This is a genomic window from Streptomyces sp. NBC_00076, assembly GCF_045041235.1.
In the GTDB taxonomy this organism is placed as follows: Bacteria; Actinomycetota; Actinomycetes; order Streptomycetales; family Streptomycetaceae; genus Streptomyces.
In genome coordinates, this window is sequence record NZ_CP108242.1 from 3306693 (window position 1) to 3768065 (window position 461373).

Sequence of the window (461373 nt, forward strand, 5' to 3'; positions counted from 1 at the left end):
CGCCCGCCCTCGGGTTCCTGGGCGACCACTACGGGCTGCGCTCGGCAATGGTGGCGGTTCTGGTGTTCGTCGCCTCGGCGATCCTGATCGCTCCCGCCGCCGACACCCGTGACCGCAGCACTGCCGCGGAGGTGGCCCAGCGCACGCCGCCCAGCACACATCCCGCAGGACAACACCGAGGACAACACCAAGGAGACCGCTCATGAGCCCGCAGGAAGCGTCCGGCACGATCGGCGTCCTCCTCCCCCGCGACATCCATCGGTCCGACGTCATCGCCTTCGCGCAGGAAGCAGACGCCTACGGCTTCGGCGAACTGTGGGTCGTCGAGGACCTCGGTTACCGCGGAGGGCTGGTCCAGGCCGCCACCGTGCTGGCCTGCACCAGCCGGATCCGCGTCGGAGTCGGGCTGCTGCCCGCCGCGGCCCGCAACGTCGCCTTCGCCGCGATGGAAGCGGCCACTCTCGCCCAGCTCCACCCCGGCCGCCTCGACATCGCGGTCGGACACGGCATGCCCGACTGGATGCGCAGTGTCGGATCCTGGCCTGCCAGCCCTCTGACGCTGCTGGGCGAGTACATCCACACACTCAAGACACTGCTGGCAGGCCGACCGGCCGATACGGACGGCCGATACATCCGGCTCGACGGGCTACGCCTGGACCCGTCGGTGCTGCCCGAGCACGTGCCCGACATCTTCGCCGGCGTGCGCGGCCCCAAGTCGCTCGCCGTCTCCGGTGAGGTGGCCGACGGCACCCTGCTCGCCGAGCCGGTGTCACCCGAGTACGTCCGCCAGGCCCTCACCAGCATCAACGCGCGGCGCCCGCACCGGCTCGCCGCCTACAACATCACCGTGGTCGACGACGACCCGCACGCCGCCCTCTCCACGGCACGGCCCGCCCTGCAACCCCTGGGCGATCCCGACTGGGCGCCCCACATCGTCCCCCTCGGCTTCCATGACGAGCTCGCCGCGCTGCGCCGCACCAGCAAGAACGCGCAGGAGTTCGCTCAGGCGATACCCGAGGAGTGGGCGGACCGGCTGGCCCTGACGGGCACCCCAGACCAGGTCCGGGCCCGCGTACAGGACCTCTTCGAGTCGGGCGTCACGACCGCCGTCCTCAGTCCGGTCGGCCCCGACTACCGGTCCGCGCTCGCCGGTCTGGCCAAGGTTCTCTGACAGACCTGGTCCACGTCTTCGCGATCGGCCACCTGTCACACCGGCCCCTGGCCCCCGACGTGGACCGGCGGCGCGCGCCTCCGCGCGCCGCTCACTGATCATTCATCGGCGCTCACGCGGTCCGGACGTCGTCCACCCGCTCTCCCTCCACCTGGGACGGCTCGGTCCTGGGGACGTCAGGGTGCTGCTCCACTGCCGAGCACTCGGCCGGTTCATCGCGCTCGCCCTCGGCCTGGGAGGGCGTGTGCGAGTACAGCCAGCGGTCGTAATCCGAGGCTCCGGTCTTCATGGCGGCCTCCCTTGGTCGCTCACCTCCCATGCCCCTCCCGGGCCCGCCGCAGTGCCGGAGCGGCCTGCGCCGAGCCGGGCTGGACGCGGGGAGGTGATCGAGCGTCAAACGCCGTTGTCAGTGCCTCCCCATAAAATGAAGTCATCACTCGGGGATCGTCGGAGGGGGAGCACAAACGTGTCCGCAAACAAGATCCAGCACAAGGTGAATCACGTCGCGCTGGTAGTGGACTGTTCGGGTTCAATGCATCCGCACCAGAGTCAACTCATTCGAGTCGTGGACGAGTTCGTGGCGGGGTTGAAGGCCGAGTCGGACAGCCTCGGCCACGAGACAAGGATCAGCCTCTACTCCTTCGACCACAGGGTGGAGAACCTGGTCTGGGACATGGATGTGAAGCATCTGCCGTCCATGCGGGGGCTGTACCGGGTCAACAATGGCGCTACGGCCCTCATAGAGGCTTCGCTGAAGTCCCTGGACGACCTGGACCATATCTGGGAGGAATACGGCGAGCACAGCTTCCTCCAGATTGTCGTGACGGACGGTGAGGAGAACGCCTCCGGCGGCGACAGGCGGCACGACGGCGACATGACCATCCTCGGCCCCTGGCTCGACAAGATCACGGCGAAGATGAACGGGCTGCCGGGCCACTGGACTTCCGCGATCCTCGTTCCGAACTCCCTGGCCAAGCGCACCGCCCAGAACTACGGTTTCCCGGCCGGGAACATCGCCATCTGGGACGCGGATTCCCAGAAGGGCGTCGAGGAGGCGATCGGCACCGTGCGCGCGGCCGCCACCAGCTTCCTCCGCGGACGAGAGCAGGGAGTGCGCGGCACGAAGAACCTGTTCACCGTCGGCCAGGACATATCGGTTGACGAGGTGCGCGCGAACCTCGAACCGATTCCGGCCGACAAGTACCGGCTCCTGAAAGTCGACAAGGAGGTCGACATTCGCTCCTTCGTCAACTCGCATCCGGGCGTGACGTACGAACGTGGTTCGTGTTACTACCAGCTGGGCGCCCGGGCTCAGGTTCAGCAGAACAAGGAAGTCGTCGTGGTCGAGAAAGACACCGACCGCGCCTATACGGGCGACGCGGCACGCAGCCTTTTGTTCGGTACGGATGTCCAGGGGACCGTCTCCGTGAAAGCGGGGAACAATCCCAAGTTGGAGGTGTACGTACAGAGCCGATCGGTGAATAGGAAACTCAAGCCGAAGACGCGTCTGCTCATCATGATCTGAAATCAATGGGTGAAGAACGGGCTGGTCCGGGAACAGCCCGCTCCCCTTGCTCGACACCACCGTGAGCAACATGCGTCGCCCCGTGCGGTCTCTTGCGGCACGGGGCGGCGTGAAGACCGGGGGTGCGTCGAGGACTTGGTGGAGGGGGAAGCCGGTCCGGAGGCTCCTGGGGCCAGGCGCTGTTCGGTCAAGAAGGCGTGGCCGGCGGTCGCCAAGGCGATGTGATGGTGCCGGCCAGGACAGAAGCGGCCTTCGCGGCCGGGGATCTCGCAGTACGTTCCCGGCAGCTCACCGGCTTCTACCCGACGATCACGTGGATGCCGTTCGTGATCGCCGATATGGCGCTGGCCCGCCTCGACCTGTCCGCGACCGCCGTGCAGCGCCGCCTGGCCGCGCTCGGCGCCGCCCTCACCGTGACCGCGTACGGCATGTCCTTGCTGCTGGCCGGCAAGGACGCGCTGAGGAGCACGGCGGAAGACGGGCCGTCGTCCGGCGGCTCCGGGTCGATGCCGCTCGACAGCGGGTCGTTCGAGCCCCAGGCATCGATGCTCTTGACGGCCGGGCCGCACAGCGGCACCACGTTCGACATCATCGGCAGCGTGGGAGTCGCGATCCTCGTGATCGTGGCGCGACGGTGGCGATGGACCGCCTGCCGCGGCTGCGCCGCCCGGCCACACCTGTCGTCGCCGTGGGCACCATGTCCCTGACCGCCTACGTCGGCCACTTCCTCGTACAGTCCGCTCTGGCCATACCCACCGGGACCAGCTCCCAGCAGTCCTGGGTGCCGCTGCTCATGTTCGTCCTCGGGGCGATCGTGTTCGCCGCGATCTGGTCCCGCTTCTTCCGCCGCGGGCCCCTGGAACACCTGCTCAACGCCGCCACCAAGCCGGCGAAGTACATCCGATGAGACCCGGCCGGGGTGGCTCGACCTGCACGTCCCACCCCGGCCCGGGCCGCTCACGGATCGGATCCGCCAAGCGGCTCAGCCCTTGCGCGCAACCAATACTTGGCTAGCCACATGTTTGCTGTTACGTTGATTATGTGTCCAGCCACCTAAAGGGGTGGCGGCGCGAGAGGAGTCGTCATGAAGGCCATCCTGTTCGACCGTTTCGGAGGCACGGACGTGCTGCACGAGGCGGACATCGAGGTCCCGCAGCCCGGCCCCGGGCAGATCCGCGTCCGCGTCAAGGCGGCCGGGCTGAACGCGCTGGACGGCAAGATCCGCTCCGGGGCGATGGAGGCCGCGTTCCCCACGCCGCTCCCCTCCGTCCCCGGTGGCGAGCTCGCCGGCGTGGTGGACGCCCTGGGTGAGGGCGTGCAGGACGTGCAGGTGGGCGATGAGGTGCTGGGCTGGTCGGACACCGGCTCGTACGCCGAGTACGCGCTGGCCACCACCGTGGCCCTCAAGCCCGCCGGCCTCGACTGGCAGCACGCGGTCGCGCTGCCGGTGGCGGGCGAGACGGCCGAGCGGGTCCTGAACCTGCTCGGCGTCGCCGCCGGGGAGACCGTACTGATGCACGGCGCGGCCGGAGCGGTCGGCACCCTGGCGGTCCAGCTCGCCACGGCCCGCGGAGCGCGTGTCATCGCCACCGCCGGCCCCGCCAACCAGGACTACCTCACCTCGCTCGGCGCCACCGCGACCCTCTACGGCGAGGGCCTGGTCGAACGGGTCCGGGCGCTCGTCCCCGACGGCGTGGACGCGGTGTTCGACCTGGCCGGGAAGGGAGCCCTGGAGGACTCCATCGCCCTGCGCGGCGGCACCGAGCGCATCGTCACCATCGCCGACTTCCGCGCGCACCAGCTCGGCATCACCTTCTCCACCGGTGGCCAGGAACGCTCGGCCGCCCGCCTGGCCACGCTGGCGCAGGACGCCGCGACCGGAAAGCTCGTCACCACCGTCACCGCCTACCCGCTCGACCAGGCCGCCACGGCCCAGCAGGTCAGCGACGCCGGGCATGTCCGGGGCAAGCTCGTCCTCACCCTCGACTGATCACGCCCGCCTTTCCCTCTTGTTCCGATCATCACCCGGCCATCACCGCACCGAAGGACCACTCATGCTGAACGCCCTGTGGACACCGACCACCGTCGGTGACATCTCCCTCCCGCACCGCCTGGTCATGGCCCCCATGACCCGTGACCGCTCCACACCTGAAGGCGTACCGACCGAGCTGAACGCCGAGTACTACGCCCAGCGGGCCTCGCACGCGCTCATCATCACCGAGGGAACCCAGCCCTCCGCCGACGGTCAGGGCTACCTCCTCACCCCCGGCGTCCACAATGCCGAGCAGATCGCCGGGTGGCGCAAGGTCACCGACGCCGTGCACGCGGCCGACGGCCGGATCGTCATCCAGCTGATGCACACCGGACGCATCGCCCACCCCGACAACACCCCTCACGGCCGTCAGCCGGTCGCCCCTTCGGCGGTCCGGCCGCAGGGCGTGATGTTCACCGCGTCCGGGCCCCAGGAGATGCCGACCCCCCGTGCTCTGTCGACGCAGGAGGTCGCGGCGACCGTCGACGACTTCCGCCGCGCCGCGGCGGCCGCCGTCGCGGCAGGCGCCGACGGCGTGGAGATCCACGGCGCCAACGGCTACCTGGTGCACCAGTTCCTGTCCGACAGCACCAACCAGCGCACCGATGGCTACGGCGGCTCGATCGAGGGCCGCATCCGCTTCGCCGTCGAGGTCGCCGCCGCCGTGGCCGCCGAGATCGGCGCCGACCGCACCGGCCTGCGCATCTCCCCCGGCAACCCCTACAACGACATCGCCGAGTCCGACACCGCCGAGCTGTATCCGGCACTCCTGCGCGCCCTCAGCCCGCTCGGCCTCGCCTACCTCCACGTGATGCACGCGGGCGACGAGGAACTGCTGGGCACCCTGCGCTCGCTGTGGCCGACCACACTGATCCTCAACCGGGCCGGCACCGACCTGCCCACCCGCGCCAAGGACGTCGACCACGGCACGGCCGACCTCGTCTCCGTCGGCGCCCTCGCGCTCGCCAACCCGGACCTGGTCGAGCGGCTACGATCTGACGCGCCGCTGAACACCCCCGACCCGGCGACCTTCTACGGCGGCGGAGTGGCCGGCTACACCGACTACCCCACCTACACCGTCTGAGGAACCGCATCATGCCCGCCCCCACACCCCGCACCCCCACCACGGCGAGCGAGGGGCCGATGAGCTACGCGATCTTCCAGCTCGCCCGCGCTCACCGCGCCCGCGCCGGAGCCATGCTCCGCGAGATGGACCTGCACCCCGGACAGGAACTGCTGCTGATGCAACTCCTCGACCGGGACGGGCAGACCCAGTCCGAGCTGCTCGAAAGCGTCGGCCTTGACCACTCCACCGTCTCCAAGTCCCTACGCCGCATGCAGGAGGCCGGCCTGCTCGTCCGTGAGCCGGCCGCACACGACCGGCGCGTCATGGTCGTCCACCTCACCGACAAGGGCCGTGCCATGCGCGAGCCCCTGGCAGCCATGTGGCAGGCCCTGGAGGAGACCTCCGCGCTGAACCTGTCGGCGCAGCAGGCAGAGGCCTTCGTCCGCACCGCCTACGCCATCACCGACGCGATCAACAGCCGCGCTGTCCCGGGGGAAGAGTCCGAGTAACTCCCCCCGTTTGCACCCCGGTTCCAGCCTGGAGTGCGCATCGTTTCGATTCCGGCGTTCCTGGGACGTGGACAGTGCTGCAGCCCACTCGGCTCACGAAGCCCGTGCTGAACGGAGCCAGGATCCCCGGCTGTCGCAAGAGACGTTGGGGCCGGTATCGCTCGTTGGGGACCCATCGGGCGAAGGTCTTGCGGGCGTGCCGGCTGGTGTGGCGCATGACGTCATGGTTGTTGAGCACCCAGGTGGCCGGTGCGCCTACGCCGTTGAGCATGGCAAGGGAGTCGTCGATGACCGTGCGGAGGTCCTTGGCGTCCCAGCTGGCCTTGAGGAAGTCGAAGTTGAACGCGGTGTGCAGGCCGCCGGGGCGGACGTAGGCGGCGAGGCGTTCGGGGGTGTCAGCCCAGGCTTCGGCGACGAAGGCACGGTGGCCGGGGAACTCGTCGGCGACCTTGCGCCAGGCGCGGTGGATGTCGTGGACCTCATGGCGGTCCCAAACGGCTCAGCACATGGACGGGCGCATACGGGAACTGCTGCGCCGGCATGGCGACCCCCTGGTGCGCACCGACGAAGGACACCCGCGGGCCGCCGTCGGCCGCCGGCAAGTCATGCTGAGGTTTCTCACCCCCGCAGATGCCCGGGGAGTGGGCCTAGGCTGTTGTCAGGCCCGAGAAGCAGGGGGAACAAGGGAACATGGCGATTGGGGGCAAGCCCATGTCCGGACGGCCCCGGCCGTCGATGGCGGATGTCGCCCGTCACGCCGGTGTCGCGCCGCAGACGGTTTCGCGCGTGTCCAACGGTCACACCAACGTCGACCCGGCGACCAGGCAGCGGGTCGTCGAGTCGATGCAGGCGTTGGGCTACCGGCCGAACGGAGCCGCACGCGCGCTCAAAAGCGGGCGGTTCAACACGATCGGTGTCATCACCTTCACGCTCAAGACGTTCGGAAACACACGCACGCTCGACGCCATCGCCAAGGAAGCCGCACGCGCCAAGTACGCCGTCACCCTCATCCCCGTGTCGGACCCGACCATGGGCAGGGTTTCCGGTGCCTACGACCGGCTCAGCGAGGCAGCCGTCGACGGAGTGATCCTCGTCTTCGAGGCGCATCTCCTGGACGATGCGGAGTTCAGCCTCCCGCCGGGGGTTCCGATGGTGGTCGTCGACTCCGATACCGGCCCCGGTTACACCGTCGTGGACACCGACCAGGCACAGGGCGCTCGGCAGGCGACGGAACACCTGCTGGAACTCGGCCACCAGCAGGTATGGCACATCGCCGGACCCCCGACCTCGTTCTCCGCGGCCCATCGCGTCGAATCCTGGCAAAGCACCCTGCAGAATGCCGGCATCGACCCGCCCCCGGTGCTGTACGGCGACTGGACCACCCGATCCGGATATCAGCACGGGTTGACTCTGGGGCGAAGGCCGGAGGTCACGGCGATCTTCGCCGCGAACGACCACATGGCGCTCGGGGTCATGCGTGCCCTGCACGAGCTCGGCCGCCGGATTCCCGACGACGTCAGCGTGGTGGGGTTCGACGACATGGAGGAGACCCATGCCTTCTGGCCACCGCTGACCACCGTGCGGCAGGACTTCGCCGCGGTCGGCCGACTCAGTTTTCAGAAGCTGCTGAGCAAGATCGGCCGCACCGGGCCCGACCTGATCGACAAGACCTTGGTCCCGACCCGGCTGGTGGTCCGCGCGAGCACCGCAGCGCCGCCGCCCTCACCGGAAGACGAAGCGCGGCGGTGCTGAGCCGTACGGGCCCGGCGAGGGTACTCGCAGGGCCCGTACGGTTCGGATCTGTGGTCGGATCAGTGGTCGAGGGGAACAGGTCCTGGTCCTGTCAGTGGTCGAGGGGAACAGGTCCTGGTCCTGGCATCAGCTTCTGGTCCACTGCTGGTTGCTGCTTCCGTTGCAGTTCCAGACATCGACCGCCGTGCCGTTGCCGGTGCCTGCTCCGGCCGCGTCCAGGCAGAGCGCCGGGTTCGCGACGCTGGTCACAGAGAGGTCCGCGTTCACGTTCCACTGTTGTGCCGCCGCGCCGGTGCAGTCGGAGATGATCACGGGATCTCCCGCCGTGGCTCCGGTACCTCCCACGGTCATGCACTTGTTGCCGTAGACGGTGAGTTGTTTGTCCGCGTTCCAGTTCCAGGTCTGGTTGCCGCCGTCGTTGCAGTCCCAGAGGTCGAGTTGGGTGCCGCTGGTCGTGCTGAACCCGGGCACGTCGACGCAGCGGCCCGAGCCCACTCCACGCAGGACCTCGCCGGGAGGCGCGGGCGGCAGGTCGTTGACGGGCGGGGTCGTGCCGAAGCCGTAGCCCCAGCGCAACAGGGCGACTCCGGTGGCGCTGTTGTCCACCAGGTTGCCCTCGGAGTCCAGCGACTCGATCGAGTAGGCGTCGCCGAACCTCAGCCCCGGCCAGTACACCAGTCCCATCCCCTTGCTGCGGGCGGTGTTGGCCACGGCCGCGAGGTACGAGGTGTAGATGTTGCCGTTCCACGCGCCGTAGTTCAGACCGATGGTCATCGGGGAGCCGGCCTCGTCGATGATGGTCCGGCCGGCGTACGAGCCGATCCGGGCTTCGAGGTCGGCGGTCCAGTCCGCCTGCTGGGTGTAGCTGGCCCAGAAGCCGTAGAAGTGCAGCGACAGCAGCGTTCCCCGCAGTTCGGGTGCCGCGCCGACACCGGTGACGTTGTCGTTGTAGCCGGTACCGCTGATCACGACACGGCCGCGCGGGACGTCCTTGTGCTGGGCCAGCCACCCACTGGTGACGGACACCCACTGGTCCAGGGTGTAGCCGTGCGGCTCGTTCATGGGCTCGAAGTAGACCCGTGGGTTGTGCTTGTACTCCCGCACCACGGTGTTCCACATCGTTTTCCAGGCGGCCGTGTCGTCGACCAGGCCGTCCTTGCTGGAGTCGGCCTCCCAGTAGCTGACGATGACCTTGTCACCGTAGGCCGTGGCCGAGTCGATCGTCGCCCGGTACGACTTCCACCAGTTGGTGCCCACGCTGGCCGGGTTGATCGGCAGTCGCAACGTGTTGGCGCCCAGGTTCTTCTTGAAGCCGCGCACCATGTGATCCGTGGTGCGGTACACGGTGCGGTAGTCGTCGGTCACCGACAGGCCGCTGGGCACCACTGCGTCACTGGCGTAGTTGTCCCGCGGGTCTGCCCAGTTCACCCCGCGGAAGTCACTGGTTCCACCCTTCGACGCAGGCTGCGCCGGCGTCTGCGAGGCGGCTGGCGTCTCGGCGGCCGACTGGGCGAGCGCGGGAGTGGTCAGGAACAGGAGTGTCGCGCCGAAGCCGGCCATGAGCACACTGGCCAGTCTTCTCGACCTCGTAGGGGTCTTGGTCATGTCGTCTCCAGTGACGGTAATCGCGGAGGGCGGAGTGCGGGTTCGTCACCTGAGCCGAGGCAGTGATGAACCAGGGTCCGGATACAGACACTCGGACCGTGTGAACCAGCCATGGTTACGTAACCATGGCCGGACATTGGCACGACGCCCGCACTGGTGACAAGACCCATGACGGTTCCGAAAGGCGACAGGCCGGCGGCGGGCCGGGCGGCGCCATGCATCGGGCTGCCGCCACAGGTCAGCCCCCAGCGCCACCTCGGCGACGATGTCGACACCGTCCGGGGTCACAGCATCGCCGTTGAACTCGCGGGGGTCCGTCGAGCAGTCGCGGCTCAGCCGCGTGGTCCCGCGCCGTGCAGGAGTGTGTCGATGACGAGTGCGGCCAGCGCGTCCGGGTCTTGCACGGCTGGATCCTGGTCGGCGCCCGGCCTGTCGAGGGCTTCGCTCAGGAGGGCGTAGTACACCTGCCGCGTCCAGTCCAGGTCCGCGTCCCGGGCGAGGAGTCCCTCGTTCTGTGCTCGTGTCAGGAGTTCGACGGTGTAGGTGTCGATCTCTGCCCAGAGGGCGGCTGCGGCGCTGGTATGGGGCGTGGCGTGACTGAGGGTGAAGCGCCAGGTGTTCTTGACTCGCAGGACGTTCGCAGTGACCCGGTACAGGGCCACGAGCGCGGGAGCGGAGTCGGGCCGGGCTTCCCCGATGGCGTCAAGGAGCTGCTGCTTCGCGGAGACGGCGAGCGCCTCCAGCAGTGCCTGCCGGTTCGCGAATCGGCGGTGCACCGTGATCCTGGTCAGCCCCGCTGCTTCGGCGATCTGCTCCATGGAGGCACCGGCGTCGCCGGCGAGGACCCGCTCGGCCGCCTCCAGAATCGCACGCACACTGCGCTCGGCATCTGCCCGCAGCGGTCGGCCCATAGCGGTCTCCCTGTCTCGTTCGTTTTCGTCCCCTGTAGAGGATACGTGAACGCTACGGGTATCCCGATAACTGATTCTTATCTGCCGCTAATGCACCTCCATCTGATACGTCCATGTTACGCATCGGAGGTCGCGCCACACCGCCCGACGGCTGACGACTCGACGAAGTCGCCGGTCAGGCAATGCTTTCGCCGGGGCAAGCCCGGAGGCCGTCGTCTTGACCTGAGAGAGCGGGACCCATTCGCCCTGGCGGATGACACGGTCGGGCGCCCGGGATGACTCCCGACGACATCACTGCTCCCTAGCTTCAGCACATGTCGATCACGCGGGAGTCTCCTCGCCGCCCCCGGCTCACCGGCGTCGTCGCTCCCAGCTCCGCCACCCTCGCGCAGCCCGTGACCTCCGTTCCGTATCCGAGCGGGAGGTCGCCGGACCCATGGGGGCCTTCAGACGCGTACGGCGGCGGGCCCGGCTCGACGAAGCCGCCGGCCCAGGAATAGCCCCACTCCCGCGCGCCCGCGGAGCATCCGCACGCGGAGCGCACGGCAGGTTCAACGCGCCGGGGGAGACCTCCGGCCCGACTCAAGGAATTGGCATGTCCTCAACCAATCGGCGTACCCGAATCTCCCGGCGGACCGCGATGGCGCTGGCCACCGTGTCGGTCGTCGCGGCTGTCGCCGCCACGGCACCGAGCATGGCCAATGCCGTGAGCGGCAGCTCCAGCGGCACGCGACACTCGGCCACCCGGACGCAGAACGCGGAGAGCGCCGGCACCGCCCCCAACCTGCGCGTCGAGGCCGCCAACGGCGTCACCTACCAGTACCGCCGCTTCGGCAACCCCAGCACCGGCAGCGTGCCCCTGGTCTTCCTCCAGCACTTCCGCGGCACCCTCGACAGCTGGGACCCCAAGCTCATCGACACCATCGCCGCCAAGCGCGAGGTCATCCTCGTGGACAACGTCGGCGTCGGCGGCTCGACCGGCACCACCGCCAGTACCGTCCAGCAGATGGCCCTGGACGCCATCGACTTCATCGACGCCCTCAAGCTGCCCCGCTACGACGTGTTCGGCTTCTCCCTCGGCGGCGAGGTCGCCCAGGAGGTCGCGCTGCGCCGCCCCTGGCAGGTCCGCCGCGTCGTCCTGGCCGCCACCGGACCCCAGGGCGGAGTGGACCAGCGCGCAACAGACCCCAACATTTTGCAGCGGACCTTGAAGGACAATCCGGGCCCCGAGGACTACCTCTTCCTCTTCTTCAAGAACACCGCCTCCAGCCAGGCCGCGGGAGGCGAGTTCCTGCAGCGTCTCGGGCAGCGCACCACCGACCACGACGCCCCCTCCAGCCTGGCCACCCGCGACCGCCAGCTCACCGCGTGGTCCGAGTGGGGCATCCCCGACAAGTCCAAGCTGGTGCGCCTGAACGCCCTCTTCCAGCCGGTCCTGGTCGCCGACGGCGAGAGCGACATCCTGATGCCCGCCAAGAACTCCCACCTGCTGGCCAAGCACCTCCCCGACGCCCGGCTGCACATCTACCCGGACGCCGGCCACGGCTTCCTCTACCAGTACGCCGTCACGTTCGGCACCGAGGTGAACGCCTTCCTCGACCGCTGACCGCACCTCGCCGCAAGACGGTCACCCGCGCCGACCGATACCCCGCCGGAGCCGAGCCGGCGGGGTATCGCCGTGCAACAGCCCGCTGACCTGGTCGACGCCGTGACCCACCGTAAGAGATACGTGAACGCTACGAATACTTCTTTAATTGATGCCCTGATGTTGCTTGTGACTTGAAAGCTGATACATTAGTGAAACTGATTGAGGGTTGCAGACACGGCGGCGGACCTCGGTACGACCGTCGTCCGCGTCCGGCACCGCGACCCCCACACCCCGCAAGCAGTCCTTGAGTCAGGAGCCCACAATGGCGACAACACGTCCGGTAGCCCTCGTGACGGGCGCGTCCTCCGGCATCGGAAAAGCAGCCTCCCTCGCTCTGGTCAAGGCGGGTTACGAGGTGGTCGGCACGAGCCGCAACACCGCGCACGTCACTCCTGTGAAGGGCGTGACCTTCCTCGACCTCGACGTGACCAGCGACGAGTCGGTGACGGCCGCGGTCGGCGAGGTGATCGACCGGTTCGGGCGGATCGACGTCCTGGTCAACAACGCCGGCATCGGCTCGGCGGGCGCCGCCGAGGAGTCCTCCGCCGCCCAGGCCCAGCACCTGTTCGACATCAACGTCTTCGGCGTCATCCGCATGACCAACGCCGTGCTGCCGCACATGCGCGCGGCGGGCAGCGGACGCATCATCAACGTCTCTTCCATCGTCGGGTTCATGCCGCAGCCCTACATGGCCGTCTATGCCGCCTCCAAGCACGCCGTCGAGGGCTACTCCGAGTCCGCCGACCACGAGGTCCGCGAATACGGCGTACGCGTCCTGCTCGTCGAACCCGCCTGGACCAGCACCGCCTTCGACGCCGCCAGCGTCCGCCCCGACCAGCCCCTGGACATCTACGCCCAGCGGCGGCAGATCTTCGAGGAGTACATGGCCGGAGCGGTCAAGGACGGCGACGACCCCGCCGTCGTCGCCAAGGAGATCGCCGCCGCGGCGACCGACGCCAAGCCGAAGCTGCGCTACACCGCCGGCGCCATGACCGGACGCGTCCGCACCATGCGCCGCATCGTCCCCTCCCGCATGTTCGACCAGCAGCTGCGCAAGCTCAACCGCCTGCCCGCCGCCTGACGTACCCCGCAGACACAGCGAGAAGAAACAGCGACAAGAAAGCGAAGTCCGGCATGAGCACCTATCTGGCAGACGCGGCCGAGGACCTCACCGTGGAGGGCCCCTCCGCGACCTTCACCTACCGGCGCATCGGCCCGCGAGGCGGCATCCCGCTGGTCCTGCTGAACCGGGTCCGGGGCACCCTCGACTGGTGGGACCCCGAACTCCTGGACCACCTCGCCGCCGCCCACGACGTGATCGTGTTCGACAACGTCGGCACCGGCTACACCACCGGCACACCACGTGACTCCGTCGAGGGACTCGCCGACTGCACCGTCGAGTTCATCGAGGCCCTCGGCCTCACCCAGGTCGACCTGCTCGGCTGGACCCTGGGCGGCACCGTCGCCCAGCACATCGCCCGCACCCGACCCCACCTGGTCCGCAAGCTGGTCGTGGCGGCCGCCAACCCCGGCGGCACGGTGCCCGGCGCTCCCGACCCGGACCCGAAGGTGCGGGCCACCATGACCAAGCCGGAGGTCTCCGGGGACGACCTGGTGTTCCTTTTCTTCCCGGAGACGGAGACGGGGCGCGCCGCCGGGTACGCGCACCTCGCCCGGGTGGCGACCCGGCTGGCCACCGGACGCCCCGACGTGTCCGAGGCGGCGGGCATGGGTCAGATCGCCGCGATCGGCAAGGACGCGGCGATTCCCTTCGACCAGGTGCGGACCGACCTGGAGTCCGTCAAGCAGCCCGTCCTGTACGCCACCGGCATGAAGGACGCGATGATCCCCGCGCTGGCCTCCTACACCGCCGTCCAGCACCTCCGCGACGCGACCCTCGTCGTCTACGGCGACGCCGGCCACGCCTTCCTCTTCCAGCACGCCGAGGACTTCGCCACCCAGGTGACGGCCTTCCTCTCCGACTGACCGCTGACCCGACCGCCGGAGCCACGGCAGTCCGAGCGCCTGCCCGAGCGAGGAGATACATCGTGCAGTCGACCAGCGTGCCGGCCCGCCGGGAGGTGACGCCGCTGGAGTTGGACTCCGACGTGGGTCGAGCTCGTCACCCGCCTGACCAGCGCCCCGTTCATCAGCATCGCCTCCATCCGCGGGCGCACGCGGGGTGGAGGGGACGAGATCACCCTGGCCTTCGACCTGCGCTACGCCAGCCGCGAGGAGGCGTTCTTCTGCCAGCCCGAGGTCGCGATCGGCATCGTCCCCGGCGGTGGCGGCAGCGACCGGCTGGCCCGGCTGCTGGGGCGGGACCGCGCGCTCGAAGCGGTCCTCACCAGCCAGGACTACGACGCCGAGCGCGCCGAGCGGTACGGATGGGTGACCCGGGCCGTCCCCGACACCGAACTCGACGCCTTCGTGAGCGGTGTGGCGGCGCGCATCGCCTCCTTCGACAAGGCGTCCGTCCTGGGCGCCAAGGCACAGATCAACCGGTCGACCCTGCCGCCGGTGGCCGATCTGCGCGCGTCCTGGGCGGAGTTCGCGGACTCGGTCACGTGGCCGGGATTCCAGGCCCGCGTGCCGCAGCTCGGCAAGCTCATCGCCGAGATCGGCGTCGAGGAGATCGAGCGGAATCTGGGCGACTACCTCGGCATCGCGAACCAGCAGGCATAACCACCGCCTGCTCACGAAGACGCCGCGCATGGTGCGCCGCGTCCGCTGCGAAGCCACCGCCGTGCATGTCGGCCGGCGCACCGCCTACGCCACCGCCACCGTCACCGACCCCACCAGTCGGCTCCTCGCCCACGCCACCACCACGTGCCTGATACACGCGCGTACCCGTGAACAGGCCACCCAGGGCACCTCTCCGACCGCCTGACCGGCGCCTGAACAAGGGCCAGGCACGGCACACCACCCACGATCCGATCAGTGACCCCTTCCCCCCACTCAACTCAAAGCAAGCAACAGGGACTTCTCATGGACCTCTCCACCAGCACCGTCCTCGTCACCGGAGCCAACCGCGGTCTCGGCCGCGCTCTCGCCGCAGAGCTGCTCGGCCGCGGCGCCTCCGTCTACGCCGGTGCCCGCAACCCCGACCAGGTCGACCTGCCGGGCGCCACGCCGATCGCGCTCGACATCACCGACCCCGCCTCCGTGGCGGCCGCCGCCGAGGCCACCGGTGACGTCACCGTCCTGATCAACAACGCCGGTGTATCCACCGGCAGCGACCTGCTCACCGGCGACCTGGACGGCATCCGCCGGGACATGGACACCAACTTCTTCGGCACCCTCTCGGTGGTCAGGGCCTTCGCACCCCAGATCGTGGCGGGCGGCGGCGGTGCCGTCCTCAACATCCTGTCCGCTCTGTCCTGGTTCAGCTTCCCGGACGTCGGCGCCTACTGCGCCGCCAAGTCCGCGCAGTGGTCGCTCACCAACTCCCTGCGCCTCCAGCTCGCCGACCAGGGCATCCGGGTGGCAGGGCTGCACGTCGCCTACATGGACACCGACATGACCAGCGCGGTCACCGCACCCAAGACCGCCCCCGCCGACGTCGCCCGCCTCGCCGCCGACGGCATCGCCGAGGGCGCCTACGAGATCGTCGTGGACGACATCAGCCGCCAGGTGCAGGCCGGTCTGGCCGGAGGCGTCACCGCCCTGTACCCGCAGCTGCCCTGACGAGCGGTCGACCGGCACACCGATGAGCGAGATCACCGACCCCTCCACCGGCGCCGCCGACGGCGCCGGCATCACCGCGGACCGATCAACGCGGCAGGTCATGACGCCGTAGCGGCTGCGGCGCTGTGGCGGAGAAGGGCCGCGAAGGACTGGGCGGCGGGGGTGAGGGCGTGGTCGCTCATGCGGACGAGGAGGATGCGGCGCACCGGGCCGGCGGGGTGCAGCGGCAGGATGCTGACGCCGGCTCGGATGCCTTCCAGGGCAAGGGTGGGGGCGAGGGCGACGCCGATGCCGGCGGCGACCATGGCCTGGGCCTCCTGGTAGTCATGGGCCTCGTAGGCGATCTGCGGCTCGAAGCCGGCTGCGTGGCAGCTGCGGGCGAGGGCCTCGGCCACCGGGTGGTGGTCGGCGCGGGTGATCCAGGGATCGTTCGCGAAGTCCGCGAGGGCGGCCGAAGGGCGGTCGGCCAGGGGGTGGTTCTGGCTGACGAGGAGGGCCGGGGGGTCGTCGACCAGTGTGGTGACGGCAATGTCCTCGCGGTCGATGCGGTTCCAGTCGTAGTCCCACATCAGGGACATCTCGATCTCCCGGTTCTCCAGCATCGCCCACAGGCCCGCGATGCGGGCGCTGCGCACCGTCAGCCGTACGTCCGGATGCGCTTCCCGGAAGGCGATCACGGCCCGCGGAAGGAGGGAGGCGCCGACGGTGGGGAAGGTTCCGACCCGGAGGGTGCCCGCGCGCAGTCCCGCGAAGTCGGCCAGCTCGTTCTCCGCGGCCGTCAGTTCGCGCTCGATCCGCTCCCCTCGCTCGGCCAGGGCGCGTCCCGCGTCGGTGAGGGTGACGCCCCGCGCATGGCGCTCCAGAAGGGGCTGCCCGGCTTCTGCTTCCAGGCGACTGACCTGCTGGGACACCGCTGACGGCGTGTAGTTGAGGGCCCGTGCGGTAGCGGTGACCGAGCCCCGGCGGGCGACCTCGGTGAAGAGCAGGATGCGCCGGACGTCGAGCACAGCGCCACCTCCAGCGTTAACTTCAGCTTAATACCCGTGCAGATTTCCGAGATTGTACTTCATGCTCTTCGCGCCCACTGTGGATCGCATCCCGCACGGAAGTGCCGTCGGGGTTTGCATGAGGAGACCGCTGTGTTGCGTCTGCAGGGCGAGATGATCCGCGGAGGAACCAGCAAGTGCTGGATCTTCGACCACCACGACGTGGTGGCGACCGGCGTGGACGCCGACACCCTGCTTCTCGCCGCCTACAACGCCGCCGACCCCCGCCAGATCGACGGTGTGGGCGGTGCCTCCTCGACCACCTCCAAGGCCGCGATCGTCCGGCGGTCGGCCGAGCCGGGCATCGACGTCGAGTACGCGTTCGCGCAGGTCGGTATCGGGGACGAGCACGTGGAATGGGCCAGCAACTGCGGCAACTGCGCCACCGCCGTCGCCCTGTACGCCGTCCACAACGGCCTGGTCCCGATCACGTCGGACTCCACCACGGTGCGGATGCTCAACGTCAACACCGGAGCCCGCCTCACCGGCGCCATCCCGACTCCGGGGCGTACGGCCCCCGAAGAGGGCACGGCGGTGGTGCCGGGCACGGCCGCGCTCGGTGTGCCGGTCCTGCTCGGTTTCCTGGACCCGGCGGGTTCGACCACGGGTCGTGCCCTGCCGACCGGCCGTGCCCTGGACACCCTCTCGGGGCCCGCCGGTCCCATCGAGGCGTCCCTCGTCGACGCCGGTGCCCCGGCCGCGCTGTTCGAAGCGAAGGCCTTCGGTCTTCAAGGCACCGAATCCCTGGCCGAGTTCGCCGCGGTGGTGCCCGCGCTCACCCTGCTGCGCCGTCAGGCCGCTCTGGCCATGGGCCTGGCCAAGGAGAACGATCCCGTCAGCCACGCCGTGCCGAAGGTCGGCGTCCTCGCCCGCCCCGCCGCCTACCGCACCACCGACGGAACCCAGGTCGGACCGGACGAGTACGACCTGGCCGTCCGCATGGTCTCCATGCACGCCCCCCACCCGGCGATCGGTCTCACCTCGGCCGTCGCACTGGCCACCGCGGCCACCACTCCCGGCACCCTCGCCCATCGCGTCGCCCGGCAGACCGCCGACGGCACGCTGCGCCTGGGCACCCCGGCCGGTGTCATCACCGCCCAGGCCGCCCCCGCAGCGGAGGGCGCCTCCCCCACGGTGTTCCTGCACCGCGCCGCCCGCCGCATCGCCCGAGCCGAACTCCTCGTTCCCGTCCTGGAAGGACGCCCCGCATGAGCCGCAACGACGCCGCCCCGGGCACCGTCACCGCTCCACCCGGCCGCATCCGCCGACTGCTGTCCCTGCTGTACGTCCAGTGCCTGATCGGTGTCTTCGCCGGAGCTGCCGTCGGCTGGTTGTGGCCGTCGTTCGGAGCCGACCTGAAACCCCTGGGCGACGGGTTCATCGCGCTGGTACGCATGATGATCGCGCCGGTCATCTTCTGCACCGTCGTCCATGGCATCGCCTCCATGGGCAACGCGCGTGCGGTCGGGCGGGTCAGCCTCAAGGCGCTGATCTACTTCGAAGTCCTGACCACCGTCGCCATGGTGATCGGCCTGGTCGTCGTCAACCTCGTCAAGCCCGGCAGCGGACTGCGCGTCGATCCCTCCACCCTCTCCACCGAGGGCCTGCCGCCGGAGGCCACTCAGAGCCACGAGAGCGTCTCCGCGTTCGTCCTCTCCAACATTCCGGACACCCTGCCCGGCGCTCTGACCGGCCACGAGATCCTGCCGGTGCTACTGGTCTCGGTCCTGTTCGGCTTCGGCCTGAACGCCGCCGGTGAGGCGGCAGCGGGGATCACCCAGGGCGTCGAGAAGCTGTCCAAGGTCCTGTTCACGCTCATCCGCTGGATCATGCGGCTGGCCCCGATCGGCGCCTTCGGCTCCATGGCCTTCACGATCGGCAGCTACGGTCTGGACACCCTGCGCCACCTCTCCCTGCTGGTCGGCTCCTTCTGGCTCACCGCCCTGTTCTTCGTCCTGGTCGTCCTCGGGGCGGTCATGCGGGTCAACGGTCTGCGCCTTCTGCCCTTCCTCCGCTACATCAAGGAAGAGCTGCTGATCGTCCTGGGTACCTCGTCCTCCGAGCCGGTGCTGCCGCGCATGATGGCCAAACTGCAGCACGCGGGAGCCTCCAAGCCGGTCGTCGGCATCACGCTGCCCGCCGGCTACTCCTTCAACCTCGACGGCACAGCGATCTACCTGACCATGGGCTCGGTCTTCCTCGCCCAGGCCCTCGGCATCGACCTCAGCCTCACCCAGCAGCTGTCGATGGTCGCCGTCATGTTGCTCACGTCCAAGGGCGCCGCCGGGGTCACCGGCTCCGGCTTCATCGCCCTGGCGGCCACCCTCAGCGCCGTTCCACACGTCCCCGTGGCCGCCCTGGCGCTCATCTTCGGCATCGACCGCTTCATGTCCGAGGCCCGCGCACTGACCAGCGTGGTCGGCAACGGCGTCGCCACCCTGGCGGTGGCCAAGTGGGAAGGGGAGCTGGACGAGGACCGCGCCAGGGCCGTCCTCCGCGGCGAGATCCCGTACACCTCCGCCCCCGAGGCCGATCACACCCCCGAGCCGCACGCCGATCCCGCGCCGGGTGAGAAGGCCGGGGACGCCGACGTCAAGGAAGCGGCCGGAACGGACCGTGCCCCCGTGGCGGCCGTCGGCTGACGTACCCACACAGCCGGTCCGGAGCTCGGGCTCCGGACCGGCTCTTCTCGCGTTCAGGCCTTCGGGCCGGCCTCCGCATGGGACCGAAGACGCGCGACAAGCCTGCCCGTTGTGTCTTGACGGTCTTCGCCGTGGGTGACCTGGGCGCCCATTGACCTGGTGCCACCGCTGATCGGTGCCACAGGACAACCGCCGACAGGTACGTCCGTACCGCGTTTCACCATCCGTGGGTGAGTACGTCGTCGAGGGCGTCGACGAAGACGTCGGCGCTCGTCGTGGTCAGGCACAGCGGCGGCTTGATCTTCAGGACGCACATCCGGTCCGACGTCGGCTGCATCAGCACGCCCAGCTCGCGTAGCCGTTCGCAGATGGCGGCTGTCTCCTCGGTCGCCGGCTCCCGTGTCTCCTGGTCCCTGACGAACTCGACGCCCAGATACAGGCCACTGCCGTGGACGGCCCCGATCAGCGGGTGCTTGTCGGCGAGTCGCAGCAGCCGCGTTCGCAGGTGTGCGCCGACCGTGCGGGCGTTGTCCTGGAGACCTTCGTCGCGGAGCACGTCGAGCACGGTCAGTCCGACCACCGAACTGACCGGGCTGCCGCCGGCCGATGAGAAGAAGTAGCCCTGCGAACGGTAGGCGTCGGCGATCTCGCGTCGGGTGATCACCGCCCCCAGGGGGTGGCCGTTGCCCATCGCCTTGGCGACAGCGACGATGTCCGGTTCGACGCCCTGCTGCTCGAAGCCCCAGAAGTGGGAGCCCAGCCGACCGTAGCCGACCTGCACCTCGTCGGCGACGCAGAGACCGCCGGATTCCCGGGTGGCGGCGTAGACCTGCTCGAGGTAGCCGTCGGGCAGAGCCATTCCGCCGGCGTTGCCGTAGTAGGGCTCGCACACGAACGCCGCCGGCGGGCGACCGGACCTGACCAGATCGGCGATCACGGCCGCGGCCTCGGGGCCGTAGAGGTGCGCCTCGGGGCCGCGGTGCGTGCCGCGGTAGCTGTTCGGTGTGGGGACTGTGTGCACCCACGCGGGACGGGTGGCCAGGGCGTTCGGGTTGTCGGCCGTCGAGGTGGAGATGGCGTCACCGGCGTGGGTCCAGCCGTGGTACGCCTCCTCCACCGCGACGACATCGCGCCTCTCGGTGGCGGCCCAGGCCAGCCGCAGTGCCAGATCCACGGCCTCGGAGCCGCTGTTGACGAGGAAGACGGTGTCGAGCCCGTCCGGCAGGAGCGCGCTCAGCCGCTCCGACAGCTCCACCACCGAGGCGTAGTGGAAACGGGAGTTGGTGTTGAGCCGCTGCCACTGCCGGTGCACTGCTTCGACCAGTCGCGGGTGACCGTGGCCCAGGACGGTCACGTTGTTGAGCATGTCCAGGTAGCCGCGGCCGCGGGTGTCCACCAGGTGGTGCCGCCAGCCTCGCTCGATCTGCGGAGGGGTTTCGAAGTAGTGCTCCTGCGCGGTGGCGAAAGACTTCACTCGGCGCTCCAGCAGGACGCTCTCCGGCTCCGTCGGCGTGTCCGCCACGGGGCGGTCCGCCCGGGGGAGGATCAGGCCGGTGGGATCAGGGCACATCGTCAGCCAGCCCGCGTCCAGCCCTGGCGGGATGAAGCGTGGTGCAATTCCCGTGCCCAGCCGGGACAGTTGCACATCCAGCCGATACCAGCCGCCCTGTGCGGCGACGGTGCCCAACCGCTGACCGGATACGACCACTCCCCCGTCGATGACCGCGACGGCCGGGTCGATGCCGTCGAGCACCAGGTGCAGCCCCCCGGCGGTCAGGGTCACTCCGTGCTCGGCGTGCCGGGTGACCGTGCCGGCCCATGGCGCGTGAACCGCCAGTGGGCTGGAGAGGTGCACCTCCACGCCGAGCGCGAGCGTGGCGCTCTGCTCCGTGGTGTCGACCCGGGTGCGGGTGAGACGGCACTCTCCGTGCCGGGTCAGCACGGCCGTGCCGCCCGAGGCGAGTGCCCGTGCGACCACAGCGGACTCCGCGTCAGGATCGAGCCAGCCGCCGCCGTGCAGCGCGTCGCTGGTGACGGACAGGTCGATCACCCTTGCTTCGGAGGGAAGTTCGGGGAGAAGAGGGTGGCTCGAGGTCGGCGGATCGCTGTGCGGGGCGGGTTCGCCGATCACCTGCCGGAAGTGGGCCGCCATCACCTCGGCCGGTATCGAGGCACCGGCCTCGAACATGGCCCACTCACGGTCGAGGGCCGCCGTGGCGTAGCCGTTGCCGGGGTCCTGCAGTGCGGCGTGCTGCCCGCAGACCACCAGCACGCAGCCGCGCAGCACGACAAGGGGCCACAGCACGTCCAGCTCGTCGCCGACGAGCGGCCGTACGGCGTGGAACGCGCGGACCGCGGGCAGCACCGAAGCCGGTGTGGCTCCGTGATGGTGCAGGACGGAAGTGCAGGCGACCGCCAGCTCGGCCACGGCCCAGCTGTGTGTGAGATCTCCGAAGTCGATCAGCCCGACCGGTATGGGGCGGCCGTCCAGGTCCGTCCGGCAGACCACGTTGTTGTCGGCCACATCGCCGTGAATGACCTGTACGGGAAGCCGCGCGGCGTGCCGCTCCACCAGTTGTTGTGCCGCGCGGGCGGCTCGCAGCACACGCTCGGCCCTTCGCCGGTCGACCATGTGCGGGGCCAGGGCCTCGACGACTTCGAGGGCGTTGCGCAGGTCCCACAGCATCGGCCTGTCCGGAGTCGGCATGTCGAAGCCTTCCAGGGCCGCGGTGACGCTTCCGGCAACCTCTCCCAGCCGCGCCACCACCCGCGGAGCCAGATAGCGGCTGTCCATGATGGGGTCACCGGGAACATAGTCGAGCAGTTGGCAGTCGTAGTCCTGGCCGTCCAGGGAGACGGTCTGGATGTGCTCCCCGTCGACTCCCACCAGGGCCCGCGGTAGCCGCAGCTCCGGCAGCGCCCGGGCGAGGCGCTCGGTGGCCTCGGACTGCGCCCTCAGTACCGCGCGGTCGATGACCGGGTTGAAGACCTTGAAGAGGTACCCGTGCTCATCCAGACCGGTGCGCACCCGGAAGTTGCGATCGTGGTTGCTGCCCAGTTTCTCGAGTGTTCCCTCGATGCCGAATCGCTCCGTGAGGAGGGCTGCGGCCCGCTCCTCCTCGATCGCGACCATCGGCACCACCAGCCACTCGGCGGAGGAGATGCCCATCGAATTCTCCGTTCATCACGTACTGCGGGCGGGCCTGGGCGGCAGTCCGCCCCGGGTGCCGTTTGCGGGGGGGGCGCGGAAACGGTGATCAGGGCGCTGCTCAGCCGACGTTCCAGAGGAACCGGTGCGTGTGAATCCCGAAGTAGGGGAAGCTCTCCACCTTTGTCACGCCCTCGATGGGACGCACGACGTCGTTGACGAAGTCCAGCAGGTCACGCGGATGCCGACTGACGGCCTCGGCGAACAAGTCGAAGGTGCCGGCGGTCAGGACGGTGTAGACGACCTCGTCGTGGCGTGAGAGTTCGTCGGCCACCGCTCGCGGATCGCCGTCGACGCGGAGCCCGAGCAGGGCCATGGCCTGCCCGCCCATGGCCATCGGGTCGGTGACGCCGACGACCTGCACCGCCTTGGTGTCGATCAGCCGCTGCAGCCGTTGCCGAGCGGCCGACGCCGACAGGCCGACCTTCGGGCCGAGATCGGCGTAGGGGATGCGACCGTCGGTCTGCAGTTCACGCAGGATGGCCCGATCGATGTCGTCCATGGGGACACCTCCTAGGTGCGCGAGCAGCTAAGCATGCAATCGATTCACGCGCAATACGTACAGAGCACCATCGATTCCGCCGTCGAAAAAATCGAATCGATCGTTCGGATCGTGGAAGTCACATGGCGCCGGACATGCAACCTGCCTCGTCGGCAGCCCTGCTCGCCGAGCGAGCCGGGCTGCCGGATGTTGTGGCCCCTGGGAAGTTGCACGCGACTCACGGTCGCGGCCACGTCTCTGGAAGACCGTGCCCGCCATCGGCCACGAGAGCCGATCCGGTGACGAACGACGCCGATTCGTGCGCCAGAAACATGACGCAAGCCGCGATCTCGTCCGGTGTGGCACTGCGTCCGATCGGGCCCGCCGCGGCGGCCGCTGCCTCGAACTCCAGCTGGGAGCCGGTCGCAACATAGCCGGGGGCCACGACGTTCACGGTGACGCCGTCGGCCAGAGACAGCTCGGCGACGTCGTCGCCTGCGTCCCAGCCCGATGCCACGGACGTCATGCCGGCGTTGTTCACCAGCACGTCGACGCGGCCCCAGCGGTCCATCGCGGCCTGCACCAGGGCGTCCGAGGCCCCGTCGATGGTGAGGTCGGCGATCACACCGACGGCGGCGGGCCCCACCTCCGCCGCTCGCTGGTGCACCCGCTCGGACGTCGCGCCCAACACGACGCGCGCACCCTCCGCGACCAGCCCCTTGGCCACCGCGGCACCGATTCCGTCAGGGGCACCGGCCCCGGTCACGATGACCACTCGATCTGCGAAACGTGCCATGAAAGACAGCCTTTACGGCAGTAGACCATCGCCCACACCCACCACGGCACCGGCCGGCCCTGTCCGACGGCACGGACAGGGCGCGGGGTCGACCACTGGGTCGCTGTGGGCCCGGTACCAGGCGGGAATCTGGGCGCCGGGGCGGGTGAACAGGCGGGCTTGACCGGCGGTCACAGCTCCTTCGCGTAGGTGTCCTGGTACGCCGCCCTCCCTCCGAACACGTTCAGGCCGACGTGTCCGCTCGTGTACGTCGTGTCCGTCACGTCGATGATCCGCTCGCCGTTGAGGAACACCTGGATGCGGTCGCCCTCGGTGAGGATGCGGACGGAGTAGGTGGTGCCGCGGCGGACCAGAGCCGGGACGCGGGCGAGGGCGGCGCCGTCCTCGAAGTAGCCGTTGGCCTTGGCGACCAGGCGGATCACGCGTAGGTCGGGGTCGATGTTGAGGCAGTAGGCGTCGGCGCCGTCGGAGGAGGCGCGCCAGAGGAGGGAGAGGGCGCCGCCCGTGTCCGGGGCGGGGCCGCCGAGCCGGACCAGAGTGGTGAGGTCCACGTCCGTCGCCGTGCGGGCCGAGATCTCGTGGGAGTCCTTGTCGAAGCTTCCGGCGCGGCCCGCGCTGTCCGTCGACCAGCGGCCGGCGGGAGTGATCGTCAACTTCCCTAGGTCCGAGCGGAATTCACCGCCGCTCGGGGCGGACACCAGCGGCTTCACACGGTCCACCAGGCGGAAGGTGCTGTCGAGCCTGTGCACCTTGAGCGACTCGATGTGCGCGGTGCCGCCCTTGGCGTAGAAGGCCATGCCGTCGGCGTCCGGGCCGGGGAAGATCAGGCTGGTCACGGCGGCCTGTCCGTCCGCGCCGAATGCCTCGACCGAGGACGAGTCGACGTACACGCGCAGGGTCGCGCGGCCGTCGGTCGTCTTCATCGGCGCGGTCGTGCGGCCCGTGAAGTACCGCGTGAAGTCGCTCAGGCCCGATGCCGAGCGGTCCACGAACAACTCCTGGGCCTCGGCGTCGTATCCGACGGTCGTGTGCTGGTCGTCGTCGGTCCGGAGCCGGAAGCCGATCTCCGTGGCGGTGCCGAGGATGATCTCGGCCTCGATCTCGTAGGCGATGCCCCGGACTCCCGCGAGCGGGTTCGCGGAGGTCGGGCCGACGGCGAGGTCCTTGCGGGTTGTGGTGGACGTGCGCAGCGTGACCAGCTCCGGGACCGGGCGCTGCGCCAGGCGTACGCCGTCGGCGGTGTCCGTGAGGGTCAGTTCGCGGGGGATGCTCAGCTGGCCGTTCCAGCCGCCGGTCGGGGCGCTGAAGGGGTAGTCCCAGTTGCTCATCCAGCCGAGCCAGACGCGGCGGTCGTCGGGCAGGCCGTAGAAGGACATGGCGGCGTAGTAGTCACGGCCTGAGTCGGCGCGCAGGACCGTGCCGGCCTTCTGGTCGGGAGTGAAACCGGTGCCGTTCCACTCGCCCGTGAAGTACTGGGCGGCCGAGCCGTTCGTGGCGCGTACGGCACCGGTGCTCAGGGTGAGGACCCACTTCACCTTGTCCTTGTCGCCGTCGACGGGGAGCGGGAAGAAGTCGGGGCACTCCCAGACGCCGGGTGTGGCCCAGTCGCCGTAGCCGAAGGAGCTGATCTGGGTCCAGGTGAGGAGGTCGGTGGAGGTGAAGAAGCGGATGTGGTCGCCGCCGGAGACGACCATCAGCCACTGGTCGTGGGCCTCGTCGCGGATGACCTTCGGGTCGCGGAAGGTCCAGCCGGCGTCTGGGCCGCCCGGGTTCTGCACGGCCGGACTCGAGCCGCCGTGCAGCTGCCATGAACGGCCCTTGTCCTTGCTGTACGCGATGCGCACGCCGGCGTTCCCGCCCGGCTTGTCCGGGTGGTAGCTCGTGTAATAGGCGATCAGGCCCGAGCCGCCGTCGAAGAGACCGGAGGTGTCGTCGGCGTCCACGACCGCGCAGCCGGTCCAGCAGTGGCCGTGGGCGTTCCAGGGCAGGGCGATCGGCAGGGGCTGCCAGTGGACGAGGTCGGTGCTGACCGCGTGCGCCCAGCGGCCCTCGTCCTGGTGGAAGAGGTGGTACTCGCCGTCGTGGTGCAGCAGGCCGCAGGGGTCGCTGGTGGAGCCGGTGAGCTGGGAGTAGTGGTACGTGGGGCGGTACGGCTCGGTGAAGTGGTCGGCGGTGCCGCGCACTTCGACGTTCTGGAAGTACGACGTCCCGTGCGCGGCCGCGGTGCCGAAGGCGGCGCCCTTGGTGCGGGACACGCGGGTCTTGAGCGCCCGTACGCCGTCCACGTACACCTCGATGGTGCTGCCCGTCGCGCGGGCCTCGACGCGGTACGTGCCTCCGGCCGTGATGCGCCGGACCGGGCCGGAGGCGGAGGCGAGGCGGGCGCCGGAGGAGCGGTCCAGCAGGACGACGGCGTCGCGGCCGGCTTCCAGGCGGGCTTCGTAGCCGCCGGAGCCGTTCGCGGACGCGCGCAGGACGAGGCCGGCCGAGGAGGAGCGGTCGCCGGGTGTGATGTCGGCCCCCGCCACCAGGTCGCCGTCGGTGAAGGGGGCCGTGCGCAGGCCGTTCTCGCCGCGGATGCCGCGCACGTCCGGGGTCCAGGTGCCGGAGCGGGCCGTCCAGCCCTGGAGGCCGGTGGCGAGGTCGGCCGCGGCGATGTTCTCGAAGGACACCTCGCCGGCCGAAGCCGTGACGGCGAGTCGGCCCTTCGTGTGGGTGGGGTCCTGGACGGTGATGACGGGGCTGTAGCCGTCGGGAGAGAGGAAGTTGGTCTGCCAGTGCACGCGCAGTTCGTCGTGTTCGGCTTCGACGCGCAGACGGTGGACCGTGTCGGCCTTGATGGTGGTCGCGTAGGTGCCGAGGGTGACGTCGCCGTCGATGCGGTAGAGCCTCAGCCTGCCCTGGCTTGGGTCGACTTGGACGCCGTAGCCGCGCGTGGCCGTGGCGTCGGTGCGCACCAGCAGCGAGGCGACGGCGGAGGCGTCGTGCAGGAGCAGGTCGGCCTGGAGCGCGGTGTCGTACGTCTTGGTCGTGGTGACGGCGCGGGCGGTGGCTCCTTGGGCCGGGGCCGCCCGCCAGCCCAGCGGACTCGCCGTCCAGGTGCCGCCGCTCGTGGTCCAGCCGGTGAGGTTGGTGGTGACCGAGGAGAGGGAGGGCGGGCCGAAGGTGACCTTGCCGCCCTGGGCGAGCAGACCCACCGAGCCCGTGTCGTGGCGGTGGTCCTCGGTGTGGAGGAGCAGCTTGCCGTCGACACGCACCGTCAGCTCGGGTCCGTCGACCGCCGCTTCGAGGTCGTAGGGCTTTCCGGCCTGCGCGCCCGGGAGTGCGGCGGTGGCGAGTGTGTCGCCGCCGGCCAGGTCGTAGAGCCGTACGCGGGCGCGGCCGGGGTCGAGGGCGACCGCGTATCCGGTCGAGCCGTCGAGGGCGGTCCGGAACACCAACGCGCCTACGGCGGACGAGGATTGGGGCGTGACGCGGGCCGCGTACGTGCCCTTGGCCGCGAGTTGCTGCTCGGACAGGGCGAGGGCGGGCCCGCGACGGCCGGCGGTCGCCTTCTGGCCGCCGTCCAAGGTGCGGGTCCAGGTGCCGGTGACGGGGATGGGGTCGGGAATCGGGGTGGCGGCGGGGGTCGCTCCGGCGGCGCTCGGGGCGGCGGCCCGTGCTGCGGGGAGGATGCCTCCGAGAGGCAGCAGGGTGGCGGCGGTTCCTCCGGCGAGCAGGAGGGTACGGCGGGACACGCTCATGGCGGCTCCTGAGGGAGAACAGGGGAGGGTGGGCCACGGCCCGCGGGGACGTCCACCCCGCGGGCCGTGGTCGTGTGCAAGACCGTCACGGCCACAGCGGCCGGGGTGCGTCGGTGAAGGCCGACGCCATCTGCCAGGCGTCGAACCGCTCCAGGGCCACATCGCCGTCGGCACCGATACCGACGCCGACGGCCTCGTCCGGGCGGGTGGGGTAGATGCGGGCGGTCAGGGCACGCCCGTTGGCGAAGATCTCCAGTGCGGAGTGGTCGACGAGGACCCGCAGGTCGACTCGGCCGTCGGGGTCCAACGGCAGCTCTCCGTACCGGGGTTCGGTGTCGACCGTCGGGTCGAGGCTGCTGGTCTCGCGGTGCAGGCGGAGGGTGCCGCTCGCCGCGTCGGGCGCCCGGCTCACCTCCACGACCGTGCGTTCCGCGCCGTCCGGTGTCTCGCGGAGCACGAGCCGGGCGGTCGCTCCGGGAGCGAGACGCAGGGTCGTCTCGATGTCCAGCTGGTCCCCGCGCACGGCGGGCAGCCGGGTGTACGAGTCGGCCGGCCGGCCCGGAGCGACCTCTACGCGCTCCCCCCGCAGCTCGGTCAGCTCCGGCACCGGGGCCTGATGCAGGCCGCCGTCCGTGGCGAGCGTGACGACCCTCGGCAGGGACATCACACCGCACCAGCCGGCCTGCGCGTTCGCCTCGTCCGTCCGGCCCTCCTGGAGCCAGCCGAGCATGATGCGTCGGCCGTGCTCGTCACGGGTGGACTGAGGGGCGTAGAAGTAGCGGCCGCCGTAGTCGAGCCGGTGGAGGCCGGTCGGGGTGAAGGCGTCGCCCTGGTAGCGGCCGGTCCAGTACAGGGGGTGGTGGGTGGCGCCCTCGTCCCAGGCGGAGAAGACCAGGGCGTCGGTACTGCCGGCCTCCTCGTCCTCGCCGAGCCGGAAGAGGTCGACGCACTCCCACAACGTGCCGGTCCAGTCGAGCTCGCCCCGGTTCTGCGAGGCGTCGCCGGTCAGCAGGGGGCCGACGTAGCGCCAGCTGCGCAGGTCGTCGGATTCGTACAGGAAGGCCGTTCCGCCGACGCCCCGGATTCCCGAGCCCACCAGCTGACGCCACACCGCGTTCTCGCCGGAACCCTCCCGCCAGACGCAGTGATCGCGGAAGGCCGTGATGTCGACGCCCTCGGGTGGGGCGGTGATGACGGGGTTGGCCGGGTCCTTGGTCCAGTACCGCAGATCCGCCGACCCCCTGGCCACGCAGGGGAGTTCATTCTCGCCGTGCCGGCCCGAGTAGACGAGCGTGGGCACTCCCCCGTCGTCCACCAGGACACCGGACCAACAGCCGTCGCGGTCCGGGCCGTCCGAGCCCGGCACCAGGGCGACCGGCTCGTCGGCCCAGTGCACGAGGTCGGTACTGGTGGCGTGGCCCCAGTGGATGCGGTGGTGGGCGGCGGCGAGCGGGTTGTACTGGTAGAAGAGGTGGTAGACGCCGTTCCAGTGACTCAGCCCGTTGGGGTCGTTGAGCCAGCCGCCGGGCGAGGTGAAGTGGAAGCGGGGGCGGTGGGGGTCGCGCGGGGCGCGCTCTGCCAGCCCCTCGGCGGTGGGACTGCCGGAGGGGAGGGTGAGGTCGTGGGTCATGCGGCGGTGGTCTCCGCTTTCTCGGTGGCGTCGGTGACGTCGGTGGCCTCGCCGTCCGGCCGGTCGGTGGCCTTCAGGACGCGGCGGGCGATGTCGGAGGCGGGTGCGCGCAGGTGGCAGCGCACCCAGTGGGGCTGGCCGTCGTCTTCGCCGACGATGTGGCGGACGGGGTCGGTGCGGCTGCACGTGCCGTCGTCGCCGTAGGGGCAGGACGTGGGGTTGAGGATCGCCTCGCGGAGCCTGGCGCGCTCGACGGGGTCGTAGCTGCCGGCCCGTTCGGGGTCGGGCACGGCGGACAGCAGCAGGCGGGTGTAGGGGTGGGCGGGGGCGTCCATCACCGCCAACGCGTCGCCGCCCTCGACGAGTTCGCCGGCGAACATGACCATCGTGGTGTCGGCGAGATAGCGGGCGGAGCCCAGGTCGTGCGTGATGTAGAGCATGGCGATGTTCCGCTCGTCGCGCAGGCGCCGCATCAGGTTGAGCACGCCGACGCGCACGGAGACGTCCAGCATCGACGTCGGTTCGTCGGCCAGGATGAGGCGCGGCTCCACCGCCAACGCGCGAGCGATGGAGACGCGCTGACGCTGGCCGCCGGAGAGTTCGTGCGGGTAGGACTGGAGCATGTCCTCGGTCAGGGCGACCGTTTTCATCAGCTCCCGCAGCGCCTCTGGTGCGGCGGAGCGGCCGTGCAGGACGAGGGCCCGGGTGAGGAAGTGCTCGATGCGGTGGACGGGGTTGAGTGAGCCGAAGGGGTCCTGGAACACCATCTGGACCTTGCGGCGGTACGCCCGTGACGCCCGGCGCCGCTCGGTGCGCAGGACGTCCTCGCCGTCGAGCAGCACCTGTCCGGCGGAGGGCTGTTCGAGGCGGGCGAGACAGCGGGCGATGGTGGACTTGCCGCTGCCGGACTCGCCGACCAGGGCGGTGATCCGGCCGGCCGGCAGGTCGAAGGAGACGTCGTTGACGGCGCGGACGCGACGCCGGGAGAAGACGGTGCCGACCTGGAAGTCCTTGGTCAGACCGCGCACGGACAGCAGGGGTTCGGTCATCGGGGGGCTCCTTCGAGGCTGCGGGCCACCCAGCGGCCGGGCGCGATCTCGCGCAGGTCGGGGATGTTCATGGAGCAGTCCGAGCGGTCCTCGGGACAGCGGACGTGGAAGCCGCAGCTGTCGGCGGTGCGCGGGGCGTCGAAGAGGCCGGTGAGTTCTTGGCGCGGGCCGGTCAGCGGCGGGAAGGCGTTCATCAGCGCCTCGGTGTAGGGGTGGAGCGGCTGGGCGAACAGGTCCTTGGCGTCGGCGAGTTCGACGATCCGTCCGCCGTACATCACGCCCATGCGGTCCGACAGCTCGACCATCAGGGACATGTCGTGGGTGATGAAGAGGATGGAGAAGCCCAGCTCCCGCTGGAGGTCGCGGATCTGCGCCATGATCTCCTGCTGCACGACCACGTCGAGCGCGGTGGTCGGCTCGTCCATGATCAGCAGCCGGGGGTGGAGTGCGACGGCCATGGCGATGACCACGCGCTGGCGCATGCCGCCGGAGAGCTGGTGCGGGTACGCCTTCAGCCTTCCCGGGTCGATGCCGACCAGCTGAAGCAGCTCGCCGGCCCGCTCCCGCGCGGCCCGCTTCTTCAGCTTCTCGTGGGTGGTGAAGATGTCGACGATCTGCTCGCCGATGGTCAGGACGGGGTTGAGGGAGTTCATCGCCGACTGGAAGACCATGGCGATCTCCCGCCACCGGAAGGCGCGCAGCTCCCGTGGGTCCAGGGCGAGGACGTCCCGGCCCTGGAAGCGGATGCTGCCCGCGGTGATCTCCGCCGGGGGCTTCAGCAGCCGCATCACCGCGTTGGCGATGGTCGACTTGCCGCAGCCGGACTCCCCGGCGAGGCCGAAGACCTCTCCGGCGCCGATGGTGAAGGAGACGTCGTCGGCGCCCACGACGGTGCGTCCGTCGCCGCGGTATTCGACGCGGAGGCCGTTCACCTCAAGTACGGGTTCCATGGCTCAGCCCCTCCTCTCACGGCGGGCACGGCGGTTGCGCAGCCTGGGGTTGGTGACCTCGTCGACCGCGTAGTTGACCAGCGCGAGCGCGAACGCGACGAGCGCGATGCACAGTCCGGAGGGGACGAAGGCCCACCAGGCGCCGGTCATCAGCGCGCCGTCGTTGCCGGCCCAGTACAGGTTGGTGCCCCAGCTGACGACGCTGCTGTCGCCGAGGCCGAGGAACTCCAGGCCGGCCTGGGCGCCGATGCCGAAGATCACGCAGCCGAGCAGCGTGGTCATCACCACGGACGCCATATTGGGCAGGATCTCGCGGAACATGATTCGCAGCGGGCGCTCCCCCGTGACGACGGCCGCGGCCACGAAGTCCTTGCCGCGGATCGACTTGGCCTGCGCGCGCAGGACCCGGGCCGAGCCCGCCCAGCCGGTGACGACGAGGACCAGGATCACGGTGGACGTCCCGGGCGGCAGGAACGCGGCCAGGATGATGAGCAGGGGCAGGCCGGGCAGCAGCAGGAAGATGTTGGTGACCAGGGTCAGCGCGTCGTCCACGATGCGGCCGAAGTACGCGGACGCCAGGCCGACGACGATGGCGACCGCGGTTGCCACGAGCCCCACGGTGAACCCGACGAAGAGGGAGCTGCGCGCACCCCACAGGGTGAGGGCGAGCACGTCCTGTCCCTTGGCGGTCGTACCGAGCCAGTGTGCGGCCGAGGGGGCCTGGCTGCCCGTGGAGTTGATGAGCGACGGGTCGCCCGGGACGAGGACGGGTGCGAGCAGGGCAAGGAGCGCGAAGAGAGCGAGCAGGACCAGCCCGGTCAACGCCTTCTTGCTGTCGATGAGCTGGCGCAGCAGTCCGCGCCGGCGGGACGTGCGCGCGGGGGCTGACGGCGTGGTGGCCGTCGCGATCTCGATGGCGGTCATGTCGGCAGCCTCCTCAGCGGACGCGGACGCGCGGGTCGAGGCGGACGTAGACGAGGTCGACGAGGAAGTTCGCGATCAGTACCGCCGCCGTGATCGTCAGGAAGATGCCCTGCATCAGCGGGTAGTCCAGGCCCTGGACGGCCATCAGCAGCTGGTAGCCGATGCCGGGGTAGGCGAACACGACCTCGGTGAGCAGCGCGCCGCCGACGACGAAGCCGAGTGCCATGCCGAAGTTGGTGACGGAGGGCAGCAGGGCGTTGCGGGCTGCGTAGCGGAACATGATCCGCGAGGGACTGAGCCCCTTCGCCTCGGCCATGGTGATGTAGTCCTCGGCCGCCGTGGCGATCATGGTGTTGCGCATGCCGAGCATCCAGCCGCCGATGGAGACCAGCACGATGGTCAGCGCCGGCAGCACCAGGTGGGTACCGACGTTGGAGAGGAACTCGCCGTTGAAGCCGGGGGTCAGTCCGACGTCGTAGGCGTGCCGCAGCGGGAACCAGTTCAGGCTCACCCCGAACAGGTACAGCGCGCCCATGGCCAGCCAGAAGTACGGGAACGAGCCGACGAAGATCAGCAGGGGCGGGAAGGCGGAGTCGAGGACGCCGCCGCGCCGCCAGGCGGCGACGATGCCGAGCAGGTTGCCGACGACGGCCGCGATGACGAGCGCGACGCCGCCGAGCAGCAGGGTCCAGCCGATCTGCGAGCCGATCACCTCGGAGACCGGGGTGGGGAAGCGCGTGATGGAGATGCCGAGGTCTCCGGTGAAGACGCTTTTGACGTAGGAGACGTACTGCTCCCAGAGGGGGCGGTCGTCGAGGCCGAAGAGTTTTCGCAGCTGGGCTATCTGGTCGGGCTGCATCGTGCCCTGGGCCTGCGCGAACATCCGCGAGACCGGGTCGCCCGGCATGAAGCGCGGGAGAACGAAGTTCAGGGTGACGGAGGCCCAGAAGGCGAGCAGATAGAACCCCAGGTTGCGCAGGATCAGACGCACGGGTCGTGCTCCCTGTCAGTGGGGGGGGTGAACGTGTGGCTCGGTGCGCGGGGACGGCCGCCCGGGAGGAGGGCGGCCGCCGGTCCGCGCGGGCGGCGTCAGCCCTTGACGGGCTTCAGCGACGTGAGCACGAGGACCGTGCTGCCGTTGCGGTTGCCGAGGGTGGCGTACGGGTTCTCCTCGGTGGGCCAGCCGGTGAAGCGGGCGTCCGTGTACGCGCCCCACTCGGGGCCGGTGAACAGCGGGACGACGGGTGCGTCCTTGTCGTACAGCTCCTGCAGACCGTCGACCTGCTTGCGCTGGGCGCTCTCGCTCGTGGCGGCGGCGAAAGCGTCGATGAGCTTGTCGGCCTTCTTGTCACCGAAGCGGTGGTAGTTCTCCGTGGCCTGCTTGCCGACCGGCTGCACCATCTTGGTCGACATCACGCCACGGAAGTACTCGTACGGTGTGGCGCCGTTGTTGCTCCACACGATGCCGGTGTCGAAGGTGCCGGTGTTGTACGAGGACGAGGCCGCCGACCAGTCGGGGGTCTTCACGGTGGCGGTGATGCCGACCTTCGCCAGGTCCTGCTTGATGATGTTGGCGACCGAGATCCAGTCGGAGGAGGCGGAGCCGACGGAGATGTCGAGCGTGAAGTTCTTGCCGTTCTTCAGCTTGCGCTTGCCGCCGCTCTCCTTGTAGCCGGCCGCATCGAGGGCCTTGGCCGCCGCGTCGGTGGCGTACTTCGTCCAGGCGCAGGACGCGGCGAGGTCCTTGTCGCGCCACTTGTCGTACGTACGGGCCAGACCCGTGCAGTCGGCGGGTTCGGCGTAGCCGTTCATCGCGACCTTGGTGATCTGGTCGCGGTCGACGGCCATGCTGAGCGCCTTGCGCACGGCCGGGTCGTCGAAGGGGGCCTTGGCGGTGTTCAGCTGCCAGTTGATCATGGCGCCGGTGGCCGGGAACCAGTAGTGGTTGTGCTTCTTGTCCTTGGCGACGAAGGACTTCTCGATGTCCGGGATGAACGACTGTGTCCAGTCCACCTCGCCGTTGGTGAAGGCGATGTTGGCGCTGTCGTTGCCGGAGAAGGCGAGCATCCGGATGCCGGCGATCTGCTGCTTCGCGGGCTGCCAGTAGTCGGGGTTCTTGCGCAGCTCGTACGACTGGCTCTGAAATTTCTCGATCTTGGCGTACGGGCCGGTGCCGACCGGGTTCGGGTTGGTGAACCTCGCCGGGTCCTTCACCTTTGACCAGATGTGCTTCGGCAGGATGTAGTGGCCGCCGATCTCGTAGAAGGCGGGCGAGAACGCCTTGTTGAAGGAGAACTTCACCGTGTGCGCGTCGACCGCGGTGACCTTGTCGAGGTAGTCGTAGCCGCCCAGCACCTTCTTCTGGAGCTCGAAGGTGTAGACGACGTCGTCGGCGGTGAGTGCCTGGCCGTCCGACCACTTGACGCCCTCGCGCAGCGTGAAGGTGAGGGACTTGCCGTCCTTGGCCTGATCCCACTTGGTCGCGAGCCACGGCGTGTCCTTGGCGTCCGCCATGCTGTGCACGACCAGCGGCTCGTAGACGGCCTCCTTGGTCATGGGGGCGGCCTGCGGGGAGAGCGGGTTGAAATTGCGCGTGAACGTCGCCAGATCCTCACGCGGGATGGTGAGCAGCTGGTTGCCGGAGGTGTCACCGGCGCCGGCGGCGCCCGAGCCACCCGTACAGGCGGACAGGACCAGGGCCGCGGCGCCGGTCGCGGTGACCGCTCTCAGGACGGCTCGTGGCCGCCGTGAAGATATGCGGGAGGGTGCCATAATGGAGACTCTTTTCCTCTCTTCAACACACAGGGCGAAGACGGGGATGGGATTCCTCGGCGGACTGATTAGCGGTCAGACCGACGAGCGTTCGAGCAGCGGGCAGTCGATCATCACCCGATGGGTGTCGAGCGGCTGCCCAGCTGCGAGAGCGGCGAGCATGTCGATGCCCTTGGTGCCCATGGCCTCGAAGGGCAGGGCGAGCGTCGTCAGCTTCGGCCGCAGATAGGCGGCGATGAGTTCCTGGTTGTCGAACCCCACCACGGCCACGTCGTGCGGGATGCGCAGTCCACGTTCCTTGATCGCGTCGTACGCGCCCATCGCCATCCGGTCGTTTCCGCAGAACAGCGCGGTCGGCCGGTCGCCTGCCGGGCGGTCAAGGAGTTCGCAGGCGGCGTCATAGGCGCCGTCGGCGGTCGCCCAGCCGGGGACGACGAGGGAGGGGTCGGGGGTGATCCCGGCCTCGCGCAGGGCACGCTCGTACCCCTCGCGCCTGCCGATGGCGGCCGGGATCGCCGGGTCGAGGTTGATCAACCCGATGCGGGTGTGACCGGCGCCCAGGAGCCGGCGGGTCGCCTTGTATCCGCCCGACACCTCGTCGGGCAGGATGCACGGCAGCTCCCCTTCGGCGTCGTAGCAGTTGACGAGCACCGTCGGCACCTCCCGGGCGGCCTTGGGGAGCGTGACGGCACGGTGCCAGGTCGTGGCGTACAGGAGCCCTTCCACGCGGTGCTCCAGCATCTGGTCGAGCGCGGCAGCCTCCTGGGCGGGGTCGCCCTCGCTCGCGGCGATCAGCAGGAACCTCCGCTCGCCCCAGGCGCGGCTCTGCGCGCCCGTGATCACCTCCCCCGCGAACGGGCCGGTCACGATCTCGGTGATCAGCCCGAACCACCCGCTGCGGTTCGCGGCCAGCGCCCGCGCCCCGGCGTTGGGCCGGTAGCCGAGCTCGTCGATCGCCTCCAGGATCCGCCGACGGGTCTCCTCGGGGATGGCGGCGCCGGGCTTGTCGTTGAGGACGAAGGAGACGGTGGTCCGCGAGACACCCGCGTGGCGCGCCACATCGCTCATGGTCACGCGCTGCGTCTTGTTCGTGGCCACTTCCAGTCCCTTTCGGCCGTCCGGAGGCGAGACAGCACCTCCGGTTTCGCGCTTTAATAACGCGCGTTACTTCCGTGTGGCAGGGAAGTTACGTCCGTCTTGAGCGGCATGTCAATACCTACCCGTGGGCCGCATCGGGCCACCGCCCCCGGTGCCCTTCGCCCCCGCGCTCGTCCCGAGAGAGGCAAACAACCACCAAGGCCCGACCCCAGGCAGGCCCCCAGCAGCGTCACCGTCCTCGGCGAGTGCGTCACCGACGCCTTCACCGACCCCGCCCGGTCCAGCTCCGATGAACTCGTGCTGCGCGCCCTGCCCGGTGGCGGCCCCGCCAACACCGCCGTCGCCCTCGCCCGGCTCGGTACCCGGACACGTTTCCTCGGGCGGTTCTCCCACGACGTCTTCTCCGGCGTCGACCTGACCGGCAGCGTGACCGCCACCCCGAGCCCAGCACCCTCCCCTCGCCGTCGCCGACCTCGACGACTCCGGCCAGGCCACCTACACGTTCCATGCCGACAGCGCCGCCGACTGGCAATGGACCGACGACAAACTCGCCGGCGCCCGGCTGGACGATGCGGCCTGCCTGCACACCGGCTCCCTGGCGCTGATGCAGCAGCCCGGTGGCAGCCGCATCGAAGCCAATCTCGCCAGGGCGCGCGAGCACGTCACCGTGTCCATCGACCCCAACGTCCGGCCCCTGCTCGTACCGCCCTCCGTCTACCGCGAACGCCTTCCCCGCTGGTGCGCCCTCGCCGACATCCTTCGCCTCAGCGAGGACGACCTCGCGCTGCTCCTGCCCGGCGTCGGCCCTGAGGAGGCGTGCGACACCTGGCATGCCGTCGGCGCGCGCCTCGTCGTCATCACCTTCGGCGGGCGCGGCGCCCTTGCCTCCCTCCACGGCCTCCGCGTCACCGTCCCAGCCCCGGCCGTGGAATTCGTGGACACCGCCGGCGCCGGGGACTCCTTCACCGCGGGCCTGCTTTACCGCCTCGCCGCCCTCGGACACCTTGGCGGGCGACTCGACGCACTGAGCCTCGAGGACGTCACCGACTCCTGCTCCTTCGCCGCTCGCGTGGCCGCCGTGACCTGTTCCGTCCACCGCGCGAACCCGCCCTGGGTGGACGAAACCCATCAATATACAATCGATCATGTATATTGATATACACCGCAGTGTGCATGAGGAGGCCATCTTGAGTCGCACCGTGATCGACCTCGACGACGAGGCACTGGAAGAAGCCGCCAAGGAACTCGGCACCACCACCAAGCGCGACACCATCAACACCGCCCTGCGCGAGGTCACCGCCCGCTACCGGCGCCTGCGCGCACTCGAAGACGCCCGGCAACTGGTGACCGACGGAGCCCTGGACATCGACATTCTCCTGAACAAGAACCAGTACCGGCCGTGACCGTCGCCGACTACCTCATCGACACCTCCGCCGTCGCCCGCCTCCTGCTCCGCCAGACCACAACTGAGTGGGACGACAGGATCGGCGCCGGCCTCGTCGCGATCTGCGACATCACCGAACTCGAGGTCCTCTACTCGGCCCGCTCAGCCGCGGACCGCGCGCGACTGAAGGCTGCACTCGACGCCCACTACGTGTGGTGCCCCATGCCTGACGGCATCTACCGCCGCTCCCGCATCGTCCAGGAACAACTGGCCACCAAAGGGGAACACCGCAGTGCGGGCCCCGTCGATCTCCTGGTGGCCGCCGCCGCGGAAGAAGCAGGCCTCACCCTGCTCCACTTCGACCGCGACTTCGAAACCATTGCTCGCACGACGGGGCAGCCGGTCCGCATGATCGACCTCAGGCAGTAGAGTCCGCGCGGTCGCACGGACGGGCGTCAAGCCTCTCGCCGACCGCCTACCCGAGGCGGTATGGCCTCGGCCTCGATGAGTTCCTGCAGGACCGCTGGGCCAGGACCCTGATCAACTCGATTCCGTCCGCCGTACGCAGTGACTCCATCAGGCGGAGTAAGTCATGCTGGGACAAGGCCATCGTGTCACCTCTCACTCAACGAGCTTCGCTACTCGGAGAGTTGCGCGATGGCCGCCCCATGACCAGGGGCTATGCAGAGATCGCTGCTACACCACTCGGCGGGACACCATCGAAAAGTCTGCTGCTGTCCGGCCTGCCATCTGTTCTCTCCTTCGGAAAGGACGTCGCGGGCGGCGGCCGGTCAGCCGCGTTGCCGGCGGGCACGCAGAGCGGCCCAGTGGCGCAGGCGCTCGGTGATCTGGGCTTCGTAGCCGTTGCGGGTGGGCTGGTAGTACGTCTCGCGGTCCATGTCGTCGGGGAAGTAGTCGTCACCGGAGAAGCCGTCGGCTGTGTCCGGGTCGTACTGGTAGTCCTTGCCGTAGCCGAGGTCTTTCATCAGCCGGGTCGGGGCGTTGAGGATGTGGGCGGGCGGCATGAGTGAGCCGGTGTGCCGGGCTGATCGGTGTGCTGCGTTGAAGCCGCGGTAGACGGTGATGGACTTGGGGGCGGTGGCTAGGTAGACGACGGCCTGGGCGATCGCCAACTCACCCTCGGGGGAGCCGAGTCGCTCGTACACGTCCCAGGCGGCGAGGGCCTGCTGGACGGCGTGCGGGTCGGCAATGCCGATGTCCTCGTTCGCGAAGCGGACCAGGCGGCGGGCGACGAACAGCGGGTCCTCGCCGCCGTCGAGCATGCGGGCGAGCCAGTACAGGGCTGCGTCCGGGTCGGAGCCGCGCATCGACTTGTGCAGCGCGGAGATCAGGTTGTAGTGGCCCTCCTGCGCCTTGTCGTACAGCGGGGCCCGCTGCTGGATGTGATGGGCGAGCCCGGCGGTGTCCAGGGTGGTTTCGGTGTCCGGGAGGGCTTGGAGCTGTTCGGCCATGTTGAGGAGGTAGCGGCCGTCGCCGTCGGCCATAGCGATCAGGGCGCGGCGGGCGTCGTCGTCCAGGGGCAGATGGTGGCCGGTGAGCTGCTCGGCGCGGTCGAGGAGCGTGGACAGTGCGGCTTCGTCGAGGCGTTTGAGGACGAGGACCTGGGTGCGGGAGAGAAGGGCGCCGTTGAGTTCGAAGCTCGGGTTCTCCGTGGTGGCGCCGATCAGGGTGACTGTGCCGTCCTCGACGTAGGGCAGGAAGCTGTCCTGCTGGGCGCGGTTGAAGCGGTGGATCTCGTCGACGAACAGCAGGGTGCCCTGGCCGATGCCGCGTCGGCTTCGTGCGGCGGCGAAGACCTTGCGCAGATCGGCCACGCCGGAGAAGGTGGCCGACACCGGCTCGAAGGCCAGGTTGGCGGCGTCCGCGAGGAGCCGGGCGATGGTCGTCTTCCCGACGCCGGGCGGGCCCCACAGGACGGCGGAGCCGAGGCGCTGCTGGGCGACCATGCGGCCCAGCGGGGCGTCCCGGGCAAGGAGGTGGTCCTGCCCGACGACATCTTCCAGCCGGGTGGGGCGCAGGCGGTCGGCGAGGGGCCGGGCGGGCTCCTCGTCGAAGAGCGGCATGGTCGCTTCGGTCGGTTCCATCGGTCTCTCGGGTCGGAGGCGGACGTGTGCGGACGTGGCGAGCCTTGCACGGGACACTGACAGACGTCGGCTCAGCCGCTCGTGGGGAAGCTCGCGGAACTCATCGGGCACCGGGGCGGTCGCGTCGCGGCAGTCGCTCGGCGACCAGGTCGTAGGAATTCTCGACCGCGTCGGTGATCAGCCGCTCGGTGATGCCGGGGCCAGGACCGAGCGAGATCCAGTGGCGTTTGTCGAGGTAGCGGCCCGGTGTGATCGAGGCGTAGCCGCGTACGTGCGCGCGGGCGTGTTCGGGGTCGCACTTGACCGTGATGATCTGTTCGTCCGGGTCGTCGGTGACGATCAGGAACACCTTGCCCGCGGCCGCGCTCACCGGGCCGCCCGTGCGCCGGTGCCGTAGGTGTGCGGGTCGACAGGCCGCTCGGCCCTGGGCAGGCGGGCGACGACGAGCCGGTAGGAGTCGGTGACAAGCTCCCTGACGAGCTCCTGGTCGACGCCTTCTCCGCTCTCCAGGGTGATCCAGTGCTTCTTGTTCATGTGGTAGCCGGGGGTGATGTGGCTGTACTGCTCCCGCAGGGCGTGGGCCTCGCCGGGGTCCGCCTTGAGGATCACGACGGGACGCCCCGGGACTTCGGTCATCAGCATGAACACCTTGCCGCGCACCTTGAAGACCTCCCAGTCGGGGCCGAAGGGATGCTCCAGCTGGGCTCCGGGAAGCTCCTCGGCGCAGGCGGCGGCGGTCTTGTGCAGGGTCGTTTCGTTCATGAACGTTTCCTTCATCGGGTGAGCGCGGGCTGGGCACCCCATGACGCGAGTGGCGCGCCGCGCGGTCGTGGCGGCGCCTCCCACTCTCTCCCCGAAACCGACATAAGGAGCGGTAGACTGCGGACACATGATGGTCGACAAGCGACACCCCAGCCCAAGCGGACGGGCTGAACCGGCCGCGGTTCCGCTGTACGGTTTCCAGCCCCCGGTCGGCACCCCGTACGGCCTTGAGGTGAACACCATCGAGGACTTCTTCGCCCAGCACGACGACTGGCCGTGGAGCCCGCCCCGTCCGGTCCGCGCCACCTTCCACTACCTCATCGCCGTCACCGAGGGCGAGCTGCGGCACGACGTCGACCACGTCACGCGGACCGTCGCCCCCGGCAAGTGGCTGTGGGTGCGCCCCGGGCACACGCTGTGCTGGCATCCGCCCGGCTCCGCCCGCGGCCCGTTCATCCTGTTCGAACCGGACGTGCTGCGGCCCGACATCGCCCGTCTGCTGGCCCCGCTCACCGCGCACGACGCCCCGGCCGTGCTGAGCCCGCAAGCCGATGACGCCGCCTGGCTCCAGCAGACAGCACTCCAGCTCCTGGACGAACACCGCGCACTCGGGCGCCGCCCCCTCGACATCCACCACGCTCTGCGCCGCAGCCTGCTCGAATCGCTGCTGCTGCGCCTGGCCAACATCCCGGGCATCGCCTCCATCGGTACGGCCACGGCCGGCGCGGGCCGCACCGACCGGTACGGACGCTTCCTGGACGCCCTGGAACTGCACTTCCGGGAGCTGCACAAAGCCACGGACTACGCCGAGCTGCTCGGCTGTTCGGTCCGCACTCTGAGCCGCGCGGCCCGGGACGTCACCGGCAAGGGGATACGTGAACTCATCGACGAGCGGCGCCTCTTGGAAGCCCGGCGCCTGCTGGGAGGTGCCCGATGGGACGCCCGGGCCGTGGCCGCCCACCTCGGCTTCACCGACCCCGCGAACTTCGGCCGCTTCTTCCGCGACCGCACCGGTCTCACCCCGGCCGCCTTCGCTGCCCGCGAGGCGAGGACCGGCGCGTGACGCAAACCCGGCGGAGGCGCCTTGCCCGTCAGGAGGAGATAGCTGCCTTCGCGGTCTGCGTGAACGCCCGGTGGGAGTGCCCGACGTGCCACTCGCCGTCGATCAGCCGGTACGCCTCGCGCCGGCCGTGCGGAGGTCGCGTTCGCAGACGGCAAGAACGTTGCCTGAGGGGTCGGTGAACCAGGCGAACCAGGGGCCGTTGGCGCGGTAGATCCCGTCTGAGTCGATCTGCACTCCCTCATAGTGCTCGAAATCCACGCCGCGTCGGGTGAGGTCCGCGACAGTACTGGGGAGGTCAGGGACGACGATGTTGAGGATGGTGAATCGTGCTGGTTGGTGGTTGCGGGAGGCGTACGCGACGGTGCTCGCACCGCCGGGGAGGCGGATGGTGAGCATCGCGTCCCGGTCTTCGACTTGCAGCCCGAGTACGTCGTGGTAGAAGGTGCGGGTCGATTCCAGGTCGGTCACGGTGAAGGAGCTGTAGGCGTCGGTTGCGGTGTCGGTGATCATGGGATCCTGACGTTCGGTCATTCGGGTGCGCTGGTGTCGCGGGGCGTGTCTCGGAGCTGATCGGTGCGGCTGGGACGACCACTGGCCGGATGCCGGCGGCACAGGCGGCCCCGCTCGCCATGCCGGAGGAACCCGGTCAGGCTGGGGACCACAGGCTGCGCCGCGGTCAGGAGGCGGTCCTTTCGGTCACGGTCTGGGAGAACGCCCAGTTGGAGTGCACGATGAGCCACTGGCCGTCGATGAGCCGGTAGCCGTGCGTGGCGTTCCAGGCGCGCCGCTGCTTCTCGTTGCCGTCCTCGTCGAGCACGTAGGTCTTCAGGTTGTAAGCCAGGACGGCGAAGTCGCCGCTGTCGCCGACGTGGACCGTCGGGTTGAGGTACTCGCTGCGCACGATGTGCGGGTTGGAGTAGATGGACGACAGCCACGCGACGGTCTTCTCCTTGCCGACGACGATGTTCTCGAGGATCGGGTCGAAGTAGCTCACCTCGTCCGCGAAGCCGTCCAGGTAGCCGCCCGGGTCGCCGACGCTGAAGCGTTCGTTGTACGACTTCTCCAGCTCGATGAGGGTCTTGCTGACTTCTTCCTTGTTGACGCCCACGGCGTCCTCCCTTTCTTTGTGCATGCCCCGGCCGGTGCCTGTCGGCGAACCAGGGGATGTGTTTCTTTCAGTCGTCCAGGACGACGACGTGCTTGCCCGGCGTGGTGCCGGATTCGAGGTCGGCCTGGGCGTCTCGGACTTGTTCCAGGCCGTGGTAGACCTTCGCGACCGGGACGTTGAGGCGTCCGGCGGCGATGGCCTGGAGCTGGTGGGCGAAGACGTCGGCCGGGAGGTCGCTGGCCTGACCGCCGTAGGAGGTCAGGCGTACTCCGAAGGGGATCATGAACGGGGTGAAGTCCGGGATGGACCACTGGCCTGCCAGGGCTCCGGTGAAGCAGACGGTGCCGTGCCGGCGGACGGTGCGCAGGGTGTCGGGGAGGACCGAGCAGCCGACCAGTTCCAGGGCGGCGTCGACGCCGTCGGGGATCAGCTCGCGCACCTGGTCGGCGAGGGTGCCGTTGTCGACCAGGGGATGGTCGACGCCCGCGGCCCGCAGTTCCCCGGCCCGGCCGGGGCTGCGGGTGGTGGAGATGACGGTGGCGCCGAGGTCCTTCGCGATGGTGGCCGCGCTCAGCCCGACCGTGGAGGTGCCACCGCGGATCAGCAGCGTCTGCCCGGCTTTGAGGTCCAGGCCGCGGGTCAGGGATCCGTAGGCGGTCTGGAACATCTCGGGCAGCGCGCCGACGACGTCCCACGGCAGGCTGGTCTCGAACGGGATGACCTGCCCGGCGGGGACGGTGAGGTACTGGGCGTACGCGCCGTCGTACGAGCGGCCCATGCCGCCCATCATCGTGGCCACCTGCTGTCCTGGCCGCAGCCCGCTGTCCTCGTCGGCCTCGTCGACCACGCCGACGCCCTCGATGCCGGGCACGCGCGGGTAGGTGACCACCGCGTCCGACTCGCCCTTGCGGGTGGTGACCTCGGACTCGTTGACGCCGAACGCCTTGACCTTGATCCGCACCCAGCCGGGCTTGCGGACGGGCACCGGCACATCCTTGATCTCCAGTGCGTCGAGGCCGCCGGGCCGGGTGACGACGACGGCCCGCATCGTCGCCGGTGCGGCGCCGCCGGTTGCTGTCGATTGGCTCATGCCGAGCTCCTTGTTCTGTTCGTCCCGCGGGAATGTGAAGGCGGAGCCGGGGCTCCAGGCACAGGTGCCCGGGTGATCAGTCAGTGGTGCCCCTGCGCCGTTCTGCATCTCGGGATCGCGCGGTGACCGTCAGGGGCGGTCGATGCCCTCCCACAGGTCGAGGGCCTGCTGGTAGTGGGCGGTGGCCTCGAAGGGCGGGTTGCCGACGCTTTCCGAGGTGGGTTTGTCCGTGACGGCGGGCCACAGCCTGGTCTGCTCACCGGTGGCGAAGTCGAGCACGATGTCGCGGATCCGCGTGTCACGCTCGGCCTGTTCGGCGCTGCGGCCCGGCTGTTCCTGGCCGACCAGGGCGTACATCTCGGTGCCGTGCACCGCGGGCGCGCCCTCGGCGGGCCCGATCATCAGGAGATGGGCGTTGCCGCCCGCGGCGGCGTGCGCCAGGGCGCCGCGAGCGGCCGGGAGCGCGAAGAGGTAGTCCGCCATGACCGCGGCGCGGACCTCGGCCGGGGTACGGCCGCCCTGGTCGTAGGCGTCGACGATCTTCTTGGCGCGGGAGCGGGAAATACGCCACCCCGCGACCTCGTCGACGACGCGGTCGAGGGTGTGCGGGTCGAAACGGTCGAGGTCGTTCGCCACCCACCAACCCATGTCGTCACTGGCCATGCTCAGCAGCACGTCGACATCACGGTGCGCGCCCGAGGCGAGGACGTCCATGGGATGGGCGTGCACCACCGCGCCGGGCTGCCCGATGTCCAGGACGACGCCGGTGGCCTTGTTGTCCACCCCGCCGCGGACTCCGAGGTCCGTCGGGGCGACCTTGCGCAGGGCGTCCCTCAGGGAGGTCGTGTCGAGGTCGAGCAGCTTCTCCGGGTTGTCCGCTACGCCGAGTTCGGTGACGAACAGGTGCGCGAGCTCCTCGGCCCACCAGGCCGGGACGCTACGAGCGGGCCCGCCGGAGAACCCGGCCAGTCGCCGGTACAGGCCGTCGGCGGAGGAGGCGCCGAGCAGACCGAAGGTGGAGTAGGCGCCGGCGCTGTGGCCATAGACCGTGACCTGGTCGGGATCGCCGCCGAAGTCGGCGATGTTCCACTGGATCCAGGTCAGCGCGGCGATGACGTCCTGGAGGAAGAGGTTGCTGGCCTCAGCCAGGGCGCCGCCGTGATGCGAGAGCGAGAGCGCGCCCAGGGCGCCGAGCCGGTAGTTGACCGACACACCCACCACGCGCCCCGACGCGGCGAGACCGGCGGCGTTCGAGGTGGTCTGCGTGTTCGCGCCGAACTCGAATCCGCCGCCATGGATGTACACGGCCACCGGAAGCGCCTTGCCAGCAGACTGCTCGGGAGCCCACACGTTCAGGTTCAGGCAGTCCTCGCCCATCCCGCTGTCCGCTTCGAGCCAGTCGCCGCTGTCGGGCTGGACAGAGACGACGCCCTTGCGGTCATAGGGTCGGTCTGGATCGAAGTCCGCGACCACGGGGCGGCGATACCGCTCGGCGGTGGCGTACGGGATCCCCCACCAGGACCGCACCCCTGGTGCAGTCGGAGCCTTGGGCGCGGTCGCGGTCATGACATGTCCTTCCAGGGCGGTTCGGGTGTTTCGCGCGGCGTGTCAGCGGCTGGTTGCGAGCGGTGACGTCTCCCATCGTTTCCTGGGATCCGACACAGCGCCCGGCGAGTGGCGGTCACCTGGTGGTCAGCAGGTGACACTTCGGGAACAAGATCCCGGTGCAGGCCGTGAACTTCTCCTAGCTGGCTGACGGCCGGATCGTCGGCGAACGGCGCCGGCCTGACCTCGCGCAAGAGGTCGGTCTCCTCTTCTTGATCCGGCGTCTTCATGCGAACAGCGCCCGCTGCGGTGAGAGCTGTACTCCCTGTCACCGAGACTCGTAGGGGTGCGGTGTTGCGGCTGCTGAGGCGGTCGAGGGAGATGCGCAGGAGGCGGCGCCCCTGGCCCGGATGGCTGTCGCCGGTCGTCAGGGCGGCCTGGCCCAGGAAGCCGCTGAACAGAACCAGATCCTCGGCGGTGAGATCGGGGCGCAGCAGGCCGTCGTTCGTCACGAACCTCGCCCGGCTCGCGATCGCGGTCGGCCGATGTCCTACTGTCCAAATCCCGCGGTCCCGAGACCCTGGCAGAGACAGTGGCCGAGCTCGGCCGGCGAGCCCGCGCCGCGACACCCGAGGAGGCGGCCCGCGCCGGTGACCGGGTCGTGGTGAGCATCCCGCCGCCTCCCTACCGGGAGCTTTCCCGCCGCCGCGCTGTCGGGCAAGGTCGTGCTCGACATCGGAGCGTCCGCGACGCGCCGTACGACGAACCCGACGACGGCCACGTCGGCCTTGTCGAACCACGTCACGTCGTCGGCGATCACCAGCAGCACGCGCTCGGCGGCCGTGGGCAGCGGACCACGTCTCGCCTCAGCGGTAGGCGTCGCTGCCCCGGGAGGAACGGGATGAGCAGAAAGACCGGCGGCTGTATGTGCGGGAGCCACCCAGCCCGGCCGCTCCCGCCCCGCCTGTCGGTCCTCTCTGGGCCGTTTCCAGTACGGGCTGTTTCGCGTCCCAACTCGGACCGCACGCCATTCGGACTGCGTCCGTGCCCCGCCGGCCCGGCAGGCCCGCCCACTCGAAAGTCCCTGGGCAGCACTTCCGGATCCTCGCGTCCAGCCAGCGTCCAGAATTCGACGTCCAGACGCTCGCACAACCCACCCACGACGCCATCCTCCAGCCGTGGGCTGACACGTCTGCGCAGGTCAAAGTGGCCGCAACTAACGCTGATGGCAACGAAGTCGAACTCACGAGCAGCGGATTCAGCCCCGTGGACCAACGCCCTGAATCCGCACCCCAGATGAGACGTTTCCGCAGGTCACAGGGGTGCATGGTGGGGCGGGTGGGACTCGAACCCACGGCCGACGGATTATGAGTCCTTTGGGGATCTTGGCGGGCCTTGTCGATCAACGCTCAAGCAAGACGTTTTTGCAGTTCAGAGCGGTTAGCCTCTGCCGATGCTTCGGAAGCCTTGTCGGTCTGTTCCTGTCCTTGTGGCCTCAACGCGGCCTCAATGAGGCCGCAAGGGGCAAGACCGACGGCGTCGAGAGTGATCTCGCCAGCTGGATAGGACCTCTCGAACTCGCCCGCGGCGGATTCCCCTACCGACAGGCGAGGCTCCACCACATGTGCGGGCGTGGAATCTCGTGCCCGTTTCCGCGGTGCCGATGTCTGGCTTGCCTCGGTATAGAGAGCCCTGGCGCGCCGGTCGTCGGCAGCCTCTCGGCCCGCCCCGGCCACCTCCCCGTCGGATCAGACCGTGAACTCCCGGATCACCACGTTCCGGAACACCGCCTGCCCGTCGATCGTGAACAGCGCCAGTGCGGTGTCGGACGGGTCGGGGAAGGCCTCGGTCGAGTGCACGTACCGGCCGTCGCCGACGAACATCTCGACGGACGTGCGGTCGACGAGGATCCGCAGGCGGACCGTGCCGGCGGACAGGTCGAACGGCGTGCGGCTCTCCTGCCAGCGGCCGGAGGTGTCGGGGCTCACGGTGTAACCGCGATTGACGAAGGCGTAGTCGCCGTAGACCCCCGCGTCGATGTGCCGCCCACCGTCCGACGACCGCCGCAACTGGAGCCCGGCGCCCACCAGTTGGTCCCAGGTGATCTCACAGGTCAGCTCGTACGCGGTACCCGTGTAGTCGAGCGGTCGTGTGCCCTCGACCGCGATGTCGCCGAGGTCCACCGTGCGCGACACATGGTCGTCCAGGGCCGCCACCGGCTGGGACGCCAGGTAATACGTACCCGACGCGTGCTTCAGTCGTACCTCGCGGACGATCGAGTCGGTGCCGTTGAAGCCGTCGCACTCGATGGTGGGCGTGGTGTTCGCGTAGTCCCAGTGGTTCATCCAGCCGATCGCATACCGCGCGTCAGGGTCCAGGACCCCGCTCGCGTCACGTTTGTCGAAGGTGACCGCCGCGTACCAGTCCCAGCCGTGGTCCAGCCACTGGGGATCGGACGCGTCGGCGGTGAAGGTCGTACCGTCGAAGGAACCCGTCCAGTACGCGAACGTGCTCGGCAGCCCGGAGCCCTTGCCGTTGGCGCTGACGCCCAGCACCCACTTCCAGGTCCCGTCGTCCGCCCTGATCCGGAACAGGTCGGGGCACTCCAGGACGCCGATGCCGCCCTTGATGAAGCCGCCGACGTACGTCCACGCCTTGAAGTCGGCGGAGTGGTAGAAGCCGACTTTGTCGTTCTCGGCGAGCAGCATCACCCACCGCCCGTGTTCCTCGTCGCGGATCACCTTGGGGTCGCGGAAGTCCCGTACGCCGGGGTTGGGGAGGACCGGGGCGGTGCCGTCGTTCGTGAAGGTGCGACCGTCGTCCGTCGAGTAGTACAGGTACTGGGCCTGGGTGACGTCGTCGGGCGCCATGGTGGCGAGGACGATCACGGCGCCCGCGCCGAAGCCCGCGGTGTTGCCGGTGTCGATCACGGCCGAGCCGGACCAGACATCGCCGTTGGAAGTCGTGTCCTTGGGCACGGCGATGCCCCGGTCGGTGAAGGAGACGAGGTCGGTGCTGGTGGCCAGGCACCAGGCGGTGCCGGCCGTCGTGCCGCCGGTCGAGTAGTCGGGGTTGTAGAGGTAGTAGTAGTGGTACTCGCCGTCGATCCAGACCGGGCGCTGCGGGTCGTTCATCCACTGGTCGGGGACCGTGAAGTGGTACTCGGCGCGGTAGCTGCCCGTGCACGCGGCGGTCGCCTCGCGGGGCACCGCCACCGCCGGTCTCACGAGGTCCGGCAGCAGAACACCGGCGGCGCCGACGGCCGAGGCCGTCAGCAGCGACCGCCTGGACAGTGTCTCCCCTGGGCCGAGCGAACTCCTCTTCATGCCACGCATCGTGCGGCTCCCTTCCCCGACGTCGTTGTCGGGATGCGGCTCACGTGATCCGGAACCGTATACCTAACTCGTTAAAGGTCAAGCCCTCGCGCACCGGCCGTTCGCAACTTCCCATCCGCATTTCCCATCCGCGCACATCCCTTGACAGGGCCGCAGCGGGGTTCTCATCATCGTGGAATCCGACTTCGGCTAACACGAGTTAGGCTCGCCGATGACCGACTCGCTCCTCTCCCGACGGGCCCTGATGCGCTACGGCGCGTACGGCGCCGGAGCCGCCGCTCTCGCCGGTGTCGCGGCCGGCTGGGACCGCCTCACCGCCGCCGACATCCCCGGCCGCGACGACGGCTCGCTCGTCATCGCCACCCTGGGCTCCGCCTTCAACCCCGAGGCGCAGCGCGCCCTGCGCGACGGATTCCGCGAGGTCCACCCCGACATCAGGATCCGCATCAACCCCGTACAGGCCTACGACTGGTCGGACTTCTTCTCCAAGATCCTCACCCAGATCGCCGCGGGCACGGCACCCGACCTCGTGTACGTCGCCACCGAGGGCGTGCAGCTCTTCGCCCAGCGGCTCGGCGTACCGCTGGACAGGTGGGCGAAGCGGGACGCGGCCGAGCTGCGCACGTACTTCGCCGACGTCCATCCCTCGCTGGTCGAGTCGATGATGTACGAGGGGAGCCTCTACCAGCTGCCGGTCGAGTTCAACGCCGCCGACATGTACCTCAACAGCCGGGTCCTCGAACGCGCGGGTGCCGACCTCCCCGACGACGACTGGACCCACGACGACTTCACCACGCTGCTGCGAGCGATGAAACGCAGCAACGGCGACCGGTTCACCCCGTACTTCTGGACCAACCGGCTGTGGGGCGGAGTGGTCCCCTGGCTCTTCGCCAACGACACCAACCTCCTCACCGAGTCCAAGGCCCCCGGCGGCGACTGGCTCTGGAACTCCTTCTATCCCGAGGCACAGCGGCGCGGCCGGGGCGGCGGCTACCGCTGGACGACACCCCTGGCCGACTCCGACCGCGTCGCGGAGGTCTACGACTACCTCTCCTCCCTCGTCCAGGAGGACCTGTGCACCCGGCCGGAGGGCGGCGACGGCCGCAACCTCGTCGGCGTCTTCTCCACCGGCCGCGTCGGTGTCACGCCCGCGGGCGGCTTCTGGGCGGGCGGCCTGCAGCAGGCGGGCATGAAACCGGCCGACTACGACGTGCGGTACTTCCCGCGCTGGCGCACCCGGCGTCACCAGTTCGGCGCCGCCGGGTACGCGATGCTGCGCACGTCGAAGTTGCGGGACGAGGCCTGGGAGTTCATCAAGTACACCGCCCGCAAGGACGTGATGACCCAGCTCTTCGCGGCCAACCAGACCACTCCGGCCCGCCGCTCCATGGTCGACGAGGCCCGCTACCGGGAGACCGGACCGGCCCACTGGCAGGTCTTCTACGACACCCTCGACAAGATCCCCACCACCGGCCCGATCCCGGCCCCGCCGCAGGTCAACGAGGTCGAGCAGCTGCTGATCAAGCACACCGGAACCGCCCTTGCGAGCCCCGGCGCGGTGCGTCCCGCGCTGCGCCGGCTGCAGGGGGACCTGGAGAAGGCCATGGAGCGTGACGTGTGACGAACACCGAGATCAGGCCCGTGGGGCCGGAGCCCGCCCGCACCCGCAGGAGCCGCAGGAACCGCAGGACCGGTCAGACCCGTAAGGCATCCGAGTCCACGGCCGCCACCACCATCCGCACCCAGGGCACCCGCCTCCTCGCCGTACTGTTCCTCGCACCCACCGTCGTCGGCATCGTCGTCTTCACGGTCGTACCGATCGTCGGCTCGGTCGTCCTCAGCCTCTTCCAGTGGGATGTGATCGACGACCCGCGGTGGGCCGGAGCGGCCAACTACCGGGAGATCCTTACCGATTCGACGGTCCTCGTCTCCTTCCGCAACACGCTCGTCTTCATGGTGCTCGCGGTCGCACTCCAGTTGCTGATCGCGCTCGTGCTGGCGATCGCGGTGAACGGCCGGATGCCCAAGTGGCTGCGGTCCGTGTTCCGTTCGGCGTTCTTCTTCCCGCTGGTGCTGTCCGCCGCGTCCATCTCGGTGGTGATGAAGTACCTGTTCAACCAGGACTTCGGCCCCGTGAACTGGTTGCTGGGCACGGTCGGTATCCCCTCGGTCCCCTGGCTGACCTCGGAGAACGGGGCGATGGCGGCCGTGGTCCTGGCGTACGTCTGGCAGCAGTTCGGCTTCTCGTTCCTGCTGTTCGTCGGCGGCCTGAACAACATCCCGAAAGAGGTGCACGAGGCGGCTTCGCTGGACGGCGCGAGCGGGGTGCGCAAACACCTCGCCATCACCCTGCCGCTGCTGTCGCCCACGCTGCTGGTGGCGTCCGTGGTCGGCATCATCAACGCCCTCCAGGTCTTCGAGCAGCCGTACGTCCTCACGGCGGGCGGTCCCGGCGACTCGACGCGCACGGTCGTGATGGTCATCTACGAGACGGCCTTCGAGCAGCTCCGCTTCGGCGAGGCGTCCGCCGTCGGCGTCCTGCTCTTCGCCCTGATCATGACGGTCACCGCACTCCAGTTCCGGCTCAGCCGGCGTTACGTCCACTACCAGTGAGCCGGGTGAGTCAGATGAGTACGAGTTCCCTCTCGGGTTCGGTATCGGGTCCGGCATCGGGTTCGATGCCGGGTCCCCGCACGAGCCCCACCGCCTCCCGCGTACGGCACGGACTGGCGCCCTGGGGCCGGATCGCAGGCCTGGCGCTGTGCGCCCTGCTGACGCTCGGCCCGGTCATCTGGACGGTGTCGACGTCACTGCGCACGCCGGCGGAGTCCTTCGACCTGCCGCCGAAGATCATCCCCACGGACCCCACCGTCGACGCCTACCGCGGGGTCTTCGACCAGATCGACGTCTGGCTGTACGCACTGAACTCCACCCTGGTGACCGCGCTGATCGCGGCCGGCCAGATGATCACCGCGGGCCTGGCGGGCTATGCCTTCGCCCGCCTCGAATTCCGCTTCAAGAAGCCGCTGTTCGCGCTGGTCCTGGCCACGATGATGGTGCCGTTGCAGGTCACGATGGTCCCGGTCTTCCTGGAACTGAAGACGATGGGTCTGACCGACACCCTGCTCGGGCTCATCGTCCCGGCCTTCCCGACGGCCTTCGGCACCTTCCTGATGCGCCAGTACTTCATGGGTATGCCCAAGGACCTGGGCGAGGCGGCGATGATCGACGGCGCGGGTCCGTGGCGCGTCTTCCGGTCGGTGTACGCCCCCCTGGCGGCCCCCGGTCTCGCCATCGTCGGCGTGCTGGCCTTCAACTACCACTGGAACGAGTTCTTCCGGCCGCTGATCCTCGAAACCTCCACCGAGAACCTCACGCTGCCCCTGGGCCTGGTCTCCCTCCAGGGCAACCTCGGCACCGGCTCGATCTCCGTCGTCCTCGCCGGAGTCGTCCTCTCCATGATCCCCGCCGTCGCCGTGTTCGTCGTCGGCCAGCGCCCTCTGCGCGAGGGCATCACATCCGCAGGAGTCAATCGTTGAGTTCCGTGAGCCGGTCGACCGACGCCAACAGCCCGCGTTTCAGGGTCCGCCCGCCGGCCAACTGGATGAACGACCCGAACGGCCCGTTCCGCTGGGGCGATCGATACCACGTCTTCTACCAGCACAACCCCGACGCCCCCGTACACACGAACGTTCACTGGGGCCACGCTTCCAGCCCCGACCTCGCCCACTGGGACGACCACGGGATCGCCCTGCGCCCCACGCCCGACGGCCCGGACGAGGCGGGCTGCTGGTCCGGCTGCGTGGTGGACGACGGTGGTGTACCGACAGCGGTGTACTCCGGGATCGACCACGACCACCAGGGCCTGAGCGCGATCTGTCTCGCCGTGGCCGAGGACGACGGCCTCCAGAAGTGGACGCAACTGCCGGTGCCGGTGGTCGCCGGCCCACCACCCGGCCTGGACGTGACGATGTTCCGGGACCCTTTCGTCTTCCGCTTCGCCGGACGCCGCTGGGCGCTGATGGGCGCCGGCCACGCCGACGGCACCCCGTCCGTCCTGGTGTACGACTGTGAGGACCTGTACGACTGGCGGTTCGCCGGGGTCCTGCTGGACGGCCGGGACCCGGCGGCGGCCCGCGCCTTCGGCAAGCGGGCGATCGGCTGGGAGTGCCCGCAGTTGTGGGCGACCCCCGGGGGCGACTGGGTGCTGGCAGTGGCTCTGTGGGACGGCGACCCGCTGAGCACCGCGTACATCACGGGGCGTCTGGTGGAGCAGGCGGACGGTGGACCGAGGTTCGCGGCGGGTACGGGCGGCGGCCCGCTGGACCTCGGCCGTGACTTCTACGCCCCCTCGGTCTTCCAGGACACGGAGTCCGGCCGCGCCCTGCTCTGGGGCTGGTCCTGGGAGTCACGGCCGCCCGAGGAGGTGGACCGCGCGGGCTGGTCCGGCGTCCTCACGGCACCCAGGGTGATGGACACCCACGAGGACGGCACGCTACGGGTCGTACCGGCTCCGGAGCTCGAACTACTGCGAGCGGCCGTCCCGTTCACGGCCGCACCAGGAACGCACCGGTCACTCCCCCTCGCGTACGACCTGCTGGTGACTGCCCGTTCAGCGGCGACCGTGAGTCTGCTGCGGGCCACGTCCGGGGCCGAACTGACCGTGCGACTCGACCCGGCGTCCGGCACGGTGACCCTGGACCGCACGGCCTGGCCACGCTCCCGCCCGGACGGCACGGCCCCCCTGGTCCTGCCGACCCCGCCGGGCGAGACCCTGACCGTACGGATCCTCGTGGACGGCTCCCTGCTGGAACTGTTCGCGGGTGACCGGGCGACGGCGACGGAACGGGTGTACCGACGGGACGACGACATCGCGGAGCTGACCGTGCCGGGGAAGGACGTCGAGGTCACGGGCTGGGAGCTGGTCCCACCGAACCCCGCGTGACGACGGCGCACTCCAGCCGCCGGGTGGTGACCGGCGGCGCGGTCCCGCTGTCGATGGCGTCCAGGAGCAGGCGGACGGCCGTCTCTCCCATCGCGCGATGGGGCAGAGCGACCGTGGTGAGGGGCGGGTTGAGGAAAGCCGCCATGTGTTCCTGGTCGTCATAGCCGACGACGGACAGTTCGGCGGGCACGTCGAGGCCCAGGCGCGCGGCGGCGTGGAGGACCCCCGCGGCGACCCGGTCGTTGTAACAGACGATCCCCGTGGGCCGCCGGTCGGCGGGAACACCGTCCAGCAGCCGCAGCGCGCCCTGGTACCCGGCGGCGATCTCCCCTCCCGTCCGCAGGATCCAGTCCTTCTCGGCGGTCAGCCCCACCGTCCGCAGCACGTCCCGGAAGCCGCGCAGCCGTTCCGCGGTCGCGATGTCGTCCAGACCGCCCACCAGGGCGACACGGCGGTGGCCCGCGTCGATCAGGAGGCGCGCGGCGCTACGGCCACCGGCCCGCTCGGCGGGGATGACGGCCGGGAGGGAGCCGTCCTCGGGGAGACAGTTGGCGAGCACGGCGAACGTGCGGTGCAGCCCTTCCGGGACTCGGGCGCGGCGCAACGACAGCGCGGCGTAGATGATCCCGTCGACCCTCCGGTCGAGCAGTTCGGCGACAGCCGCGTCCTCGGCGACGGGGTCCTGTCCGGAGTCGACGGTGAGTACCAGGTGCTCACTGCTCCACGCCATGTCCATGGCCCCGCGCAGCAGCCGCCCGGCGAACGGCGAGGTGGCGATCTCGTCCGTGACCAGACCGATCACGGCGGTACGACTCCGGCGCAGGCCACGGGCGACCGCGTTCGGCCGGTAGCCGAGCTGTTCGGCCGCCTTGCGGATCTTCTCCTGCGTCTCAGCGGAGAGGTTGCCCTGGGCACGCCCGTTGAAGACGAAGGACACGGCCGTGTGCGACACCCCGGCAAGCCGGGCGACATCCCGCGAGGTCGCCCGCTCAGCCCCGCCACCCCGCGTTCTCTCGACCCCGCCCATGCCTCGTCCCCGCCGAGTTTGCCTGATCAGGCAAAGCCTACCCGCGGGAGATGTCGCGGAGCCCGCCGCCGCAGACCGAATGGGACACCGCGGTGGAACAGCCGCTGACCTCGGCACGCCGGGGTACGGGTCGCCGTGCGACCGTGGACGTCCCACCGCCGTCCCTCGCGGCTGTCAGCACGCCCCAACGAGACTCGGCCTCGACCGCCCCCGACAACCGTCGGGGGCTCCCTGCAAGGCCGCTTTCTCTCGGGGCCGTTTCCTCACCACTTACCGGCCATGGCCAAGGCACATCCCGAGCGGTCCACAACCCAGAGGACCCCCATCGAACTCTTCGACCGCATGCTGACGCCGGACCGGCGGGCGCTCGAGATGCTGAGGGTTGAAGTGCGCACCGGAGACGGGACCGAGAAGGCACGCCCGTGCCGTCGGGGTCTACCGACTGTGGCGCGACGGCGGCTTCGCCGTCGCGCCCTCCTCCCCGGCTTCCTCGCCGACGCCTGCGGCATCACCACCGCGATCTGGACCGTCGCCGCCCTCACCGCCGTCTCCGGCCTGATCGTCGCCGTCCGCATGTACGAGACACACCCTCCAAAGCCCTGAGCCATACCCAGACGACTCGTCGGAGCCCAGTCTCCCGGGTACTTCCCCATACCTTCGGCCTCAGAATGGCCTCAACGCCGCAGCAGAGCCGACCAGGACACGCCTCACCAGCTACGTTTCCGGGCGCATACGTGCAGGTCAGAGCGACATCAGCCGACACAGGCCAACCCGGCGTCAAACTCGCGAGCAGCGGATTCAGTCCGTTGAGCGGGAGTTGACGGTCCGACACCTCACGAGGAACGTTTCCGCAGGTCAGGAGCCTGCACAGGTGGAGCGGGTGGGACTCGAACCCACGGCCGACGGATTATGAGTCCTTTGGGGATCTTGGCGGTCCTTGCGTTCCTACGCCGATCTAGGGTGTTTTTGCAGGTCAGATGGGCTTAGTCGTGGCGGTGCTTCTCGGCCCTTGTCATTCTGTTCCTGTCCTTGCGTCCCCAACGCGTCCCCAACGAGCCCCACAGGGATCCAGACCGAAGACACCGGGGATGATCGTGCCAGCTCCGAACAGGGTCCCGAACTCGCCCACAGCGGATTCCCCTTCCAACGCGCAGAGGCTCCGCCCCAGCACTCGGGGCGAAGCCTCTGTGGCCTCTTCCGCAGACCAGACGTCCGGCTGCGCGAAGGCGTGCTCGCAGACCGCCCACGCTGCCCCTTTGGCACGGCATCGGCTTCGCCGTTCCATGCTGCCGGCGCCGTGTCGTCTGGGTCACGTCCGTGCGCATGACCGGTGCCGCGGCCCTGCGAACGCCTGTCGGATCTCCGAGCACGCTCGTGGTCACCAGGAGGACGGAGGTGAGGTGCAGGTGACCACGGCAGGAAGTTGCCCGTTCTCGATCACCTGCCGCGGAAGTGACAGCCCGAAATGCTCACCGACGACTCTCATCACCCGGCGCTTCTCTTCGACAGGCGACAACTCCTCGTCCTCGCCCAGCAGGTCATCGATGCTGTCTTCCGGCGGGATGACTCCGGCCGCTTCCAGCGCCGGGCGCAGCAGTTCGGGCTGGGCTCCGACGGGGTCGTAGCCGAAGCCCAGCTCGAAGTGCAGCTGCAGCTCACCGTCGGCGAGGTACGTGAAGAAGGAGGGCGGATCGTCCGGCCGTGGGTCGAAGATCAGGACCTCGGCGTCGCGGGACGCTGCCGGGTCCAGGGCCCAGCCTTCACTGCCCACGCACTCCACGATGAACGACCAGTCGCCGCTTTGGCCGATGCGTCCGACGCAGTAGATCTGCGTGAGGTCGACCATGCGGTGTGCTTCCTGGATGGTGAGGGCGGGCCCGACCTACCTCGACCGGCTCATGGTCGGCCATACGTTCGGCCAGCTGCTGAGGGCTGAGGCCGCGGGCGCAGGTGATGTACAGGTCGGTGGCGCTCGGGCTCCTGCCACGCCAGGCATCGGCGATCCATGCGAGATCTTCAGGCATTGAGGTTCACTCCTTCCGTGCACAACGTGGTGTTGGTGGGGCACAGCGAGAACCAGTGCTGTGCCCCACCAACGGTCAGAAGACTGTCACGGCTTGGGAACCGTGCAATTCACGGTCGCCTTGGACGCATCGCAGTGCGTGAACTGGGGGAAGTTCACCCAGTACGGGTCCTGGTCGAGCAACCGGTACTTGCCGGAGAAGCCCCCGCTGAACGCTCCCCCCATCGAGGTGGAGTTGATCCATCCCGACATGGCCGAGCGGCCACACACTTCCTTCCATGTCGGAGCAGGCACACGGATGTCGTCGTACAGATGCCATTCACCCTGCTTGACCCGGGTGGCGTAGGTCTGCACGCAGTCGTTGCCGGTGTCGACCTCGTTCATGCCGCCCATGCCGGCGGGCATGCCCCCGGAGTTGTAGGTGGAGGCGTAGGCGAACTCGTCACATGACGCCTTGTCGGTCGAACTGATCTCGGGAACGGTAGTGGCGTCCGGGTTGCCATAGGTGGCCGCCCACCCGTCAGGGCAGATCACCTTGCGGTTGTCGTCCGGGTCACGGTTGTGCGCGTTCTTGTCCTCGGCAGGAAGAAAGAACAGTGGCTTGTTGGCTGCCTTGCTGCCGGGGTGGGTGGGCAGCTTGGACTGGATCAGCCACGCGTGTGCGACGGCCGGCGGCGTCTTGATGAAATTCATCACCCACGTCGGGATGTATTTGTAGAAGGTGCAACCCGGCGTGTCCGAGGAGATCTTGTCGCAACGGATCTGCGCGCCATCGGCCTGCCACCGCGTCGCGGACGCGTTGGCCACCGGCGAGTAGGCGGTGATCTTCGTGGACAGGTCCAGCTTGTCCGCGTTGTTCGCCGCGTTCCAGGTGTGGTTGATCTTTCCGACCGCAGAGTGCGAGAACGGATCCGCACCCGTCCACTCCAGTGCACCGTCCCACGACTGCGGTCCGTTGGAGCACCTGTCGGCCAGGAGGCAGTCGAACTCCACGTTGAGTGTCACCGAACCGAACTTCGGGTCGACCTCCACCGGCACGAGAACAAGTTGCTGTGTGAACGTCGCCGAGTTTGCGGCCACCCGCGTACACGCGAGGCCGCGGAGGCGCTGGCACGCTGCGGCGAGCGGGAGATCAGATGAGGTTCGTCGGTCTCCGTCAAGTCCTCGTATCCGCCTCGCCGAGACAGCCGGCGGGGAGAAACCGCAGGGCGTTCGGCAGGAGAGTCAGGACCCCTCACGATCACCCGGAAGGCCATCACCGTCTGGCCGATACTGACCTCGCACCGTGGCTGATCGCTCTGGAGACGGTTCAGTCGACGGCGTCGCGCAGCAGATCCCGCAGTTTCAGTGCCGCCGGTAGCGGGGCAACAGGCAACGCCACATGGACGGTTCAGGCACCATCGGGCGTTCCCGGCCTCGGCGCCCTCTCTCCTGCGCTCTCTTCGTTCAGGCGGCCGACCGCCCACGGCAAGAGTTCCTTCGCCAGAACAAGGCTGAACGGCCTGACCAGTGAGCGGAGTTCGGCGCAGGCCGTGGGACCGAGCGTGAGGTACGGGAGGGCGGCCAGCCTGTCGGTGGTGTGCTCGATCTCCTCCCTGCGCCGCACCCCTTCCTCGGTCAGCGCCAGGTCCGGTCCGTCGTCGAGCCATCCACGCTCACGTAGGCTCTGCACGGCCTCGCCCCACTGCTGCGGCGTCCATGCCCTCGAGTCGCGCAGGACCCCTGCATCGACGTCGCCTGCGGCGGCATGCGTGACGAGAGCTTCGATCCCGCTCAGTCCGGCGGTCAGCAGTGCCCCCACATGGCCGTCGCCACGGAACTCCCTCAGCAGAGTCTGCGCGTGCCAGAGCACGAGGTGGGGCTCGCTCGGCCACGACAGTGCGGCGTGCGCGGCGAAAAGTGGGCGGCCTTGCGGGTGGTGCACAGTCACTTCCGCTGCAGTACGGGCCAGTTCCGCCGCGCGGGCCATCGCCGGTGAGAAGACCTCCGCGCCGAGGATGCGGCGGAGCGTGGCATCGATCCCCGCGAGCCGGGCAGCGGTGAACTGCTGCGGCGTAGCGGCCTCCCATGCCGCGGGTATGGCCCGGCGCACCAGTTGTGGATTGAAGTTGTAGAACGTTGCGATGACCACCTCCGCAGAAGCCGCGCCGAGCGCGGCCGAACGGGACGCGAAGTACCCCGTCCTGGCGTCCACGCCCAACTCGCCGTACCGGCCTGCCGCTTCGGGCGAGAAGTAGACGGTCCCGTGGTAGGGCTCGAGGGTTCTCCAGGTCTCGCGCGCGTAGGCGAGGCTGTCGCGGGTCAGGTTCTGTGCCTGCGCCATGAGCGGCTCTCCGTCCTGTTGCGGATGAAACGTTGGTGTTCATCGAGCACATGAAGGCGGCGGGACACCCCGCGAAACGTACCGCCTGGTCGGTAACCTATCGGAGTGCGGCTCCGGCGACTACTGCCCTGCTGCCAGTTCTCCGCCGCCGGTCCACGAAGACCAGGACGACGTAAATCCGTCCTAGAAAGCGGAGTTGGCGAACCAGTGACTCAGCAGGTCGTCGTCTCCGTCACGTGCGAAGCTCGCCGCGTCGTGGTGCAGTCGGCCGTAGACGAGCAGCAACAGATCGGCGGCGGTTCCATGAACGGTCGAGTCGGCGGTTTCGGCAGCACCCGGGTTCGTGTCGAGCCCGAAGCCGTCGGGCCGCAGGCGGACAAGCCAGTTTTCCTCACCATCGGCCGCGCGGAAGCGGATGGCCTTGTCGGGACCGCGCAGGTTCTCGACGTGGGGCGCGAAGGAGGTGGCGAAGGGCAGATTGACGAGGAACTCGTCGACCCCGTCCACGGCCGATGGGCGGTCGATCGTGGGCCGGCGGCCCAGGGCCAGTTCGGCGTCGACCCGGTGCAACAGGGTCTCGAAGAGCATCCGGCGTGCCCAGAAGCGGGCGTGCTGATCGACGCCCCATGCCCACATGGGCAGGTCCGGGTCGGTGGCCGCGAAGGCTTGCGCTGCCACGGTCGCACTGTCGGTCAGCCAGTCCGGGTACTCTTCCCGCCGCTCCGGGAGCCGCAGGTCCACCTCCCGCGTGCGCGGGGGCTCCTGGATGCGCGCGTGCAGAAGACTCGAGAACCAACGCTGGACGCCACCGGTGTGCTTGACCAGGTCTGCCAGGCTCCAACCGGGACAGCTCGGCACGGCGTTCGTCAGATCGGCATCCTGGAGGGCTGCGACGAGTCGGGCGGTCTCCACCGCGATCGCGGCGCGGTGGTCGACCGGCGCGGGTCCGTGTGCGGGGCGGTCCAACGAGTTCATCGTGGGAGTCTTTCTCTGGGTGACGGCTTGGGGCGACCCCGGGTCGGCCGCCGACAGGCGGCAGAACCTGTCGCGCTGCAGGCGCTCAGCGGCGGGTGCCGGCACCTGTGGCTTCACGACCCTCTCGATGGTCGCACCCGCATGCGCGCCCCACCCACACGGGGATCCCTCGCCGTCCGTCTGGCGCACTTCGCTCGCGCCGCGTACTTCACGGGCACGAGCGGCATCGCGGTGCAGGGGCCGGCCGGCATGACGGGCGGGAGGCTGAACGTCGGAACGGTCAGGGGCGACTGCGACGCCTCCGGCCAGACGCTTGACCCACCGGGCGACGCAGCTGGACGGACGTGGCCGGCACGTCGCCGACGGCCAGCAGGGCGCAGGCGGTGTCGGTCGCCGCGCGGGTCCGGCGCTCTGGTGCGGGCAGCACGGCCGGCACCAGGCCGGCGGCGTACGCCAGGGCGCGGTCGACGTCGCCGGGCTCTCGGTGGATCCCGACCTACCGATGCCCGGAGTACGTCTCTTTTCAGCCATGCCTCTATGGCGTCCCTGGACGGAAAGGTACTTCCGTACTGGAGCATGCACCTGACATTTTGCATCCACCACTCGTTTCGTACGACCCGGCCGCTGCCCTCAGCACGGCTGGGCCGTCTCCGGAGGACGCATTGATACCCCACATATCCAGCCGACCCAGACGCACAATGGTGCTGGCGGCCACCCTCGGCGCCGCCCTCACGTTCGGCGCCCCGGGCGCCCTCGCGGGCACGCTCCCCGTCGTCCCCTCCACCGCGCCGGCCGCCAAGGCCCACGCTCCGGCCGCCGTGCCGGCTTCCCAGAGTGCGACCTGGGTGGCCGGCACGCGTGCCTACCTCGTGATCACCGCCCCCGGTGACAGTTCGGCGGTCCGCTCCGCGATCGCGGCCAACGGCGGCACCGTCTTCTCCAACTTCGACGCCATCGGCGTGATCGTCGCCCACTCGGCGTCCAGCGGATTCGCCGCCACCATGCGAGGCGTCGCCGGCGTGCAGCAGGTCGGTGCCACGCGCACCTCGGACGTCCCGGCCGACGCCTACAACCCGGCGCTCCCGGCAAATCCGTCCCAGGCCTCAACCCCGGCCGGAGAACCGGTCCGGGCCGACATGAGCCAGATCAAGGCCGACCAGGCCTGGGCCGTGAACCCAGGCTCCGCGTCCGTCACGGTCGGCATCCTGGACACCGGTGTGGACGACCAGCACCAGGACCTGGCGCCCAACTTCAACGCGGCCGACTCGGTCTCCTGCGCCTACGGCAAGCCCGACACCCGTGCCGGCGCCTGGCGGGACGTCGACACGCACGGCACCCACGTGGCGGGCACCATCGCCGCGGCCAAGAACGGCAAGGGCGTCGTCGGCGTGGCCCCCGGGGTGAAGATCTCCGCGGTCCGGGTCGCCGAGCCGGGCAACTCCTTCTTCTTCGCCGAGAACACCATCTGCGGCTTCGTCTGGGCCGGTGACCACGGCTTCAAGGTCACCAACAACAGCTATTACACGGACCCCTGGCAGTTCAACTGCCCGGACAACATCGACCAGGCCGCCATCATCGAGGGCGTCAAGCGTGCCCAGGAGTACGCCGAGAGCAAGGGCTCCCTCCAGATCGCCGCCGCGGGCAACGAGAACTACGACCTCGCCCACAAGACCACCGACGCCGCGAGCCCGAACGACTCGACGCCGGTCACCCGCACCATCACCAACGCCTGCCTCGACATCCCGACCGAGCTGCCGGGCGTGGTCACGGTCGCGGCCAACGGCACGGGCGTCACGAAGGCCTCGTTCTCGAACTACGGTCAGGGCGTCATCGACGTCGCGGCGCCGGGCAGCAACGTGTACTCCACCGTCCCCGGCGGCGGCTACGGCAGCAAGAGCGGCACCTCGATGGCCACCCCCCACGTGGCCGGCGTGGCGGCACTCATCGCCAGCGCCAACCCGGGCATCACCCCGGCGCAGCTCCGCGCCAAGCTGGCCGAGCAGGCCAACGACATCGCCTGCCCCTCGGACACCCGCTGCACGGGCACGACGGCCAACAACTCGTTCTTCGGCGAAGGACAGGTCGACGCCCTCAAGGCCGTCGGGACCACCCCGCCGACCGGCAAGTACTTCGAGAACCTCGCGGACTTCGCCATCAACGACAACGCGACCGTGGAGAGCCCGATCGCCGTCACCGGTGTGACCGGCAACGCCCCGGCCACCCTCAAGGTGGGTGTGGACATCAAGCACACCTACATCGGTGACCTGAAGGTCGACCTGGTGTCGCCGGACGGCACCGCCTACATCCTGCACAACCACGCCGGCGGCAGCGCCGACAACATCGCCCAGACCTACACCGTGAACGCCTCCTCGGAGGTCGCGAACGGCACCTGGAAGCTGCGCGTCAACGACAACGCCGCCTCCGACACAGGCAAGATCGACGCCTGGAACCTGACCTTCTAGCGCAGGGCCCAGCAACGCCCGCATACAGCACGCACAGCGCCGGCGACAGCTCCCCCGGCCCACGGCCGCGGACCAGGCGGGCTGCGGTCTGTCGGCCCGTGCTGCGAAGTGCTGGGGCGTTCAGTAATGCCTCGGACGGCCTGGGCAGGTGTGCCACTCACCGTGCGCCTCCCTGAGGAGCTGCAGGACCGTGTCCGCGCTGCCCGTACGGGCAGAGGGCTGCGGCTACGCGCGCCGCGGCCCCGGGGAGTCTTACGCACCGACTCTGCACAGCGGCCATCAGTCCAGGCCCTGACCCTGCTCCATCGCCTCCGACAACGGCTTGTCCTCCCTCCTGGACTCGATGATCTCCGTTCAGCGAGGTGGACCTTTGTGGTCAGTGCGCCGCGGGATCGCCGATGGCGTGGTCGGCCGGTTCGCCGGCCGGAGCCCCTTTTTGCGGGCCCCGGCCGCGTGCTGGTGAGCCCGCACGATCGTGGAGTCCACCGACACGGCCCAGGCCAGGTCATCATCAGCGTCGGCCTGGGCCATCAGCGCGGTGAACACCCGCTCCCAGGTGCCGTCGACTGCCCACATGCGCAGCCGGTTGTAGACGCCCCTCCAGTTGCCGTACTTCTCCGGCAGGTGGACCCACTGGGTTCCGGTCTGGAACTTGAAGGCGATCGCGTCGATCACCTCGCGGTGGTCACGCCAGCGGCCACCCCGTCTCGGTGTTCGGTCCGGGAGTAACGGCTCGATCCGCGCCCACTGCGCGTCGGTCAACGGCACAACCAGACCAATGACCGACTGATCCAAACGAAACTGCCTAGTTCCGTCGAGGGTCATAGCCGAGGAGGTCACATCGTGAGCCGTACGGTCATCGATCTCGACGACGAAGCACTGGAAGAAGCCACCAAGGAACTCGGCACCACCACCAAACGCCACACCATCAACGCCGCCCTGCAGGAGGTCACGGCCCGTTACCGGCGTCTTCGCGCGCTCGACGAGGCCCGCACCCTGGCGGCCGAAGGCGCGCTGGACATGGACCTCCTCCTGGACAAGAGCAAGTACCAGCCCACGAGCACGACAGGCAACGTCCCCGACACCAAAGCGGACAAGCGACCGCCGCCGACTACCTCATCGACACCTCCGCCCTCGTCCGCGTCCTGCTCCGCCAGAACACGACCGAATGGGACGACAGAATCGGCGCCGGCCTCGTCGCGATCTGCGACCTCACCGAACTGGAAGTCCTGCACTCAGCCAGCTCGACCGCAAACCGTACGCGGTTGAAAGCGGCGCTCGACGCCCACCACGCCTGGTGCCTCATGCCGGACGGCGTCTACCACCGCTCCCGCATCGTCCAGGAACATCTGACGACCAAGGGGACACCTGGGCCGTTTCAGTTCGGGCAGTTTCCGTCCGCGCGCACCAGCCCCTCACGTCCTGGTGCCGGTGCGATCAGGCTCCTCGAAGCTGTGGTCGAATCCGGTAGGCAGTCCCGGCCGGAGGCATTCCGGACGCCGAACCCAGAGCCTGCGGACCGAGGCCGACGGACCCCACTGAAACCCCGCGTCCCCAACACGTCCCCACGATCATGAAAATGAGGTCGAGGAGATGGTGCCGACTCGTCGACTCAAGCTCCGCTCGCCAGCATTCTCGCAGGTCAGCGCGACGTCTACCCGGCGAGGGAGCAAGATCCTCACCCTGCTCCGAACTCGCGAGCAGCGGATTCATTCCGTTCAGCGAAAGTTGACGGTCCGACACCTCACGAGGAACGTTTCCGCAGGTCAGCGACCTGCACAAGTGGGGCGGGTGGGACTCGAACCCACGGCCGACGGATTATGAGTCCTTTGGGGATCTTGGCGGTCCTTGCCGATCAATGCTCATTCAAGACGTTTTCGCAGGCCAGAGGGGCTAACCTCTGCCGATGCTTCGGAAGCCTTGTCGGTCTGTTCCTGTCCTTGTGGCCTCAACTCGGCCTCAATGAAGCCCCAAGGGGCCAGACCGAAGGCATTCGCGACGATCTCGTCAGCTCGGGAGGGTGCCTCGAACCCGCCCGCAGCGGATTGACCTTCCAATGCCCAAAGACTCGGCCCCGGTCAAACGGGCGCCGCTCGCGCGGCTTCGGCAGTTCACCTCCGTTCGCGCGGAGAGCAGCGCCCGTCGATCCACAGGCCGCGGATCCGCTCGGGCCATCCCCGCGTGCGCGAGGAGCAGTTGTGCCAGGCCTGATCCATCAGGTAGCCCGCGGGTCCATCCCCGCGTGCGCGGGGAGCAGGCCCGGGATGTTCAGGCGGCTCGCTACAGCGGGGGTCCATCCCCGCATCCGCGGGGAGCAGCGCGCGTCACCGGGGCACGAGTGCGCGCTCGGGGGTCCATCCCCGCATGCGCGGGGAGCATTTGGTGACGACCCGCCAGTGAGTGATCGTGCTGGGTCCATCCCCGCATGCGCGGGGAGCAGAACTGCCAGCCCAGCGACCGCACCCCCACCCGGGGTCCATCCCCGCATGCGCGGGGAGCAGACGATGTCTTCCACCTGGTCGATCTCGATCGGGGGTCCATCCCCGCATGCGCGGGGAGCAGCAGATTCCCGGCCTGCTCACCGCTGCCGGCTGGGGTCCATCCCCGCATGCGCGGGGAGCAGGAGACGGACTTCATGGTGCCGGTCGGGGTGTAGGGTCCATCCCCGCATGCGCGGGGAGCAGACGGGCCCGGTGCTCGCGATCGGGGCGATCACGGGTCCATCCCCGCATGCGCGGGGAGCAGCCCGTCGTCACGTCCGTCAGCCGGAGCGCCCGGGGTCCATCCCCGCATGCGCGGGGAGCAGCACCACCAGGTTCACGTTGATGCCGTAGTCGCGGGTCCATCCCCGCATGCGCGGGGAGCAGCTCAGCGGGCGGACGGTGACGGGCCGGGCACAAGGTCCATCCCCGCATGCGCGGGGAGCAGCAGTGGAACCTGGAGCAGGACAAGGAGCCCCTGGGTCCATCCCCGCATGCGCGGGGAGCAGGTCCGCCGCGACGAGGTCCGCTCCTGGTACGGGGGTCCATCCCCGCATGCGCGGGGAGCAGTTGTATCGCCTCGGCCCCGAGCGGTGGACGCTGGGTCCATCCCCGCATGCGCGGGGAGCAGCGCCGTACGGAGCATGGGCTTCATCGGATGTGGGGTCCATCCCCGCATGCGCGGGGAGCAGGGCGCCTTCCACGCCGCCAGCCGGGTAGCCGAGGGTCCATCCCCGCATGCGCGGGGAGCAGGTCTGATTGATGCCGACGAACGATCCGGGCCCGGGTCCATCCCCGGATGCGCGGGGAGCAGCAGCCCATCGAAACCCCGGACATGGGTAGCACGGGTCCATCCCCGCATGCGCGGGGAGCAGGTTGAAGTACCCGACCGACGCGGTGGACGAGTAGGTCCATCCCCGCATGCGCGGGGAGCAGGCTTCGTCGGACATCAGCGCCCAGCGCCACCAGGGTCCATCCCCGCATGCGCGGGGAGCAGATCCTACTGGCGTGTGACGGGGTGAGGAGCTTGGGTCCATCCCCGCATGCGCGGGGAGCAGCCCACGCCGGACTGCGCCGCCACGACGGTCACGGGTCCATCCCCGCATGCGCGGGGAGCAGCTGATCTTCGTGGTCGGCGGACGGTGGGGTGGGGGTCCATCCCCGCATGCGCGGGGAGCAGTGGCGCCGGCCTGGCGCGATATGAAACTCGACGGGTCCATCCCCGCATGCGCGGGGAGCAGCTGTTCAGGGATTCGGGATCCCGGGGGCTGCAAGGTCCATCCCCGCATGCGCGGGGAGCAGCCGTCCGCGAACCGGCGGCGGGCCTGCCCATAGGGTCCATCCCCGCATGCGCGGGGAGCAGTTCTGGACGCCGGGCACATGGTGATGGCCTCCGGGTCCATCCCCGCATGCGCGGGGAGCAGATCGCGGCGAACTCCGGGTCGTTGGCGAGCTTGGGTCCATCCCCGCATGCGCGGGGAGCAGTGCCAGCAGCGTTCGATGTGCGTCTCGGTCGCGGGTCCATCCCCGCATGCGCGGGGAGCAGTCCTGGGGTACAGGCCTTTGTCGTGCGGATCAGGGTCCATCCCCGCATGCGCGGGGAGCAGTGGGAGATCTGCTGGACGCTGACGCCGAATCCGGGTCCATCCCCGCATGCGCGGGGAGCAGTCGGCCGCAGACGGGTCGAGCTTGGCGATGGCGGGTCCATCCCCGCATGCGCGGGGAGCAGGCATCCTGTGCGGGCTGCCTAACCTGACCGCCGGGTCCATCCCCGCATGCGCGGGGAGCAGCCGTCTTGCGGCCGGATGGAACGCTCTGCCAGGGGTCCATCCCCGCATGCGCGGGGAGCAGAACGTGCGGCGGCTGCCGCGCTGGTCGTTTTCGGGTCCATCCCCGCATGCGCGGGGAGCAGAGCAGCAGGTCGTAGACCGGACCGCCCGGCTCGGGTCCATCCCCGCATGCGCGGGGAGCAGCCATTCTCTCGTCCAAGGACAATCCGAACAGCGGGTCCATCCCCGCATGCGCGGGGAGCAGCCCTTGATGTTGCCGCCCGGCGGACGCACGAAGGGTCCATCCCCGCATGCGCGGGGAGCAGTGCAGCCGGGCGTCCCGGCTGACGTCCTCCCTGGGTCCATCCCCGCATGCGCGGGGAGCAGTTCGGTGAGAACGGACGTCGCTGACCAGGCCGGGGTCCATCCCCGCATGCGCGGGGAGCAGTGGCCAAGCACCCCCTCGGCCCGCACGAACTTGGGTCCATCCCCGCATGCGCGGGGAGCAGAGGTAGAAGCCGGAGCGGCGCCGGTCGTGGTGGGGTCCATCCCCGCATGCGCGGGGAGCAGCTGGCGAGGTCCTGGTGCAGGTCCTGCAAGGCGGGTCCATCCCCGCATGCGCGGGGAGCAGCCGCTGAAGTGCGGTGACGACCTCTACGAGGCGGGTCCATCCCCGCATGCGCGGGGAGCAGCTCGGGGCGATCGATGATCAGGTGCAGGCGGCGGGTCCATCCCCGCATGCGCGGGGAGCAGCAGACAGCGTGGGACAAGGGGCTGCGGCCTGCGGGTCCATCCCCGCATGCGCGGGGAGCAGCTGTTCCTGTGGAATGCCGTCCTCAAGCCTGCGGGTCCATCCCCGCATGCGCGGGGAGCAGCCCTGGTCGGCCATGAACGCGCGGCCGCCGTGCGGTCCATCCCCGCATGCGCGGGGAGCAGGTCTCTTCAACATTGGTGAGCTCTTCGCGCGGGGGTCCATCCCCGCATGCGCGGGGAGCAGACTGCGTGACCTGGGGCTTCATGGTCGCCCTGCCCGGTTTCCCGAGCAGTTTCACCGATTCCGGCAAACAGGTCATAGCGGGAAGCTCGCTTGGCTCGCAGTGTTCAGCTGGCTCTGCCCGGTGGCAGAGCTGTCGGCGGATGATACGGCTTGCCGTGAGCCGCCACGCTGATTGCGCACGAATGAGATCCCCGGGCAGCGGATTTTCCTCATATGAACGTTGTGGCCTGCGTTTTAGCTGTATGCATCAGGTATGACGGGTAAAGGGGAGCCTCGGTCGGGATTGAGCGGGCGGTTGTCGGGACCGGTGCGGAGCGTGTGGGCCAAGCACGATCGGGATACCGAGGGCTGGTTGCCGCTGTGGTGCCATATGGAGGACAGCGGCGCTGTGGCCGGGTTGCTATGGGATCACTGGGTGCCGTCGAACGTGCAGAGCCTGGTGGCCGAGTCGTTGCCCGGCGGGGATGAGGATGCCCGGCGTCTGGCGGTGTGGCTGGCGGCCGTGCACGACATCGGCAAGGCGACTCCCGCTTTCGCCTGCCAGGTCGATCAGCTCGCCGACCGGATGCGTGGGGAGGGTCTTGAGATGCCCACCCAGCGTCAGTTCGGCCCAGACCGCAAGCTGGCCTCTCACGGTCTGGCGGGGCAAGTGCTGCTCGGTGAGTGGCTCGAAGAGCGTCATGGCTGGACGCGGAAGCAGTCCGGGCAGTTCGGCGTCGTTCCGGGCGGCCATCACGGGGTGCCTCCGGAGCATGGGCAGATCAAGGAGCTGGACGACCGCCCGCATCTGCTGCGTACCCCCGGGCTCAGCCGCCCGGTGTGGCAGCGGGTGCAGGACGAGTTGCTCGACGCGAGCGCCGACGAGTACGGCGTACGGGAGCGCCTCGGTGCGTGGCGGGCGGTGAAGTTGCCGCAGCCGGTTCAGGTGCTGCTGACGGCTCTGGTGATCATGGCTGACTGGATTGCCAGCAATCCCGAGCTGTTCCCGTACTTTCCGCAGGAGATCCACCGTACGGGCCAGGAGCGGGTGGCCGCTGCCTGGCGGGGGCTGAGCCTGCCGCCGCCCTGGCGGCCCGTCGAGCCGACGGGGGATGTGGGTGAGCTTTTCGCTTCCCGTTTCGATCTGCCGCCGGGGGCGAAGGTCCGGCCCGTGCAGGAGGCGGCGGTCCGGTTGGCGCGCTCGATGGCCGCGCCGGGACTGATGGTGATCGAGGCGCCTATGGGCGAGGGGAAGACGGAGGCGGCGCTGGCCGTTGCCGAGATTTTCGCGGCCCGGTCGGGAGCGGGCGGTGTGTTCTTCGCGTTGCCGACCATGGCCACCGGCAACGCGATGTTTCCCCGTCTGCTGGACTGGCTGGAGCGGCTGCCTGCTGAGGGAGGCACCCGACTGTCCGTTCTGCTGGCGCACTCCAAAGCGGCCCTCAACGACGAGTACGCCGGTCTGATGCGGGAGAGCCGGCAGCAGATCACCGCTGTGGACGCGGACGCCGAGACACTCGAGTGGCGGCCGGGGCACGAAAAGCGTTCCGCCCCGGCAGAGTTGGTGGCACACGAGTGGCTACGTGGCCGCAAGAAGGCGATGCTGTCGTCGTTCGTCGCGGGAACTGTTGATCAACTTCTGTTCGCCGGGCTCAAGAGCCGACACCTGGCGCTGCGCCATCTCGCGGTCGCGGGCAAGGTCGTCGTGATCGACGAGGCACACGCGTACGACACGTACATGAGCGTCTATCTGGACCGGGTGCTGTCGTGGCTGGGTGCCTACCGGGTCCCGGTGGTGGTGCTGTCCGCGACGCTGCCCGCGGCCCGGCGCCGCCAGCTCGCCGAGGCATACGCCGGAGCGGGCACCGCAGCCGGCTTGGGCGCTGGTGCCGCAGAGTTCGAGGCAGTGGCTCAGGCCGACGCCTACCCCCTACTGACCGCCGTAACGACCGGGCAGGTCCCCGTGATGGAGCGCCCCGATGCTTCCGCGCGTGGTGGTGACGTTCACGTCGAGCGTCTCGATGACGATCTGGGGGTCCTGTCCGACCGGCTGGCCGCCGAACTCGACGGCGGAGGCTGTGTTCTGGTCGTCCGTAATACCGTCCGGCGAGTCCTGGACACCGCCCGCGTGCTGCGCGAGCGGTTCGGCGACGAGCAGGTGACCGTCGCGCACTCGTGCTTCCTCGACATCGACCGGGCAGCCAAGGACGCCGACCTCCTGGTCCGCTTCGGCCCACCCGAGAAAGCGGGAGACCGGCGCCCGGTCAAGCACATCGTGGTCGCCAGCCAGGTGGCCGAGCAGTCCCTCGATGTCGACTTCGACCTGCTCGTCACCGACCTGTGCCCGGTCGACCTGCTGCTCCAGCGTATGGGGCGTCTCCACCGCCACCAACGCGGCGCGGAGCAGGAAAACCGGCCCGAAGGGTTGCGCAGGGCCCGCTGCCTGATGACCGGTGTGGACTGGGGTACCGATGTGCCCACGCCGGTGCGGGGGTCGGTCGCCGTGTACGGGGCGTACGCGCTGCTGCGCTCGGCGTCCGTGCTGCTGCCGCACCTTGAGGGTGCGCGCCGGCCGGTGCGGCTGCCGCAGGACATCAGCCCGTTGGTGCAGGGAGCGTACGATGACGGGCCGACCGGTCCCCAGGACTGGGCCGAGGCGATGGCGAAGGCACTGGAGCGGCACGAGCGGCACCGTACGGATCAGGCGGAGCGTGCCGATGTGTTCCGGCTCGGCGATGTCCAAAGGCCGGGGCGGCCGCTCATCGGCTGGATCGCGGCCGGGGCGGGCGACGCGGACGACACCCGTGCGGGCAGGGCCCAGGTCCGGGACAGCAAGGAGAGCCTGGAAGTCCTCGTCGTACAGCGCCGGACTGACGGGTCACTGGCCACGGTGCCGTGGCTGGACAAGGGCAGGGGCGGGCTGGAACTGCCCCTGGATCGGGTTCCGTCGCCGAAGGCGGCCCGGGCGGCCGCGGGCTGTGGGCTGCGTCTGCCGATCCAGTTCTCGTACGGCGAGGTGATGGACCGGGCGATCACGGAACTCGAAGAACTCTATGTGCCTGATTGGCAGGCGAAGGACAGCCCTTGGCTCGCCGGCCAGCTGATTCTCGCGCTCGACGCCGATTGTCAGACCCGCCTGGCAGGCTTCTCACTCCACTACAGCCAGCGGGACGGCCTTGAGGTGACCAGTGACTGAAGCGAGCACAGCACGCATGGTGGAAGACGAGTTGGTGTCCGAAGCGCCGTCCCGGGTGTCGTTCGATCTGACCACCCGGCCTTGGATACCGGTGCAGCGGCTGGACGGCACCCAGGCTGAGCTCTCCTTGCGCGAGGTCTTTGCTCAGGGAGACGGGCTGCGCCGGATCGTCGGGGACCTTCCCACGCAGGAGTTCGCCCTCCTGCGCCTGCTTCTCGCCATCGCCCATGACGCTCTCGACGGGCCGCGCGACATCGAGCACTGGTCGGATCTGTGGGCCGATGACGACTGCTTCGCACCCGTTCCTGGATATTTTGCCCAGCACCGTGACCGATTCGACCTGCTGCACCCGGTGACACCGTTCTTCCAGGTCGCGGGCCTGCGTACGGCGCGGGACGAAGTCTTCTCCCTCAACCGGATCGTCGCCGACGTCCCGAACGGCGAGCCCTTCTTCAGCTCCCGGCAGCCGGCTGTAGACCGGCTCGGATTCTCCGAGGCCGCCCGCTGGGTCGTCCACACGCACGCCTACGACACCTCCGGCATCAAGACCGGCGTCGACGGCGACGGCCGGGCCAAGGGCGGCAAGGTGTATCCGCTGGGGGTCGGCTGGGCCGGCACGCTCGGAGGTGTCTTCGCCGAAGGCAGCACCCTGCGGGAAACCCTGCTGCTGAACCTGATTGCCGCGGACACCACCGGCCTGCGGTTCGACGGGGACGACCGCCCCGCCTGGCGGCGGGAACCCTCAAGTCCCGGCGTCGCCGGACCACGGCACCCCTCGGGCGTACGGGACTTGTACACCTGGCAGACGCGGCGGCTGCGGCTCCACTTCGACGCGGACGGAGCGTACGGCGTCGTCCTCGGTTACGGCGACCCGCTGACTGCGCACAACATGCAAACCCGGGAGCCGATGACCGCGTGGCGGCGCAGCCCGGCGCAGGAGAAGAAGCGCGGTGAGGCGCTGGTCTACCTGCCGCGCGAGCACGACCCCGCGCGTTCCGCATGGCGGGGGCTATCTGCCCTGATCGTCAACCGGACGGAGAGCGCTCAGGGTTCCGAGGCCTCCCAGGGACTGCGGCCGGGTGTCCTCGAATGGGTGGCCCGGCTGGTGACAGAGGGAGAGCTGCCGCGCGGCTACCTCATCCGGGCTCGCGTCATCGGCCCTCTGTACGGCACCCAGCAATCCGTGATCGACGAGATAGCCGATGACCGTCTCGCCCTGGCAGTCAGGCTCCTCCATCAGCAAGACCGTGAGTACGCGCAGCAGGCCATCGACGCGGTATCCGACGCGGAAGGCGCCGTCACCGCCCTCGGTGACCTCGCCACTGACCTGGCCCGCGCCGCGGGCATCGAGTCCGACCCGGGCAGGGGCACCGCCCGCGATCTCGGTTTCGCCGCGCTGGACGGCCCGTACCGCACCTGGCTCCAGGACCTCGCCAAAACCGACGACCCGTACGAGCAGCGCAAGGTCTGGCAGCGGGACGTGCACCGCCTGATCGCACGGCTGGGCGAGCAGCAGTTGGCACAGGCGGGCGGCGCGGCATGGGAGGGCCGGACCGTCGAGGCGAAGAAGGGCTCCCTGTGGCTGAACTCCGCGCTCGCCGACCAATGGTTCCGCAGCCGCCTCAACAAAGCCCTGGGCCATCCGTTCTCCGACCCGGAGGCCGGTTCCGGCTCCGCGCCCGGATCTGACTCCTCTACTGCGAAGGAGCCCGCATGACCGGCGACACCGCCACCATGCCGACCGTCCGGCAACGGGTCGGACAGATCACCGGCGAGATCATCGCCCCTCTTCAACAGGGCTATCTCAAGGACCAGGCCCACGCGGTGGCGGCGCTGGCCAGGCTGCGCCGCGGAGCGGGCAGGAAGTACGAGCAGGTGCCGGACCTGTGGGGCCTGGCCGACACGAGCCCGCTCCACGAGAAACCGCAAAACGGCGGACGGGCCCCGAGCGAGGACGAACTGACCCGCGCTGAGGACGCCGTCCACGTCGCCCTCACACTGTGGGCACTGCACCAGCAGTCACGCGGAACGGCGATGCACCTGCGCGACCGCCGGGAGAAGCCGACGGGCCTGGGCGCTGCCGTGCGGGGGCTGATGCCAAAGGATGAGATCACCGAGCCGGTCCGTAAACGCCTGGTCCGCGCCGGCACCGCGCCGGATCTCCCCTCCCTCGCCCAGCGGCTCCGCGACCTCGTCCTGCTGCTGCGTGGCGAAGACATCGCGCTCGACTACGCGCTGCTCGCCGAGCAGCTTTACCGCTGGCAGCAACCGGGCGGCCAGGACGCCGTACGCCGCGCCTGGGGACGCTCGTTCCACGCCTACCGCGCCCCCGACGACGAGCACGATCCCGAAGACAGCGGGTCCAACGCTTCGCCCCTCTCCGCCGACACCACCGACAAGGACGCCTCGTGAACCGCATCTTCCTCGATGTACATGCCCTGCAGACCGTCCCGCCCAGCAACCTGAACCGCGACGACACGGGCGCGCCGAAGTCCGCCGTGTACGGCGGGGTGCCCCGGGCCCGTGTCTCCAGTCAGGCGTGGAAGCGTGCCACCCGCTCGTACTTCGGCTACGAGCACCTCCTGGACCCGAGCGAGCTGGGCGTACGCACGAAGAAGGTCGCCGAAGTCCTCGCCACACGCATCACCGCGCTGCACCCGTCGCTGAACGGTGCCGGGGCTCTCCTTCTCGCAGCTGAGGTGATCCAGGGGGCCACAGGGTCCAAGATCGAGGTGCCCAAGCGGAAGGCGAGCGAGGAGAAGGAGGCTGCGGAGGAACCGGCGCCTCAGTCCAAGTACCTGATGTTCCTCAGTGCCCGGCAGCTCGACGGTCTCGCCGCACTCGCCGTCGAAGGCGCGGCCGACATCAAGGAATTCCTGAAGAACAAGGACAACAAGGCCCGCGCCAAGCAGATCGCCGACACCCGTCACTCCGTCGACATCGCCCTGTTCGGCCGCATGGTCGCCGACTCCGCCGACATCAATGTCGATGCCGCCGTCCAGGTCGCCCACGCGATCAGCGTGCACCGGGTGGACAACGAATCCGACTACTACACCGCCGTCGACGACCGCAACACCGACGCGGAGCCCGGAGCCGGAATGATCGGCACCGTCGACTTCAACTCCGCCACTCTCTACCGCTACGCCGCGCTCGGCGTCCACCAGCTCGCCGCCAACCTCGGCGAAGGCCTGCGCGCGGACGAACCCCGCATCACTCCGGTGCGCCGAGCTGTCGAGGCATTCCTGCACGGTTTCGTCGCCTCCCTGCCCACCGGGAAGATCAACACCTTCGGCAACCACACCCTCCCCGACGCGGTCGTGGTCAAGCTCCGCACCACCCGCCCCATCAGTTTCGTCGCGGCCTTCGAGGAGCCCGTATCCGCCGAGCAGGGAAGCGGACATCTGCGGGAGGCATCCGCGCGCCTGGCGGACTTCATCCCCGACATCGAGCGGGCTTACGGCGACGAGGAGTCGACCCTGACCTGGGTGCTGCGCGTCGGCTCGAACACCGAGAAGCTCGCAGGAATCGGCACGGAGGCCGGCAGCCTGTCCGCGCTCGTCGAGTCGGTCGGCCACGCGGTCGCCGAACGCATGGAGAAGCCCGCATGAGCGTGCTCACCCTGCGGCTGGCCGGCCCCCTGCAAGCGTGGGGGGCCTCCGCCCGCTTCGTCCGTCGAACCACCGAGTCGGCCCCGACCAAGAGCGGGGTTATCGGCATGCTGGCCGCCGCCCAAGGACTCCAACGCGGCGACGACGCCGGGCTGGCACCGTTGAGCGCCCTGCGCTTCGGCGTCCGTATCGACCAGCCGGGCACGCGTGTACGGGACTTCCAGACCGCCCACCACGCGGTCACCGGCAAGTCCATGCCGCTCTCCGAACGCTTCTACCTCGCCGACGCCGTCTTCGTCGCCGCCCTCGAAGGCGACAACACGCTCATCACCGCACTCCACACAGCCCTGCGCGCACCGGTCTACCCGCCCTACCTCGGCCGGCGCTCCTGCCCGCCCGCACTTCCGGTCGAACTCGGCCTCCACCCCGACATCACTCTCGACCAGGCACTGCGGGACGAGCCCTGGCAGGCGTCCGCCTGGTACCAGAAGTGCCACGGCAGCCAGACCACGGTGCCGCTGGTGACCCTGCGGGAAGCCACCGGCGGCGAACGCGACGGGGAGGAAGACGTACTGCGTGACCAGCCGCTCAGCTTCGCCGCCGAACACCGTCGGCACGCCCTGCGCACCGTGGTCAGCACGACCCTGAACGTCCCCAATCCACGGGCGCAGGCCGCACGCACGCCCGCGCCCGGCCACACCGTGCCGCACCACGACCCGCTCAGTGCTCTGGAGGAGGAAACCGCCTGATGTATCTGACCCGTTTCCGCGTGAACACCGCGCGCCCGGGCGCCCGCCGGCTGCTCTCCTCACCCCAGTCGCTCCACGCCGCGGTCCTGTCGTCCTTCCCCGGCCTGCTACCGGCCGGAACCGACGGGCCCAGGGTGCTGTGGCGCCTCGACCACAACGCGCGCGCCGAAGTCTTCCTGTACATCGTCAGCCCTGACCGGCCCGACCTGACCCACCTCGTCGAACAGGCCGGCTGGCCCGCAGCCGCCCTCGACCCCGACACACCCGGCTGGCAGTCCCGCCCCTACGCACCGTTCCTCGAACGCCTCACCAAGGGCGACACCTGGGCGTTCCGGCTCACCGCCAACCCGGTGCACCACATCCGCCGTAAAGACGGCGAACCGACCAAGCGCACCGCCCACCGCACCCCCGTCCACCAGAAGGCATGGCTCCTCGACCGCCAAGAACGCTCAGGCTTCCGGATCGTGGAGAAGCCCGACGAGAACCGGCTATTGCCCAGCGGCACGACATATAAGGGCCACCAGCACCACGGCGACCGGCACGAGCTGACCGTCCGTGATCCACGCTCCCTGGCGTTCTCCAAGTCCGACGAGGCCGCCTCGAAACGGCACCGCGTGACGGTGGTCACCGCCACCTTCGACGGCCGCCTCGAAGTCACGGACCCCGAGGCACTGCGCCGCACCCTTACCCATGGCCTCGGCAAGGCCAAGGCCTACGGCTGCGGCCTGATGACCCTCGCCCCACTCACCACCACGACCGAGTGAGCCCGTGACGACCGTCGGCAAACGCACCGCACTCACTCCACGGCACCTCACCCGCACCGGAGAACGCCTCTCCTTCATCTACCTGGAACGCTGCACCATCCACCGGGACGCCAACGCCATCACCGCCGAAGACGCCGACGGCACCACCCACATCCCCTCCGCCACCATCGGCACCCTCCTCCTCGGCCCCGGCACCCGCATCACCCACCAGGCAATGAGCGTCCTCGGCGAAACCGGGGCAGGCGTCGCCTGGGTAGGCGAACACGGCGTCCGCTACTACGCCGGCGGCAGGGCCCTGAGCCGCTCCGCCGCCCTCGTCGAAGCCCAGGCCACCCAATGGGCCAACATGCGCAGCCGCCTCGCCGTCGCCCGCGCCATGTACCGGCTGCGCTTCCCCGACGACGACCCAGCCAGCCTGACCCGCCAACAGCTGCTCGGCCGCGAAGGCGACCGCGTCAAAGACTGCTACCGCACCCAAGCCGCCCGCACCGGCGTCCGCTGGTACGGCAGGAAGTACACACCCGGCGACTTCAGCAGCGGCGACCCCGTCAACCAGGGCATCACCGCCGCCGCCCAGTGCATGTACGGCATCGCCCACGCCGTCGTCGCCTCCCTCGGATGCAGCCCCGGACTCGGCTTCGTCCACTCCGGCCACGAACTGTCCTTCGTCCTGGACATCGCCGACCTCTACAAAACCGAGATCGGCATCCCCCTCGCCTTCGACATCGCGGCCGAAGCAGACGAGGACGTCGGCCCCCGCACCCGCCGCGCCCTACGGGACCGCATCAACGACACCGGGCTGCTGAACCGCTGCGTCAACGACATCAAACGCCTCCTACTACCGAATGACGACAGCGGCAACAGGCTCAGCGAGGAAGACCGCGTCACGCTCCAGACCGACGGTGGCCACCAAGTCGCCGCCGGACGGAACTACGGAGACGCCGAAGAAGCAGTCATCTGGTGACCGTCATCGTCCTCACCAACTGCCCGCCCGGCCTCCGCGGATTCCTGACCCGCTGGCTCCTGGAAATCTCGTCAGGCGTCTTCATCGGCAACCCGTCAGCAAGAATCCGCGACGCCCTGTGGGACGAAGTCCAGCAGTACGCCGGCCAAGGCCGCGCCCTGCTCGCCCACACCACCAACAACGAGCAGGGCTTCACCTTCCGCACCCACGACCACGCCTGGCACCCCACCGACCACGAAGGCCTCACCCTGATCCGCCGCCCGAACAGCAACGCCCCACCACAGAGCAGCAGACCCCAACCCGGCTGGAGCAAAGCATCAAAGCGCCGCCGATTCGGCAGGAACTAATTGATACGGATGCCCAAATAAAGCAAATTGCCGGAATCGATGAAAGTGCCTAGAAACCGAGCTGGGATGCGGTAAACACGCAGGTCGCGGAGCCTGCTCCCCACGCACGCGGGGATGGTCCCCCCGCCCTCGCCACCCTCACCCCCGAAACCGCCTGCTCCCCACGCACGCGGGGATGGTCCAGACCACCCATCCCCTACGTCCCCGTTGGTGTCCTGCTCCCCACGCACGCGGGGATGGTCCCAAGACGTGGGCGGCGCAGTCCATCCTCCGCGACTGCTCCCCACGCACGCGGGGATGGTCCCTTCCAGCGGAGGTCGGGCTGGTCGCGGATGGCCTGCTCCCCACGCACGCGGGGATGGTCCCACCCCTGCAAGGGCGTCCCGCGCCATCTGGGTCTGCTCCCCACGCACGCGGGGATGGTCCCTACGCGCTGACGTCCGGCTCGGGTGCCGGGGTCTGCTCCCCACGCACGCGGGGATGGTCCCTCGTTGCGCCTGGCCAGAGTTGGGCGCCGGAGCTGCTCCCCACGCACGCGGGGATGGTCCCTGGGCTATCCCTTGGGCGCCCACCGGTGATTTCTGCTCCCCACGCACGCGGGGATGGTCCCCCGCCGACGCAAGGCCCAAGAGGCCATGGCAGCTGCTCCCCACGCACGCGGGGATGGTCCCGCAACGCCGTTCACGCTGACACCGGCCCCCCGCTGCTCCCCACGCACGCGGGGATGGTCCCGGGCCGGGCCAGCGGGTGGCTTCCTTGAGCATCTGCTCCCCACGCACGCGGGGATGGTCCCGACTTCCCGGGGCGCGGCCGGCCCGGTCGGCGCTGCTCCCCACGCACGCGGGGATGGTCCCCCGAAGAGAGAACACGTGAGCCTCGACGCACACTGCTCCCCACGCACGCGGGGATGGTCCGCACGGTGGCCCGCCGCTCCGCACGGTCCACGTCTGCTCCCCACGCACGCGGGGATGGTCCTTCACCATCACGTCTGAGTTCGAAACGGGCGACCTGCTCCCCACGCACGCGGGGATGGTCCCGACGGGACCAACCGGGACTCCAATCTGACCGGCTGCTCCCCACGCACGCGGGGATGGTCCCTGCCCGCTCCGCTTGGTGGGGCCGGCCGCCATCTGCTCCCCACGCACGCGGGGATGGTCCCGACGACGGGCTGACATCCCATGGGACTGATGGCTGCTCCCCACGCACGCGGGGATGGTCCCCTGTGGGCGATCCTCGGCTTCGACATGCCGCTCTGCTCCCCACGCACGCGGGGATGGTCCCGCTGCTCTGCCGGTGGTGCGGGTGCTGCGGATCTGCTCCCCACGCACGCGGGGATGGTCCCGGCCCTGGGGCAGCAGCAGGGCACAGAGCAGGCTGCTCCCCACGCACGCGGGGATGGTCCCGCCTGGGCTGCGGCGGCCCGCACCTGGTCGCCCTGCTCCCCACGCACGCGGGGATGGTCCCGTTCGAACACCCTCGGTCTCCGGAGCCATCCGCTGCTCCCCACGCACGCGGGGATGGTCCCAAGCGCAAGGGCTACGTGTACATGGTGTCGGCCTGCTCCCCACGCACGCGGGGATGGTCCCCAGACCGCGTCGATACGGCCGTCGAAGTAGTACTGCTCCCCACGCACGCGGGGATGGTCCCGTCACCGTGACCGGGGTTCCCGGGTGCGGGCCCTGCTCCCCACGCACGCGGGGATGGTCCCCGTTGCCGTTGTTCCGGCCTGCGCCGCCGCCGCTGCTCCCCACGCACGCGGGGATGGTCCCCGGTCGGCCATCGCGTCGAAGCCCGGGGTCTGCTGCTCCCCACGCACGCGGGGATGGTCCCCGAGCCCCGGGGGGGGGTCTGCACGGTCGCGTTCCTGCTCCCCACGCACGCGGGGATGGTCCCCCCTGGCGTCGATCATGACGTGAGGTTCGAAGCTGCTCCCCACGCACGCGGGGATGGTCCCTGCGCCACGTCCCGCCCGAGGTCGTTCATGGCCTGCTCCCCACGCACGCGGGGATGGTCCCCAGAGGGGCTGTCGGACCTGGACCAGGTCGGCCTGCTCCCCACGCACGCGGGGATGGTCCCGGGACGCTGCGGGTGGGCTCCACCGGGGGCACCTGCTCCCCACGCACGCGGGGATGGTCCCGCCAACGGGTCGGTGACCACGTTCGCGTCCGGCTGCTCCCCACGCACGCGGGGATGGTCCCACACAGGGCTCGGGGTCGGCGCGGAAGCCGGTCTGCTCCCCACGCACGCGGGGATGGTCCCTGCTCGCGGATCTCGGTGACCGACGGGAGGGACTGCTCCCCACGCACGCGGGGATGGTCCCCCGCATCACGGTCGCCGCGGACACCGACAGGTCTGCTCCCCACGCACGCGGGGATGGTCCCTGCCCACCAGGACTCTGTCTCTTATGGACGAACTGCTCCCCACGCACGTGGGGATGGTCCCCGGTGCCGGGTGTTGCGCGCGGTGAAGAACAGCTGCTCCCCACGCACGCGGGGATGGTCCCCAGCCCGTCCACGTGGGATCCCACCCCAAGTGCTGCTCCCCACGCACGCGGGGATGGTCCCTCCATGAACTCGCGCTGCTCCACGCCCACCCGCTGCTCCCCACGCACACGGGGATGGTCCCCAGCGGTAAAGGGTGCGCTCACAGACCCCGACCTGCTCCCCACGCACGCGGGGATGGTCCCTGAGACTTCGTGGGCGCGGACCGAGTCCGGTCCTGCTCCCCACGCACGCGGGGATGGTCCCTGCCCTTCGCCCAGCCGAGGACGGGCTCGATCCTGCTCCCCACGCACGCGGGGATGGTCCCTACCGCGCGTACCGCTCGGGTGCCAGTACCAACTGCTCCCCACGCACGCGGGGATGATCGCGCCAGCTCAGAACAGGGTCCCGTACTCGCCCACAGCGGATTCCCCTTCCAACACAGAGGCTCCGCCCCGGCACTCGCGGCACTCGGGGCGAAGCCTCTGGATAAGTCCTGCCGTAGGCCCAGCCTGCCACGCTGACAGGTTACGAGGAAGGACCGTCACGATGACCGTTGCTCAGCTCGACCTTCTCGGTGCCGTGCGGCGCCCGGATGACGCTGTGGAGCCAGTCAGCTGGGACCGCAGGTGCCGACGTATCCGGTGTCCGTGTTCCAGTTACAGACCCGGAATCTCACGTCGAGGTATCCCGAACCCGACACCTTTTCGATCTCATGGTCATCGTCATATCCGTTTGGAGCATCTTCCCAGTCGAAATTTACTCCCCACCTTTTGCCTTTCCACTGCAGGACAGGCGCGTACGGTTCTCGCCAGTCTCCGCATCCCAACTCGAGGGAACTCCAGAAGAGTTCACCGCTATAGGTGATGTGGTAGGTGCTGCCGGATTCGGCGAAGGTCTCGTAGAAAATCATTGCGTGGCCGCACTTGTTCCCGCTACTTCTGGCAAGGACGGTCGTCGCGCTGGCGTGCGCGTCAGGGCTGGTTGTGACGAGCAGACTGCCGCTGGCAAGCGCCAGCACGAACATCCGGCCAGCGCGGCGCAAGATGCGCGAGGCTCGCTTGCGGGGCGAGGCCTTCCCGTCTCTCATGATCCGTCCCCCTCATCGCCGACCAACTCGAAGATAGGCCCGTCAACGTACCGATTACCTTGTGCCAAATTGAGCCTAGTTTCGGTCATACCGCTCCTCGTGACGAGGAACGGCCGACGCCACCCCGTCCTCTCCGCGTTCCGGAGGTGGTGAAGCGGCATTGGCAGGCGATGGCTCCGGTGTCGTTGCTCGTGGCACTCCGGAGGGAGTGCGGCATGGGCCGCGCTCCCTGGTCGAGTTGTACGGGGTCAGGTGGCCCTGGCCTTCGGACGGCGCTTCGTGGTCCCGCTGCGGGGGCGCGGTTTCGTGGCGGGTTGGTCGTCTGCTTCACCGCTGGTCTCGTCGGTGGGGCTCCGGTCCGGAGCGAGCTCGGGTTCAGGTTCGGGGCTTGGGTGCTGCGTCGCTTCGGGCTCGGCTTCCCCATCGAGCGAGGCTGCCTCGTGCAGGGTCTCCTCGCCAGCGACACCTTCCGGCTGACGGCCTTCGTCGACCTCGGGGGCGGGCTCGCGCTCGACCCTTCGGTCGGCGTCGGAGCCCTCGGCGCGCTTAGACTCAGCGTCCACTTCGATGCTGGTCGAGGCCGGCGGGGCGTCTCGCTCGGCGGTGACGGCGGCGAGGGCGTTATCGAAGAGGTCTATCCATGGCCGGTGACCGACATAGCGGGGCTTGTACTCGAAGGCGGGGAAAAGGTCGTTGCCAAGGGTGCGCAGGATGATGCGTTCGGGATCCTCGTCGTCCTCGGTGACGAGGGTGGTCGACTTGTTGTAGCGGTGCCCTTCGGGAAGGCGTGTGACGGCCTGCGCCTCGTAGACGGCTTGTTCGGCAGGGGTGGCCCCGTCGGGGAGCGGAGGTGCTGCGCTGCCGGTGATCCAGAGTTGGACGGTGGTTCCGCCGAAGATGGGGCGGAAGCCGATGCCTCGTCCGTCGCTGTAGATGAGGTGGGCTGCGCCGTCGGCGGGCGCTTCGGCGTCGATCGCCCAGTCTCCGCCGAGGTTTTGGGCGAGGTTGGCCGCGGCTTCTCGGACTGCGGCGTCGGTGATGAGCATGTGTGGTTCTCCAAGAGGTCTGCGAGTGAGGGCCCGCCCCGCAAGGGCGGGCCCGGTGTGGCTATGCGGCGCGTACTTCGTCGCCGTCGTCGAGGAGCATCGAGAGGGTGGAGCCGCTGTCCCAGTTCACGGAGAGGATGGAGAGGTTGGCGTCGAACCGGTGGACGGTGCCTTCGTCGCCGGGCCTGAGTTCGGTGTGCGAGTCGGTGGTGTGTACGAGGGCGATGCGGTCGCCCTTCTTGTAGGTCATCTGTGCTCCAGTCCTGAGGCGTTGGGGAAGGAAGTCGTGGTGGGCCGCCGGTTGGCCCCGCCGATTGGCGGGGCCGTTGTCGGTCGCCTGCTAGGCGTCGTGGTCGCATGTCTCGGTGGGGCAGGCTCCGCAGTCGAAGCAGTGGTCGCAGGCGCAGGCGTCGCAGCCCGGTTGCTGGCATCGGACGTCGTGGCTGCGGCAGTACGGGAATGTGAACGGTGGCTCTTGCATGTCTCCCCTCCCCTATTGGTTCCATTCTATATGCATTCAGGGGGGGGTTCAAGATTTTCTGAGAGAGTTTCCGCAGGTCAGGCCGCTATATCGCGTACCAGAGCTTCGACCTTCTGGATGGCCGCAAGGAAGACGGCCTGCGAGTGCAAGCGATCGCGCCGCTTCAGGGAGTCGCGCGCCTCGCGGACAGCCCGCGCGTGCAGGTTGCCCTCGTGCAGGGTGTCGCCGCACCGGATGAGCACGTGCGGGCCGAGGTCCCAGAGGATCGCGTTGACGGCCGCGCCCGCGGCCGCGAGGGGGTCTATGTCCGTCAGCGACCATCCGAACTGGTGTGGGTCGATGCCGCGTTCGCGCATGACCTGTACAGCGGCGCGGTACATGCCGCCAGTCCCGCCCGCGGGCTCGTCGAACTTCATGCCGGGCTCGAGCGGCTTGTCGTCGAGCAGCATCCTGGCCATCAGATAGGCGACCTCCGGTGGCGTGTGTATCTCGGCGAGGGCATCGTGAGCGCCTTCGGAGCGCATGACGGCAAGCAAGGCCCCGATCACGTCGGTGGTGGAGCGGAGATCTGGGTCGTCGCTGGTGGTCAGGTGCAGTAGCCCGTTGGTAACTGCAGCCTCGACGACCGCGCGTACGGCAGCGGCCCGCCGCGTGTCGGGCTTCTCATCGTCGACCCACTTGTGCAGAGGCGTGGCCCGGTCGATGAGGTCCGGTCGCATGATCCACCAACGGGCCCAGCACTCGCGGAAGGCGGTCAGCAGCTCGGCGTCGTCGAGGCTGAGCCACCAGTCGGCGGCAAGGTAGGCGTCCGGGCCACGCAGGGGCCACAGGGCAAGCGTGGCGACCACGCCGATGGGGATTTCGATGCTGCTCCCCCCGTGTGCGTGGTGCCAGGCGTAGTTGACGGCTTCCGCGATCTCGAAGGCGTGCGCGTGCGGGTTGCGCTGCGCCGGGCGGTAGTGGCCCAGCTTGGGCTTGACGACCGCGAGTGCAGGGCGAGGCGAGGCGGCGGGGATCGTCACGGGCGCGGGGGCCGGCGGAAGGTCGGCGAGATGCCTGCGGGTCGGGGTGACAGCGGTGGGCTGCGCGGCCGGCTGGTCGGGGTCGGCGAACAGGTCGAGTTGGCTCATGCTGATTCTCCTGGCTCGTAGGTCGACGCGGTGCCGCGCGTCGACCCACGTGGATGCTGGCCGACAGGCGTCACTGTCAACGGGCGTTCTGGATACGGCGGAGCAAGATGTCGGCGCCCTCGGTGCACCCGGCCTCGACAAGCGCCGCGTGCTGGAGGAGTTCCGCGAGGTCCTCCGCGGTGAGCTGCACGAGGACCTGGGTGAGGCTGAGGTGTCGCATGCTTGCGGCGCGGTAGGGGTAGCCGGTCGCGATGGTGAAGATGAGCCCCGGTATGAGCCGGTCGGTGTGCTCGTCAGTGAGGCCGAGTGGGCGGCCGACGCGGCGAATGGCCTCCGGGTCGCCGAGGACAGCGGTGTCCGGTACGGCCTCGTGGGCGAGCTTGGTGGCCGCCATCTCTCGGTCGAGATAGGCAGCCCAGGTGAGGCTGGCGTCAGCGTCCCGGCCAGCGGCCGTCAGGGTGGCGGCGATGAGCAGGGCCTTGAATCGGTCGCTCTTGAGTGCGAGGCCGAGATATTTAATGGGCGTCATGCCGGCGTTGGCGACCGCAGGATGGTGGGCCTGGGATCGAAACAGGCCGAGGACGGCCCGGAGGGCGCGAGCGGCGGCGTCCGGGTGAACGCCGAGTTCTTCAGCGATGCGAACGGACAGGGTGTGCATCGTGGTCGGGTTCACGTGGTCTCCAGAGGTCTGGTCGTGGGCTGGTTGAGGGTGGCGAGGTAGGCGTCAGCAGCCGCCAGGCGTGTTGGGCTGGTGACGAGTTCTTCCGACCAGACGCGCAGGGCGATGTCGCCTGCCGCGTCCTCGTCGGGTGCGGTGATGACGTAGGCGCAGTGGCCGGATGCCTCTAGTTCGGCGCACCGTCTGTCGTGGGCGGCGTCGTCACCGGGAGGGAGTTCGACGGTGACGACCTCCATTTCGGCAGGGGTCGGCTCCTGGTAGACAACCCACCACTGCCGTTCGGGTGGACTGGTCATGGCTCTCCAATGGCGTTGGTGGGCGCGTGTCAGACCTGGGCGTCCGGCGGGGAGTAGTGAGAGAGGAGTTCCGCCATCTCTCGGGCGATGTGATCCATGAGGGTGCGGATGCGCTTCCCGTCGCCGCGCAGATAGAGGGCCAGGTCGAGGACTTCGGGTGCGGTGGCGTAGTTGAGCAGCTGGCGGTACTGCTCGACGGTGAGGGGTTCGAGGTCGTCCGGGCGCAGCGCCCATGAGGCGATCACCGCGTTGTCGGCGAGGTGCATGGCTGCGCGGAGCGTGTCGGTGTCAGGCGCGCGGGCGATAAGGATGAGGAACATCGCACCGAAGTGGTGGGCTGGCGTGTTGATTGCCGGTATCGAGGGGCGAGCGGGCATGGAGGTCTCCGGTTGAGGATGGGGAACCGCTCCCGAAAGCTTCTTTTCTATGGGCATTCAGGGAATGTTGCGGCCCTGCCGTGAGCGAGTACGGGGTCAGTACTGGGGGATGTCGACCACGAGCGCCGTGGCGTTGTCGGGGCGGTCGTCCTTGCTGGCAGCGATCGCGTCGTCGACGAGGATCGTCGCGGCGTCCTTCGCGTCGTCGGCGAAGTCGAGGATTCCGCCGATGTCCGGACCGTGTTCCTCGAGCGGCGCGTAGACACCGTCGCTGCACAGCAGCAGTCGGCGAGTGTGCCTTCTTGGGATCGCCGCCGTACCGATGGAGCCAGTCATCAGGCAGGAGGTGATGAAGTTCCGGTCGTACCGTCCGGGGGCGCGTCCTCGACTTCGCAACTTCTGCGCGTAGTTGTGGTCTTGAGTGGCGGGCTCGGCGGTTCCTACCAGGGTCCCTCGATAGGCCCGCGCGTCGCCGGTCCAGGCGAGCCGGATATGGGGCGACCGGTGGTCGACCGTGGCGACGACCGCGACGGCGCTGGGGTCGGTACGGGGGTCGAAGTCCCAACCGAGTCCGCCTCTGGCCTGGACTCGCACCGCCGCCAGGGCGCGGGCGGGGTCGCCGTGCACGGCTGCGGCGCGAGCAAGGCGGGGCGCGAACGCCTCTGCGAAATGCTGGACGGCGGGACGGTCGCCGACCCCGTCGAGGACGACGAAGGCCCATCGGCCGCTGACCTTGTCTCGCGTGATCGCGTAGGCGTCACATTGGTAACGGCGCCCGCCGTGCCGCTGCACCGCGCTCACACTGGGCAATCTGATAGCATCGGCGAGCAGTTCGCCCGCTCGCCGGACGGCCTGGGCGCTGAGATCGGGCAACGGCATGAAGTCGCCAGCGGGGCTGACGGCCCCGGTGATGACGACGGGGCCGCGCAGGACAGGCGGCCGGCTTCCCCCTGTGATGCTCATCCACGCTTGTCCGGCGACGTCGTTTACCGACTGGTCGCTGCGTCCGACGTGCACGACCGCCTTGCGGCCGAGCGGATGGGCGCTGGGGTCCTGAACGTAGAGCCTGATGCAGGTCATCTGGTCGGCGTGGCGCGAGTCGAGCAGCAGCTCTTCGACTTCGCCGTCCGGGGAGACCAGCAGGGCCGGCGTTGTGGCGATCATTGGAGGGGTCCAATCGTTCGAGGGGGAAGGCCCCGGGGGTTGCCGGGGAGAGGGACCGCGATGTCGCGCTCGTCTTTCAGCGGGTGGACGTAGTAGTAGCCGGGCGGGTGCGTGCGCAGGTCCGCGAGCCGAGCGAGAAGGCGCAGGTCGGCGGTGAGCTTGTTCCAGATCGGGTCCGGCTCCTTGCACAGGTCGAACCGGAGGAGAAGTCGCCCGTCGGCGCCATGCAGGCGCCATAAGGCGTAGCCGGAGTCTCCGCGGGTGGCGACGAGGGTCCTAATGCGGGGCTCGATCGCGGCCGCCGTCACAGCCATGCGTCTCAGCACGACGCGAGCGAGGTCGCGAGTGGCTTCGCACACCTGCTGGTCCGCCAGCGGACAGGGGTCTTGCGCTTTCATGTGCCTCCTTGACGTAAGGCCGCCCGGCGGCCGGGATGTGGTGGTCACCGGTCGCCGGGCGGCGTCGTGGGTGGCGTCAGCCGACGGGAATGGCGGAGTTCTGCAGGTCCAGGAAGATGCAGGCGGCTGCGGCCGTCGGCAGGTGATCGGCCACGATCTGACCGTTCTTGTCCCACGTGAGGAGTTGGACCAGAACGTCGAGCAGCGGTTCGGGGAGCATCTGCCGCCAGTTGTCGTAGTCGGTGCCGGGGAACCACTCCTTGCAGGTCCCGCGGAGGGATCCCGCGATCGCTTCGGCCAGCCGGTCCGCTTGGGCGGAGCTGATCTGTTCGGTGCTCAGGCGCTGGCGGATGCTCTCGGGGCTGAAAGGGGCACTCACGGTCTCTCCTGACGGTTTAAGAAGGGGGGCTATCCCCCTCCTTATAGTTCTATTCTATATGCATTCGCGAAGGGGGCAAGATTTTCGATGGCTTTTCTTGATCACCGAAAAGCTTTATTTCCGCAGGTCAACACCCGTATCCGCAGAGGTGAGGTCGCGGATATGGAGGACGAGTCGCGCGCCCTCGACCACGTGCCCCATGCGCATGTCCGGGCCGACGACGCGCGTGTGGTCGTCGTCGTCCAGGACCCCTTGGTCCACCAGGCCGTCAATGCATGCCTTGAAGCTGGGGTACCAGTTGGCGGGGTCTCTCCTCTGCCTGTCCTCGGGGTGCAGGACACCGATGATGTGGACCCGTTCCAAGTGCGGCACTGCGCGCGAGGCAGCCCAGGCCGCGCGCCGCAGCACCCTGGTGATCTCCGCGCGCTGGTGATGGTGGAGCCGCTGGTTGGAGTTCAGGAGCGTCAGCCGGGGCGGCAGGGCGACCCTGAACTGGCGACCTGGCATCCCCTCGAACCAGTCCGGATGCTCGTCGCTCGGAACGACGACCGGGCGAATCGCTGCGGTCGTTGACAACTCTGCTGTCTCGGGGGCATATCCGCTCCGGCGCCGCACGCCGGCGTTGGTGATGGCCGACGCGTGCAAGGCGGAGATGAGCATGAGGCGGCGTCTCCGGCCGGTGGCAGCGTCGGCTACCAGGGCGCGCATGTCCCCCGGCTTGTACTGCTCGATCCTTATGCGGATGCTGTCGCGCGGGTCGCAGGCCACGAAGATCCGTCCGGGCTTGATATGGGTCACCCGCGGCCCCGATCAAGGAGCTCCGACAGGACCTTCGCCGCCATCGCCGCCGGCCACGCGACGATGACCACCGTGAGGTACAGGGCGACGGCGCCCGGCCGCAGTTGGCAGATCAGGCGCAGGGCCGGGTCGTCGGCAAGCAGCCTCCGGAAGGCGTTCGCAAGGACCACGACTCCCGCTGCCCACGCAAGGAGGACGAGCAGCGCAAACAGACCGGTCACGACTCCACCTTTCTGGTGTCGACGTGGACCCAGACGGTTCGAAGGACGCGGGCACGGGCGAGGCGCAGGGCAAGAGAGGCGGTGCTGCCGTTCCGGTGGGCCGCGAAGCCCGCGCAGATGGCGGGGGCATCGGTGCCGAGCGTGGCGTGGCAGACGATGTGCCCCTCCTCGGCGACGGCGTTGGCGATCATTTGTGCCACTCGCCCCTCTTCCAGGCACATGAGGTTGCCCGGCCGGAAGATGCAGGTGCCGCATCGCCCTGCGCAGATCCCGACGCTCCACGTCGCCCGGTCGGCAACATCGTGGCGCAGTCCGTCAGATGAGTACGTGGCAGAGCCGGTCATCGGTCGGCCCCCGGAGTGGCCGCGCGCACTGCCTCACCGGTGGCTGCCAGCAGCATCTCCATGCAGGCGGGCAACAGTTCGGGGTCGGGCGCGGTGAAGGCGGCCCCATAGAGGGCGAGCGTGGTCGCGCTGTCCCCGTTGGCGAACGCGGTGATGAAGCGTGCTGCGAAGAGGTGCGGTGGCGGGACGACGTCCTCGGGAGGGCTCCCGTTGGGGGTCAGGATGATCCAGGACGACGTCTCGCCGTCGAGTCCCTGCATCTTCGCCAGTGCTGCCTTCGCCATGACCGCGAGCCCCGTCGCGACGCCGTACATCAGCGATGGCGTCCCGGTTCGCGCAATGTCCGCCAGGACCTCCTGGGCATCGTCGTGGCGCCCTTCCGTCCAGTGGGCAACCGCCTCGACAAGGCGCTCGGTGATCATCGGGTGCGTCACTGGGCTGCCCCGTTCGTCGGCATAACGGGCACGGACCAGGTACCTGGCTGGCCCGGTACGTCTCGCCAGCCGTTCACCGCGTCCGGGGTTCGGGCGTCAGGTCGAATCATGTAGCCGTGCTCGATCAGCCGGTGACCGGCACTGGCCGGGCGGAAGCTGTCCCAGTCGAGGGTGAGGTCCACCAAGTCGTTGTCGTGCTCCTCGGCCAGAACTCGAATCCGGTAGCCGTCCGGTGTGCCGGTGCATATGGCGGCCAGTTGCTTCACTGCGGTTCCTTTCGGTTGGTCAGGAGACGTCGGGGAGTTCGAGCTGCTGCGCGGCCTCGTCCTCTGCGTCCAGCGGGTTCGGTCCGGGGCGGTAGTAGGGCAGGCAGCGAGGGCACTGCTGCTCTACGGCCCTGCGGTGTGCGCGCGATCCGGCGGCCGTGCCGCACGATTTGCGAATGACGGGAGCTGGCAGCTCGCTGGGGTCGGCGTCCGGCAGCTCGTGGATGATCACGCCGTTGAGCCAGATCCGACCGCCGCAGATGCCGGTGAACAGGCTTTTGGCTGGGACGACTTGTCGGATGCAAGCGGCCCGATAGGGGCAGCCGCCGCAGACATAGAGAACGGGTTCGCAGATGGCGACCAGTTCGATGCCGTTCTTCCATCTGTCGTCGGCAACGGCGAAGTCCTCGTCGCCGAAGCACGGGGCGTGGGAGGTGACGTGGGTGCCGATCAGGGTTCTTGCGCCGGTCACAGGACGGGCTCCAATCGCTGGCCGATCCACCGGGCGACGTTGACCGAGACCGCGTTGCCTGCCTGCGCGGTCTGCTCGGCCTGGTTGCCGTAGACGACGTACTTGGCCGGGAACCGCTGCCCTTCGAGCTGTTCGCGGGGCTTGAGCATCCGGAAGTAGCAGTCGTTGATGTCCGGGGCGTTTTGCACCAGAGCGGCTGAGTCGCGGGTGGAGAGGGTGTGGACGGGTTCGGCGGCCGTCTTCACCGCGGCCTTGCGGTACGGCACGACGAGGGTGTTCCGCGCACGGTCGGGGGCTGTGCCGGCGTGGGTGACGAGGCCGTGGTGGTTGCCCTGGGCGGTGACGACGCTGAGCGGGTCGCTCGCGGGGCTGGCGGTGGCGTGGTTGCGGTACTCGATGATGAACGGGTCCATCGTCAGGAGGGCTTCGCTCTCGCGGGTGGTGCGAGTACGCATCGGCACGTCGAGGGGGACGGCTTCGGTGTTCCACGAGCCGCCGGTCGGCACCAGGAGGGCGTCGCCCTGTTTCACCGTCCGCGCGGGCAGCGGCCGGTCCTCGACGCCGAACGCCCTGTCCCCGCCGTCTTTGCCGTGGGTGAGCGAGATCGAGTAGGGGCGCCAGGGGAACTTGCGACGGCCCGACCGGATGCGGTCCATCGTGGTGTCCGCAAGGGGCTTCTTGCGATCGCCGATTCTCTTCCCGAGGTCGCTCCAGTCGATGATGTCGCTGGCCGGGCGTACGTACGGCTCGACCATGGCGTGGCGGCAGCGGGTGTTGGGGCAGCGGTAGATGTAGTCGCGCCGGTACTTCCCGATGCGCAGGCCCTCGGTTTTGGTCCACGACTGGATCGCGTGCACGTCCTCACCGCAGTCGACGCAGGGAGCGAGCGGCCTGGGCTCCAGGTCGGGCTTGCGCATGGTCTTGAGGGTGAAGACCACGTACATCCGGTCACGCCACTGCGGGGCGCGCAGGTTGACGTCGTCGCCGACGTGGGCGCTGCTGACGCACACGATCTGGTACCGGTATCCGAGCAGTTCCATGGCTTGGAGCCAGGTCATGAACAGGATCCAGTCGAGGCCGAATTCGACGACGTTCTCGACGACGATGGCCTTGAACCGCTTCGCCTCAGCGGCTCGTACGACACACCAGGCGGTGACGCGAGTCGCCTCGAAGGCGTCCTTGCTCAGGGACTCCCACTCGTCGCGTTCCTCCTGGAGTAGGTCGAGCAGGTCGAGTTGGTTCGTCTCTCGGGGCTTCCCGCCCGCGGGGCTGATCTCGGTGCAGATGACAGATGCCCACAGGGCATCGGCCTTGGGCAGCATGCGCATCGGGAAGCCGTCGGTGAGGCTCATGACGGCGTGTTCACACTTGGGGTGGTTGGCGGCGTGCGTCTCGATAGCCAAGCGCCAGTGGTTGATGCCAAGGATCAGTTCGTGCCCGGCTTCGACGAGCCCGGTGCTGCTGCCGCCTGCGCCGCACAGCAGGTCGATAAAGGTGGCCATGGGAGTGGTCGGATCTCCAAGAGGTCATGCAGGGCCCGGCCCCGTGTGGCGGGGCCGGGCAGCGGTCGAGATCAGTGGGTGCGCAGGCCGCCGTGGGCCTTGGCGCGGCGGAGGAAGGCGATCCAGAGCCGCCATGTCGGGTCACCCATGGGTACTTCGGTGATGGCCACTCTCGGGTGGGCCTCGTAGGCAGTGAGGGCCGCGGTGATCTCGGTGACCGTCACGAGGGAACCGTCGTTGTACTCGAGCTTGTACCTGGGTATGCCTGTGGGCTTGGGCTCTGCGGCGTCCATGACGGCGCGGTACGCGCACGTGTACTCGGCGATGCGGTTGGTGGTGTTCAGGTCGTGCTTGACGCCGGGCTCAAGGTCCCTGTCCGTCAGCCCGTAGGCGGAGGGCAGCGGGATGGACGGGTAGGGCAGCTCGGCGAGCATCCCGAAGTGGCTCATCGTGTCCAACGCGCGCAGCCTTGGGGCCACCTCGAAGCGGAAGTGGTTCTCCTCCCCTTCGGCACGTCTGCCGTTGGGGGTCTGGATGTAGATGTCGTATCCCACGGGGTGTTCTCCAAGAGGTCTGCGACTGCCCGGCCCGACGTCGGACCGGGCAGCGCGGTCAAGGGCGGCCGGCGTGGCAGTGGTGGGCTTCGCCGCAGGTCATGAGCGCGGGGCCCGCATGCGGGCCTCCCACCGGAGTTCTTCGATGACGATCACGGTGAAGCCGGCGCCGACTCCGAGGGCGAACGCGAGGAGCGCGTGCATCACCGTCACCTCGCCACCACCTCGTAGCGAGCCGGGCAGGGCGGCAGGAGCTGCATGCAGACGACCAACACGGCGTGGGCGTCGTTGGTCGCGAGCGCGTTGTCCAGTGCGGCCCGGACCCGGGCTCGTTGGTCGTCGTCCTGCGGGTGGGCGATGATGCAGGCGCAGCGCCCCTTGCCCGTCTCCTCTGCCGTGTTCGACGGGACGGCTTCGGTGCGCGGCATCAGACGATCGCCTGCCCGGCGTGGGCAAGGTAGACGGTGGCGACCTCGCCGTTCAGCTCCCACACGGTGAGCGGCCAGTCCGTGCCGCCCTGCGCGTGGACACACGTCCAGCCCTTCTCCACCAGCTCGTGCGTGGCGTAGCCGTACTCCTTGATGGCCGCCTCGCGGTCGTTGAACGGGCCCTGGAGCAGCTTGGTCAACGGCTGGTGCTGCGCCGTCACGGCTTGCAGCTGGACGGAGACCAGGTCGATGACGCGAGGCGCGAGGCGCCGCTCGGTGACGAAGGACGTGATGGCCTGGATGAGCGGGACGACGTTGTTTCCGTGCTCCGACTGGTCTCCGCTGTCGGTGGAGTCGTAGACCAGCTCGTCGACGGTCGGGGTGTCGTCGTGAACGCGCTTGACGTGGAAGCCCTCCAGCGCGCCCGGGTCGATGGGCAGATCCTCGACCGAGGAGATCCACAGATGCGAGCCGTCGGTGAGCTCGGCGGTGATGGCGAACATGTTCCCGGACTCGACGTTGGTCACGAGCGGGATGCGCCGCAGCGCGGTGATGACCGGCTCGTACGCGTTCCACACGGTCCGCCACAGCGGGTCGTCGGTGTTGTTGTGCACGGGCATCGGGGCCATCGGCGCCAGTTCGTTGCTCACAGTTCCTTCTCCAAGAGGTCGTGTGCAGATCAACAGTACAGAGTTGGTATCTACTTCAGGGCAGATTGATGCACGCGGACACACTCACCGCATGCGGGCAACGAACACCAGGCGGGGGGCCTTGCGCCGCTCCTCTCGCACCTGCCGGGCGAGGGCGGTCCGGACTTCCAGCTCGTCGGCCCGCTGGTGGGCGACCTCGGCAATGTCCAGCGCCTGATGGGCGAGGTCGCGGGTCTGCATGAGTGCTTGGTGGTTCTCGCGGTGGTCGAGGTGGATCTCCGCGCCGCCGATGTCGTTGAGGAGTTCGCCGACGATCTCGTCACGCACCGGCTTGGCGTGCCCGAGCCCGCCGAGATTGCGTTCACACTCGACCAAATCCTTCAGGTCGGCGATCTGGATGAGCATGTCGCCGACCCCTTTGGGGTCTTGACGGTAGAGGTCGGCGAGGCGGTGGATCTGCTCGCGGGCGGCACTGCTGCTGTCGAGCATGAGCGTGCCCTTGTGTCCGCGACGAAGAATGGGCAGGTAGTTCATGTCGCCCTCCCGGTCGAGAGGAGGCTTCTCCCCCTCTTTGTAGTTCTATTCTATATGCATTATCGTGGATTTCCGCATTTCCTGGTGAAATTCCCTTTCGGGAGCCTAAGTTTTTCGCTGACTGTCGCCCTTCCGCGCCCGCACGGCCTCGCGCGCAGCTCTGCGCGCCTCTTCGGTCGCCTCCGGGTGCTCCTCAACCCGCCGGCGGCGTCTGGCGGCGTCCCCATGCCACTCATCCCAGAAGCGCCCGTGGGCCCGCTGTTCCTCCTCCTTGGCCTCCTCCTGCTCCCTCTGGCGTCCCGCGCGCGGGTTGGTGCCGCAGCCACGACAGGAGGCGGCGGGGCGTCCTCTGTGCTTCGCGCAGCCTCTTGGCGGCTCACCGCGCTGCAGGGCGGAGTCGTCTGGTGGAGCGGACGCGGGCTCCCCCGCGGCGTCAGCCGTGGGGGTAGGGGGTGAAGGAAGGACAGAGGAAGAACCAGGAAAGGAAGGGGTTCCATTTCTGGAACCCAGTGGGTTCCCCGCGTGGAACTCACCGGGTTCCACCGGTGGAACCCGGGCGTCCTCCCCATCTGGGTTCCGCCCGTGGAACCCAGGCCCCTCCCCCGGGTTCCCCGCGTGGAACCCAGCCTCGACCTGCGGCGATTCGGTCTTCTCTCGGCGAGCGGCCTCGCGGTCTTCGACGTCCTGATAGGTCATCGCAGGCTTTGCGGGGGCCGAACGCGTGACGCCGGGGCGGGCCTTGTTGGCGTTCTTCGGGGCTGCCTTGCGGGCCTCCAGGCGCTCCTTGAGCTCCGGCGTGGTCGGCGTGGGCGGTACCCCGAGGGGGAAGACCCGGTAGACCGCCGCGCGTCCCGCTTTGCCGGTCTCCACCCGCTCGACAAGCCCTTTGGCTATCAGCTCCGTGACGACGGTGATGGCGCGTTTGTCGGTCACACCGACCCAGGCCGCGAGGCGGGTAAGGCCGGGGCGCGCGAGGCGCGTCTCGTCGTCGGCGCTGTCCGCGATCTTCATGAGGGCGAGTTTCTGGCTCTGGCTGAGCACGTCAGGCGGCAAGTAGGCCGCAGCGATCATCAGTTGGATGGACACGATTCCCCTTGGGCGGTACAGGCACAGCGGCAGGACGGGGTGCCCCGCCCGGTCGTTCCCGGGCGGGGCTGAGACTCATGGGGTCGGGTCAGGCCGGCGCGATGTTGATGACCGCGGGCGTCTTCCTGCCGGTCTTCCGCCGAGGGATCGCCAGTCCTGCATCCTTGAGGTTCTTGACCATGCGGTTGACGTCCGGCGCCATCGGGACCGGGATTCCTGCGACCTCATGCAGGTCGACCATCGCCTCCACGTCGTCCTTCTCCTCGTCGTTGCCTCCGCGCCAGGACAGCCTGTTGGGGCCGTAGATCCCCTCCGGGGACTGGTCGAGCTTCTTGCGTGCGAACTTCTTTACCCTGTCGCCCTCGCTGGCGAGTTCGTGTCCCTTCACGTAGTCGATGAGCGCCCGTTCGCGGTCGGCGTCGTTGCGGATGAGCGCGGTCTGCTCGGGCACGCCCGGAGCTGTCCCGGGCCAGCACAGGGAGCGGAACGGGCAGTAGTCGCAGATGGCGTCCAAACCGGGCCCGTTGAAGTCGCGGGGCATCTCCTCCGGGCTGCCGGTCTCGCGCACACGTTCCACCCACCACTGGGCCTCGGCCGCGCGCTGGGGGTCGAAGTCGATCTCCTGGACGTGTTCCGCGCCGGAGTCCCGGTTGATGAAGCGGAAGCGGATACGAGCGATGTTCAGTGGCCCCAGGCGGGACAGATATCGCTGGCCGGGCACGTCCTCGAACCCGACCTCGAACAGCGCGCCCGCGTACAACTGGACCTGTCTCAGCTCGGCGGCCGTGGCCCCGTAGCGGAGAACGCGGTCCCACAGATACGTGGACTTGGTTTTCACGTCCTCTACGGTGACAACGTCGGCGGGTATCGCTGGTCTGTGGCGAGCGGGCAGGCGAGCGGCGGTCGCCGCGTCGAGCTGGACGACGTCGATGTGCCCTCGGATCAGGTCATCCTGGACGCTGCGTTCAACCAGCCATCCGTACTCCGTGCGTGCCGACTCCAGCAGCCCGTGGTGGATGAACGTCCCGAGGATCGCCGCTCGCTTGTCGGGATGATCGGTCGGAGTGACGCCGTGCAGGATGTAGGCAGCCCGTCGGCCACACACGGTGTCAGACGCTCCGAGCTGGGTCTGACGAGAGCGAGGGCGGCGGGCGTCCACGTCGTGCGCGGCATCCCAGATGGATGGCGCGATGCCGTCGACGGTGGCTACGGACATGGGGAGGTTCTCCAAGAGGTCAGCGTGGGCGGTCACTGCTCGGCGTCCGCGTCCTGCTCAGCGGCCTTGCGCTGGGCGGCCGCGCGGAGCTTGTCGGCGTCGGACAGCGGGCCATCCCCCATCTCCCGTCGCGGGCTGTCGAGTTCGGCCGCACGCTGCTCGGCGGCAGCCCGGACGGTGAGGATCTCGTCGTGGCTAAGGCGGTTCACCGGATCCGGGACGGCACGCCACAGCGCCTCGAGCTGCTTCCTGTCCGTGAGCCCGGCGACGCGGGCGAGCCAGGGCTGCACAAGGTCGCCGACGAGCGCGGGCATGATGCGCGGCTGGGACTGGACGGAGCAGCCCAGCCGGTTGAAGACCAGGTCCTCGATGGTGAAGTCCCGAAGCGTCAGCGGCTTCCGCTGATCGACACGCATCCGCAGTGACCGGACTTTTATGACCTGCGGGTCGGCGTTGCGCGTCATGCGCACCCAGCACGACGAATCGAAGCCCAGGTCCTTCTGGGCCGACACCTTCCACTCGCTCTTGTTCTGGATCGGCTGACCGTTGTCATCCGTCGCGCTTACCTGCTTGCCGCGGGCCAGCACGATGGCTATCCCAGGCAGTGTGCGCAACAGGTAGACGATCCTGTTCCACCGCTCCGTGGCGTCGTTCCACAGGTTCCGCCCGATGTCGTACGCCGCGTCCGGGTCCTCCTGCAGCAGCGCCCGGTTCTTCCTCGTCCGGCGGCCACGCTCGTACGTCCAGTTGGTGAGCATCCGCCACAGGGCCGATCCCGAGTCGATGGTCAGGACGACCGGAGGCTCCCCCGCAGCTGCCGCGCGCCGGGCCTCGGCATGCACGGCTTCCACCTGTTCAAGGATGTCTCGGTACGTGCCGTCGTGGTCAATGACCTCGTAGTCGGCGCCCTCGATGGCCGCGTACTCGTCCGCCGACCCTTCGTCGAGGTCGATCCAGTACATCTGCCCGATGCGGTCGCTACTGGAGAACTCGGCGGCCGCGTAGCTCTTGCCGGCGCCCTCCTCGCCCTCGATGAGCAGGAGAGGCCATGGGACGATCCCCGTCGGCTTGCGGGTCTTGAGTTTGACGGCGGGCGGCTTTGCGGTGCCCGCTGGTGCGTTCACGATCTGGCTCCAAGAGGTCGTGGTCAGTCCGTGCGCAGGGCCCGGACTTCGAAGAGGGCTGTCCACTCCGGGTGTTCGGCCAGCAGGAGCCGTACGTACCGGGAGCGGTAGTCGTTGTTCAGCGCGAACTCGTCGCCTCGGGTCGCCGCGCCGTACTGGTAGCGCAGGAGCTCGAAGAGCATCCCGATACCGATGCGGCCGAACCCCTTCTCCGCGCAGTCGGCGGTCATCCGGGTCAGCGCCCTGAGGACCCAGGGGTTGAGCACGTGGAACGCCTCAAATCGCTGCTGGATGGTCAGGCTGCCGACATCGGCGGGGTGGCGAACGGGCTGGATGGTGCTGAACAACGGCGGCTGTTCGATCAGCAAGACTCCTCCCCAGACATGGATCCTTAACATTGGAGTGTTGGAATCTATCTTTGGGTAGAGAGATTGTCGATCGACAGCGCGGCCGAGCACCCCTCTGGCGGCCCCCTGGATTGCTGCACGATCCCCCTAAGTCGACGTAGCGCACCCTCTCGAATGCGCTTCTATTCTATATGCAACCAGAGGTTGAATCAAGACGCTCAAGCCTCTGACCTGGGGCTATTTGGCGACTTTGCTCGCCGCCTTGCCTCGCGGCACGATCCTGGATCCGGGCCCGTTGTAACTGCCCTCACGCAGGGCGGCCAAGACCTCGCCGTCGATCGCCCAGTCCACCGCACGCGCACCCGCCTGTAGCGCGGGGGCATCTGCAACGACCGGCTCCAGGAGCCAGATCGGCGATCCGGACAAGCTGTAGTCGGCGGGCCGGAACCGGCCCGTGCTGATCGCCTTGCGTAGGAGCTCCCCGGACGGCAATTGGAACAGGGCCACCAACTCGGCCTGACCTACCAGCGGGGGGAGTTGCTCAACCTCCCTCACCCAGTAGCCCGGGGCCTGCTCCTTGATCAGCCGCTCAAGCTCGGTCTGATTGAGGTTCTTCGGGCGCGGGGTCGTCTCTCCGAAGCCCTTCACGAACTGGAGGAGCCAGTACGGCGATCCACTGATGATCTTGGCGTAGCGGTAGTCGAGGGTGTGATCCCGGCTGATCCACTGGCTGACCTGGAGCCGCCTCACGTCGTACAGCGCGGCGAACTCAGCTCCGCCGGCCAGGTACGGCTTCCTTCCCGCCGACGCCTTGCCCTCTGTCACTCCATCGCCTCCAGCTCACGTCTCGTTTGCATATAGATCGTAACCAGCGTGGAAGCAGAGTCCGCACCTCCCGAGAGGCGATAGGGTGGAGTCTCCAAGAGGTCGAAGACCCCCGTCGCGAGACGGGGGTCTTCTTCCATGCTGGGCTCTCGAGCTGCTCGACGTCACCTCATCGTGGGTCAGGTGCGCGGCAGGGTGAGCGACGTGCTCTCGTACTTCGGCGGACGGGCGCAGCCGAGCAGCCAGCCGAACCGAGGCGACAGGTGCTCCTCGGCGAGCCGGAAGACGCCGTAGTAGGAGAAGGTGGCGACCGGGGTCAGGACTCCCGTGACGGCCGTGGCGTCGAGATCGAGTCCGTGGCGGAGGGCCACCGCGACGAGCCAGCCGACCGCGGCCGGGACTCCAGTGCGCAGCAGCGAAGCGTAGACGTTCATGGGATGTGCTCCTTGGACTGGTGAGAGAGATCAGGCGAAGAGACGGCGCCAGGTCTCCGGGCCGGGGTAGCCGTCGGCATCGGAGCCGGTCCACTTCTGGGCATGCTGGAAGTCGGCGACGTTGAGGCGGTCCGCCTCACCCCAGTCGCGGGACGGGCCGACGCGGTAATGCTTGCCGTAGCCCTTGCGCACAAGCTGCTGGCCCAGCGAGAGAATCGAGGCGTTCGACTTGCCGGGGCCGAAGGCGGTGCGGCCGGGGAACGCCGGCGGGCCCGGATTGGGCGTCGTCGGCGTTGTGGTCGGCCACTTCGGCATAGGGCCCGGGTCGGTGTGCTGGTTCTCGGGCGTCTGGCCGTGGCCGTAGTGCCCGCCCTCCGCCTCCCAGGTGCGCTCGCTGCGGTTCGCCTTCCAGGCCGGGGCGCCCATGGGCCAGGTGTCCGGCACCCCCCAACTCCGAGCCCAGGCAAGGATCTTGTCGAGACCCTTGGCCGGAGTGTCCCGGACGGTCGCGTACGACTTCCCGTCCACGCGGCAGTACGGGAAGAACAACGTCTCGACTTGGATACACACCTTCCCGGTGCGGTTGGTACGAGTGCCGCCTGCGAGGTCGACGACCGACTTGGCCCGGCTGTTCGCCGGATAGAACTGGGCGGTCCTGCCAGTGAAGGGATCCCAGAGCAGGTGCGGCGCGACTCCCTTGCCGCCGCCGGTGAAGTACTGCACGAGCTTGTCGAATGACACGAGATCAGCCGGCTTGGCTGCGCTGGCGTTCTTGTCCCACGTGATGTGCCAGATGACGCGTGGGTCGTACTGCGTGTCGGTGGGTGCGGTGTCGCTGAGCGGGTGCCGCTCGGCTCCAGGCAGCCAGAGATCAGGCATGGCGCGTTCCTAGTTCTCCCCCGCGCCTGCTGTTCTGAGCCTACAGTCCGAGCTTGCCGGTCACGATCGCGACGATCACTCCCACGACCACGGGGGCGGCCAAGGCAGTGAGGGCCAATCGGCGTACGCTGCGGGCCTCTTGACGCTCCGTGTCGCGCTCTCGCTTCATGGCCGTGACGTCTTCCTCGACGGCCTTGATCCTGAGCTCGTCCGTGCGCCGATCGGCCGCGTATTGGACCTGTGTCACCATCTCGGCGAGCCTCGCGCCGAGTGCGGCGAAGTCAGCGCGCAGGTCGTCGCGCATCTGCTGCATGGCCCGCAGCAGTTCCCATGGTGTGGGGTCCTGGCCCTGAGGCTCGGTCACGGCGTCGTCCTCCATCGGGGCCCCGCGCCGTGTTCTCAGTCTAGGCCGTCTGTGCCCCAGGGATCTTTGTGCGATAGAACGGAAGCCCAAGCGCCCTATCTGGTGGGCGTGTTCGCCTGGAGGAGTTGCGCGTGGGATTGCCGCCGGACCTGAAGGTCATAGCCGAGGGCATGATCAAGGCGTCCATGGGCATGGTGGACACGGTCATGGTCGGCACCCGGGACACCGCTATCGCGCTCTTCCACGAGCTGGACCGGCAGCATGGCATGGCCGGGGACGACGAGGCCGGGCAGGCGTTCGCGAAGGTGTACAAGTCGGCGGCGGCCACGACACTCGACAAAATGGGCTTCAGCGCCTACGTGATGGGCGAGACCGGCAAGGGGCTGATGCGCAACGTCCGCGAGTTCATGGCTCACGAGAGCCGTGTCGCCTCCGCCATCCTCAACAAGCAGGTGGACCTGACCGCGGGTATGGGCGATCCCGGGGCGGACTGCACCGAGAGCTTCCTCGGCCTGGGCCAGGAGCTTCCGGAGGTCGTCGGTGACACCGCCTGGTACGACCAGTACGCGCCCGGCGGCATGAGCGACCGCTTCCGGGGTTCACCGGAGAAACTGCGCGATGTCGCCGTGTCCTGGCGTGCCGGCGGGAAGATGATGCTGCGCTTCTTGGAGGACGCCCAGGCGTATGCGCACACCGCAGACAAGGCGCATTCGGGCGAGGCCGCAGACGCGTTCCGCAGCTACTTCAAGGGATTCGTCGGCTTCGCGCACCCGCCGGATCAGGCCCAGCAGGACGAGACCTTGGTGGGTAATCTCGTGGCCGCGTGCCAGCAGCTTGCCAAGGCGTGCGACCGGTACGCCGACCATGTAGAGGACGCGAAGAAGAAGATCGAACAGGACAAGCTGGATCCATTCCACATCGATGCGCCGTGGGGTTCGCCGATCTTCGGCGGCAACGGGAACGACGGCGGGCTTCTCGACGCGGTCCTCGACGATCCCTGGATCCACCGGCTCGGCGATGTCGCTCACGCTCTCGACGCGTCCGAGCAGCGCGTCAAGCTCCCTGGCGGTTCGGATGACCGACCGGGGCTTCCTGGGCTGCCTCTGTTCCCGGTGCCAGTACCTGTGCCCGTGCCGCTCGTCCTCGCCTCGTCCCGCGGTCAGGCTCCCGGCATCGTGCAGATGAGCAACAGAGTCGACCCGTCCATCCCCGGTCAGGACCCCATCCCGCCCGAGCCCGGCGCCACCCGCCTCCTCAGCTCCGGCGAGCAGCCGCAGTTCCGGACGTGGCTGAACTCGCTCAACACCGGCGGCTTCGCCGGTGGCGGAGGCCCCGGCAACCCCGACAACGCCTACCAACTGCGCGTGGCCGGGTATCCGGAGCGCGAGTTGCCGCTCGTAGGTCGCAAGCGGGGTCTCATGGTGGACGGAATTCGTCCGGCCGACGGTTACCTGGTCGAGGCAAAGCACGTCCGTGACCCCGACTGCGAGAAGCGCAGCTTCCGCAGCATCGAGCGGGTCAACGAGACCCTCGCTAAGCCGGTGAAAGTGGATGCCAAGGGCAACCCGAAGTTTGATCCGCTCATCGACGGCATGTACCGCGGTGACGAGGCAGAGCTTCGCAGGTACAAGAGTGCGATGGCCAACCCGGCGAACTCCGAGATCCGCGGGCTTGAGATCGTGACCAACGGCAAGGACGGCGCACCGTACTGGGAGTCGATGATGGCCATGAACGGCGTCACCGGCACCGCGCGGTACGTACCCTGAGATCGAGGGACTTCTGTGGCAGTCGAGCACAACATCAGGTCGAACTTCGTCTTCGCTCCGCCCGAGGACAACCCGGGCGCGTGGCAGGCGTCTCTGGAGACGTTCAAGGATGCGCTGGAGAGGGCGTTTCCGGACCCGTTCCTGGACATGAACACGTCCTCGCTGCGCGACGCTCCGGTCCTGGACTTCGAGATCGAGGTGGCGCCAGAAGTCTTTGTAACGGGTACCGCCGCCATGCCCGCTCCGGACTACGCGCACATCAGCCTCGTCGATGTGACCGCTGACGAGGCGGCACTGTTCGCCCAGTGGCTCCGCGATTCCTTTGTGCCTTCACCGGTCAGCGTGCGTTTCCTCAGCAGCTTCGTCATGGAAAACGGCGACGAGACCCCCTGGCCCCTGCCGGCGACAGGCGACGCCGCGGCGATCGAGGCCGTGATGCGCGATCACCTGGCAGCGGCTGGCGCCGAGTAGGGCAGCGCAGTCAGACTTCAGACACCTGGTGGCTGACACCGCAATGGTGATCCGTCAGTACCGGCTGGCGACGGCCCTCCCTCACGGCGTTCTCCTAGAGGAACCATGGCCGGTGCACCTTCGCTGCCTTGAACCCGTGGCTTTCTTCACGGTTGTTGGTTCTGGCTCAGGTTTTGTGGCGGGTGACGCTCTGTCATTGCTCGACATCGAACATCGGGATGGACAGTGATGGCGGAGCAAGGAGTGTGCGAAGGCGGTTGAGGTCGGCTCGCCACTGCTTCCAGTCTTCCGGATCGACCCAGTTCGAGGCCGGTCCAGCCTCGTCGCTGATGATGCGAGCGAGGGCGTTGTCCGCGAGCGTCCGGAGATCGTCAGGGAAGGCGGGCATGGGTTCTCCAGGGCCGTAAGGTGTGTTGATTGGGCCGCCGCCAGGGCATTGCGCCGCAATCAGTGCGGCTGCCGCCACTGCTTCTTCTCCTTCGGTGAGCCAGCCGGTGGCGTCGACGGTGCGCGTGAGGACGCCACGGATCAGTGGTTCGCGTTTCTCGGGTTTGGCGTCGTCGAGAGCGTTGGCGAAGTCCGCGGCCGTGTCGTTGTCGAAGGGGCCAGTGTCCCAGGTGCCCATGTTGATCTCCTCGTGTAGTTGCGCCGGGATCTTCGCATCAGCCGCTGACATTGCGATCACTGTGCGAGCAGTACGCGCTTCCGCAGAAGGGCGAAGCCAGCACGCCCGAACATCTGACGCTTGAGCATCTTGATCCGGTTGACATGCCCCTCGACCGCGCCCGAGCTCCAAGGCAGGGTGAGTCCAGCGGTGACGGCGTTGAGGTCGCGGTCGATGCCGGCGGCGAGGGTGTGGAGGCTGGGCAGGTCGTCCTGCCGGACAGCGTCGAGCCAGGCTGGCAGGTGTTCGCCCTGGCGCTGGGTGAGCATTCCCGCGAAGGAGCGGACGTGTCGGGTGAGGGCGTCGAGCTCAGGACACTGGGTGCGGACGGTCTTGAGCTGGAGTTGTTCGGGCTCGGTGAGGGTCTCCGGGCGGCTGAGGATCCATCTGGAAACCGTTCGGGGCGACGGTGGCCGGGCGGTCACCGGTCGCGGTGAGGTGCGCTTCTTGTGCAGGTAGGCACGGACGCGCTGGTAGCTGCCTTTGTAGCCGAGCGGCACGATCTCCTCCCACAGCTTCCAGGCGTTGGTGCAACCCTCGTTCCACCGGTCGTCCAGGTAGGGCTTGTAGTCATCGAGGACCGAAGGCCGGTTCTGCCACTGGCCGGTGAACAGTTCCTCCGGGACCGCGGCCTCGGCGAGTTGCTTGACGGTCCGCCAGGTCATGCCGAGCTGACGCTGGATCGAGCGGCGACTGTGCCCGGCCTCCAGCAGTGCGTGGACAGCGGCGTGCCGGGCCCTGGTGCGGTCGGCGAACCGGTGGCCGGTCGGCCAGGGTGAGCCGGGCGGCTCCTCTTCTGGGGCGGGTTCCGGCTCGGGTTCGGGGGCGGCGGGGACCAGAGCTCGCAGGCAGCGACGGTGCTGGGCGACGGCCCGTTCGGCGGCTTCGCTCAGGTTGTGCCAGAGGTGCCACCGGTCCGCGACCTGGACAGCCTGCGGGGCGCCGACGGAGGCGCCTTCGGCGAAGAAGGGCGCTCGATCTCGGCAGATGACCTCAACGCCTGGCCGTTCGGCCAGCCAGGCCGCCAGGCTGGATGCCTCCCGGTCCGGCAGCAGGTCGATGGGGCGGCGCGTTTCGATGTCGACCAGGACGGTGCCATAGTGGCGGCCCTTGCGGGTGGCGTACTCGTCGACGCCGACCACACGCGGGGCGGCCACCTCGGGCTCGGGAAGAGCGTCAACCAGCCGAAGCACCGTGCTACGGCTGACGGACACCCCGAGAACGCGGGCGATGCGGGCCCCGGCCCGGCCCGCGAGGGCCAGACCGACCGAGGCCAGGGTGGAGCGCAGCCGTTCGGTCCGCTGGCCGTGTCGGCGTGTCAGGCCGGGTATCTGCTCGACGAAGGTACGGCGTGTGCAGCCCAAATTCCCGCAGGCGAACCGACGGACCCTCAGCTGGAGGACAACGCTTCGGCCACCGCTCGGAACATCAGCGGGAAACCGCAGGTAGGAACCATGAACACGGTTCGACCAGACTCCGCAGACCGGGCACACGGCGCCATCCGCGATGCATTGCGCATCAACGCGCACTTTCTTGATACTCACGTCCACCGACAGCACCGCGACGTCCGCGATCGACGGGAACAACAACTCCTTCAGCCGGAGTGCGACCTCTTCCACGGTCCCGAACTGTCGGCCCGACTGCCCTGTCCACGGACCAGTTTCGGGCGACTTCGCGTACGACTCGAAGAGGCTCGACTGCTACTCAGCGTGGCCGCGTCACAGAAGTTGAGCCAGAACCCGATTTTTGAAGTCACCAGGGTTCTTGCCAGGGCAGCCTCGGGATGCACGGTGCGCGGGCCCGCCGTGGGTCTGTGCAGGGAGGGCAAGGGGAGAGCCATGGCCAATGAGCTGAAGTACGGGGACGCGGTCAGCCTCGAGAACGGCTACTCGAACTGGACGGGCGGCTTTCTGGACGTCACCGCAGGCGCGCAGCCCGGTGCTGCTTTCGCGGTCCAGACGGCCTCGACCGCCCAGCGCAGCGGTCTCAGTGGCACTTGGAAGATCGCCTCGGCGAGCGGCAAGGCAGACGGAACAACCGTGACATCGGGAGACCTCGTCCACCTGGTGAACCAGTACGGCAACACGTCCTACCTCGACGTGAACGGCGTCCCGGGCGCCGCCTCCACCGGCGAAAAGTACAGCGTCCACACGTCGGCGACGCCAAACCGTGTGGGCACCAGTGGCGAGTGGTTCCTCTTCGCCGAGACCTCCTCGCCCCAAGACGGCGCCATCCGCGTCGGCGACGGGGTGCACATCCTGAGCAACTACAACAATGCCAGCGGAGGCTGGCTGGACATCAGCGGCGGCGGCGCGCCTGGTGGGAACGGCCTGCACACCGCCTTCACCAGCTACTACGCCAACCGCCAGAGCGGCTCCGGAGCCTGGCGCTTCGCCCAGGCATAGTCAGCCGTCGCACGCATGAGCGCCCTGCTCTCTGTTTGAGATGCTGTTGGCGATACCGGGACTGCGCTCTGTTCCACTGGCCATCGCGTGGAACAGAGCGCAGGCAGAACGAAGAGGGGCTACAAGGGGCGGACCATTTCTGCTTGCGGGCCCTTCTGCCCCTGGGTGACCTCGAACTCCACCCGCTGGTTCTCTTCCAAGCTTTTGTAACCGTTGGTCTGGATGGCTGAGAAGTGAACGTACACGTCCGCGCCGCCATCGTCCTGACTGATGAAGCCATACCCCTTGTCAGCGTTGAACCACTTCACAGTGCCTGTTGCCATCGGTCCCAGTCCTTCATTCGATGCCACGGCGCGATCTTGACGCCCCGGCCGCAGCCCAACAGAGCAGACTCCGGCACTTGATCATTTCCTTCCGCCGCGTGGAAATCCGCGATCCTCCCTGCACCTCACTCATGGGGATGAACCTCGCCGCGTCACGGCCCTCCGTGAGGTGGGACCGGGCCGGCCAACGGGTAGGCAATTCGCCAACGGCATCTGCTCGAGGGAGCGGGGTCCGTCACGGGCTCAGCCGAGCAGCGCCCCGTTACTGGTTCGCAGATCGGTGATCGGTTGTCCGCACCGCCCGCACTGCCCCCGGTACATGGGCGGCGCGGGGTTCTCGAAGTAGGTGCCCTCGAAGGGGAGGCCCTCGGCTGGACAGCCGCGCGTGCGGCAGATCGCGGTGAGTGTCGCGGACGGCAGGTCGGCGATCTCCGTGGGGTAGGGGTAGTTCATGTCGGTCAGCTCCCGATGATGAGGTACCAAACGCCGGTGGTGGTCGTGTTCGTACGGTTCACCCAGATCGTGAGGCCGCTCGCGGTCACGTTGGAGGCGGTGCACTCCACTACCGAGCCGGGGACGGAGGAACTGGCGGTCACGAAGGCGCGGAAGGTGGTGCCCGCGACACTCAGCCCGCTGACGGTGACGGATGTGGGCGTGTTCGCTGCGGGGTGGATCGTCGCAGTGCCGGTCACGATGTTCGGGGTCCGCAGGACACCGTCGGTGAACGTCATCTCGCGGGTGCCGCCGTACAAGGTGATCCCGGCGCCCCTGATGACCATGGAGTGGTAGCCGCCGCCCGCGTTGCTGCCGCGCGAGCCGTAGAGCGTGACCGTCGAGTCGTCGTTAGGGCCGCCGTTTTGAGCGGTGACGTGCGCGTGGCCGTCGAGCTGGTCGGAGGGCTCCAGTCGTACGAGACCCTTGCCGTTCACCTCCGGGGACCGCAGAGTGACGTCCGCCCTGCTACTGGCCACCAGGGGCGACTCCAGTACGACTTCGGGCTGCACCCAGGTACCCATGTCGACGACGGATGCGCGGACCCGCCCCGGTGACCTCTCCGACGAGGAGTCCGAGTAGATCTCCAGGGCAGGCTGGAAGTCGGAGGACGGGTTGAGGACGAGTCGCCTGCCCGTCGCTGCCGTGCGTACGGTCGCACCGGTAACGACCTTGCCGTTGATGGCGTCAGCGTCAAGCTTGTCCGCAGTGATCGCCCCGGCCCTGATGTGGGTGGCCTCGATCGAACCTGCGGCGATCTTCGTTGCCGTGATCGCGTTGACGGCGATCTTGTCGGCGGTCACCGACAGCGCGCTCAGCTTGTCCGTGGTGACGGCCAGTGCCGCGATCTTCTCGGCGGTCACAGCCAAGGACACGAGCTTGTCGGTGGTGACCGCTCCGGCGAGGAGCTTGGGCGCGGTGATGGCGCCGTCGGCGATCTGTACCCCTGGCACCAAGGGCCGAACGACTGCGTTGTCCCACAGCACCTCTCCAGCGGTCGACTGATACGACTCCACCCAGACCGAGGCCGTGGTGGTGTTCGCCGGCGCCGTGATCGTCGCGGCGGCGCGCTGCCAGGTGCCGCGGTTGGGGGTGTCGATCTGGGCGACACCGAAGCCGATGGTGGCACCCGTGCCGTCCAGCCACCGGGCGTAGAACTTCAGCGCCTGCCCCGCCCAGTCGGTGGACGCCCTGGCCTCAATGGCGAGGTAGAGCTGATCGCCACTCAGGACCGGAAGGCTGGTGAGGTTGAGGGAGCGTGTGGTGGCGGTCGCGGCTGCGGCATCGACGCGCAGGGCCTTCGCGGAGCCGTTGCCTCCGGAAACGACGGACCATTCGTTCTTGGCGATCGCCGCGGTGTAGGCGCCCTCGAACGACGGGTCGCTGAGCGCGTTGGTGCCGCCCGCGACAACCAGCTTGTCGGTGGAGATCGACGCGGCAGCGATCTCGGATGCCGTGACCGAGTTCGCGGCTATCTCTCTGCCCGTGACGGCGTCGGCTGCGATCTTCCCGGCGATCACCGAGTCGGCGGTGAGCGCGGCCGCGGTGACCGATCCGCTCACCAGGTTGGTGGCGTCGACGACACCAGTCTTGAGTGCCTCGATGGCCACGGCGTCGACCTGCATCACCGCCGTCGAGCCGGAGACGCTGGCCGAGATGTAGTTGAGCCACAAGTAGGGGGTGATGTAGCGGACGGCCTCGTGTACGGCTCCGGGCGAGCGCGGGTCGGTGTTGGTGCCGGCGGAGCCCGAGGCGCCGGTCGCCGCGCGGTCCTTGAGGTAGCCGACGACCGTGACCCAGCCGTCAGTGGTCGACAGTGAGCGTCCCGACGCCGCTATGTAGTAGTGGCTGTTCGGGGAGTTGGAGCCAGTCCGGTTGACCAGGGTGGTCTGGTCTGCACCGACTCCGAGGACGCCGACGTGCACCGAGTCCGGGCCGGAGCCGAGTTGGGCGGTGGCGCGGACGCGTGCGCTGATTCGGTACAGGACGCCGGGCTCGTACGGCACGAGGGTCGTGCCGCGCAGCCGGATGTAGCCCTTGGCCTCGCCGACGGTCTGGCCGGTCGGTGCGTCTGGGACTCCGGTGAGGTGGGCCCAGGTGGCGCCGACGCCCTGGGCGGTGGTCTGCCAGGCAGCGGCCTCGCCCATCGCGTCGACCAGGCGCTGGCTGGTGGCGTCCGCCAGCGCGCCGCCGAGCGCACTAAGGGTCACTGCGCCGTTCGCGAGTTTACCAAGGGTTACGGAGCTGGCGGCAAGCTTTTCGGCGAGCACCGCGCCGTCGGCGAGGGCGGTGGAGTTGACGGCCCCGAGTGCGAGCGCCGCGTCGGTGACCGCGCCGCGGGCCAGTTTGGTTTCGTCGATGATCGCGTTGCCGAGGTCGTCCGGTACGGCCTTGCGGGCCTGGCCCGGTACGGCTGTCGAGGGATCTCCGGCCGTACCGGAGGAGTTGACCGCGATCAGGCGCACCCACACGGTGTCGTAGGTGCCGGTGGCGATGGTGACGCTGCCGCCGACCGCCGTGTGGAACGCGGCCACAGGGCGAGTCGTGTCCGGCTCGGCGTCTGCGGTTGCGGAGATGTGGACCTGGACTTCGGCCAGGTCCAGCGGTGCTGTCTCCGCGTCCGTCCAGGTTCCCGGCCAGGTGATGGTCAGCCCATTCAGGGCTGACTCGACTGTCGGCGCCGTGGGTGTAGGGGGCGGCGGGCCGTTGTGGGCGATGAAGCCGACGGTGCCGTCGTCCTGGAGGCCGAGGCTGCCGCGCAGGGCGCCGTCGCTGTCGTAGACCTCGATCGCGCCGTCCTCGATCGACGAGTACGCCATGCGTGCGGTACGGGTGGTGCGGGTGAGCTGCCGCTCCAGTGCGGCGACGCGGGCGGCCAGGCGGGCGATCTCGCTGCTCACGCCGTTCCTCCCCCGTAGGTGAAGCGGTCCGCGCGCTGCAGCTGGATGACGGCCTGCTCGGGGTCCTCGCCGGAGGCTGGCCGGATCTGCCAGCCGACGATTCGGCACCAGGCGTCGAAGTCGGTCCACTGGTCGTGGACCCGGGCCCGTACGTCGTCACCGATCTGCCAGGAACCGAAGCGGGCCGACGGGTGATCGCGGACGGTGATCTCGGTGACCTCGCCAATGACCTGGCGGGAGATGCGTTCCGTGCGGGCGCGGGCGGCCAGCCGGTCGTTCGCCTTCTCTTCCGGCACCTCGAGCAAGTGCTCCAGCCGCAGCCGCCCGTTACGCACGGCGTCCACGGCGCGGCGCCGGTTTCGGCCCTCGCCGGCGCCGAGGGCGATGACGACCTGGGCGAGGTTGTCGGCGTCGTACTCGACCGGTACGGCCTGGACGATGTTCACGCCGGACTCGAAGTGGATGTCTGTGCGGCGGCGGCCGAGACGTGGCCAACCGATACGGACACGGCCCCGCGGGGTTCCGTTCTGCCAGGCGGCTTCCTCGGTCCACTCGGGGCCACCTTCGACGGCGACCATGTCCTCGATGACGTCGCCGAGCGAGGGGGTGTCCCACCAGTCGATCCGGTAGGGGTCCTCAGGAGTGCCGACCGTGGCCTTCGATGTGGTGTCGTCTACCTGGATGCCGAGTTGGCCGTCTGGCTGTTCCTGGCAGTACGCCCACACGTCGTGGATGACCTTGCAGGGGTCGGCGTAGGTGTAGGGGCCGCGTCCGTTGAGCTGGCCGTGGAGGTCGTAGCGCCGGTATGGGTAGGAGCCCCAGCCGGAGGCCTCGATGTGCAGCTGCTGGCCCTCAGGGTCGGCTCGCCAAATCAGGCCGCCCCACAGCAGTCGTCCGTCCCGCTCGGCGTAGATCTTGGTGTTGCCGGGGTCGAGCTGGGAGCGGACCAGATGGGCCAGGCGGGGTTCCACGGCTCCGGTGAGGCTTCCGGTCGCGGACAGTGCGGGCCCGAACTCGACGCCGGTCAGCGGCAGATCCCAGGCCAGGACCTTGTTGGTCAGCGCGTCGGTGGTGAGGTAGCGGTACGACGGCGACGCCATCGGGCGCGTCCTTGCTCTCCCCCGCGCCGTGGTGGGCTTGTGGTGGTGCGCGTCGTGTTAGAGGACACCTTCGGTGAATTCGACGTCGGCGATGATCGATGTCGAACCGTCGACCGACAGATCACCGGTCTCGGCCTTGGACATGTAGGTCTGCAGCGACAGCGTCTGGGTGGTGCCGCGCTGCACCCAACTGATGGTGATGTTGTCGGCGATGACGACGGTTTGGCGGCGGACGACGGATCCCTGGTTGTCGTCGATGACCGTGTTCTCGCCGAGGTCGGAGCCGAGCTTCGTCTGCATGGTGGCGAATACGTTGGCTCGGGCCATCCGGAGCCCGGCGATGGTGACGACAACCTTGGCCGAGACGGCCCAGGCCGGGATCGGGACCGCCCAGCTCGCCGCAGCCGGCCAGTTCCGCCATTTGTTGTCCTGGTACTTCAGCTCGCTCAGGGCGGACGGGTAGGCGGTGTAGAGCTTTCGGTCGCGCCGCGGGTTCGCGATCTGCCGCAGATCCGTGATCATGGCGTTGGTGATCGTGGCCGTATTCGCCGGGAGGTTGAGTCGGGCCAGCGGGATCGCCGTCATGCCGGACGGCACCGTCTTCGTCGAGGCGGAGACGCCGGACACCACATGGAAGTAGCCGATGTCGTCGGCGGCGGGATTTCGGTTTCCTTCGTACTCCGGGTCCTCGACGCGCAGGCAGATCAGGTCAGATCGAGCCGAGGAGCCCGTGGGAGCGATTGGCACGATGGCGTCGCCCACGTTGTACTGGGTGTAGGAGCCCTGGCCCCAGGCCGCCCCTCCCACCACGGCCGAGCCGTCGCCGACACGCACGCCGGCGCCGGGGGTGGCCCACTCTCTGACCTTCAGGTCGTTTCCTTCGGTCACGCCGGAGTTCCCGGACGCGAGGTCGCGGATCATCATCCGGAAGGCGCGCGCGGGGTGGGTGCCGCCGTGGGTCAGCATGGGCGGCTGGATCAGTGCCATCTACTGGTGCTCTCCTTATAGGGCTGTGTAGGCGTCGCGCCAGGACACCGTGAGACGGGTGGAGTTGGTGTAGTCCGCGCCGGTCCACCGGACTTCGCTGGTCCGACGGGGCGGGATCTGAAAGAGGTCCAGGCGAGATTCGGCAGACAGGGCGTACGCGGCGTTGCCGCCGTTGCGCAGCACCCAGCGTGTCCCGGGGCGGGTGTCGATCTGAAGGATGTCGCTCTCGCCCAGCGTCAGCGCGAGGTTGAGGACACGGCCGGTCTCCGTGATCCAGATGCGGGGATTCACGACCGGGCCCTTGATCGTCAAGGAGGGCCAGGCAGCCAAGTCACCGGCGTTGGTGACCCAGCCGGGCCGCTCCTGAGGATTTGCCACACCGGTCGTGATCGGTGCGGTCACAGGAGCGGTGAAGCCTTCCTCGTCGTTGTCGCGGGCGAGGGGCAACGTGGTCTGCTGCTCGTTGTCGTCGTGCCACTCGGGCGCGGTCGCGGTGAACTCCAGGGTGATCGGGATCCAGCCGTAGATGGCCTGCGCCATGGACACGGCCTCGACTCGGCGGACCCTGCCGTAGAGCCGTTTGGCGCTGGTACGGCCCGGCCACCAGAGCCGCAGGGTCTGCAGGGCGCCCGCGCTCTTCCGGGTTGCCGGGTCGGCGGCGGCCTGGTCGAGTGCGGCGAGCGCGTCGACGGCGGCCTGCGGGTCGCCCGGTGTGCGGATGCCGGCCTCAATCGTCACCATGCGAGGGCTGTAGTAGTCCACCCCTGGGAACGAGCCGTCGTCCGTAGGCAACTCGACGTCCTGGGCGCGGACTTCGGGTGTCCCCAGCCCGGTGATCTCGCTGACCGGGTACGGCGTGCCGGGGCCCATGAGGACGCCCGCGAAGTCGACCTGCCACTGCTGGGTGAACGTCGCCATCAGATACGGCCTCCTCGCTGGGCGTTCCGCAGCCGCCGCATGATCTCCGTGCCGACCCGGTCAGCTGCCTTGGCGTCGGCACCGCCGTTGACGGTCACGGGCATGGATCCGACGAGCGCTGTGGGCCGCTCCTCGCGGATGACGACGACTTGGACCGGGGCGGGCCGGGCGTCGACGAGTCGTACGAGTCCGCTGTCGCCCGCCGGAGTGAGCTGGTAGCCGAACCTGCTGGCCACGTCCGCCAGGACGGCCGTCGCCGATCGGCGCTTGTTCATCCCGAGCGGCAAGTACGCCTCCCCTCCGGTGGAGGGCTCGGCGAAGCGGATGATCCCGTTGTCGGTGGCGTACAAGCCGGCGCGAATACCGCCGTCCTCGTACGCGAGTTGTTTGTTGGCCTTGTCCAGGTCGGACAGGAAGCGCGCGGCCTTTTTCCCAAGCGCGTCCTTGATACGGGCCCGGCCGAGCGTGGCGATCTCGATGATTCGGTCCTCGTCGAGTTCTGTCTTCTCGGCCACGTCGTGGATTCCGGTCTTGTTGGAGGTGACTGCGGAGATGATCGCCACGAGGTCGGGGAGGTCATCGTCGGGGATGGCCTTCGAGGCGGCCCTGGCCTGGGTGTTGGCCTTCTTGGCCTTGCCCGGGGATTTTGCGGCTTCGGCGGCGATGTCCTCCGCGTCCTCGTCTCCCTGCTCCGCGAGCATGGTGGCCAGGTCTCCGTAGCCCATGGCCGCCAGCTTGGAGAGGTTCTTCTCGAACGCGGCCTGGTCCTTGACGGCCTGCTTCAGCTGGGCGGTGTAGTCGGACAGCGTGGCTCGTACGACCACGCCCAACTTCTCCAGGTCGTTGGTCATCTCCTTGACGTACTTGGAGCTGCCGGTCGCCATCTTGTGCGTGAGTTCGACGCCGTCCTCCCCCATGGCCTCCAGGGCGTCTGCAACGTCCTGGCCCGCGCGCCGGGCGACGGTGCCAAGGTCCTTACGCCACCGCTGGGCTCGCCTCACTGCCTTGTCGAGGTTCTTCTCGAAGAGCTTGAGGTCGAAGACCTCGGTCTCCTTGCCGCCCTTCTTCACATTCCGCATGGAGTCCGAGCGGATCGACGAGACCGAGACCAGCTCTGTCGAGCCGGAGGAGCTGTAGGACCAGCCGGTCAGCCCTCCGTCGGCGTACCAGTCAACGCTCTTCCCACCAAGCCGCCGGACGACTTCCTCGGTGATCGCCCGTGAACGGGTTCGCTTGTTATGGGCGAGCGGTATGTACGCCTCGGGGCCTGCCGCCTCTTCGGCCCATACCCGCCACGTTCCTTGCCGCGCGATCTGCGCCACGTGGTTCTCGCGGACACCTCCGCCGGCGTAGAACTCGAGAACGGAGCCGTTGGCTTGCTTGCTCGGCGCCTGGATGAAGTCGGGGACACCGTTGGCGTCGCGGTCCCCGGAGGTGGCCTGCCGTTTGATCAGGAACGGGATGACGATGGGCGGCGGCTGGTTCGTGGACACGTTGACGGTGACCGACTTGGTGCCGGGGATGTTCTGGACCGACAGCCCGATGGCGTCGAGCTGCACCTTGACTGCGGCCATATCGCCGGACAGCAAGGCGGACGTCAGCGCCGTTGCGGCCTCGGTGCCCTTGGTGGCGGCGACCTGCCGGATAAGGTCCAGCGCCCCGGACCATTCGGCGTTCGCGTCCTGTCCGGCCTTGGAGAACGCGGCCACGACCTTCGAGAGTTCGGGTGCCGCGATCGGTACGTCCGCTCCCCAGATGCTCTTCAGGGAGTCCATGGCTCGTTCGGTGTCGCCTGACAGAAGTGCGTCCTGGAAGGCTCCGGCGGCGTCCTTCCCTTTCCTCTTGGCGACCTCTGCGAGGAGGTCCATGCCCCGGCCGAACTCGCTCCGCGCGTCGCCGACGGACTTCTTCACCGCCTTGCGTAGATCGACCATGGCCATCTGCTCGGTGACCTTCTGGAAGGCGGCCGGGTCGTTCCGCTCCGATGCCTTGGCCCACGCGCGGCCGATCTCCTTGCCGTACTTCTCGGTGATCTCGGCGGTCTTCTGCAGGCCGAGCCGGTACGCCTCCGTGGACCGTTCCGCGTCCTCGGTCACGATGTCGCGCAGTTCGTCGGCGACCTTCGTCTTGCCCTTCTTCAGCTGCCCGACGAGTTCGTTGAGCATCGGGGCGGCGTCCACGCCGAGTTCCGCGAAGTGGTCGGCGAGGTCGTCGTAGCCGAACACCGCGAGTTCGGACAGGTTTCCCTGGAAGTCGCGTTGCGCCTGGAGCTGTTTGTGCAGCTCCTTCATGTAGTCGGACAGCTTCACCTTGGCGGTGTCGGCGTCCTTCCCGGCTTTGCGCATCGCCTCGCCCGCGGCGGTCTGTGCGTCCCTGAAGGCTCGGGACGGGTCGACAGCGGCACCGACGGCCTCGGCGAGTGCCTTCATCTCGTCGGTGATCTCGGGCGCACCGGTGCGGTCGATGTCCGCGAGGGAGAACAGGTCGAAGATGCCGCCGCTGGACTTGGCCTGCTGTTTGATCTTCGCCTCGACGATCGCCTTCTGTTGGGCGATCTCGGCTTCTTTCTTGACTGCCTCGGACCACATCTTGTGGCGCTCTTTGAGGGTCTTCTCCGCTTTGGAGTACTGGGTGATGCTCTCGTAATCGCCAGATACATCACCGGCTTTGGCCTTACCGGCGTACTCGTAGGCGTCCTGCTGAAGGCGGTTCTGGAGGATGGCGAGCTTCGCCCCGCCGGAGGTGATCGCGTCGATGGCCTCCGTCGTGCCGATGCCGACCTTCTCAAGGTCCTTCAGTGCGCCGTCAGCGGTGAGCTGGTCGTACAGCTTGTTGATGCTGGCCCCGGTCGTCGTCTCCTCGCGTTCCTGCTGCAAGGCTTGGACCAGCTCATTGGTGGCGTCCTTCGCCTTCTGCTTGGAGGCGGTGTAGGCGGCGTATCCGGCGATGCCGAGGGTGAGGACCGCGGCAAGGCCGGTGACCGCGAGGCTGGTGCCGGCCAGCACGGCGGGCATCACAGCGCCTCCGGCCTGGGTGGCGGCAAGAGCGGTACGGAACGCGGCGATCTGTACGGTGACCTTCGTGTAGGCAGCTCGGAGCAGGAGCAGTCCCGCAACGGACGCGGCGACCATCGCGAGGACGGACTTCATCGGTCCGGGCAGATCCTCGATGGTGCCGACGAAGGTATGGACGGCGGATCCAACGGCCATCAGTACCGGCAGCAGGGCTCGGCCCACATCGATAGCGAGGGCGCGGGCCTGGTTGGAGGCCAGCTGCCACTGACCAGTGACGGTGCCCGTCTGGAGGGCGTACGCCTTCTGCGTGGCTTCGGCGCGCGCCACTTCGTTGGCAATGCCCGCGTAGGTATGGGCATAGTTCTGTCCCCCGGCGGAGGCCAAGGCAAGAGCGGCACGTGTGGCGCGGATGTCCTTCCACATGTTCGAGATGCCCTCGGCGGTGTTTCCCGCCGCCCCGTTGAGCTTGTTGACGACCACGTACAGGCCGTCCTGTTCGACGGCGGAGGCGGCCGACTCGTAGCCCAGGTCCTTGACGGCCTGCTTGAGGTCCTGCGTCGGCTTCATGACGCGGGTGAGGAGCATGTTCAGTGCGGTCACGGCTTCGGCGGCTGGGATGCCGGTGAGAGTGATCGCGGCGAGCGCGGCACTCATGTCGTCGAACTCGACGCCGGCCGCCGCAGCCATCGGTACGACGTCGCCAAGCTGCTGCGCGAGTTCCTCGAAGGAGATGACGCCGTAGTTGACGGTCTGGAACATCACGTCCATGACGTCGCTGGCGTCCGACGCCGACAATCCGTACGCGTTCAGCACTCCAAGCAGCGCGCGCGCTGAGGTCTCCGACGTGGTCAGGCCCGCTGCCGCACCCCGAGCCGCGACTTCGAGGATCTGCATGGCGTCCGCGCCGTCGAAGCCGGACGAGACGATCTGATACAGGCCGTCGGCGAGCTGGTCGGCGGTCTGCGGCAGGCGGGTGGACAGCTCGACGATCTGATCGGTGAAGGCTCCGACGTTCTCGGACGTGATCTGTTGCGAGATCGTCAGCACGTTGGCCATTGCCCGCTCCAGCGAAATCGCCTGAGCCACGCCGACGCCGAGTGCGGCACCGACGAGCAGACCGTTCTTGGCGGTTCGCGCAGCCTGGGCGGTCCGTGCGGCGGCCAACTGGGCCTCAGCCCGAGCGACTTGCTGCGCCTGTCGCTGCGCGTTGCGTGCGGCCGTGGTCTGCGCCTCGTCCCGCATCCGCACTGCGGACACGGCACGGGCCTGGGCCGATGCGGCGAGACCGGTGGCGCGCGTCGCCGTAGCCTGGGCCGCTGCCGCCCGCCGCTGCGCTTCGGCGTGTTCCTGCGCGGCGCGGGCGGCGGCCGACTGAGCGGCAGCGGCGGTACGCGCGGCATTTGCGGCCCCGGCGCCAGCCGTGGCCTGTGCACGCGCGTTCATCGTCTGTGCCAGGGCCTGCGCCCGTGCGGCTCGCGCTCCCGTCGGCGCCACGGCGGCCTGTTCCGCTGCCGCGCGGCGGGCCGCTGTCGCTGCCACCGCTTGCGCACGGCCTGCACGTTCCTGGAGCGCGGTGGTCCGCTGCACAGCTTGGGCCACCTGTGCCTGGGAGCGAACCATCTGCGCCGACGCGGCAGCTTGGGCGCGGGCCAGATTGTCGCTGGCCACGCGTACCTGGTTCAGTCGGGTCGCTGTTCCATCCAACTGACCATCAAAGGCGCGCAGTTGCGCCGCTCCCTGCCGCAGACCGGTAGAGAGCCCGCCGGTTGAGGCGAGCAGGTTCACGTACAGGGTGTAGGCGCCAGCCACGTCAGGATGCCTCTCTGGGCCTCAGCCCGATTTTGAGCCCCCGCGCATCTGGTCCATCAGGAATGTGTTCGCGTTCCATCTCGATGACCTCGCAGCCCACGCAGCGGTGAGGCTCGGCCACGTACGCGAAGCGGTCGCCACCCTGGCTCTCGTCCCACTCGGCGGCCCGTGTCCCGCAGGTCTCGCAGACGCTGCGTTGATACGCCAGGTAGGCCATCGCCTTCGCCCGATCCAAAGCCGTCCACCGGCCCTCCCCCGCACCCATGAACTGCGAGTGCGGGAGTTTGTAGGCGTGGCACAGCTCCATCTCGGCCCTGAACTGGGCATCGGCGATCAGCCTTTTCCCAGGTCAGCCCTCATGGTCTGGTTGACCAGCAGCGCGGCCGTGAACAGGGCCTTGGCGTCCGCGTCGCTCCAGCTGTCGAGGAGTTCCTGTGCCTCCGCCTCGCTCATGCCGTCCACCGAGGAGGCCGAGACGAGAGCGGCGGGGAAGGTCTCGACGTTGTACTCGTGGCCGAGATCCGCCTGCTCCTCCGTGGGGGTGTGCTCGCGAAGCAGTTGCTCCCAGGCGGGTCGCGGCAGAGCCCGGAAGGTGAGCGTGAGGGTCCCGGCTGCCAGGGCTCGCCGGGCCTCGTCCAGCGCGGCTTGAGCGGCCAGCACATCCGGCTGGCCGACCGCCCAGGTCTCACGCTCGCCAGCTGGTACCTCCATTTCGGAGGCCCGGCCAAGGGCACTGGTGCGGGCCTTGGCCATGTCGAGCGCCGCATCGGTCACGCGCTGCTTCAGGTCTTGGTCGTCGAGGAAGGACACAGTGCGCTCGGGAAGTCGACGAGCCCGCAGACGGGCCATCTTGGCCGCCCAGTGCGGATCGCGGGCCACGGCATCGGCCGGCGGTTCAACGAAGGTCGTGGTCATGCAGCACCCCCGCCGATCAGGCCGCGGCCGGGATGGCCACGTCCTGGACGGGCTTGCCGGTCACGTTGAAGCTGACCTTGAACTTCGCCGGCTCGGAGGCCGTCGTGTACGTGCTCGACCGGGAGCCGACGCGCACCGGGAAGATGTCCATGGACTTCGACGCAGGGATGTCGCCCTTGCGGAGGATGACCACGTACCCCTCGACGCCCTTGGCAAGGAGTGTCTCCAGGGCGTTGTCCACCTTGTCTTCGTAGAAGGTGAGGCTGGAGTTGTCGGCCTTGTCCTCGCCGGGAATGTTGCCGGTGAACTCGGTCGCCAAGTCGGGTGTATCGATGGGGGTGTTCTCGACGGCGAAGCCCTCGATGTCGCTGATGGCCGGGGACAGGTCGGTCCCGTTGGTGCCGCCGAGCTCCGGACGGGTCGGGATAAGTTCCTTCGAGACGATGTCCTTCAGGAAGAAGAACTTCGTGGTGCCGCGACGGGTGAACCGCTGCTGTGACACTGATTCTCGCTCTCCGGGAACCGGTGTTCCGCAGCGTGCACACGCCGGGCCGGCCCTCATGAAGGGGGAATCGGCCCGTGCCGGGTGGCCGGGCGTCCGCGAGATGCCTCCGCGGTGAGGTGGCTGGAACGTCAGGACCCGAGAGTGGTCACAGTGAGGACGTACCGCTGGACGTAACTGTATACGCCGCCGCTGACGGAGATCCCTTCCTCCTTGTCCAGTTCACGGTCAATCACGGCGTAGCCGGTGATGGTGATGGAATTGGCGTAGCTGCCACTTGAACGCGCGAGAAGCGCGGTGCGGACCTTGTCGGCCATCCACTCGACCTGTTCGGCAGTTGAGGCGACCGAGGTGACCTGGATGAGCACGCGGGCGTCGGCGTCACCGTCACCGTACGGCGGGCCGCTCGTCGTCACACCCAACGGGTAGAGCACGCTGTAAGGGATCGCGGCGCCAGTGGGGGTACTTGATGCCGTAGGAGCGGTCCCGTACCCGCAGCTTCGGCCGGTTGCTGTGGCCAGCGTCTTCTGGATCGTGAGGGACACTTCCCTGCCGGAGACGGGCACTGCTTCTCCTCTTCTTCTTTGGGGGTGGCGATCTGCCGGCCGGTGGCGTAGCTGTCGCTCACGAGTCGTCGTCGATGGTGTCGCCGAGCGCCGCGATGAACAGCGGCCGGATCTCCTCGACAGCTGGCCCAACGTGCGGATAGGGCGGCTGGTTGTAGATGCGCCCCAGGCTGTCGGCACCGACGAAGCCGTACTCCAGGCGTCGGGCCTGGGGCTTGTTCGTGCCGACAACCGCCGTGACGGAGAACCCGTCGGTGGACACCTCGTGCGTCCAGGAGCGCCGGTAGTCGCCCGTGGGCGCGTTGGGGCCCGGCCGGCCGCTGGCCTTGGCCTTGATCCTGGTCTCCAGCAGCATCGCGTAGTGCTGGACGGTGGCGGTGACCTCAGGCAGAGTGCGCGCCGCCCTGGCGTCGAGCTGCGCGGCGATCTGGAACGCGTTGGAGTAGGCACCCGCAAGAGGGTGGGCGTTGGGGTGCGGATTCAGTGAGGACGCCAATGACTCACTGCCCGTCTTCCGGTTCCGGCTCGTCCCACTGGCCCAGAGCCCATTCCTGCAACAGGGCGAGCATGGCGCGGGTCAGCTCGTGCGGCCGGCCGTCCATGAGGTCGTGACGGTCGAGCGCGGCCTTCTCCAGTTCGGCGGGACTGATCGCGGACAGGAAGGCAGCCGCTGCCGGACCAGGGTCCGGTGGGTCGCCGATGACGACGTGCGCCAGGCCCGCGAACACACCGGTCGCCGTGGATCTCGGGGAGAGTTCGATGACCATCTGCGGTACGTCGCCCGTGCGGTGGGCCAGTGAATAAGCTGCGAGGTCCCGGGAGACGTCGTGACCGCCGATCTCCACGACGGCGGTATGCCCCTGCCCGGTGACGCGCACCGGCAGGGGCTCACCCTCGGGAGAAATAGGTTTTGAATTCTGATCTGTTGGCACCCATCTGAGCTTACGGGTATCTGGTGACAGCCCAGCTCGCCAGCCGCCTACGGAGGGGTGATCTCGTCGAGGCGAGTCACTCGAACGATCTCGACCGTGGACGCCTCCGACGGATCGAGGACCTGCCACACCCGATTCGCTGTCGCCGCGTGCTGGCCTGCTGCGGCCACGACCTCCACTCGGTCGTATCGAACGGGAACCGGCGCCGAGATCGGCGTGAGGAGCCGATACCAGCTGACCGTATCGTCCAGCCACTCCCGCCCGAGAACGTGCTGCGCGGTCACCTGGCCATGACCGGACAGGACAGCTCCCGGCCCCTCGTAGATTGCCTCCGTCGGCACGGGCCCCAGGAGACCGGTCGATGGATCGAGTTGGGGCGCTCCCGTTGGACGGGTGATCCGTACCGTGTCCACCAGCAGCGTCGACTCCAGCCTCTCTCGTTCCGCCTCCGTGTCGATCGGCGTGCTCACGAGGTGCCGCCTGAAGTGCTGGACTGCGTGTTCTGGTCCAGGAACGTCGTACGCACCACGGCCAGGGTGGAGGTCTGTCCGACGTCGAGGACGCGCCACGTACGGCCGACAGCCGCAGGATCGGCGGCGTTGACGACGCTCACCGTGTCCGCGCGCGACGCCACCGGGGCGTCTAGCGGCGTGATTAGCTTGTACTTCGAGGTGGAGTCGTCGACGTACGCCTGCCCTTCCAGATGCAGGACGATCCCAGGGTCACCGTTCGGAAAGATGCCGCCGTGACCTTCGTAGATGATGACGGGCGGGCCAGGTTCGTACTGACCCGTGTCGGGGTTGAAGACCGGCTCGCCATCCCTGCTGATACGTACCGTGTCAGTGAGGATCTTGCGTCCGATCAGGTCGCTGACGGCCCCCAGGGTCAGCCCTTCGGCAGGTTCGTTCATACGTTCGAGCGTAGTGCCGCTGGCTGGCAGTCTGAATCCCCAACAGCCGCTCACGCCTTGGAGTTACCCGCCTCCTTGGCTCCTTTCAATCAGGGTGCCGTTAATGAACGGCGAACCGAGTCACAAGTAGTTCTCTGTAGCCAACGTGACGGTCGGTCGCGGGTTCGACCCGGACTTCTACCTCTGCTCGAGGAGGGCAAACCGACCGGCGTGTCGCCGCAACGGGCTGGGACAGCACCAGTCGGCAGGCGTTCACGAGCTTGTCGGGCTCTCCCGGCGGGAGTTCGGCGCCGTCGCGGCGCAGGCAGCTTGCCGCCACGCGAATGCACCCCTTCAGGGACAGCTCGATGCCGTGCCGATAGTTGGAGTAGATCGGGACAGGCAGCGCATCGTTCGTGCCGTTGCAGATCCAGTGACTCGCGAGGATGTCGGCTGCCTGCAAGTAGCCGAGGGCTACGCCGAAGTCGTCCTCGTGGGGGCTGCCGATGACGGCGATGCTGTTCCAGTCCGAGCGCCGTGGGGGGCAGGCGGGTCGGGTCGTCGGGGTCTTCCAGTGCTTCGCTCACAGTCCCAGGGTGGCGGGCTCACTGGTTGACGCGCACGCATCTTTCGCGTGCCACGAGCTGGTGAACGAGGGGCGGGAGCAGGGCTGACCGGCTCTGCTCAGCACATGATGTGCCGCCCGTAGGGCACCAGGGGCTCAGCGAGCGGACGGTGGCAGACCTCGCAGAACGGGCCCCCGCCCGCGGGCCGGGGCATCGGCCGCACGGGCGGCAGCGGGGTGGGCTTCCAGGGCCGGGCCGGTCGGGTGACGGCTTCGTGGCGCCACCGTTCGGCCTGTTCCTGCTGGCGCCGGGCCTGGTCGGCGTCTCGCCGTACGCGGGCGGCCTGTTCGGCCAGGCGCTCGGTCATCGCGGGCGGGAACGTCACGCCGTCGGCGTCCAGGCCGAGGTCGGCGAGCGGGAAGCGTTCGCGGACAACTGGGTCGCCGGCACATGGCGGGTGGTGCGGTCCGAACAGGCGCAGGTTCTTCGTCCACCACTGCGTCCCGCGCTTGTGGGGTTCTCCGAGCCGGGCCTCGGCTGTTTCGTCGCGGTGGTAGAGCGTCCAGGCCGGGGTGCCCTCGGCGAACAGGACGTGTGGGATGCGGGTGTCCGGGCGCATGAACCAGACGTCCCGCACGCGGGCGGCGGCGTAGTCGCGGTGCCGGGCCTGCCAGAGTTCATCGGTGATCAGCTCGCGCTGGGCTTCCAGTGCGAGGCGGGCGCCGTCGTCGAGGACGACGTGGACGTCGGCGCGGCGGTCGCGATGCTCGGTCCACTGCTCCAACCGCACCCGGGTGACGTTGGGGAGGGTGGCCGCCCAGCGGGCGAGGCGGTGTTTGGCGTTGATGTGCCAGACGGTTTCGCGGCTGTGCCCGCCGGGCGGGGCGGTTCCGGCCGGGTGGGCGAAGTGGGGCCGGACCAGGCCGCCGATGCGGCCGCGGGCCAGCAGTGGCACCTTCGTGCCCGTCTGGGCGTCGATGCCGCGCCAGCAGTAGAAGCACACCACCCTCTCTCGCCGTCCGTAGCCGAGCGCCCGCCACTGTTCCAGGGGGCGGTCACCGATGTGGACCTCGGTCTGCGTCTCGGCAGAGACGCGCGAGGCGCAGGCCCTGGCCAGGGAGCGCGTCGCCATCCGGCGTGCCGCCCTCGGAGGACTCGGCGCGGCCGGGGATGACCTTGATGACGCGGTGCTCCTGATCGACCGTGCCCTTCACGACCAGCCCGACGCCGACGAGGCGGCCGTTTTCGCTGCCGCTGAGCAACTGAAGGGGCGGCGTCCCGAGTTGTTCGGCCAAGCTCGGGAGACTGTGCCGCCCGCTCCGGGCGGATCTCCCGCCGGTGGCCCTCCGAGGCGCGGAGGCACTCCACCCAGGCGCGGAGCGGCGGGTCTCGAAATGGCCCGACGACGAGGGCTCATCAGCGACTGACCACATCAGCGAGACATGGCTCTGGGACCACGCCCCCTCAAACCGTGGACGCTCTTCCGGACGCCGGTTGGGCTTGATCAGGGACCACGCCCTGGCGCGGCTCGGCCGTCGTCATCTCGTGGACACCGCCCCTTGCCGCTCGCGCCGGGTGCGGGAGGAATCCGATCCGCACCCACGAGGGAGACGTTGTGAGCGACTACCAGGTCCTCACCACCACCACGACGGTTACCGACGACCGGACGTGGCTGGCTTCGCTGGACGGTGTCCACGAAGCTCAGACGATCACCGTCGACACCACCAAGCTGACGACAGGCACCCACTTCACAGTGGGCACGCTCAACCAACCCCGCAACATCATCAAGTCCGGCGTCCCGCTGGGCAAGATCACCGCATCTGGTCTGTACGCCCCGTACAACTCCGCGGCCAGTGACGGCACCCAGATCCTCGCCGGATTCCTCGTTGCCGAGACCGCATTCACCCCTGGCTCCGTGAAGACCGCGGGCGCACTGCTGTGGCGCGGAGAGGTGTACGCGGCGAAGCTGCCGGTCGCTTTCGCGCCCCCGGCGGCCGCGAACACGACGGCATTCATCCACTACCGGTAAGGAGGCAGGCCCCATGGCACTTGAAATGCTTCTTGAGGCGATCGTCCCCGAGGACATCCAGGCGTTCATCCGAGCGATCACCACGCCGGAGGACTACCTCCTCACCCGCGAGGTGTTCGCCGAACGGAACATTGACAACGTCAAGTTCCGTACGAAGAGCAGCAAGCGGCGCGTCAACGCGGCGAAATTCCGCGCGTGGGAAGCCGCGCCGGCCCTCGCCAAGCGGCGTGCCGAGCAGGTCATCAACGAGGGCATGCTGCCCTGGGTCGGCCAGGAGCTGCCGTTCTCCGAGCTCCAGATCATCCTTTCCGCCGTCGACCGCGGCCAGGACACCAGCGAGTTCCTCGACCTGCTGTACGACGACCTCGAACAGCACGTGGAGGCCACGAAGGCAGCCATGGAGATCGCCGCGGGACAGATGCTGTCCACCGGCGTGGTGTCCCTGCCCGGGGTCGCCCTCGACGTGGACTGGAAGGTGCCGGCCGCCAACCGGCCGATGGTGGCGGTGCCGTGGTCCCAATCGGATGCGGCCACCCCGATCACCGACGAGCTGGCGTGGATCCAGTACCTGAAGAGCATCGGCGCCCCGCGTCCGGAGCGGGTCATCAGCTCGGAGAAGGCGTTGTCGCTGCTCGGGTCCACGGCGGAGTACCGGGCCGCGTTCCACAACTCGCCGTCCACCGAGCAGATCCCGACCGGGATGCTCGCTCCGGAGGAGGTCAACCGGGTCCGCGCCAAGTACAACCTGCCGCCCGTTACTACCTACGACGTGCAGGCGTACGACAGCAGTGACAACCTGGTGCGCACGACCCCGGAGTCGCTGTGGGCGATGATCCCGCCGCGCCGCGAACAGTGGGGCGAGACCCAGTACGGTCTGACTGCTGAGGCGATCGAGCTGCGCGGAAAGGGAGTCATCACTGCCGACGAGGCCCCCGGCATCGTGATCACCACTCACGTGCAGACGCGTACACCTGTCCAGCTGTCCACGATCTCTGCCGCTGCTGCGATGCCCGTGCTGTACGTGCCGGACATCCACATCGCCGCGACCGTTTTCTAAAAGGGGCTGGTCATGGCGAAGTTAGTGCGCACGGTGTTCGTACGAGACCTCGAGCAGGGCCCGATCCGACTGGAAGCGGGGGAGGAGGTTCCCGAGCGGCTGGCCCTACTCGTCCCGAACCCGGCCGCGTGGTTAGGGGAGGCTCCTTCTCCGGAGGAGGACACCCCGGACCCGATCGGCGCGGACGGTGAGGCGGGAGACACGCCCACCGCGGCGGAGCTGGAGCCGGAGCCCGCCAAGACTCCGAGACGACGCGCCGCGAAGACGGCCGGCACAGGTGCGTAGGTAGCGGCACATCACTAGTGAGGCTGGGCACCGCCACGGCGCCGAGCCTCACGCCGTACGACAGGAGCAACTCGTGGACGTCGCCGTACGCGCCTGGCTGCTGGCTCAGCTCGGCCCCACCACCGACACCTCCGACCTCGACGCACGCTACGCGCGGCTGACCTCCGCTCGTGCGGTCGCGAACGAGGTCTTGGCCGAGCGGCGCGCGAAGCTGCTCGCCGACCCGCTCCGCATGACCGTGGACGGCGTGGTCACCATCGACCAAAGCAACAACCTCGCAGGGCTTGAGCGCCAGATCGCGGCACTCGTGGACCTGGTCGCGCCGGACGAACTGGCCGAGGGAGAGGCAAGCATCGACCTCGTGACCGCGCCGCTGCTGCGCGCTCGCCGGGGCCGGTAGACCGGCGTGCCGTACGAGTGGTCACCGCTGGTGCCCGGAGATCCGGACGAGATCGCGCGCCGCGTCGCGACCGTACTCGAGGACTCCTGGCAGCGACTAGCCGCCAAACAGCGCGCCGTCCTCACTCGGTTCGCCGACAACCCGAGACGGCTGCACACCGTGGCGACATTGGAAGAGTTCAAGCAAGCGATCCGTGCCTTCCGCCAGCGCGTCGACCAAGAGGCCCGGCAGTTCGTCCAACGGCAGCTACCTCACCTTTACGCCCTGGGCGCTCAAGCCGCCGCTGAGGCGCTCGACGTGACCTTCACCTGGACCACCGTCCACCGCGACGCCCTACAGTCGCTCGCGTCCGACTCCTACGCCGATTTCCTGCGCCGCTCCCAGGAAGCCGAGCGAATGGCGAACCAGTTCTATCGGGCGGTGCGAGAGGCGGCCCGCCGAGAGATCCCGCTGCTCGCGGCGGGCAACATGACGGCGAAGCAGGCCGCGAAGAATCTGGCTGTCAGACTCGCTGCCGAGCACAACCTGACCAACGTCGTCTACCGCAACGGCGCTCGCGTCCCAGTCCGCGCCTGGGCCGAGGCCGCCACCCTCGCCAAGTCGGCCGTCGCCTACAACGCCGGCACTCTAAACCGGAGTCGCCAGGCGGGCGTCACGATGGTCGAGGTCTTCGATGGCCTCGACTGCGGCTGGACCACGCATCAGGACACCGACAAGGCCAACCGCACAGTGCGGACCGTCGAAGATGCTGCGGAGTGGCCGATCTCCCATCCGCGCTGTCGGCGAGGATTCGGCCCACGGCCGGATCTGACATCAGCCTGACATGTCCTGAAGTCACGGCTCACGCCTCCGGCCGGTTCTGCGCGCATGCGCGGTACACCCCACACACAGCCCTATCCGGAACACTGGCTAGGCGTCACCACCCCGCGGCTTTCGTCCTACGCGGGCCGTGAGCCGACGGTGCTGCGATCATCCCGTCATCGTCGAGACCGAGGCTGCGGAGCTGTTCGGCCACGTCGGGCCCGTCGGTGCTCTTGACCAACCAGTACAGCGCCTGCAGCGCGTCGGAGCCACCGCAATCAACTGCCTGACGGACCAGTTGTTTGGCACCGGTCACGTCGCCCGCAGCTTCCCGCGACCGCGCCAGCTCTGTCAGGGCGTCGGCGTCGCCGAGGAGCGCACTTTGCCGAGCCGCCTCGTGCGCTGCGCTGAGATCATCGATTGCCTCGTACAGTCGGGCCAGCATTTGCCAGGCGAACGTGTAGCCATCAGCCGCCGCCCGTCGATAGAGGGCGATCGCCGTCGAACGGTCCCCGGCTTGCACTCGCGCATCCGCCAGGCGTTCCAGGGCGAAGACGTTGCCACGGTCGACGGCCTGCCACAGAAGCCGGTCCGCGGCGTCGGTGTCGCCGGCGTCGGCGCGTAGCCAGGCCAGGTTGATCAGGCCCAGGTGATTGCCGCACTCTGCCGCCTCCCCCGCGGCCGCGTCGGCACCCGCCCGGTCTCCGACGATCTCTCTGAACCAGACCTGGCTCACAACTTCGGCGGTGTCGCTGTGCCCGGCGGCCGGGTGAAGCCGGTGGTCCATGACGTCAACACCGTCCACCGGGTTGTCCACATAGGACGAAAGGTATCGCCGCGCGAACGCGTTACCGCCATCGGCGGCCCTGCGAAACAACTCGACGGCCGTGGCGTGACGATCGCCGCTCCGCGCCAAATGCACCGCGGTATCCATCAGCCAAAGCGTAAGACCTCGGTGCTCGGACTCCCGTCGCACCCGGGCGGCGAGCTCATGATCACCGGACCGCATGGTGACTGTCATCAGGCCGAAGAACGCGTCGTTGTAGCCGCGATCCACGGTCACCCGGAACAGGCGCAATGCCCCCTCGCGGTCGCCGGCCCTATCGTGCTGCCAGCCCATTGCGGCCAGCTCGACGGGGTCGCCGCGGTCAGCGAGCGAGCAGGCCGCGTGGTACGCGGCATCGTGGTCTCCCAGTCGACACCGCAGTCCTACCAGGCGTCTCAGCGCACCTACGACTGCATGGTGGCCGGTAGGGTGGGCGTCGCCGCGGGCGGCGATGTCCTCGAGCAGGCGCACGGCTTCGTCGTCGTGGCCGGCTTCCTCCCGCAGGACGGCTACGTTCAGCGCCGCGAACGGGTCCCCGAGGTCCATTGCCTGCTCGTATGCGCGTTCCGCGCCGGCCCGGTCATCGGATTCCTTGCGTAGTTCGGCCAGATTGTGGAGGGCCGCCACGGCGTCGCTGGTGCCGACGGCGGCGAGGAGCACCCGCTCCGCGCCCTTGCGATCGCCAGCCGCCATCCTGGCGTCGGCGATACGCCTGCGCCAGTAGATTGGCGGCGCAGCCTCGTCGAGGAGTCGCTCGGCGCCTTGAGGATCACCGTCTTCGTCCCGCCGGACCGCGAGTTCACCCAGCGCGCCGCTGTATCCGAGATCGGCTATCGCTCTGAGTAGCCGTTCCTCGCCGTCGACGTCGCCGGCTTCCCGGCTTATTCGGGCCAGTTGCTGCATAGCGTGGGTGCTGCCGCGGTCGGCGGCACGCTGGTACAACCTGGCGGCGGCCGCCTGGTCACCGGATTGAAGCCGCTCATCCGCGCGGTGCTCCAGCCCGCGGGCGCTGCCCCGCTTCGCGGCCTGGCGGTACAGCACCTCCGCTTCTTCGGGCCGCTCGGCCTCCACGGCCATGTGGGCCAAGTGGGCGAATGCGTCAGGCTCGCCATGATCGGCCGCCACCTGGTACAGCCGTTCGGCGAGGCGCTGGTCTTTGCCGCTCTCCCGCCTGAGCACCGCTGAGGCCAGCTCCATGAGCACGTTCCGTCCACCGAGGTCGGCAGCTGCCCGGAATAGCCGTTCAGCCCGCTGCAGGCGACCGCGAGTCCAAGCGGACTGCGCGAGCCCCGCCAGATCAGCCGGGTCCGCGATGCCGGCGACGGCGGCGTCCCAGAAGCTGACTCGCGGGTATTGGTCGGCGCGCTCGATCCGGCCGAGTTGATCGAGGTAGTCGGTGAGCCGGTAGTGGGGGCCAACCCCTGATCCGTCCGAAGCGGCGACCAGCGGGCCGGGGACGCCGAGGCAGGGCTCGGCCAGTGTGGACAGCGCATGCTGGAACCAGTCCGCGTCCGCCTGTTCCCATGTGTCGGCAGTCAGGTAGCTCCGCGCCGCCCGGCGCAGGAAGTCCTCTGGAATCAGCCTGCCATGTCCCAGGCGCCGTGCGTCCATGGCAGCCCACACGACTGCTTGGGTCGTGGCGTCCGCCTGCTCGTAGCGCGCCATGAGGTGGGGCACCCCGGCAAGAAACTGGCACACCCTCGTTCCGGCGCGTGCCACGGCCAGCCGCAGTATCGCATCGGGCTCGGCGCGCAGTCGCTCCCGCAGCGCAGTCAGATCCCATCCGGTGAAGTCCTGGGGGACGTTAATGATCCGGGCGATGCGCAACAGCAGCCGTGCCGCTGCGTGGTCCCAGGCCGGTTCCCGGCTGATCTGGTCTATGTATCTCGGCCACATCGAGCCGAGCACCAGCAGCGGGCCGCGGGACTGATCCTGCACCAACTCGTGGAGGCGCGTGGCGACCTGCTCACCAACCGTCGGGGCAGCCAAAAACAGCTGCATCTCATCGAGCCAGATCACCGTCCGGGGGCGCAGACGGTTCCCCTCCAATGCCTCCAGCACCGCCGTCGGGCGGGTGGGGGCGAGCGGATGCCACACGAACCAGTCCGGCAACATGCTGCGCATCGCCTCCCAGCAGGCCCGACTCTTGCCTGTGGACGACTGCCCCACCAGAACCACCACCCGGCTGCCATGCTCGGCTCGAGCGATGTCGGCACGCAGCGCCTTGTCGTGTCGACGGGGCAGGTATCCGGGCAGTGGCGCGTTGCCCACCGACGGATCTGTGCTCGCCTGCACGGAGGGGTGCACACCGAAGGCCACAGCGTCCCCGTCACCGAGTTCGCTGATCAGGCGCCCCACGCAGTCGCGCCGTTCGGCGACGTGTCGTTGTCGACCATCCGGGAGGGCCCGGCGGTAGAGCTTCAGCGCGTGGTCGACCTCCGAGCCTTCTGCGCCAAGAGCCTTCACCAGGCTCTGTGCTTGGGTGTCGTCGTACGGCAGCTTTGGTCCCCGAAGCAGCTGGCTGACCCAACTTGGTGAGCTGTAACCCATCGCCGCAGCCAGCGTCCTCAGACTCCGGAAGTTGTTGGCTTTGTGGAGCCGATCGCAGTACTCCAGCCACTCGCGCATCGGGCCCGACCCGGGCCAGCCCGAACGATCGATCTCGGCCCCTCGCCCTTTGCGGCTCATGGAAATGGTCCCCCGTGGTGCTGTCCACTCGCTGTCCTGTGACTGTCCAATCTTCCCGGCTTCGTCACCGGTCAGGAGGCAAATCGCGAATGTCCATCGCAGTGCGGACAACAGAGGACAGTTCACGTCGGTTGGTCAGCCGATCCTGATCCGGTCAGCACGGAGCAGACGTCTCCACCGCCAGTTATCCCGGAGGTACCCCAGTGCACGACTTGATTGACTACGTCCACGCCGCGGGCGACATCGTCCGGATTGCCTCGGCCTTCACCGGTTTCCTGACGACGACAGGCCCGAGGCTCTTGGACGCCTACCGCCGACACTTCCGGCGGCCGCAGCGAGTCCTCACGAGTCCCACAGGCAGGGCGCCGTCCGCGGACATTTCGATGCCTCCTGGGCCGGACCGACAGAGGTGACGGATTCACGGTCGTGAGGGCCGGGGTCCGCTGGAAGATCGAGGGAATCAAGGACCTCACTCGAACCACTCCTTGATCACGACTCGATACGCGCCCTAGGTAGGGTCGTTGCACATCGACCAGGAGGGGAGTTCGCATGGCGAATGAGACCGTGGTGGCGCAGACGACCATCGATGACGAGGACAAGGCAACGGCACTGGCACGAGGCGCGGTTGAGAACCGGCTGGCTGCCGGCGCCCACATCGACCCGCCGTTGACCGCGGTGTACTGGTGGAAGGACAAGATCGAGACGGCCACCGAATGGCGGATCTCGTACAAGACGACCACCGACCGTCTCGCGGAACTTGAGGCGTGGGTGGCCCAGGAACACAGCTACGAGGTTCCAGAGTGGGTCGTCCTGCCGATCACCGGCGGTTCTGCGGCCTACCTGTCGTGGGTAGTCGAACAGTCGACCGCGAGGTAGGGCACAGACCACGACCGAGGAGCGGCGGCCGCACGGACCGTTGCCACGGCAGCCGCAAAAGTTCACGCCGCCAACTGCTGAAGATGCCAGGCGAGTTCCTTCTCTCGGCTGGCAAGCAATGTCGCAATGTCCTGAGCGCGCGACTTGCCCATGGTGTTCGGCCGGGCCTCCGCTGCGGCTGCAAATTGATGCGACACGTAGACACCTTGTTCGATGTCTCCCCCGCGCAGCAGTGCTGAGGCCAGGTCGCCCAGGACCACGACCCCTGAGTCCGGCAGTTCATCACCGAGACGGTTTACGGCGTTGTCGGCGGTCTCCGTCAGCTCCTGCCGCCTGAGCTGCCCGTACACCGACAACGACAGAGAGTCGAGGCGGTAGGGGGTCATGAAACGCACCCATGCCTGCTCGGTGGTGTGGTCCGCGAAGTCGTACACGGCCTGGGCGCGATCCAAGGCCCGCAGCGCGTCGATGTCGTCGCCAGCGGTCGCCGCTTCCTCCGCATAACGGCCGTGGACCCAGGCAGCAGCGGCAGCGTTACCCGGCCCCCGTACATCTTGGGCAGCTTGGGCCAGAAGCTTCATTGCCTTCTCCGGCGTGGCGGCCCCATAGCTTGCGTACGCCAGCGCCAACGCCCGCAGTGGGGGATGCCCGGCGGCCTCGGCGCACTCGCTCGTGACCTCGTAGTAGGCGCGCGCCCTCTCCGCGTCGCCCAGGTCCCAAGCTACCCACCCAGCCAAGGCAGCCGTCTCGCCAGCAGCAATGGTCACAGCGCGCTCGTGCTCGCCGACACGGGGCAGAACGGCGGTGATGGCGTCAAGGTGGTCCTCGACCCGGCTCTGGAGCTGTCGCGCCGTGAGGTGATGCTCGCTCACGTGGAGGGCAGCGGCGTGATCGGTGAGAGCGTCCACCCCGGTCGCATCGACCTTGGCCCCTCGTTTGAGAGCGTGCGCGAGGCGGCCCCATGGCTCAGCAGCGGCAGCTGCGCCGAGAACAGCGCCACCAATCAGTGTCCGGCGGTTCACGTCGTCCAGCTCCTCCCCTCCACGGCGGCATCCCTTCCTCCGCCGGGCGCGGGCGGCTGCCGCCTCCCGCTGTAACTGTTCAGGGGGTAAGCCGCAGGCCGTCGCAATGTGCGCAACCGTGTGGTCGGTGGGGATGTTCTGACCATGTTCGTACCGGTTGATCTCGCGGCGGGTCATGGTTTCCCGACCGGAGACAGTGTTGATCGCCTCTGCTTGTTCGTCCTGAGTGCGGCCCGCTTGCTTGCGCAGGCGGAGAAGTAGCTCGGCGAACGGATCTGCTGGCATGAGTGTGACCTCTGTCGGTGGACTGCACCCAATCATGGCTCCAGATCCCCCCGTTGGTTTCCCCCTTGACAGGCTTTTCCCCCTCTGGATTCCCCTGGCAGCTTGCTTGATAGCGCGGTGCGATAGGTCCATGACGTTCCGCAAGGCGTTCAACCACGAGGACGGCCGAGGGCGCTGCGACCAACGCGCCCAGGCCGGATCAGAGCGGGCGGCCATCCGTGACTTCGAGGTGGCCTTCGCTCCAGCCGACGCGCACGTTCGGCTCATGCGACGAATCACTCTGGCGCACCTGCGCCTTTGGGGTCTCACGGCACTGAATGACCCGGCCACGCTTGCGGTCTCGGAACTGGTGACCAATGCCGTGCGGCACTGCCACGGGAGCGAGATCGGGCTTCGGATTGTGAGTTCGGCTGAGGAACTGCGCATCGAGGTCACGGACGGAAACCCGACTCCGGCTCAACGAGGTGAGGTGGACGCTGAGGCGGAGAACGGCCGGGGGCTGTGGCTCGTCGCAGCTCTCTCGAAGGAGTGGGGTGTCAGCAGCGACGGCACGATGACGTGGTGCTGCCTCGCCCTCCCGCCGGCGGACGCTCGCGCCGTCAAAGCGCCGATGGCCCTCACCGAAGAGCCAGCGAGTCGCCGATCCGTTGGCACTGGTGAGAGGCCCACGCCTGCACCGAAATCGGACCGGACGCTTCTATCCGTCGGGACGCCCTGAACAGCCGTCGGGCCGCAGCTGCCTACCTCCCCAAGGTGTGTGCCCGGCCGCGGCTCGGCGGCCCCCATCCCCCATCGTGAGGTTCCCCGTGCTTACCGCCTTCTCCTTACGCCGTCGGAGAGCCGACGCCGTCTTCCGGGCGCTCGTCCCTCCCACTGGCCGGGGAGGTTCCGATGCCCGCCGCTGACATGCCCCTGATCGTCGATCTGGCCGGCCGCGATGACGAACTGCGTGCCCCCTTGGACGACTTGCGGCTTGGGCGCTGGTCCGCTGCACGCGACCTACTCAGGAGGACGGGTCCGGACTGGGAGCTGCGGACTTCGCGCAGCCTGGTGCTCTCTGTGGGTGCGGGCTCTCTCGGCGCGATCAAGGCTTGGCTCTCTGAAGAGCCCTTCTCTGCCGACGCGTTGATGATGTGGGCGAGAGTGCTCACCCGCGAGGCACTGCGCGCCATGGACGAAGGGCGAGACCGGGACCTCGTCCTCCAGGCCGGCGCTTTCGCGCGGGATGCCTGTTTCGGTGCTGTGGGTCGTTGGCCGGAGGATCCGGTGCCGTGGGTGGACCTGCTCCGTTTGGCCAAACTGCCCGTCGGCCGCGGGGGTTTGAGGTTGCTGGACCCGTACTTCATCCAACGCCTTCAGCTCTGGGGCCAGAGCATTGAGATGAACCGATGGGACGAAGCCCCCGAGAAGGCGTTGTTCCCCGGACCATGGCCCCTGTTACATGAGGCCGACCGGCGCCACCCCGGTAGCCGTGAGGCATACCACCGAATGCGGGAGTACGCCGAGCTTCGTGCGCCTTGGCTAGCTGTGGATTTCGCCCGTTGGGCGTCTGGCGGCGCTCTGGAAGATTCCGCGTCCGCGCTCCATATGTTGCCGCTGCACGCGTTCGTCACGGAATACCAGCGCCGACACGGCAGCGGGGAGATCGGCGCGCTGTCGTTCTGGACCTCGGATCAGATTCGGCACTATGCGCGCCGCGCCCGGTTCGGCTGGTTCGAGTCGACACCCCCGAAGCAGCGTTCGCGATTGTCGCTTTTGGACCTGAACTACCTGGCGTTCACCCTCGTCGCCTCGGGCGAGGACGGGGCCGCCGCGGTGTTCAACGAGATTGGCCCGTACGCCACCAGCGCGCCGTGGGAGACCTTCAGCACGAGTCTGCGCCGCGACTGGCACTCCGAGTTCCTGCGCATGCGGGCCTCCGTCGTACGGCCAAGAGTCCGTCATCGATGAACGTCCGGTAGCCGCCCACTCGCTCTCATACGCCCCGCCTCGTTTCGTCCCCTACATCACCTATGAGGATCACAAGTGCTCAGCAGTAGATCAGAAGCAATAGCGCATGACGACGCGGTCTTGGCCCAACTCGGGATCAAGGCCGAACTCTCCCGGAAGATGGGGGTGTTCGGGAACTTCGCGATCAGTTTCTCCGTGATCTGCATTCTCGCCGGTGGCATGTCCCTGTTCGGCTTCGGCCTGGGCCACGGTGGACCCGCGGTCATGCTGGGCAGTTGGGTCGTGATCGGGTTCATGACGCTGCTTGTCGGGGTCTCCCTGGCCGACGTGGTCTCCGCCTATCCCACGAGCGGGGGGCCGTACTTCATGGCCGACAAGCTCGGCGGGCCGCGCTGGGGGTGGATGACCGGCTGGCTGAACCTGCTCGGACTGTGGGGCGCGATCGCTGGCATCGACTACGGCGCTGCCGCGTTCATCGGCGCCTTCGCCCAGCTCCAGTGGGACATCACCCCGACCGGCACAACGACCATGGGCATCTTCGGGTGCATCCTGCTGGTGCACGGCCTGCTGAATGTATGCGGTGTACGCCTGGTGACCGTCCTCAACTCCATCTCCGTGTGGTGGCAGCTGGGCGGTGTCACGCTCATCGTCGGCACGCTCGCTCTCGCCCCTGTCCAGCACCGCTCGCCCGACTTCGTCTTCACCCAGTTCGTCAACGACAGCGGTTTCTCCAACCCGCTCTATGTGTGCCTCATCGGCAGCCTGATCGCCGGGTACACGTTCTGCGGGTACGACGCCAGCTCCCACGTCGCGGAGGAGACCACCAAGGCGCAGACCTCGGCCCCGAAGGGGATCGTGCACGCCATCACCGTGTCGTGGATCGCGGGCTTCATCCTGCTGGCGGGGATGCTGTCGGCGATCCAGGACTACAAGGGCACGCAGAACACGGCGACGGGCGTGCCCCCCGCCCAGATCTTCCTCGACGTGCTCGGCAACGTCGGAGCGAAGGCCCTGTTGCTGGTCGTGATCATCGCGATGCTGTTCTGCGGCAACGCTGAGGTGGCCGCCGCGAGCAGGATGATCTACGCCTTCTCCCGCAGTCGGGCGCTGCCGCGGTGGCAGACCTTTCGGAGCGTCAGCCCCCGCACAAAGACCCCCGTCCCGGCGGTGTGGCTGGCGGTGGTGATGCCGTTCCTGCTCGCGTTGCCCGCTCTGTGGTCTCCGGCCGCGTACGGCGCGATCACCGCGATCAACGCAGTCGGGATGACCCCCGCGTATGGGATTCCCGTCTACCTCGCCCTGCGCAAGGGCGACAGGTACGTGCCCGGCCCGTGGACGTTGGGCCGGTGGCGGCGCCCGATCGGCTGGATCGCCGTGATCTACGTCGTGGTCATCACGGTTGTCTTCTGCCTGCCCCAGACCTCTCCCGTGACTGCGGAGACCTTCAACTACGCCGGCGGGACTCTGGCGGTGGCCTTGGGGATCGCCTGGCTGACCTGGATCACGCGTGGCCGCCGCGACTATCAGCTCACCGCTCACACCACCGCGGCTGACCAGGCCAGCATGAAGGAGATCGTCTGATGGCTGACGGCGAAGAGCAGGGAACGGCGCCAGCCCCCGGTCTGACGACTTCAGACTCGAGGAACCAGCTGCGCCAGGACGTCGGCAGCGGGGAGATCACCAGAGTCCTCCTGGCCGTGCCGGACATGTACGGCCGGCTCAAGGGCAAGGTGCTGGACGCCGAGGTGTTCCTCGAGCGGATGGGCTCTGCGGCGGCGATGTGCGCCTACATCCTGGCGACCGACCTCGACATGACCCCACTCGACGACTACGACCTCACCGGCTGGAAGCAGGGCTACGGCGATCTCGCCGTCAAGGCCGACATTGGCACCGTGCGGATGTTGCCCTACCAGGTTGGGACTGCCGTCGTCGTAGGCGACGCCCTCAACCACGACGGTTCGCCGGTCGAGGTGGCGCCCCGGAACGTGCTCCGCCGCCAGTTGGAACGTCTCTCCGACGTCGGGTACCACGTCTCGCTGGGCATCGAGTCCGAGTTTTTGCTCCTGACGGGCACGCCGGACAAGATCCGCCGCGCCGGTTATCGCGACCTGCGCCCAGCCTGGCCCCGCAACCTCGACTACGCCCTCGGACATCCCCCGAAGATCAGCGACTTCTTCCGCGACCTCCATTCCGATCTGCGCCTGGCCGGGATCCCGGTCGAAGCGATCAAGACCGAGGGGGCGGCTGGCCAGGTGGAGGTCACCTTCGCCCACGGGGACCCGATGGCAGCGTGCGACGCGTACCCCGTCTTCCGCCTGATCTCAGACGACCTCGCCCAACGTCACGGTATGACGCCCGTCTGGATGGCCACGCCGTTCACTGGGACCGGCAGCGGGCTGCACCTGCACGTGTCTCTGTGGTCGGCCAACGGAACCGCCTTCACCTATCACCGCGGTCAGGACCTGCCCCCAGCGATGGAACGGGCCATCGCCGGCCTCATCTCCGGCATGCCGTCCCTGGCCCCTCTGTACGCGCCCTTCACCAACTCCTACAAGCGGTTCCGGCCGCATACCTTCGCCCCGACCCGTCACACCTGGGGCTTCGACAACCGAGGCTGCGCCGTACGAATCACCGGCGTCGGCAAGGGTGCCCACCTGGAGATCCGCCTGCCCGGGGCCGACGCCAACCCCTACCTCGCCCTCGCCGCATCCTGCGCCTCCATCACGCACGGCTTCCAAGACCAGCCCGAGTTGACCGACCCCTGCCACGGCGACGCCTACACCGCCCTCGCCGTCCCGATCGCCGCCACCCTTACCGAAGGCTCCGCCTACTTCAGCGGAGGCACGGTACCGCTCGCAGCGTTCGGCGAGACCGTCGTACGCCACTTCACCCGCGCCGCCCGAGCCGAAACCCAACGAGAGCGCACCCAGGTCACCGACATCGAACGGGAGTACGGGATCGGTCGAGCCTGACGAAGGTCCCTGGCGAATCTCCTGTTCGCGAGCCGCCATGAGCGAGGCCCTGCGCCGTCGGATGCCCGCCCGCGCTCCGCACGACCTCGCCGCCTGAAGGAGTCACCCCCTTTGCCTCAACACGCGTTGGCATCCCGCGCTGTGCCCTGCCAGTCGGCTGGTGCGGGGTGGGACCGCATCACAGACGTAGTGCTCGACCTGTTGTTCGAGCTGACCCAGCAAGTCGCCCGCTTCAGCGTCGCCGCCGACCCGTGGAGCCAGCTGGCCGTGTACGACGTCGACGACTTCGCCCCCTTCACGATGGAAGGAGTTGCATGAAGACGCGCTCCGGTCCCGGGAAGATCGGTATTCCGCCGTGGCAACAGCACCTGCAAGAGTTACCTGTCTACACACCGGGAGTTCGGCTCACCCGCGATGAACGTGCGCGGTACGCAAAGTCGGTCGTTGACGCGCACCGCGCGGGGGGATCCAAGCTGGGCATTGCCTCCTTCCTGGGCTGCTCCTTCGCGCTCGTGCAACGACTCCTCGACCTCGGGGAGGGCTTGGACGAGGCGGGCGAAGCCCATCAGGTGGAGAAGGTCCTACGCGCCCGTATCACCGACGGCACCTACCGGGTCGGTGATGTGCTTCCCTCACCGGAACGGTTGTGCGTGCAACTCGGTGTCCGCAACGACTCCGTGCGACGCGCTCTGGCCCGACTGGCGCAGGCAGGGCTCACCCTCGGCATCTCCGCTCTTGGCACCGTGGTCACGGACCCCGACACTCCTCCGACTGGATCCACCCTCCAGGTGCGCACGCGATCGGGGCAGATACAGACCTGGACCCTGCCGATGACGCAATCCCCGCACATCCGGGCCGTGATCACGGCCCGGATCAAGGACGGCACCTATCCGGAGGGCAGCAGGATCCCCGGCTTGAAGGCGCTCACCGAGGAATTCGGCGCCACCGAAGGCACGCTCAAGTCCGCGCTCAGACCGCTGAGGAAACAGGGAGTCCTCAGCGGTACTCGGCAGGAGGGGACGTTCGTCCATTCCTCTGCCCGCAGCCTTCTGGCCAGTGCCGAGCCGATCGGCACCGACCGCGAGGGGGCCTGACAGACGGTCGCCTCTGGAACCGCTCTCTTCGAGCCGGTCTCCAGAAGGCGGCGTAGGACACCAGCCCTTGGGAAAGCGGCCCCGACTCACTCCAAGGTCGAGGCACGGCACCCGGGGCCGGTGGCCGGGAAGCACCGTTCGACATAGCGGCCTCAATTCGCTCGCCGAGCACGCGCCCGGCTGATCTGCCCGAGCAAGTACCCACTGAGTAAATGGAGTTGACATGAGTCCTCGTATCGAGCACAGCACGAAGGCGACCCAGCCGACCGCCGCGACGCCGGACGGCTTCGACCTCGACGTCACCCTGGTCGAGGTCTCCGACACCGCCGGACTGATCAGCCTGACGGACGACGGCTGCGGCTCGACCTGCGGCGCCTGCACCACCAACGTCGCCTGACCTGACACGCACGTCATCCCAGGCCGGTGCCTTCGCACCTCACCGAGCGAAGGCACCGGCCGCCCGCCTGGACCACGGAGGTCGTGATGGCTTTGAGCACCGAGTTCCGCGCCGGGAAGACCGCTATCCTCCGTGCGGTCGCTCGGCCGGAACTTCCCGTATCCCCGTTCCCCGACCTCGATGACTTGTCCCCTTGGAGCGCGGCTGCCCGCCTCGCGTGGCTGCGCCAGGTGTGGTCCGAAGAAGACGTTGCCGAAGCCCTGGATCAGGCCAGCCCGGCGCTCGCCTCGCAGGTACGCGCGCTGTGCTCGGCCAGCAACCCGGCCGAGCGTGACGTGCGGCGTGCGGTCGCTTCGGTGGCCCGCTACGTCCTGCGCGCGGAACACCGGGCGACGCCTTTCGGCCTGTTCGCCGGCGTTGCCTCGGCGTCGATTGGGACACGGGCACGCGCGAAGTGGGGTCCGGAACACACAGCCGTCGGCCGGGCGAGTGCGGAGTGGCTGACTGCCGTCATCGAGCGGCTGGAGGCGTGCCCCGAGCTGCTTGAGCGGCTGGCGGTGGTCCTCAACAACACCACGGCGAGCCGTGGTGATCGACTCATCGTGCCGTACAAGTCCGACCGCCAAGGCGGCCGTAGGCGTGCGGTCGAGGCGTCCCTGTCCCTGACCGAACCGGTGAAGCTGGTCCTGCGCGCTGCCCGAGAGCCCATCCGTGTCGGGCTCCTCGCGGACAAGCTGACTGCCGAATTCCCGGCGGCGGGACCGGCGAAGGCCTACCGCCTTGTACGGGAGCTGATCCGGAACGAGGTGCTGATCACCAGCCTGCACGCTCCGAGCACCGAAACGGACGCGCTGGGATACCTGCTGGGCCAACTCGACACAGCGGGGGCGGACGGTGTGGCACCAATCGCCGCCGCAGTTCGTGAACTGCACGCCGTCCGTGACGACCTGAGTGATTGCGCCTCGCGCAGCGGCCGGACCCGAGCCGCTGCGCGCATGCGGGCTCAAGTTCCGGAGCTGCGCCGCCACCCCCTGGCTCTCGACTTACGCCTGGACGCAGAGGTCGAGCTTCCCAAAGAGGTCGCCCACGAGATCGCGCGTGCCGCCACCGTCCTGACCCGAGTCAGCGCCCATCCGTACGGGACGGCGTCGTGGAAGGCGTACCAACGCCGGTTCTACGAGAAGTACGGCATCGGCACGATGGTGCCGCTCAACGAAGTTGTCGCCGACAGCGGCACGGGCTTCCCCGACGGCTATCCGGGCACCCAAGACGACGGCCGCCCCTCCCGCCTGTCCGTACGGGACGACACCTTGGTACGGCTGGCGCAGACCGCCGTCCTCGACGGCCGCGACGAGGTCGTGCTTACCGACGAGCTGGTAGCCGCCATGGGGCTGGGGCCCGAGCGCCCGAGGGTGCCGCCGCACCTTGAAGTCAGTGTCCGAGTGTGCGCCGCCAGCACCGAGGACCTGGACCGCGGGCACTTTCGGCTGGAAGTCGCGAGCGTGTCACGTGGCGTCGGTGTCAGCACGGGCCGGTTCCTCAGCGTGCTGGCTCCCGACGCCCGCGAGCGGCTGTCAGCGGAACTGGCCGACCTTCCGACCGCGGACGCCGGCACCATCCCCGCCCAGTTGTCCTTCCCGCCGCTGCTGCCCACGAGCGCCCACGTCACCCGGGCCCCGCAGGTCCTGTCCACCGTGATCAGCGTTCAAGAGCACCGGGCCGCCAGCGGCGATGCGATCACGCCCGAAGACCTGGCGGTGGCCTGCGATGGGCGCCGTATGTACCTGGCTGCACCCGAGCGCGGGCGACGGGTGGAGGCCGTGGGAATGCACGCGCTGAACCTCAAGGAGCACACCCCGCCCCTGGTCAGGTTCCTCACCGAGCTGTCGCGCGCCCAATGCGCGCAGGTCACCCTGTTCGACTGGGGGGCCGCGAAAGCCATGCCGTTCCTGCCCCGATTGCGCTACGGGCGCACGGTGCTCGCCCCGGCACGGTGGCGGATGGAAGCGACCGAGCTGCCCGGCCGCGACCGCCCCAAGGCGCAGTGGGACACCGCTCTCGAAGACCTGCGGACCCGGAGACGGATGCCTCAGCGGATCGACCTCGCCGAGGACGACCGGCGCCTGCACCTCGACCTCCGCCAAGCCGGACATCGAACGCTGCTGCGCCAGCATCTGAACCGCGTCAACACGGCCGTCCTCGTCGAAGCCCCGGACGCCGACGCGTACGGGTGGTGCGGCGGCCGGGCGCATGAGGTCGTCTTGCCGCTCAAGGCGACGCGATCACCGGGGTGGCCGTCCTTGCCGACCCCCGTCCCGTCCCGCACCTTCTCCCCAGAGCAGATCCAGACGCCTGGCGTCTCGTCCCTGCTGCTGGCCACCCTGTACGGCGACCTGCGCCGCCAGGATGCTCTGCTCTCCCAGCAGCTCCCGGATCTGCTGGATCGACTCGGTGGGCCGCCGTGGTGGTTCATCCGTTTCCGTGACCCGGACCATCACCTGCGAGTGCGCATCGCGCTGCCCGGCCCCGAAGCCTTCGCCGAGACCGCCCGCACGATCGGCACCTGGGCTGGGGAACTGCGCACCACGGGCCTGCTGTCGGACATGCGCTTCCCCACCTCATTCCGTGAGATGGGCCGTTGGGGCTCGGGAGCGGCCTGGGATGCCGCCGAGGAGGTGTTCCGGGCGGACTCGCGCGCCGTCGTCATTCAGCTCCGCCAGATCCAGCGTCCGCAACAGCGTGCGCTGGTGGCCGCGCACACGATCTCCATCGCCACCGCGTTCCTCGGCAGCACCGAGGCAGCGATGCGCTGGCTGGTCGACCACATCCCGCCAGTCGCCCCCGTTCCGGTGCCACGTCCGCAATTCACCGAAGCCGTACGGCTGGCCGATCCGTCCGATGGCTGGTCAGTCCTGCGCGCCGTGCCCGGTGGACAGGCCGTCATGGAGGCGTGGGCCGACCGGGACGCGGCGGTCGCCGCCTACCGGCTGCACCTTCCCGGCCCGGACACCGAAGGCATCGTCCTGGACGACGTCCTCTCCTCACTGCTGCACGTCCACTTCGTCCGGCACGTCGCGGTCGACTTCCCCGAGGAAGAGGTCTGTCTCTACCTCACGCGCGCCGCCGCCCTGGCCTGGCTGTCGCGGAGGGCACGATGACGCACACCCTCGCGGTCAAGACAGTGGACGCCGTCGCCGACTTGCTCGCCGACCCCGCCACGGCACCGGCGGAATCGGACGCTGCGTTTTCACACCGCCAGCACCTCGCGTACGGACCCACCGGCATCGCCCTGCTGCACATCGAGCGAGCCGCCGCCGGCACGGGCTCGTGGCAACGCGCTCATGCCTGGCTCACCGCTGCTGCACGGCAGCCGTTCACCAGCGGACCCGACAGCCACCCCTTCTACGGCGCGCCCGCCCTCGCCCACGCCTTGGCCTGCGCCGCCGAACACATGCCGGGCGCCTACCAACGCGCCCGGGACTGCCTGGACCGCCAGATGTCTGCCGACGTTCGCCGCCGCCTGACCGCCGCGAACCGCCGCGCCGACGCGGGACGCCTTCCGGATCTCGCCGAGTTCGACACCATCCGGGGCCTGGTGGGCTACGGGGCCTACTTCCTCCGTCACGACCCGGCCGGGGCCGACGTCCGCGCCATCCTCGACTACTGCGTACGGCTCACCGAGCCGATCACTCACGAAGGCGAAGTCCTGCCGGGCTGGTGGACGCCGACCGGGCCATCCGGCCGACCCGACGACCGCTTTCCCGGCGGCCACGCCAACAGCGGCATGGCTCACGGCATCGGCGGCGCCCTCGCGCTGCTGGCCCTCGCCGCACGACGCGGCATTACCGTCAGCGGGCACCGGGAAGCCCTCCACACCATCCTGGCCTGGCTGGACCGATGGCAGGAGAAGACCGGCCCCGGCCTCGCCTGGCCGTACTGGGTCACCCGCGAGGAACTACGCAACGGCCACCTCGCCCCATCAGCGCCCAGGCGCCCTTCCTGGTGCTACGGCACAGTCGGCATCGCCCGAGCGCAGCAACTCGCCGCCCTCGCACTCGGCTGCGCCGACCGCCAGATCGAGGCGGAAGTCGCGATCGTGGCCGCGCTCACAGATATCGCACAGCTCAAGACCACCACGGACAACGGCCTGTGCCACGGCTTCGCCGGCCTCGCACACGTAGCGGCCCGGACCGCCACCGACGCCCACCCGTCGACGGCTGGACGACTCCGCGCGGCGGTCCCACCACTGCTGAGCGCGGTTTGCCCGCCGGGCACCGTCCCGGAAGACGTGGCCAGGGCGGTCACTCAGAACGAGGAAGCCGGACCCGGATTCCTGAACGGCGCTGCCGGCATGGCGTTGGCGCTTCTGGCCCCGGCCACCACCGCCCCACCCGCCTCAGCCTGGGACTCCTGCCTGCTCATCGCCTGATCCGCCGATCGAAGGACCCCGTCATGCCCCCGGACCGCTGGCATCAGCACCAAGTCACCTTCACCGACCGCACGACCGCCAAGCGAGCCATAACCGAACGCCTCGGCCCCGCACTGCTCGCGGCCGAGGAAGACGGGCAGCTCGTCGACTGGTGGTTCATGAACAAGCAGCCCTGGCCGCTGCGATACCGCGCAGCCAGGCCGTCCCCGTCGATCGAGGCGCTGCTGAGCGACCTCGTCCGGGACGGCACGGCCCAGTCGTGGACCCCTGGCATCTACGAGCCGGAGACCACTGCCTTCGGCGGGACGAAGGCCATGGACACCGCTCACGACTTGTTCCACATGGACAGTCGTCATCTGCTCACCTACCAGCCCGGACCCGGGCGGCTGGGACGCAGGGAGACGGCCGTCCTTCTGCTCAGCGCCCTGATGCGGGCCGCCAACCTGGACTGGTTCGAGCAGGGCGACGTGTGGGTGAAGGCCGCCGCGTTCCGACCGGCGACCGACCCCCTTGCCGGGGAGCGGGCCGCCGCCTTGGGCCCGGCGATACAGAAGCTGATGACCGTCGACACGCGCAGCCTGTGCCGTCCGACCGGCCCGCTCGACGGACAGACGGAGTGGGTTGCCGCCTTCGGGAGGACCGGAACGAAGCTCGCTCAGCTCGCCGCCGGCGGCGAGCTCACACGCGGCCTGCGAGCGGTCATCGCCCACCACGTGATCTTCCACGCCAACCGCGCAGGTCTCCCCTCGCACGACCAAAGCGCCCTGTTCAACATCGCACGAAAGGCAGTCATGGGATCGAGTGACAACACCGCGTCGTCCAAAGAGGGCACCCCCGAAACCACTAGCGTCAGGCCGGTGAATACCGACACGATGACCACGTCCGAGGCCGACGCAACGCAGCTCCGCAACGCCCTGGTCGACGAGATCCGCGAGTCCGGGTACGCCCGCACGCCCGCGGTCGAGACTGCCCTGCGCACCGTCCCGCGCCACCTGTTCGTGCCCGACGCCGCGCTCGAAGACGCCTACGCCAACGTGCCGGTCAACATCAAGTACGACAGCGACGGCACGTCGATCTCCTGTGCCTCACAGCCCGGAGTCGTCGCACTAATGCTGGACCAACTGGACGCCCAGCCCGGAGAACGCATCCTCGAACTCGGCGCTGGCACCGGCTACAACGCCGCCCTGCTCGCCCACCTCGTCGGCGCGAGCGGCCACGTCACGACCATCGACGTCGATGACGACCTGGTGGAAGGTGCCCGCGAGCACTTGGCCGCAGCCGGATTCACCAACGTGGAGGCGCTGACACGAGACGGAGCCCTCGGCCATGCCGAAGGAGCACCGTACGATCGGATCATCGCCACGGTCGGCGCGCACGGCGCCCCGCACGCCTGGATGCAGCAACTCGCGCCCGGCGGGAGGCTCGTCGTTCCCCAGCGACTCAAGGGCAGCGTGTCCCGCTCCATCGCCTACGAGCAGCGCGACGGCCGCTGGACCAGCGTCAGCAGCACGATGAACACCTTCATGCCGCTGCGGCGCGGCATCGCCGACGACGACCGCCGCGTCATCCCGCTCAGCACGGACGGCACCGTACGGCTCCAAGCCCCCGCCGGCCAGAGCATTGACGCCGACGCTCTGGCCGGAGTGCTGGAGCTGCCGCGCGTCGAGGAATGGACCGGGATGACGGTCCAGGCCATGGAGTCACCGGAGTGGATGGAGCTGTTCGTCTCCTGCTCCCTGCCCAGCGGCCTGATCCGGATGCTGTTCCCGAAGGAAGCCAAGGGGACCGTCCTCACCGAGGACCCCTACCCCTCGTCCACCGCGACCGTCGACAAGGGCGCTCTCACCTACCTCGCCCGCCGCCTGTCGGACCGGAAGACCCCCGAGGGCGGCAAACTCTGGGAGTTCGGAGTCATCGGCCACGGTCCCGGCAGTGACGAGCTGGCCGCGGAGGTCGCTGGAGCGATCCGCACCTGGGACCGCGAGTACCGCGATCGCGAGGCCACGTTCGAGATTCACCCCCTCGACGTTCCCGTGATCGAGCAGCGCCCCGGCCTCTTCGCTCTCGACACACCGCTCAACAGCATCGTCGTCGACTGGCGCTGACAACGGCCCGTACAGACAACTGCCCATGCAGAGAGGGGCGGTGTCCGTCGGCTATGTCGACGCGCGCCGCCCCGGCCCGTTCACTCATCGTGTCAACGTTGCCCGAGGGGACCATGGATCCGAACGGCCCAATAGCAGGACGCTTTCCGCTGATTGCGCGATTCCGGCCCGCCTGCCTTCCGCTGCCCAATCGGGTACGGTCCGTGACCGAGCTGGCCGCAAGAGCCGTGGAGCGGAGCGACCAGGGACTGGCCTCCACCGTTTTCAACCAGACGGCGCTCATCGCCTCCGACCTCGGCCTTCCGGATCTCGCCCGAGCGATGTGCCACCGGCACGCTGCGGCCTACCTGAGTTCCTGCCCGCTCCCGGCCATGGGTGCCATCCGCGCGCTGGAGCCCCTGGTCAACCTCGCCCGCTTGCAGATTCGCGCCGGCTGGCCCGACGAGGGCCGTCAGCGGCTGCTGGACCTGTATGAGGCGGTCGGCGCCGCCGCTGCGGTCTCCTTCGAGGGCATCACCGTGCCTGTCGACCTCACTTGCACCGAGGACGACCGGCGTGAGATACGGGCATGGCTGTGGCGTGTCGTCCTGGCTGACGGCACGCGCAGCCTCACCACGACAGGGCGATGGTCCGAGGCGTTGGCCCACATCGAACAACACCGAGGCGTGGGCACGAGGATGCTGGACGGGCGCCAAGTCGCCGTCATCACGGCTCTCACCTCTGGCCAGACCAGCCTTGCTGAGGAACTGCTCGCAGTTACCGCAGGGGGAGAGCCGTGGGAACAGGCCGTCACCGAGTGCCTGATGGCGCTGTGTCTCCGCGACGCGGGCAAACCAGCCGAGGACGCCTTGACGTCCTTGATGAACACCTACCTGAACCACGAGGCGAAGGCGGGTATGACCGTCTTCGACGTCCGTCTCGGGCTCACCGTCCTGGACGCCGTCGGATCAGCTGAGCATCCTGGGGCTCGCCGTCTCATCGACGATCTGTGTCGGCGAACAACGGAAGCGCGCAACGGATACGCGGCCCGCGAGATCCTGGCCCACCCTCTGTTCGACGCGCTCGCGAAGGACACCCAATCGCAGGACTGCGAGGACCTGCTTCGGAGCTGCGCGCTCGACTCGGGGATGCTCCCAGAAGGGCTACACCGAGACCTCGCAACCGCTCTGGATGCCAGTGAGATGGTGCTCAGCAACTCATTGGGGTGCCGTTAACGAGCGGCGAAACAGGTGACAAGTAACCCGTGAGTAGCCTTCCGGGCTCGCTGCCGCAGTAAATGCGTGCACCTCACCCGGGAGGCCGGAAGCCGCCGCCGCAGTAAATCCGCCATCTACTGCGGCAGTTCCGGACGTCCTACCGCTCTCGGGGTTCTGCTCGAACCCGGTTCGGCTGTGCGATTCGGAGGGGAGGGGACTCTCAGTGGCCGTTGCAATGCTCTGCATACACGATTCGGTGAGCTGAGAGGAGTGTCCGGTGCTGGACGATCTGCTGGTGGTGGGGTTCGACCCGCCCTCAGTTTCTCCTCGGCGGCCTGCTCACGGCGTTCGACCTCGGTCAGCGCGGCCTGGTCAGCGTCGCGCTTCGTGGTGATGAACTCGGCCAGCGCCTCGGAGTCGTCGAAGCCGAGGTCGCCGAGCAGCTTCTTCACGGCAGCTCGGCCGCCCTGGGTCTTCTCGCGAGCCAGCAGCCGCGACAGGTCGTCCTGCGTGACACCGCCGTTTGGGGTGCCGTTGGCCTCACCAGGCTGGTTGGAGTCGTCGTCGGGGGCGGGGCGCGTCATGTGTGAACCATCCACAGGTCTCCAGCGCCCCCGCGCCAGTGATCAGTGTAACGATCAGCTGGACTGGTCCGTTTCCTCACCTCTTTCTCTGCTGCGTACGGGGCTCAAGCCACGCAGGAGGTGGATCCGTCCGGGTTGCTCCGCATCCCGCCATCGTCTGCGCGTACGCCTCGGTGGTCTCGACGATGGAGTCGCAGCAGGGACAGCCCTCAGCGGTGACGCAGACACAGCCAGGGATGCAGCCAGCCTCCAACAGTCCGGCCGCGGACTTGTACATGGGAACGATCCTGGACACGGCGGAGGCTCCGCCCCTCGGGGCCACGGTGTATCGCCAGCGGGAACGGTAGACGGCAGCATCGGCGGTGTATCCGGGCATGGTGGTCATGATGATGCACGCCTTCGAGTGGGAGTGAAGACAGCCAGACGGTTTAGCGCGGCGGCACGCCGTAGACAAGGAGCACAGGGCTTGAGGCCGACGAGGCTGGTTGACCGCTTGATGGCATCGCCCAAGCCAACCTCCTGGTCGCTGATGAAGCCGGGCAGTCGCACCCGGAACGGCTTGTCATCGCTCATCTCGATCACCGCCGGATGTACGACGAGAGCTTCGTTACCAGGAAGGGGAACTCCTCCGTCACGTCCACGCGCACGAAGAAGGATTCGGTGACGTCGGTCGCACGGTTGTTGAAGTTGAAGACGACATCAACAACCCTGCGCACTCCGTTTCCCAGGGACGAAGAATGCACATCCACCGAGACGAGATGGGAATTCAGCGAGATCTGCTCGGCGCTCTTGGCGTAGATCAACGGGTAGCGCAGGACCAGATAGTTCAGGGCACGGTGTGCGTCGGTACCGCCCGCATTGTCGCCGACCAGAACCATGCGCTCAAACAGGTCCCGGGCAGCATCGTCGAACTTGTCTGGCAGGTTGTCAGGGTCTCTCGGGACGCTTCTCATGAGCGAGTCCGTGTCGAAGGAGTAGATCTGGTCGAAGTAAACGATCGGGATAACCAGCCCCCGCGCCAGTTCCGGTGGCGCCAGCGGGCCGCGCACACCCACGACTACGTCGACGTCGTCACGCTTTGGTGCCGGACGTACCGACTCGATAAGCCGCTCGATGTCAGCCAGGTCGCGAGGGACAAGAAGATACGTCTCCATTGACTCGATCACGAGCACCCACGCCATCTGCCGCGCGAGGTAGCGGTTCGCGGGGTCGCCCAATACCCGTCGCAGGACCTCAGGCTCGGTGAGTCCGCCCGTATTGGATACCCCGGCGACCTGCGCGAACTCCTTCTCGGTGGACAAACTCGGAAACTGCGGCTCGATCCGGCCTATGGCGTAGACGAAGGAGGGTCCGACCGACGACTCGGCGGGTGCGCTGTCGACATCGGCGGAGCGGGGAGCCTGCTGCGGCGTAACGGAGGATTCAAGCCGCGGGGCTTCCGTGTCCGCCTGTTCTTCCTGCGGGCTCTGCGCCGAGATGTGGGATTCCGGGCGGGTTGTTTCATGGGTCATTTCCCGACTCCTCATCAGCGTGCATGGCGGGCCAGAGAGGCGTACGCCGTTTGGACGGCTAGCAGTCGAGGTACGAGCGTGCCGGGATGGGCGGGCCTAGTCACCGCCTGCCTCAGATGGGCCGCGTCCACGGACGGGAACTCACTCCAGAGCAGTGCGAGTGCACCGGACACCATCGCAGTGGCGACACTGGTTCCGCTCCAGGTCACTGCCCCACCATCGGGAGACAAGCTGGTGATCCCGTCTCCCGGAGCAGCTATGCCTCGTTGGGCAGCTGAAGCCCCCAGGTTTGTCCAAGTGAGCGGCCGCCCGGATACATCAGTGGCGACAACGGGGATTACCGCCGGGTGGCGAGTAATTGCTGAACTCCCAAGCATTCCCTGGTTGCCGGCGGCTGCCACCACGACCACACCGTGCTGGGCCGCGAAGTCAAGCGCCGGCTCCAGTTCGTGATCGGTGTTGGACGACAGCGATTGGGGCCCGGCGCTGAGGTTAATCAAACGCGCCCCTGCACGGACCACCGCTGAGATTGCCGCCGCTAGCCGCGTCGGCGTCGCCGCAGCATGCTCGCCGAAGATCGGAACGACAAGCGAGCTGCACTCTGCGCAGATCCCGGGTGCCGCCCCGTCTCGCCGGGCGAAGAGCACCCCAGCGATGAAAGTCCCGTGTCGGCACGCGTGGCTCTCAGCGTCGGTACACCGTGCATCGCCGTTTCCCAAGATGCGCATCCGCGCTTCTGCCAACTCAGGGTGGCCTATGGCAACGGGGCCATCGAGTACTCCGACTGTGACGTTCGGATGCCCCGCAGTCCGCTTCATGAGCTCTGGCAGACCAAGGACGTCCAGTGGTGAGAGTGCACCCGACATCCGCATCCCGACTCCCCTCGTGGAGCCGCCGGGTTAAGGCCCGGCGAGAACAGCGCGCAGAGGCTCTTGGACCAGGAATGATTCACTGATTGCCTCATGCCGACGGAGCCCTCCCACCATCTGGCCAGTACTCAGTCCCCCTGCCGTTTCCGAGCACGGACCGATGTGGTGACCGGCTGGAGGCGGTGTGAAGTCGGCTTCTGGACCAGGGTTTTGCGCACGGCTTCGCGAGCCCGAGTTGAGGTGAAGATACTGCGCCAGTGCCCTCGCAGAGCAGGCCGGTTGCACTGAGGGAGATTGATCCAGGTGCCTTAGGCACTTCTTTCAGAAGCTGCAAGAGGTCGTGCCGTCAGGGTTACTGGACATGCCTCCGGCTTCTTGCATGCAGTATTCCTCGCAGATGGCTTCAGACCCCTGCTCGCACGTCAGCTTGCCCATCGGAACGATCTTCGTGTCGGTGGTGTGGTCTTGCCGCGCCATAGAGTATCGGCCAGAGGTCCTGTAGGCGGACGCTTCAGCGGTGAAGCCAGGCATAGTCATGATCATGCTTCCCTTCTTGGCGTCCTGGCTGCCTGGAAAATCCAGTGGATGAAAGCTGCAACTCGTTGGAGGCGCGACGCAGCCAAAGTCCGCAGCCAGCCTCACCATTGCCAGCGGTGCGGGCTCTGGGCGCGCGGAGAGGCGCACGTCAACGTTCAGCTCCGGACTGCCTCTCGAGCAAGCTTGAGATAAGCTTCCAGTTAAGATCAGCCAGTATGTAGAGTCTACATTCAGCAAGTTGCTTCGGCATGTCGAATCGTTGGCCCCATGTTCAGTCGGCTACTGAGCACACTGCAGATCTCTAATAGGCGGCGCCAGAAATATCAACCGCTCCGTCATTAAAGAGACGGCTCTCCGAGATCGCACGGATCGAGGTGGTGGCGTGTACGCCGCCGAAAGGTCCTGAGAGTCTCAGTTGTGTGCATGCTAAGTCGCTGCCACCCCGCGTGGGCCTCACTGCGCCGCCGTGCCAGTCACGTAGCCACTCTCCTCGACCTCAACAGCCGGAATCTCCGTTCTGGCGGCAGGCATGCCGAGGAAAGCCCGCACTGCCGCGTTGTCGCCCGTAGCGTCGGCGAGGCGAGCAGCAGCATCGAAAGCTCGTGCCTGGATGCGCTCGATCTCTTCCTGCGCATCGCCAATCGGGTAGCCAGCGTCGACGAGCATCCGGACGCCGGTCTCGACAGACAGCACACCGGCCCCGACGCCCTTGACTACTTCGTCGAGAACAGCGGCGCGGTCGGTCGGTGTGTGGGGACCCCACATGAGGCGTGCGGGCAGCGACTCCCCCGGGGGCCAGTCCTCTGCCTGACCAGCTTGGTGAAGGCGCTGCACCATGCGGAGCAAGAGGGCGTACTTGTGGTTACGAGCAAGGCGCATGGAGGCGACCAGTGAGTCCAATGGGCCGAGCGCGAGCTGCAATGCGTAGCCGGACGGCAGGGCAGTCGGGTCGAGGGTGCCGAGGCCAGCGGCGGTGAGGCGGCTGTTCGCGGCGATACGGTCCAAGATGTGATCGACGCGGGAGCGCAGTTCGGCGAGCTGCGCCGCGGTGTTGAGGACATCCATGCGTCCGTTGTCGTTGAGCTGCCACACGGTCCCGGCCCGCACCTTGATCGGGAGCGGCTGGCCGGTGGCGCGGTCAATGGGCAGTCGGGCGCCGGCCAGACCGATGATCGGCGAGCCGGTGGTAGCCGAAGCGCCGGAGCTGTCGGTGTCCGTGGCGGACAGTTCGTCGAGGGCCTGAAGGACGGTGGCCACGGTGGGCTTGCCCCAGTGCTCTCCGCTGGCGGGGATGCTGTTCGTGATGTGAACAACGGGTATGAAGTCCACCATCAGGTCGAGCCTGTCGAGGACTTCGCCGTCCGAGCGGACGCGGTACCGGGCCTTGTGCATCGGCAGGTCGTACAGCATGTCGGCATACTTGAGGTCGTCAAGCTCCCATTCCGCGTCGGTGAGATAGCACGTCCACGGGGAGGACCGGTTGGGCGCCCACGGGTAAGTGCGGGTGATGCGCCCCGTGTCGGCGTTGAGCGCATCGCCCGTGATCAGGATCGGGTCGCCGCCATCGGTGTACAGGTACTCGCGTGCCAAGCTGCCGTCCTTCACCGCGCCGCGCCGACTGGCCGGTCCAATCGCACCGAGTTCGTAGGTGACCCGCCGAAGCCTCGCCTTCAGCCCGCGCCGTTTGTCCTCAGGCAGCTCCCAGGCCAGGTGAACGCGCAGCGGGAACTCGGCACCGTCCTGCTCCCCGTCCTCCGGCCACTCGGGGAAGTACAGGCCCGGGTCCCAAGTACGCAATAGGACTCGGCCCTTCGCGGGATCCCACGCCAGGGTGTAGACGGCATCGCCCAGCAGGATCGCCGTTCGCTCGGCCTGCTGAAGGCGCAGCGGCAGCATTTCCTTCTCCGCCCAGGCTCTCAGCTTGTCCTGGACGGCCAGCGCAGCGGCTGCCTCGGTGGTCGGCTCGTCGTCCGTGTGCTCCGCGCCCGCAACGCTGATTACCTGCTGGGAACCAAGAAGGTAGCCGAGCGCGGTGTCGACCAGCTTGGAGGCGTCGCCGAGTTCCCTTCGTTCGATGCCCGCCTCGTCATCGCCAGTCACGGCGGCAACCTGGCCGGCCTGGTTGGAGTCGTACGCGGCCAGGAGCCGGTAGGCAGCCAGGCGTCGCAGGTCTTCGTCTGGCACCCAGGATCGGGTGAATTCCGCCCAGGTGTTACGGCCCGGTCGGCGCGGGTCGGCCATGGCTGGCTTGTAGTCCAGCCAGCTCCAGATATCGGTGATCAGCTCGCGCAGGCCCACAGTGCCCCTCCAGGCAGTCGGCCCCGCGCCGCAAGATCAGCCTACGGCGTGAAAGCAATCCTCCGAGCTGAACATCAGCGTCAACGGCTTCAGCGCAGGCGCCAAGGCTGCCTTCCACGAGGGCACCGCCTTTCTCACCATGGAGGGCACTGACCTGTTCTGCGTTGTCGATGACCGGGTCCGGCTCGACGACCTTCTATCCCGCAAGAAGCGGCACGCGAACGACACGGGCGACTGCTACTTCCCCGCGCATCTGATGCTCGACTAGCACTACAGACGCGTTGCCTCACAATGCCGGTGAGCGGCTCGCGCAAGCCCACAGCGCCCCTCCAGGCGGTCGCCCCCGCCGAGCCTCAACACTTGCGAGACGTCTTCTACGTCAGGCTTCCACAGTTAACAGCGCCGCGGGATCCGGAAATTCCGAGCAGCCGAAGGCTCCGGGGTCGAAGATTCCGTCATGAACAGCAACCTGCCGGATGATTGGTCCCCAGCGGACAATCCGTACTCGATCGCGCTCTCGGAATCGAGCTGGCTGCGTGCCACGGTCGCCTTGACCGTGGCACGCATGCACGGTGACGACGTCCAAGTCGGCTGGTTCAGCTCCCGGCAGATCGACGCACGAACACTGGTCGTCGCCCTGCGCCAGCTCCTCGCCGCGGTCAAGCTCGAACGGATCGCCCTCACAGACCTCGGCATGGATCCTGCGGTGATCACCGCACTCGACAACGCCGAGCAGGTCTTCCTTGACGCCCTGCCAAACATCAAGCACGTCCGCGACGGCCTCACTCACTTCGAGGACTGGGCCCGCGGCAACGGCGGCGGGCCGCAGGCAGACGCCCGCAAGACCACTGACCCACGCGACGTAGCCCGCGACTTCTGGAGCTTCGGCTACGACCCGACCACAGACACCGTCACCATGGGACCGTTCACCCTCTCCGTCAGCGCGGCAGTCCCCGCTGCCAATGCGCTGTGCGATGCGATCTACGCCGCGACACGCGCGGTCGACCAGCGGAGCACGGCCGAACTACGGGACCAAGTCGTCCAGGCGCTGACCGACGCGACGATTCCCTGCACTCCCCCCCCCGAGGACCCGGTTCGTGTGTCGCAGGGACAGGACATGCGGATCTGGCTCTCCTTCGAACTGGGCCGCCTTCCGGACGGACAACACAAGGAACTGGCAGAGCGTGTCGCGACGGCGGTGGCTCACGCCGGGCTTCGGCTGACGTCGTCGGCGTTCCCGGAGGCACAGGACATCTCTGACCGCCTGCTCGCTGGTGAACCGCTGCGTGTGGAGAGGAATGGCCCGTAGATCGGCAAGTCCCCATCGATACATCCGGGGCCATATCCTCCTGGGCAGTTTCCTCTTGGGGCCGTTTTCGGTCATGCGTCTGCCCTCGCCAGTTCAGCGGCGGCCGTCGAAGCGGTCGTCATCGGTGTCTGTGGGGAGGGTGTCGAGCTGGTCGGGGTCGGCTAGTTCGGTCAGCCCGTGCACGGCAGCGTCCATGCGGTCGGGGCTGTCCATTCCCTCGACCCAGGTGACCATCTGGCCTTCCAGCTCGGGGTATTCGCCGACGTGGTGCACGAGCTGCTGTTCGTAGAGCTGGGCCACGGGAGCGGCGCGGAGGCGTTTGCCGACCTTGGCGGTGACTTCCAGGATCATGGGCATGAGGAGCCCCTTGGTGACGCCTTCGCGGCGCAGCTGCTCCCACGCCTGGGTGACGATCTGCCGCGCCATGTCGCCGCCGTAGTTCTTCTCGACCACGATCGCGTCGGCCTTGAGTTCGAGTGCGAGACGGCATGCTGCCAAGCCCCAGTCGTTGGCGCCCATTGATCCAGATCGGTCGGCCAGGACGTACAACTGCCGGTCGAAGTCGCGGCCGACGCCGATGACGCCCGTCTCGTCGCCGACCGTGGACTCTCCGCCGGCGGGGTCGACGGCGACGACGATGCGGGCCATGTCGAGGCCGGAGAACTGGACAGCGTTGATACGGGCGGTCTCGATCCACTCCCGCCTCCAGACGCCTCCCTCCGGCGGACGGGGCTTCTGCAAGTAGAGGGCGGCCCAGACGCGTTCGCCGACTCGCCTGCGGGTCTTGGCGTGGTGGGTGACGTCGAAGCGTTCGGGCCACAGCGCCTCGCCAGGAGCGCGGCCGAGCGGGTCGTCGAGGCTGTCGGCGATGGCGGGGAGGTCGATGACCCGCCAGGCGTCGTGCTCGGTGGCGAGGATGCGTCCGGCGAGGTCATCTTCGTGCCACCGGGTCTGGATGAGGCAGATGGCGCCGACTGGTTCGAGTCGGGTCTGTAGTACGGAGGTCCACCAGTCCCAGGCGCGCTTGCGCATGGTGGGGCTGTCGGCGTCGGCCATGTCCTTGACCGGGTCGTCGACGATGGCGATGTGTGCGCCGCGTCCGGTGAGGCCGCCGCCGATACCGGCCGCGAGGAGGCCGCCTTCGCCGCCGACGATGTCGAAGCGGTTGGCGGCCTGGCTGCCTGTCTTGAGCTGGATGCCGAGGTCGTCGCCCCAGGTGTTGATGGCGTCCCTGATCCACCGGCCGTGGTCGTCGGCCAGGTCGGCGGAGTAGCTGGCGATCATCATGCGGTGGCCGGGATTGCGCCGCAGATACCAGAGGGGCGCCCAGCGAGAGGCCCGTCGGCTCTTGCCGTGCCGCGGGGGCATGGTCAGCATGACGCGGTCACATCGGCCTGCGGCCATGTCGATGAACGCCTGGTCGATGAGATCCAGGTGCGGCGCCTGCATCTCGCGCCCACCGGTGAGGACGGCGGCGAGTGCACCTGGGGAGCGGTCCATGGCGAGTTGGCGTTCGACGCGCACCAACTCGGCGCGCAGCGTGGGAGATGCGGCCCGCGCGATGGTGCGGCGCTGCGCTGGTGGAAGGGTCCTGTAGTGGGTGATGACGCTTTCGTGGTCGCGCGGGGTCATTCGCCGTCCGGTTCGGTGAGCGCGATCAGGGCGTCGAGTTCGTCGACGGTCACGGTCTCGACCTGGACCGGTCCGCCGTCGGGGCCGGACAGTTCCGCACGGACGGGCATGTCGAGGCCGAGCAGCCTTGCGCGGCGCTCCATGATCCGCAGGGTGCGGTCGATGGCGGCGAGGTCTTGGTCGCGGACGGCTTTCTTGTAGGCGACGAAGAACAGCCGGTCGAGTCGGTCAGCTTCCAGTGCGCGCAATTCGTCTACGTCGTCGTTGAGTTCGGCGCGGCGGTTGGCGAGTGCTGTGCGGACGTCCCGGCAAGCGGCATGGATCAGGGCCTCGTTGGTGGGCGGGTCCTGGTTCTTGCGGTACCGCTCGACTCCGTAGCCCTGCGGGTAGGCGATCCCGTCAGAGTTGACGGTCGGATCGGCGGCGAGCTTGCGGGCGATGGTCAGCCAGTCCACGCCGGCGAGGCGCAGGTCAATGGCGTCCGAGCGGCGGCGCGCGATGGCCGCACGCGCGGCTTTGTCGGGGCGTCCCACGGCGGGAGTCCTTCACAGCTCGGGTGCGCCCCCGCGCCCGTCACCATGATCGCACTCGGCAGGTCCTCGCCGCACCGAAGGCAGGCTGCGAACGTTGTGCAAATCGACGGCTTCCCGCGCCCCACAGCGATCATCACGGCACGAGCCATGGCAATCGACCAGGTTGCAACACACGGCTGTTTTGTCTGAGAAGCTGCGACAGCGTCTGCCGATTTCGCTGCTGCTGCGTCAGAGGCCAGCGTCCTTCTTGCTGGTTCGCTCCCGCCCGATGCCGGGTACGAAGCGGCCTGGCGTGGCCTCGTAGGCGGCGTACGCAGGGCCGTGCATCGCCCTGAGATACGGCTCCTCGACCACACGCACCTGCAGTTCAACGGCGACGGCCAAGGCGGCGAGAGCGGCCAGGGCGAGGACGTTCGGCACTGCCAGGGTGAGTCCGACGCCGGTGACAGCCATGGCAGCGAAGATGGGGTTGCGGACGCGGGCGAAGGGACCGTCGTTGACGAGCGCGGTGCGCTCTCCTTGGTCTACGCCCACGCGCCAGGACGCTCCCATAGCGCGTTGGGCGATCAAGGTACCGGCGATCCCGATCGCTGCGACGGCCGTACCGACCCCGTGGACGGCCGGGATGTGGCCGATGAGTGCGGGCAGACCTGCCAAGGCAGCGACGGGCGCGGCAGCGGCGCCGAGCAGGGCGGCGATGAACAGCACGCCGGCCCACCAGGAGACCGAGCCGGGAGTGCCGGACAAGCCGCGGAAGCCCGAGTCCCCGGTGCGGCGACGTTGGATCACCGCACGTACACCGAAAGCGGTCAGCAGCCAGAAGAGATACAGCGCCAGTGCAGCCCAAGCCCAGGCGGTCATCGGGCGTCCCCCTCGTTAGTGGGGGTGCAGCAGGCGCAGCCCGGAGAGCAGCCGCAGCTGTCCTCCGTCGACGCGTCGGCGATTCCCGCGATGGGGGCGGCGCAGCAGTTGTCGCCGCGCCATGCCTCGCGGCCTTCCTTGACCGCGACGGCGGCGATCACCAGGGCAGCTATGGGGTCGGCCCAGCTCCAGCCGAGCAGGGAGTTGGCGAGCAGGCCGACCAGTAGGACGGCCGACAGGTACGTGCACAGGAGGGTCTGCTTGGAGTCGGCGACCGCGGATGCGGAGCCGAGTTCGCGGCCGGCGCGGCGCTGAGCGGCAGACAGGAACGGCATGATCGCCAAGGAGAGGGCGGCCAGGACGATGCCCGGCGTGGAGTGCTCCGCTTCGCCCGTGCCGGTCAGAGCACGAATGGAGTCGACGGTGACGTAGGCGGCGAGGGCGAAGAAGGACAGCGCGATGATGCGCAGCGTGGTCTTCTCGCGGGCCTCGCGGACGGTGTGGTCGGCGGCGGAGAACTGCCAGGCGACGGCTGCTGCCGATGAGACCTCGACGACCGAGTCCAGGCCGAAGCCGATCAGTGCGGTGGAGGAGGCGAGGGTGCCGGCGGTGATCGCGACGATCGCCTCGATGACGTTGTACGTGATGGTGGCGGCGACCAGCAGACGTATACGCCGGGTCAGTTGGGTGCGGCGAGTCGGGGTGGGGCCAAGGGAGAGCGCCGTCATCAGCAGCAGTCCTTCTCTTCAGCGTCTACGCAGGTGCGGTCGGCTTCGACGGCGAGGACCGCGCCGAGTAGGTCGTCCAGGGCGTGGCCGAGGCGGGCGTCGGCGAGTTCGTAGCGCACGCGACGGCCTTCGGGGACGGCGACGACGATGCCGCAGTCGCGAAGGCAGGCGAGGTGGTTCGAGAGCCGGGTCCGGGAGATCTCCAGCTGGTCGGCCAGGTCGGCGGGGTGCGCGGGTGCCTTGCGCAGGGCGAGCAGGATGCGGCAGCGGATCGGGTCGGCGAGGGCGCGGCCGAAGCGTGCCAGGGCGTCGATGTCGGAGGCGATGGTCAGCACGACTTCAACGGTACACGGAAACCTGAATTCAGGAAACCATGTACCGCCGAATGTCTGCGCGAGGGTCAGTGCTTGTGCGGCTCGTCCCGGTGGATGGGGCCGTGCGGGTCCTCGCAGTGCGAGGTGTCACCTGCTCCTTCGCCGACCATGGCGACCTGCAGGACCTGTTCCGGGGTGTGGTCGACCTGGAGCGTGGTGTGGGTGATGCCGTAGTCGTGCTGGAGGAGTTCCTCCAGGTCGCGGCGGACGGCGTGGCAGTCGCCGCCGGGTTCGACCAGGATGTGCGCGGAGAGGGCGGACTGGCCGGAGGTGATCTCCCAGACATGCAGGTCGTGCACCTCGACGACGGCTGGCTGGGCGACGAGCTTGTCGCCCAGCGCGTCCGGGTCGACATTTGCGGGGGCGGCCTCAAGGAAGATCCGGCCGGACTCGCGCAGCAGTCCGTACCCGGCCTTGAACATCAGGGCGACGACCACGAGCGTGGCGATGCCGTCTGCGCGGGCGAATCCGGTGAGCAGCACGATCAAACCGGCCACCGCGGTGCCGATGAAGGCGAACAGGTCGTTGAGGATGTGCTGGTAGGCGCCCTCGACGTTGAGCGAGGAGCGGTTGGCCTTGGAGATGCACCAGGCGGCCGCGATGTTCACCACGATCCCGGCGAGGGCTGTGCCGAACACCAGCCCGCCCTCCACCTCGGGCGGATCGATCAGTCGGTGCACGGCCTCGTACGCGAGCCATGCGCCGAGCAGCAGCAAGGTCAGCCCGTTGGCCTGGGCGGAGAGGATCTCGGCGCGCTTGAGCCCGTAGGTGAAAACGCCGCGGGCCGGGCGGGCGGCCAGCCGCATGGCGATCAGCGCGAACACGATCGACACGGCGTCGGTCAGCATGTGCGCCGCGTCCGAGATCAGGGCGAGAGACTGGGCCATGACGCCGATGACGACCTCGCCCGCCATGAACACGGTGATCAGACCGAGCGCGATGCCCAGCCAGCGCCGGTCGGCGTCCGCCGAGACACCGTGGGAGTGCCCGGCGTGCCCTCCTCCTCCGTCCTCGTGTCCTGGACCGTGCCCGTGAGTGTGATCGCCCATGGTGTACGCCTTCCCCCTTCGCAGCGGATGCCTTGCCCGCAGTGAAACGCACGCATCGGCCAATCGCCAAAGGCTGCATCGGTGACCGTTGTCATGTCGGTTAACAAGCCTCTGACCTGCGGCAACTTGTCGACGGATGGAAGCGCCCGAGCGGCGGCGCCGGGAGCTCCACCCGTCGTGAACCAGCGGTCGGGGTGGTCGGTACCCTTCCAGGACGTACGAACCACGCAGTTCCGTCCCCCATCCATCACCCGTCCCCCGCAGCCCCCTCCGCTCCCCGCGACGAACTCCCTGAAGGCCACGATCTGATGCGTACGCACCGCTTGCCAGGACCCGGCTCGCCGGCGTCCGGCGCGCTGCGTGGGCTTCGGGCTGGGGTGCTCGCGGTGCTGTGCGTGCTGTTGCCGCTGGCCGGGCACGTGCTCTCGCAGTGCCACGCGCCCCGGTGGATCATCGTGGCCGCGACGGCGGCTGTCGCGCTGCCGGGCGCGGTCGTGCTGACGCGGCATCGGCTGACGGACACCCAGTTGCTGGGCGTGCTCGCCCTCGCGCAGCTCGCCTACCACGTCGCCTACTCACTGCCCGGAGCCTGCGCCGCGGTGACCGGGCAGGACAGCTCCGTCGGCGGTCTGGGCCGGCTGATCGAGCATGACGCGGCCGCCGGGCCGCCGCCCGGTGTGCTGCTCGCCGGCCATCTGATCACCCTGCTGCTCATCGCCCGCCTGCTGGGCGTTTCGGAGCGGCTGCTGTGGCAGAGCAAGTCCCTCGTGTTGGTCGTACGGCGTCTGCTGCTGTTCCTCTGGCCACTGCTCGGCGGCCGTGACGGCACCGGCCCGCAGGCTGCCTACCCCGAGACCACGTCGCCGCCGATGTCGGCCCTGCTCGTGCGGCTGCACGAGGGCCGGGCGCCGCCGTGCCTCGGGCACGGTCCGTTCGCCCTTCTCCGGCCGACGCCGATCGGCGCGCTCCGCCTGCCCTGACGGGCCAGACGCGAGGGCCGCCCGGCGGGCCGGTCCCTCCCACCCCGGTGGCCTGGCTGCCGGGGGTCACAGAGAGCTCCGCCTCATGTACGTCACTGACCGGCGTGCCGTCCGCACGGCGGCACGCGCCCTTGTTGTACCGGCCGTTCTGGCGGCCTTGGCCGTCGCCGCGCCGCAGGCCGCGGCCCACACCGAGCTCGACATCAGCAGTCCGGGCGCGAAGGCCCAACTCTCCGGACTGCCCCCGCGCGTCACGCTGACCTTCAGCGACGCAATGACTCAGAAGTACGCCAAGGTCGCGGTCACCTCACCGGACGGCACGTCGGCCGCCTCCGGCCTGCCGCAGGTCTCCGGCAAGACGGTCACTCTCGCCCTCGCACCCACCTCCCGCGCCGGTCAGTACACGGTGGGCTACCGGGTCGTCTCCGCCGACGGTCACCCCGTCTCGGGCTCCTACACCTTCACCGTCGCCGCGACCAACAACCCGAGTCCATCGCCGCGAGCCGAGGAGTCGACCGGTGCGTCTGCTCCCCGCGCCGCCCAGGAGTCCGCGCCGGACAAGACCGACGGGGAGTCCTCCGGCGCGACCGTCCCTGTCCTCGCGGGTGCCGGCGCACTGGCCGTGGCAGCCGCGGGTGCGTACGCCGTACGACGGAGGCGAGCCGGTCATGGCAACTGAGACCACCTCCAGGGGCGGGCGGCTGCCGCAGCTGTCGCTCGTGCTGGCCGGATCGGTCGGTCTGGCCGTCGCTGTCACGGCGGTCGCGGTGTGGGCCGGTGGCGGAGCCGCGCTCGAGATCCCCGGGATTCCGGATGCGGGTGCGACGACCGCATGGGGCCTGCCGGTTGCCCGTACCGTCGCCGACGCGGCCGCCGTCGCGACCATCGGCGCGCTGCTGCTGGTCGTCGTCCTGTTGCCGGGCGGCAAGAAGCTCAGTCAGACCCAGCTGCGCTACCTCAACTGGGCTGCCTCCGCTGCCGCGTTGTGGACCGCAGCGTCGGTCGCCGCGCTGGTGTTCACCCTCTCGGACCTGTTCGCCCAGCCGGTCGGCGAGATCGTGTCTCCCGCAGTGGTGGCGGACTTCGTCGCCACCGACGCCCAGGGACGCTCATACGCGCTGATGGCGGGAGCCGCCGGTCTGATCGCAACGCTCTGCGTGGGCATCGGCACGGCCCGCTGGGCCCGCCCGGCACTCGTCGTCGCGGTCGCCGGGATGCTCCCGCCCGCCTTCACCGGGCACTCCTCGGCGGCGGGCAACCACGACGCCGCCGTCACCAGCCTCGCCCTGCACCTGGTCGGTGTCGCGGTGTGGGTCGGCGGGCTCGTCTTCGTCCTGATCGTCGCCGCACGCCGGGAGGAGAACGCGGCGGACGCCGTCCGACGCTTCAGCCCGCTCGCCGCGTGGGCCCTGCTCGCGGTCGCGGCCAGCGGCGTCGTGAACGCCACGGTCCGATTCCCCTCCCTGGGCGAGGTGTTCACCAGCCGGTACGGACTGATGGTGCTCGCCAAGGCGGCGGCGCTCGCCGCACTGGGCGGCATCGGCTGGTGGCACCGCCGCCGCACGCTGCCGGCCCTCAAGGACGGTCGGTGGCACGGGTTCGTACGGCTCGCCGCCGGTGAACTCCTGCTCATGGCCGCAGCCATCGGTCTCGCCGTCGGATTGTCGCGCACTCCCGCCCCCGGCGCCGGTGACGCCGCGCTCTCACCCACCGAGGAGCTGCTCGGCTTCGCCATGCCGCCGCCGCTCGGCGACTTCCCGTGGACGCCGCTGTTCACCCAGTGGCACTTCGACCCGCTGTTCGCCTTCGGTACGACGGCTGCCGCGCTGCTGTATCTGGCGGGCGTACGGAAGTTGCGCGCCCGGGGCGACAAGTGGCCTGTCGGGCGGACGATTTCGTGGCTGCTGGGCCTGGCGGTGACCGTGCTCGCCACGATGAGCGGACTCAACACGTACGGCAAGGTGCTGTTCAGCGTGCACATGGGCCAGCACATGATCCTCGCGATGACGGTGCCGATTCTGCTCGTCCTGGGCGGGCCGGCCACCCTCGCCCTGCGGGCCCTGCCCGCCGCCCCGAAGGGGGAGCCGGACGGGCCGCGCGAAATGCTGACGAAGCTGCTGCACAGCCGGTATGTGAAGGTCATCTCGAATCCGGTGGTGGCGAGCGTGCTGTTCATCGGCAGCGCCTTCGTCGTCTACTACAGCTCGCTCTTCGAGACCCTGATGCGCAGCCACCTGGGCCACATGGTCATGCTGGTGCACTTCCTGGCCGTCGGGCTGCTGTTCTTCTGGGTCGTCATCGGCATCGACCCCGGACCGCGCCGACCGCCCCATCTGGGCAGGCTGTTCGTCCTCATCCTGACCATGCCGTTCCACTCCTGGTTCAGCATCTCGCTGATGAGCTCGACCGCGCTGATCGGCGAAGGCTGGTGGTCGGCGCTGGAGCGGCCCTGGGTCGAGTACCCGATGGACGACCAGTACGACGCCGGCGCCATCGCCTGGGCCACCGGCGACATCCCCGTCCTGATCACCACGATCATCCTCGCCATCCAGTGGGTCCGCTCCGACCAGCGCGAGGCCCGCCGCGTCGACCGGCAGATCGACCGCGGCGACGACAACGACCCGCTCGCCGCCTACAACGCCTACCTGGCGGGTCTGCACGCCCGCGACCGGCGACCCGCCCCGCCTACCCCCACCGAGGAACCATGAGCAAGCTGAAGAAGAACCTGATCGCAGCCGCCGTCCTCATGGCCGGCTTCGCCCTCGCCATCGGCTCCTACCTCCTACTCGCCCCGGACAACCGGAACAGCGGCGGCCTTGATGTGCAGCCGGCCGCCGAGGCGCTGCCCGTCCGCGATACCAGCCACCGCCTCACCGAGCCGAAGAAGAGCGAGCTGACGTTCGTCGAGTTCCTGGATTTCGAGTGCGAGTCGTGCGGAGCCTACTACCCGGCCGTGGAGCAACTGCGCAAGGAGTACGGCGACCGCGTCACCTTCGTCGCCCGCTACTTCCCCATGCCCGGCCACCGCAACGGCGAACTCGCCGCCCGCACCGCCGAAGCCGCCGCCCGCCAGGGCAAGTTCGAGGAGATGTACACCAAGCTCTTCACCACCCAGAAGGAGTGGGGCGAGTCGCAGGAGTGGAAGGAGTCCGTCTTCCGCGGCTACGCGAAGAAACTCGGCCTGGACATGGACAGGTTCGACGCCGACCTCGCCGACCCGGAAGTGGCCGGACGCGTCCAGGACGACAAGCGCGACGGCCTCGGCCTGGGCGTCCAGGGCACCCCGACGTTCTTCCTCGACGGAGAACGGATCACCAACCCCGCATCGTACGAGGCGTTCAAGGCGCTCATCGATGCCCGGCTGTCCGACTGACCGAGTGCGGAGGCACCATGCAGTACCTGATCGACCAGGTGCGTGTCTTCCGCGCCCGTGCGGCAGCCCACACGCTGCACCTGGCCGGCCTCACCCAGCACCACCGGCCACGGGCGATGTTCATCTCCTGCTCCGACGCCCGCATCGTGCCCGCCCTGCTCACCGCCGCCCGGCCCGGAGACCTCTTCGAACTGCGCACGTACGGAGGGGTGATACCGCCCTACGACGCGCAGGCGCCGACCGGCGAGTCCAGGACGGTCGAGTACGCGGTCAACGAGCTGAAGGTTTCGGACATCATCGTCTGCGGCCACTCGCACTGCGACGTCGTCACCGCGGCCATGCACGACAGCCTGACGGCCTCCGGCATCACGGAGTCCGACGACGATCCGGCCCCGCTGGCCGGAGACCTCACCGCCGCCGGGCACTGGCACGTGCTCGCTCAACTCGACGCCCTCAGCAGCTATCCGAGCGTCACAGCCCGGCTGGCCGACCGGTCACTGCACCTGCACGCCTGGTTCCACGAGATCGACACCGGCGCAACCCTCCAGTACCACCCGCGCGCCAGCGCCTTCCTGCCCCTGTGAACAGCCCCACCCGACCCGACGTCTACGACAAGGTGAACGCCCGTGACCTCCACCAGCCGGCTCGTCTACGACGAACGCCTGACCGCCCCAAAAACCTGGTGGCTCATCGCCGCGCTCTTCGGTATCTCCCTCGCCCTGGTCTTCCTTCCCTACGGGGGCATTGCCGCGCTCATCGCGCTGAGCATCGGCACCTGTCTGGCCGGGATGTACGTCAGCGGGCAGGGATCGACACGGATCCGGGTCACCGCCGACACGCTGTTCGTGGCCGACGCCCGCATCCCACTGACGGCGCTTGGACAGCCGGAGGCCCTCCACGGGGACGAAGCGCGCGCCTGGCGGACGCACAAGGCCGATCTGCGGGCCTTCATGGTGCTGCGCAGTTTCCTCCCCGGCGCCGTGCGCGTCGAGGTCCTCGACCCCGACGACCCCACCCCCTATCTCTACCTCGCCACCCGCACACCCGAGTTGCTGGCCGAGGCGCTCGCCACGCGATCGTAAGAACTCGAACAGGGTGCGACAGCATGCGTACGGTCCCCGGCCGGTAGGGGATGATGGGCGACCGTGCCACCTGATCACGTGACCGGGCACAAGGAACGTGCCGGAGCAGGCCGGGCCAGCCACGCGGGAGCGTGCGCGCGAGCCGGTGTGTTCGCCGTGCTCGGCACCGTACTCGCGACCTTCGGGCACCACGCGGTCGCCGAAGGCACGGTGTCCTGGCGGTTGGTGGCTGTTTTGATCGTGGCGCAGTTCTCGGTGGTCTGGCCGCTCGCGCGGCGCCGCTACGCACCTATCGCGACGGTCGTTTCCACGCTGGCGATGCAGGGGGTGCTGCATCTCGCGCTGTCCTACGCGGACGGCGACACCTCGATGGTGATGCCTCAGCACACGATGCACGCCGGTCATCTCTCCGCTGCCACTGGTGACGGACACTCCTGGCATCACGCCGGAGCGGCGATGACGACGGTTCACACGGCCGCCGCTGTGGTGGTGGCCTGGCTGCTGCACCGGGCGGACGTGCGGATGACGGCGGCGCTCGGCACGCTGCGCACGCTGGCCAGAGCGGCTGCGGCGGCCCTGGCCCAGGTGCTGCCGCGAGCGATCGCCGATCCGGACCGGGTGATGCCCCTGCTGCCCAGGCTGCGGACGGGTGCGTTCTTCGCGGTGGCGGCGCAGGCCTGGGAGGAAGTACTGGAGCACGTGGTGGTGCGCAGGGGCCCACCGCGACGGGAGCACCCTCCAGTCCTTCACCGGTCCTGGTGTCTGCGGGGCCGGATTCTCCCGTGTCTGCAAGGAGCTTCCCTGTGTCCATTTCCTCCCGTCCGCTGGCGTGTGCCGGCCGTCGTTTCGTCCTAGCCGGTGCCGTCGCGCTGACGGCCACGCTCGCCCTGGCCGCACCGGCCGCCGCACACGCGGAGGTCGAGGCCGACAAGCCTCAGGCCCTGGCGGAGAACGTCACCCTGAGCTTCGTCTCCGAGGCCGAGTCCGACTCTGCGGGCTTCACCGAGCTGCGCGTCGTCCTGCCCGAGGGCATCGCCCCCGCCGACGTCACCCTTGACGAGGGCCCCAAGGGCTGGAAGCTGACGGCCACCAAGGACGGCTACACCGTCGCCGGCCCGGCGCTGAAGGCAGGCGTCGACGGCGAGCACAAGATCAAGGTCCGGCAGCTGCCGGACGCGAAGGAACTCGCGTTCAAGACCGTCGAGACCTACAGCGACGGGGAGGTCTCCCGCTGGATCGAGCTGCCCACCGGCGGCAAGGAGCCCGAGCAGCCCGCTCCCGTGCTGAAGCTGAAGGCCGCGGCCCCGGGCGCCAAGCCGGTCAGCCCCAGCCCGACTGCGACGGTGAGCGCGACGCCCAGTGCGGCCGCCTCCACGCCTTCCACCGCCGCAAGCGAGTCGGACGCCTCGCCTGCTGCCAGTGACACGGCGGCCGACGAGGACGACGGCAGGTCCTCCGGCGCCCTGGTCGCAGTGATGGTCGTAGCCCTGCTCGTGCTCGGCGGCGGGGCCTGGTGGCTGGTCAAGCGCCGAGCTGCCTCCTCCAGCGAGAGCTGACGTTCGCCGTGGGTGCCTTGGGGCGGCACTGCCGTCGTCCCAAGGCACCGACAGGCACCACCGTGAACGTTCCTGGGTCGTCCGGCGTCACAGCGGTAACCGGACCCGAGGAGTCACCATGACCGCTGGACGTTCCCGTGCCCGATGCGTGGCCAGGGCCGCGCTGCTCGGCGCCTTCGTATGCGCGACCGCAGCCTGCGGCTCGTCGAAATCCGCCGAATCGACCGAACCCAACGAGCCGATGAGTACTTGGGAGGAACCGGCCTCGTACTCGTACACGTTGACGTCGAGCACCCAGGTCCTGGCGGGGACGTTCCGGGTGAAGGTGCGCAACGGGAAGGCGGCGGAGGTGGTCGGGCTGGACGAGGACAGCCGGAGGCAGGCGCAGGATCTGCCAGGCGACGTACCCACCATCGGCGAGCTGTTGAAGACACTGAATCGGGCCCGCAGCGAGGACGCTGACACGGCTGAGGCGGACTACGCCGCCGATGGCCACCCCCTGCGGATCTCCCTGGACTGGGACAAGAACTCCATCGACGACGAAGCCCTGTACACGATCAGCTCCTACGAACCGACCCCCGGCTAGCGCGACTCAACGCTCCCCACAGCACCGATCCGCAGGTTCCAGCGGCCGGACCGGCCGATGATTTGGAAGGCGGACACTGGCGGAACGTCGACGCGCCAGAACGACTGCTGAGGCGCGCCCATCGCGTGCAGCAGTGCTGCGCGCGCCACGGCCTGTTCGACCACAGCCACTACCCGGCCTGGATCGGCGGGCAGCTCTTCCAGCCAGGCGGCGATCCGGTGGCACACCTGCGCCACGGACTCGCCACCGTGCGGGGCCGCTTGCGGATCCGACATCCATACGGCGAGCCCGGCACCGTCACTGGCCGCGACCTCGTCCAGAGTCCGGCCCTGCCAGCTGCCCATGTCCATGTCCCGCAGGGCCGGCTCCATGGCGACGGCGTCCCATCCCAGGGCCTGGGCTGTCTGCCGGCACCGCTGCGAAGGCGCCGTCAGCCGGACGGTGGCCGCGGAAAGCGATCCGGCGACTCTGCGCGCCTGCCCCATAGCCCGCTCGTCCAACGCCGTGTCCCCACCGAAACGCACGTCGCGCTCCGTAGGGGCTGCGGCGCACAGCAGCGTGAGCCGGACGGTCATGAAGGGCCCTTTCCCCGAGGTCGGTTCATCGTAGGTGGCATACGCCATGTTGGCCGAAGTCCCTGTTGCCCCTACCATCTGGGGCGACAAGGACGACAGCGCCACGGAAGCCGGTGCAAGCCCGGCACGGTCGCGCCACTGTGTGCCACCCCGCCAGCCAGGCGAGGGTGGTGAGTCAGACCCAACGCTGTCGTCGAGTGCTCCACACGATGCGGGACGCGTAGTTCCCGAGGAGGTCTCGCCATGGCGCAGTCCACTGCCGCCCCCACCCCCACCACCCAGACCCTCACGCCGCTGCCGCTGCGGGCGATCGCCCCCTGGGCCGTCTTCTTCGGCGTCCTGATGCTGGTCCTGCTGTACTTCGTCGGCGCCGAGCAGGGCGCCACCGCCGTGGTCTCCGGTGAGGGCGTGCACGAGTGGGTGCACGACGCCCGCCACCTCCTCGGCTTCCCCTGCCACTGACGGAGCCCTCACCATGAACTCCGTCACCGTACGCACCTTGCTGGTACGCGGCATGCTCGCCGGCCTCGCCGCCGGCGTGCTCGCCTTCGTCTTCGCCTTCCTGGTCGGAGAAGGCCCCGTCGACGCGGCCATCGCGTTCGAAGAGGCCAACTCCCATGAACACGGCGGCGAGGAACTCGTCAGCCGCACCCTGCAGTCGACCGCCGGACTTGCCACGGGCGTGCTCGTCTTCGGCATCGCCATCGGGGGTATCGCGGCGCTCGCGTTCTGCTTCGCGCTGGGCCGCATCGGCCGGTTCGGGGCACGGGCGACGGCGGCGTTCACCGCGCTCGCCGGGTTCCTGCTCGTCTACCTGGTCCCGATCCTGAAGTACCCGGCGAACCCGCCCGCCGTCGGCAACCCGGACACCATCGGCAAGCGCACCATCCTGTTCGTGGGAATGATCGCCCTCAGTGTGCTGCTGGGCATCGCGGCGACCCTGCTGGGCCGCAGACTCGCCCCGGCGTGGGGCAACTGGAACGCCTCCATCGCCGCGGGCGTCGCCTTCGTCGCGGTGATGGCGGTCGCGATGGCCGTCCTGCCGCACGGGGACAACACGCCCAAGAGCTTCCCGGCGACCGACCTGTGGGAGTTCCGCCTGGCGTCGATCGGCATCCATGCCGTGCTGTGGGCCGGGTTCGGGTTGCTGTTCGGTTTCCTGGCCGAACGCGTCCTCGAGCCAAAGCCGGTCCGCGGGAAGGTCTCCTCACTGGCCGTCTGAACAGGAAGACATGCGGCGGGGCTACCGGGGGCGCGCCCGGTAGCCCCGCCGTTGCTGTGCCTGTCGGCCGGTCAGGCCGGTGTCGGGCGGATGGTCACGTCTTTGGCGACAGTGACCTGGTCGACGTCGGTGAGGCGCACGGTGACGTTCATGGTCCACACACCGGACAACGGAATCCGCAGCCGGTCGGCGGCAAAATAGCCTTTCCGGTCGACGAGTTTCGCATCCAGCGGACCGAGCTGCTGGGCCCGATGTGTGAGGGTGAGACGGAGTTCGGGAATAGCTATGAGGCCCCCGTCCGCTCCGTACACCACGGCTTCCACCGTGTTGTCGCCGACGCGCCCGGGTGCGAAGGTGATCTGCACCTTGCCGCTCCCGTTCGGAATCCCGGTGTCGAAGGGCACCATCACCATCCGCGCCGTGGGCGCCTGCGCTTCGGTAGCCGCAGCAGCGGTTTCCACGGCGGCGCGGCTGGGCTGGGTCCCGGTCAGAAGTGTGGTGATCGCCAGGACCACGACACCGAGGACGGCTTCAGCGGCGACCGAACGGCGCAGACTGCGCCGGTATCCGTCGGGGCCAGACAGGGAATCGGCAGGCGAATCAGCGCCCCCGGCCGCGTCGGGCGGAGCCAGCGGTCGAACCACGCTGTCCTCGCCGTCCGCTGTGCTCACGCTCGTCGAGGACGCCCCGACGGCGACGGCCTGTGCCACCCGCGCGGGTGCGGGTGAGGCTTGCGGCAGGGTTTCTACCGGCGGCTCGGGGACGAGTTGCGCGGTCCACTGGCGGGAGAAGGACGCCACCATCAGCACCACGACCACGGCTCCGGCCTTGAGGGCGAGGAGCCTGCCGTACTCGGTGGTGGTCACCGCATCCAGGGAGCCGACCTGGCGCCAGGACTGGTAGAGGCCGGTCGCGACCAGGACGACGACCGCGGCGAAGGCCAGGCGGGAGAAACGTGCGACCACCGACACCGGGACCGCCGTGCCAGTTGGTACTCGGTACAGCGCGACCGCCAACGCGACCAGACCCCCCAGCCATACCGCCATGGCCAACAGGTGCAGTACGGAGACGGGGATCGCCAGCGGGACCTGGATACCGGCGGAGGCGTGCTCGGCAGCAGCCCAGGTGAGAGCCAGACCGACGGCGAACAGCGCGCCCACAGCCTGCACGCCGGTCCCCAGGGGCCGTTGCTCAACAACCTCATCGGCCGCGGGCTCGACATCAGCAGCGGGCAGGGGCCGGGCGGTCAGGCGGGCGAGCCGGGTACCGAACCGTGTCAGGACAATGCCCACCGCGACGAGCAGTACCAGCCGTACTCCGAGAGCCATGCCGCTTCTGCCCGTGATGGTCTGGCCCATGAGCGACAGGTCGAACACCGAGGTGAGGCTCCTGCCGCTCTCGTACGGGCCGCGTAGGAGCAACAGGAAGAGGGTCGAGGCGGCAAGTGTCGCCCAGCCGGTCAGCAAGAGCTTGCGCAGTGGGCGCAGTCCAGCAGCAGCGGGCCAGCACGTCAGGACGAACAGGGCGACGCCGATCAGCAGGGCCAGGCCGCCGTAGGCGACGTAGCGGCCGATCTCGTACAGGCGGGCGGCAGCGGTGTCGTCCGTGGCTTCGGTGGCCACCACGGCCGTGGTGGCGGAGGGCTGTCCGATGGAGAAGGTGAACGCGCCGGAGATCGGGTGGCTGTCTGCGGAGACGGCCCGCCAGCCCACCGTGTAGGTACCTTGGGGCATCTTGCCAACCAGGGCCAACTGCGCGGTGTTCGGTTTGCCCGGTGCGTGCTTGACCGGCCCGCGGTCGACCCGCAGGTTCTTCGGGGACAGTACGCGCAGCGAGCCGTCGGAGAGGCGGACGGTTTCGGAGAAGGTGAGCGTGATCCGCTTCGGGGCCGTCTTGAGGACCGTGGAGTCCGCCGGGTCCGACCTGCTCATGGTGGCGTGGGCCGAGGCGGAACCTGCGCCACCGAGGAGGAAGGCGAGCACGGTGCCGACCAGGAGGAGGGCGGTCAGCGGTTTCCTGGTCCGGCGCGATGCCGTTTGCATGAAGCAGCCTCCAAGCGGCGGATCGTACGTCGCGGTCGCGGCGTGAGGGGAGAGAAAAGAGGGACGCCGTTACGACGCGCTCGGGGCCGCGCTCGGGCCTATGCCGCGCAGTTGCTGGATCTCACCGCCGAGCTTGGCACGGAACTGCTCCAGCATCGCCGGCTTCTTGACGCTGACGATCCAGCGCGAGCCGACCAGGTACTTGCCGCCATAGACAGCGGCGGAGTCCAGCCACGCCTGCTTGTACTTCTCCTCGGGGAAGGTGGTGATGAGATAGTCGATCTTCTTCGTGTGGCAGATGCCCTGGCGCAGTTCGTCCGCCTCGATACGGATCTTGGGCTTGCAGCCGGTCAGGTTGGCGATCACCTCGACCTTCGCCGGAGCCACGACCCCCGCTGCCGGGGCAGCGGTCACTGTCGTCGGCGACGCCTTGCTCTTGTCGGCGGCATCGTCCTGGCCTGCGCTGCAGGCCGTGGCCAACGGAAGGAGGGTCAGGCTCCCGGCCAGGGCTGCGCAACGAACCAGGCGGGCCGTGGGCGTGATGCGGCCGCTGCGTCCCCGCGACCGCTCCTGTGACTGCTGAGGCACGTCCTACTCCGTATCCGCGTATCCACGCTCTTCCTGTCCGAACCGACGGACAGGGGTACGACAAGGGGTACGGGTGAACGTAAGTGGCTGTTCACCCCGTATGTCATCGCGAGCCCGTGGGGCGGTCGGGACAACCGCCCCACGGGCCGGCACTCATGCCCAGGCGGGCGAGGGCTCGGGCTGGACGGTGTGGGCGTTGTGCAGGTCGGCCCAGTTCTGCAAGGCGCTCATGCAGGCGTGGTCGAGATGGCGCAGTCCGGCGAGGTTGAGCTCGACGGGCCGGTCGGGGGGCAGTTGCTCCAGGGTGTCGAGGATGTGCGGCAGACGCAGGAAGGTCGCGTGCCCGCGGATCCGCACCCGCACCGCGTCGTCACCGTTGTCGTCGACGTCGATGTGGACGTGCGAGGTCTCCCACGCCGCCTTGACCACCGACAGCAGCAGGCCGATCAGGACGCCTTCGAACATGTTGGTGACCAGGATCGCCCCTGCGGTGACCACCAGCACCACGGCTTCGCCCCGGTGCTCGCGCCACAGCGGGCCCAGTTCCTTGACGGGCATCAGTTTGAAGCCGGCGTGGATGAGGACCCCGGCCAGCGCGGCTGTCGGGATCATGCTCAGGGCGGAGGGCAGGAGAGCGGCGAACAGCAGCAGCCACACACCGTGCAGGACGCGGGAGACCTTGGTGCGGGCGCCCGCAGCCACGTTCGCGGAGCTTCGCACGATCACCGCGGTCATCGGCAGCGCGCCGAGCAGCCCGCATGCCGTGTTGCCAGCGCCCTGGGCCATCAACTCCTTGTCGTAGTCGGTTTTCGGGCCGTCGTGCAGCCGGTCGACCGCCGCCGCGCTGAACAACGACTCGGCGGAGGCGATCAGGGTGAACGCGACGATGGTGGTCAGCAGGCCGACGTCGGCCAGCTTCCCGAAGTCACCCAGCCCGGGCGGCTGGATTGCCTCTACCAGGCCGCTCACCTCGACCCGCGAGATGGGCAGGTCGAAGGCGAAGGTGGCGAGGGTGGCCGCGCCGACCGCGACGAGCGGGCCGGGCAACAGCTGCGCCTTGCCAGGCAGCTTCTTCCACAGCGTCATGATCGCGATGGTGCCGGTGCCGGTGGCGACCGCGATGAGTGCCGTGTTTGACATCAGGACGTCGACTGCCAGGTCGTACAGGCCCGCGACATTGGCCGTACCGCTGCCGGGGGCTTTTTGGCCGGCGAGCGTGTACAGCTGTCCGGCGATCAGTACCAGGCCGATGCCGGCGAGCATGCCGTGCACCACGGACAGGGAGATCGCCCTGAAGAGGCGGCCCAACCGAAGTGCACCCAGCGCGAGTTGGATCAAGCCGGTGGCCAGCACGATCACGCCGAGGGCGGGCAGGCCGTACTCGGTCACGGCGGTCAGGACGAGCACGGTCAGTCCGGCTGCGGGTCCGGATACCTGAAGGCTGCTGCCGGGCAGGAAGCCGGTGATCAGGCCGCCCACGATGCCGGTGATCAGGCCGAGTTCGGCCGGGACACCGGAGGCGACGGCGACGCCCACGCATAGCGGCAGGGCGACGAGGAAGACGACGAGGGAGGAGGTGAAGTCGGTCCGCAGCGCGGACCGCAGGGAAGAGAAAGGTGAGGTCATGGCGTTCTCTCTGTGGGGGAAGGAACGTCGCGTGAAGAGCGACCGAAGCGGACGTGCGGGACGTGTGCCTCGGCCGGTTACAGGGGCTTGAAGGTCCGGCTGCCCGGCGTGCAGGCCAGGACCTCGCCGGTCTCGACGGTGTAGAACCAGGCGTGCAGCCGCAGCCGCCCCGACGCGATACGCCGGGCCACGTAGGGGTAGCTGCGCAGGTGCTCCAGCTGGGTCAGCACGTGCTGCTGGGTGACGGCGGTGGGGTCGTCGCCCAGACCCTGGGTCTGCCAGGGCTCGTCGCCGGTGGCGCGGTATTCGGCCCAGGACAGCCAGCGGCGCAGCAGCGGCATCGTCTGGACGCTCTGCTCGCGCATCAGTCCCTGGACGGCGCCGCAGTGCGAGTGACCGCACACGACGATGTCGGGCACCTGCAAGACCTGGAGCGCGAATTCAAGGGATCCGGCGACGCCGCAGGCGGCCTGCGGCCGGTAGCGCGGGACGATGTTGCCCGCGGTGCGCAGTTCGAAGATGTCTCCGGGTCGGGCGCCGGTGAACATCGACGGGATCACCCGGGAGTCGGAGCAGGAGATGAACAGAGCCTGAGGCTGCTGGCCTCGGGCCAGCCGCTCGAACTCCTCCTGCTGGTCTGCGATCTTCTCGGGGAACGTACGGGCGTGCTCGATGAGCGATTGCATGATCGGCCTCGTGCTCTTCGTGGAAAGGGGAAAGGGCGCGAAGAGGGTGTGCTGCACCTGCCCGGTGCCCGCGTCATAGCGGGGCGTACGGGCCTGTGAGGGGATGCAGCACGCTGCCGATCAGCAGCGGAACGTCTGCAGGGTGCTCGGTGTGGGCGCTGTTCCGGCAGCCGGGTTCCAGGCGTCTCTCGCCGTACGCGGCTGGGCCGGGCCGGAGCCGGTGGAGGCGGTGGCGGTGGCCAGGTCGTAGGGCGCCTCATCCAAAGCCGGCGGCTCAGACGGGGACGGAGCCGCGCGGGGCAGCCAGGCGGGTGCGTCGGCCGTCTCCTCGTGATGCTCCGAGCCCGTGTGAACGCGCACCGAAACGGCCGCCGCTGCAAGCAGCTTCCGGGGCTCCGTCTCCACCGCTTGGGCGACGGGGGCTCCGGCGGCGGGAGCGGTGGTGGAGTGGTGTGGCGTAGCGAAGTGCAGCAGCACGGCCGCCGCCAGCAGCGCGACCGCTGCCACCATGCGCCGTATCACCACTGGACTCCCAAGACTTTGCTCTTGCCGACGCCGAAACGTTACCGGGCGCAGCTTCTCGTGCATGCTGAACTCCTGGGTAGAGAAAGTGAGATGGCCAACATCGCGCCTCGCGTTGCAGCGGCAATCTCCCAGTTGGGAGGGGGTTGCCCGATGTAGGGCCCGGATGAGGCAGGACCGCGGGAGGCCGCTATCCGAAGAGCGCCTTCAAAGCGGTGAGCGCACGCGGAGCGGGCGAGACGTCCGCTGAGGCAAGGTGTGTCAGTGGGATGGGATCGGCCTCGAGTTGGGCCGGTTTCGTCGGCGCGATGTGGGTGCGTGTGATCTCGGCGCGAACCAGCGCGCCGACGACGGCATAGACGTCCATGGGCATGGCAAAGCTCCTGCTGCTGCGAGTGGGAAGAGAGCGCGGCAGGCCGCGATCACGTCCCGGAGCCCAGATCGGGTGGGATGGTGACCGTGCGGCCCGGAGCTCCTCAGCAGCGCAGGACGACCGGGCCGGATGAGGCGACAGGCGCGAGGGAGCTTTTCGCTGTGGGTGTCGCGTCGCGCGTGGCCGGATCCGCGCCGGCGTGTGCGGCGGTGTCGGACACCGCGTTCCGGGGGGACAGATCGGCGAGCTGCCGCGGTCCGGGGGCGGAGGCGTCACAGGACTGCGAGGCATCCCCGTCCTCGTGATGTCCTTCGGCTCCAAGGCCGGTCACCACGGTGGGGGGCGTCAGATCACATGCGTGCGCTTTCGCGAGGGCGGCGCGCTGGCGGCAGCCGTCCAGATCGAGGGCCGAAACGTGGGCGAGGCCGGGACTGAAGGTCGCATGTAGCAGCGCGAAGAGGGCGAGCAGAACGGCAGCGCCCAGGCCGCGGCACGCCGCGGGTCGGGTGGGGCCGGTCGTCTTCCGCATCGGATCTCCTCGGGCGCTTTCTGCCAGGAAACCCCGCGCGGCGGCTGACGGCCCTTCGAATGAGCCCATCCACGGACGGATTCACCCGTTTCGGTGATCGGCCGCCCGGAGCGGTCCCTTTGTCACTTCCCCGAGGCGGCTGACAGGAAGGCTCTTTGAGCGCATGAAGGGTGGCACCCGGCCTCACACCCGCCCGACTCCCCATGCGTGCAATTAGTGAGTGATCGACTACCTTCTGTAGTGATGAGATTTTGGTCAGTACGCCGTGAGCGCCGTCCCGTGTCATGGACAGGGACGGCGCTGGTGGTGCTCCTGGCAGCTCTGGTGCATGTGCTGGGCTGTGCCCACGGCCCCGCCGCGGCGGGGGCGGGGCGGGCGGACGCCCTCCTCGTGGTCGCCACCGCGTCATGCAGCCAGCCGGCAGCGCCGAGCGGTTATTCGGCGCTCAAGGGCCTCGACCCCACTGAGGGTGGCGGGCCGCACTGCTGGAGTCTGGACGGACCAACGGCGCAACCGCCGCGCGACATCTCGCTTCTCGCCGAGGCGGCCCCCTCTCTGATGCCTGCCCAAGGCACCACCGCACTGCTTGGACAGTCAGGGGCTCAACTGCCCCAATCCCCCACTCCTCCGGCCTCCTCCGTCCAGCAGGAGCGTGCCCAATTGGGCGTATGGCGGACCTGATCGGCACCTGAGCTGCAGCCCCGGACGACACCCGCCCGCCGGCGACGGCTCCCGATCAGTCCACAGCCGCTTTCCACCACTCAACGGCCGGCAGCCGCTGATGCCGCCGGCCGCGGGAGAAGCACGCCATGAACCGGACAACGCCCACAGCAACAACCTCCACCTCACCCGCTCAGCTCCTCGCCGACACCAAACGCCCGAAACACACCCCGGCCGGACTGGTCGGCGACACACCCGTCCTCTGCATCGGCGCCCCCTTCACCGCCACCGGGCGCGGCTTTTGGACCAAGCTGGAAGGCCACAACCCCGGCGGCATCAAGGACCGCACCGCCCTGCACATGGTCCGCGCCGCCCGCGAACGCGGACAGCTGCTTCCCGGCGCCCGCATCATCGAGTCCACCTCCGGCACCCTCGGCCTCGGCCTCGCCCTCGCCGGCGCCACCTACGGCCACCCGGTCACCGTCGTCACCGACCCCGGCATGGAACCCCTCATGACCGGCCTGCTCACCGCCTACGGCGCCGAGGTCGACCTCGTCGACACCCCCCACCCGACAGGGGGCTGGCAGGAGGCCCGCCGCCACCGCGTCGAGAAACTCCTCGACGCCCACCCCGACGCCTGGTGCCCGGACCAGTACAACAACCCCGACAACGTCGCCGCCTATGCCCCGCTCGCCCACGAGCTCGTCGCCCAGCTTGGCCGCATCGACACGCTCGTGGTCTCGGTCGGCACCGGCGGCCACTCCGCCGGTATCGCCTCCGTCCTGCGCGGCTTCTTCCCCCACTTGCGGGTGGTTGGCGTGGACACCACCGGGTCGACCATCTTTGGCCAGCCCGCCGGGCACCGCCTGATGCGCGGGCTGGGCAGCAGCATCTACCCCCGCAATGTCGCCTACGACCTCTTCGACGAGGTCCACTGGGTCGCCGCCCCCGAAGCGGTATGGGCGGCACGCCGCCTGGCCCGCGACCACTACGCCACCGGCGGCTGGAGCGTCGGCGCCGTCGCCCTTGTCGCCCGCTGGCTGGCCCGCACCCTGCCCGCCGAGAACCGCATCGTCGCCGTCTTCCCCGACGGCCCGCAGCGGTACGTCGGCACCGTTTTCAACGACGCCTACTGCCGCGGGCACGGCCTCCTGGGCCACGTGCCCGCCGACGACCCCGACGAGATCAACCACCCCGGCGAACGGGTCGTGACGCGCTGGACGCGTTGCACCCACATCACCGACCCCCTCGCCTCGACCGGCCGAACCGAATCCGACATCCACGCCCTGGCGGGAGCCGTCCGATGAAGACCCTCTGGCGGCAGACCCTGTCCTTCCCACCCGCAGCTCGGCTCCTGATGGCCAACCAATTCGCCATCAACCTCGCCTTCTACATGCTCATGCCCTACCTCGCCGCCCACCTCTCGGGCAGCCTCGGACTGGCGGCATGGGCCGTCGGACTCGTACTGGGCGTCCGCAACTTCTCCCAACAGGGCATGTTCCTCATCGGCGGCACCCTCGCCGACCGCTTCGGCTACAAAGCCCCGATCTTGGCCGGCTGCCTGCTGCGAACCGTCGGCTTCGGCCTGCTCGGCTGGGTAGACAACCTCCCCGCCCTGATCGCTGCCTCCGCCGCCACCGGCTTCGCCGGCGCCCTGTTCAACCCCGCCGTCCGCGCCTACCTCGCCGCCGAGGCCGGCGAGCGGCGTGTGGACGCCTTCGCCACCTTCAACGTCTACTACCAAGCTGGCATGCTCCTCGGCCCACTCGTCGGACTGGCCCTGCTGGCCGCCGACTTCCGCCTCGTGTGCACCGTCGCAGCCGCGATCTTCGCCGTCCTGACCCTGCTCCAGACACGCGCGCTGCCCGCCCGCAGGAGCCGGACGGCCGACTCCGCACCGGGCAACGTACTGGCCCAGTGGCACACCGTCGTGGCCAACCGGCCCTTCCTCCTATTCGCCACCGCGATGATCGGCTCGTACATCCTGACCTTCCAGGTCTACCTCGCGCTGCCGCTGGCCGCCGACAAAGCTGTCGGGGACAAGGGGACGTGGGCAACGAGCGGGCTCTTCGTCGTCTCGGCGGCGGTCGCCGTTGTCGGACAACTCAAGCTCACCGGCTGGGCGAAGCAACGGTGGAGCCCCGCGCAGGCGCTGGTGCGGGGGCTGGCCGCGATGGGGCTGGCCTTCCTGCCCCTCGCCGTCACCCCGCCCGGCGCCACCGCCGCCATCCTGACTGCCCTGGTGGCGGCGGTGGCGCTGCTCGCGGTCGGCAGCGCGGTCGTCTACCCGTTTGAGATGGACACGGTCGTCACACTGTCCGGCGACCGCCTCGTCGCCACCCACTACGGCCTCTACAACACCGTCTCCGGACTCGGCATCACGCTCGGCAACCTCGCCACCGGTGCCCTGTGGGACTTCGCGGTACGCCATGACGTCCTCTGGCTGACCTGGTGCACGCTGGCTGCGACCGGGCTCGTCTGTGCCGCCTCCGTCGCCGCGCTCGCAAGCAGCGGACGGCTGGCCGTACGCAAGGAGCCGCAACTCGTCGCCGCCTGAAAAGGCAGGGGCCGGTGGCGGCCGGTCCCCTGCCTGCCGTGCTCGTCAGCCCAGGCGCAGCGCCGTGCAGCAATGAGTGGGCCGCCCGGAGGGCCCTTCACTCGACTGACCGACATTACGCAAAGGCACCGCTTAACATCACCCTGATGAACAGCCGGACGCAGCGCAGGCGCCGTGACGCGTGGTGGGCCACGCCCATCGCGGCGCTCTGCCCTGCCCTCGCCGCGCTGCTCACCGCTCTGGTCATGTGCCTGGGCTCCCCGGCCCACGAGACATCCGGCCATGCGTCGGCAGCCCCCTCCATGGCCGCCATGATCACGGCGAAGACACCGGCGGGCAGCTGGCCCACGCATCACGTGGTGGCATCAGCACACCCGGGCGACTGCCACTCCGGTGACGAGCGCTGCGCCCAGTCCGCGCACGGCGGACGCGCCGTACTCCCGGCAGCACCTCAGCCATTGCCGGTCGTCCTGCCCCGCGTGCCGAGCCTTGCCGCACCGGCTGCCTCCGCCCGCGCACCCGGTCCGTCTCCCACCCGTAGCGCCCCCGGTCTCCACGTCCTCCAAGTGCAGCGGATCTAGGCGGACGCCCGCGCGCCCGCGCGCAATCGGCATCCACCCATCCCCTTGTACCCACCGCCGTACGGCGGAGACGAGGACAACACAGCCATGAGCAAGACCAGCAAGAAGGCCGCCGACGTATCCCGCAAGGCCCGCATCGAGGAGATGCGCCGCGCCGAGAGAGCCCGCGAGCGCCGCAACCGCATCCTCACCATCACCGTCAGCACGGTCATCGTCGCCGGCCTCGCCGGCTGGGGCGCGTATGCCATCAACAACGCCAACGAGAAGGAGGAACAGAAGGCCGCCGCTGCGAAGAAGCCGGTCAGCGGCGAGAAGACCTGGGACGCCAAGAAACTTGGCCGTAACCACGTCGCCGAGCCCGTCAAGTACCCGATGCAGCCGCCCGTCGGCGGCAACCACAACCAGGCGTGGATGACCTGCGACGGCACTGTCTACACCAAGGCCATAGCGAATGAGAACGCCGTCCACTCTCTCGAACACGGCGCCGTCTGGATCACGTACAACGACAAGGCCGCCGACGCCGACGTCAAGACCCTCACCGACAAAGTGTCCAAGACCCCGTACACGCTGATGAGCCCCGACAAGACTCAGTCCGGGACGATCACGTTGTCCGCCTGGGGCCACCAACTGACCGTCGAGAAGGCGTCCGACGCCAGAGTCGAGCAGTTCCTGAGCAAGTACGTCCAGGGCGCACAGACCCCCGAGCCCGGCGCCGCCTGCACGGGCGGTCTGCCCGCCTCATGACCGACACGGCATTGAAGTCAACGGATGCGGACGAGGTTCAAGCATCCAGGCCATCCGTCACCCGGTGGCTGATCATCGGCGCGGCGGCCCTGGCCGCCCTCGTCCTCGCCCTGACGATCCTGACCACAACCAACGGAGCGAACGACCAGGGGATCGTGGCTCCGGCCGCCGACTCCGCCGATTCCGGCTTCGCACGCGACATGGCCGTCCACCATCAGCAGGCCGTGGAGATGGCGTACCTCGTCCGGGACCGCACCGCAGACGAGGACATCCGCCGCCTCGCATACGACATTGCCCAAACGCAGGCCAACCAGCGCGGCATGCTGCTCGGATGGCTCGACCTGTGGGGCCTGCCCAAGACCTCCCCGGACGGGTACATGACCTGGATGCAGGGCAGCGATCACATGAGCCACGAGGCGAAAGACGGCTCCCTGATGCCGGGCATGGCCACCAACACCGAGCTCGGCCAACTCGGCAAGCTCAACGGCAAGCAGGCGGAGATCCTCTACCTCCAGCTCATGATCGACCACCACATGGGCGGCATCGACATGGCCCGTGCCTGCGCTCGGCAGTGCGAGGTGGAGCCGGAAAAAAAGCTCGCGCAGGGCATGGTCGAGGCCCAGCAGTCAGAAGTACAGCTGATGACCGACCTGCTCAAGGAGCGGGGCACCGCACCCCGGAAGTGACCGCCCCTCGGTCGGACGTCACCCGGCGGTGGCGTCCGACCGCTCTCGAAGCCTGTCGCGGCAATTGGCTTCCCGGGGCGCCCGTCGTAGCTAGCGGCTGCCCGGTCGCCTTCGACTCGGCATCGTCCTGATCTGCACCCCGTGACGGCCACGCTCGTCGAACACCTCAGCTGGCCCACCACGTACGCGAGACAAGGGACGGCCCGACCGCCTCATGACGCCGTTGCCACGGCCGTAACGGTCGCAACTCGCGGGCGTTGTTGACTGTGGGGACAATGGGTCCATCCATCGCCCCCAGACGCCGTGCCGCTCCAACATGCGGCCGGACCGGAAGGAGCGGCATGAGACAGCCCAGGCTGGTCATTTTGGGTGCGGCGCTGTGTACAGCCGTAGCACTGGGCCTGGCAGTGCCACCTGTCGCCGTAGCCGTCCCCAATCAGTGCTCGTACCTCTCGTCGGCGTCTCGGCCCACGGTTATGTACGGTGACACCGGTGTGGGGGTCAAGCAGGCGCAATGCTTGAGCAACGCGTGGGGAGGTGAGCCGCCTAAGCTCACCCTCGACGGGGTCTTCGACTCGGTCATGCTGAAGAAGATCGAGTGGATCCAGGGCTGCCACGGTCTGCCGGCGAGCGGCGTCATCGAGGACCGCACCTGGCAAGTGCTGTACCACCCAGCCCTGGACTGCTACAACCCCTATCCAGCCTGAGCAACCGATTCCCCACCCCGAACGAGCGAGCACTTTGCGAGCCTGGTGAGGACGCTGGGGCGGCAACCAGGCCGGGAGATGGCAGTGGGGCCAGACGACATTCGCCCGGCCCCACCCGCCTCACATCAGTGACATCTGCTCGCCCTCACCGGGCCGCTTTGGCGGTACGTACTCGGGGGGCGCGTCGGGCGCGTTGCGTTCGGTGCGCAGCCACCAGGCGAACTGGTAGTTCCGGCAGGTCCGGAAACGAACTGACTTCCGGCGTGGCTCGTTCTCGGGGATGTTGTGCTCGCCCCATCCGGTGATGGGGCGAGCGTTCTCCAGGTACACATACAGGCCCGGCACCAGGGCGGACCCCTCCCACTGCTCTCCGGGTGCGCCCTCGAAGGCAAGGTGCGCGTTGTCGCTCCACCTCCATGGGTTCGGCAGCGCGCACAGATACCAGGCCAGGGGCGGGTTGCTCTCGGGGAGTTCGATCGTCTGGTGCCGGCGACTGACGTCCAGCCGGGGCCGGTCGGGCTGGCCGAAGCTTCGCAGGCAGTGTTGGTCGAGGGCTACGTGCCGCACACCCGCCAGCCACATGATGTGGTATCGAGTTCGTGATTCAATTTGGACCTGTATTGACTGCGACATCCGTTCCCCATTTACCCGTTTTAATCAGCGAGAGATTCATTTCTCTCTACTACCAATTTTATCAAATTTCCCACTAATTCCAGATGCCTGTCATGCCGGAAGCCGTTCGGGTAAGGCATATTGAATTCCTCTTCGAATGCCTTCTCGTATTCCTCTTTGGGGAGCGCGATGGGGCGGCGGCAGGTGGCCTTGATGTTGGAGCCGCTGAGGTCGGTGACCTGCACGTCCTCGAAGTAGCGGCGGAGCAGCGGCTCCAGGGTCTCGGGGGTGTGGAAACGCAGCTTCTGCCACTTCCCCTTGACGAAGTTCATCTCGACGTTGTCCTCGTCGAGGAAGCTCATCTTGGTGGTGGCGGTCTGGGAGGTGACCCGCTTGGCCTGCTCGTCCCGGAGTTCGCGGGCCAGGTTGCGTGTGCCCAGGCACACGACCCCGTCAGTTGAGCAGAGGGCGTTGACGGTGGTCATCACCCAGTGCTGGTAGTCGAGGGTGGTGGTGGCGTTGATGACGGAGTCGAGGACCACCACGTCGTACAGGCCGTTGGCCTGGATGTCTTTGTCGATGTCGCGGATCATGCCGACGACGGCGCGGATGTCGACGGCGTACGAGCCGTCCCGGCAGCGGTAGGGCTCGTAGTCGTGGATGTTGAAGCCCTTGGCGCGCAGGTGCTTGGCGTAGTCGCCGTACCCGGCGCCGAAGTCCACAACTCGGTGGGTGGGCTTGAGCCAGGGCGTGACCAACTGGTCCCAGGTCTCGGAGCCGTAGGCGAGCTTTCCGGCCTTGGCCTTGGAGGAGAACTTGCGGAGCCTCTTGGGCTGCACGATGTGCTGGTTCCACACCGGGGCCTTGCTCTCGATGGCGGTCCAGTCGTAGACGCCGTACTCGCCGGTGAGGTCGGCGTGGAGTTGGGCGGCGTCGGCGGATGTGACGGTCCAGGCGAGGAGGTCGAAGCGGTTGATGGAGGCGACGACGGCGTATTCGGCGTTGAGGACGATGCGGCCCTGGTCGTCGATGACCACGCTCCCCCAGGGGCCGTGGCCGGCGGTCATGTGCCCGATGGCGTTGACGAAGGAGAGGTTCTTTCGTTCCGCGACCCGGATGGACTGCCATGGAATCCAGGACCAGGCGCCGATGACGCCGGGCTCGGCGTAGACGACGCTGGCCTCGGTCTCGACTCGGTTGTGCAGCAGGTTGAACTGGATCTCGTCCTGCAACCTAACCTTCGTGCCCAGCATGACCGCGGGCGTGTGCGTCAGGCCGATGGCCTGGAGGCCCTTGGTTCTCTGGTGGCCCGCGACCAGCGTGCCGTCGGCGTTGAGAATGACGGGCTTCACGACACCGTGGCGGCGCAGTGACGCCTGGAGCCTGACGAACGCCTCCTCACTGAGGCGGCGCGGGTTGTAGTCCGCGGGGCGAAGCCGGTCGAGCGGGTACGCCTCGTAGAACGTCGTGGTGGGCGCGCTGCTCATGCCGCCTCGCCCTCCTCGTGGGCCTGCTGCAAGACGTGCCAGCCGAAGCCGAGGTCGCTGTTCGTGTCGTCCACGAACTTCGTGTAGATGGCGTTGAGGGCTTCGACCTCTTCGGAGGTGATCCGGACCCGCTTGGACTCCCACTGGAGGTAGCCCCACTGGAGGTAGTCGACGGTGGCTGCGGCACCGGTGCCCGAGCCGTCGGAGGTGAGTTCCAGTGTTTCGGGAAGGGAGGTGTTGTCGAGGAGCCGGTCCACGCTCTCGCGGTCGTAGCCGGTACCGGACAGGTCTGGGATCTCGGAGAGGATCTCGGCCAGGAGCACGCTGTCGTATCCGGCGAGGTCGTTGGTCCGGTTGTCGACGATGACGATTCGGGCCGCGGCGGCGTCGTCGACGTCGACCCAGGTGACGGCGATCTGTTCCCAGCCGAGCTGCTGGGCGGCTGCGTACGTGTGGTTGCCGGCCAGGATCTCGTTGTGCCGGCCGGTGAGCGAACCCTTGTTGACGACGATCGCGCGGTACTGGCCGTTGACCGTCAGCGATTCGGCGATCGAGGGCAGGTCGCCGTTGCGGGGGTTCCGATAGTACGGCGTGAGGTCCCCGGTGGGGACGGCGAGCGGCAGGAGCAGTTCGGGGATGTTGGCGGGCGTCGGGGTCACTGGGCGTCCCTTGTGTAGGCCGTTCCCCGCGCCCTACAGCTATTTCAGACTAGACGATCACGTCCGGCCGCGGCGGTCGCCGGAGCGAGGGTGGAGCTGGTGCGCGAGCCGCCGACCGTGCACCTTTTGCTGAACGTGGTGGATGGCGGCCGCCACCAGCCCGCAGCAGGGGAAGGCCAAGAGGCTGGCGAGGAGCACTCCGCCGCCGCCGAGCTGTGCAACGACCCAGTCGACGACAGCGATGGCCGCCATGAGCAGAACGGCCATCATGTCGGCGGCGAGGCGAAGAAGGGTTCGCATCACCGGTTGTTGCAGCGACAGATGCCGGACGGCAGGCACCAGGAGTCGCAGGACCGGCACCACACCGCCCCGGGTACGGGGGGTATCCGGCGCTCCGGCTCTGCGGGCGGTGTCTGCTCGGCGGTCATGCTCTGTGTCGCTTTCGTCGTCGGGGAGTTACGGCTGCTTCGAGATCCGTGAGGTGCCGGGCCGCGTCCGGATCCGGGCCTTCTGGGGCTTCGAGGCCCGGGTCCCGTTCGGCGAGGGCTCTAATCGGCGTCCCGTCCCGCTCGATGAGGAGACGTTGGTACAGCTCGCGGTCCTTTGGGTCTCCGGCGAAGTCCTCTGTGTTCATGGCGCTCCTGAGTGCACGGGGACCCGCCCCTGACGTGAGGCGGGGGCGGGTCCGGTCGTGATCGTGGAACTGGCGACGCTCCGGTGGCTCCGCTCAGGTGCGGGGCCGGTGCCCGGCGGGTAGGGCGCGGGGGATTGGCCACCCGCCAGGCACCGAAGGGGAGTGCCGCATGCCACGGCACGTTGGTGAGCCGGTTCCTCGGCTGAGGCCGCCCTCACCAACAAAGTAGAACGTATCACGCATCAGTGTTGGGATCTATTTTGGCCGCTCCGTACTCGAGCCCGCACGGCCGCTTCCTCGCTCGCCAGCGGTCTTGGCGTCGACGGCGAGGAGCGACGCTTCAAGCTCAACCAGGCGGGCCGTGACCATGAGGCGAGTGCGCACGTACACCGAACTACCGGCCCCCTTCATGAGGTCGGAGGCGGCGAGCAGGGTGAGGTTGTACGCCTCACTCAGGGCAGCCCCGTCGTTGTCACGGCGCGCCTTGAGCAGATGCACCGCAGCCTCGCGGACGAGTTCGGCCACCTCGGAGTCGTACTCCTCAAGGGCGTTGGCCGAGGCCGGCACGTCGAACAGGTTGTGGTTGATGTTGCGCATGGCCCGGATGTCGTTCATCACTGTGGGGCTCCGCAGAGAAGGGGGCGGCCCGCTGGGGGCCGCCCCGGGATGGACAGGTCAGGCCGCAACAGCGACCGGCTCGGACGGCGCCTCGGCCTCGGCGTCGTCCCCCTCCGGCTCCGCCGGGCTCTCGGGCTCCGCGTCGGCGGCCGCGGCGGCCTCCGGCTCCGGGGCGGGCTCGGCCTGCGTCTCCGGCTCGGCGTCGCCCGCAGCCGGGTCCAACTGGGCGAGTACGGCGTCGGCCTCGGCCACCAGGTCGGGCGCTGCGGCGGCGGGGTTGACCATGATCTCGCTGGCGTCGGCGTGAGCCTTCGCCTGACGGAGCTGGAACCGGGCCTTCTGCACGACGTCCGCGACCCGGTCCATCTGCTCAAGCCGCTTGCCGACCTCCCCCGCCAGAGCACGGGCCAGCTCCATGGGGTCCGCCTTGCCGATGCTGTCCAGCAGCGCCCACATCCCCTCGATCGCTTCGAGGTCGCTCTTGGTCTTGGCCTGCGCGCGGCTCCGCTCGGCCTTCTCCTCGGGGGTCATCTCGTCGACGTCGACCATGGAGTCCTGCGTGGCCGCCTTCTCCTGCTTGCGCATGGCGTAGGCGATGTGGACGAGCTGGTTGTCGTTCTTGTCGCCCTTCTTCCAGTCCTGGAAGACCGCCTTCTGGTTGTCCTTCGAGAGTGCGGCGATCTGGACGGCGGCCTGGGTGCCGATGTGTCCGAGGTCGACGGCGGCCTGGATCTCGGGCCGCAGGGCGAGCAGGGCGAGGCGCTGGTTGACGAACTGGACTGACTTGGAGAACGCCTTGGCGACGCTTGCGGGCGTGGCGCCCTCCTCCTCGTCCAGGACCTTCTTGAAGCCGCGCGCCTCTTCCAGCGGGAGCATGTCCTCGCGGTTCAAGTTCTCGGCCATAGCCTTCTTAAAGGAGTCCATGTCGGTGATCTCGGACTCGCCCTCAGACAGGAGGATCTTCGCCTCGATGGTGATGTTGTCCGCGAGTTCGTTGGCACGGAAGCGGCGCTCGCCGGCCACGAGCTCGTAGCCCTCCTCCACCTTCCGGACGACGATCGGCTGAAGGAGGCCGTGCTCCTTGATCGACTCGGCCAGCTCGTTCAGCGCGTCCTCGGCAAAGGCCTTACGGGGCTGGTTCGGGTTGCGGTGGATCTGGCGCATCTTCAGGGCGGCGTATTTGTGCGACATTTCGAGCTCCAAGAGGTCAGTGGGGGTGTCTCCCTTCCCCCTCCTTCTGGTTCTATTTTATATGCATTCAGGGTGGGGGTCCACAATTTTCGAGAAGTTTTTGCAGGTCAGAGGCATAGACGCGGGCCCACAGGCCCGCGCCCATTGATCACCTTCACAGCTCAACGCGCGACGACACCGCTCAAGCACTCGGCATCACGGTCGACCCGTTTCGGGTCGACTATCGACAGAGCCCCCAACGCGTCATGCGCGGCCTTCCCGTCCAGGATGACGTTCTCCACGCCATTGGACTCCTCCAACCGGGCCAGCACACGGTCCAGTTCGATCTCCACCCGTACCTCCCGCGTTGCAGCGTTCCGCCCCCGTAACGAGCCGCCGCGGTCAACTTAGATCCCTACACAGACGTGTTAGCGGCACACATTGCGGACCTTCAGGATGCCGGTCACGATCTCGCACCCGAGGAGGCGGTAGAGGGGTGGCGGCCCCGCATGCCAAGCACGCGCTTGCTACGACTGTCGTTACCGATCTTGCTTCGAGCAGTAACCTATTGTCAACCAGCATAGACATTAGCCTTGCGCATATGCCCGAAACCGGCGTGCGGCGGCCTAGTGCCGTATGCCTCTCTACCGGCAGCTGTGACCTCACAGCGATACTGAACGTGCACTACAAACTGCCGTCCACTGTCAGGCCGGGCCTGCCGGATCACTGAGGAGTAGCCAGCACCATGCCGCTTGGCCCGGACACGCCTCTCGCCAGCAAGCTCGCCGTGCTGCTCAGGAGGAAGCGCGGAGCAGACGGGAAGACGCCGAGTACACGCGTCATCGCTGCCGCTACCGCCCAGGCGCCCGGCGGCAAGCCGGCGATGACTCATCAGGTCGTCAACGACCTCCTGAACGGGGACAAGTCGAACCCGACGATCTCTCAACTTGCCGGTCTCGCACGGGCATTGAACTCTCCGGTAGCTTACCTACTCCCCGGTTACAACGGCCTGACCTCCCTAGCGGTCTACGAGAAGCACCAAGACGCCCGCGAGGCACTTCGACTTGTCCATGACCTGGGCGAGGCCGGAGCTGCCGAACTTCTGGAGGCTGCACGTGAGATCCGTCTGCGCCACGGACACAGCGATCTCACCGTCCCAGAAGTACCCGAGCCCCTTCACCCTGCTGCCGAACCACCGAGGCCAGGCCGGCGGAGGCGACTCAGCTTCACCGAAGCAGCTGAGCGGGCCGTCTCTGATCTGGAAGGAACCTGAACCATGGACGGCGTCGTCTTCGGCTTATGCGCTCTGTTCGGCTTAGCGGGCACCACACTCTCCGCCCGCGAGGCCTGGCGCCAGCGCACCCGAAACGAATACCGCATAGCCCGCTTCACCCGGGCCGCAGCGTTCGGCGTATGCACCGTAGGCGTCGCGCTCGCCGTGCCACTCGTTGAGGACTTCGTGGAATCGGCGACCGGCATGAACAACGCGGCCAAGCTCGGGGCGCACTTCTGCGCCATCCTGTGGTGCGGCAGTCTTCAGCTCATGCTCGTGGACTGGTCGTATAACCAGGACGTATTGAAGGCCAGCCTCTACGCACGTGTCGCCTTCGCAGTGTGCGTCCTCGCGGCGATGCTGCCGCTGTTCGTCAAGACCACCGGCGAGAGTGTGGAGTTCACGACCGAATACGCCACGGTGCCAGGCGTCACCGTCTATCTCATGGTCTACCTGGCCTACGTGGCCATCACCTGCGGCGAGATCGCGTTCCTGTGCTCCGGGATGGCTCTCGTTGCTCGGCGGGGCGGACACTCCTGGTCCGCTCGCGGCCTCGGCATGTCCGCGACGGCCGCCCTGCTCGGCGTGGCCTACGCCGCCAGCAAGGGGTCATACCTGGTGACCCACTACCTGGGCCACCCGTGGCCGCTGCGGCAGGAGGAGATCGTCTCGCCACTCCTGGCCGGACTCGCCGTGATCTCGCTGATCACCGGGCTGACCATGGCCATGGTCGGCAAGCGGCTCGCCTCGCGCAAGGCGGCCCTCTCAGCTGCCTGACAAGCTGGACAGCTTGCGCCAGTGGAGGACGACACGTCCCGGCTCGACAGTCCGGACCCCGCGGGCGCTCGCGGGAAACACTTCGACGTGGTCCAAGAGCAGGACGGCGATGGCCTTCTTCGATGCGGTCGGCGCGGTGTTCCACCACCTCACCAGGTCCTTCGCGTTGCCCAGCGAGAAGTTGGCCATCTGCTCCGCGTACCGGAGTCGCGAACGCGCAGTCTTCAGACTCGCCGTGATCTCACGATCGGCAGCCACGAACGAGTCGCCGCTGATCTGCCGCTGGCCGTAGAGCGTACCGGCCTCGGTCCGCCGCGCCACCAGGTCCTCGACCTCCCGGTTGATCTGCTTGGCCTGCTCGCGCACCGCGGCCTGGGCCTTGAGGATCTGGTCTCGGATGCCGGGCTTGAGGAGTTCCGCCACGACGTACTCGCCGACGTGGTTCTCCAAGAGCTCGGCGTCGATCCGGACTTCGCCGCAGCCACCACGCCCCTGTTTGTCCTTGGGACGACACCTGTAGCCAGGGGTCCCTGCATTGGAGCGAGCGCCCTGTAGGGCATTGCTGCACCTGCCACAGGTGCAGGCTCCGTCGGTCAGCACATAGTCGTACGGCGGCTCCGCGTCGGCCGTCTTGCGGCTCTGCTCGCGCGCTTGAAGGGCCTCGAACTCTTCACGGGTGATGACGCCCGGGTGGCCGGCGTCAACGAGTTCCCCGTCCTCGTAACGAAGCCCCGCGATCGCCGGATTGCGGAAGAGCCGTCCGACCGACGCGTCCTTCCACTCCCCGCCGAGCGTGCCTCGGTAGCCCTCCCCGTTCGCCCAGACGGCGATCTCCTGGTTGGATGTGGACTCGTCAACCAGCGCGCGACTCACCATCTGGCGCAGCGGGTCCACTTCGTCATCACGCAGCCGCTGACGCGACTGATCGTCGAAACCGTAGAGCCGTGGCATGCGGTGGTCCGTTCTCGTCTCGTGCGCCCTGCGGCCGCCCGACCCTAGGGCCACAGCACGTTGTCTGAACTGTGACTCAGGAAGATCGGCACCCTGAGGGCTACACAGATCACTGCACTGGTGGCGTCACCCCGAGTACTCGCCAAAGCGCAGCAGTCGGGACTCTCACCGTGCTGCCCAGAGGGAGCGTCTGCACAGGGAAAGACCCCGTCTTGATCAAGTTGTAAGCCTTGTGTGTGCCGATCCCAAGCGCCCGCGCTGCCGTCGTGACGTTCACGGTCGGCGGCAGCGCGAGTAGTTCTTCCAGGGTCATCTGGCCGGCCCCGGAGTCCGTGGCTACAGAAGCGTCCTTCGTTGTCATTCCCGTTGTCGCGTTCTCCCCCGCGCCAACATGTCGCAAGGATACTCCAACACTGGAGTGTTGGGGCAAGATAGACATCGGTTCGACAAGGACCGGCACAGAAGATGCACATGTGAAAGCCACGAAGGGGAGATTCGTGTTCAACCCCAGCTATTACCGGCGCTGCGCATGCCAGGTGCCTGCCGTCAATGACGACGGCACTCCGAGACTCGACGCCAACGGCGACCCGACGCTGCGCATGCTCGGAGCGAGCTGCCCGAAGCTCTCGCGCAAAGGGCACGGCACCTGGTACTTCACCATGGAACTCGAAGCGGGCGAGGGCGGGGAGCGTCAGCGCGCGAGGCGAGGCGGATTCACCACAAAGGACAAGGCGGAGGCCAAGGCGGCCGAGGTCTACCGCGAGCTCATCGGCGGCGCCGACGTCCTCAGTAACGCCACCGTCGGGGAGGACCTGCACGCGTGGCTCAAACGAAAGAAGGGCCTGGCTCGTACGACTCGCCACGGCTACGAGGAGCACGTCAAGCTGTACCTCCAACCTCACCTCGGCCACATCAAGCGGCGGGACCTCAAGCTGCGCCACGTCGAGGCCATGTACGACGCGATCGAGCGGGAGAACGCCGAGCGGCTCATCCACCACGGCAAGGTCGTCGAGTTACAGGAGGCACGCGACGCCGCCTACACCGCTTGGATACGTGCTGCAGGCATGAAGGAGGAGCGCCGCGTCACGCGTCGTGCCTATCTCGACGCCAACGCTGCGCTCCGAGACGGCCGCAAGGGCAAACGGAAGATCATCAGCGCCTCGACGATGCACCGCATCAATGCCACCCTCAGCTCGTTCCTCGGCAGCGGGATCAAGCGGGGCGAATATCCGACCAACTTGGCCGCGCTCGTCGAGCTGCCGGCGGTCAAGCGGCCCAAGGCTCTGGTCTGGACCCCGGAGCGGGTCGAAGAGTGGAAGCGCACGGGGAAAAAGCCGAGTCCTGTCATGGTCTGGACGCCGGAACAGACTGGCGAGTTCCTCGACTTCATCTGTGACGACCGGCTCTCCGCCATGTGGCACGCGTTCATCTTCCGTGGCCCTCGACGCGGCGAGATGTGCGCCCTGGCCTGGCCGGAGGTGAGCCTGCCCAAGTCGTGGTTCCGCATCTCTGCACAGATCGTCGAGATCGCCTACCGGCAGTACGACGAGGCCCCAAAGCAGGACAGTGTGCGCACCGTCACGCTCGACTCTCAGACTCGCGAGATGTGGCGGAAGTGGCGGATCGCGCAGGACCAGGAACGCCAGCAGTGGTCCGGTGAGCAGGCCTGGGTCGAGACCAACCGGGTCTGGACCCACGAGAGCGGGCAACCCCTGCACCCGGACTGGATCAGCCGCCGGTTCAACCGGCTCGTCGAGCTTTCTGGGCTTCCCCCGATCCGCCTGCACGACACACGGCACCTGTCAGCAACACTGGCCCTGCTGGGCAAGGCGGACATCAAGGTCGTCCAAGAGCGGCTGGGGCACAGCTCCCGCCAGATCACCTCGGACACGTATACGAGCGTCCTGCCTCAGCTCATGACGGCCGAGGCGGAATCCACGAGTGCGGTCGTGCCCCGGTCCCAGAAGAAGGATCCGGAACGAGAAGCGCCCTCCAAGCCGGAGGACCAGGCGGAGGCCCCAGAGACCGGCCTGGAAGCCGACGACGATGGCCCAGATGAGGGATTGCGTCCCGCCGCGTGACCTTCGGCCTCAATCCGGCCTCAACGCCATGACAGCATGATCGAAAAGGGCCGCCAAGATCCCTCAACTCCCCCGACCCTCCAGCAAAGTTGCTGGTCAGATCGATTCTCCTCGCGTAGCGAGTGGTGGGGCGGGTGGGACTCGAACCCACGGCCGACGGATTATGAGTCCGCTGCTCTAACCGGCTGAGCTACCGCCCCATAACGGCGTGTCGCGTACACGTGTGCGCGCCGTCTGCCGCAGCATAGCCGCTCATACGATCTCCTGCTTCGGATGGTCGACTTCGCCCGGCGCCCACGTCCTTGAGGACCGCGCCGCGTCGCGCACGGTTCCGCCGGACATGAAAAAGGACCCCGACGGGGCCCTCGTTCACGGTGCTCTCCCGACTGGACTCGAACCAGTAACCTGCCGGTTAACAGCCGGCTGCTCTGCCAATTGAGCTACGGAAGACCGAAGCTCCCCCGACTGGACTCGAACCAGTAACCTGCCGGTTAACAGCCGGCTGCTCTGCCAATTGAGCTACGGAGGATTGCCTCGTTGCATCGAACGTAGCTCCCTGGGTATTCGCCAGGGGGCGGGCGCTCGCTGCGACACATACATTAGCGCAAGCAGGGGGGTGCTCCGCCAATCGGTTCCCCTCCGGCACCGACACCAGGCCTAGGACCTACGCAAGGGAAGGGTGACCGCCATGCGCTACCGGCTCACGTTCGTCGTCGGGCTCGCTCTGGGTTACGTGCTGGGCACAAAGGCCGGGCGCGAGCGCTACGAGCAGTTGAAGAAGTCCGCACGCCAGGTCTCGCAGAACCCCGCCGTCCGCAACACCGCCGAGTCCGCCGCACAGCAGGGCCGGCAGTTCGCGGGCAAGGCGTATCACGTGGTGAGCGACAAGGTCGGCGACCGGGTTCCCGACTCGGTGGCACAGCGGGTGCGGAGCCTGCGCGAGCGCAACGCGAACGGCTCCGGCGAGGACGACTGGGGCACCAGCAACACCTGAGGAATGCCCGGGGAACAGGTTCACCCCTGCGGCCCGGCAGCGACACCCCTCGCAGTGCGGCAGAATTTTGGCCATGGGGATAGTCGCCGGGTTGGACAGTTCGCCCGATTTCACTCGCATCGTCGTCTGCGACACGGACACCGGTGCCGTGCTCAGGCAGGGGTATGCGCCACATCCGGTGGAGAACGCCGAGGGTGGCGGCCGGCCTGCCGACGTCGATCCGCAGGCCTGGCTGCTGTCCCTCGGTGAAGCCGCCGGTGGCGGACTCCTGGAGGGCGTGCAGGCCATCGGCGTGTCCGCGCAGCAGAACGCGGTGGTGCCGCTGGACTCCCAGGGCAACACCGTGCGGCCCGCGATGGTCGGCGGGGACAGGCGGGCGCAGGTCGCGGCGGCCGATCTGGTCGACGCGCTCGGCGGTCGCGAGGCGTGGGCGCAGGCGGTGGGCTGTGTTCCGCAGGCCGCGCAGCCGGTGACCAAGCTGCGCTGGCTGAAGAGAACCGAGCCGGACAACGCCCGGCGCTCCGCCGTCCTCCTGCAGGCGCACGACTGGCTGGTGTGGCAGCTGCTCGGTCGGCCGGTGCGCAGGACCACCGACCGGGGCGGCGCCTCCGGGACCGGGTACTGGTCGGCGGCCACCGGCGGCTACCGGCCCGACCTGGTCGAGCTGGCGCTCGGCCACCAGGCGATGCTGCCCGAGGTGATCGGTCCCTCGGACGCCGCCGGTACGACGCCGGAGGGGCTGTTGATCTCCGCCGGGACCGGGGAGACCATGGCCGCCGCCTTCGGGCTGGGCCTGGGGTTCGGGGACGCCGTGGTGTCGCTCGGGGCCTCCGGATCCGTGATGGCCGTCCATCCCGAGGCGCTCGTCGACAACACCGGGATGATCACCTCCCTGGCCGACGCGACCGGCATGCACCTGCCCGTCGTCACCACCCTGAACGCCGTACGGACCCTGCGCGGGGCCGCCGAGATGCTCGGGCTGTCCGACCTGGAGAGCCTGTCGGATCTGGCGATGAAGTCGACTCCGGGGGCCCACGGGCTCGTACTCCTGCCCTATCTGGAGGGTGAGCGGACGCCGAGCCTGCCGCACGCCGCCGGGACGCTGTCGGGCCTCAGGCGCGAGTCGATGAAGCCGGAGCATCTGGCGCGGGCCGCGTTCGAGGGCATGCTGTGCGGGCTCGCGGACGCGCTCGACGTGCTGCGCGGCCGGGGCGTGGAGGTGCGGCGGATCTTCCTGCTCGGTCAGGCCGCCGAGCTGTCCGCCGTCCAGGCCGCGGCGCCGGCCCTGTTCGGGACGCAGGTCGTGGTGCCGCAGCCCGCGGACTACGCGGCGATCGGGGCCGCCCGGCAGGCCGCCTGGGCGCTCGGGGTGTCGCAGGGCACGCTCGATCCGCGCAACCCGCCGGCCTGGCAGGGCGCGGCCGCGCAGGTGCTGGACCCCGGTGAGGAGCTGGCGGTGGGTCAGGCGGTGCGGCAGCAGTTCGTGTCGGTGCGCGAGCAGACGCATCCGGGGGTCTTCCGGGCGTAGCGGAAGGTAAGAAACCGGTAGGAGGCGTCCCCGGAGAGCCGTACGAGCCACCGCGTCGGCTTAATTCGGTTGAGGTAACGCGGGTGGAGTGTCCGACGATAGGGGCCAGGGGCAACCAATCCAATCGCCGCCCCACCGCCGACTCCGAGAGACACAGCGTGCTCATACGACTTCTGCGGACCTATCTCAGGCCCTACAGGAAACCCATCGCTCTGCTGGTGCTGCTGCAGTTCCTGCAGACCTGCGCCACCCTCTACCTGCCCACGCTGAACGCGGACATCATCGACGACGGCGTCGTGAAGGGCGACACCGGCTACATCCTGTCCTTCGGCGCCGTGATGATCGGCATATCGCTAGTACAGGTCGTGTGCAACATCGGTGCCGTGTACTACGGCGCCCGGACCGCCTCGGCGCTGGGACGCGACATCCGGGCCGCGGTCTTCGACCGTGTGCAGTCCTTCTCGGCTCGCGAGCTCGGCCAGTTCGGCGCGCCCTCGCTGATCACCCGTACGACCAATGACGTCCAGCAGGTCCAGATGCTGGCCCTGATGACGTTCACACTGATGGTGTCGGCGCCCATCATGTGCGTGGGCGGGATCGTGCTGGCGCTCGGGCTGGACGTGCCGCTGTCCGGGGTGCTGGTCGCGGTCGTACCGGTGATGGGCATCAGTGTGACGCTGATCATCCGCAGGCTGCGCCCGCTGTTCCGGTCCATGCAGGTGCGTCTGGACACGGTGAACCGGGTGCTTCGGGAGCAGATCACCGGCAACCGGGTCATCCGCGCGTTCGTGCGGGACGAGTACGAGCAGCAGCGCTTCCGGAAGGCCAACACCGACCTGACCGACATGTCGATGGGCACCGGCAACCTGCTGGCGCTGATGTTCCCCATCGTGATGACGGTGGTGAACCTGTCGTCGATCGCCGTGGTGTGGTTCGGCGCGCACCGCATCGACAGCGGCGCCATGCAGATCGGCGATCTGACCGCGTTCCTCGCCTATCTGATGCAGATCGTGATGTCCGTGATGATGGCCACCTTCATGTTCATGATGGTGCCGCGCGCGGAGGTGTGTGCGGAGCGCATCGAGGAGGTCCTGGACACCTCCTCCAGCGTCGTCCCGCCGACCGCCCCGGTGCGTGAGCTGCGCCGGCACGGCCATCTGGAGATCCGCGGCGCGGGCTTCCACTACCCGGGTGCCGAGGAGCCGGTGCTCAGGTCGATCGACCTGGTGGCGCTGCCCGGTGAGACGACCGCCGTGATCGGCTCGACCGGCAGCGGGAAGTCCACGCTGCTGGGGCTGGTGCCGAGGCTGTTCGACGCGACCGCCGGGGAGGTGCTCGTCGACGGCGTGAGCGTGGCGGCCATCGAACCGCGGCTGCTGGCGAGGACGGTCGGCATGGTGCCGCAGAAGCCGTACCTGTTCGCCGGCACGGTGGCCACGAACCTGCGCTACGGCCATCCTGACGCCACCGACGAGGAACTGTGGCACGCCCTGGAGGTGGCGCAGGCCAAGAGCTTCGTCGAGCGGCTGGAGGGCGGGCTCGACGCGCCGATCGCGCAGGGCGGGACCAATGTCTCCGGTGGTCAGCGGCAGCGGCTCGCGATCGCCCGCACCCTGGTGCAACGGCCGGAGATCTACCTCTTCGACGACTCCTTCTCCGCGCTCGACTACGCCACCGACGCGGCCCTGCGCGCGGCTCTCTCCCAGGAGACCGCCGAGGCGACCGTGGTGATCGTCGCCCAGCGCGTGGCCACCATCCGGGACGCCGACCGGATCGTCGTCCTCGACGAGGGCCGGGTCGTCGGCACCGGCACGCACCACGAACTGATGGCGGACAACGAGACCTATCGGGAGATCGTGCTCTCCCAGCTGACGGAAGCGGAGGCTGCCTGATGGCGGGGCCGGCGGGGCGGATGATGGCCGGGACGGGTCCCGACCAGCGTTCGATGGATTTCAAGGGGTCGGGGAAACGGCTCATCGGGCAGTTCAAGCCCGAACGGCTGACGATCTACGCGCTGCTGTTCTGCGTGGTGGTGAGCGTGGGCCTGTCGGTGGTGGGGCCGAAGATCCTCGGCAACGCCACGGACCTGGTCTTCTCGGGCATCATCGGGCGGCAGATGCCGGCCGGGGCCACCAAGGAGGAGGTCCTTCGGTCCATGCGGGAGCGGGGTGACGGCTCCGTCGCGGACATGCTCCGCAGCACGGACTTCACCCCCGGCAAGGGCATCGACTTCGGTGCCGTCGGCGAGGTGCTGCTGCTCGCGCTGATCGTGTTCGTCATCGCCGGTCTGCTGATGGCGGGTGCCACCCGGCTGGTGAACCGGGCGGTCAACCGGACGATGTACCGGATGCGCGAGGACGTGCAGACGAAGCTGTCGCGGCTGCCGCTGTCGTACTTCGACAAGCGGCAGCGCGGTGAGGTGCTCAGCCGGGCCACCAACGACATCGACAACATCGGGCAGACGCTCCAGCAGTCGATGGGCCAGCTGATCAACTCGGTGCTCACCATCATCGGCGTGCTGGTGATGATGTTCTGGGTGTCGTGGCTGCTGGCGCTCGTCGCGCTGGTCACCGTGCCGCTGTCGTTCTTCGTCGCCACCAGGGTGGGAAAGCGGTCGCAGCCGCACTTCGTGCAGCAGTGGCGCACCACCGGGAAGCTCAACGCGCACGTCGAGGAGATGTACACCGGGCACAACCTGGTGAAGGTGTTCGGGCGGCAGGACGAGTCGGCCGCGCTGTTCGCCGAGCAGAACGACGCGCTGTACGAGGCCGGGTTCAGGGCGCAGTTCAACAGCGGGGTCATGCAGCCGCTGATGATGTTCGTGTCCAACCTGAACTACGTGCTGGTCGCGGTCGTCGGCGGGCTGCGGGTCGCTTCCGGCACGCTGTCCATCGGTGACGTGCAGGCCTTCATCCAGTACTCGCGGCAGTTCTCGATGCCGCTGACGCAGGTGGCTTCGATGGCGAACCTGGTGCAGTCGGGTGTCGCCTCGGCCGAGCGGATCTTCGAACTCCTGGACGCGGAGGAGCAGGAGGCGGATCCGGTGCCGGGCGTGCGGCCGGAGGAACTGCGCGGGCGGGTGGCGCTGGAGCATGTGTCGTTCCGGTACGCCCCCGAGAAGCCGCTCATCGAGGATCTCTCGCTCACGGTCGAGCCCGGCCACACGGTCGCGATCGTGGGACCGACGGGAGCGGGCAAGACCACCCTGGTCAACCTGCTGATGCGGTTCTACGACGTCTCCGGCGGGCGTATCACCCTCGACGGCGTCGACATCGCGAGGATGTCCCGGGACGAACTGCGTGCCGGGATCGGCATGGTGCTCCAGGACACCTGGCTGTTCGGCGGCACGATCGCCGAGAACATCGCGTACGGCGCCTCGCGGGAGGTCACCCGCGGGGAGATCGAGGAGGCGGCGCGGGCGGCCCACGCGGACCGGTTCGTGCGGACGCTGCCCGACGGCTACGACACCGTCATCGACGACGAGGGCAGCGGGGTCAGCGCCGGTGAGAAGCAGCTCATCACCATCGCGCGGGCGTTCCTGTCCGACCCGGTGATCCTGGTCCTCGACGAGGCGACGAGTTCCGTCGACACCCGCACCGAGGTGCTGATCCAGAAGGCGATGGCGAAACTCGCGCACGGGCGTACGTCGTTCGTGATCGCGCACCGGCTGTCGACGATCCGGGACGCGGACACGATCCTGGTGATGGAGAACGGGGCGATCGTCGAGCAGGGCACGCACACGGATCTGCTGGCGGCCGACGGGGCGTACGCCCGGTTGTACAAGGCGCAGTTCGCGCAGGCGGTGGCCGAGGTGGACTAGCCGCTCAGCCGCTCCGCGGGGAGAGCCACGATGGCCCGTCAGTCGTCTGCCCGTCAGTCGTCTACCGGTCCGTCGTGGCTGGTCGCGCCCACCCCTAGGGGTTCGGAGCTGCTGGCGGAGTAGTAGGCAGGAGTGAGTTTGGGTGAGTGTGGGTGAGTGCCGGGGCCGGATGTGTGGGTCCGGTCGTCCGCGGTGCGCTGGGGGTGTTCTCTGCTGCCAAGGGGTGTTCTGAGCTCGCCCTTCTGAGGGGAACGGGAGTTCTTGGGTCGAATGGGTGACCTTTGCGGGTAGTGGTCGTTGACTGCGGTGACGGGGTCTTCGCATCGCGGTCGGGGGTGTACGGGTGGGTGGGCTGCGGGAGTTGGCGGCGTCGTTCGTGGTGCCCGGTCCGGCTGGGGTGGCGATCAGGGACCGGCTGCGGGTGAGCGGGGCGGACGCGGCGGTACTTGCCGGGGTGGGGGTGTTCCTGGGTTCGCTGGCGGCCGGGGATCTCGCAGTACGTTCCCGGCAGGGGCTGGCGCATGATGCGGCCTCGTGGGCGGTGCGTAAGCGGGAGTTGACGGGGAGGTCGTCGGCGCGTTGGGCGGGCAGTATCACCAAGGCCACGCATGACCAGTGGGCGCTGGCGAGGCGTGGGCAGGCCGCCCACATGGCCTGGCTGCGGCGGCAGATCGCGTCGGTGGAGGCGCGGCTGGGCCGGCCGCTGGGCGCCAAGGCGGACAAGCGGGCCGGGCTGGTGCGCGGGTATGCCTCGCGTGGTGAGTGGCATGCCAAGTCCCGCCGCCTGCACACCCTGGAGGACCGCCTCGCGAGGGTGGAGGCGGACTGGGTAGCGGGCCGGGTGCACGTGGTGCGCGGCGGCAAACGCCTCGCCTCCGCCCGCCACCATCTCGAGGCGGCCGGGCTGGACGAAGCGAAGTGGCGGGAGCGCTGGCGGGCGGAGCGGATGTTCCTGTCGGCCGACGGGGAGTCCGGCAAGCGGTTCGGCAACGAGACCATCCGTATCACCGACGCCGGGCAGGTCTCCATCAAGCTCCCCGCTCCGCTGGCCCATCTGGCCAACGCGCCGCACGGCCGCTATCTGCTGGATGCGACCGTACGGTTCCGGCACCGAGGTGAGGAGTGGCGTGACCGGATCACCGCGAACCGGGCGGTCGCCTACCGCATCCACCACGATGTGGCACGCGGGCGCTGGTATGTGACCGCCTCGTGGCAGCGTGCCGCCGCACCGGTGCTGCCGCTTGAGGCGGCGCTGGCGCGGGGGGTGGTGGGGGTGGACATGAACGACGACCACCTCGCCTGCTGGCGCCTGGATGTGCACGGCAACCCGGTCGGCGAGCCGCAGCGGTTCTTCTACGACCTGACCGGCACCGCCGCGCACCGGGACGCGCAGATCCGGCACGCCCTGACCCGGCTGCTCCACTACACGCGCCGCACCGGGGCAGCCGCGATCGCCATCGAAGACCTCGACTTCCGCGAGGGCACAAGCCGCGAGAAGCACGGCCGCAACAAACGCTTCCGCCGCCTGCTCTCCCGCTTCCCCACCGCGAAACTGAAAGCCCGGCTGATCTCGATGGCCGCCGAACAGGACATCGCCGTCGTAGCGGTCGACCCCGCCTACACGAGCCGGTGGGGTGCCCAGCACTGGCAGAAACCACTGACCACACCGACTCGCAAGACGTCCCGGCACGATGCGGCGAGCATCGCGGTCGGGCGACGCGCCCTCGGACACACGATCAGGCTGGGGGCACCTCCCAGGCCCTTAAGGCACTGGGGGAGGACGGCACCGCCCCACGACGACCAGAGTGATCGTCGTGGGCATCGGACCGCCCAGGCCCGACCGGACACCCGGCGGCGTGAGGAAACCCGCCCCCACATCCCCGGACCGCGCACCCGATGCGCGCCGCCCGGCCGTGGAGCGAAAGCGGGCGACCAGGGTGCCCACCACCGTTCGGGACACCCGGCTGAGCACAAGTCCTGGCAACAGGACTCACTCCCGCTCAGTCTTCAGGAACGCTTTCAGTCGAGGTATCCCCGCAGTTGATCCGCGAAGGCATGGTCCCGGAGCTTGTTCAGCGTCTTCGACTCGATCTGCCGGATGCGCTCCCGGGTCACGCCGAAGATGCGGCCGATCTCCTCCAGCGTGCGCGGGCGGCCGTCCGCCAGGCCGTAGCGGAGTTGGACGACCTTGCGCTCGCGTTCGCCGAGGGTGGAGAGGACCGCCTCCAGGTGTTCGCGGAGCAGCAGGAAGGCCGCCGACTCGACCGGGCTGGCCGCGTCGCCGTCCTCGATGAGGTCACCGAGGGCGACCTCGTCCTCCTCGCCGACCGGGGCGTGCAGCGAGACCGGTTCCTGGGCCAGCCGCAGGACCTCGCTGACGCGTTCCGGCGCCAGGTCGAGGTGATGGGCGACTTCTTCCGGCGTCGGTTCGTAGCCCCGCTCCTGGAGCATCCGGCGCTGGACGCGGATCACCCGGTTGATCAGCTCGACCACATGGACCGGGACGCGAATGGTGCGGGCCTGGTCGGCGAGAGCCCTGGACATGGCCTGGCGGATCCACCAGGTGGCGTACGTGGAGAACTTGTAGCCGCGGGCGTAGTCGAACTTCTCGACCGCCCGGATCAGGCCCAGGTTGCCCTCCTGGACCAGGTCGAGCATGGTCAGGCCGCGGCCGACGTACCGTTTGGCGACCGAGACGACCAGCCGCAGGTTCGCCTCGATCAGGCGGCGTTTGGCCATCCGGCCCAGGACGACGAGCCGGTCCAGGTCGAGGGCGAGCCGGCTGTCCAGGTCGGGTGCGGTGCTGAGTTTCTCCTCGGCGAACAGGCCGGCCTCGACCCGGCGGGCGAGGTCGACCTCTTCGGCCGCGGTGAGCAGCGGGATGCGTCCGATCTCCCGCAGGTACTGGCGGAACAGGTCCGAGGAGGGCCCGCTGGTGTCGGGCTTGGCGCGGGTCGGTTCGGGTGGTTCGACGGGTTCCGGCTCGGGGGCCTCGGCGGTCTCGACCACGTCCGGGGGTGGTTCCTCCAGCTCGGCCGGGGTCTCCGGCTCCGCCTCGGGGTGGTGCACGGCACGGCTCTGCGCCGGGACCGCGGCGAGTACGTCGGTCTCCGGATCCGGTTCCGTGTCGTCCGTCCCGATGTCGGTCTGGGTGAGGGTCTGGGTCTGCACGGGGGCGACCTCCAGGATGATCGCTGCTGAGGTGTGCGGCAGCGGTACTTCGGGGGCGGAGTCGACGGCCTCGCCGCTGTCCGTCCCGTACGCGTTGAGCGGAACCGCGGGGGTGTGGGATCCGCTGGGGACGGATCGGCCGCGCTCCGAGGACTCAGGCACCGGAACCCAGTGTGGAGTACGACACATCACCGCCACGAGGGGCGTGCGGTGACTTTTTGAGTCCGGCCCGTGACCGCGTGGTGATCCCGCCCGAGCGGTGTCCTCAGAGCGCGCCGGCTCCGTGCTCGCGTAGTGCCTGGTCGTACTGCTGGAGCACCCACAACTCGTTCTGTACGGCGGCCGACTGGGCCGGATCGCCGCCCGCGGCCAGCCGGGCCATCTGGGACTGGACGTCCCGGATCCGGCGCTCCACGGCGCGACGGCGGACCGTGACCAGCACCATGCCCGCGTACACCTCGTCGACCGTGCGCCGCATGATGGGCTCGACGGCCAGCTCGGTGACCATCGCGCGCACGGCGTCGTCCGGGGCGGTCTCGCGGACCCGGACGAGGTACTCCTGGGGGTCCTGTACGCCGAGTTCGGCGCTGCCCGCTTCCATGATCGCCGTGCGTACCGCCGCGTAGGGCGCGGCGGTGAACTCGTCGATGCCGTAGGCGTCGAACGCCGGTGAGACCAGGTCCGGACGCTGGAGGGCGAGTTTGAGCAGTTCGCGCTCGGTGGCGTAGACCGGGTTGCGCAGGTTCAGGGCCGCGCCGTAGGGGGCTTGACGCGGGGCGGCGTCGTACTGCTGCTGCCCCGGGCCGCGCGCCGGCGCCGGGCCCCGGCCGCCCCGGTCGCGGGCCCAACGGGCCAGCTGGGCCACCCGCTTGACCACGAACTGGGTGTCGAGGATGCCGAGCATGCCGGCCAGCTGGACGGCGACCTCGTGCTGGGCGCCGGTGTTCTTGATGCGGGCGACGATGGGCGCGGCCTCGTCCAGCGCGGCGGCCCGGCCGGCCGGTGTGTCCAGGTCGTAGCGGACGACGATCTGGCGCAGCGCGAACTCGAAGAGCGGGGTGCGGGGTTCCACCAGGTCGGCGACCGCCTCGTCGCCCTTGGCGAGGCGGAGCTCGCAGGGGTCCATGTTGTCGGGGGCGATCGCGATGTACGTCTCGGCGGCGAACTTCTGGTCGTCCTCGAAGGCGCGCAGGGCGGCCTTCTGGCCGGCCGCGTCGCCGTCGAAGGTGAAGATCACGCGGGCCGAGCCGTTGTCCATCAGGAGCCGGCGGAGGATCTTGATGTGGTCGCCGCCGAAGGCGGTGCCGCAGGTCGCGATCGCTGTGGTCACTCCCGCCAGGTGGCAGGCCATGACGTCGGTGTAGCCCTCGACCACGACCGCGCGGCTGCTCTTGGCGATGTCCTTCTTCGCCAGGTCGATGCCGTACAGCACCTGGGACTTCTTGTAGATCGCGGTGTCGGGCGTGTTGAGGTATTTGGGGCCGTTGTCCGCCTCGTACAGCTTCCGCGCGCCGAACCCGACGACCTCGCCGCCGATGTCGCGGATCGGCCACATCAGCCGGCCGCGGAAGCGGTCGATGGGGCCGCGTCGGCCCTCCTGGGCGAGGCCGGAGAGCAGGAGCTCCTTGTCGGTGAAGCCCTTGCCGCGCAGGTGGCGGATGAGATGGTCCCAGCCCTGGGGGCTGTAGCCCACGGAGAAGTGTTCCGCGGCGCCCTGGTCGAAGCCGCGCTCGGCGAGGAACTTGCGGCCGGTGTCCGCCTCGGGGCTGGTGGCCAGCTGTTCCGTGTACCACTGGGCGGCGGCCTTGTGGGCCTCGACCAGGCGGATCCGCTCACCGCGCTGGTGGGCGGGGTTGTACCCGCCCTCCTCGTAGCGCAGGGTGATGCCGGCCTGGGCGGCGAGGCGCTCGACGGCCTCGGAGAAGGAGAGGTGGTCGACCTTCATCACGAACGTGATGGTGTCGCCGCCCTCCTGGCAGCCGAAGCAGTGGAAGAACCCCTTGCTGGGGCTGACCTGGAAGGACGGCGACTTCTCGTCGTGGAAGGGGCACAGCCCCTTGAGGTTTCCGCCGCCCGCGTTGCGCAGCTGGAGGTACTCGGACACCACGGCGTCGATCGGGACCGCGTCCCGTACCGCCTTCACGTCCTCGTCGTTGATCCGTCCAGCCACGCGGTGATTCTACGGGGCAGAACTGACACTCCTGGGGCGAGGTGACCGACCCCCCGGCCGGGGGTCCGGCCCGCCGCGCAGCGGCAATGGGATGGAGCGCCCCCGGGGAATCGCAGCACGGGGACGGTGTGACAGTCGATCGCCGCGTGGGTTCACGGGATCAGACGCTCCAGCGGGACGTGCGGGTCGGCCAGCGCCTCGGTGTCCACCTGTGCCTTGGAGCGGATCAGCTGCTGGATCGGCTCTGTGACGTCCCACACGTTCACGTTCATCCCGGCCAGCACCCGGTTCTCCTTGACCCAGAACGCGATGAACTCACGCTTTCCCGCGTCTCCCCGGATCACCACTTCGTCGTAGGACCCCGGGGGCGCCCAGCCGGAGTACTCCATGCCCATGTCGTACTGGTCGGAGAAGAAATAGGGCACCCGGTCGTAGGTGACGTCCCGGCCGAGCATCGCGCGGGCCGCCGCCGGGCCGCCGTTGAGGGCGTTCGCCCAGTGCTCGACGCGCAGCCGGGTGTCGAAGAGGGAGTGGTGGAACGACGCCACGTCACCGGCCGCGTAGATGTGGGGGTCGGAGGTGCGCAGTCGGGTGTCGACGGCGATGCCGCCGCCGTCGGCTCGGTCGGCCAGCTCCAGCCCCGCCCCCTCCGCGAGGGCGGTGCGCGGGGCCGCGCCGACCGCCGCGAGGACGTCGTGGGCGGGGTGCTCCTCGCCGTCGTCGGTGCGGACGGCCAGCACCATGCCGTCCTGGCCGACGATCTCGGTGAGCTGGGCGCCGAAGTGGAAGCGGACGCCGTGCTCGCGGTGCAGTTGGGCGAAGAGGTTGCCGAGCTCGGGTCCGAGGACGCCGTGCAGCGGGGTCGCCGCGGGTTCGACGACGGTGACCTCGGCGCCGTACTCGCGGGCCGCCGCCGCGACCTCCATGCCGATCCAGCCGGCGCCCGCGATCACGAGGTGGCCGTTGTCCCGGCCCAGGGCCGCCAGGAGGCCCTTGAGGCGTTCGGCGTGGGCGAGACGGCGCAGGTGGTGGACGCCCGCGAGGTCGGTGCCCGGAACGTCCAGACGGCGGGGCTCGGCGCCGGTGGCCAGGAGCAGCTTGTCGTAGCGCACGAGCGTGCCGTCCTCGCCGAAGCGGACCGTCCTGGCCGTCCGGTCGATGGCATCCACGGTCTGCCCGAGGTGCAGTTCGATGTCGTTGCGCGCGTACCAGGCCGGTTCGTGTACGAAGACGCTGTCGCGTTCCTCCTTGCCCAGCAGATAGCCCTTGGACAGCGGCGGGCGCTCGTACGGGTGGTCGCGTTCGTCGCAGATCAGTATCACGCGGCCGGTGAAGCCCTCCGTTCGGAGCGTCTCGGCCGCCTTCGCGCCGGCCAGTCCGCCTCCGACGATGACGAATGTCTGATCCGCGTCGACCACGTGATGCCTCCTCGTAAGCGTGCCGCCACATGCGAGCGTCCCGCACGGAGTGTGATGCGGGAAGAGGGAGTGGCCCGATCAGGCCACGGAGGGTCACATTCGGGCACGCGTCATGTCACCCCTGTCGCTTCAGCATCACAGATGCCCGGTCAGACGGGCGTGAAGCGAACGCGCGGACGCGTCGGTGAGGGAGGCGATCTGATCGACGATCACCCGCTTGCCCGCGCGGTCGTCCGCCGCCTGGTCGAACAGGGCCCGGAACTGCGGGTCGAGGCCGTCGGGGGCGCGGGCGGTGAGCGCCTCGGCGAGCTCGGCGACCACGATCCGCTGGTCGGCCCGGAGCCGCTCCTGTTCGGCGCGCTGCATGACGTACCGGTCGGCGACCGCCTTGAGGACCGCGCACTCCAGGCGGGTCTCGCGCGGCACGACGAGTTCGGCGCCGTATCTCGTCAGCCGGCCGGTCCCTCCCCCAGTGCCTGAACGGCCTGGGCGGTGCCCCCACGCGGCGCGGGTGGCGGTCTCGGCGGCGAGGCAGAAGCGGCCGATGAGCTGGCTGGTGGCGTCCTTGAGGCGGGCCTGGGCGACGGCCGAGCCGTCGTAGCCGGACGGCCACCACTCCTGGTCCTGGAGCCGATCCAGGGCGGCCGCGAGTTCGGCGGGGTCGGTGTCCGCGGCGACGTACCGGCCGACGGCGACCGCGAAGACCTCCCGGCGTTCCGGTTCGGCGCGCAGGCAGTCGGGGTCGAAGTGGCCGGCGTGCAGGCCGTCCTCGACGTCGTGCACGGAGTACGCCACGTCGTCCGCCCAGTCCATGACCTGGGCCTCGAAGGTGGTACGGGTGCCGGGGGCGCCCTCGCGGACCCAGTCGAACACCGGGCGGTCGTCCTCGTAGACACCGAACTTCGGGGACTCGGGGTCGGTGGGGTGGGCGCCTCGGGGCCAGGGGTACTTGGTGGCGGCGTCCAGGGCGGCGCGGGTGAGGTTGAGGCCGACGGAGCCCTCGGCGACGAAGCGTTTGGGTTCGATGCGGGTGAGGAGTCTCAGCGACTGGGCGTTGCCCTCGAAACCGCCGCAGTCGTCGGCGAATTCGTTGAGGGCCTGTTCGCCGTTGTGGCCGAACGGGGGGTGGCCCAAGTCGTGGGAGAGGCAGGCCGCTTCGACCAGGTCGGGGTCGCAGCCGAGGGCCGCGCCCAGTTCCCGGCCCACCTGGGCGCACTCCAGGGAGTGGGTGAGACGGGTGCGGGGGCTGGCGTCCCAGGCGTGGTTCTGGGTCCCCGGTGTGACCACCTGGGTCTTGCCGGCGAGTCTTCTGAGGGCGGAAGAGTGCAGGATGCGGGCCCGGTCGCGTTGGAAGGCGGTACGGCCCGGTCGTTTGTCCGGCTCCGCGGCCCAGCGGGCGACTGACATCAGGTCGTAGCCGGGGGGCGGGGTGTGGGGCTCGTGTGCGGGGTCGGTGTCTGCGGTGCCTGTGCCTTCCATGGATCGACAGTAAGTGCAGGTGGTGACATTCGGGGGCTGTCCCGCGCCCCTTGGGGACGTCAGCCTCCCCGGCGTTTCACGTCAGGGATGTCAGCACCGGCGTTTTCAGGCCGACGCCAGCGCCGGTTCCGTCATGGCCGGTGCTGCCAGGGACTGGTCGTAGCGGTGGAGGAGGAGGCGGGCGAGCGCGGGGTGGGTGCCGAGGGGGGCCGAGGCGATCCAGGGGGCCTTGTCCGCGCACTGGGTCGAGAAGAGGCCGGGGGCCGTGAAGTAGGAGGCCACGGCCACCCGGTGGCGGCCTCGGGCGGCGAGCGCTCGGACGGCCGTCTCGATGGTGGGCTTGGCCGCCGAGGCGTAGGCGGGGATCACCGGGACGCCCAGGCGTTCGGCGAGGAGGTGGGCCGTGCGGCCCGTGTCGACCGCCGCGTCGGGGTCGCGGGAGCCGGCCGCCGCGAGGACCACCGCGCTGGTGCGACGGGTCGCCTCGTCCATGCGGGTGCGCCAGCCGGCCTCGACGAGGCGCTCGTGCAGGGCCTCCACGAGCAGCGGGTGCGGGCCGAGCGGCGCGGCCACGCGGGTGCGGGCCCGGGTGGCGGCGGCCATCTCGGGGATGTCCCGCTTGACGTGGTAGCCGCGACTGAGGAGCAGCGGTACGAGGACGGCGTCGCCGCTGCCCAGGGAGGCGAGCGTGTCGGGGAGCAGGGGCGCGTTCAGCTCGATGTGGCCGAGATGCACGCGCAGGCCGGGGCGCAGCTCGCGGACCAGGTCGAGGAGCGTGTGGACCGTGCTCAGGGTGCGCGGGTCACGGCTGCCGTGGGCCACGACGACGAGCGCGGGCGGCTCGGGGCGCCGCCGGCCGTCGAGCGAGACAAGGCCGAGCTGGGTGGCGAGCTGGCTGCTGATCCGGTTCATGATGTGCGCCGTACTGTCGAGGGTCGTGGACACGTCGCGAAGATCTTCCGACTTGCGCATCGCCGTCATGCACCGATGGTGACGGCGGGAGGTTGCCTTCCCATTGCACAGGAATGACGGGTGTTTTCCGGCGGTTCACGGTGGGGTGCTGGGGGTCTGTGAGGATCCCTGACCTGCGGTTTCGACGTCCGAAGTGAAGCTGGTCACATGGCGTCCGGCGAACCGGAGGGCCTTGGCGGTCGTCTCTGACTGTCGAAGGACCGACCGGGGAGGGACCGTCGATGCGTCTGCCGAAGCTGCGAAGACCCCGTCTGCCGCGCACCCTCGCCGGGCGGCGGCGGCTGGTTCGGGCGGTGATGGCGGGGTGCGTGCTGGCCCTGCTGCCGGCGACCTGGCTGTACGTCTCGACGGACGGCCGGCTGCGCACCACGGCCGACGCGCCGCGCACCGAGGTCGCCGTCGTCTTCGGCGCCGGTCTGTGGGACGGGGAGCCCTCGCCGTATCTGGCCCATCGGCTGGACGCGGCGGCGAAGCTGTACCGGGAGGGCCGGATCGAGGTGGTCCTGGTCACCGGCGACAACAGCCGCGAGGACTACGACGAGCCCGACGCGATGCGCGCCTATCTGAAGCGGCACGGCGTTCCGGACACGCGGATCGTGAGTGACTACGCGGGCTTCGACACCTGGGACTCCTGCGTCCGCGCGAAGAAGATCTTCGGCGTCGACGAGGCCGTGCTGATCAGCCAGGACTTCCACATCCGACGGGCGCTCGCGCTGTGCCGGGCGGCGGGTGTGAACGCGTACGGCATCGGGGTCGCCGCCAAGCACGACGTGACCTGGTACTACGGGGGCACCCGGGAGATCTTCGCGGCGGGGAAGGCCGCCCTGGACGCGGTGTTCGAGCCGGATCCCCGGTTCCTGGGGCCGAAGGAGCCCGGCGTCGGCCGGGCCTTGGCGGCGGCGCGCTGACGGAGCGGGGGCACGCCGAGGGGCGGGGGCGAGGCCGGACTCCCCGCCCCCGCGGGTGCCGTCACCGGCCGGTGAAGCGGGGGGCTCGTTTCTCCAGGAACGCGCCCATGCCCTCCTTCTGGTCCTCGGTCGCGAACAGGGCGTGGAAGACCCGGCGTTCGTAGCGGATGCCGTCGCGCAGCCCGGTCTCCAGGGCGCGGTCGACGCAGTCGCGGGCCGCCCTGACCGCCGTACGGCTGTACGAGGCGATCGTCGCGGCGGCGGCCAGGGCCTCCGGGAGGACCCGCGCGTCGGGCACGACCCGGGAGACCAGTCCGGCGGACTCCGCCTCCCGGGCGTCCATCGTGCGGCCGGTGAGGACCAGGTCCATCGCCCTGGCCCGGCCGATCAGCCGGGTCAGGCGCTGGGTACCGCCGATGCCGGGGATCACGCCCAGCCTGATCTCCGGCTGGCCGAAGACCGCCGACTCCCCCGCGATCACGAGGTCGCACATCATCGCCAGTTCACAACCGCCGCCCAGAGCGGGTCCGTTGACGGCGGCGATCTTCGGCGTCCGCAGGTCCGCGAACTCCTCCCAGGCGGCGAAGTAGTCCTCGGCCGCCATCTCCAGGGCCGTCTTCGGCGCCATCTCCTTGATGTCGGCGCCGGCCGCGAAGACCTGCTCCGAGCCGGTGACGACGAGGCAGCCGACCTCGGGGTCCGCGTCCAACGGGCGCAGGACGTAGAGGAGTTCGGCGAGGAGCTCGCCGCTGAGCGCGTTACGGACGTGCGGGCGGTGCAGCCGTACGGTCACCACGCGGTCGTGGCGTTCGACTTTCAGGGTGTTCATCGGTGTCCCCTTTCCGGGGTTCGGGGTGCCGTGATGCCGGGGTGCCGCCGGTCTACGAGTCCCAGATCGCGCCGTACGCCGGTATCCCGCGTCGCTCCAGGCCGTGCACCACCTGCCAGGTCAGCTTCTTGTTGGAGATGCAGATCACCGCCTCGGCGCCGAAGTCGCGGTACGCGTCGTACGCGAGGCGGACCATGTCGGGCTTGCCGTGCCGGGAGGTGTCCCAGACGAGGGCGTCCGGCTGGACGGCGAGGATCTCGTCGACGAGGGCGTCGCCGTAGGTCGTGCGGGGGTCGCGGGTCGCCCAGACCAGGCGGGAGGGGACCTCGCAGGCCAGCAGGTGGGGCAGGCAGGGGCCGATGCCGCTGCCCGTGGCCACGTAGACCACCTTGGTGAACAGTGTCTCGATGTTGGCGACCCCGGCCGTGGTGATGCCCTTCACCCACACCCGTGCGGGCATGTCGTCGATGAACGAGCCCGTCCAGTCGCCGGCCCGGGAGATGGTGAGCCGGAAGCCGGACTCGCCGGGCGAGGGGACGTTGGCGAAGGAGTGCCACTCCTTCAACGGGCTGCGGCTGACGGCGGTGGAGGAGCCCGCGAAGGGTGTCTCGCCGTAGTCGAAGCGGGCCAGTACGACGTGGGGCGAGGGCCGTTCGACGCGTACGTCGACCTTGCGCAGCCGCAGCCAGGGCAGGGCGACGCTGAAGGTGACGACGGCGAGGACGGCGAGCGGCACCGGGCCCGGGGTGGACAGCAGGGTGTGCGTCCAGAAGAGGGCGAGGGCCGTCCAGCCGCCGAAGCGGTGGATCTTCTCGAAATGGTCGTGGTGGCGGGAGCGGAAGGGCGGCAGAGCCGTGGCCACGATGACGGCCAGCAGGGCGACCAGGGTCCAACTGACGGCGATCAACGGGCCGTTGCCGCCGTCCGTCGTCACCGCGACCGCCAGGGCCAGGAACCAGCCCGCCCCGGCCAGCGCCCCACCCACATGGAGTCCGCCGAAGTGGTAGACCTTCCCCAGCGCCCAGCGGACCCGCAGCGGCCAGCTGGTCGGCGGCCGGGTGGCCAGCCGGAAGAGCGCGTTGACGACGTACTGCTGGCGGATCACGACCGCGAGGGCGAGGTTGGCGAGCGAGGCGTGACCGAGTGTCGGTGTGGTGAGCGGCCAACCGGCGTACAAGAACGCCAGGTTGGCGAGGATCACCAGTCCCGCCAGCCGGTTGTGGTGCATCAGGCGGGGGTGCTTGAGCAGCCGGCGGTGGGCGGGCAGGAGCGGCGGCAGGTCGACGGTCTCCCGGCGGAGGGACGTGGTCACCGGGCCACCGCCGTACGCCGCTCGACCAGCCGCAGCAGGGCCGGTTTGTCGATCTTGCCGCGGTCGGTCTCGGGGAGGAACGCGAGCGGCAGGACCTTCGACGGGACGCAGTAGTACGGAAGGGCGTCGGCCACCGCGCGGCGGGCCGCGTCCGGGTCGACGTCCGCCGGGCTGACGAAGGAGACCAGGGTGCGTGCGTCCTGTTTCAGGGTCACCGCGCGCACACAGCCCTCGACCGACTCCAGCACCGAGGAGACGGAGTCGAGTTCGACGCGGAAGCCGCGCACCTTGACCTGGTCGTCGGTGCGGCCGAGGTGTACGAGGTCACCGTCGGGGGTCCAGCGGCCGAGGTCGCGGGTGCGGAACATCCGGTGGTCGCCGCCGAGGAAGGGGTCGAGGGCGTAGCGCTCGGCGTTCAGTCGGTCGTCGCCCAGGTAGCCGGCCGAGACGCAGTCACCGCCCGCCCACATCTCGCCGACCTCGCCGACGGGCAGGGGGCGGCGGTCGGCGTCGAGGACGTACACCGTGTTGTTGGGGGTCGGGCGGCCGATGGTCAGCAGCGGTGCGGCCGGATCGTGTCGGCTCATGGTGTTGACGATCGTCGTCTCGGTCGGGCCGCAGCAGTTGAAGAAGGCCGCCCGCCGGGCCCAGCGGTCGGCCAGCGGGCGCGGGCAGGGCTCCCCGGCGACCGCGACCGTGCGCACCCGCGGGCAGCTCGCGGGGTCGACGCCGGACAACACGGTCGGGGTGGCGATCAGCACGGTGGCGGTCCGGGCGGTCGCCGCGATGTCCTTGCCGCGGATCACGAGGGTGCCGCCGTGGGCGAGGCAGCCGAGGATCTCCCAGGCGGCCATGTCGAAGGCGATGTTCAGCAGCTGCGCCACGCGGTCGCCGGGGCGGATGCCGAGGCCGCCGGGCTCGGTGAGCAGGATGTTGGCGACGTTGCGGTGGGTGACCTTCACGCCGTTGGGGCGGCCGGTGGTGCCCGACGTGAACAGCACGTAGCAGCCGTCGTCGGGGCGGACGGCGGGGCGGGTGACACGGGGCTCGGTGGGGCGCCGGGGGGCGGGGACGTACGGCATCGGCTCGTCGAGCGCGATCAGGCGGTGGCCGGGCGTCCGCGGTACGCGGTGGGCGTGCTCCATGAGGGTGAGGACCACTGCGGTGCGGGCGGCGCGAACGACGTGGGCGAGCTGGGCCGGGGGTGCCAGGGCGACGTCCTGGGGAACGTAGGCGGCGCCCGCCTTCAGGATCCCGAGCAGGCCGACGAGCATCGGGATCGAGCGGCGCACGAAGAGTCCGACGTGGTCGCCGGGGCGGACGCCCTCGCGGGTGAGACGGGCGGCGAGGGCGTCCGCGTACCGGTCCAGCTCGCCGTAGGTGATCGTCGCGCCGAGGTGTTCGGCGGCCACGGCGTGGGGCGACGCCAGGGCCTGGCGTTCGACGGCGTGGTGGATCAGGGGGTCCGGGACGGGGACGGCGGGTCCGTGGCCGTAGAGCCGGAAAAGGTGCTGGTCGCGAGGGGTCAAATGGCGCAGGGGCATGGTTGGGGGACCTCCTGGCTGGCTGACTTGCTGGCTGTTTCGAGTGACGGTCCGCCACACGCGGCAAGGCCACATGTGGAGGCAGCCGGGATGAAGCGGCTGGGGATGCCCGGGTGTCGAACGCCGTGCGGAGTCGCGCGCGAAAACCAGACTGCGACCGCTCAGCTTCAACTCTCAACAAGGCATGACCGGACACACATGGGATGAAATGAGCCACATCAGCCGACTTTCGCAACAGAGGCAACTTCCGTATCGGACTGCGACGACTCAGAGGTGGGCCGCTGTGCGCCTCACGGCGCCCGGAGGGGTGCGGGGAGGTCGCCGTCCCGGCCGCGTAACACGGATCCGCCCGGCGCGTAACACGCCCGAAGCACGCTGAGTGGCATGGAGAACTCCGTGACGCCCACGCACTGCCCGTACTGCGCCCTGCAGTGCGGGATGAACCTGACGCCCACGCCGGACGGGACCGTCGAGGTCAGCGAGCGGACGGATTTCCCGGTGAACCGGGGTGCGCTGTGCGGCAAGGGCCGTACCGCGCCGGCGGTGCTGGCGTCGAGCGTTCGCCTGACCACCCCGTTGGTGCGCTCCGCCGGCACGCTGGTGCCCGCCACCTGGGACGAGGCGCTGGACCGGATCGCCGAGGGGCTGTCCCGCACGCGTACGGAACATGGCCCGGACGCGTGCGGGGTCTTCGGCGGGGGCGGCCTGACGAACGAGAAGGCGTACACGCTCGGCAAGTTCGCGCGGGTGGTGCTGGGCACCTCCCAGATCGACTACAACGGCCGTTTCTGCATGTCGTCGGCTGCGGCCGCGGGAATCAAGGCGTTCGGGCTGGACCGCGGGCTGCCCTTCCCGCTGGAGGACATCCCGAGGACGGGGTGCGTGATCCTCGTCGGCTCCAACCTCGCGGAGACCATGCCGCCGTCCCTGCGGTTCTTCAGCGAGCTGCGGGAGAACGGCGGCACCCTGATCGTCATCGACCCGCGCCGCACGCGGACCGCCGAGCAGGCCGACCTGCATCTGGCGCCCCGCCCGGGCACGGATCTCGCGCTGGCGCTGGGACTTCTGCACCTGATCGTCGCCGAGGGACGGGTCGACGAGGCGTACGTCGCCGAGCGCACGGTCGGCTGGGAGGACGCCCGCGCGGCGGCGATGGCCCACTGGCCGGAGTACGTCGAACGGATCACCGGGGTGTCCGTTCCCCAACTCCGGGAAACGGTAAGGATGTTCTGCGAGCCGGAGAACGCGATGGTGCTCACCGCGCGCGGGCCCGAGCAGCAGTCCAAGGGCACGGACACCGTGGGCGCGTGGATCAACCTGTGCCTGGCGACCGGCCGCGCGGGGCGACCGCTGTCCGGGTACGGATGCCTGACCGGGCAGGGCAACGGGCAGGGCGGGCGCGAACACGGCCAGAAGGCCGACCAGTTGCCCGGCTACCGCAAGCTGGACGATCCGGCGGCGCGGCGGCATGTCGCCGAGGTGTGGGGAGTGGACCCCGACTCGCTGCCCGGGCCCGGGCGCAGCGCGTACGAGCTGCTGGACGCGCTCGGCACCGACATCAGGTCGCTGCTGCTGATGGCGTCGAACCCGGTGGTGTCGGCGCCGCGCGCCGCGCACATCGAGGAGCGTCTGCGGTCGCTGGACTTCCTGGCCGTCTGTGACGTGGTGCTCTCGGAGACCGCCGAACTCGCGGACGTCGTGCTGCCGGTCACCCAGTGGGCGGAGGAGACGGGCACCACCACCAACCTGGAGGGCAGGGTGCTGCTGCGCCGGCAGGCGATCACCCCGCCCGAGAACATCCGCAGCGATCTGCGGGTCATGCACGAACTGGCCGCCCGTCTCGGCGTGGAGAAGGGCTTCCCGACCGACCCCGAGGAGGTCTTCGAGGAGCTGCGTCGGGCCAGCGCGGGCGGACCGGCGGACTACTCCGGGATCACCTATCGCCGACTGGTTGAGGAGAACGGCGTGTTCTGGCCGTGTCCGGCGACGGACGGGGACAGCAGCGGGAACGGGGACGGGGCAGGCTCCGGGGGCGCCTCACCCGACGCGGGTGCCTCGCCCGACGCGGTGGGTGCCTCGCCCGACGCCGGGGCCGCCCCCATGCGGACGCCCGGAAGCGGTGACGCGGCGCCGGGCGACGACGCCCTCGACGGACCGCACCCCGGCACCCCCCGCCTCTTCCTCGACCGTTTCGCCACCCCTGACGGCCGGGCCCGTTTCGTCGCCGTCTCGCATCGGGCGATCGCCGAGGAACCCGACGACGAGTACCCGGTGCTGCTGACGACCGGGCGGGTCGTGGCCCAGTACCAGTCCGGCGCCCAGACCCGCCGCGTCGACGAGCTGAACGCCGCCGCGCCCGGTCCGTTCGTCGAACTGCACCCACGGCTCGCGGAGCGGCTCGGTGCCGCCGAGGGCGACCCGGTGGCCGTCGTGTCCCGGCGGGGCCGGGCGGTGGCGCCGGCCCGGATCACGACCACGATCCGCCCGGACACCGTGTTCATGCCCTTCCACTGGCCCGGCGAGGGCCGCGCCAACACCCTCACCAACCCGGCGCTCGACCCGACGTCACGCATGCCGGAGTTCAAGGCGTGCGCGGTGCGACTGGAGGCGGTGGAGTCGTAGGCGGGGCTGTGCCGGGCGGGGTTGGGCCGGGCCGGCGAAGGCGGTGACGTCGTAGGCGCCGAGGGATGCGGGACTCGCGGGGCCGCTCCGGCTCACACGGCGGACCAGTCGCCGCTCCCGATCACCTTCCCCCGGGCGCGCAGACCTACGGCGACGGAGGGCGCGGCGACGTACACCCATGCCGGTACGGCCCGCCCGTCGCCGTCGAGGACCACCTCGCGCTCCACTCGTTCGTAGAAGTTGCGCGGATCCCCCGGCGCGTACTCCTCCAGCCGGTCCAGCGCGACCAGCAACTCCCCGTACGCCTCGGGCAGCGCGGTGACGACCTCGCCGTACACCACTCCCCCGTGTTCCTCGACGGCGTACGGGTAGCCGGGTCCCTCGTACAGGACCGCGCCGTTGAGCCGGCCCGGCTCCTCGGACCGGGTGCGGCCGCGCAGGAAGAGGTCGTGATTGGGCTCGCCGGGGCGGAGGGTCCCGTAGACGAAGAAGGGCAGTTTCTGGGCGCTCACAGAAACGATTCTCAGTCCTCACACACCTGCGCATCAGCGCCATAGACATGGCATGTCTATGGCGCCTTGAATTTTGCTCAAGATCTTCGAACCCCCCACGTCACGCGCCACCCCACGCCCCGCGCCATCCCATGCCCCGTCGCGCCCCCACGTCTCGCGCCACCCCCACGCGCCGCCTTCACGCCCTCACGCCCTCACGCCCTCTCAGGCGCATTTCCTAGGAGACCTATGAGCCGGATACGGCCGTACGTCCGAGGTTCCCGTCGTCTCGCCACCGCCGGCGCAGCCGCCACCACCGCCACCCTGCTGGCCACCGCACTCAGCCCCGTCGCCGACGCGGCCGACCGGCCGACCCGGGCCTTGGCGATCGAGAACGCGGCGTCGGTGCTCACGGACCGGGCCGCGGCCCTGGGTCTCACCGACGCGCAGGACACGACCGTCCGGGACGTCGTGGTCGACGCGGACGGCACGCAACACGTCCGCTACGACCGTACGTACCACCAACTGCCCGTTCTCGGCGGTGACTTCGTGGTCCATCTGGCCCCCGACGGCAGCTACCGCAGCGCCAGCCTCGCCACGAAGGGCGTGCTCTCGCTCGCGAGTGTCACACCGAAGCTGTCCGCGCCGAAGGCCGCCGACCTCGCGGTGAAGGCGTTGCGCGCCGCCAACCTCGGCGAGACCCTGCGCAGGATCACCGCCAAGTCGCAGCTGGTCGTCGACACCCTGCACGGCACCCCGAAGCTGGCATGGCGGACGAACGCCGTCGCGCAGGACTCCCTCGGCAACCCCGCCGCGCGGACGATCCTGACGGACGCCGGGACCGGCACCCAGATCGACGCCTGGAGCATCATCGAGACGGCGTCGGGCGACGGCAAGTCCCTGTACGGCGGCACGGTTCCGCTGCAGACGACGCCCTCGGGATCGACGTACCAGCTGAAGGACCCGACGCGCGGGAACACGTACACCGGGGACGCGGCGAACCAGACCGACCTGTGCGTCCTGACGGTCTGCCTGAGCCAGGCCCCCTCGACGGTCTTCACCGACGCCGACAACCACTGGGGCACGGGCACGGCCGCCGACCGCGCCTCGGCCGCGGTGGACGCGCAGTACGGCACGGACCAGACCTGGGACTACTACAAGGACGTCCACGGCCGTAACGGCATCGCGGGTGACGGCAAGGGCTCGTACAACCGGGTGCACTACGGCAACAGCTACGACAACGCGTTCTGGGACGACACTTGCTTCTGCATGACGTACGGCGACGGTGACGGCGTGACATTCGGTCCGCTGGTGTCACTGGACGTGGCCGGGCACGAGATGTCCCACGGCGTGACGTCGAAGACGGCGGCGCTGACGTACTCGGGCGAGTCGGGCGGCCTGAACGAGGCCACGTCCGACATCTTCGGCACCCTGGTGGAGTTCCACGCCGACAACTCCTCCGACCCGGGCGACTACCTGATCGGCGAGAAGGTCGTCCGCTCGGCCTTCGGCCGGGACGCCCTGCGCCGCATGGACAAGCCGTCCGAGGACGGCGACTCGGTGGACTACTGGAGCAGTTCCCTCAAAGACCTCGACGTCCACTACTCGTCCGGAGTCGCGAACCACTTCGCGTACCTGCTGGCCGAGGGAAGCGGCGCCAAGACCATCAACGGCGTCAGCTACGACTCCCCCACCTACGACGGCTCGAAGGTGACGGGGATCGGCCGGGACAAGCTGGGCGCCATCTGGTACCGGGCGCTGACGGTCTACATGACGTCGTCGACGAACTACGCGGGCGCCCGCACGGCGACCCTGAACGCGGCGAAGGACCTCTACGGGGCCGGGAGCACGGAGTACAACGCGGTGGCGGCGGCCTGGACCGCGGTCAACGTGAATTGAATCCTCCCCTCCCTGAAGGGAGGGGATTCCTGGCTCAGGCCGCCTCCTGGAGCAGCGCTCCAGGAGGTCTTCCGCCATCGGCACCAGCCGGGTTGAGACCAGCCCGGACGAGCATCACGCGTGCGGAGTTCTTGTCCCGTGGGGACACGGCTCCGCACGTGGTGCAGGTGTAGGTGCGCTCACCCAGCGGCAAAGCGTGCTTGGCTCTCGCATCGCAGTGCGCGCAGTCCATCGTGGTGTGCGCGGGGTGGACCAGGCGGATGTCCCGCCCGTGCTTGCGGCCCATCTCCAGCAGAGCGGCCTTGGTGGCGCCGATGGCGGCGTCAGCGGCCTTGCGGGCCATGGTGGTCCTGGCAAGGAACTTCGGGCGGAAGTCCTCCACAGCGATGGCGTCGTGGTCGCGGACCGCCTTCTTGGCCCACTTACGGCCGGTGTCCGCACGCTGCCTGGCGACCTTCTTGTACGCCTTCGCCCGCAGTCTCTTCGCCTCGCGGTAGCCCTTCGATCCGGGTTGTCCCCTCTTCGGCTTGCGGCGGGCCATCATCCGGTCGTACCGGGTCAGCTTGGCCCGGGCCTTCCTGCCGTGCCCAGGGTGCGGCAGGTCGTACGCGTCGGAGGTGGTGGTCGCGGTCGCCTTCACACCCCAGTCGACACCGAGCACGCGACCGGTCTCCGGCAGGGGCTGGACCGGGGCGGGGACGACGAACGAGGCGTACCAGTGCCCGAGACTGTCCTGGTACAGACGCACCGAGGACGGCTCCCCCGGCAGGTCCCGCGACCACACCACCCTCACCACGATGCCGCCGGCCAGGTGCAGCCGGCCGTCCTTCAGCCGGAAGCCGCGCTTGGTGTAGTTGAGGGTCGCCAGCGCCTCGCGTTTGGTCTTCCACTTCGGCATCCCCGCCCGGCGCGCCATGGGCACGCGCTCGCGGAGGTCCTTGTGCGCCTTGGCACGTGAACGGCCGAAGTCGCGGATGACCTGCTGCTGGACAACCGATGAGCCCTCACGCAGCCACGGCGTACGGGCGCGGGCCTCGGTCAGCATCCTGTCGAGCTGCGCCGGACCGCACGTCTGTTTCTTCCCGGCCGCCTTGTTGTGCAGGTGTACAGCCCTGGACTTGGCGACACACTCGTTCCACACCCAGCGGCACCGGCCCCACTCCGCCACCAGGGCGGTGCCAGCCGTGGACGACACACGCAGCCGGTACGTGTACCGGGCATGCCCGGCATCCGTAACCACCCCCACCTGCACCATCTCGCCCCTCGCGATTCCCGGCCGGGACGACATGCCGTCCCGAACCCTGCGAAGGACCGTATGTACGACAGCCGCACACACGCACCCCAAACTCACAGCCACCACCCCAATCAGCTACCGCACACACGCGTGTTCGCGTCACCTTGGCGATCCCGACAGCGGTACGGGCGCTCCGCGCCCTGAACCGGGCAGCGACGCTCTGCATCGCGACACCAGGATGCGATTACCGAGGCGTGTCGGGCGCGGCTCACTGAGTAACGAGGCCGAGCGAATGGTCCGGGTCGCGTGGGCAGACGGCGATGATCAGAGGACCGCGGACCGGGGAGACATCGGGAGGGACGCTGGCGCCTGAGACGCGGCAGTCCCGCTGGTCCTCGTAAGGGATCCAACTGGTGGTACCGGGGTCCCATTCGCGTTGGTCCACTGTCAGGAGCGGGGTGACTTCCGTTCCGCACGCGCAGATGCGGGGCGTGCCGGCCGCGTTTGAAGCCGTCGATGATCTCGATCTCTGCGGCGGTCGGTCCGGAGCGCGGGTCGCGCCGCCAGACTTGCTCCAGGAGCTCCCGCTGTCCCACCACCTCGGTGTAACGGTAGCCGCCGGATCGCTTGTGGGGGATGGTGCACATCGGCCATGGCTCGTCTGCGGGCCACAGCATCGGTCCGCCGACCGAACTGTCGCCTGCCGTGGGGGGCCGCGCCTCGAGTGCAGCCAGGAGGCGGTCCGGCGCTTCGTGGCCAGTTCGGGAAAGGCCGCTTCTACGTCGACGGGGCGGAGCGGGGTGGTGCGCGGCATGGGCCAGGACTCCTGGGGCTCGGTTGCGGGCGGGGACTTCACGTGCTCAGGGTCTCCGCCCGAGGACAGCTGTGCGCCCCCGGGCGCGGCCCAGGGCGCGATCGTCCGGTCACGGCACGGCCGTCAGGGGTCACCAGACGCCGCCGTCACCCGTTCACACCCCCGCTCCTCCGCCCTTCGGAGCCTCTTTCGCTCACCTCCCCCAGACCCCGGTGACCAGCCGAAATGCCGGGCGTCTCCGGCCTCGGCGCCCGCTTGCTGACACCCATTCATCCCAATCCTGACGCTCCCTCAGGAAGCGGTTCCGGCTCCCTGCCATTTACCTCGGAAGGGCAGTCACCACCGAAACCGCTCGAGGGAGCAGCATGCGACGCACCGCCCGCCCGCTGACCGCAGCCGCGCTCGCCGCGGCCGCCGCGGGCCTCGCCGCCGTACCCGCGTACGGCGGCGACACCGCCGGCCTGGAGGTGTCCCCGTCCTCGGTCGTGCCGGGCGGGCAGGCCACGGTGACCACGTCGTCCTGCGGGCACGTCGGTACCGCGGCGGGCGACGCCGGAGCGGTGGGCGCCGGTGTCTTCACGCTGGCGCCCGGCGCCGACGAGGGTGAGGCGATCGGGCGGTTCCGAGTGCCGCCGAGCGCGCAGCCGGGGACCTACGAGATCGTCGCGACCTGTGCGGGGAGCGGCCGGCGGGTGACCGGTGACCTGGTCGTCACGCTGACGTCCCAGCGCGAGCAGGTGTATCCGCGGGGAAGTGTGAAGACGGGGGTCGGCGGCGCACTTGGCCCCGATCCCGTGCAGACCGCGGCCGGTGTGGCGGCTCTCGCCGTCGCCGCCGCGGGCGGTACCTGGCTCCTGCATCGCCGGGCGAGAGGCGACGGGATCTGACGGACACCCTCCGCTGTCCGTCCGCCGGTACCGCGTGTCCCCTCCCCCTCCGGGTCCGTCGCCCCTCGCGGCCCGGAGGGGGAACGGGGACCCCAGTAGAGGGACCCGGCAAGGAGAGAACGGGGCCCCGGCCAGAAGAGAGGTCGAGCGTCATGCGCAGGGTCGGGAACGTCACCATAGCGGCCGTCAGCGCGACGGCCCTCTGCACCGGGGCCTGGCTGCTGCGCAGCGGCGCCGAGACACACGCGCCGCCGCAGCCGTCCGCCGCGCAGGCGCACGCGGGCCGCGACACCGGGCAGGACACGCGGCGGTCCGCGGCGCCGGGCGCGCCCGCGCTGCCGGCCTCCGCGCCCGACCGGATCCGCATCCCCTCGATCCGGGTGAACGCGCCCCTGACGGGCCTCGGTCTCACCCCGGCCGGCAGTCTCGACGTCCCGCCCGCCGCGCGCGAGAACCTCGCCGGCTGGTACGAGGCCGGCACCACCCCCGGGGAGACGGGCACCGCGATCGTGGCCGGGCACGTCGACAACGCCGACGGTCCCGCGGTGTTCTACGACCTCGGTGCGCTGAAGAAGGGCGCCACCGTCGAGGTCGACCGGCGGGACGGCACGGTCGCCGTCTTCACCGTGGACGCGGTGGAGGCCTACGAGGCGAGGAGCTTCCCGGACGTGCGGGTGTACGGCGCCGCCGCGCGGCCCGAGCTGCGGGTGATCACCTGCGGTGGCGGCTACTCACGGAGCACCGGCTATCAGGGGAACGTCGTCGTCTTCGCGCACCTCACGGGCAGTCGCTGAGCCTGCCAGCAGGTTCACCCGTCCCCAGGCGCCCAGCGGCCCCAGGGCCTCGTTCAGGGAGATCCCCAGGGGCGTGAGCGAGTACTCCACCCGCGGCGGTACCTCGTCGTATGCCTCCCGGTGCACGATGCCGTCCGCCTCCAACTCCCGCAGCTGTGCCGCGAGGACCTTCTCCGTCACGCCGGGCAGCTCTCTGCGCAGCTCGCCGAAGCGGCACGGCCTGACGTTCAGCGCCCACAGGATGAGCACCTTCCACTTGCCGCCGATCACGTCCATCGCCGCGTCGATCCCGCAGACGTACGCCCCCGGCCGTCGTACGGTCGTCATGCCGCCCCTCCCCCGCCTGGACCCTTTCCCGGTGGTAACCACCCACTCTCAAGTACGTACTTGAGCAGGCCGTTGCCCTGCGACGAGCCTAATCGCCATGACTGACAACGCACTTGCCCCGCGCACGCCTTCCCCGTCCGCTCCCCTCGCTCCCCTGACCCTCCTCGGTACCGGCGCGATGGGCACCGCCCTCGCCCGCGCCTGGCTCGCCGCCGGCCACCCCGTGACGGTCTGGAACCGCACCCCCGCCCGCGCGGAGGCCCTGGCCGCCGAGGGCGCGACCGTCGCCCCGAGCGCCGCCGCCGCGGTGGCCGCGAACCGGCTGGTGGTCGCCTGCCTCCTCGACGACGCCTCTGTCCGCGAGGCCCTCGACGCGGCCGACCTCACCGGCCGGGACCTGGTGGACCTGACCACCGGGACACCCGCCCAGGGACGGGACCGGGCCGCGTGGGCCGAGGCTCGCGGGGCCCGTTTCCTGGACGGCGGGATCATGGCCGTACCGCCGATGATCGGGGCCGCGGGCTCCGGGGCGTACGTCTTCCACAGCGGTTCCGCCGCGCTCTTCGAGGAGCACCGGGACACGCTCGCGGTCCCCGCCCGGGCCACCTACGTCGGCGCGGACCCGGGGTTCGCCGCGCTGCACGACGTGGCGCTGCTGAGCGCGATGAACGGGATGTTCGCGGGCATCACCCACGCCTTCGCGCTGATCCGCCGGGAGGACATCGCCCCGAAGGACTTCGCGCCGCTGCTCGTGTCGTGGCTCACCGCGATGGCGCCCATGGCGCACGGGGCCGCCGAACGGCTGGACAGCGGTGACCACACCAAGGACGTCGTCTCCAACCTCGCCATGCAGGTCGCCGGCAACGCGACCCTGCTGCGCACGGCCGAGGAACAGGGCGTGAGCGCCGAGCTGCTGACGCCGTACATGGCGCTGATGGAGCGGCGCCTGGCGGAGGGTCACGGCGACGAGGACACCACGGGCCTGGTCGATCTGCTGCTCACCTCGGGAAAGCCCCAGGAGCTGCCCTAGGCGCGTCCTCCGTGTGTCCTCCGTGCGTCGTGCGTGCGTCCGGCGTGCGTCATGAGCGCATCCTAGGTGGCGGTGTGCGAGGACCGCGCGTCTCACAGTGCTCCCCCACCGCCCGCTCCGAACCCTCACACCCGCCCCCCGTCCCCGCTGAGGGCAGCGTTCCCCGCGGGAAACAGACGTGATGCGACCGGGTAACACCCACAACGCACGCTCCTAGACATGACCTCGAATACGCGTGTGGTGGTGATCGGCGCCGGACTCGCGGGCGTCCGTCTCGCCCGCCGGCTCGGCGAGCTGGGCACGCCCGTGACGCTCATCGGCGAGGAGGAGCACCGCCCGTACAACCGGGTGCTCCTCGCCGAAGTGCTGGCCGGGCGCTACAGCCCCGAGGTGATCGCCCTTCCGGCGCCCGCCGACCTGGTCCGCGCGCGGGTCACCGGCATCGACCGGGACGGGCGGACCGTCGAGTGCGCGGACGGTTCGAAGATCGCATACGACACACTGGTCCTGGCCACCGGCTCCAACCCGGTGCTCCCGCCGCTGCGCGGCCTGTTCACCCCCGACCACGTGCTCCCTGAGGGCGTCCACGCCTTCCGCACCATGGACGACTGCCTGGGCCTGTCCAAGGCGGTCCGGCCGGGTGCGAAGGCGGTCGTCATCGGCGGCGGGCTGCTCGGAGTCTCGGCGGCCCGCGCGCTCGCCCTGCGCGGCGCCCAGGTCGTCCTCGCCCAGCAGTCCGAGCGGCTGATGGAGCGTCAGCTCGACCCGTCCGCCTCGAAACTGGTCCGCCGGCACCTGAAGGACCTCGGCGTCGAGATCCACACCGAGTGCCGGGTGCGGGACGTGCGCTGTGTCGGCGGCGTGGTCCGCTCGGTCGAGATGGCCGACGGTTACGCCCTCGACGCCGACCTGGTGGTCCTGGCCTGCGGGGTCCACCCGCGCGTGGGTCTCGCCCAGGTCGCGGGCCTCGACGTGCGCAAGGGGATCGTCGTGGACGACGAACTCCGTACGTCCGACCCGCACATCCGGGCCGTCGGTGACTGCGTCCAGCACGACGGCACGGTGTACGGGCTGGCCACTCCGGCCCTCGAACAGGCCGACGCGCTCGCCGAGCTGCTCGCGGGCGAGGCGGGCACGGCCGGCGACCTCAGCGCCCGCTACACCGGCACCCGCTCACTCACCCGGCTCACCCTCGCCGGGCAGACCGCCTTCGATCTCGCCGCGTTCGGCGAGACGGAGGCTCTTCCCGGCGACGACGTGGTCCAGCTCGCCGACGCCACCCGAGGCACCTACCGCAAGGTCGTCGTCCGTGACGACCGCCTGGTCGGCGGGGTCCTCGTCGGCGAACTCGGCACCGTCGGCGCGCTCGCCCGCGCCTGGGAGGGAGCAGAGCCGCTCCCGTCCGACGGCGGCCCACTGCTCCACCTGCTCACCAACGACGGAGGCTCCTGATGACCGCCACCCCCGGGGGCACCCCCACGATCGTGCTCGTCGGCCATGGCATGGTCGGCCAGCGCTTCCTCGAAGCGCTCGCCGAGCGCGGCCTGACCGCCACGCACCGCGTGGTCGTGCTGTGCGAGGAGCCGCGTCCCGCGTACGACCGCGTCCAGCTCACCTCGTACTTCTCGGGCAAGACGCCCGAGGACCTCTCCATGACCGACATGGAGTTCATCAAGGACCACGGCATCGAGCTGTACGTCGGTGACCCGGCGGAGACGGTCGACCGCGAGGCGCGCCGGGTGACCGCCCGCTCGGGCCTGGTCGTCGACTACGACGTCCTGGTGCTCGCCACCGGCTCGTTCCCCTTCGTCCCGCCCGTCCCGAACAAGGACGCCGAGGGCTGCTTCGTCTACCGCACGATCGAGGACCTCCTCGCGATCGAGGAGTACGCCAAGACCCGCACCACGGGTGCGGTGGTCGGCGGCGGTCTGCTCGGACTCGAGGCGGCCGGTGCGCTGAAGGGCCTCGGGCTCACCTCCCACATCGTGGAGTTCGCGCCCCGTCTGATGCCGGTCCAGGTCGACGAGGGTGGTGGCGCCGCGCTGCTGCGCACCATCGAGGACATGGGCCTGTCGGTCCACACGGGCGTCGGCACGCAGGAGATCGTGGTCGACGAGTCCGGCGCGGTCACCGGCATGAAGCTGTCGGACGGCTCCGAGCTCGCCACCGACCTGGTGGTGTTCTCGGCCGGTGTCCGCCCCCGCGACCAGCTGGCCCGCGACTGCGGTCTGACGGTCGGCGAGCGCGGCGGCATCACCGTCGACGGGCAGTGCCGCACGGTGAACGACCCGCACGTGTTCGCGATCGGCGAGTGCGCGCTGGCCTCCGACGGCCGGGTGTACGGCCTGGTGGCGCCCGGTTACGAGCAGGCCGAGACCGTGGCCGCGACGATCGCCGAGGACGAGGCGGAATTCACCGGCGCCGACCTGTCCACCAAGCTGAAGCTGCTCGGCGTGGACGTGGCGTCCTTCGGTGACGCGCACGGCGCGGCCGAGGACTGCCTGGACGTCGTCTACTCGGACTCCCGCTCGGGCCTGTACAAGAAGCTGGTCATCGGCCGCGACGGCACGCTGCTCGGCGGCATCCTGGTCGGCGACGCGGAGGCGTACGGCACCCTGCGCGCGTTCACGGGTTCGGTACCGCCCGTCTCCCCCGAGTCGCTGGTCCTGCCGGCCGGTGCCGGGGAGTCCGTCCAGCTCGGTCCGTCCGCCCTTCCGGACGAGGCGATCATCTGCTCCTGCCACAACGTGTCCAAGGGCGCGATCCGCGGCGCGGTCACCGACCACCAGTGCACGACCGTGCCCGAGGTGAAGAAGTGCACCAAGGCCGGTACGGGCTGCGGCAGTTGCGTCAAGGTCCTCGGCCAGCTGGTCAACGCCGAGCTGGAGGCCAGCGGCGTCGAGGTCGACAAGGGCCTGTGCGGCTGCTTCTCGCAGACCCGCGAGGAGCTGTACGAGATCGTCCTCGCCCTGCGCATCAACACCTACCAGGACCTGCTGGACCGCTACGGCCGTGACGACGCCCGGGGCGGCGACGGCTGCGACATCTGCAAGCCGGCGGTCGGCTCGATCATCGCCTCCCTCGCCCCGACCATCGGCGCGAGCGGCTACGTCCTCGACGGCGAGCAGGCGGCGCTCCAGGAGACCAACGACCACTTCCTCGCCAACCTGCAGAAGAACGGCTCGTACTCGGTCGTCCCCCGTATCCCCGGCGGTGAGATCACCCCCGAGGGTCTGATCGTGATCGGCGAGATCGCCCGCGACTTCGGCCTCTACACGAAGATCACGGGTGGTCAGCGGATCGACATGTTCGGCGCGCGCGTCGAACAACTCCCGCTGATCTGGACCCGGTTGGTGGACGCCGGCTTCGAGTCCGGGCACGCCTACGGCAAGTCCCTGCGCACGGTGAAGTCCTGCGTCGGCCAGACCTGGTGCCGCTACGGCGTCCAGGACTCCGTCCGCATGGCGATCGACCTGGAGCTGCGCTACCGGGGCCTGAGGTCCCCGCACAAGCTCAAGTCGGCGGTCTCGGGCTGCGCCCGGGAGTGCGCCGAGGCCCAGTCGAAGGACTTCGGCGTCATCGCCACCTCCAACGGCTGGAACCTGTACGTGGGCGGCAACGGCGGCGCCACCCCGCGCCACGCGGACCTGCTCGCCCAGGACCTCGACGACGCCGAACTGATCAAGCTGATCGACCGGTTCCTGATGTTCTACATCCGCACGGCGGATCGCCTGGAGCGCACCTCGACCTGGCTGGAGCGGATCCCGGGCGGCCTGGACCACGTGCGTGACGTGGTCGTGGAGGACTCGCTCGGCATCTGCGAGGAGCTGGAGTCCCTGATGACGGACCACGTCTCGCACTACGCGGACGAGTGGGCGACGACCATCAACGACCCCGAGAAGCTGTCGCGGTTCGTCTCCTTCGTGAACGCCCCCGACACCCCCGACCCGGTCGTCGGCTTCATCCCGGAGCGCGACCAGATCAAGCCCGACCTGCCGCTGCTGTCGATCGGCATGCGGCCCACCGGAAACCCGGCCGACGTCCTGGAAGGAAGCGCCCAGCGATGACCCTGGCACCCGAGACGACCGACCTGAAGGTCCAACTCCAACTGGACGCGGGCGAGGACGCCTGGTTCACCGTCTGCGACCTGAGCATGATGCTGCCGGGCCGCGGGGTGGCGGCGCTGCTGCCGGACGGCCGCCAGGTCGCCCTCTTCCGCGACCGCGCGGGACAGCTGTACGCCATCGACAACCGCGACCCGTTCGGCGGCGCGGCGGTTCTCTCCCGCGGCCTGACCGGCACCCAGCAGGGACGGCCGTTCGTCGCCTCGCCCCTGCTGAAGCAGCGCTTCGACCTGGCGTCGGGGCAGTGCCTGGACGACGATGCGGTGCGGGTCGCCACGTACGAGGTGCGCGTGTCGTAGCGATAGCTGTAGCGGCGGTCGTAGCCGTTACGGCAGCCGCACAGACAATTTTCTTGACCGATCGTTCTCGTTGAACCTAGGCTGCGACACATGGCCAGGACCAAGGAGTTCGACCCCGAAGCCGCGCTGCAGTCAGCCCTTGAGCTGTTCTGGCAGCGCGGCTTCGAGGCGACGTCGATGTCCGACCTCGTCGAGCACCTCGGCATCGGCCGGGCGAGCATCTACGCGACCTTCGGCAGCAAGCACGAGCTGTATCTGAAGGCGCTGGACCGCTACCAGGAGTCCTGCGATCCGCGACTGGTGCGGGAGCTGTCGCAGCCCGGGCCCGCGCTGCCCGCCGTACGGGCGGTGGTACGCCGTTTCGCGGCGGAGTCCGTCGACGCGGACGGACGCCTGCGGGGCTGCTTCGTGGTCAACACGGCCACCGAACTGGCCCCGCACGACCCGGCCGCGGCCCGGCGGGTCGAGCACAGCTGGGACCACATCGAGACCCTGTTGCACTCGGCCCTCGTCCGGGCACAGGCCCAGGGCGAGCTGGGCGAGGACCGCGATCCGCGCGCCCTCGCCCGCGTCCTGCTGGTCCTGATGCAGGGCATGCGGGTCGTCGGCAAGGCGTCGGCCGACCCGGCCCGGCTGCGGGACGCGGCGGAACAGGCGCTGACGCTGCTCGACTGAGCCGGCCGTCCCGAGGCGCTCTCACAGGAGGCCTCGTGAGGGCCTTTCTTTACGCCTTTATATTGAACTGATCGGTCAAGAAAGAGGAGATCATGACCACCACCCGCTTCACCGGCAGGACCGCCCTCGTGACCGGCGCGGGCTCCGGCATCGGCCGCGCCGTCGCGCTCGCGTTCGCCGCCGAGGGCGCGAACGTCGTCGTCGCCGGCCGCCGTCGCGAACCCCTCGACGAGACGGCGGCCCTGATCGAGCGGGCGGGCGGCAAGGCGCTGGCCGTCACCGCCGACGTGACCAGCGCCGCCGATGTGACGGCCCTAGTGGCGGCCGCCGTGGACCGCTTCGGTTCGCTGGACGTGGCGGTCAACAACGCGGGTGTCCTGGAGGGCGGCGGGCAGCCCGTCGCCGACGTGGGCGAGGACGCCTGGCGGCGGATGCTCGACATCAACGTCACCGGCGTCCTGCTCGCCCTCCAGGCCGAGGTCCGCCAGATGCGCACCCAGCCCGGCGGCGGCGCGATCGTCAACATCGCGTCCCGGATCGGCGTCCACGGCCGCATCCCCGGCACCACCGCCTATGGCGCCACCAAGGCGGCCGTGTCCGTCCTCACCCGTGGCGCGGCCCTGGATCACATCGCCGACGGCGTACGCATCAACGCCGTCAGCCCGGGTGCCAGCGCGACGTCCATGTCCCTGCTGCCCGGCGAGACGGAGGACGAGCGCGCGCGGCGCATGAAGACGTCGGTCCCTCTCGGCCGCGTCTCCGCCGTCGAGGAGATCGCGGCCGCCGTGCTGTACCTGTGCTCGGACGACGCGGCCTCGGTGGTGGGAACGGACCTGGTGGTGGACGGGGGCTCCACGGCCTGAGAACCGGTGGCGGGGGTGTGGGTCCCCCCTCCGTCACACCTTCAGGGCGTCGTACGTCACCCCCGTGAGCCGCTCGGAAGCACCCCAAAGCCGTTCCCCCGCCCGGTCGTCGAGAGTCCACGGAGCCCGCCAGGACCGTCCCGGCGCCCCGCGCCACATCGCGAGGGACGGGCCGGTGAACGAGTCGGGGCGTACGTCGGGCGCGGTCGCCGCGTAGAGCGTGGGCAGCGCGCCGGCCTCGGCGGACTGGGCGAAGAACCGGTTGCCGATCCGCATGAACCGCTCGCTGCCCCTGCGGCCGGACATCCGGGGCCCCGCGGTCTGGAGGTTGGTGGCCGCGTACCCGGGGTGGGCCGCCGCCGCGACCACGTCGGAACCGTGCACCGCCAGCCTGCGCGCCAGCTCGTGCGTGAACAGCAGGTTGGCGGTCTTGGAGCGGGCGTAGGCGGTCCACCGCCGGTAACGGCGCTCGCTGTTGAGGTCGGTGATGTCGATGTTGGACAGCGCGTGGGCCGTACTGGAGACGGTCACCACGCGCGCGCCCGGCGTGCCGAGCAGTGCGGGCAGCAGCCGCCCGGTGAGCGCGAAGTGGCCCAGGTGGTTCACGCCGAACTGCGTCTCGAACCCGTCGGCCGTCGTCGCGTACGGCAGCGCCATCACGCCCGCGTTGTTGACGAGCAGGTCGAGCCGGTCGTACGAGAAGGCGTCCGCGAACTCCCGTACGGAGGCCAGGTCCGCCAGGTCCAGACGGACGACCTCCGCCCGCGCGCCCGGGACCTCGGCGGCCAGCCGGTGGCCGGCCTCGGCTCCCCGGGCCTCGCTGCGGCACGCCAGCACCACCCGGGCGCCCCGGCGGGCCAGTTCCCGCGCGGTGACGTACCCGATGCCGCTGTTGGCTCCGGTGACGACGGCGACACGGCCGCTCTGGTCCGGGACGTCCTTCTCGCTCCAGCCGGACATGGCCGACCTCCCTTGGCTGACGGGTGTGTTCAGCCTACGAGCGAGGGGCGCCCGCGTAATCGTCCGGAAGGGGACGCGTGTCCAGGTAGAACCATTCGGCTCCGGGGCCGGGGCCGGAGCTGGAGCCGGTGCCAAGGTCGGGGCCGTCGGGGCCGAGGTCGGCGCTCGGGGCGAAGGCGGCGGTTGGTGTGGGGGTTGAGGTGTGAGTGTGGGTGCGGGTGGGGGTGGAGGTGTGGGTGGGCGGAGGGGGTCGTACGGGTGTCTGCTGGGCGGTGGGGTCGGGTGTGGCCTGGGCTGATGCCGGACCCGGCATCAGCAGTTCCACCCGCAGCCCGCTCCCCCGCTGTTGCGCGGTGAACTCCTCGATCTGGCTGCGGCAGGCGTGGTCCAGGTGGGTGACGCCGGTCAAGTCGAGGCGGATCCTCGGTTTGCCGGAGGCCGCGGCGGCCTCCAGGGCCTCGATGACCTTCGGCAGGCGCAGGAAGGTCGCGTTGCCCGCCATGACGACCTTGGCGGTGTCGTCCTCGACGTGCTGCCGGATCACGGTCTGCGACATCCTGAGCGCGGCCAGCACGATCCCCGCCGCGAGTCCGATCAGTACGCCCTCCAGCAGCGCGGTGGCCACGATGACCAGCGTGGTGAGGGTCATCACCGCGAACTCGCCCCGGTCCTGGCGCCACATCTTCGGGAACTCCGCCGGTCCGAACAGCTTCCAGCCGCTGTGCACCAGAACGCCGGCGAGCACCGAGATCGGGATCAGCGCGAGCACCTGCGGCAGCAGCATCGCGAAGGCGAGCAGCCACAGCCCGTGCAGCGTCCGGGAGAGGCGGGTCTTCGCGCCCGCCTGGACGTTGGCCGAACTGCGGGCGACCACGGCCGTGATGGGGAGCGCGCCCAGGACGCCCGCGACGGTGTTTCCGGCGCCCTGTGCGATGAGCTCGGTGTTGTAGCGGGTGCGCGGACCGCTGTGCATACGGTCCACCGCGGCCGCCGTGAACAGGCTCTCCGCGGAGGCGATCACCGTGAAGGTGAGGATGGACGTGATGATCGCCGTGTCCGCGAGCCCCGCGAACTGCTCGGCGCCCGGCACCTGCACGGACGCGAGCAGATTGCCGACCTGGAGCGTCTTCACGTCCACGCCGGGCAGCGCGGCGACGCCGATGCCGATGCCGACGGCGACCAGCGCGGCCGGGATCTTCTTCGCCGGCCCGGGCACCTTCTTCCACACGAAGCTCAACACGATGGTGACGACTCCGAGCAGCGTGGCGATCATCGCCTGCCGGTCGGTCAGGATGTCGGCGACCAGCCCAGGGATCCCGGCCATGTTCTCGATCGGGGTGCCGGGCGCCTTGCTGTCGGCCATCGGGTAGGCCTGGCTGAACATCAGCGGCAGTCCGATGCCGGCCAGCATGCCCTGGACCACGGCGAGGGAGATCGCCTGGAACATCCGGCCGAGCCGGACCAGCCCGAGGACGATCTGCAGGATCCCGGAGCACAGCACGATCACCCCGAGCATGGCCACGCCGTGCTCTCCTACGGTCTCCGCGACCAGCGCGGCGAGTCCGGCCGCGGGGCCGCTGACCTGGAGCGTGCTGCCCCGCACCGCCCCGACCACCAGTCCGCCGATCACCCCGGAGATGATGCCCAGTTCGGCCGGCACCCCGGAGGCGACGGCCACACCGATGCACAGCGGCAGCGCGACCAGGAAGACGACGAGGGAGGCGGTGATCTCGGTGCCGAGGTCGGCCTTGGGGCCCTTCCCGGGGCGGGACATCGACGTCTCAGAGGCCGCGGTGACCTTGGTCGCTGTCCCTGTCGTTGCCGTGGTCCCTGCCCTTGCCGCGGTCTCCGTCGTTGCCGCGGTCTCCGTCGTTGCCGCGGTCTCTGTAGTTGCCGCAGTACCTGCCGCCGTCGACTTGGCAAAGTCCGCCGCGTCCGCCGCGTTCGTCGCGCTCCTGGTCGAGGTCGTCGCCCCGCCCCACGTCCGGCCCCGCGCGTGCGCCCCGCTCATCCGGTGTGCACCCGGAAGTGGCCGTCGTCGTCGAGTTCGTACACCCTCCCGGTGTCGATCTCGTAGTACCAGCCGTGCAGTCGCAGCTTGTCCTCCTCCAGCCGCTGCCGCACGATCGGGTAACTGCGTACCGCGGCCAACTGGTTGACGACGTTGCGCTGCGCCACGTCCGACAGGGACGGGGCCAAGGAACCCGCCGGGACGCCGTTCGCGCCGGCGAGGACCCCGGCCAGCTCGGGGCGGGCCAGGTCGAGCCAGGCGTCCACGCCCGGCAGCGCGGTCAGGTCGTCGCCGGACTTCAGCGCGCCCATCGCCCCGCAGTGTGAGTGACCACACACGACGACGTCCTGAACCCCGAGCACCTCCAGCGCGTACTCGATGGTGGCGGCCTCGCCCGACGCCCCGGGCCGCCCGTACGACGGGACGATATTGCCCGCATTGCGCAGCTCGAATATCTCGCCCGGCCGGGCGCCGGTAATGAGTGCGGGTATGACCCGCGAGTCCGAGCAGGTAATGAAGAGCGCCTCTGGATATTGCCCCTCGGCCAGTTTTTGGTATTCTCCGCGCTCGTCTTCGACCCGCTGCGTGAATGTACGGGCGCGGTCCAGCAGTGCCTTCAACTCCGCCTCCTCATCAGGGAGTTCGATGTGGTCTCCACACCGTAGGGGGGCGCACACCAGCGGAAGGTTAAGCGAACCCCAGAGCCCGGACAGAAATTGAACATTCTTTGTCGAGGAGCGCCCGGGTGCTGTCGTCTTGTAGCGTGTCAGTGCCAGGATGCGAAATGCGGATACGGGCTGTCTGGATTCACATCCATTTACGTATTCATGGAAAGACGGGACGCATGGGCCTACGAGTGCTGCTCATCGAGGACGACGAGACGATCGCCGAACCGCTCGCCGAGGGGCTCGGACACTTCGGGCTGACGGTCGATCACGTGGCCACCGGCACCGACGGCCTGAGAGGTCCGTACGGCGATGTCGTCCTGCTCGACCTGGGACTGCCGGACATGGACGGCATCGACGTCTGCCGGGGCATCCGACAGGTCTCCGACGTTCCCATCCTCATCCTCAGCGCGCGCGGAGAGGAGACCGACCGGGTGCTGGGCCTGGAGCTGGGCGCCGACGACTATCTATCGAAGCCGTTCAGCGTACGGGAGTTGGTAGCACGAGTAAGGGCGGTGACACGGCGGACCCAGTGGGCGGCGCAGGGTGCGGCCCACGGGACAGCACAAGGGCCGGCGCAGGAGCCTGTGCACGGTGCGCAGAGTGTGCAGGGGGCACCCGAGCCGACGGCGGCCGAGCCGGAACCGGCGCCGACGCCGGACTCGGCGGCGTCGGCGTACGAGCCCGGCCCGCTGGTCGTCGACCGCCGCACCCGGCAGGTCTGGGTCAGCGAGGTGCCGGTCTCGCTCACCCCCAAGGAGTTCGACCTGCTGGCGATGCTGACCGAGGACCCGGGCGCGGTCTGCTCCCGGCAGCAGATCCTGGACCGGGTGTGGGACCCGCACTACGAGGGCCCCACGAAGACACTGGACGTCCATGTCGCCGCCCTGCGACGGAAGTTGGGCCACCCCGGCTGGATCCAGACCCTGCGCGGGGTCGGCTTCCGGCTGGCGGTGCACACCGGCCCGAAGGAGGCCGCACACTTCGGACCGGGCGAGGGCGTGCACACCGGGCCGGTCGGGGGGCTGCACACCGGACCCGTCGAGGGGCTGCACACCCGGTCCTTCGACGGCCTGCACACCCGGCCCGCCGAAAGCCCGCACCCCCGGCCGGTCGGGGGCACGCACGCCAGCTGGGACGCCAGTTGGGACGCGCGGCCATGACCCGCCGACTGCTGGTCAGTTACCTCAGTCTGGCGGCGCTCGTCCTGCTCTGTCTGGAGATCCCGCTCGGCTTCCTGTACTCGCGCGGCGAGCGGGAGCGGGTGGTCACCGCGGCGAAGGACGAGGCCGAGTCGGTCTCGGCGTACGCGGCGCTGTCCCTCGCCACCGGGCGGGCCCAGCAGGACCTGCCCGGCCGGGTGGTGCACTGTGCCGCCCGGATCGGCGGGAAGGTGGTGGTCGTCGACGGTACGGGCACCCCCCTGGCCACCTCGCACCCGCTCACCGCCGAGACCTCGCACACGCTGGCCTCCCGCCCGGGCATCGCGGCGGCGCTGCGCGGCACGTCCACGGTGGACGTCCGCACCTCCACCATCGGCGGGGTCCAGTACCTGTCGGTCGCCGCGCCCGTCGGCCACGGCGTCCGGCCGGAGGGCGCCGTCTGGCTCACGGTGCCGACCCAGACGGTGCACCAACGCGTTCACCACATCTGGCTGTTGCTCGCCCTCGGCGGTCTCGGCGTCCTCACCGCGGTCACCTTCGCCGCGTTCGCCATCGCCCGCTGGACCGGCCGCCCGATCCGCGAACTGGAGCGCGCCACGCACGAGTTGGCGATCGGTGGGCGCGCGGCCCCGGTGACGGTGACCGTGACCAAGGGCCCGCCCGAAGTCCGCAGCCTGGCCGCCGCCTTCAACCGTACGGCGGCCCGCCTCGCCCATCTCCTGGACTCCCAGCACGCGTTCGCGGGCGAGGCCTCGCACCAGCTCAAGACCCCACTCGCGGCACTGCGGCTGCGCCTGGAGAACCTGGAGCCGAACATCTTGGACCGGGGCCGCTCCAGCCTCACCGCCGCCGTCACCGAGACGGACCGGCTCGCCCGCATGGTCGAGGGGCTGCTGGCGATGGCCAGGCTGGAGGAGGACGCGGCGACGCCCGGCCCGGTCGACATCGGCGCGGTCTGCGCGGAACGCCACCACACCTGGGCGCCGCTCTTCGCCCAACAGGGCGTTTTCCTGGTGCTGTTCGCGGGCGGCGTGGGCCCGGTACTCGCCTTGCCGGGGTCCATCGAGCAGATCCTCGACAACCTGCTCTCCAACGCGCTGCGCGCCTCCCCGACCGACACCACGGTGACCATCGAACTGCGTCCGCACGCCCCGTCCCGGCGCGCGCTGCGCGACGCCCGCGCGTCCTGGGTCGACCTGCACGTCACCGACGAGGGCCCGGGCATGACGTCAGAGCAGCGCGCCCGCGCCTTCGACCGCTTCTGGCGCGCGCCGGGCGCCCCCAAGGGCGGTACGGGCCTCGGCCTCGCCCTGGTCCAACGGCTCGCGCACGCGAGCGGCGGCGAGGCGAGCCTGCGGGCCGCGGGCACGGGCGGCCTGGACGCGGTGATCCGCCTGCCCTCCGCACGACCGTCGCCGAGCGGCCACACCATGGGCAGAACGGGCCCACGCCGCCGGGAGCCCGCACCGTTGCTGGGCCGAGAGCCGTCGATGACCGGGGGCAGCCACATGGACCGTACGCCCGTTTCCCAACGCGTCCGTGACACGTCCGCCCCGAGCCTCCAGGGCCCTTGACCGCGCCACCCCGCCGCCGATCGATGGCGGGCCGGTCACGTCACGATGTGGAGCTGGTGCCGCTGCCGGAAAGGTTCGGCGGTCGGCGCCGTCGGATTCTTATGGCGGGGGGCCGAGTGAAGCCAGCGCAGTGGGTTGTACTGCGCCGACCGCGGCCGAGCCGCGAAGCAGTTCGGCCAGGTCATGAGGCTGTGCCTGTTCATTGGTTGGAGCCACTGCTGCGATCCGGTCCAGCCGGAAGCCCCGGCCGGCCCGGCGCGTGCGGCACCAGCCGATGAGGTACCAGCGGCCGCCGGCGGTGAGCAGTCCGACCGGTTCCACGACGCGCTTGCTTTCGTGTCCTGCCGCATCGGTGTAGGACAGTTGCAGCACCGTGTTGGTGGCGAGGGCCTGCTCCACCGCGGTGCGGATCGCGGAGTCGCCGCGCGTCGGCAGGGTGACGATCCGTGCGGCGAGTTCCTGCGCCGCCGCCGAGGCGGGGCCGGTCATTGCGGCTGCGATCTTCTGGGCCGCGGTGCGGGCCGCGCCCGCGTAGGGGGTGGTGGAGTCGGCCGTGGCGAGCACGGCGATCAGTGCCGAGGCTTCGTCGGCGGTGAGGCGGATCGGGGGCAGGGTCATCGCCGGGTCGATCGACCAGCCGCCGCCTCGCCCGGGTATGGAGCGCACCGGGACACCGGTCTCCATGAGGGTTTGCAGGTCACGCTGCACCGTGCGGGTGCTGACGTCGAACCGCGTGGCGAGCGCCGCGACCGTCAGAGGCCGCGGCGCCGCCGCGCGCAGGTCCTCCACCAGCGCGTAAAGCCGGGCAGTTCGGTTCATGCCGCTGACGCTATCGTCACGCGGTGGCCAGGAATTTCCGTTCGCGTCCGAGTTCCCGGTCGGTGATGGTCAGGGGGAACAGGGTGAAGCCGTGCATCGCGCCGGCGACGACGCCGAGTTGCACGGGCGCACCCGCCGCCTGCCACCGTTGGGCCAGGAACAGCGAGTCGTCCAGCAGCGGATCCTCGGTGCCTACGACGATCCGGGCGGGCGGCAACCCGGTCAGGTCCGCGAACAGGGGCGACACCTTGGGATCGCGGCGCTGCTCCTGCCCCATCCCGGGCGTGAACAGCTCATAGCTGCCCCGGATCGCGTCGGTGTTGCTCAGCAACTGTCGGTCACCGAACGACCGTTGGCTCGGTGTCATCGACAGGTCGTAGGCGCCGAAGAGCAGGTGGGCCCCCCGGAAGGCGCCGGTGATGCCGTGTCGGTCGCGAAGGCGCAGCAGCGTCACGACGCTGAGGTGGGCACCGGCCGATTCACCGCCGATCAGCAGCCGGTCGGTGCCGAACTCGGCCACGGCGTGTTTCACCAGCCATCGGGCAGCCGCTTCGCAGTCCTCGGGCCCGGCGGGGAACGGGTGTTCCGGCGCGAGGCGGTACTCCACGCTCACCACGGCAAGCCGCGCCCCCTCGGCGAGCCGCCAGAGCCGCTCGTCCTGTCCGTCCGCGGAACCGAACGCCCAGCCGCCTCCATGGATGTGCAGGTAGACGCCGTCGACGTGGTCCGGCACGAAAACCCGCACCTTCACTCCGCCCTCGACAACGCGGTCTCGGCCGTGCGGCAGTCTGACGGGTGGCGTGTCACCGCCGAGCCGGTTGCGTCGCAAAAGCGCCAGCGTGGCTGCGCTCGGCGCCTGCCCTCGAGCCGGGCGGCTCGCGGCGGCAGCCTCAAATTGCTCGTTGAAGGCCAGGGTCTCGGGAAGGCAGTCCTCATCCGTGATCGTCATGCCGTCGACAGTCGCAGCCGACCGCGACAACACCCTGTCACCCTTTCTTTGTGAGCTGCGTCATGCTCCTGCTGTGCTCCTGGCGTGACCGGGGTCGAACACCGGGGCGTGCGTTGAGGCGGCCTGGCGACCGTCCTGCCCGACCTCACCCGCCGCACCCCACCGGCTGCCGTCCCCGTCGCCTTGTCTGCCCCGCGCAACGACGGGAACGACTTGGCACCCGTTGATCAGTCGGCCAGGTAGCGAGCCGATGCCGACGGAAGCACGGCCAGGAGACCAGCCACCTGCGTGCGACGTCAGCCGTCCGACGGGCGGACCACCGCCCGACGATCCTGGCAGCCGGTTTCAGGGGACTGCTCACGCAGGTAGCGGGACTGTTCCAGAGGGGTGAGAGCGGTGTCGATGGCCTCGCAGATGTTCTGGATCGCGTGGGCCGGGTCGGGCAGGTCGACGTTCCACAACTCGGCGGAGCTGCCCGTGCTGAGGGCCAGGTTCCGTCCGTCCGGGCTGAACGTCACCGCTCCGGGGGAGCGGGTCGGCAGGGTGCGTCTGATCTGGCTGGTGGCGAGGTCCCACAGGTGGACTCCGCTCGTTGCTCGCGGCCAGGGTGCGTCCATCGGAGCTGAAGGCCAGCGCCTCCACCTCACCGCTGAGACTGAAGCTGTCCTGAAGCTGACCGGTGCGTGCGTTCCACGTCTTCATGGCTCCCTTGGCGCTGCTCGCGGTGGCCAGGGTGTGCCCGTTCGGGCTGAACGCGAGGGCCAGCAGCATCCCGGCGCTCGGCTTGATGGTGCGCTGGGTCCGGCCGGTCGCCGCGTCGAGCAGCCTGACCTGTTCGTCACCCGCCCTGCCACGCGCGACGGCGAGTGTGCGTCCGTCCGGGGCGAACGCCATTGCCCTGACGGATTCGCCGTGGCCCGGGTAGGCGGTGCGCAGGGCACCGGTCGAAAGGTGCCAGATCCGAACCGATCCGTCATAGCCGGCGAGGGCCAGCCGTGTCCCGTCGGGACTGAACACCGCCGTGTCGATGTCGCCTATGGCGCGGCTTTGGCGAAGGCGGCCCGTGGCGACCTCCCGGACCTCGATCACGCCGTTCTCGGTGGCCCTGGCAGCCAGGGCGCGACCGGTCGGGCTGAACCCCACAGCTCCGAAGCGGAGAACAGTGACGCGCAGTTCCTCTTCCCGGAGTGCCGGGTCGGTGTCCAGAGCCAGTGTGCCGTCGCGATCGCCGGTACTGGCCTCCCAGAGCTGTACCGACCCACGGCCGGGCCACCCTTGGCGAACCGCAGCCACCGTGCGACCGTCCGGACCGAATGCCATGTCCGTGATGTACGCGCCCTCGTGGCCTCGCAGAGTCGTACGCGGGCGAGAGGCAGTCAGGCGGTGGACGCGAATGGTGGGGTCCGAGTTGCTGCTGGTGACCAGGGTGTGGCCGTCCGCGCTGAGGGCCACGTTCTTGAGTCCTCGTCCGTGGTGCCCGGCGGTCACGGTGCCCCGCGCCGCGCCGGAGGCGGTGTCCCACAGTCGCACCGTGTTCCCACGGCCCGGAATGGCGAGGGTCCGCCCGTCCGGGGCGAAGGCCAGTTCGCTCGACCCGACGGCACCGTCCCTGATGGTGCGCCGGACGATGCCGGTGGCCACCTTCCGCAGTTGCACCGAACCGTCGGTGCGGACAACCGCGTAGGTGCGGCCGTCAGGGCTGAAAGCCACTGCGTAGCCCTTGATTCGGCTGTCGTGGGTGGTCCGGGTGCGGCCGGTGGCAGCGTCCCACACCCGCACCAGTCCGCCGAAGCTCACCGCGAGAACGGTACGTCCGTCAGGGCCGAAGGCGACCGCCTCTGGGTCGGGGTGGCCGGTGAAGCCGTGCCGCTTGCGGCCGGTTGCCACGTCCCACACCCGCACAGTCGTCGCGGAAGCGGCGGCCACGGTACGACCGCCAGAGCTGAAGGCGATCCCGCGTATCGCACCGCCGGGGATGGTGAGGGTTCCGAGTTTCCTGCCGGTGACCGGATCCCACATGCGTATGACCCCGCCGGTGGCGACAGCGAGGGTGCGTCCGTCGGGGCTGAACGCGGCGACTTCGCCGGTGTCCTGGCCGGTGAACGTATGCCGGAGCTCGCCTGCGGGCAGATTCCAGATCCTCACTTTGCCGTCCCTGCTCTGAGTGGCGAGGGTGTGCCCGTCCGGGCTGAGGGCGAAGGAATCCACGGGTTCGGTGCCGCCGGTCAGGCGCTTGCGCAGCGGCAGCGCCGCGGCGGCAAACAGGGCGGCGGCGGCTTCACGGGTCGGGCTGGTTCGGTAGGCGTGCACGGCGAGCAGTGAAGCGAGGTCGGGCTCGGAGCCCAGCAACGCACCGGACTGGGCGGCCAGTTGCCGGGACTGGGCGAGGTGCTGGGCGGTGACCGCGCTCTGCCACTGCCCCACGGCGAGGCCGGCGGCGACGAGGGCGAGGCACAGGGCGGTGGTGACCGCTGTGAGCACCAGCCGGTACCGGCGACGGCCCTTCTGCTCGTGGTCGCGGCTGGCGTCGAGGAAGGCGTGCTCCACGTCGGTCAGGTCCTCGCGCGGTGCGCCGCCGAAGTGTTCCTGGGCGGCGGCGAGCCGGCTTCCCCGGAGCAAGGCGCCCTCCTCCCGACCCAGTTCCTGCCAGGCGTGCGCCACTTCGGTCAGGTTCCGGTGCACACGCAGGCGTTCGCGGTCTTCCTCGATCCACCCGCGCAGCCTGGGCCAGGCGGTGATCAGGGCCTCGTGGGCTATCTCGGCCGTGTCGCCGTCCAGGGTGAGCAGCCGCGCCCCGGCGAGTGCCTCCACCACTGGGGCGGTGTCGTCCCGGCCGGTGCCGGTCAGTTCCGCGCGACCGACGGGACGGCGGGTGTCGGGAGTGCCGTCACCGGGTGCGACCATGCGCAGCAACACCCGGCGGGCGGCAGCCGCCTGGCCTTCGGTGAACCGGCCGTAGACCTTCTCGGCGGTCTTGGCGATCGCGCCGTCCAGGCATCCGGCCGCCTCGTACCCCGCCATGGTCAGTGTCTTGCCGCGGCGGCGGCGCCAGGTCTCCAGCAACGCGTGGGACAGCAGCGGCAACCCGCCCGGCGCGTCGGCGACCTCCTTGACGAGTCGGGTGGTGAGGGCACGTTCCACGGTCAGTCCGGCGGCCGTGGCCGGCTTGACGACGGCGTCGCGCAGTTCCGCCTGGCTCATCGCTGCGACCAGGAGGTTGGCGTCACGCAGCGCCCCGGCCAGGCCGCGGTGCTCGGCGCACCGGCCGTAGAAGTCGCCGCGCACCGCCAAGAGCACCCGCAGGTGGTTCTCGGGCTGCCGGGCTGTCAGCAACAGATCGATGAAGCGAGCGCGCTCGCCCGCGTCGTGGCAGAGGGTGAAGACCTCCTCGAACTGGTCGACGATCACGAACGTGTCCGCCCCGGCGCTGCCGTCGCGGGGAACCGCGGGTGTGAGGAGGTGTGCGTGGCTGCGCGCAGGGCGTTCGCCCGGTGTCAGGATCCGGATCGCGGCCGGGCGCAGGCCCGGTTCCTGAGCGCGCCGCAGGACGGGTATCAGGCCGGCCCGCAGCAGGGAGGACTTGCCGCTGCCGGAGGGGCCGAAGACCGCGGCGAACCGCTGGCGGCCCAGCAGGTCGATCAGGTCGGCGGTGAGCTGCTCCCGGCCGAAGAACAGGTTGTCGTCCCCGGTGTCGAACCGTGCCAGGCCCCGGTACGGCGTGGGTGACGGGTCGTCATCCCGAGAGACGTCTCCGGCGGACTCCTCCACCGCCTCCTTCCACCGGGCCTCCCATTCCGCCAGGTCCCCACCGCACGCCCCCACATAGGCCAGGGCCACCGGCAGCGTCGGCAGCTGCTCCCCCGCCGCCGCCTGCGACAGCGTGGACACCGAGTAGCCCGCCCGCTGGGCCAGCGACCGGTAGGTGAGCCCGTCCGCCTCCGCCCTCAACTTGCGTAACTCGTACGCGAACCGCTGCACCGGACCCGCCGCCGGATCCACCGGCACCTCACGCCGCCCCGCCACACCCTCACCCCGTTCAATGTTCGGCCGCCAGAACGGTACTGCCGAACAATGGGCCGGCCGGTGAACTCGGTGATCAGCGCGCCCCGACCGGGGCCTGCCTGATCGAAGAGGACTCTGCTCACGCATGGAATCCCCACCCCTCGTCCCCCCTTCAGCGAAGCTGGGCTGGCTGGACGCGTTGCGCGGTATCGCCGCACTCGTCGTGGTGTTCGACCACTCGTCGTATACCTTCATGGCGGATTTCCGGCGGGAGTTGATGCCGCAGTTCAACACCAGCCGCTACGGCATCATGGTGTTCTTCCTGGTGAGCGGCTACATCATCCCCGCGTCGCTGGAGCGGCGGGGCTGCGTCCGGACGTTCTGGATCGGACGGATCTTCCGTGTGTACCCGCTGTGGGCGGCTGTCGTCACCGTGCTCCTTGCTGCCGGCCTCCTGGGCATTGCGGAGATACGTGACGTCGGTCAGCAGAGCACTGCCACCGTGGCTCTCGCCCACGCCACCATGCTCCAGGAGTTACTGGGGACACCGAATGTCCTGCTCGTCCTGTGGACGCTCTCCTACGAGATGTCCTTCTACTTGCTGGTCGTCGCTCTTTTCACGGTCCGCCTTCACCGCCAGTCCGCGGTGGTCGCGGTCGTCTTGGCCGCGCTCGCCGCTGTGAGCGTGACGGCAGGGGTGGCGCTGCCGGCCTCGGCCCTGTCCGGTCTGGTCGGCACCGGCCCGTTGATCGCGTTTGTCTCGATCGCCATGGGGGTCGCCATCTGCTGTGCGAGCGCCAGGTCACCCGTACTCCGGTGGTTCGGGGGCGTGTTGGGCGGGACGCTGGCGCTCGTGCTGGTTCCGTTCAACGGCACGGTCCCGCCGTGGGAGGGTCTGGTGATCCTCGCCGTGATGTTCCTCGGCACCGCCGTCCACCGTGCTGAGAGCGGTCAGAGCACCTGGCGCTGTACGGCCCGTACTGCCGTCATTGTGGTCGCCTGCGCCGTGGGGAGTGCGTACTGGTACGGCGACGACGACCACTTCACACGGCGCGGCTGGGTCATCGCGTTCCTGCTTGCCGTGCTCACCTTCGGTGCCGGACTGTTGTCGCGCCGTCGGCGCATACCGCGGATGCTGACCGGATTGGGCACGATCAGCTACTCGGTGTATCTGGTGCATCCGGTGCTGCTGGCGGTGATCGACAGCACGGTGGGCCGACGGCGGCAGGACAGTCTTGCGCTCGAAGTGCTGTTCTTCGCCGTGCTGTTGCCCCTGTGCCTGCTGACCTACCGCTACGTCGAGGCGCCGAGCCAAGCCTGGGGCCGCAGGGTGGCCCGCCGCGTGCAGCCACCGTGACGAGAGCCCGTGCCGCACCGCCTTTGCGGCGCCGCTGCTGCCGCGTTGGGCACCTGGCACCGCTGGCCACCCGGACGCGGACCTCGGACGTGCCGGTTCAGCGGCGGTCGGTGGCTCGTGGGTGCCCCGTGCCTGCGAAGGTGATCCAGCAGGTGTCACGGGCTGTGTCCAGGAGGTACCAGACGCGGCCACCGCCGGTCACCTCGATCTGCCACTGCTCGCAGATCTGTCCACGGTGGGTGCCGTGTGCCAGGCTGCCCTTGAGCCGGTGGTGCCGGGGCGTTTCAGTGGCCGGCCCTGGGTCGGTGCGCATGGTGGTCCAGGCGCGGTAGGTGTTCTCCCGGGCCTGTTGGGCGAGGCTCTCCCAGCCTTTGGCAGAGGCCGCGTCCGCGAAAGCGGACTTCCCAGTGGCCCATCGGCGCCGGTGGCGCGGCGCGGTCGCCGCGGCCAGCGGTCATGCGACATCCCGTGGGTCCGGCGCCGGCCCGTAGTCCTCGCCGTGGTCCTTGGTCAGTGCGGTGAGCAGTTCGGGATCGGAGTGGACCTCGGCGGTGTGCTGCCAGGCGATGAGCAGTTGGGCGACGGACGCGCTGTTGCCGATCGAGTCGGCGGCGCGCATGGTGTCGACCAGTTCGACTGCGAAGGCGTGGAGATCGGGCTCGGGCAGGAAACGGACCCAGGGGAAGGCGTCCGGCAGTATGTCGCGGAGCAGTTCGGTGCTTCCGGGCTCGCGGCGAGCCATCGCGGACAGCATCCGAGTAGCGGCCGATAGCACCGTCTGGTCCTGCTCGGCCCGCGCCGCGGTAGTGAGGACCAGGTCCTCGCCGTCTCTCCGGTGCAGGAGCAGTCTCGGGGATTCCTTGAGCCGGGCAAGCGTCTGCTTGTTCTTGTTCACCAGCTCGGAGAAGTTCACGGCGGCGTTTTCGATACTCACAACTTTGAAACTACTTCGAAACTCGCTGGGCCACCACCACCCACAAGTGGGGTGCAGGCCTGGCGGGAATGCGGCGGGACGAGAACGCGGCAGTAGCAACGCCGAAAGGACGGCACCCCCGCACAGGGTGTATGGCTGGCATCCTGACCTGGGAAGCCAGCCATTTCTCATGCCCTCAGGACACTCTCAGGGCACATCGCTTAGTACGGCTTCCATTATGTCGGCCGTCTGATCTGCCTCCGCCTCCCACAGATGCGTATAGACGGCCTTGCTCACGGTCGGCCGGGATACCCCGAACCTGCCCATTAGGTCAGACGCGCTGAGGAAGTTGGCCCCTACTTCGAACCCTTCGGCCGGGATGATGTCGGCGATACGCTCCTCCAGCGGACAACGGTCGACGAGTTCGCCCTCACGTACGACGCGCCACCGGCCGCCCCGAACCGGTTCGGCGACCCCGTCCGCCTGAAGCTTTGAACGCGCGAAGCACTACCCCACGCGAGACACCGTGATCACGCATGATGTCTCCAGCAGCTGGGAGGTGTGTCATCTGCAGGTCCACCTCTATCTGAACTTTCATCACCTCAGCGATCTGTAGGAAAGTCCCCCGACGGCTGGCATGTTGCGACACTCGCACCCCTCCTCGCCCATACTGTCAAGCTTCAAGAATCGCATATCATGCGGCCACCGAGAAGCGGGTTGGCGTTACGAGTTAATTGAAATGTTACTGCAATTTCGATCCCGCGCCACTCTTATAGAGAGTTCAGGAAAGCCGCCATCTCGTTCATGTCTATCCGGGCGCAATCGCGGGGGTGGATTACGATCGTTAGTGCGCGCGTAATTATGGATTTACGTGATCGCGCGACGAAAGAAAGGGCCACCATTTTCACAATACTCTCGTAATCCAAGTTATCGACTCTAGCGAGGTCTGACCCGATAACCGGCATTGATACACTTCTCCGATTTCCGGTTTCGTCAATTACGTCCCAAAGGCGACTCAAGCTAAGCCATAGTGCATCTACGCTAGACTGTGCTGCTAGATTGTTTCCCATCCGCGAATATGCGACACAGTAGTACCTCGTCTCAAATGAGCCCAGCACGGCGACTGTCCCTAGCGGGTATCGAGTTAGCCGTCCCTTAGGTTTCACCTCTCGGGTCTCTATACCTTCCGGCACGTACCCGTCGAGCGCGATGGTTAGGTCTCGGTCGAGTGCATCGACCTCCCCCGAGTAAACCCTCCGCAGAAATTGGGCCTGCACACTCGCGGGTGAGATGATTTCGGCGTCATTGGAATCCGTGTCGAATGTATCGGTGAAGCCGATGACTAGGTGCGAATCTTCTTCGAAAAGATCTCCCTTCTTTATCGTCACCTTGAATGTTGGGTTCTTTAATTCTCGGTCGACCGTGTTCTTGGGGAACGCTCGGATGATTCCAAATGCGAGGGAAGCAGAAATCACGATAAGAAGCGATCGGCCGCCTTGCAGCATACTCAGCGGGTATACGGCAAGTATCAACTGAACCAAGCCGGATATCCCGGCGAAGGTCACTGATGAATACGCAGCTGCGAGCTTAACGTTGCGATGTGTCGCGAAGTTACCAAACGCTGCCATTGGGCCTTGCGAATTTGATCGCATTAGAAAGGCGCCAAGACTACGCTGTTACCAGAGCCTAGAACCGATTTGATGACCGCCGAAACGCCCACCTTTGATGCGGACGATTGCAGTTGCGTCACGCTTGCTTGCGCTATGCGGAATCCCTCTTCGGTCACTGTCACCACGAGATCTGCATACTCTTCGGTTTTGATTTGAGTTTCGACGACGTTTTCTGGGCGGACAATATCAGCAATAATGCGACGCAGGAACAGTATTGAGCCTTCCCTGCTTTCGTTGTGGGTGTTGATCGTCACTGCACTAGGATCGTTAATTACGTATCGAGGGGTTTGGTTTTCTTCTTGGATTTGAGAGATCTGTGTGGTCAGGCTGTTGATTCGAGAAGTTTGGTCCCGTACGAGTGCGACTAGCTCGTTAAGGATTTCTGGAGTGTCGCGCTGAGGGATAGAAGGAGAAGGTCGAGACTCTCGGATAGCGTTTAATTTATCCTCGATGTCACCCCAAAACCTATCGAAAGTTACCTGTAGGCGATCAGATCCAATTACCGTCTCACATTTTTCGTTAAGGCATTTCACAAGTGTCCAAACTTCATCCCGTGATGTGCTTTCTGTGGCTTGGAACTGCGCGACTGGACCCGACAGATCCTTTACTTCGAGGTCGAGCAGAAATGGGGCTAGCATGCTTTCTCCCAGCTCACGAGAAAGCGCGCCTGCTTCAAAGTTAACCCAAGGCGCGTGCTGATTTTCACGCGTCACACAAACTATTCCAAAGCTGGAATCTTGGAGCTTGCTCGCGATCTTGTCTAATCCCCGCTCACCTTTGGAGATGTCCTGCGATGAAACGAAAGGGTCGATGCCCTGATTCATGAAAGGCAGCCAGTCTCGAAGGGCCTCAGCGCAAAGTCTGGAGGCTTCTCCGGACCAGCTCATGAAAACGCGCACTCGTTTGTCCCCCGTTCAGATGTCCTATGGTGCTTGCCGCCGGGATGCCGCCGATGTTGCCGTGCGTCTCGGCTGCGCTTGTCAACTGTAGTGGGCAAAGTCGTGAGGCGCTCTGCCTCCTGAAGGAACCCGCCCCGCCGCGCGCCTCGGGCCGTCTCTGGGCCGTCGAAGGGTGGCCTCAGCGACCAATGGCGACCAGCCCATCCCAGGCCAGCGGTGCTCCGACGTTGATCACGCAAGGTCTCTCCGAGCCGACGTCACTTCCTGCGCAACAGGCGCTTCGCTCCTACGTCGTTGCGCTGTGACCACCCGCGAAGAAGGATGCACACAGCCACGCCATGAGGGCACAACGAGGGCACAACGAGGGCACAACAGCTTCGGTCAGGTTCAACGGCAACCACGCAAACAAACGTCATTTGCCCAGTTCAGCGGCGGATCTTGACAGTCTCCGCAGATGATGCAGGAGAGGGCGGCACCCCCGCACAGGGTGCCGCCCTCTCTCGTGATCCGGAACCGCCGCCCATCGGTGAGGGTCGGTCGGGGACGGGCGGCGGTTCCGGGGTTCAGGTGAGGCCCTGCGCAGACCCTCAGTCCGTGCGCAGGCCAGCTCGGCCCGTACGCAGACCTCGTCAGGCAACGGCCGTACGCCTACCGGTGATCGCTCCCCGCGGACTGCGAAGCCGCTCGTCCCGCCTCGAGTCGGGCCACCGGGATCCGGAACGGTGAGCAGGAGACGTAGTCCAGACCCACCTCGTGGAAGAAGTGGACCGACTCCGGGTCACCGCCGTGCTCCCCGCAGACGCCGAGCTTCAGGTCGGGGCGGGTTTTGCGGCCCGCGTCCGCCGCCAGCTTCACCAGCGACCCCACGCCGTCCCTGTCGATGGTCTCGAAGGGGGAGACACCGAAGATGCCCTTCTCCAGGTAGGCCGTGAAGAACGAGGCCTCCACGTCGTCCCGGCTGAAGCCCCACACCGTCTGCGTCAGGTCGTTCGTGCCGAAGGAGAAGAACTCCGCCGCCTCCGCGATCTGACCGGCGGTCAGCGCGGCCCGCGGGAGTTCGATCATCGTGCCGATGGCCAGCTTCAGGTTCGTGCCCGTCGCCGCCTCGACCTCCGCGACGACCTGGTCCGCCTCCTCGCGGACGATCTCCAGCTCCTGGACCGTGCCCACCAGCGGGATCATGATCTCGGCGCGCGGGTCGCCCTTCGCCGCCTTGCGTTCCGCCGCCGCCTCCGCGATGGCGCGGACCTGCATCGTGAACAGGCCGGGGATGACCAGGCCGAGGCGCACGCCGCGCAGGCCCAGCATCGGGTTCTGCTCGTGCAGGCGGTGCACGGCCTGGAGCAGCCGCAGCTCGTTCTCGTGCGGCTCCTGGCGGGACTCCGCCAGGGCCACCCGGACCGACAGTTCGGTGATGTCGGGCAGGAACTCGTGCAGGGGCGGGTCCAGGAGCCGGACCGTGACCGGGAGGCCGTCCATCGCGGAGAACAGCTCCACGAAGTCCTTCTTCTGGAGGGGGAGCAGCGCCTTCAGCGACTCCTCACGCTCTGCCTCCGTGTCCGCGAGGATGAGACGCTCGACCAGCTCGCGGCGGTCGCCGAGGAACATGTGCTCCGTACGGCACAGGCCGATGCCCTGGGCGCCGAAGCGGCGGGCGCGCAGCGCGTCCTCGGCGTTGTCCGCGTTGGCGCGCACCCGCAGGCGGCGCTTGCGGTCGGCGAACGCCATGATCCGGTGCACGGCCTCGACCAGCTCGTCGGCGTCGTTGGCGCCCGCGTGCATCCGGCCCTCGAAGTACTCCACGACGGGAGACGGGACCACCGGTACCTCGCCGAGGTAGACCTTGCCCGACGAGCCGTCGATGGAGATCAGGTCGCCCTCCTCGACGACGTGTCCGCCCGGCACCGTCATCCGGCGGCGCTTGGTGTCGACCTCGAGCTCCTCCGCGCCGCACACGCAGGTCTTGCCCATGCCGCGGGCGACCACGGCGGCGTGCGAGGTCTTGCCGCCGCGGGAGGTCAGGATGCCCTCCGCCGCGATCATGCCGTCCAGGTCGTCGGGGTTCGTCTCGCGGCGGACCAGGATGACCTTCTCGCCCGAACGGGACCACTTCACGGCGGTGTACGAGTCGAAGACCGCCTTGCCGACCGCCGCGCCCGGCGACGCCGCGATGCCCCGGCCGACCTTCTCCACCTTCGCCTCATCGTCGAAGCGGGGGAACATCAGCTGCGCGAGCTGGGCGCCGTTCACCCGCTGGAGCGCCTCGGCCTCGTCGATCAGGCCCTGGTCGACGAGCTGCGTGGCGATACGGAAGGCCGCGCCCGCGGTGCGCTTGCCGACGCGCGTCTGGAGCATCCACAGCTGACCGCGCTCGATCGTGAACTCGATGTCGCAGAGGTCCTTGTAGTGGTTCTCCAGGGTCTCCATGATCTGCATCAGCTGGTCGTACGACTTCTTGTCGATCGTCTCCAGCTCCGCGAGCCAGACCGTGTTGCGGATGCCGGCCACCACGTCCTCGCCCTGGGCGTTCTGCAGGTAGTCGCCGTAGACGCCCTGGTGGCCGGAGGCGGGGTCGCGGGTGAAGGCGACGCCCGTGCCCGAGTCGGGGCCCAGGTTGCCGAACACCATCGAGCAGACGTTGACGGCCGTGCCCAGGTCGCCCGGGATGCGCTCCTGGCGGCGGTAGAGCTTGGCGCGGTCGGTGTTCCAGGAGTCGAAGACCGCGTGGATGGCGAGGTCCATCTGCTCGCGCGGGTCCTGCGGGAAGTCCCGGCCGGCCTCGGTCTTGACGATCTTCTTGAACTTGGTGACGAGCTTCTTGAGGTCGGCGGCCTCCAGCTCGGTGTCCACCGCGACCTTCTTGGCCGCCTTCGCCGCCTCCAGCGCGTCCTCGAAGAGGTCGCCCTCGACGCCGAGGACCGTCTTGCCGAACATCTGGATGAGGCGGCGGTAGGAGTCCCACGCGAAGCGGTCGTCGCCGGCCTGCTTGGCCAGGCCCTGCACCGACTTGTCGGAGAGGCCGATGTTGAGGACCGTGTCCATCATGCCGGGCATCGAGAACTTCGCGCCCGAGCGGACCGACACCAGCAGGGGGTCGTCGGCCTGGCCCAGCTTCTTGCCCATGCGCTGCTCCAGCGCGTCGAGGTGCGCACTCACCTCGTCACGCAGTGCCGCCGGTTCGTCGCCGCTGTCCAGGTAGACCTTGCAGGCCTCGGTGGTGATCGTGAAGCCGGGAGGCACCGGGAGACCCAGGTTGGTCATCTCGGCGAGGTTGGCGCCCTTGCCACCGAGGAGGTCCTTGAGGTCCTTGTTGCCCTCGGTGAAGTCGTAGACGAACTTCACGCCCTCAACGCTCGCGGCCGACTCGGCTGCACGGAGATCTTTGTTTTCCGACACGGGTCTCGACTCCTCGAGGACGCGGTGGCTGCCCTGACGGCCAGGAACATACCCAGATCGAAGGCACCTGGGTACGTCCACTTGCGCGTCATACGCCTGTAACCACTCGTCCGCCACCGGATCGAAAGTCAAAGCTTGGCAAGCGGAGACAGGATCATGTTTTCACTTCTTGAACGCAAGAGCGCTCACACTGCCGGAATACTGCTCATACGAGCGGCGTCGAGCCCGTCTGATTTCGATCGATGAACGATCAACGCGTGGCACTGAGTGCCACACCTTGGAGAAGTGCAGTCGATCACAGGCCGCTCATATGAGCGCAACCTCTATCAAGGGTGGCGATAATCACGCTGTCACAGACCCCGGGATTTCACCATGCGGACGCGTTTCCGGACCGGAACGCCGCCGGAAACGAGGTGGTCACACGCCCAGCGCCACCAGTCGTTCCTCCGCCCGCTGCGGCGCGTACAGGTGCTCCACCACCATCGCCCCTGCCCCGATCAGCCCCGCCCGGTCTCCGAGCCGGGAGGTGACGACGTCCAGATGAGCGGTGGAGCGCGGCAGCGCCCGCTGGTACAGCAACTCCCGCACCCCCGTCAGGAAGGGGGTTCCGGCCAAATCCCCCGCGATCATCAGAACGCCGGGGTTGAGGAGGGTGACGACGGTCGCCAGGACGTCCCCGACCTGCCGGCCCGCGTCCCGCGCGAGAGCCGCCGCCTCGGGGTGTCCGGACGCCAGCAGGTCCCGCACGTCCGAGCCGGACGCGGCAGGCACTCCGGTCTTCGCCAGCCGCCGGGCCACGGCGCCGCCACTGGCGACGGCGGCGAGACAGCCGTAGGAACCGCAGCGGCACAGCGCGTCCGCGCCGGCCGGGACCCGGATGTGGCCTAGGTCGCCGGCGCCTCCGTCGATGCCCCGGTAGACCGCCCCGTCGACCACGACTCCGGCGCCTATCCCCGTCGAGACCTTGACCAGCACGAACGCCGAGCAGTCGGGGTACGCGGTGCGCTGCTCCCCGTACGCCATGAGGTTGGCGTCGTTGTCGACGAGTACCGGTACCGCGGACGCGCCCGTGTGCTCGGTGAAGGCTCTCGCCAGACGGCCGCGTATGTCGTAGCCGTCCCAGCCCGGCATGATCGGCGGCTGCACGACCCGGCCCGTGTCGGTGTCGACGGGGCCCGGTACCGCGAGGCCGATGCCGCAGACCTCGTCCGCGCGGTGGCCCGCCTTCTCCAGGAGCTCGGCGAACCAGTGGCCCAGTTCGCCGAGCACCACGTCAGGGCCGTCCCCGATGGCCAGCGGGCCGGCGTGCTCCGCCAGGATCTCGCCGGACAGCGAGAGGACCGCGGCGCGCGCGTGCCGGGTGTCGAGGTCGGCGGCGAGCACGACGGCGTGGGAGTCGTCGAACTCCAGCGTGATGGAGGGCCGGCCGCCGAGCGGTGAGTCGACCGGGCCGCCGGCGCCCTCGCGCAGCCAGCCCGCGCGGAAGAGACGGTCGAGACGCTGTCCCACGGTGGCGCGCGAGAGACCGGTGGCCTGCTGGAGCGCACCGCGGGTCGTGGCGCGGCCACTGCGTACCAGTTCGAGCAGCTCTCCGGCGCCGAACTGACCTCGACCGGTCATGTACACCCCCTTGTGTTTCTCAACCTTGCATTACATATTGAGTTTTGCGTGTTAAATAGACGTAACCCTACGGTAGCCACAGCCGAACCGATCGGTCGGCCGTACGTCTTCGGGGAGCCCCGAGTGGATCGCAGTGCCCAGCTCATCGCCCGCCCGACGGAGCACACCGCCGTATACGATCCGGCGCCCACCAGACAGTCGCTGCATGTCAGGGCCGCCCGCGTGCTGGAGGGCAACTGGACGGGCCGGTCCACGGTCCCCTCACCCACCCTGTACCCGCACCAGTGGTCCTGGGACTCCGCGTTCATCGCGATCGGGCTGCGCCATCTGTCACCGCTCCGGGCGCAGACGGAGCTGGAGACACTGCTCGACGCCCAGTGGGGCGACGGCCGGGTGCCGCACATCGTCTTCAACCCCTCCGTAGCGCTCGACGCGTACTTCCCGAGCCCCGACTTCTGGCGCTCCTCGACCGCCGGGCGCGCCGCGGGCGCCCCGCGCACCGTACAGACCTCCGGCATCGTGCAGCCACCGGTGCACGCGCTGGCCGCCTGGCTGGTGCACCGCGCCGACCCGGGACTGTCCCGGGCGCGCGGCTTCCTCGCCCGGATGTATCCCCGGCTGGCGGCCTGGCACCGGTATCTGCTGCACCGGCGGGACCTGGGCGGGGGCTCCCTCGCGTCCGTCGTGCACCCCTGGGAACAGGGTATGGACAACAGCCCCTGCTGGGACGCCCCCCTGAGCCGGATCACCCCCGCCCCGGCCCGCTCCTTCCGGCGCGCCGACCTCGACCACGGGGCGGCGGAGGACCGGCCGACGGATCTGGACTACGGGCGGTATGTGCGGCTGGCCGCCGACTACCGGGACCGGGGCTACCGGGACGGGCCGGGCGAGGGATACGGGACAGGGCCGGGCAGCGACCGTGGTGCTGGTCCGGGCGCGAACCACGGGTCCGGCACGGTCGGAAGCCTGGGCCACGGGGCCGACGCGGGCGGGCCCCGGAACCACGGGGTCGACGGGGGCGAGTTCGCGGTCGAGGACCCCGCCTTCAACGCCCTGCTCATCGCCTCCGAGTACGCGCTCGCCCGGATCGCGCGGGAGCTGGGCGCGAGCGGTACGGCCCGGCACGCGCGCGCGGAACGCCTGACGGAGGCGCTCGTCGAGCGGCTGTGGGATCCGGCGTCCGGGATGTTCCTGTGCCGGGACGTGCGGGGCGGAGAGCGGCGGGGCGGGGTGCTGATCCCCGAGCGCAGCGTCTCCGGGCTGATCCCCCTCCTGCTGCCGGGCCTGCCGCGGGAGATCACGACGACGCTGATCCGCACCCTGAGCGGACCGCACTTCGGCCTCGGCGACACGACCCGCCTCGTCCCGAGCTACGACCTGCTCGGCGAGTCCTTCGACCCGCACCGCTACTGGCGCGGACCGGCCTGGTTCAACACGAGCTGGCTGGTGGAGCGCGGACTGCGCACGCACGGCGAGCAGACACGCGCCGACGCGCTGCGGGCGACGGCCCTGGAGTTCGCCGAGGCCACCGACTTCGCGGAGTACGTCGACCCGTACACGGGCGAGGCCTGCGGGGCGACCGGCTTCAGCTGGACCGCCGCGCTCGCGCTCGACCTGTTGCACAGCGACACCCGGGACGACACCAGAAACGACAGCACGGACGACACAGCAGAAGCACAAGTCACCACAGTCACGGCAGTCAAGGGAGGGGACCGGGGATGACGGACCGGCATCATCTGCTCGTGCACGGCGGGACGTTCGCCGCCGTCGGCGACGGAGGGGACATCAGCGGCCACCGGGGCGGCGGTTCCCCGGACGGGTTGTTCGTGCGCGACGCCAGGCACCTGAGCCGCTGGCAGCTCACCGTCGACGGCGCGGTGCCCGAGGCACTGTCGCCGGTCGCCGACGGGGACACCGCGCGCTGTGTGCTGGTGCCGCGCGGCGGTCGCCAGGAGCCGCCCGCGTACACGCTCTTCCGTGAACAGGCCGTCGTGGACGGGGCGTTCGTCGAGTCGCTGCGGGTGGCCAGCAACCGCCCGACGCCGACGACGGTCCGTCTCGCGGTCACCGCGGACGCCGACTTCACCGACCAGTTCGAACTGCGCTCCGACCACCGCACGTACACCAAGATCGGCGCCACCCGTTCCCGCCAGGTCCTCGACGACGGCGTGGAGTTCGCCTACCAGCGCGGTGAATGGCGGTCCTGTACGACGGTGACGGCCGAGCCGGCTCCGGACGGCGTCGAGGAGACCGGCACCGGAGCCCGCCGCCTGGTGTGGACGCTGGACCTTGGGCCGCACGGTTCGGCGGAGCTGACGCTGCGCGTGATGGCCCGCCCGCACGGAGACAAACGGGCCCGGCGGGTGCCGCGCTCCCCGGCCGCCGTGAACGAGCAACTCCAGTCCCTGGAAGGTGAGTTCGTAGAAGGCGTCGCCTTCCCGACGGGCTGGCCGGAGCTGGCCGCGGCCTGTGCGCGCGGTCTGGCGGACCTCGCCTCGCTCCAGGTGCCGGCGACCGGCCCGGACGGCGAGGAACTGCGGGTACCGGCGGCGGGGGCACCCTGGTACCTGGCCCTGCTGGGCCGGGACGCCCTGCTGACGTCCCTGTTCGCGCTCCCCTACCGGCCGCACCTCGCCGCCAGGACGCTGCCCGCGCTCGCGGCGACCCAGGCCACCGAGACCCACCCGGAGTCGGTCGCCCAGCCCGGCAAGATCGTGCACGAGGTCCGGCACGGGGAACTGGCGCACTTCGGGCAGGTGCCGTACGGCCGTTACTACGGCTCGGTGGACGCGACCCCGCTGTTCCTCGTCCTGCTCGGCGCGTATGTCGAGCACACCGGGGACACGGCCCTCGCCCGCCGTCTGGAGCCGCACGCCCGCGCCGCGATCAGCTGGATGCTGGACCACGGCGGGCTGACCTCGCGCGGCTATCTGGTCTACCGCGCCGACCAGGGCGGCCTCGCCAACCAGAACTGGAAGGACTCCCCCGGCGCCATCTGCTCGGCCGACGGCACCCGCGCGAGCGGCCCGGTCATGGCGGCGGGGGCCCAGGGGTACGCGTACGACGCGCTGCGCCGTACCGCGTGGGTGGCGCGCACGGCGTGGCAGGACGAGACGTACGCGGCGCTGCTGGAACAGGCGGCCGCCGATCTGCGGGACCGCTTCCAGCGGGACTTCTGGATGCCGGACCGTTCCTTTCCCGCGCTCGCGCTGGACGGGGAGGGCCGTCAGGTGACCGCGCTCGCCTCGGACGCCGGGCATCTGCTCTGGTCGGGGCTGCTGGACAAGGAGTACGGCGAGGAGGTCGGCCGGCGGTTGCTGGACCCGGACTTCTTCTCGGGCTGGGGCGTCCGCACGCTCGCCGCGGGACAACCGGCGTATCACCCCCTCTCCTACCACCGCGGTTCGGTCTGGCCGCACGACAACGCGCTGATCGCCCTGGGGCTCGCCCGCTACGGCCTGCACGACGAGGCCCGCTCGGTCGCCCACGCCCTGGTCGACGCGGCGACGGCGACCGGCCACCGGCTCCCCGAGGTCCTCGCGGGCTACGGCCGCGACACCCACGCGGAGCCGGTCCCGTATCCGCACGCGTGTGTACGGGAGTCCCGGTCGGCGGCGGCACCGCTGGCGCTGCTCACGGCGGTCGGGGGCGCCTGACGGCCCGGTTGGGGAGTGGTTTGCCCGGTGTTTGCCGAGCACAGGGCAAAAGGGCTGAACACCGGACGGAGGCGAACCGTACGGAAATGCGGTGCGTCCGCGCCCCCTCGGACCAGCCGCTCCGCCGGGCTTCGTACGGAAGGACCTTCGGGTGCCTGTCTTCACGCGCTTTCGCCGACCGCCGGCCACGGTCGACGGCACACCCTCCGCCTTCGTCCCGCCCGCGAGCAAGGAGGCGACGGAGGCGGCGCTCGAAGCGGCGCCGGACGAGGCCGCATCGGGCGACGTCGCGCCTGCCGAGGCCGCATCGGGCAAGGCCGTACCAGGCGAGGCCGCATCGGGCGAGGTTGTGCCTGGCGACGCCGTACCAGGTGAGGCCGTATCGATCGAGGCCGTACCAGGCGAGGTTGTGCCTGCCGAAGCCCTACGCGATGAGGCCGTACCGGCTGAGGCGCCACCGGCCGAGGCACCGCCGGCTGAAGCACCGCCGAATGAGGCACCACCGGCCGAGGCCGGAGCTGACCACTCCGGATCCGACGGAGCCGCGCCCGCCGCCGAGGACGGCGAACCCGGCGCAGGCAAGAGCGCCCCCCTCAGATCCCGCCTCGCGCACTGGCGTGCCTGGCGCGACCGCCACCCCACCGCCGCCCTGGTCCTCCACTGGTCGGCCACCGTGCTCGCCGCCGGTCTGGTGTTCGCGGGGCTGCTCATGCCGAACAGGGTCGCCGCGCTCCAGCCCAACCGGTTCACGCGGCTGCCCGCGGAGGCGATCGTGGTGGCGGCCGTGATGCTCGCCCTGCCGCGGCGGCCGCGGGTGATCCTGGCCGCGGTCTCCGGCACCGTGCTGGGTGCGCTGACGATCGTGAACGTCCTCGACATGGGGTTCATCGAGTACCTGGGCCGCAGCTTCAACCTCGTTCTGGACTGGGGTCTGCTGGACGACGCCCAGTCGTACGTCGAGGACTCGATGGGCCGGGCGACCGCCATCGGGGCGGCCGTCGGCGCCGTCGTCCTCGTCGTGCTGGTGCTGGTCCTGATGGCCCTGGCGACGGTCCGGCTGAGCAACCTGCTGGTGCGCGACACCCAGACCGCCACCCGGGCCACCCTGATCGCCGGCACCGTGTGGATCACCTTGTCCACCCTGGGCGTCCAGTTCGAGGGCATGCCGATCGCCTCCGACCGGGCCGCCGGAGCCCTGGCGATCCAGGCGAAGCGGGTCAGGGACACCGTGCGGGACGAGGCCGCGTTCGCGAAGGAGGCCAAGGCCGACCGCTTCGGCGCCACGCCGGGCGACCAACTGGTGCCGGACCTGCGCGGCAAGGACATGATCTTCACCTTCATCGAGAGCTACGGCCGCAGCGCGATCGAGGACCCGGGCATCGCGCCCGGTGTCGACAGGACGCTCGACGCCAGTACCGCGTCACTGGCGAAGGCCGGCTTCCAGGCCAAGAGCGGCTGGCTGACGTCGGCGACGTACGGCGGCAGCAGTTGGCTCGGCCACTCCACCACCATGTCCGGCCTGTGGGTCGACAATCAGCAGCGCTACCGCACCGTCACCTCCAGCGACCATCTCAGCCTCACCAAGGCCTTCAAGAAGACCGGCGACTGGGACACGGTCGGTGTGATGCCCGGAATCCAGAAGGGCTGGCCGGAACAGAGCTTCTACGGCCTCGACAAGGTCTACAACGCCTTCCAGATGGGCTACAAGGGCCCGAAGTTCAGCTGGTCGACGATGCCCGACCAGTACGCGCTGGAGGCGTTCCAGCGCCTGGAGCACGGCAAGAAGCGCGACAAGCCGCTGATGTCGGAGATCATCCTGACCTCCAGCCACCAGCCCTGGTCCCCGATCCCGAAGATGGTCGGCTGGGACGAACTCGGCGACGGCTCCGTGTTCGGGCCGATCCAGAAGGCCGGCACCAACCCGTCGGACGTCATCACCGACACCACCCGCTCCAAGCAGGAGTACGGCAAGTCGATCCAGTACTCGGTCACCAGTCTCACCCAGTGGCTGGAGCGCTACGGCACCGACGACACCGTCCTCGTCTTCCTCGGCGACCACCAGCCGATCGCCCGGGTCAGCGGCAACCACGCCAGCCGTGACGTGCCCGTCTCGATCGTCGCGAAGGACCCGAAGGTCCTCGACAAGATCGCCGGGTGGAACTGGACGGAGGGCCTGAAGCCCGCCAAGAACGCCCCGGTGTGGAAGATGAGTTCGTTCCGCGACCGCTTCCTGACGGCGTACGGCTCGACGCCCCATCCTTCCGAGGGCTGAGCGCTCCTGAACGGTTCAGCCCCCGGAGGTGTCCAGTTCGGCGTCCTCGCCGATGCCCGCGCAGTCGTACGGGTCCTTCAGCCAGCCGTCCGGCAGCACCACCCGGTTGTTGCCGGACGTACGGCCGCGGGGCCCGTCGGCGCCGACGGGCCAGGCCTGGTCGAGGTCCAACTCGTCGAGCCCGGACCGGAGTTCGGTGAGCGAGGAGGTGATCGCGAGGCGCTTGCGCATCTCGGAGCCGACCGCGAAGCCCTTCAGGTACCAGGCCACGTGCTTGCGGAAGTCGATGACCCCGCGGGCCTCGTCGCCGATCCACTCGCCGAGCAGGGTGGCGTGCCTGACCATGATGTCGGCGACCTCGCGGAGAGAGGGCCGCGCACTGCATCCATCAGTGCCTCCGGCACGGACCTCCGTACGCCCCTCGAAGGCCGCGACCAGGTCCGCGAACAGCCACGGCCGCCCGAGACACCCGCGCCCCACGACCACCCCGTCACAGCCGGTCTCCCGCACCATCCGCAGCGCGTCCTCGGCCGACCAGATGTCGCCGTTGCCGAGCACGGGAATCTCCGGGACGTGCTCCTTGAGGCGGGCGATGGCGTCCCAGTCGGCGGTGCCGCCGTAGTGCTGGGCGGCGGTGCGGCCGTGCAGCGCGATCGAGGTGACCCCCTCCTCGACGGCGATACGGCCGGCGTCGAGGTAGGTCATGTGGTCGTCGTCGATGCCCTTGCGCATCTTCATCGTCACCGGCAGGTCCCCGGCGCCGCTCACCGCCTCCCGCAGGATCGCCCGCAGCAGGTTCCGCTTGTACGGGAGGGCGGAGCCACCGCCCTTCCTGGTCACCTTCGGGACCGGGCAGCCGAAGTTCAGGTCGATGTGGTCGGCGAGGTCCTCCTCCGCGATCATGCGGACGGCCTTGCCGACGGTCGCCGGGTCGACGCCGTACAGCTGGATCGAGCGCGGTTTCTCGGTCGCGTCGAAGTGGATCAGCTGCATGGTCTTCTCGTTGCGCTCGACCAGCGCCCGGGTCGTGATCATCTCGCTCACGAACAGGCCCTTGCCGCCACTGAACTCCCGGCACAGGGTGCGGAAGGGCGCGTTGGTGATCCCGGCCATCGGCGCCAGCACCACGGGCGGCGCGACGGCGTGGGGACCGATCGAGAGCGGGTGGGTCATCAGGGACTCCGGGACGGACGTACGACAGAGGGCAAGAGCCCATTGTCCCCCACTCGGCCGACAGCTCTGTCAGTCCCGCCCGACCGGGCGTCGGCTCCGCCGCGCCACGTGAAGATCCTGCGAAAGTCATTAGTTAGACACACTATCGAAGTCGGCGTACTCTGGTGCGCATGCCCGAGCTCAGCCACCGCCGACGCATGCTGGTGCTCGCGATCTGCTGCATGAGCCTGCTGATCGTGAGCCTCGACAACACCGTCCTGAACGTCGCCCTGCCCTCCGTGCAGAAGGAACTGCACGCGAGCACGGCGGGCCTGCAGTGGACCATCGACGCGTACACGCTGGTGCTCGCCTCGCTGCTGATGCTGTCCGGTTCCACCGCCGACCGGCTGGGCCGCAAGCGGGTCTTCATGGCGGGCCTGGTCGTCTTCACGATCGGCTCCGCGCTGTGTTCCATCGCGCCGAACCTCGACGCGCTGATCGCCTTCCGCATGGTGCAGGCGGTCGGCGGATCGATGCTGAACCCGGTCGCCATGTCGATCATCACCAACACCTTCACCGACCCGCGTGAGCGCGCGCGGGCGATCGGCGCGTGGGGTGCGGTGGTCGGTATCTCCATGGCCGCCGGGCCACTGGTCGGCGGACTGCTCGTGGAGTCGGTCGGCTGGCGCTCGATCTTCTGGATCAACCTGCCGGTCGGCGTCGCGGCCTTCCTCCTCACCCTGCGCTACGTCCCCGAGTCCCGTGCCCCGAAGGCCCGCCGCCCCGACCCGGTCGGGCAGGTCCTGGTGATCGCGCTGTTCGGTGCGCTGACGTACGCGATCATCGAGGCGCCGACCGCGGACCTGGTCGCGGTACTGCCGTTCGCCGCGATCGCGCTGGCCGCGCTCGCGGGTCTGCTCTGGTACGAGCCCCGGCGGGACCAGCCCCTGATCGATCTGCGGTTCTTCCGGTCGGCTCCGTTCAGCGGCGCGACGGTGATCGCGGTCTGCGGGTTCGCGGCACTCGGCGGGTTCCTGTTCCTGTCGACGCTGTACCTGCAGAACGTGCGCGGCCTGGACGCCCTGCACGCGGGCCTGTGGATGCTGCCCATGGCCGTACCGACGTTCCTGTGCGCGCCGCTGTCCGGCCGCCTGCTCGGGACCCTCGGGCCGCGCGTGCCGCTGCTGATCGCGGGGGTCGCGATGACGGCGAGCGGCGTGCTGTTCGCCGCGTTCGAGGCCCAGACGTCGAACGGCACGCTGTTCGTCGGGTACGTGCTGTTCGGAATCGGCTTCGGCTTCGTCAACGCGCCGATCACCAATACGGCGGTCTCCGGGATGCCGCGCAGCCAGGCCGGGGTGGCCGCGGCTGTCGCGTCCACGAGCCGGCAGCTGGGGCAGACGCTGGGGGTCGCGGTGATCGGGGCGGTGCTCGCGGCGAGGGTCGGCTCCTCGTCGTACCGGGAGACGTTCGTGTCCGCCGCGGCACCGGGGTGGTGGGTCATCGCGGGATGCGGGTTCGCCGTGCTGGTGGTGGGGGCGCTGACCAGTGGACGATGGGCTCGCGGGACCGCCGAACGCACGGCTGAACGACTGTCGTCCAACGAGGTGCGTCAGGCCGCGGGAGTCGGCGCGTAGCTGCGTCAGGCAGCCTAGGTCGGCGCGTAAGCGCTTCAGGCTGCGCTGGTTGGCGCGTAGGTGCCTCGGGACGTGGGGGCGTGGGCAGAGCCCGGGAGTCAGCCGCGAGGCGAAACGGCCTCGCTCTCCATGTCCAGCTTGCCTTCCCCTCCCCCTCCCTCCTCCGGTCCCCCTTCCCTTTCCAGTCCCCTCTCCAGCTCCCTTTCCAGCGCGATCGTGTGCAGCCGCTCCAGCCGCCGCCGTGACTCCTCGTCCGAGGGCGCGTACGTCACCATGCGGGGACCTGCCTCCGGCCCCAGCCACAGGTCGGAGTGGTCGACGACGACACGGCCGACGTACCGGTTGAGGAACTCCTTGCGCCGCACCCGGTGCGTACCGACCTCGTGCCGCTCCCAGGCCTCGCGGAAGTCCGGGGACTCCGCGCTCAGCCGCTTCAGCAGCATCTTCCAGGCGGGCTCGGCGAGGTGCCCGGCCATCGTGGCGCGGAACCGGGCCGCCATCAGCCGCTGGGTCTGCTCCAGGTGCACGATCGAGGAGCGCCACTCCGCGTGCGTGTAGCAGAGGATCATGCAGTTGCGGTCCTCGGGCGGCACCGCGTCCAGGTCGCACAGCAGCAGCCCGTAGGTGCGGTTGTAGGCGAGGATGTCGTACCGGCTGTTCTGCACACAGGCCGGCACCGGCTCCAGCTCCTCCAGTACCGTCCGCAGCGCCGGGGTGACCGTGGAGCAGGTGGTGGCCGGCGTCGGGTCCACGGCTCCGGCGAGCTGGAAGAGGTGGGCGCGTTCACTCGGGTCGAGCAGCAGGGTGCGGGCGAGCGCGTCCAGGACCTGGACGGAGACCTGGATGTCCCGGGCCTGTTCGAGCCATGTGTACCAGGTGACGCCGACCGCGGAGAGCTGGGCGACCTCCTCGCGGCGCAGTCCCGGGGTACGGCGTCGGCGGCCACGGGGCAGGCCGACCCGCTCGGGGGCGATGTGCTCGCGGCGGTGGCGCAGGAAGGCGGCGAGTTCGTGCCGCCGGATCTCCGACACGGCCGTACCGGGCGGGAGTTGGAGCGCCGTATCCTGGGCCGTCGTCGTCATGTCCACCAGCCTGCACCTCCGCGGACCCTGTTTCCAGGTGGTTCTTCTACCAGGATAAGAAGACTCTGGTACCTGTCTGCGAGCGGTCGCAAGCTGATGGGCGTGACCGAAACCATCGCTTCGCACCAGGTCCGCCCATCCTCCGTGGTACCACCCGCGCTCGGCGGACTCGGACTGTTCACCGTGCTGCTGGCCGCGGCACTGCCCCTCATCGACTTCTTCATCGTCAACGTCGCCCTGCCCACGATCGCCGCGGACCTCTCGGCGGGCGAGTCGGTCCTCGAGCTCGTGGTCTCCGGGTACGGCCTCGCGTACGCCGTTCTGCTCGTCCTCGGGGGTCGTCTCGGCGACCTGTTCGGGCGGCGGCGTTTCTTCCTGGGCGGCATGGCCGCCTTCGGCCTGACCTCGCTGGCCTGTGGGCTCGCGCCCACCGCATGGACCCTGGTCGCGGCCCGGATCGCGCAGGGCGCGGCGTCGGCGGCGATGCTGCCGCAGGTGCTCGCCACCATCCAGGCGGCCACCGCGGGCCCCCGCCGCGCCAAGGCGATGGGTCTTTACGGAGCCACGGCGGGCCTGTCCATGGTGCTCGGCCAGATTCTCGGCGGCGTCCTCGTGGCCGCGACGCCGCTGTCGTTCCTTTTCGGCGCGGGCGGCGGCTGGCGGGCGGTGTTCCTGGTGAACGTGCCGGTCGTCCTCGTCGGCCTGGTCCTGGCGGCCCGCTCCGTCCCGGAGACCCGGGCGAAGCGTCCGGAGCCGGTGGACGTCCCCGGCACCGTCCTGCTGGCCGCCGCTCTCCTCACGTTGCTGGCTCCGCTGACCGAGGGCCGGGCGGCGGGCTGGCCGCTGTGGACGTGGCTGTCGCTGGCGGCGTTCCCGTTCGTGGCGGCGGCCTTCTACGCGGTGGAGCGCAGGGCGGACCGGCTGGGCCGTACGCCGCTGGTGCCGCCGAGTCTGTTCGCGCTGGTGTCACTGCGACGCGGACTGGTGATGATCCTGCCGTTCTCCGTAGGGTTCAGCGGCTTCATGTTTGTGATCGCGGTGGCCCTGCAACAGGGCGCGGGCCTCAGCCCCGTGCGGGCGGGTCTGGCACTGGCCCCCCTGGCGGTGACGTTCCTGTTCACCTCGATCGCCGGGCCACGGCTCATCGCCCGGTACGGCACCCGGGTGGTGACCGCTGGTGCCCTGCTCCAGGCGGTGGGCGTGGGACTGATCGCGCTGGCCGCCTGGCGTTCCTGGCCGGACCTCGGCCTGGTGGCCCTGCTGCCGGGCGGCGCGATCGCGGGCGTGGGGCAGGCACTGCAACTCCCGGTGATCTTCCGGATCGTGCTGTCCGAGGTGCCGCCCGCGCGGGCCGGCGTCGGCAGCGGCGTGATGAGCACCGCCCAGCAGTCCGCGCTGGCGCTCGGCGTCGCCACCCTCGGCACGCTGTTCCTCTCCCTCGTCCCGGGCCTGGGCATGCGCGACGCCCTGGTCATCACGCTTCTCGTGCAGCTGGCGGCGATCGCCCTGACCGGTCTGCTGAGCCTGCGCCTGCCGAGGACGATCGACTGAGGAAGGGAGGCCGGGTGCGTGGAAGTCGGGGCCCGGAGGCCGGTGTTCGGAACACGGGTTGGCGAAGCCCCGGTGAAGGATCCCCCGTTGATGTTGGTCTTGCTGCACACTCCTTGCTGCGTCAACCGAGTCACAGGGCCCGGCCTCTGGAGGCAGCATGCTGGAGAGCAACACGAGCAAGGTGAGCCGCTGGGACCAGCACGGGCGCGAGCACGTCGTGCGGGTGCAGCGTGCGGGAGTTCAGCGCACGATCAGATGTGACACGTGCGGCTGGCGCAAGCCGGCGCAGTTCCTGCCCTGGCTGAAGGCGGAGGAGCATCTCTCGGAGGCTCACCAGGCGACGGTGGATCCGGCGGCGACCTGATCCCCCGGGCCGCCTCCGGCGCTTCCCGGGGTCCGCTCCGATGACTTTTCGCGGCGAGACGGGTCGTACCTACGACGATCACCCGAACCGGAAGGCCCAGCGATGAGCGAGCTGCACGACACCCTGCGGCGACACGTGGACGACGGAGCGGTACCGGGCGCCGTCGGCATGGTGGCTCGCGGCGACGACGTCGAGGTGGTGGCCGTCGGTGGCGTGGACGTCGAGGGGAGCGCCCCGATGGCCCGGGACTCGATCTTCCGGATCGCCTCGATCACCAAGCCGATCACGGCGGCGGCGGTGCTGATGCTGGTGGAGGACGGTCTGGTCGGGATCGACGACCCGGTCGAGGAGTGGCTGCCGGAGCTGGCGAAGCCGAGCGTGGTGCGCGCTCCCGACGCCCCGGCGGACGACGTGGTCCCAGCGGCCCGCCCGATCACGGTCGAGGACCTGCTCAGCTCGCGCACCGGCTGGGGTTTCCCGTCCGACTTCTCGCTGCCGGCCGTCCAGGCGCTGTTCGAGGTCCAGAAGGACGGCCGCGCCCCGCAGGCGTACCCGGATCCGGACACCTGGCTGGCCGCGCTCGCCCGGGTGCCCATGGTGCACCAGCCGGGCGAGGCCTGGCTCTACGGCACCTCGTCCGACCTCCAGGGCATCCTGGTCGCCCGGGCGTCGGGCCGTACGCTCCCGGAGTTCCTGGCGGAACGGATCTTCGAGCCGCTCGGTATGAAGGACACGGCGTTCGAGGTGCCGGCGGCGAAGCGGGACCGCTTCACGAGCTACTACTCGACCGGCGCGACCGGCGCTCCCGAGCTCCTGGACGCTCCGGACGGCGGCTGGAGCACGGTCCCGGCGTTCCCGTCCGGTCAGGGGGGTCTGGTCGGCACGGCCGACGACTGGCTGGCCTTCGCCCGGATGCTCCTCGCCTGCGGCACCGCGAACGGGCACCGGCTCCTGTCCCCGACCTCGGTGAGCCGCATGACCACCAACCACCTCACGGCGCGGCAGCGGGAGATCGGCGCCCTCTTCATGGAGGACCAGGGCTGGGGCTACGGCGGCTCGGTCGACGTCTCCCCGGTCGACCCGTGGAACGTCCCCGGCCGCTACGGCTGGGTCGGCGGCACCGGGACCACGGCCCACATCGTCCCGCCCACCGGCACGGTCACCATCCTGCTGACCCAGGTGGGCATGCGGAGCCCGACCCCCACGCCCCTGATGCGGGACTTCTGGCGCTGCACGGCTGCGGGCTAGGGCGCCCGCAGCCCCCGGACCAAAAGCTCCACCACGGCCTCGAACTCGCCCTGAATCCCGGGGAGTTCCCATTTCCGTGCGTAGTAGGGGTTGTGGAAGCGGTCCGTCGCGTGGAAGACGGCGGCGGCGGCGGTCGCCGGGTCGGCACTCGTGAAAGCGCCGGTTCCGACACCCTCCCGGACGATCGCGGTCAGCTGTCCGACCAGCTCGCCGATGTGCTCGCCGACCGCGACACCGGCCTCGTCGAGCAGAGCCTTGTACGTCGCGAACAGTTCCGGATCGCCGACCGCCTTGCGGCGCTTGGCGGCGAACAGCGCCGCGAGCCAGTCCCGCAGCCGCGTCTCCGGGTCACCGTCCCCGGCGACGATCCCGGCCAGCACCTCGGTCGTCCGGTCCAGCCACCGCTTCGTCACCGCCTCCCGCAGCGCCGCCTTGGTCCGGAAGTGCCGGTAGACGCTGCCGTGGCTGACGCCGAGCGCACGGGCCACGTCCACCACGGTGGCCTTGGCCGGGCCGTGCCGGCGCAGCACCTCCTCGGTGGCCTCCAGGATGCGCTCGGCGGTCAGGGTCTCGGTGGTCGGTGGCATGGGTCAGACCGTACCCGGAGCGGGCATCACCGCTCGACGTGCGCCATCTGGGCCGCCGGGTAGCGCTCGCCGGCGGCGGCGTCCGCCGGCACCGCCTCCTCGATCGCCGCGAGGTCGGCCGGCTCCAGCGTGACGTCCAGCGCGCCGACGGACTCCGCCAGCCGCTCCCGGGTGCGGGCGCCGACCAGCGGCACGATGTCCTCGCCGCGGGAGAGCACCCAGGCGATGGCGATCTGCGCGACCGAGACGCCCTTCTGTTCGGCGATCTTCCGCAGCGCGTCGACCAGGTTCAGGTTGTGCTCGAGGTTGTCGCCCTGGAAGCGGGGCGAGTACGCCCGGAAGTCGTTGGCGGCGAGCTGCCGGTCGCGGGTGAAGTGCCCGGAGATCAGCCCGCGCGACAGAACGCCGTACGCCGTGACGGAGATCCCCAGTTCACGGGTGGTCGGCAGGATCTCGTCCTCGATACCGCGCGAGATGAGCGAGTACTCGATCTGCAGGTCGGAGATCGGGGCGGTGGCGGCGGCCCCGCGGATGGTCTCGGCGCCGACCTCGCTCAGCCCGACATGGCGGACGTACCCCTTCTCGATGAGCTCGGCGATCGCGCCGACCGTCTCCTCGATCGGTACGGCGGGGTCGAGTCGGGCGATCCGGTAGACGTCGATGTGGTCGACGCCGAGGCGCTGGAGCGAGTACGCGGCGAAGTTCTTCACGGCGGCCGGGCGGCCGTCGTAGCCGGACCAGCCGCCGTCCGGGGTGCGCAGCCCGCCGAACTTCACACTGACCAGGGCCTGTTCGCGGCGGACGGCGGGCGCGGTGCGCAGCGCCTCACCGATCAGCATCTCGTTGTGGCCCATGCCGTAGAAGTCGCCGGTGTCGAGCAGGGTCACGCCCGCTTCCAGGGCGGCGTGGATGGTGGCGATCGACTCGGCGCGGTCGGAGTCGCCGTACATCGCGGACATGCCCATGCAGCCGAGGCCGAGGGCGGAGACCTGGGGGCCTGTGCTTCCGAGGGTGCGCGTGTTCATCGTCATGGCATCCACCATGACATGACAGCTGACAGATTTCAATATCTGTCAGCTGTCAGCTGCCACTCGAAACGGTCGACCATCAGCTGTCGGCTCAGCCGCCGTACGCCAACTTCGCCCCCAGCACCACGAAGGACCCCGCGAAGCTCCGCCTCAGCCATGTCATCACGCGCGGGCGGGAGAGCACGTGGCTGCGCACGGAGGCCGCGAGCTGCCCGAACGCGAGGAACACGACGAACGTCACCAGCATGAACACCCCGCCCAGCATCAGCATCCGCCCCATCGCGTACGGCTCCTCGGGGCTGACGAACTGCGGCAGGAAGGCAAGGAAGAAGATCGTCACCTTGGGATTGAGGACGTTGATCAGTACCGCCCGGACGATCACCGCGCCGGAGCCGGACGGCTCGGCACTCTGGTCGAGGTCGATCGCCCGCTCGTCGCGCACCATGACCCACGCCATGTACAGCAGGTACACCACACCGGCGTACTTCAGGATCTGGAACGCGGTCGCGCTCGCGTGCAGCACGGCCGCGAGGCCGGTGACCGTGGCCAGCACGTGCGGCACGATCGCCAGTGTGCAGCCGAAGGCCGCGACGGCACTCGCGCGGCGGCCACGGGAGAGCCCGGCGGCCAGGGTGTAGACGAGCCCGGTACCGGGCGTCACGACGACGACAAGGGTGGTCAGCAGGAACGCGATGCTCATGCGTTCACCCTGGACATGCGTCGGCCCTTGATACAGGTCCACAACGGCACCCGTATCAAGGGCCAATCAAGCAGTCGACGGTCCTGGCAGTCGGTCTTGCTGCCAGGTCGACGGTCCTAGCAGCCGATCAGTCGGCTCGCCAGGTAGCCCTCGATCTGGTCCAGCGACACCCGCTCCTGCTTCATCGAGTCACGCTCGCGGACGGTGACCGCGTTGTCGTCCAGGGTGTCGAAGTCGACGGTCACGCAGAACGGCGTGCCGATCTCGTCCTGACGGCGGTAGCGGCGGCCGATGGCGCCGGCGTCGTCGAAGTCGATGTTCCAGTGCTGGCGCAGCGCCTGGGCGAGGCCCTTGGCCTTCGGGGACAGCTCCGGGTTGCGGGACAGCGGCAGCACCGCGACCTTCACCGGGGACAGCCGCGGGTCGAGGCGCAGCACCGTGCGCTTCTCCAGCTTGCCCTTGGCGTTGGGCGCCTCGTCCTCGAAGTAGGCGTCGAGCAGGAAGGCGAGCATCGCGCGCCCGACACCGGCCGCCGGCTCGATGACGTACGGGGTCCAGCGCTCCTGGGCGTCCTGGTCGAAGTACGACAGGTCCTGGCCGGAGGCCTTGGAGTGGGCGCCGAGGTCGTAGTCGGTGCGGTTGGCCACACCCTCCAGCTCACCCCACTCGTTGCCGCCGAACTGGAAGCGGTACTCGATGTCGGCGGTGCGCTTGGAGTAGTGGGAGAGCTTCTCCTTCGGGTGCTCGAACCACCGCATGTTCTCTTCGCGCAGGCCCAGGCCGGTGTACCAGTTCCAGCGCTGCTCCATCCAGTACTCCTGCCACGTCTCGTCCTCGCCCGGCTTGACGAAGAACTCCATCTCCATCTGCTCGAACTCGCGAGTGCGGAAGATGAAGTTGCCGGGCGTGATCTCGTTGCGGAAGGACTTGCCCATCTGCGCGATGCCGAACGGCGGCTTGCGGCGCGAAGTGGTCTGCACCTGGGCGAAGTTGGTGAAGATGCCCTGCGCGGTCTCGGGACGCAGGTAGGCGACGGAGCCGCTGTCCTGGGTCGGGCCGAGGTGGGTGGAGAGCAGACCCGAGAACTGCTTGGGCTCGGTGAACTGGCCCTTGTTGCCGCAGTTGGGGCAGTTCACGTCCGCCAGGCCGTTCTCCGGCGGGCGGTTGTGCTTGGCCTCGTAGGCCTCTTCCAGGTGGTCCGCGCGGAACCGCTTGTGACAGGAGGTGCACTCGGTGAGCGGGTCCGTGAAGGTGGCGACGTGACCGGATGCCTGCCAGACCTCGGGGGCCAGGATCACGGACGAGTCGATACCGACGACGTCCTCGCGCGAGGTCACCATGTAGCGCCACCACTGGCGCTTGAGGTTCTCCTTGAGCTCGACACCCAGCGGCCCGTAGTCCCAGGCGGCGCGCTGTCCGCCGTAGATCTCACTGCAGGGGAATACGAAGCCACGGCGCTTGCTCAGGCTGACGATGGTGTCGATCTTGTCGGCGGCCACGGTGCTCTCTTCATTACGACGACGGGCGAGGAAGCGAGATGCTTCAGAACGTGCTTCGGAGCATTGCTTCAGAGCGAATGCTTCAGGTTACCGGCGAGGGCTCCCCTCCAATCAAATCGGTTAGGGCTCCGACCCCTCTCGCCCGCCCCCTCACCTCCCTCTCACCTTCCTCTTCACCTGCCTTGTTGACAATCATTTCCAGATTAGTTGAAAATGACTGTCATGAACGTACGACGTCGCCTCATATCCACGGCAGCCATGACGGCCGTCACCGCGCTGGGCCTCGGTACCCTCTCCGCCTGCTCCACCGACAGTGCCGCCGCGGGCAACACGGACAAGTTCGACGTCGTCGCGTCGTTCTACCCGCTGGCCTTCCTCGCCCAGGAGATCGGCGGGGCCCATGTGAATGTCAGCGACCTCACCAAGCCCGGCCAGGAGCCGCACGACCTGGAGATCAGCGCCAAGCAGACCGCGCAGCTCCAGGAGTCCGACGCGGTGCTCTACCTCAAGAACCTCCAGCCCGCAGTCGACGACGCGGTGGCCCAGTCCGAGATCGGGACGAAGATCGACGCCGCCTCCCTCACCTCGCTGGAGAAGCACGGCAACGAGGTCGGCGGTCACGCGGCCGAGCACGACGACCACGCCGACGAGGAACTGGCCGGCCTCGACCCCCACATCTGGCTCGATCCGGTGCGCTACGCCCAGGTCGCCCAGGGTGTCGGCAAGGCCTTCGAGAAGGCCGACCCGGACCACGCGGCCGACTACAAGAAGAACACCGCCGCCCTGGTCACGAAGCTGAACGCCCTGAACACCCAGTTCAAGGACGGCCTGACGAACACGAGGACCAAGGTCTTCATCACCACGCACGCCGCCTTCGGCTACCTCGCCGAGCGCTACGGCCTGACCGAGGAGGCCATCAGCGGCCTCGACCCCGAGTCCGAGCCCAGCGCGAACCGCGTCAGGAACCTTGAGAAGATGGCGAAGGCCGACGGCGTCTCGACGGTCTTCTACGAGACGCTCGTCAGCGACAAGACCGCGAAGACCATCGCCGCCGACTCGCACCTCAGGACCGACGTCCTCGACCCGATCGAGGGCATCACGTCCAAGTCGAAGGGCGACGACTACTTCCAGGTCATGGAGTCCAACCTCAAGGCGCTGCGGACCGCACTGGGCGCCGAATGATCCCTACGGAGGACCTCGTGAGCGAGCCCGTCGTATCCCTGCGCGGCGTCCGCGCCGAGTTGGGCTCGCGCCCTGTCCTGCGCGGCATCGACCTCTCCGTGGACCGCGGGGAGGTCGTCGCGCTGCTCGGCGCCAACGGCTCCGGCAAGTCGACCGCGATCCGCACCGTCATCGGCCAGGTGCCGCTCACCGGCGGCGAGATCAGGCTGTTCGGCACCCCGCGCCGCGGCTTCCGGGACTGGGCGCGCGTCGGCTACGTACCGCAGCGCACCACCGCCGCGGGCGGTGTGCCCGCCACGGTCACCGAGATCGTCTCCTCCGGCCGGCTGTCCCGGACCCGCTTCGGCGTGCTGCGCAAGGCCGACCACGAGGCCGTACGCCGGGCCCTGGACCTGGTCGGCATGGCCGACCACGCCAAGGACTCCGTCAACGCCCTGTCCGGCGGCCAGCACCAGCGCGTGCTGATCGCCCGTGCCCTCGCCGCCGAACCCGAACTGCTGATCATGGACGAGCCGATGGCGGGCGTGGACCTGGCCAGCCAGGAGGTCCTCGCCCAGACGTTGCGGGACCAGGTGGCGTCCGGTACGACGGTGCTGCTCGTCCTCCATGAACTGGGCCCCCTGGAGCCCCTGATCGACCGGGCGGTCGTCCTGCGCGACGGCTGCGTGACGCACGACGGCCCGCCCCCGCAGGCCCTCGGCCAGCACGCCCTGCCCGGCCACGACCACGTACACCCGCACGCGGCTCACGACGCCGAACCGATCCGGACGGGACTGCTGAGCTGATGGACCTCCTGAACTACGCCTTCATGCAGCGGGCCCTGCTCGCGGCCGTCCTGGTCGGCATCACCGCCCCCGCGGTCGGCATCTACCTCGTCCAGCGCCGCCAGGCCCTGATGGGCGACGGCATCGGCCACGTCGCGATGACCGGCGTCGGCCTCGGCTTCCTGCTCTCCACGTCCCCGGTGTGGATGGCCATGGCCGTCTCCGTCCTCGGCACCGTGGTGATGGAGCTGATCCGCTGGTACGGCAGGACCCGCGGCGACATCGCCCTCGCGATGCTCTTCTACGGCGGAATGGCCGCCGGCGTGATGTTCACCAACCTCGCGCCGGGCGGCTCCAACGCGAACCTGATGTCGTACCTGTTCGGTTCCCTGTCGACGGTGAGCCCGGCGGACGTGACCGCGATCTGCTGGCTCGCCGCGTTCGTGCTCCTGATCACACTGGGCCTGCGCCGCCAGCTGTTCGCGGTCAGCCAGGACGAGGAGTTCGCGCGGGTCACCGGTCTGCCGGTGCGCGTGCTGAACCTGCTGACGGCGATCACCGCGGCGGTGACGGTGACGGTCGCCATGCGGGTCGTGGGCCTGTTGCTGGTGTCGGCGCTGATGGTGGTGCCGGTGGCGGCCGCCCAGCAGCTCACGCGCAGCTTCGCGGCGACGTTCGCGGTCGCGGTGGCCATCGGCGTGAGCGTGACGATCGGCGGGACCGTCACGTCGTACTACCAGGACGTACCGCCCGGCGCGACGATCGTGCTGCTGACCATCGGGGCGTTCATCGCGCTGACCGTGCTGGCGACCCCGCTGGCCCGGCGCCGCGCGCGGGCCCTCGCCGACCGGCAGCCTGCCGGGGACCCGGCGGAGTGCGTGATTCCGGCCAGCCGTGAACCCGGCGGGAAGGTCGGCGTCTGACCGTCGACAGGCCGGACTGGCACAATGGCCCGGCAGGTGCAGACGTGAGGAGGCAATCGGTGACGACCGCTGGACCGCCAGTGAAGGGCCGCGCGACCCGGCAGCGGGCCGCCGTGGCGGCGGCGCTCGACGAGGTCGACGAGTTCCGCAGTGCTCAGGATCTCCACGACATGCTCAAGCACAAGGGCGACTCCGTCGGGCTGACCACGGTCTACCGCACGCTCCAGTCGCTCGCCGACGCCGGCGAGGTCGACGTCCTGCGCACCTCCGACGGCGAGTCCGTCTACCGCCGCTGCTCCACCGGCGAACACCACCACCACCTGGTCTGCCGCGTCTGCGGCAAGGCCGTCGAGGTCGAGGGACCGGCGGTGGAGAAGTGGGCGGACGCCATCGCGGCGGAACACGGCTTCGTGAACGTGGCCCACACGGTGGAGATCTTCGGCACGTGTGCGGAGTGCGCGGCGAGGAAGTAACGCCGGCCCCGCTCAGGGGAACAGCTCAGGCACATGCGTTGGGGCGCCCGGTTCGTGAACCGGGCGCCCCAACGCATGTGCCTGAGCGTGTGCCCGGCTACTCCTGCTCGCCCTCCATGGCCAGCAGCTCCTCGTTCGGGATGGCGCCGCCGAAGCGCCGGTCCCGGGAGGCGAACTCCACGCACGCGCGCCACAGGTCCCGCCGGTCGAAGTCCGGCCAGAGCACGTTCTGGAAGACCATCTCGGCGTAAGCGCTCTGCCACAGAAGGTAGTTGGAGGTGCGCTGCTCGCCGCTCGGCCGCAGGAACAGGTCCACGTCCGGCATGTCCGGGTAGTACAGGTACTTCTGGATGGTCTTCTCGGAGACCTTCGACGGGTCGAGCCGGCCGGCCTTCACGTCCTCCGCGATGGCCTGCATGGCGTCCGCGAGCTCGGCCCGCCCGCCGTAGTTCATGCAGAAGTACAGCGTCAGCCTGTCGTTGCCCTTGGTCTGCTCCTGGGCGACCTGGAGCTCCTTGGCGACGGACTTCCACAGCCGGGGCATCCGCCCCACCCACCGCACCCGGATCCCGAGTTCGTCGAGCTGGTCCCGGGTCTTGCGGATGAAGTCCCGGTTGAAGTTCATCAGGAAGCGCACCTCGTCCGGCGAGCGCTTCCAGTTCTCCGTGGAGAAGGCGTACAGCGAGATGCTTCCGACGCCCATCTCGATCGCGCCCTGCAACACGTCCAGCACCCGCTCGGCACCGACCTTGTGGCCCTCGGTGCGCGGCAGCCCGCGTTCCTTCGCCCAGCGTCCGTTGCCGTCCATGACGATCGCCACATGCTTCGCGACCAGCTCACTCGGGAGCTTCGGCGCACGGGCTCCGGACGGGTGCGGTTCCGGCGTCTTGTACTCGCGGCGCTGGCGCCCCAGGATCCCGCGTACGGCCATGTGCTTCTCGTCTCCCTCTTGCTTTCGGCGCCTGCTTTCTCGCTTCCGGCGCCTACTTTTCCACGTAGCGAAGCGAGCGCAGCCCGCGCTCCAGATGCCAGTGCAGATAGGCGGACACCAGCCCGCTGCCCTCCCGCACATGCCGCGGCTCGCACGCGTCCGCGGTCTCCCAGTCTCCCGTAAGCAGCGCCCCGAGGAGTTCCAGGGTCTGCGGCGACGGTACGACACTGCCGGGCACCCGGCAGTCCAGGCAGACCGACCCTCCGGACGCGACCGAGAAGAACCGGTTCGGACCGGGCATACCGCACTTCGCGCAGTCGCTGAAGGTGGGCGCGTACCCGTTGACGGCGAGCGAGCGCAGCAGGAAGGCGTCCAGGACGAGGTGCGGGGCGTGCTCGCCGCGGGCGAGTGTGCGCAGTGCCCCGACGAGCAGCAGATACTGCTGCACCGCCGGCTCGCCCTCGTGGTCGGTGAACCGCTCGGCGGTCTCCAGCATGGCCGTCCCGGCGGTGTACCGCGTGTAGTCCGCGACGATCCCGCCCCCGTACGACGCGATGGTCTCACTCTGTGTGCACAGCGGCAGTCCGCGCCCGATCAGTTCGCTGCCCCGCGCGAAGAACTGCACGTCGACGTGGGAGAAGGGCTCCAGCCGCGCCCCGAACTTCGACTTGGTCCGGCGTACCCCGCGGGCCACGGCCCGTACCCGTCCGTGACCCCGCGTGAGCAGCGTGATGATCCGGTCCGCCTCACCCAGCTTCTGGGTGCGCAGCACGATGCCGTCGTCGCGGAACAGACTCATGGGAGCCATTCTCGCCTACGGCGAGCGGGCTCCGTGTTGCGAGTCGGCGGCGGATACCCCGGCGACGCCTCACGGCGACCGTGCCGCCCGTCGCGGAGCGGCCGATGTCGCCGCGGCGTCGCGGCCCGGGGCGATCCGAACGACTGCCCCCTAGGAGGCGTGTGCGGCCCGCCGGCAGCCGTACCGGGCGGCCAGCGCGTGGAACGCCGCCTTCGGCTCCCAGTGCCAGCCCGAACCCGGGTCGTCCGGCCGGTCCTTGATCGCTTTGGTGATGCCGTAGCTCGCCAGGTCGAGGTCGTGGCGCGGGTCGTGAGGGCGGTGTGGGGCGTCCGCGGTCACGAACTCGAAGGCCATCGCCGCGTACAGGCCCATCGACTCGAAGACGTCGAGCAGATCTGTCAGGTAGGCGGCCTGGACGCGCTCGCTGCGGACCAGGTCGCCCTTGATCTCCGGTGGGTTCTTGTCGTAGTCGACGATGTCCCAGCCCATACCGGCCGTCTGGGGCGCGCCGACGAACGCGCAGGTGCCGAACTCGGTGATCGCGAGGGGCTTGCCCCATCGCGAATGCCGCTTCAACTCCCTCACGTAGGCGTCCCGTTCGCGGAAGTACGAGTAGTAGTCGATGCCCACGACGTCGAACAGGTTCCAGTCGACCTGGTCGTCCTGGGCGGCGGCATAGCTCAGCCGGCCCCGGAAGACGGAGCGGCCGGTCTTCGCCGCCTTCGCCGTGAAACGGTCCAGGCGGCGCTGCATGAGCTCCCGGTCGACCGTGCCGTTCTGCAGGTTCTCGATGCGCTCGAAGACGTTCGCGCCGGGGATGATCCCCGGGACGAACAGCCAGAACTCGCAGCCCACGCTGAGCTCCACGCTCGCGCCCTGCCGACGCAGCCGCTCCGCGAACCGTCCGCTCTCCGCGAGGTGCTCGAGGATGTCGCGCTCCGGAACGTCCCCGAGGGTGGGCTGGAGCCAGACATGCAGTCCGAGTTCGGCGGCCTCGGCGGCCGTGGCCGTGAGGCGCTCCACACCGTCGCCGGTGACGTCGACGGTGTCCGCGTGCAGGTCGTCGCGGATGGCACGGAGGTCCGCGCGCATCCGGGCGGTGCTGAAGGCCGTGCCGGGGGTCTCGCCCTCCCCGACGGTGTACACGACCCCCCTTCGGGTCAAGCCTCCTCCCGCGGCCCCCGCTCCCCTGGCCCCCGCTCCCCCGGCCGCTGCCCGTCCCGCGGGCAGCACCGCCCCGGCCAGCCCCGCAGCCGCCGCTCCCGCCAGGAACCGCGCCCGGTTGATCCCCTTCGTCTTCTCCATGCGTCCACTGTGCCGGTCGTGGACGCGCCGGTCCGTCCGCCGATGGTCTACGGCTGGGCGACCAAGGGATGACCGATGCCCTACGTCAGGCACCAGAAGTCCGGCTCAGCCTTCCGCGACGATGCGGCGGGCGGCCTCCGCCTTCTCCTGGTGGGCGGTGCGCAGTTCCTCCAGGGCCTCGGAGTTCTTCTTGATGTCCGCCTTCTGGATGTCGGTCTCCGCCTTGAACCAGATGGCGAGAAGGCCGGTCTCCTCCTTGCAGAGCACGTCCGCGGTCGCGGTCCGCTTCTCCTTCGCGGAGATCTCGTCACCCTGGAACGCGGCGGTGTTCAGCGGGTCCATCGGAGAGGAATATCGGAATCCGGAACTCCGCATACACCGGGACCATTTCCGGAATCCTTCCCTCACCGCAGGGTCCGCGAGGGAGTCCTGGTAGCTCTCGTTGGCGATGCGGCTCGCGACCGCCGCGCCGGCCGGATCGTCGTACTCCTTGGAGAGCTTGGAGACCGACTGGCCGAAGCAGCCGTCGTCCGGTACCTCTTTCCCCTTGTACGTGAGCTTTTCGCCGCTGCCCTGCGGTACGCCCCGCTTGCCGTAGAACACCGAGAGGTCGTCCTTGGAGAGGCGGGGCCCTTCGGGCAGTTGGGCGGCGTCGCGGTTCGGGTGGTAGCCGAAGCGTGCCGCCTCGCTCGCGCTCGACAGCCCGTAGCGGCGGTCGGCGGGCCGGGGGGTGTCCGGGGCCTGCTCCGGCGGCTCGTAGGCGATGCCGTACGTCTTGAGGCAGCGCCGCGTCAGGACGTGCTGGGCCGACTCGATCGCGGTGTCCTCGGCGACCGAGTAGCTGTAGCGGGCCATCGGCAGGCGGTTGGTGTACGTGACCAGCCGTTCCGTCGTCGAACTGCCGGACGTGGTGGGGGTGTTGGCCGCCCCGGCCGGGGCGCCGCCCTCGCCCGAACCGCTCCCGGAGGAGCAGCCGAGCAGGGCGGCGGCCAGGGCCAGGCAGATGGGTGCCAGGCGTCGCACGCGGATCAGAACTTGTAGCAGTCGCCGTCGTAACGGCCGTACCCGAAGGACGCGTTGTTGTTGTACGTCTTCTGGAGGCGGCCGCCGGGACCGTTGTCGGTGCTCTTGAAGGCCGGGATGGAGTCGCAGGCGCCCGCGAGGTTGCTGTTGTAGTAGACGACCAGGTTGTACGGCGCCAGGTTGGCCGCGGAGGCGGCGTTGTTCTTGACGGCCTGCCCCTTTCCGGCTCCGGAACCGAGGAACGTGTAACCGTTCAGGCTGTAGTGGTCGAAGCCCACGAACACGGTTCTCGAACCCGCGGTACCGCTGTTGTAGTAGAAGACCATGCAGTAGGTCTCGGAGTCGGGACAGGTGAGCGAGGCCGAGGCCTGGGACTGCGGGGCCGTACCGAGCACAAGGCCCGCGGTGGCGGCGGCGGTGAGGCCGAGAGCGGCGAACTTGCGGCGCAGACGCATGACGAATCTCCTGTGTTGGTCGGACACGGATGATGCGGCGCGCGAGTTCCCCGCCGCGAAAGCGCCTGATCGTAACAACCCTTGATTCGTACGGGAATTGACTTCTTTTGGCGCTGTTTTCCGGAGGAATTCATTCCGGCCGAATCATCACGTTTGGAGCTGTCGGCGGGCACCAGTACGTCCCGGCCGAGAGCCACCTCACCGCGGCCGAGCGCCGCGTCACGCGTACCGGAACATCCTGGGCAGGCGCCGCATGTCGATGGCTGAGGCGCGGTCGTTCCAGGCGGACGGCCTGGGCCTGGAGCGCTGTTCGACGGGGAGCGGTGCGGCCGCGGCCCGGGCCTGGAACACCGCGATGACGGCGGCCAGTTCTTCGACGGTGGGTCGCCCGCGCAGAACCGTGACGAGGGGCTCGGACATGGTGGGCTCCTTGCAGGGGACTTGGAGGTCGCGTCGCGGTGGGCGGGGGCAGGAGTGGGGCCCGGGCCGGCCCACCGACCCGGGCGACCTCCTAGAGCGGGAGGTTGCCGTGCTTCCTGCCGGGCTGCGTCTCGCGCTTGGTGCCCAGGGCGCGCAGGCCGCGGATGATGTGCTGCCTGGTCTCGGACGGGATGATCACCGCGTCCACGCAGCCCCGCTCGCACGCCGAGTCGGGGCCGAGGACGGTGTCGTCGAGCGCGAGCGGTGGTCCGGGCACCGCGATGCGGGCCGTGGGCCAGGCGAGGTTGAGGTCGGCGCCGAGATGTCTGGAGCCCATGACGTCGTAGGCGCCGCCGTAGGCCTTGCGGGTGATGACGGTGATCAGTGGCACGGTGGCTTCGGCGTAGGCGTAGGTCAGCTTGGCGCTGCGCCGGACGATGCCGTTCAACTCCTGGTCGGCGCCGGGGCGGAAGCCGGGGACGTCCACGAAGGTCACGACCGGCACGTTGAAGGCGTCGCAGGTGCGGATGAAGCGGGCGGCCTTCTCGCAGGCGTCGATGTCCAGGCAACCGCCGTGCCGCAGGGGCTGGTTGGCGACGATGCCGACGGGGCGCCCGTCGACGCGGCCGAAGCCGGTGACGATGTTGGGGGCGAAGAGGGGCTGGGTCTCCAGGAACTCGTCGTCGTCCAGGGCGCTTTCGACGACCTGGAGCATGTCGTACGGCTCGTTGGCCGTGTCGGGAACGAGCGAGTTCAGCTCCGGCCGCAGTTCCGCCTCGACATCGTCCGTACAGCCCTCGGGGTCGGCCGGTGGATCCTCCAGGTTGTTGGAGGGGAGGTAGGACAGCAGCGCCCTGACGTACTCGATGGCGTCCGTCCGGTCGTGCGCCAGGTGGTGTGCGAGGCCGGACACGGTGCTGAGGGTCCTGGCGCCGCCGAGCTCCTCCGGGCCGACGCGCTCTCCGGTGGCGGCCTCGACGGCTTCGGGCCCGGACACGAACATGTACGACGCCTGGTCGCTCGTCACCACGAAGTCGCTGACGGCCGCGGAGTGCACCGCGCCGCCCGCGTGCCCCACGACCAGGGCGATCTGGGGCACGACTCCGGAGGCGAGTACGGCGCGACGGAAGATCTCTCCCCGGACGCCCACTGCGCCTGCGCCTGCGCCTGCGCCTGCGTCGGCATGGGCATGGGCATGGGCATGGGCATCGGCGTGGGCGTCGGCGTCGGTGCCCTGGATGGAGATGAGCGGGCATCCGGTCTTCAGGGCGAGGTCCATCACCTTGGTGATCTTCGCGCCGGAGAACTCGTCGAGGACGGCACCGAAAGCGGCGGCGTCCTGCGAGAAGACGGAGACCGGACGGCCGTCGACCGTGCCATAGCCGGCGACGACGCGGTCGGGGCAGCGACGTGCCACGGCGTCCAACTCGACGAAAGAGCCCTCGTCGAGCAGCAGCTCGACCCGCTCGCGGGCGCTGCTGACTTCGGTGTCCACAACGGTCATCCGGGTGTTCCTGTCCTTGAGGGTGCCCTGAAGAGCCTAAGGATCGTTGAACGATCCTTCAATAGCCTGGCACCGATCACACGCTCACACCCCGTATCGGACATCACTTCCGACTTCTTTCGGCCAGGGGATTGACGGAACCCGCGGGCGAGGGTATCAATTTGTGAGGATTGTTGAACGATCCTCTTCGTGGATACAGACGGACGAAGGCCGCGACGCGGCTGGGACCACCTCCCGGCCCGGCCCGGCCGACGCCCTCCGGCTTCGCCCCTCCGCTCCCGATCCCCTCGCGGGCGGAGCGCCGCGTGGCCACTCACCGTTTCCGGGCGGCCCGGGTCGCACCTACTCCCCGTGAGGCAAAAGATGCCTCCCTTCCCCGCACCTCGGGCGACAGCGGTCGCCGTGGGTGTCGACACCGTGGATCGTGCGACGTGGATCCTTCCGGCGGTCGCCGAAGCCGCCCGATCGGCCCGTCGGCAGGTCGCGTCGCAGCTGGCCGACTGGGGCTTGCCCCAGGTGGTCGATGACGCGACGCTGGTCGTCTCCGAGCTCGTCACGAACGCGGTCTGCCATGGGGCCGGCCCCGTCTGGCACGCGCTGCGCCGCGTACCGGGCGACGGCACCGCCGATGTGGTGCGCCTCGAGGTCGGCGACCACGGACAGGGCTGGGGCGGCATTCCCGCACCGCGCGCACACGAAGACGGCCTGAGCTGTGGCGGCCGCGGCCTGCCGCTGGTCGAGGCACTGTCCTCGCGGTGGGGTGCCTGGCGCCTGCCGCACGGCTTCGTGGTGTGGGTCGAGATGTCCGGCCGACCCCTGGTCGGCTCGCCCGGCACGGCCTACCCGCCCGAAATAAAACTTCATGCAGAAAAAGAACCCTTTCCCCTTGAGGGATCGTTGAACAATCCCTAGGTTGTTCCCACGTCGAGACCGGCCGACGGGCATGGCCGGTTTCCCCGTAGAGGCTGGAGACACGGGATGGACCGACCCATCACCAGCCGCCTCCACTCCCCTTCCCTCCTCCCGTGAGGTCTCCATGACAACCACGCCCACCAGTCCCCCTGCCGTCGCCGAGGACGCGACCGGCCGATTCGCCTGGTACCGGTCGTTCTCCCCGCAGGGGCGCCGCGCCTTCAAGGGAGCGTTCGGCGGGTACGCCCTCGACGCCTACGACTTCCAGGTGCTCCCGCTCAGCATGGTGGCCTTGGCTGCCTACTTCAGCCTCACCACGGCGCAGACGGGCCTGCTGACCACGGTCACGCTGCTGGTGTCGGCGCTCGGCGGCATTCTGGCGGGCCTGCTGATCGACCGGGTCGGCCGAGTGAAGACGCTCATGATCACGGTGGCCACCTACGCCTTCTTCACCGTGCTGTGCGGCTTCGCCGTCAACTACCCGATGCTGCTGGTGTCCCGGGCCTTCCAGGGCCTGGGCTTCGGCGGTGAATGGGCGGCCGGGGCCGTCCTGGTGGCCGAGTACGCCAAGTCCCGCTACCGCGGCAAGGTGCTGGCGTTCATCCAGAGTTCCTGGGCGGTCGGCTGGGGCCTCGCCGTGATCGTGTCGACGATCGTGATGGACAACCTCGACCCCTCCATCAGCTGGCGCGTGATGTTCTGGACGGGCGCCCTGCCCGCGGTGCTGCTGGTGTACGTGCGCCGCAACATCAAGGACGCCCCCGAGGTGACCGAGCGGCTGGCGAGCAAGGAGCCGCGGGTCCCGCTGTCGTCGATCTTCAAGGGCAGCCTCGCCCGCAAGACGCTCTTCGCGACGATCCTCGCCACCGGTGTGCAGGGCGGCTACTACACCATCGCCACCTGGCTGCCCACCTACCTCAAGGTCGAGCGCGGCCTCACCGTGGTCGGCACCGGCGGCTACCTCTTCATGCTCATCACCGGCGCCTTCCTGGGCTACCTCGCCGCCGGTTACATCACCGACGCGCTCGGCCGCAAGAAGACCTTCGCCCTCTTCGCGGTTCTCAGCGCGGGCCTGCTGCTGACCTACATCAACATCCCGCAGGGCGCCAACACCACCCTGCTGTTCCTCGGCTTCCCCCTGGGCTTCTGCGCCTCCGCCATCTTCTCCGGGTTCGGTGCCTTCCTGGCCGAGCTGTACCCGGGCCCGGTCCGTGGCACCGGCCAGAGCTTCACGTACAACGTCGGCCGCGCCGTCGGCGCCTTCTTCCCCACCGCGGTCGGCTTCACCGCGGGCAGCGCGGGCGTCGGCGGCGCCCTGATCTACGGCGTCATCGGCTACGCCATCGCTCTGGTCGCCCTCCTGGGACTGCCGGAGACCCGCGGTACCGAACTCACCTGAGGCACCCCGCCACAGGTGCGCATCGTCTTGCGCGGCGCCCCGGGGTCACAGGTCCGGTGACCCGTGACCCCGGGGCGCCGCCATGCACAGGAGAGGTTCCTCCCTTGCCCCCGAGAGCCGGCCGGACCCGCCGCACGAGACCTCGTCCTCGTCGCCGGCCCGATCCGCAAGCAGTGCGCCACCTCGCCCGGCCCAAGAACTGGCGAGTACGCAACAAACTCACCGCCGTCGTCCTGGTCCCCGGTCTCCTCGCCTGCTTCCTCGCGACCGTGAGCCTTTCCCGGACCATCGGCGATGCCGGCGACTACGGGCGGTTCGCCGCACTGGCCCGTCTCCAGCGCCCGGCCCTCGGCCTGGTCCACGCTCTTCAGGACGAGCGTGATGCCACGGCCGCGTTCGTCGCAGGACGGCGCGAGGGCTCGCACGGCGGCCTCGGCGAGCGGCGCGCCGCGGCCGACACCGCCGCCGTCGCCTACCGCGGGGCGGCCGGCGCCATCGACACCTCCGGTGATCCGCGACTGCGGACGGCGTTGCGCAGGGCGTCGGAGGAGTTGCGCACCCTTGGCGCACTGCGTACGGCGGTGGACGAGGCCGGGCTGACCCAGGGCGCGATCGTTTCCGGCTACACGGTCATGCTCAGCAGGCTGATGGACCTCGGCCCGGTCCTCGTCGAGCACAACGGCGGTGGCGCGTCCGCGCAACGGGCGCGGGCCCTCGACGCCCTGTCCGTCGCAGTGGAGAACACCAGCCGGGTCCGGGCGGAGCTCAACGCCGTCCTGACCAACGGGACGTTCCTCGTCGGCCAGTTCCCGGACTACGCCGGCGCGGTCGCCCGTCAGCAGGAGTCCGTGGACGACTTCCTTGCCACGACCAGCCAGCCGCAGCGCACCCTGTACGCCGACTCCGTCAAGGGGACCTCGGTCAGCGCGGCCCAGGCCATCCAGGAGCGGGCCGCCGAGCAGGCCCAGGCCAGTCGGATCAGCGTCGAGCCGGCCCGGTGGGAGAAGGTCTCCGGCCGCAAGATCGCACTGATGCGCACGGTCGAGTCCCGGATCCTGGACGAGCTGATCACCGTCAGCGACGCGTCGCACGCCTCCCGGCGGTCGGTCGCCTGGTGGGGTGCGGCAGGCATGCTGGCCATGTTCCTGGCGACCGGATGGGTGGTCACCGCGGTAGTCCGGTCGATGACGCGTCCCTTGAAGACGCTGCGAGCCTCCGCACTCGACGTCGCCCACCACCGTCTGCCCGAGGCGCTCGAACGGCTGCGGCAGGCGGACGCCGATGACCTGGGCGACTTCAGGGCCACGCCCACCCTGGTGGTGTCCGACGACGAGATCGGCGAGGTCGCCGAGGCGTTCGACGCCGTGCAGAGCGCAGCCGTACGGCTGGCCACCGACCAGGCCGCGCTCCGCTCGCACATCAACGGGATGTTCGTGCACCTCTCCCGTCGCAATCAGCATCTGGTGGGCAAGCTCCTCACCGAGATCGGGGACCTCGAACAGGACGAGCGGGACCCCGAACGTCTGGCGCGGCTGTTCCGGCTGGACCACCTGGCCACGCAGATGCTGCGTACCGACGAGAGCCTGCTGGTGCTCGCGGGTTCGGACGCCGGACGCGGCTGGGACCGCCCGATGCCCCTGTCGGAGGTCCTGCTCGCCGCGAGCGCCGAGGTGGAGCAGTACACGCGGGTCGTCTGCCGGCCCGCTGTCGAGGCGGACATCGCGGGTGACGCCGTGACCGACCTGGTGCACCTCCTCGCGGAGCTGATGGAGAACGCCACGCACTTCTCCGGCCCCCACTCCGCCGTCACCGTGACGTGCGGCGCGACGCACGACCGTGCCGCCGACCTGGTGATCTCCATCGTGGACGAGGGGGTGGGGATGACCGCCACGGACATGGCGGCCACGAACCACCGGCTGGCGTCAGTACGCGCCTTCGACCCCGAAGCGGGCCAGAGCATGGGCCTGTTCGTGGTCAGCCGCCTCGCGTCCAAACACGGCGTCTCGGTCGCCCTCGTCCCCTCGCCCCGGCAGGGGACGACCGCTCTGGTGCGGTTGCCCGGACATCTGCTGGCCAGGCCGGAGGATCCCTCCGCCGCGGCGTTCGGGCAGACAGTGGCCGAGGCCCCCACACAGACCCTCCCGTCACCGTCCTCACCCGGGGAGCCCGCGTTCGGCTCGGCGCAGGACTGGCTGGTCCACCGCCGTTTCTCCGACGGACTGCACACCGCCGCGAACCACACACCGCCATCCGTACCGTTCACCGCAGAAGGACAACCGTGATGCCGAGACCCGCTGTCAGCACGGTCGCCGTTCTCTGTTCGGCCCTGCTGCTCACCTCCGCCTGCACGGGGGAACCCGTGGCGAAAACCCGCGCCACCGTGGCCATCGGGTTCCTGGCCCCGCTGTCAGGGTCCTCGGCCACCGTGGGCGCCGACACCCGACGAGGTGCCGAACTGGCGGTGAGGATCGTCAACGAGGACCTGGCATCCGTCCCGCTGCCGCTCGGCCCGGGCCAGGGGCTTCCTCGGGCGAACCACCCGAGGATCAGGCTGCTGACCGCCGACACCGCCGCTTCCGGCGCGACCGGCGCCGGACAGGTGCGGCACCTGGTGAGCGACCAGGGCGCGGTGGCCGTGGCCGGCGGATACGAATCGGCGGTCACCCGAGCGGCCGCCGCGCGGGCCGAGGAACTGAAGGTCCCCTTCGTCAACGGCGGCTCCTCGGCGGCGTCGCTGACCGAGCGGGGCCTGGACTGGTTCTTCCGCACGGGCCCCTCCGACCTGAGCTATGGCCGGGTGGTGTTCTCGCTGCTCAAGGAGCGCCAGAGCGAAGGCACCGCCGTACGACGCATCGCTGTCGTGCACATGGACGACCAGTACGGCAACGACGGAATGTCCATGATCAAGCGCTTCGCCTCCCAGATCGACGGCGATGTCGTGGCCGACGTCGAGGTCGGCGCCAAGTCCACCGACCTTTCGGGGGCGGTGGAAGAGGTGAAGGCTTCGGCTCCCGATGTCGTCCTGACCCTGCTGTACACACCGCAGGCGCTCGCACTGAGCGATGACTTCCACGCCGCGTCGTACGAGCCGCCGGCCCTCATGGCCTTCGGAGCGGGCTATGCCGACGCGGACTTCGTCAAGAGGGAGGGAAGCGATGCGGAAGGCGTGTGCAGTCGATTCGCCTGGTCCGCGGAGCTGGCCGTGCGCAATCCAGCGGCCCGGGCCGTCGCCGCCCTCTACCGGACGACGTACCACCGCCCGATGAACGACGACGCAGCGCGCGCGTTCACGGCGGTGATGACCCTGGCCCAGGCGGTCGACGAGGCGGCTTCCCTCTCCCCCGCGGACATCCGTTCCGCCTTGGTGAACCTCGATGTCCCGGGGCGGGACACGATCATGCCGTGGGACGGCGTGAGGTTCGACGACAACCATCAGAACATCGGAGCCCGAGGCGTCGTGGAGCAGGTCCAGCAGGGGAGCTACCGCCTGGTCTACCCGTTCGACGTGGCCCGCGCGCGGCTGCGGTGGCCCATGTCGTAGGAGCCCATGTCGTAGGGGCCCATGTCGCAGGTGCCTCGTCCAGCGCTATCCGGCCTGGTGGTCCCGGTCCCCTTCGGCCGTGCCCAGTCCGGAGTGTGTCCGGACGAGTTCCTGCTCGGCGTCGTTGAGGTAGTCGGCGAGCAGGAGCTCCGCCTTAACGGTGGCGCCGGCCCTGAGGGCTGCGAGGATGTCCCGGTTGCGGGCCAGGTAGGGCTCGTGGAACCCGCGCAGACCGCCCATCGCGTGGAAGGCGAGGCGCAGTTCCGCCAGCACGCCACGCATCAGTTCGTTCAGGCGGACGCTCTTGCCGAGGGCCACCACCGCGTCGTGGAAGTGGGTGTTGGCGGTGCCGACCCGGAGCCAGTCGCCTGCCTCGGCGGCTTGTTCCGCCTCGGCGACAGCGGCCTCCGCACCGGCCAGATCGTAGGGCGGGTTGCCCAGGTGGCGGACCACCGCGCATTCGATGAGCCGGCGCACCTGGTAGATGTCGATGACGTCCTGGACGGTGAGCATCCGGACGAAGACCCCGCGATTGAGCTCGTGGACCAGCAGCTTCTCGTGCGTGAGCAGCCGGAACGCCTCGCGGAGGGTGTTGCGCGAGATCCCGAGCGCTTTGCCGATGGTGTCCTCGGAGAGCTTGCTGCCCGGCGCGAGGTGGCCCTCCGAGATGCGGGTGCGCAGGATGTCGGCGACCCGCTCGGCGGTACTGGAGCGCCCCAGCAGTACGCGATCCCCCACCAGCACGGCCGGATCCAGCTCGGCAGCCATATTCTCGGTCCTCCCCGTCGTGATGCTCCGAGGGTCAGTCAACCGAAAACTCGAGGATGAGACAACACAGATCTTGTCGGATTGTTCAACAATACTCTAGTCTGAGGTGGTGGACGCTCAACCCGTCCTCGGCTTCCCCTGTCGAAAGGATCGCCCGGTGGCAACCGTCGCTCATCCCGCAGCCCTGAGCCCCGCCCAGGCCCGGGAGCTGTTCCGACACGGCACGAGTCGGCCCACCGCCGGGTGGTGCGGAGGCTTCACCCAGGTCAACCTGATCACGGTGCCCGCCGACTGGGCCTACGACGTGCTGCTGTTCTGTCAGCGCAACCCCCGGCCGTGCCCGGTGCTCGACGTCACGGACCCCGGCTCGTGGTCCACCACACTCGCCCCGGACGCGGACCTGCGGACCGACGTGCCGCGCTACCGCGTCTGGGAGCACGGCCGGCTGATCGACGAGCCGGACGATGTGGTCGGTCACTGGCGCGAGGACCTGGTCACCTTCCTGATCGGATGCAGCTTCACCTTCGAGACCGCGCTGCACGAGGCGGGCGTACCACTGCGCCACGTCGACCAGGGCCGTAACGTCGCGATGTACCGCAGCGGCCGCGAGTGCCGGCCGGCGGGGCGGCTGCACGGCCCCATGGTCGTATCGATGCGGCAGGTCCCGGCCGACCTGGTGGACACGGCGATCCGCGTCAGTGAGCGGATGCCCGCGGTCCACGGCGGGCCGGTCCACACCGGAGACCCCGCGGCCCTGGGCATCGACGACCTCGCCCGTCCCGACTTCGGCGACCCGGTGGAGGCCGAGCCCGGCGACGTCCCGGTCTTCTGGGCGTGCGGTGTCACCCCGCAGGCCGCCCTGATGGCGTCGCGGCCTCCCTTCGCCATCACCCACGCTCCCGGACACATGCTGATCACGGATGCGCGGGACATCGACTACCGCATCGGTTGAAGCGGACCCAGGTGGTGAGTACGGAACATGTGCGGTCTCGAGGAGAACAGGCACCAGGGATGACAGACATCGTGATCGATCTCAACGCGGATCTCGCGGAGGGCTACGGACGCTGGGTCCTCACCGACGACGAGGCCATGTTGGAGCTGGTGACCAGCGCGAATGTCGCCTGCGGCTTCCACGCGGGCGATCCCGGCATCATGCGCCGGGTCTGTGACACGGCCGCCGAGCGGGGTGTGCGGATCGGGGCCCAGGTCTCCTACCGGGATCTGGCCGGATTCGGGCGCCGGGCCATGGACGTTCCCGCCGAGGAACTGGCCGCCGAGGTCGCGTACCAGATCGGCGCCCTCCAGGTGTTCGCCCGCGCCGCCGGGGCGGACGTCACCTATGTGAAGCCGCACGGAGCGCTCTACAACCGGGTGGTCTCCGACCCCGAACAGGCCGCCGCCGTCGCGTCGGGCACCAGGCTCGCCGACTCCCGACTGGCCGTGCTGTGCCTGCCCGACTCGGCCATGCACCGAGCGGCCGCCGAAGAGGGGCTGGCCGTGGTCGCCGAAGCCTTCGTGGACCGCGCCTACACCGCGGCGGGCACCCTGGTCCCGCGCGGCACACCCGGCGCCGTGATCAGTGATCCCGCTCAGGTCGTCCGCCAGGCCCTCACGCTGGCCCGCGACGGCCATACCATCGCACTCACCGGTGAGCCGGCACGGATCCGGGCGAGGTCGCTGTGTCTGCACGGCGACACCCCCGGAGCGGTCGGCCTCGCGCTCCAGGTCCGCACGGCACTGCGGGACGCGGGAATCAGGCTGGAGGCGTTCGTATGAGACTGCTGCCGGTCGGACAGGACTCGCTGCTCGTCGATCTGGACGGCCCGGGCGAGGCACAGGCGTGGCATGCCGAACTGCTGCGCCGCATCGGCGCGGGCGCCCTGGCGCCGGTGCGGGAGATCGTGCCGGGAGAGAAGACCGTGCTGCTGTACGGCGTGCGCGATCTCCCCCGCTTCCAGGCGGAGTTGGGCCGCTGGTCCGCACCCCCGCCGGCGGCGGACAGCGGCGAGCTGGTGGAGATTCCCGTCCGGTACGACGGGGCCGACCTGGGCGTGGTGGCCGAGCTGTGGGGCATGAGTGAGGACGAGGTGGTACGGGTGCACAGCGGCGCCGAACACCGGGTGGCGTTCTCCGGTTTCGCCCCCGGATTCGCGTACATGACGGGACGGGGCGAGCCGTACGTCGTGCCGCGCCGGGCGGAGCCGCGCACCTCGGTGCCGGCCGGGTCGGTGGCCCTGGCCGGTCACTACACCGGCATCTACCCCCGCAGCTCGCCGGGCGGCTGGCAGTTGATCGGCAGGACTTCGGTGACGCTGTGGGACCTGGAACGGCAGCCTGCGGCCTTGCTCGTACCGGGCACCCGGGTGCGTTTCGTGCCTCTTTCCGAGGAGGTGGCCGCATGAGTGACGGCAAGGTGGAAGTGGTGCGGGCCGGTGCGCTGACCACCGTCCAGGACCAGGGACGGTTCGGCCACGCGGCGCTCGGCGTGCCCCGCTCCGGCGCCCTGGACCAGCCGGCCCACCGGCTGGCGAACCGGCTGGTGGGCAACCCCGCCGACGCCGCCACCCTGGAGACCACCCTGACCGGCGTGGCCGTACGCGCCACCCGGCCGGTGACCGTGGCCGTCACCGGGGCGCCCGCCCCGGTACGCGTCGACGGCCGGCCGGCGGCCTGGGGCAGCCCCGTCCACCTGCCGGCCGGTGCGGTGCTCGACGTGGGCACCGCCACCTTCGGGCTGCGCTGCTACCTCGCCCTGAGCGGAGGCATCGCCGTGTCTCCGGTCCTCGGCAGCCGCTCCACCGACCTGCTGTCCGGGCTGGGCCCCGCCCCCCTCAAGGACGGCGACGTCCTGCCCCTGGGCGAACCGGCGGGCGCCGGCCCACCCCCTCCCCACCTGGCCCTGTGGGACGGGCCCCCGCGTGAACTGGTGCTCCCGGTACTGCTCGGCCCGCGCGACGACTGGTTCACCGCCACCGCCGTGCGCACCCTCGCGGCGGGCCGCTTCTCGGTATCGCCCAACAGCAACCGCATCGCCCTGCGGATGAACGGACCCGCCCTGGAACGGGCGGTGGACGGCGAACTCCCCAGCGAGGGCATGGTGCTCGGCGCGGTCCAGGTGCCGCCCGACGGCAGGCCCGTGCTCTTCCTCGCCGACTCCCCCACCACCGGCGGATATCCCGTCATCGGCGTCGTCCCCGAGACCGGTCTGTCCGCCGCCGCCCAGGCCCCACCGGGCCTTCCCGTCCGCTTCGTACCGCTTCGTCACGCTGCGGACCGGCGCCCCGCGGTACAGGCACGGGCTGACGGGCTGACCAAGTTGAATCCTCCCCCAGCTGAAGCAGGGGGATTCCTGGCTCACGCAGCCTGCGGGTCAGCGACCCAACAGGTCTTCCACGATCAACACCAGCCGGGTTGAAACCAGCCCGGTTTGATACGGCAAAGCTTGGAGGTGCATGTGCTGTCTTGGCTCTCGACCAACACGGCGTACGCGCTTGGTTCTCACAACGCACGGCATGCAGTTTACCCGATCACGTGGACGGTATTTCGCCCTTGGGGCGAAATACCGCTTCCTGCCCTGCTCCGCAGGAGTCCGATCCCTCCCCGGCCTGAAGGCTCGGGCACCCTCGGAGGAACCCGGTGAACCCCGGCGACATGGAACGGCGAGGCTAGGCCCCCCGGAACCGTCGGACATAACGCGCCTGCCAGGGCGTCTCGACCGCGTGCCGGTCGTAGTGCTCGCGGACATAGGCGACGGCCTGCTCCGGCGGTACGCCGTCCAGGACCGCGAGACACGCCAGCGCCGTCCCCGTACGCCCACGGCCGCCGCCGCAGGCGAGTTCCACGCGCTCGTCGGCGGCCCGCTCCCACGCCTCGGTGAGCATCGCGCGGGCGGCCTCCCGGTCCTTCGGCAGCCGGAAGTCGGGCCAGCGGATCCAGCGCGACTCCCAGGCGACCTCGGGCGGCCGCCCGCCGAGGAGGTAGACGCCGTACGACGGTGCCGGCGCGTCCGCATCGAGCGGGCGCCGCAGGCCCCGGCCCCGCACCAGCCGCCCGGACGGCAACCGCAGTACCCCGGCGGCCCGTTCGCCCCACGGTGCCCGGTCCCCCCGGCTGTCCCCGCCCTCTTGTCTCGTCACGGGACCATTCGAACCCGGTGTCGGATCCCGGGCAACCGAATCGGCCGAGACGGTGGTCTGAAGGGCGAGGGAGGGTGCTTGATGCAGGCCGAACAAGAGGAACGGTTCCAGGAATTCGTCAGAGCGCGGTGGTCCCGTCTCGTACGGACCGCCTATCTGCTGACCGGCGACGCACACCACGCCGAGGACCTGACGCAGACCGCGCTCGCGAAGGTGTACCGCTCCTGGCGGCGCGTGTCACGCAGTGACAATCCAGAGGCTTATGTCCGACGGATTCTCGTCAACTGCAACAGTGACCGCTTCCGCAAGCGGCGGGTCACGGAGGCGCTGACGGCGGCGCCGCCTGAGATGGCGGCGCGCGACGCGATCTCGTGGGCCGACGAGCGCAGCGCACTGCTCGGCGCGCTCGCCGGGCTGCCGCCCCAGCAGCGGGCGGTGATCGTCCTGCGGTACTGGGAGGACATGTCGGGGGCGGAGGTCGCCGAGGTCCTCGGGTGTTCCCCCGGCACGGTGAAGAGCCAGGCGTCCAAGGGACTGGCGAAGTTGCGTGCGTATCCGGGGCTCGCGCAGGTCATGGACGGACCTGACCACGCCCGCACCGGCAAGGAAGAAACACCGTCCCGGCAGGGAGGTACCAGGTGAACGACGAACAGTGGCGGGGACAGGACGGCGAGGCGGACACCGACGCGGGCGTGAGCGGGGACTTCGAGGAGCACGTGCGTGAGCTGCTCGCCGAGGGCGCCTACACGATCCGGCCGTCGCCGGCCCCGTACCCCGAGATCCGCCGCCGGGGCGTGGTCGAGCGGCGGCGCCGGGTGGCGGTGGCCGGGGCGGTACTGGTGACGCTGGCCGCGGTGCCCGTGGGCGCGTACGCGCTGGGCGCGCCGGGCGGGGGTGCCCGGACGGCGGCTTCGAAGCCGTCGGCGAGTGCCACGCTCGCCACAACGCCGACGCCGACGTCCTCGCCGACCCCGACCGGGCCCGCCGGACCTGCCACACCGGGGCAGTTGCTCGACGGGATCACACCGGCGCAGGCTTCTGACGGGCTGGAGAAGTGCCTGGCCGACGACCGGAAGTACGCCTCCGGCCGCATGAACGACAGGGACCTGGGCACGGCCGACGGCTACCGGATCATCCTGGCGATGAACAGCACCGGCGACTCCAACGCGCCCGGCGACGGCATCTTCGTGGTCGCCGTGAAGGAGAAGCCGACGCAGACGCGGCTGATCTGCGACGTCAAGCCCGGTGACGATTCGGGGATCAACACCAGCCTCGGCGGGGACCGGCTGCCGGACTCCCCGCCCGTGCAGGCCGACATCAACGGCGGCAAGCTGTACCAGCAGTCGTTCCTCGACAAGGGCGCCTGGAAGCTGCCGTTCCGTTGGGGTGTGATCGGCACGGTCGAGCCGTCCGTGGCCAAGGTGACCGTCTCCTACGGCGGCGCCACCAGCGAGGCCGCCCTCGACCACGGCTGGTTCGTCGCCTCCGGCACCCTGAACCAGCAGGTCACCGTCGCACCCCGCATCAAGGGCTACGACGCCGGCGGCACGCTGCTCTACGACTCCGACAACGACGAGTCGTACGAGAAGACCCTCCCGTAACACCGGTACTCCGGGGGCGCCGTACAGGGGTCGGCGCCCCCGGGAGCCGGTCGGGCGGGACAGCCGTCGACCGTCGACCGTCAGCTGGTCCCCGGTGTCACCACCCCCGACTCGTATGCCACAACGACGAGTTGGGCCCGGTCCCGCACCCCGAGCTTTCCCATGATCCGGCTGACGTGGGTCTTCGCGGTCAGCGGACTGAGCCCCAACGTCCCGGCGATCTCCGTGTTGTTGAGCCCGCGCGCGACCAGCGCGAGGACCTCCCGCTCCCGCTGCGACAGACACTCGGGGCCGCCCCCGGTCACCGGCGCGGACGGGCTGCGCAGGAACCGTGCGATCAGCCGGGCGGTGGGCCCGGGCGACAGCAGGGCTTCCCCGGCGGCCACCGTGCGGATGGCGTCGAGGAGTTCAGCCGGACGGGTGTCCTTCACGAGGAACCCCGAAGCGCCGGCGCGCAGCGCCTCGACGATGTTCTCGTCGGTGTCGTAGGTGGTGAGGACCAGGACCCTCACCCCGGCCAGGTCCTCGTTCGCGGCGATCAGCCGGGTCGCCTCGATGCCGTCGAGGTCGGGCATCCGCAGGTCCATCACCACGAGGTCGGCCCGGGTGGCGGCGGCCAGCCGCGCGGCCTCCCGCCCGGTGGCCGCCTGCCCGACCACCTCCATGTCCGGCGCCGACTCGACGAGCATCGCGAACGCCTCCCGTACGAGGGTCTGGTCGTCGGCGAGCAGTACCCGGACGGTCATCCGGTCCCCCGTTCGAACATGGCCGAGGCGAGCGGCAGGACGGCGGTCACCTCGAAGCCGCCCCCGCCCCGTGGTCCGGCGTCGAGTGTGCCACCCACGCTGCGGGCCCGCTCGCGCATTCCGACCAGCCCGTAACCGGGGGCGGTGCCCGGCGTGGGTCCGGTCCCGTCGTCGGTGACCGCCAGACGCAGGGCGCCCTGAGCCTCGTACAGCTCGACGCGTACGGCGGGTTCGGGGCCCGCGTGCCGGACCGCGTTGGTCAGCGCCTCCTGCACGATCCGGTAGGCGGCGGCGCCCACGGCGGGCGGGGCCTGCCGGACCCGGACCTCGGGCTCGACCCGGGCGCCCGCGAGCCGCGCGGCCTCCACCAGGTAGGTCAGTCCGTCGAGGCCGGGCAACGGGCCGCGGGACTCTCCGTGTTCGGCCGCCCGCAGCACGTCCAGCGTCGTACGGAGTTCGCCGCGTGCGCTGCGGCAGGTCTCGGCGATGTCGTCGAGGGCCTTGGCGACGGTCTCCCGGTCGAGACGCTCGGGGTCGGCGGCCAGGACGTGCGCGGCGACGGAGGTCTGCACACCGATGACGGTGATGCTGTGCGCGAGCAGGTCGTGCAGGTCCCGGGCGATCCGCAGCCGCTCCTCCGCGACCCTGCGGCGGGCTTCCTCCTCGCGGGTGCGTTCGGCTTTCTCGGCGCGGTCGACGATGGAGGAGACGTACCGGCGGTAGTAGCGGACGTCGATGCCGCAGAAGATGACGGCGACGATCCATCCGGAGATGTGCAGGAGTTCGAGGGCCTGCTCGGTGTCGACGATGAGCATCACGCTCAGGGAGACGGCGAGGACGGTGGCGCCCGCCAGGACCGTGCGCAGGGGACGGCCGGTGACGGCGACCGTGTAGAGCGCGACGAAGGCCGCCGGTGTGGGTGCGTCGTGGTTGTTGTCGAGGGCGTAGTACGGCACGACCAGCGCCACCACCGCGGCGAGGACGAGCATCGGGCGGCGTCGCCGCCACGTGATCGGCACATTTGCGGCGAGCAGCAGCGTCCAGCCCAGCGCGTCCGGGCTGTTGCCCTCGTCGAGGGTGTCCGGTCGGCCGCCCCCGCGGGTGAGCAGCATTAGGCACACGGTCGTCACGGCGAGAGCCAGGGCGAGCAGTGCGTCGTTGCGGGCGCCGTGCGGTGCTGTCCGGGGGTCGCGGTTGATCGCCTCCATGATCCGCTCGCCGAGGCGGGGGCGGGTCGTCGCTCTCGTCGTCTGCTGCACCGGCTCATCCTGCGTCACACGGGCGCCCCTCCGGGAGGGGAGGGGCGCCCCGCGGGTGCGTGAGCTCACACCGGCTCCGGCTGCCGCTCCGGCCGCACCGGCGTCTTGGGTGCCCGCGACAGGCTTCCCGGCCACCACACCCGCCGCCGCAGCGCCACGCTCGCGCTGGTGACCAGGTAGGTGCGGACGAGGAAGGTGTCGAGGAGCACGCCCACCGCGATGACGAAGCCCAGCTCGACGAGTTGGACGAGCGGCATGCTGGTGAGCACCGCGAAGGTGGCGGCGAGGACGAGTCCGGCGGAGGCGATGACCCCGCCCGTCGTGCGCAGCGCGGTGAGCGCGGCGGCGACGGGTTCGGCGCCGTTCAGGGACTCCTCCCGCATCCGGTGCATCAGGAAGATGCCGTAGTCGACGCCGAGGGCCACCAGGAACACGAAGGACAGCAGCCCCAGCCCCGGGTCCGTGCCCTCGAAGCCGAACACCGGCCCGAACACGAGCCCGGCGATGCCGAGGGCCGCGCCCCACACCGCGACCACGGCGGCGACCAGCAGCAGCGGCGCGACGAGCGAGCGCAGCAGGGCGACGAGGATCAGCAGGACGGAGACGAGGACGAGCGGGACGACGATCATCCGGTCCCGGGCGTTGGTGTCCTTCAGGTCGAGCTGTTCGGCGCTGGGCCCGCCGACGTAGGAGCCGTCGAGTTGGTCGCGCAGGACCTCGATGGTGGCGGTCTCGCCCGCGGACTCGGGCGGGGAGCCGGCGGTGACGGCGATCTCGGTCCAGCCTCCCCCGCCGCGGCCGCGCTCGGCGCTGTCGACGCCCCGTGTGCCGCGGATCTCGGCGAGGGTGGCGTCGGCCCGGTCGGTGGGTGTGATGACGGTGAGGGGCCGGGTGCCGTGCCCGGGGTAGGCGGCGGCCAGGGTCTGCATGGCGGCGACCGCGTCGGGCTTGCTGGTGAAGGAGTCCTCCTGCTTGAGAGCGCCGGGCAGGTTCAGCGCGCCCAGGGCGAGCGCGCCGAGCAGCACGGCCCCGCTCGCGAGGACGGTCAGCGGCCGGCGTCCGGCGGAGCTGCCCATCGCGGCGAACAGCGACCGGCGGGCCTTGGGCGTACTGCCGTAGCGCGGCACGAGCGGCCAGAACACCCGCCGTCCGAGCAGCACCAGGAGCGCGGGCAGCAGGGTCAGCATGGCGGCGAGGGCGCACAGCACACCCACCGTGCCCAGCGGCCCCATGCCCCGGCTGCTGTTGAGGTCGGCGGCGAGCAGGCACAGCAGCCCGGCTGCGACGGTCCCGGAGGAGGCGAGCACGGCCGGCCCGCAGCCGCGCAGGGCGGCGGCCATGGCGTCGTAGGGCCGCTCGACGCGCCGTAGTTCCTCGCGGTAGCGGGAGACGAGCAGCAGCGCGTAGTCGGTGCCGGCGCCGAACACGAGGATCGTCATGATGCCGGAGCTCTGGCCGGACACCGACGTGCCGAAGCCCTGGTTGAGTCCGTAGGCGACGCCCATCGACAGGTAGTCGGCGACGCCCGCGACGGCGAGCGGCACGAGCCACAGGAAGGGGCTGCGGTAGATCAGGACCAGCAGCAGCGCGACGACCGCGGCGGTGGTGTAGAGCAGCGGCCCGTCGAGCGAGTCGTAGACCTCGTTCGCGTCGGTCGCCAGCGCCCCCTCCCCGCCGACGTCGACGCTCAGTCCGTCCGAGCCCCTGGCGATGTCCCGCACGTCGTTGACGAGCGCGTCACGGGCGTCCTCGTCGGTCCCCGGCTCGGTGCTGGCGACCGGGTACATCAGCGTGGTCCCGTCCTCGGACGGAACGCCCCGCGGCTCACCGGTGAGCCGGTGCGCCCCCGCGATCCGCTCCAGCTGCTCGGCGGCGGTCGCCCTGTCCCGCGCCGTCAGCCCGCCGTCCCGGTGGTACACGACCACCATCTCGGTGGCCTCCCCACCGGGCAGCCGCTCCTGGATCTTCGCCACCTGTGTGGAGTCGGCACTGGCCGGCAGATAGTCCACCGCCCGGTCCCGCTGCACGTCCGCCAGCTTCGCCGCGAACGGCGACGCGAGCGCCAGCACGACGACCCACAGTCCGAGCACGAGCCATGGCACGCTCCGTCGGCGTCTCGATGTCCAAGCCCTCGCGGCCCTCATACGACGGCCCTCCCCTCGGTCGGTGTCCGGTTGGGTTCCAGACTTCCGGCGGGGCGGGGGCAAGTCGTCGGGCGGGAGGGCGAGTTGGGGCGTACTGCCCGGGGTGACGGTGGCCCGGGACTACTCCCTGGGGAGTAACGGCGGGCGTGCCGCGACGGATGACGACGGGCCGTGTCGGACCGCGACCCGCTACGACGGCGTTCGGGCCGCCGCCAGCAGTCGGGTCACGTCGTCCGTGCAGATGGTCAGCGCGGCGCCCACGGTGGTGAGGGCGTCGCGTTCGGCGGGGGTGTACGGACCGTCGGCGAGGGCGATGCGCGCGCCCTGGACGAGGATCGACTCGCGGCCGGCCGGGGCGAGGTGGGCGGCCAGCGGGTCGAGGGCCTCGTGGAGCTCTATGGCGAGGCCCGTTCCGCAGGGGCGGTCGTAGAACCGGCCGGTGTCGGCGGCGAGGGCCTCGACCAGGGCCTCCAGCTGCTCCTCGGTGCAGTCGTCGAAGCCGGCGGCGCGGACCGTGGCGGCGGCGGTCTCCAGGGACGTACGGGAGCAGGTGCCGCCCGCCGCGAGGACCGCGAGGGCGACGGTGTGGACGGCGTCGCGGAGCATCGCGGAGAAGCGGGTGGTGGTCGGGTGGTCGAGGACGTCGGTGCCGAAGTGGCTGCGGCAGGCGGCGCACTCGACGACCGGGCCGGTCTCGCCGCGCGGGACGACGGGCATACCGAGGAGGGTGAAACGGCGGCGCCCGGTGAGCCGCTGGTAGTTGCGGTCGCCGCCGCAGCCGGGGCAGAAGAACTCGCCGTCGCCGACGGTCGTCCACGCGGTACGGGTGCCCAGGAGGCGCGCAGGCCTGGCGGCAGAGCCGGTTCGTCCCCGTCCTGGCAGCACGTCGCACCTCCGTAACCCCGCGGCAACATCGCCGCGCTTGCGTGATGTTAGCCACATCCGCCAGGTGGAGTCATTACCCTGGAGGAGACCTTTCCGTGACCTCCACAGGGATTGGCCGGTATACGACGGGGCCCCGCCCGCCGTACGAACGGCGAACGGGGCCCTAAACCGCTGGTGAGGCTGATCAGCGTGCCGCGCGGTTGACGGCGGAGACAACCGCCTTCAGTGACGCACGTGTCGTGTTCGCATCGATGCCGATTCCCCAGATGACCTTGCCGTCGATCGCGCATTCGATGTAGGAGGCGGCCTGTGCGGAGGCACCCTCGCTCATCGTGTGCTCCTGGTAGTCCAGCAGGCGGGCGTCGATCCCGATGCCCTGCAGCGCGTGGAAGAACGCGGAGATCGGACCGTTGCCGGTGCCGACCAGCGTGGTCTCGACGCCATCCACCTCGGCCTCGACCGTGAGCGTGTCCACGCCGTCCTTGTCCGTCGTCGACTGCCCGTTCCTGACCTGGATACGGCCCCACGGGTTCTCGGGGTTGGGCAGGTACTCGTCCTGGAAAGTGGCCCAGATGGCGCCGCCGGTGACCTCGCCGCCCTCGGCGTCCGTCTTGGCCTGGATGAGCTTGGAGAACTCGATCTGCATCCGTCGCGGCAGGTCCAGCTTGTGGTCGTTCTTCAGGACGTACGCGATACCGCCCTTGCCGGACTGCGAGTTGACCCGGATGACGGCCTCGTAGGAACGGCCGACGTCCTTCGGGTCGATCGGCAGGTACGGCACGGCCCACTCGATGTCGTCGACGGTGACGCCCTTGGCGGCCGCGTCGGCCTCCATGGCGTCGAAGCCCTTCTTGATGGCGTCCTGGTGGGAGCCGGAGAAGGACGTGTAGACCAGGTCGCCCACGTACGGGTGGCGCGGGTGGACCTCCATCTGGTTGCAGTACTCCCACGTACGACGGATCTCGTCGATGTCGGAGAAGTCGATCTGCGGGTCGACGCCCTGCGAGAACAGGTTCATGCCCAGGGTGACCAGGTCGACGTTGCCGGTGCGCTCGCCCTGGCCGAACAGGCAGCCCTCGACGCGGTCGGCGCCGGCCATCAGCGCCAGCTCGGCGGCGGCGACGGCGGTTCCGCGGTCGTTGTGGGGGTGGACGGAGATGACGACGTGCTCGCGGCGGGAGACGTTGCGGCTCATCCACTCGAAGCGGTCCGCGTGCGTCGACGGCGTCGAACGCTCCACGGTGGCGGGCAGGTTGAGGATGATCTCGCGGCCCGGGCCGGGCTGGTAGACGTCCATGACCGCCTCGCAGACCTCCAGCGCGAAGTCCAGCTCGGTGTCGGTGAAGATCTCCGGCGAGTACTGGTATCCGAACTCGGTCTCGGGGCCCAGGTGCTTCTCGGCGTACTCCATGACCAGCCGGGTGCCGTCGACCGCGATCTGCTTGATGTCGTCCTTGGAGCCGCGGAAGACGACCCGGCGGAAGACGGGAGCCGTGGCGTTGTACAGGTGGACCGTGGCGCGCTTGGCGCCCTTCAGGGACTCCACGGTCCGCTCGATCAGGTCCTCGCGGGCCTGGGTCAGTACGGAGATGGTGACGTCGTCGGGGATCGCGCCGGGCTCCTCGACGATGGAGCGCACGAAGTCGAAGTCGGTCTGGCCGGAGGCGGGGAAGCCGACCTCGATCTCCTTGTAGCCCATCTTGACCAGCTGGTCGAACATCCGACGCTTGCGCTCGGGCGACATCGGGTCGATCAGGGCCTGGTTGCCGTCACGCAGGTCGGTGGAGAGCCAGCGGGGAGCGACGGTGATCCGGTTGTTCGGCCACGTGCGGTCCGGGATGTCGACCTGGTCGTACTGGCCGTACTTGTGGATCGGCATGGAGGTGGGCTGCTGGCGGTTCGCCATGATGCGGGGGCTCCTCGAAGGCGGGTCCTGAAGGACGGCCGACGGCGGAAACGCCAAAACTCCGCGGGGAGGGGGTCGGCCTCGATTACAGGCCCTCGCCGCGGCAGCTAAGGAGAAGCAGCCCGAAACGCATGATGCCGCAGCCTAGCCGAGCCGCACCCGACGCGCGGGCCCGTATCAGTATGCGGGACCGCCCGCACAAGAAGGGGCCTATGGGGCAAAAAGTGCGCTATACCACTTCGCCGCCCATCGCGATGCCCGTTGGCGCCCCATTTCACCAATCATGGTTGCGGGTAGTGACAGCGCCATAACTCAGTGCAATGGTGCCCGGCATGACCACCAACGGGGGCTTCGAGCCCGTCTTCTGCACCATCGTGCCACCCCACCTCCTCGACAGGCTCGCCCGCAGCGAGGACCCGGCCCTGTCCGGCCCCGCCCGCCGGACCCTGCTCCGCGACGCCCACGAACGCGGCCGCCGCCGGGTGAGCGCCGAGTTCGGCCTGTCCGCCGCCCCGACCACGAAGGCACCGGCGGACCAGCCGCTGCGCACCCTCTACGACGCCGGGCACAAGACCGACCTGCCGGGCACCGAAGTACGCGCGGAGGGCTCGGAGCCCGGCCAGGACGCCACGGTCAACCGCGCCTACTCCGGCCTCGGCGCCACCTTCGACCTCTACCTCAAGGCCTACGGCCGCCACTCGATCGACGGCGACGGCCTGCCCCTGGACGCGACCGTCCACTACGACGAGAACTACGGCAACGCCTTCTGGAACGGCGAGCAGATGGTGTTCGGCGACGGTGACGGCGAGATCTTCCTCGACTTCACCATCCCGATCGACGTCATCGGCCACGAACTGACCCACGGCGTCACCCAGTACACGGCCAACCTCACGTACTTCGGGCAGCCGGGCGCCCTCAACGAGTCGATGTCCGACGTCTTCGGCTCGCTCATCAAGCAGTACACACTCGGCCAGACCGCCACCGAGGCCGACTGGCTGATCGGCGCGGGCCTGCTCGCCCCGCGCGTCACCGGCAAGGCCCTGCGTTCCATGAAGGAGCCGGGCAGCGCGTACGACGACGACGTCCTCGGCAAGGACCCGCAGCCCGCGACCATGGACGACTACGTCCGCACCGGCCGCGACAACGGCGGCGTCCACATCAACTCCGGCATCCCCAACCACGCGTTCTACCTGGCCGCCACCGCGCTCGGCGGCTACGCCTGGGAGAAGGCGGGACAGGTCTGGTACGACGCCCTGACCGGCGGCGAGCTCACGGAGCGGGCGTTCTTCGGCGACTTCGCCAAGCTGACCGTCAAGGCCGCGCGCGAGCGCTTCGGCGACGGCGGCGAGGAACTCCAGGCGGTGGAGAAGGCGTGGGAGCAGGTCGGGGTGCGCATTCTCTGACTCCGTACTAGACAGGAACCATGCGTATTCAGGTACGGCGCACGGGCGGGTTCGCGGGCATCGAGCGGCATGCCGAGGTGGACACCTCGCGGCTGCCCGATGCCCACGAATGGCACGCCCTCGCCGAGAAGGCATTCGCCGCGGGGCGGGGCACGCCGCCGATCGGGGTGCCGGACGGCTTCGGCTACCAGATCACGGTGGACGGGAAGACGGTGTACGCGGCCGATCCCCGGCTCACGGACGAGCAGCGCAAGCTGATCTCCCGGGTGCTCAAGGAAGGCGCGTAACTCGTTCTTCGCGCCTGCCCGTTGACTTCCCTACCCGCCAGTACCGATGATCCGGCGCATGGCGACGAACCCGATACCCCAGTTCCCGGACGGCTTCCTGTGGGGCGTCTCGACCTCGGCCCACCAGATCGAGGGAGCGGCGGGCCGGCGTGAGCCGTCCGTCTGGGACGCCTTCTCGGCCGAGCCCGGGCGGGTGAAGGACGGCTCCACCGCGGCGGTGGCCTGCGACCACTACCACCGCTACGGCGAGGACGTGGCCCTGCTGGCCGGCCTCGGTGTGGACGCGTACCGCTTCTCCATCTCCTGGCCGCGGGTGCGCGCCGAGGGCGGCCTGGACTTCTACGACCGCCTGGTCGACGAGCTGTGCGCGGCGGGCGTCCGCCCGGTCCCGACCCTCTTCCACTGGGACCTGCCGCTGGCCCTCGAGGAGGCGGGCGGCTGGCTGGAACGGGACACGGCGTCGCGCTTCGCGGAGTACGTGTCCGTCGTCGCCGACCGGCTCGGTGACCGCGTGAAGAAGTGGATCACGATCAACGAGCCCGCCGAGCACACCCTGTTCGGGCACGCGCTGGGCGCGCACGCGCCGGGCAAGCGGCTGATGTTCGACGCGCTCCCGGCCGCCCACCACCAGTTGCTGGCCCACGGTCTGGCCGTGCGGGCGCTGCGCGCGGGCGGCGCCACGGACATCGGGATCGCCAACTCGCACGGGCCGACGTGGCCGGCGTCGCGGGAGCAGGCCGACCTGGAGGCGGCGGGCTTCTACGACCTCCTCCTCAACCACCTGTTCTCGGACCCGGTCCTGCTCGGCGAATACCCGGAGGGCATCGGCGAGTTGATGCCGGGCGACGTGACCGACGACCTCAAGATCATCGGGGAGCCTCTCGACTGGTACGGCGTCAACTACTACGCGCCGACCCGGGTGGGCGCCCCGCAGGGCGCGGACATCGAGTTCGGCGGACTGACGATCCCCGCCGAACTCCCCTTCTCGGTACGGGAGATCGAGGGCGTCCCGGTGACGGACTTCGGCTGGCCGGTGGTCCCGGCGGGCCTGACCGAACTGCTCACCGGTCTCCACGAGCGGTACGGCGACCGGCTCCCCCCGATCGTCATCACCGAGAACGGCTGCTCCTACGAGGGCGTCGACGACCAGTCCCGGATCAGCTACCTCGACGGCCACATCCGCGCCCTGCACGAGGCGTCGGAGGCGGGCGTGGACGTCCGCGGCTACTTCGTGTGGTCGCTGCTGGACAACTTCGAGTGGGCGGAGGGGTACGCGCGACGGTTCGGGTTGGTCCACGTGGACTTCGAGACCCTCGCCAGGACCCCCAAGTCGTCGTACGGGTGGTACCAGGAGCTGCTGCGCGCGCAGCGCTCCGACTGAAACCCGGGCCACCGGCCCGTCCCGACCGTCCGGATTCCTTCTCCCCCCTGCGGGGGACGCGTCCCCCGCCCGCGGGGGATCTCCCCCCGCCGTCCGACAGCTGTACTGAAGCAGTCGGAGACAGACGGTGGATAGGGGTTGCGATGCGAACGGGCAACAGACGTCGGCGGACGGCAGCGGTGGCGGTGGTGGCCGGGATTCTCGCCCTGACGGGAACCGCGCCCGCGGCGCCGACGACGGCGATGGCGGCGGTGACAACAGACGGGGCGGGGCCTCGCCAGGGCGACATACTCGACGCCCTCCACTCGTTGCCCGGCCTGCGCGTGATCGAGGAGCGGCCGGCCGCGGACCCGGAGTACCGCTTCTTCGTCCTGGGCCTGCGCCAGCCCGTCGATCACGCCCGGCCGTCGGCGGGCACCTTCGAGCAGCGCCTGACGCTGCTCCACAGATCGGCGGACCGTCCCACGGTGCTGTTCACGACGGGTTACGACCTGCCGCTGTCACCGCGTCGGACCGAGCCGACCGTGCTGCTCGACGGCAACCAGATCGGCGTCGAGCACCGCTTCTTCGGCACCTCCCGGCCGACGACGGAGGACTGGTCGCGGCTGACCGTCCGGCAGGCCGCCGACGACCACCACCGTGTCGTGCGGCTGTTCAAACAGCTGTATCGCGGGACGTGGATCTCGACGGGCGGCAGCAAGGGCGGGATGACCTCCGTCTACCACCGCCGGTTCCACCCGGACGACGTGGACGGCACGGTGGCGTACTCGGCCCCGAACAACGTCGACGACCGCGACGACTCCGCCTATCTCCGGTTTCTGGAGACCGTGGGCACGGCCTCCTGCCGCGAGGCCATAGCGACGGCGCAGCGGCAGGCGCTCCTGCGCCGGGACGAGATGGTCGCCCGTTACGAAGCCTGGGCGGCGTCCACGGGTGACACGTTCCGGATCGTGGGCAGCGCCGACAAGGCCTTCGAGACGGCGGTGCGACGCGCTCCGCTGATGTTCTGGCAGAACCGCGGGGCGTCGGCCTGCGCCACCGTGCCGGCCCCGGACGCGTCGACCGACGAGCTCTACGCCTGGCTGGAAACCACCTCGGTGCTCCCGGTCTACGCCGACCAGGTCGCACAGGACTACATCCCGTACTTCTACCAACTGGGCACTCAGCTGGGGTACTTGACTGTCCCCACCGCCCATCTGAAGGGCCTGTTGCGCTACCCGGACGCCACCGAGCCGCGCAACTTCGTGCCCCGTGACATCCCGCTGCGCTTCGACCACCGCGCGATGCCCGACATCGACCGCTGGGTCCGCCAGAAGGGCAGCCGGCTCCTCTTCGTCGACGGCGCCCAGGACCCCGCGGTGGCCGAGCCCTTCCGTCTGGGGCGCGGCACCGTCGACTCCCGCCGCTACCTGGCTCCCGGCGCCGATCACCACACCACCATCGCGGCCCTCGCCCCCGGGGACCGAGCGGAAGCCACGGCCATGCTCCTGCGCTGGGCGGGCGAACGCCGTGGCCTGTCCTAGAAGCCCAGCTTGCGCAGCTGCCGAGGGTCGCGCTGCCAGTCCTTCGCGACCTTCACGTGCAGGTCGAGGAAGACCGGCGTCCCCAGCAGCGCCTCGATCTGCTTGCGGGACTTGATGCCGACGTCCTTCAGCCGCTTGCCCTTGGGGCCGATGATGATGCCCTTCTGGCTGGGCCGCTCGATGTAGACGAAGGCGTGGATGTCGAGGAGTGGCCTGTCGGCGGGCCGGTCCTCGCGGGGGATCATCTCCTCCACGACGACGGCGATGGAGTGGGGCAGCTCGTCGCGCACGCCCTCCAGCGCGGCCTCACGGATCAGCTCCGCGATCATGACCTGCTCGGGCTCGTCGGTGAGGTCACCCTCGGGGTAGAGGGCCGGGCCCTCGGGAAGCATCGGGATCAGCAGGTCCGCCAACAGGTCGACCTGCTGGTTCGCGGTCGCCGACACCGGGACGATCTCCGCCCACTCGATGCCGAGCTCCTTGCCGAGCTGGTCGACGGCGATCAGCTGCTCGGCCAGCGTCTTGGAGTCGACGAGGTCCGTCTTCGTGATGATCGCGACCTTCGGGGACTTCTTGATCCCCGCGAGTTCCTTCACGATGAAGCGGTCACCGGGGCCGAGCTTCTCGTTCGCCGGCAGACAGAAGCCGATCACGTCGACCTCGGCCCAGGTGGTCCGTACGACGTCGTTCAGCCGCTCGCCGAGCAGCGTGCGCGGCTTGTGCAGCCCCGGGGTGTCCACCAGGATCAGCTGGGCCTCGGGCCGGTGCACGATCCCCCGTACCGTGTGCCGCGTCGTCTGCGGCTGGTTCGCGGTGATCGCCACCTTCTGCCCGACCAGAGCGTTCGTGAGGGTGGACTTGCCCGCGTTGGGGCGGCCCACGAAGCAGGCGAAGCCGGCGCGGTGGGGGACCGACGACGACGCCGACGGCTCGGATGACTGACTGCGAACGCTCATGGCGCCCATTCTCCCTGATCCAAAGAGCCCCGCCGCACAAGCGTCCGCCCCCAGTCCTCCCCGTGAGCTTTCCGAAACCCCCACGCAACGAAACGTGGCGGAAACACCCCCGTGCACAACTCGAAACTCACGCCGGTGACCCTCTGACGAGCCCCCACACCGTTGGAGACGACCGTGACCCTCGCCGCGCCCCTGGCCGTAGAGCGCATAGACACCGGCGACACCGCCTGGCTGCTCGCCGCCACCGCCCTCGTCCTGCTGATGACTCCCGGCCTGGCCCTGTTCTACGGCGGCATGGTCCGCACGAAGAGCGTCCTCAACATGCTGATGATGAGCTTCGTGTCGATCGCCCTGGTCACGGTGGTGTGGCTGGCAGCCGGATACTCCCTCGCGTTCGGGGACGACATCGGCGGCGGGATCATCGGCGGGCTGGAGCACGCCGGAATGTCGGGCCTCGGCCCCGACAGCGTCCACGGCACCGTCCCCACCCTCCTGTTCGCGACCTTCCAGCTCACCTTCGCGATCATCACGGCCGCCCTGGTCAGCGGCGCGATCGCGGACCGCGCGAAGTTCGGCGCGTGGCTGCTGTTCGTGCCCGTCTGGGCGTTGCTCGTATACGTTCCCGTCGCGCACTGGGTCTGGGGCCCGGGCGGCTGGATCCTCGAGCGTCTCGGTGCCCTGGACTTCGCCGGCGGACTGCCCGTCGAGATCGTCTCCGGCGCCTCCGGCCTGGCGTTGTGCCTGGTCCTCGGCCCGCGGCTGGGCTTCAAGAAGGACGCGATGCGCCCGCACAACCTCCCCATGGTGATGCTGGGCGCGGGTCTGCTCTGGTTCGGCTGGTTCGGCTTCAACGCCGGTTCGGCCCTCGGCGCCAACGGCCTGGCCGCCGCCGCGTTCCTCAACACCCTCGCGGCCGGCTGCACCGGTCTGCTCGGCTGGCTGTTCGTGGAGCAGAAGCGCGACGGCCACCCGACCACGCTGGGCTCCGCCTCCGGCGCGGTCGCGGGCCTGGTCGCGATCACCCCGTCCTGCGGTTCCATCTCCCTGCTCGGCGCCCTGGTCGTCGGTCTCGCCGCCGGCACGGTCTGCTCGTACGCCGTGGGCTGGAAGTTCCGGCTGAACTACGACGACTCCCTGGACGTCGTCGGCGTCCACCTGGTCGGCGGAGTCATCGGCACGCTCCTCATCGGGGTCTTCGCGGTCGAGTCGATGACCGACGGGCCCGAGGGGCTCCTCTACGGCGGGGGCCTGGCCCAGCTCGGCAAGCAGCTGGTGGCCGTGCTCGCCGTGGGGACCTACGCCTTCCTCGTGACGTACGGCATCGGCAAGCTGATCGACAAGACCGTGGGCCTGCGTGCGAGCGAGGACCAGGAGTACACCGGCCTGGACCTTACGGTGCACGCCGAGACCGCATACGATCACGGCGTCCTGGGCCACGGCGCCCCGGTCACCGCGTCCGTCCTTCCCTCCGCGCAGAAGGTCAAGCCCCAGGCATGAAGCTCATCACCGCGATCGTCAAGCCGTACCGCCTCGACGAGGTCAAGACCGCTCTCCAGGAGCTCGGTGTGCACGGTCTGACCGTGACCGAGGCCAGCGGCTACGGCCGCCAGCGCGGCCACACCGAGGTCTACCGGGGCGCCGAGTACCAGATCGACCTGGTCCCCAAGGTCCGGATCGAGGTCGTCGTCGGGGACGCCGACTCGGACGCCGTCATCGACGCGATCGTCAAGGCCGCGCAGACGGGGAAGATCGGGGACGGGAAGGTGTGGGCGCTGCCGGTGGAGACGGTGGTGCGGGTACGGACGGGAGAGCGCGGGCCCGACGCGCTCTGATCAGCAGGACCGCTCCCACCGGCAGGACCACGGCCAGGAGCGCCGCCACCAGCCACGGCAGGGCGAAGAAGGACGCGCTCGCCGACTCGCGGGTGTCCTGCGCGCTCGCCGTGAGCGTCACGTCGCCCCAGTCGAGCTGGGGCGCGCCGCGCCAGGGTTCGCTGAGCCGGACGCGCTGACCGGGCAGCAGCTCGGCGGGGATCCTGGCCAGGTCGCGGGCCAGCAGCGTCCGGCCGAACAGGCCCCGCGCCCGTAGCTCCACCTTCGGGTCGAGGGTGACGTTGCCGGTGTTGTGGAGGGTGTAGGAGATCGTCGCGGTGCTGTCGCCGAGTCCGGGGACGAGCGGTTGGTCGTGGGTGACGCGGACGTTCTCGACGGCGATCGCGGGGAGTACGGGGCCACCGACGCGGAGGTAGACGCGGGCTCCGACGGCCCGTTGCACGCCGAGCGCGACGGAACCGTCGCCCTGGTCGACGCGTTCGTCGAGTGCCACCACAGCGCCCGGATGGTCTCCGGGTTCGGCGTCCGCGGGCACGCGGAGCGTGAACGGCACGGTGACCTTGCCGTGCGCGGGGACGGTGACCCGGGTGCGGGCGGGCTTGGCCCACGCGCCCACCCCCCGCTGCTTCTCCTTCTGCGTCCGTACGGCGAATCCACCGTCGCGGGCGGTGTTGTAGGCATCGGCCGCGTAGAGGCGGAAGGTCAGCGGGCGGGCGGTCTTGTTGGCGACGACGACCTTGTCCCTCAGGCGCGTACCGGGGTCGGCGGAGAGGTAGAAGTACGGGCGCTCGGCGATCTGCGAGGAGGCCGGGAAGACGGACCAGCTGCCGTTGTCGGCGGCCCGGGCGGGACCCGCGGTCATGGCCAGGAGCAGCAGGCCCAGGAGGAGGACGGAGAACTTGCGCATGGGTGCGGCCCCCCACTGACGTGGTTGTAGGCACGGGCGGGTGCGGGCGCCCGTGCCGTCGGAATCAGGTGAGCGTGAGGGTGAGGACGCCGGAGTACGAGCCCGGAGGCGTGAACGCCGGTACGTCCAGGGAGAGTCCGGCATCCACGGTGAACTCACCGCCGGTGCTCGTGCCGTCCGGGGCCGACGCGAGGGTCGCCCCCGAGGTGCCCACCGTGCCCGCTGAACCCGCCTTGCAGGTGCTGGGGCTGCCGGCCTTGGTCGCGCAGGACGGGGTCCAGCTCAGCTTCCCGGCGTCGATCTTGGCGCCGGGATCGGTGAGGTTGGCGCCGGTACCGGTGAAGTCGGTGACCTTGCCGGTCAGGGACCAGCCCGCGGGTCCGCCCCGGAAGTCCTTGACGGTCACCGTGTTGAGGTCACCGGTCGATGCCCCGCCCTTGCCGAAGTCGACCGCCGACAGCGAGACGGCGTCCCCGGCCTGGGACATGGACAACGTCCCCGCCTTCACGGTCGTCGTCAGCTTCTGGCTGCCGGCGGGCACGGGCGGTGTGGTGCCGTTGACGACGTAGGCCGCGGGCCCGGCGCCCTTGTCCGCGTTCCAGGAGGCGCCCTCGTACGCGACGATCCCGGTCGTCGTCTTGTCGTTGACCACCAGCGAGCCGCTGAAGGCGCCCTGGGCGCCCGCGGTCACGGTCGCGGTGTCCTGGGTCTGCTTGCCCCCGGAGCGTCCGGCCAGTGTGACGGTCGCGCCCGCCGTGAAGCCGGTGCCGTTGACGGTGACACCGTCACCCGCGTTCCCGGAGGCCGAACCCAGCGTGATGGCACGCTGGTTGACCGGGGTCGAGTCCGTCGCGGTGACGGTCTCGGAGACCGGCGCGGGCGGAGTGATCACCGTGCACGGGGTGTCCAGCTCCAGGATGTAGCTGGTGTGGATGTTGTAGTCGCCCGGCGAGAGCGTGATCGCGCCGGCCTTGGTGACCTTGAAGGTGCCGGTCATGGAGAACGACGGGAAGGGGGCCTTGCCGGGCACCGGGTCGTTCTTCTTCGGCCCCGCGACCGTCACGTCCCCGGTCTGCGCGCCACCGAGGGTGACCTTGCCGGTCGGGGTCATGATGTCGGCCGGCAGGTCGAGCTCGGTGGGGTTGCCGGCTGCCGCGGTGACCACCTTGTACGTCACGGTGACCGTGTCGCCGACCTTGGGGCTGGTGTTGTCCACCGAGACGCTCGCGGTGGTGGTGCCGTCGATCGGCGGAATGCCCGCGATCGCGGGCGGGATGCAGTGCGTGGCGAAGTCCACGTTCGTGCCCGCCGCACCGGCCGGGCAGGCCAGCGCCCCGCTCGCCGTGACCGCGACCGCGGTCACCGCGAGCAGCGACGCCAAGCGGCGCCGGCGCGGTCTTCGGAGTGTCGGACCCATGCTTGCCCCCTCCTGAGGGATGCGGGCGCAGCGGCTCGTCTGCGCCGACAGGAGGCCATTGATGTGGAGGCCGCGTGAGAAGTCAATGCAGATGCCGCAGAAACCTGACGGGCTATCAGTTTCTGCGGCATCCGGAACAGATCACTCAGTCGATCACTCGGCCGGACACGCGGCGGACATGCGGCCGGCCGCCCTTCCGGACACTCAGTCGAACACGAACGGGCCCGGTGACTGCTTGGCGCTGGCCGTACAGGTGACGGAGATCCCGAAGATGGTCATCTGCAGCGAGCCGCCGTAGAACTCCAGACTGTCGCCGGAGGCCACGGTGCCGCTGAGCGGACCGACGGTGACCGGGCTCTGGGCGGCCATGGCCGGGTTCTTCTTCCCGCTGAAGACGGTGGTGCCGCCGCTCGCCTTCACCATGGTGAGCTTGGACGTGATGGAGTCCGCCGCCAGTGCGAGCGGTGTCTTGATGGCGGTGGACGAGAGGGTGATGGTGGCCGAGGTGCCGTTCTGCGTCGCGGTCAGCGTGGCCGCCCCGCCGCCGAACAGTCCGCAACTGGCGTTGATGGTCGCCGTCGTCGGGGTGACGGCGGCCGCGGTGGGCGCGAACGTGAGACCGGTGACCGCGAGGGCCCCGATCATGACTGCCGCACCCGTGGTCGTGCGCTTGCCTCTCATGGGGATGAGCTCCCTTCCTGTCGTCTGGGAGTGCGCGTTGACGGCCGTCGGCCTGGCAGTGGGTGCGGTCAGCTGCGCGGCTTGAATCTGATGGACCGTCAGGGGATACCTTCATTGATGCGCGGGGGGCAAGCGCTTGCAAGGCTGATTTCCGGCCTACTCGCTCAGCCCGTCCGGTGTTCGGGGCGGGGCAGTTCAGGCCCGAAGGGGGGCCAGGGGCACGCGGCCCCTGGCGGGGGTGAAGGGGCGGGTAGGGCGGTAGGGGCGGGGCCTCCAGGACCTCAGCCCGCCGGGACCGTCAGCCGCACGGCGCCGTCGGGCCCCGCCACCAGGACCGGCGTCTGGGCGCCACCGAGGTCCCGCACCGCCGCGAGGTCCTCCGCGGAGGCCCGCTCCGCCTCCGTCACCACCGCCGCCGCCTCCAGCGACGTCGCCCCGGACGCCACCGCCATCGCCACGGCCGTCCGCAGCGCACTCAGCTTCAGCGAGTCCAGGGCCACGGTCCCGGCCACATACGTACGGCCCGTCTCGTCCCGCACGGCCGCCCCCTCGGGGACACCGTTGCGGACCCGCGCCGAACGGGCCAGGGTGACGATCTTGCGGTCCTCGGGGTCAAGCGCGCTGTCAGTCATGAGGTGAGCATACGAAGAACGCCGAGGCCGTCGGCGGGCCAGGGTTCACGCACGGTCGAGCCGAAGCCGCTCCGCGCGCGGCAACCCCGCCACCACCAGGTCGTACGAGTCCTCGACCAGCTCCCGCACCAGCCCGTCCGGCAGGTCGCCGTCCACCGTCACCGTGTTCCAGTGACGCTTGTTCATGTGCCAGCCGGGGACGATCAGTCCCGGGTGTTCGCCCCGCAGCCGGATCGCGTCCTCCGGGTCGCACTTGAGGTTGACCGTGAGGGGACGGGCGTCCAGCGTGGTCAGGGCGAAGAGCTTGCCCAGCACCTTGAAGACCGAGATCTCCGGCCGGAACGGGAAGTCCTCCACGGCCTCGTTGAAGGACAGACAGAACGCGCGCAGCTCCTGGGGTGTCACTCCGGCTTCTTCTCCTCGTCCTCCGGCGGCCCCGCCGGGTCCACCGGCTCCACCAGCACCGTCACGATCTTGTTCCGGCGGCCCGCCGAGGCCTCCGCGGTCAGCCTCAGTTCCCGGCCGTCCGGAAGCCCGACGACCGACGACGCCCCGGCGATGGGCACGCGGCCCAGGGCCTTCGCGAGCAGGCCGCCGACGGTCTCCACGTCCTCGTCGTCGTACTCCTCCAGGCCGTACAGCTCGCCGAGGTCGGTGATGTCGAGGCGGGCGGTGACCCGGTGGCGGTCGTCGCCGAGGTCCTCGACGGGCGGGAGTTCGCGGTCGTACTCGTCGGTGATCTCCCCGACGATCTCCTCGAGGATGTCCTCGATGGTGACGATGCCGGCGGTGCCGCCGTACTCGTCGATGACCACGGCCACGTGGTTGCGGTCCTGCTGCATCTCGCGCAGCAGGTCACCGGCGTTCTTGGTGTCGGGGACGAAGGCCGCCGGGCGCATCGCCGTCGACACCAGCTCGCTCTCCGCGTCCCGGCTGATGTGCGTCTTGCGGGCCAGGTCCTTCACGTACACGATCCCGACGATGTCGTCCTCGTTCTCGCCGGTGACCGGAACACGCGAGAAGCCCGACCGCAACGCCAGAGTCAGCGCCTGACGGATCGTCTTGTACCGCTCGATGACGACCAGGTCGGTCCTCGGGACCATGACCTCCCGTACGAGCGTGTCGCCCAGCTCGAAGACCGAGTGCACCATGCGGCGCTCCTCGTCCTCGATCAGCGACTCCTTCTCCGCGAGATCGACCAGTGCGCGCAGCTCCGCCTCGGAGGCGAAGGGACCGCGACGGAAGCCCTTGCCGGGGGTGAGCGCGTTGCCGATGAGGATGAGGAGGGACGGGATCGGGCCCATGATCCGCGCCAGCGGCAGCAGGATGTACGCCGCCGCTGTCGCGGTGTTCAGCGGGTGCTGGCGGCCGATGGTGCGCGGGGAGACACCGACGGCGACGTACGACACGAGGACCATCACCCCGATCGCGACCAGGAGCGCCTCGGTGGTGCCGTCGAACTCCCGCAGACAGGCGTAGGTGACGAGCGCGGCGGCCGCCATCTCGCAGGCGACGCGCACCAGCAGCGCCACGTTGAGATAGCGGGTCGGGTCGGCGGCGATCTGGGCGAGCTTGGCGCTGCCGCGACGGCCGGTCCGTACGGCCTCCTCGGCGCGGAAGCTGGAGACGCGCGCGAGGCCCGCCTCCGCACAGGCGGCGAGCCACGCGACGACGACCAGGGCGACGGCGCCGGAGACGAGGGCGGGGCTCATGAGACGGTCGGGGCGGGGGACGGGCCGGTCAGGCCCTTCTCCGCGCGCCAGCCGTCCACGATGGCCGCCTGGAGGCCGAACATCTCGGCCTTCTCGTCGGGCTCCTCGTGGTCGTAGCCCAGCAGGTGCAGCACGCCGTGGACGGTGAGCAGCTGGAGCTCCTCGTCCATGGAGTGCTGCGTCTCGGCTTCCTCGCCCTGCTTCTTGGCGACCTCGGGGCACAGCACGATGTCGCCGAGGAGTCCCTGCGGGGGCTCGGCGTCGTCCTTCGACGGCGGACGCAGTTCGTCCATCGGGAAGGACATGACGTCGGTCGGCCCCGGCAGGTCCATCCACTGGATGTGCAACTGCTCCATGGCGTCCTCGTCCACGACGATCACCGAGAGCTCGGAGAGCGGGTGGATGCGCATCCGTGCGAGCGCGTAGCGGGCGATGTCGAGGATCGCCTGCTCGTCGACCTCGGTTCCGGACTCGTTGTTGACGTCGATCGACATGGTCGCGCTGGTCTACTTCCGCTTGTTACGGGCGCCCTTGTGGGTGCCGTTCTCCGTACCGTTCTGGCTGTCGTACTTCTCGTACGCGTCGACGATACGGCCGACCAGCTTGTGCCGTACGACGTCGTGGGACGTGAGCCTCGAGAAGTGCACGTCGTCGAGGCCTTCGAGGATGTCCTGAACCTGCCGCAGACCGGACTTCGTGCCGCTCGGCAGGTCCACCTGGGTCACGTCACCCGTGATCACGATCTTCGAGTCGAAGCCGAGACGGGTGAGGAACATCTTCATCTGTTCGGGGCTGGTGTTCTGTGCCTCGTCCAGGATGATGAAGGCGTCGTTGAGCGTACGGCCACGCATGTAGGCCAGCGGCGCGACCTCGATTGTCCCCGCCGCCATCAGCCGCGGGATCGAGTCGGGGTCCAGCATGTCGTGCAGCGCGTCGTACAGCGGGCGCAGATACGGGTCGATCTTCTCGTAGAGCGTGCCCGGGAGGAATCCGAGCCGCTCTCCCGCCTCCACCGCCGGGCGGGTCAGGATGATGCGGTTGACCTGCTTGGACTGCAGGGCCTGCACCGCCTTGGCCATGGCGAGGTAGGTCTTGCCGGTGCCGGCGGGGCCGATGCCGAAGACGATCGTGTGCTTGTCGATCGCGTCGACGTACCGCTTCTGGTTGAGGGTCTTGGGGCGGATCGTGCGGCCGCGCGAGGAGAGGATGTTCTGCGTGAGCACCTCGGCCGGTGTTTCCTGGCCGTCGCTCTCGCCGTTCTCACTGGCTCTGAGCATGGCGATCGAGCGTTCCACTGCGTCCTCCGTCATCGGCTGTCCGGTGCGGAGCACCAGCATCATCTCGTCGAACAGGCGCTGGATGAGCGCGACTTCGGCGGCCTCGCCGACCGCGCTGATCTCGTTGCCCCGGACGTGGATGTCGGCGGCCGGGAAGGCCTTCTCGATCACGCGCAGCAGGGAGTCGCCGGAACCCAGCACGGTCACCATGGGGTGCTGGGCGGGGACGGTGAACTGCGCTCTGGCCTGCCCCTGCGCGGGTGTGTGAGCTGTGGGTGTCTGAGTCATGGGCCGGCGCTGTAGGCCTGCGGTTCCTCCTCGTCACGGCCGCGTAGCTGAGAGCGGCCTCGCGATACCAAGGGTACGACGGTGCACTGACAACGCCGTAGGGCTTTTCCCTGCCTGTGCCGGGAGTCCGGGGGCGTCGGCCCCGAGGACGCTCATGTCGACCGGCCGAACCCGATCGTCGGCACCGCCCGCCGCAACGGCCACGGCCGCCCGGCCTCCTCCGGCACCAGCCCCGCCAGGAACCCGTACCGCCGCAGCGCCACCGGCTCCTGCCCCTCCACCGACTGCACTTTCCGCCACCACGCGCCGATCTCGGACCATCCCGGCGCCGACAACGAGCCGCCGAACTCCTGCACCGACAACGCTGCCGTGAGCCCGCCGAACGCCAGCCGGTCGGCGAGCGGCCACCCCGCCAGCGTTCCGGTGACGAAGCCCGCCACGAAGACGTCCCCCGCGCCGGTCGGATCGAGTGCCTCCACCGCGATGGCCGGCACCTCCGCCGTCTCCCCCGTCCGTCGGTCCACCGCGTACGCCCCCTCCGCACCGAGGGTGACGACGGCGAGCGGTACGTGAGCGGTGAGCGCGTGCGCCGCGGCCCGGGGGCAGTCGGTGCCGGTGTACCGCATCGCCTCCTGAGCGTTCGGCAGGAACGCCTCGCAGTGTTCGAGATCGGCGAGCCCCGCCAGATCCCACGCCCCGGTGTCGTCCCAGCCGACGTCGGCGAAGATCCTGGCGCCCTTGCCCGCGGCCTGGGCGATCCAGGAAGCGCGGGTGCCGGGAGTGAGGGAGGCGATGGCGGCACGCGCGCGCGGGGGGCAGTCCGGCGCGGGTTCCTCCGGGGGCGGCTCGTGGCCGTGGGAGACCATGGTGCGCTCGCCCTCGTACGCCATGGAGACGGTGACCGGGGAGTGCCAGCCGACGACCGTGCGGGAGGGGGCGAGGTCGATGCCCTCACCCTGCTCCAGGGTGTCCCAGCAGTACTCGCCGTAGTGGTCGTCGCCGAACGCGGCCGCCAGCGAGGTGCGCAGGCCGAGCCTCGCCAGCGCGGTCGCCATGTTCGCCACGCCTCCGGGGCTCGACCCCATGCCGCGGGCCCAGGACTCGGTCCCGCGCACCGGGGCGGAGTCGAGCCCGGTGAAGATGATGTCGAGGAACACGGGGCCGGTGAGGTAGACGTCCCAGGGCGGGTCGTCCGGCCTGCGCAGGGCGGCCAGCGGGTCGACCCTGGGCTGGTCTCGGTGGTCCTCTCCGACGGACGCGGTGGACGCGATCACGGTGCGCTCCCTGACGAGGTACGGATCAGGCCAGTCTGCACCACGCCACCGACAACGCGCCGTCGTCACACCGGAGCCGGGCCGAGCGGCAGGTCGGGGCCGGGCCCGCCGCCCGGGGCCCCTGGACCAGCCCGTCCACCCCGTCCACCCCGTCCAGGCCGACCAGCCCGACCGCCCGACGATGCCTGACCCATCGGCCCAGCACCCGGCGGCCCATCCCCCGGCGGCCCGTCTACGCGGCCCCTACCAGCGCGGCACAGCCGGCGTGACCCACTCCGGGTCCGCGACCCGCATCGCCGCCGCGTCGTCGCGCTCACGCAGCGACCCGTCGTCGTCGAACCACCGGCGGTGCAGGAACGCGAGCTTCTCGCGGTCGAGTTCGACGCCGAGGCCGGGTGCGTCCGAAACGGTGACCCGGCCGCCCTCGAAGGTCAGCCGTTCGGTGAGGACGTCCTCCGACTGCCAGGGGTAGTGGGAGTCGCAGGCGTGGTGGAGGTTCGGGACGGTGGACGCCACATGGGTCATGGCGGCCAGCGAGATGCCCAGGTGGGTGTTGGAGTGCATGGACACCCCGACCCCGAACGTGCGGCAGATCGCGGCCAGTTGCTGCGTGTTGCGCAGCCCGCCCCAGTAGTGGTGGTCGGAGAGCACCACCTGGACGGCGTCCCGGGTGAACGCCTCCTTGATCTCCGCGAAGGTCGTCACGCACATGTTGGTGGCGAGCGGCACTTCCGTTCGCGCGGCGACCTCGGCCATGGCCGGCGTTCCGAGGGCGGGGTCCTCCAGGTACTCGAGGACGTCCTCGAGCTCCTTCGCGACCTTCAGTGAAGTCTCCACGCTCCAGGCCCCGTTGGGGTCCAGACGCAGCGGGTGGCCGGGGAACGCCTCGGCGAGTGCCCGGACGGCCGCGATCTCCTCGTCCGGCGGGAAGACCCCGCCCTTGAGCTTGAAGGAGGTGAAGCCGTACCGCTCGGTGAACCTCCGGGCCTGCTCGACGACCCCGGCCGGATCGACGGCGGCACCCCAGTCGTCCTTCTCGGCGACCACGCCCGCGGGGTGGTCGGCCCACCGGTAGAAGAGGTACCCGCTGTACTCGACCGTGTCCCGGAGCTTGCCGCCGAGCAGGGCGTGCACGGGCAGGCCGAGGGACTTGCCGAGGGCGTCGAGGCAGGCGACCTCGAAGCCGGAGACGACGGACAGGCGGAGCTTGTCGGCGGTCTGGACGCCCCGCAGTCCGCCGACGTCGACCTGGCCGGTGACGCGGGCCCCGTCCACGGCCACCTCTTCGGCGACGACGAACAGGCCGCCCAGATCACTGACCTGACGCCCGATCAGCTTGGTGGCGAACGGTCGTGCCAGCTCCAGGTACTTCGTGTCGCCGTAGGTCTCGCCGACACCGGTGACCCCGTCCGCCGTCACGACCTCCACGATCAGCCGGGGGGTGTACGGCTGGTGCACGCCCTGGGTGTTCAGCAGCGGCGGATCGGCGACCAGGATCGGCGTCAGCCGTACCTCGGTGATGGTGAGGTCGCGGGTCACAGGGCGGCTCCTACGAGATCGAGTCCGGTGGTCAGCAACTTCTTGAGCTCGGCCAGGTCGGCGTCCGAGGGATCGGTGAGCGGGGCACGCACGGGTCCCACCGGGGCGCCGCGCAGTCGGGCCGCCGCCTTCACCAGGGACACGGCGTATCCGGGCACCCGGTCGCGGAGTTCGACGAGCGGGACGTAGAACTCGTGCAGCAGCTTGTCGACCGCGCCGTCGTCGCCGTCGCGCAGGGCGGTGAAGAAGGCGTTCGCGATCTCGGGGGCGAAGGCGTGGACCGCGGAGGAGTAGGCGGGGACGCCGACCGTGGCGTAGGCGCGGGCCTGGATCTCGGCGGTGGCGGCGCCGTTGAAGAACAGGAAACCCTCGGGGGCCGCGAGCGTGAGGCGTTGCAGCCGGTCGAGGTCGCTGTGGCCGTCCTTGAGACCGATGACTCCGGGGATCTCGGAAACCCGCCGGAACGCCTCGACGCCGAAGGCGACCTGCCCCCGCTGGTAGGCGATGAGCGGCAGCCGGGTGCGGGCCGCGATCTGCTCCAGCTGGGCGACCAGGCCGTCCTGCGGGGCGGCGACCAGGTAGTGCGGCAGGACGAGGAGGGCGTCCGCCCCGGCCTCCTCGGCGATGCGGGCGAAGCGGGCGGCCTGTGCCCAGCCGTAGCCGATCCCGGCGACGACGGGCACCCGGCCGCCGGCCTCCTCGACCGCGATGGTCACGACCTGGCGGTACTCGTCCTCGTCCAGGGAGAAGAACTCGCCGGTGCCGCAGGCGGGGAAGACGGCGCCGGGGGCGGTGGCGATCCGGTCGGCGACATGTGCGCGGAAGCCGTCCGGGTCGAGGGAGCCGTCGGCGTGGAAGCTGGTCAGCGGGAACGACAGCACGCCGTTCGCCATGCCCTCCCGCAGTCGCCGGGTCACGGCGTCCGTCTCGGGATTCACCCTCAATCATCTCCCCATGTAGACGTCATCTACGTATGAAGATGAAGGTTAGATAAGCGAACGAAATCCGTCAATGGCCCGGTCGCTCCCGATTACGATCGACACATGTCAGAGACAGCCGGCGTCCGTGAAGTGAAGTCGGCCGCGCGCACGGTCGAACTGCTCGAACTGCTCGCCGCCCGCGGTGACCGGCCGGCGCGCCTTCAGGAGCTCGCGGACGCGCTGGAGGTGCCCCGCAGCTCGATGTACGCGCTGCTCCAGACCCTGATATCGCGCGGCTGGGTGCGCACGGACGTCACCGGCTCCCTCTACGGCATCGGCATGCACGCCCTGCTCACCGGCACCAGCTACCTCGACTCCGACCCGCGCGTGCGGGTCGCGCGGCCGTATCTCGACGAGGCGTCCCAGGCGCTGGGCGAGACGATCCACCTGGGGCGGCTCGACGGGCGGGGCGTGGCCTATCTGGCGACGCGCGAGTCGCACGAGTACCTGCGGACCATCAGCCGGGTCGGGCGCCGGCTGCCGGCCCACGCGGGCGCGCTGGGCAAGGCGCTGCTGGCCGAGCGGCACGACACCGAGGTGCCCGAGGGACCCTACGAGGCGCTCACCCCGAACTCGCACACCGACCGGGCGTCCCTGCTGGCGGACCTCGCCGCCGTGCGGTCCCGGGGTTACTCCGTGGACCGGGAGGAGGGCGTCCTCGGCATCGTCGGCTTCGGCTTCGCCCTGCGGTACGAGTCCCCCGCCCAGGACGCCGTCAGCTGCTCGGTGCCGGTGGCCCGGCTGACGCCGGAGCACGAGGCCCGGATCGTCGCGGTGATGCGGGAGATCAGGGCCAAGATCGAGGCGACGGCACCGGGCGCGGGGGGCGCCCCGCGCTGGCGGTAGCCGCGGGGATCCCACCCTCGACCACCTGGAAAAGGTGCTCTTCTACCCGACCCCACCCGCCCCAAACACAACGTGCGCCACATCACACCCCCCGCGTTTCTTCTCCCAACCGCGTGCTTGATACAAATTGCCCGCGCGTTCCTGTCCGTCGACGGCCTGCGCCCAACCCCCTTCTGAGCCGCTTCTTTCGCATGCCCTGGGAACGCCCGTGTTCGCCCGCACCACCACGCCCTGGCCCCTCGTCGCCCTTTTCACGGCCGGGTACCTCGCCCCCTACCTCCTCCCCACCACCGTCGGCAGGCTGGACTCGGGACTCCCCCTGTCCGCCACGCAGGCGGGCGCCATCGGCAGTGCCCTGCTGCTGAGTTCGGCCTCGGCGGGCTTTGCGCTCGCCTCCCGCGTCGAGCGGATCGGCGCCCGGGCCCTGGCCCGCGTCGGGCTCACGCTGGCCGTCCTCGGCTACGGCACCGCCGCCCTCACCTCGTCCGTCCCCGCGGTCATCGCCGGCGCCGTGCTGGGCGGCCTCGGATCCGGTACGGCCACCACGGTCGCCGCCACCGGAATCGCCGCCCAGCCGGACCCGCACCGCATCACCACCCTGGGCCTGCTGAGCGTCTCCGCTCTCGCGGGCGTGGTCTACCTGACGGTGCCGCACCTCGGCCCCGGGCACGGCCAACCGCCGGCCGCGATCGCCCTCACCGCCCTCGCGGTCTGGCCCGTGACCGGACGCCTCCCGGAACGTACGGCCACGACCCGCCAGGTCCGCCGCACGCGGGACCCGCTGCCCCATCTCCCCGCCGGGCTGGTCCTGGCCGCCGCGCTGCTCCTGTGGTCCCTCGCGCAGAACTCCCTGTGGGGCGTCAGCGGCCGCATCGGTCTCACCCAGGCCCACCTCTCCGAGGCAACCGTCGGTGCCGTCTTCGCCGTGGCTCTGGGCGCGGGGCTCCTGGGAGTCCTGGGCGCGGGCGCGCTCGGTCCGCGACTCGGCCGGGCCCTGCCCGTCGGCGCGGGGACCGCCCTCATCGCGGGCTGTATCGCCCTCAGCGCCTCCGCCACCGATCTGACCGGCTTCGCGACCGGCGAGATCGCCTGGAACACGCTCTACCCGATCGTCCTGTCGTACGTTCTCGGCCTGGCCGCCTCCCTCGACCCGCGCGGGCGTTGGGCGGTGCTGGTCGGTTCCGCGTCCTCGCTCGGCACCGCGGCGGGCCCGCTGACCGGCAGCCTGCTGTCCGCGCAGGCCGGCTTCCCGGCGATGGGCGTGATCCTCGCTCTCGGGCTGCTCGTCATCACCCTGCCGATGACCGCCGTGGCCCTGCACACCACCGGACGCCCGCTGCTGTCCCGTGCGGTGCGGCTGCGGGGCGGCACGCCCTCCCTCGTGGTCGCCGCGTCGACCGGCACCCCGGCGGACGCGCTGCCCCAGGTCGTTCCCGAGCAGCCGGTCGTGGAGATCCCGATCGACGCCCCGGCCGTCCCCGCCCGGCAGGCCTACGACACGGCGGGCCCCCGACAGGCGTCGGGCACCCCCGGAGCCTGACGCCACCGCGCCCACCGGACTGGCCCCCGGCGGCGGTTACGAGAACTCGTACGCCTCCACCTCGGCGAGGTAGCGCGCCCGCCGCTCCTCGTCGTGCTCCAGGAAGGACGCGACGAAGGAGTTGCGGGCCAGCTCCCGCAGCCGGTCCTCGCCCAGGCCCAGCGCCTGACGTACGGCGTCGAAGTTGTCGCCGGCGTAACCGCCGAAGTAGGCCGGGTCGTCGGAGTTGACCGTGCACAGCAGCCCGGCCTCCAGCATCGCGGGCAGCGGGTGCTCGGCGAGGACGTCCACGGCCCGCAGCCGGACGTTGGACAGCGGACACAACGTCAGCGGTACCCGGTCCCGGACCAGACGGGCGACCAGCGCCTCGTCCTCCATGCACCGCAGCCCGTGGTCGATCCGTTCCACGCCGAGCACGTCCAGGGCCTCGGTGATGTACTCCGGCGGCCCCTCCTCACCGGCGTGCGCCACCCGGCGGAGGCCGAGGGCGGCGGCGGCCTCGTACACCTCGCGGAACTTGACCGGCGGATGCCCGACCTCGGCCGAGTCGAGCCCGATGCCGACGATCCGGTCGAGGTGGGGCTTCGCGGCCTCCAGCGTCTCGAGCGCCGACTCGGCGGACTCGTCCCGCAGGAAGCACATGATCAACTGCGTGGACACTCCGTGGTTGACCTCACTGCTGCCCAGCGCCCGCCACAGCCCCTCGACGACCGTCCCCATGCCGACGCCCCGCGCGAGATGCGCCTGCGGGTCGAAGAAGATCTCCGCGTGCCGTACGCCCTGGGTGGCGGCCCGGGCGAGATAGGCGTTGGCGAGGTCCTCGAAGTCCCGCTCGGTGCGCAGGACGGCCATGAGCTCGTAGTACAGGTTCAGGAAGGACTGGAGGTCCTCGAACTGGTACGCCTTGCGCAGCGCGGCCGTGTCGGCGTACGGCAGCTCGACGCCGTTGCGGGCGGCCAGCTCGAACGCCAGCTCCGGCTCCAGGGTGCCTTCGATATGGAGGTGCAGTTCTGCTTTGGGGAGGGACATCGAAGCATCGTACGGCTGCTCTATCGCCGTTTCGGAACCGGGACGCGCAGGAGATCGTGGGCGACGGTCAGCTCACCCTCGAAGCCGGCGGCCCGGGCCTGTCGTTCGAAATCCTCGGGCTCCGCGTACCGCTGGCTGAAGTGCGTGAGCACGAGATGCCGTACCCCGGCGTCCCGCGCGACGCGAGACGCCTGACCCGCCGTCAGATGACCGTGGTCTACGGCCAGTCGCTCGTCCTCGTCGAGGAAGGTCGACTCGATGACGAGCAGGTCGCAGCCCTCGGCCAGCGCGTGGACTCCGTCGCACAGCCGGGTGTCCATGACGAACGCGAACCGCTGTCCGCGCCGCGTCTCGCTGACGTCGTCGAGGCTGACGCCGTCGAGAACGCCGTCACGTTGCAGGCGGCCGACGTCCGGACCCTTGATGCCGTGCGCGGCGAGCCGGTCGGGCAACATGCGGCGGCCGTCGGGCTCGACGAGGCGGTAGCCGTACGACTCCACGGGGTGGGAGAGCTTGCGGGCCTCAAGGGCGTAGCCGCCCGGCGTCGCGATCACCCCGTCGGCCGCGACCGGTGCCTCGACGATCTCGACCGTCTCGCGGTAGGCGGTGGCGTACCGCAGCCGGTCGAAGAACCGTTGCCCGGAGCGCGGGTAGTGGGCGGTGACCTCGTGCGGGACCTTGTCGAGGTTGATCCGCTGGATGACCCCGGCGAGGCCCAGCGAGTGGTCGCCGTGGAAGTGCGTGACGCAGATCCGGTTCAGGTCGTGCGCGGCGACCCCGGCGCGCAGCATCTGGCGCTGGGTGCCCTCGCCGGGGTCGAAGAGAATGCCCTCGCCGTCCCAGCGCAGCAGGTAGCCGTTGTGGTTGCGGTGCCGGGTCGGGACCTGGCTCGCGGTGCCGAGGACGACCAACTCACGTACGGACACGATGACTTACCCGGGGGGCCACTGCATGCCGCGACCGCCGATGATGTGCGCGTGGGCGTGCCAGACGGTCTGGCCGGCGCCGCTGCCGGTGTTGAAGACGATGCGGTAGCTGTCCAGCTTCTCGTCGTCGGCGACGGCCTTGGTCTCGCGCAGCACGTCGGCGGCGAGTTCCGGGGCCTCGGTGGCGAGCGCGGCGGCGTCCACGTGGTGGGCCTTCGGGATCACCAGGACGTGGGTGGGCGCCTGGGGGTTGATGTCCCGGAACGCGACGGTCGTGTCGGTCTCGCGGACGATCGTCGCCGGGATCTGACCCGCGACGATCTTGCAGAACAGGCAGTCGTCCTGCGGTTCCCCTGCCATGGTCCCTCCGGGGGTTGAGCGGATGATCTCGTGCGGGCATCGTATCGTCGCCGGGTGCGGGTGATCGGTGGCTGGTCGCGCCCACGCGGCGGAGCCGCACATCGATACAGCCCCGCGCCCCTTTAGGTGGGCAGACTCGGCGGTGTCTTTGCCGGGCTGGCCTCCAGCGCCTCCAACGCCAGCCTCACCGCCTCGTCGAGTTGTACGTCCCGTCCCGCCGCGTAGTCCTGCGGGCGCTGTACGACCTCGACGTCCGGGTCGACGCCGTGGTTCTCGACGCCCCACTCGTAGTTCTCCAGCCAGAACGCGTACTTCGGCTGGGTGATCAGCGTGCCGTCGACCAGCCGGTACCTGCTGTCGATCCCGATCACGCCGCCCCAGGTGCGGGTGCCGACCACCGGCCCGATCCCCAGCGCCTTGATCGCCGCGTTGACGATGTCCCCGTCGGAGCCGGAGAACTCGTTGGCGACGGCGACGACCGGCCCGCGGGGCGCGTCCTGCGGATAGCTGTACGGCCGCATCCCGCGCGGCACCGCCCAGCCGACGATCCGCCGAGCCAGTTTCTCGATGACCAGCTGGGAGGTGTGCCCGCCCCGGTTGTCACGGACGTCGACGACCAGGCCCTCGCGGGCGACCTCGACCCGCAGGTCGCGGTGGATCTGGGCCCAGCCGGGCGCCTGCATGTCGGGGACGTGCAGATACCCGAGGCGGCCACCGGACTTCTCGTGCACGTACGCCCGCCGGTCCGCGACCCACGCCTGGTACCGCAGGGGTTCCTCGTCGGCGAGCGGGACGACGACCGCGTGCCGTACCTCACCGCCGCCGGACGGCGAGATGGTCAGCTCGACCGGCTTGCCCGCCGTACCGACGAGGAGCGGGCCGGGCCCGGTCACCGGGTCGACCGGCACGCCGCCCACCGCGACGATCGCGTCCCCGGCGCGCACCGCGACGCCGGGCGCGGCGAGCGGGGAGCGGGCGCCGGGATCGGAGGTCTCGGTCGGCAGGATGTGGTCGATGCGCCACTGCGCCGAACCCTGTGGGCCGTCGTCGTGGCGGGAGATGTCCGCGCCGAGGAGTCCTTGGCGGGCGCCGCCGCCGTAGCCGCCGCGCGGCATGACGTAGGCGTGCGAGGTGCCGAGCTCACCCTGGATCTCCCAGAGCAGGTCGACGAGGTCGTCATGGGTGGCGACCCGGTCCAGGACGGGGCGGTAGCGGTCCAGGACGCCGGTCCAGTCGACGCCGCTCATGTCCGCGCGCCAGAAGTGGTCCCGCATGACGCGGCCGGTCTCGTCGTACATCTGCCGCCACTCGGCGGACGGGTCGACGAGTTGCCGGATCCGGGTGAGGTCGACGGTGATGTTGGTGTCGCTGTCGTCGTCGTTGGAGGCGCGCCGGTCACTGGGGACGACCTTGAGCCGCCCGTCGGTCCACAGCAGGACCCGCTTGCCGTCGCCGCTGACCGCGAAGTGGTCGACGTCGACGGCGAGATGCTCGATGCGCTGCTGGGCGAGGTCGTAGCGCTCCAGCTCGGTGTGCGGGTCCGGGTCGTCGGGGGTCGCCCGGGAGGAGCCGAGCACTCCGCGCACCGGGTGCCGCAGCCACAGCACCCCGTCCTTCGCGGCCCGCAGGTTGGAGTAGCGGGCCGCCTCGACGGGGAACGGCACGATCCGGTCGGCGAGGCCCTCCAGGTCGATCCGGGTGGCCGGGGTGCCCTCACTGTCCGGGGTCTCGTCCTTGTCCGGTGCCTCGAAGGGACGGCCGTGCCGTTGCGGGCCGAACGGCGAGGGCGTGGTCGCGGCCAGGGTGATCAGGTGCGGGCGGTCGCCGACCACGAAGGCGAGGTCGAAGACGTGCTCGTCGTAGACCGGGTCGAAGGAGCGGTTGGAAAGGAAGGCGAGGTGTCGGCCGTCGAGGGTGAAGGCCGGGGAGTAGTCCTGGAAGCGCAGCGGGGTCGCCTCGGTGACCGACAGGTCGGTGGTGTTGGCGAGTCGCAGCTGGCGCAGCGGGCGCGGGCCGGGGTGCGACCAGGCGAGCCAGCTGGAGTCGGGCGAGAAGGCCAGGCCGGAGACGTCCCCGTCCTCGCTGCGGTCGACCTCGCGGACCTCGCCGGTCTCCCGCTCGACGAGCAGCACGCGCCCGTCGTGCGCGGCGACGGCGGCCCTGCTGCCGTCGGGCGCCATCGCCAGCCCGAGGACGCGGCCGAGCTGTCCGGCGGCGAGGCGGCGCGGGGTGGAGCCGGGGGCCAGGCCGGTGGCGGGCGCGAACTCCAGGGCGTCGTCGCCCTCCGCGTCCGTCACCCACACCACCCATTCCTCGCCGTCAGCGCGGAAGGTGCGCGGCAGCCGGGCCCGTACGCCGGGCTCGGCGGCGAGCGCGCGGGTGGGGCCGGAGCGGTGGGTGACCCAGTGCACGGCACCGCGGACGCCGATCGCGCTGCCGCGGGCGGTGTGGTCGGGGGCGCCGGAGCCGAACCAGCGGGCGGCGTTCACCGGGAAGGGCTGCCGGTCGACGCGTTGTCCGCCGAGGCGGATGTCGAGCCGGCGTGGCTCGGCGCCGTCCAGGTCGTCGAGGATCCACAGTTCACCGGCACTGGCGTACACGACCCGGGTGCCGTCGCCGGCCGCGTGCCGGGCGTAGTAGCCGTCGAGAGGTGTGTGACGCCTCAGGTCGGATCCGTCGGGGAGGGAGGAGTACAGCGCGCCGACGCCTTCGTGGTCGGAGAGGAACGCGATCCGGTCCCCCGCCCACACCGGGTACTCAAGGTTCCCGTCGAGCTCTTCGTGCAGCCGTACGAACTCTCCGTCGCCCTCCCGGTCGATCCACAGCTTGCCCGCCGTGCCGCCCCGGTAGCGCTTCCACCAGGCCGCCTCGCGTCCCACGGACGTGCACAGCACGACCGGGCCCGAGCCGCTGTGGGCGACGTCGCCGACGAGGCCGTACGGCAGTCGGGTGGCCGGTCCGCCGTCGAGCGGGACGGCGTGCGCCCACTTGCGGCGCAGGTTCGCCTGGCCGTGTGTGGTGATCACGAGGACCTGGCCGTCGGGGGTCCAGCCGCGTACCTGGGTCTGCCGACTGCCCCAGTGGGTGAGGCGCTTGGCGGGGCCGCCGTCGGCCGGGGCGATGTGCACCTCGGGAGCGCCGTCGCGGGTGCTGGTCCAGGCGACGGTCGTGCCGTCGGGGGAGATCCGGGGGTGGGCCACCGGCATGTTGTCGGCGCTCACCCGCCAGGCGCGGCCGCCGTCGAGCGGGGCGAGCCACACGTCGTCCTCGGCGGTGAAGGCGACCAACTCGCCGTGCAGATGCGGAAACCGGAGGTACGCGGGAGAGGGCGACGTCGCTGGCTGTGTCACCCGGTCACCCTATGCACGCGCGTCGCCCGAGAACAGGGGTTTCGATCACTTGACCAACCACCGCCGCCGGAAGATCACTTGCCCTCGACCGGCCGGCACGAGGGGTCGACCTGGCACCAGACGGTCCTGGTGACGGTCACCGTGACGGTGGGCCCGGGCTGTCCGGGCTGTCCGGGCTGTCCGGGCCGGCTGACGGGCGGGGTGGTCTTCGTGTCGCAGTCGCCGAGCTCGCTCACGTGGAACCACTGTCTGCCGTCGATCTTGGCGGTCAGGTCCCCGCGCACACAGGCGCCGCTCACGGCACGCGTCACCTTGCCGGTGACGGCGATGTCCTTCCCGTCGTCCGTCTCGCCCTTGCAGTCGACCTCGGCGACGGTGTTCTCGGTCGCGCTCGGGCTCGCCCCGTCGTCGTACGAGGCCGTGCAGTTGAGCCACCGCACGTCGGCCTTCTGCCGCTCCAGCTCGGCCGTCACGGTCTGATCGGTCGTGAAGGCCACGGTCGCGGTGTTCAGCCCGCCCGGCTCACAGGCCACGGCCCCGCCCACGGCGACCACGGCAAGTCCCGCCACGGCCACCACTCGCGGTCCGCGTGGCCGACGCCAAATCCGTCTCAACGCCCCCATGAAGGGCAGCCTGCCACCGTCCGGCCCACGACGGTAGAGCGCATACGGACACTCGCGCGCCCCGGAGCGCCATCGCCGTCAGGTGCGCAACAGCAGCCACTCCTGAAGCTCCACCAGGTTGCCCTCGGGGTCCTTGAGGTGGGCGACGCGCATCCGTTCCGTCATGGGGGCCGGGCCGTGCAGGAGAGCTGCGCCGCGCGCGGTGATCTGTTCGCAGTAGGCGTCGAGGTCGTCGACGCGCAGGACGACCAGGGAACGGTGACCGGTGGCCGTTTCACCGAGCTCGCCGAGCACCTCGGCCATCATGACCCGGTCCTGGAGGGCGACACCCGCCGCGCCGGTGGCCGCGCTGAACTTCTCGTACGGTCCGTCCGCCGCCCCCGACTGGGGCTTCAGGCCGAGGACTTCGTCGTAGAAGCGGTAGCAGGCGGCGAAGTCGGTGACGAGAAGCCGTACCTGTGCGAGTTCCACCGTGTTCCCCTTGTCGTTCAGGGTTGTTCAGGGTTGTTCAGGACCAGCGGCCGGTGCGGCCGAGGAGCAGTGCGGTCGCGGCCGTGCCCGCGGTCGAGGTACGCAGCACGGTACGGCCCAGGCGGTACGCCGTCGCGCCCGCCTCCGCGAAGAGCGCCAACTCCTCCGGGGAAACGCCCCCTTCGGGGCCGACGACCAGCACGATCTCGCCGTCGGCGGGGAGTTCGGCGGTCGCCAGCGCCGCGCTGCCGTACGCGCGGTCCTCGTGCAGGACGGCGGCGAAGTCGGCCTGGCCGAGAAGTGCCGCGACCTGCTTGGTCGTTGCCGCTTCCGCGACCTCGGGGAAGCGGACCCGGCGGGACTGCTTGCCGGCCTCGCGGGCGGTGGCGCGCCACTTGGCGAGCGCCTTCGCACCGCGGTCGCCCTTCCACTGCGTGATGCACCGGGACGCGGCCCACGGCACGATCGCGTCGACTCCGGTCTCGGTCATCGTCTCGACGGCCAGCTCGCCCCGGTCGCCCTTGGGCAGCGCCTGGACGACGGTGATGCGCGGCTGCTCCGGCGGCTCCTCCAGGACAGTCTCCAGGCCGCAGACGACCAGCCGGTCCTTGGCCTCGGCGGCCTTGACGAAACCGTCGACGAAGTGCCCGCGCCCGTCCGTGAGGACGACCTCCTCACCGGGCCGCAGGCGCTTCACGGAGACGGCGTGCCGTCCCTCCGGACCGTCGAGGACGAGCTCTCCGCCACAGAAGTCGGGGAGTTCGAGCGGATCGACCACGAAGACCGGCGCGGTCATCAGACGTCACCCGTGGCCGGGCAGGACGACAACGCCGTCTTCGCGGCGGCCAGTTCGGCCACCAGTACCTCGACCAGCTGCCCCGCGGGCAGTTCGCGAGCCATCCGGTGGCCCTGTCCCGCCCACAGCGCCATGCCCTGCGAGTCGCCCGCCTTGGCGGCCGCCTTGCGCAGCGGCGAGGTGAGGTGGTGGATCTCCGGGTAGGCGGCCGGCGCGTACGGACCGTGCTCGCGCAGGAAGCGGTTGACCAGGCCGCGGGCCGGGCGGCCGGAGAAGGCGCGGGTCAGCTCCGTGCGGACGAACAGGGGGTTGGTCAGCGCGTGCTTGTGGACGGCGTTCGCGCCGGACTCGGCGGTGGCGAGGAACGCCGTGCCGAGCTGGGCGGCGGCGGCGCCCGCGGCGAGTACGGCGGCGATCTGGCTGCCGCGCATGATGCCGCCGGCCGCGACGATCGGGATCCGTACCGTCTCGCGGATCTGGGCGACCAGCGACAGCAGTCCGATGCCGGAGCCGTCGGTCTCGGGGACGTCCCGGTGGGTGCCCTGGTGGCCGCCCGCCTCCACGCCCTGCGCGATCACCGCGTCGGCGCCGGCCCGTTCGACCGCGAGGGCCTCCTCGGCGGTGGTCGCGGTGACCAGGGTGAAGGTGCCGGCCCGGCGCAGCGAGTCCAGGACGTCCGGGGCGGGGACGCCGAAGTGGAACGAGACCACCGGTACCGGGTTGTCGAGCAGCACCGCGAGCTTGGCCTCGTAACCGTCGTCGCGGCCACTGTCCTTGTCGCCGAGCTCGGTCTCGTACCAGGTGGCCTCGCCGGCCAGCTGGTGGGCGTAGACGTCGACCGCGGCGGGGTCCGCGTACTCCGGCTGCGGCAGGAAGAGGTTCACGCCGAAGGGGCGGGTGGTGAGGCTCCGCAGCTGCTTGATCTCCTGGTACAGGCCGTCGGCCGTCTTGTACCCGGCAGCGAGGAACCCGAGCCCGCCGGCCTCGCACACGGCGGCGGCGAGCGTCGGTACGGAGACGCCGCCCGCCATGGGGGCCTGCACGATCGGATACGGGAAGAGATCGGTCAGCGCGGAGGACATGACGGCATGTTGTCACGTCCTCCGAACAAGTCCGAATCCGGCCTTCCGCCTGGCACAGGCCGACGGCATCTCCGAACGGCAGGGCCCCGGGCGGTGCCCCGAGGGCCCCTCAGAGGTGCCCTCGACGCCCTTCGGACCCTGCCCGTCGGCGGGCGTCCTCAGCGACCGTTGAACGCGTCTTTCAGTCGTGAGAACAACCCCTGCTGCCCTGGCTGGAACTGCCCCGTCGGGCGCTCCTCGCCCCTCAGCTTGGCGAGTTCGCGCAGCAGCCGTTCCTGTTCGGGGTCGAGCTTGGACGGGGTCTGCACCTCGACGTGCACGATGAGGTCGCCGCGACCGCCGCCGCGCAGGTGCGTGACACCGCGGGCGTGCAGCGGGATCGACTGGCCGGACTGGGTGCCGGGCCGGATGTCGACCTCCTCCAGGCCGTCCAGTGTCTCCAGCGGGACCTTGGTGCCCAGGGAGGCCGCGGTCATCGGGAGGGTGACCGTGCAGTGCAGGTCGTCGCCCCGGCGCTGGAACTGCGAGTGCGGCAGCTCGTGGATCTCGACGTACAGGTCACCGGCGGGACCGCCACCGGGCCCGACCTCGCCCTCGCCCGCCAGCTGGATCCGGGTGCCGTTGTCGACACCGGCGGGGATCTTGACCGTCAGCGTGCGACGGGAGCGGACCCGGCCGTCGCCGGCGCACTCCGGGCACGGCGTCGGGACGACCGTGCCGAAGCCCTGGCACTGCGGGCAGGGGCGCGAGGTCATGACCTGGCCCAGGAAGGACCGCGTCACCTGCGACACCTCACCGCGGCCGCGGCACATGTCACACGTCTGGGCGGTCGTGCCCGGGGCCGCGCCCTCACCACTGCAGGTGGTGCAGACGACCGCCGTGTCGACCTGGATGTCCTTCGTGGTGCCGAAGGCCGCCTCGTCCAGCTCGATCTCCAGCCGGATCATCGCGTCCTGGCCGCGCCGGGTGCGCGAGCGCGGCCCGCGCTGCGACGCCGTACCGAAGAACGCGTCCATGATGTCCGAGAAGTTGCCGAAGCCACCGGCGCCGAAGCCGCCGGCGCCACCGCCGCCCGCCTGCGAGAGCGGGTCGCCGCCGAGGTCGTAGACCTGCTTCTTCTGCGGGTCCGACAGCACCTCGTAAGCGGCGTTGATCTCCTTGAACCGCTCCTGGGTCTTCGGATCGGGGTTGACATCCGGGTGCAGCTCGCGTGCGAGCCGCCGGAAGGCCTTCTTGATCTCTTCCTGCGACGCGTCGCGGCGCACGCCTAGAACGGCGTAGTAGTCCGTGGCCACTTACGACTCCGCCAGGATCTGTCCGACGTACCGTGCCACTGCGCGTACCGCTCCCATCGTTCCCGGGTAATCCATGCGGGTCGGTCCGACCACGCCGAGCTTGGCGACTGCCTCGCCGCCCGAACCGTAACCGACCGAGACCACAGAAGTGGAGTTGAGTCCCTCATAGGCGTTCTCATGACCGATCCGTACGGTCATGCCCGAATCCCCAGCCTCGCCAAGCAACTTGAGGAGCACGACCTGCTCCTCCAGCGCTTCCAGGACGGGTCGGATCGTGAGGGGAAAGTCATGCCCGAAGCGGGTCAGATTGGCGGTGCCGCCGATCATCAGCCGCTCCTCGTTCTCCTCGACGAGTGTCTCCAGGAGGGTGGAGAGCACCGTCGCGACCGTGCCGCGGTCCTCGATGTCGAAGGCCTCCGGCAGGTCTTCCACCAGCTGCGGGACGTCGGTGAAACGACGGCCCGCGATCCGGCTGTTGAGCCGCGCCCGCAGATCCGCGAGCGGACTCTCGCCGAACGGCGCCGGACAGTCGACCATCCGCTGTTCGACCCGCCCGGTGTCCGTGATCAGCACGAGCATCACGCGCGCGGGGGCGAGTGACAGCAGCTCGACGTGACGCACGGTCGAACGGGTCAGCGAGGGGTACTGCACGACGGCGACCTGCCGGGTCAGCTGCGCGAGCAGCCGCACGGTCCGAGCCACGACGTCGTCGAGGTCGACGGCGCCGTCGAGGAAGTTCTGGATGGCGCGCCGTTCTGGCCCGGTCATCGGCTTGACGCCGGCCAGCTTGTCGACGAAAAGCCGGTACCCCTTGTCGGTGGGGATCCGCCCGGCGCTGGTGTGCGGCTGGGCGATGAACCCCTCGTCCTCCAGGGCGGCCATGTCGTTGCGGACCGTCGCCGGGGAGACGCCGAGGTTGTGCCGCTCGGTGAGCGCCTTGGACCCGACGGGTTCCTCGGTGCCGACGTAGTCCTGGACGATGGCGCGCAGCACCTGGAGCCTGCGTTCACTCAGCATCCGCGCACACCTCCAGAAGTCGTCCCCCAGTCCCCTGGGCGCCTGGCCTGGCACTCGCCATATCCGAGTGCCAGAGTTCCCCGGCCAGTGTACGGCCGTGAGGTACGCCCCGGGCAAGGGCGGTCCCACGAGACCGTGCCCGGACGTGCCGCTCTGGTTAGCGTCGCGGTATGACGGTGACTTGGGAAGAGCTGGGATGGGAGCGCCTTGCGGACGGGGTCGGGCGATGCCGGCTCCCCGGCTGGGACTGCACGGTGGGGCTGATCGTCGGCGAGGGCAGCGCCCTGGTGGTCGACGCCGGGTCGAGCCTCCAGGAGGGCGCACGGCTGCGGGCGGGGGCGGAGGAGCTCGCCGGTCACCGTGTGACTCATCTCGCGCTGACACACCCCCACTTCGATCACGTGTTCGGCGCGGCGGCGTTCGCCGGGGTGGAGATGTTCGGCGCGGTCGGCATCGACACGGTGTTCGACGGCCGGTCCGCGCGCGAGGAGCTACGGGCGGACGCGGTGCGCAACGGCCTGGCGGCCTCCGCGGCGGACGAGGCGGTCGACGCCCTGGTGGTGCCCCGGCACCGGGTCTCCGGCGAGTGGACCCTCGACCTGGGCGGCGGCCGGCAGGTCATGCTGGCCAACGTGGGCCCCGGCCACACCGCCCACGACCTCGTGGTCCTGGTGCCGGGCTCGCCGGAGGTGGTCTTCTGCGGTGACCTGGTCGAGGAGTCCGGCGAGCCCCAGGCGGGCCCCGACGCCGTACCGTCGCACTGGCCTGCGGCTTTGGACCGGCTGCTGGAGCTGGGCGGCGAGGACGCGCGGTACGTGCCGGGTCACGGAGCGGTCGTGGACGCGGGGTTCGTGCGGGCGCAGCGGGGCGCGCTGGCGGGGCGCTTCGGCGTGTCGCGGTGACCCGTACGGCCGGACGGCCGAGTTTTCTCCTATCGTCATCCGAATGCGCCAGTACTCTCCGGACCTGACCCCGCCGTGGAAGAAGCCCAAGCCCGCGCCGGAGGTCCCGGCGGAGCCCGGCCTGGTGGTCGAGGAGCCGGGGTCGGGTTTCTGCGGTGCGGTGATCCGCTGCGAGGCGGGCACGGTCACCCTGGAGGACCGCTTCGGCAAGCACCGGGTCTTCCCGATGGAGCCCCGGGGCTTCCTCCTTGAGGGCCGTGCGGTCACCCTGATCCGCCCGACCGGGCAGGCTCCGGTACGTCCCTCCCGTACCGCGTCCGGTTCGGTCGCCGTGCCCGGCGCACGCGCGCGCGTGGCCCGCGCCGGGCGCATCTACGTCGAGGGCCGGCACGACGCCGAGCTGGTCGAGAAGGTGTGGGGCGACGACCTGCGCGTCGAGGGCGTGGTCGTGGAGTACCTGGAGGGCGTGGACGACCTCCCGTCCATCGTGGCGGACTTCGCGCCGGGCCCGGACGCCCGTCTGGGCATCCTGGTGGACCATCTGGTCCCCGGCACGAAGGAGTGGCGCATCGCGGAGTCGGTGACCAGCGAGCACGCCCTGGTGGTGGGCCACCCGTACATCGACATCTGGGAGGCGGTGAAACCGTCGGCCGTGGGCATCCCCGGCTGGCCTCGGGTACCGCGCGGGCAGGACTGGAAGACCGGGGTGTGCCGGGCGCTGGGCTGGCCGGAGAACACGGGCGCGGTGTGGCAGGCGATCCTGAAGCGGGTGGGGTCATACCGGGACCTGGAGCCGGAGCTGCTGGGACGGGTGGAGGAACTGATCGACTTCGTCACGGCGCCGGGTGAGGGCTGATTCAGGCCGTCCGGCGTTGTCAGCCCGTCCGGCGTTGTCAGCCCGTCCGGCGTTGTCAGCCCGTCGGCGTTGTCAGCCCGTCGGCGTTGTCAGCCCGTCGGCGTTGTCAGGGAGCCGGTGGCGAACCCTCAGTCCACCAGATCCCGCACCACCGCGTCCGCCAGCAGCCGCCCCCGCAGCGTGAGCACCGCGCGGCCCGCCTCGTACGGCTCCTCCTGGAGGAGCCCGTCGACGAGCGCCCGGCGGGAGGCCTTGAGTCCGGCCTCGTGCAGCAGATCCAGCGGTACGCCCTCCAGCAGCCGCAGCTCCAGCAGGATCCGCTCCACCCGGCGGTCCTCCTCGGACAGGAGCTCGCGCCCGGCGCCCGGCGACCGCCCCGCCGCCAACGCCCCTGCGTACGCTCCCGGGTGCTTGACGTTCCACCACCGCACGCCGCCCACGTGGCTGTGCGCGCCCGGGCCCGCGCCCCACCAGTCGGCGCCGCGCCAGTACAGCTCGTTGTGGCGGCAACGGCCCGCTTCCGACGTGGCCCAGTTGGAGACCTCGTACCAGTCGAAGCCCGCAGCGGACAGGGTCTCCTCCGCGATCAGATAGCGGTCGGCGTGGACGTCGTCGTCGGTCATGGGGACCTCGCCCCGGCGGATCCGGCGCGCGAGCTGGGTACCCTCCTCGACGATCAGCGCGTACGCCGAGACGTGGTCGGGGCCGGCGCCGAGGGCCGCCGCCAGCGAGGCCCGCCAGTCGTCGTCGGACTCGCCGGGAGTGCCGTAGATCAGGTCGAGGTTCACGTGCTCGAAGCCCGCCGCGCGGGCCTCCGCGACGCACGCCTCCGGGCGGCCCGGCGTGTGCGTGCGGTCCAGGACCTTCAGCACGTGCTGCCGCGCGCTCTGCATGCCGAAGGAGATCCGGTTGAAGCCGCCCTCCCGGAGCGTCGCCAGATAGCTCGGGTCGACCGACTCGGGGTTCGCCTCCGTGGTGACCTCCGCGTCGGCCGCGAGGCCGAACTCGTCGCGGATCGCGCCCAGCATCCGCACCAGGTCGTCCGCGGCCAGCAGGGTGGGTGTACCACCGCCGACGAAGACCGTACGGACCTCTCGCGGGTCGTCGCCGAGGACCTTGCGGGCCAGCCGGATCTCGTCGGTCAGGGTGTCCGCGTAGTTGTCGCGGGAGGCGAGGACTCCGCCGGTGCCGCGCAGCTCGGTCGCCGTGTACGTGTTGAAGTCGCAGTAGCCGCAGCGGGTCGCGCAGTACGGGACGTGCAGATAGAACCCGAGGGGACGGTCGGCCGCCCCGGCGAGCGCGGACGCGGGCAGGGCGCCGTCGTCGGGCACGGGCTCACCGTCGGGGAGTGCGGAAGGCATGTCCCCCATTGTCCCGCACCGGCGGGGGTACCCATTCCGCCTGCGGGACCGGGCAGGAATCCCCTTCCAGGACCCCCTGTTCCGCCTGCCTACTCCGCCTGCAGGACCAGCAGCGCCAGGTCGTCCTCCGGCGGCCGCGCCCCGAACTCGTGCACCAGCCGCTTGATGCGCTCCGCGATCAGTTCCGCGTCGAGCCCCGTACACCCGGCCAGCGCCTGAGCCAGTCCGTCCTCGTCGTCGAACTGGCGTGAGCCGCTGCGCCGCTCGGTCACCCCGTCCGTCACCATCAGCAGGCTGTCACCGGACCGCAGCTCGAAGGTCTCGCTGGTGTACGTGGCGTCCTCCATGACCCCGAGGAGGGTCTGCGGACGCGCCGCCGTACGCACCTCGCCGCCCGCTCCGAGCAGCAGCGGCAGCGGATGTCCGGCGGAGGCGAGGGTGCACCGCACGCCGCCGTCGAACGGGGCCAGCTCGCCGTAGAGCAGGGACAGGAACCGGGTCTGCGGGCCGTCGCCGGGGCCGGGCGGCCGGCCGCCCGCCGAGGCCAGCGCGCGCGCCGCCGCGTCGGCGACCTCCGTCGCGTCGTCGAGGAGCAGCTGGTTGAGCCGGTCCAGGACGTCGGCCACCCGGTAGCCCTCGCGGGCCAGCAGCCGCAGCCAGGGCCGCGCGAGGCCGATGACCACGGCGGCTTCGGGCCCCTTGCCCTGGACGTCCCCGACGGCGAAGCACCAGCGCCCGTCGCCGGCCGGGAAGAGGTCGTAGAAGTCGCCGCTGGGCCCGCCCTTGTCGCACGGCTCGTACACCAGGGCACTGCGCACCCCCGGTATCTCGGCGACCGAGCCGGGCAGCAGGCCGCGCTGCAGTACGGCGCTGATGGTGGCCTGCCGGGCGTACTGGCGGGCCGCGCCGACGGCGAGGGCGACGCGGCGGCTGAGGTCCTCGACGAGCCCGGTGATCTCGTCGGGGAAGCTCAGCAGTCCGGCCCGGCCGATGACCAGGGTGCCGAGCGGGCGGCCGCCGGCGGTCAGGCGGTAGGCGAGCGCGGAGCCGTCCGGGCCGAGTGCCTGCGCCGGCCAGGGGAAGGGGGCGGGTCCGGAGCGGGCCGGGTCGGGCGGGTGCGGAGGCTCCTTCTCCAGAGCCTGCCGGAGCTCCTCGATGCGGTTCTCGCTGCCGTGCCACACCCGGGCCAGCTGCGGCCCGGTGCCCGCCATCCCGTCGGCGGTCCAGCCGGCCCGGCCGGTGACCTCGTCCTCCAGCCACACCGCGCACCAGTCGGCGAGGCGCGGCACGATCAGCTGTCCGGCGAGCGCGGCCACCAGGTTCTCGTCGAGCTGCCCGGCGAGCAGGTCGGAGGCCTCGGCGAGGAAGGACAGGGCGCCCCGGCCCAGCCAGTCCCGTTCCTGCTCGGTGCGCTGCGGCTCGGGGGCGAGTATCCCGGCGACCCGCAGCCCGCGCTCCCCCGCGTAGGCGGCGCCTTCCTCGGCGGTCGGGGCGGCGTGCGCGGGCAGCCGCGCCCACACCGTCTTGGCGCCCGTGCGGTAGGTGACGCCCCAGGACTCGGCGAGCGCGGCGACCAGCCGCAGCCCGCGCCCGTGCTCCGGTGACTCGTACGACGGCTCGGCGTCGCGCGGGGCCCGTGAGGGATGGTGGTCCAGGACCTCGACGACGAGGGCACCCGTCTCGGCCTCCAGCCGGCAGTCCACCTCGACGTCGGTGCCCGCGTGCACCACGGCGTTGGTGACGAGTTCGCTGACGACGACCACCGCGTCGCCGGCCAGCCGGTCACCGAGGTGCTCGGTACCGGGCAGCTCGCGCTCGCGCCATTCGGCGAGCGCGGCGCGTAACAGGGCGCGGGCGGAACCCGGGGCGAGCGGGCTGCCGGGCAGGGTGGCGTGTGTCTCCGCCCGCTCCGCGCGTGCGGGCGCGGAGCCGACGGGCGCAGAGCCGAGGGGCGCGGAGCCGACGGGCGCGGAGCCGACGGGCTTCGGACACGCTTCAGTGACCGGACGTACCTCAGCGCCCGGGAGCACGTCGGTGGCCGGATACGCCACGGCGCGCGGGGGCGCGTCAATGGCCGGATATGCCTCGGCGCGCGGGGGCGCGTCGGGGTGCCCTCGTGGGGGCGCTTCGGCGCGCTGACGCTCGTCGGCACGCGGGTGCGCGCCCCCGGGCACAGGCGCATCAGAGGCACGGGAAACGGTCTCCCGGTGCGTCGGAATGGCCCCCATGGGCAGCTCCCCGAACGGTTCGGACGAATACACCTCAGTCGATGCCGACAGAGTGACAGACTGGCCCCGCCCATAAGCGCCGAGTTACCGAAGTGGGCCGCCATGAGTGAGAACAGTGCTACGCGAGTGCTCGAAGACGAACACGAAGATGGCCAGATTCGAGCATCGGATCTGCGCCCGCTGCTCGCCGCGATGACCGCGGCCCGGGACGGCGACTTCTCCAAGGTGCCGGAGTCGGGGCACGGTCTGGTGGCCGAACTGGCCGCCGTCTTCAACCAGATCATGGACCGCAGTACGCACTTCAACACCGAAGTGCAGCGCGTGAAACGGGAGTTGGTCCGGCACGGCCGCCTCGACGAACGGATCGACGCCAGCCCGGGCCAGGGCGCCTGGACCTCCCGGGTCAACGACGTCAACCAGGTGCTCGACGCCCTGGTGGCCCCCGCGGCGAACGCGACGCGGGTCCTGGACGCGGTGGCCGGCGGCGACCTCACCCAGCGGGTCGACCTGCACGACGGCAGCCGGCAGTTGCGCGGTGACCTGCGCCGTCTGGGCCGGGCCGTGAACAAGATGGTGGACCAGCTCTCCCTGTTCACCGGCGAGGTGACCCGGGTCGCCCGCGAGGTCGGCACCGAGGGACGACTCGGCGGCCGGGCCAAGGTGACGGGCCTGTCCGGTAGTTGGCGGGACGTGACCGAGGCGGTCAACACGATGGCGTCCCGGCTGACGGCCCAGGTCCGCGACATCGCCCTGGTGACCACGGCGGTGGCCCGCGGCGACCTGACCCGCACGGTCACCGTCGAGGCCACGGGCGAGCTGCTGGAACTGAAGCTGACCGTGAACACGATGGTCGACCAGCTGTCCGCCTTCGCCGACGAGGTCACCCGGGTCGCCCGCGAGGTCGGCACGGAGGGTCAGCTGGGCGGCCGGGCGCAGGTGCGGGGCGTGTCGGGTGTGTGGAAGGACCTCACCGACAACGTCAATTTCATGGCCTCGAACCTGACTTCCCAGGTCCGCAACATCGCCCAGGTCACCACCGCCGTCGCCAACGGCGATCTGAGCCAGAAGATCACGGTGGACGCACAGGGCGAGATCCTGGAGCTGAAGTCCACGATCAACACGATGGTCGACCAGCTCTCCGCCTTCGCCGACGAGGTCACCCGCGTCGCCCGCGAGGTCGGCACCGAAGGAAACCTCGGCGGCCGGGCGCAGGTGCGAGGCGTCTCCGGCGTCTGGAAGGACCTCACCGACAACGTCAACTTCATGGCAGACAACCTGACCTCCCAGGTCCGCAACATCGCCCTGGTGTCGACCGCCGTGGCGCAGGGCGACCTCGGCAAGAAGATCACGGTGGAGGCGAAGGGCGAGATCCTCGAGCTGAAGACCACCATCAACACGATGGTCGACCAGCTCTCCGCCTTCGCCGACGAGGTCACCCGCGTCGCCCGCGAGGTCGGCACCGAAGGAAACCTCGGCGGCCAGGCCCAGGTGCGAGGCGTCTCCGGCGTCTGGAAGGACCTCACCGACAACGTCAACTTCATGGCGGTGAACCTGACCTCGCAGGTCCGCAACATCGCCCAGGTCACCACCGCCGTCGCCAACGGCGACCTGTCGAAGAAGATCACCGTCGACGCGCGCGGCGAGATCCTCGAACTGAAGGACACCGTCAACACGATGGTCGAGCAGCTGCGCGCCTTCGCCGACGAGGTGACCCGGGTGGCCCGCGAGGTCGGCACCGACGGCCGGCTCGGCGGTCGCGCCCAGGTGCTGGGCGTCTCCGGCGTCTGGCGGGACCTGACCGACAACGTCAACTACATGGCGGACAACCTGACCTCCCAGGTCCGCAACATCGCCCAGGTGGCGACCGCCGTCGCGCAGGGCGACCTGTCGAAGAAGATCGACGTGGACGCGCGCGGGGAGATCCTGGAGCTGAAGACCACCATCAACACGATGGTGGACACGCTGTCCTCGTTCTCCTCCGAGGTCACCCGGGTGGCCCGCGAGGTGGGTTCCGAGGGCCAACTGGGCGGACAGGCCCGGGTGGAGGGCGTCTACGGCACCTGGAAGCGCCTCACGACGAACGTGAACGAACTCGCGCTGAACCTGACGACCCAGGTCCGCGCGATCGCCGAGGTGGCCTCCGCGGTGGCCCAGGGCGACATGTCCCGCTCCATCACCGTGGAGACGCAGGGCGAGGTCACCGAGCTGAAGGACAACATCAACCTGATGGTGGCCAACCTCCGCGAGACGACCCGCGCGAAGGACTGGCTGGAGTCCAACCTGGCCCGCCTGGCCGCGCTGATGCAGGGCCACCGGGACCTGATGGAGGTCGCCGACCTCATCCTGCGCGAGCTGACCCCGCTGGTGAACGCCCAGTACGGCGCGTTCTTCCTGGCCGACCCGGACGAGGACGGCACCTCGCTGCGGACCACCGTGCCCGCGAAGGGTCTCGCGTTCATCGCCGGGTACGGGGCCGCCCAGGAGGCCACCGTCGAGACCGGCGGGCTCCCCGTGCACGGTCTGGTGCGCCAGGCGGCCCGCGAGAAGAAGCGGATCCTCGTGGAGGAGGCCCCGCCGGGTTACATCAAGATCAACAGTGGTCTGGGGGAAGCGGTCCCGGCGAGCGTGGTCATCATCCCGATCCTGTTCGAGGACAAGCTGCTCGGCGTCATCGAACTGGCCTCCTTCTCCCGCTTCTCCGACGTCCACCTGGCGTTCTTCGACCAGTTCGTGAACACCATCGGCGTCGCCATCAACACGATCATCGCCAACTCCCGTACGGAGTCCCTGCTCGGCGAGTCCCAGCGCCTGGCCATGCAGCTCCAGGAGCGCTCGGACGAACTCCAGAAGCAGCAGGCGGAGTTGCAGCGCTCGAACGCCGAACTGGAGGAGAAGGCAGCTCTGCTGGCCACGTCCTCCCAGTACAAGTCGGAGTTCCTGGCGAACATGTCGCACGAGCTGCGCACGCCCCTGAACTCGCTGCTGATCCTGGCCCGTCTCCTCTCCGACAACCCGGACGGCCATCTCTCCGACCAGGAAGTGCAGTTCGCGACGACGATCCACCGCTCAGGTTCGGACCTCCTCCAGTTGATCAACGACATCCTCGACCTCTCGAAGATCGAGGCGGGCCGGATGGACGTACGCCCCAAGCGGCTCCCGCTCATCAAGCTGCTGGACTACGTCCACGCGACGTTCCGCCCGCTCACCATCGACCGGGGGCTCGCCTTCGAGGTGGCGGTCGGCGAGGACGTACCGCGCGAGATGCACTCCGACGAGCAGCGTCTCCATCAGATCCTGCGCAACCTGCTCTCCAACGCGATCAAGTTCACCGCCTCGGGCCGCGTCGAACTCCGCGTCAACCGTGTGAAGGACCCCGAGCACAACTACGTCCAGGGCAGCGACGAGGTGATCGCCTTCGCGGTCTCCGACACCGGCATCGGCATCGCCCCCGAGAAACTCCCGGTGATCTTCGAGGCGTTCCAGCAGGCGGACGGCACGACCAACCGCAAGTACGGCGGCACGGGGCTGGGGCTGTCCATCAGCCGCGAGATCGCGGGCCTGCTGGGCGGCCGTATCGTCGCCGAGAGCGAACCCGGCCAGGGGTCCACCTTCACGCTGTACGTCCCGGTCGTCAGCCCCGGCCACCCGGCGACCGGCCCGGTCCCCGAGGACCGCACGCCGCCGGTGCCGGAGCAGCTGTCGACCGAGCCCTACGCCGCCGTCCACGAGGCGGACGACTCCTGGCCGGCGCCCACCAAGCTGGAGGCGTGGAAGTGGGGGCGGGCCGGCCAGGTCCTGCCCGGGCGCCGGGTGCTGATCGTCGACGACGACATCCGCAACGTCTTCGCCCTCACCCACGTCCTGGGCCGGGTCGGCATGCCGGTCCTCTACGCGGAGAACGGCCGCGAGGGCATCGAGACGCTGGAGCGCAACCCGGACGTCGAACTCGTCCTGATGGACATCATGATGCCGGAGATGGACGGCTACGAGACCATCGCCGCCATCCGCCGCACCCCGCGCTGGACGGGCCTGCCCATCGTCGCGCTCACCGCGAAGGCGATGCCGGGGGACCGCGAGAAGTCCATCGCCCGGGGCGCCAACGACTACGTGCCGAAGCCGGTGGACGTCGACCAGCTGCTGACCGTGGTGTGCGCCCTCCTGGACCCCGAGAGCGTGGGCGATCCGCGCGCCACCGCCGTCGAGGAGGCCGCGGTACCGCCCACGGACGACTGAATGAGGTCGGTCACATGAGCGCTGAGACAACGTCCGAAGAGGGAGCCGGCATCCTCCTGGTCGACGACATGGAGGACAACCTGATCGCGTTGGAAGCGGTCCTGGCATCCCTCAACGAACCCCTCGTCCGCGCACGTTCGGGCGAGGACGCGATGAAGGCACTGCTGCGCCGGCGGTTCGCCCTCGTCCTGCTCGACGTACGCATGCCGGGCATGGACGGTTTCGAGACCGCCGCCCACATCAAACGGCTCGACCAGACCAAGGACGTCCCGATCATCTTCCTGACCGGCGCGGAGGACGACTCCGGCTACGCCTTCCGCGGCTACGCGACGGGAGCGGCGGACTATCTGACCAAGCCGTTCGACCCGTGGGTGCTGCGCGCGAAGGTCACCGTCTTCCTGGACCTGCACCGCAAGAACCGGCAGTTGGAGGGGTTACTGGCGCGGGAACAGGGTGCCGAGGGGGAGTTGAGCTGTCGACTGGCGGCTCTGGAGAGACAGCTGACCGACACTCCGGATGTCACCGCCCTGCGCACCCAGGTCAGGGAGCTACGGCACCTTGTGAACAAGGGGCACGGGATCTGACCCCTCAGGGGCGCGGGGCTGTGTCGATGTGCGGCTGCGCCGCGTGACAGGCCACGCACCACCCGCAGCCGCCGAACAGTCCCCCGCCCCTCCCTACGCCTCGCGCGACCCCGCGTACATCTCGTCGATCAGGTGCTTGTACTCCCGCTCCACAACCGGCCGCTTCAGCTTCAAGCTGGGCGTGATCTCACCGTGCTCGACGTCAAGATCCCTCGGCAGCAACCGGAACTTCTTGATCGTCTGCCACCGCTGAAGTCCCGTGTTGAGCTCCTTCACGTACCCCTCGACCATCGAGACCGTCGCCGGCGCGGCGACAACGTCCGCGTACGACTTCCCCTCCAGCCCGTTCTCCTTGGCCCAGTCGAGGATCGAGACCTCGTCCAGCGCGATGAGCGCCGTGCAGAAGTTCCGGTCGGCCCCGTGCACCAGGATGTTGGACACGTACGGGCACACCGCCTTGAACTGCCCCTCGACCTCCGCGGGCGCGATGTACTTGCCGCCGGACGTCTTGATGAGGTCCTTCTTGCGGTCGGTGATCCGCAGATACCCGTCCGGCGACAGCTCGCCGATGTCCCCGGTGTGGAACCAGCCGTCCGACTCCAGCACCTCGACGGTCTTCTCGGGCAGCCCGTGGTAGCCCTCCATGATGCCCGGCCCGCGCAGCAGGATCTCGCCGTCGTCGGCGATGCGCACCTCGGTGCCGGGCAGCGGCTTGCCGACCGTGCCGGTGCGGTAGGCCTCACCGGGGTTCACGAAGGAGGCGGCGGAGGACTCCGTGAGCCCGTAGCCCTCGAGGATGTGGATGCCGGCGCCGGCGAAGAAGTAGCCGATCTCGGGCGCCAGGGCCGCGCTGCCCGACACACACGCCCGCAGGTTCCCGCCGAACGCCTCACGGATCTTCGCGAAGACGAGCGCGTCGGCGACCTTGTGCTTGGCCGCGAGTCCGAAGGGGACGGACGCCGATCCGGTGTGCCGGAAGTTGTCCTGCGCGGCCTTGGCGTACTCGCGGGCGACCTCGGCGGCCCACTGGAAGATCTTGTACTTGGCGCCGCCGCCCGCACGGGCCTTCGCGGCGACCCCGTTGTAGACCTTCTCGAAGATGCGCGGCACGGCCGCCATGTACGTCGGCTCGACGACCGGCAGATTCTCGATGATCTTGTCGACACGACCGTCGACGGCGGTGACGTGACCGACCTCGATCTGGCCCGACGTGAGCACCTTGCCGAAGACGTGCGCGAGCGGCAGCCACAGGTACTGCACATCCTCGGCGCTGATCAGCCCGGTCGCGGCGGTCGCCTTCGCCATGTACGCCCAGTTGTCGTGCGGCAGGCGCACGCCCTTGGGGCGGCCGGTGGTGCCGGAGGTGTAGATGAGGGTGGCGAGCTGGTCCTTGGTGATCGCGCCGACCCGCTCCTTGATCAGGTCGGGGTCCTTCTCCAGCCGGGCGGCGCCGCGCTTCTCCAGCTCGTCGAGGGTGAGGATCCAGTCGGCGGTCTCGACTCCGGCCGGGTCGACCACGACCACGTGGGTGAGGTCGGGCAGCTCGGCCCGCTTCTCGACCGCCTTGGCGAGCTGGGCGGCGTCCTCGGCGATCAGCACCCGGCTGTCGGAGTCGGCCAGGATGAACGCGGACTCGTCGGCGTTGGTCTGCGGGTAGACGGTGGTCGTGGCGGCCCCGGCGCACATGATGCCGAGGTCGACCAGGATCCACTCGTACCGGGTGGAGGAGGCGAGCGCGACGCGCTGCTCGGACTGGACACCCAGCTCGATCAGACCGGCCGCGATGGCGTAGACCCGCTCGGCGGCCTGCGCCCAGCTCAGCGACTTCCAGTCGTCCGGGCCCTCGCCGGAGGCGGGTGGCACCGGGTAGCGGTATGCCTCGGCGTCCGGTGTGGCCGCCACTCGCTCCAGGAAGAGGTTCGCCACGCTCGGCGGTCGGTTCTCGATCAGGGTCTGTGTGTCGCTCACGACATCCTCCGGGGCCCGCGACAGCGCGGCTGGCTCAGTGCGGCTGGGGTCTTTGCGGCTTGGGTGGTGCGGCTGGGCTTGCGGCTGTTCTCACCCGCGAGCCGTTGTTTAACTCGCGAGTAACCATCGAGCAGAGTCAGGGTAAGGCGCGACCGGCCGGTGCGTAAGGGGCGACGGCCTGTCACTTTCCACAGAGAGCGACGCTACGCACGCGTAGGGGCCCACCGCGTCGACACGCGGCAGGCCCCTATTTTCGCGGTAAAGGACGGCTTACTTCTTGCCCTTGCCGGAACCCGCGCTGTCGTCGCTGGACAGGACGGCGATGAAGGCCTCCTGCGGAACCTCCACGGAACCCACCATCTTCATCCGCTTCTTGCCTTCCTTCTGCTTCTCCAGCAGCTTCCGCTTACGGGAGATGTCACCGCCGTAGCACTTGGCGAGGACGTCCTTGCGGATGGCGCGGATGGTCTCGCGGGCGATCACCCGGGAGCCGATGGCGGCCTGGATGGGGATCTCGAAGGCCTGGCGCGGGATGAGCTCGCGCAGCTTGGCCACGAGCCGTACCCCGTACGCGTACGCGGCGTCCTTGTGGGTGACGGCGGAGAAGGCGTCGACCCGGTCGCCGTGCAGCAGGATGTCGACCTTCACCAGCTGGGCGTCCTGCTCGCCGGTGGGCTCGTAGTCCAGGGAGGCGTAACCGCGGGTCTTGGACTTCAGGTTGTCGAAGAAGTCGAAGACGATCTCGGCGAGGGGGAGCGTGTAGCGGATCTCGACGCGGTCCTCGGAGAGGTAGTCCATGCCGAGGAGGGTGCCGCGGCGGGTCTGGCAGAGCTCCATGATCGAGCCGATGAACTCGCTGGGAGCGAGGATCGTGGCCCGGACGACCGGCTCGAAGACCTTGTCGATCTTACCCTCGGGGAACTCGCTCGGGTTGGTGACCGTGTGCTCCTTCCCGTCCTCCATGATCACGCGGTAGACCACGTTGGGCGCGGTGGCGATGAGTTCGAGGTTGAACTCGCGCTCCAGGCGCTCACGGATGACGTCGAGGTGCAGCAGGCCGAGGAAGCCGACGCGGAAGCCGAAGCCGAGGGCCGCGGAGGTCTCCGGCTCGTAGACCAGGGCGGCGTCGTTGAGCTGGAGCTTGTCCAGCGCCTCGCGGAGGTCGGGGTACTCCGAGCCGTCCAGCGGATAGAGGCCGGAGAAGACCATCGGCTTGGGGTCCTTGTACCCGCCGAGGGCCTCGGTGGCGCCCTTGTCCTTGCTGGTGATGGTGTCGCCGACCTTGGACTGACGGACGTCCTTCACACCGGTGATGATGTAGCCCACCTCACCGACGCCGATGCCGTCGGCCGGTGTCATCTCGGGGGACGAGACGCCGATCTCGAGGAGCTCGTGGGTGGCGCCGGTCGACATCATCTTGATGCGCTCGCGCTTGTTGAGCTGGCCGTCGATGACGCGGACGTAGGTGACCACGCCCCGGTAGGAGTCGTAGACCGAGTCGAAGATCATCGCGCGGGCGGGGGCGTCCTTGACGCCGACCGGGGCCGGGACGTCGCGGACGACCCGGTCCAGGAGCGCGTCCACGCCCAGGCCGGTCTTCGCCGAGACCTTGAGCACGTCCTCGGGCTGGCAGCCGATGAGGTTGGCGAGCTCCTCGGAGAACTTCTCCGGCTGGGCGGCCGGCAGGTCGATCTTGTTCAGTACGGGGATGATCTTGAGGTCGTTCTCCATCGCCAGGTAGAGGTTGGCGAGGGTCTGGGCCTCGATGCCCTGGGCGGCGTCGACGAGGAGCACGGTGCCCTCGCAGGCCGCGAGCGACCGCGAGACCTCGTAGGTGAAGTCGACGTGCCCCGGGGTGTCGATCATGTTGAGGATGTGCGTGTTGTCTTTGTCATGGGTGGGGGCCCACGGCAGACGCACGGCCTGTGACTTGATCGTGATTCCGCGCTCACGCTCGATGTCCATGCGGTCGAGGTACTGAGCACGCATCTGCCGTTGCTCGACCACACCGGTCAGCTGGAGCATCCGGTCGGCGAGCGTGGACTTGCCGTGGTCGATGTGCGCGATGATGCAGAAGTTGCGGATCTGAGCCGGGGTGGTACGGCTCGGCTCGGGCACATGGCTAGGGATCGCGGGCACGCAGGGTCCTGATTCTTGAGGCGTCCGCAGTGTCTGCGGTCTCGGGTCGGATCGATACGTAGCCTCCATCGTCCCACGGGTGGGGCGGTGCGATCGGTTTGGGCCACTCGGAGGGCCACTGGTACTCTGGGTGGCTGTGTCTCATGCCCTCTCAGCAGGAGGCACATCATCAAGAAATCACCGGCGCGTGGAGCGGACCGCAAACGGTCCTCGTTCTCGCGTGCCTGAACCTGTAGAGGCTCATTCGTGGCGAACATCAAGTCCCAGATCAAGCGGATCAAGACCAACGAGAAGGCGCGGCTGCGCAACAAGGCCGTCAAGTCCTCCCTGAAGACCGCGATCCGCAAGGCCCGTGAGGCTGCTGCCGCGGGTGACGCCGAGAAGGCAACCGAGTACCAGCGCGCTGCCGCGCGTCAGCTCGACAAGGCCGTCTCCAAGGGCGTCATCCACAAGAACCAGGCCGCCAACAAGAAGTCGGCGCTTGCTTCGAAGGTCGCTTCCCTCAAGGGCTGAACCCTTCTGATCTGACCGCCGGAGGGAATCGAGCGGGCCCTCTCTCATCCGCTCCCGTCCGGCACCCCGGAACCGCGCGCGGCCTGCGTTCGCCACGCGGGCGCGGATCCACCGTCTTGACCTGTTGAACCGAAGGCCCCGGCGCCTGCCCTTCCCCAGGGCGGGTACCGGGGCCTTCGGCGTGCACTGGGGCTTTCGGCTCGCCTTGGGGCTTCGGCTCGCCTTCGGGCGTCGGGCTTACGCCCAGAACTCGTTCGCCCTGTCGATGGACTCGACGCACTCGTCGAGGTCGCTGATCTTGTCTCCGACGATCCGGAAGACGATGCACCCGTTGTCGTCGATGCGCTTGCCGCCGCGCTCGGCCGAGATTCGGTGCACGGCGACCGCGTGACCCCGGCCGTCGACGAGGATGCTGTTCAACTTGACCTGCAGGGTCCCGCCGGTCTCCTCGAAGAGCCGGCCGTACATCTCGATGGTCGCGTCCAGACCCTTGAAGTCACCCGAGAGCTGGTGGCTGCCGGGAACATGATGCGTACAGTCCGCTGTCATCAGCCCGCGCAAGGTGTCCATGTCCCCACGCATGAAAGCCTCATATCCCTTGCGGACGAGCGCTGCGTTCGGGTGTTCAGCCATGACAACCGCCACCTCTCTGTTGCTCGGCGATTTCGGCTGGCCTGTCCGATTCTCCTCCGTATGGGGGCGGGGGCACCAGGGCAAGGGCGAGTCACACCGACTGACGCCGGAGCCGTCAGTCGGCAGGGGCGTCAGAGCCGCCAGAGCCGTCAGAGCCGTCAGAGCCGTCAGAGCCGTCAGAGCCGTCAGAGCCGTCAGAGCCGTCAGAGCCGTCAGAGCCGTCAGAGCCGTCAGAGCCGTCAGAGGATGGTGCCCGTTCCTACCCGCGTCCCCGAGAACGTGCCGCGCGCGCGATGGCGACGACGGCCTTCTCCAGGGCGTACTCGGGGTCGTCGCCGCCGCCCTTCACTCCCGCGTCCGCCTCGGCGACGGCCCGCAGCGCGACGGAGACACCGTCCGGCGTCCACCCCCGCATCTGCTGACGGACCCGGTCGATCTTCCACGGCGGCATGCCCAGCTCCCGCGCGAGATCGGCCGGTCGGCCGCCACGCGCCGACGACAGCTTCCCGATCGCCCGCACGCCCTGCGCCAACGCGCTGGTGATCAGCACCGGCGCCACGCCCGTGGCCAGCGACCACCGGAGCGCCTCCAGTGCCTCCGCGGCCCGGCCCTCGACCGCCCGGTCGGCGACCGTGAAGCTGGATGCCTCGGCCCGCCCGGTGTAGTACCGCCCGACGACCGCCTCGTCGATGGTGCCCTCGACATCCGCGACCAGCTGGGACACGGCGGATGCCAGCTCCCTGAGATCGCTCCCGATGGCGTCCACCAGGGACTGACAGGCCTCGGGTGTGGCCGAGCGCCCGGTCGCCCGGAACTCCCCCCGCACGAAGGCCAGCCGATCCGCCGGCTTGGTCATCTTCGGGCACGCCACCTCCCGCGCCCCCGCCTTGCGCGCGGCGTCCAACAGCCCCTTGCCCTTGGCTCCGCCCGCGTGCAGCAGCACGAGGGTGATCTCCTCGGCAGGCGCCCCGAGATAAGCCTTCACGTCCTTGACCGTGTCGGCCGAAAGATCCTGCGCATCGCGTACGACGACGACCTTCCGCTCCGCGAAGAGCGACGGGCTGGTCAACTCCGCGAGCGTCCCGGGCTGCAACTGGTCCGGGGTCAGGTCACGTACGTCCGTGTCGGCGTCGGCGGCCCTGGCAGCAGCCACCACCTCCCGCACGGCACGGTCGAGCAGGAGGTCCTCCTGGCCGACGGCAAGAGTCACCGAGGCGAGAGGGTCGTCATTCGCAGTCTTCCTGGCCATCGCGTAAAGCATCGCACGGGGCACTGACAACGAGTCCCGGCGGCGGACGTGCCGTCGTGCCCACCCCGGGCCCGCCTCATCGCATCCCACTCCGGCAGGCGCCCCTACGGCTCCTCACGCCACCCGTCCCACTCCCCCGCGAACGCGTCCAGCTCCCCGGGATCCAACCGCTCTTCCTCGTCGCCCAGGACCACCAGCCACTGCGCGTCCTCGGCGTCGTCCTCACCGGCCAGCGCGTCCCGGACGAGTCGCGGCTCCTCAGCCACCCCGAACCGCTCCGCGAGTGCCCCCGCCACCTCCTCCGCGGCATCACGGTCGGGCAGCACCAGCACATGTCTCACATCACTCACGCTGCCATTCTCCGGCACCGGCACGAAGGCACCCCCACCAGCGGGCGCACCGAAGGCCCCGCACCGGACAGAGAGCCCGGCACCGGAGACTGCGCGTCACAGCGGCCCCGCACATCCCGACGTCAGCCCTTGGGCACGATCTGTACATCCAAGTCGATCCGAATGCTCGGCCCCACCACCGCGATCCCCCGCGCCAGCATCGTCTGCCAGCTCACCGTGAAGTCGTCCCGGTGCAGCTCGGTCGTGGCCCGGCAAGCAGCCCGCACCTCGCCCTCCATCCCGTGCCCGAGCCCGAAGTACTCCGTGTCGAGCGTGACCGTACGCGTCACCCCGTGCAGCGACAGCGCCCCGGTGACCGCCCACCGGTTGCCGCCCTTGTGCACGAACCGCTCGCTGTAGAACTCCAGCGTCGGAAACCGCCGCACGTCCAGGAAGTCCGCCGACCGGAGATGGTCGTCCCGCATCCGCACGTTCGTGTCGATGGACGCCGCGTCGATCACCACGTGCATCGCCGACTGGTCCATCCGGTCACCGATCCGAACCGCCCCCGCGAAGGAGTTGAACCGTCCGCGGACCCGGGCCAGCCCGATGTGTCGTGCGGTGAAGCCGATCGAGGAGTGCGACGGCTCGATCTCCCAGTCGCCCGGCCCGGGCAGTTCCGGCGGCTGGGCGACCTGAAGGGTCACATCACCGAGCGAGGCGAGCGCGTTCTCGCCCACCATCGCGGTCGCCCGATACGGCGTGTACCCGTCGGCGGACACCGCGAGCCGGTACTCCCCCGCCGGCACCGTCGTCATGAACGACCCGTAGGGATCCGTGCCCCCACTGACCACCTTGCGGCCCATGGCGTCGCTGACCGCGAACTCGGCATGCGCCACCGGCTCGTTCACCGGGTCCAGCACCCGGCAGCTGAGCACCCCGGCACTCGGCGGGGTCTGCACCGCCGCAAGCGGACTCGCCCGTTGCACCCGGTTCGTACGGTTTCCCAGCCAGCGGCCGATCATCTTCGACGTCCCTGCGACTTGACATCACTGTTGCCGAAGACGCATTCGACCACTGATGAGGCATTCGAGGCAACAGGAGCTCACATCGCGGGAAACCGAACCGTCTGGCCCGTATTAGCCATTCCGGTTGCGATTTCGCACAGTCGGCACGGAGTCCAGCTCGATACCGAACCGCTCCCGGTACATACCCAGCACCTCCTCGTCCGTACCCAGTTCCCGCTCCTCCCGCACCCCGCCCGGGCCCGTCACCTTGGCGGTGCGTCCGCTGAGCGTGATCCTCCCCCCGTCCTGGGTCACCCGTGAGCAGACCAGCGACTGCGTGAAGTGCGAGGCCGGCGAGGTGCTGTGCCACCAGGCCCCGGCCACGAAATCGCCGAGCACCCGGGGCCGCGTCTCCAACCGGTACTGGGCCCTTCCGTCCACCACCACATCGAGGTCCGCCGCATCCACCCGGCTCCTCTCGGCCGCCTCCCTCTCCAGGGTCTCAGCTTCCGGCACCCCTGCCCCGGCCGTGCTGCTTTCCCCGGCCCCCTTCTCCTCCGTCCCCTTCTCCTCCTCCGCCCTCGTCTGCGCCGCGCCGTCCCCGCCTCGTACCCCTGCAAGGTCCGGTCCCGCCTCGGCGATCCGGAAAATGCCGCCCGGGTCCTGCTGCTCCTCCCGCGCCTCGAACGCCAGCGGATAGTGGCTGTGCGCCCCGAACCCGACGTCGGCCAGCCATGCGCCCCCGTCCACCGTCTGCACCCGGAGCGCGAGATGGTCGTACGGGATCCCGAGGCGCCCCTCGTCCCCGTACACCCGCGCCGCGAGCAAGTGGACGTCGAAGCCGAGAGCGGCGAGCAACGACCCGAACGCGCCGTTCAGTTCGTAGCAGAACCCGCCCCTTCGCGCGCCCACCACCTTGTCCAGCAGCCGCTTCTCCTCCAGCACGATCTCCTCGCCGAGGTGGACCGACAGGTTTTCGAAGGGCACGCTCTGAAGATGACGCAGCTGCAACTCGCGCAGCGCCTCAACGGTGGGCCGCACCGGTGGCTCGACGCCAATGCGGCGGAGATAGGCATCGACCTCTGTGGAATCCATGGCCTCAGTCTCGCGCCACCCTGAGCTCTCCGCCGCCCGTGCCCTCACCTCCCGCTACCGCGAGCGCTCCGTCCCGATCGGTTCGCAGCACCCTCGCGCCCCCGGCCTGCAGCGCCTCGACCGTGCTGGGAGCCGGGTGTCCGTACGGGTTGTCGGCACCACAACTGATGAGCGCCAGGCGCGGGGCCACCCGGCGTATGAGTTCCGGGTCCTGGTAGGCCGAGCCGTGGTGGGCGACCTTGAGCACGTCCACCCCGGCCAGCGCCATGCCCGCCGGTGACCGCAACAGCGCCTGCTGCGCCGGGGGTTCCAGGTCCCCGAGCAGCAGGAACCTCAGCCCCGCCGACCGGACCAGCAGAGTGACACTGGCGTCGTTCGGCCCCTCCGGATCCGGAGCCGGCCGCGGGGGCGGCCACAGCACCTCCCAGGACAGCTCCCCGGTACGCAGCCGCTCTCCGGCCACGGCACGCGTCACCGGAATGTGGCGGTCCGCCGCCTGCCCGCGTACGAACTCGGCCTGGTCCACGGGCTCCTCATAGCCCGTCGTGGCGATCGCGCCCACCGAACGTCCACGCAGCACCCCGGGCAACCCCGCCACGTGGTCGGCGTGGAAGTGGGTCAGCACCACCAGCGGCACCCTGGTGATGCCGAGCGCCCGCAGGCACTGGTCGACCAGCGCCGGATCGGGTCCGGCGTCCACGACCACTCCGGTGCCCTCGTCCGCCGCGAGCACCGTCGCGTCGCCCTGTCCCACATCGCACATCGCCAGCCGCCAGCCCGGTGGCGGCCACCCCGTGATCACCCTGGTCAGCGGCGGTGGCTGCACCACCACCAGCACGAGCAGCAGCCCGCACGCCCCGCACAGCCAGGGGTGCCTCAGCAGCCGTCGGCCGATCAGCAGGACGACCACCGTGACGAGTAGGAGCAGCGCCGCCCCTGCCCAGGTGTCGGGCCAGTCCACTCCCCCGCCCGGCAGGGCCGCCCCGGCGCGGGCGATCTGGGCGATCCACTCCGCGGGCCAACTCGCGCACCAGGCCAGCCCCTTGGCCACCGGCATCACCACCGGCGCGGTGGCCAGCGCCGCGAAGCCCAGCACCGTGGCGGGTGCGACCGCGAACTCCACGAGGAGGTTGCACGGCACTGCCACCAGGCTCACGCGCGCCGACAACACCACCACGACGGGGGCACACAGCGCCTGCGCGGCAGCCGCGGCGGCCAGCGCCTCCGCCAGACGCGGCGGCACCCGGCGCGCCCGCAGCGCGAGGCTCCAACGGGGCGCGAGCGTGAGCAGGGCTCCGGTGGCCAGGACGGAGAGCAGGAAGCCGTAGCTCCGGGCCAGCCAGGGGTCGTACAACACCAGCAGCAGCACGGCCGTCGCCAGTGCCGGGATCAGCGATCTGCGGCGACCGGTGGCGAGCGCGACCAGTGCGACTGCTCCACAGGCCGCCGCCCGCAGCACACTCGGGTCCGGTCGGCACACCACGACGAATCCGAGGGTGAGTCCGCCGCCCAACAGCGCGGTCGTCCGCAGCGACATCCCGAGGCGGGGCGCGAGCCCGCGCCGCTCGACGTGTTGGGCCAGCCCGGGCGGCCCGACGAGCAGGGCCAGGATGATGGTGAGGTTGCTGCCCGAGACGGCGAGCGTGTGCGCGAGGTCGGTCTCCTTGAAGGCCTCGTCCAGCTCCGGGGTGATCCGCGCGGTGTCCCCCACGACCAGCCCGGGCAGCAGCGCCCGCGCGTCCCCCGACAGTCCGTCCGTGGCCTCCCTGAGCCCGGCCCGCAGCCGGCCCGCGAACCGCTGCGGCGCCGACGGTGCGCCCACCACGTCCGGTGCCGCCCGGCCCCGTACCCGCAGCACGGCCGCGACCCGGTCGCCGCCCACCATCGCGGGCGCCAGCCGCGCGGTCACCCGCAGCCGGGTGGACGGCAGCAGCCCGAGCCACGGCGACCGTCCCGGCCCTTCGACGACCGGACGCGTGCCTGCCGTCGCCCCTTCTGCGGCAGTGCGCGATCCTCCTGTGATCCCAGCGGCGTCAGGCGGACCGGTCATCGCGGCAGCCGCGTCGACGAACACCAGCACCGGCGCGCGTGTCGTCACCGCCGTACCGTCAGCCGTCTCGACGCGTCGTACATCAGCGTTGATCAGCACCGACGTCGGCGCCGCGTGGTCCCCCCTGATCCGAGGCCGGGTGAGCCGGGGATCGGAGGTCACCTGAATGTCCGCGGTCACCGTGGCGTACTGCCGCGCCAGCGTCGGAACCGGCCCCCGCCGAAGGTCAGCCCCGTGGAGCCCGGCGGAGGCCGCGGCCGCCGCGACGCAGAGCAGCACGGCGGCGACCGAGACGTGCGCCCAGGTCACCCGCCCGGGACGAGCACGCACACGCGCGCACACCAGGAGGGCACCGCCTGCGGCGACGCACACGGCCACCAGGACGATCACCAGGTCCGGTGGCGCGCTCAGTGTCAGCGCGGCGGTCGCCCAGGCCGCGAGTGCGGGCGGGACCAGCCGTAGGTCCGTCGGTCCTTCCTGCCGTGGGTGGGCGGCTCCGAGCCGTTTTCCCGAGGTGGCGTGGACGGCGTGGCGTGGCGGGGAGGTGGCGGGTTCAGGCGGGGTGCGGGGCGTGCGCCTGGTGGGCGTACTCATGGCCTTACGAGATTTCGCAGGTCGGCGAAGCGGCGGTCACCGATGCCGTTGACCTCGCGCAACTCGTCCACCGAGCGGAAACCGCCGTGCTGGGTGCGGTAGTCGATGATGTGCTGGGCCAGCACCGGGCCGACTCCGGGCAGGGTGTCGAGCTGCTCCACGGTTGCCGTGTTGAGGAGGACGGGGGCCGCCGGTGCCGCCCCCGCAACGGCGCCGGCCGCACCGCCGACGGCGGGAACACCGCCCGAGCCGGGTACCGCGGGGACGACGGGGCCCCCGACGACCACCTGTTCCCCGTCCACCAGGAAGCGAGCACGGTTGAGGCCGTCGGTGTTCGTCCCCGGCCGCACTCCACCGGCCGCGCGCAACGCGTCCGCGACCCGTGAACCCGCCGGCAGACTATGGATTCCGGGCTCGCGCACCTTGCCACCGACATCCACGACGATCTCGGCGGCCGCCGTACCCACAGCACTCGGCACACCGTCCGGCGCGGCGGACGGTGTCTCCTCGCCGGGCTCCCCTGCACCGTACGGCTGGGCCGCCCGCACCACCTCGGGCGCGTGTACGGATTGGGTCCGGCCGGCCCAGAAGTGCTGCACGGCGAAGGCGCCGACGACGACAAGCAGCACCGTGAGCGCGAGCACACCCCGCCGCTCCAGACCGCATCGCGTCTGCAGCCACACCGGCATCCGCTCCCGCAGGGCCATCCCGACCCGTGCCCGCCGCCCACCCGCAGCTGTCCCGGCCAGGTCGCCGAGCCCTACGTCCCTGTCGTCCTCGGCGACGAAACCCCCCACGGCCAGGTGGTCGGGGGATGCCATGCCGCCCCGGACCACGTGGTCATGGTCACGAGACGCCACATCGCCCACAGCCGCACCGGAGGGCCGTAATCCCCCGTCGCCGACCTCGGAGACGTCAGTGGAGTCAGTGACCTCCGCGACATCCGCGGCCCGCTCTTCCCCACCCGGCGGCCCCTTCCCCGACTCCCGCCATTCCCCGGCGCGTTCGGCGAACAACGCCTGCGCCCTGCGGCGGAGCTCGTCGGCGGAGGCGTGCCGGTGTCGGGCGACGCCGCCGCGCGTGGGCGGACGGCGGTGACGGGTGCGGGTAGTGGTCCGTGCAGAGGTACGGGTCCGACCGTCTGAGGTGGGCCCGCGTCCGGGGCCGCTGGTCGCCGTCGCTGTGCGTGAACGTGATCGAAGTGCCATGCGCCGAGGATCTGACACCTCGCCACCATCGCGATGATCTTGGTCAATTCCCGGGGACTACCGCCCGGTTGTGGAAAACTCCACCACCCACACGAGTGAACGGCCCCCACCGCACACCCATGCCTACGCACACATAGACACCCGCGCCCTCGCCCGCCCACCACTCCACGTAATCCGCCACTCCACCGGACACGCGCACACCCACCACACCCGGGCCCCGTCTCAGCGCGGTGAGACCACGACTCCCAGCAACCCGGGCCCCGTGTGCGCCCCGATCACGGCCCCGACCTCGCTCACATGCAGATCGGCGAGTTCCGGCACCCTCGCCCGCAACCGGTCCGCCAGGGCAGTAGCCCGGTCGGGGGCGGCGAGATGGTGGACGGCGATGTCGACCTGTGCGCTGCCGGCCCGGTCGGCCGCGATCTCCTCCAGCCGGGCGATGGCCTTCGACGCCGTCCGCACCTTCTCCAAGGGCTCGATCCGTCCGCCGCGCAGCTGCAGCAACGGCTTCACCGCGAGCGCCGACCCGAAGAGGGCCTGCGCGGCACCGATCCGGCCGCCGCGGCGCAGAAAGTCGAGGGTGTCGACATAGAAATACGCGGACGTGCCCGCCGCCCGTTTCTCCGCCGCCGTGACGGCCTCGTCCACCGTGCCACCCGCCTCCGCCACCTCGGCCGCCGCGAGCGCGCAGAACCCGAGGGCCATCGCGACCATGCCGGTGTCCACCACCCGCACCGGCACCGGCGCTTCCCGCGCCGCTACGACCGCCGCGTCGTGCGTACCGGAGAGTTCGGCGGACAGGTGCAGGGAGACGATGCCGGTGGCGCCGGACTCGGCGACCCTGCGGTAGGTCTCGGCGAACACCTGGGGGCTGGGCCGCGAAGTGGTGACGGGCCGTCGCTTCTGGAGGGCCTGGGCCAGGGAGCGGGTCGAGATCTCGGTGCCCTCTTCGAGGGCCTGGTCGCCGAGGACCACGGTCAGGGGAACCGCGGTGATGCCGTGCCGCTCCATCGTCCGTTGCGGCAGGTAGGCCGTTGAATCGGTGACGATCGCGACATGGCGGGACATGAGCTGGAGGTTACCTGCCGTAGCGGGCACGCCGCAGCCCGGCCCCTCCCACCTGGGCACCCGTGTGCGGGATCAAGTCGTGCTCTCGGGGCGGGGCTTCTTCTGCCAGGGGTACGTGGGGCGCGGGCCCGGCGGGGTGATCGCGGGCCGCTCCGACTCCTCGGTGGTGCCGGCGCGGGGAGTCTCGGGCCAGGTCTGCTGAGCCGTGGTCCCGTCGGCGGTCCGGGCCTCGGGCCACGGGGGCGACGGTGTGGCGGTCGTGGGTTCCGTGGTCGTCCAGTGCCGCAGCGCGCCCGCCTCCACGTCGATCTGCGTGCTCAGCGAGTCCAGGTCGTCGTCGGCGAAACGGCGGGCTCGGTCGCGGCTGGCCCAGCGCAGTGAGTCCGCCGACTTGATGATGCGCTCGGTGCGCTCGCGCAGCCCGGGCAGCCGCTCGGCGAGCGTGGTCCGGTCGGGCTCGGACTCCAGGCGCCGGAGTTCGCCGTCCAGTTCGTGTCCGTGCGCGCTGAGCCGCTCGAAGAGGCCGAGGGACTCCTTGAGGGACTCGTCCTCGGCCACCCCCGCGCTCAGCGCCTCCTGGGTGGCGCGCATCGACGTGCGCAGCTTCAGCCGCAGCTGGGCGATCTCGCCCGCCGCACCGAACTGGGTGAAGGACTTGGCCCGCAGCGTGTGGTCCTCGACCGTGCGGCGGGCCTGGGTGAGGGTGCGGTCCACTCCGCGCTTGGCGGCGCCCACCACTTTCACCGTCGCATAGACGCCGAGCACCACGAAGAGCACGAAGAGCAGGGCGATTACTGCGATCACTGCTTCCACCAGCTCCTCCTCGACCGGCCTCGGCGCACTCCGCGCCTCTCTTCAACGGTAAACGCAACAGGCAGGCCCGGAGTTCCAGAAAAACCCCGAACCTGCCCGTAGGGGACGACCCCTATACGCTCACTCCCGGCCCGCGGACGAAGGCCGGCATCACTCATGAACGCCGACATCAGCCACGTAGGCCCAAGGCCCAAGGCGAAACGACCGCCTACGCCGGAACGATGTTCACCAGCTTCGGCGCCCGCACGATCACCTTGCGGATCCCCGCCCCGTCCAGCGCCGCCACGACCTTGTCGTCGGCCAGGGCGGCCTTCTCCAGCTCGTCGTCGGAGATGGACGGCGAGACCTCCAGGCGGGCCTTGACCTTGCCCTTGACCTGGACCACACAGGTCACGGTCTCGTCCACGACGTAGGCAGGGTCGGCGACCGGGAAGTCCCGGTGCACGACCGAGCCGGTGTGGCCCAGCCTGCGCCACAGTTCCTCGGCGATGTGCGGGGCCAGCGGCGCGACCAGCAGCACCAGCGGCTCGGCCACGGACCGCGGCACCGCCCCGCCCGCCTTGGTCAGATGGTTGTTCAGTTCGGTGACCTTGGCGATGGCGGTGTTGAACCGCATGCCCTCCAGGTCCTGGCGCACCCCGTCGATCGCCTTGTGCAGGGCACGCAGGGTGTCCTCGTCGGCCCCGGCGTCCACGACGGTCGGCTCACCGGTCGCCTCGTCGACGATGTTGCGCCACAGCCGCTGCAGCAGCCGGAACTGGCCGACCACCGCGCGCGTGTCCCACGGCCGGGACACGTCCAGCGGGCCCATCGCCATCTCGTACAGACGCAGCGTGTCGGCGCCGTACTCGGCGCAGATCTCGTCCGGAGTGACCGCGTTCTTCAGGGACTTGCCCATCTTGCCCAGCAGCCGGGAGACCTTCTCGCCCTGGTAGTAGTACGCGCCGTCGCGCTCCTCCACCTCGGCGGCCGGGACAGCGATACCCCGGCTGTCGCGGTAGACGAAAGCCTGGATCATGCCCTGGTTGAACAGCTTGTGGAAGGGCTCGACCGAGGAGACGTGCCCCAGGTCGAACAGCACCTTGGACCAGAAGCGCGCGTACAGCAGGTGCAGCACGGCGTGCTCGGCGCCGCCGACGTACAGGTCGACACCGCCGTGCGGCTGGCCCTCGCGCGGGCCCATCCAGTACTGCTCGATCTCCGGGTCGACCAGCTTCTGGTCGTTGTGCGGGTCCAGGTAGCGCAGCTCGTACCAGCAGGAACCGGCCCAGTTGGGCATGGTGTTGGTCTCACGACGGTACTTGCGCGGGCCGCGTCCGTCGCCCAGGTCCAGGGTGACGTCGACCCAGTCCTCGTTGCGGGACAGCGGGGTCTCGGGCTGGGTGTCGGCGTCGTCCGGGTCGAAGGTGCGCGGCGAGTAGTCCTCGACCTCCGGGAGCTCCAGCGGCAGCATCGACTCGGGCAGCGGGTGGGCGATGCCCTCCTCGTCGTAGACGATCGGGAAGGGCTCGCCCCAGTAGCGCTGCCGGCTGAACAGCCAGTCACGCAGCCGGAAGTTGACAGTGCCCTCGCCGATGCCCTTGCGCTCCAGCCACTCGGTGATGCGCGCCTTGGCGTCAGCGACGCCCAGGCCGTCCAGCGAGATCTCGGCGTTGGAGGAGTTGATGATCTTCGCGTCGTGCGCCCCGAAGGCCTGCTCCCACGTCGATGTGTCGGTGCCTCGGCCGTCGGTCGGCTCGACGATGCAGTGGATCGGCAGCTCGAAGGCGCGCGCGAACTCGAAGTCGCGCTGGTCGCCGGCCGGGACGGCCATGATCGCGCCGGTGCCGTAGCCCATCAGGACGTAGTCGGCGATGAAGACGGGGATCCGGTCGCCGTTGACCGGGTTGGTCGCGTACGCGCCGATGAAGACGCCGGTCTTGTCCTTGGCCTCGGCCTGCCGCTCGACGTCGGACTTCGAGGCGGCCTGCGCGCGGTACGCGGCGACGGCTTCGGCCGGGCTCGCGTGACCGCCGGTCCACACCTCGTGGGTGCCCTCGGGCCAGGTGTCCGGGGTGAACTTCTCGACCAGGGGGTGCTCGGGGGCCAGCACCATGTAGGTCGCGCCGAACAGGGTGTCCGGGCGGGTCGTGAAGACCGTGATGCGCTCGCCGTCGATCGGGAAGTCGACCCGGGCGCCCTCGGAGCGGCCGATCCAGTTGCGCTGCTGCAGCTTGATGGCCTCGGGCCAGTCCAGCGCATCCAGGTCGTCCAGCAGCCGGTCGGCATAGGCGGTGATGCGCATGTTCCACTGGCGCAGCTTGGCCTTGAAGACCGGGTAGTTGCCGCGCTCGGAGCGGCCGTCGGCGGTGACCTCCTCGTTGGCCAGTACGGTGCCCAGGCCGGGGCACCAGTTGACCGGCGCGTCGGAGGCGTAGGCCAGTCGGTACTCGCTCAGGACGTCGGCGCGCTCGGCGGCGCTCAGCTCGCCCCACGCGCGCGTGTGCCCCGGTACGGGACGCTCACCGGACTCGAAGCGGGCGATCAGCTCGGAGATCGGGCGGGCCCGGTCCGCCTCGTCGTCGTACCAGGAGTTGAAGATCTGCAGGAAGATCCACTGGGTCCACTTGTAGTAGTCCGGGTCGATCGTGGCGAACGACCGGCGCTTGTCGTGGCCCAGGCCCAGCCGGCGCAGCTGGGACGTCATGTTCTCGATGTTGGCCTCTGTGGACACGCGCGGGTGCGTGCCGGTCTGCACGGCGTACTGCTCGGCGGGCAGACCGAAGGCGTCGAAGCCCAGCGTGTGCAGGACGTTGTGGCCGGTCATGCGCTGGAAGCGCGCGAAGACATCGGTGGCGATGTAGCCCAGGGGGTGACCGACGTGCAAGCCCGCACCGGAGGGATACGGGAACATGTCCATGATGAACTTCTTGGGCCTGGCGACCAGCTCACGATCCCCGGCCAGGTCACCCGTCGGGTTCGGCGCCGCGTAGGTGCCCTCGGCGTCCCAGAAGTCCTGCCAGCGTGCCTCGATGTCGGCCGCCATGGCAGCCGTGTAGCGGTGCGGCGCGGCCACCTCGGCGGCGGCAGCGGGGTTCGTCTCGCTCATGATCCTCAAAGCTCCATCGATCGTCTCTGCCGGCGGCTGCGACATCCAAGAAACGAAAAATCCCCTCGCACAGGAGGGGACGCCGCGCCGATGCCGACCTCGGTCTCTCACCGGCGGTCGGGACTGATCAGCGCGGCCCGCTAAGCAGAAGGCGTACGGCACGCATGCGGTTAGGGTACCGCAGCCCTTGAGCAGGACGCGACGCGCTTACGTATGCCTTATAGGCACCGGGCGCCGCCCCCACGGACCACGTGGGCACGATCGGTCACACTGGACCACAACTGAATCAAGGTCAAAAGTTACTTCGCGTAACAGCTAGTAAGGGACACCGCAACGGCCTCATCGTCATTTGATAACAACGCAATAACTCAAACCTCGTACCGATCGGTATGGCGCCACTTAAAGTGCGGCAGCGGGACCGCTTTCCCGAAACTGCTCGGAGTTGCCCCCATGAACCCTCGTCGTAGTAACAGCACGCTTCCTCAGCCCGGCCGGTCGGCCTATGGGGTGGCGTCGGCTGTCGTCCTGCTCCTCATACCCGTAGTCGTGCTGGTCGGAGGTGAACGGTTCCGCGACTTCCTCAACTTCGGCGCGGGCGTACTGTCCCTCGTATCGCTCAGTTGTTCGGTGATCTGGGGATTGGTCGCCCAGGACCGGATCTTCCTGAACACGCGCCAACGGATCATCGGACAGGCCGTGCACCGGACGACCGCGGTCGCCTCGATCGCGTTCCTGCTGCTGCACATCACCACGAAGATCGCGCTCGATCACACACAGCTGATCGCCGCCCTGATCCCGTTCTCGCTCGGCATCACCGGAGTCGAGGGCCTGATCGGCCTCGGCTCCCTGGCCGGCCTGCTCATGATCTTCGTGGGTATCACCGGCGCCCTGCGCAGCAGGTTCGCCTCCCCCGCCCCGGTGGCGGCCCGCTGGCGGGCCATGCACATGCTGGCCTACCCGGCCTGGTGCGCGGCGCTGGTCCACGGCCTGTACGCGGGCCGCACGGCCAAGCCGATCTTCGTGATCCTCTACGGCCTCTCGGTGCTCGGCGTCACCGCCGCCCTCGCCCTGCGCGCGGCCCCGCGCCCGGTCAAGCGCAGGGTCGCCGACCAGATCGGCGCGATCATGGGGACCCCCGAGGAGCGGCCGGGCCGCGACGGACTGGACGCGAGCCGGGCCCGGATGGCGGCGGAGTCCACGGGCACGCTGCCGGGCTACGAGAGCCGGCGCGGGACGCCCTCCCGGACCCGCTCGAATCCCGCGTACGAGGCCCCCGCGGCCCCGGAGCCCGCGAACGGCTTCGCAGCGGCCTACCGCGCCGTCTCCACGCCCCGAGGGGCGGGTCAGCAGCAGTTCGCCGCCGACCAGACCGCGCGCATGGACGTGCCGCTGGACATGCAGCCCACAGAGGCGATCCCACGGATGGACGGCAGCGGCAGCACGTCGGGCAGCTGGCCCATCCCGTCCCCGCCGCCGGTCGGCGAGGCGCCCCCGTCGGCCTACGACCCGCTCAACGACACCGGATACAACATCCCGGCCTATGGCAATCCGGGCGCATCCGGTTATGGGTCAAGTGATGTGTACGACACCACTGAGACAAACAACCTCTACGGCGCGTACTACCCGGACGACACGTACAACAACAGCGGTCCCGCCACTGAACCATCGCCCGGTGCCGGGTACGACTTCGACGCACCGGGTTCGGGCGAACCTTGGAACATGCCTTCCGGAGGCTATAGGTGAACGAGGCCCTGCCCGACGTCCCCGAAGTCCGCGTGGTCGGCCTTCCCCAGCTCACGTCTGGCTTCGACCTTGTCGAGCGGCTCGATCTGCCCATGCACCTGAAGGTGCACGGGCCGCTCGAACCGATGGGCGGAGAGAAGCTCGCGCAGCTCTCCGAGCGCATCAACCTGAAGGGCCGCGGCGGCGCGGGTTTCCCCTTCCACAAGAAGCTGCGCTCGGTCGCCGAGGCGGCGATCAAGCGCGGCGTACGGCCGGTCGTCGTCGTCAACGGCAGCGAGGACGAGCCCGCCTGCCGCAAGGACACGGTGCTGATCAACCGTGCCCCGCACCTCATCCTGGACGGCGCGCTGCTGGTCGCGGAGGCGCTGGGTGCCCGCACGCTCGTGGTGGGGGTCACCCGCGAATCGACCCAGCGCTCCATGGAGGCCGCGCTCGCCGAACGGGGCCTCAGCAACAGCCGGAGGTCGGCGCTGCGCGCGAGCGTGCAGCGCAATCCGGTTCGGATGGTCACCGGCGCCGCCGCGTCGCTGATCCGATCCATCGACGGCGGTCCGGCGATCCCGCCCGGCCGCAAGGTCAGTGCCTCGCAGAACGGCGTCGGCGGCGCGCCCACACTGCTGTCGAACGCCGAGACCTTCGCCCAGCTCGCGATCGGCGCCCGTATCGGCCCCGAGCGCTACGGCAACACCGGTCTGTACGACGAGCCCGGCACCGTCATGCTCACGGTCTCCGGCGCGGTCGCCCGCCCCATGGTGATCGAGGTCCCCACCGGCGTGCCGCTGCGCTACGTCCTCCAGCTCGCCGGTGCCCCGCCGGTCCCGCAGGGCGTGCTGACCGGCGGCTACCACGGCAAGTGGATCGACTCGGCGACGGTCAACGAGGCGATCGTCTCCCGCAACTCCCTGGACGCGGTGGGCGGTGCGCTCGGCGCCGGCGCGATCCTGCCGATCAGTCAGGAGACCTGTCCGCTCGGCGAGTCGCTGCGCGTCGCGCAGTGGCTGGCCGAGGAGAGCGCGGGACAGTGCGGTCCCTGCTACCTCGGTCTGCCGGCCGCCGCGCGCGGCATGGAGGACATCATCAACGGCGGCGGACCGGCCGCCCTGGAGGCCCTCAAGCAGGTCGCCAAGAACGTGAAGCGGCGCGGCGCGTGTTCGCACCCCGACGGCTCCGCGATGTTCCTGGAGTCGACCATCAAGGCGTTCACGGACGACCTGGCCGCCCACGTCCTCGGAAACGGCTGCGGACGGCCCGTGGAGGGCGTTCTGCCGCTCTTCGAGGGCGGCAAGATGCCTACGGGCATCCCGGGTGGCAGCGAGGCAGAGGAGAACGGCCCCAGCCGCCAGAAGATCTACGTCGACTGGACGCTGTGCCGGGGCCACGGTCTGTGCGCGGACATCCTCCCCGAGGTCTTCGAACTCGGCGCCGACGGTTTCCCGACCGTCGCGCAGGCCCAAGTGCCGCGCTACGCCGAGGCGAAGGCGCTCCGCGCGGTCCGCCGCTGCCCCGCCCTCGCCCTGCGCATCGAGGAGGACACCCGCTCCCAGGGCGCGACCCGCAACAACCTGCCGGTCCTCTCCCAGGGCCGCGGCCGCCGGGCCCTGGGCCGCTGAGCGCGGGGAACGCGGACCGCGAGAAACGAGAAGAGGGGCCGCCTCCGGGAGAGACGGCCCCTTCAACTCCGGTCGCCCGACCGACGCTTGCGCCGGGCCGGACGGCCCTACCGGCGGGCCTCACAGGGGGTCCGTACGGCGAAGCCGCCACGCGCGGGACAGCCGCGTGAAAACGAGGAGGGCGACCCGTTCCGCGTTTTCCGCGGACTCAGGTCGCCCTCGCGCTTGTGGAGCTAAGGAGAATTGAACTCCTGACCTCCTGCATGCCATGCAGGCGCTCTACCAACTGAGCTATAGCCCCTCGCGGCCACGCGACGAAGCCGCATATTGACCGCGTCGCCCGGTTTCCCCGGCGACGACGCCAACTTTACCGGCCCACCGGGTGAGCACCAAATCGTTTCCACTCCGCCCTGATTCGTCACCTGATGTCCGCTTACGCGGTGACGAACGAATAGAACCGTTTGAGCGTGCAGTGCTCTTCGAGGAGCCGTCCGTAGATCGGCTCACCCTCCAGTTCACGGTACGTCTCGATCGGGTCGCCTTTTATGATCAGCGCCCGCGCGCATTCCTCGCACCAGTACTGGTACTCGGGGTTGACCGGTTCCATGTCCCGGACGATCGGCGTACCACTGCCACACCAGTCGCACTTTCGCCTGTGTGCACCCATCGATCAGCTCCAGCTGTGGCCGCAGGCCGTGCACACGTAGGAAACTCCCCCGTTGTCGCCGAGGACCTGAGCCACATGAACGGAACCGCAGGAAGGGCAGCTGAGACGGATGACCGTGTCCTGTGTCGCCGCTGCATCAAGGAGGTGGCCGACCTCCTTGAGGATGCTCGCAGGCATCACTGCTCCCTCCCGTAGGGCCGCGCTCCCTTCCGGCCGTTTGATTCTGCCACGGCCGGGCCAATACGGTCAGCGACGCCTCAGTACCAGTCCGGACACGGCACCCGCCGCGGCCGTCCCGGCCAGCGCGAACATGCACGCCAAAAGCGCCTCCGCAGAGGTATACGCCCCGGAGGCCGCCAGCGACTCAAGCCGGTTCAAGAACAGTGTGCCGAAGACCGCGACTCCGGTCAGCTGGCCGAGTTGTGTGACGGTGGCGAGCAGACCGCTGGCGTCCGCCGCGTACTCGGGCGCCACCGTGGCCAGAGCGCGGGTGAGCGTCGGACTGAAGGCGAGCGCGAGCCCGACGCCCACTCCGGCGTACGCGACGTACAGCAGCGCACCGCCGTCGTCACCGCCGCTCAGGTCCAGGCCCACGCCCACCAGGGCCAGCGCGGTGATCACGAACCCGGCCGGGGCCAGGGCGCGCTGCCAGGACGCGGGCCAGTTGCGCCAGGTCAGCCCGACCAGGCCGAAGACGACCGCGGTCGGCGCGAAGGTGAGGCCCGCCCGCAGCGCGCTGTAGCCGAGGCCGCCCTGCACATGCAGGGTGAGCGCGAACAGGAACCCCCCGTTGACGGCCATCACCGCGAGGATCCGGAACACGGCGAGGCCCATCCCCGGGTGGCGCAGCACCCGGGGCTCGATCAGCGGGGCTCCGCCGCGCCGGGCCAACCGCACCTCGTACGCGCAGAACAACCCGAACAACAGCGCGCTCGCCCCCAGCGACAGCCACGACCACAGCGGCCAGTCCTTTTCCTGCCCGAGCACCAACGGCACTGTGAAAAGCGACACGGCCGCCCCCAGCAGTACGAGTCCGGGCAGGTCGAGACCACGCGCCGGCTGCCGTCCCGCCGCGCCGTCTCCGGGCAGCAGGACACGCCGGCCGACCGCCAGCAGGACGAGGCCCACCGGAACGTTCACGAGGAACACCGGCCGCCAGCCGCTGCCGAACAGGTCGGCGCTGACCAGGATCCCGCCGACGACCTGCCCGGCGGCGGCGCCGACGGCGAGGACCGCCGAGTAGGCGCCGAGCGCCCTGACCCTGGCCTCGCCGGTGAAGTGACGCTGGATCAGGCTGAGCACCTGCGGGATCATCACCGCCGATCCGGCACCCTGCACCAGCCGGAACACGATCAGCTCGGTCGAGCCCTGCGCCAGACCGCAGGCGAGCGAGGCCGTGGTGAAGAGGGCGAGCCCGGCGAGATGGACCCTGCCGTGGCCGAACCGGGCGCCGAGGCGGGCGCCGGTGATCAGCAGCACGGAGTAGGTGATGGCGTATCCGGCGATCACCAGTTGCAGTTCGCCGCCCGACGCCCGCAGGTCGGTGCCTATGGTGGGCGCGGCGACGTTCACGATGAACACGTCGAGCAGCGCCATGAACTGGGCGGCCAGCACGAGCGCGAGCAGTGGCCGGGGCCGATTGTCAGTGCCGGGCGCTTTACTGATGGCACGGCTTGGAACGGGTGCGGGACCCGGCCCCGTCCTGGGAGTTGTCGTCATGCCGTTGAGCCTGGCGAGCTTCGAGTACGGGTGCCGAGAGCCCGCTGATGCTGGTACTGACAGCACCTGGCAGGGGACAGGTCGGGCACCGACGATGGGGGATGTGACGATGGGGACCACACAGCGCCGACGACCCGAGCTGGCCGCCTTCCTGCGCAGCAGGCGGGCCCGCGTGACCCCGGGGGACGTGGGCATGCCGCCGGGCTTCCGGCGCCGCACACCGGGGCTGCGGCGCGAGGAGGTCGCCCAGCTCTCGGGCGTGGGGGTCACCTGGTACACATGGCTGGAGCAGGGACGGCCCATCAACGCGTCCGCACAGGTCCTGGACGCCGTGGCGCGCACCCTGCGACTCGACGCCCCGGAGCGCGAGCATCTCTACCACCTCGCCGAAGTCCCCTACACGTCCTCTCCGGAGGCCCTCGTACAGACCGTCGGCCCGGAGATCCATGGCATCATCGACGCCCTCGATCCGCACCCGGCCGTCGTCTACAACTCGCGGTACGACATCCTGACCGCCAACTGCGCCTACCGCGACCTGTTCTACCCGGTGGCGACCCCGGCCGACGGCACTCCCAACGCGCTGTGGTCGCTGTTCACGGCGCCTGAGGAGGATTGCCCGCTGCGGTTCCGGGACGTGGAACTGCCGGTGATGGTGGCGACCCTGCGCGCCGCGTACGGGCTGCATGCCGGGGAGCCTGCCTGGGAGGGCTTCATACGCGGGCTGTCGACGGTCAGTCCCCTCTTCACGCGGTTGTGGGAGAGCGGCGACGTGGCGGAGCCCGGGAGGCGGGTGAAGGTCTTCCGGCACGCGGAGGTGGGCGAGCTGCGGATGACGTCGGTGTCGCTGTCGGTCAATGGCATGCCCGAGTGCCGGGTCGTCGTCTACACGCCGGACGACGAGGAGACGGAGCAGCGCACAGCTCTGTTGAGGGAGCGGCGGGAGTGGCCGCCGCTGGACATGAGAAATCCCGCCCCCTGAGGGACGGGATCTTCATCAAGTGATCTTTGACAACTCAACAGAGTGTCGATCTGTGGAGCTAAGGAGAATTGAACTCCTGACCTCCTGCATGCCATGCAGGCGCTCTACCAACTGAGCTATAGCCCCTTGTGCCACGCGGCGGAGCCGCATGGTGTCCCGCCCCGCTCAGCGGGGCGAACAAGAAGAACTTTAGCCTGCGACCTGCCGGAAAGTGAAATCCGGGTTCCCGGGCCCGTGGGGCCGTGTCCCGGAGGCCGGCGGGCCGCTCAGTCGTCGTCGCCGAGCACCGGCTCCGGGAGGGTGCCGGCGTTGTGTTCGAGGAGACGCCAGCCCCGAGCACCTTCACCGAGGACGGACCAACAGCAGTTGGAAAGTCCGCCGAGGCTCTCCCAGTGGTGGGCCTCCAGGCCGAGGAGACGTCCGATCGTGGTGCGGATCGTGCCACCGTGGCTGACCACGACCAGCGTGCCGTTCTCGGGCAGCTTCTCGGCGTGCCGCAGCACGACGGGGGCGGCACGGTCGGCGACCTCGGACTCCAGTTCACCGCCGCCGCGGCGCACCGCCTCACCGCGCTTCCACCCGGCGTACTCCTCGCCGTACCGGGCGATGATCTCCTGGTGCGTCAGCCCCTGCCAGGCGCCCGCGTAGGTCTCGCGCAGGCCCTCGTCATGGGTCACGTCCAGGCCGGTGAGCTCGGCGAGCTCGGCGGCCGTGTTCGCGGCCCGCTGGAGGTCGGAGGCAACGATCGAGTGGGGCTTGAGGGAGGCGAGCAGCCGGGCGGCACGGCGGGCCTGGCCGACGCCGGTCTCGGTGAGCTCGACGTCCGTGGTGCCCTGGAAGCGGCGCTCCACGTTCCACGAGGTCTGGCCGTGCCGCCAGAGAATGACGCGGCGGCCCCGGCCCGGTTTGCGTCCCGCGTCGGCGCCGGCGGGTGCGCTCACCGCAGCTCCCCGAAGTCGGCGGCGTCCTCCTCGGCCTGCAGCTTGGCGTGCTCCTCGGCCTTGCCGCGGGTCGCCGTGGCGTCGGCGGGCAGCTCGATCTCGGGGCAGTCCTTCCACAGCCGTTCGAGGGCGTAGAAGACGCGCTCCTCGCTGTGCTGGACGTGGACGACGATGTCGATGTAGTCGAGGAGGATCCAGCGGGCCTCGCGGTCGCCCTCGCGGCGCACCGGCTTGGCGCCGAGCTCCTTCGAGAGCCGCTCCTCGATCTCGTCGACGATCGACTTGACCTGACGGTCGTTGGGGGCGGAGGCCACCAGGAAGGCGTCCGTGATCGACAGGACGTCGCTGACGTCGTAGGCGATCACGTCGTGGGCGAGTTTGTCGGCGGCCGCCTGGGCGGCGGTGGTGATGAGCTCCAGGGAGCGGTCAGTCGCGGTCACTGCAAGGCTTTCGGTCGGCGGTCGATTGACCCCAAGGGTCTCACGGCCGGACGAGGGCACCCCACGTGATGGCCGCCGCACGTGGGGTGCCGCCCCTTGGTCAGGGGCCCGGCTAGGAGGACGCCGGCTTGTAGTCCTGGCCGAGGACCACGGCGACGTCGCCCGAGGAGACCGTGCCCTTGGCGACGGAGCCGGCGGGCAGGCCCAGGGTCTTGGCGACCTCGGTGGCGTTCTCCTTGTCGGCGGCGTCGGCGTAGACGACCTTGGACGTGGCCTGGGCGGCGGAGGCCGTGCCGCCCTCCAGAAAGGTGAAGCCACCGTTGAGGAGGACGACGCGGGCCTTCTCGGTGTTGTCCTTGACGCCGGTGGCGTTCTGGACGGAGACACTGACGGCAGCGTCCTTGTCCGGGCTCTTCGCGGTGCCGCCGAGGACGTCCTTGACGACGCTCGCGCTCGCGTCGGCGCTCAGGGTGCCGTCGTTCTGGACGGGCATCAGGGCCGTCCGGTAGTCGCCGCCCTTGGCGAGGTCGGCGAGCTTGGCGAGGAAGGTGCCGAGGTCGCTGTCCGTCAGCGGCGGGTCGAGGATCTGCGCGAGCGTCTGCACGGTGGTGGTCGCGGCCGTGGGGTCGGAGGACAACTTGCGCAGCACCGCCTGCATGACCTGCCCGAACCGCTCCAGCTGGGCGTCCTGGGCCTCCCCGGAGCCTCGGTAGGTGGCGTAGGCGACGGCCGCCTTGCCGCTGAGCGTCCGGCCCTTGCCCTTGCTCACCAGGGGCGCCTCGCCCTTGTTCTTGGCCTTCGGGTCGCGCACCTCGGCGTTGGTGTCCACGTCGATGTTCCCGACGAGGTCGACGAGGTTCTGCAGGTAGGGGGTGTCCAGACGCCAGGTGCCCTGGATGTCGGTACCGAGGACGGTGTCGAGGGAGTCGCGGGTGCCGGAGGAGCCGTCCTCGTCGACCGACTTGGCGAGGGTGGTCGTGGTGCCGTCGTCGTCCGTCACGACGAGGGAGTTGGGCAACAGGACGGTGGTGCCCCGTTTGGTGGTGGTGTTGTCGACGAGCAGGACCGTGGAGGTGCCGCCCTTCGCGGTGTTGTGCAGATGCACGACGATCACGTCGCGTTTCTGGGCGCTCGCGGCCGTCGCGGTGCCGGTCCTGCTGTCGGACGACGACGAGAGTCCGGGCAGCTTCCCGGCGTACCCGAGGTAGCCGACACCACCGACCGCGGCCAGCCCGAGGACCACGACGAAGGCGATGAGACGACTGCGGGCGCGGCGCTTGGCCTCCTCACGGCGCTCGGTGCGGTTCTCGGTGAAGTTCAGCCAGTCGATGACGTCCTCGGAGTCGCCGTCGGGCTCCTCCACGAACGCGAACTGCTCGGTGTGGTAGTCGGCTTCGTGCCCGTCTGCGGACGCCCGGCCGGGCTCGGCGTGACGGTCGCCGTCGGCTCCGGCGCGCTGGTCTGGCCCGGGGGCCACCGGTTCCTGGGCCGGACCGGCCTGCTGCGGGATGTAGGCGGTCTGTTCGGCGACGCGGGGCTGCTGCCCGGCGGCGGGGGTCTGGCCGTAGGGATCGTACGAGGGTGCCGGGCCGCCGCCGTGCCGGGTACCGGTGGCGTACTGATCGTAGGGCGGCACGGGCGCCTGCCGACCGGTGCCGTAGGGGTCGTACGCCGGGGCGGGCTGCTGCCCGCCGGTGGCGTACGGGTCGTATCCGTATCCCTGTTGCGCGTACGGGTCGTACGGCTGCTGGGCGTCCTGCTGAGACTGCTGCGGAGCCTGTCGGGACTGGGCCTGTTGAGGATGGGCCTCTTGCGGGTGGGCCTGTCGGTAGACAGGCCGGCCGTACTCGTCGTAGCCGACGAGCTCGTACTGGTCGTCCCCGTACCCCGCGTCGTATCGGTCGTTCACCGGTGCCCCTCTCGGCTCACTCGCCGCGGTACAGCTCGCGCTTGTCGATGTATCGCACGACTCCGTCCGGCACCAGATACCAGACGGGGTCGCCCTTGGCGACTCTCGCTCGGCAGTCGGTGGAGGAGATCGCGAGGGCGGGCACCTCGACGAGCGAGACACCGCCTTCGGGAAGACCGGGGTCGGACAGGACGTGGCCCGGCCGGGTGACCCCGATGAAGTGCGCCAGGGAGAACAGTTCCGCCGCGTCCCGCCAGGTCAGGATCTGACCGAGGGCATCGGCGCCGGTGATGAAGAAGAGGTCCGTGTCGGGGTTGAGCGCCTTCAGGTCGCGCAGGGTGTCCGTGGTGTAGGTCGGACCGCCACGGTCCATGTCGATGCGGCTGACGGAGAACTGAGGGTTCTCCGCAGTCGCGATGACCGTCATCAGGTAGCGGTCCTCCGCCGGGGAGACCTTGCGGTGGGTCTTCTGCCACGGCTGGCCGGTCGGGACGAACACGACCTCGTCCAGGTGGAACTGCGCGGCGACCTCGCTGGCCGCCACGAGGTGGCCGTGGTGGATCGGGTCGAACGTTCCGCCCATCACGCCGAGGCGTCGCTTGCCGGGGTTCGACGGGCCGCTGCCCGGGCCGACCGGCAGCCGCCTGCCGACGGTGTCCTGTCGGCCGTTCCCGGCAGCTCTCGCCCCACCGTTCCCGGTATCGCTCGCACCGTTCCCGGCGGCGTTTTTCGGGCGGTTGTCGGTCGTGTCGACCGGAACGTCCTGCGCGCCGTTCGGCGTGTCGTTCGCCGGACCGGTAGGCATGTCCTGCTCTCCCATGCGTGCAGACCCTACCGGCCCGGCCTGAGAGTCCCGGCCGACAGCTTCCCGGGGACGGCCCGGAAGGCCGCGCCCGCCGGACTCGTGCCGGAGGCCTGCCGGGCCGTTGCCCGGCTCAGCGGTCGCGGTTGAAACGGGTGGTGATCCACAGCAGAAGCAGCAGGATGAGGAAGGCGGAGCCACCGGTCACCAGCGGACTGAGGCTCTCGTGGTTGCCACCACCCTCCTCGCCCTCGGCGGCGAGGGTGACCAACTGGGCAGCGGTGCTGTGGAAGCTCATCTTCGGCAGAACCTATCCGGTGAGGGCGGGATAAAGATGTCGGCCCATCGTAAGCGGGCGGCGCAAGAGCGATCACAGCGGCTCCGCCGATGGGGAACCTTGGCGCCGCCTCAGTCGTCCTTCCGCTTGTACCCCCGCAGCAGGAACCACGCGGTCAGCGCACACCCCAGCATCATCACGACCAGGACGACCCGGAGCAGATCCCCGGACCCTTGCTGCTCGGCGGCGTTCGCGGCCTCGGTGAACCAAGCGGCCGGGGGGTTGTGCTCCATGGCGTGGAACTCCTTCGCTGTAGTGCCCGTCCACGGTATCGCCGCCTAGGCTGGGCTCTGCTTCGGGGGCGCAAAGGGCCGCACAAGGGTCCGCAAAGGCACTCACACGCACATGGGGGGAAGGCATGTCCGACGGCCACCAGCAGAACGGGCACGAGCACGTACCGAGCAGGCAGCGCAGGCGTTTCCCGGGGATCTCCTCGCGTGCGTACGAACACCCGGCCGACCGTTCCGCCCTGGTGGCGCTGCGGAAGCTGAGCGGTTTCGACACCATCTTCAAGGCGCTCAGCGCTCTGCTGCCCGAGCGCAGCCTCAGGCTGCTGTTCCTGTCCGACTCCGTGCGCGTGTCCGACGAGCAGTTCGCGCACCTCAACGACATGCTGCGGGACGCCTGTTACATCCTGGACCTGGAGAAGGTCCCGCCGATGTACGTCAACCAGGACCCGCAGCCGAACGCGATGTGCATTGGTCTGGACGAGCCGATCATCGTCGTCACCACGGGCCTCGTCGAGCTGCTGGACGAGGAGGAGATGCGGGCGGTCGTCGGACACGAGGTGGGGCACGCACTGTCCGGCCACTCCGTCTACCGGACCATCCTGCTGTTCCTGACCGGCCTCGCCCTCCGGGTGGCCTGGATCCCGCTCGGCAACCTCGCGATCATGGCGATCGTGACCGCGCTGCGCGAGTGGTTCCGCAAGTCGGAGCTGTCCGCGGACCGCGCCGGCCTGCTGGTCGGCCAGGACCTCAAGGCCTCGATGCGCGGTCTGATGAAGATCGCGGGCGGCAACCACCTGCACGAGATGAACGTGGACGCGTTCCTGAAGCAGGCCGAGGAGTACGAGGCCGGGGGCGACCTGCGCGACTCCGTGCTGAAGATCCTCAATGTGCTGCCGCGTTCCCACCCGTTCACCACCGTCCGGGCGGCCGAGCTGAAGAAGTGGTCCGAGTCCCGCGACTTCCAGCGGCTCATGGACGGCCACTACCCGCGGCGCAGCGAGGACAAGGACACCTCGGTGACGGACTCGTTCCGCGAGTCGGCGGCGAGCTACGCGACCAACGTCAAGGGCTCCAAGGACCCGCTGATGAAGCTGGTCAGCGACATAGCCGGCGGGGCCGGAGACCTGGGCGGGCGGGTGCGGCGCGGCTTCGGCGGCTTCGCGAGCTCGGCCCCGAAGGACCAGTCGGCCGACCAGCCGCCGACGGACCAGCCCCCGTCCGACCAGCCCCCGACGGACACCCCGCCGCGCGACGACGACTGACCGTACGGCCGCACGGCCGCACGGCCCGACGTGCGGCCACCCCGGCCACCCTGCCCTGCGCGCCACCTGCCCCCGTACGGCGCACCCTCGTACGGGCCGCCCGAGGGGCTCACGCCTTCGGTTGTGCGCTGGTCGCCAAAGACCCGCACAGCGCCGGCGCGCTGCCCGTCGCGTAGGGGTCCGTGCCGGCCGGGCCGCCCGCCTTCGCGGTCTGGCCGGCGAGCAGCGGGTGCAGACGGTTCGTGGAATCCTCGGCGCAGGACAGCGGCCCGGCCTGGACGTAGGAGACGACGAGCTGGGCCGTGCGCAGCCGCAGGTCCTCGCGGTCGAAGCGGAAGTGCAGCTCACGCCGGACGGTGAACAGCGAGGCCTCGGCCCCGGCGGCGGCGCCGGCGGGCCGCAGCGCGTAGACGAAGGTGTGGTCCGCCGTGACCTCCAGCGTGGAGGAGTCGGTCTCGGCGGCCTGCAGGGAGCCCTGGACGCGGATCTTCCGGTCGGCCAGCTCGGCGCCGGCGGGGTCGAAGCGAACCAGCCATCCGGTGGGCGCGTGCCGGCCGTCGGCGGTGGGCTGGGCGAAACTCTGGTCGAACTGGTCGAGTTGGTCGGTGTCGAGCAGGACGCGCACGGGGCGGACCCGCTCGCCGGTGAGGGTGTCCGGGTCGAGCGAGGAGCGGACCAGGTAGTCCTTGGCGGTGGTCAGGGCGGCCACCACCTGACTGTCCGAGAAGTGCGCGGTACGCCGCGAGGCCGGCAGCGGAATCCCTTTGGCGCCGACGCGGTACTGCGCGGCGGGGCTGTGCGCGTACAGGTACTCGGGGTCGGTGTGGCCGGGCACCTTGCCCTGCGGGGCGAGCGGGATCACCGTCATCCGCAGCGGCTCGACGGGTTGCCGGGCGGCGGGGGTCTGGTAGGGATGGCGGACGCCCATGTAGATCGCGGTGCCGAAGGCGACAGCGATCAAGAGGACCAGGATCAGGGCCTGCCGGGAGAGCCCGCGGCGCAACGGCGGCCTACGGCGTACGGCGGGCGCGTGGTCGGCGATGCGCTCCTCGGCGGAGAATTCCTGGAGGCGGGCAGCACGAACGAACGACTCGTCGAAGACGACGGATCGGTACTCGTCCTCGCCACCTCCGGGGCCGCCCTCGGGTGCACCCTCAGGTGGTTCTCCAGGCCCTCCCATATCTTCAGAGTAGGTCGCGGGAAGGTCACGTAAACGCCCTGGTACACGACAAGTTCTGACAGGTTCTCACCAGGAACCGTCAGGGACCCGGCCCATCGGTGCTCAGGGCGTGCGCGGCTCGGCGGGCACGGCTGGCCGGGAGTAGTCGGCGGATGCGGACGGTGCCGCCGCGGTGCCCTGCTCCAGCCCGGTCGAGGCGGGCGGCGGGACCTGGTCCCGGCCACCGGAGGAGGCACTCCGGTAGACCGCCGCGAAGGCCAGCGCCACCATGCCGATCCCCATCACGAGGGCGAGCAGCCAAGCGATGGGGCGGTGCCAGCGGGCGGGTTTGCCGTACGTCCCGGAGGCGCCGTAGCGGTCTTCGAGGACGTCGCTGTCGTCCAGGTCGTCGAGGTCCGGATCATGGCCGAAACCGCTGGGATCGTCGGGGCCGAACCCGTCCTCGTAGCGCTCGCCCCTGCCGAGGGCCGCTCGGCGGGCCTCGGCCTCGGATGCCTCCGCTCTCGCCTGCGCGGCGGCCAGGAGGCGCTCGACGGCGGTCGGCTCGTGCACCACGGCCGCCCGTACGAAGGCCTCGTCGAAGACCACGGAGGCGAACTCTTCGTCCGACACCCCGCGGTCGTGGTCGTCGTCGGGCTCCCAGCCGTCAGGGAACGGCGAACCCCCCACGTCCTCCGGCACGGTTCCAGAGTAGACCGGGGGGTTCGGTTTGGGCAGACGGTATGGAAATTCATCCGGTGGATGAGACGCCGTTTCCGCGGCCGGGCGGCGGTGCGGCGCGCATGCCGGACGCATATGCCCCGGCGCACGCCCCTTCCCGCGCCCGCACACCCCCGTCGAGCGCCTCAGCGCCGTACGTGCCCGTCCCCGGTGACGATGTACTTCGTGCTGGTCAGCTCCGGCAGGCCCATCGGGCCTCTCGCGTGCAGCTTCTGCGTGGAGATGCCGATCTCCGCGCCGAAGCCGAACTGGCCGCCGTCGGTGAACCGGGTGGAGGCGTTGACGGCGACCGTCGTGGAGTCGACCAGCTGGGTGAAGCGGCGGGCGGCCTGCTGCGAGGTGGTGACGATGGCCTCGGTGTGGCCGGAGGTCCACAGCCGGATGTGTTCGACGGCCTTGTCCAGCGAGTCCACCACCGCGGCGGCGATGTCGTAGGACAGGTACTCGGTCTCCCAGTCCTCCGGCGTGGCCTCGACGACCGTCGCCTTGGAGTTCTTGGCGTACGCCAGCACCCGCTCGTCGGCGTGCACGGTCACGCCCGCCTCGGCGAGGGCGTCCAGGGCGCGCGGCAGGAACTCGGGGGCGATGTCCTGGTGGACCAGGAGGGTCTCGGCGGCGTTGCAGACGCTCACCCGGTGCGCCTTGGAGTTGATCAGGATCTCGATCGCCATGTCGAGGTCGGCGTTCGCGTCGACGTAGACGTGACAGTTGCCGGTGCCGGTCTCGATGACGGGGACGGTGGACTCGCCGACGACGGTCCGGATCAAGGAGGCGCCGCCGCGCGGGATCAGCACGTCGACCAGGCCACGGGCCCGCATCAGCTCGCGCACGCTCTCGCGGCTCTCGCCGGGCACCAGCTGCACCGCGTCGGCGGGCAGCCCGGCCCCGCCCACGGCGTCCCGGAGCACCCGCACGAGGGCGCTGTTCGACTCGTACGCCGAGCCGGAGCCACGCAGCAGGACCGCGTTACCGGACTTCAGGCAGAGGGCGGCGGCGTCGACGGTGACGTTCGGGCGGGCCTCGTAGATGATCCCGACGACACCGAGGGGCACGCGGACCTGACGCAGGTCGATCCCGTTGGGGAGGGTCGAGCCGCGGACGACCTCGCCGACCGGGTCGGGCAGCGCGACGACGTCCCGCACGTCCGAAGCGATGGCCCGGACCCGCTCCGGGGTCAGGGTCAAGCGGTCGATGATCGCATCGCTGGTGCCGGCCTCGCGGGCCTTGGCGATGTCCCGGGCGTTGGCCTCGACGATCTCGCTCGTACGGACCTCCAGCGCGTCCGCGATGGCGAGCAGCGCGTCGTCCTTCTCGGCCCGCGGGAGCGGAGCGAGGTCGGCGGCGGCGGCCTTGGCTCGGTAGGCGGCCCGGGCGACCGGGGACATGGAGTCGTACGGCGAAAGCGTGGTCATGAGGGAAGCGTAGTGCGCCGGACGGGTGCGTCCACCGCTCATCCCACCCCCCGAGACAAGCCCCACAGAACTCGCAGACCCCCCAAAAACGGGTGCGGACCGGGGGCACGCCCTTCAGAAGGGGTGGACGCCAATCAGAATCAGAAGGTGACGCCCTTCAGAAGGGGTGCACGCCAACCGGTGTCGCCGGCGCCGGGCCGTATCCCTTGGAGATGCGCTGGTGGTAGGTCTGGCGGTCGATGACCTCCAGGCCGACGATCTCCCAGGGCGGCAGCCCCGCGGTCTGCCGGTGCTCGCCCCACAGCCGCAGGGCGACGGCCGCCGCGTCATGCAGGTCGCGGGCCTCTTCCCAGTACCGGATCTCGGCGTGGTCGTTCGCGTATCTGCTGGTCAGAAGGAAGGGATGGTCATGGGCGAGCTGTTCGAGGGCACGTCGGACCTCATTGATCGGGGCCTCCTCGCCGGAGACGCTCAGGGTGACGTGCCACAGACGCGGCAGGTCCTCGGGAGCGCCCTCGTAGCGGGCGCCGGCCGCGACGCTCGCCAGGGCACGCTCATCGCCGACCGCGCGCTCGGACATTCCTGCGGCGCCACCGCCGCGGGACGCCGCTACCCCTGTCCCAGGGCGCACTCGTCTCACGACGGCCTCCTTTACGCACAGAACGACCCGGGGGTCGGTCGGATTGTGTCCCTGAGACAAAGTTGAGCAGGCCGCAAGGGCTCGCGTGGCGGTTTTGCGGAACGTCCACCTCAGGGCGACGACCTTGCCGGGTCGTTCACCCCGTTTTCGGGTTCCGCGTGCCGTGATCAGGGGTGCAGGATCACCAGATCGTCCCGGTGGACGACCTCACGCTCGTACGCCGGGCCCAGCTCGCGGGCGAGTTCCCTGGTGGAGCGGCCGATCAGCCGGGGAATCTCCCTGGCGTCGAAGTTGACGAGACCGCGGGCCACCGCGTGCCCCTCGCCGTCCCGCAGCTCGACAGGGTCACCGGCGGTGAACTCGCCCTCGACGGAGGCGATGCCGGCCGGCAGCAGCGACTTGCGCCGGTCGACGACCGCCGTCACGGCGCCGTCGTCCAAGGTCAGCGAGCCCTGCGGGGTGGACGCGTGCTGCAGCCACAGCATCCGGTCGGCGGAGCGCTTGCCGGCGGGGTGGAAGTAGGTGCCGGTGTCGCCGCCCGAGAGCGCGTCGGCCGCGTGGACGGCGCTGGTGAGCACCACCGGGATGCCGGCCGCGGCCGCGATCCGGGCGGCCTCGACCTTGGTGACCATGCCGCCGGTGCCGACGCCGGCCTTGCCCGCACTGCCGATGTCCACTCCGGCCAGGTCGGCCGGAGTGCGCACCTCCGCTATCCGCGAGGTGCCCGGCCTGCCGGGGTCTCCGTCGTACACGCCGTCCACGTCCGAGAGCAGGACCAGCAGGTCGGCGTGGACGAGGTGGGCGACAAGGGCGGCGAGCCGGTCGTTGTCGCCGAAGCGGATCTCGTCCGTGGCGACGGTGTCGTTCTCGTTGACGATCGGCAGGGCGCCCATCGCCAGGAGCTTGTCGAGGGTGCGGGAGGCGTTGCGGTGGTGGGCGCGGCGGCTCATGTCGTCGCTGGTCAGCAGCACCTGGCCGACGCGGACGCCGTAGCGGGCGCAGGAGGCGGTGTAGCGGGCCACGAGCAGGCCCTGGCCGACGCTGGCGGCGGCCTGCTGGCGGGCGAGGTCCTTGGGGCGACGGCGCAGGCCCAGCGGGGCGAGCCCCGCGGCGATGGCGCCGGAGGAGACCAGGACGATCTCCCGCTCGCCTCCGCTGCGGCTCTTGGCGAGGACATCGACGAGCGCGTCGACCCGGTCGGCGTCCAGGCCGCCGGAGGCGGTGGTCAGCGACGAGGAGCCCACCTTGACGACGATCCTGCGGGCCTCGCTGACGGCCTGTCTTGCCCCTGCCACGTGCTGTCCGTCCCCTCGCGTCACTCCGGGTACCCGCCCGCAATGTACGCGAAGGGGCCCCGTTGACGCGCGTCGGTTCCAGTCTCCGGACAGCCGTCCGTGACCGCCCGGTCACCCGCCGCTCGGGACCGGCGGTGAGGGCCCCTCGGCGCCCCGGAACCTCAAGGAGCGCGGCGGCAGTCCCGAGGCGTCCGGTCATGCGCGTGTCGTCCCGTGGTCGGCGCGCGTTAACCCGGTCGTCCGTCATGCGATGACCTTGGAGTGACCGCAGTGCTCACACGTCTCCCCCGTCGACGGCTCTCGGCGAGGACGCGCCGGCGGTGGCCCGCCGTGCGGCTTCCCAGCCGCCAGACCACGGCCAGAGCGCTCATCGCGGCCGTTCTCGCCGCCGCGTTCGCCGCTCAGGCCGCGGCGGCCCTGCGCCCGCACATCCCGCTGCTGCTCGCCGCGACGACCGCCTCGCTGGCCGTGGAGGGCGTCCTGTACCGGTGGCAGCGGGACATGCTGTCGCTGTTCGCGAAGTCGCACGCCGATCTCACCGTGCGGCACGTGCTGCGCGACCTGCTGCTGGTCGTCGGCCTGCTGCGGGCCGGCGGGCAGGACCGGGAGACGGCCTACGCCCCGTTCATCGCCGGACTGCTCGTCTTCTACGCGCTGCACTGCGCGATCCAGGCGGTCTCCGTACTGGTCCGTCGCACCCGCACCCTGCCCGTCGTCACCCGCAACATCGACGCCCGCGCGCTGCGCCTGACCCCCGCGCCGCCCATGCTGCTGAGCCGCGCCGGTCACCGACTGCTGGCCTTCGGCCTCCCGTCGACGGCCGGGCTGCTGGCCACCACGGCGACCGGCGAACCGCGCTGCGCGGGCTTCGGTGTCGCCGTGTCGCTGGGGCTCGCGCTGATGGGCCTGTACGACCTTCTCGTGCGGCTGCTGCCGAGCCGTCGTCCGGCGGGCGAGCAGGAGGTCCTGGACTGGTTCGACGCGTGGCTGGCGGAGTACCGGCCGACCGTGGGCCTGTACTTCTCCGGCGGGGCGTCCTCGGCGTACCAGGCGAACATGTGGCTGGAGCCGCTCGCGAAGCTGGAGGGCCGGCCACTGATCGTGCTGCGCGAGCGGTTCATGGTGCAGAAGATCGCGGCGACGGACGTGCCGATCGTCTGTCTGCCGAAGGTGTCCACGCTGCTCAGGCTGGAACAGTCGACGCTCCAGGTCCTCATCCACCCGTCGAACTCCGGGAAGACGTCCCAGGTGCTGCGCATCCCCAGTCTCAAGCACACCTTCGTCAACCACGGCGAGAGCGACAAGCTGTCGTCCTGCAACCCGTACGCGAAGGCGTACGACGAGGTGTGGGTGGCGGGACCGGCGGCGCGCGAGCGGTACGCGCAGGCCGAGGTGGGCGTGGAGGACAAGGACGTGGTGGAGATCGGCCGCCCGCAGCTGGACGCCGTACGGCCGTACGCGGGCCCGCCGACGGGGCCCCGCGGCGGATGCTTCACCACCGTTCTGTACGCGCCCACCTGGGAGGGCTGGGACGGCAATCCCGGGAACACGTCGGTGATCGAGGCAGGCGAGAACCTCGTACGGGCGCTGCTCGCGGATCCGGGCGTACGGCTGCTGTACAAGCCGCATCCGCTGACCGGGTCGGTGGACGCGCGTGCGGGCGCGGCGGACCTCAGGATCCGGGAGCTGGTCCGGGCGGCGAACCGGGAGCGGTCGGGTCAGCGGCCGCCGGCCGACGGTGAACTCGCGCGGCGTGCAAAGGAGTTGGACCATCTCACCACGGTCTCCTTCCGGGCCCGGGCCGATCAGGTCGAGCGGATGCTGGCGCAGTCCGTGCCCGAGCCGGGGCGGGCGGAGGCGGTGGCGCGGGCCACGACGGCCTGGGAGGAGGCGTACTGGGCCTCGCTGCCGGAGTGGGAGCACCAGGTCGTCACGGACGCCCGGCCCGCGCTGTACGCCTGCTTCAACCGGGCCGACCTGCTGGTCAGTGACGTGTCGAGTGTGGTGAGCGACTTCCTGGCGAGCGGGAAGCCGTACGCGGTGGCCAACACCAGTGGCCTGACGGAGGACATGTTCCGCAAGGTCTTCCCGACAGCGGGTGCGGCGACCGTGCTGACTCCGGACGCGGCCGGGGTGCCACGGCTGCTGGACGCCGTACGGCACCCCGAGCGGGACGAACTGGCGCTCGCCCGAACGGAGTTGAAGCAGCGACTGCTGGGACCGGACGAGCCGGCCGCCCAGGTCCGTTTCAACGACGCCGTACGCGCGCTGTGTTCGGCGGCACGGGACCACCGGACCCGGATGGCGGAGCGACTGGCGGCGGAGATTCCCGCCCCGCGCAAGGAGGTTGTCACGGGACAGGAGGCCGCCGGTCAGGGAGCCGCGTCCACGTCCGGGCCGGCGCCCGCCGCACCGTCGCGGTGACCCGGACACGGCCCGGCCCGCCGTCGGGCCGGTGAAGCCGGACCGGCGCCCCACGCCCCGCCCGTGGGCGCCGGGGCCGCCCGGCAGGTCACGCGGCGGCGGCTCGTCCGTCCGACGCGCCGGGGCGGGTGAACAGGACCCGGCGGGCCTTGCGGCCCGCGCGGCGCAGGAAGGAGTCGAGCGGGTCCTCCCGGTAGCCCGGGACGAGTCGGGCCTCACGGGCTTCGGCGCGGTAGACCGCGTCGGGTATGCCCGCCCCGGTGTCGCGGAAGTAGGGGTAACCCAGGTAGAGGCGACGGCCCTTCCTCTCCAGGACGGCGGGAGCCTCGGTCTTGGCGCGGACGAACTTCACGACCTCCTCCAGGAGATCGGGCCGCCCGGCCGCCACCAGGTGCAGCCGCAGCCGCTCGTGGACCTTGAGCCTGCGGGCGATGTCGTCGTTCCAGTACGCGTCCATCAGCGGCTTCGCCAGTTCGAACTTGCGCCGCCGTACCTCTTCGCCGTCCTTGAGGAACTGTGGGCCGAACTGCGGGAGCAGCGTGACGAGGAAGGGGCGGACCATGAGCGTGTCCCGCTTCGGCCCCGGGGGGAGCAACTCCGCGAGGAGGGTCATCAGGGCGCTCGCGGAGTCGAAGCGCAGGCTGTAACCCCCGCTCCTGGTCACGTGCTTGCCGTCCGCACGGCCCACCAGGTAGTAGCAGGTGTAGTCGGCGAGCACGGAGACGCCGTCCGCCCGCAGATACGCCTCCATCGTGAACAGCGCGTCCTCGCCGGTCCACAGGGACTCGTCGAACCGCATGCCGTGACGTTCCAGCAACGCACGGCGGAACAGCTTCTGCGCGCTCAGCGTGAACTTGATGTTGGAGGAGAAGACGTCGGTGCGGCCCACCGTCTCGCCCCACATCGACTTCGGCGCACCGCGGTTGACGCCCTCGACCTTCCCGAGGACGACGTCCGTGCCGTTCTCGTCGGCCATGGCGACCATCCGCTCCAGGGCCTCGGGGCCGAGCCGGTCGTCGGCGTCGAGGAAGAAGACGTAGCGCCCGGACGCCTTGCCGAGGCCGACGTTGCGCGGGCCGCTCGGGCCGCCGGAGTTGTCCTGCCGGATCAAGGTGACCGGCATCGTGGCGCCGGCCGCGAACTCTTCCAGGTACTCCCCCGTGCCGTCCGTCGACCCGTCGTCGACGACGATGACCTCCATACGCGTCCGGTCGATGGTCTGTGCCTCCACGGATGCCAGGCACTCGACCAGATACGGCATCGCTTCGTACGCCCCGATGATCACAGTCACATCAGGCTGCGCAACGGTCACTCTTCCCCCTAGTCATGAAACTTTCCCCCGAATCGCCTCATTGGCAATCTGCTAGACGGACGGCCACAGAGAGCGGTTGCCTCTTCACCGGGCGTTCGTGATCCAGTTCACATGGTGAATCGACAGGTACGCGGGGAGGGATCGACGTCCTGAGAACACCCAGAACACCCCTACATACGCGGCTGGGCCCGGTTTTCGAGGATCACTCCTCGAAAACCGGGCCCAGCCGTCCATGACGTCGGATCAGCGCGCCGTCACGGCGTCACACCGTCACGCGATCATGTCGTCCGCGTCGCCGGCCGCCGACGTCCGCGGTGCGAGCATCGCGTCGGCCAGCCCCTCCTCGGCCTCCGCCACTTCGGCCGCCGTCCGTGACTCCTGGCCGACGTTGCGCGCCTCGGCCTTGATCGCGAGGTTCGCCACCGCGGTGTTGAACTGCTCGATTGAGGTCGGCTCGTCCGGGCCCAGCAGATACTGCTTCAGCTCGCCCCGGTCCTCGGCCAGCGGATCGGCGTCGGGAGCGCGGACCGCGTCCAGCAGCTCGCCCAGCTCGGCCGCGCTGTTGGACAGGATCACCGCGGCGCGCACCGCCGTGTTCTGCCGCTTGAACTCCTCCACGCCCAGCTCCGCGGAGTCCGTGACCGCGTACGGCTTGCCGCTCGCGATGAAGTCGGAGACCACGCTGGAGATGTCGGAGACCATCGCGTCGGAGACGTTGAAGCAGTCGTACAGGCGCGGCTGGGCGCCCGTGATGACCCGGTGCTCCCAGGCCGGGAAGGAACGCCAGTACGCGTCGTTCCACTCGGTCCGCAGCCGGGCGATCTCCTCGTGCTTCTTGACGTCGACCAGACCGTCACGGGTGGCCTCGGCCTCGTCGCCCTTCTCGTCGCGGCTGCCGACCACCTCGGCGATCCGGGCGTCGATCCGGGCCAGGTCCGCCTTGGCCTTCACCTGGGCGGCCGGGTCGGTGGTGAAGCGCGGGTCGGCGGCCCGGGCGGCGGCGGCCTTCCCGACCAGGGCGGTGATCCGCTGGTGGGCGGTCTTGGCCTGGGCGCTGCGCGTGCCGGTGAAGGGGTGCGGCTTGTACAGGACACGGACCGGCGGGTCGGCCTTGACCAGCTTCTTCACGATGTTCTCGCCCGCCAGCAGGATGGAGGTGTTGCCGGGGTTGTCGTCCCAGCCCTCCCAGGTGGGCGCGTACAGGACCGTGGGGCAGCCTCCGTCAGCGGCTTCGCCGGCGGGCGCCTCGGTCCCGCCCTGCCAGGTCTGGATCGGCGCCAGCTGCGGACGGCCGACCTCGACGATGTCGTCGTCGCGGACACCGACGTCGGCGATGGCGTAGCGGTCGCGGCCCGCCCGGCCCGCGGTCCACACCTCGTCGTAGACCTTGCTGAACGGGTTGACGCTGGCCAGCTTGTCGCTGTCGCCGTGGCCGATGAAGACGTGCTTCATGGTGGGGACGCGCAGCATGTGGATGTTCTTGCCGACGTTCGCCGCGTACATCGTGACCCGCACGGTGGACAGGTCCATGTTCATCAGGTGCACCCCTCCGGGCACGCAGACGACGGGGACCGTGGTGGGCGCCAGGTTGTTCAGGATGGCCCGCTCACGCAGGATGATCAGCGGCTTGGAGTCCAGCTGCTCCATGGTCTCCAGCCACATGTTGACCTGGTAGGCGGAGTCCTTGGAACCGGAGAAGTACAGCACCGTCTCGGGCCGGTACTCGCGCAGCCAGCCGTCGATCGCGGCCAGGACCTTCTCGGCGTTCGGCGGGATCTTGCGGCCGCGTACGTACGGCATCAGCGCGAGGACGTACAGGGAGCCGAGGACCAGCGTGACGCCGATGCCGATGAACCCGGCCAGGGCCGAGTCAAGTTGCGCGGAGACGAGTATGCCGACCACGGCCGCGAGATCGAGGTGGAGCATCTTCTCGGCCGAGCGGCTGAGCAGGCGCTTCGGCGGTGCGTCGGGGATGCGGATGCGCGCGGCCAGGTCGACGTTGCGGGTGGCGATCGGCATCCGCCGCCGGTTGCGGATCAGGGTCACCAGGGCGCCGTGCGGGGCCTGGAGGCCGTAGAACGCGATGAAGCAGGCGGTCGCCCCGTAGAAGATCAGGCTGTCCGAGAGGGCAAGCCGAGCCAGCAGCAGGATCAGCAGGAGTTGCCTGATCAGGAAGCGGATCGACAGCCCGGCGCGCACCTTGCTGAGGCGGTTGATCAGATAGCTGCCCTTGCGGTGCAGATAGTGGTCCGCCAGGTACGTCACGGCGGCCGCTGCCGCGAAGGCGGGAACGCTCGGGACGAGCGCGGCCAGCATGAGGGCGGGGTAGCCCGCAATCATGAGGACCGCCGCGGCCAGCTGGGCCGCGCTGCCCACCCGGGCGACGCGAATAGCGGTGGATATCACGGAGAACCTGCTCTGGGAGGGGTGCCGGTTGCCATTGCCGAAAAGGTCCGGAAAACGAATGGTGAAGACTCCGGGATTTTACGGCTCAGGCCCCTGCGAATGCACCGCGAACGGGCAGCCACAGAGGCCTGAACAACAGAGGACTATTTGCCGTTGATTATGCCATGCCGTCCTGGCGGTCCAGGACACTGGCCAGGGCCGCCTCGAAGCCGGAGGCCTGGCCGGCCGCCGCCGTCGGGTCCTGCTGGCGGACGTCGATGACGTGCCCGGTCAGCTCGGAGAGCAGCACGTCGAGCGAGGTACGGGCGACCGCCTCGGAGGACAGCAGGCTGCCCGTCGGCTCCTGGCCGAAGGCCTTCGTACGCATCGGCGTGGCGGTGCGCTCCGGGTTCACACAGTTCACCCGGATGCCGTCACCGGCCCACTCGTCGGACAGCGCCTGGGTGAGGTTCACCATGGCGGCCTTGGTCGAGGAGTAGAGGCTGTACTCGGCGCGGCCGCGGGTGTAGCTGCTGGAGGTGTACAGCAGCAGCTGGCCCTTGGTCTCGGCGAGGTACTTGTACGACGACCGGGCGATCTGCACCGGGGCCAGGTAGTTGACCTTCAGCGCTTCCTCGATGGTCGCGTTGTCGGTCTCGGCCAGCTTGCCGATGCGCAGCACGCCCGCGGTGTTGACGACGTAGTCGATGCGCCCGGTCTCGCCGTACGCCTTGGACAGCGCGTCGTCGACCTCCTCCGGGTTCTCGACGTGGGTGCCGGTGGTGGAGCGGCCGAGCGCGTACACCTTGGCGCCGTAGGACTCGGCGAGTTCCGCGATGTCCTTGCCGATGCCGTACGAACCGCCGAAGACGACGACCGTCTTGCCGGTCAGCAGCTCGCGGTAGAGCTCCTCGCCCTTCTGCTCGGGCGTGGCGGTGGAGGCCAGCTGGAACAGCTTGTCGGCGATGAAGACGTCGACCGGCTGGGTGACCTTCATGTTGTACTCGTCGCCCGCCACGACGTGGATCGGCACGTCCGGCAGGTACTTGAGCACGACCGAGCAGTCGTCCGTGGCCTGGAAGTTGGGGTCACCGGCGGCGACCTCGTAGGCCCGCTTGATCGTGGACAGCTTGAACGCCTGGGGCGTCTGGCCGCGGCGCAGCCGGGAGCGGTCCGGGATCTCGGTGATGAACTCGCCGTCCTCGCCGTGCGTGCGCGTGACGATGATGGTGTCCGCGGACGGGATGGCGACGTCGACGGCCTGGAAGCGCTCCAGGGCGATGACGCAGTCGTCGATGACGCGCCGCGACAGCAGGGGGCGTACGGCGTCGTGGAACAGGACGTTGAGGTCCTCGCCGTCCGCCAGCCCCTCGCCCAGGGCGGTGATGGCGCGCTCGGTCGTCTCGTTCCGGGTGGAGCCACCCTCGATGATCTTCTTGACCTTCTTGAACCCGGCCTTGGCGACGATCTTCTCGATGTCCGGTACATAGCCCGGCGCCATCAGCACGATGATGTCGTCGATCGAGTCGGCCTTCTCGAAAGTGGTCAGGGTGTGCTCGATGACTGCCTTGCCGGCGATCTTCAGCAGCTGCTTGGGGATCGACAGACCCACGCGCTGGCCGGTGCCACCGGCCAGGATCACTGCGGTGGTACGGGGCTTGGCTATGTGCTGTGACACAGGTTGACCTACCTTGGGGCGACAGGGAACGTGGAAATGGTCCCACCCCGGGTTACCGCTGTGCAAGGTGAGCGCCCTTCGCTGCATATGTGCGCGCAACCCGACATTCATCTTGCACCGCTGGTGATTGGGTGAGCCCGTTGCGCCGGACGGGTGACGGCCTGGAAATCGCTGTGAGTAACTCCACAGGCGTCAGCCATTGCGGAGCGTAACACTCGCCGCCTCAGTGTCGCCGCAACCTCTTCAGGCAGCGGTGTCCCAGCACCCGAATGAGCTCCTTGGACGAGGTCTGGTGAACCGTGCGCGGCCTGGCGCGCGCGGCGTGTCCGACGGGTGTCGCCGCGGCCGCCGCGAGCACGCCGTAGAGCGCCTGGGCGGCGACCTCGGGGGCGATCAGGGGGCTCTCGGAGGACTGCGCGGCCGGCTTCGGCGCGACGGACAGCAGCTCCGGGTCGCCCAGGACACGTACACCCGACGAGCGGATCCGCTCGGCCATCTCGGCGCCGATTCCGGCGGCGGCCTCCAAGGCCCACCGCGGGGTGCCGATCTTCACGTCCTGCGGGCCGGGAGCGCACGTGTACTTCATATGCATCACGGCGCCGTATCGGACGAGCTGGGAATAGAGCTCGTCGGGGAGTCCATTGCCGCGGAATTCCTTGTTAAGATTCCGCAGCATTTCGGTCTCGGCAAGGGTAAGGGAACGATTCGCCGCGTCCGGAACGGGCCGCAGTAAGTTCTCCGGCAGTCCGAGAAGTCGCTCGAAGGTGCGCATCAGCCCGCCGTGGTCGCGGTCGTCCACCACCACGACGGTGACCCGCTCCGGCCCGACCACCCGGGCCCAGCGTTCCACGAGCCGGTCATGCCGGTGCCGGCGCCAGAAGCTGGGGTTGGGCTGCTGGTAGGGGGCTTTGTGCAGCAGCCGGGTGCCCGTGGGGAGCGGGGCGATCGGCGGTTCGTCGTGTCTCGTACAGTCCGTCTCCATGGTCGGAGGACGGTAAGAGGACTGCCTGAGACGGTGCTGAGAGAGACCTGGGACACAGCTGAGTCCCAGGCTCCCGTCACACAGGTTCGGGTCGTACGCCGGACGAATCCGGGTCACACCAGACGGACGCCGGGCCTTCCCGCGTCGACCCGCAGCCTGGCCAGCGTGCTGGGCGTGGACTGCGGCTTGAGCACCGTGTCGACGACCCGGACCCGGGCGTCGACGCGGTCGCGGCGGATGTCGAAGAGGTGGTAGCCGCGGTGGGCGTCGAGCAGCTTCCAGTGCGGGTTGTCCGCCATGCGCGGGTCCCACTCCTTGTGGAAGGCCGTCTGGTCCTGGTCGCCGTTGCTGGAGATGGAGGTGCCGACGAACTCCGCGCCCACCGTCGCGGAGTCCGGCTTCTCGTAGTCCTGCTTGAGGTCGCTGATCATTGTCAGATGCCGGTCGCCGCTGAGCACGACCGGGTTGCGGACGTCCCTGAAGTCCCGCAGCAGCGCGTTGCGTTCGGCCTGGTAGCCGTCCCAGGCGTCGTAGTACCAGAGTTTGCCCTCGCCGATCTGCAGGTCGGTCTCGGCCATCATGATCTGCGAGGCGATCAGGTTCCACTGGGCGGGCGAGCGGCGCAGGCCGTCGAGGAGCCACTTCTTCTGCTGGGCGCCGAGCATGGTCAGCGACGGGTCCTGGGCGCCGGCCTGGCTGGTCGCCTGGTCGCTGCGGAACTGCCGGGTGTCCAGCACGTTGAGCCGGGCCAGGCGGCCGAACTCCAGGCGGCGGTACATCCGGATGTGCGGCCCGTTCGGCACGGCCGTCGCACGCACCGGCATGTGCTCGTAGTACGCCTGGTAGGCCGCGGTCAGCCGGGCCACGAACGCGTCGTGCGGCTGCTTGTCCGGGTCCTGCGGGATGTCGCCGGCGAAGTCGTTGTCGACCTCGTGGTCGTCGAAGCTGACCACGAAGGGCGCGTTGGCATGCATCTCCGCGAGGTCGGGGTCGCTGCGGTACTGGGCGTACCGGTTGCGGTACTGGGTGAGGCTGTAGGGCTCACCGGTGCCCTCGTGCCGCCGTACGGCCGTCGCCGAGGGCGTCGACTCGTAGATGTAGTCGCCGACGAACAGGACGACGTCGGGGTCCTGGGCCAGCATGTCGGCGTACGGCGTGAAGTAGCCGTGCTGCCAGTTCTGGCAGGAGGCGAGCGCGACCCGCAGGCTGCCGCCGGAGCTGCTCGGGGCGGGGGCGGTACGGGTGCGGCCGGTGCGCGAGAGCTGGCCGGCGGCGCGGAAGCGGTACCAGTACGTACGGCCAGCGCGCAGGCCCCGTACATCGACGTGAACGCTGTGCCCGTACGTGGATCGGGCGTGGGCGGTGCCCCGGCGGGCGACCTTCCGGAAGCGCTCGTCCTCGGCGACCTCCCACTGCACGGGCACCGTGGTGTCCGGCATACCCCCGCCGTTCAGCGGGTCGGGAGCGAGCCGCGTCCAGATCACCACGCCGTCGGGCAGTGGGTCCCCGGACGCGACTCCGAGGCCGAACACACCGTCGGGGAGCGTGGCCTCGGCCGCTCGGGCGGTGCCCGGCAGCCACAGCTGGGCGGAGGCCGCGGCGCCGAGTACGGCGGCGCCGCCGGCCAGGAATCTGCGTCGGTCGGGCGATACTGCTCCGGTCATCGGGCGAACTCCCCTGCCTCGCTTGCCTCTTGGACCCTTGGAAACTCGCCCGCCGGGCGGTCTGCCCGCTGAACATAGCCCTTCGCGTGCATGACAGATAGGAAGACATCGGACAACCCGTTGCGACCCAGGAACCACAAAGTGAACGTTAGTTGGTCGCAACGGGACTTACGTGTCGTCAGTTGATGTTTCGCCAGGCTTTGTTCGGCCGACGGCCCGGTCCGTTTCGCCGGGCTTTGTTCAGCCGACAGCCCGGTCCGTTTCGCCGGGCTGTTCAGCCGTCCGGGTGTCCGTCGGGGGCTCCGCTCAGTACGCGAACCCCGAGCCGAGCCTGGCGTTCGCCGCGACCGTGCCGAGGGTGCCGGCGCCGAAGGTGAACGAGCCCGTCGCCGTGATGCCGGACGCCGTCGCCCTGAACGCCCACACCGATCCGGCGTTCGTGTTCTCGCCGGGTGCGCCGACCGCGAGTTCGGCGCGGCCGTCGTGGTTCGCGTCCAGGAGACGGGCGCTCCAGCCGAAGAGGTCGGCCTTCTCCGCCGTGCCGGGCACGCCCTCGGTGTCCTGGCTGAAGGACTGGGCGCCGGTGCCGGTCAGACCAGCGGCGCTGCCGCGCAGCACGACCGCGCTGCCGGCGTTGGTCACCCCGTCGAAGTCCTCGCCGGGCACGCCCGCCGCGACGTCCGCGTAGCCGTCTCCGTTGACGTCGGCGACCGACACGTCGGCGCCGAAGGCGTCGTACAGCTCGGCGGCGCCCGGGACGCCGGGGCTGTCCTGATTGAGATAGGTCGGCTTCGCGCCGACGGGACCGTTCGCGCTGCCGGGCACGACGGCGATCCGGCCGCCCTCGGGGATCGGCGTCATGAGGTCGCTGTCGTAACCGTCCTTGCGGCCCACGACGATGTCGTCGAAGCCGTCCGCGTTCACGTCACCGAGGTCGACGGACTCACCGCCCTGCAGCCGCTGACCGTCGGCGCCGGCGACCCACACGCCCTGCTTGAGGCCGTCCGGCGTGCCCTGCCAGTAGGTGATGCGGCGGGCGTCGGGCTCGTCGCCGTCGTTCATGGTCCCGACGACGTCGTCGACGCCGTCGCCGTTCACGTCACCGGCGGCCAGGTCCAGGAAGCGCGGGTCGGAGTCGTCCTCGACGACCTGCTCGCCGCCGTTGGTGGCGCCGTCCCGCCCGAACGGGCCCTTGACGACCCGGAGTTTGTAGTAGTCCTCGACCGCCACGAGGTCCGCCGCCCCGTCACCGTCGACGTCGCCGACCGTGAGCGCGCCGTGCGAGCCGAGCATGGCCCACGAGCCCTCGTTGTTGCGGCCGGTGGCCAGCGAGGAGCTTGCCGAGAGCCCCTGGGCTCCGCCCCATATGACCTGCACAGAGCCGGAGTTGACGCCCCCGGACACGGTGTCCTCGCCGCTCACGCCGACGACCAGGTCCGCGTATCCGTCCTGGTCCAGGTCGGCGGTGGAGAGCGCGCTGCCGAACTCGTCGTCCGTCTCGGCGGCGCCCGGGACGCCCGCCGTGTTCTGGCTGAACACCTGCTTGGTCGAGGTCTTCAGCCCGTCCGCCGAGCCGTACACCACGGCCACGTATCCGGCCTTCGTCTTGCCGTCGACGGTCGCCTCGGGCGCGGCGACCGCGAGGTCCGCGTAGCCGTCGCCGTTGAAGTCGTCCTGCGGCCGGGACACTGCAGTGGAGGCGGAGGCGGAGGCGGTGTCGGCGGCAGAGGCCACCGGGGCGATGACGGCCGTGGTGACGGTGACGGCGGCCGCGAGTGCGAGCCCTCGGCCGATCCTGCGCTTGCTCATGGTGCTCCTGTTGTCGGGTGGTACGGGTGGGGGGATGCGCGAGGGAACCGCTCGGCGGGGGTGCGCGCGGGGGCGTGGTGCGGACACGCGACAGGCGTCGCGGCAGGCATAAGGACGGGCCGGGGCCGCACGCCCCGGGTGTGGCCCCGGTCGCGGGGCTCAGCGCGGGAACTCGTCGCCGAGCCGGGCACCGTCCGCGACCGTGCCGAGGGTGCCCGCGCCGAACGAGAACGAACCGGCCGCCGTGGCCCCGGCGGCACCGGAGCGCAGTACCCAGACAGCACCGGCGTACGCGTTCTCCGCGACCGCCGCCACGACCGGCTCCGCCCTGCCGTCGCCGTCGCCGTCGCCGTCGCCGTCGAGGAGGACGGTGTTCTCGCCGAAGCGGTCGCCCTGCTCGGCGGTGCCCGGCACCTCGGCGCTGTTCTGGCCGAACACCTTGGTGCCGGCGCCGGTCGGCCCGTTCGGTCCGGCGGGGACGACGGCGAAGGTCCCGGCCTGCTTCAGGGCCTCGACGGCCTCGTAGGGGTCGCCGGCCAGAATGTCCCCGCAACCGTCGCCGTCGACGTCGCCGACCGAGACGTCGTAGCCGAAGGCGTCCTCCGGCTCGTCGACGCCCGGCACGCCGGGGCTGTCCTGGGGGATCACCCGGGGTGGTCGGGACGCGGCGGGGCCGTTCGTGGTGCCGTCGATGACCCTGAGCGAGTCGCCGCCCACGACGATGTCCGCGCGGTGGTCGCCGTTGACGTCGCCGAGGGCCAGGGAAAAGCCGGCGCCGATCCGCTCGCCCCGCGCGTCCCTCAGGACGACGGGGGGCTGGAAGCCGTCGGTGAACCCGTCCCCGTCCAGGTCGGCCGCGGTCAGCTCGGACCCGAAGAGGTCGTCCGCCTCGGGCGTGCCGGGTATCCGGGCCGAGGCCTGCGTGTACACGTGCTTGGAGCCGGCCTCGAGCCCGCTCGCCGAGCCGTACAGCACAGCGACGTACCCTGCCCTGGCCTTGCCGCTCACCGTCGCGTGGGGAGCGGCGACGGCGAGGTCCTCGTAGCCGTCGCCGTTGAAGTCCTGCCGTACTCCCGGCGCCGTCTCCGCCGCCTGCACGACCGGCGACCCGGTGGCGCCGACCGCCAGCAGGGCGAGGGCGACCGTGACCGCACGTCGGCCGCTGCGTAAGGAAACAGGTTCGGGCACGTCGACTCCGGCTGTCGAAAGGGCAGCTGACTGCGGAGAGGTTCAAGATCCTCATCCGCACTGCCCAGTACGACGAGCCGGAGCGACGGTTGGTTGCCCTTCCGTATGCCGAAACTCTTCCCGGAGTCAACCGGTCCTTTCGGCGTGCCTCGGGGCTAGAACGGCTCGAAGTCGTCGAACTCCTTCGTCGCGTCGTCCCGTTCCGCCTGCTTGTCGCGGCGTCGCTGCGCGGCGGGCCGGGGCTCCTCGAAGCGGTGGTCCTCGCCACGGCGGCCGAGCATCTCGGCGCCGGACATCATCGACGGCTCCCAGTCGAAGACGACCGCGTTGTCCTCGGGGCCGATCGCGACACCGTCGCCGGACCGGGCGCCCGCCTTCATCAACTCCTCTTCCACACCGAGGCGGTTGAGCCGGTCGGCGAGGTAGCCGACGGCCTCGTCGTTGCTGAAGTCGGTCTGTCGCACCCAGCGTTCGGGCTTCTCGCCGCGCACCCGGAACAGGCCGTCGTCCTCGGGCGTGACGGTGAAACCGGCGTCGTCCACGGCCTTGGGCCGGATGACGATCCGGGTCGCCTCCTCCTTGGGCTTGGCGGCCCGCGACTTGGCGACCAGTTCGGCCAGCCCGAACGACAGCTCCTTCAGGCCCATGTGCGCCACGGCCGACACCTCGAAGACCCGGTAGCCGCGCGCCTCCAGGTCCGGGCGCACCATCTCGGCGAGGTCCTTGCCGTCCGGTACGTCGATCTTGTTCAGGACGACGATGCGGGGGCGGTTGTCGAGGCCGCCGTACTCACTCAGCTCGGCCTCGATGATGTCCAGGTCGGAGACCGGGTCGCGGTCGGACTCCAGGGTCGCCGTGTCCAGTACGTGCACGAGCACACTGCACCGCTCCACGTGCCGCAGGAACTCCAGGCCGAGCCCCTTGCCCTGGCTTGCGCCCGGGATGAGTCCGGGCACGTCGGCGATCGTGTAGACGGTCGAACCGGCCGTGACGACGCCCAGGTTGGGCACCAGGGTGGTGAACGGGTAGTCCGCGATTTTCGGCTTGGCGGCGCTCAGCACCGAGATGAGGGACGACTTGCCGGCGCTCGGGTATCCCACCAGTGCCACATCGGCGACGGTCTTCAGCTCCAGGACGATGTCCTGGAGGTCTCCCGGCTCGCCCAGCAGCGCGAACCCGGGCGCCTTGCGGCGGGCGGAGGCCAGCGCCGCGTTGCCGAGTCCGCCCCGGCCGCCCTGCGCGGCGACGTACGCCGTCCCGTGGCCGACCATGTCGGCGAGCACGTTGCCCGCCTTGTCCATGATGACGGTGCCGTCCGGGACCGGCAGCACCAGGTCCTGGCCGTCCTTGCCGGAGCGGTTGCCGCCCTCGCCCGGCTTGCCGTTGGTGGCCTTGCGGTGCGGGGAGTGGTGGTAGTCGAGCAGCGTGGTGACGGACTGGTCGACGACGAGGGTCACGTCGCCGCCGCGTCCGCCGTTGCCGCCGTCGGGCCCGCCCAGCGGCTTGAACTTCTCACGGTGGACGGAGGCACAGCCGTGACCTCCGCTACCCGCGGCGACATGCAGCTCGACGCGGTCCACGAAGGTGGTCATGGGATGTGCCTCCAGTTACGTACGGAATGTTCTTGGATCAACACGCGAAAGGCGGACCCGCTTCCCGGGAGGGAAGTGAGGTCCGCCTCGCGAAAGCTTCCGATCAGGCGACCGGAACGATGTTCACGACCTTGCGGCCACGGTGCGTACCGAACTGCACCGAACCGGGGAGCAGCGCGAACAGCGTGTCGTCGCCGCCACGGCCGACGCCCGCGCCGGGGTGGAAGTGGGTGCCACGCTGGCGGACCAGGATCTCACCCGCGTTGACGACCTGACCGCCGAAGCGCTTCACGCCGAGCCGCTGGGCATTCGAGTCGCGACCGTTCCGGGTGGACGATGCGCCCTTCTTGTGTGCCATCTCTCCTCAGTCCCTTACTTCGCAGCCGCGGGGATCTCAGTGACCTTGATCGCCGTGTACTGCTGGCGGTGGCCCTGACGACGGCGGTAGCCGGTCTTGTTCTTGTAGCGAAGGATGTCGATCTTCACACCCTTGTGGTGGTCCACGATCTCGGCCTGGACCTTGATGCCGGCCAGCACCCACGGGTCGCTGGTCACAGCGTCGCCGTCGACAACGAGCAGGGTCGAGAGCTCGACCGTGTCGCCAACCTTGGCAGTGGAAATCTTGTCAACCTCAACGATGTCGCCGACAGCAACCTTGTGCTGGCGACCACCGCTGCGCACGATGGCGTACACGCGGATCTCACTCTCTCGCTCGGGAACGGCACCCCCGCAGTCCAGCCACCCGGCACGCGAACGGCCTCTCCGGAGCACCCAGTGCCCTGGAGGATGAGGTTTACGGGGATGTGGCACGTCTAGGGACACGCCGACGGTCCAGGTTACGGGGCCGTGGCCGAAGGGGTCAAACCAGGCCCGGGTACACCGGCTCGCGGCCGGTGTACCCGGACGGCCCGGTTCAGCCGCCGAGGCTCTCCCGGTAGGCCACGCACTCCTCGTAGGAGGGCAGCAGGCCCTGCTCCTGGGCCTGGGCCAGGGTGGGTGCCTGCTCGTCCTTGGCCGAGAGCTGCGGGGTGAAATCCGCGGGCCAGTCGATGCCGAGGGCCGGGTCCAGCGGGTGGATGCCGTGCTCGCGCTCGGGAGCGTAGCCCTCGGAGCAGAGGTAGACCACGGTGGCGTCCTCGGTGAGCGCCATGAAGCCGTGCCCGAGACCCTCGGAGAGGTAGACCGCGTGGTGGTCCTGGTCGTCCAGGCGGACCGCCTCCCACTGGCCGAAGGTGGGCGAGCCGGTCCGGATGTCCACGATCACGTCGAGGACCGCGCCGCGCACACACTTGACGTACTTGGCCTGGCCGGGCGGCACGTCGGCGAAGTGGATGCCGCGCAGCGTGCCCCGGCTGGAGACGGACATGTTGGCCTGCGCCAGGTTGAACGCGTGGCCGGCCGCCTCGGTGAAGACCGGGGCCTTGAACCACTCGTGGAAGCTGCCCCGGCCGTCGGGGAAGACCTTCGGTTCGTGCACCCAGGCGCCGGAAATCGAAAGGGGTCGCATTGCAGGGTCCTCAGCTCTTCTTCTGCTGGTCGGTCAGGGCACGCTTGAGGCGCCCGACGGCCCGGCGCCACAGTGGACGCGGCGGGGCGGCCTGCCGCGCGGCGGGCTTGGCCGGCGGGGTGTGGCGGTCGATCACCCGGGCGGTGCCGTCGGCGTCCACCACGACGTCGATCGGGAGCCGGGTCCAGTGTGCCCCGCCACGGGCGGTGGACGGCACACCGATCCGAACGGCCCAGCGGAGACCGGTGAGTTGCTCCAGCGGCAGCGGGGCGCTCACGGTACGGCCGTCCACCACGGCGTCGGCGGGGAACTTGCCCACGTTCTTGCGCTCGAAGCGCAGCAGCACCGGGTCCGAGGCGTCCTTCGTGAGGTGCAGGGGCAGCGGGAGGCGGACGGTGGAGCCGTCGACCACGGCCGCGGCCGGGTTCATCAGCGCCACCGCCTCGCGCTCCAGCTTGCCGGTGTGCTGGTCGACGTCGAGGGAGAGGTTGCCCGGCCCGTCGGTCCAGTACGGCAGGACCAGCCGTCTCGGCTCGCCGGTGAGCGCGGCCAGGCGTCCGGCCTCCACGTCCTCGCCGCGCACCGCGCCGATCCGGGTCTCCTTGCTCCAGCCGCAGGACTTGATGCGCAGGTGCAGGTCCCAGATGCCCTTGGCCAGGGGCGCGCCCGCGGCCGCGGTCTCCGGGTCGAGGACGGCGCGTGCGGTGATCTGCTGGCGGAAGGAGCCGTGCCCGGCGTCCAGCCGGTGCCGTTCGCTGTCCAGCGGAAGGTAGTACTGGGTGGCGTCGTCGCGATTCCGGACCACCAGGTCCACGCCGCTGCTGTCCACGGGGGCGTCGAGGGTGACGCCCTGGCCCGCCAGGGCCTCCATCGACTTCTCGGAGAGCGGCAGGCCGAGCAGATCGCGGTCGCCGTCCCGGCGGAACGTCATCGGGACGCCGTCGACCTCGTACTCGGCGCTCAAGCCGATGTTCAGGGCGCCGTTCTCCCACGCCAGGAAGGTCAGGCTGCCGGTGGGTCTGATCCCGGCCTCCCAGTGGGCGAGCGCGCGGACGTCCTGGTAGAGGTCGGCGGCGACCAGACCGGCGACCACGCGCTGGGTCGGAGCCACGCAGGCGAAGACGCCCGGTCCGAAGCGTTCGGTGACGACGCCGCGGATCTCGCGGTAGAGCTCCTCGGCGTAGTCCTCGGGGAGCTTGAGGAGTCGGTTGCCGCGCAGCCGCTCGACCATCTCGACCCGCAGCCAGCGGCTGTAGAGCTTGTCGCGCAGCGGACCCGGTTCCGTGAGTTCCTCGACCACGTCGAGGGCCTCGCGGAGGTTCCCGAAGTAGCCGGCCGGGTCGAAGCGCTGGAAGCCGGCGTTGGAGCCGTCGTCCCGGGTGATGTGGTAGTAGCACAGGTAGTCGCCGAGGACGGCGACGCTCTTCGCCCGGAGATACGCCTCGACGACGAAGACATGGTCCTCCAGCCGGCGGCGGCCCTCCTTGAAGCGGATGTCGTGCTCGTTCAGGAACTCCCGGCGGAACATCTTGTGCGGAGTGAGGCTGTCGATCAGCGGCGCGTTCTCCACCGTGGCGCGCGGCCGGTTGACCCGGAACAGCTCCTGCGGGACCGGGCGGCCGATGCCCGCCATCTTGCCGACGACCACGTCGGCGTCGTTCGCCTTGCCGTAGTCGTACATCCGCTCCAGGGCCTCGTCGCCGAGCCAGTCGTCGTGGTCGACGAACATCACGTACTCGCCCTGGGCGGCGGCGATGCCGGTGTTGCGGGGGCGGCCGGACCAGCCGGAGGACTCCTGGTGGATGACATGGAGGTGGGGGTGCTCGGCCGCCAGCCGGTCCAGGCGGGCGGGCGTCTCGTCGGTGGAGCCGTCGTCGACGAAGACGACCTCGAACTCGTCGGGGGCGAGGCTCTGGCGTAACACGGACGAGACGCAGTCCTCGACGTACTTGCCGGGGTTGTAGACCGCGATGACGACGCTGACCTTGACCGTCACGCCGGATTCTCCTTCGTATGGGCCCGGTGGATCTCCGGGAAGGCCTCGGTGAGGGCCGCACGCCAGTCGCGCAGCGGCTCGATGCCGACCGCGCGGAAGCGGTCGTGGCCGAGGACGCTGTAGGTCGGTCGGGGGGCGGGGCGGGTGAATGCCTCGCTGGTGGTGGGGCGGACCCGGTCCGGATCGGTGCCGAGCAGGCGGAAGATCTCCCGGGTGAGGCCGAACCAGGTGGTCTCGCCGGAGCTGGTGCCGTGGTAGACCCCGGCCGGGGCGGTGCCGGCCAGGGCTCCGCGGCCGAGGGCGAGCAGCAGGCCGGCCAGGTCGGCGCTCCAGGTGGGCTGGCCACGCTGGTCGTCCACGACGTCCAGGGTCTCCCGCTCGCCCGCCAGGCGGATCATGGTGCGGACGAAGTTGGGGCCGCCCGCGCCGTACAGCCAGGCGGTGCGGACCACGTAGCCGCGGTCCGGGAGGGTCTTCAGGACGGCCTGCTCGCCGGCGAGCTTGGTGCGGCCGTACGCGCTGCGCGGAGCCGTGGGGGCGTCCTCGGCGTACGGCGTGGTGGCGTCTCCGGCGAAGACGTAGTCGGTGGAGACGTGGAGCAGGACGGCGCCGGTACGCGCGCAGGCGTCCGCGAGATGGGCCGGGCCGTCGCCGTTGACGCGGTGTGCCTCGTCCTCGCGGGTCTCGGCGTCGTCCACGGCGGTCCAGGCCGCGCAGTTGACGACCACGGCGGGGCGGTGACGCTCCAGTGCCTGCCGTACGGCCGCGGGGTCGGTGAGGTCCAGCGCCGCGCGGTCCAGCGCGACGGACGGCTCGCCCTCGGCGGACAACGCGGCCAGCACGTCCTGGCCGAGCATGCCGCCCGCTCCGGTGACCAGCCAGCCGGACGGGGAGCTTGCCTGTTCCTGTGTCGAGTTCATGCCTCTTCTTGTCTTCTGTTGTGCCGCTGTTGTGCCGCAACGCTCTTAGTGCCGCAAAGCAGGAACGGGCCCGGGCGGTCCCGGGCCCGTGGGGATGGCCGACGCGTCAGCTCAGCGCCGCGCGCTCCTTCAGCGGCTCCCACCAGGCCCGGTTGTCGCGGTACCACTGGACCGTCTCGGCCAGGCCCTGTTCGAAGCTCTTGCGGGGCTCGTAGCCGAGCTCCTCGCGGATCTTCGTGCAGTCGACGGAGTAGCGGCGGTCGTGGCCCTTGCGGTCCTCGACGTACTCGACGCTGGTCTCCCAGTCGGCGCCGCACGCCCCCAGCAGCAGCCCGGTGAGCTCCTTGTTGGAGAGCTCGGTGCCGCCGCCGATGTTGTAGACCTCGCCCGCGCGGCCCTTGGTGCGGACCAGGTCGATGCCCTGGACGTGGTCGTCGATGTGCAGCCAGTCGCGGACGTTGCCGCCGTCGCCGTACAGCGGGACCTTCCTGCCGTCGAGGAGGTTGGTCACGAAGAGCGGGATGACCTTCTCGGGGAAGTGGTGGTGCCCGTAGTTGTTGGAGCAGCGGGTGACGCGGACGTCCAGGCCGTGGGTGCGGTGGTACGACAGCGCGATCAGGTCGCTGGAGGCCTTCGCCGAGGAGTAGGGCGAGTTGGGCTCCAGCGGGTGGGTCTCGGGCCAGGAGCCCTCGTCGATGGAGCCGTAGACCTCGTCGGTGGAGATGTGCACGAAGGTCTTGATGCCGGCCCGGTGCGCCGCGTCGATCAGCGTGTGGGTGCCGACCACGTTCGTGCGGACGAACTCCGCGCCCCCGTCGATGGAGCGGTCGACATGCGACTCGGCGGCGAAGTGCACGACCTCGTCGTGCTCGGCCATCAGCTTGCCGACCAGTTCCGGGTCGCAGATGTCGCCCTGCACGAAGGCGAATTGGGGGTGCGCGCGCACCTCGTCGAGGTTGGCCGGATTGCCCGCGTACGTCAGCTTGTCCAGGACGGTGATCGCGACATCACCGGGCCCCTCCGGGCCGAGCAGCGTACGGACGTAGTGCGAGCCGATGAAACCGGCACCGCCGGTCACCAGGATCCGGGTCGGGTGGGCGGGGGAAGGGGCCGTCATGAAGAAATCTGCACCTTGCTGTGATCACCGAGCACGAGCCGGTGGGCCTTGGGGTTACGGGGAGCGGGCGTCACCTCGACGTCCCGCCCGATGAGCGAGGCCTCCACCCGGCGCACGCCGGTCACGGACGAACCGCGCAGCACGATGGAGTACTCGATTTCGCTGTCCTCGATCCGGCAGTCCTCCGAGACCGAGGTGAAGGGGCCGATGTACGCGTCGTTGACCACCGAGCCGGCACCGATGATCACGGGTCCGACGATCCGGCTGCCGCTGACCCGGGCGCCCGCCTCGATCCGCACCCGGCCGATGATCTCGCTGCCCTCGTCCGCCGTGCCCTCGTTCAGCGGCTCCACTGTCTCCAGGACGGACCGGTTGACCTCCAGCATGTCGGTGACGTTGCCGGTGTCCTTCCAGTAGCCGTGGATGGTGGTGGAGCGGACGTCGCGCTTCGCGTCGATCAGCCACTGGATGGCGTGCGTGATCTCCAACTCGCCGCGCCAGGAAGGCTCGATGGAGCGGACGGCCTCGTGGATCGCCGAGGTGAACAGGTAGACGCCGACGAGCGCCAGATCGCTCTTCGGCTGCGTCGGCTTCTCCTCCAGACCCACCACCCGGCCGTCGCCGCCGAGTTCCGCGACACCGAAGGAGGTGGGGTTGGGGACCTTGGTCAGCAGGATCTGCGCCTCGGGCCGCTCGGCCCGGAACTCGTCCACCAGACCGGTGATGCCACCGACGATGAAGTTGTCGCCGAGGTACATGACGAAATCGTCGTCGCCGAGGAAGTCCTGGGCGATGAGCACGGCGTGGGCGAGGCCCAGCGGCGCTTCCTGCGGGATGTAGGTGACCTTGATCCCGAAGAGCGAGCCGTCGCCCACTGCCTCACGGATCTCGTCCGCGGTGTCGCCGACAACGATGCCGACCTCGCTGATCCCCGCTTCGGCGATCGCTTCGAGGCCGTAGAAGAGCACGGGTTTGTTGGCGACCGGCACCAACTGTTTGGCCGAGGTGTGGGTGATCGGACGGAGGCGGGTGCCCGCTCCCCCGGAGAGCACGAGAGCCTTCACGTATTGCGCCCCAATACTGTGGCTATTCAGGGATTGGAAATCCCAGCTTGTCTTAATTTAACGGCAATCTCGGACCACATCATAACCACGACCTGATCACAGGTTCACCTTTCATTCACACATTCGAGTGTTGGCTGACGGCTCGTCGGCCGGAAATGAACGTGATCCGCCCCCGGTCGTCGGACCGGGGGCGGATCAGGTACTCCTTCTTACGGCGGGGCGTCAGCCCTCGTCGGCAGCGCTCGAGACGGACGGAGCCGACTTCTGCTCGGCCGCCACGGTCTTCTTCGACGTCGCCTTCTTCGCGGCCGTCTTGGCGGTGGTGGTCTTCGCCGCCTTCTTGGCCGTCACCTTCTTGGCGACCGTCTTCTTGGCCGCGGTCTTCTTGGTTGCGGCCTTCTTCGCCGGGGCCTTCTTGGCCGTCTTACGGGCCGTCTTCTTGGCCGGAACGGCTTCCTCGGCGGCGCCTTCGTCGACGCCGGCCTGCGCACCCGCTTCCGCGTCGGCTTCGGCACCGGCGTCGGTACCGGTCTCCGCGGCCGGGACGACCACCACGGCCGCCTCCTCGGACGCGGTGGGCGCGGTGGCCTTGCGCACGGCGCGGCGTCGCGGCCGGGCCGGGGCACCGCTCTCGGCGGGCGCCTCGGCCGGGGCCTCGGGCTGCTCGGCGGGCTCCGCGACCGGTGCCTCCTCCGCCTGCGGCGCGGACGCCGACACGGTCTCGGCGACCGTCACCACGGCTTCGGCCCCCGCGGGGGAACCGGCCGGCGCGGACACCTTGCGGGTGGCCCGGCGACGGGTGCGGCCCTTGGGCGCGGCCTCCTCGGCGACCGGCGCCTCGGCCGGAGCCTCGACCACCGGGTCCTCGGCGGCTGCGGGCGCGGCCTGCGCGACGGCGGCCTCGTGCGGCTGCACCGGACGCTCGACCTCTTCCTCGGCCGTCACGTCCTGAGCCGTCGGAGCCTCGACGCGCACGTCGGCCTCGGCCCTCGCCTCGTCCCGTCGGCCCCCGCGCCTGTCGTCCCGCCTCTCCTCGCGGTTGGGCGCGCCCGCCGGAGCCGACGCCCGCCGGCTCGCCCGGCGCCGCGTACGACCCCGGCCGGCCGCGGCCTCCGCCTCGGCGACGCTGCTGTACAGCTCCTCGTCGGGCGTGAACTCCGGCTCGGCCAGCGCCACCGGCTCGGCGGCCTCCGCGGCGACCTCGGCCTCGGTCTCCTCCAGGGCCTCGGCCGTGTCCACGACCGCCTCGTGCTCGTGGGCCTGCCCGTCACCGCCGCGCCCGCGCTTGCGGCGCTTGCCGCCGCCTCCGGCGGAGCTCGGCTGCTCCATGTGCACGATGACACCGCGGCCGTTGCAGTGGACGCAGGTCTCGGAGAACGACTCCAGCAGCCCCTGGCCGACCCGCTTGCGGGTCATCTGCACGAGGCCCAGCGAGGTCACCTCGGCGACCTGGTGCTTCGTACGGTCCCGGCCCAGGCACTCAAGGAGGCGCCGCAGGACAAGATCCCTATTGGACTCCAGGACCATGTCGATGAAGTCGATGACGATGATGCCGCCGAGGTCGCGCAGCCTGAGCTGACGCACGATCTCCTCGGCCGCCTCCAGGTTGTTCCTGGTGACCGTCTCCTCCAGGTTGCCGCCCTGCCCGGTGAACTTGCCGGTGTTGACGTCGACGACGATCATCGCCTCGGTCCGGTCGATCACCAGCGAACCGCCGCTGGGCAGCCAGACCTTGCGGTCCAGCGCCTTGGCGAGCTGCTCGTCGATCCGGTACGTGGCGAAGACGTCGACCTCGGAGGTCCACCTGGACAGCCGGTCCGCCAGGTCGGGCGCTACGTGCGAGACGTACCCGTGGATGGTCGACCAGGCCTCGTCGCCGCTGACGACGACCTTGGTGAAGTCCTCGTTGAAGATGTCGCGGACGACCCGGACGGTCATGTCCGGCTCGCCGTACAGCAGTGTCGGCGCGTTGGAGCTGCCGCCGTTCTTCGCCTTCTTCTGGATGTCCTCCCACTGGCCCTGCAGCCGCTCGACATCGCGGCGCAGCTCGTCCTCGCTCGCGCCCTCGGCGGCGGTGCGCACGATGACGCCCGCGTCCTCGGGGACGATCTTCTTGAGGATCGTCTTCAGCCTGGCCCGCTCGGTGTCGGGCAGCTTGCGGCTGATGCCGGTCATCGAGCCCTCGGGGACGTACACCAGGTAACGCCCGGGGAGGGAGACCTGGCTGGTCAGACGCGCGCCCTTGTGCCCGATCGGGTCCTTGGTCACCTGGACCAGCACCGGCTGCCCGGACTTCAGGGCGGACTCGATGCGCCGCGGCCCGTTGGCCATGCCGAGCGCCTCGAAGTTCACCTCACCGGCGTACAGGACGGCGTTGCGGCCCTTGCCGATGTCGATGAAGGCGGCCTCCATCGACGGCAGCACGTTCTGGACCTTGCCCAGGTAGACGTTGCCGACGTACGAGGTGGCCTGCTCCTTGTTGACGTAGTGCTCTACGAGCACGCCGTCCTCCAGGACGCCGATCTGCGTGCGCTCACCGCTCTGCCGGACGACCATCACGCGCTCGACGGCCTCACGGCGGGCCAGGAACTCGGCCTCGGTGATGATCGGGACACGGCGGCGGCCCTGCTCGCGGCCTTCCCGGCGGCGCTGCTTCTTCGCCTCCAGGCGGGTCGAGCCCTTGATGGACTGCACCTCGTCGGACGGCTCGGAGGGCTTGCGCGGCTCACGGACCTTGACGACGGTGCGCTCCGGGTCGCCGTCGCCCGGCTCGGCGTCGGTGGAGGAGTCACCGGCACGGCGACGACGACGCCGGCGCCGACGGCTGCTGCTGGATCCGGCGCCACCGGATTCCTCGCGGTCCTCGGTGTCCTCGTCGTCGTCCTCGGTCTGCTCCGCGGTGTCCTCGGCGTCCTGTGCGGCCCGCGTGCCGGACGTGTCGTCCGCGTCGGTGTCCTGACCGTCACCGGACTCGGCGTCGGCGGAGTCGCCCCGACGGCGACGGCGGCCACCCCGGCGGCGACGGCGACGCGAGCCGGTCTCCTCGGTGTCGTCCCCGTCAGCGCCGTCCTCGGCGGACTCCTCGGGCTCCTCCGGCTCCTCCTCCACGGCGGTGTCGGCGGCGGTCCGGTCCTCGGACTCCTGCGCGGAGCCGGAGCCCCGGCGGCGACGCCGACGCCGTCCGGCGCCCTGCTCCTCGGCGAACTCCTCGGCGGGCTGCTCGGCGGGCTGCTCGCTCTCCTCGGCCGCCTCGGGCTCCACCACGGCGGCGGCTTCGGCGGCGGCCCGCTGCGCCGTCTGGAACTGCGGCTCGGTGAAGACGGGCGCCTGGAACACGGCGACGGCCGGCCGCTTGGGCCGACGCGGAGAGTCGTCCTCGGCCTGCTCGGCGGTCCTGCCCCCGGCCGACTGCGCGGGCGCGGCGAACCCGGTCGCGGCCTTGCGGACGGCACGACGGCGGCGACGCGGTGCGGCGTCCTCGACGGGCGCCTCGTCGGCGGCGGGAGCCTCGATCACCTCGGCACGCCCGCTCTCGACGGCAGCGGTCTCCGGCTCGGGCGCGGCGGCACTCGCCGCGGCAGGCTCGGTCTCGGCGCCCTCGGGCGCGGACACCCGGCGGGTGGCACGCCGACGCGAACGACGCGGAGCGGCCTCCTCGGCCTCGGCGGCGGTGCCGTCGTCCGTCGTCTCGGTCACGTCCGGGAGGCCCACCGGCTCCCCGGCGTTCTCGGCGGTCTCGACGGCCTGCGCCACCTCGACGCTCTCGGCGCTGTCAGCGGCCTCGGCCGCCTTCGGCGCCCCGGCGGGCGCGGAAGCCCGACGTCCGGCCCGCCGACGCGTACGCCCGGCAGGCGCGGCCTCCTCGGCCACGGGCTCCTGGACCACTGTCTTTTCGGCCACGGCGTCGGAGGCAGTCGCGGTCTCCGACGTCCCGGTGTCCTCGGTCCCAGCCTCAGCAGCGACGGGCGCCGCCTCGGGCGCGGACACCCGGCGGGTGGCACGCCGACGCGAACGACGCGGAGCGGCCTCCTCGGCCTCGGCGGCAACCGTGCTTTCCTGCACTGCGTCCTCGGCGGACCCGGCGGACGCGGCCTGGTCGACGACGGTCACGGGTACGACGGTCTCGGCGGCCTCGGCGGACGCGGGCGCCCCGGCGGGCGCGGAGGCCCGACGCGTGGCACGCCGACGTGTCCGCCCGGCAGGCGCGGCCTCGGCAGCGCCCTGCACCTCAGCGGTCTCGGTGCCGGCGGCCTCGTCAGCCACAGCCACTGTCTCCTCGGCCTCAGTCGCCTCGGCACCCTCGATGCCCTCGGCGGTCTTCTCGTCCTCGTCGGTCACGAGGTCCTCGGCCTGCGCCGCCGCTATGGCGGGCGCGACGGTCTCCGCCGGCGCCTCGGCGGCGCCGACCGGCGGACCCGCAGGTCGGGAAGCGGCACGGCGCCGACGACGCGGCGGCAGGGTGTCGCTGGGGGTGTTCGGTTCGGAACCCTCGGTGGGTTCGGTCGGTTCGAGCATGCGGGCTTGTCTCCCGTCAGGCTCCCGGGCGCCGCGCTGGTCCGGCGTCGATCATGTCGATCGCCGTTGACGTCCGCGGCTCGCGCGATGCGCGGTGCCGCCGTCCGGGGCGCGGGCGCCGCACGGGAGCTCTCTGTGTCCTGTCTCACCGGTTCCGTACGCCGATTGCGTACGGCCTGGCGAAAGTCTTGTGGTCGGTGCGCTGCCCGACCCAGGTGGCTCCCGAGTCCGAGGGTGGCGCTACGACGTCCGTCCCTACGCGGAACCTTCCTTACGCCGACGCCGTCGCGGCGGCAGCGGGGGCGGCCGTGGATCGGGCCGTCACTGCCTCGCGGTCAGGCGCGAGCGGGTCGGTCACCGTGCCGGTCTCTTCATCGAACAGCCCCTGCGCCAGCCTGGTCACCGCTACGGGGACCGGCGGCGCCAGGTCGGCCACGGCGCGAAGACCGGACAGGACGTCGTCGGGTCGTACGGCAGGCGTCACGTGCCGAACAACCAGCCGCAGTATCGCACAGGGCTGGTCGGTAGGCCTATCAGCCTGGGAACTGTGTGTTTCGAGCTGGACCACCGCCGAGCGCGCGTCGAAGGTCCGGACGCCGTTCTTGGTCCTGCGCTGGACCTCGACCGCCTCGGCGGCGTTGAAGCCGGCCACCGCGCGTTCGGCCTCGGCCGGGTCCACCCCGTCCAGCCGCAGCTCCCACACGGAAGCCGTGAGCCGGTCGGCGAACCCCGAGGTCCGCGCCTCGACGGCGTCGATGACATCGAGACCCGCGGGCATCGACTCGTCGAGCAGAGCTCTCAGGCGCTCCGGGTCACGCGCCGCGGTGAGCGCGATCTCCAGATACTCCGCCTCACTGCCCGTGCCGGTGGGTGCGGCATTGGCGTACGACACCTTCGGATGCGGGGTGAACCCCGCCGAGTACGCCATCGGCACCTCGGCACGGCGCAACGCACGCTCGAAAGCGCGCTGGAAGTCACGGTGGCTGGTGAACCGGAGGCGGCCGCGCTTGGTGTAGCGCAGTCGGATGCGCTGCACCGCGGGTGCGGGCGGCGGGCCTTCGGGCTGTCGCTTGCCCAGTGTCGTTCAGTCCTTCGTGAGAGCGGTCGTACTACTACCAAGAGTACGTGTCTCGGCGCCCGTCGGTTCCCGCCGGTCCACCACCTCTGACTGCCCCGGCTCCCCGAAAAGCATGCGCCGGAAGTCGGCACGGGCCTGTCGTACGGACTCGCGGGCCGCGGCGAGAGCCTGCCGGGTGGCCCGTCCGACACTGCGCGCGGCCTCGGCGGCGGGCCGCAGGACGAGGTCCCGGATCACGTGTCCGACAGGCGTGAGCACCGTCCGGTACACCCAGCGCACCGGCTCCACGAAGATCCACCGGAAGAGGGTCGCGAGGAACCGTCCGACGGCGAGCGAGAGGTGCCCCGCGATCCGCCAGGCGTGCCTCAGGGCCTCCGCCACCTCCCTCCCCAGGACGGCGAGCACACGGCCGACCGGCACGAGGATCCAGCGCCACAGGGCGAGGGCGGGCAGGACGAACAGCACCCGGGTCACCCAGTAGAGAGTCATCCCCACCCCGGTGACGATCATGCCCAGGGTCCACGCCAGCCCCCTCGCACACCAGGCGATCGCGTGCCCGACCGGCGTCAGGATCCACGTGTACACCCACACGACGGGCACGACGACGAGGTGGCGCACCAGCCAGACCAGCACACCGAAGACACCGAGCCCCAGGGCGGCGAGCACCGCGCCGAGCCCCCGCAGCGCCCACATGACGGCATGTCCGACCGGAGTGAGCGCACGCGCGTACACCCACACCAGCCCGGCGCCGAGCCCCCGCAGCGCCCACACGACGGCATGCCCCACGGGAGTGAGCACGTACGCGTACACCCACGCCAGCCCGGCGCCGATTCCCCGCACGACCCACGCGAGGGCGTGCCCCAGGGGCGTCAGCGCATACCGGTACAGCCACCCGAGCGGCACCAAGACGAGCACGTTCCCGAGCCAGCCGAGAGCCCGTCCGAGCGGCACGACGACATACCGCCACAGACCGATGAACGGCCAGACGAACAGCGCCCTGCCGAGCCACGCCAGCGCCCGCCCGAACGGCCTGAGCACGGTGTCCCTCAGAACGCGCCCGACGACAACGAGCGCGTCCCACACCATCCGCACCGGCACGACCAGCACGAGCACCACGATCCGCACAGGGATCCGAATCGCAACGGCGAGACACCCTTCGGGTGTTGCCTGCTGCTGTGGCTGAGCCGGTGGCTTCTCGAGGTCCATGACGGGGTAGACGCCTGGAGTGGCCCGAACGGATCCCGTACCGCACTGTTTGTTCCACTCATCCTCGAAATCCCCACGCCGCAGCGACAACAGGGGGCCCGAGACCAGGCGTTCGCGTTGCGGGATGCGCCGACCGGATGAACAGTGGACTCATGGGCCCGGTCCGCAACGGATGAAGCAAGCACCACGCGAAGCGCATCTGGAACCACTATGGCCAGAATCTCCCGGCGACGCGCCTTCCACAGCGTCAACGCATCCGTCCTGGCTGCGACGCTCGCATTTCCAGCAGGGTTGACCGGCGCGATGACAGCGCTTCAGGGCTCCAGCGAGAGCAGAGCGCAGTCGTCACCCGCTGACACTCCCCCGCCTCCGCCCCCGGTGGACACGCCGCCTGACCCGAACACTCCCGAGTACCCGCCGCCTCCCGACAACACGCCGAGCGGGCCGGCGACGCCTCCGCCCCCCGACAGCACGCCCACACCGAGTGATACGCCGCCGTCGGATCCGGAGGAAACACCGCCCTCTGACCAGCCGTCACAGCCGCCGGGTTCCGATGGCGTGGACCCAGGGACGTCCGCCCTCCCTGCGGAACAGACGAGACAGATCGAAGACGTCACGAGGCGTCTGGACGCGACGAGGGACGAGGTCCCCGAGGAACTCGTGGCGACTGTTGACGAGTTGACGACCACTCTCGAGGCGGTCGAGTCCCCGCACACGTCGCCGCAGGACAGACAGGAAGTCATCGAGACCGTCACACACCTGACGACCGCGCTGACAGCCACCGGTGACGACAGCACACCCCCCAAGCTGCAGAAACAGCTGATCCCGCTCGTGAAGCAGGCGTCCTCCGCGCTGAAGACGGGTTACGACCCGCAGGTGCCGTCCGAGGCGCGGTCCTTCCTCCTCCTGGTCGTGAAGCGGACGACATCCTCGCTGGGCATGGTCTGTGACCCCGAAACGCCGCAGAAGCTGCGCGACCAACTGATCGCGACCTCGGAAGTGGTGAACCGCACGGTGAGTTCGGGAGTGGTGAACCACACGGTGAGTTCGGGGACGCTGAGCCCCTCCGTGGGGGCGCGGTCCGGCACGGAGAAATCCGGTTGGTTCGCGATGCAACTGAGTGCCGCGGTGCGGACAGCCGCAGCCCAGCCGATGCCCCGGGAGAAGCGAGACGCCCTCGTGGGGACCGCGTACGAGCAGAGCAAGCAGCTGAAGGTCCTCACCGACCCCAAGACGTCGTCGAAGGACCGGGCCGAAACCGAGCAGGACATGGAGGATCGGTCCACTCAAATGCGTGACCAGCAGGCGGATGCCACTCCGGATACAGAGTCGGAAGACCCTCTGGGCAAGGCGGCCGAGGGCTGCACCAACGCCATATTCGACATGAAGCCAGAGCACACACTCGCCCAGAGGCTCAAGAACCTGATTCCCGAGAGCTGGTCCCTGGAAGGAGTCAAGGACTTCTGGAAGACCCAGGAAAAGGGGAACAAGCAGCTCGACGTCTACGTCCAGTTGCAGAACGACACACACGTCCACGCGCCCATCGAGATCTCGTCACTCGTCATCAAGCTCGCCGAGCTCGTTCCGAGGAGCGAATTGCAGTCCGCCATCGGCCCTCCGGATTCCGCCAGATGCCTGTGGACGGCCACGTATCTCGACCAAGATTTCGGGGTCACCGTCGGGAGCTGGCTCGAGTAGACCGCGCCGCCGTCAGGCACCGGAAGAACTCAGCAGTTCCGTGAAGGACACTTCAGAGTTCGCCTGCGCCTTCGCAGCCCCGTATCGCTCCAACTCTCTCTTCTCCTCCTGCACCAGACGCCTCTCCCCTTCGAAGTGGAACGACGAGATGGACGACGTGGGGTCGCGCCCCGGAATCCAGGTCGCCGTCACATAGCGCGGACCGCGCGTCAGATTGACGAGGTTGTTGTTGTGCCGCACCCTGCCGTGGTAATAGATCTGCTGGCCACATCCCTCTTCCGGGCGGCAGTGGTATCGCCCCGCGTCCACATCCCACGAATAATGAGGAGTTTTGAACTCCTCCTCGTCGATCTTCCCCCGGTCCTTCCTCATGTATGAGATCCTCAAGTCGACGCTCACCACGTCGTACTTGTACTTCTTGGGCAACTGGACCACGTGCCTGAGCGTGTATTCCTCCCCGGTTTCGAGCCGGTTGCCGGGTCCGTAGAAATGCCCGCTGCTGATCGTTCTGTACGCGATCTGGCCGACGTGGAGTTCCGCTTCTCCGGAGTCCTTTCCCCGCTGGCCCGCGCTCTTTCGCCACTCCCGCACAAGGCCCCTGTTGTTTGCATTTTTGTAGTAAATGGCAACCCTGCCACGGACCGTATACATGTCATTGAGGACGTACACCGGAATCCCTCCGGTGTTCTTCATGGAGAGCGTGATCGGAACCTGCAGGAACGGATACTTACTGTCCATCCGCGACTTCCCGAACTCCGCCTTCACCGTGAGATGCATCGGGGCCGCCGTGGGTTGGTACATGGTCGAATACGCCAGGCTGACGCCGGTCAGGAGCGCGGTGGCGACCACTCCGGCCGCGAACCTCTTGGGCTGCGGGACGCCCTTCCACGATCTGTCGCGCACAAGAAGGCACAGTGCCCACAGCGACCAGCACCACAGGGGCATGAACACCAGCGCATAGGGAGTGAACTCCATCTCCTCGAGCCACATGAACAGCAGGAGACTGTCGGTGGCCAGCGCGATGAGCACGCCGAACAGGACGATCGCCCCGGAGGCCCGGAACTGCCGCCTCCCCCCGTAGTCGAGGGCCGCGAGTGCCGACAGGCCCTGCAGCGCGCCGGACAGGACGAACAGAACGCCGCTGAGGCGTTGCGCGAAGGTCAGGGCCCCGGAGGCGTCCGGCCACCCGATGACCGTACTGAGGGCCATGGACGCGAGCAGACCTGCGACCATGAGCAAGGTGACCGCGCGCCTTCTCCCCGCACGGTCGGGCCACGTCCCGCTGTCACCTCCCCGCCAGCAGAAGGATGCCGGATCCTCCAGATCCAGGTCCTCCGGGTAGCCGAGGCGCCCGAGGATCCTCCGCAGGTCGCCCGCTGACCAGGCTCGGCCCGCCGTCTGTCCGTCCACGTGGACCCGACGCAGCCCACGGCTGTCCGGCGGCTCGACAACGACCCAGGGACGGATGCTCCTCATTGCCCCAGGCTCGAACCCGGAGCAGCCCGATGCATCCGGGGCTACACCGTTCGGCTCCTCGGGGGCCCGGGCGGCGAGCACTTGCCAGGACCATGACCGGCCTGCCCTGGGACCTCGGCGAAAGCCCAGGCAGTATGTGCCCATGATTACGCTCACGAAGGAAGACGGCCCGGCCGACCTGGACGGGGTGACCCATCTGTCCATCGGGGTCTCCTGGGACCCCACCGCCGGTGCCAGCGGCGGAGTGATGGGCAAGTTCCGCCGGAAGACCGGCACCGACCTCGATCTGATCGCCATCGCCATGCACGACGGAGACCCGGTGCGCCTGGCGGGCCTCGACTCGCTCGATCCCATCGGCAACGGCTCCCTGCTGCACAGCGGCGACAACCAGACCGGCCACGGGGACGGCGACGACGAGACCGTCACGGTCGAGTTCGCGAAGATCCCACCCCACATCAACTCGATCGTGTTCGTCGCCGCCGCCTACAAGAAGGGCAGCTCCTTCCAGAAGGCACGCAACATCAGCTTCAAGGTGTACGACGCGACCGGCGGCAGCACCCAGCAGGTCGCCGACATCTGGCCGAGCATGCTCACCACGGACAACGGCTGCGCGGTGGCCAAGGCCGTCCGCTCCGGCGCCACCTGGAAGCTCGAAGTCATCAACGTCACCGGCAAGATCAAACAGGGCGACGAGCTCGCCCTGATGCGCTTCGCCGCCAGCAAGTAGAACGCCGGCAGGTAGAAGCGGACGTCATCGGGAAGCCGGCCGTCGAGCACGGCGTGGAGCCCCCTCCGGTTCGGAGGGGGCTCCACGCCGTGCTCGACGGCCGCCCTGCTCGAAGGCTTGAGCCCTCAGCCCGGCTGGCCACCACCGCTGGCAGCAGGCGCGGCGTTCTTGACCGTGAGCGGCAGCAGCTTCTTGCCCGTCGGGCCGATCTGGATGGACGTGTCCATCTGCGGGCACACCCCACAGTCGAAGCAGGGCGTCCACCGGCAGTCCTCGACCTCCGTCTCGTCGAGGGAGTCCTGCCAGTCCTCCCAGAGCCAGTCCTTGTCGAGGCCGGAGTCGAGGTGGTCCCAGGGGAGGACCTCCTCGTAGGTGCGCTCGCGGGTGGTGTACCAGTCGACGTCGACGCCGAAGGCGGGCAGTGCCTTGTCCGCGCAGCGCATCCAGCGGTCGTAGGAGAAGTGTTCGCGCCAGCCGTCGAAGCGGCCGCCGTCCTCGTAGACCGCGCGGATGACGGCGCCGATGCGGCGGTCGCCCCTGGACAGCAGGCCTTCCACGATGCCGGGCTTGCCGTCGTGGTAGCGGAAGCCGATGGAGCGGCCGTACTTCTTGTCGCCGCGGATCTTGTCGCGGAGCTTCTCGAGGCGGGCGTCCGTCTCCTCGGCGGAGAGCTGCGGGGCCCACTGGAAGGGAGTGTGCGGCTTGGGGACGAAGCCGCCGATCGACACCGTGCAGCGGATGTCGTTGGCGCCGGAGACCTCGCGGCCCTTCTGGATGACGTTCATCGCCATGTCGGCGATCTGGAGGACGTCGTCGTCGGTCTCGGTCGGCAGGCCGCACATGAAGTACAGCTTCACCTGACGCCAGCCGTTGCCGTACGCGGTGGCGACCGTGCGGATCAGGTCCTCTTCCGAGACCATCTTGTTGATGACCTTGCGCATGCGCTCCGAGCCGCCCTCGGGGGCGAAGGTCAGCCCGGACCGACGGCCGTTGCGGGTCAGCTCGTTGGCCAGGTCGACGTTGAACGCGTCCACGCGGGTCGAGGGGAGGGACAGGCCGATCTTGTCCTCCGTGTACCGGTCGGCAAGGCCCTTCGCGATGTCGCCGATCTCCGAGTGGTCCGCCGAGGACAGGGACAGCAGGCCCACCTCCTCGAAGCCCGTCGCCTTCAGGCCCTTCTCCACCATGTCGCCGATGCCGGTGATGGAGCGCTCACGGACCGGGCGGGTGATCATGCCCGCCTGGCAGAAGCGGCAGCCGCGGGTGCAGCCGCGGAAGATCTCCACCGACATGCGCTCGTGGACGGTCTCGGCGAGCGGGACCAGGGGCTGCTTGGGGTAGGGCCACTCGTCCAGGTCCATCACCGTGTGCTTGGAGACCCGCCACGGCACGCCCGACTTGTTGGGGACGACGCGGGCGATACGGCCGTCCGCCAGGTACTCGACGTCGTAGAACGCCGGGATGTACACCGAGCCCGTCCGCGCGAGGCGGAAGAGGACCTCCTCGCGGCCGCCGGGGCAGCCCTCCGCCTTCCACTCGCGGATGATCCGCGTCATGTCGAGCACGGCCTGCTCGCCGTCGCCGATGATCGCCGCGTCGATGAAGTCGGCGATCGGCTCGGGGTTGAAGGCGGCGTGGCCGCCGGCCAGCACGATCGGGTCGTCCAGCCCGCGGTCCTTCGACTCCAGCGGGATGCCCGCCAGGTCCAGCGCGGTCAGCATGTTCGTGTAACCCAGCTCCGTGGAGAAGGACAGGCCGAACACGTCGAAGGCCTTCACGGGACGATGGCTGTCCACCGTGAACTGCGGGACCCGGTGCTCCCGCATCAGCGCCTCCAGGTCCGGCCACACGCTGTAGGTGCGTTCGGCGAGGACGCCCTCCTGCTCGTTCAGGACCTCGTAGAGGATCATGACGCCCTGGTTGGGCAGACCGACCTCGTAGGCGTCCGGGTACATCAACGCCCAGCGGACGTCGCACGACTCCCAGGGTTTGACCGTGGAGTTGAGCTCTCCGCCGACATACTGGATCGGCTTCTGCACGTGCGGGAGCAGAGCTTCGAGCTGCGGGAACACCGACGCAGCGACTTCGGCAGGCATCTCGCGACCTTCGTGAGCGGGACAGGACTGACAGGGGTGACCATCCAGACTAACGCGACCACGGCCACCCTCCGTACGCACTGAAGATCATCGCCCCCGTGCACCGGAGGATCAGAGACCGGCCGCCCCGTCCCTGATCCCGGCCCAGAACCCGGGCAGCTCGGCCTCCACCGCCGCCGCACTGCTCTCCTCACGCCCGTACAGCAGCCCGTACGTGAACGCGCTCTCCCCCGCCGCGTGCGCGACCGCCGACAGTTCGCGCAGGGTCTGGCGGGCCATCACGCTGTCCTGGTGGTCGCCGAGCAGGCTCTGCAGCGACTTCATGGACCTGACCAGGTCCTTGGCCGGCGCTCCGAGGGCCGGTGTGGCCGCCTCCGCCGAGTAGCGGGCGCGCTTGGACTTCTTGCGGGCCTCGTGCACCGCCACGTCCCGGTCGACGCCGGGCGACAGCTCCAGCGCCTCCTCGACGAGCGCCGAGACCTTGCCGAAGTCCTTCCGCACCGCTCCGGCGATCACCTTGCCGGGTTCCTTCGCTGCCGCCTTCCGCAGCGGCGGGTCCGCGACCAGGGCGTCCAGGGTGTCGAGCAGGGCGAGATGGCGCGCGGAGTCCAGGACGCCGATCAGCCGGCCGCGCGCACCGCCGTGGCTGTCGCTCGCCCACCTGTTCAGCCGGGTGCCGACAGGGCCGGTGACCAGGGTGTCGGGCACCTGGTCGAGGGCGGCCGTCAGGCGTTCGGTGAGCACCTCGCGGTCCCGGTCCACGCCCAACTCGCCGGCCAGCCACTTCAGTTCCTCGCCGATCGGATCGGTGACGGCCCGGTCGAGGATCCTGCCGTACGACCTGAAGGTGCCGCGCATGCGGCGGGTGGCGACGCGCATGCTGTGCACGGAGTCGGCCAGGTCCTGGCGGACGGCCGGGTCGAGCGCGACGATCGCGTCCCGCTGGGCGCGGAGGTACGCGAGGACGTGGTCGCCTGCGGTCGCGGGCTCCTGAGAGGCCCTCTCCTGCTTCGCCGACTTCTTGCCTGATGCCCGGGCAGCCTTGGAGGCCTTGGAGGGCTTGGCGGACTTCAGAGCCTTGGAGGCGGCTTCAGGGGCCGTCTCCGACAGTGCCCGGGCCAGCTTCGAAGCGGACGCGGACGGTCGTACCCCCGCCTTCCGCAACCGCTTCTCCACCTTGTCGAGGAAGACCGGGTCGATCCCGTCGGCGAGTTCCACCTCGATCTCGGTCCACTGGGCCTCGCCGTCGCCGCCGGCCAGCCGCTCGGCCCGGACGGCGTCCACGCTGACCTCGGCCAGCAGCCTCCCCGCCGCGTCGAGCAGGTCGCGCAGGTCCCGGGCCGACCGCAGCCGGACCACGGGGACCAACTCCGCGTCCCGGACCCGGGAGCGGATCAGCCCGGCGAGGACGTCGGGGAGGGAGTCGGAGAGCGGCGCCTGGATCTCGTCCCGTACGCCCGGGGCCACGGGGAACTTCAGATGCCAGCCCGCGTCCGAACCTCCCGTGCGGCGGCGCAGGGTGATCGAGGACGCGGCGAGGCGTTCGTCCGCGGTGTCGTAGTACGTGGCGTCCAGGTGCGCGACCCCCTTGTCGAGCACGGCCGCGACCCCGGCGATGCCGGTCAGGTCGGGGAGCCCGCTCTCGTCGGACTCGTACTTCCGCTCGATCTCGCGCTTTGTGTCCGCCATGTCCTGAATCTAGTGGCGAGCGGAGGCCCTGCCCAGACCGGAGGCAGGCCTACGCGGACATCGGGCGCTGCACCCGGATGGACTGCAGCAGCCCCACCGCCACCCAGACCGCGAACATCGACGAGCCTCCGTACGACACGAACGGCAGCGGCAGACCGGTGACCGGCATGATGCCGAGGGTCATGCCGATGTTCTCGAAGGACTGGAAGGCGAACCACGCGACGATGCCGGCGGCGACGATCGTGCCGTACAGCTCGGTCGTCTCGCGCGCGATCCGGGAGGCCCGCCACAGCACCACGCCGAGCAGCAGGACGATCAGGCCCGCGCCGAGGAAGCCCAGCTCCTCCCCCGCGACCGTGAACACGAAGTCCGTCTGCTGCTCCGGCACGAACTGGCCCGTGGTCTGCGAGCCGTGGAACAGCCCGGAGCCCGTCAGACCACCGGAACCGATCGCAATGCGGGCCTGGTTGGTGTTGTAGCCGACGCCCGCGGGGTCCAGGCTGGGGTTGGCGAAGGCCGCGAACCGGGCAATCTGGTACTCGTCCAGGATGTGCAGCTGCCAAACGGCGATCGCGCCGGCCGCACCCGCGCCCAGCAGTCCGAACACCCACCGGTTCGACGCGCCGGAGGCGAGCAGCAGTCCCAGCACGATGATGACCATGACCATGACCGACCCGAGGTCGGGCATGAGCATCACGATCAGCATCGGTACGGCGGCCAGGCCGAGCGCCTGGAGGACGGTGCGGTGGTCGGGGTAGGGCTTGTCGCCCGCGTCCACCCGGGCCGCCAGCAGCATCGCCATGCCCAGGATGATCGTGATCTTCACGAACTCGGAGGGCTGGAGCGAGAAGCCGCCGCCCAGCACGATCCATGAGTGGGCGCCGTTGACCGTCGAGCCGAGCGGGGTCAGCACCATCAGGATCAGGAACACCGAGGCGCCGTACAGGATCGGCACGGCCGTGCGCAGCGTGCGGTGGCCGAGCCAGACGGTGCCGAGCATCAGGGCGAACCCGATGCCGGTGTTCATGATGTGCCGGATCAGGAAGTAGTACGGGTCGCCCTGGTTGATCTCGGTGCGGTTGCGGGTCGCCGAGAAGACGAGGAGCGAGCCGATGCCGGAGAGCGCCAGGGCCGCCAGCAGCATCGGCCAGTCCAGCCGGCGGGCGAGCGAGTCGCGGGCGAACACCCGGGCCCAGCCCGCGCGTGCGGGCCCGTACCCGGAGACCTGGAAGCTGTTGACGCCGGTCATGTTCGGATCCTCCGGCTTCCCCTCCTGCGCGACCGTCGCCGGGTGTCCCGGTTGCCGGTCGTCGGCGGGTTCACGGTCGCCGCCTGCTGGGTCTCGTCCTGTTCGGCCGCGCCCTTCTGGTTCGCCCGCTGTTCCTTCGCCGGGTCCTTCGCGATCTTCGGGGACTTGATGGTCCCGTCCGTCCGGACCTTCGGCAGGCCCTTCTGCGGGGTGGGCAGCAGCGCGTTCTTCGGGGTGATCGTGCCGTCGTCGGACACGCCGTACAGCGCGTCGTAGATGTTGCGGACGGCGGGGCCGGAGGCGCCGGAGCCCGTACCACCCTGGGAGATCGTCATGACGACCGTGTAGTCCTTGGTGTACGTGGCGAACCACGACGTCGTCTGCTTGCCGTAGACCTCGGCGGTACCCGTCTTGGCGTGCATCGGGATCTTGTCCTGCGGCCAGCCGACCTGCGCGAACCGCCAGGCGGCGGTACCCCGGGTGGCGACGCCCGCGAGGGCCTCGTCCATCTTGCTCAGCGTCTGACGGCTTATCGGCAGCCTGCCGTGCGCCTTGGGCTTGATCTCCTGGACGGTCTTGCCGTCGGCGCTGACGACGGCCTTGCCGACGGTCGGGTCGTGCAGGGTGCCGCCGTTGCCGATGGCCGAGTAGATCGTGGCCATCTGGATCGGGGTGACGAGGGTGTCGCCCTGACCGATGGAGTAGTTGATCTCGTCACCGGCGCGCATCTTGTTGCCTTCGAGGCAGTTCTCGTAGGCGATCTTCTGGACGTAGTCGCCGTCCTTCTTCCCCGTCTTGCACCAGCCGTCCTTGTTGGCCTTCCAGTAGTTCTCCTTCCACTGGCGGTCGGGGACCCGGCCGGTGACCTCGTTGGGCAGGTCGATGCCGGTCTCCTTACCGAGGCCGAACTGGTGGGCGGCCTTGAAGAAGTAGTCCTTGGGCTCGCCCTTCTTCGGGTTGATGCCGCCGTCGCTCTGCCACTGCCGGTGGGCGAGACCGTAGAAGACGGTGTCGCAGGAGACCTCGAGGGCACGGCCGAGGGAGATCGGGCCGAAGTTCTCCGACTCGAAGTTCTTGAAGACCTGACCGCCGACCGAGTAGGAGCTGGTGCAGGGGTAGTTGCCGTCGAAGTCGTAGCCGGCCTCGACGGCGCCCGCCGTGGAGATCACCTTGAAGGTGGAGCCCGGCGCGGACTGGCCCTGGATCGCCCTGTTGAGCAGCGGGTAGTTGGAGCTCTTGCCGGTGAGCCTGGCGTAGTCCTTGGCGGAGATGCCGCCGACCCAGGCGTTGGGGTCGTAGGTCGGGTTGGACGCCATGGAGATGACGCGGCCGGTCTTGTTCTCCATCACCACGACCGCGCCGGAGTCGGCCTTGTACTTCTCGTTGGTGTTGCGGTCCCACTCCTGGCGGGCCTTCTTCATGGCGTCGTTCAGCTCGTACTCGGCGACCCGCTGGACGCGGGCGTCGATGCTGGTGACGAGGTTGGAGCCGGGCCGCGCGGGGTCGGCCTCGGCCTCGCCGATGACCCGGCCGAGGTTGTCGACCTCGTAGCGGGTGACGCCGGCCTTGCCGCGCAGTTCCTTGTCGTACTGGCGCTCCAGGCCGGAGCGGCCGACCTGGTCGGAGCGCAGGAACGGCGAGTCGGTGTCCTGGGCCTTGGTGATCTCCTCGTCGGTGACGGGCGAGAGGTAACCGAGGACCTGGGCGGTGTTGGCCTCTCCGGGGGCGGCGTAGCGGCGCACGGCCTCCGGCTCGGCGGTGATGCCGGGGAAGTCCTCGGCGCGCTCACGGATCTGCAGGGCCTGCTTGGCGGTCGCCTCGTCGGTGATGGGGATCGGCTGGTACGGCGAGCCGTTCCAGCAGGGCTGCGGCGTCTTGGCGTCGCACAGCCGGACCTTGACCATGACCTCCTGGGGCTTCATGCCCAGCACGCCGGCCAGCTTGGTGAGGACGGCCTTGCCGTCGTCCTTCATCTTCAGCAGGTCGGTGCGGGAGGCGGAGACCACCAGCCGGGTCTCGTTGTCGGCGAGGGGCACTCCGCGTGCGTCCAGGATCGAGCCGCGGACTGCGGGCTCCACGACCTGCTGGACGTGGTTGCCGGAGGCCTCCTTGGCGTACTCGTCGCCCTCGCGGATCTGGAGGTACCACAGGCGTCCGCCGAGGGTGCCGAGCAGGGAGAGGACGAGGATCTGGATGACGACGAGCCGGATCTGGACCCGTGGGGTCCGGCCGGTCTCGGGGATGTTTGTCACTGCGGCTGCCTCCCCCTCTCAGTGTGTGTATGTGTCATATACGACGGACCTGTGAGCCGGTGGGCCGGCGAACTCCTTCGCGGTCACAGCCGCTTGACCCCCTTGATGCGGCCGGCGCGGGCCGAGCGGGCCCGGGCGGCCTTCACCTTCACGCGGCCGAGGCCGCCGCGCTGGCTGCCGATCCGCAGTCCGGTGCCGGAGGAGAGCCAACCGGAGGAGATGTCGGTGTTCTTGCCGGCGGCCGAGCTGGTCTCGGCCAGCGGGTCGTTCTCGGCGCGCCGGGCCAGGGCCATGATCCCGGGGACCACGAACGGGGCGAGCAGCAGGTCGTACAGGGAGGCCGTGAACAGCAGGCTTCCGAGGCCGACATGGCGGGCGGCGGTGTCGCCGACGAGGGCGCCGACCCCGGCGTACAGCAGAGTGGTGGCGATGGCGGCGGCGACCACGACGGCCATGGGGCCGGTGGCCGACTTCAGCCGGCCGTGGTCCGGTTTCACCAGGCCCGCGAGGTAGCCGATGACGCACAGCACGAGGGCGTAGCGGCCGGCCGCGTGGTCGGCGGGCGGCGCGAGGTCGGCGAGCAGACCGGCGCCGAAGCCGACGAGGGCGCCGCCGACATGGCCGTACACCATGGCGAGGCCCAGGACGGTGAGGAGCAGCAGGTCGGGGACGGCGCCGGGGAGGTGCAGGCGGGCGAGGACGCTCACCTGGACCACCAGGGCGACGACGACCAGGGCGGAGGAGAGCAGGATCCGGTTGACACGCATGGGTTACAGCTCCTACTGCTCAGGCTGGGTCTGGCCGTCGACCTGCGCGTTCGCGGACGGCGTGACGGTCACCGTCACGGTCGGCGTGGGGGTCGGTTTGGGCTTGGCGGGCAGCACCGTGTCGCGCGGGTCCTTCTTCGGGGCGTCGACGACCACGCCGACGACGTCGAGCTTGGTGAAGCTGACGTACGGCGTGACGTAGAGGATGCGGGTGAGACCGCCGCCGGAGGGGTCGATGCGGGAGACCACACCGACCGGGACGCCGGGCACGAAGGGCTTGTCGGCCTCCGAGCCGAAGGTGACCAGGCGGTCGCCCTTCTTGATCTCGGCCTTGGAGTTGAGGAGTTCGACGCGCAACGGGCGGTCGCCCTGCCCGGAGGCGAAGCCGAGCTCGTCGCTGGCCTCCATGCGGGTGCCGACGGTGAAGTCGGGGTCGCTGGCGAGCAGGACCGTGGCGGTGTCGGGGCCGACGGTGGTCACGCGTCCGACGAGTCCGTCCCCGTTCAGGACGGTCATGTCGCGCTTGATGCCGTCGTTCGCGCCGACGTCGATGGTGATGGTCCAGGAGAAGCCCTGGGCCGCTCCTATCGCGATGACCTCGGCACCCTTGATGCCGTACTGGCCCGCGCCGGCGACCTTCAGCATCTTGTCGAGCTGGGTCAGCCGGGAGCGGTTGCGGTCGTCGCTGCCGAGCTTCGCCTTGAGGGCCGCGTTCTCCTTCTCCAGCCCGGCGAGCCGGTCGTGGCGTTCACCGGAGTCACGGATGGCCGACACGGCGTTGCCGACCGGGTCGACCGCGGCCGACACACCGTTCTCGATCGGGCCGAAGACGGTGGCCGCACCTTGACGGGCACCGTCGACCGGTGAGTCCTCCCCGCCGCGGATGTCCACCGTGATCAGCGCGAACGCGATGGCGACCAGCAGCACCAGGAGCAGCCGGCTCTCTCGTGTGTCCCTCACGTGCGGCGGCCGTGCCTTCCTCATAGGAATGTGCAGAGGTTCAGGTGTTGAGGTGTACGGGTGTCAAGCTGTTCTGGTGTCGAGGTGTACGGAGGCTCGTGGGGAGCCTATGCCTCCATATCAACGATCCGCCGCACGAGGTTGATCATCTCGTACGGCGGAATCGACGAGTGACGTCATCGGCGCGGCGAGGCGTCGAGCACCTGCTGCAGCGCCTCGAACTCCTCGACGCACTTGCCGGAGCCGAGCGCCACGCTGTCCAGCGGGTCCTCGGCGATGTGGATCGGCATGCCGGTCTCGCGCCGCAGCCGCTCGTCGAGGCCGCGCAGCAGTGCTCCGCCGCCGGTCAGAACGATTCCCCGGTCCATGATGTCGCCGGACAGCTCCGGCGGGCACTTGTCGAGGGTCGTCTTGACCGCGTCCACGATGGCGTTGACGGGCTCCTCGATCGCCTTGCGCACTTCGGCGGCCGAGATGACGACGGTCTTGGGCAGCCCGGAGACGAGGTCCCGGCCACGGATTTCGGTGTGCTCGTCAGCGTCGAGGTCGTACGCCGAACCGATCGTGATCTTGATCTGCTCGGCTGTCCGCTCACCGAGGAGGAGCGAGTACTCCTTCTTGATGTGCTGGATGATCGCGTTGTCCAGTTCGTCACCCGCGACGCGGATGGACTGGGCGGTGACGATGCCGCCGAGCGAGATGACCGCGACCTCCGTGGTGCCGCCGCCGATGTCCACCACCATGTTGCCCGTGGCCTCGTGGACCGGCAGGCCGGATCCGATGGCCGCGGCCATGGGCTCCTCGATGATGTGCACCTGCCGGGCGCCGGCCTGGGACGACGCCTCGATGACGGCGCGGCGCTCGACCCCCGTGATGCCCGAGGGCACACAGACGACGACCCGCGGACGAGCCAGATACCGCCGCTTGTGGATCTTCAGGATGAAGTAGCGGAGCATCCGCTCGGTGATCTCGAAGTCGGCGATCACGCCGTCCTTCAGCGGACGTACGGCAACGATGTTGCCGGGCGTGCGCCCGATCATCTTCTTCGCTTCGGCGCCGACCGCGAGGATGCCACCGGTGTTGGTGTTGATCGCGACGACGGACGGCTCGTTGAGTACGATCCCGCGACCCCTGACGTACACCAGCGTGTTGGCGGTCCCGAGGTCGACAGCCATGTCACGGCCGATGAACGACATTGAGTTCCCCATCAGGATTCTTCTGGCCTTCCCAGGAGCTTTTTGAGGGCTTTTCAGGTAGGCGAGGTGGGCGCAGTGACGTGAAGGCTTCCATCGTAGACGCGCCTTCGCGAACACCGCGGGAGGGTCTCCGCCATTGTCAGCAGATGACGTGTGCGTCCGCTTCTGGAGACGGGCGTTCGGGGACACCCGTTCCCCCGATCGGTCACGCATATGCCAAGGAGTCCGGGGGCGTCGCCACCGGACTCCCGTTTTCCGCCGTCGCGGGTGTTATGCGCGACCAGGGAAAAAGATCTTCACCTCGCGGTCGGCGGACTCCTCGGAGTCGGAGGCGTGGATCAGGTTCTCCCGGACGATCACGCCGTAGTCACCGCGGATGGAGCCGGGGGCGGCGGCGATCGGGTCGGTCGGACCGGCCAGCGCCCGCACACCCTCGATGACCCGCTCGCCCTCGACGATCAGCGCCACGACCGGACCGGAGGCCATGAACTCCACCAGCGGCTCGTAGAAGGGCTTGCCCTTGTGCTCGCCGTAGTGCTGCTCCAGGGTGTCCTGGTCCAGGGTGCGCAGTTCCAGCGCGGTGATCTGCCAGCCGGCCTTGCGCTCGATACGGCTGATGATCTCGCCGGTCAGGCCACGACGGACGGCGTCGGGCTTGAGGAGGACGAGGGTGCGCTGGCTCACGGGAGGGCTCCTTCTACGGCCGGTGTGCGGTGGGATGAGGTTACAGGGCGTGTCCGCACGGATGTCACACAGCGTCAGGTGTGGAGGATCCGGCCTGCTCCGCGAAGCGGGCCTTCGCCTCGTCGATCTTCCTGCCGTAGTGCACGGACGCCCACCACAGGGCCGCGAAGACCGCGCCCATGAAGAACATGGTCGGGATGACGAAGCCGGAGGCGATCAGGGCGATCTGCAGGGCCCAGCCGAGGGCGACACCGCCGGGGCGGGTCACCATGCCGCACAGCAGTAGGCACAGGACCATGGCGATGCCGCTGACCGTCCAGACCGTCGTCGTGGACAGGTCCGGCTCCTTCATCGCGACCAGTCCGGCGAATCCGATGACGAAGAACTCGCCGATCAGGGTCGAAGCACAGAGCGTACGCATTTACGGGTCTCAGCCCTTCCCCAGCAGCAGCCGGGCCTCGCCGACGGTGATGACGGATCCGGTGACGAGCACACCGCCGCCCGCGAACTCGCCCTCCTCCTCGGCCAGCGTGATCGCGGCCTCCAGGGCGTCCGGCAGCCGTGGCTCGACCTGCACGCGCTCCTCGCCGAACACCTCGACGGCGATTGCTGCGAGCTCGTCGGCGTCCATGGCCCGGTGGCTGGAGTTCTGGGTGACGACGACCTCGGCGAAGACCGGCTCGAAGGCCTCGAGGAGCCCTCGCACGTTCTTGTCGCCGCTGGCGCCGACCACCCCGATCAGGCGGCTGAAGTCGAAGGCCTCCTGGACCGCCTCGGTGGTGGCGCGGGCGCCGGCCGGATTGTGGGCGGCGTCCAGGACGACGGTCGGGGACCGCCGTACGACCTCCAGCCGCCCCGGCGCGGAGACCGCGGCGAAGGCCTTGCGGATCGTGTCGATGTCGAGCGGCTCGGGCCGCTGGGAGCCGACGCCGAAGAACGCCTCGACGGCGGCGAGCGCGACGGCCGCGTTGTGCGCCTGGTAGGGGCCGTGCAGCGGGAGGTACACCTCGTGGTACTCCCCGCCGAGCCCGCGCAGGGTCAGCAACTGCCCGCCGACGGCGACCTGCCGTGAGACGATCCCGAACTCCAGCCCCTCCCGGGCGACCGTGGCGTCGACCTCGACGGCCTTCTTCAGCAGCACCTGGGCCGCGTCTACCGGCTGCTGCGCCAGGATGACCGTCGCGTCCTGCTTGACGATGCCGGCCTTCTCGGTGGCGATCGCGGCCGGTGTCTCACCGAGCCGGTCGGTGTGGTCGAGGTCTATGGGGGTGACCACGGCGACGTCCCCGTCGATGACGTTGGTGGCGTCCCAGGAGCCGCCCATCCCCACTTCCACGACGGCCACGTCGACGGGCGCGTCCGCGAAGGCGGCGTACGCCATCCCCGTGAGCACCTCGAAGAAGGACAGCCGGTACTCCTGCTGGGAGTCGACCATCTCGATGTACGGCTTGATGTCCTGGTACGTCTCGATGAACCGCTCGGCGGAGATCGGCGCGCCGTCGAGACTGATGCGCTCGGTGATCGACTGCACGTGCGGGGAGGTGTAGCGCCCCGTACGCAGTTCGAAGGCGCCGAGCAGGGCCTCGATCATGCGGGCGGTGGAGGTCTTGCCGTTGGTGCCGGTGATGTGGATCGAGGGGTACGCCCGCTGCGGCTCCCCCAGCACGTCCATCAGCGCGGTGATGCGGCTGACCGACGGTTCCAGCTTGGTCTCGCCCCAGCGGGTGGCGAGGTCCGCCTCGACCTCGCGCAGGGCCTTGTCGACCTCCGGGTCCTCGGGCCGCGCGGGCACATCCGCCTGCGGGGGGCCGCCCTGGGTACGCAGGGTCCGGCTGCCGGCCTCGATCAGCGCGAGATCCGGGTCCCGGCTGGTCTCGGCCTCGATGATCTCGTCGAAGGAGCTGTCGTCGTGCGGGGGCTGGTCACTCACGGGGCCAGTCTACGGAGGCCGACTGACAGTGCGCCCACGGAGTGGCTTCGCTGGTGTGTACGGCCTGTGCGGGCCGCCTTCGGCCGGTCACGCCCACGCGGATTCACACAGGGGCAAAGCCCCGCGCCCGCCGGACGCGAAGGGCCCCGGAGTCCGAAGACCCGGGGCCCTTCGCACCGGAGAACCTCTTACGCCTGCGGCAGACGATCCAGCTGCGCGGCGATCCGCGCGATGTCCTCGTCCGCCTTCGTCAGCCGTGTCCGGATCTTGTCCACCACGTGGTCGGGAGCCTTCGCCAGGAACGCCTCGTTGCCGAGCTTCGCGTTGGCCTGGGCCTTCTCCTTCTCCGCGGCGGCGAGATCCTTGGCCAGCCGCTTGCGCTCGGCCGCGACATCGATCGTGCCGGAGAGGTCGAGGGCCACCTCGGCCCCCGCGACCGGCAGGGTCGCCGTGGCAGTGAACGCGTCGCCCTCCGGCTGGAGCCGCAGCAGCTGACGGATGGCCGCCTCGTGCGGGGCTAGCGCCGTACCGTCCAGCGCCAGGCGGGCCGGGACGCGCTGCCCGGGCTGCAGGCCCTGGTCGGCACGGAAGCGGCGGACCTCCGTGATGACCTGCTGGAGCGTGACGATCTCGCGCTCGGCGTCGGCGTCACGGAAGCCGCCCGGTGCGTCAGCACCAGGAACGGACACAGCCGCCGGCCACTCGGCGATGACGAGCGACTCGCCGCCGGTGAGGGTGGTCCACAGCGTCTCGGTGACGAACGGGACCACCGGGTGCAGCAGCTTCAGCGTGACGTCCAGGACCTCGCCCAGGACGCGCTTGCTGACCTCGGCCGCCTCGCCGCCCGCCTGGAACGTCGTCTTCGACAGCTCGACGTACCAGTCGAAGACCTCGTCCCATGCGAAGTGGAAGAGCGTGTCCGACAACTTCGCGAACTGGTAGTCCTCGTAGAACGCGTCGACTTCCGCGACAACGGAGTTGAGGCGGGAGAGGATCCAGCGGTCCGTGGCCGACATGGCCGACGGCTCCGGCAGCGGGCCGTCCACCGTCGCGCCGTTCATCAGCGCGAAGCGCGTCGCGTTCCAGATCTTGTTGGCGAAGTTGCGGGAGCCCTGGACCCAGTCCTCGCCGATCGGGACGTCGGTGCCGGGGTTGGCGCCGCGGGCGAGGGTGAAGCGGAGGGCGTCGCTGCCGTACTTGTCCATCCAGTCCAGCGGGTTGACCGCGTTGCCGAAGGACTTGGACATCTTCTTGCCGAACTGGTCGCGGACCATGCCGTGCAGGGCGATGGTGTGGAACGGCGGGGTGCCGTCCATCGCGTAGAGACCGAACATCATCATCCGGGCGACCCAGAAGAAGAGGATGTCGTAGCCGGTGACCAGGACGGAGTTCGGGTAGAACTTCGCGAGCGACTCGGTCTGTTCGGGCCAGCCGAGCGTGGAGAACGGCCACAGGCCGGAGGAGAACCAGGTGTCGAGGACGTCGGTGTCCTGCCGCCAGCCCTCCGCCTCGGTGCCGGGCGGCTGCTCGTCGGGACCGACGCAGACGACCTCACCGTCGGGGCCGTACCAGACCGGGATCCGGTGCCCCCACCACAACTGCCGTGAGATGCACCAGTCGTGGAGGTTGTCGACCCAGTCGAAGTACCGCTTCTCCATCTCCTGCGGATGGATCTTGACCTTGCCATCACGGACCGCGTCGCCGGCCGCCTTCGCCAGCGGGCCGACCTTGACCCACCACTGCATGGACAGGCGCGGCTCGATGGTCGTCTTGCACCGCGAGCAGTGGCCGACCGAGTGGACGTACGGCCGCTTCTCGGCGACGATCCGGCCCTCGGCGCGCAGCGCGGCGACGATGGCGGAACGGGCCTCCAGCCGGTCCAGGCCCTGGAAGGGGCCGTGGGCGGTGATGACGGCGTGCTCGTCCATGATCGTGATGGCCGGCAGGTCGTGGCGCTGGCCGATCTCGAAGTCGTTCGGGTCGTGGGCCGGGGTGACCTTGACGGCACCCGTGCCGAACTCGGGGTCGACGTGCGCGTCGGCGACGACCGGGATGGAACGGTCGGTCAGCGGCAGCTTGATGAGCTTGCCGACCAGGTGCTTGTACCGCTCGTCCTCGGGGTGGACGGCGACGGCCGTGTCACCGAGCATGGTCTCGGCGCGGGTCGTGGCGACGACGATCGTCTCGTCACCCTCGCCGTACTTCATGGAGACGAGCTCGCCGTCATCGTCCTGGTACTCGACCTCGATGTCCGAGATGGCCGTCAGGCAGCGCGGACACCAGTTGATGATGCGCTCGGCGCGGTAGATCAGCTCGTCGTCGTAGAGCCGCTTGAAGATGGTCTGGACGGCCTGGGAGAGACCCTCGTCCATGGTGAACCGCTCACGCGACCAGGCGACACCGTCGCCGAGGCGACGCATCTGCCCGCTGATCTGCCCACCGGACTCGCCCTTCCACTGCCAGACCCGCTCGACGAACGCCTCACGGCCCAGGTCGTGGCGGGACTTGCCCTCCTTGCCGAGCTCGCGCTCGACGACGTTCTGGGTCGCGATCCCCGCGTGGTCCATGCCGGGCTGCCACAGCGTCTCGTAACCCTGCATCCGCTTGCGGCGGGTGAGGGCGTCGATGAGGGTGTGCTCGAAGGCGTGCCCGAGGTGGAGCGAGCCCGTGACGTTCGGCGGCGGGATGACGATCGTGTACGGAGGCTTGTCGCTCTTCGCGTCGGCCTCGAAGTAACCACGCTCTACCCAGCGCTCGTACAGCGGCCCCTCTACATCGGCCGGCGCGTACTGGGTCGGCAGTTCGGAGTCGGGCGCTGGTGGCTGCTGATGAGCGTTCTCGGTCACCCGCTCAGTTTAGGGGTGTCACCGGGCAGTCCCGAAACGCGTTTGTTCTGTAACGGTGGGGGCCCCGATGCCGTTCGCGCACGCCACCTGGGCCAGGATGTCAGGAACACATAAGCATCTGGAGGGGAACCCAGAAATGAGTCACAACCAGCCGGGCCCGTACGGTGGGCAGCCCCAGCAGCCCGGCCCGTACGGCGGGCAGCCGCAGCAGCCAGGACCGTACGGGCAGCCGGGTCCGTACGGCCAGCCGCCGCAGGCCCCGCAGCCCGGCTACGGGTACCCCCAGCAGACTCCCCCGGCCCAGCCCGGCTACGGCTACCCGCAGCAGCCCCCGCAGGGCGCTCCGCCCCAGCAGCAGCCGTACGGCCAGCAGGCCCCCTACGGTCAGCAGCAGCCGCAGTATGGCCAGCAGCCGCCCTACGGCCAGGCTCCGTACGGGGCGCCTCAGCCGCCAGCGTCGGGGGGCGGCAAGAAGAAGATGGGGCTCATCATCGGCGCCGTGGCGGTCGTGGCCGCGATCGGCGTGGGCGCGTACTTCGTGATCGGCGGGAGCGGGGGCGGCCTCGAGGACGACGGCCCGCACAAGCTCGCCACGCCGGCGAAGGTACTCACCGATTACAGCCGAGCCTCCAAGGACGGCGCGAGCGCCGGTGACGACTCGACCGCCGAGTTGGAGAAGAGCGGCGTCAAAGGCGGCAAAAGCGTCATCGGTGTCTACTCGACGGCAGACCTGACCGGTTACGACCCGAGCGACCCGAGCACCGCACCCGACCCATCCGAGTTGGCGACCGCCAAGGGCATCACGTACGCCGGCGCCTACGGCGAGATCTCAGACCCCGCGAAGGCCCTGGACACGTTCTTCGCAAACTTCAAGAAGTCCTCTTCGGAGGGCTCCACAAGTGGCGGCGCCAAGACCGAGCTGGTCGGTGCACCCGAGGAGGCCGACCTCGACGGGGCGGTCATGAAGTGCCAGGCGGCCAAGGGGAAAGATCTGAAAACCAAGCAAGTGAAGACCAACTGGTTCTGCGCTTGGGCCGACTACAGCACCATCGCCATGGTCTCTCCGGGTGACGCCACCAAGGGCATCACTAAGGACGTTGCGATCAACATCAGCACGAAGCTCCGCGAGGAAGTCCGCGTCAAGAGCTGAGCGGCTCCCAGCAGACGTGAAGAGGGCCCCGCCTGCGCGGGGCCCTCTTCACGTCTGCTGCGTACAGGATCGGCTACGCCGTCTTCTGCTCCCCCGGACCCCGCCCGCGCGAATCCCGCGGGATCAGCGTCGGGTTGACGTTCGAGAGGACGACATCGGCGGTGATGACCACGCGGGCCACGTCCTTGCGGGACGGGACCTCGTACATGACGCCCTGGAGGACCTCTTCCATGATGGCGCGCAGGCCGCGCGCGCCGGTCTGGCGGAGGATCGCCTGGTCGGCGATGGCTTCCAGCGCCTCGCGCTCGAAGTCCAGCTCCACGCCGTCGAGTTCGAAGAGCCGCTCGTACTGCTTGACGAGCGCGTTGCGCGGCTCGACCAGGATCTGGAGCAGCGCCTCGCGGTCCAGGTTGTGGACCGAGGTGATGACGGGCAGCCGGCCGATGAACTCGGGGATCATGCCGAACTTGACCAGGTCCTCGGGCATGACGTCCTCGAACTGGTCCTTGGCCTCCAGCTCCCGCTTGGAGCGGATCGTCGCGCCGAAGCCGATGCCCTTCGCGCCGGCCCGGGACTCGATGAGCTTCTCCAGGCCCGAGAAGGCGCCGCCCACGATGAACAGCACGTTCGTCGTGTCGATCTGGATGAACTCCTGGTGCGGGTGCTTGCGGCCGCCCTGCGGCGGAACGGAGGCCGTGGTGCCCTCCAGGATCTTCAGCAGGGCCTGCTGGACGCCCTCGCCCGACACATCGCGGGTGATCGACGGGTTTTCGCTCTTACGGGCGACCTTGTCGATCTCGTCGATGTAGATGATCCCGGTCTCGGCCTTCTTGACGTCGTAGTCCGCCGCCTGGATCAGCTTGAGCAGGATGTTCTCGACGTCCTCGCCGACATAGCCGGCCTCCGTCAGCGCCGTCGCGTCGGCGATGGCGAACGGGACGTTGAGCATGCGGGCCAGAGTCTGGGCCAGCAGGGTCTTGCCGGAGCCCGTGGGGCCCAGCAGGAGGATGTTGGACTTCGCCAACTCGATGGCGTCGTCGCGGCCTTGGGCGCCGCCGTTCTCACCGGCCTGGACCCGTTTGTAGTGGTTGTACACCGCGACCGAGAGCGCCTTCTTGGCCGACTCCTGGCCGACCACGTACCCCTCGAGGAACTCGTAGATCTCGCGGGGCTTCGGGAGTTCCTCCCAGCGGACCTCACTGGTCTCCGCGAGTTCTTCTTCGATGATCTCGTTGCAGAGGTCGATGCACTCGTCGCAGATGTACACACCGGGCCCTGCGATGAGCTTCTTGACCTGCTTCTGGCTCTTGCCGCAGAACGAGCACTTGAGCAGATCGCCGCCGTCACCGATGCGTGCCACGGTGTGCTTCCCCTTCGCCTGGGAGACGCCTAGGTCCAGCGGCTCCTGGTGCTGCCTTATGTCCGACGGTACCTTGCCGAGCCCCCCGTTCGGGCCCCCCTTGGCTCGGTTCACTTTGACGTGCAGCGTGTCAAACCGTGCCAAGGGGCGGCAGACGATACAGCTTCCGTGTCAGCGCACGGACGCGTTGTTCATCTTCCGGGTGGAGATGATCTGGTCGATCAGGCCGTACGCCAGGGCGTCGTCAGCCGTGAGGATCTTGTCGCGCTCGATGTCCTCGCGGATCTTGTCGATCGGCGTGGTGGAGTGCTTGGCCAGCAGGTCTTCCAGCTGGGCACGCATCCGCAGGATCTCGTTCGCGGCGATTTCGAGGTCGGAGACCTGGCCCCGGCCCGTCTCGCTGTACGGCTGGTGGATCAGCACCCGGGCGTTCGGCAGCGCCATGCGCTTACCGGGCGTACCGGCGGCCAGCAGGATGGCGGCGGCCGAGGCGGCCTGGCCCATGCAGACCGTCTGGATGTCCGGCTTCACGAACTGCATCGTGTCGTAAATCGCAGTGAGCGCGGTGAAGGAACCGCCGGGGCTGTTGATGTAGACCGAGATGTCCCGGTCGGGGTCCATCGACTCCAGGCACAGCAGCTGCGCCATGACGTCGTTGGCGGAGGCGTCGTCGATCTGGACGCCGAGGAAGATCACCCGCTCCTCGAAGAGCTTCGCGTACGGGTCGTACTCGCGGACGCCCTGCGAGGTGCGCTCGACGAAACGGGGGATCACATAGCGGGACTCGGCAACAGGGCCCGCGTACTCGGCGCGCGAGCGGTCGTACAGGCCGCTGCCGGGGAAGTCGTTCACTGTCTGTCTCCTAGGGGCTGAGGCGGTCGGCTAGGGGCTTGCTGGGGCCGTTCTGGCCCCGTGGGGCGGTCAGGCCCCGGTGCCGCCGCCGCCCGGGATGCCGGCAGCCGTGCTGATGACGTCGTCGATGAGGCCGTACTCCTTGGCCTCCTCGGGGTCGAACCAGCGGTCGCGGTCCGAGTCACGGGTGACCTGCTCGACGGTCTGGCCCGTGTGCTGGGACGTGAGCTCGGCCATGCGCTTCTTGGTGTGCAGCAGCCGCTCGGCGTGGATCTTGATGTCCGACGCGGAGCCCGCGAGACCGGCGGACGGCTGGTGGATCAGGATCTCGGCATTCGGCAGCGCGAAGCGCTTGCCGGGGGTGCCCGCGCTGAGCAGGAACTGTCCCATGGAGGCGGCGAGGCCCATCGCGATGGTCATCACGTCGTTCTTGATGAACTGCATCGTGTCGTAGATCGCCATGCCGGCCGTGATCGAGCCGCCCGGGCTGTTGATGTAGAGGTTGATGTCCTTGTCGGGATCGGCCGCGGCAAGGAGCAGCAGCTGCGCGGTGATCTTGTTTGCGATGTCATCGTCGACCGGCTGGCCGAGGAAGATGATCCGCTCGTTGAGCAGCCGGTTGTAGACCTGGTCGCCGAGGCCACCACCGATGGAAGGCTCGCCGGCGGCTGAGGGCATCAGATTCGTCACGTATCCACCTGCTCGTCTTACGACGGCGCCGGGCCGTCTCACGTTTCCCTGCGGGGCTGGAGCCGTTCGGGGACTCCACTGCCCTCGTATTCATGGACCCTAACGCGCGGGTCCCTTCGGAGAATCCCGCGAAGGGGGGTGTTCGCCGGGGGCGTAGCGGCGTGGAGCTTTCGGTTCGCGAGCGGCTGCGGGTTGTGCGGGCCGGTCGCGCGGTTCCCCGCGCCCCCGGAATGGCCGTCCGGCCGTACGACAGGAGGGCCCCGGGGTCATGCGACCCGGGGCCCTCCCTACGACCTACAAGGCGCCGTGGGCTCAGCCCTCGGTCTTCTCCTCGGTCTTCTCGTCGGCCTTCTCCTCGGCCGGGGCGTCCTCGGTGGAGTCGGCGGCGGCCTCGGCGGCCTCCGTCTCCTCCTCCTCGTCGTCCAGGTCGATGATCTCGCCGTTGGTGTCCTTGACCGTGGCCTTCTCGACCACGGCGGCCAGGGCCTTGCCGCGGGCGACCTCGCCGACCAGCATCGGGACCTGGCCACCCTCGACGACCGCCTGGGCGAACTGGTCGGGGGACATGCCGGAGGAGGCCGCGCGCCGCATGAGGTGCTCGGTGAGCTCCTCCTGGTTGACGTTGAGCTTCTCCTGCTTGACGAGCTCGTCGAGGACGAACTGGGTCTTGATGCCCTTGACCGCGGCCTCGCGGGTCTCGGCCTCGAACTCCTCGGCGCTCTTGCCCTGGATCTCCAGGTACTTGTCGAGGTCGAGGCCCATCTGGCCGAGCTGGTGGTGCTCCAGGTTGTGCTTGCGGGTGTTGACCTCGTCCTCGAGCAGCTTCTCGGGGACGGGCACCTCGACGAGCTCCAGCAGCTTCTCCAGGACGCGCTCCTGGGCCTGCGTGGCCTGGTCGTACTGCTTGGTGTTCTCGAGGCGCTTGCGGCTGTCCGCCCTGACCTCTTCGAGGGTGTCGAACTCGGAGGCGAGCTGCGCGAACTCGTCGTCCAGCTCGGGCAGTTCACGCGCGGCGACCTGGGTGACCTTGACGGTGACCTCGGCCTCCTTGCCGGCCGCCGAGCCGCCCTTGAGCTCGGAGGTGAAGGTGGCCTCGCCACCCGCCTCCAGGCCCTTCACGGCGTCGTCGATGCCTTCCAGCAGCTCGCCGGAGCCGATGGTGTAGGACACGCCGCTCGCGACGCCGTCCTCCAGCACCTCGCCGTCGACCTTGGCCTCCAGGTCGAGGGTGACGACGTCGCCGTCCTCGGCCGCACGCTCGACCGGGGAGGTCGACGCGAAGCGCTCACGCAGCTCGGTGACGGCCTTGTCGACGTCCTCGTCGCTGACCTCGACCGCGTCGACCTCGACCTCGATGCCGGAGTAGTCCGGGATCTCCAGGGCCGGGCGGACGTCGACCTCGGCGGTGAAGTTCAGCGTCTCGCCGTCCTTCAGCTCGGTGATGTCGACCTCGGGCTGGCCCAGCACGTTGAGCTCGGCCTCGTTGACCGCTTCGGTGTAGAACTTCGGAAGCGCGTCGTTGACGGCCTCCTCGAGCACGGCGCCGCGACCGAACCGCTGGTCGATGACGCGGGCCGGGATCTTGCCCTTGCGGAAGCCCTTCACCGTGACCTGCTGGTTGATCTTCTTGTACGCCGCGTCGAGGCTGTCCTTGAGCTCCTCGAAGGGCACCTCGACAGTGAGCCGAACCCGAGTCGGGTTCAGGGTCTCCACGGCGCTCTTCACGGTTCGGTCTCCTTGTGGCTGACTGCTTGGGTTCTGCCGGGGCCAGAACGGCTCCGGCGGATTCGCCGCCCGGAGGACTTCGTTAAGGAGAGACACACGGGCGTGCAGCTTGCATAGTAACGGCAGCGGCGACACGCCCCAAAGGCGATCACGGGACACGGTCACGGGAAGTGACCGCGCCAGTGGCCTACGACAGGCCGGGGACGGCCGATCAGTGGTCGGGGTGGCGGGATTTGAACCCACGGCCTTCCGCTCCCAAAGCGGACGCGCTACCAAGCTGCGCCACACCCCGTGCTGGTGCGACACGTAGGGTACATGCCCGCAGGCGGCGTGGCCGCCGCATTAACAGGGTGTGCGTCGAAGGGGGACGACCCGCTACGATGCCTGTGTGCCGCGGTCACCGACCTGCGGCGCGCGCTGTGCGGGCGTAGCTCAATGGTAGAGCCCTAGTCTTCCAAACTAGCTACGCGGGTTCGATTCCCGTCGCCCGCTCCACATGACGTAGGGCCAGGTCGGAGGATCACTCCTCCGCCTGGCCCTTGTCGTTTGCGGGTGACGCGATCACTCCGCCATGCCCCATCACGTGACAAGGCCTCCGGCCCGTTCCTTTCCGAGGATCGGGCCGGAGGCCTTTCGCGTGCCCTGCGGCGCGATGTCTGCGGCGTCCACTGTTCGAGCACTGTTCGGCGGCGGACCATGACGGCCGCGCCTAGAACTGGATCGAGTTGATGGTCTCCGCTATCGAGTTCAGGAACCGCTGGATGTCGTCGGCCATGCCGGTCGAGGCCAGGAAGAAGCCGAAGAGCACAGCGACTATGGCGGGGCCGGCCTTGATTGAGCCTCCCCTGATCAACACCACCAAAATGATCGCCAACAGCAGCACCACTGACAGCGAAATGGCCACAACTGATCACACCCTCGGTCGGTCCGCCCGGCCCGGGGGTGCAGCCCCGCGCACCCCCGCCAGAACCATCGTGCCACCAACAGGGCCCGCATATGCGGCGCGTGACCCAACGTTGGCCATGACCGCTCGTGATCTCCACGCGCCCGCGGGCGCGCAGGGGCTTCCGCCAGGACCCTTCGCACAGCAATTCGACGAGCCTCCGCACAGGTAATTCAGCTGGATCGTTTCCTTGCCCACACAATGTGTTCGCAGCTGATTCGAATTTCAGTCCAGGGGGCGCCGGCGACCTGCACGGCATGCCGATAATGCACCATTTAGTAGGGATGAATCGTGACAAGTTAGGCGCGCATGACCCCCTGGCCGACTATTCACCGTGTGTCGGTGCTCACGTGGACAGGAATGTCAACATCCGGAAAACGCGGGTAGGCGAAGCCTTTAACCAGGAATGACGTCGAGAATTTTACGAATACCCACAGCCAGGACTAGGGTGCCTCAGATGTTCCACGCCGCCTCGTCCCCCGCCCGCGCAGCGAGGTCCCTGTGACGAACCCGCTGCGACCGCACGGCCAGAATCGATCGCCACTCCCCCCGGCTCAGTCGTCGGCGGACGGAGTGCCGAGTCCGCGCACGCCGCAGAACCACCGCGGCGAACCGACCCCGCCCCGGGCCGCCGCCGGTTCCAAGCCCGGCGCCAAACAGCGCGACGCGTTCTTCGACAACGCGAAGTACCTGGCGATCGTCCTGGTGGCCGTGGGCCACTCCTGGGAGCCCATCAAGGGCGACAGCCGGATCCTGGAGGGCCTGTACACGGTCGTGTACTCCTTCCACATGCCGGCGTTCATCATCATCTCCGGGTACTTCTCGCGCAGTTTCGACATGCGCGCCGACCGGCTCAAGCGGCTGATCACCGGCGTGGTCGTGCCGTACGTCCTGTTCGAGACGGCCTACTCGCTGTTCAAGCGCTTCGTCGATCACTCGCCGGGGCAGGAGATCAGCCTGCTGGATCCCTGGTACCTGACCTGGTTCCTGTGCGCGCTGTTCATCTGGCGGATGACCACGCCGATCTGGAACCTGGTGCGGTGGCCGCTGCCCCTCGCTCTCGGCATCGCCATGCTGGCGTCCGTCTCGCCCGAGATCGGCAACGACCTGGACATGCAGCGGGTGCTGCAGTTCCTGCCGTACTTCGTGCTCGGCCTGTGCATGAAGCCCGAGCACTTCCGGCTGGTGCGCCGGCGGTCCATGCGGATCGTGTCGGTGCCGGTGTTCGCGGCCGCGCTGGCGGTCGGCTGGTGGGCCGTGCCCCGGATGAACACGTCGTGGTTCTACCACCGTGACGCCGCACAGGAGATGGCCGCGCCCTGGTGGTCCGGACCGGTCATGGTCCTCGCGCTGTTCGGCTGCTCGCTGCTGCTGACCGCCTGCTTCTTCGCCTGGGTGCCGGGCCGCCGGATGTGGTTCACGGCGCTCGGCGCGGGCACGCTGTACGGCTACCTGCTGCACGGCTTCCTCATCAAGGGCGCCGACTTCGCGGGCATGTTCGACCACGCCTGGCTGGAGCGGCCGCTCGGCGAGATCTTCGTGAGTGTCCTCGCGGCCGCCGTCGTGACCGTGCTGTGCACCGCGCCGGTGCGCCGGGTCTTCCGGTTCGCGATGGAACCGACGATGGAGTGGGCCTTCAAGCGGGACGCGGCCGAAGTGGCGCGCGGACGCGAGAAGACCGACAAGAAGCACGAGACGGGCGTACGCGAGCGCGAGAAGGTCAACGCCTAGTCACGACCCTCGTCACCGGCCCGGCTCACCGCCGTCAGCGACCAGACCGAGAAGCGCACGCATCCGCGTGTACTTCTCGGTCAGTCGTGTGCGGGTCGGTTCGTCCAGCACCGCGAGGCGCGCCGGGTCCGCGTTGTGCGCCAGGTCCGCCTCCTTCACCAACAGGGCTCCCGGGGTGGCGAGAACGCGCCCGGCGTACGCCTCGGGCGGCTCTCCTGCCCGCTTGGTGACCGCGCCGCACGACGTCCTTCGTACGGCGGCTCAGGGCGGCCTCACCGCCGGACGGTGGCGGGCGGCGCCCCTCCGTCAGGCGCCGCCCGTCGGCCGTTGCCTCGGACACCGGCTGTCAGCCGGCGTCCCTCGGCCATCACGCGTCAGCCGTCACCCGCCGGCTCTCAACCGCGGCCCGTCGACTGCCGCCGCTCAGCCTTTCCCCCTTCAGCCGTGACGCCTCAGCTCTCTCCCTTGAGATGTCTCATCAGTCGCTCGAAGTCCTGCCAGCCCGACAGGTCCGAGGGATCGCCCGGCAGGGGGTAGTACAGCGCGGGACGAGTCGGTGGGCCCAGTTCGCGCGGGGCCTCAGCGAGCGGGGTGCGTCGGGCTCGGTCGCCGGGCATCGCGCGGACCTCCTCGGCGCCCAGGACGAAGGCGTACGGCACGCCGGGGCCCTCGAAGCGGGGCGGGACGGACAGGTCACGGCGGGCCCGGCGGATCTGGACCAGCATGGACTGCAGGTCGTGCCGGGTGGCGAGGGCCTCTGCGGCCGACTGGACGGCGTCCGTCGGGACCTGCTCTCCCGGGCCGTACCCGAAGGCGAGCGTCACGTCCTCCTCGACGCCGCCCTTGGTCCGGGTGATGCGGACCGTCGCGAGTCCGGGGCGCTCCGGGGTGCCGACGACGACCAGCCAGGTCGGTGCGGGCGAGCGCTCGTACGCCACGTCGGTCAACTGGCGCAGGGACCAGGGGAGGTTGGCGGGTTCCTCGGTGCCCCAGCCGGACGGCGGCTCGCCGGTGATCTCCTGCCAGACGGCTTCCACGGCGCCGCCGAGAACGAGACGGTCGTCGGCCGGGTGCACGGTGCGGAAGGAGATGGCGAGCTGGCGTTCGCCGGTGTCGCCCTGGTCGGCGAGGCCCTCCCGGAAGGAGGCGGCGACCGGGGTGCGCGGGTCCTCCTGGGTCGCGTCCGGGGGCACGACCGTGGCGAAGAAGCCGTTGTTCCACTCCAGGACGGCTCCGGAGAGGCCGTCGTAGTAGCCGTCCCGTTCGTCCTGTACCACCCAGCGCGAGGGCCAGCCCGGCAGGCTGGCCCGGACCGCCGGAGAGAGGCGGGTGCTGGCGGGGGTGACGATCTGGAGGCCGAGTTCGGCGCCCGCGGCGGCACGGAAGGCGTCGGAGAGCCAGGCGGTCATCGCGACCACCGGGCGGTCCTGGATGATGACGGCGACCTTGTCGGTGAGTACGTCCACGGCGGGCTGGGCGGCGGCCGGCACCGGCGCCACGCTCATCCCGTCGGTGTCGACCACGGCCAGCGACCATGCGACCTCGGGCGGCCAGGGGGTGCCGCCCACCAGGGTGGCGAGCCGGGCGGCGAAGGTGCCGGCGAGCTGCTCGGCCTCCTTGACGCCGGTCGTGGCACGGGCCTCGGTCCACCAGTACGGCACCTCGGGCGCACTGGCTCCGAGCAGCCGCTCGGCCTCGCCCCTGACCTGCACCAGCAGGGGTGCCTCGACGGAGACCAGCGGGCGGCCCTGCTCGTCGCAGAGCTGCACCACGGCGCCTTCTCCCTCGGTGCCCACCAGACGGTCGGGGCCGCCGGACAGGAGACCCGCGATGACACTCAAGGGGTCGGGCATCTTCTTCGTGAGGGTGATGACGTCCTTCGTCATGGATTCACCTGGTCCCCGTGTAGACGGTCTGGATCAACCGGTTGGTCTGGCCCCTGCGCACCAGCACTCCCCGGCCGGGCGGCTGCGCGCTCGCGTACACGCCGGGAAAGAGCTGGCCCTCACTGCGGTCGCCCGACATCACCAGCGCCGAGGCGCCGGACTCGCGCAGGCCCTGCTGCAGCGGTTCGTACAGTCCGCGGGAGGCGCCCGCGACCCGGCGGGTGAGAATGAAGTGCAGGCCGATGTCGACGGCCGAGGGGATGTACGGCACGAAGGGCGCGAGCGGCTGCTGGCCGGCCGTGGTGAGGACGTCGTAGTCGTCGACGAGGATCACGATCCGCGGGCCGGAGAAGCTGCCCGGTTCCAGGTCCTCGGTGTCGGCGCTCTCGTCCGGCAGCCGCTTCTCCAGTTCGCCCGCAATGCCGGCGGCAAGACCGGCGGCGAGCTTGGAGTTGTAGGCGTAGCCGCCCCGGTACTCCTCCGGGATGGCGCCGCGCAGGCCGCGGCGCGGGTCGAAGACGCCGAAGACGAGTTCGTCGTCGCCGTAGCGCTCGATCAGGCCCTGCGCGATCACCTTGAGCAGGTTGGTCTTGCCGCACTCGCTGTCGCCCATGATCATCAGGTGCTGGTCGTGCTGGAACAGGTCGAGCAGGACGGGCGCCAGCTGGGTCTGGTCGAGGCCGACGGGGACGCGGTGCGGCTCTGCCGCCGGGCCGGGGAGCAGCTCCGGTTCCAGGACGTGCGGCAGTACGCGCACGGGCTGGGCGACCTCGCCGGTCCAGGTGGCGCGGAGCTGTCGGGCGGTGCGCTCCAGGACCGTGCCGAGGTCGGCGGTGTCGGCGAGGCCGTCGACACGGGGCAGGGCGACCTGGGCGAACAGCTTGCCGTCGGTGAGGACGCGGCCCTTCTCCTCCGGGGAGAGGGTCTCGCCGAGCTTGCGGTCGATGCTGGACTCGCTGGGGTCGTTCAGGCGCAGCTCCACCCGGGTGCCGAACTGGGACTGGGTGGCGATGCGCACGTCGTTCCAGCGGAGCATGCCGGCGACGACGTGGATGCCGTAGCCGCCGCCGCGCTTGAGGATGTCGACGACGGCGTCGTCGAGGTTCTCGAAGTCGTCGCGCAGGGCGCCGAAGCCGTCGATGAGCAGCACGATCTCGGTGGAGGCCAGCTCGGGCACCCGGCCCGCGGCGCGCAGGGTGCGCAGCTGCTCCAGCGAGTCGATGTTGTGGATGCGGAAGAGCTCCTCGCGCTGGTCGAGCATGGCGCGTACGGAGTCGATGGTGCGGGCGGCGCGTTCGCGGTCGGCGCGGCCGGCGACCCCGCCGACGTGCGGGAGCCCGGACAGGGCCTGCATGCCGCCGCCGACCAGGTCGAGACCGTAGATCCCGACCTCCTGCGGGGTGTGCGTAAGGGCCAGCGAGAGGGCGAGCGAGCGCAGCAGGGTGGTCTTGCCGGACTGCGGGCCGCCGATGATCGCCGCATGTCCGCCGGAGAGCGTGAGGTCCAGGTACCACTGGCCCTGCCACTGCCTGGTCGGGTCGTCGAGGATGCCCAGCGGCACCTGGAGCGGCCCGCGCCGCTTGGCCAGCTGCATGCCACGCGCGCCCACTTCCACGGGCCCGGCGACCTTGTCGAGGGGGACGGCGGAGGGCAGCGGGGGCAGCCAGATCTGGCGTACCGAGCGGGCGCCTGCGTTCTCCAACTGGTTGATGAGGACGCCGAGTTCGGTGGGCCCGGTCTCCCGGCGCCGCATTTTCGGCTCCTCGGCGCCCGAACCCTCGTCCTGGCCGAGGGTGTTGTACGCCTCGTACGCCAGGGCCAGCGGCCCGGTGTCCTCGGCGTCGCGCTGCACGGGGCCGTTGTAGGCGCCGGAGACGTAGCTCGCCTTGAACCGCTCGTAGTGGCTGGTGTCGACCTTGAGGTAGCCGAAGCCGGGCAGCGGGGGCAGGTGGAAGGCGTCCGTGGTGTCCAGGACCGTACGGGACTCGTCGGCGGAGAAGGTGCGCAGACCGAGCCGGTACGACAGGTAGGTGTCCAGGCCCTTGAGCTTGCCGCCCTCGATGCGCTGGCTGGACAGCAGCAGGTGGACGCCGATGGAGCGGCCGATGCGGCCGATGGACAGGAACAGGTCGATGAAGTCCGGCTTGGCGGTGAGGAGTTCGCCGAATTCGTCGATCACCACGAACAGGTGCGGCAGCGGGTCCAGGTCGGGGCGCTTCTCGGCGCGCAGGGCGGCGTAGTGGCCGATGTCGGCGACGTTGCCCGCGTTCTTGAGCACCTGCTGGCGGCGCTTGACCTCGCCGGCCAGGGAGGCGTGGACGCGTTCGACGAGGCCGGCCTGGTTCTCCAGGTTGGTGATGACGCCGGCGACGTGCGGGAGGTCCGCGAAGGGGGCGAAGGTGGCGCCGCCCTTGTAGTCGACGAGGACCAGGGAGAGCTCCTCCGGCGGGTGGGTGGCGACCAGGGCGAGGACGAGAGTGCGCAGCAGCTCCGACTTGCCGGAGCCGGTGGCGCCGACGCACAGGCCGTGCGGGCCCATGCCGAGTTCGGAGGACTCCTTCAGGTCGAGCAGCACGGGCTCGTGGGAGTCGCTGATGCCGATGGGGACGCGCAGGAAGGCCCGTTCACCGCGCGGCGCCCACATCCGGTTCAGGTCGAGGTCGGCGACATCGTCGATGCCGAGCAGTTCGGCGAAGTCGACGGGGCCGGTGAGCGGGGCGTCGACCATGGACTCGGCGGACATCCGCATGGGGGCGAGCATCCGGGCGAGGCCTTCGGCGAAGGGGGTGCCGATCTCGTCGACGGTGCCGTGGGCGCTGATCGGCTCCGGCATCCGCAGGTCCTCGATGACGATCTGCTCGCCGTCGACGGTGATCCGTACGCCGACACTGCCCGGCTCCTGGATCCGCTGGTCCAGCAGGTGCAGCACGGTGATGCTCATGTCCCGCAGCCCGACCGCGTCGTCCGGCCGCGGCAGGTCGATGGCGTCCTCCCCGTGCCCGTCGGCGACGACCAGCAGCCGGGAGGTCATGGCGAGGGCGTCCTTGCCGGACAGCCCGCGGCGCACCTCGGCCGCGTAGGAGGCGCGGCGACGCAGCTCGGGGCCGATCTGGCGGGCCAGTTGGGGCAGCGAGGGCGCGATGCGGCGGGCGGCGACGGGGCCGTCGAACTGCTCGCTGTCGAGCAGGTGGGGCAGCCACTTGGCCCACTCCCAGTCGGCGATCCGGTCACCGGACGCGGCCAGCGCCATGGCCACGTCGTCGGGGGCGTGGGTGGCGGCGGCCTGCACAAGGAGCGCGCGGGCCACCCTCAGCGTGTCCTCCCGGCTGCCGATGACGCTGATGTTGCCGACCCGGTCGAGCGGGGCGGTCAGCGGGAGTTCGGTGCCGTTGCTGAACCGGGACACCAGCGCGGACGCCTCGTTCAGCATGAACTGGTCGGGCGGGGTGAGCACCGAGGAGCTCGGCTGGCCCACCTTCAGGTCGCGCACCGGCATCTCCCCGGTGCCGACCCGCACCCGCAGGAAGTCGGCGTCCGTCCGGCGCCGCTCCCACAGCCGGGCGGGGTCACGCACGATGTCGTACAGCGCATCCGGCGGCGGATTGAGCACCCGCGTGCTCTCGCGCCGTTCCCGCTCCTCCTTGGACAGCTCCTCGCGGGTGTCCTCCAGGTAGGAGAGGTAGGCCTCGCGCTGGGTACGGCGGGTGCGCTGGGCCTTGCCGCGCTGGGAGAAGACCATGACGAGAGAGCCGGCGATGGTCACGACCAGGATGATCGCGCCCAGTCCCGCGAACTGGCTGTTGCGCACGACGGTCATCATCACGACGGACGACATCACACCGGCGACCGGCAGCAGCGAGGTCGCTATGGAGCCCGTCTTGCCGTCGGGCAGGTTGGGCGGTGCCTCGATGGTGCGTGGCTCCGGGGAGGCCGGGGGCCGGGTGGTGCGTGCCGGCCGGTGGATCAGTCGGGTGCTCATCGTTGTTGCCTTGTCCTCAGCGTCCTGGGGATCCCTTCGTCCGGGATGGGTCAGCGGCTCTTCTGGGAGAGCTGGAAGACCTCCGCGGCCAGCCTCGTGGCGGCCTCCCGGGTGTCCCGCGCGAGCAGTTCGGTGCGGATGGTGCCGCCGGCCGCCAGATGCCGGTCGTACGGCAGCACCCGCACGCTCGCCCCGGTCTCCTTCAGCCGCTCCGCGGCCTTGCCGAGGTCGACACCGGTGTGCGGCACGGTCTCGGTGAGGACGACGACGGTCGTGGTGGTGATGTCCCGGGGCAACCCACGCATCCACTGCAGGACCGCGTGCGTACTGGCGATGCCCTCGAGCGTCGCCGGCACGGTGAGGATGCGACCCTGCGCGGCGGACAGCGCGGTGCGGGCGACCTCGGCGGGCATGGTCTCGCAGTCGACGACGGTCACCCCGAAGTAGCGGCGCATCGACACCATGACCCGCTCGTAGGCCTTGGTGTCGAGCATGGCCCCGACCTGACCCTGGCTCCCGGGCAACAGCCAGGCGTTTTCGGGAAGTTGGACCAGGTAGCCGGTGACTTCGAGGAGCGTCATCTGCGGCTGGACGACGTCGGCGAGGTCGCCGGTGGTCCAGCGCAGGGTCTGAGCGCCCAGCCTGAGTGGCAACGAGCCGAGCGCGGGGTCGGCCTCGATGGCGAGGACCGGGTCCTGGCGGTAGTGCGCGTACGTGGTGGCGAGCAGGGCGGCGACGGTCGTCTTGCCGGAGCCGCCGCGGATGGACGTCACCGCGATCTGTCGGCCGGTGGTGACCGGCTGCTGCAGCACCTCGGCGGTCGCGGTGGTCTCGGCGACCTCACGCGCGGCCGAGGAGGACACGGTCCGGCGCACGGCCCGCAGGGCGCGGGCGCTGAAGGGCTCCCCGCGACGCGGTCCCCGCCCCGCCGAGGCGAGCTTCTCGTCGACGACCGGGCGGGAGTCGGGGGTGGCGCGGGCGGAGCGGGCGCGGGGGGCGGGTGCCTGGGCCTGCGGGGGCTGGGCGGGGGGTTGTTGCTGCTGGGGGTACGCCTGAGGCTGGGCTTGGTGCGGCTGCTGGGCGTAGGCGGCGGCCTGGTCGCCGTAGGGCTGCTGCTGCGGGTAGCCGTGGTGCTGCTGGCTGTACGGCTGTTGCCCCTGGGCGGGATACCCCTGCTGTGGGTAGCCGTACGGCTGCTGTGGCTGTTGTGGCTGCTGCTGGGCGGGGTTGGCCTGTTGCGGGTAGCCGTAGGCCTGTTCGGCGTACGGCTGCTCCGGCCGGCCAGGGGCGGCCTGTTGCGGGTTGCCGTAGGCCTGTTCGGCGTACGGCTGCTCCGGTCGGCCGGGGCCGGCCTGTTGCGGGTTGCCGTCGGCCGGGACCTGACCCCGCTGTTGGGGCTGGGCGCCCTGCTGCTGGGGCTGAGGTCCCTGCTGCTCAGGCGGCTGTGGCTGCTGCTCCGGCTGCGCGCCCCCTTGTTGTGGGGGTTGCGGGATGCGCTGCTGGGCCGCGCCGCCCCTCAGGTCGCGCAGCACGTCACTCTGCCAGTTGTCCCCGTTCGGCATGTCGCCCTTCTCTCCTGCCGCGCCGCCGTCTCGTCGTCCCGCCCTGAACGACGGCGCCGCGGCGTCTGGTTTTCGAAGCCTCAGCAGCCTCAGAACTTGTTGAGCAGTTGCCCGTAGATGCCGAACGCCCCGATGGCGAGCGGGAACAGCCCGATCACACCGAGGGACTCGATCAGGTCGGCGAACCGTCGCAGCCGTACCTGGACGTGCTCCGGCGGCTCCACCGCGAGGACCAGCAACGGCAGCAGCGCCGCCGCGGCGAGCAGGACGAGCGCGCCGGCGCCTCCCGCGTGGTCCAGCCACAGCACCGCGAGCCGTACGACGAGCAGCGCCGCCGCCCCGAAGAGCGCCACGACCTCGGCGACCAGCGGGAACGCCCGCGCCCGTGACAGCAGCACGACGGCGGTGAGGGAGGCGAGAGCCACCGTCCAGACGGTCGGCTCCTTCGCGGTGGTCAGCAGCCAGCCGCCGGCGGCGGCCGAGGCCGCGATGACCAGGGTGGCGAGGGCGAGTCCTCGGTGGGTGGCGGCGAGGGCGTTGCCGACCTCGTGCCGGCTCACCGAGGTGCCCGAGGAACGCTTGTCGTCGAGCGCGGTGAGTCCTGATGCCATCAGCGCGAACCGCGGCAGCAGCCCGAGCAGGATGACGGAGACCACCGCCATCACGGCACCGATCCGGTCCGCCCGGTCCTGCGCGAGGGCGACGGCCTCCCACACGGCGGTCACACCGACGATCGCTACGGCCCCGATGAGCCCGCCCCGGCCGAGCGGCGAACAGTAGGCGAGCATCACGAGAGTGAGCACCAGCGCGGCGGCGACACCGGCCAGCCGGGCGGTTCCGGACCAGTCGTAGGCGTCGGCGGCGGTCCAGGCGGTCAGCAGGCCGAGTCCGCCGGAGGCGAGCAGCAGCGCGGTGGCCAGGCCCCGGTTGCCCTCGCCTATCTTCGCGATCGCCGCACCGACGACCAGGAACAGCGCGGTGACGAGCGCCAGCCCGGTGGCCACGGACTCCAGCGCGAACTCGCGCCGGGCCAGCAGCGCCGCGATCACGGCGAACACGACCGTGGCCACACCGGCGGCGGTACGGCGTACCGAGGGACGCCAGCGCCAGCCGCGCAGGTCGAGGTCGTCAGCGACCTGGTCGGTGACGTCGTGCACGACCGGCGCCGGCGGTGCGGCGTGGGCGCGCACCAGGCGCAGTACGGCGCCGTCGGGGACCTCCGCGGACGACAGCGTGGCGTCATGCGGCAGCGCGGAACCGTCGGAGGTGATCAGCTGCCGGGTGGTTGGCCGGGACGCGGTTCGGTCGTCGAGCAACTGGAGTATGTCGGGGAGCAGCTGGCCGATCGGAGTGTCCGACGGCAACACGATGTCGGCGCGTCGCCGCTCACCGATCAGGGTGACCCTGCTGAGCTGGGTCCGGAACGAAGCTGCTGTGCTCACCACTCACCCGAACCTATCATCGCGTCATTTCGGTCATCGGCGTTCGCCGGCCTGAGCACACCGGCCCCGTACACCCTGTACACCCTGTTCACCGCTTCTCCGCGCCCTGGTCGCCGGCGCCGCTCGAGGCGGTGCCGGGCGACGGGTTGTACATCTGCTCCTGCTGCTGTTGCTGCTTGTCCTGCTCGGCCTTCTGCTTCGCCAAGGTGGACTGGAGGAAGGACCAGCCGACGCAGCCGGCGCACAGTACGGCCGCGATCGCGATGCCCGCGAACATTTTGCCGAACCGTTCGTCCGCGGTCCGCCGACCGCGCTGCGCGCCGAACAGCAGCGCGTCGCGCATCCGGCGCCGGCGCACCGCCACCGACTCCAGCAGCTGGCTGTCGTAGTCCCGTGCCATTCAAGTCGTCCTGTGTAGGTGGGTCGGTTGGGAGGTTCCTGGGAGGGGCCTTCAGAGCGTCAGTCGCCCGGGGCCAGGCCGAGCCGCTTCCGCATGGCGGCGTACTTCTGCTTCAGCCGCAGGGCGGTGTGCTCGTCGAGTACGGCGAGACGGCCCGGGTCGGCGTTGTGCGCGAGGTCGGACGCCTTCACCAGCCGGGCGCCGGGGACGGCCAGAATTCGACTCGCGTACGCCTCCGGCTCCTCGTCCGGCTGTTTGGTCATGGCTCGGACGACGTCCTTGGTGTGCTGCGGCAGCGCGGCTGTTTCCAGCCACTGCTCGCTGAGCACGCCGTCCTCCAGGGCGTCGTGCAGCCAGGCCGCCGCGACCAGCTCATCGCCCCCGCCGCGGGCACGTACGCCCTCGGCGACGGCCGACAGATGCTCGGCGTAGGGCCGTCCGGCCTTGTCCGTCTGCCCGGCGTGCGCGGCACGGGCGACGGTCTCGACCTCGCTCAGACTCATCTCCGCCCCGGTCCCGGACGGCCTCTCCTGCTGCATGCGCATCCCCCCTGGCTTCGCTTCCGCAACATAAGACATGAATGCGCCACGCGTACAGCCGGGCACGGGAGCGTTCGGGAGCTTCACACGGCTTCTCACACCCCGCCCGACAAACCCGTCACGATCATGAAGAGCACCCACAGCACGGGGATCAACGCGATATACGCCCGGGGTCGCCGATGGATGGGCACCCCGGGGTCGTAGCGCGGGCCGAGCATCCCCGGTCCCGGGGCCGGGAGTTGCTTCACCTTGCGCACGGCGAGAAGGTTCCTCACCAGCGTCAACGGGGCGAAGACGAAGAGGGAGAAGGGACTCCACCAGCCCACGCAGAGCGTGTGGGTGGTCAGCGTCCGGTGCACGGCCAGCCCGCAGGTCATGCACATCGGGCCGTCCATCCGCTTGAAGCCCATGAAGATGACGAGGCCTCGATGGGCCCGGAAGGTGACGTCGGCCGCGGGGGAACCTCCGCAGAACCTGCACACCAGTGGAGTGGGGCGGGGGGTGGGGAGGAGTGGGCTCGGTTCGGTGGCTGGTGGGGCTACGGCTGCGGCTTTGGACGAAGGCTGGTCCGCGTCGGCCCGCGGCTGACCGATGGAAGGGTCGGCGTACCAGGCGCGCAGCGACGCCGCGACGACGTCGAGGAGTCCGCTCTCCACCGCCTCGGCGATCGTCCCGTCGCTGAAGTGCTCCCCGCGCACGAGCGTGGTGGCGGCACGCACGGCGTCGGCGGGTCCCAGCCGTCCGTCCGACGACACCTCGGGCATCGGGTTGTCCATCCATCGGTACTCGGGGGTGACGGCGCCGACGCGGTGCAGGGAGGCGACGGCGCGCTGAAGTGGCTTGCTGTAGAGGGGGAACGGCACGTGAATGGCACCGCTCGGCAACGTGTGCCCCCCGCCCCACTTCACGTCCCGGTCCTCGTCCGTGAGCGCGTCGAAGGCGTCGGCGAGTTCCTGCCACGCCGCCGCGTCGTCACGGTCGAGCTGGGCCAGCAGGCGCCGGTCGTCAGCTGGGGTGACGACGCGGGAGAGTTCCTCGAGCGCTGCGACGTCCGGGGCCTCGGTGACCCGCCCGACACCGGGTTCGTGGCTGAGCAGGTTGAGGACGCCGAGGGGGGTGAGGCCACGGTCATGGGCCTCACGGACCTTCGTGTACCACTCCATCCCGGCGTCGTAGGCGGCGCTACTGCTCGCCTTCCGGTTGATCCACTCGACGTCGGTGCCATCGCCCCAGGCGTATCCGACGACCTCGCCGTCGGGGGCGGTGACGGTGATGTAGTGCACGGGGTCGGTCATGATGCTCAGGCCTGGGGGCCGGTACCTCCATGGAGTGTTCGCCGGTGGCCCTGGGCGAGGGCCTCGACCGCGGCGGCGTTCGGGGCGGCAGTGAGGGAGCCGGGCAAAGGCCGACCCCTACCGCCCGGCTCCGGGCCGCCGTACAACTCGGCGAGAGCCTGGGACGGTCGAATGCCCCGTGCCTTGGCCTCACGCAACCGTCTGATCCAGGACATGCTCTCGTTCGCCCCCACGGGTCCGGCGGCCTGCCGCGGTTCAAACGCAGCAGCATCGTCCTCGTCGCCGGCCCACAGGTAGCCGAGGATCTCGCCATCCTGCTTGCCGACCACCGTGAAGTAACGCACCGGCTTGTCGGTGCGGTTCCGGTATCGCGGCGGACCCGACACGAGGTTGAAGTGCACGTCATCGTTGAAGCGCGGGTTGATCTGTCGTTCGCCAGTCACCTAGTCACCTTTGGCGAGGGCCTCGACCGCGGCGGCGTTCGGGGCGTCGGCGAGGGAGCCGGGCAGGGGACGCCCCCTACCGGGCGGCTCCGAGTCAGCCAGGAAATCGGCGAGTGCCTGGGACGGTCGGATGCCCCGTGCCTTGGCCTCACGCAGCCGACTGATCCAGGAGATGCCCTCGTTGATTCCCCGGCCACCGGCGGCCTGCCGCGGTTGATACGCAGCGGCGTCGTCCTCGTCGCCTGCCCACACGTGCCGAGGACCATACCTCCCTGCTTGTCGACCACCGCGAAGTACTGCACCGGCTTGTCCGTCCGGTCCCGGTAGCGCGGCGGACCACCCGGCACCTCCTCGAACCACAGGTCCTCGGCGAAGCGCGGGGTGATCGGTCGTTCGCCAGTCACCTAGTCGCCTTTGGCGAGGGCCTCGACCGCAGCGGCGTTGGGGGCGTCGGCGAGGGAGTCCGGCAGAGCACGGCCCTGGTTTCCATCAGGGTTGGCCAGCAGCTCCGCGAGGGCCTGTGACGGCAGAAGGCCTCGTTCCTTGGCCTCCTCCAGCCTGGCGTACCAGATGCCTCCCTCGGAGAACGCCTGGGGTCCGGCAGCCTCGCGCGGTTCCCACATGGCGGCGTCATCCTCGTCGTTGGCCCACACGTAACCGAGGACCGCGCCACCCTGCTTGTCGACGACCGCGAAGTAACGCACCGGCTTCTCGGTGTAATTCTGGTAGCGCGCCGGGCCCGGAGATACGAGGTTGAAGTGCACGTCCTCGTCGAAGCGAGGGTTGATCGGTCGTTCACTGCTCATGGCGTCCACGTTCCTTTGGTTTGGGCTGATCTGCAACGAAGGCTATGGCCTCGGCAGAACCTCCCCGTACACGTGCCATTTGCCGTCCGTCGCGTCCAAGAAGACGCGCGTCACCTTGTACTGGGAACCCTTGGCGAGGAGCAGCTCGCGTTCTCCGGGGTACTTGGAAATGTGGTCGATCCAGAGGGCGGGGGTGTCCTTCGGCACACGGAGGTGCATATGCACGGGCTTCTGGTCGAACGGGGGCGGCGGTGTCTTGCCGAGTGCCGTGGACGTGTATGCCTTGTCGTCGAACACACCGCCCCGCATTTCCATCGGTGACCTCAGGGGGCGGTCGCCGATCCTGATGTGGTCGACCCCGGTGCCGCGCACGATCATGACGTCCTCGGGCACCGGGCGGGCGCCCATGACCTTGTCCATCTCCGCAATGGCGTGCTTGAGCGTGTCGTCCACCTTGTCACCGAAGCGCAGGTGGCCGTTGATCAAGTCGTACTCGTTGCCGCTGTACGTCCTCAGTGCCTCCCGCGACTCCGGAGACAAGTCGTCCAGGAACTTGTTCCAGTACGCGTCGCCATAGTCCTGTCCTGCCTTGTTGCTGACGCTGGGCTCGGGATTCGTGCCCCGCGCGAGCTCGGCCTCGGCCACCGCGTGCTTCTCGGCATCGCTAAGACCTTGGAACTCTGCCTGTGACATGGCCGGCTTGTATTCGAACGGTTCTCCGGCCCCGCTGCCCGGCACGTCCGCACCCTGGTGCCCCGGAGCAACCGGACCATCGGTGCCGTGGTGCACAGCGGCGTCCCCGATATCCGCATGGTCACCGACGTGCGCGGCGTCGTCCGCGTGACCGACACCGTCGTCACCGTGACCGGCACCGTGCGCAGCGTCGTCGGGGGTGCCGTGCGGGGTGTCCGGGGTGCCGTGACCGCCGGGGCCCGGGACGTCGTGACCGCCGGTGTGCGGCGTCGTCGGGACCTCGTGCGCGGGGGCTGCCGCGCCCTGGTGGTACCACGGGGTCCCGGCACCCGGGTGGGCGACGCCACCGGGAACGTCGTGACCGCCGGTGTGCGGCGTCGACGTCGGGGGATCGTGCGGCGTCGTGGTCGGCGTCTGGTCGTACGCGGACGGCGAGGGCGCGTGATCGTACGGGGATCCCGACGGCGCGTGCCCGTACGGCGCCCCCGACGGCGTCTGAGCGTACGGGTTCGTACCCGGCGTCTGGTCGTACGCGGACGAGGAAGGCACGTGGTCGTACGGCGACCCCGACGGCGCGTGGCTGTACGGGGGCCCCGACGGCGCATGGCCGTACGGAGACCCCGACGGCGCATGGTCGTACGCGCCCGGCGACGGCGACGTGTCGAAGGCACCGCCCGGCGTGTGGCTCGCGGCCGTGGCCGGAGTGGGCGTGGGCGCGTTGTAGTGGCCGGCGTTGGGCGCGGCGTAGTGCCCGGGGTTGTCGACCGTGTGCGCGGCCCCGTCGGCGCCCGCGTGGCTCCCGGCGTACGACGGGGTGGGGGCACTCTGGGTCGTCCAGTGGGCCGGAAGCGTCGGCGCGGTCCCGTGAGGAACCGTCGGCGTGTTCGTCTCGTAATGCACAGGCGTCGTGTCGAGGGAGCCGTTGGGCGAGATGAGGTTGCCGTTCGGGTCCATCAGGCGGCCGTCGGGCAGGCTGACGGCTCCGTCCGGGAGGGTGGGGATGTCGATGTTCCCGACGCCCTTCAGGCCCTTCGCGATGTCGCCGATCTTCGACAGACCCGCACCCGCGCCCTTGGCGATGTACGTCATCGGGTCGATCACGCGACCCGCCTTCCCGGCCACCGACAGCACCTTCGCCACCGCACCGGCCTTACCGGCACCCGCCGCCGCACCGCCCGCACCACCCGTGAACACCGTCGTCAGGACGTTGAAAGTGACCGCACCGGCCGCACGACCAGGGTTCTTGCCCCACTCGTCCCAGGCGACCAGCGCCTTGCCCGTCTCCTTCATCGCCGTACGCGAATCACGGATCCACGACGGGAGCTTGTCGTCCGGCAACGTCCAGAACATCGCCCCCAGACCAGGAACGGAGGACAACGCCAGACCGGTCGCCAACTGCGCCAGACCCTTCCACGCCTGACCCATCGCATCCCAGCCACCGAACCCGACCAGCGTGCCCAGACCCTTGATCGTCCCCCAGACACCATCCACGATCAGGCCGTCCCACACGAACGACTTCACCCAGTGGCCGACCTCATACCACTTGTGCTTCTCCTCCACCGGGTCACCCCAGGGAAGCTTCGCGTCCTTCAGATCATCCGCCGCGAACCCGTACTGGTCCTTACGGTCCGAGCCGTCCCCCGCGACCATCTGCGTCCCGCCCCACAGGGCAGTGATCGTGTTGTGGCAGGTCCGCTCCGCCGCCCAGAACGCCGCCACCGTCGCCGTGATGTCATCCCGGATCTGGTTGTGCTCGTCGACCTTGTCCTCGTCGTACTCCCACTCGTCATCATCCTTGACCGACGAGACGAACGTCGTCGCCTTGGCCTTCAGCTCCTCCAGCCTGGTCTTCAGCGGACGGATCTCCGTGGCATACGACGACAACGCACCCGACACGGTCTCCAGATCCGTGGCGAAATCATCCGCCCGCTCCTTGACCGGCTTCGTCGTCGCGAACAACTGCTCCGCCTCGGGGGCGGTGTAGTACGCCGACAACCCCTGGAACTGCGAGTGGACGTCAGCACCCGTACTCCGGACATGAGTCGCGTCCTTCTTCAGGTCCGCGTAATCCGTCTCCAACTGCGGCAAACTGCCGGTGAACTGAGGAATCTGATCCGGCTGGATCACCGCTTGCCCACCCCCGGCATGTCCAGCTTCGGCTCGGCCAGCGCCTTGCGCTGCGCCTCCGACGCCATCTCCTGGTCACCGTTCAGGTAAGCCGTCGTCGCATCCACCGCACCCTGCAACGACTTACCCGCCCGCGCCGCGACGTACTGCAGATCCTTCGACGCCCGCTCCGCATACTGGGACAACGCGAGAGCCACCAGTCCGCCCGCGGGCTTCTCGCCGCCCTCACCACCGCCGCCGCCCTCGGCGGAAATGGTGCCCGCACTCGTCGCCGCTGACGTCAGGTGCTTCCCGAACGCCTTCGCGTACTTCTCCAGGTCGGACGCCGTATCACCGGTCGTCTTCAACACACTGGAAATACCTTGCGGCTTCAGATCCCAGCCGGGCACCGAAAACCCCCGTTTTCCTGAACTTCCGTGAACCTGAACTCGAACCTGTCCGTCAGCCGATGTTGTCGACCGCGGCCTTCGCCCGCTGGATCGTCGACTGCGCCGTACCGTCGTTCTTCTCCAACGTCGACTTCAGCAGACCGATGATGCTCTTCACCTCGTTCGAGGCGTTGTTCCACCGCTGTTCTTTGCCGTGGTACTCGTCCGCCACGCCATCCGCCGTGAAGTCCGCCATCGCCGCCTTCACCTGACGGTCACGGTTCGCGATCACCTCTTCCAGACGGCCGATCACCACCTGGATGTTCGACTGCGCGTCCGCAGACGCACCCGTGTCGTACGAACGACGATCAGCACCCGAACCCGCCATCACACACCACTCCCCGAGAGTCGAAAGAAAGTCCACACAGAGGGCCCCTGGAGCAGAGGCCTGCGGAAGAGACGCTCAGCGAAAGCGCGCCGCGTCGAAGTTCGCGGCACCCATCTGCTGCTTCGCGTTGTCACCCTGCTCCTGATCACCCGAGCTGAACGCCGAGTCCATCCCGGACTGACCACCAAGGATCGCCGCCAGCGAGGAGTTCAGGTCGCTGGTGATCCGGTCCGCCCGCCCCTTGAACTGGTCGAACATCGCCCGGCCCGAGCCGTTGAACTTGCCCTCCAACGGCGTGGCCGCCTGCACCAACTGCCGGATCAGCGACCCGAGATCATCACTCGAGCCCCGCGAATCACGCTGCAGCTGCGACAGCGTCTGCGCACCCATGTCGAACTTCATCACGCCTCCCCCGTACGGGCTTCCGCGGCGACCTCTTACCGGCCCACCGCAGGAGTTACTTCCAGCCATCTCTATCAACCCGGCAATTGCCTGCGCAATCGGGGTTCCCAGCACGCACAGAAGCACCACAACTCGGCCGGGGTCCCGTCACCGGGGAGCCGGGCAGGGCCGCTCGCGGATCTGTTCAGCGTCGCCATGAGTCAGTGATGGCCGAGTCGATGGGCCCGGGCCGCTTCGGCGGCCGGGATCTCTGCATCGAGCACGCGAGCCCACCAGTACTGAGCGCGGAACCGGCCGGCCTATGCCTCGTCGACCGCCTGGTCGGCGGCTTCGTTTGCGCGGTCGATCTCGGCCATGTGCTCCTCCGCCCAGGTCCGCAGCCCCACGAGCGCGGCTTCCAGAGACAGCCCGAGTCCGGTGAGCCGGTAGAAGACCCGTGGCGGCACGGTCGGTTCGACCCGGCGCGACACCAGCCCGTCGCGGGTCAGGCTCCGCAGCGTCACGGACAGCATCTTCTGCGAGACGCCGGGCATCCGGCGTCTCAGCTCCGCGAAGCGCACCTCGTCCGGTGCGGCATCGGCGAGCGTCTTGACGGCCATGGACGTCCACTTCGTACCTATGCGGTCCAGCAACTGCCGCGTCGCGCACCGGGGATCGAACAGATCACCGCGCACCCCGCGACCAGCGGCCCGGGCTCCTCGGGTGGTCACCTGTAGCTCACCACCTTCCTTGAAAGTGCCGTCTAGGCAGCGGTCCACCAGTTACCTATCGTTCCGTGGTCACCAATGGTAACCAGTCGGAGGTATCGCCATGCCCGTCACCACCGCACATCAACTGCGCCGCGTCACGACGAACGGCGTCCAGCTCAACGTCGCAATCGCCGGGGACGGTCCTGCGGTTCTCCTGCTGCACGGCTTCCCGCACACCTGGCAGCTCTGGAGCGTCATCATGGACCGACTGGCCGGGCAATACCGGGTCATCGCCCCGGACCTGCGAGGCTTCGGCGCCAGTGAGCGCGCCGCCGAGGGGTACGACGCAGGCACCCTCGCCGCCGACGCCGAAGGACTGCTCGACGCACTCGGCGAGCCCTCAGCAGCGGTGGTCGGCATCGACGCGGGCACCGCCCCCGCCGTCCTGCTCGCGCTGCGCCGGCCCGGCCTCGTCCGGCGCCTGGTCGTGATGGAGGCACTGCTCGGCCGCCTGCCCGGAGCAGAACACGTCGTCGCGGGCGGCGTCCCGTGGTGGTTCGGCTTCCACGCCGTCCCCGGCCTCGCCGAGACCGTCCTGGCCGGCAACGAGGCTCCGTACATCGACTGGTTCCTCGACTCGGGAACCCTCGGGCGAGGAATACCCGACGACATCCGTACGGCCTTCGTCCACGCGTTCACCGGGAGCGAGGCCCTGCGCTGCGCGTTCTCGTATTACCGGGCGCTGCCCACCAGCGCGCAGCAGATCCAGGAGGCCGTCGCGACGGCTCGGCTGACCATGCCCACCATGGCCGTCGGTTCTCACCCCGTCGGCACCGGGCTCGAACGCCAACTCCGCCCTTTCACCGATGACCTGGCCGGACACCACCTCCAGGACTGCGGCCACATCATCCCCCTCGACCGCCCCGACGCATTGTTCGCGCTCCTTGCTCCCTTCCTCGCCGCCGATCTGCCGGAGTGACCGGCGACGAAGCACCCGTGGCGGCTCGCCCCTACCGGCTCGCGCTCACGACTCGAACCTGTCCACCACGCTCTTTGATCCAGTCCTGAAGTTCAGCGCCGGACAGTTCCCGACAGACGCGCGCCTCGGCGATCACTGCCGGCCCGTAAACGGACCCCGACGCACCTTCGATCTTCGTGCTCTGATCCAGGGTGACCTGAAATGAATTGCCATCGAACACTGAATTACTCAGGTCCGCGCCGCGAAAATCGACTCCCAAGAGAGAAGCACCCATGAACTGGGTACCTCGACAGCTGGCGCCGAAAGCATCGACGTCGTAGAGCGACGCCTTTACAAGATTGGCCCCGTCGAGGATCGCGTCCCGCAGGATCGCGGTCGGCGCCGCGCAGGTCGGCTCCCTGGGCGTCCGAGCGGTACAACTCCGAGCTCACCAATGTGACGTTCATCAACTTGGAGTCGGTGAACCATGATTCGGAGAAGTCACCGTGCGAGAGGTCCGCGCCGCTCAGGTCGAGCCGGACAGCGTCCAGGCCGCCTTCACCCGCGTCGAGCCACTCCCGCAGTCGCTGCGCCGCGACACCGTCCGCGGGAAACCGAGCCGGGGCCCATCCCTTACGGGTACCAGATGACATTTGCCCCTCAGAGCTGATCAGTGAGGTCAGGACCCCGCCCGTCGACTGCTTCCGGCTCCATGACCCCAAAGCCCACAGCCCTCCCGAAATACGTCGACTCGCCAGGCTCAGCCGCCACCCCCAGCAGTTCCTCCAGCTCAATCAGCGCGGCAGCAAGCCGTGGAGCATTCTGCCGGTGCACTTCCGGATGAGGTGCGCCATGAAAGTCGAAGGGTCCCCAAATGTCATGGAAGACAGAAACGTCAGCTGACAGACCGAAGGGCTCCGAGGAGACCGTCAATTCCACCAGACGGGGCTCAATATGCTGTGAACCAAGCTCGTCGAGCCACATGCCGGGCCCCGCGATGAGGAACCCGCTGAACTCCGCCTCCGGAAATCCAACGGGACGCAACGCCTCGATGCGCCGGATCACCTGCTCATCGTCGAGTGACTTCCTGAGCTGCAAACGCGTCTTTCCGACCGCGCCACCCAGATCAGGCACGATCCAATACCATTCCAACGCGCCTGGCTTCAACAAGTCATGTTTCTCCAGTACGGCGGACATCCGCGCAGCGGTAGTGAGCGCTGATTGCAGTCCAGGCGGCGCATAGTCCTCCAAGTCCCAGTACCAGGACGCGCATTCACGCGGCGCTCGCATGAGCATGGACATAATTCTTCCCTCAAGGATAGGTAGGACCGTTGGCCGGGATGGTGATCGAGCCATCCTCGAATCGCAGAACGAATGTGGAATTCGTCAGCCCAGCGCGATGAGTGACTATTCCGACAAGCCTGTCCGTACCGGCCGGTCGCGGCGGGGAGAGGGAACAGGTCGATGGCGCATGTACGCTCGGCGACGGTTCTACAAAATGATCTGCGATCTTCACAGGCACCCGTTCACTCCGAGGACGCGAACCTTGCCACCTCGCCGGTTGAGCCACTCCTGCAAGTCCTGGCAGATGACGTCGTCCACGTCCGACACCGGCTGCCCGTCGAAGTCCGTACCCAGCAATGCGTCGAACCGGCTCATGTCTGCCTACAGGGGGATGTCTCCTGGATTTCCGGGATAGCCGCGCGCAGTTCTCTGACGGCTCGGTCGCCGGGCTTTGCGGCGATGAGGCGGCGCGCGGTCGCCAACGCCCATGCGGCTTCCGTGTGATGGATCGCAGCGGTCATCAGCGCCAATTGCAGGCCGAGGTCGTACGAGAGCTGCTCCTCCTCCAGCCTTGCGATGCCGCGATCCACCGTCGCCTGGATTTCCGGAAGACCGGCTACCACGAGATCGGGACGCAGCAGGGCACCGATGTGCCGGTCGAACTGGACGCGGTCCGCGATGGCGAGCAGCGCTCGTGCGGCCCGGGTGCGCTCGGTGCGGGTGCCGCGCTCTTCGATCATGTCGTCGCTGTTCCCCACGGCGTCGGCGAGCAGCCCGAAGGTGTCGTCCTGGCTGTGGAACCTGTCGTAGGACGCATCTCGCCATGGCGCCGATTCGGGGGCCTGGGCAGCCTGCGCGACCGCTTCGTAACCGGCCTCGTCCGCCCAGCGGGTCAGCGCGACACAGGACAGAAAGCGCCCTGCGGGATCCTCACCTGAATCCCGCAAAACCTTCCTCAGCTCCTCGGAGCGTTCCTGATAGCCGCCGTCCAGCCCTTCACTGATGACGTCATCGGGATCGGCGGGCAGGCCGTCGAAGTCCCGGTAGAGCAGGGCGGCGACTGTGACACTCGGCTCCCAGGGGCCCTTGCTGTCGGACGGGGGCGTCATCCCTGCGGGCTCGTGTTCTCCCAAGCCCGGGCCGGGCGCCCCTCCTCGTCCCACTCGAATTCGGCGAGTGGAGTCCTGCCGTCCTCACTGTTGATCATGTGTTTAGCAAGGACACCGTTCGGGTGCCAGCGTTTGAACTCCCCGGACACGAATCCCTTGCGCATGACGCCCTCGGCACTGAGCGTGCCGTCCTTGTACCACTCCCGGTAAGGGCCGTCCCGGAACCCATCCTTGTAGGTCACCAGGCTCACGCGGTGTCCTGCGAGGTACTCCTCGACCTCCCCCGTGAAGGGTTCGCCGCGGTACAGGAGCCTCAGACCGTAATCAAGATCCACGTCGGGATCGTCGAGGCTGACGCGTGGCAACTGGGCAGGGGCACCGTCGGACATGATCCTCTCCCAGTCCGGGAGCCGGACCAGACTCGCATGCGACGTACGGTACGCCGCATACGCCCGGTCAGTGCGTGCCCGCGAGTCTGGTGATCGCCGACTCGATGAACGCGGCAGCCTCCCGTTCGGAGATCTCGACGTGGTCGACGTCGTTGTGGCCCAGTTCGTAGAGGCGCAGGTACTCGGTCGGCTCCCAGCGCAGATTACGGGTGAAGGCTTCGTCGTGTGTCGTGCCCTCCCGGCCGACGAGACGCCGACGCACGATTCCGCGAGGGTTACTGCGGGGGTGGCCATCGCTGATCTTTGCGTAGTAGGTGATCCGACCCGCCGCGTCCTGGTCGAGGGCGTCCAGCGTGCCCAATGACAGGGAGAGGAACGGCTCGGCGTTGAGGTTCGACTCGAAATTGCCGTAGGGGATCATCACCCCGTAAAGGTCGATGAACTCCTCGATCGAGTAGCCGCCACCCCGCTCGTACATGAGCAGGAGAGGCTCGTACGGGTCGGGAAGTTCTGACGTGCCGGTCCTGCCCTCGCCCTTGAGTACCGCCCATCGCACCGCACCCCGGCAGGTCCTGGCCGTGGACGGTGTGGGGACCTTGTTCGCCAGGAACTCCTCCAGGTCGGCTGCCACCTCCGGGTCAAGCCGGAGGACGGGGTCGACGAACTCCGTGACGTCGAAGAAGGGCCACTCCTCCTGGGCGCCGTACGCTCGCGCCCATTGCGCGGCGCGCCGCAGGTATTCCCGCATCAGCAGCGCACGCGAACGGGTATGGACGCTGGACTTGTCCCAGTCGCCGTACCAGTCGACCTCGCGCAGCCTCTCCAGCACCGCTCGAGACGGCTCGACATTCACCACAGATCCATCCCCTTCAGGCGCAGTTGCTGATGGATAGCCTTCACCACGTCGCCGATGTTGGACAAATCGTTCGCCAGCTCGACCTTCGGCGGCTCCATCCCCAGTGACCGCCAGTGCCGGAACCCGCCGATCTTGTCGTTCGGCGCGAGGTCATGAGCACCCGCGTCACGCACGTCCTGGGGGAACTGCGGCCTGTAGTACTTGCCGTCGGAGGGATCCAACTCCCACAGGTGGTCGTACTCACGGATGTAGGGCAGGCCGGACTTCATCAGACTGCTCTCGACGTACTCGTGCGCCATGAGGTTCTTGAACTGCTGGATCCCTTCCTCACCGAGCTTGCCCTCGCGCGCTGCGAACCACAGCTCGCCGATGTCCTTTCGCGGCGTGAACAAGCCCTTCTTCATGGTGTCAGGGCCGATGGCCACTTCGTGCTGCGCCCGGAAGAGATGGCTCTTCACCTGGCGGAGCACCGACTCGTCCACACCCGTGTGGCGGGAGATCTCGGGCAGCTCGACCTTGTTGTCCGTCGCCCGGATGTTCTCGTACATCTCGGCTGCGGCCACGGAGTCGGGGTCGTGAATGGGATCCGGCTTCTCGACCCAGCCGGCACCGCTCCAGCCGCCGTGCGGCCCTTCCGTGTACGGGCTGTCCCCGGGTGTGCCGTCTCCGTCGGCGGTGCGGGTCGCATCCTCGCCGTGACCGGCAGCTTCGAGCCCCGGGGCGTCCGTGCCCTGCGCCGGATGGCCGTCATGACCCATGTGAGCGCCGTCACTACCCGCACGCCCGACATCGCCGCCCACAGAGGCGACATGCCCTGATGTCGAGCCGAGCTCCCTGCCGAGCGAGGACCCCGCGTCGCCCGGCCCGTGGCCACCAAGTCTGATCTCGCCGGCGCCGTGCGGCACCGGAACCCTGCCGAACAACTCGGTCTGTTCGAGCTTGATCGCGGCGAGTTCGTCGGTGGAGACACCGGGCAGGCGCTCCTTCTCGTAGAGAACGTGACCGTCCATCTTGGCGGTGAAGCTGTCCGCCGTGTGGAACTGCAGCTCGAAGACCTGACCGCTCGTCGGGTCGCGCCAGGTGGAGTTGATGCCCTTGTACCCGGCGGAGTCCCAGGTGTTCTTGAACGTGACGTTCTCGAAGCCCTTGGCCTGCAGGTCGTCGACCGCCTGCTGGACACCGTGGGTGTACCTGTCGGCAGGGACCTCCATCGTGTAGCGGATGGAGTCCTTGATGTCGCCCAGCACCCGACCGTGGTCCACGCCGATGTCCTCGAGCATGTCCGTGGCGAGCTTGCGCTTGAGCGAGTCCTCGCCCTTGAGCCGGTACTCGAGTCCGATCAGCTTGCCGTTGTCGACGCGGCCCGCGATGGACTGCATCGACTCCGTGATGTGCGGCTCGGCCTCCTGCGAGCGTCGCATGAAGTCGTCCGCCGCCGCGTTCGCCTCATGGTCCAGGCGCAGTCCGTTCTCGCCCTCCCATGATCCATCGGGCAGATTGCCTCGGGGTTCCTCCGGCACGGCAGCACCGGAACCTCCGAAATCGCCGTCGTGCGGCGGAGGTGGCACGTCTGCGCCGGAGTCGGCTGGGGTGTGGTCGCCGCCCGTACCGCCCGGCGTGTGATCACCGTGGTCGCGCATCCCGTCGGGGCCACCGGTAGGCCCGTCGTGATGAGGCTGCGGGGTGTCGGAACCGCCGGCGTGAGTGGACGGCGGTTCGTGGCCGGCCGTCGGTCCCTGCGCCACGTCGTCGGCTCGACCGCCCGGGAGATGCTCCGCAGCGCCACCCGGCAGCTGGTCACCCGCGTGACCTCCGGACACGCCGTCGCCCCCGGCATGCACCGTCGGGACGCTCTCCCCGCCCGCGTGCACGGCCGCGTTGTCGGGCACTCGGCCTACGTCTCCGAGGTTCGTGTCCAGGCTGTCACCCAGCTTCACCGACTGGCCCGCCTGGTCCGCGGTATGGGCGCCCGCGCCCACCAGCGCCGGTTCCTTGACCGGGGAATCCACCCGCGGCACGTCCGCGCCGGACGCCGGGTTGCCGGACGTCCCCTTGTCGACCACGTCCGTGGGTGCGTTGTCGGCGGTGTCGATGACGTTGCCCTGGTGGTCGAGAAGGTTGCCGTCCGGGTCCATGTACTGGGCCGGAGACCCCTCGACGCTCGGCAGTTTCGTGGTGCCCGCCGGCAGGACCGGGGTGTCGTGCGGGAGCTGGATATTGCCGTCGGGCAGTCGCGTCGCGCCCTCCGGGATCGCGGCGCCCTCGGGCAACCGCACCGTGCCGTCCGGGAGCTTCAAAGCCCCCTCGGGCAACGTGAACGCGCCCTCCGGCAGCGTCGGGATGTCGATCGCCCCGACGCCCTTCAGGCCCTTGGCGATGTCGCCGATCTTCGACAGGCCCGCACCCGCGCCCTTGGCGATGTACGTCATCGGGTCGATGACCCGGCCCGCCTTGCCGGCGACTGACAGCGCCTTCGCCACCGCGCCCGCCTTGCCGGCGCCCGCCGCCGCACCGCCCGCACCACCCGTGAACACCGTCGTCAGGACGTTGAAGGTGACCGCACCGGCCGCACGGCCGGGATTCTTGCCCCACTCGTCCCAGGCGACCAGCGCCTTGCCCGTCTCCTTCATCGCCGTACGCGAATCACGGATCCACGACGGGAGCTTGTCGTCCGGCAACGTCCAGAACATCGCCCCCAGACCAGGAACGGAGGACAACGCCAGACCGGTCGCCAACTGCGCCAGACCCTTCCACGCCTGACCCATCGCATCCCAGCCACCGAACCCGACCAGCGTGCCCAGACCCTTGATCGTCCCCCAGACACCGTCCACGATCAGGCCGTCCCACACGAACGACTTCACCCAGTGGCCGACCTCATACCACTTGTGCTTCTCCTCCACCGGGTCACCCCAGGGAAGCTTCGCGTCCTTCAGATCATCCGCCGCGAACCCGTACTGGTCCTTACGGTCCGAGCCGTCCCCCGCGACCATCTGCGTCCCGCCCCACAGGGCAGTGATCGTGTTGTGGCAGGTCCGCTCCGCCGCCCAGAACGCCGCCACCGTCGCCGTGATGTCATCCCGGATCTGGTTGTGCTCGTCGACCTTGTCGCCGTCGTACTCCCACTCGTCATCGTCCTTGACCGACGAGACGAACGTCGTGGCCTTGGCCTTCAGCTCCTCCAACTTCGTGACAAGAGGCTGGATCTCGGTGGCATACGACGACAACGCGCCCGACACCGTCTCCAGATCCGTGGCGAAATCATCCGCCCGCTCCTTGACCGGCTTCGTCGTCGCGAACAGCTGCTCCGCCTCCGGAGCGGTGTAGTACGCCGACAACCCCTGGAACTGCGAGTGGACGCCAGCACCCGTACTCCGGACATGAGTCGCGTCCTTCTTCAGGTCCGCGTAATCCGTCTCCAACTGCGGCAAACTGCCCGTGAACTGAGGAATCTGATCCGGCTGGATCACCGCTTGCCCACCCCTGGCATGTCCAGCTTCGGCTCGGCCAACGCCTTGCGCTGCGCCTCCGACGCCATCTCCTGGTCACCGTTCAGGTAGGCCGTCGTCGCATCCACCGCACCCTGCAACGACTTACCGGCCCGCGCCGCGACGTACTGCAGATCCTTGGAAGCGCGTTCGGCGTACTGCGAGAGTGCCAGGGCTACCAGGCCACCCTGTGCCTTCTCGCCGCCCTCGCCGCCGCCCTCGGCTGAGATGGTGCCGGCGCTGGAAGCCGCCGAGGTCAGGTGCTTCCCGAACGCCTTCGCGTACTTCTCCAGGTCGGACGCCGTATCACCGGTCGTCTTCAGGACATGCGAAATACCCTGCGGCTTGAGATCCCAGCCCGTCACCGAAAACCCCCGTTTCCCCGACTTTCCCGAACCCGAACCCGTCCGTCAGCCGATGTTGTCGACCGCGGCCTTCGCCCGCTGGATCGTCGACTGCGCCGTACCGTCGTTCTTCTCCAACGTCGACTTCAGCAGACCGATGATGCTCTTCACCTCGTTCGAGGCGTTGTTCCACCGCTGTTCCTTGCCGTGGTACTCGTCCGCCACGCCATCCGCCGTGAAGTCCGCCATCGCCGCCTTCACCTGACGGTCACGGTTCGCGATCACCTCTTCCAGACGGCCGATCACCACCTGGATGTTCGACTGCGCGTCCGCAGACGCACCCGTGTCGTACGAACGACGATCAGCACCCGAACCCGCCATCACACACCACTCCCCGAGAGTTGAAAGAAAGCCCGAACGGAAGGAAGACCGAGCTCAGCGAAAGCGCGCCGCGTCGAAGTTCGCGGCACCCATCTGTTGCTTCGCGTTGTCACCCTGCTCCTGATCACCCGAGCTGAACGCCGAGTCCATCCCGGACTGACCACCAAGGATCGCCGCCAGCGAGGAGTTCAGGTCGGAGGTGATCTGGTCAGCCCGCCCCTTGAACTGGTCGAACATCGCCCGGCCCGAGCCGTTGAACTTGCCCTCCAACGGCGTGGCCGCCTGCACCAACTGCCGGATCAGCGACCCGAGATCATCACTCGAGCCCCGCGAATCACGCTGCAGCTGCGACAGCGTCTGCGCACCCATGTCGAACTTCATCACGCCTCCCCCGTAGGACCCTTACGACCACATCGTGTGCATTACATCTCTACCAACTCCCCGATTGCTCATGCAATCGAGAACCGGTGGCAGTTACAGAGGAAGCACAGAGCCATGACCAAACCATGGAGGCAGATGCCCACGAACCGGGTGATAGGTGCCGTGGGCTCAGCGGATGGCCGCCGCCGTCGGGCCCTCTCGGCAGATCAGGAGGAGGGCGCGGTCGTCGTTGACGTCCTTGGCCACCGCTTCGATCAGGTGCCAGGCCGCTCCGTGGAAGCCGCCGGCGACATAGCGGTCGGCCTCGCCGGTGAGGCGGTCGATGCCCTCCACTATGTCGCGGTCGGACGTTTCCACCAGACCGTCCGTGAACAGCATCAACACGTCCCCGGGACGGAGCGAGCCCTTCACGGGGTCGAACTGGGCGCCGTCGTACACCCCCAGGAGCGGGCCCTCGGCGGCCTTCTCCTCCCAGCGGCCGCTGCCGGCGCTGAGCTGGAGGCCCGGCGGGTGCCCGGCGGAGTACAACTCGTAGTCGCCCGAGTCCAGATCGAGGACCAGGTGGATGGAGGTGGCGAAGCCCTCGTCCCAGTCCTGGCGGAGGAGATAGCCGTTCGCCGCGGGCAGGAAGGCGTGCGGGGGCAGGCTGCCCAGCAGGCCGCCGAACGCGCCCGACAGCAGCAGGGCCCGCGACGCGGCGTCCATGCCCTTGCCGGACACGTCCGTCAGGACGACCTCGAGGGTGCGGTCGCCGTTGGTTCGCGCCGCGACGACGAAGTCACCGGAGAACGACTGACCGCCCGCCGGGCGCAACGCCATCTCGCGGTGCCAGCCCTGCGGCAGTTGCGGGAGCTTGCTCTGCACCCGGATGCGTTCGCGCAGGTCGAAGAGCATCGTGCCGCCGCGTCTCCAGGGGACGCCGACCCGGCTGCGGAACTGCGCGATGAGCAGACCGAAGAAACCGCAGGCGGCGACCACCAGGACGATGCCCGGTGTGACTCGGGAGGGGCCCTCCGTGTACGGGCCCAGCTGCACCGACTCCACGATCAGCGCGGTCGCCGCCGCAGCGTACAGACTGAGCAGGCTCGCCGGGCGCAGCAGCAGGCCGCCCGCGACGATCGGCAGGACCAGCGCGGCAGGGGAACACCACACCGAGTTCGCGAGAGTGGTGACCGCGATCAGGGGCACGGTCAGGAGCAGGCCGACGAGGGCGACCCAGTCCGAGCCGTCGCCGCGGAAGTAGTCGACGGCGCTTCGGCGCATGCCGACGCGGACCCGGTGCCACTGCATCTTCAACCGGGCCGTGAACGTCTCGGCTTCCGCGCGCCGCTCTCGTCCTGCTGCCATTAGTTCGGGACCCTATCCATCGGACCAGCTGCTTGGCACGGGAGGTCCCACTTGTCCCCCGTCCGAGGCTCAACTTCACAGTGAACTTCACAGAAAGCCACCGCGTCGCCATCAAGTCGAAATCCCCTGGCCCGTCCCGCAATGCCCTGATAGGCATGGTCCATGGCGACTGACAACGGCACTGACCAAGGGGACCACGGCACCGGCAGTGGTGCCGGCCACGGGACTGCGCGGAAGTCCGACCACGGACCGGACTTGCGGGTACTGCGGCAGAGCGACTGGGACGAGTGGTACGACAGCCTGATCCGTGCCTTCGGCGGAGTCCCGGAGGCGCTCGGGGAGCGGGAGCTGTGGAACGCGCTCAAGGAGACGGACCGCTCGATAGGCGCCTGGGACGGGGACGCGTGCGTGGGGACGGCGGGGGCGTTCAGCTTCCGGCTGACCGTGCCGGGCGGTGCCTCGGTGCCCGCCGCCGGCGTGACCATGGTCGGCGTGGCCGCCACGCACCGGCGGCGGGGGGTGCTGCGCTCGATGATGCGGCGCCAGCTGGACGACGTACGTGAATGGGGCTGGCCCCTGGCGGTCCTCACGGCCTCCGAGCCCGCGATCTACGGCCGGTTCGGGTACGCCGCGGCGACCTACGGCGTCAATGTCGAGGTCGATACGGCACGCGTACAGCTGTCTGTGCCGGCCGGCACCGATGACGTACGGCTGCGGTACGCCGCACCGGCCGATGTCCTGGACGCGTGCGAGGCGGTGTACGCGCGCCGGGTGCCCGTCCGGCCGGGGATGCTGGCGCGGCGGCCCGGATGGGAGCGGACCGGGGTGGTGGACCCGGAGAGCCGTCGGCAGGGGGCGTCGCCGCTGCAGTGCGTGGTCGCCGAGCGGGGCGGCGAGGTCGTGGGGTACGCGCGCTTCCGGATCAAACCGGAGTGGGATACCGCCGGGCCCAAGAGCGAGGTGCTCCTGCAGGACACGGAGGCGCTGGACGCGGCCGCGCACGCCGCACTGTGGCGGTTCCTGTTCGAGATCGACCTGACGTCGACGCTGAGCGCGCAGGGGCGGCCGCTGGACGAGCCGTGGATGTCCATGGTGAGCGACATCCGGCGGTGCGGGCTACGGGTGCGGGATTCGCTCTACGTCCGGCTGGTGGACGTCGGGGCCGCCCTGGAGGCGCGGACGTATCAGGCGCCGGTGGACGTGGTGTTCGAGGTCGAGGACGACTTCTGTCCCTGGAACGCGGGGCGTTGGCGACTCGTGGGTGACGCGAAGGGAGCGTCCTGCGGTCGTACCACGGACCCGGCTGATCTCGCCCTGTCCGTACGGGAGTTGGGGGCGGCGTATCTCGGGGGCGTGAGCCTGGCCTCGCTGGCGGCGGCCGGGCGGGGGCGGGAACTGCGACGGGGCGCGTTGACGGAGGCGACGGTCGCGTTCGGGTCGCCGGTGGCACCCTGGCTGCCGCACGGGTTCTGACCCCGGTCAGCCCTGCTGGCAGGTCGGGCACCAGAAGAGATTGCGGGCGGCGAGGTCGGCGGTGCGGACCTCGCCGCCACAGATATGGCAGGGCAGGTTGGCCCTGCGGTAGACGTAGACTTCGCCGCCGTGGTCGTCGACGCGCGGCGGGCGGCCCATCGCCTCCGGGGTGTGTGCCGGACGGACGGTGTCGATGCGGTTGTTCCGCACGCCCTCGCGCATCAGCTCGACGAGGTCGGTCCACAGCGCGTCCCACTCAGCCGGGGTGATGTCCTCGCCGGCGCGGTACGGGTCGACACGGTGCCGGAAGAGGACCTCGGCGCGGTAGACGTTGCCGACGCCTGCGACGGTCTTCTGGTCCATCAGCAGGGCGGCGATCGTCGTACGGCTGCGGGAGATCCGGTGGTACGCGGCCCCCGGGTCGGCGTCCTCGCGCAGAGGGTCGGGGCCGAGGCGGTCGTGGATCGCGTCCTTCTCGGCGTCCGTGATCAGGGCGCAGGTCGTCGGGCCGCGGAGATCGACGTACGACGTGCTGTTCGCGAGCCGGAGCCGGACGGTGTCCGTGGGCGGGGGCGCGGGGGCGCCTCCGAAGCTCACCTTGCCGAAGAGGCCGAGGTGGATGTGGATCCAGGACTCGGCGAATCCGAGGAAGAGGTGCTTGCCATGGGCCTCGGTGCGGGTGAGCTCCGTACCGGTGAGGAGGGCGGCGGAGTCGCTGAACTTGCCCTGGGGGCTGGTGACCTGGGGTGCCGTACCGGTGAAGGCGGCGGCGTAGTCCTGCGCCAGCCGGTGAATCGTGTGCCCTTCCGGCACGGCGCTGTTCCTTTCCCCAACCCCCGGGCTCCGCCCTGGACCCACGTACGCCCTACTGCTGCGGGTGGTGCGCCGGGATCGGCGGGAGGTCTCCCGTCGTCTCGTACCCGGCCAGCATCTCGATACGGCGGAGGTGACGCTCGTCACCGGAGAACGGGGTGTTGAGGAAGGTCTCGACGAACTTCGTCGCCTCCTCCTGCGAGTGCATGCGCGCACCCACCGCCACGACGTTCGCGTTGTTGTGCTGCCGGCCCAGCGACGCGGTCTCCTCGCTCCAGGCCAGCGCCGCGCGCACGCCCTTCACCTTGTTCGCCGCGATCTGCTCGCCGTTGCCGGAGCCGCCGATCACGACGCCGAGGGCGTCCGGGTCCGCGGCCGCCCGCTCGGCGGCACGGAGGCAGAACGGGGGGTAGTCGTCCTGGGCGTCGTAGATGTGCGGACCGCAGTCCACGGGGTCGTGGCCGGCTGCCTTGAGCCAGTCGACGAGGTGGTTCTTGAGTTCGAAGCCCGCATGGTCGGAGCCGAGATACACGCGCATGGGACGAGTGTGACACGACTGTTTCGGGGCAGCAGCCTCGGGGGCGCACGGCGAAAACTCCAGGCAATACCGAGAAAGCTCAGGAAAACCTCAAGTAACGATCCGGAATCAGAGGTTCACGAATTCCTTTGCCTCCGATTCACTGGACCGATTCGTTCAACCCCGTACACCGCTCGTATGGGGGAACAGCTCAACCGGCGCAAAGGAATCCGTTCATGACCTCGCAGCCGACCCTCCCCAAGGCTGATCAGGACCCAGGAGCCCCCGGTGAACCCGGGGGCGGTCTCCAGGCCGGACTCAAGAACCGACATCTGTCGATGATCGCCATCGGTGGCGTCATCGGAGCCGGACTGTTCGTCGGATCCAGCTCCGGTATCGCCACCGCGGGCCCCGGCATCCTCCTGTCGTACGCCCTCGTCGGCACGCTCGTGGTGCTGGTGATGCGGATGCTCGGTGAGATGTCCGCCGCCAATCCGACCTCGGGTTCCTTCTCGGCGCACGCCGACCGGGCCCTGGGGCGCTGGGCGGGCTTCTCCATCGGCTGGCTGTACTGGTTCTTCTGGGTCGTCGTGCTCGCGGTGGAGGCCACCGCCGGGGCCAAGATCCTCGAAGGGTGGATACCCGCCGTACCGCAGTGGGGATGGGCGCTGATCGTGATGGTGGTGCTGACCGCCACCAACCTCATCTCCGTCGGCTCCTACGGCGAGTTCGAGTTCTGGTTCGCCGGCATCAAGGTCGTCGCCATCGGCGCGTTCATCGTCGTGGGCGGTCTGGCCGTGATCGGCGTACTGCCGGGCGCCGACACCGACAAGGCAGGGCTGGGCAACCTCACCGGCCACGGCGGCTTCCTGCCCAACGGGCCCGGCGCCATCCTCACCGGTGTGCTGCTGGTCGTCTTCTCCTTCATGGGCAGTGAGATCGCCACCCTCGCCGCGGGCGAGTCGGAGGATCCGCAGCGGGCCGTCACCAAGTCCACCAACAGCATCATCTGGCGTATCGGCGTCTTCTACCTCGGCTCGATCTTCGTGGTCGTGACGCTGCTGCCGTGGGACGACAAGTCCATCGTCGAACAGGGCTCCTACGTCGCTGCCCTGGACTCCCTCGGCATCGCGCACGCCGGCCAGATCATGAACTTCATCGTGCTGACCTCGGTGCTGTCCTGTCTCAACTCCGGTCTCTACACGGCCTCCCGCATGGCGTTCTCGCTCGGTGAGCGCGGCGACGCACCCAAGGGGTTCGCGCGGGTCAACGGCCGGGGCGTGCCGATGGCGGCGATCCTCGCGTCGGTCGTGTTCGGTTTCGTCGCCGTCTTCTTCAACTACCTGTCCCCCGACAAGATCTTCCTCTTCCTCGTCAACTCCTCCGGTGCGGTGGCCCTGTTCGTCTGGCTGGTGATCTGCTTCTCGCAGCTGCGCATGCGGAAGATCATCCAGGCCGAGGCGCCGGAGAAGCTGGTCGTGAGGATGTGGCTGTACCCGTATCTGACCTGGGCGACGGCCGCGATGATCGTCTTCATCCTGGGCTACATGCTCACCGACACCGAACACGACGGCCGCGAGACCGTGTTGCTGACCCTGATGGTCGCCGCGGGCGTGCTCGCGATCGCCTTCGCGAAGGAGAAGATCAAGGGCGACCGGGCCGTCAGCAAGGTCTGAACGGTCTTCTGAACGGTTTGCGGGAGAGGGGCCCCGTGGCTTGCTGCCACGGGGCCTCTTCGCGTGCGGCCGCCACCGTCCGCGGTTCCGCGTCTGCGGGTCGCGTCACAACACCGTGAAGCTGTCCCGCACTCTGCCGTAGGTCCTGAGGGCCTGCGTCTCGATGTCCGGCTGGTACCAGGTGTTGATCTGGTACGACTTGCCGCCGGCGTTGAAACCCAGCAGGCGGGCGCGCCAGGGGACGCCCTGGAGGGTGAAGGTGTACTCCCAGACGACCGCGGGGTGACCGCGGAACGTCGTCTCCTCCAGGCGGATCTTCCGGTAGTCCTGCCCCTGGTGGGCGTTCTGCTCCGAGGTCTCCCAGGTCTCCATCAGGTCGCCGCGGGCGAGAGCGGACTTGGCGGCCAACTCCTGTTTGCCGTCCGGGGAGGTGTAGTGCACCTCCGCCCCCGTCTTCACGTCTCGCCGCCATTCCCGCGGCGTCGCCCACGCGAATCCGCCCGCCTCCCGGTGCGCGCCGGGCGGCAGGCTCTGCGGGCGTGACGTGCCCTCGACGGTGGGCGTCGGCCCGTCGCTCGCGGTGGCGGTGGCAGTGGCAGTGGCAGTGGCAGTGGCGGACGGGAACGGCGAGGACGAGGTCGGGACGGGCGGCGTGGATCCCGCGGTGGTGTCCGGCGATCCCGAGGTCGCCGCGAGAACGATCGCGACGACCGCGCCGGCAGTGACCACGCCCACGCCGGCCACCAGTCCGGCACGGCGCTGACCTCGGCGAGGTGCGGCGGACGGGACGGCGGGGCCAGGCAGTTCACCCGGTGGCACGGCCAGGGGGTGGGGACCGGTGGCGGTGGCCTGGCCGGCGAAGGCAGAGCCGACGGGCGGCAGGGCAGGCGAGGTGGACGTGGGGGTGGACGTGGGGGCGGGGTGCGAGCTGGGGACGGCCAGCGTCCGGAGGGGCCGGGTCCTTTCGGACTCCGGAGAAGGCGGCTCGTCCTGGACCGGCACCGCGTCGTTGACTTCGGGGACCTCCGGTTCGGAATCCGGCGCCGCCGTCAAAGCCGGCGGGGAATGCGGTACGGGATCGGGGTCGAGTTCGACTTCGGACTCGTTCCCGGACTGGGGCCCGGCCTCGGACCCAGCCCCGGACTCAGGCCCAGACTCGGACTCGGACTCAGGCCCAGACTCGGACCCAAACTCAGACCCCACCCCAGGCCCAGACCCGGACTCGGACCCCGACCCGGACTCGGACCCCGACCCCGACCCGGCCCCAGACTCAGCCCCGGCCCCAGACTCAGGCCCGGCCCCGGGCTCAGCCCCGGATGCAGAGCCAGGCTCGCCCCCCGCCCCAGCCCCAGTCCCCGCCTCTTCCCCCACCCCGGAACCCGCCGTCGGAGCCACCGCCGGAACCACCGCCACCGCCACAGTCGGCGTAGGCGGCGGAAACGCGAGGGGCCGTAGCGACGCCTCCAGGGCCGCCAGGCCTGGGCGGGACTCCGGTTCCTTCTCCAGCAACGCGGTCAGGATGTTGCGCAACGGGCCGGCGGCCGTGGGCAGTTCGGGCTCCTCGTAGAGGACCGCGTGCAGGGTCGCAAGTGTGGTGTCGCGGGAGAACGGGGAGCGGCCGCCCAAGGCCGCGCACAGGGTCGCGCCGAGGGACCACACGTCGGACGGCGGGCCCTGCGGGCGGCCGGAGATCCGCTCGGGGGCCATGTAGTCGGGCGAGCCGACCAGCATGCCGACCATGGTGAGCGCCTTGGCGTCCTGGATCGCGGCGATACCGAAGTCGGTGAGGACGACTCGGGGGCCGTTCGAGAACCGTCCGCCGGTCTCCACCAGGACGTTCCCGGGTTTGATGTCCCGGTGCAGCACGCCCCGTTCGTGCACCTGCCGCAGCGCCTCCACCAGGCCGAGTCCGAGGAGCGCGGTGTCACGCGGGGCGAGGGGGCCCTCCTCCGCCAGGATGCGTTCGAGGGAGCGGCCGGACACCAACTCCATGACGATCCAGAGGCGTTCGCCCTCGTCCACGACGTCGTACACGCGCACCACGTTGGGATGGTCGATCCGGGCAGTCGCCCGGGCCTCGCGCAACGTGCGTTCGCGGCGGGTGCGGGCGTCCTCGGCGTCGAGGCCGTCGATGCGCATCTCCTTCACCGCGACCTGCCGGTCGAGTATGTCGTCGACGGCTCGCCACACCCGCCCCATTCCGCCCTGGCCAATACTCTCGACCAACCGATAGCGCCCCGCCACCAGTACCCCTGGAACTCCACCGCTACCCGTATTCCCCGGCAATCCACTGCACCCCCTCAATGCCTAACGCACGACGCCTGACGCTCAACGCCTTCCGGGCCGTCCCGACTGAAACGCAATGGTCACACTTCGAGCCGTACCAGCATAGTGCGGAGAAATCTTGTGGTACCTCTTCAAGTACTGCGAATTCAGGCGCAGCAAAGGGGGACGAACATGAGTTCTCGTCGTACGACGACCATCGCGGGATCGCTGGTCACAGCA

Annotated in this window: 400 protein-coding genes, 7 tRNA genes, 12 pseudogenes, 2 CRISPR repeat arrays and 1 riboswitch (2 of these 422 running past the window's edge); of the genes and pseudogenes, 148 read left to right on the top strand and 271 right to left on the bottom strand. The window is 69.6% G+C overall.

Translation table 11 applies throughout. The annotated features are described in order from the left end of the window. Both OHA64_RS15040 and OHA64_RS15045 read left to right on the top strand, forming a co-directional pair. Positions 1 to 206, top strand: partial view of an MFS transporter gene (locus tag OHA64_RS15040; protein WP_405613132.1) — the end only. Its footprint begins 1306 nt before the window's first position; only the last 206 of its 1512 coding nucleotides appear in the window; its start codon lies off the left edge, out of view; the stop codon is at positions 204 to 206. Continuing rightward, a complete protein-coding gene (locus OHA64_RS15045; RefSeq protein ID WP_405613134.1) occupies positions 203 to 1171 on the top strand; it encodes an LLM class flavin-dependent oxidoreductase in 969 nt (322 codons plus the stop codon). Before OHA64_RS15040 ends, OHA64_RS15045 begins: the two co-directional genes overlap by 4 nt. Before the next feature lie 112 nt (positions 1172 to 1283). On the opposite strand, the gene OHA64_RS15050 is transcribed toward OHA64_RS15045, so the two are convergent. Further along, positions 1284 to 1460 (bottom strand): hypothetical protein, encoded by a 177-nt coding sequence (locus tag OHA64_RS15050; RefSeq protein WP_405613136.1) that lies wholly within the window; start codon positions 1458 to 1460, stop codon positions 1284 to 1286. Between the two features lie 177 nt (positions 1461 to 1637). On the opposite strand from OHA64_RS15050, the gene OHA64_RS15055 reads away from it, so the two are divergent. Continuing rightward, positions 1638 to 2696 (top strand): VWA domain-containing protein, encoded by a 1059-nt coding sequence (locus OHA64_RS15055; protein WP_405623981.1) that lies wholly within the window; start codon positions 1638 to 1640, stop codon positions 2694 to 2696. 113 nt (positions 2697 to 2809) lie between these two features. Here the strand turns inward: OHA64_RS15055 and OHA64_RS15060 are convergent. Continuing rightward, a pseudogene (locus tag OHA64_RS15060) lies at positions 2810 to 2950 on the bottom strand (IS701 family transposase); the annotation flags it as partial. Between the two features lie 27 nt (positions 2951 to 2977). Here OHA64_RS15060 and OHA64_RS15065 point away from each other — a divergent pair. The 4 genes and pseudogenes from OHA64_RS15065 to OHA64_RS15080 all read left to right on the top strand — a co-directional run. Next, positions 2978 to 3603 (top strand): annotated as a pseudogene (locus OHA64_RS15065) (DUF418 domain-containing protein); the annotation flags it as partial. Between the two features lie 177 nt (positions 3604 to 3780). Then, positions 3781 to 4686, top strand: a complete 906-nt coding sequence (locus tag OHA64_RS15070) for an NADP-dependent oxidoreductase (RefSeq protein WP_405613138.1) — start codon at positions 3781 to 3783, stop codon at positions 4684 to 4686. 64 nt (positions 4687 to 4750) lie between these two features. After that, positions 4751 to 5812 carry an alkene reductase gene (locus OHA64_RS15075; protein WP_405613140.1) on the top strand — a complete coding sequence of 354 codons (1062 nt, stop codon included), beginning with the start codon at positions 4751 to 4753 and terminating at the stop codon, positions 5810 to 5812. Between the two features lie 11 nt (positions 5813 to 5823). Beyond that, positions 5824 to 6303 (top strand): MarR family winged helix-turn-helix transcriptional regulator, encoded by a 480-nt coding sequence (locus tag OHA64_RS15080; protein ID WP_405613142.1) that lies wholly within the window; start codon positions 5824 to 5826, stop codon positions 6301 to 6303. Positions 6304 to 6451: 148 nt separating this feature from the next. Here OHA64_RS15080 and OHA64_RS15085 read toward each other — a convergent pair. Continuing rightward, positions 6452 to 6796 (bottom strand): annotated as a pseudogene (locus tag OHA64_RS15085) (alpha-amylase family glycosyl hydrolase); the annotation flags it as partial. A gap of 242 nt (positions 6797 to 7038) precedes the next feature. Between OHA64_RS15085 and OHA64_RS15090 the strand changes: the two are divergent. Next, a complete protein-coding gene (locus tag OHA64_RS15090) occupies positions 7039 to 8055 on the top strand; it encodes a LacI family DNA-binding transcriptional regulator (protein WP_405623982.1) in 1017 nt (338 codons plus the stop codon). 126 nt (positions 8056 to 8181) lie between these two features. Here OHA64_RS15090 and OHA64_RS15095 read toward each other — a convergent pair whose 3' ends face one another. Further along, positions 8182 to 9660 carry a ricin-type beta-trefoil lectin domain protein gene (locus OHA64_RS15095; protein ID WP_405613144.1) on the bottom strand — a complete coding sequence of 493 codons (1479 nt, stop codon included), beginning with the start codon at positions 9658 to 9660 and terminating at the stop codon, positions 8182 to 8184. A gap of 332 nt (positions 9661 to 9992) precedes the next feature. Continuing rightward, the gene (locus tag OHA64_RS15100; protein ID WP_405613146.1) at positions 9993 to 10571 is read right to left on the bottom strand and encodes a TetR/AcrR family transcriptional regulator; all 579 of its coding nucleotides are present in this window, start codon (positions 10569 to 10571) and stop codon (positions 9993 to 9995) included. Positions 10572 to 11166: 595 nt separating this feature from the next. On the opposite strand from OHA64_RS15100, the gene OHA64_RS15105 reads away from it, so the two are divergent. From OHA64_RS15105 to OHA64_RS15130, 6 genes and pseudogenes are all read left to right on the top strand, one after another. After that, positions 11167 to 12177, top strand: a complete 1011-nt coding sequence (locus tag OHA64_RS15105) for an alpha/beta fold hydrolase (protein ID WP_405613148.1) — start codon at positions 11167 to 11169, stop codon at positions 12175 to 12177. A gap of 304 nt (positions 12178 to 12481) precedes the next feature. After that, the gene (locus tag OHA64_RS15110; RefSeq protein ID WP_405613150.1) at positions 12482 to 13300 is read left to right on the top strand and encodes an oxidoreductase; all 819 of its coding nucleotides are present in this window, start codon (positions 12482 to 12484) and stop codon (positions 13298 to 13300) included. Between the two features lie 53 nt (positions 13301 to 13353). Further along, entirely contained in the window at positions 13354 to 14205 is an 852-nt protein-coding gene (locus tag OHA64_RS15115) for an alpha/beta fold hydrolase (RefSeq protein ID WP_405613152.1), read from the top strand. Between the two features lie 135 nt (positions 14206 to 14340). Further along, positions 14341 to 14904, top strand: a pseudogene (locus OHA64_RS15120) (enoyl-CoA hydratase/isomerase family protein); the annotation flags it as partial. Between the two features lie 28 nt (positions 14905 to 14932). Then, positions 14933 to 15109 carry a hypothetical protein gene (locus tag OHA64_RS15125; protein ID WP_405613154.1) on the top strand — a complete coding sequence of 59 codons (177 nt, stop codon included), beginning with the start codon at positions 14933 to 14935 and terminating at the stop codon, positions 15107 to 15109. Positions 15110 to 15207: 98 nt separating this feature from the next. After that, entirely contained in the window at positions 15208 to 15906 is a 699-nt protein-coding gene (locus OHA64_RS15130) for an SDR family oxidoreductase (RefSeq protein WP_405613156.1), read from the top strand. 98 nt (positions 15907 to 16004) lie between these two features. Here the strand turns inward: OHA64_RS15130 and OHA64_RS15135 are convergent, their stop codons facing one another. Next, complete coding sequence (locus tag OHA64_RS15135; RefSeq protein WP_405613158.1) at positions 16005 to 16913, bottom strand: LysR family transcriptional regulator; 909 nt, start codon at positions 16911 to 16913, stop codon at positions 16005 to 16007. Between the two features lie 132 nt (positions 16914 to 17045). Between OHA64_RS15135 and OHA64_RS15140 the strand changes: the two genes are divergently transcribed. Further along, a complete protein-coding gene (locus OHA64_RS15140; protein WP_405613160.1) occupies positions 17046 to 18164 on the top strand; it encodes a PrpF domain-containing protein in 1119 nt (372 codons plus the stop codon). Then, positions 18161 to 19594: a C4-dicarboxylate transporter DctA gene (gene dctA, locus OHA64_RS15145; protein WP_405613162.1), complete on the top strand. Its 1434-nt coding sequence runs from the start codon at positions 18161 to 18163 to the stop codon at positions 19592 to 19594. The genes OHA64_RS15140 and dctA overlap by 4 nt, the downstream gene beginning before the upstream one ends. A gap of 217 nt (positions 19595 to 19811) precedes the next feature. Here dctA and OHA64_RS15150 read toward each other — a convergent pair whose 3' ends face one another. The 11 genes from OHA64_RS15150 to OHA64_RS15200 all read right to left on the bottom strand — a co-directional run bounded on the left by OHA64_RS15150 (position 19812) and on the right by OHA64_RS15200 (position 36245). Further along, entirely contained in the window at positions 19812 to 22763 is a 2952-nt protein-coding gene (locus OHA64_RS15150) for an aminotransferase (protein WP_405613164.1), read from the bottom strand. A 100-nt stretch (positions 22764 to 22863) separates the two neighbouring features. Then, complete coding sequence (locus OHA64_RS15155) at positions 22864 to 23304, bottom strand: Lrp/AsnC family transcriptional regulator (RefSeq protein WP_405613166.1); 441 nt, start codon at positions 23302 to 23304, stop codon at positions 22864 to 22866. Positions 23305 to 23521: 217 nt separating this feature from the next. Next, positions 23522 to 24079, bottom strand: a complete 558-nt coding sequence (locus tag OHA64_RS15160) for an SDR family NAD(P)-dependent oxidoreductase (protein WP_405613168.1) — start codon at positions 24077 to 24079, stop codon at positions 23522 to 23524. Positions 24080 to 24249: 170 nt separating this feature from the next. Further along, entirely contained in the window at positions 24250 to 27822 is a 3573-nt protein-coding gene (locus OHA64_RS15165; RefSeq protein ID WP_405613170.1) for a GH32 C-terminal domain-containing protein, read from the bottom strand. 85 nt (positions 27823 to 27907) lie between these two features. Then, entirely contained in the window at positions 27908 to 29452 is a 1545-nt protein-coding gene (locus OHA64_RS15170) for a glycoside hydrolase family 32 protein (RefSeq protein ID WP_405613172.1), read from the bottom strand. Beyond that, entirely contained in the window at positions 29449 to 30501 is a 1053-nt protein-coding gene (locus OHA64_RS15175) for an ABC transporter ATP-binding protein (protein WP_405613174.1), read from the bottom strand. Before OHA64_RS15175 ends, OHA64_RS15170 begins: the two co-directional genes overlap by 4 nt. After that, entirely contained in the window at positions 30498 to 31451 is a 954-nt protein-coding gene (locus tag OHA64_RS15180; protein WP_405613175.1) for an ABC transporter ATP-binding protein, read from the bottom strand. Before OHA64_RS15180 ends, OHA64_RS15175 begins: the two co-directional genes overlap by 4 nt. A gap of 3 nt (positions 31452 to 31454) precedes the next feature. After that, positions 31455 to 32375, bottom strand: a complete 921-nt coding sequence (locus tag OHA64_RS15185; RefSeq protein ID WP_405613177.1) for an ABC transporter permease — start codon at positions 32373 to 32375, stop codon at positions 31455 to 31457. Positions 32376 to 32388: 13 nt separating this feature from the next. After that, on the bottom strand, positions 32389 to 33366 hold the full coding sequence (locus tag OHA64_RS15190; protein WP_405613179.1) for an ABC transporter permease: 978 nt from the start codon (positions 33364 to 33366) through the stop codon (positions 32389 to 32391). A gap of 98 nt (positions 33367 to 33464) precedes the next feature. Next, positions 33465 to 35147 (bottom strand): ABC transporter substrate-binding protein, encoded by a 1683-nt coding sequence (locus tag OHA64_RS15195; RefSeq protein ID WP_405613181.1) that lies wholly within the window; start codon positions 35145 to 35147, stop codon positions 33465 to 33467. A gap of 75 nt (positions 35148 to 35222) precedes the next feature. Then, positions 35223 to 36245 carry a LacI family DNA-binding transcriptional regulator gene (locus OHA64_RS15200; protein ID WP_405613183.1) on the bottom strand — a complete coding sequence of 341 codons (1023 nt, stop codon included), beginning with the start codon at positions 36243 to 36245 and terminating at the stop codon, positions 35223 to 35225. Between the two features lie 213 nt (positions 36246 to 36458). Between OHA64_RS15200 and OHA64_RS15205 the strand changes: the two are divergent. From OHA64_RS15205 to OHA64_RS15215, 3 genes and pseudogenes are all read left to right on the top strand, one after another. Next, a pseudogene (locus OHA64_RS15205) lies at positions 36459 to 37401 on the top strand (carbohydrate kinase); the annotation flags it as partial. Between the two features lie 31 nt (positions 37402 to 37432). Beyond that, complete coding sequence (locus tag OHA64_RS15210; RefSeq protein WP_031047790.1) at positions 37433 to 37648, top strand: type II toxin-antitoxin system VapB family antitoxin; 216 nt, start codon at positions 37433 to 37435, stop codon at positions 37646 to 37648. Beyond that, the gene (locus OHA64_RS15215; protein WP_405613186.1) at positions 37645 to 38058 is read left to right on the top strand and encodes a PIN domain nuclease; all 414 of its coding nucleotides are present in this window, start codon (positions 37645 to 37647) and stop codon (positions 38056 to 38058) included. The genes OHA64_RS15210 and OHA64_RS15215 overlap by 4 nt, the downstream gene beginning before the upstream one ends. A gap of 362 nt (positions 38059 to 38420) precedes the next feature. Here the strand turns inward: OHA64_RS15215 and OHA64_RS15220 are convergent, their stop codons facing one another. The 3 genes from OHA64_RS15220 to OHA64_RS15230 all read right to left on the bottom strand — a co-directional run bounded on the left by OHA64_RS15220 (position 38421) and on the right by OHA64_RS15230 (position 40496). Then, a complete protein-coding gene (locus OHA64_RS15220) occupies positions 38421 to 39734 on the bottom strand; it encodes a replication-associated recombination protein A (RefSeq protein WP_405613188.1) in 1314 nt (437 codons plus the stop codon). A 100-nt stretch (positions 39735 to 39834) separates the two neighbouring features. Then, positions 39835 to 40104 carry an MmcQ/YjbR family DNA-binding protein gene (locus OHA64_RS15225; RefSeq protein ID WP_405613190.1) on the bottom strand — a complete coding sequence of 90 codons (270 nt, stop codon included), beginning with the start codon at positions 40102 to 40104 and terminating at the stop codon, positions 39835 to 39837. After that, positions 40101 to 40496 (bottom strand): MmcQ/YjbR family DNA-binding protein, encoded by a 396-nt coding sequence (locus OHA64_RS15230; protein ID WP_405613192.1) that lies wholly within the window; start codon positions 40494 to 40496, stop codon positions 40101 to 40103. The genes OHA64_RS15225 and OHA64_RS15230 overlap by 4 nt, the downstream gene beginning before the upstream one ends. Positions 40497 to 40623: 127 nt before the next feature. Here OHA64_RS15230 and OHA64_RS15235 point away from each other — a divergent pair, with 127 nt between their 5' ends. After that, complete coding sequence (locus OHA64_RS15235) at positions 40624 to 41559, top strand: helix-turn-helix domain-containing protein (RefSeq protein WP_405613194.1); 936 nt, start codon at positions 40624 to 40626, stop codon at positions 41557 to 41559. 102 nt (positions 41560 to 41661) lie between these two features. Here the strand turns inward: OHA64_RS15235 and OHA64_RS15240 are convergent, their stop codons facing one another. From OHA64_RS15240 to OHA64_RS15260, 5 genes are all read right to left on the bottom strand, one after another. Further along, positions 41662 to 42090 (bottom strand): VOC family protein, encoded by a 429-nt coding sequence (locus tag OHA64_RS15240; RefSeq protein WP_359066449.1) that lies wholly within the window; start codon positions 42088 to 42090, stop codon positions 41662 to 41664. A gap of 145 nt (positions 42091 to 42235) precedes the next feature. Continuing rightward, positions 42236 to 42691 carry a nuclear transport factor 2 family protein gene (locus OHA64_RS15245; RefSeq protein ID WP_280866959.1) on the bottom strand — a complete coding sequence of 152 codons (456 nt, stop codon included), beginning with the start codon at positions 42689 to 42691 and terminating at the stop codon, positions 42236 to 42238. Positions 42692 to 42734: 43 nt separating this feature from the next. Further along, positions 42735 to 43757 carry an alcohol dehydrogenase catalytic domain-containing protein gene (locus tag OHA64_RS15250; RefSeq protein ID WP_405613197.1) on the bottom strand — a complete coding sequence of 341 codons (1023 nt, stop codon included), beginning with the start codon at positions 43755 to 43757 and terminating at the stop codon, positions 42735 to 42737. Between the two features lie 129 nt (positions 43758 to 43886). Further along, entirely contained in the window at positions 43887 to 45323 is a 1437-nt protein-coding gene (locus OHA64_RS15255; RefSeq protein ID WP_405613199.1) for a carboxylesterase family protein, read from the bottom strand. Next, positions 45320 to 45814, bottom strand: a complete 495-nt coding sequence (locus OHA64_RS15260; RefSeq protein ID WP_405613201.1) for a hypothetical protein — start codon at positions 45812 to 45814, stop codon at positions 45320 to 45322. The genes OHA64_RS15255 and OHA64_RS15260 overlap by 4 nt, the downstream gene beginning before the upstream one ends. A gap of 80 nt (positions 45815 to 45894) precedes the next feature. On the opposite strand from OHA64_RS15260, the gene OHA64_RS15265 reads away from it, so the two are divergent. Further along, a complete protein-coding gene (locus tag OHA64_RS15265; RefSeq protein WP_405613203.1) occupies positions 45895 to 46602 on the top strand; it encodes a hypothetical protein in 708 nt (235 codons plus the stop codon). 448 nt (positions 46603 to 47050) lie between these two features. On the opposite strand, the gene OHA64_RS15270 is transcribed toward OHA64_RS15265, so the two are convergent. Continuing rightward, positions 47051 to 48628: a glycoside hydrolase family 32 protein gene (locus tag OHA64_RS15270; RefSeq protein ID WP_405613205.1), complete on the bottom strand. Its 1578-nt coding sequence runs from the start codon at positions 48626 to 48628 to the stop codon at positions 47051 to 47053. Positions 48629 to 48848: 220 nt separating this feature from the next. Here OHA64_RS15270 and OHA64_RS15275 point away from each other — a divergent pair, with 220 nt between their 5' ends. From OHA64_RS15275 to OHA64_RS15290, 4 genes are all read left to right on the top strand, one after another. Then, complete coding sequence (locus OHA64_RS15275; protein ID WP_405613207.1) at positions 48849 to 50258, top strand: ABC transporter substrate-binding protein; 1410 nt, start codon at positions 48849 to 48851, stop codon at positions 50256 to 50258. A 113-nt stretch (positions 50259 to 50371) separates the two neighbouring features. Beyond that, positions 50372 to 51250, top strand: coding sequence for a carbohydrate ABC transporter permease (locus OHA64_RS15280; protein ID WP_405623983.1), 879 nt, complete (start codon positions 50372 to 50374; stop codon positions 51248 to 51250). Positions 51251 to 51315: 65 nt separating this feature from the next. Continuing rightward, positions 51316 to 52176: a carbohydrate ABC transporter permease gene (locus tag OHA64_RS15285; protein WP_307182528.1), complete on the top strand. Its 861-nt coding sequence runs from the start codon at positions 51316 to 51318 to the stop codon at positions 52174 to 52176. Between the two features lie 5 nt (positions 52177 to 52181). Continuing rightward, positions 52182 to 53582: a glycoside hydrolase family 32 protein gene (locus OHA64_RS15290; protein WP_405613209.1), complete on the top strand. Its 1401-nt coding sequence runs from the start codon at positions 52182 to 52184 to the stop codon at positions 53580 to 53582. Here the strand turns inward: OHA64_RS15290 and OHA64_RS15295 are convergent. Further along, a complete protein-coding gene (locus OHA64_RS15295) occupies positions 53545 to 54609 on the bottom strand; it encodes a LacI family DNA-binding transcriptional regulator (protein ID WP_405613211.1) in 1065 nt (354 codons plus the stop codon). The two genes, OHA64_RS15290 and OHA64_RS15295, sit on opposite strands and share 38 nt — an antisense overlap. Before the next feature lie 279 nt (positions 54610 to 54888). On the opposite strand from OHA64_RS15295, the gene OHA64_RS15300 reads away from it, so the two are divergent. Continuing rightward, a complete protein-coding gene (locus OHA64_RS15300; protein ID WP_405613213.1) occupies positions 54889 to 55212 on the top strand; it encodes a hypothetical protein in 324 nt (107 codons plus the stop codon). A 775-nt stretch (positions 55213 to 55987) separates the two neighbouring features. Here the strand turns inward: OHA64_RS15300 and OHA64_RS15305 are convergent. The 4 genes from OHA64_RS15305 to OHA64_RS15320 form a co-directional block, all read right to left on the bottom strand. Then, the gene (locus OHA64_RS15305; protein ID WP_405613215.1) at positions 55988 to 56455 is read right to left on the bottom strand and encodes a DUF6461 domain-containing protein; all 468 of its coding nucleotides are present in this window, start codon (positions 56453 to 56455) and stop codon (positions 55988 to 55990) included. 264 nt (positions 56456 to 56719) lie between these two features. Further along, a complete protein-coding gene (locus tag OHA64_RS15310; RefSeq protein WP_405613217.1) occupies positions 56720 to 57670 on the bottom strand; it encodes a hypothetical protein in 951 nt (316 codons plus the stop codon). A gap of 352 nt (positions 57671 to 58022) precedes the next feature. Then, a complete protein-coding gene (locus OHA64_RS15315) occupies positions 58023 to 58955 on the bottom strand; it encodes an SCO6745 family protein (protein ID WP_405613219.1) in 933 nt (310 codons plus the stop codon). 183 nt (positions 58956 to 59138) lie between these two features. Beyond that, a complete protein-coding gene (locus OHA64_RS15320; RefSeq protein ID WP_405613221.1) occupies positions 59139 to 59930 on the bottom strand; it encodes a maleylpyruvate isomerase family mycothiol-dependent enzyme in 792 nt (263 codons plus the stop codon). 701 nt (positions 59931 to 60631) lie between these two features. Between OHA64_RS15320 and OHA64_RS15325 the strand changes: the two genes are divergently transcribed. Continuing rightward, positions 60632 to 62392 carry a S8 family peptidase gene (locus tag OHA64_RS15325; RefSeq protein WP_405623984.1) on the top strand — a complete coding sequence of 587 codons (1761 nt, stop codon included), beginning with the start codon at positions 60632 to 60634 and terminating at the stop codon, positions 62390 to 62392. A 356-nt stretch (positions 62393 to 62748) separates the two neighbouring features. Here the strand turns inward: OHA64_RS15325 and OHA64_RS15330 are convergent. Continuing rightward, positions 62749 to 63172 (bottom strand): annotated as a pseudogene (locus OHA64_RS15330) (IS5 family transposase); the annotation flags it as partial. A gap of 63 nt (positions 63173 to 63235) precedes the next feature. Between OHA64_RS15330 and OHA64_RS15335 the strand changes: the two are divergent. The 10 genes and pseudogenes from OHA64_RS15335 to cas2e all read left to right on the top strand — a co-directional run. Then, positions 63236 to 63448, top strand: a pseudogene (locus tag OHA64_RS15335) (type II toxin-antitoxin system VapB family antitoxin); the annotation flags it as partial. 62 nt (positions 63449 to 63510) lie between these two features. After that, positions 63511 to 63756 (top strand): annotated as a pseudogene (locus OHA64_RS15340) (VapC toxin family PIN domain ribonuclease); the annotation flags it as partial. Positions 63757 to 64559: 803 nt separating this feature from the next. Next, positions 64560 to 67638: a CRISPR direct-repeat array (repeat unit 29 nt; unit sequence GGGTCCATCCCCGCATGCGCGGGGAGCAG). A gap of 253 nt (positions 67639 to 67891) precedes the next feature. Further along, positions 67892 to 70813, top strand: a complete 2922-nt coding sequence (cas3, locus tag OHA64_RS15345; RefSeq protein ID WP_405613223.1) for a CRISPR-associated helicase Cas3' — start codon at positions 67892 to 67894, stop codon at positions 70811 to 70813. Between the two features lie 16 nt (positions 70814 to 70829). After that, a complete protein-coding gene (casA, locus tag OHA64_RS15350) occupies positions 70830 to 72530 on the top strand; it encodes a type I-E CRISPR-associated protein Cse1/CasA (RefSeq protein ID WP_405623986.1) in 1701 nt (566 codons plus the stop codon). Further along, positions 72527 to 73225, top strand: a complete 699-nt coding sequence (gene casB, locus OHA64_RS15355; RefSeq protein WP_405613225.1) for a type I-E CRISPR-associated protein Cse2/CasB — start codon at positions 72527 to 72529, stop codon at positions 73223 to 73225. The genes casA and casB overlap by 4 nt, the downstream gene beginning before the upstream one ends. After that, on the top strand, positions 73222 to 74421 hold the full coding sequence (gene cas7e / locus OHA64_RS15360; protein WP_405613227.1) for a type I-E CRISPR-associated protein Cas7/Cse4/CasC: 1200 nt from the start codon (positions 73222 to 73224) through the stop codon (positions 74419 to 74421). Before casB ends, cas7e begins: the two co-directional genes overlap by 4 nt. Continuing rightward, positions 74418 to 75170 carry a type I-E CRISPR-associated protein Cas5/CasD gene (gene cas5e / locus OHA64_RS15365; protein WP_405613229.1) on the top strand — a complete coding sequence of 251 codons (753 nt, stop codon included), beginning with the start codon at positions 74418 to 74420 and terminating at the stop codon, positions 75168 to 75170. The genes cas7e and cas5e overlap by 4 nt, the downstream gene beginning before the upstream one ends. Beyond that, positions 75170 to 75934: a type I-E CRISPR-associated protein Cas6/Cse3/CasE gene (gene cas6e, locus OHA64_RS15370; RefSeq protein ID WP_405613231.1), complete on the top strand. Its 765-nt coding sequence runs from the start codon at positions 75170 to 75172 to the stop codon at positions 75932 to 75934. Before cas5e ends, cas6e begins: the two co-directional genes overlap by 1 nt. Positions 75935 to 75938: 4 nt before the next feature. Beyond that, complete coding sequence (cas1e, locus tag OHA64_RS15375) at positions 75939 to 76898, top strand: type I-E CRISPR-associated endonuclease Cas1e (protein ID WP_405613233.1); 960 nt, start codon at positions 75939 to 75941, stop codon at positions 76896 to 76898. Then, positions 76895 to 77245, top strand: a complete 351-nt coding sequence (gene cas2e, locus OHA64_RS15380) for a type I-E CRISPR-associated endoribonuclease Cas2e (RefSeq protein WP_405613235.1) — start codon at positions 76895 to 76897, stop codon at positions 77243 to 77245. The genes cas1e and cas2e overlap by 4 nt, the downstream gene beginning before the upstream one ends. 93 nt (positions 77246 to 77338) lie before the next feature. After that, positions 77339 to 80114: a CRISPR direct-repeat array (repeat unit 29 nt; unit sequence CTGCTCCCCACGCACGCGGGGATGGTCCC). 224 nt (positions 80115 to 80338) lie between these two features. Here cas2e and OHA64_RS15385 read toward each other — a convergent pair. The 29 genes from OHA64_RS15385 to OHA64_RS15525 form a co-directional block, all read right to left on the bottom strand. Then, entirely contained in the window at positions 80339 to 80752 is a 414-nt protein-coding gene (locus OHA64_RS15385) for a hypothetical protein (protein ID WP_405613237.1), read from the bottom strand. 311 nt (positions 80753 to 81063) lie between these two features. Further along, complete coding sequence (locus tag OHA64_RS15390) at positions 81064 to 81861, bottom strand: hypothetical protein (RefSeq protein WP_405613239.1); 798 nt, start codon at positions 81859 to 81861, stop codon at positions 81064 to 81066. Positions 81862 to 81922: 61 nt separating this feature from the next. Further along, complete coding sequence (locus tag OHA64_RS15395; RefSeq protein ID WP_405613241.1) at positions 81923 to 82111, bottom strand: DUF4314 domain-containing protein; 189 nt, start codon at positions 82109 to 82111, stop codon at positions 81923 to 81925. 308 nt (positions 82112 to 82419) lie between these two features. Next, positions 82420 to 83472, bottom strand: a complete 1053-nt coding sequence (locus OHA64_RS15400; RefSeq protein WP_405613243.1) for an N-6 DNA methylase — start codon at positions 83470 to 83472, stop codon at positions 82420 to 82422. A 76-nt stretch (positions 83473 to 83548) separates the two neighbouring features. Continuing rightward, positions 83549 to 84145 carry a hypothetical protein gene (locus OHA64_RS15405; RefSeq protein ID WP_405613245.1) on the bottom strand — a complete coding sequence of 199 codons (597 nt, stop codon included), beginning with the start codon at positions 84143 to 84145 and terminating at the stop codon, positions 83549 to 83551. After that, complete coding sequence (locus OHA64_RS15410) at positions 84142 to 84447, bottom strand: hypothetical protein (RefSeq protein WP_405613247.1); 306 nt, start codon at positions 84445 to 84447, stop codon at positions 84142 to 84144. Before OHA64_RS15410 ends, OHA64_RS15405 begins: the two co-directional genes overlap by 4 nt. Positions 84448 to 84476: 29 nt before the next feature. Further along, positions 84477 to 84824: a hypothetical protein gene (locus tag OHA64_RS15415; RefSeq protein ID WP_405613249.1), complete on the bottom strand. Its 348-nt coding sequence runs from the start codon at positions 84822 to 84824 to the stop codon at positions 84477 to 84479. 96 nt (positions 84825 to 84920) lie between these two features. Beyond that, entirely contained in the window at positions 84921 to 85988 is a 1068-nt protein-coding gene (locus OHA64_RS15420; protein ID WP_405613250.1) for a PP2C family protein-serine/threonine phosphatase, read from the bottom strand. After that, on the bottom strand, positions 85985 to 86386 hold the full coding sequence (locus tag OHA64_RS15425) for a hypothetical protein (RefSeq protein WP_405613252.1): 402 nt from the start codon (positions 86384 to 86386) through the stop codon (positions 85985 to 85987). The genes OHA64_RS15420 and OHA64_RS15425 overlap by 4 nt, the downstream gene beginning before the upstream one ends. Positions 86387 to 86462: 76 nt before the next feature. Next, a complete protein-coding gene (locus tag OHA64_RS15430; protein ID WP_405613254.1) occupies positions 86463 to 86765 on the bottom strand; it encodes a hypothetical protein in 303 nt (100 codons plus the stop codon). A 114-nt stretch (positions 86766 to 86879) separates the two neighbouring features. Beyond that, positions 86880 to 87563 (bottom strand): hypothetical protein, encoded by a 684-nt coding sequence (locus OHA64_RS15435; protein WP_405613256.1) that lies wholly within the window; start codon positions 87561 to 87563, stop codon positions 86880 to 86882. After that, a complete protein-coding gene (locus OHA64_RS15440) occupies positions 87560 to 87784 on the bottom strand; it encodes a hypothetical protein (RefSeq protein WP_405613258.1) in 225 nt (74 codons plus the stop codon). Before OHA64_RS15440 ends, OHA64_RS15435 begins: the two co-directional genes overlap by 4 nt. Further along, positions 87781 to 87975: a hypothetical protein gene (locus tag OHA64_RS15445; RefSeq protein ID WP_405613260.1), complete on the bottom strand. Its 195-nt coding sequence runs from the start codon at positions 87973 to 87975 to the stop codon at positions 87781 to 87783. Before OHA64_RS15445 ends, OHA64_RS15440 begins: the two co-directional genes overlap by 4 nt. 149 nt (positions 87976 to 88124) lie before the next feature. After that, positions 88125 to 88562: a hypothetical protein gene (locus OHA64_RS15450; protein WP_405613262.1), complete on the bottom strand. Its 438-nt coding sequence runs from the start codon at positions 88560 to 88562 to the stop codon at positions 88125 to 88127. Further along, entirely contained in the window at positions 88559 to 88828 is a 270-nt protein-coding gene (locus tag OHA64_RS15455; RefSeq protein ID WP_405613264.1) for a hypothetical protein, read from the bottom strand. Before OHA64_RS15455 ends, OHA64_RS15450 begins: the two co-directional genes overlap by 4 nt. Positions 88829 to 88847: 19 nt before the next feature. Further along, a complete protein-coding gene (locus OHA64_RS15460; protein WP_405613266.1) occupies positions 88848 to 89300 on the bottom strand; it encodes a hypothetical protein in 453 nt (150 codons plus the stop codon). Beyond that, positions 89297 to 90802: a DNA cytosine methyltransferase gene (locus OHA64_RS15465; RefSeq protein WP_405613268.1), complete on the bottom strand. Its 1506-nt coding sequence runs from the start codon at positions 90800 to 90802 to the stop codon at positions 89297 to 89299. Before OHA64_RS15465 ends, OHA64_RS15460 begins: the two co-directional genes overlap by 4 nt. 71 nt (positions 90803 to 90873) lie before the next feature. Beyond that, positions 90874 to 91356, bottom strand: coding sequence for a hypothetical protein (locus tag OHA64_RS15470; protein WP_405613270.1), 483 nt, complete (start codon positions 91354 to 91356; stop codon positions 90874 to 90876). Between the two features lie 209 nt (positions 91357 to 91565). Beyond that, on the bottom strand, positions 91566 to 91784 hold the full coding sequence (locus OHA64_RS15475; protein ID WP_405613272.1) for a hypothetical protein: 219 nt from the start codon (positions 91782 to 91784) through the stop codon (positions 91566 to 91568). Further along, positions 91784 to 92434, bottom strand: coding sequence for a hypothetical protein (locus tag OHA64_RS15480; RefSeq protein ID WP_405613274.1), 651 nt, complete (start codon positions 92432 to 92434; stop codon positions 91784 to 91786). Before OHA64_RS15480 ends, OHA64_RS15475 begins: the two co-directional genes overlap by 1 nt. An 84-nt stretch (positions 92435 to 92518) precedes the next feature. Beyond that, positions 92519 to 92968: a hypothetical protein gene (locus OHA64_RS15485; protein ID WP_405613276.1), complete on the bottom strand. Its 450-nt coding sequence runs from the start codon at positions 92966 to 92968 to the stop codon at positions 92519 to 92521. A gap of 105 nt (positions 92969 to 93073) precedes the next feature. Next, positions 93074 to 94054 carry a helix-turn-helix domain-containing protein gene (locus OHA64_RS15490; protein ID WP_405613278.1) on the bottom strand — a complete coding sequence of 327 codons (981 nt, stop codon included), beginning with the start codon at positions 94052 to 94054 and terminating at the stop codon, positions 93074 to 93076. Between the two features lie 88 nt (positions 94055 to 94142). After that, positions 94143 to 95270, bottom strand: coding sequence for a PD-(D/E)XK nuclease family protein (locus tag OHA64_RS15495; RefSeq protein WP_405613280.1), 1128 nt, complete (start codon positions 95268 to 95270; stop codon positions 94143 to 94145). Positions 95271 to 95302: 32 nt separating this feature from the next. After that, a complete protein-coding gene (locus tag OHA64_RS15500) occupies positions 95303 to 96394 on the bottom strand; it encodes an AAA family ATPase (protein ID WP_405613282.1) in 1092 nt (363 codons plus the stop codon). A gap of 23 nt (positions 96395 to 96417) precedes the next feature. Beyond that, the gene (locus OHA64_RS15505; protein WP_405613284.1) at positions 96418 to 96762 is read right to left on the bottom strand and encodes a hypothetical protein; all 345 of its coding nucleotides are present in this window, start codon (positions 96760 to 96762) and stop codon (positions 96418 to 96420) included. 216 nt (positions 96763 to 96978) lie between these two features. After that, positions 96979 to 97566 (bottom strand): hypothetical protein, encoded by a 588-nt coding sequence (locus OHA64_RS15510; RefSeq protein WP_405613286.1) that lies wholly within the window; start codon positions 97564 to 97566, stop codon positions 96979 to 96981. A gap of 179 nt (positions 97567 to 97745) precedes the next feature. Next, entirely contained in the window at positions 97746 to 98000 is a 255-nt protein-coding gene (locus OHA64_RS15515; protein ID WP_405613288.1) for a hypothetical protein, read from the bottom strand. A 30-nt stretch (positions 98001 to 98030) separates the two neighbouring features. Beyond that, positions 98031 to 98879, bottom strand: a complete 849-nt coding sequence (locus tag OHA64_RS15520) for a peptidoglycan-binding protein (RefSeq protein ID WP_405613290.1) — start codon at positions 98877 to 98879, stop codon at positions 98031 to 98033. A 40-nt stretch (positions 98880 to 98919) separates the two neighbouring features. Further along, complete coding sequence (locus OHA64_RS15525) at positions 98920 to 99243, bottom strand: hypothetical protein (protein ID WP_405613292.1); 324 nt, start codon at positions 99241 to 99243, stop codon at positions 98920 to 98922. A 131-nt stretch (positions 99244 to 99374) separates the two neighbouring features. On the opposite strand from OHA64_RS15525, the gene OHA64_RS15530 reads away from it, so the two are divergent. Continuing rightward, a complete protein-coding gene (locus tag OHA64_RS15530; protein WP_405613294.1) occupies positions 99375 to 101009 on the top strand; it encodes a restriction endonuclease fold toxin-2 domain-containing protein in 1635 nt (544 codons plus the stop codon). Positions 101010 to 101024: 15 nt separating this feature from the next. Further along, positions 101025 to 101480: a hypothetical protein gene (locus OHA64_RS15535; RefSeq protein WP_405613297.1), complete on the top strand. Its 456-nt coding sequence runs from the start codon at positions 101025 to 101027 to the stop codon at positions 101478 to 101480. A 193-nt stretch (positions 101481 to 101673) separates the two neighbouring features. Here the strand turns inward: OHA64_RS15535 and OHA64_RS15540 are convergent, their stop codons facing one another. Both OHA64_RS15540 and OHA64_RS15545 read right to left on the bottom strand, forming a co-directional pair. Further along, entirely contained in the window at positions 101674 to 102105 is a 432-nt protein-coding gene (locus OHA64_RS15540) for a DUF4259 domain-containing protein (protein ID WP_405623988.1), read from the bottom strand. Positions 102106 to 102161: 56 nt separating this feature from the next. Continuing rightward, a complete protein-coding gene (locus OHA64_RS15545) occupies positions 102162 to 103763 on the bottom strand; it encodes an ISL3 family transposase (RefSeq protein ID WP_405613299.1) in 1602 nt (533 codons plus the stop codon). 219 nt (positions 103764 to 103982) lie between these two features. Between OHA64_RS15545 and OHA64_RS15550 the strand changes: the two genes are divergently transcribed. Then, complete coding sequence (locus OHA64_RS15550; protein ID WP_405613301.1) at positions 103983 to 104549, top strand: hypothetical protein; 567 nt, start codon at positions 103983 to 103985, stop codon at positions 104547 to 104549. A gap of 119 nt (positions 104550 to 104668) precedes the next feature. On the opposite strand, the gene OHA64_RS15555 is transcribed toward OHA64_RS15550, so the two are convergent. The 16 genes from OHA64_RS15555 to OHA64_RS15630 form a co-directional block, all read right to left on the bottom strand. Then, positions 104669 to 104872 (bottom strand): cold-shock protein, encoded by a 204-nt coding sequence (locus OHA64_RS15555; protein WP_405623990.1) that lies wholly within the window; start codon positions 104870 to 104872, stop codon positions 104669 to 104671. Between the two features lie 243 nt (positions 104873 to 105115). Beyond that, positions 105116 to 105325, bottom strand: a complete 210-nt coding sequence (locus tag OHA64_RS15560; RefSeq protein ID WP_405613303.1) for a hypothetical protein — start codon at positions 105323 to 105325, stop codon at positions 105116 to 105118. Positions 105326 to 105330: 5 nt separating this feature from the next. Continuing rightward, positions 105331 to 108264 (bottom strand): hypothetical protein, encoded by a 2934-nt coding sequence (locus OHA64_RS15565; RefSeq protein WP_405613305.1) that lies wholly within the window; start codon positions 108262 to 108264, stop codon positions 105331 to 105333. Continuing rightward, entirely contained in the window at positions 108261 to 109364 is a 1104-nt protein-coding gene (locus tag OHA64_RS15570) for a hypothetical protein (protein ID WP_405613307.1), read from the bottom strand. Before OHA64_RS15570 ends, OHA64_RS15565 begins: the two co-directional genes overlap by 4 nt. Before the next feature lie 57 nt (positions 109365 to 109421). Further along, a complete protein-coding gene (locus OHA64_RS15575; protein WP_405613309.1) occupies positions 109422 to 110351 on the bottom strand; it encodes a hypothetical protein in 930 nt (309 codons plus the stop codon). Positions 110352 to 110366: 15 nt separating this feature from the next. Continuing rightward, positions 110367 to 111269 carry a phage distal tail protein gene (locus OHA64_RS15580; RefSeq protein WP_405613311.1) on the bottom strand — a complete coding sequence of 301 codons (903 nt, stop codon included), beginning with the start codon at positions 111267 to 111269 and terminating at the stop codon, positions 110367 to 110369. Continuing rightward, positions 111269 to 116092 carry a phage tail tape measure protein gene (locus OHA64_RS15585; RefSeq protein WP_405613313.1) on the bottom strand — a complete coding sequence of 1608 codons (4824 nt, stop codon included), beginning with the start codon at positions 116090 to 116092 and terminating at the stop codon, positions 111269 to 111271. The genes OHA64_RS15580 and OHA64_RS15585 overlap by 1 nt, the downstream gene beginning before the upstream one ends. Positions 116093 to 116425: 333 nt before the next feature. After that, positions 116426 to 117007 carry a hypothetical protein gene (locus tag OHA64_RS15590; RefSeq protein ID WP_405613315.1) on the bottom strand — a complete coding sequence of 194 codons (582 nt, stop codon included), beginning with the start codon at positions 117005 to 117007 and terminating at the stop codon, positions 116426 to 116428. A gap of 16 nt (positions 117008 to 117023) precedes the next feature. Continuing rightward, positions 117024 to 117509: a hypothetical protein gene (locus OHA64_RS15595; protein WP_405613317.1), complete on the bottom strand. Its 486-nt coding sequence runs from the start codon at positions 117507 to 117509 to the stop codon at positions 117024 to 117026. A gap of 131 nt (positions 117510 to 117640) precedes the next feature. Beyond that, positions 117641 to 117925, bottom strand: coding sequence for a hypothetical protein (locus OHA64_RS15600; RefSeq protein ID WP_405613319.1), 285 nt, complete (start codon positions 117923 to 117925; stop codon positions 117641 to 117643). 208 nt (positions 117926 to 118133) lie between these two features. Then, the gene (locus OHA64_RS15605) at positions 118134 to 118571 is read right to left on the bottom strand and encodes an HK97 gp10 family phage protein (RefSeq protein WP_405613321.1); all 438 of its coding nucleotides are present in this window, start codon (positions 118569 to 118571) and stop codon (positions 118134 to 118136) included. 4 nt (positions 118572 to 118575) lie between these two features. Next, the gene (locus OHA64_RS15610; RefSeq protein WP_405613323.1) at positions 118576 to 118953 is read right to left on the bottom strand and encodes a hypothetical protein; all 378 of its coding nucleotides are present in this window, start codon (positions 118951 to 118953) and stop codon (positions 118576 to 118578) included. A 101-nt stretch (positions 118954 to 119054) separates the two neighbouring features. Continuing rightward, complete coding sequence (locus OHA64_RS15615) at positions 119055 to 119477, bottom strand: DUF6093 family protein (protein ID WP_405613325.1); 423 nt, start codon at positions 119475 to 119477, stop codon at positions 119055 to 119057. Beyond that, complete coding sequence (locus OHA64_RS15620; RefSeq protein ID WP_405613327.1) at positions 119474 to 119917, bottom strand: DUF6093 family protein; 444 nt, start codon at positions 119915 to 119917, stop codon at positions 119474 to 119476. Before OHA64_RS15620 ends, OHA64_RS15615 begins: the two co-directional genes overlap by 4 nt. 663 nt (positions 119918 to 120580) lie before the next feature. Then, on the bottom strand, positions 120581 to 121594 hold the full coding sequence (locus OHA64_RS15625; protein ID WP_405613329.1) for a competence protein CoiA family protein: 1014 nt from the start codon (positions 121592 to 121594) through the stop codon (positions 120581 to 120583). Then, positions 121518 to 121757, bottom strand: coding sequence for a hypothetical protein (locus OHA64_RS15630; RefSeq protein ID WP_405613331.1), 240 nt, complete (start codon positions 121755 to 121757; stop codon positions 121518 to 121520). The genes OHA64_RS15625 and OHA64_RS15630 overlap by 77 nt, the downstream gene beginning before the upstream one ends. Positions 121758 to 122077: 320 nt before the next feature. Here OHA64_RS15630 and OHA64_RS15635 point away from each other — a divergent pair, with 320 nt between their 5' ends. The 5 genes from OHA64_RS15635 to OHA64_RS15655 all read left to right on the top strand — a co-directional run bounded on the left by OHA64_RS15635 (position 122078) and on the right by OHA64_RS15655 (position 125055). Then, a complete protein-coding gene (locus OHA64_RS15635; RefSeq protein WP_405613333.1) occupies positions 122078 to 122491 on the top strand; it encodes a head decoration protein in 414 nt (137 codons plus the stop codon). Between the two features lie 13 nt (positions 122492 to 122504). Beyond that, the gene (locus OHA64_RS15640; RefSeq protein WP_405613335.1) at positions 122505 to 123548 is read left to right on the top strand and encodes a major capsid protein; all 1044 of its coding nucleotides are present in this window, start codon (positions 122505 to 122507) and stop codon (positions 123546 to 123548) included. Positions 123549 to 123560: 12 nt separating this feature from the next. Further along, positions 123561 to 123833: a hypothetical protein gene (locus OHA64_RS15645; protein ID WP_405613337.1), complete on the top strand. Its 273-nt coding sequence runs from the start codon at positions 123561 to 123563 to the stop codon at positions 123831 to 123833. Between the two features lie 73 nt (positions 123834 to 123906). Next, the gene (locus OHA64_RS15650; RefSeq protein WP_405613339.1) at positions 123907 to 124233 is read left to right on the top strand and encodes a hypothetical protein; all 327 of its coding nucleotides are present in this window, start codon (positions 123907 to 123909) and stop codon (positions 124231 to 124233) included. A gap of 6 nt (positions 124234 to 124239) precedes the next feature. Continuing rightward, positions 124240 to 125055 carry a hypothetical protein gene (locus OHA64_RS15655; RefSeq protein WP_405613341.1) on the top strand — a complete coding sequence of 272 codons (816 nt, stop codon included), beginning with the start codon at positions 124240 to 124242 and terminating at the stop codon, positions 125053 to 125055. Positions 125056 to 125149: 94 nt separating this feature from the next. On the opposite strand, the gene OHA64_RS15660 is transcribed toward OHA64_RS15655, so the two are convergent. Next, positions 125150 to 128548 (bottom strand): hypothetical protein, encoded by a 3399-nt coding sequence (locus OHA64_RS15660; protein WP_405613343.1) that lies wholly within the window; start codon positions 128546 to 128548, stop codon positions 125150 to 125152. Between the two features lie 549 nt (positions 128549 to 129097). Between OHA64_RS15660 and cutA the strand changes: the two genes are divergently transcribed. Next, positions 129098 to 129424, top strand: a complete 327-nt coding sequence (gene cutA, locus OHA64_RS15665) for a divalent-cation tolerance protein CutA (RefSeq protein ID WP_405613345.1) — start codon at positions 129098 to 129100, stop codon at positions 129422 to 129424. Between the two features lie 62 nt (positions 129425 to 129486). Here cutA and OHA64_RS15670 read toward each other — a convergent pair whose 3' ends face one another. Next, a complete protein-coding gene (locus tag OHA64_RS15670; RefSeq protein WP_405613347.1) occupies positions 129487 to 130731 on the bottom strand; it encodes a helix-turn-helix domain-containing protein in 1245 nt (414 codons plus the stop codon). 130 nt (positions 130732 to 130861) lie between these two features. Between OHA64_RS15670 and OHA64_RS15675 the strand changes: the two genes are divergently transcribed. The 11 genes from OHA64_RS15675 to OHA64_RS15725 all read left to right on the top strand — a co-directional run bounded on the left by OHA64_RS15675 (position 130862) and on the right by OHA64_RS15725 (position 144892). Next, positions 130862 to 131449 (top strand): ATP-binding protein, encoded by a 588-nt coding sequence (locus OHA64_RS15675; RefSeq protein WP_405613349.1) that lies wholly within the window; start codon positions 130862 to 130864, stop codon positions 131447 to 131449. 173 nt (positions 131450 to 131622) lie between these two features. Continuing rightward, the gene (locus OHA64_RS15680) at positions 131623 to 132681 is read left to right on the top strand and encodes a hypothetical protein (RefSeq protein ID WP_405613351.1); all 1059 of its coding nucleotides are present in this window, start codon (positions 131623 to 131625) and stop codon (positions 132679 to 132681) included. A gap of 75 nt (positions 132682 to 132756) precedes the next feature. Next, positions 132757 to 134262, top strand: a complete 1506-nt coding sequence (locus OHA64_RS15685) for an amino acid permease (protein WP_405613353.1) — start codon at positions 132757 to 132759, stop codon at positions 134260 to 134262. Then, on the top strand, positions 134262 to 135653 hold the full coding sequence (locus tag OHA64_RS15690) for a glutamine synthetase family protein (RefSeq protein ID WP_405613355.1): 1392 nt from the start codon (positions 134262 to 134264) through the stop codon (positions 135651 to 135653). Before OHA64_RS15685 ends, OHA64_RS15690 begins: the two co-directional genes overlap by 1 nt. A 189-nt stretch (positions 135654 to 135842) precedes the next feature. Next, positions 135843 to 135971: a hypothetical protein gene (locus OHA64_RS15695; RefSeq protein ID WP_280909695.1), complete on the top strand. Its 129-nt coding sequence runs from the start codon at positions 135843 to 135845 to the stop codon at positions 135969 to 135971. After that, positions 135968 to 136747 (top strand): GntR family transcriptional regulator, encoded by a 780-nt coding sequence (locus OHA64_RS15700; RefSeq protein ID WP_405613357.1) that lies wholly within the window; start codon positions 135968 to 135970, stop codon positions 136745 to 136747. Before OHA64_RS15695 ends, OHA64_RS15700 begins: the two co-directional genes overlap by 4 nt. Before the next feature lie 223 nt (positions 136748 to 136970). Next, complete coding sequence (locus tag OHA64_RS15705) at positions 136971 to 137144, top strand: FxLD family lanthipeptide (protein WP_280909697.1); 174 nt, start codon at positions 136971 to 136973, stop codon at positions 137142 to 137144. A gap of 86 nt (positions 137145 to 137230) precedes the next feature. Further along, complete coding sequence (locus OHA64_RS15710; protein ID WP_405613359.1) at positions 137231 to 140302, top strand: lantibiotic dehydratase; 3072 nt, start codon at positions 137231 to 137233, stop codon at positions 140300 to 140302. Continuing rightward, positions 140299 to 141573, top strand: coding sequence for a lanthionine synthetase C family protein (locus OHA64_RS15715; protein ID WP_405613361.1), 1275 nt, complete (start codon positions 140299 to 140301; stop codon positions 141571 to 141573). Before OHA64_RS15710 ends, OHA64_RS15715 begins: the two co-directional genes overlap by 4 nt. A gap of 23 nt (positions 141574 to 141596) precedes the next feature. Further along, the gene (gene fxlM, locus OHA64_RS15720) at positions 141597 to 143678 is read left to right on the top strand and encodes a methyltransferase, FxLD system (RefSeq protein WP_405613363.1); all 2082 of its coding nucleotides are present in this window, start codon (positions 141597 to 141599) and stop codon (positions 143676 to 143678) included. 113 nt (positions 143679 to 143791) lie between these two features. Continuing rightward, on the top strand, positions 143792 to 144892 hold the full coding sequence (locus OHA64_RS15725) for a hypothetical protein (RefSeq protein WP_405613365.1): 1101 nt from the start codon (positions 143792 to 143794) through the stop codon (positions 144890 to 144892). Positions 144893 to 145008: 116 nt separating this feature from the next. Here OHA64_RS15725 and OHA64_RS15730 read toward each other — a convergent pair whose 3' ends face one another. The 4 genes from OHA64_RS15730 to OHA64_RS15745 form a co-directional block, all read right to left on the bottom strand. Continuing rightward, on the bottom strand, positions 145009 to 145458 hold the full coding sequence (locus tag OHA64_RS15730; RefSeq protein ID WP_405613367.1) for a hypothetical protein: 450 nt from the start codon (positions 145456 to 145458) through the stop codon (positions 145009 to 145011). Between the two features lie 578 nt (positions 145459 to 146036). Next, positions 146037 to 146969, bottom strand: a complete 933-nt coding sequence (locus OHA64_RS15735) for a hypothetical protein (RefSeq protein WP_405613369.1) — start codon at positions 146967 to 146969, stop codon at positions 146037 to 146039. Between the two features lie 14 nt (positions 146970 to 146983). Further along, positions 146984 to 147841: a S8 family serine peptidase gene (locus tag OHA64_RS15740; protein WP_405613371.1), complete on the bottom strand. Its 858-nt coding sequence runs from the start codon at positions 147839 to 147841 to the stop codon at positions 146984 to 146986. A gap of 987 nt (positions 147842 to 148828) precedes the next feature. Further along, entirely contained in the window at positions 148829 to 150673 is a 1845-nt protein-coding gene (locus tag OHA64_RS15745; RefSeq protein WP_405613373.1) for a hypothetical protein, read from the bottom strand. Between the two features lie 139 nt (positions 150674 to 150812). On the opposite strand from OHA64_RS15745, the gene OHA64_RS15750 reads away from it, so the two are divergent. Together OHA64_RS15750 and OHA64_RS15755 are read left to right on the top strand one after the other, a co-directional pair. After that, positions 150813 to 150941, top strand: a complete 129-nt coding sequence (locus OHA64_RS15750) for a hypothetical protein (protein WP_405613375.1) — start codon at positions 150813 to 150815, stop codon at positions 150939 to 150941. A gap of 189 nt (positions 150942 to 151130) precedes the next feature. Further along, positions 151131 to 151982 carry a hypothetical protein gene (locus tag OHA64_RS15755; RefSeq protein ID WP_405613377.1) on the top strand — a complete coding sequence of 284 codons (852 nt, stop codon included), beginning with the start codon at positions 151131 to 151133 and terminating at the stop codon, positions 151980 to 151982. A 93-nt stretch (positions 151983 to 152075) separates the two neighbouring features. On the opposite strand, the gene OHA64_RS15760 is transcribed toward OHA64_RS15755, so the two are convergent. The 6 genes from OHA64_RS15760 to OHA64_RS15785 all read right to left on the bottom strand — a co-directional run bounded on the left by OHA64_RS15760 (position 152076) and on the right by OHA64_RS15785 (position 157159). Next, on the bottom strand, positions 152076 to 153614 hold the full coding sequence (locus tag OHA64_RS15760; protein ID WP_405613379.1) for a terminase large subunit domain-containing protein: 1539 nt from the start codon (positions 153612 to 153614) through the stop codon (positions 152076 to 152078). Continuing rightward, on the bottom strand, positions 153611 to 154147 hold the full coding sequence (locus tag OHA64_RS15765) for a hypothetical protein (protein WP_405613381.1): 537 nt from the start codon (positions 154145 to 154147) through the stop codon (positions 153611 to 153613). Before OHA64_RS15765 ends, OHA64_RS15760 begins: the two co-directional genes overlap by 4 nt. A gap of 228 nt (positions 154148 to 154375) precedes the next feature. Then, positions 154376 to 155008, bottom strand: coding sequence for a methyltransferase family protein (locus tag OHA64_RS15770; protein WP_405613383.1), 633 nt, complete (start codon positions 155006 to 155008; stop codon positions 154376 to 154378). Then, the gene (locus OHA64_RS15775; protein ID WP_405613385.1) at positions 155005 to 155736 is read right to left on the bottom strand and encodes a cation transporter; all 732 of its coding nucleotides are present in this window, start codon (positions 155734 to 155736) and stop codon (positions 155005 to 155007) included. Before OHA64_RS15775 ends, OHA64_RS15770 begins: the two co-directional genes overlap by 4 nt. Continuing rightward, positions 155736 to 156071, bottom strand: coding sequence for an ArsR/SmtB family transcription factor (locus OHA64_RS15780; protein WP_405613387.1), 336 nt, complete (start codon positions 156069 to 156071; stop codon positions 155736 to 155738). Before OHA64_RS15780 ends, OHA64_RS15775 begins: the two co-directional genes overlap by 1 nt. Before the next feature lie 65 nt (positions 156072 to 156136). Continuing rightward, entirely contained in the window at positions 156137 to 157159 is a 1023-nt protein-coding gene (locus tag OHA64_RS15785) for a cation diffusion facilitator family transporter (protein ID WP_405613389.1), read from the bottom strand. Between the two features lie 308 nt (positions 157160 to 157467). On the opposite strand from OHA64_RS15785, the gene OHA64_RS15790 reads away from it, so the two are divergent. From OHA64_RS15790 to OHA64_RS15830, 9 genes are all read left to right on the top strand, one after another. Further along, positions 157468 to 158139: a hypothetical protein gene (locus OHA64_RS15790; RefSeq protein ID WP_405613391.1), complete on the top strand. Its 672-nt coding sequence runs from the start codon at positions 157468 to 157470 to the stop codon at positions 158137 to 158139. An 85-nt stretch (positions 158140 to 158224) separates the two neighbouring features. Continuing rightward, the gene (locus tag OHA64_RS15795; RefSeq protein WP_405613393.1) at positions 158225 to 158818 is read left to right on the top strand and encodes a copper resistance protein CopC; all 594 of its coding nucleotides are present in this window, start codon (positions 158225 to 158227) and stop codon (positions 158816 to 158818) included. Further along, a complete protein-coding gene (locus OHA64_RS15800; protein WP_405613395.1) occupies positions 158808 to 160847 on the top strand; it encodes a cytochrome c oxidase assembly protein in 2040 nt (679 codons plus the stop codon). Before OHA64_RS15795 ends, OHA64_RS15800 begins: the two co-directional genes overlap by 11 nt. Further along, on the top strand, positions 160844 to 161512 hold the full coding sequence (locus tag OHA64_RS15805; protein ID WP_405613397.1) for a DsbA family protein: 669 nt from the start codon (positions 160844 to 160846) through the stop codon (positions 161510 to 161512). The genes OHA64_RS15800 and OHA64_RS15805 overlap by 4 nt, the downstream gene beginning before the upstream one ends. Before the next feature lie 17 nt (positions 161513 to 161529). Continuing rightward, entirely contained in the window at positions 161530 to 162096 is a 567-nt protein-coding gene (locus OHA64_RS15810; protein WP_405613399.1) for a carbonic anhydrase, read from the top strand. Positions 162097 to 162138: 42 nt separating this feature from the next. Beyond that, positions 162139 to 162594 (top strand): DUF3093 domain-containing protein, encoded by a 456-nt coding sequence (locus tag OHA64_RS15815; protein ID WP_405613401.1) that lies wholly within the window; start codon positions 162139 to 162141, stop codon positions 162592 to 162594. Positions 162595 to 162657: 63 nt separating this feature from the next. Then, complete coding sequence (locus OHA64_RS15820) at positions 162658 to 163449, top strand: hypothetical protein (protein ID WP_405613403.1); 792 nt, start codon at positions 162658 to 162660, stop codon at positions 163447 to 163449. After that, positions 163404 to 164150, top strand: a complete 747-nt coding sequence (locus OHA64_RS15825; RefSeq protein ID WP_405623992.1) for a DUF1775 domain-containing protein — start codon at positions 163404 to 163406, stop codon at positions 164148 to 164150. Before OHA64_RS15820 ends, OHA64_RS15825 begins: the two co-directional genes overlap by 46 nt. Positions 164151 to 164268: 118 nt before the next feature. Further along, the gene (locus OHA64_RS15830) at positions 164269 to 164736 is read left to right on the top strand and encodes a DUF6174 domain-containing protein (RefSeq protein WP_405613405.1); all 468 of its coding nucleotides are present in this window, start codon (positions 164269 to 164271) and stop codon (positions 164734 to 164736) included. On the opposite strand, the gene OHA64_RS15835 is transcribed toward OHA64_RS15830, so the two are convergent. Further along, positions 164733 to 165359 carry a histidine phosphatase family protein gene (locus tag OHA64_RS15835; protein ID WP_405613407.1) on the bottom strand — a complete coding sequence of 209 codons (627 nt, stop codon included), beginning with the start codon at positions 165357 to 165359 and terminating at the stop codon, positions 164733 to 164735. The genes OHA64_RS15830 and OHA64_RS15835 overlap by 4 nt on opposite strands. A gap of 11 nt (positions 165360 to 165370) precedes the next feature. Further along, positions 165371 to 165497, top strand: a riboswitch (cobalamin riboswitch). Positions 165498 to 165554: 57 nt separating this feature from the next. Here OHA64_RS15835 and OHA64_RS15840 point away from each other — a divergent pair. Together OHA64_RS15840 and OHA64_RS15845 are read left to right on the top strand one after the other, a co-directional pair. Next, a complete protein-coding gene (locus tag OHA64_RS15840; protein WP_046916555.1) occupies positions 165555 to 165773 on the top strand; it encodes a CbtB-domain containing protein in 219 nt (72 codons plus the stop codon). Positions 165774 to 165786: 13 nt separating this feature from the next. After that, positions 165787 to 166533 (top strand): CbtA family protein, encoded by a 747-nt coding sequence (locus OHA64_RS15845; RefSeq protein WP_405613410.1) that lies wholly within the window; start codon positions 165787 to 165789, stop codon positions 166531 to 166533. A gap of 71 nt (positions 166534 to 166604) precedes the next feature. Here the strand turns inward: OHA64_RS15845 and OHA64_RS15850 are convergent, their stop codons facing one another. The 7 genes from OHA64_RS15850 to OHA64_RS15880 form a co-directional block, all read right to left on the bottom strand. Continuing rightward, on the bottom strand, positions 166605 to 168575 hold the full coding sequence (locus OHA64_RS15850; protein WP_405613412.1) for a copper resistance CopC/CopD family protein: 1971 nt from the start codon (positions 168573 to 168575) through the stop codon (positions 166605 to 166607). A gap of 69 nt (positions 168576 to 168644) precedes the next feature. After that, the gene (locus tag OHA64_RS15855; RefSeq protein WP_405613414.1) at positions 168645 to 169163 is read right to left on the bottom strand and encodes a hypothetical protein; all 519 of its coding nucleotides are present in this window, start codon (positions 169161 to 169163) and stop codon (positions 168645 to 168647) included. A gap of 153 nt (positions 169164 to 169316) precedes the next feature. Next, positions 169317 to 170789 (bottom strand): SulP family inorganic anion transporter, encoded by a 1473-nt coding sequence (locus tag OHA64_RS15860; protein ID WP_405613416.1) that lies wholly within the window; start codon positions 170787 to 170789, stop codon positions 169317 to 169319. A gap of 77 nt (positions 170790 to 170866) precedes the next feature. After that, positions 170867 to 171475, bottom strand: coding sequence for a carbonic anhydrase (locus OHA64_RS15865; RefSeq protein ID WP_405613418.1), 609 nt, complete (start codon positions 171473 to 171475; stop codon positions 170867 to 170869). A 120-nt stretch (positions 171476 to 171595) separates the two neighbouring features. Then, complete coding sequence (locus tag OHA64_RS15870; RefSeq protein WP_405613420.1) at positions 171596 to 171985, bottom strand: hypothetical protein; 390 nt, start codon at positions 171983 to 171985, stop codon at positions 171596 to 171598. A 202-nt stretch (positions 171986 to 172187) separates the two neighbouring features. Beyond that, complete coding sequence (locus OHA64_RS15875; RefSeq protein WP_405613422.1) at positions 172188 to 172370, bottom strand: hypothetical protein; 183 nt, start codon at positions 172368 to 172370, stop codon at positions 172188 to 172190. Between the two features lie 103 nt (positions 172371 to 172473). Next, a complete protein-coding gene (locus tag OHA64_RS15880; RefSeq protein WP_405613424.1) occupies positions 172474 to 172899 on the bottom strand; it encodes a hypothetical protein in 426 nt (141 codons plus the stop codon). Positions 172900 to 173178: 279 nt separating this feature from the next. Here OHA64_RS15880 and OHA64_RS15885 point away from each other — a divergent pair, with 279 nt between their 5' ends. The 7 genes from OHA64_RS15885 to OHA64_RS15915 all read left to right on the top strand — a co-directional run bounded on the left by OHA64_RS15885 (position 173179) and on the right by OHA64_RS15915 (position 178834). After that, complete coding sequence (locus OHA64_RS15885; RefSeq protein ID WP_405613426.1) at positions 173179 to 173580, top strand: hypothetical protein; 402 nt, start codon at positions 173179 to 173181, stop codon at positions 173578 to 173580. 128 nt (positions 173581 to 173708) lie between these two features. Continuing rightward, a complete protein-coding gene (locus OHA64_RS15890) occupies positions 173709 to 174866 on the top strand; it encodes a PLP-dependent cysteine synthase family protein (RefSeq protein WP_405613428.1) in 1158 nt (385 codons plus the stop codon). Next, entirely contained in the window at positions 174863 to 176116 is a 1254-nt protein-coding gene (locus tag OHA64_RS15895) for an MFS transporter (protein WP_405613430.1), read from the top strand. Before OHA64_RS15890 ends, OHA64_RS15895 begins: the two co-directional genes overlap by 4 nt. Positions 176117 to 176262: 146 nt before the next feature. Further along, positions 176263 to 176697 (top strand): hypothetical protein, encoded by a 435-nt coding sequence (locus OHA64_RS15900; protein WP_405613432.1) that lies wholly within the window; start codon positions 176263 to 176265, stop codon positions 176695 to 176697. 87 nt (positions 176698 to 176784) lie between these two features. Then, a complete protein-coding gene (locus tag OHA64_RS15905) occupies positions 176785 to 177441 on the top strand; it encodes a DUF3105 domain-containing protein (RefSeq protein WP_405613434.1) in 657 nt (218 codons plus the stop codon). Next, positions 177438 to 178127: a DUF305 domain-containing protein gene (locus tag OHA64_RS15910; RefSeq protein WP_405613436.1), complete on the top strand. Its 690-nt coding sequence runs from the start codon at positions 177438 to 177440 to the stop codon at positions 178125 to 178127. The genes OHA64_RS15905 and OHA64_RS15910 overlap by 4 nt, the downstream gene beginning before the upstream one ends. 476 nt (positions 178128 to 178603) lie before the next feature. Continuing rightward, positions 178604 to 178834 (top strand): peptidoglycan-binding protein, encoded by a 231-nt coding sequence (locus tag OHA64_RS15915; RefSeq protein WP_402082039.1) that lies wholly within the window; start codon positions 178604 to 178606, stop codon positions 178832 to 178834. 120 nt (positions 178835 to 178954) lie between these two features. Here OHA64_RS15915 and OHA64_RS15920 read toward each other — a convergent pair whose 3' ends face one another. The 3 genes from OHA64_RS15920 to OHA64_RS15930 form a co-directional block, all read right to left on the bottom strand. Continuing rightward, positions 178955 to 179401, bottom strand: coding sequence for a hypothetical protein (locus OHA64_RS15920; protein WP_405613439.1), 447 nt, complete (start codon positions 179399 to 179401; stop codon positions 178955 to 178957). Between the two features lie 86 nt (positions 179402 to 179487). After that, positions 179488 to 180933: a ParB N-terminal domain-containing protein gene (locus OHA64_RS15925; protein WP_405613441.1), complete on the bottom strand. Its 1446-nt coding sequence runs from the start codon at positions 180931 to 180933 to the stop codon at positions 179488 to 179490. Further along, positions 180930 to 181592: a ParB N-terminal domain-containing protein gene (locus OHA64_RS15930; protein WP_405613443.1), complete on the bottom strand. Its 663-nt coding sequence runs from the start codon at positions 181590 to 181592 to the stop codon at positions 180930 to 180932. Before OHA64_RS15930 ends, OHA64_RS15925 begins: the two co-directional genes overlap by 4 nt. A 90-nt stretch (positions 181593 to 181682) precedes the next feature. Here OHA64_RS15930 and OHA64_RS15935 point away from each other — a divergent pair, with 90 nt between their 5' ends. Further along, positions 181683 to 182072 carry a hypothetical protein gene (locus OHA64_RS15935; protein ID WP_405613445.1) on the top strand — a complete coding sequence of 130 codons (390 nt, stop codon included), beginning with the start codon at positions 181683 to 181685 and terminating at the stop codon, positions 182070 to 182072. Between the two features lie 409 nt (positions 182073 to 182481). On the opposite strand, the gene OHA64_RS15940 is transcribed toward OHA64_RS15935, so the two are convergent. The 3 genes from OHA64_RS15940 to OHA64_RS15950 form a co-directional block, all read right to left on the bottom strand. Beyond that, positions 182482 to 182841 (bottom strand): hypothetical protein, encoded by a 360-nt coding sequence (locus OHA64_RS15940; RefSeq protein ID WP_405613447.1) that lies wholly within the window; start codon positions 182839 to 182841, stop codon positions 182482 to 182484. A 60-nt stretch (positions 182842 to 182901) separates the two neighbouring features. After that, entirely contained in the window at positions 182902 to 184035 is a 1134-nt protein-coding gene (locus OHA64_RS15945) for a ParB/RepB/Spo0J family partition protein (RefSeq protein WP_405613449.1), read from the bottom strand. 161 nt (positions 184036 to 184196) lie between these two features. Beyond that, entirely contained in the window at positions 184197 to 184367 is a 171-nt protein-coding gene (locus OHA64_RS15950) for a hypothetical protein (RefSeq protein WP_405613451.1), read from the bottom strand. A 392-nt stretch (positions 184368 to 184759) separates the two neighbouring features. Between OHA64_RS15950 and OHA64_RS15955 the strand changes: the two genes are divergently transcribed. Together OHA64_RS15955 and OHA64_RS15960 are read left to right on the top strand one after the other, a co-directional pair. Continuing rightward, complete coding sequence (locus tag OHA64_RS15955; RefSeq protein WP_405613453.1) at positions 184760 to 185287, top strand: hypothetical protein; 528 nt, start codon at positions 184760 to 184762, stop codon at positions 185285 to 185287. 3 nt (positions 185288 to 185290) lie between these two features. Beyond that, entirely contained in the window at positions 185291 to 186064 is a 774-nt protein-coding gene (locus OHA64_RS15960) for a hypothetical protein (RefSeq protein WP_405613455.1), read from the top strand. Here the strand turns inward: OHA64_RS15960 and OHA64_RS15965 are convergent. Further along, the gene (locus tag OHA64_RS15965; protein WP_405613457.1) at positions 186053 to 187015 is read right to left on the bottom strand and encodes a recombinase family protein; all 963 of its coding nucleotides are present in this window, start codon (positions 187013 to 187015) and stop codon (positions 186053 to 186055) included. The genes OHA64_RS15960 and OHA64_RS15965 overlap by 12 nt on opposite strands. A 266-nt stretch (positions 187016 to 187281) precedes the next feature. Here OHA64_RS15965 and OHA64_RS15970 point away from each other — a divergent pair, with 266 nt between their 5' ends. Then, a complete protein-coding gene (locus OHA64_RS15970; protein ID WP_405613459.1) occupies positions 187282 to 189096 on the top strand; it encodes a tyrosine-type recombinase/integrase in 1815 nt (604 codons plus the stop codon). Between the two features lie 123 nt (positions 189097 to 189219). On the opposite strand, the gene OHA64_RS15975 is transcribed toward OHA64_RS15970, so the two are convergent. From OHA64_RS15975 to OHA64_RS15985, 3 genes are all read right to left on the bottom strand, one after another. Beyond that, positions 189220 to 189296 (bottom strand) — tRNA-Ile (locus tag OHA64_RS15975). A gap of 177 nt (positions 189297 to 189473) precedes the next feature. Then, positions 189474 to 189546, bottom strand: a tRNA-Asn gene (locus OHA64_RS15980). Between the two features lie 6 nt (positions 189547 to 189552). Beyond that, positions 189553 to 189625 (bottom strand) — tRNA-Asn (locus tag OHA64_RS15985). A gap of 159 nt (positions 189626 to 189784) precedes the next feature. On the opposite strand from OHA64_RS15985, the gene OHA64_RS15990 reads away from it, so the two are divergent. The 5 genes from OHA64_RS15990 to OHA64_RS16010 all read left to right on the top strand — a co-directional run bounded on the left by OHA64_RS15990 (position 189785) and on the right by OHA64_RS16010 (position 197482). Then, positions 189785 to 190090, top strand: coding sequence for a YtxH domain-containing protein (locus OHA64_RS15990; RefSeq protein WP_405613461.1), 306 nt, complete (start codon positions 189785 to 189787; stop codon positions 190088 to 190090). Positions 190091 to 190163: 73 nt separating this feature from the next. Then, complete coding sequence (locus tag OHA64_RS15995; protein WP_405613463.1) at positions 190164 to 191618, top strand: FGGY-family carbohydrate kinase; 1455 nt, start codon at positions 190164 to 190166, stop codon at positions 191616 to 191618. 158 nt (positions 191619 to 191776) lie between these two features. Continuing rightward, the gene (locus OHA64_RS16000; RefSeq protein WP_405613465.1) at positions 191777 to 193510 is read left to right on the top strand and encodes an ABC transporter ATP-binding protein; all 1734 of its coding nucleotides are present in this window, start codon (positions 191777 to 191779) and stop codon (positions 193508 to 193510) included. Further along, positions 193510 to 195438 carry an ABC transporter ATP-binding protein gene (locus OHA64_RS16005; protein WP_405613467.1) on the top strand — a complete coding sequence of 643 codons (1929 nt, stop codon included), beginning with the start codon at positions 193510 to 193512 and terminating at the stop codon, positions 195436 to 195438. The genes OHA64_RS16000 and OHA64_RS16005 overlap by 1 nt, the downstream gene beginning before the upstream one ends. 343 nt (positions 195439 to 195781) lie before the next feature. Next, positions 195782 to 197482, top strand: coding sequence for an IS200/IS605 family accessory protein TnpB-related protein (locus OHA64_RS16010; protein ID WP_405613469.1), 1701 nt, complete (start codon positions 195782 to 195784; stop codon positions 197480 to 197482). Here OHA64_RS16010 and OHA64_RS16015 read toward each other — a convergent pair. The 5 genes from OHA64_RS16015 to OHA64_RS16035 all read right to left on the bottom strand — a co-directional run bounded on the left by OHA64_RS16015 (position 197458) and on the right by OHA64_RS16035 (position 204648). Next, positions 197458 to 198771: an RNA polymerase sigma factor gene (locus OHA64_RS16015; RefSeq protein ID WP_405613471.1), complete on the bottom strand. Its 1314-nt coding sequence runs from the start codon at positions 198769 to 198771 to the stop codon at positions 197458 to 197460. The genes OHA64_RS16010 and OHA64_RS16015 overlap by 25 nt on opposite strands. A gap of 103 nt (positions 198772 to 198874) precedes the next feature. Next, positions 198875 to 200779, bottom strand: coding sequence for a DNA primase (dnaG, locus tag OHA64_RS16020; protein WP_405613473.1), 1905 nt, complete (start codon positions 200777 to 200779; stop codon positions 198875 to 198877). Between the two features lie 152 nt (positions 200780 to 200931). Continuing rightward, on the bottom strand, positions 200932 to 202197 hold the full coding sequence (locus OHA64_RS16025) for an NAD(P)/FAD-dependent oxidoreductase (protein ID WP_405613475.1): 1266 nt from the start codon (positions 202195 to 202197) through the stop codon (positions 200932 to 200934). 135 nt (positions 202198 to 202332) lie between these two features. Next, a complete protein-coding gene (locus OHA64_RS16030; protein ID WP_405613477.1) occupies positions 202333 to 203676 on the bottom strand; it encodes a deoxyguanosinetriphosphate triphosphohydrolase in 1344 nt (447 codons plus the stop codon). Positions 203677 to 203781: 105 nt separating this feature from the next. Next, positions 203782 to 204648 carry a sirohydrochlorin chelatase gene (locus tag OHA64_RS16035; protein ID WP_405623993.1) on the bottom strand — a complete coding sequence of 289 codons (867 nt, stop codon included), beginning with the start codon at positions 204646 to 204648 and terminating at the stop codon, positions 203782 to 203784. Positions 204649 to 204869: 221 nt separating this feature from the next. Between OHA64_RS16035 and OHA64_RS16040 the strand changes: the two genes are divergently transcribed. Further along, the gene (locus tag OHA64_RS16040; RefSeq protein ID WP_405613479.1) at positions 204870 to 205556 is read left to right on the top strand and encodes a vancomycin high temperature exclusion protein; all 687 of its coding nucleotides are present in this window, start codon (positions 204870 to 204872) and stop codon (positions 205554 to 205556) included. A 61-nt stretch (positions 205557 to 205617) separates the two neighbouring features. Here OHA64_RS16040 and OHA64_RS16045 read toward each other — a convergent pair whose 3' ends face one another. From OHA64_RS16045 to OHA64_RS16055, 3 genes are read right to left on the bottom strand one after another with little or no spacing between them, the layout of a single operon-like run. Next, a complete protein-coding gene (locus tag OHA64_RS16045) occupies positions 205618 to 206385 on the bottom strand; it encodes an enoyl-CoA hydratase-related protein (RefSeq protein WP_405613481.1) in 768 nt (255 codons plus the stop codon). Positions 206386 to 206437: 52 nt separating this feature from the next. Further along, complete coding sequence (locus OHA64_RS16050; RefSeq protein WP_405613483.1) at positions 206438 to 207697, bottom strand: hypothetical protein; 1260 nt, start codon at positions 207695 to 207697, stop codon at positions 206438 to 206440. Beyond that, positions 207694 to 209241, bottom strand: a complete 1548-nt coding sequence (locus tag OHA64_RS16055) for an amino acid adenylation domain-containing protein (protein WP_405613485.1) — start codon at positions 209239 to 209241, stop codon at positions 207694 to 207696. The genes OHA64_RS16050 and OHA64_RS16055 overlap by 4 nt, the downstream gene beginning before the upstream one ends. Positions 209242 to 209625: 384 nt before the next feature. On the opposite strand from OHA64_RS16055, the gene OHA64_RS16060 reads away from it, so the two are divergent. Then, positions 209626 to 211863 (top strand): molybdopterin oxidoreductase family protein, encoded by a 2238-nt coding sequence (locus OHA64_RS16060; RefSeq protein ID WP_405613487.1) that lies wholly within the window; start codon positions 209626 to 209628, stop codon positions 211861 to 211863. 92 nt (positions 211864 to 211955) lie between these two features. On the opposite strand, the gene OHA64_RS16065 is transcribed toward OHA64_RS16060, so the two are convergent. After that, entirely contained in the window at positions 211956 to 212375 is a 420-nt protein-coding gene (locus OHA64_RS16065) for a gamma-glutamylcyclotransferase family protein (protein WP_405613489.1), read from the bottom strand. A gap of 228 nt (positions 212376 to 212603) precedes the next feature. Here OHA64_RS16065 and OHA64_RS16070 point away from each other — a divergent pair, with 228 nt between their 5' ends. Then, on the top strand, positions 212604 to 214253 hold the full coding sequence (locus OHA64_RS16070) for a M4 family metallopeptidase (protein ID WP_405613491.1): 1650 nt from the start codon (positions 212604 to 212606) through the stop codon (positions 214251 to 214253). 34 nt (positions 214254 to 214287) lie between these two features. Here OHA64_RS16070 and OHA64_RS16075 read toward each other — a convergent pair whose 3' ends face one another. Together OHA64_RS16075 and OHA64_RS16080 are read right to left on the bottom strand one after the other, a co-directional pair. Further along, positions 214288 to 215508 (bottom strand): RNA-guided endonuclease InsQ/TnpB family protein, encoded by a 1221-nt coding sequence (locus OHA64_RS16075; protein ID WP_405623995.1) that lies wholly within the window; start codon positions 215506 to 215508, stop codon positions 214288 to 214290. 599 nt (positions 215509 to 216107) lie between these two features. After that, a pseudogene (locus tag OHA64_RS16080) lies at positions 216108 to 216301 on the bottom strand (hypothetical protein); the annotation flags it as partial. Between the two features lie 365 nt (positions 216302 to 216666). Here OHA64_RS16080 and OHA64_RS16085 point away from each other — a divergent pair. Together OHA64_RS16085 and OHA64_RS16090 are read left to right on the top strand one after the other, a co-directional pair. Next, on the top strand, positions 216667 to 217188 hold the full coding sequence (locus OHA64_RS16085; protein ID WP_405613493.1) for a hypothetical protein: 522 nt from the start codon (positions 216667 to 216669) through the stop codon (positions 217186 to 217188). 152 nt (positions 217189 to 217340) lie between these two features. Next, positions 217341 to 217982 carry a class F sortase gene (locus tag OHA64_RS16090; RefSeq protein ID WP_405613495.1) on the top strand — a complete coding sequence of 214 codons (642 nt, stop codon included), beginning with the start codon at positions 217341 to 217343 and terminating at the stop codon, positions 217980 to 217982. On the opposite strand, the gene OHA64_RS16095 is transcribed toward OHA64_RS16090, so the two are convergent. Further along, entirely contained in the window at positions 217920 to 218309 is a 390-nt protein-coding gene (locus tag OHA64_RS16095) for a winged helix-turn-helix transcriptional regulator (RefSeq protein ID WP_405613497.1), read from the bottom strand. The two genes, OHA64_RS16090 and OHA64_RS16095, sit on opposite strands and share 63 nt — an antisense overlap. Positions 218310 to 218406: 97 nt before the next feature. On the opposite strand from OHA64_RS16095, the gene OHA64_RS16100 reads away from it, so the two are divergent. The 6 genes from OHA64_RS16100 (at position 218407) to OHA64_RS16125 (ending at position 225300) form a co-directional block, all read left to right on the top strand. Continuing rightward, complete coding sequence (locus OHA64_RS16100; RefSeq protein WP_405613498.1) at positions 218407 to 219339, top strand: NAD(P)-dependent oxidoreductase; 933 nt, start codon at positions 218407 to 218409, stop codon at positions 219337 to 219339. Between the two features lie 219 nt (positions 219340 to 219558). Continuing rightward, entirely contained in the window at positions 219559 to 220791 is a 1233-nt protein-coding gene (locus tag OHA64_RS16105) for an NAD(P)/FAD-dependent oxidoreductase (RefSeq protein WP_405613500.1), read from the top strand. Continuing rightward, a complete protein-coding gene (gene nirB, locus OHA64_RS16110) occupies positions 220791 to 223406 on the top strand; it encodes a nitrite reductase large subunit NirB (protein WP_405613502.1) in 2616 nt (871 codons plus the stop codon). The genes OHA64_RS16105 and nirB overlap by 1 nt, the downstream gene beginning before the upstream one ends. Beyond that, on the top strand, positions 223403 to 223762 hold the full coding sequence (gene nirD / locus OHA64_RS16115) for a nitrite reductase small subunit NirD (protein WP_405613504.1): 360 nt from the start codon (positions 223403 to 223405) through the stop codon (positions 223760 to 223762). Before nirB ends, nirD begins: the two co-directional genes overlap by 4 nt. 90 nt (positions 223763 to 223852) lie before the next feature. Continuing rightward, positions 223853 to 224437 (top strand): TetR/AcrR family transcriptional regulator, encoded by a 585-nt coding sequence (locus OHA64_RS16120; RefSeq protein ID WP_405613506.1) that lies wholly within the window; start codon positions 223853 to 223855, stop codon positions 224435 to 224437. A 92-nt stretch (positions 224438 to 224529) separates the two neighbouring features. Next, positions 224530 to 225300 carry an SDR family NAD(P)-dependent oxidoreductase gene (locus OHA64_RS16125; protein ID WP_405613508.1) on the top strand — a complete coding sequence of 257 codons (771 nt, stop codon included), beginning with the start codon at positions 224530 to 224532 and terminating at the stop codon, positions 225298 to 225300. Between the two features lie 33 nt (positions 225301 to 225333). Here the strand turns inward: OHA64_RS16125 and OHA64_RS16130 are convergent, their stop codons facing one another. The 3 genes from OHA64_RS16130 to OHA64_RS16140 form a co-directional block, all read right to left on the bottom strand. Further along, a complete protein-coding gene (locus OHA64_RS16130) occupies positions 225334 to 226260 on the bottom strand; it encodes an oxidoreductase (protein WP_405613510.1) in 927 nt (308 codons plus the stop codon). 34 nt (positions 226261 to 226294) lie between these two features. After that, positions 226295 to 228034: a SulP family inorganic anion transporter gene (locus OHA64_RS16135; protein ID WP_405613512.1), complete on the bottom strand. Its 1740-nt coding sequence runs from the start codon at positions 228032 to 228034 to the stop codon at positions 226295 to 226297. Positions 228035 to 228267: 233 nt separating this feature from the next. Then, positions 228268 to 228891: a carbonic anhydrase gene (locus OHA64_RS16140; RefSeq protein WP_405613514.1), complete on the bottom strand. Its 624-nt coding sequence runs from the start codon at positions 228889 to 228891 to the stop codon at positions 228268 to 228270. Between the two features lie 224 nt (positions 228892 to 229115). Here OHA64_RS16140 and OHA64_RS16145 point away from each other — a divergent pair, with 224 nt between their 5' ends. Together OHA64_RS16145 and OHA64_RS16150 are read left to right on the top strand one after the other, a co-directional pair. Further along, positions 229116 to 230099: a winged helix-turn-helix domain-containing protein gene (locus OHA64_RS16145; RefSeq protein WP_405613516.1), complete on the top strand. Its 984-nt coding sequence runs from the start codon at positions 229116 to 229118 to the stop codon at positions 230097 to 230099. Next, positions 230096 to 231673, top strand: a complete 1578-nt coding sequence (locus tag OHA64_RS16150) for a sensor histidine kinase (protein WP_405613518.1) — start codon at positions 230096 to 230098, stop codon at positions 231671 to 231673. Before OHA64_RS16145 ends, OHA64_RS16150 begins: the two co-directional genes overlap by 4 nt. Positions 231674 to 231772: 99 nt before the next feature. Here the strand turns inward: OHA64_RS16150 and OHA64_RS16155 are convergent, their stop codons facing one another. The 3 genes from OHA64_RS16155 to OHA64_RS16165 form a co-directional block, all read right to left on the bottom strand. Beyond that, positions 231773 to 232492 carry a helix-turn-helix transcriptional regulator gene (locus OHA64_RS16155; RefSeq protein WP_405613520.1) on the bottom strand — a complete coding sequence of 240 codons (720 nt, stop codon included), beginning with the start codon at positions 232490 to 232492 and terminating at the stop codon, positions 231773 to 231775. A 16-nt stretch (positions 232493 to 232508) separates the two neighbouring features. Beyond that, a complete protein-coding gene (locus OHA64_RS16160; protein WP_405613522.1) occupies positions 232509 to 233441 on the bottom strand; it encodes an alpha/beta hydrolase in 933 nt (310 codons plus the stop codon). Between the two features lie 357 nt (positions 233442 to 233798). After that, complete coding sequence (locus OHA64_RS16165; RefSeq protein WP_405613524.1) at positions 233799 to 237464, bottom strand: helix-turn-helix domain-containing protein; 3666 nt, start codon at positions 237462 to 237464, stop codon at positions 233799 to 233801. Between the two features lie 124 nt (positions 237465 to 237588). Here OHA64_RS16165 and OHA64_RS16170 point away from each other — a divergent pair, with 124 nt between their 5' ends. After that, the gene (locus tag OHA64_RS16170) at positions 237589 to 238800 is read left to right on the top strand and encodes an acyltransferase family protein (RefSeq protein WP_405613526.1); all 1212 of its coding nucleotides are present in this window, start codon (positions 237589 to 237591) and stop codon (positions 238798 to 238800) included. 97 nt (positions 238801 to 238897) lie between these two features. On the opposite strand, the gene OHA64_RS16175 is transcribed toward OHA64_RS16170, so the two are convergent. From OHA64_RS16175 to OHA64_RS16200, 6 genes are all read right to left on the bottom strand, one after another. Further along, positions 238898 to 239113: a hypothetical protein gene (locus OHA64_RS16175; protein WP_405613528.1), complete on the bottom strand. Its 216-nt coding sequence runs from the start codon at positions 239111 to 239113 to the stop codon at positions 238898 to 238900. Between the two features lie 141 nt (positions 239114 to 239254). Then, complete coding sequence (locus tag OHA64_RS16180) at positions 239255 to 239734, bottom strand: hypothetical protein (protein ID WP_405613530.1); 480 nt, start codon at positions 239732 to 239734, stop codon at positions 239255 to 239257. A 749-nt stretch (positions 239735 to 240483) separates the two neighbouring features. Beyond that, positions 240484 to 241341: a macro domain-containing protein gene (locus OHA64_RS16185; RefSeq protein ID WP_405613532.1), complete on the bottom strand. Its 858-nt coding sequence runs from the start codon at positions 241339 to 241341 to the stop codon at positions 240484 to 240486. 23 nt (positions 241342 to 241364) lie between these two features. Beyond that, on the bottom strand, positions 241365 to 242270 hold the full coding sequence (locus OHA64_RS16190; RefSeq protein ID WP_405613534.1) for a toll/interleukin-1 receptor domain-containing protein: 906 nt from the start codon (positions 242268 to 242270) through the stop codon (positions 241365 to 241367). Positions 242271 to 242930: 660 nt separating this feature from the next. Then, a complete protein-coding gene (gene ppdK, locus OHA64_RS16195; protein WP_405613536.1) occupies positions 242931 to 245678 on the bottom strand; it encodes a pyruvate, phosphate dikinase in 2748 nt (915 codons plus the stop codon). Between the two features lie 417 nt (positions 245679 to 246095). Then, positions 246096 to 247298 carry an ROK family protein gene (locus tag OHA64_RS16200; RefSeq protein WP_405613538.1) on the bottom strand — a complete coding sequence of 401 codons (1203 nt, stop codon included), beginning with the start codon at positions 247296 to 247298 and terminating at the stop codon, positions 246096 to 246098. A 123-nt stretch (positions 247299 to 247421) separates the two neighbouring features. Here OHA64_RS16200 and OHA64_RS16205 point away from each other — a divergent pair, with 123 nt between their 5' ends. The 3 genes from OHA64_RS16205 to OHA64_RS16215 all read left to right on the top strand — a co-directional run bounded on the left by OHA64_RS16205 (position 247422) and on the right by OHA64_RS16215 (position 253226). Beyond that, entirely contained in the window at positions 247422 to 249020 is a 1599-nt protein-coding gene (locus OHA64_RS16205) for an MGH1-like glycoside hydrolase domain-containing protein (protein ID WP_405613540.1), read from the top strand. After that, positions 249017 to 250954, top strand: coding sequence for a glycogen debranching N-terminal domain-containing protein (locus OHA64_RS16210; RefSeq protein WP_405613542.1), 1938 nt, complete (start codon positions 249017 to 249019; stop codon positions 250952 to 250954). Before OHA64_RS16205 ends, OHA64_RS16210 begins: the two co-directional genes overlap by 4 nt. Before the next feature lie 151 nt (positions 250955 to 251105). Beyond that, positions 251106 to 253226, top strand: a complete 2121-nt coding sequence (locus OHA64_RS16215; protein ID WP_405613544.1) for a CDP-alcohol phosphatidyltransferase — start codon at positions 251106 to 251108, stop codon at positions 253224 to 253226. A gap of 15 nt (positions 253227 to 253241) precedes the next feature. Here OHA64_RS16215 and dusB read toward each other — a convergent pair whose 3' ends face one another. Beyond that, positions 253242 to 254399 carry a tRNA dihydrouridine synthase DusB gene (gene dusB / locus OHA64_RS16220; protein ID WP_405613546.1) on the bottom strand — a complete coding sequence of 386 codons (1158 nt, stop codon included), beginning with the start codon at positions 254397 to 254399 and terminating at the stop codon, positions 253242 to 253244. 170 nt (positions 254400 to 254569) lie between these two features. On the opposite strand from dusB, the gene OHA64_RS16225 reads away from it, so the two are divergent. Next, the gene (locus tag OHA64_RS16225) at positions 254570 to 256015 is read left to right on the top strand and encodes an MFS transporter (RefSeq protein ID WP_405613548.1); all 1446 of its coding nucleotides are present in this window, start codon (positions 254570 to 254572) and stop codon (positions 256013 to 256015) included. Positions 256016 to 256113: 98 nt separating this feature from the next. Here OHA64_RS16225 and OHA64_RS16230 read toward each other — a convergent pair whose 3' ends face one another. Further along, positions 256114 to 257097, bottom strand: a complete 984-nt coding sequence (locus OHA64_RS16230; protein ID WP_405613550.1) for a helix-turn-helix transcriptional regulator — start codon at positions 257095 to 257097, stop codon at positions 256114 to 256116. 102 nt (positions 257098 to 257199) lie between these two features. Here OHA64_RS16230 and OHA64_RS16235 point away from each other — a divergent pair, with 102 nt between their 5' ends. The 3 genes from OHA64_RS16235 to OHA64_RS16245 all read left to right on the top strand — a co-directional run bounded on the left by OHA64_RS16235 (position 257200) and on the right by OHA64_RS16245 (position 260260). Further along, positions 257200 to 258648, top strand: coding sequence for an MFS transporter (locus OHA64_RS16235; RefSeq protein ID WP_405613552.1), 1449 nt, complete (start codon positions 257200 to 257202; stop codon positions 258646 to 258648). A gap of 157 nt (positions 258649 to 258805) precedes the next feature. After that, complete coding sequence (locus OHA64_RS16240; protein ID WP_405613554.1) at positions 258806 to 259012, top strand: hypothetical protein; 207 nt, start codon at positions 258806 to 258808, stop codon at positions 259010 to 259012. Positions 259013 to 259114: 102 nt separating this feature from the next. Further along, a complete protein-coding gene (locus OHA64_RS16245) occupies positions 259115 to 260260 on the top strand; it encodes a serine hydrolase domain-containing protein (RefSeq protein WP_405613556.1) in 1146 nt (381 codons plus the stop codon). Here OHA64_RS16245 and OHA64_RS16250 read toward each other — a convergent pair. From OHA64_RS16250 to OHA64_RS16265, 4 genes are all read right to left on the bottom strand, one after another. Then, the gene (locus OHA64_RS16250) at positions 260257 to 260847 is read right to left on the bottom strand and encodes a TetR/AcrR family transcriptional regulator (protein ID WP_405613558.1); all 591 of its coding nucleotides are present in this window, start codon (positions 260845 to 260847) and stop codon (positions 260257 to 260259) included. The two genes, OHA64_RS16245 and OHA64_RS16250, sit on opposite strands and share 4 nt — an antisense overlap. Before the next feature lie 26 nt (positions 260848 to 260873). Further along, positions 260874 to 261878 carry an aldo/keto reductase gene (locus OHA64_RS16255; protein ID WP_405613560.1) on the bottom strand — a complete coding sequence of 335 codons (1005 nt, stop codon included), beginning with the start codon at positions 261876 to 261878 and terminating at the stop codon, positions 260874 to 260876. Positions 261879 to 261966: 88 nt separating this feature from the next. Further along, positions 261967 to 262575, bottom strand: a complete 609-nt coding sequence (locus OHA64_RS16260) for a LysE family translocator (protein ID WP_405613562.1) — start codon at positions 262573 to 262575, stop codon at positions 261967 to 261969. Between the two features lie 116 nt (positions 262576 to 262691). Beyond that, positions 262692 to 264074 (bottom strand): glycine--tRNA ligase, encoded by a 1383-nt coding sequence (locus OHA64_RS16265; protein ID WP_405613564.1) that lies wholly within the window; start codon positions 264072 to 264074, stop codon positions 262692 to 262694. A gap of 222 nt (positions 264075 to 264296) precedes the next feature. Here OHA64_RS16265 and OHA64_RS16270 point away from each other — a divergent pair, with 222 nt between their 5' ends. Genes OHA64_RS16270 through OHA64_RS16285 form a run of 4 tightly spaced genes read left to right on the top strand, consistent with a single transcriptional unit; the run spans position 264297 to position 267416 of the window. Beyond that, a complete protein-coding gene (locus OHA64_RS16270; protein WP_405613566.1) occupies positions 264297 to 265256 on the top strand; it encodes a metal ABC transporter substrate-binding protein in 960 nt (319 codons plus the stop codon). Next, positions 265253 to 266041 carry a metal ABC transporter ATP-binding protein gene (locus OHA64_RS16275; RefSeq protein WP_405613568.1) on the top strand — a complete coding sequence of 263 codons (789 nt, stop codon included), beginning with the start codon at positions 265253 to 265255 and terminating at the stop codon, positions 266039 to 266041. Before OHA64_RS16270 ends, OHA64_RS16275 begins: the two co-directional genes overlap by 4 nt. After that, positions 266041 to 266943, top strand: a complete 903-nt coding sequence (locus OHA64_RS16280) for a metal ABC transporter permease (RefSeq protein WP_405613570.1) — start codon at positions 266041 to 266043, stop codon at positions 266941 to 266943. The genes OHA64_RS16275 and OHA64_RS16280 overlap by 1 nt, the downstream gene beginning before the upstream one ends. Positions 266944 to 267002: 59 nt before the next feature. After that, positions 267003 to 267416 (top strand): Fur family transcriptional regulator, encoded by a 414-nt coding sequence (locus tag OHA64_RS16285; protein ID WP_405613572.1) that lies wholly within the window; start codon positions 267003 to 267005, stop codon positions 267414 to 267416. A gap of 97 nt (positions 267417 to 267513) precedes the next feature. On the opposite strand, the gene OHA64_RS16290 is transcribed toward OHA64_RS16285, so the two are convergent. The 7 genes from OHA64_RS16290 to OHA64_RS16320 all read right to left on the bottom strand — a co-directional run bounded on the left by OHA64_RS16290 (position 267514) and on the right by OHA64_RS16320 (position 273853). Next, positions 267514 to 268347 carry an isoprenyl transferase gene (locus OHA64_RS16290; protein ID WP_405613574.1) on the bottom strand — a complete coding sequence of 278 codons (834 nt, stop codon included), beginning with the start codon at positions 268345 to 268347 and terminating at the stop codon, positions 267514 to 267516. 52 nt (positions 268348 to 268399) lie between these two features. Further along, a complete protein-coding gene (gene recO / locus OHA64_RS16295; protein ID WP_405613576.1) occupies positions 268400 to 269146 on the bottom strand; it encodes a DNA repair protein RecO in 747 nt (248 codons plus the stop codon). 150 nt (positions 269147 to 269296) lie between these two features. After that, positions 269297 to 270451, bottom strand: a complete 1155-nt coding sequence (locus OHA64_RS16300) for an abortive phage infection protein (protein ID WP_405613578.1) — start codon at positions 270449 to 270451, stop codon at positions 269297 to 269299. Positions 270452 to 270556: 105 nt separating this feature from the next. Continuing rightward, the gene (locus tag OHA64_RS16305; protein WP_405613580.1) at positions 270557 to 271474 is read right to left on the bottom strand and encodes a hypothetical protein; all 918 of its coding nucleotides are present in this window, start codon (positions 271472 to 271474) and stop codon (positions 270557 to 270559) included. A gap of 5 nt (positions 271475 to 271479) precedes the next feature. Next, positions 271480 to 271929 (bottom strand): peptidase inhibitor family I36 protein, encoded by a 450-nt coding sequence (locus OHA64_RS16310; protein ID WP_405613582.1) that lies wholly within the window; start codon positions 271927 to 271929, stop codon positions 271480 to 271482. 219 nt (positions 271930 to 272148) lie between these two features. Continuing rightward, positions 272149 to 272349 carry an acyl-CoA carboxylase subunit epsilon gene (locus tag OHA64_RS16315; RefSeq protein WP_405613584.1) on the bottom strand — a complete coding sequence of 67 codons (201 nt, stop codon included), beginning with the start codon at positions 272347 to 272349 and terminating at the stop codon, positions 272149 to 272151. A 91-nt stretch (positions 272350 to 272440) separates the two neighbouring features. Beyond that, a complete protein-coding gene (locus OHA64_RS16320; RefSeq protein ID WP_405613586.1) occupies positions 272441 to 273853 on the bottom strand; it encodes an acyl-CoA carboxylase subunit beta in 1413 nt (470 codons plus the stop codon). Between the two features lie 402 nt (positions 273854 to 274255). On the opposite strand from OHA64_RS16320, the gene OHA64_RS16325 reads away from it, so the two are divergent. The 4 genes from OHA64_RS16325 to OHA64_RS16340 all read left to right on the top strand — a co-directional run bounded on the left by OHA64_RS16325 (position 274256) and on the right by OHA64_RS16340 (position 279705). After that, positions 274256 to 274765, top strand: coding sequence for an ATP-binding protein (locus tag OHA64_RS16325; protein ID WP_405613588.1), 510 nt, complete (start codon positions 274256 to 274258; stop codon positions 274763 to 274765). Between the two features lie 124 nt (positions 274766 to 274889). Next, the gene (locus tag OHA64_RS16330; protein ID WP_405613590.1) at positions 274890 to 276164 is read left to right on the top strand and encodes an MFS transporter; all 1275 of its coding nucleotides are present in this window, start codon (positions 274890 to 274892) and stop codon (positions 276162 to 276164) included. Positions 276165 to 276337: 173 nt separating this feature from the next. After that, positions 276338 to 278446 carry a nitrate- and nitrite sensing domain-containing protein gene (locus OHA64_RS16335; RefSeq protein ID WP_405613592.1) on the top strand — a complete coding sequence of 703 codons (2109 nt, stop codon included), beginning with the start codon at positions 276338 to 276340 and terminating at the stop codon, positions 278444 to 278446. Beyond that, positions 278446 to 279705: an ABC transporter substrate-binding protein gene (locus OHA64_RS16340; RefSeq protein ID WP_405613594.1), complete on the top strand. Its 1260-nt coding sequence runs from the start codon at positions 278446 to 278448 to the stop codon at positions 279703 to 279705. The genes OHA64_RS16335 and OHA64_RS16340 overlap by 1 nt, the downstream gene beginning before the upstream one ends. 45 nt (positions 279706 to 279750) lie before the next feature. Here OHA64_RS16340 and OHA64_RS16345 read toward each other — a convergent pair whose 3' ends face one another. Next, on the bottom strand, positions 279751 to 280473 hold the full coding sequence (locus OHA64_RS16345) for a GntR family transcriptional regulator (protein ID WP_405613596.1): 723 nt from the start codon (positions 280471 to 280473) through the stop codon (positions 279751 to 279753). Positions 280474 to 280630: 157 nt separating this feature from the next. On the opposite strand from OHA64_RS16345, the gene OHA64_RS16350 reads away from it, so the two are divergent. The 4 genes and pseudogenes from OHA64_RS16350 to OHA64_RS16365 form a co-directional block, all read left to right on the top strand. Then, positions 280631 to 281425, top strand: a complete 795-nt coding sequence (locus OHA64_RS16350) for a putative hydro-lyase (RefSeq protein ID WP_405613598.1) — start codon at positions 280631 to 280633, stop codon at positions 281423 to 281425. A 59-nt stretch (positions 281426 to 281484) separates the two neighbouring features. Next, positions 281485 to 282249, top strand: coding sequence for a LamB/YcsF family protein (locus OHA64_RS16355; protein WP_405613600.1), 765 nt, complete (start codon positions 281485 to 281487; stop codon positions 282247 to 282249). Beyond that, complete coding sequence (locus OHA64_RS16360; protein WP_405613602.1) at positions 282246 to 282875, top strand: allophanate hydrolase subunit 1; 630 nt, start codon at positions 282246 to 282248, stop codon at positions 282873 to 282875. The genes OHA64_RS16355 and OHA64_RS16360 overlap by 4 nt, the downstream gene beginning before the upstream one ends. Next, a pseudogene (locus OHA64_RS16365) lies at positions 282872 to 283738 on the top strand (biotin-dependent carboxyltransferase family protein); the annotation flags it as partial. The gene OHA64_RS16360 and the pseudogene OHA64_RS16365, both read left to right, overlap by 4 nt. Positions 283739 to 284138: 400 nt before the next feature. On the opposite strand, the gene OHA64_RS16370 reads toward OHA64_RS16365, so the two are convergent. Then, positions 284139 to 284609, bottom strand: a complete 471-nt coding sequence (locus OHA64_RS16370; RefSeq protein WP_405613604.1) for a protein phosphatase — start codon at positions 284607 to 284609, stop codon at positions 284139 to 284141. Positions 284610 to 284690: 81 nt separating this feature from the next. Between OHA64_RS16370 and OHA64_RS16375 the strand changes: the two genes are divergently transcribed. Together OHA64_RS16375 and OHA64_RS16380 are read left to right on the top strand one after the other, a co-directional pair. Further along, positions 284691 to 285251 (top strand): SigE family RNA polymerase sigma factor, encoded by a 561-nt coding sequence (locus OHA64_RS16375; protein ID WP_405613606.1) that lies wholly within the window; start codon positions 284691 to 284693, stop codon positions 285249 to 285251. Further along, a complete protein-coding gene (locus OHA64_RS16380; RefSeq protein WP_405613608.1) occupies positions 285248 to 286210 on the top strand; it encodes a hypothetical protein in 963 nt (320 codons plus the stop codon). Before OHA64_RS16375 ends, OHA64_RS16380 begins: the two co-directional genes overlap by 4 nt. An 80-nt stretch (positions 286211 to 286290) precedes the next feature. Here the strand turns inward: OHA64_RS16380 and OHA64_RS16385 are convergent, their stop codons facing one another. The 5 genes from OHA64_RS16385 to leuA form a co-directional block, all read right to left on the bottom strand. Next, positions 286291 to 286956: a response regulator gene (locus OHA64_RS16385; protein ID WP_405613610.1), complete on the bottom strand. Its 666-nt coding sequence runs from the start codon at positions 286954 to 286956 to the stop codon at positions 286291 to 286293. Then, positions 286953 to 288164, bottom strand: a complete 1212-nt coding sequence (locus OHA64_RS16390) for a sensor histidine kinase (RefSeq protein ID WP_405623996.1) — start codon at positions 288162 to 288164, stop codon at positions 286953 to 286955. The genes OHA64_RS16385 and OHA64_RS16390 overlap by 4 nt, the downstream gene beginning before the upstream one ends. A 116-nt stretch (positions 288165 to 288280) precedes the next feature. Continuing rightward, entirely contained in the window at positions 288281 to 290359 is a 2079-nt protein-coding gene (locus OHA64_RS16395; protein WP_405613612.1) for an MMPL family transporter, read from the bottom strand. A gap of 189 nt (positions 290360 to 290548) precedes the next feature. Continuing rightward, a complete protein-coding gene (locus tag OHA64_RS16400) occupies positions 290549 to 291244 on the bottom strand; it encodes a TerB family tellurite resistance protein (protein ID WP_405613614.1) in 696 nt (231 codons plus the stop codon). 184 nt (positions 291245 to 291428) lie between these two features. After that, the gene (leuA, locus tag OHA64_RS16405; RefSeq protein WP_405613616.1) at positions 291429 to 293150 is read right to left on the bottom strand and encodes a 2-isopropylmalate synthase; all 1722 of its coding nucleotides are present in this window, start codon (positions 293148 to 293150) and stop codon (positions 291429 to 291431) included. A gap of 332 nt (positions 293151 to 293482) precedes the next feature. Here leuA and OHA64_RS16410 point away from each other — a divergent pair, with 332 nt between their 5' ends. The 4 genes from OHA64_RS16410 to OHA64_RS16425 all read left to right on the top strand — a co-directional run bounded on the left by OHA64_RS16410 (position 293483) and on the right by OHA64_RS16425 (position 297744). Further along, a complete protein-coding gene (locus tag OHA64_RS16410) occupies positions 293483 to 294553 on the top strand; it encodes a M4 family metallopeptidase (protein ID WP_405613618.1) in 1071 nt (356 codons plus the stop codon). A gap of 20 nt (positions 294554 to 294573) precedes the next feature. Then, positions 294574 to 294840, top strand: coding sequence for a protealysin inhibitor emfourin (locus OHA64_RS16415; protein WP_405613620.1), 267 nt, complete (start codon positions 294574 to 294576; stop codon positions 294838 to 294840). A 46-nt stretch (positions 294841 to 294886) separates the two neighbouring features. After that, positions 294887 to 296221: a GH1 family beta-glucosidase gene (locus OHA64_RS16420; protein WP_405613622.1), complete on the top strand. Its 1335-nt coding sequence runs from the start codon at positions 294887 to 294889 to the stop codon at positions 296219 to 296221. Positions 296222 to 296364: 143 nt separating this feature from the next. Further along, complete coding sequence (locus OHA64_RS16425; protein ID WP_405613624.1) at positions 296365 to 297744, top strand: S28 family serine protease; 1380 nt, start codon at positions 296365 to 296367, stop codon at positions 297742 to 297744. Here OHA64_RS16425 and era read toward each other — a convergent pair. Then, positions 297741 to 298709: a GTPase Era gene (gene era / locus OHA64_RS16430; RefSeq protein WP_405613626.1), complete on the bottom strand. Its 969-nt coding sequence runs from the start codon at positions 298707 to 298709 to the stop codon at positions 297741 to 297743. The genes OHA64_RS16425 and era overlap by 4 nt on opposite strands. A 165-nt stretch (positions 298710 to 298874) precedes the next feature. On the opposite strand from era, the gene OHA64_RS16435 reads away from it, so the two are divergent. After that, positions 298875 to 300197, top strand: coding sequence for an ammonium transporter (locus tag OHA64_RS16435; RefSeq protein WP_405613628.1), 1323 nt, complete (start codon positions 298875 to 298877; stop codon positions 300195 to 300197). Then, positions 300194 to 300532: a P-II family nitrogen regulator gene (locus OHA64_RS16440; protein ID WP_405613630.1), complete on the top strand. Its 339-nt coding sequence runs from the start codon at positions 300194 to 300196 to the stop codon at positions 300530 to 300532. The genes OHA64_RS16435 and OHA64_RS16440 overlap by 4 nt, the downstream gene beginning before the upstream one ends. Here the strand turns inward: OHA64_RS16440 and OHA64_RS16445 are convergent. From OHA64_RS16445 to OHA64_RS16495, 11 genes are all read right to left on the bottom strand, one after another. Beyond that, a complete protein-coding gene (locus tag OHA64_RS16445; RefSeq protein WP_405613632.1) occupies positions 300426 to 301439 on the bottom strand; it encodes a WxL protein peptidoglycan domain-containing protein in 1014 nt (337 codons plus the stop codon). The genes OHA64_RS16440 and OHA64_RS16445 overlap by 107 nt on opposite strands. Positions 301440 to 301503: 64 nt before the next feature. After that, positions 301504 to 302856 carry a beta-xylosidase gene (locus OHA64_RS16450; RefSeq protein WP_405613634.1) on the bottom strand — a complete coding sequence of 451 codons (1353 nt, stop codon included), beginning with the start codon at positions 302854 to 302856 and terminating at the stop codon, positions 301504 to 301506. Between the two features lie 204 nt (positions 302857 to 303060). Next, positions 303061 to 303537: a hypothetical protein gene (locus OHA64_RS16455; RefSeq protein ID WP_405613636.1), complete on the bottom strand. Its 477-nt coding sequence runs from the start codon at positions 303535 to 303537 to the stop codon at positions 303061 to 303063. Between the two features lie 281 nt (positions 303538 to 303818). Further along, a complete protein-coding gene (locus tag OHA64_RS16460) occupies positions 303819 to 304169 on the bottom strand; it encodes a cytidine deaminase (RefSeq protein WP_405613638.1) in 351 nt (116 codons plus the stop codon). A gap of 45 nt (positions 304170 to 304214) precedes the next feature. Then, positions 304215 to 304574 (bottom strand): MmcQ/YjbR family DNA-binding protein, encoded by a 360-nt coding sequence (locus OHA64_RS16465; protein WP_405613640.1) that lies wholly within the window; start codon positions 304572 to 304574, stop codon positions 304215 to 304217. Then, positions 304571 to 305881 (bottom strand): hemolysin family protein, encoded by a 1311-nt coding sequence (locus tag OHA64_RS16470; RefSeq protein ID WP_405613641.1) that lies wholly within the window; start codon positions 305879 to 305881, stop codon positions 304571 to 304573. Before OHA64_RS16470 ends, OHA64_RS16465 begins: the two co-directional genes overlap by 4 nt. Then, positions 305878 to 306375 carry an rRNA maturation RNase YbeY gene (gene ybeY / locus OHA64_RS16475; RefSeq protein WP_405613643.1) on the bottom strand — a complete coding sequence of 166 codons (498 nt, stop codon included), beginning with the start codon at positions 306373 to 306375 and terminating at the stop codon, positions 305878 to 305880. The genes OHA64_RS16470 and ybeY overlap by 4 nt, the downstream gene beginning before the upstream one ends. A 12-nt stretch (positions 306376 to 306387) precedes the next feature. Next, complete coding sequence (locus tag OHA64_RS16480) at positions 306388 to 307446, bottom strand: PhoH family protein (protein WP_405613645.1); 1059 nt, start codon at positions 307444 to 307446, stop codon at positions 306388 to 306390. 152 nt (positions 307447 to 307598) lie between these two features. Continuing rightward, positions 307599 to 308720: a carbohydrate kinase family protein gene (locus OHA64_RS16485; protein ID WP_405613647.1), complete on the bottom strand. Its 1122-nt coding sequence runs from the start codon at positions 308718 to 308720 to the stop codon at positions 307599 to 307601. Between the two features lie 243 nt (positions 308721 to 308963). Then, positions 308964 to 310259, bottom strand: a complete 1296-nt coding sequence (locus OHA64_RS16490) for a glucarate dehydratase family protein (RefSeq protein WP_405613649.1) — start codon at positions 310257 to 310259, stop codon at positions 308964 to 308966. Next, entirely contained in the window at positions 310256 to 311152 is an 897-nt protein-coding gene (locus OHA64_RS16495; protein ID WP_405623997.1) for a 5-dehydro-4-deoxyglucarate dehydratase, read from the bottom strand. Before OHA64_RS16495 ends, OHA64_RS16490 begins: the two co-directional genes overlap by 4 nt. Positions 311153 to 311302: 150 nt before the next feature. On the opposite strand from OHA64_RS16495, the gene OHA64_RS16500 reads away from it, so the two are divergent. Both OHA64_RS16500 and OHA64_RS16505 read left to right on the top strand, forming a co-directional pair. Further along, complete coding sequence (locus tag OHA64_RS16500; protein ID WP_405613651.1) at positions 311303 to 312085, top strand: IclR family transcriptional regulator; 783 nt, start codon at positions 311303 to 311305, stop codon at positions 312083 to 312085. Positions 312086 to 312293: 208 nt separating this feature from the next. Further along, positions 312294 to 313625, top strand: a complete 1332-nt coding sequence (locus OHA64_RS16505; RefSeq protein WP_405613653.1) for an MFS transporter — start codon at positions 312294 to 312296, stop codon at positions 313623 to 313625. A 36-nt stretch (positions 313626 to 313661) separates the two neighbouring features. On the opposite strand, the gene OHA64_RS16510 is transcribed toward OHA64_RS16505, so the two are convergent. The 10 genes from OHA64_RS16510 to hrcA form a co-directional block, all read right to left on the bottom strand. Next, positions 313662 to 314654, bottom strand: coding sequence for an adenosine deaminase (locus tag OHA64_RS16510; RefSeq protein ID WP_405613655.1), 993 nt, complete (start codon positions 314652 to 314654; stop codon positions 313662 to 313664). A 20-nt stretch (positions 314655 to 314674) separates the two neighbouring features. After that, positions 314675 to 315580: a ribonuclease Z gene (locus OHA64_RS16515; protein ID WP_405613657.1), complete on the bottom strand. Its 906-nt coding sequence runs from the start codon at positions 315578 to 315580 to the stop codon at positions 314675 to 314677. A gap of 6 nt (positions 315581 to 315586) precedes the next feature. Further along, positions 315587 to 315940, bottom strand: a complete 354-nt coding sequence (locus tag OHA64_RS16520; RefSeq protein ID WP_405613658.1) for a histidine triad nucleotide-binding protein — start codon at positions 315938 to 315940, stop codon at positions 315587 to 315589. Between the two features lie 122 nt (positions 315941 to 316062). Continuing rightward, positions 316063 to 319290: a S41 family peptidase gene (locus OHA64_RS16525; RefSeq protein WP_405613660.1), complete on the bottom strand. Its 3228-nt coding sequence runs from the start codon at positions 319288 to 319290 to the stop codon at positions 316063 to 316065. A gap of 74 nt (positions 319291 to 319364) precedes the next feature. Continuing rightward, positions 319365 to 319913 carry a hypothetical protein gene (locus tag OHA64_RS16530; RefSeq protein WP_405613662.1) on the bottom strand — a complete coding sequence of 183 codons (549 nt, stop codon included), beginning with the start codon at positions 319911 to 319913 and terminating at the stop codon, positions 319365 to 319367. A gap of 78 nt (positions 319914 to 319991) precedes the next feature. Next, on the bottom strand, positions 319992 to 320384 hold the full coding sequence (locus OHA64_RS16535) for a VOC family protein (protein ID WP_405613664.1): 393 nt from the start codon (positions 320382 to 320384) through the stop codon (positions 319992 to 319994). Positions 320385 to 320421: 37 nt separating this feature from the next. Further along, positions 320422 to 321180 carry a 16S rRNA (uracil(1498)-N(3))-methyltransferase gene (locus OHA64_RS16540; protein WP_405613665.1) on the bottom strand — a complete coding sequence of 253 codons (759 nt, stop codon included), beginning with the start codon at positions 321178 to 321180 and terminating at the stop codon, positions 320422 to 320424. After that, on the bottom strand, positions 321180 to 322262 hold the full coding sequence (locus tag OHA64_RS16545; protein WP_405613667.1) for a nitronate monooxygenase: 1083 nt from the start codon (positions 322260 to 322262) through the stop codon (positions 321180 to 321182). The genes OHA64_RS16540 and OHA64_RS16545 overlap by 1 nt, the downstream gene beginning before the upstream one ends. A 158-nt stretch (positions 322263 to 322420) precedes the next feature. Beyond that, positions 322421 to 323557: a molecular chaperone DnaJ gene (dnaJ, locus tag OHA64_RS16550; RefSeq protein ID WP_405613669.1), complete on the bottom strand. Its 1137-nt coding sequence runs from the start codon at positions 323555 to 323557 to the stop codon at positions 322421 to 322423. After that, entirely contained in the window at positions 323558 to 324574 is a 1017-nt protein-coding gene (gene hrcA / locus OHA64_RS16555; protein WP_389141908.1) for a heat-inducible transcriptional repressor HrcA, read from the bottom strand. A gap of 170 nt (positions 324575 to 324744) precedes the next feature. Here hrcA and OHA64_RS16560 point away from each other — a divergent pair, with 170 nt between their 5' ends. Next, on the top strand, positions 324745 to 325476 hold the full coding sequence (locus tag OHA64_RS16560; protein WP_405613671.1) for an MBL fold metallo-hydrolase: 732 nt from the start codon (positions 324745 to 324747) through the stop codon (positions 325474 to 325476). 43 nt (positions 325477 to 325519) lie between these two features. Further along, positions 325520 to 326332, top strand: coding sequence for a DUF3097 domain-containing protein (locus OHA64_RS16565; RefSeq protein ID WP_405613672.1), 813 nt, complete (start codon positions 325520 to 325522; stop codon positions 326330 to 326332). Between the two features lie 128 nt (positions 326333 to 326460). Here the strand turns inward: OHA64_RS16565 and hemW are convergent, their stop codons facing one another. Together hemW and OHA64_RS16575 are read right to left on the bottom strand one after the other, a co-directional pair. Next, complete coding sequence (hemW, locus tag OHA64_RS16570; protein WP_405613674.1) at positions 326461 to 327693, bottom strand: radical SAM family heme chaperone HemW; 1233 nt, start codon at positions 327691 to 327693, stop codon at positions 326461 to 326463. An 89-nt stretch (positions 327694 to 327782) separates the two neighbouring features. After that, the gene (locus OHA64_RS16575; RefSeq protein WP_405613675.1) at positions 327783 to 329921 is read right to left on the bottom strand and encodes a SpoIIE family protein phosphatase; all 2139 of its coding nucleotides are present in this window, start codon (positions 329919 to 329921) and stop codon (positions 327783 to 327785) included. Between the two features lie 102 nt (positions 329922 to 330023). Here OHA64_RS16575 and OHA64_RS16580 point away from each other — a divergent pair, with 102 nt between their 5' ends. Together OHA64_RS16580 and OHA64_RS16585 are read left to right on the top strand one after the other, a co-directional pair. Beyond that, positions 330024 to 334154 carry a HAMP domain-containing protein gene (locus OHA64_RS16580; RefSeq protein WP_405613677.1) on the top strand — a complete coding sequence of 1377 codons (4131 nt, stop codon included), beginning with the start codon at positions 330024 to 330026 and terminating at the stop codon, positions 334152 to 334154. Positions 334155 to 334168: 14 nt separating this feature from the next. Beyond that, the gene (locus tag OHA64_RS16585; RefSeq protein WP_405613678.1) at positions 334169 to 334738 is read left to right on the top strand and encodes a two-component system response regulator; all 570 of its coding nucleotides are present in this window, start codon (positions 334169 to 334171) and stop codon (positions 334736 to 334738) included. Between the two features lie 93 nt (positions 334739 to 334831). On the opposite strand, the gene OHA64_RS16590 is transcribed toward OHA64_RS16585, so the two are convergent. Next, the gene (locus tag OHA64_RS16590; protein ID WP_405613680.1) at positions 334832 to 336706 is read right to left on the bottom strand and encodes an AMP-dependent synthetase/ligase; all 1875 of its coding nucleotides are present in this window, start codon (positions 336704 to 336706) and stop codon (positions 334832 to 334834) included. A 270-nt stretch (positions 336707 to 336976) separates the two neighbouring features. Continuing rightward, positions 336977 to 338845, bottom strand: coding sequence for a translation elongation factor 4 (gene lepA, locus OHA64_RS16595; protein WP_405613682.1), 1869 nt, complete (start codon positions 338843 to 338845; stop codon positions 336977 to 336979). A 246-nt stretch (positions 338846 to 339091) separates the two neighbouring features. Here lepA and rpsT point away from each other — a divergent pair, with 246 nt between their 5' ends. Further along, positions 339092 to 339358: a 30S ribosomal protein S20 gene (gene rpsT, locus OHA64_RS16600; protein ID WP_030042978.1), complete on the top strand. Its 267-nt coding sequence runs from the start codon at positions 339092 to 339094 to the stop codon at positions 339356 to 339358. A gap of 237 nt (positions 339359 to 339595) precedes the next feature. Here rpsT and OHA64_RS16605 read toward each other — a convergent pair whose 3' ends face one another. The 10 genes from OHA64_RS16605 to leuS form a co-directional block, all read right to left on the bottom strand. Further along, on the bottom strand, positions 339596 to 339991 hold the full coding sequence (locus tag OHA64_RS16605; RefSeq protein WP_405613684.1) for a nuclear transport factor 2 family protein: 396 nt from the start codon (positions 339989 to 339991) through the stop codon (positions 339596 to 339598). Between the two features lie 259 nt (positions 339992 to 340250). Further along, entirely contained in the window at positions 340251 to 341240 is a 990-nt protein-coding gene (gene holA, locus OHA64_RS16610; RefSeq protein WP_405613686.1) for a DNA polymerase III subunit delta, read from the bottom strand. Positions 341241 to 341344: 104 nt separating this feature from the next. Next, positions 341345 to 341590 carry a hypothetical protein gene (locus OHA64_RS16615; RefSeq protein ID WP_405613688.1) on the bottom strand — a complete coding sequence of 82 codons (246 nt, stop codon included), beginning with the start codon at positions 341588 to 341590 and terminating at the stop codon, positions 341345 to 341347. Positions 341591 to 341712: 122 nt separating this feature from the next. After that, positions 341713 to 342594 (bottom strand): YceI family protein, encoded by an 882-nt coding sequence (locus OHA64_RS16620; protein WP_405613690.1) that lies wholly within the window; start codon positions 342592 to 342594, stop codon positions 341713 to 341715. Between the two features lie 114 nt (positions 342595 to 342708). Beyond that, positions 342709 to 343671 carry an arylamine N-acetyltransferase gene (locus OHA64_RS16625; protein WP_405613692.1) on the bottom strand — a complete coding sequence of 321 codons (963 nt, stop codon included), beginning with the start codon at positions 343669 to 343671 and terminating at the stop codon, positions 342709 to 342711. Positions 343672 to 343675: 4 nt separating this feature from the next. After that, positions 343676 to 346315 carry a ComEC/Rec2 family competence protein gene (locus OHA64_RS16630; RefSeq protein WP_405613694.1) on the bottom strand — a complete coding sequence of 880 codons (2640 nt, stop codon included), beginning with the start codon at positions 346313 to 346315 and terminating at the stop codon, positions 343676 to 343678. Further along, entirely contained in the window at positions 346312 to 347523 is a 1212-nt protein-coding gene (locus OHA64_RS16635; protein ID WP_405613696.1) for a helix-hairpin-helix domain-containing protein, read from the bottom strand. The genes OHA64_RS16630 and OHA64_RS16635 overlap by 4 nt, the downstream gene beginning before the upstream one ends. Before the next feature lie 222 nt (positions 347524 to 347745). Beyond that, complete coding sequence (locus OHA64_RS16640) at positions 347746 to 348591, bottom strand: DegV family protein (RefSeq protein WP_405613698.1); 846 nt, start codon at positions 348589 to 348591, stop codon at positions 347746 to 347748. Between the two features lie 72 nt (positions 348592 to 348663). Further along, positions 348664 to 349404 carry a hypothetical protein gene (locus OHA64_RS16645; RefSeq protein WP_405613700.1) on the bottom strand — a complete coding sequence of 247 codons (741 nt, stop codon included), beginning with the start codon at positions 349402 to 349404 and terminating at the stop codon, positions 348664 to 348666. Between the two features lie 208 nt (positions 349405 to 349612). Further along, positions 349613 to 352492: a leucine--tRNA ligase gene (gene leuS, locus OHA64_RS16650; protein WP_405613702.1), complete on the bottom strand. Its 2880-nt coding sequence runs from the start codon at positions 352490 to 352492 to the stop codon at positions 349613 to 349615. Between the two features lie 450 nt (positions 352493 to 352942). Here leuS and OHA64_RS16655 point away from each other — a divergent pair, with 450 nt between their 5' ends. Together OHA64_RS16655 and OHA64_RS16660 are read left to right on the top strand one after the other, a co-directional pair. After that, the gene (locus OHA64_RS16655; RefSeq protein WP_405613704.1) at positions 352943 to 354235 is read left to right on the top strand and encodes a cytochrome b/b6 domain-containing protein; all 1293 of its coding nucleotides are present in this window, start codon (positions 352943 to 352945) and stop codon (positions 354233 to 354235) included. Beyond that, the gene (locus OHA64_RS16660; RefSeq protein WP_405613706.1) at positions 354232 to 355845 is read left to right on the top strand and encodes an NADH-ubiquinone oxidoreductase-F iron-sulfur binding region domain-containing protein; all 1614 of its coding nucleotides are present in this window, start codon (positions 354232 to 354234) and stop codon (positions 355843 to 355845) included. Before OHA64_RS16655 ends, OHA64_RS16660 begins: the two co-directional genes overlap by 4 nt. A 228-nt stretch (positions 355846 to 356073) precedes the next feature. Here OHA64_RS16660 and OHA64_RS16665 read toward each other — a convergent pair. The 3 genes from OHA64_RS16665 to OHA64_RS16675 all read right to left on the bottom strand — a co-directional run bounded on the left by OHA64_RS16665 (position 356074) and on the right by OHA64_RS16675 (position 358126). Beyond that, positions 356074 to 356146 (bottom strand) — tRNA-Ala (locus OHA64_RS16665). Positions 356147 to 356278: 132 nt separating this feature from the next. Then, positions 356279 to 356512: a hypothetical protein gene (locus OHA64_RS16670; protein WP_053750770.1), complete on the bottom strand. Its 234-nt coding sequence runs from the start codon at positions 356510 to 356512 to the stop codon at positions 356279 to 356281. A 246-nt stretch (positions 356513 to 356758) separates the two neighbouring features. Continuing rightward, positions 356759 to 358126 (bottom strand): MFS transporter, encoded by a 1368-nt coding sequence (locus OHA64_RS16675; protein WP_405613708.1) that lies wholly within the window; start codon positions 358124 to 358126, stop codon positions 356759 to 356761. A gap of 214 nt (positions 358127 to 358340) precedes the next feature. Here OHA64_RS16675 and OHA64_RS16680 point away from each other — a divergent pair, with 214 nt between their 5' ends. Next, positions 358341 to 359210 (top strand): helix-turn-helix transcriptional regulator, encoded by an 870-nt coding sequence (locus tag OHA64_RS16680; protein WP_405613710.1) that lies wholly within the window; start codon positions 358341 to 358343, stop codon positions 359208 to 359210. A gap of 53 nt (positions 359211 to 359263) precedes the next feature. Here OHA64_RS16680 and OHA64_RS16685 read toward each other — a convergent pair. The 7 genes from OHA64_RS16685 to OHA64_RS16715 all read right to left on the bottom strand — a co-directional run bounded on the left by OHA64_RS16685 (position 359264) and on the right by OHA64_RS16715 (position 363872). Then, positions 359264 to 359336: transfer RNA gene (locus tag OHA64_RS16685), tRNA-Ala, on the bottom strand. A gap of 140 nt (positions 359337 to 359476) precedes the next feature. Beyond that, positions 359477 to 360151 carry a histidine phosphatase family protein gene (locus OHA64_RS16690; protein WP_405613712.1) on the bottom strand — a complete coding sequence of 225 codons (675 nt, stop codon included), beginning with the start codon at positions 360149 to 360151 and terminating at the stop codon, positions 359477 to 359479. After that, a complete protein-coding gene (gene rsfS / locus OHA64_RS16695; protein WP_405613714.1) occupies positions 360148 to 360591 on the bottom strand; it encodes a ribosome silencing factor in 444 nt (147 codons plus the stop codon). Before rsfS ends, OHA64_RS16690 begins: the two co-directional genes overlap by 4 nt. Positions 360592 to 360703: 112 nt before the next feature. Beyond that, entirely contained in the window at positions 360704 to 362500 is a 1797-nt protein-coding gene (locus OHA64_RS16700; RefSeq protein ID WP_405613716.1) for a LytR C-terminal domain-containing protein, read from the bottom strand. 16 nt (positions 362501 to 362516) lie between these two features. Next, positions 362517 to 363083, bottom strand: coding sequence for a nicotinate-nucleotide adenylyltransferase (nadD, locus tag OHA64_RS16705; RefSeq protein WP_405623998.1), 567 nt, complete (start codon positions 363081 to 363083; stop codon positions 362517 to 362519). 352 nt (positions 363084 to 363435) lie between these two features. Next, on the bottom strand, positions 363436 to 363600 hold the full coding sequence (locus OHA64_RS16710) for a hypothetical protein (RefSeq protein WP_405613718.1): 165 nt from the start codon (positions 363598 to 363600) through the stop codon (positions 363436 to 363438). Between the two features lie 110 nt (positions 363601 to 363710). Then, on the bottom strand, positions 363711 to 363872 hold the full coding sequence (locus OHA64_RS16715; protein ID WP_405613719.1) for a hypothetical protein: 162 nt from the start codon (positions 363870 to 363872) through the stop codon (positions 363711 to 363713). A gap of 125 nt (positions 363873 to 363997) precedes the next feature. On the opposite strand from OHA64_RS16715, the gene OHA64_RS16720 reads away from it, so the two are divergent. Next, positions 363998 to 365131, top strand: coding sequence for a M48 family metallopeptidase (locus tag OHA64_RS16720; RefSeq protein WP_405613721.1), 1134 nt, complete (start codon positions 363998 to 364000; stop codon positions 365129 to 365131). 109 nt (positions 365132 to 365240) lie between these two features. Here the strand turns inward: OHA64_RS16720 and OHA64_RS16725 are convergent, their stop codons facing one another. From OHA64_RS16725 to proB, 5 genes are all read right to left on the bottom strand, one after another. Further along, positions 365241 to 366311, bottom strand: a complete 1071-nt coding sequence (locus tag OHA64_RS16725) for a hypothetical protein (protein WP_405613723.1) — start codon at positions 366309 to 366311, stop codon at positions 365241 to 365243. Positions 366312 to 366413: 102 nt separating this feature from the next. Continuing rightward, on the bottom strand, positions 366414 to 366992 hold the full coding sequence (locus OHA64_RS16730; protein ID WP_405613725.1) for a hypothetical protein: 579 nt from the start codon (positions 366990 to 366992) through the stop codon (positions 366414 to 366416). Between the two features lie 164 nt (positions 366993 to 367156). Beyond that, entirely contained in the window at positions 367157 to 368443 is a 1287-nt protein-coding gene (locus OHA64_RS16735; RefSeq protein ID WP_405613727.1) for a glutamate-5-semialdehyde dehydrogenase, read from the bottom strand. A 157-nt stretch (positions 368444 to 368600) separates the two neighbouring features. After that, a complete protein-coding gene (locus tag OHA64_RS16740; protein ID WP_405623999.1) occupies positions 368601 to 369074 on the bottom strand; it encodes a hypothetical protein in 474 nt (157 codons plus the stop codon). 176 nt (positions 369075 to 369250) lie between these two features. Then, positions 369251 to 370378, bottom strand: coding sequence for a glutamate 5-kinase (proB, locus tag OHA64_RS16745; protein ID WP_405613729.1), 1128 nt, complete (start codon positions 370376 to 370378; stop codon positions 369251 to 369253). Between the two features lie 330 nt (positions 370379 to 370708). Here proB and OHA64_RS16750 point away from each other — a divergent pair, with 330 nt between their 5' ends. Beyond that, positions 370709 to 372802 (top strand): hypothetical protein, encoded by a 2094-nt coding sequence (locus OHA64_RS16750; protein ID WP_405613731.1) that lies wholly within the window; start codon positions 370709 to 370711, stop codon positions 372800 to 372802. 88 nt (positions 372803 to 372890) lie between these two features. Here OHA64_RS16750 and OHA64_RS16755 read toward each other — a convergent pair whose 3' ends face one another. The 18 genes from OHA64_RS16755 to OHA64_RS16840 all read right to left on the bottom strand — a co-directional run bounded on the left by OHA64_RS16755 (position 372891) and on the right by OHA64_RS16840 (position 398815). Then, positions 372891 to 374114: a glycosyltransferase family 2 protein gene (locus OHA64_RS16755; protein ID WP_405613733.1), complete on the bottom strand. Its 1224-nt coding sequence runs from the start codon at positions 374112 to 374114 to the stop codon at positions 372891 to 372893. A gap of 270 nt (positions 374115 to 374384) precedes the next feature. Continuing rightward, positions 374385 to 376490, bottom strand: coding sequence for a hypothetical protein (locus OHA64_RS16760; RefSeq protein ID WP_405624000.1), 2106 nt, complete (start codon positions 376488 to 376490; stop codon positions 374385 to 374387). A 187-nt stretch (positions 376491 to 376677) separates the two neighbouring features. Then, entirely contained in the window at positions 376678 to 378177 is a 1500-nt protein-coding gene (locus OHA64_RS16765; RefSeq protein ID WP_405613735.1) for an SDR family NAD(P)-dependent oxidoreductase, read from the bottom strand. Between the two features lie 223 nt (positions 378178 to 378400). Further along, positions 378401 to 379159: a hypothetical protein gene (locus tag OHA64_RS16770; RefSeq protein ID WP_405613736.1), complete on the bottom strand. Its 759-nt coding sequence runs from the start codon at positions 379157 to 379159 to the stop codon at positions 378401 to 378403. 113 nt (positions 379160 to 379272) lie between these two features. After that, entirely contained in the window at positions 379273 to 380823 is a 1551-nt protein-coding gene (locus OHA64_RS16775) for an alkaline phosphatase D family protein (RefSeq protein ID WP_405613738.1), read from the bottom strand. 306 nt (positions 380824 to 381129) lie between these two features. Continuing rightward, a complete protein-coding gene (locus tag OHA64_RS16780) occupies positions 381130 to 382632 on the bottom strand; it encodes an FG-GAP-like repeat-containing protein (protein WP_405613740.1) in 1503 nt (500 codons plus the stop codon). Between the two features lie 159 nt (positions 382633 to 382791). Next, positions 382792 to 383820 carry an FG-GAP repeat protein gene (locus tag OHA64_RS16785; RefSeq protein ID WP_405613742.1) on the bottom strand — a complete coding sequence of 343 codons (1029 nt, stop codon included), beginning with the start codon at positions 383818 to 383820 and terminating at the stop codon, positions 382792 to 382794. 155 nt (positions 383821 to 383975) lie between these two features. Continuing rightward, positions 383976 to 385412, bottom strand: a complete 1437-nt coding sequence (gene obgE, locus OHA64_RS16790; RefSeq protein ID WP_405613743.1) for a GTPase ObgE — start codon at positions 385410 to 385412, stop codon at positions 383976 to 383978. A 103-nt stretch (positions 385413 to 385515) separates the two neighbouring features. Continuing rightward, entirely contained in the window at positions 385516 to 385770 is a 255-nt protein-coding gene (gene rpmA / locus OHA64_RS16795; protein WP_356769802.1) for a 50S ribosomal protein L27, read from the bottom strand. A gap of 14 nt (positions 385771 to 385784) precedes the next feature. After that, on the bottom strand, positions 385785 to 386105 hold the full coding sequence (gene rplU / locus OHA64_RS16800) for a 50S ribosomal protein L21 (protein WP_006374708.1): 321 nt from the start codon (positions 386103 to 386105) through the stop codon (positions 385785 to 385787). A gap of 220 nt (positions 386106 to 386325) precedes the next feature. After that, on the bottom strand, positions 386326 to 386919 hold the full coding sequence (gene rfbC, locus OHA64_RS16805; RefSeq protein WP_405613746.1) for a dTDP-4-dehydrorhamnose 3,5-epimerase: 594 nt from the start codon (positions 386917 to 386919) through the stop codon (positions 386326 to 386328). A gap of 10 nt (positions 386920 to 386929) precedes the next feature. Continuing rightward, positions 386930 to 388915, bottom strand: a complete 1986-nt coding sequence (locus tag OHA64_RS16810) for a glycosyltransferase family 2 protein (RefSeq protein ID WP_405613748.1) — start codon at positions 388913 to 388915, stop codon at positions 386930 to 386932. Continuing rightward, positions 388912 to 389835: a dTDP-4-dehydrorhamnose reductase gene (gene rfbD / locus OHA64_RS16815; protein ID WP_405613750.1), complete on the bottom strand. Its 924-nt coding sequence runs from the start codon at positions 389833 to 389835 to the stop codon at positions 388912 to 388914. Before rfbD ends, OHA64_RS16810 begins: the two co-directional genes overlap by 4 nt. Positions 389836 to 389941: 106 nt before the next feature. Further along, complete coding sequence (gene rfbB, locus OHA64_RS16820; RefSeq protein WP_405613752.1) at positions 389942 to 390952, bottom strand: dTDP-glucose 4,6-dehydratase; 1011 nt, start codon at positions 390950 to 390952, stop codon at positions 389942 to 389944. After that, positions 390949 to 392016, bottom strand: a complete 1068-nt coding sequence (locus OHA64_RS16825; RefSeq protein WP_405613754.1) for a glucose-1-phosphate thymidylyltransferase — start codon at positions 392014 to 392016, stop codon at positions 390949 to 390951. The genes rfbB and OHA64_RS16825 overlap by 4 nt, the downstream gene beginning before the upstream one ends. Before the next feature lie 222 nt (positions 392017 to 392238). Further along, positions 392239 to 396531: a ribonuclease E/G gene (locus OHA64_RS16830; RefSeq protein WP_405613756.1), complete on the bottom strand. Its 4293-nt coding sequence runs from the start codon at positions 396529 to 396531 to the stop codon at positions 392239 to 392241. Positions 396532 to 396802: 271 nt separating this feature from the next. Further along, a complete protein-coding gene (locus OHA64_RS16835) occupies positions 396803 to 397567 on the bottom strand; it encodes a TIGR03936 family radical SAM-associated protein (protein WP_405613758.1) in 765 nt (254 codons plus the stop codon). A gap of 48 nt (positions 397568 to 397615) precedes the next feature. Further along, on the bottom strand, positions 397616 to 398815 hold the full coding sequence (locus tag OHA64_RS16840; RefSeq protein WP_405613760.1) for a hypothetical protein: 1200 nt from the start codon (positions 398813 to 398815) through the stop codon (positions 397616 to 397618). A gap of 660 nt (positions 398816 to 399475) precedes the next feature. Between OHA64_RS16840 and OHA64_RS16845 the strand changes: the two genes are divergently transcribed. Next, positions 399476 to 400513 carry a hypothetical protein gene (locus OHA64_RS16845; RefSeq protein WP_405613762.1) on the top strand — a complete coding sequence of 346 codons (1038 nt, stop codon included), beginning with the start codon at positions 399476 to 399478 and terminating at the stop codon, positions 400511 to 400513. Positions 400514 to 400525: 12 nt separating this feature from the next. Here the strand turns inward: OHA64_RS16845 and OHA64_RS16850 are convergent, their stop codons facing one another. Next, positions 400526 to 402070, bottom strand: coding sequence for a Yip1 family protein (locus tag OHA64_RS16850; protein WP_405613764.1), 1545 nt, complete (start codon positions 402068 to 402070; stop codon positions 400526 to 400528). A gap of 61 nt (positions 402071 to 402131) precedes the next feature. On the opposite strand from OHA64_RS16850, the gene OHA64_RS16855 reads away from it, so the two are divergent. Beyond that, positions 402132 to 402716 (top strand): TerD family protein, encoded by a 585-nt coding sequence (locus tag OHA64_RS16855; RefSeq protein ID WP_405613766.1) that lies wholly within the window; start codon positions 402132 to 402134, stop codon positions 402714 to 402716. 125 nt (positions 402717 to 402841) lie between these two features. Here the strand turns inward: OHA64_RS16855 and OHA64_RS16860 are convergent, their stop codons facing one another. From OHA64_RS16860 to OHA64_RS16910, 11 genes are all read right to left on the bottom strand, one after another. After that, a complete protein-coding gene (locus OHA64_RS16860) occupies positions 402842 to 404812 on the bottom strand; it encodes a TIGR03960 family B12-binding radical SAM protein (RefSeq protein ID WP_405613768.1) in 1971 nt (656 codons plus the stop codon). 111 nt (positions 404813 to 404923) lie between these two features. Continuing rightward, the gene (locus OHA64_RS16865) at positions 404924 to 406501 is read right to left on the bottom strand and encodes a CHAD domain-containing protein (RefSeq protein ID WP_405613770.1); all 1578 of its coding nucleotides are present in this window, start codon (positions 406499 to 406501) and stop codon (positions 404924 to 404926) included. 49 nt (positions 406502 to 406550) lie between these two features. Continuing rightward, positions 406551 to 407750: a rod shape-determining protein RodA gene (gene rodA / locus OHA64_RS16870; protein WP_405613772.1), complete on the bottom strand. Its 1200-nt coding sequence runs from the start codon at positions 407748 to 407750 to the stop codon at positions 406551 to 406553. After that, positions 407747 to 410002: a penicillin-binding protein 2 gene (gene mrdA / locus OHA64_RS16875; RefSeq protein WP_405613774.1), complete on the bottom strand. Its 2256-nt coding sequence runs from the start codon at positions 410000 to 410002 to the stop codon at positions 407747 to 407749. Before mrdA ends, rodA begins: the two co-directional genes overlap by 4 nt. 83 nt (positions 410003 to 410085) lie before the next feature. Next, the gene (gene mreD, locus OHA64_RS16880; protein WP_405613776.1) at positions 410086 to 410769 is read right to left on the bottom strand and encodes a rod shape-determining protein MreD; all 684 of its coding nucleotides are present in this window, start codon (positions 410767 to 410769) and stop codon (positions 410086 to 410088) included. Between the two features lie 12 nt (positions 410770 to 410781). Further along, a complete protein-coding gene (mreC, locus tag OHA64_RS16885; protein ID WP_405613778.1) occupies positions 410782 to 411729 on the bottom strand; it encodes a rod shape-determining protein MreC in 948 nt (315 codons plus the stop codon). Positions 411730 to 411905: 176 nt separating this feature from the next. After that, the gene (locus tag OHA64_RS16890) at positions 411906 to 412925 is read right to left on the bottom strand and encodes a rod shape-determining protein (protein WP_123999956.1); all 1020 of its coding nucleotides are present in this window, start codon (positions 412923 to 412925) and stop codon (positions 411906 to 411908) included. 270 nt (positions 412926 to 413195) lie between these two features. Beyond that, positions 413196 to 413609: a nucleoside-diphosphate kinase gene (gene ndk / locus OHA64_RS16895; RefSeq protein WP_356771090.1), complete on the bottom strand. Its 414-nt coding sequence runs from the start codon at positions 413607 to 413609 to the stop codon at positions 413196 to 413198. Between the two features lie 64 nt (positions 413610 to 413673). Then, positions 413674 to 414030, bottom strand: coding sequence for a DUF4233 domain-containing protein (locus tag OHA64_RS16900; RefSeq protein WP_405613780.1), 357 nt, complete (start codon positions 414028 to 414030; stop codon positions 413674 to 413676). A 9-nt stretch (positions 414031 to 414039) separates the two neighbouring features. Then, positions 414040 to 415539, bottom strand: a complete 1500-nt coding sequence (locus OHA64_RS16905) for a bifunctional folylpolyglutamate synthase/dihydrofolate synthase (protein ID WP_405613782.1) — start codon at positions 415537 to 415539, stop codon at positions 414040 to 414042. Between the two features lie 188 nt (positions 415540 to 415727). Beyond that, entirely contained in the window at positions 415728 to 418385 is a 2658-nt protein-coding gene (locus OHA64_RS16910; RefSeq protein WP_405613784.1) for a valine--tRNA ligase, read from the bottom strand. A 136-nt stretch (positions 418386 to 418521) separates the two neighbouring features. Between OHA64_RS16910 and OHA64_RS16915 the strand changes: the two genes are divergently transcribed. Next, complete coding sequence (locus OHA64_RS16915) at positions 418522 to 419535, top strand: hypothetical protein (protein WP_405613786.1); 1014 nt, start codon at positions 418522 to 418524, stop codon at positions 419533 to 419535. A gap of 73 nt (positions 419536 to 419608) precedes the next feature. Here the strand turns inward: OHA64_RS16915 and clpX are convergent, their stop codons facing one another. From clpX to OHA64_RS16940, 5 genes are all read right to left on the bottom strand, one after another. Further along, entirely contained in the window at positions 419609 to 420895 is a 1287-nt protein-coding gene (clpX, locus tag OHA64_RS16920) for an ATP-dependent Clp protease ATP-binding subunit ClpX (protein ID WP_356771100.1), read from the bottom strand. A 171-nt stretch (positions 420896 to 421066) separates the two neighbouring features. Then, positions 421067 to 421747 (bottom strand): ATP-dependent Clp protease proteolytic subunit, encoded by a 681-nt coding sequence (locus OHA64_RS16925; RefSeq protein ID WP_405613788.1) that lies wholly within the window; start codon positions 421745 to 421747, stop codon positions 421067 to 421069. Between the two features lie 69 nt (positions 421748 to 421816). Next, positions 421817 to 422425 (bottom strand): ATP-dependent Clp protease proteolytic subunit, encoded by a 609-nt coding sequence (locus tag OHA64_RS16930; protein WP_405624001.1) that lies wholly within the window; start codon positions 422423 to 422425, stop codon positions 421817 to 421819. 324 nt (positions 422426 to 422749) lie between these two features. Continuing rightward, positions 422750 to 424162: a trigger factor gene (gene tig, locus OHA64_RS16935; RefSeq protein ID WP_405613790.1), complete on the bottom strand. Its 1413-nt coding sequence runs from the start codon at positions 424160 to 424162 to the stop codon at positions 422750 to 422752. A gap of 215 nt (positions 424163 to 424377) precedes the next feature. Then, positions 424378 to 424454 (bottom strand) — tRNA-Pro (locus tag OHA64_RS16940). A gap of 129 nt (positions 424455 to 424583) precedes the next feature. Between OHA64_RS16940 and OHA64_RS16945 the strand changes: the two genes are divergently transcribed. Further along, positions 424584 to 424657 (top strand) — tRNA-Gly (locus tag OHA64_RS16945). Between the two features lie 214 nt (positions 424658 to 424871). On the opposite strand, the gene OHA64_RS16950 is transcribed toward OHA64_RS16945, so the two are convergent. Further along, the gene (locus OHA64_RS16950; RefSeq protein ID WP_356771106.1) at positions 424872 to 425066 is read right to left on the bottom strand and encodes a hypothetical protein; all 195 of its coding nucleotides are present in this window, start codon (positions 425064 to 425066) and stop codon (positions 424872 to 424874) included. A 612-nt stretch (positions 425067 to 425678) separates the two neighbouring features. On the opposite strand from OHA64_RS16950, the gene OHA64_RS16955 reads away from it, so the two are divergent. After that, the gene (locus OHA64_RS16955) at positions 425679 to 426836 is read left to right on the top strand and encodes an acyltransferase family protein (protein WP_405613792.1); all 1158 of its coding nucleotides are present in this window, start codon (positions 425679 to 425681) and stop codon (positions 426834 to 426836) included. Between the two features lie 12 nt (positions 426837 to 426848). Here OHA64_RS16955 and OHA64_RS16960 read toward each other — a convergent pair. From OHA64_RS16960 to OHA64_RS17035, 16 genes and pseudogenes are all read right to left on the bottom strand, one after another. Next, a pseudogene (locus tag OHA64_RS16960) lies at positions 426849 to 427110 on the bottom strand (phosphohydrolase); the annotation flags it as partial. A gap of 178 nt (positions 427111 to 427288) precedes the next feature. Beyond that, complete coding sequence (locus tag OHA64_RS16965) at positions 427289 to 428722, bottom strand: DUF6177 family protein (RefSeq protein WP_405613794.1); 1434 nt, start codon at positions 428720 to 428722, stop codon at positions 427289 to 427291. A 4-nt stretch (positions 428723 to 428726) separates the two neighbouring features. Next, positions 428727 to 432701 carry a type VII secretion protein EccCa gene (gene eccCa / locus OHA64_RS16970; RefSeq protein ID WP_405613796.1) on the bottom strand — a complete coding sequence of 1325 codons (3975 nt, stop codon included), beginning with the start codon at positions 432699 to 432701 and terminating at the stop codon, positions 428727 to 428729. A gap of 50 nt (positions 432702 to 432751) precedes the next feature. Beyond that, positions 432752 to 434263 carry a MinD/ParA family protein gene (locus OHA64_RS16975; protein WP_405613798.1) on the bottom strand — a complete coding sequence of 504 codons (1512 nt, stop codon included), beginning with the start codon at positions 434261 to 434263 and terminating at the stop codon, positions 432752 to 432754. A gap of 89 nt (positions 434264 to 434352) precedes the next feature. Next, on the bottom strand, positions 434353 to 435708 hold the full coding sequence (gene eccD, locus OHA64_RS16980) for a type VII secretion integral membrane protein EccD (protein WP_405613800.1): 1356 nt from the start codon (positions 435706 to 435708) through the stop codon (positions 434353 to 434355). Positions 435709 to 435793: 85 nt separating this feature from the next. Further along, positions 435794 to 436105: a hypothetical protein gene (locus tag OHA64_RS16985; protein WP_405613802.1), complete on the bottom strand. Its 312-nt coding sequence runs from the start codon at positions 436103 to 436105 to the stop codon at positions 435794 to 435796. Between the two features lie 59 nt (positions 436106 to 436164). Next, positions 436165 to 436644: an HD domain-containing protein gene (locus OHA64_RS16990; RefSeq protein ID WP_405613804.1), complete on the bottom strand. Its 480-nt coding sequence runs from the start codon at positions 436642 to 436644 to the stop codon at positions 436165 to 436167. 95 nt (positions 436645 to 436739) lie between these two features. Continuing rightward, positions 436740 to 437939, bottom strand: coding sequence for a DUF6508 domain-containing protein (locus OHA64_RS16995; RefSeq protein WP_405613806.1), 1200 nt, complete (start codon positions 437937 to 437939; stop codon positions 436740 to 436742). A gap of 5 nt (positions 437940 to 437944) precedes the next feature. Beyond that, a complete protein-coding gene (locus tag OHA64_RS17000; RefSeq protein ID WP_405613808.1) occupies positions 437945 to 438382 on the bottom strand; it encodes a hypothetical protein in 438 nt (145 codons plus the stop codon). Next, positions 438383 to 438634 (bottom strand): hypothetical protein, encoded by a 252-nt coding sequence (locus OHA64_RS17005; protein WP_405613810.1) that lies wholly within the window; start codon positions 438632 to 438634, stop codon positions 438383 to 438385. A gap of 152 nt (positions 438635 to 438786) precedes the next feature. Further along, positions 438787 to 439188 carry a hypothetical protein gene (locus OHA64_RS17010; protein ID WP_405613812.1) on the bottom strand — a complete coding sequence of 134 codons (402 nt, stop codon included), beginning with the start codon at positions 439186 to 439188 and terminating at the stop codon, positions 438787 to 438789. 42 nt (positions 439189 to 439230) lie between these two features. Beyond that, entirely contained in the window at positions 439231 to 442008 is a 2778-nt protein-coding gene (locus OHA64_RS17015; RefSeq protein ID WP_405613814.1) for an ADP-ribosyltransferase, read from the bottom strand. Continuing rightward, the gene (locus OHA64_RS17020) at positions 442005 to 442358 is read right to left on the bottom strand and encodes a DUF6507 family protein (protein ID WP_405613816.1); all 354 of its coding nucleotides are present in this window, start codon (positions 442356 to 442358) and stop codon (positions 442005 to 442007) included. Before OHA64_RS17020 ends, OHA64_RS17015 begins: the two co-directional genes overlap by 4 nt. 91 nt (positions 442359 to 442449) lie before the next feature. Continuing rightward, a complete protein-coding gene (locus OHA64_RS17025; protein WP_405613818.1) occupies positions 442450 to 442764 on the bottom strand; it encodes a pore-forming ESAT-6 family protein in 315 nt (104 codons plus the stop codon). A gap of 75 nt (positions 442765 to 442839) precedes the next feature. Further along, positions 442840 to 443166, bottom strand: coding sequence for a hypothetical protein (locus tag OHA64_RS17030; protein WP_398659797.1), 327 nt, complete (start codon positions 443164 to 443166; stop codon positions 442840 to 442842). A 299-nt stretch (positions 443167 to 443465) separates the two neighbouring features. Further along, the gene (locus OHA64_RS17035; RefSeq protein ID WP_405613820.1) at positions 443466 to 443876 is read right to left on the bottom strand and encodes a winged helix-turn-helix transcriptional regulator; all 411 of its coding nucleotides are present in this window, start codon (positions 443874 to 443876) and stop codon (positions 443466 to 443468) included. Positions 443877 to 443976: 100 nt separating this feature from the next. Between OHA64_RS17035 and OHA64_RS17040 the strand changes: the two genes are divergently transcribed. Next, positions 443977 to 444834: an alpha/beta fold hydrolase gene (locus OHA64_RS17040; protein ID WP_405613822.1), complete on the top strand. Its 858-nt coding sequence runs from the start codon at positions 443977 to 443979 to the stop codon at positions 444832 to 444834. A gap of 31 nt (positions 444835 to 444865) precedes the next feature. Here OHA64_RS17040 and OHA64_RS17045 read toward each other — a convergent pair whose 3' ends face one another. The 12 genes and pseudogenes from OHA64_RS17045 to OHA64_RS17100 all read right to left on the bottom strand — a co-directional run bounded on the left by OHA64_RS17045 (position 444866) and on the right by OHA64_RS17100 (position 454389). Continuing rightward, complete coding sequence (locus tag OHA64_RS17045) at positions 444866 to 445108, bottom strand: hypothetical protein (protein WP_405613824.1); 243 nt, start codon at positions 445106 to 445108, stop codon at positions 444866 to 444868. A gap of 39 nt (positions 445109 to 445147) precedes the next feature. Continuing rightward, a pseudogene (locus OHA64_RS17050) lies at positions 445148 to 445204 on the bottom strand (hypothetical protein); the annotation flags it as partial. Between the two features lie 269 nt (positions 445205 to 445473). After that, positions 445474 to 446010, bottom strand: coding sequence for a hypothetical protein (locus OHA64_RS17055; RefSeq protein ID WP_405613826.1), 537 nt, complete (start codon positions 446008 to 446010; stop codon positions 445474 to 445476). Between the two features lie 315 nt (positions 446011 to 446325). Beyond that, positions 446326 to 446472: a hypothetical protein gene (locus OHA64_RS17060; RefSeq protein WP_405613828.1), complete on the bottom strand. Its 147-nt coding sequence runs from the start codon at positions 446470 to 446472 to the stop codon at positions 446326 to 446328. Beyond that, complete coding sequence (locus OHA64_RS17065; RefSeq protein WP_405613830.1) at positions 446469 to 447206, bottom strand: hypothetical protein; 738 nt, start codon at positions 447204 to 447206, stop codon at positions 446469 to 446471. Before OHA64_RS17065 ends, OHA64_RS17060 begins: the two co-directional genes overlap by 4 nt. Then, entirely contained in the window at positions 447203 to 447595 is a 393-nt protein-coding gene (locus tag OHA64_RS17070; protein ID WP_405613832.1) for a toxin-antitoxin system YwqK family antitoxin, read from the bottom strand. Before OHA64_RS17070 ends, OHA64_RS17065 begins: the two co-directional genes overlap by 4 nt. Positions 447596 to 447662: 67 nt before the next feature. Beyond that, positions 447663 to 448451 (bottom strand): hypothetical protein, encoded by a 789-nt coding sequence (locus OHA64_RS17075; protein WP_405613834.1) that lies wholly within the window; start codon positions 448449 to 448451, stop codon positions 447663 to 447665. Beyond that, positions 448445 to 451918, bottom strand: a complete 3474-nt coding sequence (locus tag OHA64_RS17080; RefSeq protein ID WP_405613836.1) for a hypothetical protein — start codon at positions 451916 to 451918, stop codon at positions 448445 to 448447. Before OHA64_RS17080 ends, OHA64_RS17075 begins: the two co-directional genes overlap by 7 nt. Next, positions 451915 to 452301: a DUF6507 family protein gene (locus OHA64_RS17085; RefSeq protein WP_405613838.1), complete on the bottom strand. Its 387-nt coding sequence runs from the start codon at positions 452299 to 452301 to the stop codon at positions 451915 to 451917. Before OHA64_RS17085 ends, OHA64_RS17080 begins: the two co-directional genes overlap by 4 nt. 45 nt (positions 452302 to 452346) lie before the next feature. Then, entirely contained in the window at positions 452347 to 452661 is a 315-nt protein-coding gene (locus OHA64_RS17090) for a pore-forming ESAT-6 family protein (protein WP_405613818.1), read from the bottom strand. A gap of 54 nt (positions 452662 to 452715) precedes the next feature. Further along, positions 452716 to 453042, bottom strand: coding sequence for a hypothetical protein (locus OHA64_RS17095; protein WP_398658630.1), 327 nt, complete (start codon positions 453040 to 453042; stop codon positions 452716 to 452718). Positions 453043 to 453210: 168 nt separating this feature from the next. After that, the gene (locus tag OHA64_RS17100) at positions 453211 to 454389 is read right to left on the bottom strand and encodes a PP2C family protein-serine/threonine phosphatase (protein ID WP_405613840.1); all 1179 of its coding nucleotides are present in this window, start codon (positions 454387 to 454389) and stop codon (positions 453211 to 453213) included. Positions 454390 to 454551: 162 nt separating this feature from the next. On the opposite strand from OHA64_RS17100, the gene OHA64_RS17105 reads away from it, so the two are divergent. After that, positions 454552 to 455862 (top strand): GNAT family N-acetyltransferase, encoded by a 1311-nt coding sequence (locus OHA64_RS17105; RefSeq protein WP_405613842.1) that lies wholly within the window; start codon positions 454552 to 454554, stop codon positions 455860 to 455862. 6 nt (positions 455863 to 455868) lie between these two features. Here the strand turns inward: OHA64_RS17105 and OHA64_RS17110 are convergent, their stop codons facing one another. Both OHA64_RS17110 and OHA64_RS17115 read right to left on the bottom strand, forming a co-directional pair. Continuing rightward, positions 455869 to 456675, bottom strand: a complete 807-nt coding sequence (locus tag OHA64_RS17110; RefSeq protein ID WP_405613844.1) for an Fpg/Nei family DNA glycosylase — start codon at positions 456673 to 456675, stop codon at positions 455869 to 455871. 52 nt (positions 456676 to 456727) lie between these two features. Further along, a complete protein-coding gene (locus tag OHA64_RS17115; RefSeq protein WP_405613846.1) occupies positions 456728 to 457213 on the bottom strand; it encodes a ribose-5-phosphate isomerase in 486 nt (161 codons plus the stop codon). A gap of 215 nt (positions 457214 to 457428) precedes the next feature. Between OHA64_RS17115 and OHA64_RS17120 the strand changes: the two genes are divergently transcribed. After that, the gene (locus OHA64_RS17120) at positions 457429 to 458868 is read left to right on the top strand and encodes an amino acid permease (protein WP_405613848.1); all 1440 of its coding nucleotides are present in this window, start codon (positions 457429 to 457431) and stop codon (positions 458866 to 458868) included. 105 nt (positions 458869 to 458973) lie between these two features. Here OHA64_RS17120 and OHA64_RS17125 read toward each other — a convergent pair whose 3' ends face one another. After that, entirely contained in the window at positions 458974 to 461067 is a 2094-nt protein-coding gene (locus tag OHA64_RS17125) for a protein kinase domain-containing protein (protein WP_405624002.1), read from the bottom strand. A 258-nt stretch (positions 461068 to 461325) separates the two neighbouring features. Between OHA64_RS17125 and OHA64_RS17130 the strand changes: the two genes are divergently transcribed. Then, on the top strand, positions 461326 to 461373 hold the start of the coding sequence (locus tag OHA64_RS17130; RefSeq protein ID WP_405613850.1) for a hypothetical protein. Its footprint extends 669 nt past the window's final position; only the first 48 of its 717 coding nucleotides appear in the window; it begins with the start codon at positions 461326 to 461328; its stop codon lies off the right edge, out of view.

Excerpts from the sequence above, each read along its gene's own strand:
- OHA64_RS15045 (WP_405613134.1), top strand. The coding sequence starts at position 203 with ATGAGCCCGCAGGAAGCGTCCGGCACGATCGGCGTCCTCCTCCCCCGC.
- OHA64_RS15050 (WP_405613136.1), bottom strand. The coding sequence starts at position 1,460 with ATGAAGACCGGAGCCTCGGATTACGACCGCTGGCTGTACTCGCACACG.
- OHA64_RS15070 (WP_405613138.1), top strand. The coding sequence starts at position 3,781 with ATGAAGGCCATCCTGTTCGACCGTTTCGGAGGCACGGACGTGCTGCAC.
- OHA64_RS15075 (WP_405613140.1), top strand. The coding sequence starts at position 4,751 with ATGCTGAACGCCCTGTGGACACCGACCACCGTCGGTGACATCTCCCTC.
- OHA64_RS15080 (WP_405613142.1), top strand. The coding sequence starts at position 5,824 with ATGCCCGCCCCCACACCCCGCACCCCCACCACGGCGAGCGAGGGGCCG.
- OHA64_RS15090 (WP_405623982.1), top strand. The coding sequence starts at position 7,039 with ATGGCGGATGTCGCCCGTCACGCCGGTGTCGCGCCGCAGACGGTTTCG.
- OHA64_RS15095 (WP_405613144.1), bottom strand. The coding sequence starts at position 9,660 with ATGACCAAGACCCCTACGAGGTCGAGAAGACTGGCCAGTGTGCTCATG.
- OHA64_RS15100 (WP_405613146.1), bottom strand. The coding sequence starts at position 10,571 with ATGGGCCGACCGCTGCGGGCAGATGCCGAGCGCAGTGTGCGTGCGATT.
- OHA64_RS15105 (WP_405613148.1), top strand. The coding sequence starts at position 11,167 with ATGTCCTCAACCAATCGGCGTACCCGAATCTCCCGGCGGACCGCGATG.
- OHA64_RS15110 (WP_405613150.1), top strand. The coding sequence starts at position 12,482 with ATGGCGACAACACGTCCGGTAGCCCTCGTGACGGGCGCGTCCTCCGGC.
- OHA64_RS15115 (WP_405613152.1), top strand. The coding sequence starts at position 13,354 with ATGAGCACCTATCTGGCAGACGCGGCCGAGGACCTCACCGTGGAGGGC.
- OHA64_RS15125 (WP_405613154.1), top strand. The coding sequence starts at position 14,933 with ATGGTGCGCCGCGTCCGCTGCGAAGCCACCGCCGTGCATGTCGGCCGG.
- OHA64_RS15130 (WP_405613156.1), top strand. The coding sequence starts at position 15,208 with ATGGACCTCTCCACCAGCACCGTCCTCGTCACCGGAGCCAACCGCGGT.
- dctA (WP_405613162.1), top strand. The coding sequence starts at position 18,161 with ATGAGCCGCAACGACGCCGCCCCGGGCACCGTCACCGCTCCACCCGGC.
- OHA64_RS15150 (WP_405613164.1), bottom strand. The coding sequence starts at position 22,763 with ATGGGCATCTCCTCCGCCGAGTGGCTGGTGGTGCCGATGGTCGCGATC.
- OHA64_RS15155 (WP_405613166.1), bottom strand. The coding sequence starts at position 23,304 with ATGGACGACATCGATCGGGCCATCCTGCGTGAACTGCAGACCGACGGT.
- OHA64_RS15160 (WP_405613168.1), bottom strand. The coding sequence starts at position 24,079 with ATGGCACGTTTCGCAGATCGAGTGGTCATCGTGACCGGGGCCGGTGCC.
- OHA64_RS15165 (WP_405613170.1), bottom strand. The coding sequence starts at position 27,822 with ATGAGCGTGTCCCGCCGTACCCTCCTGCTCGCCGGAGGAACCGCCGCC.
- OHA64_RS15170 (WP_405613172.1), bottom strand. The coding sequence starts at position 29,452 with ATGACCCACGACCTCACCCTCCCCTCCGGCAGTCCCACCGCCGAGGGG.
- OHA64_RS15175 (WP_405613174.1), bottom strand. The coding sequence starts at position 30,501 with ATGACCGAACCCCTGCTGTCCGTGCGCGGTCTGACCAAGGACTTCCAG.
- OHA64_RS15180 (WP_405613175.1), bottom strand. The coding sequence starts at position 31,451 with ATGGAACCCGTACTTGAGGTGAACGGCCTCCGCGTCGAATACCGCGGC.
- OHA64_RS15185 (WP_405613177.1), bottom strand. The coding sequence starts at position 32,375 with ATGACCGCCATCGAGATCGCGACGGCCACCACGCCGTCAGCCCCCGCG.
- OHA64_RS15195 (WP_405613181.1), bottom strand. The coding sequence starts at position 35,147 with ATGGCACCCTCCCGCATATCTTCACGGCGGCCACGAGCCGTCCTGAGA.
- OHA64_RS15220 (WP_405613188.1), bottom strand. The coding sequence starts at position 39,734 with ATGGAACCGACCGAAGCGACCATGCCGCTCTTCGACGAGGAGCCCGCC.
- OHA64_RS15230 (WP_405613192.1), bottom strand. The coding sequence starts at position 40,496 with ATGAACGAAACGACCCTGCACAAGACCGCCGCCGCCTGCGCCGAGGAG.
- OHA64_RS15235 (WP_405613194.1), top strand. The coding sequence starts at position 40,624 with ATGATGGTCGACAAGCGACACCCCAGCCCAAGCGGACGGGCTGAACCG.
- OHA64_RS15240 (WP_359066449.1), bottom strand. The coding sequence starts at position 42,090 with ATGACCGAACGTCAGGATCCCATGATCACCGACACCGCAACCGACGCC.
- OHA64_RS15245 (WP_280866959.1), bottom strand. The coding sequence starts at position 42,691 with ATGCACAAAGAAAGGGAGGACGCCGTGGGCGTCAACAAGGAAGAAGTC.
- OHA64_RS15250 (WP_405613197.1), bottom strand. The coding sequence starts at position 43,757 with ATGAGCCAATCGACAGCAACCGGCGGCGCCGCACCGGCGACGATGCGG.
- OHA64_RS15255 (WP_405613199.1), bottom strand. The coding sequence starts at position 45,323 with ATGACCGCGACCGCGCCCAAGGCTCCGACTGCACCAGGGGTGCGGTCC.
- OHA64_RS15270 (WP_405613205.1), bottom strand. The coding sequence starts at position 48,628 with ATGAAGAGGAGTTCGCTCGGCCCAGGGGAGACACTGTCCAGGCGGTCG.
- OHA64_RS15275 (WP_405613207.1), top strand. The coding sequence starts at position 48,849 with ATGACCGACTCGCTCCTCTCCCGACGGGCCCTGATGCGCTACGGCGCG.
- OHA64_RS15285 (WP_307182528.1), top strand. The coding sequence starts at position 51,316 with ATGCCGGGTCCCCGCACGAGCCCCACCGCCTCCCGCGTACGGCACGGA.
- OHA64_RS15295 (WP_405613211.1), bottom strand. The coding sequence starts at position 54,609 with ATGGGCGGGGTCGAGAGAACGCGGGGTGGCGGGGCTGAGCGGGCGACC.
- OHA64_RS15300 (WP_405613213.1), top strand. The coding sequence starts at position 54,889 with ATGGCCAAGGCACATCCCGAGCGGTCCACAACCCAGAGGACCCCCATC.
- OHA64_RS15305 (WP_405613215.1), bottom strand. The coding sequence starts at position 56,455 with ATGGTCGACCTCACGCAGATCTACTGCGTCGGACGCATCGGCCAAAGC.
- OHA64_RS15315 (WP_405613219.1), bottom strand. The coding sequence starts at position 58,955 with ATGGCGCAGGCACAGAACCTGACCCGCGACAGCCTCGCCTACGCGCGC.
- OHA64_RS15320 (WP_405613221.1), bottom strand. The coding sequence starts at position 59,930 with ATGAACTCGTTGGACCGCCCCGCACACGGACCCGCGCCGGTCGACCAC.
- cas3 (WP_405613223.1), top strand. The coding sequence starts at position 67,892 with ATGACGGGTAAAGGGGAGCCTCGGTCGGGATTGAGCGGGCGGTTGTCG.
- casA (WP_405623986.1), top strand. The coding sequence starts at position 70,830 with ATGGTGGAAGACGAGTTGGTGTCCGAAGCGCCGTCCCGGGTGTCGTTC.
- casB (WP_405613225.1), top strand. The coding sequence starts at position 72,527 with ATGACCGGCGACACCGCCACCATGCCGACCGTCCGGCAACGGGTCGGA.
- cas5e (WP_405613229.1), top strand. The coding sequence starts at position 74,418 with ATGAGCGTGCTCACCCTGCGGCTGGCCGGCCCCCTGCAAGCGTGGGGG.
- cas6e (WP_405613231.1), top strand. The coding sequence starts at position 75,170 with ATGTATCTGACCCGTTTCCGCGTGAACACCGCGCGCCCGGGCGCCCGC.
- OHA64_RS15385 (WP_405613237.1), bottom strand. The coding sequence starts at position 80,752 with ATGTTCGTGCTGGCGCTTGCCAGCGGCAGTCTGCTCGTCACAACCAGC.
- OHA64_RS15390 (WP_405613239.1), bottom strand. The coding sequence starts at position 81,861 with ATGCTCATCACCGACGCCGCAGTCCGAGAAGCCGCGGCCAACCTCGCC.
- OHA64_RS15395 (WP_405613241.1), bottom strand. The coding sequence starts at position 82,111 with ATGACCTACAAGAAGGGCGACCGCATCGCCCTCGTACACACCACCGAC.
- OHA64_RS15400 (WP_405613243.1), bottom strand. The coding sequence starts at position 83,472 with ATGAGCCAACTCGACCTGTTCGCCGACCCCGACCAGCCGGCCGCGCAG.
- OHA64_RS15410 (WP_405613247.1), bottom strand. The coding sequence starts at position 84,447 with ATGACCAGTCCACCCGAACGGCAGTGGTGGGTTGTCTACCAGGAGCCG.
- OHA64_RS15415 (WP_405613249.1), bottom strand. The coding sequence starts at position 84,824 with ATGCCCGCTCGCCCCTCGATACCGGCAATCAACACGCCAGCCCACCAC.
- OHA64_RS15420 (WP_405613250.1), bottom strand. The coding sequence starts at position 85,988 with ATGATCGCCACAACGCCGGCCCTGCTGGTCTCCCCGGACGGCGAAGTC.
- OHA64_RS15425 (WP_405613252.1), bottom strand. The coding sequence starts at position 86,386 with ATGAAAGCGCAAGACCCCTGTCCGCTGGCGGACCAGCAGGTGTGCGAA.
- OHA64_RS15445 (WP_405613260.1), bottom strand. The coding sequence starts at position 87,975 with ATGATCGCCAACGCCGTCGCCGAGGAGGGGCACATCGTCTGCCACGCC.
- OHA64_RS15465 (WP_405613268.1), bottom strand. The coding sequence starts at position 90,802 with ATGGCCACCTTTATCGACCTGCTGTGCGGCGCAGGCGGCAGCAGCACC.
- OHA64_RS15475 (WP_405613272.1), bottom strand. The coding sequence starts at position 91,784 with ATGCCGCGCACCGAAGCCGTCCCGTCGAACACGGCAGAGGAGACGGGC.
- OHA64_RS15485 (WP_405613276.1), bottom strand. The coding sequence starts at position 92,968 with ATGAACTACCTGCCCATTCTTCGTCGCGGACACAAGGGCACGCTCATG.
- OHA64_RS15495 (WP_405613280.1), bottom strand. The coding sequence starts at position 95,270 with ATGTCCGTAGCCACCGTCGACGGCATCGCGCCATCCATCTGGGATGCC.
- OHA64_RS15515 (WP_405613288.1), bottom strand. The coding sequence starts at position 98,000 with ATGAACGTCTACGCTTCGCTGCTGCGCACTGGAGTCCCGGCCGCGGTC.
- OHA64_RS15520 (WP_405613290.1), bottom strand. The coding sequence starts at position 98,879 with ATGCCTGATCTCTGGCTGCCTGGAGCCGAGCGGCACCCGCTCAGCGAC.
- OHA64_RS15540 (WP_405623988.1), bottom strand. The coding sequence starts at position 102,105 with ATGGGCACCTGGGACACTGGCCCCTTCGACAACGACACGGCCGCGGAC.
- OHA64_RS15550 (WP_405613301.1), top strand. The coding sequence starts at position 103,983 with ATGGCCAATGAGCTGAAGTACGGGGACGCGGTCAGCCTCGAGAACGGC.
- OHA64_RS15555 (WP_405623990.1), bottom strand. The coding sequence starts at position 104,872 with ATGGCAACAGGCACTGTGAAGTGGTTCAACGCTGACAAGGGGTATGGC.
- OHA64_RS15560 (WP_405613303.1), bottom strand. The coding sequence starts at position 105,325 with ATGAACTACCCCTACCCCACGGAGATCGCCGACCTGCCGTCCGCGACA.
- OHA64_RS15570 (WP_405613307.1), bottom strand. The coding sequence starts at position 109,364 with ATGGCGTCGCCGTCGTACCGCTACCTCACCACCGACGCGCTGACCAAC.
- OHA64_RS15575 (WP_405613309.1), bottom strand. The coding sequence starts at position 110,351 with ATGGCACTGATCCAGCCGCCCATGCTGACCCACGGCGGCACCCACCCC.
- OHA64_RS15580 (WP_405613311.1), bottom strand. The coding sequence starts at position 111,269 with ATGGCGACGTTCACCCAGCAGTGGCAGGTCGACTTCGCGGGCGTCCTC.
- OHA64_RS15590 (WP_405613315.1), bottom strand. The coding sequence starts at position 117,007 with ATGACCACGACCTTCGTTGAACCGCCGGCCGATGCCGTGGCCCGCGAT.
- OHA64_RS15620 (WP_405613327.1), bottom strand. The coding sequence starts at position 119,917 with ATGAACGAACCTGCCGAAGGGCTGACCCTGGGGGCCGTCAGCGACCTG.
- OHA64_RS15625 (WP_405613329.1), bottom strand. The coding sequence starts at position 121,594 with ATGGCGACGCGCTCCCTGGCCAGGGCCTGCGCCTCGCGCGTCTCTGCC.
- OHA64_RS15640 (WP_405613335.1), top strand. The coding sequence starts at position 122,505 with ATGGCACTTGAAATGCTTCTTGAGGCGATCGTCCCCGAGGACATCCAG.
- OHA64_RS15645 (WP_405613337.1), top strand. The coding sequence starts at position 123,561 with ATGGCGAAGTTAGTGCGCACGGTGTTCGTACGAGACCTCGAGCAGGGC.
- OHA64_RS15660 (WP_405613343.1), bottom strand. The coding sequence starts at position 128,548 with ATGAGCCGCAAAGGGCGAGGGGCCGAGATCGATCGTTCGGGCTGGCCC.
- cutA (WP_405613345.1), top strand. The coding sequence starts at position 129,098 with ATGGCGAATGAGACCGTGGTGGCGCAGACGACCATCGATGACGAGGAC.
- OHA64_RS15670 (WP_405613347.1), bottom strand. The coding sequence starts at position 130,731 with ATGCCAGCAGATCCGTTCGCCGAGCTACTTCTCCGCCTGCGCAAGCAA.
- OHA64_RS15675 (WP_405613349.1), top strand. The coding sequence starts at position 130,862 with ATGACGTTCCGCAAGGCGTTCAACCACGAGGACGGCCGAGGGCGCTGC.
- OHA64_RS15680 (WP_405613351.1), top strand. The coding sequence starts at position 131,623 with ATGCCCGCCGCTGACATGCCCCTGATCGTCGATCTGGCCGGCCGCGAT.
- OHA64_RS15690 (WP_405613355.1), top strand. The coding sequence starts at position 134,262 with ATGGCTGACGGCGAAGAGCAGGGAACGGCGCCAGCCCCCGGTCTGACG.
- OHA64_RS15700 (WP_405613357.1), top strand. The coding sequence starts at position 135,968 with ATGAAGACGCGCTCCGGTCCCGGGAAGATCGGTATTCCGCCGTGGCAA.
- OHA64_RS15705 (WP_280909697.1), top strand. The coding sequence starts at position 136,971 with ATGAGTCCTCGTATCGAGCACAGCACGAAGGCGACCCAGCCGACCGCC.
- OHA64_RS15710 (WP_405613359.1), top strand. The coding sequence starts at position 137,231 with ATGGCTTTGAGCACCGAGTTCCGCGCCGGGAAGACCGCTATCCTCCGT.
- OHA64_RS15715 (WP_405613361.1), top strand. The coding sequence starts at position 140,299 with ATGACGCACACCCTCGCGGTCAAGACAGTGGACGCCGTCGCCGACTTG.
- fxlM (WP_405613363.1), top strand. The coding sequence starts at position 141,597 with ATGCCCCCGGACCGCTGGCATCAGCACCAAGTCACCTTCACCGACCGC.
- OHA64_RS15725 (WP_405613365.1), top strand. The coding sequence starts at position 143,792 with ATGGATCCGAACGGCCCAATAGCAGGACGCTTTCCGCTGATTGCGCGA.
- OHA64_RS15730 (WP_405613367.1), bottom strand. The coding sequence starts at position 145,458 with ATGACGCGCCCCGCCCCCGACGACGACTCCAACCAGCCTGGTGAGGCC.
- OHA64_RS15735 (WP_405613369.1), bottom strand. The coding sequence starts at position 146,969 with ATGACCCATGAAACAACCCGCCCGGAATCCCACATCTCGGCGCAGAGC.
- OHA64_RS15740 (WP_405613371.1), bottom strand. The coding sequence starts at position 147,841 with ATGCGGATGTCGGGTGCACTCTCACCACTGGACGTCCTTGGTCTGCCA.
- OHA64_RS15750 (WP_405613375.1), top strand. The coding sequence starts at position 150,813 with ATGGAGGGCACTGACCTGTTCTGCGTTGTCGATGACCGGGTCCGGCTC.
- OHA64_RS15755 (WP_405613377.1), top strand. The coding sequence starts at position 151,131 with ATGAACAGCAACCTGCCGGATGATTGGTCCCCAGCGGACAATCCGTAC.
- OHA64_RS15760 (WP_405613379.1), bottom strand. The coding sequence starts at position 153,614 with ATGACCCCGCGCGACCACGAAAGCGTCATCACCCACTACAGGACCCTT.
- OHA64_RS15770 (WP_405613383.1), bottom strand. The coding sequence starts at position 155,008 with ATGACCGCCTGGGCTTGGGCTGCACTGGCGCTGTATCTCTTCTGGCTG.
- OHA64_RS15775 (WP_405613385.1), bottom strand. The coding sequence starts at position 155,736 with ATGACGGCGCTCTCCCTTGGCCCCACCCCGACTCGCCGCACCCAACTG.
- OHA64_RS15785 (WP_405613389.1), bottom strand. The coding sequence starts at position 157,159 with ATGGGCGATCACACTCACGGGCACGGTCCAGGACACGAGGACGGAGGA.
- OHA64_RS15790 (WP_405613391.1), top strand. The coding sequence starts at position 157,468 with ATGCGTACGCACCGCTTGCCAGGACCCGGCTCGCCGGCGTCCGGCGCG.
- OHA64_RS15795 (WP_405613393.1), top strand. The coding sequence starts at position 158,225 with ATGTACGTCACTGACCGGCGTGCCGTCCGCACGGCGGCACGCGCCCTT.
- OHA64_RS15800 (WP_405613395.1), top strand. The coding sequence starts at position 158,808 with ATGGCAACTGAGACCACCTCCAGGGGCGGGCGGCTGCCGCAGCTGTCG.
- OHA64_RS15805 (WP_405613397.1), top strand. The coding sequence starts at position 160,844 with ATGAGCAAGCTGAAGAAGAACCTGATCGCAGCCGCCGTCCTCATGGCC.
- OHA64_RS15810 (WP_405613399.1), top strand. The coding sequence starts at position 161,530 with ATGCAGTACCTGATCGACCAGGTGCGTGTCTTCCGCGCCCGTGCGGCA.
- OHA64_RS15830 (WP_405613405.1), top strand. The coding sequence starts at position 164,269 with ATGACCGCTGGACGTTCCCGTGCCCGATGCGTGGCCAGGGCCGCGCTG.
- OHA64_RS15835 (WP_405613407.1), bottom strand. The coding sequence starts at position 165,359 with ATGGCGTATGCCACCTACGATGAACCGACCTCGGGGAAAGGGCCCTTC.
- OHA64_RS15840 (WP_046916555.1), top strand. The coding sequence starts at position 165,555 with ATGGCGCAGTCCACTGCCGCCCCCACCCCCACCACCCAGACCCTCACG.
- OHA64_RS15845 (WP_405613410.1), top strand. The coding sequence starts at position 165,787 with ATGAACTCCGTCACCGTACGCACCTTGCTGGTACGCGGCATGCTCGCC.
- OHA64_RS15850 (WP_405613412.1), bottom strand. The coding sequence starts at position 168,575 with ATGCAAACGGCATCGCGCCGGACCAGGAAACCGCTGACCGCCCTCCTC.
- OHA64_RS15860 (WP_405613416.1), bottom strand. The coding sequence starts at position 170,789 with ATGACCTCACCTTTCTCTTCCCTGCGGTCCGCGCTGCGGACCGACTTC.
- OHA64_RS15865 (WP_405613418.1), bottom strand. The coding sequence starts at position 171,475 with ATGCAATCGCTCATCGAGCACGCCCGTACGTTCCCCGAGAAGATCGCA.
- OHA64_RS15870 (WP_405613420.1), bottom strand. The coding sequence starts at position 171,985 with ATGGTGGCAGCGGTCGCGCTGCTGGCGGCGGCCGTGCTGCTGCACTTC.
- OHA64_RS15875 (WP_405613422.1), bottom strand. The coding sequence starts at position 172,370 with ATGCCCATGGACGTCTATGCCGTCGTCGGCGCGCTGGTTCGCGCCGAG.
- OHA64_RS15880 (WP_405613424.1), bottom strand. The coding sequence starts at position 172,899 with ATGCGGAAGACGACCGGCCCCACCCGACCCGCGGCGTGCCGCGGCCTG.
- OHA64_RS15890 (WP_405613428.1), top strand. The coding sequence starts at position 173,709 with ATGAACCGGACAACGCCCACAGCAACAACCTCCACCTCACCCGCTCAG.
- OHA64_RS15895 (WP_405613430.1), top strand. The coding sequence starts at position 174,863 with ATGAAGACCCTCTGGCGGCAGACCCTGTCCTTCCCACCCGCAGCTCGG.
- OHA64_RS15900 (WP_405613432.1), top strand. The coding sequence starts at position 176,263 with ATGAACAGCCGGACGCAGCGCAGGCGCCGTGACGCGTGGTGGGCCACG.
- OHA64_RS15905 (WP_405613434.1), top strand. The coding sequence starts at position 176,785 with ATGAGCAAGACCAGCAAGAAGGCCGCCGACGTATCCCGCAAGGCCCGC.
- OHA64_RS15910 (WP_405613436.1), top strand. The coding sequence starts at position 177,438 with ATGACCGACACGGCATTGAAGTCAACGGATGCGGACGAGGTTCAAGCA.
- OHA64_RS15915 (WP_402082039.1), top strand. The coding sequence starts at position 178,604 with ATGTACGGTGACACCGGTGTGGGGGTCAAGCAGGCGCAATGCTTGAGC.
- OHA64_RS15925 (WP_405613441.1), bottom strand. The coding sequence starts at position 180,933 with ATGAGCAGCGCGCCCACCACGACGTTCTACGAGGCGTACCCGCTCGAC.
- OHA64_RS15940 (WP_405613447.1), bottom strand. The coding sequence starts at position 182,841 with ATGAACGACATCCGGGCCATGCGCAACATCAACCACAACCTGTTCGAC.
- OHA64_RS15945 (WP_405613449.1), bottom strand. The coding sequence starts at position 184,035 with ATGTCGCACAAATACGCCGCCCTGAAGATGCGCCAGATCCACCGCAAC.
- OHA64_RS15955 (WP_405613453.1), top strand. The coding sequence starts at position 184,760 with ATGCCGCTTGGCCCGGACACGCCTCTCGCCAGCAAGCTCGCCGTGCTG.
- OHA64_RS15960 (WP_405613455.1), top strand. The coding sequence starts at position 185,291 with ATGGACGGCGTCGTCTTCGGCTTATGCGCTCTGTTCGGCTTAGCGGGC.
- OHA64_RS15965 (WP_405613457.1), bottom strand. The coding sequence starts at position 187,015 with ATGCCACGGCTCTACGGTTTCGACGATCAGTCGCGTCAGCGGCTGCGT.
- OHA64_RS15990 (WP_405613461.1), top strand. The coding sequence starts at position 189,785 with ATGCGCTACCGGCTCACGTTCGTCGTCGGGCTCGCTCTGGGTTACGTG.
- OHA64_RS15995 (WP_405613463.1), top strand. The coding sequence starts at position 190,164 with ATGGGGATAGTCGCCGGGTTGGACAGTTCGCCCGATTTCACTCGCATC.
- OHA64_RS16005 (WP_405613467.1), top strand. The coding sequence starts at position 193,510 with ATGGCGGGGCCGGCGGGGCGGATGATGGCCGGGACGGGTCCCGACCAG.
- OHA64_RS16030 (WP_405613477.1), bottom strand. The coding sequence starts at position 203,676 with ATGGAAGGCACAGGCACCGCAGACACCGACCCCGCACACGAGCCCCAC.
- OHA64_RS16035 (WP_405623993.1), bottom strand. The coding sequence starts at position 204,648 with ATGCGCAAGTCGGAAGATCTTCGCGACGTGTCCACGACCCTCGACAGT.
- OHA64_RS16040 (WP_405613479.1), top strand. The coding sequence starts at position 204,870 with ATGCGTCTGCCGAAGCTGCGAAGACCCCGTCTGCCGCGCACCCTCGCC.
- OHA64_RS16045 (WP_405613481.1), bottom strand. The coding sequence starts at position 206,385 with ATGAACACCCTGAAAGTCGAACGCCACGACCGCGTGGTGACCGTACGG.
- OHA64_RS16055 (WP_405613485.1), bottom strand. The coding sequence starts at position 209,241 with ATGCCCCTGCGCCATTTGACCCCTCGCGACCAGCACCTTTTCCGGCTC.
- OHA64_RS16060 (WP_405613487.1), top strand. The coding sequence starts at position 209,626 with ATGGAGAACTCCGTGACGCCCACGCACTGCCCGTACTGCGCCCTGCAG.
- OHA64_RS16070 (WP_405613491.1), top strand. The coding sequence starts at position 212,604 with ATGAGCCGGATACGGCCGTACGTCCGAGGTTCCCGTCGTCTCGCCACC.
- OHA64_RS16075 (WP_405623995.1), bottom strand. The coding sequence starts at position 215,508 with ATGGTGCAGGTGGGGGTGGTTACGGATGCCGGGCATGCCCGGTACACG.
- OHA64_RS16085 (WP_405613493.1), top strand. The coding sequence starts at position 216,667 with ATGCGACGCACCGCCCGCCCGCTGACCGCAGCCGCGCTCGCCGCGGCC.
- OHA64_RS16090 (WP_405613495.1), top strand. The coding sequence starts at position 217,341 with ATGCGCAGGGTCGGGAACGTCACCATAGCGGCCGTCAGCGCGACGGCC.
- OHA64_RS16095 (WP_405613497.1), bottom strand. The coding sequence starts at position 218,309 with ATGACGACCGTACGACGGCCGGGGGCGTACGTCTGCGGGATCGACGCG.
- OHA64_RS16100 (WP_405613498.1), top strand. The coding sequence starts at position 218,407 with ATGACTGACAACGCACTTGCCCCGCGCACGCCTTCCCCGTCCGCTCCC.
- OHA64_RS16105 (WP_405613500.1), top strand. The coding sequence starts at position 219,559 with ATGACCTCGAATACGCGTGTGGTGGTGATCGGCGCCGGACTCGCGGGC.
- nirB (WP_405613502.1), top strand. The coding sequence starts at position 220,791 with ATGACCGCCACCCCCGGGGGCACCCCCACGATCGTGCTCGTCGGCCAT.
- nirD (WP_405613504.1), top strand. The coding sequence starts at position 223,403 with ATGACCCTGGCACCCGAGACGACCGACCTGAAGGTCCAACTCCAACTG.
- OHA64_RS16120 (WP_405613506.1), top strand. The coding sequence starts at position 223,853 with ATGGCCAGGACCAAGGAGTTCGACCCCGAAGCCGCGCTGCAGTCAGCC.
- OHA64_RS16125 (WP_405613508.1), top strand. The coding sequence starts at position 224,530 with ATGACCACCACCCGCTTCACCGGCAGGACCGCCCTCGTGACCGGCGCG.
- OHA64_RS16130 (WP_405613510.1), bottom strand. The coding sequence starts at position 226,260 with ATGTCCGGCTGGAGCGAGAAGGACGTCCCGGACCAGAGCGGCCGTGTC.
- OHA64_RS16135 (WP_405613512.1), bottom strand. The coding sequence starts at position 228,034 with ATGTCCCGCCCCGGGAAGGGCCCCAAGGCCGACCTCGGCACCGAGATC.
- OHA64_RS16145 (WP_405613516.1), top strand. The coding sequence starts at position 229,116 with ATGGGCCTACGAGTGCTGCTCATCGAGGACGACGAGACGATCGCCGAA.
- OHA64_RS16150 (WP_405613518.1), top strand. The coding sequence starts at position 230,096 with ATGACCCGCCGACTGCTGGTCAGTTACCTCAGTCTGGCGGCGCTCGTC.
- OHA64_RS16155 (WP_405613520.1), bottom strand. The coding sequence starts at position 232,492 with ATGAACCGAACTGCCCGGCTTTACGCGCTGGTGGAGGACCTGCGCGCG.
- OHA64_RS16160 (WP_405613522.1), bottom strand. The coding sequence starts at position 233,441 with ATGACGATCACGGATGAGGACTGCCTTCCCGAGACCCTGGCCTTCAAC.
- OHA64_RS16170 (WP_405613526.1), top strand. The coding sequence starts at position 237,589 with ATGGAATCCCCACCCCTCGTCCCCCCTTCAGCGAAGCTGGGCTGGCTG.
- OHA64_RS16175 (WP_405613528.1), bottom strand. The coding sequence starts at position 239,113 with ATGCGCACCGACCCAGGGCCGGCCACTGAAACGCCCCGGCACCACCGG.
- OHA64_RS16185 (WP_405613532.1), bottom strand. The coding sequence starts at position 241,341 with ATGGCAGCGTTTGGTAACTTCGCGACACATCGCAACGTTAAGCTCGCA.
- OHA64_RS16190 (WP_405613534.1), bottom strand. The coding sequence starts at position 242,270 with ATGAGCTGGTCCGGAGAAGCCTCCAGACTTTGCGCTGAGGCCCTTCGA.
- OHA64_RS16200 (WP_405613538.1), bottom strand. The coding sequence starts at position 247,298 with ATGACCGGTCGAGGTCAGTTCGGCGCCGGAGAGCTGCTCGAACTGGTA.
- OHA64_RS16210 (WP_405613542.1), top strand. The coding sequence starts at position 249,017 with ATGACGGACCGGCATCATCTGCTCGTGCACGGCGGGACGTTCGCCGCC.
- dusB (WP_405613546.1), bottom strand. The coding sequence starts at position 254,399 with ATGACCCACCCGCTCTCGATCGGTCCCCACGCCGTCGCGCCGCCCGTG.
- OHA64_RS16225 (WP_405613548.1), top strand. The coding sequence starts at position 254,570 with ATGCCCGAGCTCAGCCACCGCCGACGCATGCTGGTGCTCGCGATCTGC.
- OHA64_RS16230 (WP_405613550.1), bottom strand. The coding sequence starts at position 257,097 with ATGACGACGACGGCCCAGGATACGGCGCTCCAACTCCCGCCCGGTACG.
- OHA64_RS16240 (WP_405613554.1), top strand. The coding sequence starts at position 258,806 with ATGCTGGAGAGCAACACGAGCAAGGTGAGCCGCTGGGACCAGCACGGG.
- OHA64_RS16245 (WP_405613556.1), top strand. The coding sequence starts at position 259,115 with ATGAGCGAGCTGCACGACACCCTGCGGCGACACGTGGACGACGGAGCG.
- OHA64_RS16250 (WP_405613558.1), bottom strand. The coding sequence starts at position 260,847 with ATGCCACCGACCACCGAGACCCTGACCGCCGAGCGCATCCTGGAGGCC.
- OHA64_RS16255 (WP_405613560.1), bottom strand. The coding sequence starts at position 261,878 with ATGACGATGAACACGCGCACCCTCGGAAGCACAGGCCCCCAGGTCTCC.
- OHA64_RS16260 (WP_405613562.1), bottom strand. The coding sequence starts at position 262,575 with ATGAGCATCGCGTTCCTGCTGACCACCCTTGTCGTCGTCGTGACGCCC.
- OHA64_RS16270 (WP_405613566.1), top strand. The coding sequence starts at position 264,297 with ATGAACGTACGACGTCGCCTCATATCCACGGCAGCCATGACGGCCGTC.
- OHA64_RS16275 (WP_405613568.1), top strand. The coding sequence starts at position 265,253 with ATGATCCCTACGGAGGACCTCGTGAGCGAGCCCGTCGTATCCCTGCGC.
- OHA64_RS16280 (WP_405613570.1), top strand. The coding sequence starts at position 266,041 with ATGGACCTCCTGAACTACGCCTTCATGCAGCGGGCCCTGCTCGCGGCC.
- OHA64_RS16290 (WP_405613574.1), bottom strand. The coding sequence starts at position 268,347 with ATGGCCGTACGCGGGATCCTGGGGCGCCAGCGCCGCGAGTACAAGACG.
- recO (WP_405613576.1), bottom strand. The coding sequence starts at position 269,146 with ATGAGTCTGTTCCGCGACGACGGCATCGTGCTGCGCACCCAGAAGCTG.
- OHA64_RS16300 (WP_405613578.1), bottom strand. The coding sequence starts at position 270,451 with ATGGAGAAGACGAAGGGGATCAACCGGGCGCGGTTCCTGGCGGGAGCG.
- OHA64_RS16310 (WP_405613582.1), bottom strand. The coding sequence starts at position 271,929 with ATGCGTCTGCGCCGCAAGTTCGCCGCTCTCGGCCTCACCGCCGCCGCC.
- OHA64_RS16315 (WP_405613584.1), bottom strand. The coding sequence starts at position 272,349 with ATGTCCGAGCCCCTCGTCACGGTTCTGCGCGGGCGACCCACCGTCGAA.
- OHA64_RS16320 (WP_405613586.1), bottom strand. The coding sequence starts at position 273,853 with ATGACCGTTGTGGACACCGAAGTCAGCAGCGCCCGCGAGCGGGTCGAG.
- OHA64_RS16330 (WP_405613590.1), top strand. The coding sequence starts at position 274,890 with ATGACAACCACGCCCACCAGTCCCCCTGCCGTCGCCGAGGACGCGACC.
- OHA64_RS16340 (WP_405613594.1), top strand. The coding sequence starts at position 278,446 with ATGCCGAGACCCGCTGTCAGCACGGTCGCCGTTCTCTGTTCGGCCCTG.
- OHA64_RS16345 (WP_405613596.1), bottom strand. The coding sequence starts at position 280,473 with ATGGCTGCCGAGCTGGATCCGGCCGTGCTGGTGGGGGATCGCGTACTG.
- OHA64_RS16355 (WP_405613600.1), top strand. The coding sequence starts at position 281,485 with ATGACAGACATCGTGATCGATCTCAACGCGGATCTCGCGGAGGGCTAC.
- OHA64_RS16360 (WP_405613602.1), top strand. The coding sequence starts at position 282,246 with ATGAGACTGCTGCCGGTCGGACAGGACTCGCTGCTCGTCGATCTGGAC.
- OHA64_RS16375 (WP_405613606.1), top strand. The coding sequence starts at position 284,691 with ATGCAGGCCGAACAAGAGGAACGGTTCCAGGAATTCGTCAGAGCGCGG.
- OHA64_RS16385 (WP_405613610.1), bottom strand. The coding sequence starts at position 286,956 with ATGACCGTCCGGGTACTGCTCGCCGACGACCAGACCCTCGTACGGGAG.
- OHA64_RS16390 (WP_405623996.1), bottom strand. The coding sequence starts at position 288,164 with ATGGAGGCGATCAACCGCGACCCCCGGACAGCACCGCACGGCGCCCGC.
- OHA64_RS16395 (WP_405613612.1), bottom strand. The coding sequence starts at position 290,359 with ATGAGGGCCGCGAGGGCTTGGACATCGAGACGCCGACGGAGCGTGCCA.
- leuA (WP_405613616.1), bottom strand. The coding sequence starts at position 293,150 with ATGGCGAACCGCCAGCAGCCCACCTCCATGCCGATCCACAAGTACGGC.
- OHA64_RS16410 (WP_405613618.1), top strand. The coding sequence starts at position 293,483 with ATGACCACCAACGGGGGCTTCGAGCCCGTCTTCTGCACCATCGTGCCA.
- OHA64_RS16415 (WP_405613620.1), top strand. The coding sequence starts at position 294,574 with ATGCGTATTCAGGTACGGCGCACGGGCGGGTTCGCGGGCATCGAGCGG.
- OHA64_RS16420 (WP_405613622.1), top strand. The coding sequence starts at position 294,887 with ATGATCCGGCGCATGGCGACGAACCCGATACCCCAGTTCCCGGACGGC.
- OHA64_RS16425 (WP_405613624.1), top strand. The coding sequence starts at position 296,365 with ATGCGAACGGGCAACAGACGTCGGCGGACGGCAGCGGTGGCGGTGGTG.
- era (WP_405613626.1), bottom strand. The coding sequence starts at position 298,709 with ATGGGCGCCATGAGCGTTCGCAGTCAGTCATCCGAGCCGTCGGCGTCG.
- OHA64_RS16440 (WP_405613630.1), top strand. The coding sequence starts at position 300,194 with ATGAAGCTCATCACCGCGATCGTCAAGCCGTACCGCCTCGACGAGGTC.
- OHA64_RS16445 (WP_405613632.1), bottom strand. The coding sequence starts at position 301,439 with ATGCGCAAGTTCTCCGTCCTCCTCCTGGGCCTGCTGCTCCTGGCCATG.
- OHA64_RS16450 (WP_405613634.1), bottom strand. The coding sequence starts at position 302,856 with ATGGGTCCGACACTCCGAAGACCGCGCCGGCGCCGCTTGGCGTCGCTG.
- OHA64_RS16455 (WP_405613636.1), bottom strand. The coding sequence starts at position 303,537 with ATGAGAGGCAAGCGCACGACCACGGGTGCGGCAGTCATGATCGGGGCC.
- OHA64_RS16460 (WP_405613638.1), bottom strand. The coding sequence starts at position 304,169 with ATGACTGACAGCGCGCTTGACCCCGAGGACCGCAAGATCGTCACCCTG.
- OHA64_RS16470 (WP_405613641.1), bottom strand. The coding sequence starts at position 305,881 with ATGAGCCCCGCCCTCGTCTCCGGCGCCGTCGCCCTGGTCGTCGTCGCG.
- ybeY (WP_405613643.1), bottom strand. The coding sequence starts at position 306,375 with ATGTCGATCGACGTCAACAACGAGTCCGGAACCGAGGTCGACGAGCAG.
- OHA64_RS16480 (WP_405613645.1), bottom strand. The coding sequence starts at position 307,446 with ATGACTCAGACACCCACAGCTCACACACCCGCGCAGGGGCAGGCCAGA.
- OHA64_RS16495 (WP_405623997.1), bottom strand. The coding sequence starts at position 311,152 with ATGGCGAACGGCGTGCTGTCGTTCCCGCTGACCAGCTTCCACGCCGAC.
- OHA64_RS16500 (WP_405613651.1), top strand. The coding sequence starts at position 311,303 with ATGTCAGAGACAGCCGGCGTCCGTGAAGTGAAGTCGGCCGCGCGCACG.
- OHA64_RS16510 (WP_405613655.1), bottom strand. The coding sequence starts at position 314,654 with ATGTCCCTCCCCAAAGCAGAACTGCACCTCCATATCGAAGGCACCCTG.
- OHA64_RS16520 (WP_405613658.1), bottom strand. The coding sequence starts at position 315,940 with ATGGCAGGGGAACCGCAGGACGACTGCCTGTTCTGCAAGATCGTCGCG.
- OHA64_RS16530 (WP_405613662.1), bottom strand. The coding sequence starts at position 319,913 with ATGGGGGCGTTGAGACGGATTTGGCGTCGGCCACGCGGACCGCGAGTG.
- OHA64_RS16540 (WP_405613665.1), bottom strand. The coding sequence starts at position 321,180 with ATGACCGCGCCGGTCTTCGTGGTCGATCCGCTCGAACTCCCCGACTTC.
- OHA64_RS16545 (WP_405613667.1), bottom strand. The coding sequence starts at position 322,262 with ATGTCCTCCGCGCTGACCGATCTCTTCCCGTATCCGATCGTGCAGGCC.
- hrcA (WP_389141908.1), bottom strand. The coding sequence starts at position 324,574 with ATGCTGAGTGAACGCAGGCTCCAGGTGCTGCGCGCCATCGTCCAGGAC.
- OHA64_RS16560 (WP_405613671.1), top strand. The coding sequence starts at position 324,745 with ATGACGGTGACTTGGGAAGAGCTGGGATGGGAGCGCCTTGCGGACGGG.
- OHA64_RS16565 (WP_405613672.1), top strand. The coding sequence starts at position 325,520 with ATGCGCCAGTACTCTCCGGACCTGACCCCGCCGTGGAAGAAGCCCAAG.
- hemW (WP_405613674.1), bottom strand. The coding sequence starts at position 327,693 with ATGCCTTCCGCACTCCCCGACGGTGAGCCCGTGCCCGACGACGGCGCC.
- OHA64_RS16575 (WP_405613675.1), bottom strand. The coding sequence starts at position 329,921 with ATGGGGGCCATTCCGACGCACCGGGAGACCGTTTCCCGTGCCTCTGAT.
- OHA64_RS16580 (WP_405613677.1), top strand. The coding sequence starts at position 330,024 with ATGAGTGAGAACAGTGCTACGCGAGTGCTCGAAGACGAACACGAAGAT.
- OHA64_RS16585 (WP_405613678.1), top strand. The coding sequence starts at position 334,169 with ATGAGCGCTGAGACAACGTCCGAAGAGGGAGCCGGCATCCTCCTGGTC.
- OHA64_RS16605 (WP_405613684.1), bottom strand. The coding sequence starts at position 339,991 with ATGGCTGAACACCCGAACGCAGCGCTCGTCCGCAAGGGATATGAGGCT.
- holA (WP_405613686.1), bottom strand. The coding sequence starts at position 341,240 with ATGGCCAGGAAGACTGCGAATGACGACCCTCTCGCCTCGGTGACTCTT.
- OHA64_RS16620 (WP_405613690.1), bottom strand. The coding sequence starts at position 342,594 with ATGATCGGCCGCTGGCTGGGAAACCGTACGAACCGGGTGCAACGGGCG.
- OHA64_RS16625 (WP_405613692.1), bottom strand. The coding sequence starts at position 343,671 with ATGGATTCCACAGAGGTCGATGCCTATCTCCGCCGCATTGGCGTCGAG.
- OHA64_RS16630 (WP_405613694.1), bottom strand. The coding sequence starts at position 346,315 with ATGAGTACGCCCACCAGGCGCACGCCCCGCACCCCGCCTGAACCCGCC.
- OHA64_RS16635 (WP_405613696.1), bottom strand. The coding sequence starts at position 347,523 with ATGGCACTTCGATCACGTTCACGCACAGCGACGGCGACCAGCGGCCCC.
- OHA64_RS16640 (WP_405613698.1), bottom strand. The coding sequence starts at position 348,591 with ATGTCCCGCCATGTCGCGATCGTCACCGATTCAACGGCCTACCTGCCG.
- leuS (WP_405613702.1), bottom strand. The coding sequence starts at position 352,492 with ATGAGCGAGACGAACCCCGCTGCCGCCGCCGAGGTGGCCGCGCCGCAC.
- OHA64_RS16655 (WP_405613704.1), top strand. The coding sequence starts at position 352,943 with ATGAACCCTCGTCGTAGTAACAGCACGCTTCCTCAGCCCGGCCGGTCG.
- OHA64_RS16670 (WP_053750770.1), bottom strand. The coding sequence starts at position 356,512 with ATGGGTGCACACAGGCGAAAGTGCGACTGGTGTGGCAGTGGTACGCCG.
- OHA64_RS16680 (WP_405613710.1), top strand. The coding sequence starts at position 358,341 with ATGGGGACCACACAGCGCCGACGACCCGAGCTGGCCGCCTTCCTGCGC.
- nadD (WP_405623998.1), bottom strand. The coding sequence starts at position 363,083 with ATGGGCGGAACGTTCGACCCGATCCACCACGGCCACCTCGTGGCGGCC.
- OHA64_RS16710 (WP_405613718.1), bottom strand. The coding sequence starts at position 363,600 with ATGAGCTTCCACAGCACCGCTGCCCAGTTGGTCACCCTCGCCGCCGAG.
- OHA64_RS16715 (WP_405613719.1), bottom strand. The coding sequence starts at position 363,872 with ATGGAGCACAACCCCCCGGCCGCTTGGTTCACCGAGGCCGCGAACGCC.
- OHA64_RS16720 (WP_405613721.1), top strand. The coding sequence starts at position 363,998 with ATGTCCGACGGCCACCAGCAGAACGGGCACGAGCACGTACCGAGCAGG.
- OHA64_RS16725 (WP_405613723.1), bottom strand. The coding sequence starts at position 366,311 with ATGGGAGGGCCTGGAGAACCACCTGAGGGTGCACCCGAGGGCGGCCCC.
- OHA64_RS16735 (WP_405613727.1), bottom strand. The coding sequence starts at position 368,443 with ATGACCACGCTTTCGCCGTACGACTCCATGTCCCCGGTCGCCCGGGCC.
- OHA64_RS16770 (WP_405613736.1), bottom strand. The coding sequence starts at position 379,159 with ATGGAGACGGACTGTACGAGACACGACGAACCGCCGATCGCCCCGCTC.
- OHA64_RS16775 (WP_405613738.1), bottom strand. The coding sequence starts at position 380,823 with ATGACCGGAGCAGTATCGCCCGACCGACGCAGATTCCTGGCCGGCGGC.
- OHA64_RS16780 (WP_405613740.1), bottom strand. The coding sequence starts at position 382,632 with ATGAGCAAGCGCAGGATCGGCCGAGGGCTCGCACTCGCGGCCGCCGTC.
- obgE (WP_405613743.1), bottom strand. The coding sequence starts at position 385,412 with ATGACCACCTTCGTGGACCGCGTCGAGCTGCATGTCGCCGCGGGTAGC.
- rpmA (WP_356769802.1), bottom strand. The coding sequence starts at position 385,770 with ATGGCACACAAGAAGGGCGCATCGTCCACCCGGAACGGTCGCGACTCG.
- rfbC (WP_405613746.1), bottom strand. The coding sequence starts at position 386,919 with ATGCGACCCCTTTCGATTTCCGGCGCCTGGGTGCACGAACCGAAGGTC.
- rfbD (WP_405613750.1), bottom strand. The coding sequence starts at position 389,835 with ATGAACTCGACACAGGAACAGGCAAGCTCCCCGTCCGGCTGGCTGGTC.
- rfbB (WP_405613752.1), bottom strand. The coding sequence starts at position 390,952 with ATGACGGCCCCTTCCCCCGCCCACCCGACCCGGATCCTGGTGACCGGC.
- OHA64_RS16830 (WP_405613756.1), bottom strand. The coding sequence starts at position 396,531 with ATGCTCGAACCGACCGAACCCACCGAGGGTTCCGAACCGAACACCCCC.
- OHA64_RS16840 (WP_405613760.1), bottom strand. The coding sequence starts at position 398,815 with ATGGACCTCGAGAAGCCACCGGCTCAGCCACAGCAGCAGGCAACACCC.
- OHA64_RS16855 (WP_405613766.1), top strand. The coding sequence starts at position 402,132 with ATGATTACGCTCACGAAGGAAGACGGCCCGGCCGACCTGGACGGGGTG.
- OHA64_RS16860 (WP_405613768.1), bottom strand. The coding sequence starts at position 404,812 with ATGCCTGCCGAAGTCGCTGCGTCGGTGTTCCCGCAGCTCGAAGCTCTG.
- OHA64_RS16865 (WP_405613770.1), bottom strand. The coding sequence starts at position 406,501 with ATGGCGGACACAAAGCGCGAGATCGAGCGGAAGTACGAGTCCGACGAG.
- rodA (WP_405613772.1), bottom strand. The coding sequence starts at position 407,750 with ATGACCGGCGTCAACAGCTTCCAGGTCTCCGGGTACGGGCCCGCACGC.
- mreD (WP_405613776.1), bottom strand. The coding sequence starts at position 410,769 with ATGCGTGTCAACCGGATCCTGCTCTCCTCCGCCCTGGTCGTCGTCGCC.
- OHA64_RS16890 (WP_123999956.1), bottom strand. The coding sequence starts at position 412,925 with ATGTCGTTCATCGGCCGTGACATGGCTGTCGACCTCGGGACCGCCAAC.
- OHA64_RS16900 (WP_405613780.1), bottom strand. The coding sequence starts at position 414,030 with ATGCGTACGCTCTGTGCTTCGACCCTGATCGGCGAGTTCTTCGTCATC.
- OHA64_RS16915 (WP_405613786.1), top strand. The coding sequence starts at position 418,522 with ATGAGTCACAACCAGCCGGGCCCGTACGGTGGGCAGCCCCAGCAGCCC.
- OHA64_RS16930 (WP_405624001.1), bottom strand. The coding sequence starts at position 422,425 with ATGCCCTCAGCCGCCGGCGAGCCTTCCATCGGTGGTGGCCTCGGCGAC.
- OHA64_RS16965 (WP_405613794.1), bottom strand. The coding sequence starts at position 428,722 with ATGACGAAGGACGTCATCACCCTCACGAAGAAGATGCCCGACCCCTTG.
- eccCa (WP_405613796.1), bottom strand. The coding sequence starts at position 432,701 with ATGAGCACCCGACTGATCCACCGGCCGGCACGCACCACCCGGCCCCCG.
- OHA64_RS16975 (WP_405613798.1), bottom strand. The coding sequence starts at position 434,263 with ATGCCGAACGGGGACAACTGGCAGAGTGACGTGCTGCGCGACCTGAGG.
- OHA64_RS16985 (WP_405613802.1), bottom strand. The coding sequence starts at position 436,105 with ATGGCACGGGACTACGACAGCCAGCTGCTGGAGTCGGTGGCGGTGCGC.
- OHA64_RS16990 (WP_405613804.1), bottom strand. The coding sequence starts at position 436,644 with ATGCAGCAGGAGAGGCCGTCCGGGACCGGGGCGGAGATGAGTCTGAGC.
- OHA64_RS16995 (WP_405613806.1), bottom strand. The coding sequence starts at position 437,939 with ATGACCGACCCCGTGCACTACATCACCGTCACCGCCCCCGACGGCGAG.
- OHA64_RS17010 (WP_405613812.1), bottom strand. The coding sequence starts at position 439,188 with ATGAGCAGTGAACGACCGATCAACCCTCGCTTCGACGAGGACGTGCAC.
- OHA64_RS17025 (WP_405613818.1), bottom strand. The coding sequence starts at position 442,764 with ATGGCGGGTTCGGGTGCTGATCGTCGTTCGTACGACACGGGTGCGTCT.
- OHA64_RS17030 (WP_398659797.1), bottom strand. The coding sequence starts at position 443,166 with ATGAAGTTCGACATGGGTGCGCAGACGCTGTCGCAGCTGCAGCGTGAT.
- OHA64_RS17040 (WP_405613822.1), top strand. The coding sequence starts at position 443,977 with ATGCCCGTCACCACCGCACATCAACTGCGCCGCGTCACGACGAACGGC.
- OHA64_RS17045 (WP_405613824.1), bottom strand. The coding sequence starts at position 445,108 with ATGGGTGCTTCTCTCTTGGGAGTCGATTTTCGCGGCGCGGACCTGAGT.
- OHA64_RS17055 (WP_405613826.1), bottom strand. The coding sequence starts at position 446,010 with ATGTCCGCCGTACTGGAGAAACATGACTTGTTGAAGCCAGGCGCGTTG.
- OHA64_RS17060 (WP_405613828.1), bottom strand. The coding sequence starts at position 446,472 with ATGAGCCGGTTCGACGCATTGCTGGGTACGGACTTCGACGGGCAGCCG.
- OHA64_RS17065 (WP_405613830.1), bottom strand. The coding sequence starts at position 447,206 with ATGACGCCCCCGTCCGACAGCAAGGGCCCCTGGGAGCCGAGTGTCACA.
- OHA64_RS17070 (WP_405613832.1), bottom strand. The coding sequence starts at position 447,595 with ATGTCCGACGGTGCCCCTGCCCAGTTGCCACGCGTCAGCCTCGACGAT.
- OHA64_RS17090 (WP_405613818.1), bottom strand. The coding sequence starts at position 452,661 with ATGGCGGGTTCGGGTGCTGATCGTCGTTCGTACGACACGGGTGCGTCT.
- OHA64_RS17095 (WP_398658630.1), bottom strand. The coding sequence starts at position 453,042 with ATGAAGTTCGACATGGGTGCGCAGACGCTGTCGCAGCTGCAGCGTGAT.
- OHA64_RS17100 (WP_405613840.1), bottom strand. The coding sequence starts at position 454,389 with ATGGCAGCAGGACGAGAGCGGCGCGCGGAAGCCGAGACGTTCACGGCC.
- OHA64_RS17105 (WP_405613842.1), top strand. The coding sequence starts at position 454,552 with ATGGCGACTGACAACGGCACTGACCAAGGGGACCACGGCACCGGCAGT.
- OHA64_RS17115 (WP_405613846.1), bottom strand. The coding sequence starts at position 457,213 with ATGCGCGTGTATCTCGGCTCCGACCATGCGGGCTTCGAACTCAAGAAC.
- OHA64_RS17120 (WP_405613848.1), top strand. The coding sequence starts at position 457,429 with ATGACCTCGCAGCCGACCCTCCCCAAGGCTGATCAGGACCCAGGAGCC.
- OHA64_RS17125 (WP_405624002.1), bottom strand. The coding sequence starts at position 461,067 with ATGGGGCGGGTGTGGCGAGCCGTCGACGACATACTCGACCGGCAGGTC.